Origin of the sequence: Leptospira andrefontaineae (assembly GCF_004770105.1) — a bacterium.
Classification (GTDB): domain Bacteria; phylum Spirochaetota; class Leptospiria; order Leptospirales; family Leptospiraceae; genus Leptospira_B; species Leptospira_B andrefontaineae.
The window spans coordinates 1-460,372 of sequence record NZ_RQEY01000010.1 but is presented as its reverse complement, the minus strand read 5'-3'; the positions used below and the strand labels follow the sequence as shown (position 1 = coordinate 460,372).

412 protein-coding genes, 3 tRNA genes, 1 other RNA gene and 1 riboswitch are annotated in these 460,372 nt (G+C 40.1%); of the genes, 255 read left to right on the top strand and 161 right to left on the bottom strand.

Annotated features, from left to right (window positions below; translation table 11 throughout):
- Positions 1 to 501: 501 nt before the first annotated feature.
- Genes hsdR through EHO65_RS06885 form a run of 4 tightly spaced genes read left to right on the top strand, consistent with a single transcriptional unit; the run spans position 502 to position 6,495 of the window.
- A complete protein-coding gene (hsdR, locus tag EHO65_RS06900; RefSeq protein ID WP_135773388.1) occupies positions 502 to 2,874 on the top strand; it encodes an EcoAI/FtnUII family type I restriction enzme subunit R in 2,373 nt (790 codons plus the stop codon).
- A gap of 15 nt (positions 2,875 to 2,889) precedes the next feature.
- Positions 2,890 to 4,338, top strand: coding sequence for a type I restriction-modification system subunit M (locus EHO65_RS06895; protein ID WP_135773387.1), 1,449 nt, complete (start codon positions 2,890 to 2,892; stop codon positions 4,336 to 4,338).
- A gap of 7 nt (positions 4,339 to 4,345) precedes the next feature.
- On the top strand, positions 4,346 to 4,795 hold the full coding sequence (locus tag EHO65_RS20120; protein ID WP_341867367.1) for an ATP-binding protein: 450 nt from the start codon (positions 4,346 to 4,348) through the stop codon (positions 4,793 to 4,795).
- On the top strand, positions 4,792 to 6,495 hold the full coding sequence (locus tag EHO65_RS06885; RefSeq protein ID WP_135773386.1) for a restriction endonuclease subunit S: 1,704 nt from the start codon (positions 4,792 to 4,794) through the stop codon (positions 6,493 to 6,495). Before EHO65_RS20120 ends, EHO65_RS06885 begins: the two co-directional genes overlap by 4 nt.
- Here the strand turns inward: EHO65_RS06885 and EHO65_RS06880 are convergent.
- Both EHO65_RS06880 and EHO65_RS20155 read right to left on the bottom strand, forming a co-directional pair.
- Positions 6,431 to 6,979, bottom strand: coding sequence for an ImmA/IrrE family metallo-endopeptidase (locus EHO65_RS06880; protein WP_135773385.1), 549 nt, complete (start codon positions 6,977 to 6,979; stop codon positions 6,431 to 6,433). The genes EHO65_RS06885 and EHO65_RS06880 overlap by 65 nt on opposite strands.
- Positions 6,957 to 7,322 carry a helix-turn-helix domain-containing protein gene (locus tag EHO65_RS20155; RefSeq protein WP_135773384.1) on the bottom strand — a complete coding sequence of 122 codons (366 nt, stop codon included), beginning with the start codon at positions 7,320 to 7,322 and terminating at the stop codon, positions 6,957 to 6,959. The genes EHO65_RS06880 and EHO65_RS20155 overlap by 23 nt, the downstream gene beginning before the upstream one ends.
- A 146-nt stretch (positions 7,323 to 7,468) precedes the next feature.
- Here EHO65_RS20155 and EHO65_RS06870 point away from each other — a divergent pair, with 146 nt between their 5' ends.
- The 4 genes from EHO65_RS06870 to EHO65_RS06855 all read left to right on the top strand — a co-directional run bounded on the left by EHO65_RS06870 (position 7,469) and on the right by EHO65_RS06855 (position 13,314).
- Positions 7,469 to 7,759 carry an HNH endonuclease signature motif containing protein gene (locus EHO65_RS06870; protein ID WP_135773383.1) on the top strand — a complete coding sequence of 97 codons (291 nt, stop codon included), beginning with the start codon at positions 7,469 to 7,471 and terminating at the stop codon, positions 7,757 to 7,759.
- A gap of 26 nt (positions 7,760 to 7,785) precedes the next feature.
- Complete coding sequence (locus tag EHO65_RS06865) at positions 7,786 to 8,193, top strand: hypothetical protein (protein WP_135773382.1); 408 nt, start codon at positions 7,786 to 7,788, stop codon at positions 8,191 to 8,193.
- A gap of 2,092 nt (positions 8,194 to 10,285) precedes the next feature.
- The gene (locus EHO65_RS19895) at positions 10,286 to 11,575 is read left to right on the top strand and encodes a hypothetical protein (protein WP_167482013.1); all 1,290 of its coding nucleotides are present in this window, start codon (positions 10,286 to 10,288) and stop codon (positions 11,573 to 11,575) included.
- A 314-nt stretch (positions 11,576 to 11,889) separates the two neighbouring features.
- Positions 11,890 to 13,314: an MATE family efflux transporter gene (locus EHO65_RS06855; protein ID WP_135773380.1), complete on the top strand. Its 1,425-nt coding sequence runs from the start codon at positions 11,890 to 11,892 to the stop codon at positions 13,312 to 13,314.
- A gap of 162 nt (positions 13,315 to 13,476) precedes the next feature.
- Here the strand turns inward: EHO65_RS06855 and EHO65_RS06850 are convergent, their stop codons facing one another.
- On the bottom strand, positions 13,477 to 14,028 hold the full coding sequence (locus EHO65_RS06850; RefSeq protein WP_135773379.1) for a hypothetical protein: 552 nt from the start codon (positions 14,026 to 14,028) through the stop codon (positions 13,477 to 13,479).
- A 79-nt stretch (positions 14,029 to 14,107) separates the two neighbouring features.
- Here EHO65_RS06850 and EHO65_RS06845 point away from each other — a divergent pair, with 79 nt between their 5' ends.
- Complete coding sequence (locus tag EHO65_RS06845; protein WP_135773378.1) at positions 14,108 to 14,854, top strand: sterol desaturase family protein; 747 nt, start codon at positions 14,108 to 14,110, stop codon at positions 14,852 to 14,854.
- 71 nt (positions 14,855 to 14,925) lie between these two features.
- Here EHO65_RS06845 and EHO65_RS06840 read toward each other — a convergent pair whose 3' ends face one another.
- Together EHO65_RS06840 and EHO65_RS06835 are read right to left on the bottom strand one after the other, a co-directional pair.
- The gene (locus EHO65_RS06840; RefSeq protein ID WP_135773377.1) at positions 14,926 to 15,777 is read right to left on the bottom strand and encodes a metal-dependent hydrolase; all 852 of its coding nucleotides are present in this window, start codon (positions 15,775 to 15,777) and stop codon (positions 14,926 to 14,928) included.
- Positions 15,778 to 16,055: 278 nt separating this feature from the next.
- Entirely contained in the window at positions 16,056 to 16,943 is an 888-nt protein-coding gene (locus tag EHO65_RS06835; RefSeq protein ID WP_135773376.1) for an NmrA/HSCARG family protein, read from the bottom strand.
- Between the two features lie 176 nt (positions 16,944 to 17,119).
- On the opposite strand from EHO65_RS06835, the gene EHO65_RS06830 reads away from it, so the two are divergent.
- From EHO65_RS06830 to EHO65_RS06820, 3 genes are all read left to right on the top strand, one after another.
- Positions 17,120 to 17,791 carry a TetR/AcrR family transcriptional regulator gene (locus tag EHO65_RS06830; protein WP_135773375.1) on the top strand — a complete coding sequence of 224 codons (672 nt, stop codon included), beginning with the start codon at positions 17,120 to 17,122 and terminating at the stop codon, positions 17,789 to 17,791.
- 183 nt (positions 17,792 to 17,974) lie between these two features.
- Positions 17,975 to 18,382, top strand: a complete 408-nt coding sequence (locus tag EHO65_RS06825) for a GFA family protein (protein WP_135773374.1) — start codon at positions 17,975 to 17,977, stop codon at positions 18,380 to 18,382.
- Positions 18,383 to 19,032: 650 nt separating this feature from the next.
- Entirely contained in the window at positions 19,033 to 20,529 is a 1,497-nt protein-coding gene (locus tag EHO65_RS06820; protein ID WP_135758421.1) for an ABC-F family ATP-binding cassette domain-containing protein, read from the top strand.
- Positions 20,530 to 20,782: 253 nt separating this feature from the next.
- On the opposite strand, the gene EHO65_RS06815 is transcribed toward EHO65_RS06820, so the two are convergent.
- The gene (locus EHO65_RS06815; protein WP_135773373.1) at positions 20,783 to 21,238 is read right to left on the bottom strand and encodes a DMT family transporter; all 456 of its coding nucleotides are present in this window, start codon (positions 21,236 to 21,238) and stop codon (positions 20,783 to 20,785) included.
- 20 nt (positions 21,239 to 21,258) lie between these two features.
- Positions 21,259 to 22,380, bottom strand: coding sequence for a DNA alkylation repair protein (locus tag EHO65_RS06810; RefSeq protein ID WP_135773372.1), 1,122 nt, complete (start codon positions 22,378 to 22,380; stop codon positions 21,259 to 21,261).
- Positions 22,381 to 22,552: 172 nt separating this feature from the next.
- Here EHO65_RS06810 and EHO65_RS06805 point away from each other — a divergent pair, with 172 nt between their 5' ends.
- Positions 22,553 to 23,626, top strand: coding sequence for a winged helix DNA-binding domain-containing protein (locus tag EHO65_RS06805; protein WP_135773371.1), 1,074 nt, complete (start codon positions 22,553 to 22,555; stop codon positions 23,624 to 23,626).
- Between the two features lies 1 nt (position 23,627).
- Here EHO65_RS06805 and EHO65_RS06800 read toward each other — a convergent pair whose 3' ends face one another.
- The 5 genes from EHO65_RS06800 to EHO65_RS06780 form a co-directional block, all read right to left on the bottom strand.
- Entirely contained in the window at positions 23,628 to 24,479 is an 852-nt protein-coding gene (locus EHO65_RS06800; protein WP_135773370.1) for an alpha/beta fold hydrolase, read from the bottom strand.
- 70 nt (positions 24,480 to 24,549) lie between these two features.
- Positions 24,550 to 25,284, bottom strand: coding sequence for a hypothetical protein (locus EHO65_RS06795; protein WP_135773369.1), 735 nt, complete (start codon positions 25,282 to 25,284; stop codon positions 24,550 to 24,552).
- Positions 25,285 to 25,347: 63 nt separating this feature from the next.
- Positions 25,348 to 26,103 carry an alpha/beta hydrolase gene (locus tag EHO65_RS06790; RefSeq protein WP_135773368.1) on the bottom strand — a complete coding sequence of 252 codons (756 nt, stop codon included), beginning with the start codon at positions 26,101 to 26,103 and terminating at the stop codon, positions 25,348 to 25,350.
- 67 nt (positions 26,104 to 26,170) lie between these two features.
- The gene (locus tag EHO65_RS06785) at positions 26,171 to 27,751 is read right to left on the bottom strand and encodes an aldehyde dehydrogenase family protein (RefSeq protein ID WP_135773367.1); all 1,581 of its coding nucleotides are present in this window, start codon (positions 27,749 to 27,751) and stop codon (positions 26,171 to 26,173) included.
- Positions 27,748 to 29,169, bottom strand: coding sequence for a proline dehydrogenase family protein (locus tag EHO65_RS06780; RefSeq protein ID WP_244243461.1), 1,422 nt, complete (start codon positions 29,167 to 29,169; stop codon positions 27,748 to 27,750). Before EHO65_RS06780 ends, EHO65_RS06785 begins: the two co-directional genes overlap by 4 nt.
- A 113-nt stretch (positions 29,170 to 29,282) precedes the next feature.
- Here EHO65_RS06780 and EHO65_RS06775 point away from each other — a divergent pair, with 113 nt between their 5' ends.
- Positions 29,283 to 30,479 (top strand): DUF3095 domain-containing protein, encoded by a 1,197-nt coding sequence (locus tag EHO65_RS06775; protein ID WP_135773366.1) that lies wholly within the window; start codon positions 29,283 to 29,285, stop codon positions 30,477 to 30,479.
- Between the two features lies 1 nt (position 30,480).
- Here EHO65_RS06775 and EHO65_RS06770 read toward each other — a convergent pair whose 3' ends face one another.
- Together EHO65_RS06770 and EHO65_RS06765 are read right to left on the bottom strand one after the other, a co-directional pair.
- Positions 30,481 to 31,044, bottom strand: coding sequence for a hypothetical protein (locus EHO65_RS06770; protein ID WP_208744005.1), 564 nt, complete (start codon positions 31,042 to 31,044; stop codon positions 30,481 to 30,483).
- A gap of 120 nt (positions 31,045 to 31,164) precedes the next feature.
- A complete protein-coding gene (locus tag EHO65_RS06765) occupies positions 31,165 to 31,557 on the bottom strand; it encodes a MerR family transcriptional regulator (protein ID WP_135773365.1) in 393 nt (130 codons plus the stop codon).
- 79 nt (positions 31,558 to 31,636) lie between these two features.
- Between EHO65_RS06765 and EHO65_RS06760 the strand changes: the two genes are divergently transcribed.
- Positions 31,637 to 32,203, top strand: a complete 567-nt coding sequence (locus tag EHO65_RS06760; protein ID WP_135773364.1) for a hypothetical protein — start codon at positions 31,637 to 31,639, stop codon at positions 32,201 to 32,203.
- Between the two features lie 25 nt (positions 32,204 to 32,228).
- On the opposite strand, the gene EHO65_RS06755 is transcribed toward EHO65_RS06760, so the two are convergent.
- The 5 genes from EHO65_RS06755 to EHO65_RS06735 all read right to left on the bottom strand — a co-directional run bounded on the left by EHO65_RS06755 (position 32,229) and on the right by EHO65_RS06735 (position 39,912).
- Entirely contained in the window at positions 32,229 to 35,336 is a 3,108-nt protein-coding gene (locus tag EHO65_RS06755) for an efflux RND transporter permease subunit (protein WP_135773363.1), read from the bottom strand.
- Positions 35,302 to 36,591: a TolC family protein gene (locus EHO65_RS06750; protein WP_167482012.1), complete on the bottom strand. Its 1,290-nt coding sequence runs from the start codon at positions 36,589 to 36,591 to the stop codon at positions 35,302 to 35,304. The genes EHO65_RS06755 and EHO65_RS06750 overlap by 35 nt, the downstream gene beginning before the upstream one ends.
- A gap of 42 nt (positions 36,592 to 36,633) precedes the next feature.
- Positions 36,634 to 36,993 (bottom strand): hypothetical protein, encoded by a 360-nt coding sequence (locus EHO65_RS06745; RefSeq protein WP_244243460.1) that lies wholly within the window; start codon positions 36,991 to 36,993, stop codon positions 36,634 to 36,636.
- 95 nt (positions 36,994 to 37,088) lie between these two features.
- Positions 37,089 to 37,586, bottom strand: coding sequence for a TfoX/Sxy family protein (locus EHO65_RS06740; RefSeq protein ID WP_135773362.1), 498 nt, complete (start codon positions 37,584 to 37,586; stop codon positions 37,089 to 37,091).
- Positions 37,587 to 37,641: 55 nt separating this feature from the next.
- Entirely contained in the window at positions 37,642 to 39,912 is a 2,271-nt protein-coding gene (locus EHO65_RS06735) for an NAD(P)-binding domain-containing protein (protein WP_135773361.1), read from the bottom strand.
- A 157-nt stretch (positions 39,913 to 40,069) separates the two neighbouring features.
- Here EHO65_RS06735 and EHO65_RS06730 point away from each other — a divergent pair, with 157 nt between their 5' ends.
- Positions 40,070 to 41,614 (top strand): hypothetical protein, encoded by a 1,545-nt coding sequence (locus EHO65_RS06730; RefSeq protein ID WP_244243459.1) that lies wholly within the window; start codon positions 40,070 to 40,072, stop codon positions 41,612 to 41,614.
- On the opposite strand, the gene EHO65_RS06725 is transcribed toward EHO65_RS06730, so the two are convergent.
- The 4 genes from EHO65_RS06725 to EHO65_RS06710 all read right to left on the bottom strand — a co-directional run bounded on the left by EHO65_RS06725 (position 41,611) and on the right by EHO65_RS06710 (position 43,771).
- Positions 41,611 to 42,222 (bottom strand): FMN-binding negative transcriptional regulator, encoded by a 612-nt coding sequence (locus EHO65_RS06725; RefSeq protein ID WP_135773359.1) that lies wholly within the window; start codon positions 42,220 to 42,222, stop codon positions 41,611 to 41,613. The genes EHO65_RS06730 and EHO65_RS06725 overlap by 4 nt on opposite strands.
- Positions 42,222 to 43,478: a PQQ-dependent sugar dehydrogenase gene (locus tag EHO65_RS06720; protein WP_135773358.1), complete on the bottom strand. Its 1,257-nt coding sequence runs from the start codon at positions 43,476 to 43,478 to the stop codon at positions 42,222 to 42,224. The genes EHO65_RS06725 and EHO65_RS06720 overlap by 1 nt, the downstream gene beginning before the upstream one ends.
- A 65-nt stretch (positions 43,479 to 43,543) precedes the next feature.
- A tRNA-Ala gene (locus EHO65_RS06715) sits at positions 43,544 to 43,616 on the bottom strand.
- Positions 43,617 to 43,697: 81 nt separating this feature from the next.
- Positions 43,698 to 43,771 (bottom strand) — tRNA-Ile (locus tag EHO65_RS06710).
- A gap of 104 nt (positions 43,772 to 43,875) precedes the next feature.
- Here EHO65_RS06710 and EHO65_RS06705 point away from each other — a divergent pair.
- Positions 43,876 to 46,206, top strand: coding sequence for a sensor histidine kinase (locus tag EHO65_RS06705; protein ID WP_135773357.1), 2,331 nt, complete (start codon positions 43,876 to 43,878; stop codon positions 46,204 to 46,206).
- Here the strand turns inward: EHO65_RS06705 and EHO65_RS06700 are convergent.
- Together EHO65_RS06700 and EHO65_RS06695 are read right to left on the bottom strand one after the other, a co-directional pair.
- Positions 46,203 to 46,886 (bottom strand): response regulator, encoded by a 684-nt coding sequence (locus EHO65_RS06700; protein ID WP_425269331.1) that lies wholly within the window; start codon positions 46,884 to 46,886, stop codon positions 46,203 to 46,205. The genes EHO65_RS06705 and EHO65_RS06700 overlap by 4 nt on opposite strands.
- Before the next feature lie 61 nt (positions 46,887 to 46,947).
- The gene (locus EHO65_RS06695; RefSeq protein ID WP_135773356.1) at positions 46,948 to 47,937 is read right to left on the bottom strand and encodes a hypothetical protein; all 990 of its coding nucleotides are present in this window, start codon (positions 47,935 to 47,937) and stop codon (positions 46,948 to 46,950) included.
- A 194-nt stretch (positions 47,938 to 48,131) separates the two neighbouring features.
- Here EHO65_RS06695 and EHO65_RS06690 point away from each other — a divergent pair, with 194 nt between their 5' ends.
- Together EHO65_RS06690 and EHO65_RS06685 are read left to right on the top strand one after the other, a co-directional pair.
- Positions 48,132 to 48,704 (top strand): ATPase, encoded by a 573-nt coding sequence (locus tag EHO65_RS06690; RefSeq protein WP_135773355.1) that lies wholly within the window; start codon positions 48,132 to 48,134, stop codon positions 48,702 to 48,704.
- On the top strand, positions 48,697 to 48,933 hold the full coding sequence (locus EHO65_RS06685; RefSeq protein WP_135773354.1) for a hypothetical protein: 237 nt from the start codon (positions 48,697 to 48,699) through the stop codon (positions 48,931 to 48,933). The genes EHO65_RS06690 and EHO65_RS06685 overlap by 8 nt, the downstream gene beginning before the upstream one ends.
- A gap of 38 nt (positions 48,934 to 48,971) precedes the next feature.
- Here EHO65_RS06685 and EHO65_RS06680 read toward each other — a convergent pair whose 3' ends face one another.
- Positions 48,972 to 50,168: an acyltransferase family protein gene (locus tag EHO65_RS06680; RefSeq protein ID WP_135773353.1), complete on the bottom strand. Its 1,197-nt coding sequence runs from the start codon at positions 50,166 to 50,168 to the stop codon at positions 48,972 to 48,974.
- Positions 50,169 to 50,171: 3 nt separating this feature from the next.
- Positions 50,172 to 50,804 (bottom strand): Crp/Fnr family transcriptional regulator, encoded by a 633-nt coding sequence (locus EHO65_RS06675; RefSeq protein ID WP_135773352.1) that lies wholly within the window; start codon positions 50,802 to 50,804, stop codon positions 50,172 to 50,174.
- Between the two features lie 32 nt (positions 50,805 to 50,836).
- Between EHO65_RS06675 and EHO65_RS06670 the strand changes: the two genes are divergently transcribed.
- From EHO65_RS06670 to EHO65_RS06630, 9 genes are all read left to right on the top strand, one after another.
- Positions 50,837 to 52,057, top strand: a complete 1,221-nt coding sequence (locus EHO65_RS06670) for an SMP-30/gluconolactonase/LRE family protein (protein WP_135773351.1) — start codon at positions 50,837 to 50,839, stop codon at positions 52,055 to 52,057.
- A gap of 21 nt (positions 52,058 to 52,078) precedes the next feature.
- On the top strand, positions 52,079 to 53,254 hold the full coding sequence (locus tag EHO65_RS06665) for an acyl-CoA dehydrogenase family protein (RefSeq protein ID WP_135773350.1): 1,176 nt from the start codon (positions 52,079 to 52,081) through the stop codon (positions 53,252 to 53,254).
- A gap of 2 nt (positions 53,255 to 53,256) precedes the next feature.
- A complete protein-coding gene (locus EHO65_RS06660) occupies positions 53,257 to 54,300 on the top strand; it encodes a phosphotransferase family protein (protein ID WP_135628889.1) in 1,044 nt (347 codons plus the stop codon).
- 10 nt (positions 54,301 to 54,310) lie between these two features.
- Entirely contained in the window at positions 54,311 to 54,706 is a 396-nt protein-coding gene (locus tag EHO65_RS06655) for a DUF6285 domain-containing protein (protein WP_135773349.1), read from the top strand.
- 2 nt (positions 54,707 to 54,708) lie between these two features.
- Positions 54,709 to 55,437: a histidine phosphatase family protein gene (locus tag EHO65_RS06650; RefSeq protein ID WP_135773348.1), complete on the top strand. Its 729-nt coding sequence runs from the start codon at positions 54,709 to 54,711 to the stop codon at positions 55,435 to 55,437.
- Positions 55,438 to 55,574: 137 nt separating this feature from the next.
- Complete coding sequence (locus tag EHO65_RS06645; protein WP_135773347.1) at positions 55,575 to 57,686, top strand: sensor histidine kinase; 2,112 nt, start codon at positions 55,575 to 55,577, stop codon at positions 57,684 to 57,686.
- Between the two features lie 68 nt (positions 57,687 to 57,754).
- The gene (locus tag EHO65_RS06640) at positions 57,755 to 59,656 is read left to right on the top strand and encodes a PAS domain-containing sensor histidine kinase (protein ID WP_135773346.1); all 1,902 of its coding nucleotides are present in this window, start codon (positions 57,755 to 57,757) and stop codon (positions 59,654 to 59,656) included.
- 83 nt (positions 59,657 to 59,739) lie between these two features.
- Positions 59,740 to 60,123 (top strand): hypothetical protein, encoded by a 384-nt coding sequence (locus EHO65_RS06635; RefSeq protein ID WP_135773345.1) that lies wholly within the window; start codon positions 59,740 to 59,742, stop codon positions 60,121 to 60,123.
- 64 nt (positions 60,124 to 60,187) lie between these two features.
- The gene (locus EHO65_RS06630) at positions 60,188 to 62,614 is read left to right on the top strand and encodes a SpoIIE family protein phosphatase (protein WP_135773344.1); all 2,427 of its coding nucleotides are present in this window, start codon (positions 60,188 to 60,190) and stop codon (positions 62,612 to 62,614) included.
- Here the strand turns inward: EHO65_RS06630 and EHO65_RS06625 are convergent, their stop codons facing one another.
- From EHO65_RS06625 to EHO65_RS06615, 3 genes are all read right to left on the bottom strand, one after another.
- Positions 62,615 to 63,232 (bottom strand): glutathione S-transferase family protein, encoded by a 618-nt coding sequence (locus EHO65_RS06625; RefSeq protein ID WP_135773343.1) that lies wholly within the window; start codon positions 63,230 to 63,232, stop codon positions 62,615 to 62,617.
- 117 nt (positions 63,233 to 63,349) lie between these two features.
- Complete coding sequence (locus EHO65_RS06620; protein ID WP_135773342.1) at positions 63,350 to 63,781, bottom strand: MAPEG family protein; 432 nt, start codon at positions 63,779 to 63,781, stop codon at positions 63,350 to 63,352.
- Positions 63,782 to 63,857: 76 nt separating this feature from the next.
- Positions 63,858 to 64,436, bottom strand: coding sequence for a PaaI family thioesterase (locus EHO65_RS06615; RefSeq protein ID WP_135773341.1), 579 nt, complete (start codon positions 64,434 to 64,436; stop codon positions 63,858 to 63,860).
- Positions 64,437 to 64,698: 262 nt separating this feature from the next.
- Between EHO65_RS06615 and EHO65_RS06610 the strand changes: the two genes are divergently transcribed.
- Both EHO65_RS06610 and EHO65_RS06605 read left to right on the top strand, forming a co-directional pair.
- Positions 64,699 to 65,733 carry a zinc-binding dehydrogenase gene (locus EHO65_RS06610; RefSeq protein ID WP_135773340.1) on the top strand — a complete coding sequence of 345 codons (1,035 nt, stop codon included), beginning with the start codon at positions 64,699 to 64,701 and terminating at the stop codon, positions 65,731 to 65,733.
- 66 nt (positions 65,734 to 65,799) lie between these two features.
- Positions 65,800 to 66,534: a hypothetical protein gene (locus EHO65_RS06605; protein ID WP_135773339.1), complete on the top strand. Its 735-nt coding sequence runs from the start codon at positions 65,800 to 65,802 to the stop codon at positions 66,532 to 66,534.
- Here the strand turns inward: EHO65_RS06605 and EHO65_RS06600 are convergent.
- Positions 66,531 to 68,243 carry a methyl-accepting chemotaxis protein gene (locus EHO65_RS06600; protein ID WP_135773338.1) on the bottom strand — a complete coding sequence of 571 codons (1,713 nt, stop codon included), beginning with the start codon at positions 68,241 to 68,243 and terminating at the stop codon, positions 66,531 to 66,533. The genes EHO65_RS06605 and EHO65_RS06600 overlap by 4 nt on opposite strands.
- 330 nt (positions 68,244 to 68,573) lie before the next feature.
- Here EHO65_RS06600 and EHO65_RS06595 point away from each other — a divergent pair, with 330 nt between their 5' ends.
- Both EHO65_RS06595 and EHO65_RS06590 read left to right on the top strand, forming a co-directional pair.
- On the top strand, positions 68,574 to 70,073 hold the full coding sequence (locus EHO65_RS06595; protein ID WP_135773337.1) for a hypothetical protein: 1,500 nt from the start codon (positions 68,574 to 68,576) through the stop codon (positions 70,071 to 70,073).
- Between the two features lie 41 nt (positions 70,074 to 70,114).
- Positions 70,115 to 70,510: a DUF4345 domain-containing protein gene (locus EHO65_RS06590; RefSeq protein WP_135773336.1), complete on the top strand. Its 396-nt coding sequence runs from the start codon at positions 70,115 to 70,117 to the stop codon at positions 70,508 to 70,510.
- A 55-nt stretch (positions 70,511 to 70,565) separates the two neighbouring features.
- Here the strand turns inward: EHO65_RS06590 and tmpT are convergent, their stop codons facing one another.
- Positions 70,566 to 71,195 (bottom strand): thiopurine S-methyltransferase, encoded by a 630-nt coding sequence (gene tmpT / locus EHO65_RS06585; RefSeq protein ID WP_135773335.1) that lies wholly within the window; start codon positions 71,193 to 71,195, stop codon positions 70,566 to 70,568.
- Positions 71,196 to 71,581: 386 nt separating this feature from the next.
- Between tmpT and EHO65_RS06580 the strand changes: the two genes are divergently transcribed.
- Positions 71,582 to 72,139 carry an O-acetyl-ADP-ribose deacetylase gene (locus tag EHO65_RS06580; RefSeq protein WP_135773334.1) on the top strand — a complete coding sequence of 186 codons (558 nt, stop codon included), beginning with the start codon at positions 71,582 to 71,584 and terminating at the stop codon, positions 72,137 to 72,139.
- A 4-nt stretch (positions 72,140 to 72,143) separates the two neighbouring features.
- Here EHO65_RS06580 and EHO65_RS06575 read toward each other — a convergent pair whose 3' ends face one another.
- A complete protein-coding gene (locus EHO65_RS06575; RefSeq protein ID WP_135773333.1) occupies positions 72,144 to 73,664 on the bottom strand; it encodes a pectin acetylesterase-family hydrolase in 1,521 nt (506 codons plus the stop codon).
- A 64-nt stretch (positions 73,665 to 73,728) separates the two neighbouring features.
- Entirely contained in the window at positions 73,729 to 75,165 is a 1,437-nt protein-coding gene (locus EHO65_RS06570; protein WP_135773332.1) for a pectin acetylesterase-family hydrolase, read from the bottom strand.
- A gap of 178 nt (positions 75,166 to 75,343) precedes the next feature.
- Between EHO65_RS06570 and lon the strand changes: the two genes are divergently transcribed.
- From lon to EHO65_RS06550, 4 genes are all read left to right on the top strand, one after another.
- Positions 75,344 to 77,803 carry an endopeptidase La gene (gene lon, locus EHO65_RS06565; protein ID WP_135773331.1) on the top strand — a complete coding sequence of 820 codons (2,460 nt, stop codon included), beginning with the start codon at positions 75,344 to 75,346 and terminating at the stop codon, positions 77,801 to 77,803.
- Between the two features lie 96 nt (positions 77,804 to 77,899).
- Positions 77,900 to 79,021 (top strand): DegT/DnrJ/EryC1/StrS family aminotransferase, encoded by a 1,122-nt coding sequence (locus EHO65_RS06560; protein WP_135773330.1) that lies wholly within the window; start codon positions 77,900 to 77,902, stop codon positions 79,019 to 79,021.
- A 66-nt stretch (positions 79,022 to 79,087) separates the two neighbouring features.
- Positions 79,088 to 79,477: a TIGR04452 family lipoprotein gene (locus EHO65_RS06555; RefSeq protein ID WP_135773329.1), complete on the top strand. Its 390-nt coding sequence runs from the start codon at positions 79,088 to 79,090 to the stop codon at positions 79,475 to 79,477.
- Between the two features lie 265 nt (positions 79,478 to 79,742).
- Entirely contained in the window at positions 79,743 to 80,210 is a 468-nt protein-coding gene (locus tag EHO65_RS06550) for a Dps family protein (protein ID WP_016543993.1), read from the top strand.
- A gap of 106 nt (positions 80,211 to 80,316) precedes the next feature.
- Here EHO65_RS06550 and EHO65_RS06545 read toward each other — a convergent pair whose 3' ends face one another.
- On the bottom strand, positions 80,317 to 82,620 hold the full coding sequence (locus tag EHO65_RS06545; RefSeq protein ID WP_135773328.1) for a hypothetical protein: 2,304 nt from the start codon (positions 82,618 to 82,620) through the stop codon (positions 80,317 to 80,319).
- Between the two features lie 324 nt (positions 82,621 to 82,944).
- On the opposite strand from EHO65_RS06545, the gene EHO65_RS06540 reads away from it, so the two are divergent.
- Positions 82,945 to 84,165, top strand: coding sequence for a helix-turn-helix domain-containing protein (locus EHO65_RS06540; RefSeq protein ID WP_135773327.1), 1,221 nt, complete (start codon positions 82,945 to 82,947; stop codon positions 84,163 to 84,165).
- Here EHO65_RS06540 and EHO65_RS06535 read toward each other — a convergent pair.
- Together EHO65_RS06535 and EHO65_RS06530 are read right to left on the bottom strand one after the other, a co-directional pair.
- The gene (locus EHO65_RS06535) at positions 84,146 to 85,480 is read right to left on the bottom strand and encodes a peptidoglycan recognition protein family protein (protein ID WP_135773326.1); all 1,335 of its coding nucleotides are present in this window, start codon (positions 85,478 to 85,480) and stop codon (positions 84,146 to 84,148) included. The two genes, EHO65_RS06540 and EHO65_RS06535, sit on opposite strands and share 20 nt — an antisense overlap.
- Entirely contained in the window at positions 85,474 to 86,052 is a 579-nt protein-coding gene (locus EHO65_RS06530; protein ID WP_135773325.1) for a hypothetical protein, read from the bottom strand. Before EHO65_RS06530 ends, EHO65_RS06535 begins: the two co-directional genes overlap by 7 nt.
- A gap of 73 nt (positions 86,053 to 86,125) precedes the next feature.
- Here EHO65_RS06530 and EHO65_RS19890 point away from each other — a divergent pair, with 73 nt between their 5' ends.
- A complete protein-coding gene (locus tag EHO65_RS19890) occupies positions 86,126 to 86,296 on the top strand; it encodes a hypothetical protein (protein WP_167482006.1) in 171 nt (56 codons plus the stop codon).
- 71 nt (positions 86,297 to 86,367) lie between these two features.
- Here the strand turns inward: EHO65_RS19890 and EHO65_RS06525 are convergent, their stop codons facing one another.
- Entirely contained in the window at positions 86,368 to 86,742 is a 375-nt protein-coding gene (locus EHO65_RS06525) for a GxxExxY protein (protein ID WP_135773324.1), read from the bottom strand.
- A gap of 165 nt (positions 86,743 to 86,907) precedes the next feature.
- The gene (locus EHO65_RS06520; RefSeq protein WP_135773323.1) at positions 86,908 to 87,711 is read right to left on the bottom strand and encodes a tetratricopeptide repeat protein; all 804 of its coding nucleotides are present in this window, start codon (positions 87,709 to 87,711) and stop codon (positions 86,908 to 86,910) included.
- A 47-nt stretch (positions 87,712 to 87,758) separates the two neighbouring features.
- Here EHO65_RS06520 and ribH point away from each other — a divergent pair, with 47 nt between their 5' ends.
- The 6 genes from ribH to EHO65_RS06490 all read left to right on the top strand — a co-directional run bounded on the left by ribH (position 87,759) and on the right by EHO65_RS06490 (position 93,312).
- Positions 87,759 to 88,220, top strand: coding sequence for a 6,7-dimethyl-8-ribityllumazine synthase (ribH, locus tag EHO65_RS06515; RefSeq protein ID WP_135773322.1), 462 nt, complete (start codon positions 87,759 to 87,761; stop codon positions 88,218 to 88,220).
- A gap of 3 nt (positions 88,221 to 88,223) precedes the next feature.
- Positions 88,224 to 88,688: a transcription antitermination factor NusB gene (nusB, locus tag EHO65_RS06510; RefSeq protein ID WP_135773321.1), complete on the top strand. Its 465-nt coding sequence runs from the start codon at positions 88,224 to 88,226 to the stop codon at positions 88,686 to 88,688.
- Positions 88,636 to 90,708: a tetratricopeptide repeat protein gene (locus EHO65_RS06505; RefSeq protein ID WP_167482011.1), complete on the top strand. Its 2,073-nt coding sequence runs from the start codon at positions 88,636 to 88,638 to the stop codon at positions 90,706 to 90,708. The genes nusB and EHO65_RS06505 overlap by 53 nt, the downstream gene beginning before the upstream one ends.
- A gap of 20 nt (positions 90,709 to 90,728) precedes the next feature.
- Complete coding sequence (locus EHO65_RS06500) at positions 90,729 to 92,045, top strand: HEAT repeat domain-containing protein (protein ID WP_425269333.1); 1,317 nt, start codon at positions 90,729 to 90,731, stop codon at positions 92,043 to 92,045.
- Positions 92,046 to 92,146: 101 nt separating this feature from the next.
- Entirely contained in the window at positions 92,147 to 92,554 is a 408-nt protein-coding gene (locus EHO65_RS06495) for a GxxExxY protein (protein ID WP_135773319.1), read from the top strand.
- Positions 92,555 to 92,676: 122 nt separating this feature from the next.
- On the top strand, positions 92,677 to 93,312 hold the full coding sequence (locus EHO65_RS06490; protein WP_135773318.1) for a hypothetical protein: 636 nt from the start codon (positions 92,677 to 92,679) through the stop codon (positions 93,310 to 93,312).
- 29 nt (positions 93,313 to 93,341) lie between these two features.
- Here the strand turns inward: EHO65_RS06490 and EHO65_RS06485 are convergent, their stop codons facing one another.
- On the bottom strand, positions 93,342 to 93,983 hold the full coding sequence (locus tag EHO65_RS06485; protein ID WP_135773317.1) for a hypothetical protein: 642 nt from the start codon (positions 93,981 to 93,983) through the stop codon (positions 93,342 to 93,344).
- On the bottom strand, positions 93,955 to 94,599 hold the full coding sequence (locus EHO65_RS06480) for a J domain-containing protein (protein WP_135773316.1): 645 nt from the start codon (positions 94,597 to 94,599) through the stop codon (positions 93,955 to 93,957). Before EHO65_RS06480 ends, EHO65_RS06485 begins: the two co-directional genes overlap by 29 nt.
- Before the next feature lie 113 nt (positions 94,600 to 94,712).
- On the opposite strand from EHO65_RS06480, the gene miaB reads away from it, so the two are divergent.
- The 3 genes from miaB (at position 94,713) to EHO65_RS06465 (ending at position 98,751) form a co-directional block, all read left to right on the top strand.
- Positions 94,713 to 96,062: a tRNA (N6-isopentenyl adenosine(37)-C2)-methylthiotransferase MiaB gene (miaB, locus tag EHO65_RS06475; RefSeq protein WP_135773315.1), complete on the top strand. Its 1,350-nt coding sequence runs from the start codon at positions 94,713 to 94,715 to the stop codon at positions 96,060 to 96,062.
- The gene (locus tag EHO65_RS06470) at positions 96,059 to 97,840 is read left to right on the top strand and encodes an LptF/LptG family permease (RefSeq protein ID WP_135773314.1); all 1,782 of its coding nucleotides are present in this window, start codon (positions 96,059 to 96,061) and stop codon (positions 97,838 to 97,840) included. Before miaB ends, EHO65_RS06470 begins: the two co-directional genes overlap by 4 nt.
- A 74-nt stretch (positions 97,841 to 97,914) precedes the next feature.
- On the top strand, positions 97,915 to 98,751 hold the full coding sequence (locus EHO65_RS06465) for a hypothetical protein (RefSeq protein WP_135773313.1): 837 nt from the start codon (positions 97,915 to 97,917) through the stop codon (positions 98,749 to 98,751).
- Positions 98,752 to 98,953: 202 nt separating this feature from the next.
- On the opposite strand, the gene EHO65_RS06460 is transcribed toward EHO65_RS06465, so the two are convergent.
- On the bottom strand, positions 98,954 to 99,760 hold the full coding sequence (locus tag EHO65_RS06460) for an FcpA-related putative periplasmic flagellar protein (RefSeq protein WP_135773312.1): 807 nt from the start codon (positions 99,758 to 99,760) through the stop codon (positions 98,954 to 98,956).
- Between the two features lie 92 nt (positions 99,761 to 99,852).
- Between EHO65_RS06460 and EHO65_RS06455 the strand changes: the two genes are divergently transcribed.
- Positions 99,853 to 100,299: a methylglyoxal synthase gene (locus EHO65_RS06455; protein WP_135773311.1), complete on the top strand. Its 447-nt coding sequence runs from the start codon at positions 99,853 to 99,855 to the stop codon at positions 100,297 to 100,299.
- Between the two features lies 1 nt (position 100,300).
- Here the strand turns inward: EHO65_RS06455 and EHO65_RS06450 are convergent, their stop codons facing one another.
- From EHO65_RS06450 to EHO65_RS06415, 7 genes are all read right to left on the bottom strand, one after another.
- Positions 100,301 to 100,690, bottom strand: coding sequence for a hypothetical protein (locus EHO65_RS06450; RefSeq protein ID WP_135773310.1), 390 nt, complete (start codon positions 100,688 to 100,690; stop codon positions 100,301 to 100,303).
- 8 nt (positions 100,691 to 100,698) lie between these two features.
- On the bottom strand, positions 100,699 to 103,107 hold the full coding sequence (locus EHO65_RS06445) for a TonB-dependent receptor (RefSeq protein WP_135773309.1): 2,409 nt from the start codon (positions 103,105 to 103,107) through the stop codon (positions 100,699 to 100,701).
- 521 nt (positions 103,108 to 103,628) lie between these two features.
- A complete protein-coding gene (locus EHO65_RS06435; RefSeq protein ID WP_135773307.1) occupies positions 103,629 to 104,120 on the bottom strand; it encodes an SRPBCC family protein in 492 nt (163 codons plus the stop codon).
- A gap of 31 nt (positions 104,121 to 104,151) precedes the next feature.
- A complete protein-coding gene (locus tag EHO65_RS06430) occupies positions 104,152 to 106,173 on the bottom strand; it encodes a tetratricopeptide repeat protein (protein WP_135773306.1) in 2,022 nt (673 codons plus the stop codon).
- Positions 106,170 to 108,209, bottom strand: coding sequence for a 6-bladed beta-propeller (locus tag EHO65_RS06425; protein ID WP_135773305.1), 2,040 nt, complete (start codon positions 108,207 to 108,209; stop codon positions 106,170 to 106,172). Before EHO65_RS06425 ends, EHO65_RS06430 begins: the two co-directional genes overlap by 4 nt.
- Before the next feature lie 446 nt (positions 108,210 to 108,655).
- Complete coding sequence (locus tag EHO65_RS06420; protein ID WP_135773304.1) at positions 108,656 to 108,895, bottom strand: hypothetical protein; 240 nt, start codon at positions 108,893 to 108,895, stop codon at positions 108,656 to 108,658.
- Between the two features lie 75 nt (positions 108,896 to 108,970).
- Positions 108,971 to 109,897 (bottom strand): histone deacetylase family protein, encoded by a 927-nt coding sequence (locus EHO65_RS06415; RefSeq protein ID WP_135773303.1) that lies wholly within the window; start codon positions 109,895 to 109,897, stop codon positions 108,971 to 108,973.
- Between the two features lie 93 nt (positions 109,898 to 109,990).
- Here EHO65_RS06415 and EHO65_RS06410 point away from each other — a divergent pair, with 93 nt between their 5' ends.
- The gene (locus EHO65_RS06410; RefSeq protein ID WP_135773302.1) at positions 109,991 to 111,127 is read left to right on the top strand and encodes a putative glycoside hydrolase; all 1,137 of its coding nucleotides are present in this window, start codon (positions 109,991 to 109,993) and stop codon (positions 111,125 to 111,127) included.
- Between the two features lie 174 nt (positions 111,128 to 111,301).
- Here EHO65_RS06410 and EHO65_RS06405 read toward each other — a convergent pair whose 3' ends face one another.
- From EHO65_RS06405 to EHO65_RS06395, 3 genes are all read right to left on the bottom strand, one after another.
- Entirely contained in the window at positions 111,302 to 112,579 is a 1,278-nt protein-coding gene (locus EHO65_RS06405) for a tetratricopeptide repeat protein (RefSeq protein WP_135773301.1), read from the bottom strand.
- Positions 112,580 to 112,950: 371 nt separating this feature from the next.
- Entirely contained in the window at positions 112,951 to 113,655 is a 705-nt protein-coding gene (gene mtnC, locus EHO65_RS06400) for an acireductone synthase (protein ID WP_135773300.1), read from the bottom strand.
- Positions 113,656 to 115,041 (bottom strand): MFS transporter, encoded by a 1,386-nt coding sequence (locus EHO65_RS06395; protein ID WP_135773299.1) that lies wholly within the window; start codon positions 115,039 to 115,041, stop codon positions 113,656 to 113,658.
- A 261-nt stretch (positions 115,042 to 115,302) separates the two neighbouring features.
- On the opposite strand from EHO65_RS06395, the gene EHO65_RS06390 reads away from it, so the two are divergent.
- Positions 115,303 to 116,253, top strand: coding sequence for an alpha/beta hydrolase (locus tag EHO65_RS06390; protein WP_135773298.1), 951 nt, complete (start codon positions 115,303 to 115,305; stop codon positions 116,251 to 116,253).
- 58 nt (positions 116,254 to 116,311) lie between these two features.
- Here the strand turns inward: EHO65_RS06390 and EHO65_RS06385 are convergent, their stop codons facing one another.
- Positions 116,312 to 117,337: a hypothetical protein gene (locus tag EHO65_RS06385; RefSeq protein ID WP_208744003.1), complete on the bottom strand. Its 1,026-nt coding sequence runs from the start codon at positions 117,335 to 117,337 to the stop codon at positions 116,312 to 116,314.
- A 149-nt stretch (positions 117,338 to 117,486) separates the two neighbouring features.
- On the opposite strand from EHO65_RS06385, the gene EHO65_RS06380 reads away from it, so the two are divergent.
- Both EHO65_RS06380 and EHO65_RS06375 read left to right on the top strand, forming a co-directional pair.
- On the top strand, positions 117,487 to 118,572 hold the full coding sequence (locus EHO65_RS06380; RefSeq protein WP_135773297.1) for an endonuclease/exonuclease/phosphatase family protein: 1,086 nt from the start codon (positions 117,487 to 117,489) through the stop codon (positions 118,570 to 118,572).
- A gap of 70 nt (positions 118,573 to 118,642) precedes the next feature.
- Positions 118,643 to 119,101 (top strand): VOC family protein, encoded by a 459-nt coding sequence (locus tag EHO65_RS06375; RefSeq protein WP_135773296.1) that lies wholly within the window; start codon positions 118,643 to 118,645, stop codon positions 119,099 to 119,101.
- Positions 119,102 to 119,147: 46 nt separating this feature from the next.
- On the opposite strand, the gene EHO65_RS06370 is transcribed toward EHO65_RS06375, so the two are convergent.
- The 6 genes from EHO65_RS06370 to EHO65_RS06345 form a co-directional block, all read right to left on the bottom strand.
- On the bottom strand, positions 119,148 to 120,620 hold the full coding sequence (locus tag EHO65_RS06370; protein WP_135773295.1) for an adenylate/guanylate cyclase domain-containing protein: 1,473 nt from the start codon (positions 120,618 to 120,620) through the stop codon (positions 119,148 to 119,150).
- Positions 120,621 to 120,641: 21 nt separating this feature from the next.
- The gene (locus EHO65_RS06365) at positions 120,642 to 121,016 is read right to left on the bottom strand and encodes a DUF1987 domain-containing protein (protein WP_135773294.1); all 375 of its coding nucleotides are present in this window, start codon (positions 121,014 to 121,016) and stop codon (positions 120,642 to 120,644) included.
- A gap of 2 nt (positions 121,017 to 121,018) precedes the next feature.
- Positions 121,019 to 121,570 (bottom strand): SiaB family protein kinase, encoded by a 552-nt coding sequence (locus EHO65_RS06360; RefSeq protein ID WP_208744001.1) that lies wholly within the window; start codon positions 121,568 to 121,570, stop codon positions 121,019 to 121,021.
- A gap of 32 nt (positions 121,571 to 121,602) precedes the next feature.
- Positions 121,603 to 126,981, bottom strand: coding sequence for an AAA family ATPase (locus tag EHO65_RS06355; RefSeq protein ID WP_135773293.1), 5,379 nt, complete (start codon positions 126,979 to 126,981; stop codon positions 121,603 to 121,605).
- Between the two features lie 53 nt (positions 126,982 to 127,034).
- Complete coding sequence (locus EHO65_RS06350) at positions 127,035 to 128,012, bottom strand: ketoacyl-ACP synthase III (protein WP_135773292.1); 978 nt, start codon at positions 128,010 to 128,012, stop codon at positions 127,035 to 127,037.
- 72 nt (positions 128,013 to 128,084) lie between these two features.
- A complete protein-coding gene (locus EHO65_RS06345) occupies positions 128,085 to 129,896 on the bottom strand; it encodes a CoA-transferase (protein ID WP_135773291.1) in 1,812 nt (603 codons plus the stop codon).
- A 331-nt stretch (positions 129,897 to 130,227) separates the two neighbouring features.
- Between EHO65_RS06345 and EHO65_RS06340 the strand changes: the two genes are divergently transcribed.
- From EHO65_RS06340 to EHO65_RS06325, 4 genes are all read left to right on the top strand, one after another.
- Complete coding sequence (locus tag EHO65_RS06340) at positions 130,228 to 130,668, top strand: acyl-CoA thioesterase (protein ID WP_135773290.1); 441 nt, start codon at positions 130,228 to 130,230, stop codon at positions 130,666 to 130,668.
- Positions 130,665 to 131,543: a four helix bundle protein gene (locus EHO65_RS06335; RefSeq protein ID WP_135773289.1), complete on the top strand. Its 879-nt coding sequence runs from the start codon at positions 130,665 to 130,667 to the stop codon at positions 131,541 to 131,543. The genes EHO65_RS06340 and EHO65_RS06335 overlap by 4 nt, the downstream gene beginning before the upstream one ends.
- Positions 131,540 to 132,301 (top strand): SDR family NAD(P)-dependent oxidoreductase, encoded by a 762-nt coding sequence (locus EHO65_RS06330; protein WP_135773288.1) that lies wholly within the window; start codon positions 131,540 to 131,542, stop codon positions 132,299 to 132,301. Before EHO65_RS06335 ends, EHO65_RS06330 begins: the two co-directional genes overlap by 4 nt.
- Positions 132,302 to 132,397: 96 nt before the next feature.
- Positions 132,398 to 133,162: a PP2C family protein-serine/threonine phosphatase gene (locus EHO65_RS06325; protein ID WP_135773287.1), complete on the top strand. Its 765-nt coding sequence runs from the start codon at positions 132,398 to 132,400 to the stop codon at positions 133,160 to 133,162.
- 38 nt (positions 133,163 to 133,200) lie between these two features.
- On the opposite strand, the gene EHO65_RS06320 is transcribed toward EHO65_RS06325, so the two are convergent.
- Positions 133,201 to 133,740: a SiaB family protein kinase gene (locus tag EHO65_RS06320; RefSeq protein ID WP_135773286.1), complete on the bottom strand. Its 540-nt coding sequence runs from the start codon at positions 133,738 to 133,740 to the stop codon at positions 133,201 to 133,203.
- 7 nt (positions 133,741 to 133,747) lie between these two features.
- The gene (locus tag EHO65_RS06315; RefSeq protein ID WP_135773285.1) at positions 133,748 to 135,034 is read right to left on the bottom strand and encodes a beta-ketoacyl-[acyl-carrier-protein] synthase family protein; all 1,287 of its coding nucleotides are present in this window, start codon (positions 135,032 to 135,034) and stop codon (positions 133,748 to 133,750) included.
- Positions 135,035 to 135,212: 178 nt separating this feature from the next.
- Between EHO65_RS06315 and EHO65_RS06310 the strand changes: the two genes are divergently transcribed.
- Positions 135,213 to 135,641: an LA_2478/LA_2722/LA_4182 family protein gene (locus tag EHO65_RS06310; RefSeq protein ID WP_135773284.1), complete on the top strand. Its 429-nt coding sequence runs from the start codon at positions 135,213 to 135,215 to the stop codon at positions 135,639 to 135,641.
- A gap of 24 nt (positions 135,642 to 135,665) precedes the next feature.
- On the opposite strand, the gene EHO65_RS06305 is transcribed toward EHO65_RS06310, so the two are convergent.
- Genes EHO65_RS06305 through EHO65_RS20020 form a run of 5 tightly spaced genes read right to left on the bottom strand, consistent with a single transcriptional unit; the run spans position 135,666 to position 138,829 of the window.
- Positions 135,666 to 136,613 (bottom strand): lysylphosphatidylglycerol synthase transmembrane domain-containing protein, encoded by a 948-nt coding sequence (locus EHO65_RS06305; protein WP_135773283.1) that lies wholly within the window; start codon positions 136,611 to 136,613, stop codon positions 135,666 to 135,668.
- Positions 136,614 to 136,636: 23 nt separating this feature from the next.
- A complete protein-coding gene (locus EHO65_RS06300; RefSeq protein ID WP_135773282.1) occupies positions 136,637 to 136,984 on the bottom strand; it encodes a histidine triad nucleotide-binding protein in 348 nt (115 codons plus the stop codon).
- The gene (locus EHO65_RS06295) at positions 136,981 to 137,886 is read right to left on the bottom strand and encodes an ROK family protein (RefSeq protein ID WP_135773281.1); all 906 of its coding nucleotides are present in this window, start codon (positions 137,884 to 137,886) and stop codon (positions 136,981 to 136,983) included. Before EHO65_RS06295 ends, EHO65_RS06300 begins: the two co-directional genes overlap by 4 nt.
- Complete coding sequence (locus tag EHO65_RS06290; protein ID WP_135773280.1) at positions 137,883 to 138,548, bottom strand: ABC transporter ATP-binding protein; 666 nt, start codon at positions 138,546 to 138,548, stop codon at positions 137,883 to 137,885. Before EHO65_RS06290 ends, EHO65_RS06295 begins: the two co-directional genes overlap by 4 nt.
- The gene (locus tag EHO65_RS20020; protein ID WP_244243455.1) at positions 138,545 to 138,829 is read right to left on the bottom strand and encodes a hypothetical protein; all 285 of its coding nucleotides are present in this window, start codon (positions 138,827 to 138,829) and stop codon (positions 138,545 to 138,547) included. Before EHO65_RS20020 ends, EHO65_RS06290 begins: the two co-directional genes overlap by 4 nt.
- Before the next feature lie 310 nt (positions 138,830 to 139,139).
- Between EHO65_RS20020 and EHO65_RS06280 the strand changes: the two genes are divergently transcribed.
- The 4 genes from EHO65_RS06280 to EHO65_RS06265 all read left to right on the top strand — a co-directional run bounded on the left by EHO65_RS06280 (position 139,140) and on the right by EHO65_RS06265 (position 144,048).
- The gene (locus EHO65_RS06280) at positions 139,140 to 140,702 is read left to right on the top strand and encodes a tetratricopeptide repeat protein (protein ID WP_135773278.1); all 1,563 of its coding nucleotides are present in this window, start codon (positions 139,140 to 139,142) and stop codon (positions 140,700 to 140,702) included.
- Between the two features lie 33 nt (positions 140,703 to 140,735).
- Positions 140,736 to 141,329: a hypothetical protein gene (locus EHO65_RS06275; RefSeq protein ID WP_135773277.1), complete on the top strand. Its 594-nt coding sequence runs from the start codon at positions 140,736 to 140,738 to the stop codon at positions 141,327 to 141,329.
- Positions 141,330 to 141,403: 74 nt separating this feature from the next.
- Complete coding sequence (locus EHO65_RS06270; RefSeq protein WP_135773276.1) at positions 141,404 to 142,864, top strand: TolC family protein; 1,461 nt, start codon at positions 141,404 to 141,406, stop codon at positions 142,862 to 142,864.
- 2 nt (positions 142,865 to 142,866) lie between these two features.
- A complete protein-coding gene (locus tag EHO65_RS06265; protein WP_135773275.1) occupies positions 142,867 to 144,048 on the top strand; it encodes an efflux RND transporter periplasmic adaptor subunit in 1,182 nt (393 codons plus the stop codon).
- Here the strand turns inward: EHO65_RS06265 and EHO65_RS06260 are convergent.
- Positions 144,038 to 144,439: a type II toxin-antitoxin system VapC family toxin gene (locus EHO65_RS06260; RefSeq protein WP_135773274.1), complete on the bottom strand. Its 402-nt coding sequence runs from the start codon at positions 144,437 to 144,439 to the stop codon at positions 144,038 to 144,040. The two genes, EHO65_RS06265 and EHO65_RS06260, sit on opposite strands and share 11 nt — an antisense overlap.
- Before the next feature lie 65 nt (positions 144,440 to 144,504).
- A complete protein-coding gene (locus tag EHO65_RS06255; protein WP_135773273.1) occupies positions 144,505 to 144,801 on the bottom strand; it encodes a type II toxin-antitoxin system Phd/YefM family antitoxin in 297 nt (98 codons plus the stop codon).
- A gap of 86 nt (positions 144,802 to 144,887) precedes the next feature.
- Here EHO65_RS06255 and lexA point away from each other — a divergent pair, with 86 nt between their 5' ends.
- Genes lexA through pssA form a run of 5 tightly spaced genes read left to right on the top strand, consistent with a single transcriptional unit; the run spans position 144,888 to position 148,989 of the window.
- Positions 144,888 to 145,496 carry a transcriptional repressor LexA gene (gene lexA / locus EHO65_RS06250; RefSeq protein WP_086446331.1) on the top strand — a complete coding sequence of 203 codons (609 nt, stop codon included), beginning with the start codon at positions 144,888 to 144,890 and terminating at the stop codon, positions 145,494 to 145,496.
- A gap of 59 nt (positions 145,497 to 145,555) precedes the next feature.
- Positions 145,556 to 145,858 carry an LA_1448 family UV-C exposure upregulated protein gene (locus EHO65_RS06245; protein ID WP_135773272.1) on the top strand — a complete coding sequence of 101 codons (303 nt, stop codon included), beginning with the start codon at positions 145,556 to 145,558 and terminating at the stop codon, positions 145,856 to 145,858.
- On the top strand, positions 145,848 to 147,215 hold the full coding sequence (locus tag EHO65_RS06240) for a S41 family peptidase (RefSeq protein ID WP_135773271.1): 1,368 nt from the start codon (positions 145,848 to 145,850) through the stop codon (positions 147,213 to 147,215). Before EHO65_RS06245 ends, EHO65_RS06240 begins: the two co-directional genes overlap by 11 nt.
- Before the next feature lie 2 nt (positions 147,216 to 147,217).
- Positions 147,218 to 148,234 carry a tRNA (adenosine(37)-N6)-threonylcarbamoyltransferase complex transferase subunit TsaD gene (gene tsaD / locus EHO65_RS06235; RefSeq protein ID WP_135773270.1) on the top strand — a complete coding sequence of 339 codons (1,017 nt, stop codon included), beginning with the start codon at positions 147,218 to 147,220 and terminating at the stop codon, positions 148,232 to 148,234.
- The gene (gene pssA / locus EHO65_RS06230; protein WP_135616837.1) at positions 148,231 to 148,989 is read left to right on the top strand and encodes a CDP-diacylglycerol--serine O-phosphatidyltransferase; all 759 of its coding nucleotides are present in this window, start codon (positions 148,231 to 148,233) and stop codon (positions 148,987 to 148,989) included. The genes tsaD and pssA overlap by 4 nt, the downstream gene beginning before the upstream one ends.
- A gap of 83 nt (positions 148,990 to 149,072) precedes the next feature.
- Here the strand turns inward: pssA and EHO65_RS06225 are convergent, their stop codons facing one another.
- Together EHO65_RS06225 and EHO65_RS06220 are read right to left on the bottom strand one after the other, a co-directional pair.
- Entirely contained in the window at positions 149,073 to 150,371 is a 1,299-nt protein-coding gene (locus tag EHO65_RS06225; RefSeq protein WP_135773269.1) for a hypothetical protein, read from the bottom strand.
- Positions 150,372 to 151,238 (bottom strand): hypothetical protein, encoded by an 867-nt coding sequence (locus EHO65_RS06220; RefSeq protein ID WP_135773268.1) that lies wholly within the window; start codon positions 151,236 to 151,238, stop codon positions 150,372 to 150,374.
- Between the two features lie 292 nt (positions 151,239 to 151,530).
- Between EHO65_RS06220 and EHO65_RS06215 the strand changes: the two genes are divergently transcribed.
- The 5 genes from EHO65_RS06215 to EHO65_RS06195 are packed head-to-tail and all read left to right on the top strand — an operon-like array spanning position 151,531 to position 155,790.
- On the top strand, positions 151,531 to 151,755 hold the full coding sequence (locus EHO65_RS06215) for an LIC12298 family protein (RefSeq protein WP_086446075.1): 225 nt from the start codon (positions 151,531 to 151,533) through the stop codon (positions 151,753 to 151,755).
- Between the two features lie 2 nt (positions 151,756 to 151,757).
- Positions 151,758 to 152,429 (top strand): JAB domain-containing protein, encoded by a 672-nt coding sequence (locus EHO65_RS06210; RefSeq protein WP_135773267.1) that lies wholly within the window; start codon positions 151,758 to 151,760, stop codon positions 152,427 to 152,429.
- 38 nt (positions 152,430 to 152,467) lie between these two features.
- Positions 152,468 to 153,238, top strand: coding sequence for an ABC transporter permease (locus EHO65_RS06205; RefSeq protein WP_135773266.1), 771 nt, complete (start codon positions 152,468 to 152,470; stop codon positions 153,236 to 153,238).
- Positions 153,235 to 154,437 carry an ABC transporter ATP-binding protein gene (locus EHO65_RS06200; RefSeq protein WP_135773265.1) on the top strand — a complete coding sequence of 401 codons (1,203 nt, stop codon included), beginning with the start codon at positions 153,235 to 153,237 and terminating at the stop codon, positions 154,435 to 154,437. Before EHO65_RS06205 ends, EHO65_RS06200 begins: the two co-directional genes overlap by 4 nt.
- A 42-nt stretch (positions 154,438 to 154,479) precedes the next feature.
- The gene (locus tag EHO65_RS06195) at positions 154,480 to 155,790 is read left to right on the top strand and encodes a UDP-glucose dehydrogenase family protein (RefSeq protein ID WP_086446079.1); all 1,311 of its coding nucleotides are present in this window, start codon (positions 154,480 to 154,482) and stop codon (positions 155,788 to 155,790) included.
- A gap of 40 nt (positions 155,791 to 155,830) precedes the next feature.
- On the opposite strand, the gene EHO65_RS06190 is transcribed toward EHO65_RS06195, so the two are convergent.
- The gene (locus EHO65_RS06190; RefSeq protein WP_135773264.1) at positions 155,831 to 156,652 is read right to left on the bottom strand and encodes a tetratricopeptide repeat protein; all 822 of its coding nucleotides are present in this window, start codon (positions 156,650 to 156,652) and stop codon (positions 155,831 to 155,833) included.
- Between the two features lie 120 nt (positions 156,653 to 156,772).
- Here EHO65_RS06190 and hisE point away from each other — a divergent pair, with 120 nt between their 5' ends.
- Positions 156,773 to 157,051, top strand: a complete 279-nt coding sequence (gene hisE, locus EHO65_RS06185; protein WP_008593771.1) for a phosphoribosyl-ATP diphosphatase — start codon at positions 156,773 to 156,775, stop codon at positions 157,049 to 157,051.
- Positions 157,052 to 157,059: 8 nt separating this feature from the next.
- Here the strand turns inward: hisE and EHO65_RS06180 are convergent, their stop codons facing one another.
- From EHO65_RS06180 to EHO65_RS06155, 6 genes are read right to left on the bottom strand one after another with little or no spacing between them, the layout of a single operon-like run.
- Positions 157,060 to 157,464 (bottom strand): zinc ribbon domain-containing protein, encoded by a 405-nt coding sequence (locus tag EHO65_RS06180; RefSeq protein WP_135773263.1) that lies wholly within the window; start codon positions 157,462 to 157,464, stop codon positions 157,060 to 157,062.
- Complete coding sequence (locus EHO65_RS06175; RefSeq protein ID WP_135773262.1) at positions 157,464 to 158,048, bottom strand: cytochrome c-type biogenesis protein CcmH; 585 nt, start codon at positions 158,046 to 158,048, stop codon at positions 157,464 to 157,466. The genes EHO65_RS06180 and EHO65_RS06175 overlap by 1 nt, the downstream gene beginning before the upstream one ends.
- Positions 158,045 to 160,228 carry a heme lyase CcmF/NrfE family subunit gene (locus EHO65_RS06170; RefSeq protein ID WP_135773261.1) on the bottom strand — a complete coding sequence of 728 codons (2,184 nt, stop codon included), beginning with the start codon at positions 160,226 to 160,228 and terminating at the stop codon, positions 158,045 to 158,047. Before EHO65_RS06170 ends, EHO65_RS06175 begins: the two co-directional genes overlap by 4 nt.
- Positions 160,225 to 160,623: a cytochrome c maturation protein CcmE domain-containing protein gene (locus EHO65_RS06165; RefSeq protein WP_086446084.1), complete on the bottom strand. Its 399-nt coding sequence runs from the start codon at positions 160,621 to 160,623 to the stop codon at positions 160,225 to 160,227. The genes EHO65_RS06170 and EHO65_RS06165 overlap by 4 nt, the downstream gene beginning before the upstream one ends.
- Positions 160,624 to 160,630: 7 nt before the next feature.
- Positions 160,631 to 161,455 carry a YdcF family protein gene (locus tag EHO65_RS06160; RefSeq protein WP_135773260.1) on the bottom strand — a complete coding sequence of 275 codons (825 nt, stop codon included), beginning with the start codon at positions 161,453 to 161,455 and terminating at the stop codon, positions 160,631 to 160,633.
- Between the two features lie 2 nt (positions 161,456 to 161,457).
- The gene (locus tag EHO65_RS06155; RefSeq protein ID WP_135773259.1) at positions 161,458 to 161,637 is read right to left on the bottom strand and encodes a tautomerase family protein; all 180 of its coding nucleotides are present in this window, start codon (positions 161,635 to 161,637) and stop codon (positions 161,458 to 161,460) included.
- 155 nt (positions 161,638 to 161,792) lie between these two features.
- Between EHO65_RS06155 and EHO65_RS06150 the strand changes: the two genes are divergently transcribed.
- The gene (locus EHO65_RS06150) at positions 161,793 to 162,329 is read left to right on the top strand and encodes an Mpo1 family 2-hydroxy fatty acid dioxygenase (RefSeq protein ID WP_135773258.1); all 537 of its coding nucleotides are present in this window, start codon (positions 161,793 to 161,795) and stop codon (positions 162,327 to 162,329) included.
- Between the two features lie 71 nt (positions 162,330 to 162,400).
- On the opposite strand, the gene EHO65_RS06145 is transcribed toward EHO65_RS06150, so the two are convergent.
- Positions 162,401 to 163,183 carry a helix-turn-helix domain-containing protein gene (locus tag EHO65_RS06145; RefSeq protein ID WP_135773399.1) on the bottom strand — a complete coding sequence of 261 codons (783 nt, stop codon included), beginning with the start codon at positions 163,181 to 163,183 and terminating at the stop codon, positions 162,401 to 162,403.
- 13 nt (positions 163,184 to 163,196) lie between these two features.
- Positions 163,197 to 164,024, bottom strand: coding sequence for an alpha/beta fold hydrolase (locus EHO65_RS06140; RefSeq protein ID WP_135773257.1), 828 nt, complete (start codon positions 164,022 to 164,024; stop codon positions 163,197 to 163,199).
- Positions 164,025 to 164,168: 144 nt separating this feature from the next.
- Between EHO65_RS06140 and EHO65_RS06135 the strand changes: the two genes are divergently transcribed.
- From EHO65_RS06135 to EHO65_RS06120, 4 genes are all read left to right on the top strand, one after another.
- Positions 164,169 to 164,546 carry an SMR family transporter gene (locus EHO65_RS06135; protein WP_135616872.1) on the top strand — a complete coding sequence of 126 codons (378 nt, stop codon included), beginning with the start codon at positions 164,169 to 164,171 and terminating at the stop codon, positions 164,544 to 164,546.
- Between the two features lie 198 nt (positions 164,547 to 164,744).
- Positions 164,745 to 165,608: a polysaccharide deacetylase family protein gene (locus EHO65_RS06130; protein WP_135773256.1), complete on the top strand. Its 864-nt coding sequence runs from the start codon at positions 164,745 to 164,747 to the stop codon at positions 165,606 to 165,608.
- 123 nt (positions 165,609 to 165,731) lie between these two features.
- A complete protein-coding gene (locus EHO65_RS06125; RefSeq protein WP_135773255.1) occupies positions 165,732 to 166,904 on the top strand; it encodes a CaiB/BaiF CoA transferase family protein in 1,173 nt (390 codons plus the stop codon).
- A gap of 63 nt (positions 166,905 to 166,967) precedes the next feature.
- Positions 166,968 to 167,909, top strand: coding sequence for an MBL fold metallo-hydrolase (locus EHO65_RS06120; protein ID WP_135773254.1), 942 nt, complete (start codon positions 166,968 to 166,970; stop codon positions 167,907 to 167,909).
- A 3-nt stretch (positions 167,910 to 167,912) separates the two neighbouring features.
- On the opposite strand, the gene EHO65_RS06115 is transcribed toward EHO65_RS06120, so the two are convergent.
- The 3 genes from EHO65_RS06115 to EHO65_RS06105 form a co-directional block, all read right to left on the bottom strand.
- Positions 167,913 to 168,320 (bottom strand): hypothetical protein, encoded by a 408-nt coding sequence (locus EHO65_RS06115; RefSeq protein ID WP_135773253.1) that lies wholly within the window; start codon positions 168,318 to 168,320, stop codon positions 167,913 to 167,915.
- Positions 168,317 to 168,877 (bottom strand): DUF1761 domain-containing protein, encoded by a 561-nt coding sequence (locus EHO65_RS06110; protein WP_244243453.1) that lies wholly within the window; start codon positions 168,875 to 168,877, stop codon positions 168,317 to 168,319. The genes EHO65_RS06115 and EHO65_RS06110 overlap by 4 nt, the downstream gene beginning before the upstream one ends.
- A gap of 191 nt (positions 168,878 to 169,068) precedes the next feature.
- Positions 169,069 to 169,713, bottom strand: a complete 645-nt coding sequence (locus tag EHO65_RS06105) for a hypothetical protein (RefSeq protein ID WP_135773252.1) — start codon at positions 169,711 to 169,713, stop codon at positions 169,069 to 169,071.
- 190 nt (positions 169,714 to 169,903) lie between these two features.
- Here EHO65_RS06105 and EHO65_RS06100 point away from each other — a divergent pair, with 190 nt between their 5' ends.
- The 3 genes from EHO65_RS06100 to EHO65_RS06090 all read left to right on the top strand — a co-directional run bounded on the left by EHO65_RS06100 (position 169,904) and on the right by EHO65_RS06090 (position 173,350).
- Complete coding sequence (locus tag EHO65_RS06100; RefSeq protein WP_135773251.1) at positions 169,904 to 170,458, top strand: TetR/AcrR family transcriptional regulator; 555 nt, start codon at positions 169,904 to 169,906, stop codon at positions 170,456 to 170,458.
- Positions 170,455 to 171,984: an FAD-dependent monooxygenase gene (locus EHO65_RS06095; protein WP_135773250.1), complete on the top strand. Its 1,530-nt coding sequence runs from the start codon at positions 170,455 to 170,457 to the stop codon at positions 171,982 to 171,984. Before EHO65_RS06100 ends, EHO65_RS06095 begins: the two co-directional genes overlap by 4 nt.
- A 202-nt stretch (positions 171,985 to 172,186) precedes the next feature.
- Positions 172,187 to 173,350 (top strand): acyl-CoA dehydrogenase family protein, encoded by a 1,164-nt coding sequence (locus EHO65_RS06090; protein ID WP_100706713.1) that lies wholly within the window; start codon positions 172,187 to 172,189, stop codon positions 173,348 to 173,350.
- A gap of 401 nt (positions 173,351 to 173,751) precedes the next feature.
- Here the strand turns inward: EHO65_RS06090 and EHO65_RS06085 are convergent, their stop codons facing one another.
- The 4 genes from EHO65_RS06085 to EHO65_RS06070 all read right to left on the bottom strand — a co-directional run bounded on the left by EHO65_RS06085 (position 173,752) and on the right by EHO65_RS06070 (position 177,604).
- Positions 173,752 to 174,348, bottom strand: coding sequence for a Crp/Fnr family transcriptional regulator (locus tag EHO65_RS06085; RefSeq protein WP_135773249.1), 597 nt, complete (start codon positions 174,346 to 174,348; stop codon positions 173,752 to 173,754).
- 83 nt (positions 174,349 to 174,431) lie between these two features.
- Positions 174,432 to 175,268, bottom strand: coding sequence for an alpha/beta fold hydrolase (locus EHO65_RS06080; protein WP_135773397.1), 837 nt, complete (start codon positions 175,266 to 175,268; stop codon positions 174,432 to 174,434).
- A gap of 156 nt (positions 175,269 to 175,424) precedes the next feature.
- The gene (sigJ, locus tag EHO65_RS06075) at positions 175,425 to 176,420 is read right to left on the bottom strand and encodes an RNA polymerase sigma factor SigJ (protein WP_135773248.1); all 996 of its coding nucleotides are present in this window, start codon (positions 176,418 to 176,420) and stop codon (positions 175,425 to 175,427) included.
- Positions 176,417 to 177,604 carry an NAD(P)/FAD-dependent oxidoreductase gene (locus tag EHO65_RS06070; RefSeq protein WP_135773247.1) on the bottom strand — a complete coding sequence of 396 codons (1,188 nt, stop codon included), beginning with the start codon at positions 177,602 to 177,604 and terminating at the stop codon, positions 176,417 to 176,419. The genes sigJ and EHO65_RS06070 overlap by 4 nt, the downstream gene beginning before the upstream one ends.
- A gap of 154 nt (positions 177,605 to 177,758) precedes the next feature.
- Between EHO65_RS06070 and EHO65_RS06065 the strand changes: the two genes are divergently transcribed.
- Positions 177,759 to 178,697: a cytochrome-c peroxidase gene (locus EHO65_RS06065; protein WP_135773246.1), complete on the top strand. Its 939-nt coding sequence runs from the start codon at positions 177,759 to 177,761 to the stop codon at positions 178,695 to 178,697.
- A gap of 11 nt (positions 178,698 to 178,708) precedes the next feature.
- On the opposite strand, the gene EHO65_RS06060 is transcribed toward EHO65_RS06065, so the two are convergent.
- Complete coding sequence (locus EHO65_RS06060; protein WP_135773245.1) at positions 178,709 to 180,352, bottom strand: TolC family protein; 1,644 nt, start codon at positions 180,350 to 180,352, stop codon at positions 178,709 to 178,711.
- Between the two features lie 95 nt (positions 180,353 to 180,447).
- On the opposite strand from EHO65_RS06060, the gene EHO65_RS06055 reads away from it, so the two are divergent.
- On the top strand, positions 180,448 to 182,535 hold the full coding sequence (locus EHO65_RS06055; RefSeq protein ID WP_135773244.1) for a thioredoxin domain-containing protein: 2,088 nt from the start codon (positions 180,448 to 180,450) through the stop codon (positions 182,533 to 182,535).
- Here EHO65_RS06055 and rsfS read toward each other — a convergent pair.
- From rsfS to rplU, 10 genes are all read right to left on the bottom strand, one after another.
- Complete coding sequence (gene rsfS / locus EHO65_RS06050; protein ID WP_135773243.1) at positions 182,532 to 182,909, bottom strand: ribosome silencing factor; 378 nt, start codon at positions 182,907 to 182,909, stop codon at positions 182,532 to 182,534. The two genes, EHO65_RS06055 and rsfS, sit on opposite strands and share 4 nt — an antisense overlap.
- A 2-nt stretch (positions 182,910 to 182,911) precedes the next feature.
- Entirely contained in the window at positions 182,912 to 184,060 is a 1,149-nt protein-coding gene (locus EHO65_RS06045; protein ID WP_135773242.1) for an LCP family protein, read from the bottom strand.
- 42 nt (positions 184,061 to 184,102) lie between these two features.
- Positions 184,103 to 184,696, bottom strand: coding sequence for a bis(5'-nucleosyl)-tetraphosphatase (symmetrical) YqeK (gene yqeK / locus EHO65_RS06040; RefSeq protein ID WP_135773396.1), 594 nt, complete (start codon positions 184,694 to 184,696; stop codon positions 184,103 to 184,105).
- 20 nt (positions 184,697 to 184,716) lie between these two features.
- A complete protein-coding gene (locus EHO65_RS06035; protein WP_135773241.1) occupies positions 184,717 to 185,325 on the bottom strand; it encodes a nicotinate-nicotinamide nucleotide adenylyltransferase in 609 nt (202 codons plus the stop codon).
- Between the two features lie 16 nt (positions 185,326 to 185,341).
- Positions 185,342 to 186,604: a glutamate-5-semialdehyde dehydrogenase gene (locus EHO65_RS06030; RefSeq protein ID WP_135773240.1), complete on the bottom strand. Its 1,263-nt coding sequence runs from the start codon at positions 186,602 to 186,604 to the stop codon at positions 185,342 to 185,344.
- The gene (proB, locus tag EHO65_RS06025) at positions 186,601 to 187,467 is read right to left on the bottom strand and encodes a glutamate 5-kinase (RefSeq protein ID WP_208744009.1); all 867 of its coding nucleotides are present in this window, start codon (positions 187,465 to 187,467) and stop codon (positions 186,601 to 186,603) included. The genes EHO65_RS06030 and proB overlap by 4 nt, the downstream gene beginning before the upstream one ends.
- Positions 187,454 to 188,503: a GTPase ObgE gene (obgE, locus tag EHO65_RS06020; RefSeq protein WP_135773238.1), complete on the bottom strand. Its 1,050-nt coding sequence runs from the start codon at positions 188,501 to 188,503 to the stop codon at positions 187,454 to 187,456. Before obgE ends, proB begins: the two co-directional genes overlap by 14 nt.
- Positions 188,504 to 188,599: 96 nt before the next feature.
- On the bottom strand, positions 188,600 to 188,854 hold the full coding sequence (gene rpmA, locus EHO65_RS06015; protein ID WP_020771288.1) for a 50S ribosomal protein L27: 255 nt from the start codon (positions 188,852 to 188,854) through the stop codon (positions 188,600 to 188,602).
- A 2-nt stretch (positions 188,855 to 188,856) separates the two neighbouring features.
- On the bottom strand, positions 188,857 to 189,177 hold the full coding sequence (locus tag EHO65_RS06010) for a ribosomal-processing cysteine protease Prp (RefSeq protein ID WP_135773237.1): 321 nt from the start codon (positions 189,175 to 189,177) through the stop codon (positions 188,857 to 188,859).
- A complete protein-coding gene (gene rplU, locus EHO65_RS06005) occupies positions 189,174 to 189,485 on the bottom strand; it encodes a 50S ribosomal protein L21 (protein ID WP_008593635.1) in 312 nt (103 codons plus the stop codon). Before rplU ends, EHO65_RS06010 begins: the two co-directional genes overlap by 4 nt.
- Before the next feature lie 177 nt (positions 189,486 to 189,662).
- Here rplU and EHO65_RS06000 point away from each other — a divergent pair, with 177 nt between their 5' ends.
- The 6 genes from EHO65_RS06000 (at position 189,663) to EHO65_RS05975 (ending at position 195,782) form a co-directional block, all read left to right on the top strand.
- Positions 189,663 to 190,520, top strand: coding sequence for a pirin family protein (locus EHO65_RS06000; RefSeq protein WP_135773236.1), 858 nt, complete (start codon positions 189,663 to 189,665; stop codon positions 190,518 to 190,520).
- Between the two features lie 126 nt (positions 190,521 to 190,646).
- Complete coding sequence (typA, locus tag EHO65_RS05995) at positions 190,647 to 192,461, top strand: translational GTPase TypA (RefSeq protein WP_135773235.1); 1,815 nt, start codon at positions 190,647 to 190,649, stop codon at positions 192,459 to 192,461.
- A gap of 949 nt (positions 192,462 to 193,410) precedes the next feature.
- Complete coding sequence (locus EHO65_RS05990; RefSeq protein WP_135773234.1) at positions 193,411 to 194,331, top strand: esterase/lipase family protein; 921 nt, start codon at positions 193,411 to 193,413, stop codon at positions 194,329 to 194,331.
- 161 nt (positions 194,332 to 194,492) lie between these two features.
- Positions 194,493 to 194,918, top strand: coding sequence for an SRPBCC family protein (locus EHO65_RS05985; RefSeq protein WP_135773233.1), 426 nt, complete (start codon positions 194,493 to 194,495; stop codon positions 194,916 to 194,918).
- On the top strand, positions 194,915 to 195,364 hold the full coding sequence (locus EHO65_RS05980) for an EVE domain-containing protein (RefSeq protein WP_135773232.1): 450 nt from the start codon (positions 194,915 to 194,917) through the stop codon (positions 195,362 to 195,364). The genes EHO65_RS05985 and EHO65_RS05980 overlap by 4 nt, the downstream gene beginning before the upstream one ends.
- Positions 195,333 to 195,782, top strand: coding sequence for a MarR family winged helix-turn-helix transcriptional regulator (locus EHO65_RS05975; protein WP_135773231.1), 450 nt, complete (start codon positions 195,333 to 195,335; stop codon positions 195,780 to 195,782). Before EHO65_RS05980 ends, EHO65_RS05975 begins: the two co-directional genes overlap by 32 nt.
- A gap of 49 nt (positions 195,783 to 195,831) precedes the next feature.
- On the opposite strand, the gene EHO65_RS05970 is transcribed toward EHO65_RS05975, so the two are convergent.
- Positions 195,832 to 196,800 carry an LIC12353 family lipoprotein gene (locus EHO65_RS05970; RefSeq protein WP_135773230.1) on the bottom strand — a complete coding sequence of 323 codons (969 nt, stop codon included), beginning with the start codon at positions 196,798 to 196,800 and terminating at the stop codon, positions 195,832 to 195,834.
- Positions 196,801 to 196,904: 104 nt separating this feature from the next.
- Between EHO65_RS05970 and EHO65_RS05965 the strand changes: the two genes are divergently transcribed.
- On the top strand, positions 196,905 to 198,986 hold the full coding sequence (locus EHO65_RS05965; RefSeq protein WP_135773229.1) for an adenylate/guanylate cyclase domain-containing protein: 2,082 nt from the start codon (positions 196,905 to 196,907) through the stop codon (positions 198,984 to 198,986).
- Positions 198,987 to 198,993: 7 nt separating this feature from the next.
- Here EHO65_RS05965 and EHO65_RS05960 read toward each other — a convergent pair whose 3' ends face one another.
- The 3 genes from EHO65_RS05960 to EHO65_RS05950 form a co-directional block, all read right to left on the bottom strand.
- On the bottom strand, positions 198,994 to 200,346 hold the full coding sequence (locus EHO65_RS05960) for a DNA recombination protein RmuC (protein ID WP_135773228.1): 1,353 nt from the start codon (positions 200,344 to 200,346) through the stop codon (positions 198,994 to 198,996).
- A gap of 111 nt (positions 200,347 to 200,457) precedes the next feature.
- Positions 200,458 to 201,990: a DEAD/DEAH box helicase gene (locus EHO65_RS05955; RefSeq protein WP_135773227.1), complete on the bottom strand. Its 1,533-nt coding sequence runs from the start codon at positions 201,988 to 201,990 to the stop codon at positions 200,458 to 200,460.
- 179 nt (positions 201,991 to 202,169) lie between these two features.
- Positions 202,170 to 202,928, bottom strand: a complete 759-nt coding sequence (locus EHO65_RS05950; protein ID WP_135773226.1) for a DNA alkylation repair protein — start codon at positions 202,926 to 202,928, stop codon at positions 202,170 to 202,172.
- Between the two features lie 137 nt (positions 202,929 to 203,065).
- Here EHO65_RS05950 and trhO point away from each other — a divergent pair, with 137 nt between their 5' ends.
- Together trhO and ygiD are read left to right on the top strand one after the other, a co-directional pair.
- On the top strand, positions 203,066 to 204,115 hold the full coding sequence (trhO, locus tag EHO65_RS05945) for an oxygen-dependent tRNA uridine(34) hydroxylase TrhO (protein WP_135773225.1): 1,050 nt from the start codon (positions 203,066 to 203,068) through the stop codon (positions 204,113 to 204,115).
- A 105-nt stretch (positions 204,116 to 204,220) separates the two neighbouring features.
- The gene (gene ygiD, locus EHO65_RS05940; protein ID WP_135773224.1) at positions 204,221 to 205,090 is read left to right on the top strand and encodes a 4,5-DOPA-extradiol-dioxygenase; all 870 of its coding nucleotides are present in this window, start codon (positions 204,221 to 204,223) and stop codon (positions 205,088 to 205,090) included.
- Between the two features lie 12 nt (positions 205,091 to 205,102).
- On the opposite strand, the gene EHO65_RS05935 is transcribed toward ygiD, so the two are convergent.
- Together EHO65_RS05935 and EHO65_RS05930 are read right to left on the bottom strand one after the other, a co-directional pair.
- The gene (locus EHO65_RS05935) at positions 205,103 to 206,002 is read right to left on the bottom strand and encodes a bile acid:sodium symporter family protein (protein ID WP_135773223.1); all 900 of its coding nucleotides are present in this window, start codon (positions 206,000 to 206,002) and stop codon (positions 205,103 to 205,105) included.
- Between the two features lie 65 nt (positions 206,003 to 206,067).
- Complete coding sequence (locus tag EHO65_RS05930; RefSeq protein WP_135773222.1) at positions 206,068 to 207,195, bottom strand: TauD/TfdA family dioxygenase; 1,128 nt, start codon at positions 207,193 to 207,195, stop codon at positions 206,068 to 206,070.
- Positions 207,196 to 207,329: 134 nt separating this feature from the next.
- On the opposite strand from EHO65_RS05930, the gene EHO65_RS05925 reads away from it, so the two are divergent.
- The 4 genes from EHO65_RS05925 (at position 207,330) to EHO65_RS05910 (ending at position 211,246) form a co-directional block, all read left to right on the top strand.
- Positions 207,330 to 208,235 (top strand): aldo/keto reductase, encoded by a 906-nt coding sequence (locus EHO65_RS05925; protein WP_135773221.1) that lies wholly within the window; start codon positions 207,330 to 207,332, stop codon positions 208,233 to 208,235.
- 90 nt (positions 208,236 to 208,325) lie between these two features.
- Complete coding sequence (locus EHO65_RS05920; protein WP_135773220.1) at positions 208,326 to 209,741, top strand: jacalin-like lectin; 1,416 nt, start codon at positions 208,326 to 208,328, stop codon at positions 209,739 to 209,741.
- Between the two features lie 126 nt (positions 209,742 to 209,867).
- Positions 209,868 to 210,758, top strand: coding sequence for a DUF4349 domain-containing protein (locus tag EHO65_RS05915; protein WP_135773219.1), 891 nt, complete (start codon positions 209,868 to 209,870; stop codon positions 210,756 to 210,758).
- An 89-nt stretch (positions 210,759 to 210,847) separates the two neighbouring features.
- Positions 210,848 to 211,246 (top strand): SufE family protein, encoded by a 399-nt coding sequence (locus EHO65_RS05910; protein WP_100723019.1) that lies wholly within the window; start codon positions 210,848 to 210,850, stop codon positions 211,244 to 211,246.
- Positions 211,247 to 211,281: 35 nt separating this feature from the next.
- Here EHO65_RS05910 and EHO65_RS05905 read toward each other — a convergent pair whose 3' ends face one another.
- From EHO65_RS05905 to EHO65_RS19885, 5 genes are all read right to left on the bottom strand, one after another.
- Complete coding sequence (locus EHO65_RS05905; RefSeq protein ID WP_135773218.1) at positions 211,282 to 212,175, bottom strand: TPM domain-containing protein; 894 nt, start codon at positions 212,173 to 212,175, stop codon at positions 211,282 to 211,284.
- A 39-nt stretch (positions 212,176 to 212,214) separates the two neighbouring features.
- Positions 212,215 to 212,733, bottom strand: coding sequence for a TPM domain-containing protein (locus EHO65_RS05900; protein ID WP_135773217.1), 519 nt, complete (start codon positions 212,731 to 212,733; stop codon positions 212,215 to 212,217).
- 4 nt (positions 212,734 to 212,737) lie between these two features.
- Positions 212,738 to 213,613, bottom strand: a complete 876-nt coding sequence (locus EHO65_RS05895) for a TPM domain-containing protein (RefSeq protein WP_135773216.1) — start codon at positions 213,611 to 213,613, stop codon at positions 212,738 to 212,740.
- Between the two features lie 21 nt (positions 213,614 to 213,634).
- Complete coding sequence (locus tag EHO65_RS05890; RefSeq protein WP_135773215.1) at positions 213,635 to 214,246, bottom strand: LemA family protein; 612 nt, start codon at positions 214,244 to 214,246, stop codon at positions 213,635 to 213,637.
- A 74-nt stretch (positions 214,247 to 214,320) separates the two neighbouring features.
- Positions 214,321 to 214,458 carry a hypothetical protein gene (locus tag EHO65_RS19885; protein ID WP_165780177.1) on the bottom strand — a complete coding sequence of 46 codons (138 nt, stop codon included), beginning with the start codon at positions 214,456 to 214,458 and terminating at the stop codon, positions 214,321 to 214,323.
- Between the two features lie 141 nt (positions 214,459 to 214,599).
- On the opposite strand from EHO65_RS19885, the gene EHO65_RS05885 reads away from it, so the two are divergent.
- Entirely contained in the window at positions 214,600 to 216,330 is a 1,731-nt protein-coding gene (locus EHO65_RS05885) for a SpoIIE family protein phosphatase (RefSeq protein ID WP_135773214.1), read from the top strand.
- Positions 216,331 to 216,337: 7 nt separating this feature from the next.
- Here EHO65_RS05885 and EHO65_RS05880 read toward each other — a convergent pair whose 3' ends face one another.
- Together EHO65_RS05880 and EHO65_RS05875 are read right to left on the bottom strand one after the other, a co-directional pair.
- Entirely contained in the window at positions 216,338 to 217,282 is a 945-nt protein-coding gene (locus tag EHO65_RS05880) for a DMT family transporter (protein WP_135773213.1), read from the bottom strand.
- Positions 217,283 to 217,301: 19 nt separating this feature from the next.
- Complete coding sequence (locus EHO65_RS05875; protein WP_135773212.1) at positions 217,302 to 217,988, bottom strand: hypothetical protein; 687 nt, start codon at positions 217,986 to 217,988, stop codon at positions 217,302 to 217,304.
- A 104-nt stretch (positions 217,989 to 218,092) separates the two neighbouring features.
- Here EHO65_RS05875 and EHO65_RS05870 point away from each other — a divergent pair, with 104 nt between their 5' ends.
- The 3 genes from EHO65_RS05870 (at position 218,093) to EHO65_RS05860 (ending at position 220,013) form a co-directional block, all read left to right on the top strand.
- Positions 218,093 to 218,587: a hypothetical protein gene (locus EHO65_RS05870; RefSeq protein WP_135773211.1), complete on the top strand. Its 495-nt coding sequence runs from the start codon at positions 218,093 to 218,095 to the stop codon at positions 218,585 to 218,587.
- Positions 218,588 to 218,629: 42 nt separating this feature from the next.
- Complete coding sequence (locus EHO65_RS05865) at positions 218,630 to 219,361, top strand: LIC_13076 family protein (protein ID WP_135773210.1); 732 nt, start codon at positions 218,630 to 218,632, stop codon at positions 219,359 to 219,361.
- A 130-nt stretch (positions 219,362 to 219,491) separates the two neighbouring features.
- Positions 219,492 to 220,013, top strand: a complete 522-nt coding sequence (locus EHO65_RS05860) for a hypothetical protein (RefSeq protein WP_135773209.1) — start codon at positions 219,492 to 219,494, stop codon at positions 220,011 to 220,013.
- A 22-nt stretch (positions 220,014 to 220,035) separates the two neighbouring features.
- Here EHO65_RS05860 and EHO65_RS05855 read toward each other — a convergent pair whose 3' ends face one another.
- A complete protein-coding gene (locus tag EHO65_RS05855; RefSeq protein WP_135773208.1) occupies positions 220,036 to 220,905 on the bottom strand; it encodes a class I SAM-dependent methyltransferase in 870 nt (289 codons plus the stop codon).
- A gap of 156 nt (positions 220,906 to 221,061) precedes the next feature.
- On the opposite strand from EHO65_RS05855, the gene EHO65_RS05850 reads away from it, so the two are divergent.
- A complete protein-coding gene (locus EHO65_RS05850; protein WP_135773207.1) occupies positions 221,062 to 221,562 on the top strand; it encodes a hypothetical protein in 501 nt (166 codons plus the stop codon).
- Positions 221,563 to 221,622: 60 nt separating this feature from the next.
- Positions 221,623 to 222,669: a CapA family protein gene (locus EHO65_RS05845; RefSeq protein WP_208743997.1), complete on the top strand. Its 1,047-nt coding sequence runs from the start codon at positions 221,623 to 221,625 to the stop codon at positions 222,667 to 222,669.
- 238 nt (positions 222,670 to 222,907) lie between these two features.
- Here EHO65_RS05845 and lsa26 read toward each other — a convergent pair whose 3' ends face one another.
- On the bottom strand, positions 222,908 to 223,648 hold the full coding sequence (gene lsa26 / locus EHO65_RS05840; protein ID WP_135773206.1) for a surface adhesion protein Lsa26: 741 nt from the start codon (positions 223,646 to 223,648) through the stop codon (positions 222,908 to 222,910).
- A gap of 491 nt (positions 223,649 to 224,139) precedes the next feature.
- Positions 224,140 to 224,315: riboswitch (cobalamin riboswitch) on the top strand.
- Between the two features lie 26 nt (positions 224,316 to 224,341).
- Here lsa26 and EHO65_RS05835 point away from each other — a divergent pair.
- From EHO65_RS05835 to EHO65_RS05825, 3 genes are all read left to right on the top strand, one after another.
- Entirely contained in the window at positions 224,342 to 226,444 is a 2,103-nt protein-coding gene (locus tag EHO65_RS05835; RefSeq protein ID WP_135773205.1) for a TonB-dependent receptor, read from the top strand.
- On the top strand, positions 226,444 to 227,604 hold the full coding sequence (locus EHO65_RS05830; RefSeq protein WP_135773204.1) for a YncE family protein: 1,161 nt from the start codon (positions 226,444 to 226,446) through the stop codon (positions 227,602 to 227,604). Before EHO65_RS05835 ends, EHO65_RS05830 begins: the two co-directional genes overlap by 1 nt.
- Before the next feature lie 95 nt (positions 227,605 to 227,699).
- Complete coding sequence (locus EHO65_RS05825; protein ID WP_167482016.1) at positions 227,700 to 228,338, top strand: ankyrin repeat domain-containing protein; 639 nt, start codon at positions 227,700 to 227,702, stop codon at positions 228,336 to 228,338.
- A 49-nt stretch (positions 228,339 to 228,387) separates the two neighbouring features.
- Here EHO65_RS05825 and EHO65_RS05820 read toward each other — a convergent pair whose 3' ends face one another.
- Genes EHO65_RS05820 through EHO65_RS05810 form a run of 3 tightly spaced genes read right to left on the bottom strand, consistent with a single transcriptional unit; the run spans position 228,388 to position 231,238 of the window.
- Positions 228,388 to 229,014 carry a hypothetical protein gene (locus EHO65_RS05820; protein ID WP_135773203.1) on the bottom strand — a complete coding sequence of 209 codons (627 nt, stop codon included), beginning with the start codon at positions 229,012 to 229,014 and terminating at the stop codon, positions 228,388 to 228,390.
- Complete coding sequence (locus EHO65_RS05815) at positions 229,011 to 230,372, bottom strand: Kelch repeat-containing protein (protein ID WP_135773202.1); 1,362 nt, start codon at positions 230,370 to 230,372, stop codon at positions 229,011 to 229,013. Before EHO65_RS05815 ends, EHO65_RS05820 begins: the two co-directional genes overlap by 4 nt.
- Entirely contained in the window at positions 230,369 to 231,238 is an 870-nt protein-coding gene (locus EHO65_RS05810; RefSeq protein ID WP_135773201.1) for an LA_3334 family protein, read from the bottom strand. Before EHO65_RS05810 ends, EHO65_RS05815 begins: the two co-directional genes overlap by 4 nt.
- 436 nt (positions 231,239 to 231,674) lie before the next feature.
- Here EHO65_RS05810 and EHO65_RS05805 point away from each other — a divergent pair, with 436 nt between their 5' ends.
- From EHO65_RS05805 to EHO65_RS05785, 5 genes are all read left to right on the top strand, one after another.
- Positions 231,675 to 238,760 carry an RHS repeat-associated core domain-containing protein gene (locus EHO65_RS05805; protein ID WP_135773200.1) on the top strand — a complete coding sequence of 2,362 codons (7,086 nt, stop codon included), beginning with the start codon at positions 231,675 to 231,677 and terminating at the stop codon, positions 238,758 to 238,760.
- The gene (locus EHO65_RS05800) at positions 238,761 to 239,408 is read left to right on the top strand and encodes a hypothetical protein (RefSeq protein WP_135773199.1); all 648 of its coding nucleotides are present in this window, start codon (positions 238,761 to 238,763) and stop codon (positions 239,406 to 239,408) included.
- A 49-nt stretch (positions 239,409 to 239,457) separates the two neighbouring features.
- Positions 239,458 to 240,120 (top strand): hypothetical protein, encoded by a 663-nt coding sequence (locus EHO65_RS05795; RefSeq protein ID WP_135773198.1) that lies wholly within the window; start codon positions 239,458 to 239,460, stop codon positions 240,118 to 240,120.
- Positions 240,121 to 240,167: 47 nt separating this feature from the next.
- Positions 240,168 to 240,605, top strand: a complete 438-nt coding sequence (locus tag EHO65_RS05790) for a TIGR04452 family lipoprotein (RefSeq protein WP_135773197.1) — start codon at positions 240,168 to 240,170, stop codon at positions 240,603 to 240,605.
- Between the two features lie 154 nt (positions 240,606 to 240,759).
- A complete protein-coding gene (locus tag EHO65_RS05785) occupies positions 240,760 to 241,425 on the top strand; it encodes a hypothetical protein (RefSeq protein ID WP_135773196.1) in 666 nt (221 codons plus the stop codon).
- On the opposite strand, the gene EHO65_RS05780 is transcribed toward EHO65_RS05785, so the two are convergent.
- From EHO65_RS05780 to EHO65_RS05755, 6 genes are all read right to left on the bottom strand, one after another.
- Complete coding sequence (locus tag EHO65_RS05780) at positions 241,373 to 242,014, bottom strand: TetR/AcrR family transcriptional regulator (protein WP_135773195.1); 642 nt, start codon at positions 242,012 to 242,014, stop codon at positions 241,373 to 241,375. The genes EHO65_RS05785 and EHO65_RS05780 overlap by 53 nt on opposite strands.
- Positions 242,011 to 243,468 carry a phytoene desaturase family protein gene (locus EHO65_RS05775; RefSeq protein ID WP_135773194.1) on the bottom strand — a complete coding sequence of 486 codons (1,458 nt, stop codon included), beginning with the start codon at positions 243,466 to 243,468 and terminating at the stop codon, positions 242,011 to 242,013. The genes EHO65_RS05780 and EHO65_RS05775 overlap by 4 nt, the downstream gene beginning before the upstream one ends.
- A complete protein-coding gene (locus EHO65_RS05770; RefSeq protein WP_135773193.1) occupies positions 243,468 to 245,111 on the bottom strand; it encodes a DUF3556 domain-containing protein in 1,644 nt (547 codons plus the stop codon). The genes EHO65_RS05775 and EHO65_RS05770 overlap by 1 nt, the downstream gene beginning before the upstream one ends.
- Before the next feature lie 70 nt (positions 245,112 to 245,181).
- Positions 245,182 to 246,687 (bottom strand): ATP-binding cassette domain-containing protein, encoded by a 1,506-nt coding sequence (locus EHO65_RS05765; RefSeq protein WP_135773192.1) that lies wholly within the window; start codon positions 246,685 to 246,687, stop codon positions 245,182 to 245,184.
- A gap of 185 nt (positions 246,688 to 246,872) precedes the next feature.
- Positions 246,873 to 247,796: a helix-turn-helix domain-containing protein gene (locus tag EHO65_RS05760; RefSeq protein WP_244243451.1), complete on the bottom strand. Its 924-nt coding sequence runs from the start codon at positions 247,794 to 247,796 to the stop codon at positions 246,873 to 246,875.
- A gap of 7 nt (positions 247,797 to 247,803) precedes the next feature.
- Positions 247,804 to 248,709, bottom strand: a complete 906-nt coding sequence (locus tag EHO65_RS05755; RefSeq protein ID WP_135773191.1) for an SDR family oxidoreductase — start codon at positions 248,707 to 248,709, stop codon at positions 247,804 to 247,806.
- A 339-nt stretch (positions 248,710 to 249,048) separates the two neighbouring features.
- Between EHO65_RS05755 and EHO65_RS05750 the strand changes: the two genes are divergently transcribed.
- The 4 genes from EHO65_RS05750 (at position 249,049) to EHO65_RS05735 (ending at position 252,945) form a co-directional block, all read left to right on the top strand.
- The gene (locus EHO65_RS05750; RefSeq protein WP_135773190.1) at positions 249,049 to 249,750 is read left to right on the top strand and encodes an NUDIX hydrolase; all 702 of its coding nucleotides are present in this window, start codon (positions 249,049 to 249,051) and stop codon (positions 249,748 to 249,750) included.
- The gene (gene nadE, locus EHO65_RS05745) at positions 249,747 to 250,727 is read left to right on the top strand and encodes an NAD(+) synthase (protein WP_135773189.1); all 981 of its coding nucleotides are present in this window, start codon (positions 249,747 to 249,749) and stop codon (positions 250,725 to 250,727) included. The genes EHO65_RS05750 and nadE overlap by 4 nt, the downstream gene beginning before the upstream one ends.
- A 128-nt stretch (positions 250,728 to 250,855) precedes the next feature.
- Positions 250,856 to 251,500: a 2OG-Fe(II) oxygenase gene (locus EHO65_RS05740; protein WP_244243450.1), complete on the top strand. Its 645-nt coding sequence runs from the start codon at positions 250,856 to 250,858 to the stop codon at positions 251,498 to 251,500.
- A complete protein-coding gene (locus EHO65_RS05735; protein WP_135773187.1) occupies positions 251,497 to 252,945 on the top strand; it encodes a nucleotidyl transferase family protein in 1,449 nt (482 codons plus the stop codon). Before EHO65_RS05740 ends, EHO65_RS05735 begins: the two co-directional genes overlap by 4 nt.
- Before the next feature lie 1,072 nt (positions 252,946 to 254,017).
- Here the strand turns inward: EHO65_RS05735 and EHO65_RS05730 are convergent.
- Positions 254,018 to 254,089 (bottom strand) — tRNA-Arg (locus EHO65_RS05730).
- A 145-nt stretch (positions 254,090 to 254,234) separates the two neighbouring features.
- On the opposite strand from EHO65_RS05730, the gene omp85 reads away from it, so the two are divergent.
- Positions 254,235 to 255,677 carry an Omp85 family outer membrane protein gene (gene omp85 / locus EHO65_RS05725; RefSeq protein WP_135773186.1) on the top strand — a complete coding sequence of 481 codons (1,443 nt, stop codon included), beginning with the start codon at positions 254,235 to 254,237 and terminating at the stop codon, positions 255,675 to 255,677.
- A gap of 110 nt (positions 255,678 to 255,787) precedes the next feature.
- Entirely contained in the window at positions 255,788 to 256,132 is a 345-nt protein-coding gene (locus tag EHO65_RS05720) for an LIC10421/LIC12816 family protein (RefSeq protein WP_135773185.1), read from the top strand.
- Here the strand turns inward: EHO65_RS05720 and tmk are convergent.
- Complete coding sequence (gene tmk / locus EHO65_RS05715; protein WP_135773184.1) at positions 256,126 to 256,719, bottom strand: dTMP kinase; 594 nt, start codon at positions 256,717 to 256,719, stop codon at positions 256,126 to 256,128. The two genes, EHO65_RS05720 and tmk, sit on opposite strands and share 7 nt — an antisense overlap.
- 93 nt (positions 256,720 to 256,812) lie before the next feature.
- On the opposite strand from tmk, the gene EHO65_RS05710 reads away from it, so the two are divergent.
- The 3 genes from EHO65_RS05710 to EHO65_RS05700 are packed head-to-tail and all read left to right on the top strand — an operon-like array spanning position 256,813 to position 259,904.
- Positions 256,813 to 257,952, top strand: a complete 1,140-nt coding sequence (locus tag EHO65_RS05710; protein ID WP_167482010.1) for a S1C family serine protease — start codon at positions 256,813 to 256,815, stop codon at positions 257,950 to 257,952.
- Between the two features lie 4 nt (positions 257,953 to 257,956).
- Entirely contained in the window at positions 257,957 to 258,991 is a 1,035-nt protein-coding gene (ruvB, locus tag EHO65_RS05705) for a Holliday junction branch migration DNA helicase RuvB (protein WP_167482015.1), read from the top strand.
- A complete protein-coding gene (locus EHO65_RS05700) occupies positions 258,969 to 259,904 on the top strand; it encodes an energy transducer TonB family protein (protein ID WP_135773181.1) in 936 nt (311 codons plus the stop codon). Before ruvB ends, EHO65_RS05700 begins: the two co-directional genes overlap by 23 nt.
- Before the next feature lie 32 nt (positions 259,905 to 259,936).
- On the opposite strand, the gene EHO65_RS05695 is transcribed toward EHO65_RS05700, so the two are convergent.
- From EHO65_RS05695 to EHO65_RS05685, 3 genes are all read right to left on the bottom strand, one after another.
- Entirely contained in the window at positions 259,937 to 261,982 is a 2,046-nt protein-coding gene (locus tag EHO65_RS05695; RefSeq protein ID WP_135773180.1) for an adenylate/guanylate cyclase domain-containing protein, read from the bottom strand.
- Positions 261,983 to 262,230: 248 nt separating this feature from the next.
- Positions 262,231 to 262,590 carry an LIC12806 family lipoprotein gene (locus tag EHO65_RS05690; RefSeq protein WP_135773179.1) on the bottom strand — a complete coding sequence of 120 codons (360 nt, stop codon included), beginning with the start codon at positions 262,588 to 262,590 and terminating at the stop codon, positions 262,231 to 262,233.
- A 4-nt stretch (positions 262,591 to 262,594) separates the two neighbouring features.
- Entirely contained in the window at positions 262,595 to 263,587 is a 993-nt protein-coding gene (locus EHO65_RS05685; RefSeq protein ID WP_135773178.1) for a hypothetical protein, read from the bottom strand.
- A 106-nt stretch (positions 263,588 to 263,693) separates the two neighbouring features.
- On the opposite strand from EHO65_RS05685, the gene EHO65_RS05680 reads away from it, so the two are divergent.
- From EHO65_RS05680 to carB, 5 genes are all read left to right on the top strand, one after another.
- A complete protein-coding gene (locus EHO65_RS05680; RefSeq protein WP_135773177.1) occupies positions 263,694 to 263,885 on the top strand; it encodes a hypothetical protein in 192 nt (63 codons plus the stop codon).
- Positions 263,855 to 264,457, top strand: a complete 603-nt coding sequence (locus EHO65_RS05675) for a hypothetical protein (RefSeq protein ID WP_425269328.1) — start codon at positions 263,855 to 263,857, stop codon at positions 264,455 to 264,457. The genes EHO65_RS05680 and EHO65_RS05675 overlap by 31 nt, the downstream gene beginning before the upstream one ends.
- The gene (locus tag EHO65_RS05670; RefSeq protein ID WP_135773175.1) at positions 264,454 to 265,047 is read left to right on the top strand and encodes an RsmD family RNA methyltransferase; all 594 of its coding nucleotides are present in this window, start codon (positions 264,454 to 264,456) and stop codon (positions 265,045 to 265,047) included. Before EHO65_RS05675 ends, EHO65_RS05670 begins: the two co-directional genes overlap by 4 nt.
- Entirely contained in the window at positions 265,028 to 267,289 is a 2,262-nt protein-coding gene (locus EHO65_RS05665; RefSeq protein WP_135773174.1) for a sulfatase family protein, read from the top strand. Before EHO65_RS05670 ends, EHO65_RS05665 begins: the two co-directional genes overlap by 20 nt.
- Positions 267,290 to 267,359: 70 nt before the next feature.
- The gene (gene carB / locus EHO65_RS05660) at positions 267,360 to 270,671 is read left to right on the top strand and encodes a carbamoyl-phosphate synthase large subunit (RefSeq protein ID WP_135773173.1); all 3,312 of its coding nucleotides are present in this window, start codon (positions 267,360 to 267,362) and stop codon (positions 270,669 to 270,671) included.
- Positions 270,672 to 270,909: 238 nt separating this feature from the next.
- Here carB and EHO65_RS05655 read toward each other — a convergent pair whose 3' ends face one another.
- On the bottom strand, positions 270,910 to 271,212 hold the full coding sequence (locus tag EHO65_RS05655) for a HigA family addiction module antitoxin (RefSeq protein ID WP_135773172.1): 303 nt from the start codon (positions 271,210 to 271,212) through the stop codon (positions 270,910 to 270,912).
- Positions 271,213 to 271,220: 8 nt separating this feature from the next.
- A complete protein-coding gene (locus EHO65_RS05650) occupies positions 271,221 to 271,502 on the bottom strand; it encodes a type II toxin-antitoxin system RelE/ParE family toxin (RefSeq protein ID WP_135773171.1) in 282 nt (93 codons plus the stop codon).
- A 186-nt stretch (positions 271,503 to 271,688) separates the two neighbouring features.
- On the opposite strand from EHO65_RS05650, the gene EHO65_RS05645 reads away from it, so the two are divergent.
- The 8 genes from EHO65_RS05645 (at position 271,689) to EHO65_RS05610 (ending at position 282,886) form a co-directional block, all read left to right on the top strand.
- A complete protein-coding gene (locus EHO65_RS05645) occupies positions 271,689 to 271,886 on the top strand; it encodes a hypothetical protein (protein WP_086446179.1) in 198 nt (65 codons plus the stop codon).
- 337 nt (positions 271,887 to 272,223) lie between these two features.
- Positions 272,224 to 273,777: a catalase gene (locus EHO65_RS05640; RefSeq protein ID WP_135773170.1), complete on the top strand. Its 1,554-nt coding sequence runs from the start codon at positions 272,224 to 272,226 to the stop codon at positions 273,775 to 273,777.
- A gap of 55 nt (positions 273,778 to 273,832) precedes the next feature.
- Entirely contained in the window at positions 273,833 to 274,405 is a 573-nt protein-coding gene (locus EHO65_RS05635; RefSeq protein ID WP_135773169.1) for an ankyrin repeat domain-containing protein, read from the top strand.
- A 141-nt stretch (positions 274,406 to 274,546) separates the two neighbouring features.
- On the top strand, positions 274,547 to 276,025 hold the full coding sequence (locus tag EHO65_RS05630) for a flagellar hook-length control protein FliK (RefSeq protein WP_135773168.1): 1,479 nt from the start codon (positions 274,547 to 274,549) through the stop codon (positions 276,023 to 276,025).
- A gap of 10 nt (positions 276,026 to 276,035) precedes the next feature.
- Positions 276,036 to 276,761 carry a flagellar hook capping FlgD N-terminal domain-containing protein gene (locus EHO65_RS05625; protein ID WP_135773167.1) on the top strand — a complete coding sequence of 242 codons (726 nt, stop codon included), beginning with the start codon at positions 276,036 to 276,038 and terminating at the stop codon, positions 276,759 to 276,761.
- A 30-nt stretch (positions 276,762 to 276,791) separates the two neighbouring features.
- Positions 276,792 to 278,186 carry a flagellar hook protein FlgE gene (gene flgE / locus EHO65_RS05620; protein ID WP_135773166.1) on the top strand — a complete coding sequence of 465 codons (1,395 nt, stop codon included), beginning with the start codon at positions 276,792 to 276,794 and terminating at the stop codon, positions 278,184 to 278,186.
- 266 nt (positions 278,187 to 278,452) lie between these two features.
- Positions 278,453 to 280,807 carry a patatin-like phospholipase family protein gene (locus EHO65_RS05615; protein WP_135773165.1) on the top strand — a complete coding sequence of 785 codons (2,355 nt, stop codon included), beginning with the start codon at positions 278,453 to 278,455 and terminating at the stop codon, positions 280,805 to 280,807.
- A gap of 96 nt (positions 280,808 to 280,903) precedes the next feature.
- Positions 280,904 to 282,886, top strand: a complete 1,983-nt coding sequence (locus EHO65_RS05610) for an HD family phosphohydrolase (protein ID WP_135773164.1) — start codon at positions 280,904 to 280,906, stop codon at positions 282,884 to 282,886.
- A 2-nt stretch (positions 282,887 to 282,888) separates the two neighbouring features.
- Here EHO65_RS05610 and murD read toward each other — a convergent pair whose 3' ends face one another.
- Positions 282,889 to 284,238, bottom strand: a complete 1,350-nt coding sequence (gene murD, locus EHO65_RS05605; protein ID WP_135773163.1) for a UDP-N-acetylmuramoyl-L-alanine--D-glutamate ligase — start codon at positions 284,236 to 284,238, stop codon at positions 282,889 to 282,891.
- Between the two features lie 73 nt (positions 284,239 to 284,311).
- On the opposite strand from murD, the gene EHO65_RS05600 reads away from it, so the two are divergent.
- From EHO65_RS05600 to EHO65_RS05575, 6 genes are all read left to right on the top strand, one after another.
- A complete protein-coding gene (locus tag EHO65_RS05600; protein ID WP_008596972.1) occupies positions 284,312 to 284,650 on the top strand; it encodes an STAS domain-containing protein in 339 nt (112 codons plus the stop codon).
- 3 nt (positions 284,651 to 284,653) lie between these two features.
- Positions 284,654 to 285,406, top strand: a complete 753-nt coding sequence (locus tag EHO65_RS05595) for a beta/alpha barrel domain-containing protein (protein WP_135773162.1) — start codon at positions 284,654 to 284,656, stop codon at positions 285,404 to 285,406.
- Between the two features lie 196 nt (positions 285,407 to 285,602).
- Positions 285,603 to 286,673, top strand: a complete 1,071-nt coding sequence (locus tag EHO65_RS05590) for a TMEM43 family protein (RefSeq protein ID WP_135773161.1) — start codon at positions 285,603 to 285,605, stop codon at positions 286,671 to 286,673.
- 424 nt (positions 286,674 to 287,097) lie between these two features.
- Positions 287,098 to 290,745, top strand: coding sequence for a hypothetical protein (locus tag EHO65_RS05585; RefSeq protein ID WP_425269327.1), 3,648 nt, complete (start codon positions 287,098 to 287,100; stop codon positions 290,743 to 290,745).
- Between the two features lie 32 nt (positions 290,746 to 290,777).
- Positions 290,778 to 293,876 carry an Ig-like domain-containing domain gene (locus tag EHO65_RS05580; protein ID WP_135773159.1) on the top strand — a complete coding sequence of 1,033 codons (3,099 nt, stop codon included), beginning with the start codon at positions 290,778 to 290,780 and terminating at the stop codon, positions 293,874 to 293,876.
- A 229-nt stretch (positions 293,877 to 294,105) separates the two neighbouring features.
- A complete protein-coding gene (locus EHO65_RS05575; protein ID WP_135773158.1) occupies positions 294,106 to 297,246 on the top strand; it encodes an Ig-like domain-containing domain in 3,141 nt (1,046 codons plus the stop codon).
- Positions 297,247 to 297,307: 61 nt separating this feature from the next.
- Here EHO65_RS05575 and EHO65_RS05570 read toward each other — a convergent pair whose 3' ends face one another.
- Together EHO65_RS05570 and EHO65_RS05565 are read right to left on the bottom strand one after the other, a co-directional pair.
- On the bottom strand, positions 297,308 to 298,042 hold the full coding sequence (locus EHO65_RS05570; protein ID WP_135773157.1) for a FecR family protein: 735 nt from the start codon (positions 298,040 to 298,042) through the stop codon (positions 297,308 to 297,310).
- Between the two features lie 10 nt (positions 298,043 to 298,052).
- Positions 298,053 to 299,495, bottom strand: a complete 1,443-nt coding sequence (locus EHO65_RS05565) for a hypothetical protein (RefSeq protein WP_135773156.1) — start codon at positions 299,493 to 299,495, stop codon at positions 298,053 to 298,055.
- Positions 299,496 to 299,800: 305 nt separating this feature from the next.
- Between EHO65_RS05565 and EHO65_RS05555 the strand changes: the two genes are divergently transcribed.
- A complete protein-coding gene (locus tag EHO65_RS05555; protein ID WP_135773154.1) occupies positions 299,801 to 300,766 on the top strand; it encodes a sensor histidine kinase in 966 nt (321 codons plus the stop codon).
- Positions 300,763 to 301,503, top strand: a complete 741-nt coding sequence (locus tag EHO65_RS05550) for a LytR/AlgR family response regulator transcription factor (protein WP_135773153.1) — start codon at positions 300,763 to 300,765, stop codon at positions 301,501 to 301,503. The genes EHO65_RS05555 and EHO65_RS05550 overlap by 4 nt, the downstream gene beginning before the upstream one ends.
- 292 nt (positions 301,504 to 301,795) lie before the next feature.
- On the opposite strand, the gene EHO65_RS05545 is transcribed toward EHO65_RS05550, so the two are convergent.
- From EHO65_RS05545 to EHO65_RS05530, 4 genes are read right to left on the bottom strand one after another with little or no spacing between them, the layout of a single operon-like run.
- Positions 301,796 to 302,494, bottom strand: coding sequence for an SDR family NAD(P)-dependent oxidoreductase (locus tag EHO65_RS05545; protein ID WP_135773152.1), 699 nt, complete (start codon positions 302,492 to 302,494; stop codon positions 301,796 to 301,798).
- Positions 302,495 to 302,504: 10 nt separating this feature from the next.
- Positions 302,505 to 303,506: a magnesium/cobalt transporter CorA gene (corA, locus tag EHO65_RS05540; protein WP_135773151.1), complete on the bottom strand. Its 1,002-nt coding sequence runs from the start codon at positions 303,504 to 303,506 to the stop codon at positions 302,505 to 302,507.
- Between the two features lie 43 nt (positions 303,507 to 303,549).
- Entirely contained in the window at positions 303,550 to 304,101 is a 552-nt protein-coding gene (locus EHO65_RS05535) for a TetR/AcrR family transcriptional regulator (protein ID WP_100722953.1), read from the bottom strand.
- Positions 304,102 to 304,104: 3 nt separating this feature from the next.
- The gene (locus EHO65_RS05530) at positions 304,105 to 304,908 is read right to left on the bottom strand and encodes an aldolase/citrate lyase family protein (RefSeq protein ID WP_135773150.1); all 804 of its coding nucleotides are present in this window, start codon (positions 304,906 to 304,908) and stop codon (positions 304,105 to 304,107) included.
- A gap of 247 nt (positions 304,909 to 305,155) precedes the next feature.
- Here EHO65_RS05530 and EHO65_RS05525 point away from each other — a divergent pair, with 247 nt between their 5' ends.
- The 16 genes from EHO65_RS05525 (at position 305,156) to EHO65_RS05450 (ending at position 320,137) form a co-directional block, all read left to right on the top strand.
- Positions 305,156 to 305,377, top strand: coding sequence for a hypothetical protein (locus EHO65_RS05525; RefSeq protein WP_244243448.1), 222 nt, complete (start codon positions 305,156 to 305,158; stop codon positions 305,375 to 305,377).
- A gap of 89 nt (positions 305,378 to 305,466) precedes the next feature.
- Entirely contained in the window at positions 305,467 to 306,465 is a 999-nt protein-coding gene (lepB, locus tag EHO65_RS05520) for a signal peptidase I (protein WP_244243447.1), read from the top strand.
- Between the two features lie 2 nt (positions 306,466 to 306,467).
- Entirely contained in the window at positions 306,468 to 306,701 is a 234-nt protein-coding gene (locus EHO65_RS05515; RefSeq protein WP_135773148.1) for an AtpZ/AtpI family protein, read from the top strand.
- 9 nt (positions 306,702 to 306,710) lie between these two features.
- Positions 306,711 to 307,070, top strand: coding sequence for a hypothetical protein (locus tag EHO65_RS05510; protein WP_135773147.1), 360 nt, complete (start codon positions 306,711 to 306,713; stop codon positions 307,068 to 307,070).
- A gap of 114 nt (positions 307,071 to 307,184) precedes the next feature.
- Entirely contained in the window at positions 307,185 to 308,237 is a 1,053-nt protein-coding gene (gene atpB, locus EHO65_RS05505; RefSeq protein ID WP_135773146.1) for a F0F1 ATP synthase subunit A, read from the top strand.
- A 45-nt stretch (positions 308,238 to 308,282) separates the two neighbouring features.
- Entirely contained in the window at positions 308,283 to 308,573 is a 291-nt protein-coding gene (gene atpE / locus EHO65_RS05500) for an ATP synthase F0 subunit C (RefSeq protein WP_008595212.1), read from the top strand.
- A gap of 2 nt (positions 308,574 to 308,575) precedes the next feature.
- Complete coding sequence (locus tag EHO65_RS05495; protein WP_086446200.1) at positions 308,576 to 309,103, top strand: F0F1 ATP synthase subunit B; 528 nt, start codon at positions 308,576 to 308,578, stop codon at positions 309,101 to 309,103.
- Between the two features lie 3 nt (positions 309,104 to 309,106).
- Positions 309,107 to 309,667, top strand: a complete 561-nt coding sequence (atpH, locus tag EHO65_RS05490) for an ATP synthase F1 subunit delta (RefSeq protein ID WP_135617001.1) — start codon at positions 309,107 to 309,109, stop codon at positions 309,665 to 309,667.
- Complete coding sequence (gene atpA, locus EHO65_RS05485; RefSeq protein ID WP_086446202.1) at positions 309,657 to 311,171, top strand: F0F1 ATP synthase subunit alpha; 1,515 nt, start codon at positions 309,657 to 309,659, stop codon at positions 311,169 to 311,171. Before atpH ends, atpA begins: the two co-directional genes overlap by 11 nt.
- A 13-nt stretch (positions 311,172 to 311,184) precedes the next feature.
- Positions 311,185 to 312,045, top strand: coding sequence for an ATP synthase F1 subunit gamma (atpG, locus tag EHO65_RS05480; protein WP_135773145.1), 861 nt, complete (start codon positions 311,185 to 311,187; stop codon positions 312,043 to 312,045).
- Positions 312,046 to 312,066: 21 nt separating this feature from the next.
- Positions 312,067 to 313,470 (top strand): F0F1 ATP synthase subunit beta, encoded by a 1,404-nt coding sequence (atpD, locus tag EHO65_RS05475; RefSeq protein ID WP_100722948.1) that lies wholly within the window; start codon positions 312,067 to 312,069, stop codon positions 313,468 to 313,470.
- Between the two features lie 3 nt (positions 313,471 to 313,473).
- Entirely contained in the window at positions 313,474 to 313,854 is a 381-nt protein-coding gene (atpC, locus tag EHO65_RS05470) for an ATP synthase F1 subunit epsilon (protein WP_008596893.1), read from the top strand.
- A 189-nt stretch (positions 313,855 to 314,043) separates the two neighbouring features.
- A complete protein-coding gene (locus EHO65_RS05465) occupies positions 314,044 to 316,731 on the top strand; it encodes a midas domain-containing protein (RefSeq protein ID WP_135773144.1) in 2,688 nt (895 codons plus the stop codon).
- Positions 316,732 to 316,733: 2 nt separating this feature from the next.
- Complete coding sequence (locus EHO65_RS05460; RefSeq protein ID WP_135773143.1) at positions 316,734 to 318,977, top strand: GAF domain-containing protein; 2,244 nt, start codon at positions 316,734 to 316,736, stop codon at positions 318,975 to 318,977.
- A gap of 346 nt (positions 318,978 to 319,323) precedes the next feature.
- Positions 319,324 to 319,653: a metalloregulator ArsR/SmtB family transcription factor gene (locus tag EHO65_RS05455; RefSeq protein WP_135773142.1), complete on the top strand. Its 330-nt coding sequence runs from the start codon at positions 319,324 to 319,326 to the stop codon at positions 319,651 to 319,653.
- Positions 319,640 to 320,137 carry an SRPBCC family protein gene (locus tag EHO65_RS05450; RefSeq protein ID WP_135773141.1) on the top strand — a complete coding sequence of 166 codons (498 nt, stop codon included), beginning with the start codon at positions 319,640 to 319,642 and terminating at the stop codon, positions 320,135 to 320,137. The genes EHO65_RS05455 and EHO65_RS05450 overlap by 14 nt, the downstream gene beginning before the upstream one ends.
- A 164-nt stretch (positions 320,138 to 320,301) precedes the next feature.
- Here the strand turns inward: EHO65_RS05450 and carA are convergent, their stop codons facing one another.
- Positions 320,302 to 321,390 (bottom strand): glutamine-hydrolyzing carbamoyl-phosphate synthase small subunit, encoded by a 1,089-nt coding sequence (gene carA, locus EHO65_RS05445; RefSeq protein WP_135773140.1) that lies wholly within the window; start codon positions 321,388 to 321,390, stop codon positions 320,302 to 320,304.
- A gap of 346 nt (positions 321,391 to 321,736) precedes the next feature.
- Between carA and thrS the strand changes: the two genes are divergently transcribed.
- The 29 genes from thrS (at position 321,737) to EHO65_RS05300 (ending at position 347,865) form a co-directional block, all read left to right on the top strand.
- Entirely contained in the window at positions 321,737 to 323,710 is a 1,974-nt protein-coding gene (gene thrS / locus EHO65_RS05440) for a threonine--tRNA ligase (RefSeq protein ID WP_135773139.1), read from the top strand.
- Positions 323,711 to 323,803: 93 nt separating this feature from the next.
- Positions 323,804 to 324,352, top strand: coding sequence for a translation initiation factor IF-3 (gene infC, locus EHO65_RS05435; RefSeq protein WP_135773138.1), 549 nt, complete (start codon positions 323,804 to 323,806; stop codon positions 324,350 to 324,352).
- 33 nt (positions 324,353 to 324,385) lie between these two features.
- Positions 324,386 to 324,589 (top strand): 50S ribosomal protein L35, encoded by a 204-nt coding sequence (rpmI, locus tag EHO65_RS05430; RefSeq protein ID WP_010514334.1) that lies wholly within the window; start codon positions 324,386 to 324,388, stop codon positions 324,587 to 324,589.
- Positions 324,589 to 324,942 carry a 50S ribosomal protein L20 gene (gene rplT / locus EHO65_RS05425; RefSeq protein WP_008595819.1) on the top strand — a complete coding sequence of 118 codons (354 nt, stop codon included), beginning with the start codon at positions 324,589 to 324,591 and terminating at the stop codon, positions 324,940 to 324,942. Before rpmI ends, rplT begins: the two co-directional genes overlap by 1 nt.
- Before the next feature lie 233 nt (positions 324,943 to 325,175).
- Positions 325,176 to 325,853, top strand: a complete 678-nt coding sequence (locus tag EHO65_RS05420; protein ID WP_135773137.1) for a hypothetical protein — start codon at positions 325,176 to 325,178, stop codon at positions 325,851 to 325,853.
- 5 nt (positions 325,854 to 325,858) lie between these two features.
- Positions 325,859 to 326,158: a cell division protein ZapA gene (locus EHO65_RS05415; RefSeq protein ID WP_135773136.1), complete on the top strand. Its 300-nt coding sequence runs from the start codon at positions 325,859 to 325,861 to the stop codon at positions 326,156 to 326,158.
- Between the two features lies 1 nt (position 326,159).
- Positions 326,160 to 326,747, top strand: a complete 588-nt coding sequence (locus EHO65_RS05410; protein WP_135773135.1) for a 5-formyltetrahydrofolate cyclo-ligase — start codon at positions 326,160 to 326,162, stop codon at positions 326,745 to 326,747.
- Positions 326,748 to 326,861: 114 nt separating this feature from the next.
- On the top strand, positions 326,862 to 327,347 hold the full coding sequence (locus tag EHO65_RS05405) for a chemotaxis protein CheW (protein WP_411550349.1): 486 nt from the start codon (positions 326,862 to 326,864) through the stop codon (positions 327,345 to 327,347).
- Positions 327,348 to 330,500: a chemotaxis protein CheW gene (locus EHO65_RS05400; RefSeq protein ID WP_135773134.1), complete on the top strand. Its 3,153-nt coding sequence runs from the start codon at positions 327,348 to 327,350 to the stop codon at positions 330,498 to 330,500.
- A 16-nt stretch (positions 330,501 to 330,516) separates the two neighbouring features.
- A complete protein-coding gene (locus EHO65_RS05395) occupies positions 330,517 to 331,599 on the top strand; it encodes a protein-glutamate methylesterase/protein-glutamine glutaminase (RefSeq protein ID WP_135773133.1) in 1,083 nt (360 codons plus the stop codon).
- A gap of 4 nt (positions 331,600 to 331,603) precedes the next feature.
- Positions 331,604 to 331,966, top strand: coding sequence for a response regulator (locus EHO65_RS05390; protein ID WP_008594408.1), 363 nt, complete (start codon positions 331,604 to 331,606; stop codon positions 331,964 to 331,966).
- 4 nt (positions 331,967 to 331,970) lie between these two features.
- The gene (locus EHO65_RS05385; protein ID WP_135628630.1) at positions 331,971 to 332,747 is read left to right on the top strand and encodes a segregation and condensation protein A; all 777 of its coding nucleotides are present in this window, start codon (positions 331,971 to 331,973) and stop codon (positions 332,745 to 332,747) included.
- A 5-nt stretch (positions 332,748 to 332,752) separates the two neighbouring features.
- Entirely contained in the window at positions 332,753 to 333,292 is a 540-nt protein-coding gene (gene scpB, locus EHO65_RS05380; RefSeq protein WP_411550350.1) for an SMC-Scp complex subunit ScpB, read from the top strand.
- Complete coding sequence (pheA, locus tag EHO65_RS05375) at positions 333,279 to 334,370, top strand: prephenate dehydratase (protein WP_135773132.1); 1,092 nt, start codon at positions 333,279 to 333,281, stop codon at positions 334,368 to 334,370. Before scpB ends, pheA begins: the two co-directional genes overlap by 14 nt.
- Positions 334,367 to 335,284 carry a prephenate dehydrogenase gene (locus tag EHO65_RS05370; protein ID WP_135773131.1) on the top strand — a complete coding sequence of 306 codons (918 nt, stop codon included), beginning with the start codon at positions 334,367 to 334,369 and terminating at the stop codon, positions 335,282 to 335,284. The genes pheA and EHO65_RS05370 overlap by 4 nt, the downstream gene beginning before the upstream one ends.
- On the top strand, positions 335,265 to 336,581 hold the full coding sequence (aroA, locus tag EHO65_RS05365; RefSeq protein WP_135773130.1) for a 3-phosphoshikimate 1-carboxyvinyltransferase: 1,317 nt from the start codon (positions 335,265 to 335,267) through the stop codon (positions 336,579 to 336,581). The genes EHO65_RS05370 and aroA overlap by 20 nt, the downstream gene beginning before the upstream one ends.
- Complete coding sequence (gene cmk, locus EHO65_RS05360) at positions 336,578 to 337,291, top strand: (d)CMP kinase (RefSeq protein ID WP_135773129.1); 714 nt, start codon at positions 336,578 to 336,580, stop codon at positions 337,289 to 337,291. Before aroA ends, cmk begins: the two co-directional genes overlap by 4 nt.
- Positions 337,281 to 339,005, top strand: a complete 1,725-nt coding sequence (locus EHO65_RS05355; protein ID WP_279632286.1) for a 30S ribosomal protein S1 — start codon at positions 337,281 to 337,283, stop codon at positions 339,003 to 339,005. The genes cmk and EHO65_RS05355 overlap by 11 nt, the downstream gene beginning before the upstream one ends.
- 21 nt (positions 339,006 to 339,026) lie before the next feature.
- Positions 339,027 to 339,764 (top strand): tetratricopeptide repeat protein, encoded by a 738-nt coding sequence (locus EHO65_RS05350; protein WP_135773128.1) that lies wholly within the window; start codon positions 339,027 to 339,029, stop codon positions 339,762 to 339,764.
- A complete protein-coding gene (gene hisG, locus EHO65_RS05345; protein WP_135773127.1) occupies positions 339,765 to 340,394 on the top strand; it encodes an ATP phosphoribosyltransferase in 630 nt (209 codons plus the stop codon). It abuts the gene before it with no gap.
- 56 nt (positions 340,395 to 340,450) lie between these two features.
- Positions 340,451 to 340,651 carry a 50S ribosomal protein L32 gene (rpmF, locus tag EHO65_RS05340; protein WP_008593555.1) on the top strand — a complete coding sequence of 67 codons (201 nt, stop codon included), beginning with the start codon at positions 340,451 to 340,453 and terminating at the stop codon, positions 340,649 to 340,651.
- Positions 340,652 to 340,656: 5 nt separating this feature from the next.
- On the top strand, positions 340,657 to 341,661 hold the full coding sequence (gene plsX, locus EHO65_RS05335; protein WP_135773126.1) for a phosphate acyltransferase PlsX: 1,005 nt from the start codon (positions 340,657 to 340,659) through the stop codon (positions 341,659 to 341,661).
- A gap of 97 nt (positions 341,662 to 341,758) precedes the next feature.
- A complete protein-coding gene (fabG, locus tag EHO65_RS05330; protein WP_135773125.1) occupies positions 341,759 to 342,523 on the top strand; it encodes a 3-oxoacyl-ACP reductase FabG in 765 nt (254 codons plus the stop codon).
- A gap of 444 nt (positions 342,524 to 342,967) precedes the next feature.
- Entirely contained in the window at positions 342,968 to 343,201 is a 234-nt protein-coding gene (acpP, locus tag EHO65_RS05325) for an acyl carrier protein (RefSeq protein ID WP_008594933.1), read from the top strand.
- 67 nt (positions 343,202 to 343,268) lie between these two features.
- Positions 343,269 to 344,006 carry a ribonuclease III gene (gene rnc / locus EHO65_RS05320; protein WP_208743995.1) on the top strand — a complete coding sequence of 246 codons (738 nt, stop codon included), beginning with the start codon at positions 343,269 to 343,271 and terminating at the stop codon, positions 344,004 to 344,006.
- Between the two features lie 11 nt (positions 344,007 to 344,017).
- The gene (locus EHO65_RS05315; RefSeq protein WP_086446343.1) at positions 344,018 to 344,479 is read left to right on the top strand and encodes an NUDIX domain-containing protein; all 462 of its coding nucleotides are present in this window, start codon (positions 344,018 to 344,020) and stop codon (positions 344,477 to 344,479) included.
- Entirely contained in the window at positions 344,476 to 345,570 is a 1,095-nt protein-coding gene (gene aroB, locus EHO65_RS05310; RefSeq protein WP_135773124.1) for a 3-dehydroquinate synthase, read from the top strand. Before EHO65_RS05315 ends, aroB begins: the two co-directional genes overlap by 4 nt.
- A 281-nt stretch (positions 345,571 to 345,851) precedes the next feature.
- The gene (locus EHO65_RS05305) at positions 345,852 to 346,721 is read left to right on the top strand and encodes a mechanosensitive ion channel family protein (RefSeq protein WP_135773123.1); all 870 of its coding nucleotides are present in this window, start codon (positions 345,852 to 345,854) and stop codon (positions 346,719 to 346,721) included.
- Positions 346,722 to 346,770: 49 nt separating this feature from the next.
- Positions 346,771 to 347,865, top strand: coding sequence for a tetratricopeptide repeat protein (locus tag EHO65_RS05300; protein WP_135773122.1), 1,095 nt, complete (start codon positions 346,771 to 346,773; stop codon positions 347,863 to 347,865).
- Positions 347,866 to 347,974: 109 nt separating this feature from the next.
- Here EHO65_RS05300 and EHO65_RS05295 read toward each other — a convergent pair whose 3' ends face one another.
- Together EHO65_RS05295 and pyk are read right to left on the bottom strand one after the other, a co-directional pair.
- On the bottom strand, positions 347,975 to 348,370 hold the full coding sequence (locus tag EHO65_RS05295; protein WP_135773121.1) for a hypothetical protein: 396 nt from the start codon (positions 348,368 to 348,370) through the stop codon (positions 347,975 to 347,977).
- A gap of 4 nt (positions 348,371 to 348,374) precedes the next feature.
- The gene (pyk, locus tag EHO65_RS05290; RefSeq protein WP_135773120.1) at positions 348,375 to 349,799 is read right to left on the bottom strand and encodes a pyruvate kinase; all 1,425 of its coding nucleotides are present in this window, start codon (positions 349,797 to 349,799) and stop codon (positions 348,375 to 348,377) included.
- Between the two features lie 101 nt (positions 349,800 to 349,900).
- Between pyk and EHO65_RS05285 the strand changes: the two genes are divergently transcribed.
- From EHO65_RS05285 to EHO65_RS05275, 3 genes are read left to right on the top strand one after another with little or no spacing between them, the layout of a single operon-like run.
- Entirely contained in the window at positions 349,901 to 350,809 is a 909-nt protein-coding gene (locus tag EHO65_RS05285; protein ID WP_208744007.1) for a histone deacetylase family protein, read from the top strand.
- A 4-nt stretch (positions 350,810 to 350,813) separates the two neighbouring features.
- Complete coding sequence (locus EHO65_RS05280) at positions 350,814 to 351,629, top strand: hypothetical protein (protein WP_135773118.1); 816 nt, start codon at positions 350,814 to 350,816, stop codon at positions 351,627 to 351,629.
- Positions 351,630 to 352,733 carry a SpoIIE family protein phosphatase gene (locus EHO65_RS05275; protein ID WP_135773117.1) on the top strand — a complete coding sequence of 368 codons (1,104 nt, stop codon included), beginning with the start codon at positions 351,630 to 351,632 and terminating at the stop codon, positions 352,731 to 352,733.
- Here the strand turns inward: EHO65_RS05275 and EHO65_RS05270 are convergent.
- The 3 genes from EHO65_RS05270 to EHO65_RS05260 form a co-directional block, all read right to left on the bottom strand.
- Complete coding sequence (locus EHO65_RS05270; RefSeq protein WP_244243446.1) at positions 352,716 to 354,533, bottom strand: hypothetical protein; 1,818 nt, start codon at positions 354,531 to 354,533, stop codon at positions 352,716 to 352,718. The two genes, EHO65_RS05275 and EHO65_RS05270, sit on opposite strands and share 18 nt — an antisense overlap.
- A 43-nt stretch (positions 354,534 to 354,576) precedes the next feature.
- Entirely contained in the window at positions 354,577 to 355,038 is a 462-nt protein-coding gene (locus tag EHO65_RS05265) for a putative lipoprotein (RefSeq protein ID WP_135773115.1), read from the bottom strand.
- An 86-nt stretch (positions 355,039 to 355,124) separates the two neighbouring features.
- Complete coding sequence (locus EHO65_RS05260) at positions 355,125 to 357,050, bottom strand: glycoside hydrolase family 36 protein (RefSeq protein ID WP_135773114.1); 1,926 nt, start codon at positions 357,048 to 357,050, stop codon at positions 355,125 to 355,127.
- A 106-nt stretch (positions 357,051 to 357,156) separates the two neighbouring features.
- Between EHO65_RS05260 and EHO65_RS05255 the strand changes: the two genes are divergently transcribed.
- The 8 genes from EHO65_RS05255 (at position 357,157) to greA (ending at position 366,459) form a co-directional block, all read left to right on the top strand.
- Positions 357,157 to 357,795 (top strand): ribonuclease D, encoded by a 639-nt coding sequence (locus EHO65_RS05255; RefSeq protein WP_100710526.1) that lies wholly within the window; start codon positions 357,157 to 357,159, stop codon positions 357,793 to 357,795.
- Positions 357,792 to 359,159: a DNA repair protein RadA gene (radA, locus tag EHO65_RS05250; protein WP_135773113.1), complete on the top strand. Its 1,368-nt coding sequence runs from the start codon at positions 357,792 to 357,794 to the stop codon at positions 359,157 to 359,159. Before EHO65_RS05255 ends, radA begins: the two co-directional genes overlap by 4 nt.
- Positions 359,160 to 359,200: 41 nt before the next feature.
- Entirely contained in the window at positions 359,201 to 360,265 is a 1,065-nt protein-coding gene (locus tag EHO65_RS05245) for an LIC10775 family protein (RefSeq protein WP_425269332.1), read from the top strand.
- Positions 360,266 to 360,271: 6 nt separating this feature from the next.
- Positions 360,272 to 361,075 (top strand): hypothetical protein, encoded by an 804-nt coding sequence (locus tag EHO65_RS05240; protein ID WP_135773111.1) that lies wholly within the window; start codon positions 360,272 to 360,274, stop codon positions 361,073 to 361,075.
- Between the two features lie 293 nt (positions 361,076 to 361,368).
- A complete protein-coding gene (locus EHO65_RS05235) occupies positions 361,369 to 361,602 on the top strand; it encodes a DNA-binding protein (protein WP_086446245.1) in 234 nt (77 codons plus the stop codon).
- 34 nt (positions 361,603 to 361,636) lie between these two features.
- Positions 361,637 to 362,350, top strand: a complete 714-nt coding sequence (gene flaA2, locus EHO65_RS05230; RefSeq protein WP_135773110.1) for a flagellar filament outer layer protein FlaA2 — start codon at positions 361,637 to 361,639, stop codon at positions 362,348 to 362,350.
- Positions 362,351 to 362,371: 21 nt separating this feature from the next.
- A complete protein-coding gene (flaA1, locus tag EHO65_RS05225; protein WP_135773109.1) occupies positions 362,372 to 363,313 on the top strand; it encodes a flagellar filament outer layer protein FlaA1 in 942 nt (313 codons plus the stop codon).
- A gap of 368 nt (positions 363,314 to 363,681) precedes the next feature.
- Positions 363,682 to 366,459: a transcription elongation factor GreA gene (greA, locus tag EHO65_RS05220; RefSeq protein WP_135773108.1), complete on the top strand. Its 2,778-nt coding sequence runs from the start codon at positions 363,682 to 363,684 to the stop codon at positions 366,457 to 366,459.
- Between the two features lie 157 nt (positions 366,460 to 366,616).
- Here greA and EHO65_RS05215 read toward each other — a convergent pair whose 3' ends face one another.
- Together EHO65_RS05215 and EHO65_RS05210 are read right to left on the bottom strand one after the other, a co-directional pair.
- Positions 366,617 to 367,069 carry a flagellar basal body-associated FliL family protein gene (locus EHO65_RS05215; RefSeq protein WP_135773107.1) on the bottom strand — a complete coding sequence of 151 codons (453 nt, stop codon included), beginning with the start codon at positions 367,067 to 367,069 and terminating at the stop codon, positions 366,617 to 366,619.
- Positions 367,070 to 367,143: 74 nt separating this feature from the next.
- Complete coding sequence (locus EHO65_RS05210; protein ID WP_135773106.1) at positions 367,144 to 368,952, bottom strand: M23 family metallopeptidase; 1,809 nt, start codon at positions 368,950 to 368,952, stop codon at positions 367,144 to 367,146.
- A gap of 91 nt (positions 368,953 to 369,043) precedes the next feature.
- Here EHO65_RS05210 and EHO65_RS05205 point away from each other — a divergent pair, with 91 nt between their 5' ends.
- The 9 genes from EHO65_RS05205 to EHO65_RS05165 all read left to right on the top strand — a co-directional run bounded on the left by EHO65_RS05205 (position 369,044) and on the right by EHO65_RS05165 (position 379,483).
- Positions 369,044 to 369,604 (top strand): LPS assembly lipoprotein LptE, encoded by a 561-nt coding sequence (locus EHO65_RS05205; RefSeq protein WP_135773105.1) that lies wholly within the window; start codon positions 369,044 to 369,046, stop codon positions 369,602 to 369,604.
- 136 nt (positions 369,605 to 369,740) lie between these two features.
- Entirely contained in the window at positions 369,741 to 370,229 is a 489-nt protein-coding gene (locus EHO65_RS05200; protein ID WP_008595524.1) for a Fur family transcriptional regulator, read from the top strand.
- Entirely contained in the window at positions 370,226 to 371,350 is a 1,125-nt protein-coding gene (gene tgt, locus EHO65_RS05195; protein ID WP_167482014.1) for a tRNA guanosine(34) transglycosylase Tgt, read from the top strand. Before EHO65_RS05200 ends, tgt begins: the two co-directional genes overlap by 4 nt.
- A 69-nt stretch (positions 371,351 to 371,419) precedes the next feature.
- A complete protein-coding gene (locus EHO65_RS05190) occupies positions 371,420 to 371,755 on the top strand; it encodes an STAS domain-containing protein (RefSeq protein WP_008595243.1) in 336 nt (111 codons plus the stop codon).
- A gap of 44 nt (positions 371,756 to 371,799) precedes the next feature.
- Complete coding sequence (locus EHO65_RS05185; protein WP_135773103.1) at positions 371,800 to 373,392, top strand: lipoprotein LipL71; 1,593 nt, start codon at positions 371,800 to 371,802, stop codon at positions 373,390 to 373,392.
- A 144-nt stretch (positions 373,393 to 373,536) separates the two neighbouring features.
- The gene (gene nadC / locus EHO65_RS05180) at positions 373,537 to 374,409 is read left to right on the top strand and encodes a carboxylating nicotinate-nucleotide diphosphorylase (protein ID WP_135773102.1); all 873 of its coding nucleotides are present in this window, start codon (positions 373,537 to 373,539) and stop codon (positions 374,407 to 374,409) included.
- 3 nt (positions 374,410 to 374,412) lie between these two features.
- Positions 374,413 to 376,446 (top strand): RelA/SpoT family protein, encoded by a 2,034-nt coding sequence (locus EHO65_RS05175; protein WP_135773101.1) that lies wholly within the window; start codon positions 374,413 to 374,415, stop codon positions 376,444 to 376,446.
- Between the two features lie 116 nt (positions 376,447 to 376,562).
- Positions 376,563 to 378,401, top strand: coding sequence for an extracellular solute-binding protein (locus EHO65_RS05170; RefSeq protein ID WP_135773100.1), 1,839 nt, complete (start codon positions 376,563 to 376,565; stop codon positions 378,399 to 378,401).
- Positions 378,402 to 378,415: 14 nt separating this feature from the next.
- Positions 378,416 to 379,483, top strand: coding sequence for a hypothetical protein (locus tag EHO65_RS05165; protein WP_135773099.1), 1,068 nt, complete (start codon positions 378,416 to 378,418; stop codon positions 379,481 to 379,483).
- Positions 379,484 to 379,571: 88 nt separating this feature from the next.
- Here EHO65_RS05165 and EHO65_RS05160 read toward each other — a convergent pair whose 3' ends face one another.
- Positions 379,572 to 380,210, bottom strand: a complete 639-nt coding sequence (locus EHO65_RS05160; protein WP_135773098.1) for a TetR/AcrR family transcriptional regulator — start codon at positions 380,208 to 380,210, stop codon at positions 379,572 to 379,574.
- A gap of 140 nt (positions 380,211 to 380,350) precedes the next feature.
- On the opposite strand from EHO65_RS05160, the gene EHO65_RS05155 reads away from it, so the two are divergent.
- From EHO65_RS05155 to EHO65_RS05130, 6 genes are all read left to right on the top strand, one after another.
- On the top strand, positions 380,351 to 381,772 hold the full coding sequence (locus EHO65_RS05155; RefSeq protein ID WP_135773097.1) for a flavin-containing monooxygenase: 1,422 nt from the start codon (positions 380,351 to 380,353) through the stop codon (positions 381,770 to 381,772).
- Positions 381,769 to 381,903 (top strand): hypothetical protein, encoded by a 135-nt coding sequence (locus EHO65_RS20095; RefSeq protein ID WP_279632283.1) that lies wholly within the window; start codon positions 381,769 to 381,771, stop codon positions 381,901 to 381,903. The genes EHO65_RS05155 and EHO65_RS20095 overlap by 4 nt, the downstream gene beginning before the upstream one ends.
- A gap of 351 nt (positions 381,904 to 382,254) precedes the next feature.
- Positions 382,255 to 383,556, top strand: coding sequence for an adenylosuccinate lyase (gene purB, locus EHO65_RS05145; protein ID WP_135773096.1), 1,302 nt, complete (start codon positions 382,255 to 382,257; stop codon positions 383,554 to 383,556).
- Positions 383,556 to 384,320: a Rossmann-fold NAD(P)-binding domain-containing protein gene (locus EHO65_RS05140; RefSeq protein WP_135773095.1), complete on the top strand. Its 765-nt coding sequence runs from the start codon at positions 383,556 to 383,558 to the stop codon at positions 384,318 to 384,320. Before purB ends, EHO65_RS05140 begins: the two co-directional genes overlap by 1 nt.
- Positions 384,317 to 385,420 (top strand): helix-turn-helix transcriptional regulator, encoded by a 1,104-nt coding sequence (locus EHO65_RS05135; protein WP_135773094.1) that lies wholly within the window; start codon positions 384,317 to 384,319, stop codon positions 385,418 to 385,420. The genes EHO65_RS05140 and EHO65_RS05135 overlap by 4 nt, the downstream gene beginning before the upstream one ends.
- Before the next feature lie 77 nt (positions 385,421 to 385,497).
- Positions 385,498 to 386,325 carry a sterol desaturase family protein gene (locus EHO65_RS05130; protein WP_135773391.1) on the top strand — a complete coding sequence of 276 codons (828 nt, stop codon included), beginning with the start codon at positions 385,498 to 385,500 and terminating at the stop codon, positions 386,323 to 386,325.
- Positions 386,326 to 386,494: 169 nt separating this feature from the next.
- Here the strand turns inward: EHO65_RS05130 and EHO65_RS05125 are convergent, their stop codons facing one another.
- The 3 genes from EHO65_RS05125 to EHO65_RS05115 are packed head-to-tail and all read right to left on the bottom strand — an operon-like array spanning position 386,495 to position 391,464.
- The gene (locus EHO65_RS05125) at positions 386,495 to 388,510 is read right to left on the bottom strand and encodes a PAS domain S-box protein (protein ID WP_135773093.1); all 2,016 of its coding nucleotides are present in this window, start codon (positions 388,508 to 388,510) and stop codon (positions 386,495 to 386,497) included.
- Between the two features lie 45 nt (positions 388,511 to 388,555).
- Positions 388,556 to 390,490: a hypothetical protein gene (locus EHO65_RS05120; RefSeq protein ID WP_135773092.1), complete on the bottom strand. Its 1,935-nt coding sequence runs from the start codon at positions 390,488 to 390,490 to the stop codon at positions 388,556 to 388,558.
- A complete protein-coding gene (locus EHO65_RS05115; RefSeq protein ID WP_135773091.1) occupies positions 390,487 to 391,464 on the bottom strand; it encodes a glycosyltransferase family 2 protein in 978 nt (325 codons plus the stop codon). Before EHO65_RS05115 ends, EHO65_RS05120 begins: the two co-directional genes overlap by 4 nt.
- 198 nt (positions 391,465 to 391,662) lie before the next feature.
- Here EHO65_RS05115 and EHO65_RS05110 point away from each other — a divergent pair, with 198 nt between their 5' ends.
- The 4 genes from EHO65_RS05110 to EHO65_RS05095 are packed head-to-tail and all read left to right on the top strand — an operon-like array spanning position 391,663 to position 403,304.
- On the top strand, positions 391,663 to 392,004 hold the full coding sequence (locus EHO65_RS05110; RefSeq protein WP_008594836.1) for an STAS domain-containing protein: 342 nt from the start codon (positions 391,663 to 391,665) through the stop codon (positions 392,002 to 392,004).
- Between the two features lie 14 nt (positions 392,005 to 392,018).
- Positions 392,019 to 395,045, top strand: a complete 3,027-nt coding sequence (locus tag EHO65_RS05105; RefSeq protein WP_135773090.1) for an LIC_11026 family protein — start codon at positions 392,019 to 392,021, stop codon at positions 395,043 to 395,045.
- Positions 395,046 to 395,050: 5 nt separating this feature from the next.
- Positions 395,051 to 395,674 (top strand): DUF1318 domain-containing protein, encoded by a 624-nt coding sequence (locus tag EHO65_RS05100; protein ID WP_135773089.1) that lies wholly within the window; start codon positions 395,051 to 395,053, stop codon positions 395,672 to 395,674.
- Between the two features lie 4 nt (positions 395,675 to 395,678).
- On the top strand, positions 395,679 to 403,304 hold the full coding sequence (locus tag EHO65_RS05095; RefSeq protein WP_135773088.1) for a TolB-like translocation protein: 7,626 nt from the start codon (positions 395,679 to 395,681) through the stop codon (positions 403,302 to 403,304).
- Between the two features lie 30 nt (positions 403,305 to 403,334).
- On the opposite strand, the gene EHO65_RS05090 is transcribed toward EHO65_RS05095, so the two are convergent.
- Positions 403,335 to 404,411: an aminopeptidase gene (locus EHO65_RS05090; protein ID WP_135773087.1), complete on the bottom strand. Its 1,077-nt coding sequence runs from the start codon at positions 404,409 to 404,411 to the stop codon at positions 403,335 to 403,337.
- Between EHO65_RS05090 and EHO65_RS05085 the strand changes: the two genes are divergently transcribed.
- The 18 genes from EHO65_RS05085 to EHO65_RS19880 all read left to right on the top strand — a co-directional run bounded on the left by EHO65_RS05085 (position 404,410) and on the right by EHO65_RS19880 (position 420,217).
- Positions 404,410 to 405,510 carry a S1C family serine protease gene (locus EHO65_RS05085; protein WP_135773086.1) on the top strand — a complete coding sequence of 367 codons (1,101 nt, stop codon included), beginning with the start codon at positions 404,410 to 404,412 and terminating at the stop codon, positions 405,508 to 405,510. The genes EHO65_RS05090 and EHO65_RS05085 overlap by 2 nt on opposite strands.
- A 25-nt stretch (positions 405,511 to 405,535) precedes the next feature.
- The gene (locus tag EHO65_RS05080; RefSeq protein ID WP_135773085.1) at positions 405,536 to 406,840 is read left to right on the top strand and encodes a pyridoxal phosphate-dependent aminotransferase; all 1,305 of its coding nucleotides are present in this window, start codon (positions 405,536 to 405,538) and stop codon (positions 406,838 to 406,840) included.
- Between the two features lie 3 nt (positions 406,841 to 406,843).
- Complete coding sequence (gene murI, locus EHO65_RS05075) at positions 406,844 to 407,617, top strand: glutamate racemase (protein WP_135773084.1); 774 nt, start codon at positions 406,844 to 406,846, stop codon at positions 407,615 to 407,617.
- 77 nt (positions 407,618 to 407,694) lie between these two features.
- Positions 407,695 to 408,306: an adhesin Lsa19 gene (gene lsa19, locus EHO65_RS05070; protein ID WP_135773083.1), complete on the top strand. Its 612-nt coding sequence runs from the start codon at positions 407,695 to 407,697 to the stop codon at positions 408,304 to 408,306.
- Positions 408,307 to 408,359: 53 nt separating this feature from the next.
- Entirely contained in the window at positions 408,360 to 409,397 is a 1,038-nt protein-coding gene (gene purM, locus EHO65_RS05065; protein WP_135773082.1) for a phosphoribosylformylglycinamidine cyclo-ligase, read from the top strand.
- Positions 409,398 to 409,418: 21 nt separating this feature from the next.
- Positions 409,419 to 410,675, top strand: coding sequence for a chloride channel protein (locus EHO65_RS05060; protein ID WP_135773081.1), 1,257 nt, complete (start codon positions 409,419 to 409,421; stop codon positions 410,673 to 410,675).
- Positions 410,676 to 410,749: 74 nt separating this feature from the next.
- Entirely contained in the window at positions 410,750 to 412,786 is a 2,037-nt protein-coding gene (locus EHO65_RS05055; protein WP_135773080.1) for a sensor histidine kinase, read from the top strand.
- Positions 412,787 to 412,823: 37 nt separating this feature from the next.
- A complete protein-coding gene (mutL, locus tag EHO65_RS05050) occupies positions 412,824 to 414,605 on the top strand; it encodes a DNA mismatch repair endonuclease MutL (RefSeq protein ID WP_135773079.1) in 1,782 nt (593 codons plus the stop codon).
- Positions 414,606 to 414,608: 3 nt separating this feature from the next.
- A complete protein-coding gene (locus tag EHO65_RS05045) occupies positions 414,609 to 415,205 on the top strand; it encodes a YqaA family protein (protein WP_135773078.1) in 597 nt (198 codons plus the stop codon).
- A gap of 43 nt (positions 415,206 to 415,248) precedes the next feature.
- Positions 415,249 to 415,491: a hypothetical protein gene (locus tag EHO65_RS05040; protein WP_135773077.1), complete on the top strand. Its 243-nt coding sequence runs from the start codon at positions 415,249 to 415,251 to the stop codon at positions 415,489 to 415,491.
- Positions 415,475 to 416,737, top strand: coding sequence for a replication-associated recombination protein A (locus tag EHO65_RS05035; RefSeq protein ID WP_135773076.1), 1,263 nt, complete (start codon positions 415,475 to 415,477; stop codon positions 416,735 to 416,737). The genes EHO65_RS05040 and EHO65_RS05035 overlap by 17 nt, the downstream gene beginning before the upstream one ends.
- A 282-nt stretch (positions 416,738 to 417,019) precedes the next feature.
- The gene (locus EHO65_RS05030; RefSeq protein ID WP_108927874.1) at positions 417,020 to 417,343 is read left to right on the top strand and encodes an ArsR/SmtB family transcription factor; all 324 of its coding nucleotides are present in this window, start codon (positions 417,020 to 417,022) and stop codon (positions 417,341 to 417,343) included.
- 3 nt (positions 417,344 to 417,346) lie between these two features.
- Positions 417,347 to 417,811 carry an SRPBCC domain-containing protein gene (locus EHO65_RS05025; protein ID WP_135773075.1) on the top strand — a complete coding sequence of 155 codons (465 nt, stop codon included), beginning with the start codon at positions 417,347 to 417,349 and terminating at the stop codon, positions 417,809 to 417,811.
- 10 nt (positions 417,812 to 417,821) lie between these two features.
- Positions 417,822 to 418,190 (top strand): DoxX family protein, encoded by a 369-nt coding sequence (locus tag EHO65_RS05020; RefSeq protein WP_135773074.1) that lies wholly within the window; start codon positions 417,822 to 417,824, stop codon positions 418,188 to 418,190.
- Between the two features lie 5 nt (positions 418,191 to 418,195).
- Complete coding sequence (locus EHO65_RS05015) at positions 418,196 to 418,774, top strand: YdeI/OmpD-associated family protein (RefSeq protein WP_135773073.1); 579 nt, start codon at positions 418,196 to 418,198, stop codon at positions 418,772 to 418,774.
- Positions 418,767 to 419,231: a DUF1801 domain-containing protein gene (locus EHO65_RS05010; RefSeq protein ID WP_135773072.1), complete on the top strand. Its 465-nt coding sequence runs from the start codon at positions 418,767 to 418,769 to the stop codon at positions 419,229 to 419,231. Before EHO65_RS05015 ends, EHO65_RS05010 begins: the two co-directional genes overlap by 8 nt.
- Positions 419,232 to 419,358: 127 nt before the next feature.
- On the top strand, positions 419,359 to 419,805 hold the full coding sequence (locus EHO65_RS05005; protein WP_135773071.1) for an OsmC family protein: 447 nt from the start codon (positions 419,359 to 419,361) through the stop codon (positions 419,803 to 419,805).
- 241 nt (positions 419,806 to 420,046) lie between these two features.
- Positions 420,047 to 420,217, top strand: a complete 171-nt coding sequence (locus EHO65_RS19880; protein WP_165780180.1) for a hypothetical protein — start codon at positions 420,047 to 420,049, stop codon at positions 420,215 to 420,217.
- A gap of 14 nt (positions 420,218 to 420,231) precedes the next feature.
- Here the strand turns inward: EHO65_RS19880 and hisC are convergent, their stop codons facing one another.
- Both hisC and EHO65_RS04995 read right to left on the bottom strand, forming a co-directional pair.
- Entirely contained in the window at positions 420,232 to 421,329 is a 1,098-nt protein-coding gene (gene hisC, locus EHO65_RS05000) for a histidinol-phosphate transaminase (protein ID WP_135773070.1), read from the bottom strand.
- A 22-nt stretch (positions 421,330 to 421,351) separates the two neighbouring features.
- The gene (locus tag EHO65_RS04995; RefSeq protein WP_135773069.1) at positions 421,352 to 422,980 is read right to left on the bottom strand and encodes a peroxidase family protein; all 1,629 of its coding nucleotides are present in this window, start codon (positions 422,978 to 422,980) and stop codon (positions 421,352 to 421,354) included.
- A gap of 188 nt (positions 422,981 to 423,168) precedes the next feature.
- Here EHO65_RS04995 and EHO65_RS04990 point away from each other — a divergent pair, with 188 nt between their 5' ends.
- The 4 genes from EHO65_RS04990 to EHO65_RS04975 all read left to right on the top strand — a co-directional run bounded on the left by EHO65_RS04990 (position 423,169) and on the right by EHO65_RS04975 (position 429,804).
- Entirely contained in the window at positions 423,169 to 424,890 is a 1,722-nt protein-coding gene (locus EHO65_RS04990; protein ID WP_135773068.1) for an EAL domain-containing protein, read from the top strand.
- A gap of 175 nt (positions 424,891 to 425,065) precedes the next feature.
- Entirely contained in the window at positions 425,066 to 425,452 is a 387-nt protein-coding gene (locus EHO65_RS04985; protein WP_008597002.1) for a response regulator, read from the top strand.
- A gap of 13 nt (positions 425,453 to 425,465) precedes the next feature.
- The gene (locus EHO65_RS04980) at positions 425,466 to 427,715 is read left to right on the top strand and encodes an ATP-binding protein (protein ID WP_135773067.1); all 2,250 of its coding nucleotides are present in this window, start codon (positions 425,466 to 425,468) and stop codon (positions 427,713 to 427,715) included.
- A 22-nt stretch (positions 427,716 to 427,737) separates the two neighbouring features.
- A complete protein-coding gene (locus EHO65_RS04975) occupies positions 427,738 to 429,804 on the top strand; it encodes a methyl-accepting chemotaxis protein (protein ID WP_135773066.1) in 2,067 nt (688 codons plus the stop codon).
- On the opposite strand, the gene EHO65_RS04970 is transcribed toward EHO65_RS04975, so the two are convergent.
- Positions 429,794 to 434,077, bottom strand: coding sequence for a PAS domain-containing protein (locus EHO65_RS04970; RefSeq protein ID WP_167482009.1), 4,284 nt, complete (start codon positions 434,075 to 434,077; stop codon positions 429,794 to 429,796). The genes EHO65_RS04975 and EHO65_RS04970 overlap by 11 nt on opposite strands.
- A gap of 470 nt (positions 434,078 to 434,547) precedes the next feature.
- Here EHO65_RS04970 and EHO65_RS04965 point away from each other — a divergent pair, with 470 nt between their 5' ends.
- Together EHO65_RS04965 and EHO65_RS04960 are read left to right on the top strand one after the other, a co-directional pair.
- Entirely contained in the window at positions 434,548 to 436,113 is a 1,566-nt protein-coding gene (locus EHO65_RS04965) for an LA_0442/LA_0875 N-terminal domain-containing protein (protein ID WP_244243443.1), read from the top strand.
- Positions 436,114 to 436,133: 20 nt separating this feature from the next.
- Positions 436,134 to 438,203 carry a methyl-accepting chemotaxis protein gene (locus EHO65_RS04960; protein WP_135773064.1) on the top strand — a complete coding sequence of 690 codons (2,070 nt, stop codon included), beginning with the start codon at positions 436,134 to 436,136 and terminating at the stop codon, positions 438,201 to 438,203.
- 90 nt (positions 438,204 to 438,293) lie between these two features.
- On the opposite strand, the gene EHO65_RS04955 is transcribed toward EHO65_RS04960, so the two are convergent.
- Entirely contained in the window at positions 438,294 to 439,301 is a 1,008-nt protein-coding gene (locus tag EHO65_RS04955; protein ID WP_341867365.1) for a hypothetical protein, read from the bottom strand.
- 169 nt (positions 439,302 to 439,470) lie between these two features.
- On the opposite strand from EHO65_RS04955, the gene EHO65_RS04950 reads away from it, so the two are divergent.
- The 4 genes from EHO65_RS04950 to EHO65_RS04935 are packed head-to-tail and all read left to right on the top strand — an operon-like array spanning position 439,471 to position 442,484.
- A complete protein-coding gene (locus EHO65_RS04950) occupies positions 439,471 to 439,887 on the top strand; it encodes a hypothetical protein (protein ID WP_208743991.1) in 417 nt (138 codons plus the stop codon).
- On the top strand, positions 439,871 to 441,241 hold the full coding sequence (locus EHO65_RS04945; RefSeq protein WP_135773062.1) for a PP2C family protein-serine/threonine phosphatase: 1,371 nt from the start codon (positions 439,871 to 439,873) through the stop codon (positions 441,239 to 441,241). The genes EHO65_RS04950 and EHO65_RS04945 overlap by 17 nt, the downstream gene beginning before the upstream one ends.
- A 4-nt stretch (positions 441,242 to 441,245) precedes the next feature.
- Positions 441,246 to 442,019 (top strand): enoyl-CoA hydratase-related protein, encoded by a 774-nt coding sequence (locus tag EHO65_RS04940; RefSeq protein ID WP_135773061.1) that lies wholly within the window; start codon positions 441,246 to 441,248, stop codon positions 442,017 to 442,019.
- Between the two features lie 54 nt (positions 442,020 to 442,073).
- Positions 442,074 to 442,484, top strand: a complete 411-nt coding sequence (locus EHO65_RS04935; RefSeq protein WP_234008472.1) for a DUF192 domain-containing protein — start codon at positions 442,074 to 442,076, stop codon at positions 442,482 to 442,484.
- A 32-nt stretch (positions 442,485 to 442,516) separates the two neighbouring features.
- On the opposite strand, the gene EHO65_RS04930 is transcribed toward EHO65_RS04935, so the two are convergent.
- The gene (locus EHO65_RS04930; protein WP_135773059.1) at positions 442,517 to 443,122 is read right to left on the bottom strand and encodes a DUF3332 family protein; all 606 of its coding nucleotides are present in this window, start codon (positions 443,120 to 443,122) and stop codon (positions 442,517 to 442,519) included.
- A 254-nt stretch (positions 443,123 to 443,376) separates the two neighbouring features.
- Here EHO65_RS04930 and EHO65_RS04925 point away from each other — a divergent pair, with 254 nt between their 5' ends.
- The 4 genes from EHO65_RS04925 to EHO65_RS04910 all read left to right on the top strand — a co-directional run bounded on the left by EHO65_RS04925 (position 443,377) and on the right by EHO65_RS04910 (position 446,517).
- Positions 443,377 to 444,837 carry an MBOAT family O-acyltransferase gene (locus EHO65_RS04925; protein WP_135773058.1) on the top strand — a complete coding sequence of 487 codons (1,461 nt, stop codon included), beginning with the start codon at positions 443,377 to 443,379 and terminating at the stop codon, positions 444,835 to 444,837.
- A 55-nt stretch (positions 444,838 to 444,892) separates the two neighbouring features.
- Complete coding sequence (locus EHO65_RS04920) at positions 444,893 to 445,246, top strand: PilZ domain-containing protein (protein ID WP_135773057.1); 354 nt, start codon at positions 444,893 to 444,895, stop codon at positions 445,244 to 445,246.
- A 95-nt stretch (positions 445,247 to 445,341) separates the two neighbouring features.
- The gene (locus EHO65_RS04915; RefSeq protein WP_100722851.1) at positions 445,342 to 445,944 is read left to right on the top strand and encodes an RNA polymerase sigma factor; all 603 of its coding nucleotides are present in this window, start codon (positions 445,342 to 445,344) and stop codon (positions 445,942 to 445,944) included.
- Positions 445,945 to 445,950: 6 nt separating this feature from the next.
- The gene (locus tag EHO65_RS04910) at positions 445,951 to 446,517 is read left to right on the top strand and encodes an LIMLP_12425 family protein (protein WP_135773056.1); all 567 of its coding nucleotides are present in this window, start codon (positions 445,951 to 445,953) and stop codon (positions 446,515 to 446,517) included.
- Here EHO65_RS04910 and EHO65_RS04905 read toward each other — a convergent pair.
- From EHO65_RS04905 to EHO65_RS04890, 4 genes are all read right to left on the bottom strand, one after another.
- On the bottom strand, positions 446,510 to 447,445 hold the full coding sequence (locus EHO65_RS04905) for a tetratricopeptide repeat protein (protein ID WP_135773055.1): 936 nt from the start codon (positions 447,443 to 447,445) through the stop codon (positions 446,510 to 446,512). The two genes, EHO65_RS04910 and EHO65_RS04905, sit on opposite strands and share 8 nt — an antisense overlap.
- A complete protein-coding gene (hpf, locus tag EHO65_RS04900; protein ID WP_020771476.1) occupies positions 447,445 to 447,732 on the bottom strand; it encodes a ribosome hibernation-promoting factor, HPF/YfiA family in 288 nt (95 codons plus the stop codon). The genes EHO65_RS04905 and hpf overlap by 1 nt, the downstream gene beginning before the upstream one ends.
- Before the next feature lie 239 nt (positions 447,733 to 447,971).
- Positions 447,972 to 448,433, bottom strand: coding sequence for a tetratricopeptide repeat protein (locus EHO65_RS04895; protein WP_135773054.1), 462 nt, complete (start codon positions 448,431 to 448,433; stop codon positions 447,972 to 447,974).
- A 225-nt stretch (positions 448,434 to 448,658) separates the two neighbouring features.
- Positions 448,659 to 449,366 carry a lysophospholipid acyltransferase family protein gene (locus tag EHO65_RS04890; protein WP_135773053.1) on the bottom strand — a complete coding sequence of 236 codons (708 nt, stop codon included), beginning with the start codon at positions 449,364 to 449,366 and terminating at the stop codon, positions 448,659 to 448,661.
- Positions 449,367 to 449,682: 316 nt separating this feature from the next.
- Here EHO65_RS04890 and rnpB point away from each other — a divergent pair.
- The 5 genes from rnpB (at position 449,683) to EHO65_RS04865 (ending at position 454,118) form a co-directional block, all read left to right on the top strand.
- Positions 449,683 to 450,073, top strand: an RNA gene (rnpB, locus tag EHO65_RS04885) — RNase P RNA component class A.
- Between the two features lie 160 nt (positions 450,074 to 450,233).
- Positions 450,234 to 450,830: a hypothetical protein gene (locus EHO65_RS04880; RefSeq protein WP_135773052.1), complete on the top strand. Its 597-nt coding sequence runs from the start codon at positions 450,234 to 450,236 to the stop codon at positions 450,828 to 450,830.
- Positions 450,831 to 450,909: 79 nt separating this feature from the next.
- Complete coding sequence (locus EHO65_RS04875) at positions 450,910 to 451,332, top strand: acyl-CoA thioesterase (RefSeq protein WP_135773051.1); 423 nt, start codon at positions 450,910 to 450,912, stop codon at positions 451,330 to 451,332.
- A gap of 103 nt (positions 451,333 to 451,435) precedes the next feature.
- Complete coding sequence (locus tag EHO65_RS04870) at positions 451,436 to 452,620, top strand: PP2C family protein-serine/threonine phosphatase (protein WP_244243442.1); 1,185 nt, start codon at positions 451,436 to 451,438, stop codon at positions 452,618 to 452,620.
- 49 nt (positions 452,621 to 452,669) lie between these two features.
- A complete protein-coding gene (locus EHO65_RS04865) occupies positions 452,670 to 454,118 on the top strand; it encodes a peptidase C69 family protein (protein ID WP_135773049.1) in 1,449 nt (482 codons plus the stop codon).
- Here the strand turns inward: EHO65_RS04865 and EHO65_RS04860 are convergent.
- Positions 454,078 to 454,788 (bottom strand): TerC family protein, encoded by a 711-nt coding sequence (locus tag EHO65_RS04860; RefSeq protein ID WP_135773048.1) that lies wholly within the window; start codon positions 454,786 to 454,788, stop codon positions 454,078 to 454,080. The two genes, EHO65_RS04865 and EHO65_RS04860, sit on opposite strands and share 41 nt — an antisense overlap.
- A gap of 76 nt (positions 454,789 to 454,864) precedes the next feature.
- Between EHO65_RS04860 and EHO65_RS04855 the strand changes: the two genes are divergently transcribed.
- The gene (locus EHO65_RS04855; RefSeq protein WP_135773047.1) at positions 454,865 to 455,428 is read left to right on the top strand and encodes a SelL-related redox protein; all 564 of its coding nucleotides are present in this window, start codon (positions 454,865 to 454,867) and stop codon (positions 455,426 to 455,428) included.
- Positions 455,429 to 455,440: 12 nt separating this feature from the next.
- On the opposite strand, the gene EHO65_RS04850 is transcribed toward EHO65_RS04855, so the two are convergent.
- On the bottom strand, positions 455,441 to 455,833 hold the full coding sequence (locus EHO65_RS04850) for a hypothetical protein (RefSeq protein ID WP_135773046.1): 393 nt from the start codon (positions 455,831 to 455,833) through the stop codon (positions 455,441 to 455,443).
- Between the two features lie 237 nt (positions 455,834 to 456,070).
- On the opposite strand from EHO65_RS04850, the gene EHO65_RS04845 reads away from it, so the two are divergent.
- Both EHO65_RS04845 and EHO65_RS04840 read left to right on the top strand, forming a co-directional pair.
- Entirely contained in the window at positions 456,071 to 456,844 is a 774-nt protein-coding gene (locus EHO65_RS04845; protein WP_167482007.1) for an intradiol ring-cleavage dioxygenase, read from the top strand.
- Positions 456,845 to 456,948: 104 nt separating this feature from the next.
- Positions 456,949 to 457,785 (top strand): RNA polymerase subunit sigma-70, encoded by an 837-nt coding sequence (locus EHO65_RS04840; protein ID WP_135773044.1) that lies wholly within the window; start codon positions 456,949 to 456,951, stop codon positions 457,783 to 457,785.
- Positions 457,786 to 457,788: 3 nt separating this feature from the next.
- Here the strand turns inward: EHO65_RS04840 and EHO65_RS04835 are convergent, their stop codons facing one another.
- Both EHO65_RS04835 and EHO65_RS04830 read right to left on the bottom strand, forming a co-directional pair.
- Positions 457,789 to 458,799, bottom strand: a complete 1,011-nt coding sequence (locus EHO65_RS04835) for a patatin-like phospholipase family protein (protein WP_135773043.1) — start codon at positions 458,797 to 458,799, stop codon at positions 457,789 to 457,791.
- Between the two features lie 372 nt (positions 458,800 to 459,171).
- Entirely contained in the window at positions 459,172 to 460,005 is an 834-nt protein-coding gene (locus EHO65_RS04830; RefSeq protein ID WP_135773042.1) for a sterol desaturase family protein, read from the bottom strand.
- Positions 460,006 to 460,372 lie beyond the last annotated feature (367 nt).

Here is a 460,372-nt window from a genome sequence, read left to right as displayed (position 1 = left end):
GAGTGATACTAATAGCTCGTGAGGCTTGACCATATTACGAAATTAAAGTAATAAATGAGTAAGACTTACTTCTTACTCATCGGTAACAACGCCAATGGGCATCGAAAGATGCCCCGCATAGGCATCCATACAAGATGCTTATGCGACATGAACATCCATATGATGATCAGCAACAGTGTGAGATATTCGCAGTTATATCAATGTTGAAGTTTATTTAAAAAGCCAGAGTAACAACTCTGGCTTTTTTGTTTGGTGGGGAGGGGGGAAATTTGAATATCAAAAGATCAAATACCTGATATTAATCAATGATTCGATTCTTTTTCCTATCCGACCGGTATACTTTTGATTAAAAGCATTATAATCATCAAATTCAGGAGATTTTCTGAATTTAAATTCTTGTCAAAACTATGACGTTAGGTTTCTAATTTATTTCGCCAGCATATCGCCTTAATCCCCTGGTTGGTATGTGTCATAGTTAATTAAAGATTCTTAATATCCACAATGAGCAAAAAGGAATATTCAGAAAGAGATATTTGCACGAAGTTTATTACTCCTGCAATTGAGGCAGCTGGATGGGACCAAACCACGCAGATTCGAGAGGAATATTCAATAACAAACGGAAGAATTATTGTCCGAGGTAAGCTTCATACTCGCGCAAAGAATAAAAGAGCTGATTATATACTCTTTTACAAACCTAATATTCCCATTGCAGTCATTGAGGCAAAGGATAGCTCTTATTCGGTTGGCGCTGGAATGCAACAAGCCCTTGGGTATGCAGAACTTCTTCAGGTTCCTTTTGTGTTTAGCTCTAATGGTGATGGTTTTCTATTCCATAATCGAATCTCAAACAATGGAGTTATGGAGCAAGAACTGCCATTAGATAAATTTCCTTCTCCATCTGAACTTTGGAATAAATGGATGGAACATAAAGGATTGTCCAAAGAGCAAGAGGAGCTCATTACTCAGGATTATTATAGCGATGGAAGTAATAAGACTCCTCGATACTATCAATTGCTAGCGATCAATAAAACGATAGAGGCAATTGCAGAAGGGAAGAACCGTATTTTATTAGTAATGGCTACCGGGACAGGTAAAACATATACAGCGTTCCAAATCATTTGGCGTTTGTGGAAATCTAAAACGAAAAAGAGGATTCTATTCTTAGCTGATCGAAATATTCTCGTAGACCAAACAATGACCAATGACTTTAAACCGTTCGGTTCTACGATGACCAAGATTCAGAAGAGGCAAGCAAATAAATCTTATGAAATCTATCTCTCCTTATATCAGGCAGTTACTGGAGCAGAAGAGGAAAAAGATATATATAAACAATTTAGTCCTAATTTTTTTGATTTGATTATCATCGATGAATGCCATAGGGGGAGCGCCGCAGAGGATTCTAATTGGAGGACTATTCTTGAATATTTTTCATCGGCCACGCAAATCGGATTAACCGCAACTCCGAAGGAAACCAAGGATGTTTCGAATATCCAATACTTTGGAGATCCCATTTATACGTATTCGCTCCGACAAGGAATTGAGGATGGATTTTTAGCACCTTATAAAGTTGTACGAATTGATTTAGATAAGGATCTTACCGGATGGAGACCGGAGAAAGATACTAAGGACAAATTCGGGAATCTGGTAGAAGATAGAATCTATAATCAAAAAGACTTTGATAAAACCTTAGTTCTCGAAAAAAGAACACAACTTGTTGCGAAAAAAATCAGCGAGTATCTTAAACAGACAAATCGTTTTGATAAGACGATCGTATTCTGTGATAATATCGATCATGCGGAAAGAATGAGGCAAGCACTGGTAAATGAAAATTCCGATTTGGTGAAAGATAATTCCAAATATATAATGAGGATCACGGGAGATAATGAAGAGGGGAAAGTTGAATTGGATAATTTTATCTTCCCTGAATCCAAATATCCGGTCATTGCTACTACCTCAAAATTAATGAGCACTGGCGTGGATGCTCAAACCTGCAAACTAATCGTTCTGGATCAAAGAATTCAGTCTATGACGGAATTCAAACAAATCATCGGTCGCGGGACCCGCATTAACGAGGATTACAATAAATATTACTTTACCATAATTGATTTTAAAAAGGCCACAGAACTTTTTGCAGATCCAGATTTTGATGGGGACCCGGTCATGATCTACCAACCGAAAGGAGAAGAGTCTCCAGTTCCTCCAGATGAACAAACTGATCCGGAGGGTTCAGACGGTACATCAGTTCCTGATGGAAATGGTTTCGACGATGATGATTTGGACTCCGACGGAACGATCTCAGATCCACCGCTTAGACCTAAAAGATATGTTGTTCAGAATGTGGAAGTAAAAGTAAGTTCCGAGAGGATCCAATACTTTGATGCAAGTGGGAAACTCATTACCGAGTCTCTGAAAGATTATACCAGAAAGGCTTTGCAAAAGGAATTCGCTTCTTTGGATGCTTTTTTGCAGAGATGGAATCACGCGGATAAAAAGCAGGCAGTGATTGAAGAATTGGCAAATCAAGGCGTTTTTTTTGAAGCTCTTGCAGAAGAAATTGGTAGAGACTTAGATCCTTTTGATATCGTCTGTCATGTCGCTTGGGACCAACCTCCACTGACTAGAAAGCAGAGGGCAGAGAGAGCGAGACAGGAGAATTACTTCGTAAAATATGGCGAACAAGCAAAGAAAGTTATAGAGGCGCTTATAGATAAGTATGCGGACCAGGGCGTGGTCCCTATTGAGGAAACTCAGATACTTACCATAAGTCCGTTTCCTAATTTTGGAACTCCAATTGAAATTTTAAAACATTTCGGAGGAATGGATGGATACCAAGAAGCGATTCATAAAATTGAATCGGCTCTCTATAACGCATAAACTGGATTTAATATAATGGCAATCGGAACCCTTGTAAAATCGATACAGGATATCATGAGAAAGGATGTGGGCGTCGACGGAGATGCCCAACGAATCAGCCAAATGGTATGGTTGCTCTTTTTAAAGATTTTTGATGATAAAGAAAAAGAATGGAAACTAACCCTTAAAGATTATAAATCTCCACTCGCCTCGCGCTTTCAGTGGAGTAGTTGGGCATCCAATTCGGAAGGGATGACCGGGGAAGAGCTGATTGATTTTGTGAACAATAATCTTTTCCCTGCCTTAAAGAAACTGGCAACACAGGCTGGTGTGAGTGCACAAGGAAGGGTGGTTGGAAGTGTCTTTGAGGATGCCTACAACTATATGAAATCTGGAACCTTACTTAGACAAGTGATCAACACCATTGAAGAAGATTTAGATTTTAATAATTCGACTGACAGACATTTGTTCAATGATATATATGAAAAGATTTTAGCGGATTTGCAATCAGCAGGGAATGCTGGTGAATACTATACACCGAGAGCCGTGACTCAGTTTATGGTGGATATCATCGATCCCAAACTTGGTGAGTCTATTCTGGATCCGGCTTGCGGGACAGGCGGTTTTCTTACAACAGCCATTGAACATTTAAAGACTCAGGTCAAATCACCCAAAGACAAACAGGTTTTGCAAACTACGATTCACGGTGTGGAAAAAAAGCCTCTGCCTCATATGTTGGCACTGACCAATATGATGCTCCACGGGATTGACGTTCCGACAAATATCCGTCATGACAATACGCTCAGTCGTTCCTTAATAGATTATTCTCCTAAGGAGAGAGTGGATATCATCATCACCAATCCTCCGTTTGGCGGAATGGAAGAAGATGGGATCGAAAACAATTTTCCCAAAAAATACCAGACCAGGGAAACTGCCGATTTGTTTATGGCCCTTATCATGCACCGACTCAAACATGATACGGGGCGTGCGGCAGTTGTACTTCCGGATGGATTTTTGTTTGGAGAGGGAACCAAAACCAATCTCAAGCGAGAGTTACTAGAAGAGTTCAACTTACATACGATCGTGCGCCTTCCGAAGGGTGTGTTTAGTCCGTATACGGGAATCAATACTAACATTCTCTTTTTGGAGAAGGGAGGACCTACTAAACAAGTCTGGTTTTTTGAACACCCCTATCCTCCTGGATATAAATCCTATTCGCGTTCCAAACCACTCACTATCGGCGAATTTGACCTGGAAAAAAAATGGTGGAACAAACGAAAGGAAACGGAATTTGCCTGGAAGGTGAGTGCCAAGGACATAGCCGCTCGCAATTATAATCTCGATTTTAAAAATCCGCATGTGGTAGATGTGGTGCACCGTGACCCCGAGGAATTGGCACAGGAATATAAAACTATTTCCGATGAATTGGATCAGGTGCGTGATCGGCTGAAACAGGAACTGATGAAAGCATTGGGGAACCGATAAGTTTTTGATGGTATCAAGTCGGATCCAAACGCAAATCACAGGAAAGGAAAGTATTGATACACCTTTATGGGAAATCGTTTCGTCAGGAAAGGAACAAGAGGAATTTTTCCAGGGTTACTCCAAACCTCGTAACAAAGTCTTGATGCGAGGTTTTAAAGATTTTGGTATCGTAGAATTCCTCGGCTCTGGACTCCCGAGAATTCTCCAAACCTATCCCAGAGATCATTTCCATTTTAGTGCCGATTTTCTGCGAATTACCCTCCCGATGTCAGAGAAAAGTTCGGAGAAAATTGCGAAGTTCCTCAGTAAAAATCAAGAAGCTACGATATCCGATTTAGCGATTGAAACTGGGCTTGCTACGAGAGCGGTAGAGAAGACTCTAAAGAATTTGCAATCCGAAGGCAAAATCAAACGTATCGGACCCGACAAGGGCGGACACTGGGAGGTTTCCCCATGAACCCACTCCTCCAAACCCATTTTGACACAGCCCTCGAACACCCGAATGGAATTAAAAAACTCCGCGAACTCATCCTCACCCTTGCGATGCAGGGAAAACTAGTCGAACAAGATCCAAACGACCCGCCAACGAGCGAACTCTTACAAGAGATCCAAGCGGAGAAGGCGCGTTTGGTGGAAGAAGGGAAGATCAAAAAGAGTGAGGCATTGCCACCCGTAAAGGAAGAAGAGAAGCCGTTTGTCATTCCGAAAGGATGGGAGTGGGTTAATGTTCCTGATTCTTTTTATTCAGTTGGAACAAAGTCCAATCAGATTGCAAATTCAGACTATCTGGATCAAGGAAAATATCCTATCGTAGATCAAGGAAAATCTTTAATAGGTGGATATTCCGATGATGAATCAAAATTAATTAAAATCGAAAGGCCTATAATTATCTTTGGCGATCATACTAAGAATTTAAAGTATATAGATTTTGATTTTATTATCGGAGCAGATGGTGTAAAAACTCTTTGCCCAAAAAGATTCTTTGAACCAAGGTTTTTTTACCATAGTTTGAAAAGTTTAGATTTGAATGATCGTGGTTATGCAAGACATTTCAAAGTTCTCAATTCTAAGATTCTCCCCCTTCCTCCCCTCGCCGAACAAAAACGAATCGTGGAAAAGATCGACGAACTATTTGCGTTATGCGATGAACTGGAACGGCTCAAACTATCCAAAGATGCCAAACGAAAAGACCTCCACCAATCAGTCCTTACGCAGATTCTCGAAGCGGATTCGCATGCGGACTTCCAAAGGCATTTCCAATTTCTCAACAACCATTTTCAGGAGCTCTATCGCGTAAAAGAAAATGTCAAAGAACTGCGGAAGGCAGTTTTGCAACTCGCGGTGATGGGGAAGTTAGTTCCGCAGGATCCAAACGACCAGCCTGCGAGTGAGTTATTGAAAGAGATCCAAGCAGAGCAGGCGCGTTTGGTGGCGGAAGGGAAGATTAAAAAGAGTGAGGCACTGCCTCCGGTGAAGGAAGAGGAGAAGCCTTTCGCCATTCCGAAGGGATGGGAGTGGGTGAGATTGGGGGAGGTGCTTCAGAAATACGGGGCTGGAAGTACTCCTTTAGGTGGAAAATCTGTGTACACCTCTGATGGAATCATGTTTTTAAGATCTCAAAATGTTTGGAATGATGGTTTATATTTGGATGACGTAGCTCGGATAGCAAAAGTAATCCATGAAAAAATGAAAGGAACAAAAGTAATAGGAAATGATATTCTTCTAAATATTACGGGTGCATCAATTGGGCGTTCGACAATTTTTCCTTTGAATTTCGAGGAGGCAAATGTTTCACAGCACGTAGCTATATTAAGAACATTTACTCCTAGCATAGTCGTATATTTACATAAATTAATCATATCAGACTTCTTCCAAAATTTAGTTTTTAAAGAACAGGTTGGAGTTTCGCGTGAAGGATTAAGTATGGCGAAGCTTTCTAAATTTCCTATTTCCCTTCCCCCCTTGGCGGAACAAAAACGGATTGTGGAAAAAGTGGACCAGCTTTTGGCGTTATGCGATGAGTTGGAAAAGGGACTGGAGAAGGCGGAGGAGAAGGGGGGAGAGATTTTGGAGGGAATTGTCCGAGTAAAATTTAAAACCCATCCAAAATCTCTAAATTCTGTAATCGTAACATCATTGCGGCAGGACTTACTTTGAACTTTGTCGCAAGGGATGTGATCAAAGGATTGTTATCTTCTTCTGTATCAATGATATCATCCCCATAAGTTTCGATAAATTTTTTGACTTCTTGCTCAACCATTTCTTTGGGCATAAGGATCGCGGCTGCAAAACGATTTGCTTCAATTTCTTCACGATCTAAAGCTGTAGAGGAAAGTGGACTCCTAAAGTAAGACTTTCTATCGATATGAGTGGTTTCGGGATGGTGGATTAAAAAATGTCCCAATTCATGTGCCATCGTAAAGCGTTGTCGATGTTCATGGTGAGACTCTTGTACAAAAATGGAATATTGTTTATTCTCCACATTTAGAATACCAGAAATATCACTGGGCAATTCAGTTATGTGCAGATCAATTCCCTTCTTTTCTATGATCTTCTCTACTGCAATCGGCAGTTTTTGGAGTGAAGGAAATTCTCTTAGCAGGTTTTCTGCAATAGCTTCAGGATTTTTTCTTCCGCGCACTTTTAGGGTCCTTTTTGTAAGTAGATAAGAAATGCATCACGTTTGATAATTCTTCTGAACTGACTCGGTCTAGCGAAAGATTATCTACCGGTGCAGATTTAAGTTTTCGGTAATCTTGCATTGTTGGCAAAATCTCCAAGATATCAATACTTAGTACCTCGGCAATTCTGTAAATATTATGAATGGGAGTAGACTGATCCCCTCTTTCGATTTGTACGATAGATGATTTCGATAAATTTGTCGCTTCGGATAAGGCCTCTACGGTAATTTTTGCCTTTTTTCGATTCTCTCGAATTGCCTTCCCGATCCATTGATCCAGCTTATCACCCCAGCTTTTCTCCATTTATGGGCTAATGAGACATAATATATCAATTTTGCAACGAAATTTTTGAAAAAATTTAAAAAATATTAAAAATAATAATCCTAAAGATGTTATAATTAATATATCAGTATTATTGATATATTAATTTTTAAATAAGGAAGGTTCCTATGAGTTGGACTGATGATGTAATACAAAAGGTTTGGGAGAAAGGAAAAGAGGCATCTCCAAATGATCCAAAGGATTGGCGAAAAGATGAGTGCACTGCTTGGATGAAGCGTAACGAGTATGGAAATCGTAACTCTAAGTATGGTTGGGAAATCGATCATATCAATCCTAAAGGATCAGATGAGCTGAGCAATTTGCGTCCTCTCCAATGGGAGAACAATAATGACAAGAGTGATGGACGTCTGAAGTGCAACATTGTTTCAAACGGAAATCAGAATGTTGTTAAAAACTAAAAGTAAAAATTAGAGAGGGATAAGATATGAATCAAATTGAATTAACAAAAGGGTTATACTTAGCCAAAAAACCTGCTAAAGAATATTTTAACTTGGTAGATCATTATGGCGTCATTGATATTGGGAACGTTTCTGGTCTATTTCACAATGCTGGTCAAAGCCCGATAGTCATTGAAAAGATAGCAGGTAAAGGAAATGTCGCCAATTATGCGTCCAGCGATTGGATCATCATCGGGAAGGTAAAAGATCATCATATCTTGTCCGCGAAGATTAGGTTAAAGACCGCTTTAAATGACCCTACTTATGACCTGTTGGGGAATAATTGTGAACATTTTGCGCGGTTCATTACGGAAGGAAAGAAGCGGAGCACTCAGGTCAATGTGTTTGCAATGGCGGCGATGGCTGGTTTGGTGTTTCTCATGTCCCAGGATTGAGTAAATAATGTTCGATCCCTCGCAATCTCAAATAAGTAAATTTACGGCAAGACAAGAGCGAATTATCAGTAGTCTCCATCATATTGGAGAGGGTCCGAGAATTTTCTTTCAGGATGCGATTTCTCTAATAAATGATTCTGAATTAGAATCGAGGCAACATCTAATTGCCCATCTAATGCGCGAGATTGATAGTGCGATTCGTGAATTTATAAAACCGTTAGTTATTCCAGTAAACGGGAAAGGTAAAAAAGGAGAATCTAATGGTCACGTTACTAGTATTACAGAGACACTTGTTGCCTTGGGCATAAGTCCACAAGCCGAGGTGGGAAAATTATGGCTGAAATTTGCAAATTCAGATAGTGATATTCGACTGCATGAGCTTGCTCATAGAAACAATCTGATGTACCGAGCTTTCAATGAGCAATTTAATCTACATTGGAAGAATTTTGAAATCATCTTAGATGAAGTCCTGGATCGTTTTAAAAGAAAGTATCTATTCCTCGTTGTTAAGATAGAAAAACTCGCATCTTTAAATCAAATATCTACAAACGTCGCATCCGGATTTCGTAATACAGTGGCTCCTGGCAGCCCATTATTTCATATATTTCTTTCGAAACTTTCTTCTATAGCTTGGTTTGATCCTCTCAAGGAAATGAAATATTTCCAATTCTCAGAATTTGAAAAGGTGCTTATACGCCAGGATTCTTATTTTCATTGGCCTCCTTTGGCCTATTTTCGGAGGCTGATCGAAATTGGTGAATTCGATAGAGTTTGGTCAGTAATTGATTCCTTAGCAATTTTAGATAATACTATTCTTCATCAAGAAATCGTTAAGCTTTGTTTAGAAATGCCGGATACTTATTTTCTTCGATGGATGGAAAAAGAATTCGAATGGTTCCAGCGTATGGACCAGCGAGAATATATTAATACAGATTTGTATTCAAAAGCAATCGAAAGAGTTTTTGAGGTGGGGCAGGATAAATTTGGGCTTAGGCTCTTGTCCGAAATACTTGCAGTGCTTCCTGATCCCAAATGGGATTATGAAAAAAGGACTATAATTGAAGGGAATGAACTCAATTCATGGTACAGTCCCGAACCGAGATTTAAGTTATCAAGTCACGATTACATCGAATTTATTTCTTACTTCTTCCCCATTTTAGAAAAATGGAAACCATGGAAATTGATTCAATTCCTCTTTGAATTATTGGATCGATCATTAGAATTCAGTTCCTATCCTCCGAAAAAAGCAGGCGAATCCTATAGGGACGATCACTCCTATATAACTCGAGCATCCATCTGGGATCATCGCCAGAACTATAATCACAAATTATCTGATCAAATTATTCCTTATTTTCGTGATGCGATTTTGTATTATGTAAAAGACAAGGCAAGTTTTGAAGAAGTCCTAAGTTTATTAGGATCTAAAGATTGGTTGGTATTTGCCCGTATGTCGATCTTTCTCGTGAGCCAAAAGGGATGGGAAATCGATAGAAAGAAGGTTAGAGAATATTTGCAAAACAAAACATTTGCAGATCCACTTAGGTTTGCAAATGAATACTATTTGCTACTTTCGAAAACTTTTTCCAAATTGAAACAGGAAGAGCAGATTCAATACCGAGGCTGGTTGGACGGTATTGCCTCCGAATTATGCATTGAATATGAGGCTGAATATCGAGAAGCAAATAAGAAAGAAGCCTCGGAATTCAATTTAAGGAGCAGGCTAGAGGGGTTCTTGGATGACTTTTATTATCGAAAGTTGCCTGCAATAGAAGAATTCCTTCCGAAAGAAAAAGCAAATTATCTTAATGCTTTGAAGGCTAAATTCAAAGATAGTTATACGCGCCCTGAATTTCCATACTACCATGAATCTTTTATCGGGCCAACGAGTCCTTTGGAAAACCAAGAATTGGCTACGCTTTCTATCGCAGAAATTATCCAAAAGATGACTGAATTTAAGAAGAGAGAGAATCCATGGACTGAGCCGAGTCCAGAGGGGTTGGCGAGACAAATCTCGAGAGATGTTGAGATCAATCCGGAACGTTACTTAGATTCGATTCAGGATTTTTGTTCAGAAGAGATTTCTAACCTATATTTGGGTGCTCTTCTTTGGGGTTTTCGTAGTGCACTTGATAGCGGAAAAACACTAAAAACAGATATTTTGTGTGAGTATCTGAAATTTCTTTTTACTTTAGTAAAGGAGAAGTCTGTCCAGGAAACCATAGATTTACAACACACGCTGGCGAGTTTTCTTAGAACCATTTTTAATAAGCAAATTATAACCAAGAACGATTTTGAGCATTTCGAATTTTTACACTGGATTGCCATTTTGCTCTCTTCTTCTTCACCGGATGAAGATTACGAATCAAAGGAACAAGATTTGGTTTCTATTGGAATCAATTCTGTTCGAGGAAACGCTCTCCATAGTTTAGTTTATTTTTTGGATGATTATTTTCGGAGGATTTTGGAAAAGAATCTTTCGAACGCGCCTAGTAACCAGTTAGTTTTAAAGGTCTATTCTATTTTAAAAGAACATTTTTCTGGGGAGCACGCTGAACGAAAAACGGATAGATGTGTCATCGGTCAGTATTTCGCATTTTTATTCTGGTTAAATCCCCAATGGTTCAAGGAAAACCAAAGCTTATTTTTAAATGATAATAAGGATTTAAGTCGGATCTTTTTTTACTCCTATCTTCAATATGGTTCCTATTCTCTTGAAATTTATTTAAATTTCCGGGAATGGTTTATCGAAAGTATTGAATATTTGGAAGAATTAGGCGACCAAGTAAGAGAAGAAAAAGGAATCCGACCCTTTAGATTAGGGGACTTATTAGTCAATTTATATGGAAACGAAGTAATTAAGGATTGCAACGATCCGATTTTAGAAAAGTTCTTTTCTTTATCTCATGGATTCCTAAAGGCCAACGCAATTCGGTTTCTCGGGAAAAATGTTCCTGATAATCACGCCCTCATGTTGGATAGAACAGAAACACTATGGAAATGGAGGTTAGAGAAAGGTCCATCCTCTGAAGAGTATGAAGAGTTTTCCGTTTGGATTGACCGCGGCTTTTTTTCTGATGGTCTGGTCTTTGATACACTAAAGAAAATTAAAGTATCAAATCTTCGAAACTTTGGAATCGAAAGTTATCTTAAATTCCTAAAAGCAAATTTCCATAAAAATCCTTTGGTATCAATGCAATTCATAAAGACAATTACCGAAGAAAATTCCTACTATTGGAATAGTAAACCTGGCGATAACCTTTGGGAGATTTTAAAGATGGGGATTTCGGATAGTGATTCGACGGTCCGCGAAATTACCGGAGAGATAATTCATCGGCTTAGCTCTTTCGGATATTTTCAGTATAGGGAACTTTTAGGAATTTAAATCAATTTAGAGGTAATTACGAATTTTCTCCCTCCGCGTTAGGGATACGCAGGACGCGCAGCGGACCACGCAGCCGAAGGCGAGTAGTCCGAAGCGAAGCGTAGTCCGTAGTAGCCCGACCACACTCACTTAGAAGTAGATCCTACGATTCGGACATTTTCGTGTGGGAACGCCAAAATGTTACATTCCATAGGTCGAAGTTTATTAAAAAAACACGCTGAACGAAGGTGCAAACTTAGGCTTTTTGGTATTAATCAATAAAAAGTTTTGTCTTTTCTGGCAAAAGATCAGAGCATGAGCGCTACAGGCTATATATGGAAACAATACAAAAAAAAGAGAATAGGGAAACTGGCCCTCGCTCAATTTGGCGGGAATTAAGAAAAGCGCTTACCGGAACGGAAGCGGATTATACCCAAATTTCACTCGGTAAGGCAGTCTTTCTGCTCTCTGTTCCGATGGTTTTGGAATTGGTCATGGAGTCTGCGTTTGCAGTCGTTGACATTTATTTTGTGGGAGCTTTAGGCCCTTCTGCTGTTGCTGCGGTTGGGCTTACGGAAACGTATTTGTTTCTTCTTTATTCTCTCGCGATTGGAATGTCCACTGCAGTGACCGCGATCATTGCAAGAAGGATCGGAGAAGGTGATAAGGAGCAAGCCGGGATTGCCGCAGTCCAATCCGTTTTTCTTTCCATACTTGTTTCTTTACCTTTTGCTATCTTCGGAGTTTGGTTCGCGAAAGATCTTTTGATACTGATGGGTGGAGATCCTTGGGTGGTGGAGCATGGATCTCGTTACACACAATGGATCTTTGGTGGAAATATAGTAATCATGCTTTTGTTCGGACTCAATGCGGTTTTTAGAGGTGCCGGTGACGCAGCAATCGCAATGAGAGTTTTATGGATTTCTAATGGTCTTAATATGATCCTGGATCCGATCTTTATCTTCGGTTTTGGTCCTGTCCCGGCCATGGGTATCGAAGGTGCCGCCATTGCTACAAATATCGGAAGAGGGGTCGGAGTTATTTTTCAAATCTATCTGCTTCTAAGAGGTGGAAATCATATCCGAGTGCTTCGTTCTCAGATCAGTATTCACTGGAAAATTATTTCTGATATAGTTCGTACTTCGCTTGGTGGGATTGGACAAACTATTATAGGAATGACTTCTTGGATCTTTCTTGTAAGGATTATTTCTGAATTTGGAAGTGAAGCTGTAGCTGGAGCAACCATCGCTCTTCGCATCATGATGTTTACTTTGATGCCTTCTTGGGGAATGTCGAACGCTGTCGCCACTTTGGTTGGTCAGAATTTAGGAGCGGGGAGACCGGATCGTGCAGAACAGTCCGTTTGGATTGTTGGCGTATGGAATATGGTATTTCTGATCGGAGTTTCTATCGTCTATTTTATTTTCAGAGAATCTCTTGTGTCGATCTTTAGTGATGATCCTAAAGTGATCGCAATCGGTTCTGAGTGGTTAGGGATCGTATCCTATTCTTATTTTGTTTATGCTTGGTGGATGGTGAGTGTGCAGGCCTTTAATGGATCAGGTGATACTACCACTCCTACGTTAATTAATCTGGTCTTCTTTTGGGTGTTTCAAATTCCTTTTGCTTATGTTTTGGCAAAGGTTCTTTCATACGGATACTCTGGAGTATTTTGGGCAAGTATGATTACGGAAACTTCTGTAGGACTGTTTACGCTTTGGTTATTCAGAAAAGGTGGATGGAAAACTTCGAAGGTTTGATTCGATATACTCCAACATCCTTATAGTGTTAGGTGAGGCGGTAGTGTGAGCATTAATTTCCTATAGGAAAATTGAAGTGAATGAAACCGCATTTTGGATAATTAATAATACTTCATTCTTAGTATTATTTTATTCTGAATATCAGCTTTTTCCGTTATCTGATTATTCTGACGTTACAGTCACGGTCTGAGCAGTAGAAGAAACGGCTACCTTTACAACACCGACAATCTGTCCGGCATACAGGCCGGGATAGTTGGAAAACATGATGTTAGATGCAAGTTTAGCGATTACACGACCTTTCCCAACAGTAGTTCCGCTTATAGATATGGTAGAGTCTTCAGCTACCCCTGTTCCCATGCAGCCATCAGAATAAGCATCTGTTTGGCCCAAAGTTAAGGGGACTCCATCGTGACTGAGTTGGACTGAAATGGCGCTGCCCAAACTACAATTTAGCGGGTTTACGATTGAAATCGTAAACGTTTCGCCGGCTCCTTGAGAAAATTGTAAGCTACTCGCCGAGAAATTTATCCAACTGACTTGCTTAACGTTTAAAGGGAGCAGACCACCCGATCCAATTAGTAATGCTAGAAGAGGAGATATATCATCCTCGGTCTCCATCTTTTTTTTGTATGAATCGAAAAGCAAATAAGCAGACCCACATTGGACTTGTAAGAATATAAGTAAAATATAAAAGAAGATAGATGCGCGTTTCACTTTTAATTTCCAGAATAGGGCATAGATTAACATCTTCGACTATTTGATGCAAGGTGGATTTTTAAATTCAATAACACTTATGTATAATTTTGGAAACGAAGTAGTTCTATTTCTTCAAGAAATTCCCTATGCTTGGGCTGCTTTATTGTTCTTGATTGAAAATCTTCTCATCTTCATTTGTTCGGTATATATCGGCAATCTTCTGTCTATACGTTATGCCCATCGGCGCATTGTTTCAATCCCTCCGAAAATCGAATCTAAGGAGATCCTATTTGCAATCTCTACCATTCTTCTTAATACTATTGTTACATTGGTTGGGCTTTGGCTTTGGAGAACGGGTTCTATTCAATTTCGTAGTGATATCGGGGTTTTCGCGTTACTCGATATTCTAATCCTTCTTTTGGTTATGGATGCTGGTATGTATGTATTGCATCGAGTTGCGCACATCGGATTCATTTATCCGTTTGCTCATAAAACCCATCATAGATACGATAAACCTCGTCCTTTAACTTTATTTGTTCTGAATCCTTTGGAAGCTCTTGGATTTGGGGCACTTTGGTTATTGGTGCTTTGTGTTTATGATTTCTCTTGGTTTGGTATGAGTGTTTATCTCGGGTTAAACGTTGTGTTTGGTGTAATCGGTCATTTGGGAGTGGAGCCTTTATCGGAGAAATTGCTTCGCTCGAATCTATTCAACACATTGACGACTAGCACCTTCCATGCAATGCATCATCAGAACGAAAATTTTAATTTTGGATTTTATACTTCGATTTGGGATCGGATGTTTGGAACTCTTTATCGGGAGAACTCGCGCAATCAGGAGTAAGCTGGCCCGCGAGTTCTATATCAGATTATTATCGTAGGAGTTCCAACAAGCGGGAGCTCTTAAACGAATTTTTAATATCCGTGAGCGGTCATCACTTTCTCAAACTTCTCCAGAAGTTTGTGATCGTCTTGATCATTTGGATGGAACCCTGGAATATAATATTCTAATATATAGAAGATCACAGCCCAAGCAAAACCTGGAATACCAAAGAAGAAACGAAGGTCCCTGACAATTTGAGCAGGATTTGGAATACCAAAATAGAATAAGGCTCTAATTGTCCCAAAGATTGCGAGAAGGCCAAGAAGTTGGACTGCGATCGTCATTCCAAGGATACGAGTAAAATATCCGCCACCGGAAGCACGATATACATCATACGCTACAGCTTTATGCTCTAATTCTTCTAAAGCATGCCATTCGATCACTTTCCAGCTGATAGGGTCGATCCAAGCTACACGTTTTTCAGGTAGAGAAAGTAAAAATCTTCCTAGAGTTGCTGTAAAATGTTCCGCGGCTGCAGTGATAGAGAGTGCGAGTCTTTTTCCCCAAACAGGAAAAAGTTTTAGAATATTTTTTTCTAATATATCGAAAAACAACCAGCAGAACATTTTTTCATGACTGCGAAAATCTAATCCGATCTCCACAAATCTTTCGTTCATTTTATCATGAACGTTTCCGTGGACTGCTTCTTGTCCTGCGAATCCAATTATTTCCTTTTTTAACGCCGGATCAACGACTTCGCTGAATGCTTTGACTGAACGAATAAAAAAACGTTCTCCTTCCGGAAATAATACGCTTAAGCTGGAAAGAAATGCCGTAAAGAATGGGATATTTTTTCCGAAACCTCTTTCTTTGGCGATATCTTCCAAAGGGAATTTCGGTTTACGTATTTTTGGCTGGACTCTTGTAGATGTCGATTGGCCCATAATATTCTCCTAATATAAAATCGTTCTGGATTTTCGATTTGTCTGTCTCCATCCTTTGGATTTTCACCGCTCATTAGAGAATATAAAAAAGATATTATATATATCGATGCGGACTTTCTATCTATTCCTCGAGTTTTGTCCGCCTCAGTTAGGAATAGTTATCTTTTGAATCATTGTAACGATTGCTACAAAATTAGGTCAATCCCAATCCTGGAAAAATAACTGGGATAATCTCAATTTAAGACCGGAAAAGTAGCAAACAGCGCTCGGGCCAGTCCCTAAGGTCTGATAGAGGCATCTTCTATCTTTACTTTTCCTGTTTTTTCTAACCATTGAGGGAAGTTGAGAAGACCAGGATGCTCCTTCCTAAGAGAATCCAGATCTACTTTTGGATAACCTTCTCGATTGATCCATTCAGTCAATTTGCCTAGGATTTTATTATGAGAATAAACCGTTTCGAGAGGTACCCTCATATATTCTATCCTTCTGTCCAAAAACATAGAAAGTATATCTACAATTTGTAATGGAGTTAAACTATCTCCTACAAGATCAATTGTCCTTCCCGAATATTTCTCCGGATTTTCGAAAGCTAAGCCCGCAAATACTCCTATATCTTCCACAGAAATCATATGGATGCGACTATCGGGAGAAACAGTCTCATACAATAGTCCGCCGGGTATGCCTGAACGTGAGTGGATCAAGTTTTCCATAAAGCCGGTAGGTCTTAAAATTGTGAAAGGTATTCCTAAGCCATGTATGTACTTTTCCACCTCCCATTTATGAGTCCGAAAGCTGGATTGCCTTTCCGCTCCAATCACAGAAGAATAAACTAAATACGAAACGTTTGCTTTTTTGGCTGAATCAGCGACTGATATTCCTACTTTAATTTCGTTTGTATCAGTAGATTCGTTCGGCTCCCATTCGGGTGGTTGAACGCTGAATACCCCGTATACATCTTGCATTGCAGAATCTAAGGAAGAAGGGTCCTGCATATCACCTTGGAAGATCTCAGCTCCAAGATCTTTCAGTTTTAATGAGTTTTCGGAAGAAGGGTTTCTGGTGAAAGCTCTTACCTTCCAACCGTTTTTGATCAGATACTTTGCGGTTTCTCCTCCTTGTTGCCCGGTTGCTCCGAGCACCAATATGAACTTATCTTTCGGATTCATCTGTATATTCTCCAATATAGAACGGCACGGTATCGTTCCATTAAGCTGGAATCGATTTTTCTGTGTCAAATTATTTATAAATAAGGCTTTTGATAAGTTTCTCGGAAGATTTCTTGACCCTGTAAAATGAAACAAGATCTTATGGTCAATTCGAAAGGAATTCTCATATAAGTAATATGGCGAAGAAGGTCCGGCAGATCAGAACGGGGCGTCCTCCTAAGGATGTATCAGACGGGATATCTGATCGAATACTGAATACCGCGTTAACCCTTTTTACGACCCAAGGATTTACTGCCACTTCTATCGAGCAGGTAGCTCTCGCCTGTGGCTCAGGTAAACATACGATTTACAGACGATTTGAATCCAAATCGGATCTCTTCTCCGCCGTGATGGAATTTCAAAAACAGAAATTTTTTGATTTACTCGTTAGTATAGAATGTAAGAGAGAAAATCCCCTGGAAACTTTAAAGGAATCTTGTAGAAGATTATTAGAGTTAATTGTTTCAGCGGAGATTGTCGATTTTTACAGGATGACTATTTCAGAAGCGGAACATATTCCGAAAATTGCATCTAATCTACAATGCGAAGAAAGTCCATCCTTTCTACGGATCTTAGATCTTGTAATTTTTGCGCAAAAATCCAAGGATCTAAATTCGATAGATCCGAAGTTTTTGACGGCACAATTACTTCAGATCATGACCGGATATCCTTTGAACGAAGTTCTTTTAGGAAGTAAAGAATTTAGCTCTCATTCTAAACGGTCCAAATATTTTGAGAAGGCTTGGATCTTGTTTATAAACGGTGCAGGCAGATCTAAAAAGAAGAAGATCCGTAAAAGGCCGATTTAAATTTTCGATCATCTCTTTCTTCCAAAATAAACAATACACCAATTACTTAAATCGAAGAAATTTTCAATTTTTTCTAAACTTGGTTTATAAATATGACAGAATTTGTCATATTTAATCTGTAAAATTACTCATATACGGATCCGAAATTTCTATTAACTTTTGAGATCCGAAAAGGAGTTATTTATGAACCTTAAAAAATATTCTGGAAGTTGTCATTGCGGTTCAGTTCGTTACGAAGCGGATTTAGATTTGAGTTCGGGCACAGGACGATGTAACTGTTCCTTCTGCAGAAAGGTCCGCAACTGGTCCATTATTATTAAACCTGAATCATTTCGTTTATTGAGCGGAGACGAGAATTTAGGTTTTTACCAGTTTAATACATTTAGTGGTAAACATTATTTCTGTAAAAATTGTGGGGTAAGAACTTTTTCGGATGGGCATATCGAGGAGATCGGTGGTGATTTCGTAAGTGTGGCCATATCGACTTTGGATAATGCAGATCTCAAAGATCTTGTGGAAGCTCCTGTCTGGTATTCAGATGGATTGAATAATAATTGGCAAAATCAACCGGCAGAGATCAGGCATTTATAATTTTCATTTAAGAAAAACGGCCCCACCCCTTCGGAGTGACCTAAGGGAATGAGAAGACGACCGCTCGAGCGAGTCGGTGACTGAAAGTCAAACGAGTCGGACCTTAAATTGAGACACCAAGCTTGATCGAAGGTAAATTTACAAAAACGGCCCCACCCTAGATTGGGTGGTGGAGGTGGGTTGGTGGGAGAGCAAAGCCTCCTATATCATATAAATCTAATTTTTCCAATATAAATTCCGCGTAAATTTTGTAGGAATTCCAACATGATTTACGCTTAGAAATTACTTGTATTAGATCCAGTTTTGTGAAGGTCGCATTTTGATCTTAGAACCCGCGTTAGGGATACAAAAGGCGCGAAGCGGACCCCGCAGCTCTGCGAGGAGTCCGAAGCGATAGCGAAGCCTGGAGTAGCCCGGCCCGCGACTAATTAGATGGAAGCCTTCGTTGTTGGAGTTCCTACTCGCGGGAATCGCCCTAATCCTTAGATCTGTTGGAATTCCTACAGTCAATTTTAGGTGAAATCTTGGACCCTTGGAAAACTTTGGTTTATAGTCCGTCCCAAAACTTAGGTTTACCTATAGGGAAAAATTCCCGGGCTTCGAGAGCCTGGACCTTTGGGGACTGGCTCTTATATAGAGCGCACTTAAAGATGATCAAAATTTCTAATCTTCATAAATCTTATACTTCTAATCTGTTGTTCGATGATCTGAATCTGAGTTTGAATCGGGGCGAAAAGTTGGGTCTTGTCGGACGGAATGGTCACGGTAAGTCTACTTTGTTCCAAATGATTTTGGGGAATGTGGAACCTGATTCCGGTTCGATCACTGTGCCGAAGGGTTATAAGATCGGGCATTTGCAACAGCACTTAAAATTTACTAAGCCTACTGTGTTGGAAGAATGTGCGCTTGGTCTTCCTGAGGGCGAAGAATACGAGACTTGGCAGGTTGAAAAAGTTTTGTCCGGTTTGGGTTTTTCGGAAGCGGATCTGGAAAGAAGTCCGGAAGAATTTTCCGGCGGTTATCAGATCCGAATGAATCTGGCAAAACTTCTCGTATCGGGTCCCGACTTACTGATGTTAGATGAGCCGAACAACTATCTTGATATCGTTACGATCCGTTGGCTTGAGGAATTCCTACGTGAATGGGAAGGCGAGATTATTTTAGTCACTCACGATAGAAGTTTTATGGATAGTGTAGTTACTCATACTGCAGCGATCCATCGTACGAAGGCGATCAAGGTGCAAGGTGATACGGATAAACTTTATAATCAGATCAATCAAGCGGAAGAAATTTACGAAAGGACTCGTTTGAACGAAGCGAAAAAAAGAAAACAAGAAGAGATCTTTATCGCTCGATTTAAAGCGAAGGCGAGTTTTGCAAGTCGCGCTCAATCTAGAGTTAAAAAACTGGAGAAGCAAGGCGAGATGAAGGCGTTAGAAGAGATCGAAAGTTTGGAATTATACTTTAACTCCGCACCTTTTGCAGCGAGCCAAATGTTGTCAGCGGAGAACATTTCTTTTTCATATTCTGGGAAAGAACCTTTTTTAATTTCCGACTTTTCTTTGAGCGTCGGTAAAAGAGATCGAATTTGTATTATTGGTAAGAATGGTAAGGGTAAATCCACTCTTCTCAAACTTCTTGCTGGGGAGCTCCAACCAAGTTCTGGAAAGATCCAAAAACATCCTGCATTGAAAGAAGGATATTTTGGTCAGACGAATAAATTGAACTTAAATGAGAACGCGACCGTCACCGAAGAAATTATGAGTGCGGATAAGTCTTGCACCGAATGGCTCGCAAGAACGATCGCCGGTGGATTGATGTTCTCCGATGATATGTCTTTGAAAAAGATCAAGGTTCTTTCGGGTGGCGAAAAGAGCAGAGTGATGCTCGGAAAAATTTTGGTCACTCCTTGCCATCTTCTATTTTTGGACGAGCCTACCAACCACTTGGACATGCAATCATGCGATGCATTGATTGAGGCCATCGATGAGTTCGAAGGCTCTCTTATCATGGTAACTCACAATGAAATGCATCTTAGAGCCGTTGCTACCAAGCTGATCGTTTTTGACAACGATACGATCCGGATTTTTGACGGTTCTTATGAAGACTTCCTGAAAGATGTTGGCTGGTCTGACGAAGATTATTAGAAAAATATAATTTTCTTTCTTATAATTTTCCTGGGCGGTCCTCCCGCTTCGCGGTGGTCGTGCTGCTACGGTTTCGCGCATTCGCGCTCATCCGGGGCAAGCCCGGACTAATGACCTTCGCATCACTACCGCGGCATTGCTGGAGGCGGATTCCAATTGAGATCAGTGCTTTGTAGGAGCTCCTACAAAATTTTGAACAAAATTGTATTTGCAGATTAACCCATTGAAGTTGCCTCGATCTTTCGAATTTAGATCATCCCTTTCTTACTAGCCAAGCGCTTAGGATTAACAATCCTAAGCCGATCATCTTTTGAATTGAAATTGGTTTTTCAGGAAATCCTAATACTCCCCATTTTTCTAGTAAGATAGAAGTTACTACCTGTCCTAATAAAAATAGAGCGATCCAACTTGTGGCCCCTAATTTTGGAGCAAAAACTAAAGAGGAAGTAACAACGATTGCTCCTAAAAATCCTCCAACCCAAATCCACCAAGGCTGCTCTTTGATTGTTTGTAATATAAAAGAAGTGGATTTCATTTCGCCTAAAGCAAACGTTATGATCCCTAATGCGATCGTTCCAACGAAAAAGGAAATCGTGGAAGCAAGCCAAGGGCTTTCTATATTTTTTCCTAATATGGAGTTAATGCCTGGTTGTATGGACATCGCGAGTCCGGAAAGAAGTGCGAAGATTACGGGTAATAATAGATTCATGCGTTGACCTTGGATTGTCTTTATTTTTTTACGAGTTGTTTGGAGACATTAAATTCCGCTTTTGCTTTTGTCTCACCATTTACAATAATCTCCAGTTTATGGATTCCCGGGGAATGTGTTCTGGTAGTCATCTGTTGGAAAGATTGTTTTCTTTCATAAACTTTTGTTTCATTCGGAGAAAATTCCCTTTCTTCTATTTGAAATACTTTTATGGAAAATTTTCCGGAAAATTTCAGATAATGGATCTTAGATTCTAATCTATAGAGAGTAGGTTCTTTTGCCTCCGACTTCATCTCAAATCGATAGACTAGATGTTTTCCGATCTCTACTGTTTTAGGTTGGAGTTCCAACTTGGAAATTTTAACGGATTTACTTCTTGGGAATCCGAAGATAGAAAGTGTATCCGAGTTGCCTTGTTTTAACAAACCTCTAAGCGCATGTTTTAATAGAAGATCCGTATTTTCGGATTTACCCTTCCATTTTTTTGCAATCGTAATCACTAAGTCTGGGTGATCTTTGGAGATATCGTTTAAATGATTGGCCACACTTCTTCTAACCACTTCATCTGGATCATTTTTTAAGTTTTCTAAAATGGATAGAGTTTTTTTAGGATCTTTTTTTAATCCTGGGATTCCTTTCCCCCAAGGCAATCTAGGGCGAGAGCCTTCACTTGCTAATCTTCTTGTTGCTGGGTGAGAATGTTTGGACCATTCTGACATTTTTTTCCAAGTGATATCCGGGTATCGGATCAAAAACTCTCGAATGGAAAATTCGCAAGAGATGATCTGTGTGATCCTTTCCATACAATACAAAGATTCTTCCGGATAGTCGATGCCAGAAATTTCTACAACTTCCCCTAAGAAAATTATATAAAACCTTTGGGTGCCTTGGAATTTTTTCTCGAGAACTTTCGAAATTTTTAATAAAGGAGAAACTGCGTTTGGAAAAGGTTTTGGAAGAGAATTTGATAAAACTTCTGCAATTCTTTTAATCCTTTGTTTGAGTTCCAGCTTCTTCCAATCTTTCCCTTTGATCTCTTGGAGCCAATCTTCCGGCTGTTTATGAGATAATACTGTGGAAAACTGGGCTCCTATTTCCAATAGAGCCTTGTCGTTGTAAAAATTCTTAAGCGCTTCCGCCATAAACTTTAATATGATCCATTTACTGGTTCGAATAGGTAGTATTTTTCATCATTTGTTCAGGAAAATCCTTGATGCTTATAAAAATCTTTTATATCGATACTTGCGTCGGTTTATTTAAGAAATAGTAAAATGATTCCCGAAAAAGTATAATTTATAGAATTGTTATACCTACGTGAATATCGCATTAACAAGATTAAAACATCTGCTTGTTTCGAAGCACCAATATTCTTCTCCTGAAAAGGTAGTCGAAGTGTTGGGTGCTATCCAAGGCCAAGACTATGCGGCCTCTAAATGGGCCATAGGAGTTAGGGGATCCGGCATAAAAGAAGAGGATGTGGAGTCTGCATTTTTAGACAAAAAAATCATTAGATCTTGGCCATTGAGGGGAACCTTACATGTGGTTTCTGCCAAAGACATTTACTGGTTATTGGATTTATTAGGTCCTCCTACCATTTCCAAATACGCTGCTCATTATAAAAAGATAGAGCTAGATCCCAAAGTATTAAAAAAATGTTATTCCATTCTTTCTAAAAATCTTTCGAACCAAAATTTCCTTACGAGAAAAGAAATATCTTCTATTTTAGAAAAATCAGGAATTATCACAAATACGACCAGATTGTCTCATATTCTACAAAGAGCAGGTTTGGAAGGTTTGATCTGTTTTGGCCCAAGAAGAGATAAGGATTTCACCTACGCATTAATCGAAGAATGGATCCCAAAGATTAAAAAAGTTAAAAAGCCGAAAGAAGAAGCTCTCTATGATATTACTAAAAAGTACTTTGATACACGAGCACCGGCGACCTTAGCGGATTTTGTTTGGTGGTCCGGATTGAATGTAAAGGATGCAAAGATAGGTATAGAAAGTTTTGACTCAAATTTGATTAACTTTCAAAAGGATGATCAGATTTATTATCTTCCTAAAAAGATGGATGTAGTGGATAAGGACTCTGACACATTATTTCTTCTTCCTGCATTTGATGAATTTTTGTTAGCATATACAGATCGTAGAGATTGTATGGATCCTCCTCCTAAAAGACTTTTAACTCCTGCGGACGATCTTTTTAGACCTACCTTGGTCATCAATGGTTGGGTACATGGGATTTGGCAAAGGGCGTTGAAAAAGGAAGATGTTATTCTAAAGGTAACTCCTTATAAACCTTTAAATGCTAATTTTAAAAAGAAGTTGAAGAAAGTAGCGGAAGAATATGCAACTTTTCTCGGAAAAAAACTGATCTTAGAAGTTTAGATCAATTCGAGAACTCTATTAATAATTTATGAATTAGATCGTAGTTCTTCCAGGGAAGAAAATGTCCTTCTTTTGGAAGAAGATATATTTTTGTTTCTGCAGAGAAATTTTTCTGAATAAATTCCAGGTTTTTAGGATCTACAAGCCCATCCTCTTCTCCCTGAACTACAATTGTTTTAGCTTTTATTTTTTTCCATTCTGGGCTTAAACTTTGTAATTGTGCCTTTAAGGGTAACATTTCCGAATTACTATGAGTCCATTCATCAGGTAAGATCAAGCCCGCGATCCAAGTATCTGCAATCTTGTTGTACCATTTTATTTCTTCTGTTTCAGGATCTATCGCAGCAGCTAATAAAAACAAATATTGGAATTTTTCGGGAGAAATCGAAGCCATTCTTGCTGCGACTGGGCCTCCATAAGAATGTCCTAATATAGAAATTGATTTTTTCCTTTTTTGCATTTCAGGAAGTTTCGACAGAGTTCCCAAAATTTTCTCTGCTTGCGCATTCACATCCGGGATTACTCCGAAAGATTTTCCGAAACCTGGACGGTCTAAGCCAAGCATACAATACATATTTAATAGTTCAGGATCATTTAAGTATTTTAGATAATTTGACCAAGTTCCTGGAGAACCGTGGATAAATATAAGGACCTTATTCTTACCTGGTTTACATCCAGTACTAATCCAGTGCACCGGAACTTCTTCTTTATTGTTTTGAATGAGATGTTCTTGATAGAATGTGTCGGATTCTTTGAGTTTCTGAAAGGCTCTATCTTCCCCCATATCCATTTCTTCATAACTGCTACAGCAGGAAAGAAGGAAGGATAGAAGGAGAAGTTTTGGTTTTTTCATAAACGAAATCCGAGAAAGTTCAAACAATGATTCGTTCAATCTCGAAGTTCGTTACGATGTATTCCATTTTTTATACTAAGATTTTAACTAGTAAAAAGATTCCGAAATTTGCTCCGAATACTATATAGAAAAATAATGGAGGAGAAGGTTCCATTTGTTTATCTATTGCCTTGTTCAGGCTTGTTTTTATAATTTCTTCTAAGACCGAAATGTCTTGTGTCCCTTTTTGTTCGTAAGCGGCTGCTACTTCTTCTGCGAATTCAGCGATTCGGATCTTTTTTAAAAAGGTTTGTAAAATGAAACGAAGAACCTTCGGCCAGTTTTCCTTCTCTTGTAAAAAAGTAGGAAGATCTTTCAGTTTAGAAGAGATGAACTTGCCCCAGTTATCGATCTTTTCCGACCCAACTCTTTTTTTGATCATTTCGGAAAGTGTTTTGGAAACATTATCAGTGAACCATGTTTTGTTCTCCGAGACAAGATTTCCTAATTCTCTTCCTAAGAGGTATTTTTTGATCCCGAGAAAATAAAGGAAAGGGAATACAAATGCAAACCCGATCACTAAAAGAACGATAGGCCATAACTCTAGGACTATTACGATTAATGCAAGTATTGCTCCTATTCCTCCGGCTCTTGCGATAGGCATCGGTCCCAGGCTGGAAGCAATACTTTTCATTTCAGGAAAACAGAATGCTAATAGAAACAGATTAAAAATAAATCCAAGAAAGAGCGCTATGGAAGAAAGTAAAAATATTTTTGCGGAACTTTTGACTGCAGATTTTACGAATGTTCCGATCTCTTCTTTCATTAATATTTCTCCGTATATGTATTTCTTATTAATAACGGTTGGTGATTGGTTTTTTTGAGCATTTTAGCTGTTTTGTTTCAGCCAATCGAACATGATCTCAAAAATTTTCTCTTTTCCAGGTTCGTCTGTGAGCCAATGGGCATGATTGGGTAGTGCAACAAACTCTGAATTTTCGTATCTTCTCGCGACAGCCTTTGTGACACGGATCGGTATAATCCTATCCTTCTCCCCGGCTAAAACTAGGACCGGGCAATTTACTTTTTCCGCCGGGATTTTGCTTCCTTTGAGAGGGTCGAAAAACCAAAAGGCAAGTTCGAAAAGTGCTCTGCCGGATTCATAATTTAAAGAATCATAATATTCTTTTCTTTTATCTTTGGGAATTCGATTGAATAACCCAAAATTGGCTCCACGATAAGTGGGCTTGAAAGGTTTCGCCCAAAATTTCCAGCGAAACGGAACTTCCAACAAAGTATATAAAGGAGAAGGTCCTAATGGAAAAATTCCAAAGGGGGCAGCCGGTGCAAACAATACGATCCTGGATGCAAAACCTTCGGCTGCTAATGCTTGTGCCAACCAACCTCCCATGGAGTGACCGATCAATGTAGGTTTGTCCCAGCCTTTGTTTAGAATTTCTTTTTTTATAAATTCAACATAATCAACGAGTCTATACTTTCCTAATTCGGGATCAGGTGGTTTGTTCAATACATGGAATGGTAATGTAGGTGCGAAAACCTCGTGGCCTTTTTGTTCTAATACTTTTCTAACTGAGTCCAGAGTGTCTGGTCTGGACCACATTCCGTGTAATAAGACGATCTTCATGTTCGGATCCGAGGGTCCTAATTGGAGGGTATCTTATTAATAGAATCAAGAAAAAAAGAAGAAGTTCCTAAGTTTCCGGAATAAACCCTCTGCGCATCGTATTCTCAGTGATGCTAATTGGTTCCAAAAATTGTTTTAGATAATCAGGGCCGCCTGCCTTTGCTCCCACCCCTGAAAGTTTATAACCGCCGAATGGTTGTCTATCTACTACAGCTCCAGTGATGCCTCTATTAATATATAAGTTCCCAACTTCGAATTTTTCTTTCGCGTATTGTATATTCTTTGGATTTCTGGAGAAGATTCCTCCGGTGAGAGCATAGTCTACGTTATTCGCTATTTTCATTGCGTCTTCAAAATTTTTAGCTTTGAATAAGGTAACGTAAGGTCCAAAAAATTCCGTTTGCCCTAAAGGAGAACTAGGGTCCTCACTTTCAAAAACGATAGGTTCTACGAAATGGCCTGAATGTTTTTGGCCTTCTTCTATTTTAAGTTTGCTTAGGATTTTAGAGGTAAACTGCGAAGCGATTCCATCCAATCTTGTTTTCGATTCAGAATCTATTACCGGGCCAACTTTTACGGATGGATCTTCCGGTAATCCTGGTTTCAAAGATTGTAGAGCATCTATAAATCTATTTTTGAAAGTATCATATTTAGATTCCAAAAGTATAATACGAGAAAGTGCGCTGCATTTTTGTCCTTGGAATCCGAATGCGGATTGTATGGATGCTATCACTGCCTCATCCAGGTCCGCGTCTTCGTCCACGATCAAAGCATTTTTGCCTCCCATCTCAGCGACTACTTTTTTCACAAATTTTAGATTTTGAGAAGCTGCCTCTCTGATCATTCCTAATCCGACTGCTCTGGAGCCCGTAAAATTGATCGTATGGATTTCAGGATGTTTTACTAAATAAGCCCCGATCTCTTCTCCTTTTCCGGGTAAAAAATGAAGTGCAGATGAAGGAATGCCGGCTTCTATTAATATATTAAAAAGTTTGAATGCAATTGCAGAAGATTGTTCTGCGGGTTTCATGATGACTGGATTTCCGGCGACTAAAGGAGCCACCGTCATTCCACAAAGGATTGCTAAGGGAAAGTTCCAGGGAGCTACTACCAAGGTGACTCCTCTTGGTATATATGTATAAATATTCTCTTCTCCCAATAGGTCTCTTTTTCTGGGTTGAAAAATATTCTCTGCTTCTTTCGCATAAAATTCACAGAAATCGATTGCCTCTGCTATTTCCGCATCTATGTCCTTGATCCCTTTTCCTACTTCTAAAGATATCAATGCGGTCAGCTCTGCTTTTTGTGAGCGTAGAATGTTTGCCGCTTTTTTTAAGAATCCAATTCTGATATCTGGCTTCGTGCTTTTCCAAGTTTCAAAAAATTGGACTGAGTATTTTGTTGCTTCTTCCGCATCCTTTATGGAAGCATAATGTATATCTGCGATTTTTTCCGATGTATTTGCCGGATTTTGAGTCGGAACAATCAAAGAAGATTTTTTTGTTTTTCCGGAGATAATAGGATACACTTGTATTGGAAATTCTTTTCGGATAGAAACAAATCCTTTGTTTAAAATGGATCTTTCTTCTTCTCTCGAAAAATCTCTTAGGGTTTCATTTTGAAAATTGGAATTATGATGATAGTTCATTTTAATTTTGGATTCTCCAAATACAATAATCGCTCCCTATCTTTACTATTCGCATTGATGTTTTTCAGAAAGCCTTCGTTGGTGGAATTTTCGAGTAACCTTCTTACTAAGTAGGCCATACCAGGGATTACTTCGCCGATTGGAGAATATTCTCTCACTGAAATTCCTAAACTTCGAATTGCTTGCTTATAGGAATTGCCCATTCCATATAACATCTGTACTTCGAAAAAATTTTCCGGGACTGAATTCTCGGCAGCTCTTACAAATGCGGAAGAAAGACTTCTAATATTATGAGAACCGAATGCAGGTCGAATATGAGGGTAAGACTTGAGTAAGAGCACTGAACATTCTTCATAATTTCTATCCGTGTCGGATTTAATGAGAAAAACCGGGGGCTCCCATCCTTTCTGGGCAGCCTGGGTCATTTCATATTCCCAATAAGCGCCTTTTACCAAACGAACAGTCAGAGGATACTTTCGTTTTTTAGAATATTCGATTACCTTTTGCAGATCTTTTTGAGAAGTTTTGAGATATGCTTGGACCACGATCCCGAAATGAGGATAGTCTTGGAATTCAGGATCTGCAAAGATCCGGAATGCAGTGTCCATAATGATATCCTTGGTCTCATACTGCTCCATATCCAGATTGATAAAAATATTTTTAGAAACAGCAGATTTAAGGATTGGCCTTAACTTCTCTATTAGATGAGTTACGGAAGATTCATGTGCAAGAGGATCTAATTGAGAATACAAAGAAGAACATTTTACTGAAACGTTCCCGGTAGGCTCTCCTGGAAATTTGGAGTTACGTATTTCGAAAAGTTCTTTATCCTTGGAAATTTCTTCCAATAAAACTAGATATTCTGAGGTATAACGTTCCGCTTCTTTTTCGGAGAGCACAGCTTCTCCCAATATGTCTATTGTGGAGCAGATCCCATTTTTGTATCTGCTTAAGATCTTTTTACGATCAGAACCGTAGGTCCTGCCTAAAATAAAAAATTTTGCAGTGAGTTGGATCCCTATCTTAGCGCCTAATGCTACAAATGCGGAACTGAGTCGATTGGATAGAAATACGGAAAGAAATAACAAGATCCATTTAGGAAGTTCTGTTGGAGTTTCAACAAAATAGATCCGGATATAACGGGAGATAGATGAAAGAGAACTTAGGCTAGGGAATAGATCGGCAAATCTGAACGCCTGTAGTTTTAAAAGTGGGCGGTTTTCCAAAAACAAAAGACTTTTGGAGAATAATCTGTATGTGCTAAAAAAACCATCTTCAAAGGAATCACTTAAACGAAATAATTCCTTACCTTTTTCCAAGATCCTTTCTTGTAGATCTGAGAAAGAAGTAATTATTCTGGATTCGCTTTCTTCTGTAGCCTTCATTCTATTTTGTTCCGATTCCAGCGGTTTTGCCATGCGAACCTTTATGAAAAGCTTTTGCATCCACTATTCCCAAATCAAATATTACGAGTTGGAAAAAAGCATTGCCTTTTGCGCGGAAAGACAGTCAAAGTTCGGTAGGCCACTCGATGAATATCCTCTCACATTCTACCACAAACTTTTATAAGGATCTTCCTGAGATTTCCCAATTTTCAGAAGTTACTGATAGCAAACATTATAGAAAGGTCCCGGATGATTGGATTGTGATCGTTACGGACATAGTAAAGTCGACTGAAGCGATTTTAGAAGGCAGATATAAGGATGTGAATATGGCTGGGGGGCTGACCTTAATGGGGATTACAAATCTTCTTAAGGATATGGAGTTTCCATTCTTCTTTGGGGGAGATGGAGTGACCATCTTACTTCCAGGGTCACGATTAAATGAGATCCAGGATATCCTTGCGGATACAAGAGAATTTGTGCGAGACTACTTTAAACTAGATCTCCGGATCGGATTTGTGCCTGTCTCCGCAATTTATGAAGCAGGTTATAGTCTGACTATGGCCAAACTTAGGATCTCTAAACATTATACTCAGGCTGTTTTAGGCGGAACCGGTGTGGCATATGCGGAGATCAAGATCAAGGAGCCTAACTCCAAGTATCTAACAGATAATTCTTATATTCCAAATATTCGCGCTGATTTTTCCGGTTTTACTTGTAGATGGAAGGATATACAGAGTCCGAAAGGTGAAATGGTCGCACTCATCGTAAAGATCAATTCGGATTCCGATTCAGAAGCAGCAAAAACCCTTTCCGGTCTATTGTCCTTAATCGATTCTTTATATGGTTCTGAAAGGGAATATCATCCATTGCGGGAGGAAAATTTGATAATAGAACATTCTTCTTCCGTTCTGAATAAGGAGGCGATGGCTTCTTCCAAAGGAAATAGTATATTAAAAAAATTATATCTTTGGAAGATCAAGTTCGAGACGTATGGTGCTGAACTTGCGATTCGCTGGAATCTACCTTTAAAAGCATTTCATTATAAACTAAACAAATTGAAAAACTATCAGATCATCTCTTCCGATTTTAGAAAATTCGACGGAACCTTCAAAATGGTATTTGCAACGGATACTATCGATCGAAAAAAATTAGAGTCCAGCTTGGAGGAAGCGGAGAAGGCGGGCAAATTACATTTCGGAATTCATATCTCAGATAGGGCCTTAATGACTTGTCTTTTACATGCAGGAACAGAGCGAGAAGTGCATTTTATAGACGGAGCAGGCGGTGGTTATGCTTTGGCTGCTACAGTGTTGAAGAAAAAATTGCAAGCTGTCGCAGCGTAATTTAAGGACAACTATAACCGGAAGATTGAGTCGGAGTATTCGAAGATATTTTTGCAAATTCGGACATACTGACCAAGGCGGAGGAAAGAGTGAGCACGTAGGTTCCGCTAGCGTCTGCGCTATTTCCCCAGTCTCTTCCTACTGCTAAAGAATAAGGTCCTGCACTTGGGATAGAAATCGCAATTGTATCGCTTACGTTCTGTCCTCCACATTCTCTGTCGGTTGTAGCTCCGTTAATCAAGTTCGTTCCATTTAAGGTAGAACCAGAAAATAAAGCCAGTCGCACAACCGAGTCACCAGTAACTGAATTCACTGTGACTGTTACAGTATCCGCTTGGTTTAGGTTCAGGCTATATATGTTTTGGCAGTTGGTAGAAAGTGAGCAATGCCAATAATCAGAGGTCCCTTGGTGTGATTGTGGCGTACTGAAAATAATCTGAGAAAAACTAAGATCTACCGCTAAGCCTGGTAGTGATTTGGAAGCGTCTAAAGCAATTGGATCTGCTTTATCACATGCAATAATTATGGAAAAGATGACAAAAGAAATGCAAATTCGAGAGAGCATCGTTTTTCTCCGTAATCTAAAATAACAATCGAGATAGAAATAAATTTCTATTGAATCAAAAAATTCGAGCTTAGTAAATTATTTTTCTTATCAGGAATCATTCTAAACTATGTAGCTGATCTAAAAAGATGGCAGGCTTTTACATTCTTTTGTTTCGGGACTGCAACATTCCAGAGAAGACTTTAAAGAATTCTTATATTCTTCCAAAACTCTGATCTTGGAATCGATCTCATTTATTTTTTGTTTGGCAACACTTTCGTAATCGGAACAATCTCTTCTTCCTTCGTCTATTAAGGATAAAAGTTCCTTTATCTCTCTAAGAGTAAATCCCGAGCCTTGAGCATCTGAGATAAAACCCAACTTTTTAAGATCTGATTCAGAATAGATCCTATAATTATTTGTATGCCTATGAGAGCGGATCAGTCCTTCTTTTTCATAATAACGAACAGTATCCGTTGAAACACCTACCTTCTCCGCTAATTGACCTATTAAAAAATTTCTGTTTTCTTGCATAAAATTTTTGCCTCAGCTATTGACCTTGGACCTAACTCCAACCTGTATATTGGACCTGTTTTCAGTCAGGAGGTTGACTATGTTAACAAAAAAAGAAACACCTATAGCCTGTGATTTAACAGTATTTACGAACGAGGAAAGAAGGTCCCATATTTCTCATTCGGAAAAGGTATTGGATCGTGCTAAAGGATTTTTGGAAACGGAAGAAGGATTAGAACTTTATTTTGATCATTCCTTATCCGCAGAAGAATTAACAGAATGGTTTTCCAAAGAACACCAATGTTGCCCATTTTTAGAATTCAAATTGGAGAAAAATCAGAATGGACATATGATTCAGATCTCTTCTAGCAAAGAAGGGGTAAATTTTTTCAGATCCGCCTTTTTGGATCGGAAAAAAGAGAATCAAGGAGTTCCAGCCAAAGTAAAATCTTTCACCAAACTTTCGGTTTTGCTAGCTGGGATCTTATGTTTATCTTGTTTAGCTCCTTTACTTTTCGGATGGGTCTCTGCAGAAATTTTAGGAAATCTTTTGGATCTAGAAAGATATATGGTGCCAGCGATTGGGATTGTTTTTGCAGGAATTTGGTTTTGGATTTCTTTTAAGAAGAAGAAAGGAGCTCGAAAATCATCCGGCTGCGGTTGTTAACTCTCAGTCGGATGATAAGCATGGTTTATTCTTTTTCTAACCAATAGTAGAACGCAGGCATTAATACCAGGGTTAGGATCGTGGAAGAAAAAATTCCTCCGATCACTACAGTGGCCAGAGGTTTTTGAACTTCCGCACCTAATCCAGTTCCGAATGCCATAGGAATAAATCCGAAAGAAGCGACGAGCGCAGTCATGACTACTGGGCGAATACGGCTGACTGCACCTTCTAATACTGCTTCTCTTACACTTAATCTACTTTCTTCTCGGATTCGATCTATTGTGTAAAGTTTAACGAGTCCGTTCAAGACCGCAATTCCCGAAAGGGCGATACATCCTACGAATGCAGAAACACTTAAGTCCATTCCTCTAAGGAAAAGGAACCAAATTCCTCCTGTTAATGCGAATGGAACACAGAAGAATACTAGCAATGCTTGTTTAATAGATCTGAGTCCTAAGTATAGAACGGTAAATATCATAAACAATGTTGCGGGAATTATTACGGAAAGTTTCTCTTTTGCCTGGGAAAGATTTTCGATCTGTCCTCCCCAGAAGATAGAATATCCATTAGGGATCTGTAATTTAGAAACTTCTGAGATTGCTTCCTTATAAAATCCTTCTAAATCTCGGCCTCTTAAGTTTACAGAAACGGCGACAAATCTTCTGGATTTATTTCTGGAAATTGTCATGACCTTCTCCCTTTTTTGGATAGAGGCTAAAAGTCGTATCGGTACAGTTCCTCCATCTTCCGTTCCTACATTAATATCTCCAATTTCTGATTCTCTGTTCCGGAATTCTTCAGAGAGTCTGATCTTGATAGGGAATCTAACTTCTTCTTCGTAAAATCCTCCTAATTCAAAGCCACTCATGGAACTTTCTAAAACGGAGTTAAATAGAGGTAAGGAGATATTATAGTATTTGAGTTTATTGCTATCAGGGATCACATCGATTACATTCGATTTTCTTAATGCCATGATAGGGTCTAATTCTACCTCTGCGGCTCCCGGGATCTTTTGTAACGTGTTTTTTAATTCTTCCTGGAGTTGTAATAAGACGTTAAGATCTTTTCCTAAGATCCGAACACTTATATCCGCTCTACTTCCTTCAAGTAGTTCGTTGAATCTCGCTTCTAATGGTTGACTTAGGGTTAGTTCTGATTCAGGGAATTTTTCTTTTACAGTTGTTTCTATCTTATCTAGAAATTTTTCCCATGTGTTCTTTTCTAAAAGATTCGGAAGAATATCTTTTTTTAGAATGATGAATGTGTCCGCATTGAATGGACCCATCGGATCGTTTGCAACCGAGCTTGTTCCTATCCTGGAGAATACACTTTCCACTTCAGGCAGTTGCCCAAGAAAAAGTTCTAATTCTTTCTGTTCTTTTAAACTTTCCTCCAGTCCTGTGTTTCCGTTTCGAACAATGACTAACATCAGATCCCCTTCCGTTAATTTTGGAAGGAATACTGTTCCCATTCTAAAATAGATAAGAAGTGTAACTGCGAAGAATATTAATGAATATATAATGATCTTGCGAGGTTGGTCCAAGATCTTAGGTAATTTTTCCGCGTACCAATTTATGATCTTACTGTCCTTCTTCTTGCTATGCGCTCCTAAATTTTTAGGTGATAAGAAGAAGTATAAAAGGGGAGGAAGAAGGAACACTGCTAAGAATAAACTAAATCCCAATGCAAGAAGCACTGTTTCTGCCATAGGTCGGAACATTCTTCCTGGTATCCCATCCAGAGTAAGGATCGGGACATAGACTAACATGATCACTAATATCCCGAAAGATACGGGCTTTAAAACTTCTAGGGAAGAATCCAGGATAACTTTACGTTTTTCTTCATTGCTTGTAAATTTTCCAGTCTCGAATTTAGACAGAACATTTTCAGTGATAACAATGGATGCGTCCACTAATAGTCCGAAATCGATCGCTCCCAAACTCATTAGATTGGCAGAGATCCCGAAAAATCTCATACAAATGGAAGCAAGCAGCATAGAGCCCGGTATGATCAATGCCACGATCAGGGAAGCTCTTAAGTTGAATAATATTAGAAAAAGTGTAAGTATGACTAGGATTGCACCTTCTCCTAGGTTTTTTAGGACAGTCTTGATGGTGGATTGTATCAAGAAGGATCTTTCTAATAAAATTCTTACTCTAACGTTTTCAGGCAGACTTAAATTTGAAACTGCTTTGTGGAGATCTTCGTTTACTTTGTAACTATTTTCTCCTTTTAACATTAACGCAGTGCCTAATACGATCTCTTTTCCGTTAGAGCTTGCTCCTCCTAATCTTGGTGTGCCGTGTTCATTCACATCAGCTATATCCGAAACTTTTACCGAGGCACCCGTGAGAGTTCTTCTAACGGAAATTGCAGAGATCTCGTTCAGATTTCTTTTAAGTCCATAAGCTCTTACGATGGAAATTTTGCCTGAATTCTCTATGAATCCGCCACCGAAACTTTCTCCAATCGTAGAAATATCTCTGATGATCTGATCGATAGAAAGTCCCCAACGTTTCATTCTGTTAGGATCCACATCTATATGGATCTCTTTTTCGTATCCTCCATTGGAATCCACTTCCACAATTCCCGGGACCATTGCTTTGATCTGAGGGCGGACCACGTAATCCTGAACAGTTCTTAAAAACAAAAGTTTTTTCTCTTCTGGAAGTTTGTCCAATTCGGAATCAGGAATAGCTTCCACAGAATAGAAAAAGATCTCTCCGAGGCCTGTAGTGTTTGGAACGATTGTAGGAGTGGCACCGGGTGGAAGTTTTTCCTTTGCGCTGGCGATTCTTTCCGCCACCATAGCTCTTGCCTGATAAATATCCGTGGTTTCCTTGAAGATCAAAGATATATTAGATAAACCGAATTTAGATACGGAACGTACATCTATTAGATTTGGTAGGCCTAAAAGTTCTGTTTCCAAGGGAAAAGTGATCACTTTCTCCACTTGTTCCGGATCCAAGGAGCCGGTGTCAGTTGTGACGATTACTTGGACATTGGTGATGTCCGGCACCGCATCTATAGGGACTTCGTTTAAAGTATAAAATGAGAATATTAATAAAAACGAAACCAGTCCTACGGATAGGAATGGGTTATTTAGGCTGGTATTCAAAAGTCTGGCTAGCATTGCCCATTACTCCTAAAATATCTTTTTCGTTAGTGATATAAAGCAGGTTTAAAAGACTTTCCAAATGGGAAATTTGGGCGTCCAGAACAGCATGATGTGTTTCGTGTAGCTGGTTTTCCAATTCCAGATAACTGATGAGTTGGATCCTTCCCCGCTTGAACTCCATATCGGCAAAGTTCAGATCTCTATCTATCCGGTCTAACTGAGTGAGATCATATAGTTTTAGATTCATTTTGGATTGTTCATATTCCAAGAATGATTGGTTAAAGGAAGTTTGTATTAAATTTTCCTGATATATTAGTCTATCTTGCTTTGATTTCATGTTTGTCTCGGCAGAAGCTACTTTGTTTTGGAATTGGTCCCAAACTGGAATTCTGAACTTTAATCCAAAATCGTAAAATCTGTTCGCAACTCCGGACTTATCCTCTCCGATCTGACTTGTAATGGAATAATCCGGATATTTCTCTAAGTTTGCCAATCTAAGTTCTGTCCGAGCTTTATCTAATTCTCCCTTGGCGGCAAGGATAGAAGGGTTTTGAGATACGGCTTTTTTTTCCAGGTCCTTACGATCGAATTTTACTCCTGATCTGAAATAAGGGATTTTTAGATTCGGGACGAATTCTTGTCTTAAATATAAGTTTAAGGATTCGTAATCTTTTGCGGCCCCTAGTTCCAGATCGTTAAAATGTTTTCGTAGGGCTAAAATTTTGGTCTCTATGATAAATAGATCCGTTTTTGCCTGGGGAGTGAAGAAAGGTCTGGCTTTGATATAACTTTCTATCAAAGAAAGTCTTTTAAGTCTTTCTTTGACGTGATTCTTTTTATCTGCCGCTACCAAGTAACGATAAGCAAATTTGATTGAACTCAGACGGATTGAGTTGAATGCTTCGATTTGTTGGATTTCTTTGATCTTGGAATCATTATCTACTAAGAGTTGTTTGAGTTCCTTCCTTCCGGGAAAATAAACAGGCTGCTCTATTTGGACGGCATATTCTGCTCCGGATTCGTCCGCGGCTTTCCTTTGACCGTAATCAATATAAACGGAAGGATTCTGGGTTTTACCTTCCTGCCTCCTTCTATAAAAAAGGCTTTCTAAGTCGGAATGGATCGCAGTGAGCAAAGGAGAATTTTTCTCCGCGATCGTCATGATGGAATTCAAGTCTAATTCTTTTCCTGTATCATTCTCCGAAGCCTGGGCAGGGAGGAATAATATTCCAAAAAAAGATGCGAATACGAGTATATAATAAAAACGCACAATAACCTCACATTATAAAAACAGAAAATTATAATGTGAGATCTAAATCAAAATTCTGATAAATGAGAGATGGGTGAGTGTTTCCGAGTTGGAAAGTTTTTGGAATTCGATTTGGAAAGGGGAGAAAGAGGAAATACGAACTAGATTCTCCAAACCAATTCTATAATGTTCAAAAACTTGGACAGGAAAGGATAGAATGGAACGGGAATCCTCTATTTCCTTTTTAATAGAAACAAGATCCCAATCACATACAGGTCCGCTGTCCCTATTTTGATCCTGATGGCAGGGAGAAGATTCGGAAGCACCCGCTTCGATTTCGCAAAAAGGACCACAATTAAATGCAGGTACGAGAATAGAAAGTAAGGCACAAGCCACCAGAACTTTCAAGGATCTCGATTTCATTCTTCCAGAGTAACAGTCGGCTCAATAAAGTAAATTGAAAAAACTACCGGCCGACCAAGGCTAAGAGAGTTGATATTTCTCAGTTTGTAGGAGTTCTAACGCGAGCCGGCTCTTTTCTTTTTCGCAGCAACCTTACGTTTGGGTGCGGCTTTTTTAGATACACGTTTGACAGATTTTTTGCGGGCCGCTTTTTTCTTTGCCACTGCCTTCTTGGAAGAAGAGATTTTTAATTTTGTGGTCTTCTTCTTTGGAACTGTTTTCTTTTTTAAAGAAGAAGCTTTGTTTGCTTCTGCCAAAGATTTTCTGAACCAAAATACAAGGTCTTCATCATCTTCTAACACTTCTTCCGGAACTTCCCAGTAGGAGACTCTGACAAGTTTTCCGTCTTTACCTGCATAGGTAAACGGTGCCATTCCTGAAGATTCATACTCTGCTTGGTTGGATTGTCCCACTCTGAAATACAAACGGTCTTTGATGACCATTGCAAAAATTTGAGATCCGGAATAGACCCCGAAACCTCCGAACATATTCTTATAAGATAATGGACCGCAAACTTTTAATCTATCTTGGACATGCGTAAGAAACGAACTCATAGGCAGGGGATTGTCTCCTAGTACAATAAATTGACAAGAAGAAAATCTGATACTTTTATAAAACTGCTTTTAATCTATCTAATACCTGTCCATTCTTTTCTAAATTTCCGAAAGAAAGAACTTGAGTGGGACAATTCACCACGCAAGCAGAACATCTGACACATTGTACGCTGTCCATTGGCCTTCCCTTGTTTGCATAATTCATCACGTCAATTCCTTGGTGGCAAACGGAAGTGCAAATATTACAAGAGATACATCTTTTTTTCTCGGAGAAGATCCTGAACTTGCTGAACTTGGCGTAGATATGCATGAGTGCAGAAAGTGGGCAGAACATTCTGCACCATATTCTACCGGAGAACATAAAATAGGCTCCGACCCCTACAACTCCTCCAAGGCCCAGGTCCACAATTAAATCATAATATACTTTGACTGAGTCTGCGCCAAATTCCAAGGGCCAGAAAAATTGCCCCGAACTTCCGATCAGTTTTGCAATGGTGAGAATTGCTGCAATGAGTAATATCCATTGGCCTGAATGTTCAAGCTTGTATGCAAATTTTCCATGAGGCATTCTGTTTCTATATTCATCACCTAGGGTTTCCGCCAAACCGCCACAGGAACAGATCCATCCACAATAAGCACCTTTTCCATATTTATAAACAAGGTATGGAATTAGTCCGAAACTCATTAGAAATCCATAAATTAACCAGAAGGTGGTGATCCCTCCGTCATACAGAACTCCCATATTTAAAGGCCAAGCAAGGATGAATCCGTATGCTTTCCAATATGCCCCATCCGGAAAAACCTGAGTAAGCAAGAATCCATTAGAAGGACCTAATAGTCCCTTGTCTCCCAAGAAAGGAAGAATGATCTCAGGCAATAAGAAGAGAGGAAATATCTGAATTAGGATTAAAGTTATAGTTTGTAATTTTATATACTGCGTAGGTCTGACCCAGATCCTTCTGATCCCGAAAAATAAAATGGTCGTAGAATATAGAACCGTATAATGAAAGCTCGGATATTTCCCGAATAAATAGAATCCTATATATTTAGCGCTTAGGTATACTCCTGAGAAATATAATGCAGCAGAAATCAAATAAAGATTTTTGAATGTTCTCCATCTCCAGGATGAGAATGTCTCTTTGGAGAATAGAAATCGAACGGAAGAAGTTGCAAATACGATTCCGGAAACTAATGCCACCCAAGAATACCAATTAGAAGCGTAAAAAGATGCCTTACCGAAATATAAAAATAATGCAAAAGAAAATAAGGAAACAAATCCAAGTATTTCTTTAGAATTGAATGAGTTTCTTATCTTTATCCCTAATTTTTTCAAAAAGGGGAGTGGGGCTTCTGAACCGATCAACACTAGGGAGGAATCTATTTTTTCTTTTCTTGTTTTAGATCTTTGTTTGAGTAGAACTTGTTTGGATTCGAATTTTTCCACAGTTGAATTTGGTAAAAACTGGATCTTATTTTCTTGGACTGCTTTTTGGAATTTAAGTTTATTCTCTTCTTTTGGTCTGGAAATTTCGGATTCTCTATAAGATAAGGTAACGGAAGAAGAAACATCTACTAAGGATAATGCTGCTTCGATCGCGCTGTCTCCTCCTCCTACCACCAAAGTTTTTTGTCCTCGGAAGTCCTGCGGGTCTATCAGTCTATGAAAAATGTTTTCATGATCTTCTCCTGGAATTCCCAGACGTCTACTGTCCCCAGATTTTCCGATCGCGAGTAGAACATATGAAGAATGGAATTTTTTTCCAGATTCCGTCTGGATACTAAACCCGGAATCGGATCCTTTGGAAGGAAGAATTGTTTCTACCCTCTCCCCATTTAAGATAGGAAGTTTATGTTTTTTTAATGTAGATTCCAAGGATTCCAGAAGATCTTCCTTGGTCGTATCTTTGATCTGGATGGGAGAATCAACTTCTAGTTCGGAAGGTTCTGCAAAGATCGGTTTGCCCTTAGGATAACTTGTGATCATATGAAAAGGTTGGTTTGCCTCTAAGATAAGAAAGTCCAAGCCGTTCTTCTTTGCTTCAATTCCTGCGGCAACTCCAGAAGGTCCTGCACCTATGATCAAAACGTCCAAATTACCTTTTGTTTTCTTTTTAGGTTTTTGTAGGATATTACGGATCGCAGAAACACCACTCTGCACCGAGTATTTTAGAAGAGGGATACCTGTTAGGTCGCCGGAGATGTAGATACCGGGAATAGAACTTTCGAATTCTGAATTTGTTTCCGGATATTTTTCGGCCTCTCCTTGTGGAGCATTATTGTTCAACCAATCAAAATATTTAGGGACAAAAGATAATAGGCCTTTCATAACTCTCACAGATTTGGAAATCGGCTTGCCTGCTCTGATCTAAAAAGAAAACTCCTGCTGGATGGATTTTTTGCAAGGACTCAATACAAAAAATCGAGTTTTCTTTTTTATCACGGCTGCACTCGGCCTTTTAGGGTTCTGCGTCTCCTTAGGGAGAGTGGCAGTCGATCCAAGACTCGCTGACTTCTTTTATAACTCTGATTCTCTTTTCTTTTCAGTAATTTACCAGGAACTTTTTCTAAAACCCGGAGCAAACTTTTTAATATCTTTGAAGGGTTTTGGCTGGACCCCCGCCTTGTATTTTTTCCCTGATTTGGTTCAGTATTTTGCACTTAGAACCATTTTTTTATCACTTGAGAATGGTGGCTGGGAACTGACCCATTTATCTTACTCTGCATTTCAATGGATCTTTCTTTTGTTCGGGATCTTATTTCTTTTACAGAAGTTCACGAAAGAAAAAATTTCTTATGAAATATCCAGTCTTGTTTTATCGTTCGGTTTTTTGATAGGGATTATATTAATTTTATTTAAACAAGATCTATTCGTATTTTTACCTGGATTCCATGGAGGGAATTTAGTAGTCTTATGTTGGGCCTGGGGATTTTTTTTCCATTGGGAAGAATATAACTCCAAAAAAAGTTTTGTTTTGGTTGCCGGATCAGTATTCTTATTCTCTTTAAGTGATCTTCTTTTTATTCCATACTTTCTGATTCCTGCCTTAAGTTTACATCTATTCGATTGGTTATTTAAAGAAAGATCCGTTCATAGACTCCAAAAAATCGTATACACGTACTTTCCCGTATTTTTGGGAATTGTAGTTTCCAGGATCGTTTTCCAAATTTTACGCAAGAACAGTTTCGTCTTATTTCCTGGAACTGCAGCACCTAAAAAATTAGGAGAGGCAATTGCTGGTTGGAAATGGGAGAACTTCTTTCATTCTTTCTACTATTTATGTAAGGAAAATTGGATCTATCTTGTTCTGATCATTTTCTTATTTGGTATTTTAAAGTTTTTACCAAAAAAGAAAGAAGGAGCAAATTTAAATAAGCCGATCCATCTTTTCTTAATTTTAGGAATTATAGTTCCTTTTGTTTTTTTGCTATATGGATTTATTTTTGGGCTAACAGGAAAGTCGGGTATCCAAGGGATAGATCGATATTTCGGAGAGATCCTACTTGGATTTTTAGGAATTAGTGCAGTTTGTATTTTAAGGATTTCATATATTCCAATAGCGAAGTTTACATTTGGTTGTTTATGTTTTTTAGGAATCCTTTTCGGGATTTATTCTTCTTATTCTAAGGGGCTTGGACTGGCTCATTATCCAACAAAGCTGGCCTGTCTTGACGAACTTGCGGACAAACATCATTGGAAGAGGGGAGTTGCCAGTTTTTGGTATGTAAGGCCAATGAGGATCTTCTCCAAAAAAGTTTTGGAACCTGATGATTATCTATATGATCTAATGTTATTCTATTGGCAGAATAATTTAAACTGGTTCGAAAGAGAAAACCCACCTTATACTTTCGCGATCATAGATGGTGTGGATGAAAAGATCGTAAGAAAAAAATTGGGTGAACCAATTTCGATCTCTTATTGTGATAAGGTCCCTATCTATACCTTTGAAAATCCCGAAAAAAGTCTGGAGTTTATAAAAGAGAATCAAGGTAAGATAGATCTGTGGAAATTTTCCACTTCCAGATACTAAAATTTTTGGATATTGTTTATCCTTCTCATCCATTCTGCCAATTCGATATCTTGGTCTAGTTCAGAAAGTTCCAAAGTATCTATCACTCTTTTTCTTCTTTCCAAGGAATGATTTTGGCTGAGTTTTAATTTTGCTTCATAGCTTAGATTATAGATCTCAAATCCTTTTATTTTACCTAAAAGAGAATTTCTAATCTCCGGTTTAGGAGATTGATAGTTATAGCCTGAATTTCCTGATTCGAAATATTGAATGGAATCTTGTAATACTTTTTCGGTTTTATCCTTATCTAAAAGACGTAATGTACCCTTGGCATGTACTGAGAGATAATTCCAAGTCGGAACAGTTTGTTCCGATTCGTACCAGCTCGGAGAAATATATGCATGAGGTCCATGGAATACGCATAAGACTTGAGAGGTCTCTTGTAAAAGAGGATTTCCGGAAGCCATATGGCCGACTAAACTGGATTTGTCTTTCGAAAGAAGGATAGGGAGATGAGTTGCCTCAGGGCCTTCCCCGCTTGTAGAGATCAAAACGGCAAATGGGTATTTGCCGATGATCTCATGGATTATATCAATATTTTCTAATTTAAAATGTTCCGGAGTATACATTATTTTCCCGGATCAATCCTAAGTATCTGTCCTGCTCCAAAGTCTGCGATATAAACAGACCCTCTTGCATCTTTTCCAAAACTGGAAATTAATACGGGCCATTTTCCTAGAGAGTAGGCTTCTTTTACCGGACTTCCGTCTTTCGGAAGATCGATTGCCCAGAGCCTACCGGATACGAAATCCCCGAATACATATTTACCATGAAGATCAGAAATACGATCGTTAGTGACTACGTAACCACCTGTAATGGAGCTTCCATCTTCTCTTCCGTATTCGTAAACTGGATCCGTTAATCCTTTTTTATCGCAGTCTGTTTTAGGTTCGAAACAATGAGTAGCTTCCATTTTGTTCCAACCGTAATTTTTTCCAGCTTCTACTATATCAATTTCTTCGAATAGATCTTGGCCAACATCCGCAATGATCAATCTTCCGGATGGATCAAAAGAATATCTCCAAGGGTTTCTGAAACCGTAAGCGAATGTTTCCGGTTTAAAAGAAGGATCTTTTAAGAAAGGATTATCTTTTGGCACAGAATATTCTTTGCCTGGATCCTTAGAGTTCACGTCAACTCTTAGAACAGAACCTAAGAATGTAGAGGGATTTTGTCCGTTACCTTTCGGATCTCCCATCCATCCCCCGTCTCCCCAAGCGATGTATAACAAACCGTCTTTTCCGAATGCCAATTGTCCTGCGTTATGATTTCCGTAGGGTTGTTTAACCTCCATTAAGATCCTCTCTTTGGAAAGTTTTGCTTTTTTAGGATCTTTAGGAAGGTCTATGGTCCATTCTGAAACTCTGCTCGTTTCTCCATTTTTCTTAGCAACATAGTTTAAATAAAGAAGTGGTTTTTCCGGGAATTCAGGATGTAGAACTACTCCAAGTAGTCCTTGTTCGGAGTCTGTCGAAATTCCATCAAGTTTTAATAATATACCTGAACTTCCGTCTTTCGGGTCCAACCATTTAAGTGCTCCGGTCTTTTCCGCTACTAAGAAAATATCCGGGCCAGGGATCATGAGTAAGTCCACAGGTTGTTCGAAACCTTTTCCGATAGTGGTAAGGCTGATACTGATCTTCTTTCTTTTTTCGTCGTTTTGATTGAAGGTAGCAACCAAACCAGATTCTTTTCCTTCTGCTTTGTATTTTGCCATGTCATCCACATTGGCCACTAGCAGACGTCGGATATCGTCGCAGGAAATGCTGAAGAATATGAGTGAAATCGCCGGGATTAGAAAGGATCTATAGAAGGAAAGTTTCATGATCCGAATTCTTGCTTCGAATCAGTTTATATCCAGCTTTTTTCAGGAAAGGAAAATAAGAAGATTGGAGCGTATCGGGATCGAACCGATGACCTTCTGAATGCAAATCAGATGCTCTCCCAGCTGAGCTAACGCCCCTTTTATCAGGGATGAGTGGAATTTGGAACCGGTTTGGAAGTGCCGGAAATCCGACTCCACTCTTTCTAAACCGTTTTTACCTGGGCCTGATAAGACTTGAACTTATGACCCCGCGCTTATCAAGCGCGTGCTCTAACCAACTGAGCTACAGGCCCGGTAAGAGACATGATTTTTATTCGAGATTCTCTGGCAAGGGATTTTTAGAATAACCGACAGGTTTTGCATTTACGGATTTCAAGATTCCACTCAGATTTGCTGTGTGAGATTCGGAAAAACTACCTTCTTTGCCCTCCTAATCTCTTCCTTTATTTTTCAATGCGGTTTCATCGGATCGGGTTCGGAACATTCTTCCGCGAAGAATGGAATATTGGATTTAAGCAAACATTCTTTTAAAGACGGTAAGGTCGTTTCATTGGATGGAGAATGGGAATTTTATTGGGAAGAATTTATTTTACCCGGTGACTTCTCCGATCCGAAATTCAAATCCAAAAAAAAATTAGTAACTCTCCCTTCTGTTTGGTCGGAAAAATATTCTAAGGATCCAAATTCCGCAGGCCATGGCTACGCAACCTATCGAATTAAATTAAAACTTGGAGAAAGGAAACAAACATTCGCTCTCAAAATTCCTGATATAGGAACTTCTTATATACTTTATGCAAATGGAAAGAAGATCGCCAGTGTAGGTTCTTTAGGAAAATCAGAATCAGAAGCGAAAGCAAAATACGAGTTAAAAATTTCTTTGGTTCCTGATTCGGAAAATCTGGAGTTGGTATTCCATGTTTCCAATTTTCAAAACAGATGGGGAGGAGTTTGGAATTCCATTCAATTAGGAGAATGGGAAAATGTTTTAGAGAATATTCAGAAACGAAGAGATATAGAATGGGCCTTGGTGTTAATCGCGGCCACGATGTCTTTTTATAATATATTCTTTTATTTTTTTAGAAGGACCGAATCCGCTCACATATTATTCGCATTCCATTGTTTTCTGATCATGATCCGTTCTTTAACGATTGGGGATTCCAGACTAGCATACGAATTTTTGCAGGGAATTTCTTGGGAGCTTCCAAATCGTTTGGAGTATATCAGCGTATACGCATCCGGGCCTACTCTATACGCTTTTTTGTATAGATACTGTAAGACTGATTTCTGGAAAAGGTTCGGTCAATACATCTGTATTCCTTATTATGTAGCGGTCTTTATTGTATTATTTTTTCCGAATAAATATTATACTCTCACACTTCTTCCGATCGCATTGTACATGCCTTTGGTCACGATGCCCATTTGGATAGTTCTGCTTTCAATCGGTCTGAAAAGAAAAATAGAAGGCGGACGTATTCTATTTGCGGGTTATTTAGTGATCAGTTTAGCCACATTGAATGATATTATGTTCTTTCTCGGGTTTTGGAAAAGTATTTACTTAATCCAATATGGAGAAGTTGCACTGATACTTGGGTATTCCATTCTGATCTCCAAAATTTTCTCAGAGGCATTCAAACGTTCCGATATATTGGGAACCAAAATGAAATCTCTTGTGTTTTCTACGAGAGAGATCATGCAATCTTCTTCCTATGATAAGGCCGCGGATACAGTCTTAAAGATGCTTCATGAAAATGGGAAAGAAGAAACGGTTTTTGTGTATTTAGAAGAACCGAATTCTTCGGTTTGGAAAAGATATTCTATCTCTTCTTCAGGAAATTTGGAAACTGTAGAAGTTTATAAATATGATGTGCAGGATCTTTTAGGTCTGGACCCTTCTTCTCTTGCCAAACCAATGATCCAAAATAATAGGCTGATCATCTCCGTTCAGGATGAGCAGCTTTACAAATTGATCTTTGATCTTCCTTTCGAAGGATACTCTGAGGATTCTCAGGTGGATTGGGTGAGAGGAATTGCGGATGCACTTGCATTTTCAGTTCGTAATATTGCAAGACAGGATAGAGAGAAGCTTGCCATCATTGGAGAACTTTCCGCAGAAATCGTGCATGATTTGGGTCATCCGATCGCAATGATCCGCCAAAATCTAAAAAACATAGGTTCTCAAAAAGGTAAATCTAAAAGTAATATTCTCTTTCAAGCAGAGAAGGAAGTGGATGCGCTTACGAATCTTACCTTAGATATATTAGATTTTTCTAAAAATAGAATTATCTTGGATCTGCAGAACATAGATATAAAAACTTACTTCAAGGAAATTTTTGAAGATTTAGGGACCTTCTTCCAATCCACTCAGATGAAACTGGTTTCTAAGATAAGTGCAAAGGGAAGTATCCGGTTAGACCCACTTCGTATTCGCAGATTGATCTTTAATCTGGCAAAAAACGCTGCAGAGGCAACCGACGAGAAAGGTATCTTTTCTATCCGTATCGAAAAAGAAGAGAATGTTGTTTATTTGATCTTCGAAGACAATGGTGAAGGTTTCAGTAAAGACATGGAAAAATATATTTTCGATTCAGGATTCGGAAGTAAGAAGCCATATGGAACGGGACTCGGGCTTTCTATCATTCGCAAAATTGTGTCCGCTCATGGAGGAGAAATACTTGTTTCTTCGGAGGAGGGGAAGGGAACTAGGTTTACAATTCTTCTTCGTTCTTAATTTGGATCCAAGGATTTGAGTTGGACTAAAATCCTAGTTAATTCTACCATATTCTCCACTTCTAACTTCTTGAAAATAGATGCTCTATGAGCTTCGACCGTTCTAACGCTTAGTTTTAATTCTTCCGCGATTTCTCGGTTTAATTTTCCCTTGGAGAGAAAGTTCAGGATCTGACTTTCTCTTTTAGTGAGCTTTTTAACGATCTCGACTACTTCTCTGATATGTTTTTCGTCATAACTGAAGTTTGCGATCTCTCCAGGGAATACTTTGCCTCTATTTAATACTTTTTTAATGGAGGCCATAATGGATTCCATCGAATCGCTTTTTAGAATATAACCATCCGCACCCGCTGAAATTGCGTCCTGAAGATAAGACCAATCTCTGTGCATTGTTAAAAATACGATCTTCATATTCGGGAATTTTTTGCGGATAGAATCAAGTTCCCTGATCCCGTTCTCATCTTGGAGAGAAACATCGCAGATAAGAAGATCCGGTTTAGCAAAACCCATAATTTTGGTACCTTCTTTTATGGAAGAAGCAGAGCCACAATATTCATAATCTCCGGAAGTTTTGATCTCGGATTCCAATCCGGAACGAACAATCGGATGATCGTCTATTAAGAATATTTTAGGGCGGGTTCTGACGGACATCTTCTCGGATTTTAGGGAATATGGCACCATTGGCAATCCTTAAAATTTAAAAACCAATATTAATATTATGAAAGTATGAAGGACTTACCTTCTAATTATCCTCGAAGATTGCATCCGCTTCGTTAGTCGACCCATTGCCCGGAACGGTACAGGTAAACTCAGCATAACTGGTAAGAAAGCCTGGACCTCCGCCTGGAGGTGATATATAATAATTTCTAGTAGTTATGCCTTGATCCGAAGGATAAGTGCATCTTCCGCTGCGTGTCATACTGCCTGAATTCAGACCATTACAATCATGAGCAGGTCCTACATACGTATTTCCACCTCCCAATTTTTCGTAACATAGAGCGGAACTGACCCAGTTGGAAACCGAAGTCGCTTGGATCTGGCCGTTTGCGATATTGGTTCTATAACTTGCAGGAATTATACCGTTTGAATATTTGACTTCTATAATATAAGTTCCGCTTGCAAGATTTGCTTTTTTAAATTGAGCTCCCGTTTTTCCATTTTCTATGATCGTAGTTTTAGAACCTGTCGGGCTACTATAATAGTATAAATTCAGATTGGCTCCGAAATATCCGAAAATATTAAAAAGAACATCTCCTGTGCTTCCTAATGTAATACTGAAATAACTATTTTGATCAGCTGCACTTGTAGGTCTGATATAACTATTTGGTGTTCCTAACGTAAAATCTATAATCGGTCTATATCTAACGGTTTTAGAAAGTAATGGATTTCCGTTTTTAGTGACTACCATTCTAAGTGTGGTGTTCTCTGTAATACCAGAGACAGTCGGCATTATAAATTCTAAACTTCCGTCTCCAGGAAGATTTATCCCGGTTGCTGATTCCCCACCGATTGTGATCGTATAATCTCCTGCAACTCCTGTGAAATTATTTGTAGTAAGAATATTGTCCGAGCCAGGAAAACCTTTTTCAAATACGATATCGGCAACAGAGAGATTATTGAGTGCGACCAAATATATCAAAGGATCGGTGTTGTTATTGTCTTTTGTGCAGCCTATAAATCCGATCGTGTAGAATAATAAAATATAGATCCAAGTTTTTCGATTGAGGTTCATGATTTCCTTGCTTTTTTGCAGAAAAATTATGAACCCTAGGTTGATAAATTTCTATACGTAGAATTACTAGATTAATGTTGGCTTATAGGTAGAAGCCGAAGGAAAAAAGTACGGAACCAGTTTTCCTTGAGAAGTATATTTTAATAATTAGAATTTGATTGGCTTATCTAAATTCCTAATTAATTTCCGATTTGATGAAACATCTGATCATCGTGGCCGGACCGAATGGTTCCGGAAAAACGACCTTTGCCTTAGAGCATCGAAATGTATATGGTTATATTTTTTTAAATGCCGATGAAATGGAAAAAGGTTTAGAAAATCGAGGAACAACAAGCGGTCATTTGGAAGCAGGGAAATTATTTTTTCAAGCGATAGATAGAGAGTTAGGTTTAGGAAATAGTCTAATTATTGAATCTACTTTGTCAGGGAGATACCTAAGAGCGACCATTCAGAAATTTAGAAAGTCCGGATATCGGATTAGTATTTTTTATACAGTGCTGGAATCTTCTAAACAATGTATAGAAAGGATTCGAGACAGAGTCGCGAAAGGTGGTCATAGTATACCGGACGATATTGTTGCTCGACGGTTCGTCCGAAGTAGGTGGAACTTCTGGAAAATATATCGTTCTATGGCTGATAATTGGGCAGCGTATTTTAATTCGGGTGAGAGGCTTGAATGTTTTGCGCTTGGCGGAAAATCTAATTATGATATAGTGAATCAGGAGTTATATTCTCTTTTTCTCCAGGGAATTGACAAAGATGAGTAAATTAAAAAAGAAAGTCTACCAAGAAGAAGCCGAAGAGTTTACCCGAATTTTTGAAAGGGCTATACGAAAGGCTCAAGCAGAAAATCGCCAATTTGGGCTACCTGACGTTTTTTCTAAGAACGGAGAAGTGTATTTCCGTTTGCCAGATGGGAAAATCGTATATGAAAGACCGAGACCTGCCAATTCAATACGGCTAGCGGTTGAAAGAATACTTAAGTTGTTAAAGTAAAATAAAAGAACTGAACTTAAGATTTCTGTTTCTCTATATTATTTATTTCGCTTAAAACTGATCCCTTTATTTCCGAGAACAGTCAACCAGAAGTTTGAATCTCGGATAACAAAATGATACACTAAAAAAGTTAGAGCATATACAAAGAAAATATGAAGCGAAAATTTTATCCAGATAGAAAGACCTGTGCTCACTACTAAAAATCCGATCCCAAGAGAGATCGGATGATGGATTAAATATACCGGCAAACTGGATTCTCTTAAGTAGGAACTAAGTTTATTGGTCTTATTAAAGAAGAGTTGGAAAAGTCGGATAAAGAATGCGATCCAGATCCATCCGCCCAAACATTTTAGAAAAATATGAAGTATTCTCATCCCGAATCCAGTATATCCGAAATAAGACCAGTACGGATCGATCGTACTTACCCAATAAAATAATCCGAAAAATACGAAGGACAAAAATCCGAGTAGAATGATCTCAGAACGATCCGTTTTCCCTTTTAAGATCGTACTTTCTTTTCCGATCAAAAAACTTCCGAACAAGAAAAAACTGAAATCATATATAAACTGGACCGGTTCTATATTCAGGTATTTTTCATCCTTTAGGAAAAAGTAATTAATGCCACAGGTCCAGATTGTACACCAAATTCCTGCGATAAGTAATGTTTCCCATTTTATGCTGGATCTATTTTCAGATCCTTCTTCTCCATACCTGGAAGAAGGAAGTATAAATTTTCCGATCCTTGAGATTACCGGTCGAACACCTAAATATAAAAATGTATATAATGCTAAATATAGAATAAACCAAAGGTGAGAAGGAGCTGGATTCTTAAGTAAGAATTCTTCCCATAAAAATTTGAAATAATTTCCTTGGTATCCTTCTTGTAATGCGTTCACATAATATTGCATTGGTGCGAATAATATAATTCCTGGAATTAAGGGAAGAATGATCCTTAATGCTCTTAATCTTAAAAATTCTTTTAATGTTTTGGAAAGATAGATTCTTTCCGTAAAATATCCGGAAAGAACGAAGAACATTGGCATTCTGAAAAGATGTACCCATTCTCCGAATACATCGAATGCTATAGATCTATCATCATTTCTTAATGGATATATAATGATCGCCGCATATACGATCGCTACATGGAATGCTAATCCTAATAATAATGCAAAGGATCTGAGATTGTCTAGATAATCCAGCCTGCTTTGTTTGGCCGGTGAGCTTTGTTCAGCCAAGAATTACTGGTCCAATGTATATTTAAAAAACGTTTCCCGTATCAATATATGGCTGGGATCGTTTTTAGGTTGTTCGACCATCTTGTCTTTTACTAAAAGATTGATCGCGGATACCAAATCCGTATGTTCCAATCCGACTCTTAAGATGGCCCATTTCATAAATGCAGCCAAATGTACCTTGTATTGTCCATCTTCTTGTTCTCCTCTCGTCTGTGCGAAAGTAATGAGTGCAGATGTTACAATATTCTTTCTGTCTCCTTTTAAAAGACTAGCTATGGTTTGGTTGGTCTCTCTTAATCTGGAAGAAAGCATCTTTACCATCTTTAGAGAAAAAGAAGGGTTGGTCTGGATTAGGTTATAGAACACGCTCTCAGTGATCGCAAATAATAATACGTCGGTTTTTGCGATGGCTCTTGCACTTCTGGGTTTGCGATCCACCAGCGCCATCTCACCGAACATATCCCCTTCTTTCAGTTCTATTAGAAGTTTGAATGCTTCTTTTACTTTTTTATGGATTCCCACTTTTCCGGAAAGGATCAGATACATTTGATCGGCAGGTTCGTTCTCATCGAAAATAACAGCGGATTCCTTAAAGCGGAGACCGTGTTTATTTACCATATCTTCAGAGATCTTCATGCCAAAACGGACTGGAAAAGTTTTTAGTCCTCATGTACGATATCGGCGATTGGTTGGGAGCCGCAATCAATTATTCTGGTAAGAAGGCGGGAACCTCAGAATTTTACGTTGACTGCCCGACCTTCGTAAGTAGCGTCTCATTCGTTTTCCCTAAGGAGGGAATCGTGAACACGAAAAAAATCCTCCTGCTCTCTGCAGCGTTCATTATCATTTTCATAATAGGTTTTGCACTCAAACCTTCTCCTATTCAACCAATCGCTTACCAACCGCCTATCGATACTGGTTTGATTGGCAACTTCCAAGAAAACAAAGCTTTGGAATCCGCTGAACTAATCGCACTCGGAAAGATACATGGTCCGGAAGATATAGAACCGGATGACGATGGAAATATCTACTCTGCGAGTGAAGATGGCAAAGTGTATCTCATCTCTAAAGACGGAGAAATGAAGGCACACGCATTCACGGGAGGTCGACCTCTTGGAATGAAATTATTAGGAGATGGTTCCATCATAGTTGCAGATGCAATCAAAGGTTTATTAAAGATCGGCAAAGATGGAAAGGTAGAGGTTTTGAGCACTGAATCGGAAGGTGTCCCTTTCAAATTCACTGATGATCTTGATGTTGCTAAAGATGGAACGATCTATTTTTCTGATGCGAGTGATAAATATGGCTCTGCAGAATATTTGTATGATCTAATGGAGTCCGTTCCTCATGGTCGTTTGCTTAAATACGATCCTCATACAAAGAAGACCATAACTCTTATGAAGGATCTTTTCTTCCCAAATGGAGTGGCTCTTTCTAAAAACGAGGATTTCCTAGTATTAAACGAAACTTATAAATATAGGATCCATAGGTATTGGATCAAAGGACCTAAAGCTGGAACGAGTGAGATCTGGGCTGAGAATCTTCCTGGATTTCCTGATAATATTTCTTCGGATCGTAAAGGTCATTTCTATCTAGCCTTATTCACTGTTCGAAATAATATGGTGGATAAGATCCTACATCCTCGCCCTTGGACAAAATCTATCGTAGCTAAACTACCTAAATTCCTTTGGCCTAAACCTCAGCCTTACGGGTTTGCAGTCATTTTGGATGAAAATGGAGTGGTTGAGGCGAGCTTCCAAGAACCCAAGGGTAAACACCTTAAAGAGATTACTTCCGTAAAAAGAAAAGGGGAGTATATCTATTTAGGCAGTCTTCATAACGACAGGATCGGAAAATTTAAACTTCCTCCTGAATTAATAAAAGAATAAATAAGGAAAATTGAATATATCATGGATTTATCCATACCTAAGGAACTAGATGGAATCAGGGCAAAAGCAAAAGCATTCGTAGACGAAATTGCCATCCCTGCGGAAGATCATTACGATTACGATCATGGTAGAATGCCTGAGGCGATCGTTCAGAAGTTAAGAGAAGAAGCTAAAAAAAGAGGGTTATGGACCGCTCATCTTCCTAAATCGGAAGGTGGTTTAGGTCTGGACTTAGTTGGTACAGCACTTGTATTCAGCGAGTTGGGCCGTTCTCCTATTGCTCCTTATTTATGTAATTGTGATGCTCCTGATGAAGGAAATATGCATCTTCTTCATTTAGCTGCAAATGAAGAACAAAAGAAGAAGTATTATCATCCTCTTGTGGAAGGAAAGATCCGCTCAGGGTTTGCAATGACCGAACCTCCTCCGGGTGCCGGTTCGGATCCTACGACTCTTTCGACTAACGCAGAGAAGGACGGGGATCATTATATTCTAAACGGTCATAAATGGTACTGCACCGGTGCGAATGGTGCTTCTTTCTTGATCGTGATGTCAAAGGTGAATGATAGTTTCAGAAGAACTTCTATGTTCTTAGTTCCTACCGACGCGCCTGGATACACAATGGTACAGGAGATCGGAGTTTTAGGTTCACATGGCCCAGGCGGGCATTGCGAACTAAAATTCGAAAATGTAAAAGTACATGAGTCCCAAGTACTCGGAAAAATTGGAGAAGGTTTTAGACTTTCCCAAGAACGGTTAGGACCTGCAAGGCTTACACATTGTATGAGATGGATCGGACTTGCCAGAAGATCCATGGAGATCGCAAGAGAATACGCGATCAAAAGAGAATTATTCGGTGGAAAATTATCGGATCACCAAGGTATCCAATGGATGTTTGCGGAATCTTCATTGGAAATAGAATCAGGTTTTTTACTTACATTAAAGGCTGCAGACATTCTACGTAAAGGTGGAGATGCAAGACAGGCTGTCTCTTTAGCCAAGTGGCAGGTAAGTGAAACATTGAATAAATGTATAGATAGGGCAATTCAGATCTGTGGGTCTCACGGTTTTAGTCGTTATCTTAAATTAGAATTATTTTATAGAGATGCGAGGGCCGCTAGGATCGCAGACGGTCCTACTGAAACTCATAAGATGGTGATCGGCAGGAATTTAATATCCGGAAAGGAGAGCTTCTGATCGTGAAAGATTCCGAATTGAAGGAAAGGCTGGAATCATATTTAGGAAAAAGGCTTCAAGGAACAGTAGAAATCGCTAATATGGTTTCTCTTTCGGGAGGAGCCTGCCAGGAAAATTTTTCCGCAGACATTAAAGTCAATGGTGGTCCTGAATCAGGACAATACCAAACCGTATATAGAACGGATAAGGGAGCTTCTTTGCTCGCTTCTTTGTCTCGAATCAACGAGTTTAAGGTTTGCAGAATGGCATTTGAAGCCGGAGTTAAAACTCCTGAACCGTTTTGGTTAGAGTCTGATAACTCGGTCACTGGAAATCCATTCTACTTTATGAAAAGGATCCAAGGTAAGGCTACAGGACGATTTGTAGTAAAAGATCCAAGTTTAAATAAGGTTCGTAAACAAATCACCCAAGAGTTAGCGGAAAATCTTGCGAGTATCCATTCAGTTACTCCTGAAAAATGTAAGGATGAAAAACTAAAAGAAGTTTTGAATCTAGGACAACATGTAAGCGGCAAAACTGTTGCCCAAGGTTCTGTCCAAGCATTACGTTCTCAATTGGAATCCATGGATGGAGCATATCCTGCCATGGAAATCATTTTGAATTGGTTAGAGAAGAATGCTCCTGAAAGTGATGCAGTCGTTCTGATCCATGGAGACTTTAGAACGGGAAACTTCATGGTGAATTCCGAAGGCTTGCAAGGAATTGTGGATTGGGAATTTGCACATTGGGGAGATCGTCACGAAGATCTGACCTGGTTATGTATGAGGGATTGGAGATTCGGAAAACTGAATAAAGAAGCAGGCGGCTTTGCTGATCGTTCCGAGTTTTACGAGATCTATGAGAAGGCATCCGGTGTAAAACTAGATCCTATTAAGATCAGATATTGGGAAGTGATGGGAAATCTTCGTTGGGCGATCGGTTGTATCGGCCAAGCAGAACGTCATCTTTCCGGAAAAGATAAGGGGATAGAACTCGCATCCATAGGAAGAAGAGCCTGTGAGATGGAATACGAGGCAATGAGACTCATTGAAGAGTCCATAAAATAAGGAAATCATTATGCAGGATAAACCAAGCGCCACGGAATTATTGGAAGCAATCCAGGATTTTCTAATGAAAGAGGTCCTACCCGAGTTTAGGGATAAGGACCTTCTCGCATATAAAACATTAGTAAGTTGGAATATGCTCGGAGTGATCTCCAGAGAAATACGCTCAGGTGAAGAATCTTTAGACAAAGAACTTACCAGACTTTCTTCCTTGCTCAAAAAGAAAACCGAACTTCCTAAAACTTGGAATGAGAAGAAAAATCTGACTTCTTCTTGGAATGAAGAACTGAGAGATATTATCCGGAAGGAAAAAAAATCTTTGGAAGATACGGAATACTGGAAACATATAAAAGAATCCGTTATTGAAAAAGTAGAGATCGTAAATCCTAGATTCACTACGGAATCATAAATATGTCCGTAATATATCTGATTCGCCACGGGCAGGCGAATTCCACGGGAGAAGATTACGATTTATTGACCGATAAGGGCAAAGAACAAGCGTTTGCCCTTGGAAAGTACATGGCTTCTAACGGAGATTTTCCGGATAAGATCATCTCCGGGACAATGAGAAGGCATAAAGAAACTGCGGAATTTTTTATGAAAGGGATTTGTTCGGTGCATTCCAATCAAAAAGCGGAACCCGATTTTCATTCTTTTGATGCAAATTGGAATGAATTCCCCTCCGAGTTATGGAAGAAGTATGCGGAACATCTTTCCGGGACCAGACCTGAATTCCAAAGATCATTATTACAATTTTCTAAAGTTCGACTAAAAGGTGGAGTTCGTTCTGCCGCTCTATTTTTCAAATTAACCGAGGAGATATTGGCCGTTTGGAGAAAAGGGGATTTCACCCCACCCGGAATAGAAACTTTCGCAAATTTCCAATCTAGAGTGGATCTTGCCTGCGAAACTTATTTTCAACCTTCTAATTCGGAAAGGACATTCATTTTCACTTCAGGCACACCGATTTCTTTAACCTTGAAGAAGATGCTTCGACAAGATGAAGATGTTTTTACTTGGATGCCTTGGATTTGGAATAGTTCAGTGAGTATGTTTCGTTGGGTAAGAGGTAGATATATTCCTGTGAGTTTAAACTTTCTTCCTCATATACCTGATAAAGGAGCCCGAACTTTATATTAAATTTAAACTTGTTCTAATGATAAGAACCTTGTCGTAATACGTTTGTAGGAACTCCAACAACGGGGTACATCCTTTTGGAAATAAAAAAGTGTGGACTTCGATTTTTGAAGGTGTAGGATTTTGCCCCGCTGATCCGCATGAATTCCTTGGTTTCCACACTAGAATTTCGTTCCTCAAAGGATAGAAATTTAGGATTTCTTTCCATAACATTAGGATCTATATTCGTTCTAATACTATTTGTTCTCATATATTTCACGGATGAAACGGAATTATTACGGATTTACGATAATATCCATTGGACTTCATCTATCGCAATCGCTACGATCACGGCTTGGTTCGGCTATAAATCTGCAGAAGGAGAAACTAAAAGATTCAGGTTCTGGTTTTTCCTCGGCCTTCTTTCTTATTTTCTTGGCCAGATTGTTTGGGATATCCAAGCTCTTTCCAAGTTTTATAGTTTTCCTGCACCAAGCGACCTATTCTATCCATGGTTAGGACCGTTCTTTGCCATCGGTTTTGCTAGATTCTTAAAAGATAGAGTTCCAACTAATAGAATGAAGGTGGCCTTTATGGACGCCTTAGGACTTGCGATCGCAGTTCTTGCAGTTACCTTAGTATTATATCTTTCTAAAAAAGAAGATAGGCCTTGGTTCCAGTTATTAACTCTGTCGGTTTATCCAGTATCTATGCTTTCGGCAGCTTGCATAGGTGTATTGATGAAACCATCTTTACGCTTAAAAGCGGACTTTCCATTTTTATGTTTGATAATCGGACTGGCAGGAATGGGGATCAGTTGGTTGCAATGGAATTCTTTATTTTTGATTGCTGTTCCAGACGATGGAACCTTAACAAACGCAGGATTTTCCGCAAGCCTCTTGCTTTTAGGATATGGAACTTTGACCTGGGTTCCAAATTCTTCGGGAGAAATTGAAAGAGAATCTGCAACAGAAAGTGGGCTTTTAAGAATTCTTCCTTTATTGGAAGTCATCGTTTGTTCCGCAGCTATCATTCTTTCCTTAACTCTCACTGGCCTTCCCGAGATCATTCGATTAGTGATTTGGTTTTCTGCAGGAGTAATGGTAGTGATCGCAAGTCTTAGGCAAAGCTTGCTCGTTGCGGATCTGGCAACCGCGGAGTTTGTGATCCGAAATGCGAATAAAGAATTAGAGGTCACAGTTGCAGAAAGAACGGAAGAATTAAGATCTACTAATACTTATTTGGTGACTGCTAACGATAAACTAAGAACGGCCATGGACGAGCTCAAGAAAACCCAGGAGAACTTGGTTCGATCCGAAAAAATGGCGGTATTAGGAAGATTGATCGCAGGGATTGCACATGAGTTAAATACTCCGTTAGGCGCAATTCGCTCTTCCACCGAAGGTATACGTTCTATTCTAAACGAGCCATGGGAAAAACTTTTAAAGGAATATTCCAGTTTTAATAGAGAAGAGAGAGAATTTTGGGGAATACTGTTCAAAAAGGGGGGTGCAGTTAATTCTGATTTCGACTCCAAGGAAGAAAGATCTAAAAGGAAAAAATCGGAAGTTATACTGAAAGAAGTCGGCATAGAAAATTCTCTAGTAATGGCGGATGCTTTGACCGATCTAGGGATTTCTCCGGACCAAGTTTCAGAATTGGCGGATAAGATCCCCAAAGGGGAAAGAGGATGGATGATCGTAAGTAATGCATCTGCTCTTTCTAGTATTGCCAGATCCAGCCAACTGATCTTGGATGCTTCTATCAAAGCCTCTCGTGTAATCCAAGCATTAAAAAGTTATGCATCTGGAGAAGGAGATTGGAAACCTCACTCTGAATCCGTTTCCCCTAAAGAGCAAATAGAGAACATTATTACATTATATTATTCTAAAATGAAAAACAAGGTGATTGTGGATATAAATATCCCTGAATCCGCAAGAGTATCGGGAGATCCGGAAAGATTATACTTGATCTGGACCAATCTCATCACTAACGCATTACACGCTATGAATTATTCCGGAAGAATATTCGTAGATGCGGAACGAAAAGGTGAATACTGGGAAATTTCAGTCCAAGATACAGGTACTGGAGTTCCTTCAGAGATCAAAGATAGGATTTTTGATCCATTCTTCACTACTAAGTCTCCTGGAGAAGGAACAGGACTAGGCCTAGATATTTGCAAAAATGTGGCAGAAGAACATGGGGGCTCCATCCGATTTGTAAGTTCGGAAGAAGGTACGACATTCTACGTTACCCTCCCAGCCTCGTCCTAATTATTAGGTTGATATGAAAAATCACTCGTACAGAGTTGTGCGAGCTTTCGAATTTTTTCCAGATTCTTATGAACGGACCTAAGAGCGAAAACGTATATAGAGATCTATTCGAACAATCACCTATCGGTCTCATGATATTCGATAGGCAGGGAAAAATTATAGAAGCAAACGATTCTTCTCTACGTTTTCTAAGAGCAGGAAGAGAAAAGATCATCGGGCTTTCTTATTCTAATTTAAAAGATACAAGAGTTTCCACATTGATCGGCAAAGGTCTCCAAGGAGAAGCTTCCGATTACGAAGGTCCTTATAATACAACAGTAAGTGGCCTTTTGTTGCAGGTCCGTATCAGAGTGAATCCACTTTTCGATGACTTTGGGATTTTCGGTGTTACTTTGATTTTCGAAGATCTCACGGAAAGAAAGAAGACGGAAGAAAAATTAGCCGTGACACTTTCTGACATTCGTGTCGCCCAAGTAGCTCTTGAAGAACACGAGGTAAAATTTAAGACATTATTTGAATCCGCGGGAGAGGCAATCTTTCTCATGGACGATAAGATCTTTTTAGAATGTAACCCTAAAACGGAAGAGATGTTTGGTTGTAAAAGAGAAGATATAATAGGGGCTTCTCCTGTTGATTTTTCTCCTGAGATACAACCGGATGGTGCTCCTTCTTCTCAAAAAGCATTTCAAAAAATACAGGCGGCTTTTGCGGGCAAACCCCAAACTTTCGATTGGCTACATTGCAGAAAGGATAGGACCAATTTTGATGCAGAGGTTACATTAACTTCCGTAACTCTGAATGGAAAAGCTCTACTGCAAGCAATCGTAAGAGACATTTCAGAAAGGAAAAAAGCGGAAGAAGAGATCCGACAACTAAACGAGGATCTGGAACAAAAAGTAATTCTTAGAACAGAACAGCTAAAAGCAACAAATACTTATTTAGAAAATACGAATAGAGATCTTCTTTTAGCATTGGATGAATTGAAATCTACGCAGGCACAGCTAGTCCAATCCGAAAAAATGGCTGTGCTCGGGCAATTGATCGCCGGTATTGCTCATGAGGTGAACACTCCTTTAGGTGCGATTATTTCTTCTAACGAAGGAATACAAAGTGTGTTCCGCCAAGATTGGGAGAAATTACTCTGTGAATTTGCAGACCTGGATATTCAGGAAAGAGAGGCTTGGAAGAAAATCTTCACGAAAGGAAGTATTTTTCCTGATTTCTATGATTCTTCCGAAGAAAGGAAAAATAGAAAGATCATCCGAGAAACTTTACAAAATCTTGGATTTCCATCTTCTGAATTCCTCTCGGAAAACCTGGCTGAATTAGGGATAAGGGTAGAGGATATTCCCGATTTAGTTAGAGACATTCATAAAGATAAATTTCCTACATTAGTCGCAAATGCTTATAATTTATCTGGAATTTTAAGATATAGTAATGTAGTCAGAGAAGCCGCCTCAAAAGCTGCCAGGGTCATTAGAGCTTTAAAAACTTATGTGTATCAGGATCATACTGGAATTAGTCTGATCGATATAAGAGAACAGATGGATCTTGTTCTCACCCTATATTATAATAAAGTAAAACAAGGAGTGGAGATCCGCAGGGATTTTGCGGATAATTCGCTTGTAAAAGGACAGGCGGATCAATTGACTCAGGTTTGGGCAAATCTAATCAATAATGCATTCCAAGCGATTTCTTACCAAGGCAGATTAGATCTGGAATCTCATATTAAGGACGATTACTTGATCGTTTCCGTCACTGATGATGGCCCCGGGGTTCCAAAGGAGATCCAAGATCGGATTTTCGAACCATTCTTCACCACAAAAGAAAAAGGAGAAGGAAGCGGTTTGGGTTTGGATATTTGCAGAAAGATAGTAGAAAGACACCAAGGAAAAATAGATTTCGATTCCGTTCCGGGGAGGACCACATTCAGGGTTCATCTTCCCTTAGCGGAAAAAATCCTGATTTAGACGGATTCCTAATCGGGAACTTTTTATTTCTTACCAACCAAAGATTGGTTTACTCTTCAAAGAAAACATATATAGATTCCTGAATGAAAAACATTTTGGTTCGAGTACTTAGTTTCGGATTTTTAGTTTGGTTGGTCCCTTTCGTAGTGGCTATGGGCTTCTTTTCGCCGGAAAGAAAACTTCTGGTGGATATGTTCACTTTCAAAACAGTGATGCTTCTTGTAGGAACTGCAACAGGCTCTTATTTACTATTTCTTCTTTCCAAAAGAATTCAAAGGCCTGCGTTTAAAACTTTTCTTTTTATTGGTGCGATCTGGCTAATTGAAAATTGGATCTTGGATTTCGTGATCTTACTTCCTTTAAGCGGAATGAGTGTGAGCGATTATTTTGTTCAGATAGGTCTCCGTTATGTGCAGATCTTATTTGTTGCTGCAGCGATTGGGGCAGCGATAGATCGACATCCTTGATTGGAATTTTTCTTTAGGGATTGTCTTTGGGAGTAGAATTCAAAATCCAAACGTCTATTAATGAATGCACCTCTTTCACGTTAGGTCTTATGTAATCCTAACCGCATTTTTTTTAGGTATATTTTGGAGTTGTGGATCTTACGAGGGAATAAACGACTCCGATTTCTTCCAAACTTCTTTGGACGCAAAGGAAACGGAAAAAATCTGGTTTGCGACTTCTCTCCAAGAAAACCCGGAAGTTTCTAAAACGGATATTCCGTGGAAACAATCCGAATCTAAATGGAAAAGGATATCCGTTCCTTCGAATATTTCTCCTGATTTTGTTGGGAAGAAGGAAGTTTGGATCGGCAGAGTTATCCAATTTCCCAAGGTCCCGACTCTTTCTTATTCTCTTAGGTTAGGCGCAATTTCCGATTCGGATCTTGTTTATTGGAATGGGGTGCTGATCGGAAATACTGGAGATCCTAAAAAACTTTCTCCCCAAGCATACGATAAGGTCAGGATTTATGAAATTCCTTCCGGGAAAATAGTAAAAGGGGATAACATTCTTCTTGTGAGGATCTCTCGATATTTTTCGGGAGAATTGGGAATTGTAAAAGACCACACTTCTATTGGTCCTAGTTCTATTATCAGAAAGGAATATTATCTAAGGTCGATGTTGGATCTATTATTCCTTGCTGCTTATGCTACAGTAGCAGTTTATTTTCTATTTCTATATTTGAGAAAGTCCCAAGGGATCTCACATCTTTACTTTTCCGTTTTTGTACTATTATTGGTAGTTTATCTGTTTAACCGGAACCAACTCAAATATGAGTTAGGCGTCCCTCTTTCGATATTAAAAAGAGCCGAATACTCCTTTATGTACGCGGCATTCGTATTTTATTATCTGTTTCACTTAACGTATTTCCCTCGTTCAGAGTCCAGGTTCGGTAAAATCCTGGAAAAAGTTGGAATAGGCGCCTCTCTTTTGCTTGTCTTTTGGATCCCTTTACTTTGGTTTTTTTCCAATGGAGAAATCTGGACTTTTGCAAACAAAAAAATCGTACAACCTTTCATATTTCCCGTTTTGGTTTTTGTGGGAGTTTGGATCCAGATTTCCAATATTGTAAAAGGAAATCGAGACGCGGTTTATATGGGAGCAGGATTCGTCGCAGTCGTTTTTGGTACAATACTGGATATGTTTGCTTCCCAAGGGATCTTAAATATCCCAAGTGTCACTAATTTTACATTTTTCTTATATATAGTTTCTCTGGCATTCGTGCTCGCGAATAGAATGGTTAGGCTCCAAGCAGAGGTTTTGGATTTAAATCGGAATTTGGAAGGGAAGGTGCAGCTTAGGACCGAAGAACTTTCGAATACTTTAGATACTGTCAGAGATTTGAAAGAGCAGCAGGACGGGGATTATTATCTTACATCTATACTTCTTAAACCTTTAGGAGGTAACCGACATCTAGAAAGTTCCGTGAAAGTAGAGATTATGGAAAAACAGAAGAAGTCTTTCCTATTTCGTCAAAGGACTGGTGAATTGGGAGGAGATATCTGTGCTTCTTATGACATAGTACTTCGTAATAAAAAATATATCGCAGTACTAAACGGAGACGCCATGGGTAAATCAATGCAGGGCGCAGGAGGAGCTATCGTACTTGGAACCGTATTCAAGTCTGTCGTCTCTAGGACAAATGTCCATTCGGTAAGTTCCGATACAACTCCTGAAAAATGGTTACAAGGATGTTTTCTGGAATTACAATCGGTGTTTGTATCTTTCGACGGAACGATGGCTGTTTCTTTATCCATGGGGCTAATAGAAGAAGATACCGGCGTATTTTACTATGTGGTTGCTGAACACCCTAAGCCTGTTTTATACAGAGATGGGGTTGCAGAATTTATAGATCCTCCTACACAAATTTTCAAAGTAGGATATGAGAATGTGGAATCGGAATTTGCAGTCGGCGTATTTCGAATGAGAAACGGAGACAGTATATTTTTCGGCTCCGATGGAAGAGATGATTTGCTTATTGGCAAAAACTCGGACGGTTCTCGGATCATAAACGAGGATGAGAACGAATTTCTAAAACGAGTCCGAGAAGGAGAAGGGAGTCTGAAAAAAATTTATGATTCAGTAATTTCCTTCGGGGAATTGACGGATGATTTTAGTCTTTTGTCCGTATCTTACGATTCAGAATCGATAGATTCGGATTCTTCTTTGCGAAGAAATGCCATCCAAGCGTATAAAAGAAAAGATTATTCTAGGGCTTCGGATGCAGTCTCCGAATATTTAGAAAATTCCCCAGAAGACACGGACGCATTATTACTTGCCTGCATATTTTTTAGAAAGGACGGCTCTATTTCAAAAGCGATAGAATTTGGAGAAAGATACAGACTTCGAAAACCTTTCGATCATTCCGGAAAACTAGCTTTAGCCAAGGCTTACAAAAAAGGAGGGAATGAAGAAAGAGCCGCATTTCTGATGAAAGACGCGGCTCCTTTATGATTAAGACTTTTTAGGGACTTCACTTCCTTTGATAAAAGCCGGTCTTGCTCCTAATTTTTCTTCCCATGCTTTGAGTTTTGGATAATCGTCGAGTGAAAGATCAATATATGATCTTGCTTTTACCCAAGGCCAGGTGGCGATATCCGCAATACTCAATTCACTTCCTGCAAGGTATTCTGATTCTTTAAGGCGTCTTTCCAAAACGGAATATAGGCGTTTTGTTTCATCTATATAACGGTTCATTGCGTAAGGAATTCTTTCGGGAGCAAACTTAACGAAGTGATTTGCCTGTCCTTGCATAGGGCCGACTCCACCCATTTGGAACATGAGCCATTGGATTGCAGTAGATCTTTCTTTTGGATCCTTAGGTAAAAATTTTCCGTATTTTTCTGCGAGATAGATCAGAATGGCTCCCGATTCAAAAACCGGAAAATCCCCATTGTCTTTGTCTACAATGGCAGGGATCCTGCCGTTCGGATTGATTTTTAGATACCATTCTTCTTTTTGTTCTAATTTGCTGAAGTCGATTGGATGTACTGTATAAGGGATCCCTAATTCTTCTAACATAATAGAAGCTTTTTTTCCGTTAGGCGTCCCTGCGGTATATAATTCGATCAAATGAATCTCCTTTGATTCGGCCGGAAAGGTCCGGATATGGTTTGGACTTTAGTTTTTAGACTTTTGGCAGGATTCTTTTGGAACAAATCCTTTTATTTTTACGAAAGAATCTTGTGATCAGGCTAAAAATACGGAATGTATGATATGTCCGGACAGTAGTAGCATACTCAAAATTCCAAGATCGTATGCGATATTTCTCCAGGGTTGTTTATGAAGAAAATAAAAAATCGCATGAAGTATTCTGGAAACTATAAATATCCCGGAATAGATTATAGTCCCCTCGTGCCAGCTATAAGTCTGAATATATCCGATCAGCAAGAATAAGAAAATTGGAATATTCTCCAAATCGTTCCTGAATACTCCATTAGCAGTGGCGACTATCGTATGATCGTCTGTGGCCGGAAATGAATTGGTAAAAAATTCTGCGTCTTCTTTCCAACGAAATGTTTTGGTTTTGATCCGGACCAGACCCTGAACGATGGAAGTGGAAAGTAATTTTAAAAACAGAAGTACTGAGACGATCGCAAAGACCTGCCAAGAAGATTCCATCCTACACTCCTATATGCAAAGATTGACGGAGCATAGGATCGAACTTGAATCGGATTAATGCGAGCAAAAAATAAACTTACTCGGATTTCAATTTCTCTTTTTTGAGTCGTTTCCTGATTTCTTTTCCTCGTTTTTGGTTCTCTTCCAGAACTTTCAGAATGATATCCACAGGAAATGCGGTGCCTTGGAACATTCTTGAGAAAACTCGATCAGGCATATCATACCAACGAGCCTTAGAGGAAAGGAGAAGTTCGCCTGTCTTTTTCAAATGTACAGTTCCTTTTGTGTAAAGTCTTCTGCGTCTTACCATTGTGACCCAGCAACGGACTTCTAACTCTTCTCCTAAAGGACATGCCTTATAATAGCGCATATACAATTGGTCGGTCATTACGAAATGACCTAAATGAAAACATAAAACACCTTGTGCCTCATCCAATAGAGTCGCGAGTGCTCCTCCGTGAGCATAACCTGGTGCTCCTTCAAAATCCTTTTCGATTGTCCAAGCGAAACGGACTTCTCCGCTAGGCTCATGAAAAGGAAAGCTTGCGTGTAAGCCTCTTTTATTTTCCGGTCCACAACCGAAACAATTCTTATGATGCCAGTCTTGTCCATTCTGGCTGGCTTTGATATGTGTATAAATGTCTTCCGCAGTCATCTGATTCTAGTACCATAGAAAAATTCCAAGTATACCTAACAAGAACGAAATTCGAGATAAGACTGTAACGAACAGTGTATTTGTTTTGCTCCCGAACTGATAGTCCGTTTCTAAATTTGATTTATTGATAAGCATTTAATTGCGGGCTTCAAGAGCCTGACCTTTAGGGCAGGCTCTTATAGGAAGAAGGCTCAAATTCTTCTTCAAATCCCTTGACCGATTCCTGGCAGTTTATAATCTCATTTCCGTTGAGGAGTGACTGATGAAAGCCGCAGTATTAGAATCCGGAAAAAAAAATTTGATCATCAAAGAGGTTCCGATCCCCCATCTCGGACCGGAACAAGCTAAGGTAAGGATCAAAGCGTGCGGCATTTGCGGTTCCGATCTACATTTAGTATTACATGGAACCTTAAAGTGTAAACATTATCCTCAGATCCCGGGACATGAAGCTTCCGGTGTAGTAGAAGAAGTCGGAGAAAAAGTCACTCGTATCAAAAAAGGAGACAGAGTGGTGATTGCTGCAGGAACAAGCTGTGGCATATGTGCTCATTGTCTTGCTGGAAGAGAAAATCTTTGCAAAGAGATCGGAGTATTCGGTTTTGATAGAGAAGGTAGTTTCGCAGAATATAATATAGTTGAAGAGCGTTATCTATACCCTTTACCGGATTCGGTTCCTTTCGAACAGGGTGCAATTTTAGCGGACGCAGTTTCTACTCCTTATAATGCGATCAAGTTCAGAGGAAAAATTCAAGACGGGGATAATGTCGCCATCTTCGGATGTGGTGGACTTGGAATTCATGGAGTAGTGATCGCAAGAGCCTTGACTAAAGGTAAAGTAATCGCTTTGGATGTGGATAGGGGAGCACTCGAAAATGCTACAGCTTATGGTGCAGACGAAGTAGTAAATCTAAGAGATATAAAAAATCCGGGTAAAACTTTAAAGGAAATTTGCAAAGGAGGAGTGGATCTTCTCGCAGACTTTTCCGGAAGAATGACAAATATAGAAGAGTCACTTCGTGCAATGAATCCTGGAGGAAGAATGGTGCTTGTAGGTATCGGAAGAGAGCCTTTAAAGTTTTCCATCCCATTCTCCATTATAGAAAAGCAGATCACTGTTGCAGGTTCTTACGGTTCAGATAGACGTGCTATCCCTGAATTGATAGATCTTTATGTGCAAGGAAAATTGAATCTTAGTAGATCGATTACGGACGTGAGAAAATTAGAGGACATTAACCAAAGTTTAGAAGATCTGGAAGACAGAAAAGGAAATCCGATCAGATTCGTAATCTCTCCTTAATTATTCTAAAAACGAACTTTGCTTGCTATCGTATCCGCTTCTTAAATCCTAACAGATAGATAGCTGATGTTTAAAGAATACTTACAATATGTACTTTCCAGAGGACAAATACGGTTCATAGTACTTGTCCGATCCGTTTTATTTTTATTAGTATTTAGTGCAATTCCTGCGATGCAAGCAGGAGGCGCAGTTGCGTTGGGTGGAGTTCTGATCATTTTAGGATTACTCGGAACTTATGTGGTAAACGGATTCGTGATCCGATCTGGAATGGATCCGGAAAAGCCTGTAGAATTTTCCAAATACTTTGTATTCTTACTTACCTTAGCTTTATTCTTAATCCTTTTCTTTTTGATCGTAGCTAGATTGATAGAACCTTTTTTAGGAACACAGTTACAAGAGTTTCTAAAGAAGCAGAGTACTGAACCAAACACTCCACTCCCTGCTGAATTTGTTCGATTCTATCTGATATTCGCATTTGTATTGGGACTTGTTCTGCATTTGATCCTACCCGTACTTTTTGCAAAATTAAGTTTGATCCAAGGATTGAAAGAATTACCGAACTCCATTAAACGTTCGGATTATATAGTCGCCGCTTGGACACCTTTCGTGATCATGTTCGTTCCGGATCTTTTAGTATCTCTTATTTCTAATTCGGAAGAGATGATGGTTTCGGTATTCGGGCAGATTTTACTGATTGTGATCTTCTTCTTTATGCTTACCTCGGATATTTTCCTGCAATACCCGACTTATTATTTGATTCGCACCGAGAAGAAGACCACTGAGGGTTCTGAGAATTCCTAAGCTTTTAGAAAGCTCATAGTATCTCTTAAACTTTTAGCAATATTTAATAGACCGGTCGCACTTCCTGCGATCTCCTCCGAGTTCGCAGCGCTATTCTGAACGGTGACAGAAATATTGGAAACCGCATTTGCAGTTTCAGAAATCGCCACTTTTTGTTCTTTAACGGAAGTCCTGATCTCCTCCGATTTAGAATCTACGTCGTTGACTGCAGTGATAATTGTCGCCTTCTTCTCTTGTTGTACTTTCATAGTAGAAACTATATTATCTGAAGAAAGTTTTATAAAAGAAAGACCTTCCAGAATTTCCGCATAAACTTTCACACAACTATCCACAAAGTTTTTGCCCGATTCTATTTCCTGATTGCTTGTGCGGATTAAACTTTCGATCGTTTTAGTGCTTTGGTCCGTTTGTTCTGCGAGCCTGGTTATCTCTTGTGCGACTACAGCAAATCCTTTACCGTGTTCTCCTGCTCTTGCCGCTTCTATCGCTGCGTTTAATGCGAGAAGATTTACTTTTTCGGAAATTTCCTGAATGATTGCAGTGATGGATCTCATTTCACCGGAGCTAGATTCAATTTTTATCATACTCTCGGAGAGACTCCCCATCGTTTTTTTACCTGCTTCCGTTTTAGTATACATATCCGAAATTTTTCCCAAGGAATCGGAAACCGAATCTCCTACCTTAGTAATCAAACTATCCAGCTCTTTCATTTCTCCGGAGAAGGAAAGAATGAGTTTGTACTGACCTTCTGCATTCGTAGTTACTTGTTCCATACCTGCGCTGATCTCTTCGACGGATGCGGAAATTTGTTCTACGGAAGCTGATTCACTTTGTGCATTTTCAGAAAGATATTCGCTGGATTTGGAAAGTTGCTCCGCAGCCACCAAAATAGATTCTGAAAAAGTTAAGATAGAAGAAAGCATCTCCTTTACTTTTGCCTGAAAATTCCGGAATACTAAGGATAGAAGGTAAAGTTCGTCTAAATTTAAAATGTCTTCCTCTACTTCAATAGGGTTAGTAAAATCCGCATCTCGGATGGAATTCCTAACTTGATTCAACCCTTTTACAAGTCGGATAGAAAATTTGATAGAAGCATACAAAATGTATACAAGTGTAAGTGCAGAAAGTGAAAGAAAGACTGCAAGACTAAATGCATATTCTGTTTCCGCTCTTTGGTAAATCCTTTCGGAGATAAGAAGCTGAACTGAGATCAGCTTTTCTATATTCCCCGCAACTGGATCAATCATAGAATACATCCTATGATCCGCAAAATTTCCCAAACCTTCTTTATCTTTTGCGACCATAAGAGCTCTTGCTTCTTCCACACTCTTGTCTGCGTCTGCAAAAAGTGGTTTTAGTTTCTCGATCAGTACGGTTTCTTCTTCTACCAAATGTGTTTGCAGGTAACTATTCCATTCCGACTTGATATCTTTCATCGCCTTGTCTAGGTTTTCGATCCCTTCTTCGTAAGTGAACGCTCCACTTCTGGTTTTGTGAACACAGTCTACGATGGAAATTGCGTAATGATCTGAGATTGTTTTTAATTGTTTTAAAGGAATTAATCTGTCGTTCCTGATCGTTTCTATATCATTGATCCTAGAAGCTGAATTGATGAGAGAAAGGGCCAATATAATTAAAAAAGGAATTAATACAGAAGAGAACAAGATCGCAAGTTTAGATTTTAAGCTTAGTCGCAAATACCATTTCATGAAAACACTCCGGGCGGGGAGTATAACATAGAACGCAATATAAATCGAGCAAATTAGAACGCTTCCACCAACTAAATGAGAAGATCGATTTTCATCCGGAAGAATTTATTTCCTATGGGATAATCCTTCTTCCTATCTAAACAAAAACGATTTCAGTATACGAAAATAGAATTTACCGGGTTGAAACAGCTATTAGTTATCTGATTTACCTTAACTTAGATCATTGTAGCGATTGCTATAGACTTGACAGGTACTGATTAGCGACTAATGTCGGAGATCAAGCCTCCTGGCTTTATATAATACGAACGTTATAAATAGGGAGAGGCGGTAATGAGCCTTCTGAAACAAAGAATAGAAAGAGAAAAAAAATCCGGGAAACTGCTACTCCGTGTATTGGTCCTCGCATTTGCGATCAGCGGGTCCGCACTGTCCTTATCCGCAGCGTTTTCTTTAAAACAAATCCCGGATTCAATCGGTCCAGATGGAAGAAATATCTCCAGACAGTTCTTCCAATTTTTGAAAACAGCAATCATCAAGAACAAGTACGATGGAAGAGCAGAAGGGTTTCATAAATACCTGGATCGTTCCTTGGAGAGATTCGAATTAAAAAATTTGTTTAATTCTGAATACATGAATAAGGATGAAAACGGGCAACATTTTGTTACCTATCGCGGAAGATTTGCGAACGATGGATACAAGGTAAGTCTTGAAACGATCCGTATGAAAGATGTTTCCATTCCTAGTTTCGGTGATTTTACCGCTGAGTTCGCATTAAAACATAATCCGAATCCTACTTATGGTGGGAATTCCTACTCGGGAAATTTGGATGTTCTAACTCATCTTGGGCCATTCACTCATAAACATGGATTGAGTGCGATGGATTCAGGATTACATTTTTTAGATGCGAATAATCTAAAATCTATCAACGCACCTGATACTACTTCTTTCAAAAAGATTAAGGACCCGGAAGCAAGAAAGGCGATCAACGATTTTACTGAATCTTTCCCGGCTCTTGCAAAGTTCATGGGTTATTATTTCGGTTTGGATTCTTTGTTGAAGGTCCAACAAGATGGAAAACTTCCTGGGGTTACAGCTTTTACATTCGAAGGGAATATTGAACAAACCTTGATGAGAGATTATCCGGATTTAGGTGATTATTTGGATGATATTAAATATTTAGGTTTTATTAAGTTAAGAATTGCTAATGTTTCCGGAAGATCCTTGGCGGAATTTGCAATAGAATCCAAAACAAGAGAGATCCGTTTCAAGTTTTTCACACTGAACGGCAAAGTTGTTCCTTATGATACAAAGGGAAATTTTTATCCTCAGGAATCTTTTACACTTAGCTCTCTTTCCGAATTTCCTTTTGTAGTGAAAGCAAGTTTAGAAGCGAACCTTTACGGTTTGATGCTGGAAAACAATGATGTTCAATTGCTCGGTAGATTTTCCAATACTGCAACTTCCGGTATCCTGAATTTAAAATTAACCAAGATAGAAGAATTCGATGTTAGCGGAGCTTTCGGATACTTTGCACCTTCCTGGGCGATCAATATATTCATTCCGGGAAATCTTCAGTCTATTATTTATGAATTCACTGAAACTTTAGTAAAAGCGAATAATGGAAAAGGGACCAGCATAGTATTAAGATGGGACAGAGATTCTTCTAAAACAACGATGAAGACCCATATAGAAACGGAGTTTTTGGATAATTTCTTTATCAGATTCGGATTAAAGATCTGGAACCATAAGGTTCTTCCGGACGAAGATGCTAAGGATGATATTAGAGCGGTTCTTTCCAAAACAATCGATCTATTATTAAAGGGAATTTAACACTTTACGGATCGAGATTTTTCGATCCGATTGTGAGAATTATGCAAACAAATCAATCCGTATCAATTAGCACTCGTATAGTCCAAGTCTGTTTGTTTTTAGCAGCAGCCATCGCAATTTTTGGCGGAAGTTTACAGATGTATTTGGGGGAACCTACAGTTAGCCCCAGGTTGGATAATATACATAGATTCATGGCCGGGATCTATTTATCGATGGGATTGATTTGTTTTTGGGCAGCTTATACGATTCGTGTGCAAAGAACTATAGTCTATCTAATTGCTTTAGGAATATTCATAGCTGCGCTTGGAAGAATACTATCTATCTCTATTGTCGGATTGCCTGAACCTCCCGCAGTTTGGATCGGTTATTTAACTCCTGAGATATTACTTCCTATCATTCTTGCAATCGCTCAATCTAGACGAAAAGAAATCCAATAAGAATAATTTTTAAGATGCTCGCTTGTATTAATATGCGGGCTTTTATCTTCTTTCCTTAAGATAATTTCCAAACATTCTCTTTTGCAGAATGTCCTTTCAGTCCACCTACCATTTCCTGACTTGCAAGATTCTTTAAAGTAAAAGTGCTTTTATAATGTAAATTAACTTCTTCCGTTGAAATAGAAAAAGGAGGACCTGCCATTTTAGTTTGGTCATACTCAAATGTGATCAGAAGTTGAGGAGCGTCATTTGTAATTTGAGTTAAATGTGAAGAATAACGAATACGGGTTTCTTGCGGAAGAGCCACGAAAGCTGCTCTATCGTAGACAGCATCCACTGGGCCTAAGACCTCTTTAGATAAATCGAATATATCTCCTACGAAGATATCTATACCGTTTGCACTGTATAGAGTGAGTTTACCTTCTTCGGAAATTTTAGGTTCTACGCCTAATTCTTGAAACAACTGCTGGATCGCCATTTCGGCGAGTTCTGCACCGGCGACTCTATACCCTTTAGAAAGAAACCAGGCTATATCTAAAGTTTTTCCACATAAAGGGATAAAAATGCGGCTATCTTTCGGTATAGAAAGTTCTTTGAAATATTTAAGAAGAAGCGGGTTTGCCTCACTTTCGTGGAAAGGAATATTATTTTCTTTCCATCTACTTAACCAAAAGTCTCTTTCCATTTGTAATTCCCTCTAGTTCGGACTCTATATATATTTGTAGGAGTTCCAACCCAAGGTATTTGTTTTAGAACATTTGGCAACAATTTAGACTAGGCAGGGTAAGTGAAAGAACTACTATAGCCGTCAAGCGTGACGAAAAGTCGGCTTGCATATGCGAACTTGCGCCCATGCTCGAGAATGCATCTGTGTCACCGAAGCTTCGCCAAGCCGCCCACACGTCCCCATTCTTTTATAAAATAACCATTATTTTATTCTAAACTTCTTCCAAACCTCGTATAGACCTTAATTTTCCGCCAAACAGCTACTACGCTTTATGTATTATTAAACGAATTATAAAAATAAAATATAAATTCTACTTGCAAGGGGTCTGTTTTTAGTCTCTTTAAATGGCGATGGAAATTTTTGTTTGGAAAGGCGATATCACCTCCATTCAAACGGATGCAGTGGTAAATGCTGCCAATTCTTCCTTATCGGGAGGAGGCGGGGTGGACGGTGCCATTCATAGGGTGGGCGGACCAAAAATCATGGAAGAATGTAGGATATTAAAGATCAAAAAATATCCGAATGGTCTTCCTACGGGACAATGTGTTCTTACTTCAGGAGGACAACTTTCTGCCAAATATGTGATCCATGCAGTAGGTCCAGTCTGGAAAGGTGGCGATTATCAGGAGGCTTCCCTTTTAGAAACGTGTTATAAAAATATTCTGCAACTGTCCTCGGATCGTGGGTTTGAGTCGATCGCAGTCCCTAGTATCAGCACAGGAATTTATGCGTATCCGAAAGAATTGGCTGCTCCGATTGCTATCAGAACTATTTTGGAGCATAAGGGCCAATTTCCTAGAAAGTTGATCTTTGTTTGTTTCGACCAGGAAACAAAAGATCTATATGAGGAAATTTTAAATCAATCCGGAATAAGTTTTAAGGAAGGAATTTCCTCCTTCTGATATTTTACAGACCAATTCCGGCTGCTTCTCCGCATGTGGTATATATATCCTGTTTTGGATCTAATGTATAAGATTCGTCTGATGTTGCTTTGCCTAAATTTATATTGATCGTGCTATTGAATAGATTTTTACTCACACAAGATCCGGAAGAATCATTACATTGAACGTTTGCAGGCGGGCTTGCGCCATTTGCTAAAGTATTGAGCCATGTGGCGAAATTAACTCCTCCACTTTTTAAGGAATACATATCATTATAAGTGGTGATTGTATGAACATCTCCGGGAGCTATATAATATCTGTAATTGGATTTAGTAGCCGCATCCTTCATTTTAGAAACTGCTTGTTTGGCCCAATCGCAACTAGTATAATCATTGGAGCTGGAAGAGTTTCCATCAGGCACGGAACTTCCGTCACTATCCCCGTAAATGATAGAATAAGATCTTCCTGCTTGGTACGGATCAGGAGTAGTAGCGGTCGAATAACTCAGCGCCGAATTATTGATCTTGTTGATTTGTCCCATCGTATGATAAAAAAATCTTTGGTTCCCGTCGAACAAAGCTGTGTATTGTCCGAGGATATCTCCAGAATATTCAGTAGCTACTTTTTTGAAGAAATCATTAATAGAAGGCGAACCACCGGTCGTATAATTTGCCGCGATCCCGTTCACCCAAATAGGAAGATTAGAATTAGAGAAACCGGTCCCACTCCCGATCCCATTTGTTTCTACTCCCCAAGAACTTTCGAGTAATGGGAAAAATGCCGGATTAGTTAAGGGATAAGCTGCTGTAGGAACTACTGCATTAGAAGCATCAGATAACATTCTTACCTGGGCGCCTGAATCGATTGTAGTTATTGTTTCTCGGATAATCGGATAATTTAATATAGCTCCATAACCTCCTGCACTTTGGCCGGTCACGAAAACTCGGTCTAATTGAGGATAGGTATTTTGTACAAATTTCAGGACAGAGATCACATTATCATAGCCATGATGTTTAATGGTCCCACTCGTATAAGTTTTGTCCTTACTTCCTATATGAAGATCTCCGGTGCAATAAGGGACAAATATTATATCATAATCTCTGAATGGATTCGCAGCCATAGATTGATCTATTACACCTTTGAATAAAAGATCTAAAGCAAAATCAGGTACAATATTTAACTGATTGAAATAAGTGACAGTATTACTTCCAAAACAGTTCGCATTGTCCCAACAGGCTCCTCCTCCCATAAAGTTGATCAGAAGTTTTTTATTATTTGCAGTTACAGTTTTTCTGAAAAAATAGAAGTTCACATTTCCTTCGGTTCCACTACATTTCGGATCAAAAGTCGCGGTATAAGTGTAAGGTGTGGCTTCATGATCCACCTGAGTGGTGAATGTTCCAGGTTCGGGGGTGATCCTTGTAAATGGGCTCGTGACCAGATCTACGATCAATGCAGTCGTAAGAAGTTCCGGTGTATTATCTTTTTCTTTGGTACAGTATATTTGAGAGAATAATAGGAGGATCGTTATCAGTCGTAGTTTCATAAAAGCCTGATACCGCCCTGAAAAGGAAGATATCAGCTCTATTTTATTCCCGCTTTATAGAATGTCAAGGACCGAAGCAGGTCTCATAAAGATCTTTATTTGCGTCAAATGAGTCCTGAGAGGTCGCTCTGCCTAGCGTATTGTTTAAAGAATTAGCCCCAAAATTTTTATCAGTGCATGGATGCGAGCCTGAACCTAGAGAACAATCTACATCCGTAGGAGTTCCTACATTCGAAACTATAGATTTCAGCCATGTGTTAAAATTTACACCATTGCTTACAAGCTCATACATTGTATCACTCATAGTGATTGTATGAATATCTCCAGGAGCTCTGTAGAAATAATATTTAGAACCTACAGTATTATTCATCGCATTATTTGCGTTGATTGCCCAGTTACAATTGGAAGGGGTATTCGAACCGTTATCTGGAAGGTCCGGCACATCCCGAGCATCTCCAGGTCCGAAATAAGAACTGGAATCCGAATAAGAAGGAGATTCTGAGTCAATGATGCCCATTACATTGAAGAACCATCTTTGAGTGGAATCGAATGCCGCAGTATATTGTCCTATGACATCATCCTGATACGCATCTGCGATCTTACCGATATAATCTTGGATAGAAGGAGTTCCGGTTGTCAAATAGTTGGAACCTACTACCCAGTCCGGGATATTCGGTCCGCTTCCCCATTGGGTATTTACTATGCCGGAAAAAAATCCATCAATTACGGCTCCGTTAGAAGCATCCGCTACTAAACTCATCTTGTTGAAGCTTGGGAATTTTGTGCTATCGGAGAATACTGCACGAATATGAGGATAATTTAATACTGCTCCGTAACCCCCGGCGCTTTGTCCTGCGACCACTACGTCTGTGACTTGAGTATAATTCGATTGGATATATTTTAAGACTGAAAGAACATTATCATGTCCTCTATGACTATAAACAACAGGATCGGATGAAACATAAGGATCGTCATAATCGGGTACATCTCTGGAGCCTATATGAAGATCTCCTGTGCAATACGGAATAAAAAGAACATCATAATTTTTTAATGGATTAGAGGAATTTTCCGCATCCAAGATCCCCTTGAAAGCGACCTTGATAAATAGGTCAGGCACGGCGTTTAAGAAATTGAAAAATGTAGTGGTATTCTTTCCGAAACAGTTCGCATTATCCCAACAAGCTCCTCCTCCCATAAAGTTGATGAGCAATTTTTTATTATTCGCAGAAACAGATTTTCGGAAGAAATAGAACTTAGTGTTTCCTTCATTTCCGAAACATTTTGGGGAATACGATCTCCCCGGGCTTTGGTAGCTGGCATTAGTATTCGGGATTATGATAGTATCCTCTGTGGGAGGGGTGATCCTTTCGTAAGGATTATAAAGAACTTCTGCTAAAACTGCTCCTGTGAGAGCTTTTGTATTGTCCGGTTCATCTTTTTTACATCCGATAAAAAATAGCATCAGAATCAAAAATAAGAGAGATAGGTTTTTAGCCTGCATTCGTTTCATCCCAGTTATAGAAAACAGTCGAAATGTTTTTATATTTCATATTTAGACTGACGTAATTCCTTAAAGATTCAAGCCCTTTTCCTTGTCGAAGAAAAAGAAAGATTTGAGTACTAGGAGCGAGCCCAGAAACTGGAATCGGTCCGATTATTTTTTAAATCGAAGGTGAAACGTGGATCTTTTTGATGATATAGGCGAAGTTGAAGGAAGTATCATACCGGTAGACTCCATTCTTCCTCCCGAATTATTCTTAGTGCCTATCAAAACCAGACCGGTATTTCCCGGGATCATCACTCCTCTGATCGTTCCAGGGGGAAAATTTGCAAAAGCTGTAGATGAGGCCTTAAAAGGAAATTCTTTCATCGGGCTTGTTCTTCTCAAGGATGAGGAGAACGAAAAAAAGACGGAAGAAAATATCTACGATTTCGGTGTAGTTGCTAAGATCTTGAAGAAGGTAAATCTTCCTGACGGTGCGGTAAATATACTGATCAACACTGTTCGCAGATTTAAGGTGGAATCTTTTACTTCCGTAGAACCTTTATTGATCGCAAAAGTACATTATCCCGAAGAAGAGCCGGGTGCTTCTAAAAATACGATCAAGGCTATGATGAGAACCCTGCTAATTATGACCAGGGAACTCGCTCAGAATAACCCTCTTTTTACGGAAGAGATGAAACTTACAATGCTGAATGTGAATGAGCCTGGTAAGATGGCTGATTTTGTATGCAGTATTTTGAATATAGAAAAAGAAGATTATCAATCCGTCATAGAATCCGTAAATCTAAAAGATAGGATCGAAAAGGTCCTGCTTTATCTGAAAAAGGAAATCGATCTAGTCAGTCTCCAAAGAGAGATCCAGGAAAATATCCAGGACAAAATTGATAAACAACAGAGACAGTTTTTCTTAAGAGAACAGTTAAAAGCCATTCAGGCGGAACTTGGTCAGAAAGAAGGTAAATACGAAAAGAAGTATGAAAAGTTCTTAGAAAGACTAAAGGGTATCCCGGCAGATCCGGAAGTGATAGAAGAAGTAGAACGTGAAATGGATAAGTTCTTCTACACGGATCAAAATACTGCAGATTATAATGTTATCCGAAATTATTTAGACATCATGGAAAGTCTTCCTTGGGAAGCTGCTCCTTCTCGTGAAATAGATCTAGAAAAAGCCAGAAAAACTTTAGATAGAGATCATTATAAACTGGATGATGTAAAAGAGAGAATCTTAGAATTTCTGGCCGTGAAGAAGTTAAAGCCGACTGAAAAAGGTTCCATTCTACTTTTGGTTGGACCTCCTGGGGTTGGAAAAACTTCTATCGCTAAATCTATCGCGGAAGCAATGGGCAGAAAGTTTTTTAGATTTTCCGTAGGTGGGATGAGAGATGAGGCAGAGATCAAAGGACACCGTAGGACTTATATTGGTGCTATGCCTGGTAAGATCATCACTGCATTAAGAATTACTAAAGAAAAAGATTCCGTAATTCTTTTAGATGAGATAGATAAACTTGGCCTCGGAATGCAAGGTGATCCTGCGGCCGCTCTTTTGGAAGTTCTAGATCCGGAACAGAATAAAACTTTTAGAGATCATTATTTAGATCTTCCTTTTGATCTTTCTTCTGTATTCTTTATCGCGACAGCAAACACTTTAGATTCTATCAGTAGAATACTCTTGGATCGTATGGAAGTGATCAGTCTTTCCGGTTATATCACGGATGAGAAGGTCCAGATCTTTAATAAACATTTATGGAAGAAGGTTCTGGAGAAAAACGGAATAGAACCATACGGGATCCAGATCGATAAAAAATCTGTTGTATCTCTGATTGATCATTATTCCAGAGAATCTGGAGTAAGAGGTCTTGAAAAACAATCCGACAAACTTGCAAGAAAACTAGCTTTTCAGATCGTAAAAGGGGAATCGTATCCGAAACACATTCAGCCTAAGGATGTGGAAAAACTTTTGGGAGTTCCTAAATATACGGATGATAGGATGACTAAACCTACCGTTCCTGGAACCGCTTTAGGGCTTGCTTGGACTTCTGTAGGAGGTGCAACATTACTTATCGAGGCAGTATTCGTAAAAGGAAAAGGCGGAATACTTCTGACAGGAATGATAGGGAAATCAATGGAGGAATCTTCCAGTATTGCTCTTAGCTATATTAAGAATTTATTAGGTAACGAAGAGTTATTCAACGAAAAAACAATCCACCTGCATGTTCCTGACGGCGCGACTCCAAAAGACGGACCAAGTGCGGGGATCACAATGGCAACCACCATTCTTTCCTTGGTGTTAAATAAAAGGATCAAGCTTGGATTCGGTATGACTGGAGAATTAACTTTGACGGGAGAAGTTTTAGCCATCGGTGGCTTGAGAGAAAAGATCGTGGCTGCAAAAAGAGTCGGGGTCCATAAGATCATTTTCCCTTCCGATAATCGACCTCAGTTAGACGAAATACCTGATTATGTGAAGAAGGGAATGGAATTCTTTCCAGTTACTAGATTCGAAGAGGTTGCTCAAATTTTATTCGAACCTAAAACGATCGATGGAATTTTAAAACCTAAAACGGAACAGGTTGCAATCGCTAAGAAGACAAAAGTCTCTCCCAAAAAGAAGGCTGCTGCTCGCAAGAAGAAGTAAATCTTCTATATTTGCCCGTTTATGGCGGGTCCTTAAGTAGATCAAAATAATTTGCTTTTTAGGACCCGTTTCCGACCCTGTTCGGAGGAGACCATAATGGGCGTACCTTTCATAGATATTAAAAGATTCGAGCCGGGATTACTAGAAGCTTGGGAAGATAAAGTAAAAACTCTCAGCAAGAACGCCTCCTTCATCGGAGGAGAAGAAGTCGCATTATTAGAAAAAAATCTGGCAACAACCGCCGGGACCAAATATTCGATCGCATGTGCGAATGGAACAGATGCGCTTCAATTAGCGCTAAGAGCCTTGGGTGTAGGAAAAGGAGATAAGGTATTAGTTCCTGATTCTACTTTCTGGGCAACATTCGAATCAGTAGTAAACGTAGGTGCAGACCCTGCTACGGTAGATACAAATCCAGATGATCTACAAATGGATTTCGAAGAATTCAAAAAAGCACTTGAAGAAGTAAAGCCGAAGGCTGCGATCATAGTTCACCTTTACGGTTGGGGAAGTGCAAAGTTAGAAGATTACCGAAAACTTTGTAAAGAGAAAGGAGTTTTCTTATTAGAAGATGGAGCTCAATCCTTCGGAGTTTTATATAAGGGAAAACCTATCTACCAAGATGCATTGATCACTACTACTTCTTTCTATCCAGCAAAAGTTTTAGGTGGAGCAGGAGACGGCGGAGCAGTTTTCACAAACGATGAAGAACTCGCAAATAAAGTAAGAATGCTCGGAAACCACGGAAGAACTTCACATTACGGTTATGGAGACGTGGGTTGGAATTCCAGAATGGATACTCTACAAGCTGCATTCTTAAATTTGAATATTCCTTATTTAGATGCAAGGATTGCTTCTCGCAGAAAGGCTGCTGAAAAGTATTATCAAGTTCTTCCAAGTTTAGGAGTGAACGTAATTCATCCTCCGAAAGACTTTCAAGAAAACGGATATTGTAACGTAACTCTTTTTGATCCCGCAGAAAGACCAAAAATCCAAGAAGCCCTAAAAGCAAAGGGGATCGGTTTTGCGGTTATTTACCCTGGAGCAATGAGTGATCAACCGGGCGCAAAACCTTATATCGTAGGTAAATTCGGAAAAGAACATAGGACCGGAAAGATCTGCGATTCAATATTAAATTTTCCTTTATTTCCTTACATGACTGATTCCGAACTGGAAGAAGTTTTTGCCGCGATCAAGGAATATAAGAGCCTGTCCTAAAGGATAGGCTCTTGAAGCCCGCTATTCATGCCCGGATAAGGTATAAAGAAAGAGAGGAATCACTTCATGAAAATGCTTATTAGTATATTATATATTCTTTTTGTCTTAGCTGCATGTAATATTATAGAGTCAACTGGTTTGACGAAAGATTCGTATACTGGCGGCGAGGCAAGAGAGAAAATTCGAGATGCTGCTTTTAATGGAGACGGGATCTACTACGAAAAGAAATACGGTGGTTATAGCGGACTGGTTTTTTCTAAATCCGTTCAGAATGCGTTGATGGTTTCCGTATTGTTAGATTTGGATGACTCGAAATATTATAATAAGGATAAGGTGAATGATTGTGTTTCCGATATAGAAAAGTTTTCCTATCTGAATCGTCTTGACTCCGTCGGAACTTTAACGTTAAGCGAGAATTGTCGTAACTTCAAAGAAATTGGGTTTTTTCCTAAATAAAAATTAGCCTAGTCGGACCAGTATATAAATTAGGGCTTGGAAATCCCCGGGTCTTAATGCAAAAACTTATATCTTAACTTTTCTACATAAACCTAAATCAACTATTTGATTCTTCTCAGAATTTTCAATTCTTGCTTTTTTAGTTTTTCTTTCTCGCCAAAATCTGGAAAAAATCATCTTTATTCCGAAAGAAATTAGATTGCCACTGTCTAAGATTTAGATTTAGAATGATTCTAAATAAACTAAACTAAAAAAGGAGATAAATATGAAACCGAATATAGGAATCCCGGAGAAGGATAGAGAGGCTATTAACCAAGGCCTGCAAAAACTATTAGCTGATACGTATTTTTTATATTTAAAAACTCACAACTATCATTGGAACGTAACCGGACCTTTATTTAATACATTACATTTGATGTTTATGACCCAATACACAGAACTTTGGAATGCTTTGGATCTGGTTGCGGAAAGAATTCGTTCTCTTGGCTATCCGGCACCAGGGACCTATAAAGCATTCTCTTCTTTAACTTCTTTAAAAGAAGAAGATGGAGTTCCTAAAGCGGAAGATATGCTTAAAAATCTTGTAGAAGGACATGAAGCAGTGATACGGACTGCAAGAGCGATCCTTCCTTCTGCGGATTCAGGGGGAGATGAGGTGACTACTGACCTTCTTACCCAAAGATTAGAGATCCATGAAAAAACTGCTTGGATGCTTAGGAGTATGTTGGAGTAGAATTTTAGAATATTCTGAAAATCAAATATTTCGGGGAGAATTCCCCGAAATAAGAACCCGGAGAGATCGATCTGGTATTTGATCTTTCTCCCCGGGCTGTAGAGAGTTAGAGAGTGAGGATATACTCCACTAGATCATCCACCTCGGTCGCCGAGGCAGAACACCATGGGTGAGGAGCCGCAGGCATTCCGATAGGTTGGGCAGTTCCCAACTCTTGAACACCGTATTCTCTTCTCATCTTCTGGTAATCCCAATAGTACCAATCCGGATCCCAAGGAACAGTTACGAAATACTTATGTCTTTCGATGAATCTGTTTCTTTTCGTTCCGACATCGTTATTAGGAGATTTGAATGCTCTGAACACGTCTGACTTTCTGTTTTGTGGAGGATAAGGCTCCGGATGATCCGGCCCTCCCAAAGCAGGAGATACAGGTGCATGCAGAGTATAATACTGGTTGTAAAGAGCGGATCCTTCCGTGCATCGAGCAGGATTGACAAGGTCTTCTAAGTTACGAACGTGACCGTCACTCAATAAACCTCTATGTTGTACCCAATACATGTCTCTCAAGAAAGTTGCACGAACTGATTGTTGTTGTTTGTGATAGATGGTTGGTGCGAAAAATCTTCCCACTTCGTTTATCTTGAACATCTTCTCATTAGAGTTCAAACCCACCTTATCATTATGACAAGATCCACAATCTCTTTGGAAGGTCGCCTTTCCTCTTGCAACTGCAGCAGCAATACCAGGTTGGTTTTCCCATCCGGCTTGGACGAATGCACCTTCTCCTGAATCTGCGCCTGCTTGAGCGATTAGTTTACCTTTGGATTTTAACCAACGATACATTCCGACTTGTCTGAGGGCTTTATCATTTTGGTCAAGCTTAGTCATATAAGCAGTCAGAGCTTGCAGTTCTTTCGCATACATTGCACCGGTAGCACCATCAGGTTCTTCCGAATGGATATAAGAACCTTCAAATCCTACATAAGATTCAGTATGAGAAAGAGATCTTCTAACTCCCATATAGTTGGTTACGTTCGGAATTGCGATTGGAGAGAACTCGTAATCGTTATCAGTTTCGCTACCTTCTCCTTTAATACGGATCAAAGAGTGTTCACCGGCTCCTTGAGGCATAACGTAGATCAACATTGTTTTATCCACATCTTTGGCGGAAGAATCAAAACTTGGTCCTGGCTCACTTTCTTTGATTCCTTTAAAATCTCCCAATAGAGACCATTTCATAGACCATTTAGGGTTAGGAAGTCCGGGAATTACTTTAGTTACAGTGTTTCCAGGAGAAGCTTCATAAGTGATCTTGTATCCGTGGCAGGAAGCGCAGTTAAATCCGATCCATTCTCCGTTGCCAGTGTATGGATGGGATGCTTCTGCATATCTATAGCCTGCCCAGCCACTATTCTTAGTGTTCCCTTTAAATTTCTGGTCTCCACCTAAAAGTCCGGGAATTGGAGTGGGTTGAGGATAACGATCGAAGTAAACTGTATCGATTGCTGCAGAAGGAACTTGGCCTGAAACTGTTTGGTAAGCACCGAACAGAAGAAGTGGATCTGCAGTGTATCCTGTAACAGGATCTTTTGCTTGGTACGCAAAAATTTTCTTCCAATCCAAATTTCGGATCGCGTGAGCTACTCCGATATTGAAGTCGTAAGACCAGAAAATCTTTTCCCCAAGTGCTATTATGGAAGAGAAGCCAGGGTTGTTCACATTTACTTGTAGAGGAACTGTTCCCTTCGCATCACTTAAGATAGAAACAACATCGCATTTATGTTTGAAATCTTCGTCAGTAACTCGTCGAGTTTGCGCATCAATGACGTTATGCGGTTGTCCAGGATGAAGTAAAGAATCGTTATATCCGACCCTTTTTTGGATCTGAACAATAAGAGGCCCTGAAGTTGTGTGTTCAGGAACCTTGAATTGGATTTGGGTATCGGTCCAAGCAAGAATATACTTGCTCCAACTATCCAAAGGTTCGTCCACTTCGAAGTTCACCTGTTTGGTGATGTCCAATCTTTGTTCGAACATTCTCAAATCGGTTTCCAGAATTCTGGTATTACCGATCATAATTTTAGAAAAGTCGATTTCAGGTCCAGATCCGAAGCCTGTTCCTCTGAGTGTGATGGTTTGGCCAGGGCTGAAAGAAGGAGTTGGGTACGCCGGCCCATCCGTTACTGTCTGCCATACAAGATTTCCATTTACCAGCACCGATTGTAATACCGGCTCCGGGAAAGAAGATGCGGACACTGCGCGAATTCCTTCTCGGATCGGATCGAATTTACATACTTCTTCTTGGTTTGGGAACTCCGTAAAAATTCCTACGGGGCAACCCGCAGCCAATACAGCCATCCCTAACAAGGCGTACCGCAAATAACGTTTTGCGGCACGTATTCTTTGCATTTCCATTTTTCCGCTCCCTAGTCCGGAATATGAAAATCCCGGATCAGTTCTGGCGGAGAAGAATACACCATAATAAAAATTGGGTCGTCCGAGCCACGGAATTCGAACGTTCGAGTTTCATTATTCGAACAGTTGTGCAAAAATCATCATTTAGAAAATAAGTAAAATATAAGGGAAGAGTGGATTTGATTCTTTAGAATTAAGAAAAATGCAAGTGTTCGAAATAAAAATTTTTCACTTATTTTATTGGATCTCAAATCGTTCTCTTCATTGATTTGGATGAGAACACTTGACAAGCCTTGGTATTTTCTTAATATACCGCCTATGTTAAATCCCGAAGTGGTAACTCCTTTATTCTACTTCGGAAGTGGCCTTTCCTTTTTATTGGTGGTCCAAAAGTTAATTCCACCTATAAAACGCAGAGAAGACAGGATTGGAGCACTTCTGTTTCTTTCGTTGGGGATCATACTATTCACAGTTGCAAATGTGGTTTTGGAAATTGATCGTGTTTATCCACATGCAATCTTCTTATTGCTCACTTCTTTTTCGGCTATCGGGCCCTTATCTTTGCTATATACACATTCTTTGATATACCCAAACCAGACGTTGTATAGGGACATTCGACTTCACTTTCTTGTGCCTGGACTTTTTTTCTTAGGAGAGTTACTTTTTTTCGGAAGGCCTTGGGATTCGATCATCTCAGACCTAGGAGATTTTAGAAATATTAGATATAAACATTATCTTTCTTGGGGATTTTTTCTAACAACCGCACTCACTACCACTTACTTCGGATTTAGATATAGAATGTTATTAACAGTGATTTCTATTCCGGAGTTAAAATCCCAAATAAGATTCATTTTTATTTTAGCAACAATCACAGTATTTGCAATGTATTCCTTGGTTTTTGGATTCATGTTCGGTCTGGATATTTTGTTTAGAGTGGGTGGGCTTCTTGTGACTGGGATAGTAACACTTCTATTCTTGGCTCCTTCTAGATATCCGGACTTTTTTGCTCCTTTAACTAGAGAGGTAAGAAAGAAAAAATATGAAAAATCCCTTCTGATCGGTTTGGATCTGAACTTATTAGAACTTAGGATCCAAGAATTAATGAGAGAAGATAAACTGTATCGGGATCCTGAGCTTACTCTTCATTCTTTATCAGAAGACTTGGGTATCAAACCATATCAGTTGACTGAATTTCTAAATGAACATTTGCAGACCGGATTTCATAACTATATTAACGGATTTAGGATAGAAGAAGCAGTCAAACTTCTGGAAGAAAAATTAGATCAGGATATTCTTTCCATCTGCTATTTTGTAGGATTCAATTCTAAATCTTCTTTTAATGATGCATTCAGAAAGGTAACAGGCAAAACTCCTACACAACTTCGTCAGAAGAAGTCGGATATTCCTGAAAAACAGAAATTACATACAGCCCGCACCGGAGTTCCTCCTCTGGGAAAAGGCCTTGGAGGTATGGTGGAACTCGGAGATTCTGATAGAATTTCTGTGAAAAATCGCCCGATTAAGGCTGAAAATCGGTAAAGAGAAGTATCCATTCTTCTCCATGTCTATCATACCAATCTTTTTCCGAATAATAGGTCCCGCCTAGGGTCTCTATTACTTTTTTCATATATGGTTCGCCTGGATCGAAGTCCTGAGCATCCAAAAAGATAGACCCGCCCCATTTTTTCTTAGCCTGAGTATGGGAGAATACACCTTTCAAGGATTCTATCCTTTCGTTATTCAAAGGGATCTGGTATTTTTGACAAAGCTCATATACAAGTTTTGAAACCGCGGCAGTTTGTGCAGGATTTGCAAGTAACATCTCGGTGTCCTTGCCTACGATCTCTATTTGGAAACAATTTCGATTTGTGCCGGTAGCGGCGGCGGCCATATGGAGAGGAGAGTCCAGCAATTGGTAGATTTTTCCATCCTTATCTGCAAGGAATGTGGCAGCTAAATTCCGTTTCTCTAATACTCTTAGAGTTCCGTCATAATCATTGATCGCAGTGAAGTGTAATACTACACAATCAGCAGTGATCGCTCCTCTATAATTGTATTTAAGTCTTTTTTCTTCAAGAAGAAGTCCGTCTGCAGTTTTTTCGATACTATCCAGTTCTGCTTTAGGAGTAGGAGTGACGGATCTACCTTTATCATAACTAGGATCTTTGACTTCTCCGTTTTGTCCTACGAAAGGTTTTTCTTTTCTGAGAACCCATTCTCCATATCTGTCCTTCCATTCCATTTCGGAAAAGTAGGAGCCTTTTAATTCTTCGAGAAGCGCTTTTAGAACATTCTCATTTCCGCAATCGCTTCCATTCAAGAATCCGCCGAATTTCTTTTTGGCTTGGCTATGTGTGAATATTCCGGAACGGCCGCCCACATCAAAATTTGTGACCGGTATTCCGAATTCTTGGGAAGTTTTTGCGATCGCATAAAGTACGGATTTTTTCTGGGCGGGACGTTTGAGTATATCTTCCTTATCTCCTTCCCAAGAAATATGGATCATACTTGCATCCATTTTTGGTGCGGCCTTGATGAGAGAGGTTCCCGGATCTTCTACCCCGTAAATCTTACCTTTTTTATCTACGATATAATGTACTAACCATCCGGAATTTGCACTTTTTGTAATATATTCTTCGCTGGAAAGCCCCTTGGTGTGATGGAGTAATATTCCGCTCACTTTTGTTTTTTTGCGAAGTATGGAGAGAGAAGGGATACTTTTATCCTTAGGCAATAATTGAGAAAGTGGATGAATGGGAGAAGCAAGCTCTGCGATAGAAAAGTTTGTCTCCGGGATAGAAGTGCAAGTGGATATAATACAGGCAGTGAATATGATAAGGATAGTTCTCAACATCCTTTCTCCGTTAGTTTTTCTTTTAATAGTGAAAGGTCCGATCTGACTCTTTCTAAAATGGATTTTGCTTTAGTATGTTTGTTTAGAAGATCTTTATATTCCAAGACAGCGTGATTTTTTTGTTCTACGAATTCCGGCTCTAAAGGAAGAGTTTCCAGATCTCTAAGAGAAGCCTCTGCATCCGTTCTGATCTTGGTCCAATTTGCCGTATACGAAGAATAGATTTCTTTAGGAAGTTTGTCTTTGGAAATTTTGATACGTTCTTCCATTTGAGGAAGGTCTATCTTTAGGAATTCACTTAATGCCTGGGAGTCCTGGACAAGTTCTTCTAGAATTCCACTTAAATGTTTTTCGATGGCCTGTCTTTGGGTATGAATTGCCTTCTTGGCCCTTCTGAAAATCCGAAGCATCGCCAAGCCGGAAAGTAATAGAACCGACAGAAAGACCCAAAAGGAAAATTTGGAAACGACCCAGCGAAATCCGGGAGAATCAAACCATTCCTGAAAATAAAAGGCTAAGCCCCCTAAGGCCAATAGGATTAAAAATAATACGAGAGCAAGAAATCGCCTCATCTCTTTCTCATTTAGGAAAAGGTTTTCTTTCTGTCAAGGTCAAGACGGACCTTCTCGGAGCCGAAACTAAATAGTGATGGATGCTTCTGCGAAACATTTCCCTTCTTCTTCCCGCAAATCCGACCCACCTAAAGTCGTGAACCTAGGCTTTTATCGGATCAAAAAAACTCTTAGGGAAGAAGGTTTCGAAGTAGTGGAAAAAGCGGACGGCAAGATCACTCTTGTTTTGAGAGTTAAAGATTGAGACACTGAGGAAATAAGAGACTCAGAGGTTTTTTCACACAGAGACACAAAGTCACAGAGGGGGTGTGGTTTTTAATTAGCCACTCTTATTATCCCATCTTTCATCAGAACAGCCCCAAAATTTAATAATAACCCGACGGGTAAATTCATTAGTTTGAGATAAGTCAGAACTTGTTTGGAATGAACCGGTAAGGTTTTTTCGAGCGATTTGATTTCAACTATTATTGCTTCCTCGACCAGCATATCGATTTTAAATGCATTCTTAAATATGTGACCTTCGTATTCGAACGAAATATATTTTTGACTTACGACTTTCAGTTGCCGATCCCGAAGCTCTTGCATTAGTATCGTTTCATAAACTGATTCAAGTAATCCTGGTCCAATTTTCTTATGAACTTTGATTGCTGAATCAATGATTTCTTTGGTTATTTGATTAGTTTCTATCATGTTGAGACCTCGAAGATTGCAGGTCCCGCAAGATAAAAAACGAACGTACTTTATTTAAAAAAACACAGGCATCAAATTTAATACCAATTTTGCTTTTACAAAAACCTCTGAGTCTCTGCGCCTCTGTGTGAAAAAAACTCGGCGACTCTCCTAAACTCTGTGTCTCTAAGGCGCGGACTCCTCAATCGTAGGCAATTCATCCGAAAATTCTTTTGGTTCCGGTTTTTTAGGAATCAAAGTATCTCCGCAGCTTTTTTTGAGTAGTGAATCTATTTTAGATTTTTCGGCGGAGTGGGGAAGTATCCGGAGATAGATCCTATAATTGCGAACTGCTCCCGGGCAATATCCATTCTTTAAATATAAACTTCCTAATAATCTTCTGGCACCTGGATGAGCAGGCTCATGTTCTATGATCTTTGTAGCGAGTCTCATTGACTTGTCGGGATTTGTTTTTGCGTTCTTCTTGGATTCGTCCCAGGTTTTGATCAGCTCTTCTTCATATAAGTAATAGAGTTGGTTGTTTCCCATTTCCAATACTCTGAATACGATCGCGTCTTGGGCTCCGCTCTTGCATATGCCGAACCAGATATCTTCTCCGCTATCCGTCATTTTGTTTCCGCGGACTTTGATCAGATCGCTTCCGTCCAAACATCCTGCCATCTCATATATGTCTCTCATGGCTGCAGGCGAAACTGCGAGTAATACTCTAAGTTGGTTTCCATAGGACGCGATATCATCTTCCGGCATTGCGTCTTCCGGATTGATTACATTAGGAGAATCATTAAAGATTCGTAGCTTGATAGAGGATTCCAAGACCCAATCCGGTAGATCTAAACTTTTTATGAATGCATCTTTCGGTTTCCAAAAAGATCGGATGGTCTCGCAGGAAGAGAGGGTGAAAACCTGGACTCCTAATAGGATCAGGAATATGCAGAATTTGGATTTGGAAGCTTCTTTTCCGGTTGCCACTCAGGGTAACTTGTGTTTTCTCGATATAAGAAGCAACCAGGAAACAGATGCCTCAAGAATTGAAAGCCAAGCTGGACGGAAAGGGACAAAAACATTGTATTGTTGTCTCCCGTTTTAATGAATTCATAGTCGAAAGCCTTTTGAAAGGTTCTCTAGACGGACTCCATGCGACAGGAGTCGAAGATAAAGATGTTACTGTGGTAAGGATCCCGGGAGCATATGAACTTCCGATCGTAGTATCCAAAGCCGCTCAAAGTAAAAAATACGATTCCATCATTTGTTTAGGCGCAGTAATCAGAGGAGCTACCGCTCATTTTGATTTTGTTGCTGGAGAATCTGCAAAAGTAGGTTCTATCGGAGTGCAACATGGTGTGCCTGTGATTTTTGGAGTTTTGACCACAGATACAATTGAGCAAGCCATCGAAAGAGCTGGCACCAAGGCAGGTAACAAGGGTTACGAGGCGGCTCTAACTGCGGTGGAAATGACAAATCTCCTCAAACTTCTCTAATCTATGTCTTCTTCCAGAAGGAAGTCCCGCGAAATTGCATTAATGGCATTATACCAGTTAGAACTGGTGAATTCCGCCTTGTCGGAAGTTCTAAAGTTCCGCTGGTACGACAAAAAGATAGAAACGGAAGAAAGGGATTTTGCCATTTCTATCATAAATGGTGTTGTGAAAAACGCGGAAACAATCGATACTCTCATCAAGAAGTACTCAAGGAATTGGGATTTTGCCAGAATTTCCCCGGTGAACAAATGTATTCTACGTTTGTCCATTTATGGGATATTGCATTCCAAGGAAATTCCGCCCAGGGTCACCATCGACGAAGCTGTCGAGTTGACTAAGGAATTTGAAAGCGAGAATTCGGTCCCCTTTATTAACGGGATCTTGGATTCCATCCTTCAGTACGAGACGAACCGACATGGAAAACCCGATCCGCAAGAACCGAATATTCCTGGAGACGGAAGAACCTAAACCTTCCTACTATTATGGAGACGAACCGGAAGAGTTTCGTCCCAGACGTCATTATAATCCGACAACATTTGTTTGGGGAGTCTTAGCTGCTTCTCTTCTTCTTTTGATCGGTCTTGCGATTTGGTATTCTTTTTTCAGAGAGGGTAGACCAGGTTTTGGTGCGAATGGAGTTGCGGACGGCAAATCTCCTTTGATGCCAAAGGGAAGTCTTGCCCAAGAATTGCAAAGACCTTATCTTCCGGATGGCACAAACAATCCACTTCTAACTAAATGTGTTACTTTATATAAACAGAATTATAGAAAGCAGTCTTTCGATTATTGCACAGAGTTTTTAACCGGTCCTGCTACAAGCCAAGAGAAGTCCTTAGCTTTGACTGTTCTTGGAGTGATCTACGACGAGGATGGAAGATTTCCGCAAGCGATCGATTCATTGCAGAAGGCGATCACTCTAGATGGAAATAACGTATACGCTTATTATAATTTAACTTTAGCGTATGCTCATAGCGGCCAAAATTCCGCCGCGAGAAGTACTGCACTGAAAGCAAGAGAGATTGCGCCTAATGATCCGCGTATTGCTCTAATGGCTGGAAATCTTTTTAACGAGATAAATGATCCGGATGCAGCGATAGATGCGTACAAGCAGGGACTTTCCTCTTCTCCAGACGATCCTTATCTAACTTATAATCTTGCATTAAGTTATTTTAAAAAAGGTGAGATCCCACAAGCAGAAGAACATTTTAAACTTGTGGTAATGAGGGCAAGAGGCGGAAAACTCGCAGCACTTTCCAATTCTTATTTGGGAAATATTTCTTATAATAGAGGGGATTATGTTTCCGCAGAACATTATTTTAGAGAAGCGGCAACTATAACTCCGAACGATGCAAAAGCATTGTACAATCTTTCTATCGTTTTGAAGAAGAACGGTAAGTTAGAAGAATCCGTAAAATATCTCGAACTTGCTAACCAAGCCGGCTCCAATGATCCGGAATTATTTAGATCTATTGCAGAAGGTTTTGAGCAGTTGAACCAAGGAGAGCAATCTATCAACGCTCTCCAAAAAGGTTTGAAGTATAACCCAAACAATTTGGATCTATTATTCCAACTTGCAGAAACATATTATAATAAAGGCGACCTTCTCGCTGCGGAAGAAACTTACAGAAGGATCGTAGACTCCACTCCTGGTGATAGTTTTACGGAAACTGCATTATTAAACTTAGGCGTAGTCCTCGACCAGATGGAAAGATATGGAGAAGCGATCACATATCTAAACCGAGTCTTAGATCTGAACCCTAAAAATGCAAAGGCTTATTATAATTTAGGCCTTGTTTATAAACATACGGGCAATGGCACACAAGCAATCGAGAATTTCCGCAAAGCGTCATATTTGGATCCGGATGATATCAAACCTAAGGAAGCTTTAGGCGATTATTATTTAGAAAACAAATTTTATAGAGAAGCGATAGAAGAATATTCTGCTCTTTTTAAACAAAAAGAAGATTACTACAAAGTAGCTTTGAAACTTGCAGAAGCATATATGGGCACAGGAGAATCTTCCAGCGCGGAAAAGATACTGTTGCAAGTATTAAACAGATCCAGAAATTCAACTGAGATCAAACAGGCTCATAAAAAACTCGCACTTCTATACAATAAGTCAAAAGATCCTGATCTAAGAAATAGGGCTAAGGACGAAGCATATCGTTCGGCTCATATGGATCCGGAAGATTATGAAGGGCGTTTGGTTCTTTCTAAAATTCTATTAGATTCTAACTCTGTTTTGGATCGAGAAAAAGCGATCGAAGAATTGACAGCGATCGTGAGATCGGAAGTAAAACCTAAAACTGCATCCACCGCTTATAATTATCTGGGAGTCGCATTTTACAAGAACGGAGAATATAAAAAGGCGGTTCGTTCCTTTCAAAATGCAATAGACTTAGATCCGTCCAATACGGAAGCTTACGATAATAAGCGTGCCGCAACGGCCGCATTGGAGGATTCCTCCAAGAGGGACGGTCTTTTCTGAAAAGAATTCCATTCTTTTTTCTGGTTCTATTCTTCACTTTATATTTCGGCGGAAGTATTTTCGCAGAAGAACAAAAGGATCCATTTAAGGAATCCGTTCTTTCCAAAGGAAGATCCCAATCCAGAGCTATATCCGAGATCAAATCCAAGAATCGTTTGGATCTTGTAAAAGAACTTCCCAAAATTATTTCAGAACCGGATGCGAGAGAAGATAGTATCTTTGCTTCCTTGGCACTTTTTTCCGAGTTAGAGGACTTGGACTCTCTTGCTCCAAGCTGGGCGAACGAACTCGATATCGTTTTTAAAACCACCCGAAATACAGAGATCCAAACTAGGATCTTAGAACTTGCAGATCGTAAAAAAGAAAAAAGACTGATCTATGCAGTCATTGCAGGTCTTACTCATACTGATTTTGAAGTGAGACAATCTTCTTATAGATATGTGCAAGGGATTAAGGATGACAGAGCGATGCCTCATGTTCTGGATCTTGCAGTTTCCAATAATCCGGTATATAGGGAATATTTTTTAGAATCTGCTATCTGGATCAAAGACGAAAGGGTCCAAAATCTGATAGGTAAATTCGCTACAGATGATATTCCTGCTCTTAGAAGAAGATTTTTTACAGTATTAAATAAGAATAATATTCCTGATAATCGAGGAAATATTCCCAGAATGGCGGCTGCAGATCCTGATGAAGATGTTCGCCTTCACGGTTTAGAGATCCTAAAGAATAGGAAAAGCAGGCAGTATATTTCTCTTTTTTACAAAGGGATTACCGAGCCGAATCCTGATCTTAGGAAAATTTGTACGGAAGCATTATTCTATCTGAATGATAAACAAGGTGCCAAATCAGTTTCTGAACAATTGGTAAAGGAAACCGTTCCGGGATTAAAAGCAAGATTGATCGATCTACTTTTGGAACTTGGTGCTCATGGTGGTGGCCAGGGATTACTTACTGTTTTGGATGTGGATAAGGATCCGGGTCTACGTTCTCGCGCCGCAGAAGTGATGGGAAAGCTGGGATTCAATCCTGGAACTAGCGAGCTCAAACGTATTTTTGAAAAAGAAAAAGTAAACGAGGTTAAACTTTCTCTCTTAAAAGCATTAGGGGAATTGAAAGACAAAACTTCTGTCCCAGCTTTGATCTCTTTTGCTTCTAATAATAAAAAAGAATATCTTCCTCTTCGTTTACAAGCGATCGATACAGTTCGGATCATAGGTGATCCTGAATGTTTACCTGCATTATTCGATGCTTATGTGATAGAAAAAACTCCTGAAGTGAAATCCGAAATGGAAAAAGCTGTCCGGGAGATCATTTCTATCAAGGTTTCTAAGTAAATTTGAAGAATTTCCACACTAAGCCGCTAAGGTAAGAAGAAATTTTATAAAAAGTACGCGCTCTTTTGACTCAACTTTACCTGGTTATTAAGAGGTAAGCCATGGAGTCAGAGCACATTGAACAAACAGCAAAAGAGATCGTGGATGCCGCGATTTCGGTCCACAAAAATTTAGGCCCCGGATTATTGGAATCGGTTTATGAAACAATACTTTTTCGGGAACTTCGAAAAAGAGGATTACGAGTAGTTTCTCAAAAGTCTGTAACATTTGAATATGAAGGAGTAGTTTTTCAGGATGTGTTTCGGGCAGATTTATTTGTCGAAGATTGTATTATCGTTGAGCTGAAATCTGTCGAAAGAACTCAACCTGTTCACCTGAAGCAAGTTCTTACATATTTAAGGTTAATGGATCTGCGAATAGGGTTTTTGTTAAATTTCGGAACGGCTTTTATGAGGGAAGGTATCTTTAGAATTGCAAATCGTCATACAGAAGTTGAAATGCAAGAATAGTACCTTCTTACCTTGGCGCCTTTGCGTGAGCCAAAATGATTTCTATATAATTTCCACGCGAAGTCGCAAAGAGGAGAAGATATTTGCTTTCTGACAAATATAATAGAAAACTAAAAAAAGCAATGAAATTCCTTTTCTTTTTTATTTTACTAACCGCTTCCTGTAAAACCACTTTAGAGCGCAAATATCTGGTAAACGACTCCTGGGATAAAAAAGAAGGAAGAGCAGAACGATCCGAAAGAGAAAGAGTTGCGTATGATGTTCGGGTTTGGGAAGTCAGAGGGGAAATTTTAAAAAAGATATTAGAAGATCCTAATAATAATACTACTGTATCAAAATCTAAAGAAAGTCTATTGGAATCAGATCTGGGTTGGGACCCGAAAGGTAAACGGGTATTCTTGGTAGATATTCGTGCTAATACGATTTATCGTCCTGTGGATACTTTAGGAGAGATCGGGATCCGTTTAGGAGAATGTGAAGGTAAAGATAAGATAGAATTTCCTTACACATACTATTTTTTCCAGGTAGAGGATGGTGGGGGAAAGGACGGTAAAAACCAGATCACAAAATACAAGTTCGAAAATTCTAAACCTTCTTCTTCTCCAACAAAGTTAAAACATAAGAATTCTTATGAAGAAGAAACTAAAAAAGTGTTAGCTGCGTTTCCCGAATCCTGTTTTCAAAAAGGTTCGAATCCACTGGAAGTTCAGATCTTGAGTTTCGAACTTTTTATTTTTAGGTTCATGTTTGATTATTGAAGCTGAGTGTTGGAATTCCAACATCTCAATCAAATATATTGTTTCAGATACTCTTTGCCTTTTAAGTGACTCGGATATAGGATCGGAAATTCAATACCGGTGCGTTTTCTCTTTCTGCGATACGCTTTACTAGAATCAGTATAAACTTCATATTCTGATTCAACTCTAAACAAAAGTTTTTCCCAAAATAGGAAATGATTGTCTATAAACTCCTGTCTTACGTCTTTTGCTCTGGAAGTTAGAGGGCATTTGGTTTGGAATTCTTGCATAAATACTAATCCAACTAAAACTCCTCTCGTGTCTAAATACGGCTCTAAAGGAAAAGTCCTACAACTGATCGAGCGATTCTCTCTTTCACAATGAGCCACGCCTTTACATTCACAAAATGTAATTTTCCTATGATCATATACGGCGAATTCTTTTTTTTCTTCTCTTGTCATCGGAACATATGCTTTCCATAAGTCGGTTCTTTTGGATAACATTTCGTATTCCGCTTTGTATAATGCAGGAAGTGCGTTGTCCGCTTGGCAACATACCGGAATTCCACCGTTGGAAGGAGCGCATAAACTTCCACAGTTATATTCCGTGACTTCTTCTTGAAGTAGCGTATAATAATATTGTATTTCGTCTTCTGTTAAGGCTTTAGGGTCCGATGTCCGAGACTTCTTCATTCTGTTCTATTTCTCTTTTTTTCTCTCTCAGTGAGATCACTCTTTCCAGATAAAATACTCGGAACAGTGTATATGCTGTTCCCATAAACGTACAGGAAAACAAGAGTCCCCATCTACGATAGAAAAGGTCTGCGCTTGTGGAGAGCCAGCCGTTTTTTTGAAATACTACAAAAACGAGAGAAGAAAGTACTAATGCGGAAAAGCAAGCCAGTATAAAATATACTGTAGCTCTGAAGATCCAGAGTTTATCTTCTCTTTCGTACTTTAACATTAGGAATTGTTTGTATAGCCTTTCGTATTCCTTAGGTGTGGAAATTTTTTGGACTTCGAAATATTGTTCGAATTCTTCCGGCACTCCTTCCGGGTCTGGAAGCACCAATTCATAATCTAAGGAAGAATCATAACGTTTTCGTCTTGCCGGATCCGATAGATGGTAGTATGCCTCTGCGCCTTCTCTTAATTCCGCGTCTTTCCAAGGCACCCAAGAATGTTCTTTTAGAGTTTGTACATATCGATGAAAAGCATCTTCCACAGCTTGGGGAGAGGCGTCTCTGGAAAGGCCAAATAATACATAATAGTCAGTTTTACGACTGAGTCCTGTTCCGAATCGATTCATCTTGTTTGTCTTTGGAAGAATTCTGATTATGATCCGATCCTGGCAGGAAAGGAAACTTTTTTTTAAGGTTTCGAGCGGGTTGACAGGGTCTTTCCTTCTCCAAAACTGGACCTATGAGCGTGCTTGAAGTAGAAAAAAAGGCCGGTAAGGTTTATATAGAGACCTATGGCTGTCAGATGAATGAATACGATTCGGGTATCGTGTCAAGTTTGATGCAAGGCGCTCAGTTTGAGACAGTTTCCGATCCGGAACTTTCAGACGTTATCTTCTTAAATACATGTGCAATCCGTGAAAATGCTCATGCAAAAATTTATGCCAGGCTCCAAGGTCTTGGGTATTTGAAAAAAAGAAATCCGGACCTGGTTATTGGAGTCCTCGGATGTATGGCCCAGAATTTGGGAGACGATCTTTTTCATCAGGAACTTCCTTTGGACTTGGTTGTTGGTCCTGATAATTATAGGACTCTTCCTGAACTTATCCAAACAATTCGCTCCGACAAACAACCTGTTTCTTTAACACGTCTTTCTAAGATCGAAACTTATGATGAGATAGAGCCTAGGGTTGTGAACGGCATCCAGGCATTCGTCACGATCATGAGGGGTTGTAATAATTTCTGCACATTCTGCGTGGTCCCATATACAAGAGGAAGAGAAAGAAGTAGAGATCCTCATTCTATCGTAAGAGAAACCCGTGATCTAGTTGCACAAGGTGTAAAACAACTCACTTTACTCGGGCAGAATGTAAACTCTTATAAGTCAGAAGGTGTCGACTTCGCAGGGCTTGTTCGACTTCTATTAGAAGAAACTGATATAGAAAGAATTCGTTTTACTTCTCCTCACCCTAAAGATTTCCCGATGCATCTTTTGGAACTTATGGCGGAAAATCCTAGGTTCTGTCCTAATATTCATCTTCCATTACAGTCCGGAAATACAGATGTACTTGAGAATATGAAAAGGACTTATTCCAAAGAGGAATTTTTGGAAGTAGTGGATCAGATCAAAACAATCGTTCCGAATGTTGGACTTACAACAGATATTATCGTAGGATTCCCCGGTGAAACGGAAGAACAATTCGAAGATACTTTGGACATGGTCCGAAAAGTAGGCTTCGATATGGCATTCATGTTTAAGTATTCCGAGAGAGAAGGTACTATTGCCCAGAAAAGATATCCGGACGATGTACCTGAAGAAGTAAAAGGAGAACGCCTTACCAAGTTAGTCGATCTTCAGACTTCTATTTCTGCGGAGCAGAATAAAGCGAGAATCGGAAAAATTTTTCCGATCTTGGTAGAAGGCGCTTCTAAAAAATCCTCTAAAGAAGCTTGCGGTCGTACTCCTTGCGGAAGAATGACTGTTTTCAAATTACCAGAGAATGTTAATGTAGAGTCCCTGATCGGAAAAACCGTATCCGTTAAGATCAATTTTGCTACTAGCGCTACTCTCAAAGGAGAGGTGATAGAGTGAAGAAGAACTCCCGTGCTTCGGGAGGCGATTCCTCTCCTAAGAAAAAAAAGTCCGAAGCAGTTCATCGGGCTGATACCAAAGGTTTTGGAACGGAGGCTGCTGGAAAAGTAGCAGAAGGAAAAGACTTACGCTCTGTAAGGGTGCATAGTGTTGCGGACCTTCCCCCTGGTTTTTTTGTTCATACTGATAGAGAGAAATTCTGGAGATGGCTTCCTATCTTGGATCGTTATATTCTCTCTGAAATTATTCCTTCTTTCTTAGTAGCACTTCTATTTTTCACAAGTATCTATATGGCCATCGCGCTTAAAAGTATGATCGGTCTTTTTGTGGGGAAAGGCGTGGATCCTTTCCGACTTCTGGATTATTTCGGATATCTGTTGGGAAATATTCTTCCTACGACTGCACCCCTTGCTTGTCTGATGAGTGGTGTGATGGCAGCAGGAAGACTTTCAGGCGATTCAGAGATTACTGCGATACGTTCTGCCGGTATAGGATTTTCCCGGATTTATGTGGTATTTGTTGGGTTTGGGATATTCTTAGCTGCTATAGTCGCGTATCTCTGCTTCTACCTTTCTCCCATTAATACCAGAAAAATGACCGAATTCAATAAATGGGTTTTAGCTTATAATCCTCTTCTTGCATTAACCCCTGGGCAATTCGCAGGAGACCAAGTGCAGAATGCCGGCTCAGAAAAAGCGATCGCGATGTATACGGAAGGTGTGAACGCGAAAACAGGAGAACTTTCCGGAGTCCAAATCCGAGAATGGACAGTATTTATACCACAAAACCAAGATCCGTTCCTTCTATCCTTGGGTGCAGCGAGTCGTCCTGTTCAATTAGGAGAATCTTATATTACACAAATCATATCCGCTAAAAAAGGAACGTTAGTGGAGAAGAAGGGGCCTGATGGTGAGTTCGAAAAATCCATCCGGCTGAAAGATGCATGGATATTAGAATGGGATAGAGCCAAGCAGCAATTTTCAGTCGGAGATCTTCGAAAAGGGGAGATGGATTATAATATTCCAAAGACGGAAGAGAAAAAAAGTCTAGTCATCAATGTGGATCCTGGTTCTTTCACTCTTCTGACCCTGATCGATATCAGAAATAATATCAAAGCAGGAAGATTGGAAAGGATCCCTGGACTTGAAATTTTGCAAGAGATGGGAATTCCTTCGGATGGATCTGAAAATCTGAAAGATAGAGTTTTACGGCTTCAAATGGAGCTGCCAAAAATAATGAGCGACCCTACAATCTCGGATGCTCAGAAATCTCAGAGTGTTACTATCGTTCTTCAGCTGACTACTTTATTAAAAGAGGCTAAAAAAAGAGTCTCTCAATTTGACGTGGAGATCCAGAGAAGATACGCGATCCCAGTCTCTTGTATTATTTTTTCCTTGGTATCCTTACCTTTGGGTCTTGTAGTAAAACGTTCCGGAAAAGGAATGAGTTTCACAATGGCTGTGGTTTTGATCATTGTGTATTGGGCACTTTTCACATTTGGATCGAATATTTCTGAAAATTCCAAATTTCCGGTTTGGCTTGGACCTTGGAGTGGAAACATCGCGATTGCCATCATTGGTTCAGTTGTTATGTTAAAACGAACCGATATGCGTTTTCCGCCCGCTGTAGTAAATTTCTTTCAAATCCTTGCGAAGTTCTTTTCCCCCGTTGCCCGCGTTTTTGCCCGGATGGAAGGACCCCTTTATTCCCTAAAAACAAAATTGACAGAGGGACTCAAAAAATTATCCTTATGGAGAAATCGAGAAAATCGATACTGATTTCCGTTTTTTAGAAGGACGGGATCGGCTTTCGACGTCTTATCTATGGCGTCGAGTAAGGGGGAGAGTCGGCTTTGAAAACCGCGAATATTTGGCACATAACTTCCGGAGCTGAATTCCCCGTACATATATGGAAACATCCGAGAATTAATATCGAACTGCGTAAGGTTCAGTTAAAGGACTACAGATCGATAGAATTAGATGCCCAGGACATCAATGTATTCTATGTGAATACTAACTTGAAAGAATGGTCGGAGATTAAGGATGATTTCCTTAAACGTTTTGAACTACATCCATTCGTTGCTCTTACTATTATCTCCTCTCCCGAGGCGGAAGAAATTTACAATAAACTTTCTCCTAAAGGTAAAACTGAAGTTTTAGAATATCCGGTTCAGCCAAGATCTTTAAGGATCATTTTGGATAGAGTGATCCAGACTGAGTTTTTCAAAATGGTTGCTAACGAGATCGGGAATAGTTGTCTCGCAAACGTAGGATTTTTCGAAGGAGTTTTCGAACTTGCTAATAAAGAGTATAAAGATACTCATAAGGCGAACGCAGCTCTTCATGCGATCCTTGAGTTCGAAGCAAAGATCAAAAAGAACAACGAAGATATCAATAAAGCAATTGAGAGAGTGAATGAGCTCAAGAACCAAGAGCTTTTGACTCTTCACGAAAGATTAAAAGTTTCCGAAATCATAGATAATCTCAAAACAATGGAATTAAAACATGCGCTTGAGCTGAAAAAAGCCACAGAAAGAGCCTTGGAATATTCCAGTATTGAAGAGATTGAAATGAAAAATATCCTCGAAGCTCATACAAAATTGTTCGAATACACTGAGCAAGAGATCAAAGATCTGGTTGAGGAAAACAAACGTCTTAGAAAAGAACTAGGACTTCCAGAGAATAATTAGAATTAAGTGTTGGAACTCCTACATGGTTTAGGAGTTCGCCCCCACCCTGCATTGGGAGGGGGGAGTGGCCCGTGGGAGCGCCTTTTCGGCCTACCACATTTCCCCAAAACTTACAACAGAATTTTCTATTACTAACTCTTGTTGGAATTCCAACAAACGTACACGTGATCAAGATGTAGGAGTTCCTACATGAGCTATACCTTTACTCTCTTGCAAACAATTCCAAAACTTTTTTGAATTCGTAAGAGTTTCTCCCGTATGCTTTTTCTGCATATAGGATCCCATGTTTTTTTCTTCTATCTTTATAATAATCCATACCTTCGGGATGTCCTGATTTCTTAGCTGAAAGATATAGTCTTTCGTAACAATGAGATAGAATACGATGAGGTTCCGCTTCGTCGTTAAACTTTGGATCCAATGAAATATACTTCTCCAAAAACTCCGCGGATTGGTTGAAGTTTTTTAAAGCATATTGGTGTTTTATAAATTCTCTATATACTCCGGCTTGCAATTCAAGGAAAGATTCAGATTTTCTAATATTAGGATTCGCGATCTTATCTAGATTTTTCATCGCCAGGGAAAGATTTTTGACCGAATCCAATCTTGCCTTAGTGAGTTCTCTATTCCAAACTCTTTCTGCGTTTTCCAGTCTAGTCTTTCTTTGCCAAGGGAATCTTTCCGAATCTAAGACCTTACCTTCTTCTTTTTCCCTTTTTGATTTAATACTATCGGAAACTTTTCTGAAACCATCCAAGGCCGCCGAGAAGTATTCTTCGGTCTTTTCTAAAGCCTGTTTTGAGTTTCCTTCCGAAAAATCTCCTAAGAGATCTATGTCCTTAAATTCGTTGGGGTCGTCGCTCCATGGCCCCTCTTTTGCAGATTCAGGGATCAGGATCTCCAGCTTTTTGGGGCGATCATGTGGATCTTCTTGGGAAAATAGATACGAGGACGAGGCGATCAATGCAAATAAGAACAAAGATCTTAAGCATGAAAGCTTAACGAGTTTCATTAACACTAAGATCGGGATACCGCTTCGAGAGATAAACCATAAAATGGTTTCATTCGGAAAGCCTTCCGACGAATTTGATTTAGGAGCAGAATATGCAAAGCCCCGAAGTCCCGAAAACGAAACGTATCGTCCTCATCGCGCATGATAATAAAAAAGAAGATCTAGTGGAATGGGTGCAACTTCACAAAGAGGTACTTTCCAAACATCATCTTTATGCCACAGGCACTACAGGAAAGATCGTCCATGAAAAGACTGATCTGCCTGTTCATAGATTTTTGTCCGGACCACTTGGAGGGGACCAGCAGATCGGAGCAAAGATCGTAGATGGAGAGATAGATGTGGTCATCTTCTTTTGGGATCCGCTGACAGCTCAACCGCATGATCCGGATGTTAAAGCTCTTTTAAGGATAGCAGTACTTTATAATATTCCGATTGCGAATAATAGAAGGTCCGCTGATTATTTAATTTCTTCGGACCTTCTTGCAAGTTCTTATAAAAAGACCACAATCGATTATAATACAGGACTTCCAATCTACTGAGTTATTTACCTTCTTCCGTAAATGCAGCCCTGTATGCTTCCGGAGGGCAGGTCAGGTAACTGCAAGAATAAGAATCTGAAGAAACCTGGGTCCAAGTCCCTAATTCTACCAACTCATCACAGGAAATCTTATAAGAATTAGATTTACCTTCACCGGAAGGAATGCCTGCGCAGGAAAAAACAGGGATCTGTTTATAGCAGGAACAATTTCCTTCAAAGGCTCTCGTATCCGAGCAATAAACACAATCGGATCTTTGATTTCCATTCAATGCCGCTGAAATCAATGATTGATTTTGATAGTCCTCCTTCTCCTTCTTTGTTTGCGGATCAAAAGTGCAGGAAACGAATAATAATATTATAAATGTATGAAGTGTGAGATATTTGAAATTCATAAAATTCCTCATTCAGTGATCAAGGTAAAAGGGATCGTTGTTTTGAAAGTGATATTGGTCCCTGGATTTAACGCGTATTCCTTATAACGGCTTAGATGATTCACATACTCTTTATCGAATATGTTTAGAACAGCAACGTCGAAGGTTGCAGATTCGGTTCCATTCGTTAATCCAGGAATTTCTCCACCGAAGCCAAGATCGTATAAATTATAACCTTGGGTCGGAGTTTCCAGCTTATCCACCTTATACTGAGATTGGACAAACGTACCGTTTAAGGAAATATAGGGTTTTGAAATTCCAAATAGTTTATCCGTAGTAAATCTAAGACCCAAACGAGCGCGGTTTGGGGTCATCCTTGGAAGATACTTGTTTCTAATATCAGAATATACTGAATTAGGATCGGTGCCTCCAGGATTCAGGGCGATTTCCGGTGGAATATTTTTTTCGATGGTGGCTCTTAATATATCTATGCCACCAGTAAGGACTAACCACGAAGTCGCTTGAGCTTGGAAGCTGAATTCTCCCCCTTCTAATTTTGCAGCATCCTGCCTGTATCTATAAACAGGAAGGCCCGAATCAGAATCAATGGCACCTGCACTTACTGAATAAATATAATTATCTATCTTATTTCTAAAAACGCTCAGCTCTGCTTGGAATTTATCGTTAGCAAAACGAACCGAAGCATCATAGTTCAAAGAAGTTTCCGGCCTTAAACTATCTTTACCTATCTCGAATCTACCGCTTCCTTCATGAACACCATTAGCATATAATTCGAAAGGAGTTGGAGCCCTAAATCCTCTACCTGCGTTCAAGGCCAAAGAGAAATCTTTTGCAAATCTCCAAACTGTTCCGAGACTTCCTGTGCTTGCAGAATAATTTCTGGTCTGTTCTAAATTTCCCAGATCTGCGTTAGCTCTGATATCCATACTTCTTTTATCAGTTCGAGCTCCGGCAGAAAAACTGAAGTCCCCCAATTTCCATTCTTCGAATAAGAAAAATCCAATATTGCTTAATCCATAACCTGGGATCAAAGGTTCGGTTCCAATTGTATTACTCCTTTGCTGCATACCGGAGATACCAACAGTGCCTTTTAAGCCTTTCCATTCTTTGTGATGGACCTTCGCATCCGCAGTAGTGGTATCTAATGAAAGATTTAAACCCTGTTTATAATCATATTTATTCACTTGATAGGCAGAAGCTGCTTTGGTGAAAGAATCGATAGAAGGATCCAGTAAAGCATCCTTGATCGGCATATATCTATTCTTATCTTCAATTTCTCTTCGATTGTTTCTCTGATAAGCTGCATCCAATTCCACATTCACAAAAGGAAGAATGAAGAATGCATGCACATGAGTTTTCTGATGAAGAACAGTTTGGTATGCGCTTGCACCAGGAGATTCATTTGGATTATCGTATAAGTCCTGCTCTTGGTATCTCTGGAAAGAATCTACGTAGAAATTTCCCCAAGAGCCATCCGTTCCTAAAGAAGCATTTACGTTTCTTTCATGAAAACCTGTATTAGGAAGAGTTCCTTTTGGAGTAGTGATCCTACCTGCCTTTCGAGTATCCGTCTGCACTCTATAGCCAAAGTTGGTATCCTTATGATAGCCAAAAAGAGAGATCGCACCTGCATCTTGTTTGTTATTTGAAAAACTATTTGTTGAGATTGTTCCGCCTAGAAGAGGAGCCCCGTCTTTTGCAGTAGGTGCCTTAGAGCGGATCACATTAATTACACCACCTAAAGCATCCGATCCATAAAGAACAGATCCTGGTCCTCTTACAATCTCCATCTTATCTACGTTAAATGCATCTAAGTCGACAGTATGATCGTCTCCGAATTGTTGCTCTTCTTGTCTTACTCCATCGGTCATAACTAAAACTCTTTGACCTGTTAAACCCCGAATTACAGGTTTTGAAGTCCCGGCACCAGTGGTTAAGGTTGCAGTTCCGGGAGTATTTTCTAAGGCGGACATAACATTCTGCCCTCTTAATCTTTGCAATTGTCTCCCTTCTAAAACCGTAGTAGGTTGTGGAGTAGATAAGAAATCAGAAGCTATAGTTTTGGCGGTAACATTGATCGCAATACCTTCTAAAAGAGAAGGTTTTAAGACAATATCCAAAACTTTATCCAGATCCTTCACTTCGAATCTTTCTGTTTTGAGTTCATAGTTTGGAGCAGAAACAACTAACGTATAATTTCCCGGAGAAACATGTTGAAATTCGAAACTACCGTCCTTACCGGATCTGGATACGAATTTGTTCTCCGTCAGGAAAAGTTTGGCGCCCGAGATGGGTCGGCCTTCCGAATCTTTAAGGATACCTCGAACGTTTACATCAAGGGAAAAAACTTCTGAAAAAGGCAAAAATATGCCTATAAGAACAGGTAATAAATTAAATTTATATAATATACTTTTCATTCTTCCTAAACTCCGGACCTCTTAGGGTCGGGTTCTTCATTTACAAAATAAATTCAAAACGGATCGCAAATGCAAAGCCGCCGAAAACAGTAGATGCAGATAGATTAGGAGAAATAAGGAGGGGCACGCCCTCTCAAAATACCCGATTCGGAGATTTGAGCAGGGATAAGATCGAAAATTATAAATTCATTATATTCTAGAACAGGTTGTTCTGATTTCTGCTCTTGAACAATGTCCGCTCCGGCATTAATTTGAGTGTGGATGCAGAGGAAGCAGTTTTCAGAAGAAATTTTTGGAGAATGTTTGGAAAATATCCCCTTTTCGGATATATCCAAATGAGAGTGGGTACTTGTAAGCAAGAGTCCGCCACAAAACGCGAACAACGCAAAGAGGGATTTAAGCCCTTTTTTTTGCCTTCTTACCAAAGGTCCCATTTTTTCAATAATGATAAATCGTTATTAATAAGCAAGTTATTTTTTTGCCTGTCTCCTTTATAAAGCCTGGGAAGTCCCCACTCGAAGTCAGGGTTGGGACGCTTTTACTTTCCCGCAGAACTCGGTCCTATAATCACAACCGATCTGACTTGCAGTAATTTTATGCCTAGTTTGGAATTCATTCTTCATGATTTTTTCGAGTAGGAATTCAAACAGGAAATGATTCGCATACCAAGGAGGAATACATGTGATCCTGTCTTCTAAGATAGAAGAATTCTGACCGGTTTGAATAAAGATATGTTCGTGTTTAAATTTTGCAAAAGGGCCAGATTCTTGGACATCTACAAAACGTTTTTCTGGATCTAATTCAGTATGCAAGGCTACCCAACGGAAAAAAATTCCGGGAAAAACTTTCACTTTGACAATTGCTTTTGAGCCAGGTTCTAAAGATGGAGGAGCAGAAATTACTTTTGCTTTATTAGAAGAACCTACTAGAGAAGAAAATCCGTCCGGGCCGGCATGAAATCCGAATAATTCGGAAACCTTACAATCGAATTCAGAACGACATATGAATATCATGTTGGCTCCTATTATATTAAGAAATTAGAATTTAGTTAGGAGGTGAATTTTCCGTTTTTTTCCAGTATGCTTTGTTCCCTACAGCAATATTTCTTAAGACAGAATCTTGATTTTTTGGTACTACTTTTGCGGTATAAAGATCTGCTTCAGTTACGCTTCCTTCTCCAAGTAGGGTAGCTGAATTGAAGAAGTAAACTGTAGTTCCCTTTTTGAGCCCATCGATGATACCTGCATTTACGATCAACGAGTCTTCTTTGACTCTATGAACTTTTCCACTTGCGGGAATTAAGGCCAGAATCTTATCTCTCGCTCTTAAAGTTGCTTCTGCGAGAGCGTCCCTACCTTTCGCGTAGATCCTAAATTTTCCTAAAATTTTCTCTTCTTTATGATCTCTAAGACTCCATTCTATACGTAAGTTATCGTCTTGAAAGGAAATTTTTCCACTAACAACAAAGCGAATGTTTTCTCCCTTGGAGTTCTTGATAGAAGAATAGTTTCTTTCTGTTTTATGAATGGCTCCTGAATAAGGCTCCGCTTCTAAACTTTCGGATTTTCTAATATTGTCCAGATCGATATTACGGATCCTTGGATCAAAATTCAAAAAATGACGAAGCACTTTTCCAGCTAAAGCGGGAAGATCCGTATGTTTTGCTAAAAAATCTTCGCCATCGGGATCGAATACAAGAACTTCAGGAGGAGTTCTTCCATAATCTTCTTGGATGCCAAATTCTCCGATCTTGACCAAACCTTCTCGATAACTTAAGGAAGTTTTAAAACCTTCCAAATTATTCTCTACGGAATATCCGTATTTTTTATTATCCGGGAATTTATCTCTTAAAAGCAGAAGTAAGTTGAAGTAGCTCGGGAAAAGGCCTCTTCTTTTGTATTCTTCCAATGTTAAAACTAATATTTCAGGTCGATTTGGAAGAAGTTCTTTAGCTCTGATCAAATGATACCAAGCTAAATCGTATAAGAATGCATTTTTATTCGCTCTATATCTTTGGAGTCTATATTCGCCCAAGGTCCTTCTGAGTGAATTCCCTTCCGGTAGGTTCTCCAACGCATACAATTCAGAACGGTTTCTCGCAATTGGATCTAAATCATCTAAGGAGATTAATTTTTCTAGATCTACTCTGGCTTCTTTAGAAGAGGGATCTTTTTTCAATCTAGCGTAAGAACGCAGGTATAGATACTCAGTCGAGTTTGGAAATAATCCCAAGAGGCGGTTTAGATATTCTTCTGCTTCTTGGTATCTTCCGAAATAGATCCTGGTTTTTGCGAGAAGTTTGAGTGCTTCTTCCTCGTTAGGATGTAAAGAAACGGATCTTTCGAATTTTTCTGCTGCCTCGGCAATTTTGGAATCTCGTTTACTTCCTTGGGATTTTTCTGCCCAGATCAGTAGGAACTTTCCCGATTCCAAAAAAATTCCAGGATCATCGGAGGCTTCCGCTTCTAATTGATTTCTGAGAGATGCAGCTTTTGTAAAGTTTCCATCGAATGCTTCTACTTTTGCTTCTAAGGTTTTTACTTCTTTATTCTTTGGAATTCTGGAATAAGCGGAATGGAATTCGAAACTTGCTTTTTGGGTTTTTCCAGAAGCAAGCTGCACTTCTATATAAATAGGAAAAAGATCAGAATCGTATCGGTCTTCTTCTAAGAACGGTCTTAGTATCAGAAAAGCTTCTTCGTAACGTCCTAATTTTGCAAGAGTGATTGCTTTTTCTCGAACTGCTTTTTTGTTCTTAGGTTCTAATTCGAGTACCTTATCTAAAGACTGTAACGCTTCTTTTTCTTTATGAAGTTTTAATGCAGCGTCTGCAAGTCCTAATCTGGAACGAACCGAAAGTGGGTTTAGGTTTACCGCTTCTCTAAAGGAATCATAGGCGGCAGGATAATTTCTGGAAGCTAATGCACCTTCTCCTTCTTTGATCCAATCTATGGTTTGTTTGGAAGAAAGGGAGAAGGAGAAAGATAGCACAAGAAGAACTATAAAATTCCTGAAAAGAAATTTTAAGCCTATATATTTATTTGAGATTTTGGATCCGAATATCATGGCGTAAAAAATCCGGTCTCTGCTTTTCCATTAGAATTTCTAAATATAGCTTCTACAACCACAGGGACATAGACATCCATTCCCTGTGGATTGATCCTACTTTTGAAAGAAAGAAGATACCTTCTATCTTTTTTAGAATCTATCCAGCTTCTCAGATTCTTCTCCGTTCCGCCGGAAGGAATTGTTAAGAATTTTCCTCCCGTTTTCTCCGCGATTTCTTTATATACGGAAACTGATTCTCCATTTTCTCCCAAACACAGGAAGTATATCGGAATATCATGAGCCACTGCGAAACGAATGATCTTCGTGGGAGAAAATTGTGTGAATGCAGCTTTCGAATCCTTTCCGGAAACGATTGCGACGATCGCTCTTGGACCTAAACTATCCAATAGATCCGTGATACCTCTTTGGAGTGATTTTCCGATTTGGGATTCTTCCTCCGGAACAAAGGAGCGTAACGCTTTCAGAATATCATACATACTTTTCCCGAAAGGGTAGGCGGTTTGTGTATCTCTTCCTGAGCGAAGAAGTTGGATTTTGTCGTCTGCTCTGATCTCTGATAAAAAAGGACGGATCGCTTTTTCTATCGTAGCGTAAGATTCGGACACAATTTGTGAATTTTCCGCAACGATAGAAACACTCACTCTGTTATTATACTTCTTCATATCAGTCAAACCGATCAAAGGAGAAAGGTTATCCATTTCATAAATGCGGAAAGAATCTCGAGGGATTGCCTTCACCGGAATTCCATGTCTGTCTTTTGCGTGAAGAACTAAAGAAACATCAGGGTAATCCGAACTGATAGTTCTTTCTACGATCAGATCCAAGTTAGAAGAGAGTTGTCCTTTTGGAGAAAAGGATTCGATCCTATGCCTATTAAAATCAGCAACAAACATGGACCCAGTATAATCAAAAGTAACAGAGAATGCTTGGTCAAAATTTCGGACTGTGTTTTTTGAATCCTTAAAGTTATCAAAGCTTGACCAGGTTTTAGAAACAGAGTCGTAGATAAAAAGTCCCGCAGTTTCGTCCGCGACTACTACCTTATTATCTCTGATAGAAAGATTTCTCGGCCTCTTAAAAGAAGGATTGTTTATCTCTTTTAGAAAATTTCCTTCATGATCGAATACGACTAGCCTTTTATTTCCTCGATCCGCTACAAAAATTTCTCCGCGATTATTAACTTTGATACCTGCAGGTTGTTTTAAGATTCCAACGCCTATCTCCTGGAGAGGCTCTCCTGTTCTGGAAAGTTTTTGGATCCGATTATTTCCCATATCGGAAACATACAAAAATCCTTCTTTCGTGAAATAAAGTCCTGCCGGTCCATGAAAACTTCCGGGATCTTTTCCTGTTGAACCGAAACGATTTACATACGAACCTCTTGTATCGAATTCGTAAATTTTATCTCCTGCATAGTCTGCAACGAAGATAGATTTTCCCCGGATACTAATCCCGACAGGGCCTTCTAAATTTCTGCCAAAAGAACCTTTGAAATTTTCAATAGGAAAACCGTTCGCATCGAATTTGACTACGTTAGCTGTATCGAAACTTACTACGTAAAGATATCCTTCTTCGTCAACTGCGAGGTCGGATGGATTTCTGAAGCGGAATCTTCTCAGATCATCCCCAAAAATTGATTTATAATATTCTAAATTATCTTTTCTATTTCCGCCACCTAGTCTATACCTAAGCGCGTCCAAACGATTCTTATTGATCAGATCGAGTTTATTAGAAGATTCTAATTGTTCTAATTCGGAAAGACTTTCTTGCCAATCTCCACTTAGATAATATGCTTCTGAAAGAAAGAACTTAGGATGAACGAAATCTGGTTTGATAGAAAGGGAGCGAACAAAATTTTCTCTGGCAGCAGCGAATTCTCCCTTATTATAATAGGCCAGACCTCGTTTGAAGAATGTCCTAGCTTCTTTTTCTTTCAGTCCGAAGTTTGGTAAGGGTTCGGACCATCCGGATTGGGTGAGAATTCCTAAGAGTAAAATGAAAATTAGAAGTTTTGTTTGCGTACGTCTCCCCATTCTAATCCTCTTAGTCGATAGAACAGCTTAAGAGACATAATTTCAACCTATTTTTCAGGCCTTCTATAAGGGTTTTATCACTCTTGCAAGCAATTAAAAGCAATGATTTTGTAGGAGCTCCTACAAGCTAAGCGGCGATAAATCAGATTGCCCAAACGCGGGTTTTGTGAAAATGTCCGTTTTTCACCACCGCTACGCTCCGGCCCCCACCCGAATCGGGCGGGGCCCGATTAGTGTATTCTGCAGGAGTTCCCACATAGAGAAAATTTCCCTAGTACTGCAAGCGGCAGAGATACGAAGGGGAAGTCCGATCGCAGCGATTTAAGATTGGCCTTCCGCTAGCGACGGTCGTCTTCTCGCTCCCTATGGGTCACTGCGAATGGACCGAAGCGATAGCGAAGCCCGTAGTAGCTCGGTCCGAGCGGCGCGAGGAGCCGCCCCGAAACTTATCCGAGTCTTCTTTTAACTGAGAATCTTTCTTTTAGATTGGAAGAAGGGGAGTTGCCAGTGGGAGAGAGCCAGGCGTTTTTCCAGTTGGAATGCCATTCGGACCATTCATTACGGACGGATTGGTTTTGTTGGAGTTCCTCTTCTACCTCTCTCATCAGTCGGTCCAATAGGATCACGTAGTTTCTGAATCGCAGGGCCAGGTCGGTGTTTGAGGAAAGTTCCTGCATGATTTTCATATCGGCCTGAGAGAGTGGGAAGAGGCATTTTTTCTAGGAATTTTCGACCGGAAACAAAAAGAAATCGGGGAGGGGTCAGCCTGCGAGGACCGCTATATGTGCTTCTACACTTTCGGCCAATGCGTCTAGGTCGTAGCCTCCTTCTAAGAAGGATACTGTTTTGGCGCCGATCTGTTTTGTTGCGGATAGTATTAGTCGCGTGAATTCTGCGAATGCATTGGTGCTTAGGTTCATACCTGCCAAAGGATCTCTTCTATGTCCGTCAAAACCAGCTGAGATCAATACATACTCCGGTTGGAATTCCAACATGGAAGGCACCACTGTTTCTTGAAAATAATGCAGGTATTCTTTATCTCCTGAACCCATCGCCAAAGGAATGTTTAGTGTAAAATTTTCTCCTTTTCCTTCTCCTTTTTCATGAACTGAACCTGTTCCAGGATAATACGGATATTGATGGAGTGATGTGAAGAATACTTTATCTGAGTCGTAGAATATTTCTTGGGTCCCATTACCATGATGTACATCCCAATCTAGTATATAAACTTTTTCTACTCCTTGCGTAAGTAAGTAGCCTGCGGTGATCGCAATATTATTCAGCAAACAAAAACCCATGGACCTTCCTGTTTCTGCATGATGTCCTGGCGGTCTTACAAGTGCGATCCCTGATTCGATTTCATTGGATCTGATCTTGTTTACAAGGTCTACTCCACTTCCAGCAGCTAAGAGAGCTGCATCAAAGCTGGATTCCGAATAGGGTGTATCTCCGTCGAAACTTCCTCTTTTGCCTTGGATAACTGAAAATCTTTCTCTATGCCTATGATTATGTACTGACTCGATCAATTCTAATGGTAGTTTGTTGGGTTTGATCCAATGCATGTCCTTAAAATACGATGTTTTATGCAGTCGATTGAGTATGGATTCCAATCTTTGAGGGGATTCAGGATGAAATGTCCCGGTATCATGCAATAAAAATGTATCGTCATACGCGTAGCCGAGTTTCATTTTCTTCTCCCGTTTTTTGTTGGAAGTCCTACAAAGAGGACAAGTACAGAGGTCCCCGGTTCGATACTATAAGTGTAGATCCGGAGTAAATTTGTGCGCAAACCGTTTTCACTTTTTCCTATCTTAGTTCTTACCGCTTTTCCGGTCTGTGCGGAGTTCACTATTCCATATCCTGAGAATTCTAATAAGAAAGAAATTCCTGTTTTAGAATCTTCTCCAGACATTAAAACCAAACCCCAATCTGCTTCCAAAGAAAAGGAGAAGAAAGGTGAGATACGACTTTCTTCCAGAAACACTCAGGAGGAAAGCGAAAAGGAAGCTCCAAAAGAGAAACTTAAAAAGTTTTTTACAAGGCCAACCAATAAGGGTACCTACGGGGATCGTCCCAAATTCTATCGCGGTCTTTATGTGAATAATTCCTTAGTTTCGGATAAGTCCCGTAAGAATGAATGGGAGAATTTATTAAAGGATGCTTCCGATTATGGTGTGAATGTTTTGGTGATAGATCTTCAGCCTAAAACCCCTTCTCCGGAAGAGATCTCTCGTATTAAGGGAATGGGCTTTTATCCTGTGGGAAGGCTCGTGAATTTTGACGGTGGTCTTAAGACTAAGTATCCTAGTCCTGAAAGATTAAATTCTATATTGGGTTATGTGAGAAAAGCATGTCTTTCCGGTTTTCCGGAAGTACAATTGGATTATATACGGTATGCTGATGTTACTGATATAGATCTTTCTTTGAAGGAAAAATATAGTAATATCAACGAGATAGTGACAAGGATACGCGGAGAAGCAAATCAGTGTGAAAAACTTCCTTACTTAGGTGCGGATATTTTTGGTAGAATTCCATTTAATCGTGATGATCAGATCGGGCAGAAGGTGGAAAACTTCGCTCAGCTTGTGGATGTGATCTATCCTATGTTATATCCTTCTCATTTCTACGGACAACCTGGTCGTATCGCAAATCCTTACCAAACTGTTTTTGATGGTTTGAAGAATACTAGGAAAAGATCCTTATCAACTACGAAAGTAGTCGGCTGGATCCAAGGTTTCGGAATGAGTCTAGGGCCTTCCGGTAAATCTTTGAAAGATTATATTAAGGCACAGATCGAAGCAAGTGTAGATAGCGATAGTGACGGATTTGTTGTCTGGAATATTGTAGGAAAATACGGAGATACTTTTAGAGCGATCGAAGAAAGTATCCAGAGTGGGAAATTAAAGATCGAGGATTGATATTGCTGTTTCCGCGTTATGTTGGAATTCCAACATGAATTTGGGGTGAAAAAATCGGTTGTAATAATTAGGATTTTATGATATAGGGACGCAGTGCTCCCACGGGCCACTCCCCCCTCCCAAAAATTAGGGTGGGGGTCGCCTTCAGCCATGTTGGAATTCCAACAATCTCGTTTAGAGTCCAAGATCTTTTTCTAATATCAAAAGATCCTTATCTCCCGGAATATTTTTAGGTCTATGAAGTTTGTAAGCCTGAATAGATTCTACAGCCTTTGTCCTCAAGAAGTTCGCTTCCTCACTGATCGTAGTAGACTTGGCTCCACCTGAAAGTTCCATATACCTCTTTCCGTATAGAAGTGAAGTCAATCTATGAAGTCTATAATCGGTAATATTGTCCAAGCCTGCTTCTTTTAAGAGTTTTTGGGCGATCTCCCAGGATTTTTCCTGACGATTTCTGAGTTTGGATTCTTCATCCGGAGGGATACTTCCTTTTGGTCTTTTCCCGGAAGAGTAGGAAGTATATAATTTATAATAAGTCTCCGCGCTTCTGATCAGGAGTTCGTAATCCGTTTTTGAAAGTCTGAATCCTTCTCTAGCGACTTCTTGTGCTCTTTCTAATTCTTCCGGAACAAAACTGTTCTTAGAAAAACTGGGAGCTTGGTCCGATTTACAATTCAGAAAGGAAACATATTCTCTGGAGAATCGGATCATATCTTGGTCTGAATCAAATCTGGATCTTTTTTTCCAAGCCGAAGAAAACTCTGCTCCCGCACTCATCGGTAGAATTCCGGAACATACTGGTTCTTTGGAATCTACTCCAGCCTCATTCAAATATAACATTCCCAATCTGTAATGTGGTACAGGGGACATTGGATCTAGACGAATTGCTTTGCGGTAAGACTGGATTGCTTCCGGGATCTCGTCTCTTGTGAAATGATAATCCCCGGTTTTACGTTCTACCAATGCGGGACCGCTTAGTTCGGAAGACACTGGATAGGCGACGGTTAGTACCTTCTCCTTTGCCATTCCTAAATATCCGACGCCCCTTAATTGTTTTCCTGTAAATGCAGTTTGGAAGATGGATTTAACTTCTATTTGTCCTACGATACTTCCATCTTTGAATGTTTCATGATCGAAATCTTTCTCGATCAAGTAGAGTATCTGTCCAGGACGTATTCCCGGATCGTAATGTACTTTTACAGTGACTATATCCGGCCTGGTATCGTATCCTAATTCGAAACTTTTGTATTTACCTTCGTATTCGATCGGTTTGACCTTATCGAACATAATGGTCTCCCCGACTAAGACCATTTTTTCTTTTCTGGGCATTCCGTCTTTTCCTGTGTTTTTAGGCATTCCCACATCTCGGAAGGCATATACGAATTCTTTGGAGAATATAGAAGAGGAAAAAGCGCAGAGTAATAGTATGATTACAGGTCGGGTGAGGGCCATACTTTTATTTTCGGCCGGATTGGATACTTCGCCAATATAAATTTTGAGATTTGGGCGACTCCTCGCGTTGCTCGGACGCGCTGCTACGACTTCGCGCATTCGCGCTCATCCGGGCAGAACCCGGACTAAAGGTCTACGCATCGCTGTCGCATAGTATTTGCTAATCTCTCCGTGATCTCCGTGGCCTCCGTGCGAACAAAATTGTCAAACTTAGGGATTTTGCACGCGAAGCCGCAAAGATAAAAAGGGCTTTTTGCTTAACGTATCCAAGAACCTTCTTTTCTTAGCGCCTTGGCGTGAGAATTTACTAGTGTTCTTTTTCGCACGAAGTTCACGGAGAACACAGAGTCTAGAAGTCTTGAATAGCGATACTAGCTTAAGATCTTGCTAAAGTCCTGGATCACCTGATACTTATGTTCCGCCTGAGGATGGTTTCCCGGACGAGAGACTATAATAGGTCTGACTCCTGCTTCAGAAGCGGCGTCCGCTTCTTCTTTTATATCCGTGAAGAATACGATAGAACTTGGAGATAAAGAAAGTTTTTCGGCAATCTTAGTATAACTGGAAGCTTCTTTTTTTCCGCCTACTGCAGTATCGAAATAGTTTTCGAAATATACTGTAAGGTCTCCTGCCTCACAATATTTATAGATCAAAACTTGAGCTTCTATACTTCCTGAAGAATATACGGCGGCACGTTTTCCTGATTTTCTGATCCTTTCCAAAAAGAGAGGAACATCTGAGAAGATTGTACTTTTGAGTTCTCCTGATTCGTATCCCTTCTTCCAGATCCTTCCTTGGATCTCTTTCAAAATCCCTAATTTACGATCTTTGGATACTAGGAATTTGCAGAATTCGGTAAGTGATTCCGGGGAATTGGAAACCTTTTCCGTGTATTCGGTTTCATTTTTGGAAGCAAGTAGGAGTTCCTCGGCGAAGCCTGTTTCCGCCGAGGTTTCAGAGAAGAATGGTTTAAAGTTTTGGACCGAGTAGGGGAATAAAACCTTGTGCACGAATTCTATCGGCGTGGTTGTTCCTTCTATATCAAATAAATATAACTCGGTGTTTTGTTCTTCCAATTAAGCTGTCCTTTTGATCCTGCCGGCTTCTGCTGCCAATTCTTCGTGCATCTTTTGTTCGTCGTGTTTGAAATTTTTCAGGATATAGAGCCATGCCAATCCGCAAGGTATCCAGAAAAGTATCGCGATCGTGAATGCTTGTGTTCTGTCCGGCAATACTGTAAGGATTAATGCAGCCATCGCAGGCCCAAGTCCGTTTCCAAGATTGTCGGTCAAATTATAAAGTGCAAACATAGACGATCTACTTTTTGGAGGATTGACGTTCATGATCAATGCTCTAACATTAGGTCCTGTTACGGAAATTATAATACCCGTAAGTATATTAATAAAAATGAATGCGGAACTTCCTGCCACATTCCCTGCATGCAATAAATATACGGTAGGAAGTATCCCGAGCAAGATCATGCTCCCACAAAAGATGGGCAATAATGTCTTGTTCTTATCGTATATTTTCTGGCCGACAATCCCGCCGAAAAAGGTTCCGATAAAGATCCCTACTGCGGCAAAGATTACCATGGCCGAAGCGGTATCTTTAGGCATTCCATATTGGAATTCATAATAATCGTTCAAGAATACGAAGAATACTCCCCAAGGTACGCATCCTGGGATCCCTTGCATGAAAATCCCTATATTACTCTTGGTGGCGAAAATTGTGCGAATGTCTTTCCATGTTAAACGAACGGATTCCGAATTAATATCCGTGGAAACGTTTGCCAGTTCCTTTTCCTTTCCACCTCTAACAGGTTCTTTACAGAATAATCCGTAAACAAGCATGAACAGGAAAGAAGGGGCGGCCATATAGATAAAACTTTCTCTCCACCCGTTGATCGGATCAGCAGTACCTAAAGTCCCTCCGACCATTTGTCCGAGTCCAACTCCGAGTCCCATAGAAAGAGAGAGGTAACCGGCTGCGGTAGATCGGGACTTGTCTGAAAAATAATCTCCTACTAGAGAGAATAGAAGAGGAAAACTTCCCCCCAAGCCGAAACCTGTTAGGGTTCTGAGGATTAAAAATTCATCATAGTTTCTCGCGAATCCGGAAAGAAGGCAAGGGATCTCTCCCAATAATACCGTTCCGATGACCAAAGGTTTTCTTGGAAATCTTTGGGTAAGATAACCCATGTAAACCGAAACAAATCCTCCTAATACGAAGAAGCAGATCGGGATCAGTCCTCCCAATTTCCAATCGATCTCTTTTTGGTCAGTGATCCCGAATGAGCCTGCGATATTTCTGAGGTTCGGAGCGATCAGGTTTTGGTCCGCGAATAGAAAGAAGGCCATTCCCATGATCATCCAAAAGGCGAGGATCGCGTTTCCTCCATGGGCGGCAAGTTCGCCTAATCCGAAATATCGAAGCAGGCTTTTTTCCGAGGTCGGTTGAGACATCCAATTCTCTCCACTATGTTTCTGTTTGATGTCGGCTTCTATAAGAAGCACGTAAAGCGACAGATTGGTGAGGGGAAAAGGAATCGGCAACGAAAATGTGATTTTACTGTAGGAGGTTTGAGAGAAAGAAAGGTCCGATTTTAGTCTTAGAACATCCTCTTTCTTCCGTTTTGGAATAAATACTTGACCCAACGTTTACTTGTCTATAGCTTCGGTCCGACTACGAGGGGTTCCTCCCTAACCTAACTGGAGCCAAACAGCATGGCCTACCAACATAAAGAGTTCTTCTTTCAATCTTCCAGAGACAATACCAAATTATACGGGCAAGCATGGATCAAGTCCGGAGCCAATCGTGTAATTGTTTTTTGTCATGGATTCGGAGAACATAGTGGTAGGTATTCCAACCTCATCCAATATTTTAAGGATAGTGATGTTAGCTTTTATGGTTTGGATCTAAGAGGTCATGGAAAATCCGAAGGTAAAAGAGGTCACGCTTCCGGTTTCGAAGCATTTGTAGATGATCTTGCTGATTTCGTGCAAGAGGTTCGCAAAAAAGAACATAGGGATAAGATCTTACTTTTAGGTCATTCTATGGGAGGAGTGGTAGTCATTCGCTACGCTTTGGAAGGTATTAATCAGGATTATATCTACGGAGTTGTGGCCTGTTCTTCTGCATTAAAAATCCCGACTACTCCGTTCCAAAGATTTCAGATCTCTATGGCGGGTTTCCTACGTAAGATCGCACCTGCTACCACTCTCGAGGCAAAATTGGATACTAATTTGGTGAGTAGAGACCCGGAAGTGGTCCAAGCTTATATTGATGATCCTTTGGTTCACGGCAAAATTTCATTCTCTATGGGTTACGAATTGTTCCAACAGGGAGGGATTGCGAATCGAAAGGCTGGGATCTTGAGGACTCCTATACTGATTCTACACGGTTTGGCTGACGGGATCGCTGATCCTGCTGGAAGTTTAGAATTTTATAATCATTTGGTTTATAAGAATAAAAGAATGAAGACCTATAAGGGTTTCTATCATGAACTTATGAACGAACCTGCAGGAGAAAGGGATAAGGTCCTAAAAGATATCAAAGAATTTATGGATTCCCTGGTTCCGGAAAGGGCAAAGTCTTCCGCTAAAAAGCCGAGCGCTAAGAAGGCCGCAAAATCAAAACCTTCTCCCAAAAAGAAAGCTATAGCAAAGAAGAAGTAACACTGGCCCGAAATGAAGCCGCTCCACGAAAAGCCTGGCCCGTAAAGGTCGGGCTTTTTTATTCTTTCCTCAATCTATAGGTGATTGTAAATGAAAGGAAGAATAAGAAAGAAAGGATTCCGATCACGCCATAAATCGTTTTTTCGGTAGAAACGAATATGCTTCCGTTATTGATCTCTCTTTCCTGGTTTGCAGTCTCGTTGATCGGTTCTCCTCCAATTACTGAAAAAGTGATCTCATACTGAGGTCCTGCATAACTAACTATATTCGAATTCACATCCGGAGGGGCGTCCACAGAGACAGGACGTGTGCCCTTCTGCCCGATAAAAGAAACCTGCATATCCTTAGGTTTGGAAAAGATCACCTTCTCTCCCTCTTGGTTCTCGAATAATAATCTATCCTTAAATTGAGTAGGGGATAGATTATTAGAAGGGATCACATAACTTACAAATAATTGAGAAGTCCCTGGGAGTATCGCTCTATCAATTACCCAACCGTTCTTTCCTTTAGTCAATTGGATCGGGATCGCCATCTTGTTTGTGCTCTGGGTCAGCTGAGCGCTTACTTCTAAAGCTTCTTCAGGTATATAAACTTCCAGAGGATCATTGGGGTTTTGGAAACTTTTAGGCGGAATTGTATTATTGGTAAGAATAGATACTTTAGAAATTACTAATGCTTCTTTTTCTCTTACTACTTGTAGAAGTGACTTTGTTTTTACTACGGAACGATCCGTAGTTTTATCATAAACTGTGACCTCTTGTGGCCTTGACCTCATCATAGGTACCGGAGGGATCATCTTATTATAATTTACTCCGTTATAAGTCACCTGAAGCAGAATAGGAAGTCCATCAGGAGCATTTATCTTAGGAAGTTTGAAACTTCCTCTCACTGGACCCTGGTCAGGAAGAGGCAAAGGCATCATCTGTCTCTCTAAGGCGAAGAGACGGATCCCTTCTGCGGACCCTGGTCCGCCTGTACTTCCATTTTTGAGGACGATCTGTAGTTCTAGTTCCTCCCCAAACAAGGGAGATAGGCTAAAACATATAAAAAGAGAAAAGAATAGGATTAGAAATTTATTCTGCATGGGATCGATTCCAATGTTTCTTATCCCCTGAAAAAGGGAAAGCCTTTCCGTTCTGATTCTTGTATCTGAAAACTCTAAAATTGTGGACGAATGTGGGGAATTTCATTAGAAAGGAAGGCCAAGAGTGATATAAATAGAAAGAGGCCGCCTTGAAATTATTCAAAAGAATCCTTCTGGTTTTGCTAAGTGTTTTTGCGTTATTACTTCTGTTAGTTTATTTTTCCACATTCCATCCATCCGACTTGGAATCAGTGCAAGTAAAATGTGAAGAAGGTGCTCCAAGCCTAGAGTCTTCAGGATCAATCAAGGTATTATCTTGGAACGTACAATACTTCGCAGGAAGGAACCGAGTATTTTGGTATGATGTTCCTGATGAAACAGGGCCTGATGTCGGGCCATCCAGAGAAGAGATAGAATCTACTCTTAAAAAAGTTGCGAATGTTATTTTAGAAAGAGATCCTGATTTTGTCCTGTTCCAAGAAGTGGATGATGGTGCTAAAAAAACTTATTCTGAAAATCAGTCGGAAAGGATTCTTCCACTACTTTCGGAAAAGTATCCTTGCCAAACGGAAGCATTTTATTGGAAGGCAGGGTTTGTTCCTCATCCGAAGATCATGGGTCCTGTCGGGATGAAACTGACTATATTCAGTAAATATAAAATTCTTTCCGCTTCCCGCCACCAACTTCCTACTCCTCCCGCGGACCCTATCACCAAACAATTGCAGTTAAAACGTGCCGTCCTCGAAGCTTTCGTAGATGTAAAAGACAAACAACCTTTGGTTCTTTTGAATACACATTTGGATGCATTTTCTATGGGAACGGATACGATGCAAAGACAGGTTGCATTTATAGGCCAATTATTGGAAAAATTAGATTCTGAAAAATCAGAATGGGTTTTGGCCGGAGATTTTAATCTTCTTCCTCCTGGTTTTTCCAGAAAACAATTACATCCTAATGGAGCTTTTTTCTATAGCGACGATGAGGAAATCTCTCCCTTATTCAAAAAATGGAATTCAACTGCAAGTTTAGAAGAATTGAACGGACCGAATCAGGAAAAGTTTTATACTCATGTGCCTAACGATCCTCAGATCGCAAAACCGGATCGAACCATCGACTATATATTCTATTCTAAAGGTTTAACTATGAAAGAATATAGAGTGCTAAAGGAAGGAGAGGCCCTAGAATCCAGCGACCATCTTCCTTTAGAGGGGACCTTCTCCCTGGAATCTCATTGATCCGGTCGGACAAATCCTTGCTCTTTTCTAAGAGGGCAAGAATTTGGAAAAAAACGAAAGATAGGGCATTATGAGACCGTTTAAAATTCTGGGAGTGCAGCAGATCGCAGTCGGCGGAGACAGCAAGGATAAACTTAGGAAGTTTTGGGTCGATACTCTCGGACTGCAAAACATTGGTACTTTTAGAAGTGAAAAAGAGAATGTAGATGAGGATATCCTACAGATGGGCAAAGGTCCTTATGCTGTAGAAGTTGATATCATGGAACCTGTGGATCCGAACAAGAGTCCAAGAGTGAATGATCCAAAATTGAATCATATCGGACTTTGGGTAGATGATATTCATAAAGCGGTGGAATGGTTATCTGCACAAGGAGTTCGTTTTACTCCGGGTGGGATCCGTAAAGGTGCCGGTGGACATGAAGTGACATTTATCCATCCGAAAGGAAACGAAGAATTTCCACTCTGCGGAGAGGGAGTTCTTGTGGAACTTGTACAAGCTCCTAAAGAAGTGATCGAAGCCTTAGGTTGAGGATCAAAAAAAAGGATCTCTTCGGAGATCCTTTTTTATATTAGAATTACTTAATGCCCTGCAGGAAATAAGTGTGCATCGGGCCTTTTCCTTTTACCTCGATCACATTCCTATCTTCGAAATTATATTTATCTTTTAAGGAAAGATAAACTGACTCGGAAACATGGATCCTTCCGGTAGCTCCATGAGATTCCATCCGAGAAGCGGTATTTACCGAATCACCCCAGAGATCATATACGAATTTGTTCTTTCCGATCACTCCGGCAACGACCTCGCCAGTATGAAGACCGATGCGGACATTAAATTCGAATTCCAACTCTGGCTTTAATTCTTCTAGGCGATGAAGCATGTCCAATGCAGCCTGAGCGGCCTTATGAGCATGGTCTTCTGTAGGAACAGGGATACCGCCCGCCAGCATATAACAATCGCCAATTGTTTTAATTTTTTCTAATTTATATTTGTCGGCGATCACATCGAATTCCGTAAAAATTCGGTTTAAGATCTCTACGAGTCTTGTAGGAGTTTGGATCTTAGTAGTGAGTTTGGAAAAACCGACTATATCTGCAAATAGTACGGTAGAAGAAGGGAAATAATCAGCGATAACTCCTTCTCCTCCTTTCAAACGATCCGCAATACTTCTGGGAAGAATGTTCAAGAGTAGATTTTCGGACTTCTGTCTTTCTTCTTCTATACTCTTGTTCAGGACTTCGATCTTTTCCAAGGAATCCTTTAATTCTTTGTTTCTTTTGGAAAGAGTTCTGTAAGCATCCGCGTTATCCACACCGATCGCCACATAGTTCGCCAAAGTCCTGAGGATATTCAGCTGATTTGGCTGGAACGCATTTTTAGAATAGCTATGAACTGTAAGAATTCCGATCAGACGTTCTTCTACTTTAAGGGGAAAGTAGAGTGCGGATTGGGAATTTTCCCCAAAATGTTTTCTGATATCGGACGAATATTGAGGAAAATCTTTTTCGATATCTAAGGTGATCAATTCTTTCTGTTGATTTACGCAATAAGAAGAAGGGTTATCCTCTTCTAAGGAATCCACGGAAGGAGCAGGCACATATCTTCCATCTATTACGCAAAACTTATATTTGATCTCTTTTTTTTCTTCGTCGTAAGTCCCGAATGCAAGAACATCCATTGGAACGATAGACTTAGTATTCTCATAAACGGATTGTATAATAATTTTAGGTTCAAGAGAAGAAGTGATGATCTTGCCGATCTCAGTAACAAGTTTGAGGTCCATATAAGCGGCCTCTAACATTATATTAGAATCGGTTAATGCTTCTTGGGTTTTGAGAAGTCTATGTTGAGTGGAATCCCCGATCTTCATTATCTTTGAAGATTGTTTGAGGAGGGATTCATAGGATCCTACAATCGTTCTTAACTTTTGCTTAGGATCCTCTTTGGTATTTGAATCTTCTAAAAAAGACTGAGCGTCCGAGAGAAGTTTAAACTCCTGCTCGAAAAAAGTATTCTGCTCTTTTGAATTCGAAGTTTCGTTCTTTTCCACTTGTTCCGCATGAATGAAATCTTATTTATAAGATTTCATTTTGAAAGGCAGGGACAAATCGGAAGAGAATTCCTCTCCTGTTTCCTGCATGTCTTCATCGTCTTCTTTATAAAGCCACTCGACTTCTACCTTTCCACCTTTGTCATGATATTTCTGGAGATTGTCCAAAATATCCATTATCACTTTGGATGAACTGGTGTTAAAATAATCCATTTGAAAACGGAACTGGATCTGCTTGTTTGCATTTTGGATTGCAGACAACCAATCAAAGACAGGTTTGTAAAACGCCATTGCGTTTTCCGGATAAGATTCTCCGATAATTTCCGCGAGCCCCTTGTCCGATTCTAAGATGATTTCCGGTGAAGTTTTAGTCTGTTGTATATGTAAGGATTCCATGATTAGTTTTCCTTCGTAAAGAATGCGGAGATTGTAAAAAAGGATAGTTTGCCATCCAATTTGTCGAAACGAAATACCAGAGGTCCGTCTGACTTCCTGGCAATATCGATTAATCCCACACCTGCTCCTTTGCTATCTTCCGGCCTCTCCGATCTAAGTTGCTGTTGGTAGAAGGACTTTAATTCGTCCTTACTCATGGAGTTGATTTTTTGGATCCTTTCGGTCAAAAACTCGATCTTCTCGTTTAGTACCAAATTTCCCGAAGCAACATGGTAGCCAACCGAATTTTCCCTAACTATGAGGATCCCTACGCCTGCTTCTTTCTGCTCTTCGTTAATTTTCCGCTCGGCGGAGTAGTGCAGCATATTTTGCGCTAGTTCAATAAATACCGCGAAAATTTTCTTTATTTTGGATTCCGTGCTCAAAGAAGTCCGGATCATAGATCCTAATTCAGTTAGAACTTCCTGGGACAGTCTGCCCTTAAAGGATACGAGCAGATTGTATTCGCTGGTTTCCTGATAAGTCTTAAATAGATTTATGACTTCATTTTCCATTATCAGCATCTTCCTTTTTCAGAAACATCTCCTTATCTTCCCCCCAGTATTACACCGACTAGTGTTATGTCGTCCCGCTGAGCCTCTCCATTTTGGTGGGCTAACAGGAAGGATTCTAAACGTTCTCTTTGTTCTTCACCGGAAAGATGTTCTATCCCGCTTAAGAAGTTTAACAACCCTTTGGTACCAATTTTTTGTCGGTCCGGATTCGGCTGGTCCATAAAGCCGTCCGTGGTTAAGTAAACACTCGTACGTATTCCTTTTTCCAAGGGAATGGAGTGTGTTGTAAATTTTCGCGTTTCTTCTTTTTGCCTTCCGCCGATCGAGAATCTATCACCTTTAATTTCGGTCAAGACTCCGCCTTTTCCTATAAAAATAGGCCGTTTTGCTCCCGCAAAGTATAAATTGTTTCCTTCAATCTTTAATAGACAAAGATCCATTCCGTCTCTTGAATTCGTTTGGTCCATGTCTTGTTTGAGGGCCTGTCTTACTTTTTTATGCAAATGTTCTAAAATAGAACCCGGATCGGTAATACCAATTTCGTTCACGATCTGATTGAGCAAAGTATTTCCAATCATGGACATAAGAGCTCCGGGAACTCCGTGACCGGTACAATCTACGGATGCGATATATATTGCATCTTCCTGTTTTGAAAACCAGTAAAAATCTCCGGATACTATATCTTTCGGACGGAATACCACAAAATAATCGGAAAGGGCACTTCCTAATACTTCAGAAGAAGGTAAAATAGCCTGCTGGATATTCAATGAATATGTAATACTATCAGTAATATGCTGGTTTTTTAATGCCAGATCGTCGTTTGCCTGAGCTAATTCTTTAGTTCTTTCTGCGACCTTACTTTCCAAATTCGCATAAAGTAATGCGTTATCAATGGAGATCGCTGCCTGAGAAGATAGAATAGAGATAGTCTGCAGTCTATCCGAAGTGAATGCAGCTTCGGAAAGATTATTCTCCAAATATAATATACCGATCAGCTCTCCCTGCTTGATGATCGGAGAACATAGAACGGATTTTGTTTTCCTTTCTCTAATGTAGGGATCTTTATTGAATTTCTCGTCCGCGAATGCGTTACGCAGCACTAGATCTTCTTTGGTCCTCTCCACATAATAGATAACACTGATAGGTATATTTTTACTCTCTTGGATCGGGATCCCTTGGAGAACTCTGATCTCATCGTCGGTGGTGCTCCCTTCCGCTTCTACGAAAAGTTTTCCGTCCCTTCTTAAGATCATGACCCCTTTTTCAGCACCCACGTTTTCGATGGAGATTTGCATTAAGGTATCTAATAAAGATTCTAGTTTGATCTCTCCGGAGATTGCAGTGGAACTTTTCAGAATGGATTGGAAATCCAGGGTTTGGCCGGAATAAACTTCCGTAGCAGAAGCAGTTCTTGTGCTTAAAGTCCCGATCGTGCGGGTAGTACGGAATGTATCCCTTCCACCTTTTTCTCGGATGAATTCCGGGAATTTGGCCTTGAGGAGTTCCTGCTTTTTAGTAGCTCCCCATCTTCCATACTTTTGGTAAGCTTCTGAAATATACTGAGATCCGATCTTGGCACTTCCTTTGGAGAACCAGAATTTGGATGCAAGTTCCGCCGCTAAAGCCTCGTCGTTATAGTATTCGTTTTTGCCTGCAAGTTGGACTGCTTGCTCGTAAGTTTTAGCTGCTTTCCAGTTTTTGTATTCTAATCTTGCAAGTTCCGCTTCTACCAATAGAAATTTATGTTCGAAGTTCTCAGGAGCATTTTGGGAAAGAAGTTTGAGCTTCTCTTGGTTCTTCTTGATCCTTTCTAAGAACTTAGCTTTTTGTTCTTGTGTAGAAAGTTTGTAGTTCGCAGCCATTGCGAGGGAATATAAATAAGCATGTTCTTCAACGGCGATCTGACCGGAGATAAATCCAAGCATACTTTCGGATTCTTCCAATTCTTTTAATGCACTTTCCACTTCTCCGTAACTCAGAAGTGTTCTTGCCTTCATGATCTTGAAAAGGCAAACAGGGAAAGGACTTTGGTGAGAATTACATAATTCGATATAACTCTCTTCACTCATATCATCGATGGCGAATTCCAAATGAGAAGAAGTTTTTCCTCTTAGATTAGAAACTACCAATGCGGATGCGAGAACAGTATCGATTGCCAGGTTGTTTTTTACTTTGCGAGTGAATTTTAAGAGACCATCTATTTTAGGTTTTACTAATTCTAGATTTTTAGATTGGAGGACCACGTTGACTGCATCATTCATTGCGCAGTAACCGCCATGCAGGAATTCCCCGGACTCTAAGCTGGCCTGAATCCCTCTATGATTGATCTCTTCCGAATATTTTAAATGTCTTACAAAAGGAGTTGTATAGTTCGCAAGGATATTCGCCGCTTTAGTGATCCCGCTTGGATTCTTATACTTCTCACTTACTTTGATCGCAAGCTCTGCGAATTCGTAACCCTTTCTATACTGCTGGAATCCCGAAGTAAGAAGGATCGCATACATAGAATATCCATACGGATCGGAAAGGTTCCCATACTTCAAGAATAGATTTACCATCTTTAAGGAAACAATAGGGAAGAGCGATAATGCAAAATTATAAACGGTAGGAATTGCACTGATCAGTAGATTCACTGCCATGATCTGTTCTTGTTTTTGGATCAGTGGGAGGTCCAACAGGGAGTCTACTGTCTTTTCTTCCAATGCCTTGTTTACGATCTCTATCTCTTCTCCAGTTACTTTTTCATGATCTTTTTCAGGAATATCCACGCCTAATGGTTGGAGAGCCTTGATGATCATAGGAAGAGCAAGGTCGAATTTTCCAAGAGCGGAATATTGGATGATTAGAAGGTTACAAGCATCCGCTTTTTCGATCGGAGATCTTGCATATTTTAAAAGTGTATCTATAGTCTTCTGAGAATCCTCGAAGTTCCCTGTTAGGTATTGGGTCTCTCCTAACTCTCTAAAGATAGAATAACAGAGTTCATACTTAGCATTCCAAAGAGCATCATCTCCCTGGGAAGCTTCAGGCAGAAGGAAAAGTAATTCTCTTGCCTTCGCAATATAAGAAAGAGCAGGTTTGTACGCAGTAGAATTTTTGGCCTTCTTTCCAGCGATCAGATCTAATTGTGCTAATTTTAGTTTTTCTGCAGGCTCCGTAATCAACCCGGCGCCGATATTCATATGATTTGCAATATCGAAAATATTGTCTTCGATCTGTTTAGTATCCGCACCTTCTATCAGGAATCTTCCTAATTGTAAACGGATCTTCTTTTTCTTTTCTTCTTCTATAATTTCGTAAGCCGCTTGTTGGACCCTATCGTGTTGGAATCGGAAGGTAACCGTTTTTGCAGTTTGGTAATTTTTATCCTTATTCGCTGCGGTTTCCTCAAAAGATTCAGCAAGTCGATAATTCTCTCCGATCGGAACAATTAATTCTTCTGCAATTGTTTCCTGCAAAGAACTGAGCGCTGTTTTATAATCTGTCTCTAAAATTCTTGTTATAAGTGCCAGATCGAAACTATTTCCGATACATGCAGCCATTTCCAGGGTCTCTTGGATCTTAGGAGAAAGTTTACGGATCCTGTTTACTAAAAGTTCTACAACATTATCCGAAATCTTTGTATTCCTGATCTTGGCAATATCCCATTTCCAGATACCTTCTCCCGGTTTTCCGGAACCTTGATCGAAATAGACCGAGTCTTCTTTGGCGAGTTGTTTTAGAAGTTCTCCGATAAAGAATGGGTTCCCGCCTGTTTTGGAATGGATGATTTCCGCTAGTTCAGTGGTTTTATCTTCCGAAATATAAAGACTGTCCGAGAGTAATTGTCTTACATCTTTTAAGGCTAAGGGTTGGAGTACGATCTTGTATGGATCCAATCCTTCCTTTTCCAAAGTGTCCAGCAACACTTGGAAAGGGTGAGAAGAATCTACTTCATTGTCCCTGTAAGCCAATATGATGAAAAGGTAATTTACGGTTACGTCTTCCATTAGATTTTTAAGAAGTTCTAAGGAAGCTGTATCCGCCCATTGCATATCATCTAGGAAGATCGCAAGCGGATGTTCCGGACTTGCAAAAACCTTAATGAAGTTTTGGAATACTATATAAAAACGGTTCGCGTTCTCTTGAGGCCCTAATTCTGGAACTGGATCTTGTTTTCCGATAATGATCTCTAATTCAGGGATCACATCCGTAACTACTTTTCCGTTAGCGCCGATCGCTTTTTTGATCTTACTCTTCCAGGCTTCAATTCTTTCCGGAGATTCTGTTAAGATCAATTCCACCAAACTGGAAAATACTTGGATGATAGCGGAGAATGGAAGGTTTCGATTGTACTGGTCGAACTTTCCTGAAATGAAATAACCTTTGGATTCTGTGAGAGGTTTATTGATCTCTTTTACAAGCGAGGATTTTCCTACACCTGAATATCCTCCGATCAAAACCATTCTGGATCTTCCGTTTGTAGCAACGGATTTGAATTCTTCCAAAAGTGTTTTGATATATTCGTCCCTTCCGTAAAGTTTCTGAGGGATCTTGAACTCTGTAGAAAAATCCGTTTGGGCGAGTGGGAAAGAAGGAAAGTCCGTCTTTTCTTTCCAGAGAGCATATGCCTTCTCCAGATCACCCTGAAGTCCCCTTGCAGTCTGGTATCTGTCTTCTGCATTTTTTGCCAGAAGTTTCATTATGATTTCTGAAAGTACTGTCGGGATCTCAGATCTGGCTTCTTTTGGAGAAGCAGGGATCTTAGCCAAATGAGCATGTACTAATTGTAAAAGATCCTCCCCATCGAATGGAAGTTTTCCGAGAAGCATCTCATAGTAAGTGATTCCCAGAGAATAAAAATCACTTCTATAATCTACGGAGCGATTCATCCTTCCAGTTTGTTCCGGAGAAACATAATGGATGGAACCTTCTAAAATATTAGGTGCGGACCAGGAAGTTTCTTCCTTATTTAATTTAGTCGAAATCCCAAAGTCTATGATCCGGACTTGTTTTTCGTCCTTATTGAATATTATGTTTTCAGGTTTTAAGTCTTTGTGTATGATCTTTTTGGAATGGATCTCACTCAGTCTTTCTGCGAGTTGGATGGAGATAGGGAAAAAGTCCGAAAGGGTCATGGGCTTTTTGGAGATAAAATCCTTTAAGGAACCTCCAGGAACGAAGTCCATAAAAAGTGCGAACCCGTCTTGGAGTTTTTCGAACTTGATAGGTTTAACAAAATATCCGGAAGAAAGTAAATTTAGGATCTCGAATTCGTTCCTAAGATTGACCACCGAAGGATGTAATTCGTCCAAAACCGGAAGGAATTTGATGATAACGGACTTGCTATCCTCTTTACGAACAGCTTTATAAACTTCGGACGCAGATTCGGCATTCAGTCTTTCTTTTAGTTCGAACCCTGTTACGATCATCCTTCTACTTCACCTTTATTTTTATATTATATAATATTCTAAATATCGAATTATCAGAGGCGATACAAAAGTCCGCCCCAATAAAATCCGGCTCCAACCGCAGGAGAAAGGATTAAGTCGCCTTTTTTGACGATTCCTTTATAATAATATTCGGATAATGCAATTGGAATGGATGCAGCGGAAGTATTTCCCACCCTCTCGAAATTCAAAAGTATTTTTTCTTTAGGGAATTTTGTTCTTTTGAGAACATCTTGCACTACAACATCTGTGCCTGGATGAGGAATGACCCAATCTATCTCTTCTAATGAGACATTATTCTTTTTTAATAGATCATCCATTGCGGAAAGTGTAAGATCCGCTGCATTAGTCACAAGCTCCGGATAACTTTTTATATAAAAATTTGGTCCTGGCCCTAGTTCTATGATGTTTGCAAGATCTCCATCATCTTTCAAAAAAGAATCTATGATGCCGAATTCCTGATTTCCGGTATATTCTAATAGAACTCCAGCTGATGCATCTCCCGCAGTAAATTCTCCATACCCATTCATTCTTGTTCTGACAGAAAATCTTTCGCTACCGATCACGAGCGCGTTCTTATATTTGCCGCTGCTTAAGAACGCTGATCCCATTTGTACTCCATGAACAAATCCGGTACATGCAGTACAAATATCGAATGCAAGCGCGTTAGAAGTTCCCGCAAGTTTAGAAGCTTGAGGAGCAAGATCTGGAAGATAAAGGCGATCTGTCCAATTTGCTAAGATGAATAAGTCAATATCCTCCGCTTTTTTTCCCGCATCTTTCAGGATCATTTTGGAGGTTTCCGCAGCCATGAATTGAGCGGTTTCTTTTTCGTTCGCCCTTCTTCTTTCAGTTACACCTATGTCGCCAATGACTGCTTTTTCGGCAGGATGCATTTCAGGATATTTTAATCTAGGTCGAATTTCATCGTTGGTGACGATCCTTTCCGGGAGATAATGCCCAATCCCGGTGATTCGAACCCCGTTAGAAACTAGGTTTTTAGAATTCGCCATGGATCAATACTCCTTTGGTCCATAATAAATTTCCAGTCATAATTCCAATCTTTTGCTGCATCTTTATCATACTTAAGGCAAGCGGGTATACACCATAAACTGTTCGGTGTAAATTCTTTCCGGATCTAATTCTCTTAGAACGGTCAATTCATCAGAATTGATCTCCGGCTCTTGGGAAATTGGAAGATCCTCGTCAGGAGGAAGCCAAAGTGTATATCTCAGAACAGCTTCTTCGGATTCCATTTCGTCGTCGGATGCAGGTGCAAGCCAGGAACTCAATTCGAAAGGATGATCCGAAAAAGAAGGCCTTTGGAATCTACCGAACTGACATACTGCTTCTATAACTCTGTCTCCAGGTGAAGTGATATGTTTTACTTTTCTGACGAAACGAAAACGGTTCGCTTTTGCTACTACGATCGTGTCTGCGACGGAGACGATATCATTCGCTCCTCCCGATCCAACTAAGAAGTTTCCTTTTCCATCTAAGACAGAATTTATATTTCCAAACCAGTCTACTTCTGCGGCTCCAATTACTCCCAGACAATCGTCAGGTACAATTGTTCCCAATATACTTACGATATCAGATAACATGGAGCAGTGTTGCGTATGAAGTTGGCTAAAAAGAAAAACATCACCTGCAAAAGGTTTCATCCCATAAAATCCAAGCTCAGCAACGATCTTGATATGGATGCCTTCTTTTTCTAGAAGTTTAGCTGCTGTCCAGGCAGCCATATGTGCGGCTCCAATTCCTGCGAGAATTGTTTTATATCCTTTTGTCTTGACCTTCTCTATAATCGCCCTTGCTGCAAGAATGATCATCTGTTCCGAATCATTTACAGTTTTAGGATTTTCAGGAGAAGAAAGAGAATGTTCCGGAGGAGTCATCTTCAAACGTCTGAGTCTCGTTTCTCCGATCAGATCCAAATATTCTTCGTGGCCACCGGATAATATTACATTTTCTTTATACCATTTCTCAGCCTTAGCGGGAATGCCTGCCGCCTTATTGGCTTCCATTTGGAATTCGTAATCATCCAGATAAGATTCCACACCTTCGAATGCCGGGATCTCGGGAAAACCCTGTACTCTTAAAGATTGAGGATGTGCTCCGAATCTTGCCGGAGCTATTGCCAAAACTTTTGTACTCGGTATATGCACTAGTTCAGGAGGAACTGTTCCTCTCGGTACGATCTTCTCCACTGTAGCGATCACACCTTTTGTGGCAGCAAGTGCACCCCAGGCTCCTTCTCCACCTGGTTGAGAAAGAACAATGTTCCCATCTTCGTCTGCCACTACTCCATGTACCAATGTGATCTCGGGGCAGAGAGGAAGAAGAACTACCATGTCCTTTTCTTTTGTTCCTCTACTTTCTGAAACTAGATGAGGGCTTGCTGCTTCTCCGTAAGGATTTCCTTCGGTAGGTTTATGATATAAAAATGCAGTCTTTCCTAATTTGTCCGTTATTAGGTCAGACCCCACCAAAGAATTAGAAACGAAGCCAGGAAGTTTCATGGCTCCCGCCATCAATCTTTGTACCAAAGTGAGAAGGGACCAGAGTTCTAATTCAAAAGGTTTTCCCCTCATCAGGTCTTTATACAAACTGTTAGGACTTGGCTTGGGATAATTATCACCGGCAAAACCAGTGATCATCTTTTTTACGATACCGGAAAGAGCGAGACAGTGAGCGCTGGAGTGAATGCCTGCAACACTAATCGTGAACTCAGGATTTGTTCCTTCAAAAACTCGAGAGAGAGAATAGATAAGTGCATTTGGCCTAGACATCGTAGTGGCCAAGTGTAAGTACATGCCAGGTTTAACGAATTCCCGTACAAGAGAATCAGGATCGGAAAGAATCTTAGTAGTTTGATGTTTCGATTCTTGTGGCATTCGTATATTTTGCAAAAAAGCCCGGACAAAAGGCGTTTTCACCAAAGGTTAGATTTTTGACGGAAAAAAGGCCGAATTCATACGAAATCAATGTGAAAATACTGCCAAATCGTGAGTTTAAATCCGGTGACATTTTGTATTTAAAGACTAACATCGTTTAATGCGAATGTTTACTAAGTAAGAGGGATTAGGCCTCTCTTTTTTACCAGACTCAGGTATAAAAAATTTCAGAACTTCCGTTCATTCCTACGGATACGAGAGACCCAGGCTTTAAGATCGGATTTCCAGGCTCCGATACTAAGATGGAACCCATAGGGAAAGAGAAGCTGAAATGTCAGAAGCCACCAAAGAGTCTTTTTCATTCAAGACAGAACTAGTTGTCCGCAGATCCGACACCAGGAGCGCGACTGTAGTAGGTGGACTTTATGTTTCTCACCTAACATACGAAACATTTATCCCTCTTGTGAACGAAGTATTCGATGCATTCTTAGAATCCAACTCTTGGTCTAAAGCGAATATTGCGGGAGCAAATATCATCATTCCTAAAATGGAAGTGGAATATAAATCCGAGGCGAAGGCCGGAGACGTTTTAGAATTTTCCGCAGGAGTTTTTAATTTAGGAAAGAAGTCTTGTGAGTTACATATCTCAGCTTCTCAAAAAGTTTCTAAAGAAGAAGTGGGACTTGCAAAAATATCCCTAGTATTCTTCGACTATGTTTCTAAAAAAACCTTGGAGATCCCGTCCGCATTTAGGGCGAAATTCGAAATATGAATTCCAAGGTCCAAACTTCTCAAGCGGAAGCTGAGTTTCCTTCGGAATATTATTTTTCGACGGAGATACCGATCCGCAAGATCGATCTGAGTTTGGACATACATGTTTCTTTCGCAAGTGTATTGGACCTTGTGATGGAAGCTCACCTTCAATTCTTCCAATACCTAGGTTATTCAGTCACTGATATACATGGGAATAGCATTATATTCGCAAATGCTTCCATACAATACCAGGGAGAATTATTATATAAAGATAAAGTGATTATAGACGTTTCCTTGGATAATTTAGGGGAGAAGTCATTCGATCTATATTTTAGACTTTCTAAAAGAAACAGAGCGGAGAAGGTCTCAATCGTAAAGATCAGAGTTTTATTCTTTGATTATAAACTTAGAAAGGTAGTTCCGATCCCTTCCGAGTTTAAGCAGAAATTCGATACCGGCAAGTATATCAAGATGCAAAGCCCGGAGATCGGAAAAGAGATCTCGAGCGCAGTCGGTCCTGACGGATTCGTATTCGGATTTCGTAAATTAGAAGTATGGAATCTGGCACATGTGTTCCTTCTTCATTTATACGAACTTTGTGAGAGCTGGAAAGGAAAAGTAGAGCCGAGTCTTTTGGAACATATCAGATCTATTTCTTCCTTATTGCCTGTTCGGATCGCAGGAGCTTGGGGCACAAGAATTCGTGCTGAAAAAGTAAAAAATATACTAAGAGCAAAAGTACATTTAGAAGAGTTAAGATATCTTCTCATCTTAGTAGCGGATCTTGGAAAAGTAGATCCTTCTCAAGAGTTGGATGATCTTCAGACAATCAATTCTCATCTCAAAAAATATCTGAACAAAGTCAGGACCGGAGAAACTAGAAAGATCCGATGAAAGATAAGGTTGCATTAGTTACGGGCGGGAACGCAGGGATCGGAAAAGCAATCGTACTGGAATTTGTTTCCAGAGGTGCAAAGGTAATATTCTGCGGAAGAAGAGAAGAAGAAGGAAAAAAAACCGAAGAGGAAATTTCCAAATTGGGAGGAAATGTAAAGTTCTTCCGATGTGATGTATCCGACGATTCTCAAGTAAAAGAATTAGTACAAAAAGTCGAGTCTGAATTCGGAGGCCTGGACTATGCAGTGAATAATGCTGCGGTCGGAGGACTCGCAACTGATCTGCATCAATACCCGGAAAAAGTTTGGGATAAGGTGATCGCAGTGGATCTAAAAGGCACTTGGCTTTGTATGAAACATGAAATAGAACTTCTTTTGAAAAGAGGAGGGGGTTCTATCGTAAATGTTTCTTCTATCGCGGGATTGGTCGGAGCAGATTGGAAGGTGGCTCCATATTCCGCAGCAAAACATGGAGTAGTTGGGCTCACAAAATCCGCAGCATTAGAATACGCAGAAAAAAAGATCAGAGTGAACGCAGTTTGTCCGGGATTTATTCGAACAGAAATGTTAGAAGGATTATTTAATTCTTCGTCTGATCCGAAAGAAGCGGAGAAAAAAATTACCAGATTACATCCGGTCAATCGGCTTTCTGAACCGAGTGAGGTCGCTAAGGCGGCAGTTTGGTTATGTTCCGAAGAATCTTCCTTTATTACCGGCGTGGCGCTTCCTGTGGATGGCGGCTATACTGCTAAATAAAAACGTAATATTTTTTCTTGTAGGAAAGTTTGGATGAGTCAAAATTGCGTAATTCCGTTTCGAAAATTGTAAACGGTTTTTCCGGTCAAAAAAAAGATGAAACTCCGGTATTATGCAATCACTGACAAGGGAAACTTTCGTTCACATAACGAAGATTCTTTTTTGGCATTAGATAGTTTGGTCTGCGGCCAAACTCATGGAGAATCTGATACTGTTCGTGAATTAGATACGGAACAATATTCCGGATTATTTGCCTTAGCTGACGGCCTTGGTGGACATGAAGCGGGAGAGATCGCAAGTAGAGTCGCTTTAGAAAAACTTGCATGGATGGAAAAAGCGATCCGTCCCATCGAAGAATTACCATCTTCCGGTTGGAAGAACCTAATCCGTAAAATTAATAATGAAGTTAATGCCTACGGAGAATCCATAGGAAAACCAAAAATGGGAACTACTTTAGTTGGTTGTCTTTTGGGAAAAAGAAAATCCTGGATCTTTAATGTAGGAGACAGCCGACTCTATCATCTTACTAAAGAGGGACTTAGTAAGGTAACAGTAGATCATAATATTGGAGAAGAGTTGGGTTCCAGTTATGGCCGAAATCTTTTGACAAGTTGTATCGGCGGTGGAACTAAAAGTATAGAAGTTGATACATTCGATTATTCAGGAAAATTATCTCCGGGAGATTTTATACTGATCTGCACGGATGGTCTCACCGAGGTCTTAAACATAGATCAAATAGAAAAGATCATGAGAGAACATGAGGATCTAAGAGAAACTTGCAGGATCCTTTCGGAAGAAGCGAATCTAAGGCTGACTAGAGACAATCATACGATCGTGATCATCAAAATAGATTCAGTTTGAATGTTAATATCGCGGAGGGTTGCCACTCCGCTTGGCACTCATAAGCCGGAAGAATAGGCGCCTTCTAACAGAAATCGGGCGGTCAATCGGAAGAATAGATCCCCGTTGTCCGCCTCCTCTAATTGATATACCAAAGGCATATCCGATTTTCTTGCTATTTCAAAAAAACCTAAACCGGCACCCTTACTTTTTTCAGGTCTATCGGAACGGATTTGTTCATTGTATCTTTGTTTGAGTTCTTCTTGGGAAAGTTTTTTAACTTCCTCTATTTTACCTTTTAAGTATGTAGCTTGTTCTTGAGTGATTGCATTTCCGCAATTGAGTTCCCAGTTATGAGCCTTTCTTCTTAAAACTAAAATGCCAATCCCACTTTTTTCATCTCTTTCAATCGAGTAGTGAGCAACATTCTGAGCCATTTCTACAAACACTGTAAGGATACGATTCTTCTTCTTTTCTCCTTCTAACTTTTCTTTTAGAAGATCATTTAAAGAAGAAATGGTAGTCTCCGAAAAAGGCCCTTTATAAAGAAGAGCTACTCCGGTCCTTTTAAGAACATTATATTGTTTTGATAACTGCATATACCCCTCAAAATTCCGGAGCCGCCAAACTTACGAATGAAGATTGGCTTCCGATCGCAAATGCCATGGAAATTGCATATCTGATTTTCGCCTTTCTGGCTCCTTCTGCGACATGATCATGGTCACATTCAGGATCTGGATTCTCCAGATTAATTGTCGGACATAGAGTTTGATTTTTCAACATAAGCGAGGTCGCAGCAACATTGATAATTCCCGCAGCTCCAAATGTATGACCGAATATCGGTTTAATAGAACCTACAGGCGCCCAATGGAATTTAGGACGACCCTCATATAAATGACCGATTGCACGGCTCTCCGCCAAATCATTATTATGCGTTGCAGTTCCATGTCCGCAGAAATAATCTATATCTCCCAAACGAAGTCCGCTGATCTTCATCAAATGTCTGAGACCGGTAGTGGCTTTTTTGCCTGTTAAGTCCATTCTCATTGCGTGGTCTGCTTCATTATAACTATAAGTTCCCAAAACTTCTGAATAGATCTTGGCTCCTCTTTGTAATGCCCTGTCCAATCTTTCCATTACAAGAACGACTGCGCCTTCTCCTAATAAAAATCCGTCCCTGTTTTTATCATAAGGACGAATCCCTTTTTTAGGATTATCTTTTTCTAAAGACATGACCCGGCTCATCGGATCAGAATACATCATCATCAAAGGTTGCAGAAGTGGGAATTCATGACCGCCGGCATACATAACTTCCGCTCTGCCTTTTCTGATTGCCTGGTAACATAAACTAATTGCGTGATGACCACCCACACAAGCTGCGGACACAGTGGTTACGAAACCTTGGATATTCGCGTTAATCGCAGTTAAGTTAGTAGGATTAGAAGCCATAGAAGTTAGAACGGAATAACGATCGAACACGTTATGATCCTTTTCTTCTAAATACTTTCTCCAAGCGAAATCCCACCAAGCCATAGAAGCTCTGGAAGAAGAATCTATAAAACCGACTCTACTAGGATGTAAATCTCCCTTTGTGATTCCTGCATCCTTATTGGCTTCTTCCATAGCAGCCATTAAAGCTAGAGTTTCCGTATTATAATTTTTAGAATATTTATCGCTCAGATCAGGAAGATGTTTCTTCCAATCGAAAGTATTCATCTCTCCCGCGACCTTGATCGGGAAGTTTTCCGTCGGGAAACGAGTGATAAAATCCAGTTGGGATCTTCCCTCTGAAAGATTTGTCCAAAAGTCTTGTACTGAAAAAGTGTTCGGAAGAATGACTCCGATACCGGTGATGACCACCCGGGAGTTTTTTCCGTTTTTAGATTTATCCATAGAATAGCGGGTTTAGAAATTACCTATGTGGATTAGATTTGGAAATAAAAAAATCATTCCAAAACACATATGACGCAAAAAAGGGAGAAAAATCTCATAAAACCTGAAATAGGTGGAAAAAGGATTTTCGAACGAAGTTGGTCTTCTAATTTGTCGGAAATTTATTTTGAGGTATCCAATGATACATATTAGAGTTTTAATACTATTCCTCACCGGAATTGTCCTTATGATTTCTTGTTCGAAATCTCCTGAAGACAAAATTATGGCATTAGCTCCTCGGTTCCAGAAAGCGCTTTGTTCTAAAATGATTGAGTGTAGTAAGGACGATATCGCAAAGATACCTCCCCAATATAGGGCGACTCTTCCTATTTTTATGCAATCCGAAGAAGGATGTATTTCTTATTTTAAGGAGAGTTTCGATACGGCTAGGGAGCAAAGAAAGTCTGCAAAGAAAGAGTTAACCGAAGAGACTGTTGCTTCCTTCGAAGCTTGTATAGTAGGATTGGAAACCACCACTTGCGAACCTTTTAAAGGAGAAAGAGGCCCAAGACTAGGAGTGCCAGGTTGCGAGAATTTGGAAAAAATCTCAAAACCGGAATCTCCATAATCGTTCAAGAAAAACGGTTAGGCTTTATCTGGCTTTTTCTTTTTCAGTAAAAGACCAATACACATAAAGTATAGCAGTTAAGATCCCGAGTGCAACCATCTGTCCTAAATGAACTGTGGTTGCATATACTAGACCTTCCGAACTTTCTCTGCCTAATAATACAAATCCGGATGTAATAGAAGCATGATATACTCCTGCTCCAGACGGTGCAGATGGAACCATTACTCCTACTGCTCCGCAAAACATGATAAATACTGTTTCTAAAGGGCTTAAATGGATCCCAACTAAATATTGAAGAAGAGTGTAATGGATCGCATAACCTAAAAGCCATGTGCCAGCCGTCAAAACCCCGTAACTAAAAACATTACGAAAAGTTAAAAAACTTCCAAGCTCTGAGATCTGTGGAGCTAATTTTTCCGAGAAAAATTCTTTTTTTCCTATTTTGGAAAATAGGAATTCTCCTAAGGAGATGAGACGTTTATGGAATAAACGAACGATTACAAGAGTGGAGAAGATCCCGAAAATTCCCAAAAGCGGAAATAGTATTTTGGTTTCGGACCCGTTGACTCCTAAAATAAAAAGGGCACCAAGTCCTGCGCAGAATATAAAGGAGAAGTCCAGGACCTTTTCTAAAAAGATCCCACTGACCAAACTTCCGTAACCTATATTGTCTCCTTTTTTACAAAGATAAAGACGGAAAATATCTCCTCCTCTTGCAGGTAGGAATTGATTTGCTCCAACTCCGATATAAGCAGAAAGAAGTGCGGTCTTGAAAGGTACTTTTTTATTTAAGAGTAAATACCATCTCCAAGAGAATAGATATAATCCCCAAAGAATCGCTACAAAAAACGGAACTAAGAAGATCGGTTTCCATCTTTCTAATATAGAAGAGAAACCGGAAAGGTCCAGATTCCAAAATAAAAAACTCAGAGATAGAACACTGATCCCGATACCGAGTAATAATTTTTTCAAAATAGATCCTCGTTACAGATCGATCAGCCAGGAGGCCATTTCATTTGTCTTCCACCAAGTATATGGAAATGTAGATGGAATACTGTTTGGCCGCCGAGTAGTCCCATATTATTCACAATACGGAAACCTTCTTTATTGAGTCCGAGAGATCTTGCGATTTCAGTAGCTCTATATAAAATTTCTCCCAAAAGAGCCTTGTCCTCTGCATTGGTTTTGTCTATGTCTACGATATGTTTTTTAGGAATGACCAGAACATGAGTGGGAGCCTGGGGGGCAATATCATGAAAAGCTAATAGATTCTCATCCTCGAAGATGATCTTAGCCGGGATCTCTTTGTTGATAAGTTTGCAAAATATACAGGAATCTGTCATGTTTTATTATCCAAACATAAACTTGCTGCTCCCAGTGCACCAGTGACTGATTTACCTGGAAGTATCTTTACGTATTCTTTGAATATGGGAAATATGATTTCTCTCACCCTGTTTTCAAGTCGTTTTCCGAAAAAGGGATAGGACTTAGCTATTCCTCCGGATAATACAATATGCTCAGGATTGAGTAGATGGATTAGATTACGAATGAGTTGCGCTAAACTTTCGATCCCTTCTTCTAAGATCTCATTTGCTTCCTTATGATCTTGAGAAGCCAGATCGAATAGAGTTTCCACATCTGAAAGTTTTGAGCCTGTTTTTTCAAAAAATCTAGAAGAGAATCCACTCGCACTAAAATAAGCTTCCGCACATCCTCTTTGTCCGCATCCGCAAAGGGCCCCGCCTGGATGGATCGTAGTATGTCCTACTTCCATAGAGTTGCCAAGATAACCATCGAACAGTTTTCCTTGGAAAACCCATCCTCCGCCTAGTCCGGTCCCCAACGTAAGAACGATCAGATTGGAAGAAGTTTTACCTTCTCCAAACCAATACTCTCCTAATGCTGCACAGTTTGCATCATTATCGTAATACACAGGAACGTTAAACTTCTTCTTTAGGAAATCTACTAGAGGAACATTTTTTAATAAGGGAAGATTTGCAGAAGAGATCAATATTCCATTTTCTTTATCTATTGGTCCTGGACTTCCAAGCCCAATACCTTTTATTTGATCCGTGGAACCTGAGATCAATTCGGAGATCTGTTCTTCCAGAGAAGATAAAAAAAGTTTAGAATCCATCTCCGGTCCGGTCTTTCGATCGGATTGAGAGAAAATTTTGCCGGACGGATCAGTAATACAGGCTTTTATACTTTGGGCGCCGATATCCACGCCTATGATAGAACTCATTTAACGACTCTGGTAAAACTTCCTTCTCTCATTTCGTAGATCGTCTTTGCATCGAATGCAAGATTCATATCGTGGGTCACGAGTAAGATCGTGAGTCCTCTGGAATTAAAATCGGAGAGAAGTTTACGTACTAATTCACTGTTTTCTGGATCCAAGTCACCGGAAGGTTCGTCGGCAAGAAGCATTTCAGGTTCGTTGATGAGTGCTCTTGCGATCGCAGCCATCTGGATCTGTCCACCGGAAAGACTGCTTGGAAGTTGGTTTCGTATTGTATGAAGATTCAAACTGGAGATCAGATATTCACATTTTTCTCTATATTCTTGTTCATCGAATTTTCCAACTAATAATGCAGGAAGAAGAATATTCTCTTCTACACTTAGATGAGAAACTAGTTCCGAAAATTGGAAGATTAGTCCTATGTTTTTCGCTCTGAATCTAGCTAGTTCCGCTTTGCTCATGGAGGAAAGTTTTAAGGTGTCGAAGTAAATTTCTCCGGCGCTGCTGGACAGCATACCGGTGATCATGGAAAGAAGTGTGGTTTTTCCGGAACCGGAAGGTCCTACGATCGCGACATAGTCGGATTGGTTGATATCGAACGAGATCCCGTTCACTGCTTTGGTGGAGCCGTAATGTCTGGAGAGATTATTAATCCTTAGGATCATTTTCCCCTCCGGATCGACCTATATGGGTCAACCAAGGTGTACAAATAGGCTATAAGTGCACTGACTCCGCCGATTAGAATGGCTTCTGCACCCAAACCAGAGAGATAGTCCAGAGGAGAGACCAATTCTGACTTTCCGATCGGGATAAAAACACTTAAAATTAAAGACAATAAGAACCCGATCCCGTGGATGATCCAAAGTTCTACGGTTTGTAGGAGCACGACCCCCAGTCTATTCCCGCCTACAGCCATCATAATCCCGTTATCCCCGGAACGAGTCATCACCCGGACAATGCTCATAAAAATTAAAGCAAGGGCACAAAGAGATAAAACCAAGTACGGAGAATTCAAAAATAGATCGATACTAGAAATGTCCGTGGGTCTTTTTTCCGTACGAAGGGAGAAAAATCCGAATATAAATCCGTAGGCGAAAAACGTCGAGAATACGACGTGCAATACACTGGTGATCCAGTCCCGGAGAAAAAGGGAAAATGCAAACCTCAGGTAAGTGATTCTTCCCATCGGGAGCAGGATATTGAAAACGTTTGATTTTATCCAACATTTATTTAGTTAATAGCAGAAATTCCGAAAAATGATCTTTGTAATTCTCGTAGCAGCTGGAATCATCCTGATCGTCGCGGCAGGTTCTTTTCTCATTCAATCCAAAAAGGATTCATTTGAGAAAGCTCTAGCTTTGGCGGCTATGGGAAATTACGTCGACTCTCGTATCCTCATCCGAGATATTCTAGATTCCAATCCATCTAACACTCGGGCTCATTTTATCATGGCGAAAATTTACGCTATGGAGGGCGATTATAATAACGAAGCAAAACATTTAGATAAGATCAAAAAGATCGGAAGCTTCGATAAGGAAATTTCAGAAGTAGCAGTTTCCAATCGTCTCGCGGATATATATTACCAACAAGATCTATATGAAGAAGCGGTATTCCATTACTCGGATACTCTTTCAGTGGACCCGGATAATCTAGAAGCTTGTATCCGAATCGGTTTTATGGCAATCGGGCAAAAAGAATTTGGGATCGCAGATAAGTTCCTTTCCAGGATTCCGGATGAGAAGATCAAAATGCCTGCATTACTCTTAGGAAAAGGTGTGGTTGCAGGGATCTTAAGGAAAGGCGATCCGAAATCGTATTTCCAAAAAGCATTCGAAGAAGATCCGACTTCTTCCGTAGGTGGTTTTTTATACGCTGTTTCTTTATCAAGAGCAGGAGAACATGATGAGGCGATCCGTGTAGCAAACTCTGTGGTAGATGTTGTCACAGACGAATATGTTCGTTACACATTATTCCAATTCATCATGTTGGAATTCATACTCAAAGGGAATTGGAACGAAGCTCTAAAACACGCAAGGCTTTGTATGGAGATTGCGAGAAATAACGGATGGAAACAAGAGATGATAGACTCCGATTTCCACTTCTCACTCATCGCAGTTCATATGGGAAGATTAGAAGATGCCAGCGAATATCTGATCGAGGCGGAATCCGAGAGAGTAGACGACGATCGTATCATTGAACTTGCAAATTATAAATACCAGGTTGAAACTAAAAGATTAGAACTCGGAAAAGTTTCCAAGAGCGGATTTCTTCCTGAGCAAGAACTCGGAAAATTATTCACAGAACTATTTCCAGTAGAACGTTATTATGAGATCTCAGGTTTAAAATCTTCTAAGTCCTTCCATATCAAAGGTATTATAGACGAAGAAGGTAATAAGATCGTAATCGATGTGAATAAGATAGGGATCAGCGCCATGGATCATTATAGGTCCTTGAAGGGTGTGGATTTCAAAAACCTATGCGTGAAAGTGGTTCTCGCTCTGAATTATACGGTGAGTAGAGAGATCCCAAACAAAGAAGGGGACGGAGTCAATTTCCAAGGTCTGAATAAAACTGATAAAGAAACCCGTGCACTTTTTAAATTCAGAAAATGGAAGGACGCTAAAATTTCTGACATATTCTTGAGAGATACCTTGGGCCAGGTAAAAGATATGGCTTTGGACAAGGCGTTTATCATAGGAGACGCGGACTTCACAGAAGGCGCTCGCAGATTTTTGGCGGATAATCCGTCCAGACTCTCGGTACTCTACGGAAGAGACTTAGAAGAACTTTTAAAAAAGGCGCTGAAATCCCAAGGCTAAAGGGAACCTTCAGTTTGATCAGGGGTCCTAAACATGTTCCATCTATCATTTTGCGGATCCGTTTTGTTCAGAGGATTATTACTTCTAATATTATTACAAGTTTCTTGCGTTACGAAGGTGGAATCTCCTCTTTCTGCTAAGCGAAGTCCTGAAATTCCTCCAGTTATCACTCAAGGAAAAGTTTTTTTAGCGGGACATACCGGAGAACATTCCAAGGACACGGAAGAGATCCTGAAATTGGTACAACGTCTTGTTTCAGGAACGATCTCAAGAGATCTGAATTTTTTGCCAGAGCTAGTATCCAAAAAAGATGGGATCTATCTGGACGTAAAAGGGAATTGGACCAGAGAACAACTTATCCAAGAGCTTTCCACTGCAGATAATTATTTTCGCATATACTTCTTCGATCGAGATCTATTAGAAAAACAGAAGAACTCAAAAGATGTCAGGACAGTCCGAGATCTATTTCTCTCTTCCGGAGGGATCGAGGTCGATTTTTATTACGAGAGCAAGAATGCTTGCGAGTTAAAACTCAAATTTAAAGAGAACCAGAAACTAGAAAGGGAACTGATCAACCCATATTTCATAAAACAGGACGGGAAATGGTACTTATTCCGGCTTTTCTAAAATGAAATCTTCTAAAAAGGCAAACGGACTTGCGGTACCAGGGCTTGATATTGAAATAGTCATAAGGAAAGAGGATGCAAGACTTCCAATCGGGACACGAACAAGATATACTCGATAGAACTTCCTATAATAAGAACAGAAGTTGGATCCTTCTTTCTATTTTTGCAGCTTCTTCCTTCTTATTTCCTTTTGGGACACTTGTATTTCCGGAAACCATTCCTTTCGAAACGGCTATCGAAGATAAAAAGGGAAACACGGTTACTAAACCTAACCAAACAACTCCGGTAACCAATACATCGACAAGTGTTAGTTCGACTAGCGGCAAGGTCATAGACTGGGATGTGGATCGATTAACCGAATATGCGATTTCAAACAACCCTCTGTATTTATCCGAAAAACAAAATATGGGGATCGAAAGAGGAAGGGTAATCACTGCTTCCTTATATCGAAATCCGGTCATTCAGTTCCAACAACAGTTCATCGGTGGAACTCCTAATTCCCAAGGTGGAAGTCCGGAAACTGCTCCGGGTATGTACCAAGAAGTGGACGTATACGGAGTTGTTCCTCTTAGAACTAGAGTCGCTAAAAAATCATTCGAAGCTTCTATCCAAGACTTCCGAAATTTCGATCGAATTTTCAGAATGAGACTTCGCCAAAATTATTGGGCATTCGTATTTCTTACACTTCTAGTAGATACAAACAAAGAATTCTACGAAAACTATAGCGACCTTTTGGAACTAACAAAGTTTAGGGTGCAGAAGGGGGACATCTCTCCTTTAGAATTCGAACGTCTCGAGCTAGAACGGATACAGGTAGAAAAATTCTACCGTGATGCGATCGTTCGCAGGCAGGTAATCGAAAAGGATTTACGGATCCTTTCCGGCCTATCCGAAGAAGAAGGTGTATTTGCATTCAAAGTGGACTCCATGAAGTTCAGACCTTTGGAAGAAATGGGACTTCATCTAAAAGAGGATTTTCCTTCTATAGAACGTCCTGATCTTACTGCCTTGGAACAAAGGCTCCAAGAGAAGAAGATGAATATAGAACTGCAAAGAAGGGAGTCTTACGGCTGGTTGCAGTTAGGTGGAGAATGGAGAGTCAAAGGTGGGGAAAATTATGGAGGAGTATTCGCTTCCATTCCAATTCCTTTGAACGATAGAGGCCAAGGAAAAGTATATTCCGCAAAAGAAGAATATAGAAAATTCGAATTGGCCTTGGATGCAAAAAAGAGAGAAATAATCGCTGAGATAGAAGCCGCAAAAAAAGAACTCTTGGCGAGAGAAGAACTCTTAACCAAATACGAAAGGATTAACCTTCTTCAAAAGAACAAACAATTGGAAGAGAAGTCCAGAATTGCATATGTCCGCGGCGCCTCCGATCAAGTAACCTTCCTCCAAGCAGAAAAAAACTACCTCACCATCCTAAGAGAATATTACGACCTACTATATTTATATTTTAATGCGGTAGAAAACTATAAGGCTGCAACCGGAAAAATCGCGGAAATTTCTTCTGCAAACAGGACGCAGGGAGAATAACAATGAAACTATTATTCCAAAAATATAAAGTTCTGATCGTTTTAGTCTTGGGTATCACGATCGCATTTTTTGGATTCAAATACTTCTCCAAAAAGAAGCCTGAAAAAAAGATCACTGAAGAAAACAAAAACGTATTCATAGTTCCGGAAGATGTATTAAGAAGACATCCTCTCACGTATGTTGGTTTAAAAGAAGTCTCTCAATTCGAAGAACTTGCATTACCCGGTAGGATCACCTACGATCCGGAAAGTATGGCAAAGGTAGGCTCTCAGGTCGAAGCCAGGATAAAAAAAGTTTTGGTTAAAGAAGGAGATCGAGTTAGCCAAGGATCCCCGTTAGCAATTTTATCTTCCATCCAATTGGGAGAAGTGGAAGCGGCCTATGTAAAAGCAAGAGCATCTTTGGACGCATTAAAGATGCAGGCGGATCGTGCGAAGGAACTTTTTGAAATGAAAGTTACTTCGGCAAAAGAATACGAGTTCGCAACGATGCAGTACAAAACTGCAAGAACAGAAGTGGAAACCACTCGTATCAAGTTGGACAATTACGGTCTGACTCCTTCCGAGATCGAAGGGATTGAAAGAGGGATCTATGTTTCTTCTAACCTTATTCTCCGAAGCCCTATCAACGGGGAAGTCACCGAAAGAAAAGCGATCCTTGGACAACAAGTAACTCGTAACGAAGAATTATTCACGATTGCTAATCTAAGTCATCTTTGGGTCTTACTCGACGTGTATGAAAAAGATCTAGGTGGAGTGAGGGAAGGTGCACAGGCTACTATCTTTCCTCTAGGAGACGAACATAGCAGTGTCCAGATCCAAGGAAAAGTAGGTTATGTAGGAACGGTTTTAGATAACGTAAAACGTACCGCAAAACTCAGGATCATGGTCTCCAATAAAGGAAATAAACTAAAGCCTGGCCAAACTGTTACTGCAAAAGTTGCCGGTCTTGTGGTCAGCACTGGGGGAGGAAAACGTAAGATGATCCCTCTAGAGGCAGTCCATGAGATAGAAGGAAAATTTTTCGTATTTGTTCCCCGTGGAGAAGGTAGTTTCGAAGCGGTAAATGTTGTAGTAGGGGACACAATAGAAGATGATATTATCATCTTAGGCGGACTTCCTGACGGCTCAGAAGTTGTCTCCAAGGGTTCCTTTGTCCTAAAGAGCGAATTCCTTAAGTTTTAATATTTTCTAATATTCTAACCGGATATTTTTGGACGATTTCATCGGAAGTAGCGAATTCCCAGCCGTTGATCATTGCGTGGGAAAGAAGTAGTCTATCAAATGGATCTCTGTGTATATTCGGGAGCCTAGTTAAGAAGAAGATTGCTTCGTCCTGCATACTTGCTTTTTCCAAACCGGATTGAATACAAGCTGTTACTAAAAAATTCCCTGGCGGTTCGGGCAAAGGCAGCTTTCCTAAATCGTATTTAATCTGGATTTCCCATAGGGAGACTTGATGAAATAGAAGTCTGGTATCTTCTTCCTTACATAGTTCCTTAATCACAGTGGGAAGTTTCGGATCCTCCAATAAAAACCAAAGAATGATCTGCGTATCTAATAGGATTGTTCGCAAGTTATAGTCGGTTCCGAAATTTAGGTTATCTATAGATGGTTATTTAGGTTTCAGGAGCGAAGCGACTATTCCCCGTAAAAATCGGATTCGAATTCTATAAGCGGGGAATTAAAATTATCCGGCACAGTGAATTTACCGGCCAATAGCCCAGGTTTGAGCTTTTTAGTCTTGGGCATAGAGATGGCTACGAGTTCCACGATGGGACGATTTCGTTCAGATATGACGATTCTTTCGCCAGAACTTGCTGCTTTTAAATAACGCCCTAAATGGGCCTTTGCCTCACTTAAATTGATCTTCTTCATAAAGTAGTCTATTTTTAGACTACTATTAGTCTCTGAGTGATTCAATTGTTTTTTATTCATCTTCCTTTTGACCCCGCTTTTTATTTAAAAATAATATCACCAAAAAAGTACTTGCGCAACATTTATTCACTAATAACTTGTTAAGCATGAAAGATCTAACGGAAAAGCAACTCGCTGTTTTACAGTTTATTACGAATGTGATCAAAGAAAGAGGCTTTCCGCCAACGATCAGAGAGATTGGAGATGAGTTCGGGATTACAGCAAAGGGTGCTTACGATCACCTAAAAGCCATTGAGAAAAAAGGATATCTCAAGACCTCCAAGAACCAATCCAGAGCCATAGAGCTTACCCGCCAAAGTCCATTCGAAAGTTTACCAGTTCCCACTCCAAGTATCCCTCTCTTAGGTAGAGTGGCCGCCGGACTCCCCATCCTTGCCGAAGAAAATATAGAAGCATATATCCCAGTTCCGGAAGAGATGGCCTCTAAAGGGATTACTTTTGCTCTGAAAGTGCAGGGGGATTCCATGATAGAAGCTGGTATCAATGATGGAGACGTGGCTATTATCCAGAAAAAGGATATCGCTCGAAATGGAGAGATCGTAGTTGCATTGATCGAAGACGAAGCAACTTTGAAGGTGTATTTTAAAGAAGCGGATCATATTCGTTTGGAAGCTAGAAATCCAAAATACAAACCAATCCGTAGTAAAAAAGTAACCATCGTAGGAAAGTTGATCGGTCTTTACCGTTCCTATTGATAAACGCTCCGGATTTCGGAGTTGACATTAGCCCTTGAGAGAGGAAAGATTTTGAAAGAGTGAACTATCTTTCCTTTTTCCGCGTTTTCGCGGCCTTCTTCCTGTTACTTTTATTATTCGATTGCGCCTCCCGAAAAAAAGAGATCGGAGACAAGGATTTAAAACTAGTCCTTGAATATCTGACTGAGGCCCGCCTTGCGGAAAGATTGAATTACGCTTCAGAACAAACCATTCGAAAGGATTCCGGAATTTTGGAAGCCGCCTGTGAAAGATACCAACTAGATAAGGATTCCGTAATGGAGCAAATTCGTATCAAATATCCGAAGACTTACTTCGCATTGGTCGGCAAAAATGAAGAATAAGGAAAGATTTGCCTGGGTCAGTTTAGTTCTGATCCTATTTACTACACTTGTATTTCGTCCGGTCCATGCAAAAGCGGTTTCGGAAACTGCTGAAAAATATCTGCAATTATTTCATGAAGTTTTCGGACTTATGCAAAACGGTTATGTAGAAACCGTAGACGAAGAAAAAGTATTCTTAGGTGCGATCAAAGGAATGTTAGGATCTCTGGGAGATCCTCATTCTTCTTTCTTGGAAGAAGAAGAATATAGACAAATGCGGGAAGAGACTCGTGGATCTTTCGGTGGGGTCGGAATGGAAGTGGCCTATACGGATGGAGCCATTGTAGTTGTTTCCCCCATTGAAGATACTCCTGCAATGAAAGCTGGGATACTTCCTCAAGACAGGATCATTGAGATCGACGGCAAAAGTACGGCAAACTTGGGCTACGCAGAAGGGATCAAACTAATGCGTGGAAAACCTGGAAGTTCCGTAAGTATCAAGGTAGAACGAAAAAATATCAAAGAACCTTTGCAGTTCACATTAGTTCGAGAAAACATTAAAATAAGATATGTTCGTTCCTATTTTTTCGAAAAAGAAAAAGTGGGATATCTCCGCTTGAACCAGTTCATGGGAGAGAACACATTAGAAGAATTTAAAAAACATCTCAAGTTACTCGCAGATAAAAAATCGGAAGGTCTGATCGTAGATTTAAGAATGAATCCCGGTGGATTATTACCTTTATCCGTTGCATTATCCGATATTTTTCTTCCGGAAGGTTTGGATATAGTTTCGGTGAGAGGAAGAGGTGGAGAACTCGCAGACGTTTCCAAGTCAACAGGCAAAGGAGACAAATATACTTCTATACCTTTAGTTGTTCTTATAAATGAAGGTTCTGCTTCCGCTTCTGAAATTTTTGCCGGGGCGATCCAGGATCACAAAAGAGGAAAAATCCTAGGAGTTACTTCTTTTGGAAAAGGTTCCGTGCAGATCGTTTATCCACTTTCTTTCGGAATGGCGGTAAAACTTACAGTTCAAAAGTATTATACTCCTTCCGGTAAATCACTTCATGGAAAAGGTATCCAACCGGATGTGGTTGTAAAAGGAATAGAACCGAATGAAGATGATCGTTTTTATCTCAGAAAGATTAGTGAGAAAAAACTACTAGATCAACTTGCTGCAAAATATCCCGAGTATAATGAACAGAACTTTTTAAATTTCGAAAAGGCTCTTAAAGACCAAGGGATCAAACTTAGTTCGGATGTTGCTAGGGCAGTTTATAAAAATAAAACCCAACCGGAAAAAGACAGAAGTATGACCGATTTGGAATTGGATCCTCAGTTGAAAAAAGCAGTGGATCTACTTTCTTCCAAATCTTGACCATGATCGGTCTTGGAATAGAGACTAGCTGCGACGAAACCAGTCTAGCTATAGTAAAAGATGGGAAAGAATTACTTTCCCTAAAAATTTTTAGCCAGATAGATCTGCATAAACCTTTTAGAGGAATTGTTCCGGAGATTGCTTCCCGAGCTCATTTAGAAAAGATCAATCCTCTTCTCTCTGAAGTTTTAGAAGAATCTAAACTGCAACTTGGCGATCTGGACTATGTGGCTGTGACTAGATCTCCCGGTTTGACAGGTTCACTCATGATCGGGGCACAACTTGCAAGATCCATTCATGCCGTGTATGGGACACCTATTGTTCCACTTTGTCATTTACAGGCTCATTTTGCAGTATTACATTTAGAAGAGGTGGAGCCGGTCTTTCCTGTATTAGGTTTACTTCTTTCAGGTGGGAACTCTGCAATCTATAAAATCCCTCATTTCGGTAAAATGGAAGTGGTAGGAGATACGATGGACGATGCTTTGGGCGAAGCATTCGATAAGGTTGCGGGCCTATTATCCCTACCGTATCCGGGTGGACCTCCAATCGAAAAGGAAGCATCTAAATATGTTCCTGGGCCGAAGGAGAAAGATCTTTTACCTCCTTTGCTTAGGAATCTGGAACAGGATCGTGTTGCGTTTTCTTTTTCAGGTTTAAAAACTGCTGTTGCCCATTTGATCGCAAAACAACCGGATCTATCCGTTCAGGCAGTATGTTATCATTTCCAGAAGACGGCATTCGAGCTTGTGGAAAGAAACCTAAAACGTGCGGTTTCGATTACAGGAATTAAAAGGATCGTAGCGGGAGGAGGGGTCTTGGCGAATTCTACACTTCGTAACAGATTATCCCAATTCGCGGAAAAAAATTCCCTGGAATTTTTCTCTCCCCAAAAAAAGATCTACTGCACGGATAACGGCGCGATGGTTGCTGCCCTCGGTTATTATCTATTTAAACAGGGATATTCTAAGAGTTTGGACTTTACTGTAAGTCCGGTAAGGCAGGAGACCTATATATGAATCGCAGGCTACATTGGATTCCAAATATGATCACTCTCGGGAACTTAAGTATGGGATTTGTTTCCATACTGATCGCATCCGAGGCAACAGGTAACGGACCTCAATCCTATATACTCTCCGGATTTTTCATCTTACTCGCGGCGATCTGCGATGGATTGGATGGAATGACTGCAAGAGCATTGGATGCAACTAGCGAGTTAGGCGCTGACTTGGACAGTCTTGCAGATCTTACCGCCTTCGGTATCGCACCTGGATTCCTTTTTTATAATATGGTTTTGAGTGAATATAAGATCGACGTTTTCGGAAAAGAAGATCTTTTCCCTATTGGAATGCTGATCGCAGCTATCTTCCCTGCCTGTGCCGCATACAGATTAGCAAGATTTAATGTAGCTCATGATCCTTCTTCTTTTACAGGATTACCTTCTCCGATTGCAGGAATTACTATCGGATTTCTCCCGATCTTTTTAGGAAAAGATCATACTCTTCCTCATTGGTTAGGGATTCCTTTGTTTATCCTAATTGCATTTTTAATGGTTTCTAATATACGTTATGGAAAACCTCAGGTAGCGATTCGTTCCAAGCTGAGCCCTTTACGCGCTGGTTTGATGCTTGGAGCTGCTTTGATCGCTTTGTTCTTTGTAGGATTCGCTCGTTGGCCTTGGCTTGTGTATGGACTGATCTGTCTTTATATCTTCTCAGGGATTTTGACTTTCCTGATCCATATTCTGCAAGAACTGAGAGTCAAACTGGACTGAAAGTTTTTCTCAAACTTTAGGTTTTTATAAAGTAGAAGCGGTTGAAAGGCCGCTTTTTCATTTGCGCTGCGGTTTGAGATATTTCAATCGAAAAGAGGAATATATACCTGAAATCTCATACTTAAACCGTCGCCTCTACCTTCCTTTTCCCTTGTGTGGCGAATATGAATTGCGAAGTAAGGATGAAAGATCCGCAGAAACGAATAAAAGGATTTATCCGTTACAACCAAACCCGTTTCTTCCGGAGTAATGGATTCCTCTGCGAAAGCCGGATATAAATTTTTCTCTTCCGCATAAATGAGGCTAGAGTAAATTTTCCAATTCTTACCTATAGAAATTTGCAAACTTGCTTCAGTCAGTTTATCACCATTCTTTCTCCACTCTTGTCCTAATTCCCATCTCCAGAATTTTTTTTGATAAGATATATATAGACCTTTTCCAAAAATCCAAGAAGAATGATCCGAAAAAGAATAGGCTCTTCCTTGGGCTAAAATTGCAAACCAAGGGAATTCTAAAATTTCCATCCTGCCTAAAACAGATTGGGCAGAGTAGATCTCTTTTCCATCGGAAGAATATCGACTCGATTCTGCGAATTGTAATCTTCTATATGGTCCTGGTTCCCAAACGAATCTGAATAATTCCGCTTTTTCCTCCGGGTCCGTTCTTTCTGAAATCTGGAATAATTGCCCCGATCTTCCTCTGAATCCGGAAACGAATATTCTTTTGTCTTTCTCTCTATCTGCCCAAGAAGCGGATACAATTCCCTGGAAATCTCTTTTAGTCCCGAAAATTTCAGTCCTAAACCAATACGGTCTCTTTTCAGATTTTCTCTCTTCCGAAGAAGGGAATTCTAAAAGTAAAAATCCTTCTTTTGTTTGGGGAGAATAGGCTAATTCCAGAAAATTTTTGTACGGTTTGAAGAAGAAACCTGGCTGTTTATTCGCAGAATCCTCTGCATAATAAGTTCCTAATATACTTCCCCCGAATTTTAATCCTAAAAATCCTGTTCTCACAGTTGGCTGTTCTAAAAACCAGAACGAAGAAAAATCGAATTTCTCTCTTAAAAAGAAAAAATGATTTAGAGGTCTGAATCGATTCCCGTAGGAAATATAAAAATTCTTATTCTCGAATAGATAAGAACCAAAATAGGTTTCTCCTCTTTTTTCAAAAAATACTTTGTGTTTGGGACATTCCGTGTCGGGAAGGATCAAAACAAAATTTTTGAAACAAACTTCTCCTCGAAACCAAACGGTTTCTTGTCTTTTCGTATAATATCTGGAATCATATCCTGAAAAGGAAACTCCTGTAGAAAAAGGAGAAAGTAAGGTATCGGCGGATAGAATATTCGAAAAAAAGAATACTAGAAAAAGGGATCTTTTCATTTAGAATCCCCTTTTGGTGCGGATCAATCCTCTGATTTTTCTTCTTTTGAGCTCCGGAATTGAATCTAGATAATTCTCAAATTTTTCTGCAGGACCTTTGGAAAGAGAAGAAATGGAAATGGCTTCTTGTAGCGAAAAACCTGATCTCAAAAGTTCTTCTACTTCGAGAGAAGGATATATATTTGTTCTTATGACAGGTGCTTGGGCAGGAGTTGAAGATTTAGGTCCTTCTTCTTTTTTAGAAAATGAAGAATATCCGAGCCCTACAAATCCGATTGGACCGCTCGCCGATTCGAATCCTTCTACCTGACCTAAAAATCCTTCCCAGTTCCCATAAACCGCGATTGAAATTCTATCTTCAAGGTCCAAAGTGTTCGTTCGGATCCTTTCAAAACCTAAACCGATCCTGAATTCAGAATCCTGAGATGAGTTGAGTAAGATCCCGAGTGAATTTTCTTCCTGATTCTTTCTTCCAAAAAAGTCCCAACTTAGCTTGGAACCATAGATTCCAATTGAGGTAAAATAAGAAGAAGGTTCCGAACCTTCTGCTCCGAATCTAAATCGGACACCGAAATTATGAGTTAACTCTAGTTGATAACCTAAGGAAACTGTTTCGAAAAATTTACCTTCTTTGTTTCGACTGCTTCGTACATAGGAGATCCTAAATTCTTCTTTAGAGCCGAATGAGAATGGTAGCTGGAGAGAAATTCCGGATTGCGGGACTTCTTCTTTTTCATAAATTCCAAAAAAGGATATCTCTCCTCCTTTCCACCAAGGACGGAACCAAACCTCCGTAGGTATGTTTTGATCGAATCCAAATACAAATGTGCTGGGAAGAAGAAGGACGACTAAATATAGGAACCTCATTCCCGAGACGGGTCAAACTCAGTGAGAGGCGGGTGTGATTTTTAGTAGATAGAGCGATTTTTTTCCAAATTGAAACCCGGCTGAGCTCAGTATTTGTCCGGGGCAAGTGTAGAATGGATCTTGTGATTGAGAAAGTGCCGGGCAGATATTCGGAAATTTCTCTAAAAAAACACGGTAAACGCTTGACGGTAACTATAAATTCGTATAGTATATAAATAACCGTTTAGTAGATTATTGGTGTAATAAATTCAATTTATGTCGTCTAACTAATTAGGCGAGGGAGAGAAAAGTTATGATGATTCGATCTCTACAAGATTCAGGTGCTTACGAGAGAAGCCGTAAAGGTCTCGCTGGAGCGGGATTCGATTGGAGGGAAAAAGTTCGTTCTTCTGAACCGAACTCTAAGACCTTCGCGGATTATTTGGAAGAATCTTTCCAAGGGGACTTGGTCCAGGACGGAAATTGGTTCTCTGAAACACTTTCCGAGCTGAGCAAGAAGAACCTGAGAAAAATTTAAACTTGGCTGAGCGCTGGGGCTCAGGCCCGGATCCTAGAAGCCGTATCATTCATGATGCGGAGAATCTGGAAGACTGGGAACTGATTGCCGTTCTTTTGGGCAAAGGGAGCAGGGGCCTTCCTGTCGAAGATCTCAGCCGAGATATTCTAAAAAAGTCCAAAGGGTTGGGAGGACTTCTCTCATCCAATATTCCTAGAAATTTTCATATCAACGGTTTAGGTAAGGTAAAAATCAGTATCTTACTCGCTGCCTTAGAACTTGCTAAAAGACTCAAATATAAATCCATCCGAATGGCGGGTTATAACCCGACCACACTTTCTTCTTATCTACAGGGTTTATTCTCCCCTTTAAAAAGAGAATGTTTTGTTTTAGCTACCATCTCTCCAGCAGGGGATCTTTTAAGAGTGGAGACAGTTTCCAAAGGTAGTTTGGAAGAAGTGGGAGTTCTTCCGAGAGACCTGGTCCGGATCATACTGAATGACGAGGCATCTCAAGCGATACTGGCTCATAATCATCCAGGTATGATCTGTTATCCCAGCCAAGAAGATTGGGAAGTTTACTTTCACCTAAAGGACCTACTCGGCAATTTGGACGTCGAGCTCTTGGACCATTGGATTTTTGGAATTGACGGGATCTTTTCCTGCAAACAATCTACTCGACTAGAAGAGAACTGATACATTTCTCATCTTAAATCCCAATCCCAGGTTATAGAGTGACCTCTTTCGTGTTTTTGCGTAATCTCAGAATTTTATCGGTTCTTGTAAGAAGGGATTATGCATTGCAATACGCAGGTTCCGCGTTGGGTCTAACCTGGATGTTCCTACAAAACGTAAGTCTTATCTTAATTTATACGATTGTTTTTTATTTTATTGGGATCAGGTCTCAGGGAGAAAATTCCATAGAATATTTTTCTAATGTTCTTAGTGGGCTTTTGTTCTGGATCCCTCTTCAAGAATATCTGATCAGAGGTACAGGTATTCTAACTGATAATAGACAGTTGATTAAAAGATCTCCTCTCGGTCCTGAAATTTTTCTTTGGATCCCATTTGTGCAATTTTTGCTACATTGGCTTGTGACTTCTATTCCGATCTTTATTTTTCTGGCCTGGGCCGGTAAGCTTGGGATTTGGAGTTTACCTCTTTCTTTTTTATCCATGTTCTGTACCGGATTATTTCTGGCCTGTCTCCAAAGTTATTTGGCTCGAGTGAATATTATTCTTAGAGATATTTCTCCTTTGGTAAGATTATTGACCCAGTTTTTGTTCTGGGGACTTCCTATTCTTTATGAATCCAAGGGAACTTTAGGAAAATTGAATGTATTTAATCCGTTCTTCTTCCCTTTAGAGGTTTTTAGATCTTCGTTGCTCGTTGGATACGATTCTCAGGCTGGGATTTTGGACTTTCTTCCTTTTCTCGGGATTTTCCTGGGGATCTTTCTGTTAAGTCGTACTAAATTAAATCAGATAGTGTTGGATCACCTTTGATCAGGATAGAGAATATTTCCAAGACCTACCAAGGTTATAGTAAACCTTGGAACAGACTCTTGAGTGCGATGACCTTCGGTTATTTTGGCTTGGATGTAAAATACAAGGCGCTCGATGGAGTTTCTTTTTCTGCGGAGAAGGGAGAGGTAATCGGTATCATCGGCCGTAACGGTGCCGGAAAATCCACCTTACTTAAATTGCTTACTGGAGTTTCCAAAGTGGATTCCGGAAGGTTAGAGAAGAAGGGGACAGTTCGTTCTATCTTAGAATTGGGTGTCGGTTTTAATCCGGAACTTTCCGGAGAGGAAAATTTATACTATAACGGATTGGTTTGGGGATTAGATCCGGAAGAGCTAATTAAATCCTCGGAAGAAATTTTTCGTTTTTCCGGTTTGTCCGAATTCCGCAAAAGCCCTTTAAAGAATTATTCTTCCGGAATGACAATGAGATTAGGATTTGCACTCGCGACTGCAAAACGACCTGATATCTTGATCGTAGATGAGGCATTGGCCGTAGGAGACGCGAGCTTCCAACAGAAAAGTTTAAACCGGTTCCGCAAGTTTTCAGAAGAAGGAACTTTAACTTTGATCGTAAGTCATGATCTAGAACTTTTAAAATCTGTCTGCACTAGACTTATCGTTTTAGAAAAAGGAAAATTGGTATTCGATGGAGATCCGATAGACGGCTTTAGAGAATATATGCAGATTATTGCATCTTCTTCTTTGGATGGAAATACGAAGATCCAAGATAAGGATTCTTTGGTAGAATCTTTAGACGTAGAGATACAATATGCGGGTAAATCTAACCCTTCTATCCTACCTGTGGGTGCTGAAGTTTTATTAAGAGTAGCCGCATCATTTCGTTCCCCCTTAGAAGATCTAACCGTGGGTTTTCATATAGATGATCATAGAGGAATACGAGTTTTTGGAACGAATACATTCCATATAGGCGGCCGCCAAAAAAATCTAAAGGTAAAGGAGCCTGTTCAGATTGATTTTCGTTTTCCGATGAATCTTTCTCCAGGAAAATACTCCTTAGGGATCGCATTACATTCCGGTGAAAGTCACGCAGAAGGTTCCTATCTTTGGAAGGATGGGGTTTTACAATTCGAGCTGGAAAGATTGGATGTTCCCAAATTTGAAGGTGCCGCTTGGATACCGGTCAAAGTTGAGGGGAAAAAAGGGGATTTTTCCGGATAAATTCCTTCCCAGCCTCCTCTTTGAAAGGATTCTGGTTTTCGTATGAAAGTTTGCGTAATTGGAAGCGGGTATGTGGGCCTTGTAGCCGGAGCTTGCTTCGCGGAATATGGAAATCATGTGATTTGCGTGGATAAGGACTCTAAAAAAATAGAGGACTTGAAAAAAGGAATCATACCTATTTATGAACCTGGTCTATCCGAATTGGTTTTAAGCAACCATAAGGAGAACCGACTGGGTTTCAGCACTTCTATCCAAGAAGGTGTAGAAGGATCAGAAATCATTTTTATCGCTGTTGGAACTCCAACGTCTGATGATGGATCTGCGGATCTAAGCGCAGTGTTTGCAGTGGCAGAGCAGATTGGAAAATCAATCAACGGTTACAAAGTGATCGTGGATAAATCCACTGTTCCTGTGGGGACTGCCGCTAAAGTAAAAGAAATTATCTCTAAAAACACCAAACACGAGTTCGATGTTGTATCCAATCCGGAGTTCCTGAAAGAAGGCGCCGCAATCGACGACTTCATGAAACCTGAAAGAGTTGTGATTGGGGCAGACAGCGAAAGAGCTGGAGAGCTTGTTGCTCAACTTTATGCTCCATTCGTATTGAATGGAAATCCTATCATCAAAATGGGAACTGTTTCTGCAGAGTTAACTAAATATGCGTGTAACGCATTCTTAGCTACTAAGATCTCATTTGCAAACGAGATCGCGAACTTATGCGAAACCGTGGGTGCTGATTACGAAGATGTAAGAAAAGGTATGGGAACCGATTCCAGGATCGGTCGCCAATTCTTATACGCAGGTATCGGTTATGGTGGATCTTGTTTTCCTAAAGACGTTCGTGCATTGATCCGCACTTCTGAAAATTTTTCTTCTTCTCTTCGTATCATTAGAGAAGTGGAAAGAGTGAACGAAGACCAAAAGGTCCGTTTATACACTAAGATAGAAAACTTTTTCGGAAAAGGTCAGATTAAAGGAAAAACTCTCGCAGTTTGGGGACTTGCATTCAAGCCGGGCACGGACGATATGAGAGAAGCACCTTCTATTCCTTTATTATTAAAATTGCATGAAGAAGGCGCTAAGATCAAAGCATTCGATCCTGTCTCTAAAGAAACTTCCGAATACTATTTCAAAGACAAGATAGAATATGCTAAAGATGCATATGATGCGTTAGAAGGTGCGGATGCTCTTCTTCTTCTTACCGAATGGAGAGAATTCAGAGAGCCTGATTTTTCCAGAATTAAAAAATTAATGAAAGGTCATGTGATCTTTGACGGTAGAAACCAATATCGTCCGGATCATATGAAAAAAGAAGGATTCAAATACTTCTCTATCGGTAAACAATCGGTTTAGTCGACTGTAATCCGCCTCGCGGGTTTCAGGAGCGAAGCGACTATAGCCGATTTAATAAGTCCTGGATCTCTTTCTTTTCTTCCGGATCAGAGCTGAGTTCCAGGGCTTTTTTCAGATCTTCTTTCGCTTCTGTTTTTTGCCCGAGAGAAGAATAAGCTCCCCCTCTATAATACAAAGCCGCTTTGGAATGTCCCGTTGGGAACTTATCCAAATATAAAGAAAACGTTTTAATTGCTTTCTCCCAATTTTTTAATTCTGTAAAACTAAGTCCCAGATTGAATAATGCTTTGTGTTTGTTTTCCGGCATTCTTGGATCTTCTGATGCAAATGATTTATAGAAGTAGTCCGCTGCCTTTTTGTATTCTTTGGCTTCGAAGTAGTATTCTCCCACTTTTAAAAGAAGAAGATTATTTTCAGGATCTTTTCCCAGGTCAGTAAGTAGGATAATTTCTTTGTCTCTTTTTGAATATGCCGATCTTAAGGTTTTAATCACCATTTTATGATCCGGCATTCCAGCGATCTTTTCTGTGAGACTTCCGTTCTTATCTAAGAATAGAAGTGTAGGATAACCGGTAACATCGTACTTTTTCTTTAAGTTAGGAAACCTGTCCCCATCCAGAGAAAGAAGTACGAACTTGGACAATTCTTGTTTCACCTCTTTTTTAGGATAAATTTCCTTTTTGAGGGTTTTACAATAACCACACCAATCTGCATATACATCTATAAAGATGGGTTTCCCTTCCTTTTTCGCCTTATTAAAGGCGGTCTCTACGGAAGTCTCCCAGACCTCGGCACTTATTTCTGATGCGAGTGCGAGGCAGATCAAGATTAGGACAGTTCGGATTTTTGGAAAAGGGAGCATTGGTCTCATCTCTTCGACCTTTTTTTATCCGTTTCGTTTTTAAGGAAACGCAGAAATACGGAATTTTTTGTTTACCGTCAAGAACAGGTCCGGATAGTCGAAGTATCTCCGGTGGTAATGATGGACTTCCTGCTTCAGTTAGAGCAAATCCTTAAAAAAAGAAAAGAAGAACTTCCCGAAAAATCCTACACTGCGGACCTCTTCCGAGGCGGCGTGGATCGTATCCTTAAGAAAGTAGGGGAAGAAGCTGGAGAAGTAATTATCGCAGCAAAAAACGCGGACAAAAAAGAACTCACTCACGAATCCGCGGACTTACTCTTTCATTTACAGGTTCTTCTTGTGGAAAGAGGGCTTTCTCTTTCCGACATAGTCGAAGAACTTAAAAAAAGACACTCTTAATAATCAGTTCAGGCCTGGAGTTTTGTTCCGCATTCCGGGCAGAATTTCGCTCCGAAAATTTCTATCTTAAATCCACAGTTATGACAGAACTTTCCGCCGAGTTGAGGTTTGGTGGAAGTTTCCGCTTTGGAAGTTATGACAGCGTCTTGGCTGATCCTTTTGTCCTGCTCTTCTAATTCTTTTACTAAGCCGGAAGAGATGGATTTGAATTCTGTTTCGGTCAATTTACCAGTATCGAATTCAATTTTCAGATCTTTCAGGTTATCCAGAAGAACGTCCCTTCTATCAAATAACTCGGAACTTTTAGGATCCGTTTCATACGGGATATGTTTTGCGAACATACTCACGTAAACGAATGGCGCCGCAACGATAGCGACTAAAACTATATAAAAGAAAATTAATAAAAAATCCATTATTTCTGTTTCTCCTCTATTTCGGAGATGTATTTATCGAAAGAGGAATGGTTTTCCGATTCTGTTGCGATTGCAGCTTTAGGTGCAGTCCTTCTTTTTAGATATAAATAGATGAGAAGTATCCCGAACGCAGCAGCCGCGGCGATACTAAAATCGATCCAAGAAGAATCCGGTTTGGCCAAAATATCCGGACCAAAACCCATGATGACTCCTTGTGCCATCCCTTGGTTCCCAGTTTCGATAAACTTAGCAATAATAGGATCCGAGACAACATCTTGGCCAAAACCGTGGATCATTTTATCCACGATCACATCAGCAGATTCTCCGGCTCTAATCCTATTCTCTATGAAAAGTTTTAGTTTTGCAGAAACAGTACAATTATTGAAAGAACAACTTTTGATCGCGATAGAAGGGATACAAATACAACGTATCCTTTCAGTTACATTATGAAATGTGCGGATCTGTTCCTGATCGGTCAGATTTGTGAATGTAGAATCAGCATTTGCCGTACCGATCCAAATGAAGAACCCAAAAAGAGAAATTAGAATTTTCTTATATACATTAGAAGAGGTCAAAACTTTCATTTTTTATCTTCTCCTATAGGTAATAGGATCAATAGTCCGGATAAGAAGAACATCAAAGATCCTGCCCATATGAATTTCACCATTGGGTTGACCCAGACTTCTAAATTCGCTACGATCTGGTTCGGGAATTTCAGATATTTCGCCGCCTTGATTGCCGGATCCCTTGTGAAGAAGAAGTCTAAAAACATCCCAGGGAGATCCGGATTTTCATCCGAAAGATCTGCGTGTTCTATTGCTCCTAACTGAATATAAAGATCTTCTTTTGGGGTAGAGGAGATAGAAGGCTCACTAGTAGGGATATGAGTCTCGAAGTCGCCGCTCAAATGTGAGATTTGCGGATAATATCTTCTTTCGGTCACCATCGTATCAAAACTTTTCAGTTGTTTTTTGACTTCGAATGTTGCCTCGTGAGAAACGATTACGTTTCTATGATTGACTCCTGCTTCTGCGTCTCCGTTTACAATCGGTTTGATCTTAAGAGTGGTCGCACCTATCGTATAATCTCCTAAAATCGCAGTATCATCGCTTGTATAAATAAGCTCGTTCGTAGGCGAAAATCTCAAGAAATAGAAAAACTTAACGGAAGTGTTTTGTTTGAATGCATTTCCGGCAAGACCGATAAATAATATTACCATAGAAAGGTGGACTAAGTATCCGCCGTATCTTCTTTTATTTTTCAGAAGCATTCTGAATCCGGCTTGGAAATAATTCTCTCCATGGATAGCGGACCTTCTCGCTTGGATCCCATTATGATATTCTTGTGCGATCCCGGCTATTGTGAAGATCCCGAGCCCTACTGTTAGGACGCTATAAACTTCTCCCACTACATCGCCTAAACTATAATCACTAATGGAGAAATTACTTCTGTAATATAGGATATAGATCCCAGCTCCAATAAATCCAGCGATCAGAGGTTTTAATAATGTAGTAAAAAAGATTTGGTCCGCACCTTTTCTCCATGCGAGTAATGGAGCGGCGCCCATGAGTAGAATGAGTAGGATTCCTGCAGGAACTCCCCAGGAATTGAACCAAGGAGCCTTATATTCTACACCGGATAATAAAGGAGAAAATACTCCTAATAAGATAGAAAGTGTTGCTATCACCAAAAGGAAATTGTTTAACAAGAAACTTCCTTCTTTGGAAGTGATTGCTTCTAAGTTTCTCTCCGGTTTAAGTTTATCTTTTCTGTATATTAAGATCCCAAGATAAAATAGGAAGCTTACACCGATAAAAACTATAAATGGGGTTCCGATGCTGGATTTAGAAAAAGAGTGTGGTCCTTCTAAAACTCCGCTTCGAGTGATCCAGGTCCCGAGTAAACAGAAATGGAATGCTAAGATGATCAGAAGCATATTCCAAAACTTTAACATTCCTCTTCTTTCTTGGATGATCATTGAATGTAAGAATGCTGTGGATAAAAGCCAAGGCATCAAACTTGCGTTTTCTACCGGATCCCAAGCCCAATAACCGCCCCATCCCAATTCTTCGTAAGCCCATTTGGAACCTAAGAGTATTCCGGTTCCTAAGAAGAACCAAGAGAAGATGCTCCATCTTCTTACGAATCTAAACCAGTTCTCTGATAATTGGCCAGTGATCAAAGCCGAAGAAGCGATCGCGAATGGGATCGCGAAACTCACATAACCTATATATAAGATCGGTGGATGAATGATCATCGCCCAGTGTTGTAAGAGCGGATTTAATCCTCTACCGGCGACTGCGGCAGGTTGGAATTCACGGAATGGTTGTGCGTCAGGAAAGAAGATTGCCAAAAAGGAGAAGAAACAGGTGATCACCGCCAAGGAAAGATGCATTACTGGAATTCTTTCGTTTAGCAGATCTTTTGTTTGCCAAAGAACAACGAATGTGAATCCGGATAGCAGCAAATTCCAGAACAGAAGTGAACCGGAAGACCCCGACCAAACAGAAGTCATCTTATAGAATAAAGGAAGATGTTCACTGGAATGCATCGCAACATAATAGTTGGATAGATCCGTTCTCATGAGTTGGACAACCAACACAATGAATGCCAGAAGGACGACCGCAAAATTGGCCATCAATGTGTAACGGCCTAATTCTAAAGCTCTCGAATCGTTTTTAAAAATTCCGTAACTTGTTTGGATAATGGAAAATAATAGGATGGAGAAGGAGGAGATGAGACAAACTGCGCCTAAATCATTCATTGTTCTTCTTCTTTATAACCTGCTTCGTATTTGGATGCACATTTTGCTTCTACCTTATCGGCAACCAGGACTCCGTTTTTCCAAACTCCGTCCACTCTTGCTCTGGCACCTTCTTTAAATGCGTCCGGTAATAATGTAGCTCCTGTAAAAAATACAGGAACTTCTTTTTCGTTTAGTTGGAGGACAAACTTGGCAGTTTTTCCTTCCCGGATAAGAGAACCTAATTTTACGAAACCTCTAACTCTTAATAGATCATCTGCTTCGTATTTTGTGGTATTTGCAGCTAAATCAGAAGCATCCAATAAAGTGTAAGAAGTTTCTTTAGAAGAGAAGAATGCAATTGTTCCCAAGGAAAGTGCGATGATACTCGCAAGCACGGTAAATTTCACGTTCATCTGTGTTTTAATTCCAGTCCTTAGACCAAGGATATCGGATACGGAGGGGAAGAAAAGTGGAAATACTCTCTCTAAACCCGTAAACGAATAGGCCTATTCTCTCCTTCCAGGCGATACTTGTATTCTCTAGGCTTTGGGAAGAAGGTATAAAATCGTCTATTGTAAGAATTTTGACTCTGGATCTATAGTCCGTCGGCCAAGGATGGATCTTGATCCCAGTGTTTGCAAATACCAACAAGGATCTTTCCATATGAAATGCAGAAGTGATGAGGATCGCAGACTTCCATTTATTTTTACGGAAAAGTTCCGCTGTTTTTTCCGCATTCTCCTTAGTGTTCCTGCTTTCATTCTCCAGAAAAACGGCCTTTGTAGGAACTCCTAAAGTTTGAAAAAATTGGAGAGCAAAGTCCGATTCTTTTTTAGTTTGGAAGAATAAATTCCCCGAACCTCCAGTAAAAACGATCCGAGGCGCTTTTCTTTTTTGGAATAATGACACTGCGTCAGTCATTCGTTCTGCGGCAGAAGTTAACTGAACCTGTTGTTCGTACAAGGCAAGGTTGTCTACGGCCCCGCCTAAAACTAAAATTGCATCTGAGTTTTCCAAAGTTTCCAAACGAACTGGCGGATGTTTTTCTTCTAAACCTCTGACCAGCCATTGCGAAAAACTATCTGTAGAAGCTACCCAGATAATGAGTGTTGGAACTAAAACCCAAACCTTATATTTGAATTTAGGAAGCCTGAAGGCAAAAAATACCAACAGGAGTAGGGAGGCCGGTAAAGGAAATAAGAAGGCCCCCGCGAGTTTAGAGGCCGCAAAAAAGATCGTATCCATTTTTACTCTAGGAGTTTTCCGCCTACTGCCCAATTCTCTCTGGAAACTTCGTCGATCACGATATAGGTGGATTCTGGAGGCCTATTAGCAACTTTTGCAAGAGTTTCGGAGAATTCTTTAGATATCTGCTGTTTTTGCTCTTTTGTAAGTGGTCCGGCTACTTTTAAATTGATGTAAGGCATAAATCCCTGATTTGAAAATGTATTTGAGGTGACTCAATGGTTTATTTCGAACAGGTATTACGCAACGGATTTTTTTCTAAAAATGGCAGGTTCGTTCAAGCCGAAACCTGGGTTTCGGGTATATACTGGATCTGAAATTGTGAGGAGTTTTATCCATGAAATTCGCTAAGGAAATGGCCTTCTATTCCGCGTACCACCAAGAAAAAAGAAACGTGTGGATCCACGTGTTAGGAGTTCCTACCATCACCTTCACCTTATTTTTGGTGCTTAGTAGATTAGAATTAGTTAATGTTTTCGGTTATACCGTAACTGCTGCTACCGTATTTGGGATCGTAGTACTCGCATACTACTTCACCTTGGATTTTATTTTCGCCGCTGCGACTACCTTGGTGTTTGGATCTTTGATGTTTCTTGCTCAATACATCACCCTATCACTGACTGCTACCACTGCATGGAGTATCTTTGCCGTTGCTCAGTTAGTAGGTTGGGGAGCTCAGTTTTACGGACATTTCATTTTTGAAAAGAGTCGTCCTGCATTATTCGACAACTTATTCCAAGCGGTTGTATCTGCTCCTATTTTCGTAATTGCAGATGTATTCTTTGAATTGGGATATAGAAAAGATGTGCAAGAAGCGGTTCGTAAAGAATTAGCAGCACAAGGAAAACTCAAAAACTTCAGCACTGCTCATTAACATTCTCTCTTGCTCCGGCAAACGCCCGCGGTTCAAGCGGGCGATTTTCTTTTTTTATAATATTGCATTTATTAAACGCAAAAATGGACAACGACGTTCGTATTTGCTCCTAAAAACTTAGAAGGTTGCACACCGAACATTCTTTTAAATGTCCTACTTAGGTGTGCTTGGTCAGCGAAACCTGCGGCATGAGAAGCTTCCGTAAGATTTCCGCCTTCTTTCAAAAGTTTTGCGGCTTCATGAAGTCTTAACCAAAGTTGAAATTGTCTGACAGGCAGGCCCATCTGCAATTTGAAAACATGCATGAACCTTGTTTCTGAAAACCCAGCTTCTTTTGCCAGTTCTGGAACGGAGATAGAACCTGGGAGAGCGGATTTCATTCTGAGAGTCGCAGATAAAACTCTAGGATCTAAAGAAACCCTGGATGGTTTTTCAGTTCCTACGCATGCAAGAATATCTTCGAATAATTCTTTGGCGGCTATGCAATTTATATTTTCGTGAAATAGATTTTTACATCTGGAAAGGACCGGGTCTAAATTTTCGAAAGGGATCTCTGAGATTCCTTTTCTTCCGAACCGGGCAGCAACGGAAGCATAATCAATGCCATAAGGATCGATCTGTAAAACGATCATGTCCGAATTTTCTGCAGAAAGAGTGTGGTAAGTGTTCGGGGCTAAGACCACAGATTGGAACTCCAGCACGTTACCGGATTCTTCGATCACTTTGAACTTAGAAGTCAAAGAGATTAAGATGGAAACTGCATAGTGAGAGTGCGGATCTGTGGTCAGTCCTTTCTGGGCCAAGAATACCCTGGCTCCGAAATAGAATAATGTTCCGATTTGAGACTCTTCCACCCCGAATACCGGATTATAATTTTTGAATGATTCTTTCCAGGTTTTTTTCAGGACGTTCAAACGGAAAAAAATGGGAAATATCATCCCATAACTCAAGGCTTGAGTTAGGATTTCCTTTGATAATCCTTTTAGCGGCAGAAGGAGAGCATACTTCGTATTTCTTTGGGATCGTAATATGAGTTTCCGTTTTGATCCTTCTATATTGTAATAAACTTAAGAAACTGACTGAGTTAAAAATTTTAGCCTCTAATTCAGGAGGGCAACATAAGGCCCATTTATCTCCTTCTTTTTTAAAACAAGAATTCAAATAGTTTTCGAAAACTTCATCGGACCAATTTGCAAAAGTAGGAGTCTTTCTGAATGCTTTTTTAACGAGAGTCAGATCCTTAAATTCCCTTCTCCTTTTAATAGCACCTTTTGCCAAGGGAGTATCAAAAGCCAATGCAAGAAGAAGATACGCAAAATTTAAGATCACTGGATCCATTGCAAAAATTTTCCGGAATAGATCAGGTCTTTGATAAGAGGAAAGAAGGATACTTGCTCCTCCTAATGAATGTCCAACGCCCACAACATTCTTCAAACCTTCTGTCTCAATCAGAGCTAAAACTTGGTCTCTAAAGAAAAACCAATCCTTCCATTCCATATTAGCTTCCGATTGACCGTGACCACAAAAGTCCAAGGCAAGAACTCTATGAGTCTCAGAAAGTTTTTTGATATAGAAAGAATAACAACCTGCAGAAAATCCATTAGCATGAGCGATGAGTATTGGATCCGAAGATTTGTTGCCTGCATCTATATAAGAAAGTTTGATCCCGCGGAAGTTAAATGTTTTTCTATCCATTCAAGATTTGCCCTTGCTATTTCTTTCCCTTTACTTTCGATGGACAGGAATTCGGAGTTTCGACCGATTCCCAAAAGAGGGATAATACACTCTTCCTAAAGGGAGATTACAAGAAAACAATAATCGAATTCTTGAGAGAGATAGATGAAATTAACGGTGATAATCATTTTCGTAGTCGCATTATTCTTCAACGCCTTAGCAAACATTTTGATCAAGGCAAGTTCTTTAGGAGATAAAACAAATACGGCTTCCGGAATCGAAGGATTGATCAAAGCATTTTTACATCCAGTGTTCTTTGCAGGACTTGCTTCTTTCGGGATCGCGTTATTAGGTTATAGATGGGTATTAGGTAACGGATTAAAATTATCCTTAGCTTATCCACTCTTCACATCTGCCGGATTTATCATAGTGTTAGTAGCTTCTGCGATATTTTTTAAAGAAGAACTGAACTGGACCCAATGGACAGGTATAGGTTTGATACTCGCTGGAGTATGGTTGACCTCTGCAGAAATGTTCGTCTAAATCATTAAGTTAATAAATAATAAACCGAACAGAGTAGTGATCTCGAATTCAAATTATAACCGAGATCGTTACTCCTGAAGTCTAATTATAGGAGGATAGTCGCTTAGCTCCTGAAGCTCAGGTAGCAGGACTATAAGCTAAAAATTCAAACCGGTCCAAGCTTAAAGTTTTTCAACTTTATAGGATGGTATGAGTTTTATGAAAACCGCCGCCTTTCTACTATCTTTACTATTTATAGTTTACTGCTCAAGTTTCGAAACTTCTACAAATATCCAGACAGATCACAGTAATCCTATCGGATATTATGAAGGAGATCCACTTCCTCCTAAAACTGCATTCTTAACATTTGATGATGGGCCTTCCGACTGGACCTCTGATGTGCTGGATATCCTCAAAAAAGAAGATGTAAAAGCTACATTCTTTGTATGTGGGGCTTGGTTGCCTAAAGCGAGTACAAGAGGAAACAGTTTTCGAAAATACAAAACTGTTTTGATCCGAATGAAAGAAGAAGGTCATACAATCGGAAATCATACTCTTGGTCATCAGAACTTCGCATATATGTCTCCGAAACGGATAGAAAGGCAATTGGAAGAAAACCAAAAATTATACCAAAACGAACTCGGAGAATATTCTGGAAAATTAATATGGATCCGACCTCCTTTCGGTTCTCCTTATATTAAAACAAAGAGCGAGGTCGTGAGGAAAAGAGTTAGTTCCGCATTACAGGGAAAAGGGCTCGTATTCATGTGGACCAAAGAATTTGATTCCACTGATTCCAAAGAATGGGTGAAGGGTGAATGGTATGAAAAAGGACCAAGGATAAATCCGGATAACGAAAAATTCAGAAAGAAAATGGATCGTATCTATAACTCATTAGTATATAAAACGGAAGGTCAAGGAGTAGTGATATTATTTCACGATACGCATCCCACTACAAAAGAAGTCTTACCATTCATTATAGAAAAACTAAAAGCAGAAGGATATACTTTTGCGACAGCGGAAGATTATACTAGATGGCGTTGGGGAAAAACCAGCGAAGAGTTAAGTGAAGCAGCCGATTGAACGGCGTTTTTTAAAAACAAAAAACACTTTTCTTCTCACATTCTGGATCTAAACAGGTCCAAAGTTTTTAGTCCGCCGCGTATGTTTTAGAAACGTAGCGACTATATTTAGGAAATCATAAAAATGAACAAAGGTCCACTTTCAGGAGTTAAGGTAGTTGATTTAAGCTTATTGCTACCTGGCCCTTTATGCTCCATGTATTTGGGAGATATGGGAGCCGAGATCATTAAGGTAGAAAATCCTAGAGCAATGGATGCAACCAGAGTAATGTTCAAAAAAGAAAATGGTGCGCCTTCTTTATATCTGATGTTGAACAGAAATAAAAAAGCGATCACACTTAATCTCAAAAGAGAAAAATCAAAAGAGATCTTATTCAAACTATTGGAAGATGCTGATATATTGTTGGAAGGATTTCGTCCCGATGGACTTTCTAAAATGGGACTCGGCTATGATGATCTAAAAGAGAAATTTCCTAGATTGATCTATTGTGGGATTTACGGCTACGGAGATTCGGGAGCTTACAAAGATTTTGCAGGACATGATTTGAATTATCTTTCTCTTTCGGGAGTATTGGACCAAACAGGAAAAAATCCCCAGGCTCCAGGATTCCAATTAGCGGATATAGGAGGAGGGACGTTAACTGCTCTTTCATCCATCTTAGCCGCATTGTATTATAGAGAAAAAACAGGTCGTGGGCAAAAGATTGCAATTTCCATGATGGAGGCTTCTCTCCAGTTCATATCCTTATACGGAGGGATTTATTCCGCTACGGGAAAAAATCCGGAAGGTGGGAACGAATTATTATCCGGAAAACTTCCTAATTATTCTACATATAGAACCAAAGAAGGTCGTTGGGTCGCGTTAGGTGCTCTGGAAGAAATGTTTTTCAAAACATTCTTAAGACAATCCGGACTGGACTCACATTTGGAAAAGGTTCCGATTGCAGAGACTCATTTTGCGGAATGGAAAAAGATCCTGACGGAATACTTCTCTTCGAAAACCCTCTCGGATCTCGAGCCTATATTCCAAAATCCTGATTCATGTCTCACTCCCGTCAAAACCCTGGACGAAGTTTCCAAAGATCCAGTAATGAGAGAGAAAGGGATGATCCTGGACCGCAAGCACAAACAATATGGGGATTATATACAATTCGGTTCTCCTTTTCCTTTTTCGGAAAGTAAGGTTACCTACCGAACCGATCCTCCTGATCATGGAGAGCATAACGGGGAAATCCTGAAGGCTTTGGGGTATACCGATTCTGAAATAGAAGAATTAAAAAAAGACAAAGTAATTTAATTAAAAGATATTGGAATTCAAAATTCTTTTCGAACTAACTTAAATGTATAAGGGCTATCTCTCGTGAAAATCCAACGAATCATTTTTTCATTTATTTCTATCGGGATACTAACCGCTTGCGCTGTTACTTCCAATCGCTCCGTTCTGGTGAATAATGGAACTCCAGTAGATATCCAAAATATAAATTCTTCTGACAAAGGCCCGATCATCTTTAAAAAGATTGTCGCAGCGGATTGGTTGGCAGACCGCGCTGGTTTAATAAATTTAAGCGATCCAAAAGCAGTGGTTGCGGGTTTACAATCCGGCAAGGAACCGATCCAAATTTATTTTTACGTAATAGATCATCCTAAGTTCGGCAGATATATAATAGATACCGGGCTCGGAGATATATTTCGCAAAGATAAAAAAGAATGGCCTGTTTCAAGCATAGTTGCTTCTCAAATGAATCTAGGTGATCTGAAGATTCATACTACGATTAAGGAGTGGCTGCAAAAAGATCCGAAAAAAGTAGAAGGTATCTTCCTTACTCATTTGCATTTAGATCATATTTTGGGTACTCAAGATTTTCCAGCGGGAACTTCTGTGTATACTGGACAAAACGAACCGGGAGATTCTCGTTTTCTACATCTTTTTGTACAAGGAAGTACGGATGCATTACTTGGCGCTGGTACTGCGCTTTCGGAATTAAACTTCTTCGGAAGAGAAGGTGCTCCAATTAGATTTTTAGATTTCTTTGGAGATCAATCTCTTTATGTAATTTCCGTTCCCGGGCATACGGAGGGTAGTATTGCATTTTTGATAAAATCCACGAGCGGGGTCCAACTAATAACAGGGGATACTTGTCATACTAGCTGGGGTTGGCTTAATAACGTGACTCCCGGAGGTTTTACCAAGGATTTGGAAAGGAACAAAACGAGTCTAAATTTGTTGCAGTCGGTAGCGGCTAAGTTCCCGAAAATTCAGATCCATCCAGGACACCAAAGTATCTCTGCTTCTGCTAAATAGATTTTACTTAAGGTACTGAGACGAGTTGGAGATACATTGAGGCAAAACGAATTTTGCCTCTAAATAAGCCAATACTAATAGATAAATACCTTCAAGCAATAATACGGCGTTCCCAATATAGGTGACTTCTTCTTTTAATCTCCATGCTTGGGCAAAACATTGCAAACCCCAAAGAGAATTTGCAATAATCAAGATCAAAATAAATGTCCGATGAAGGCGACCTCTTCTTAGGAACAATAGGAGAATTCCGGAATAAGAACCATATATTAAATTCACAAAACCTTCCATGCGGGTGAAACTTTCCTGCCAGCCGGTCAAGTTTGAGATAAGAGAAGAGAAAAGTAGGATGAATACCCCTACTACTAATGCACCTGTCGAATCAAGTGTAAGAATGAATCGAGCTTGTTTCATTTATAAAATAGTAATAGAACGAACATTAAAACTTGGATCGTAATTAAGGAAGATATAGATTCAAAAATCCATAATTTCAGATGTTTACCTTTCCAGATCACATCGATAGAGCTGGAAGTGAATATAAATCCGAACCATAAGATGAAAGCAATCGATTGGCCCTGAGCTTTATTTTGTAAGCTCATATATTGCAAAATTAACGAGATAGAAAACGCAGTAGCAAGGAAAACGCAGAAATTCAAAAATATTCGGAGGCCGAGATTCTTCTTCTCTTCTTGAGTAGGCAAATTCAGAAATTTTGAAAGGCCGAAATAAAGAGGGCCGCTAAAAAGAAATGCACAAATAAATCCCGCTATTCCAGCAATGATTGGTGCTACGACGCTTTGCAACATGAAGTCTCTCCCGACGAAACCAACTGAGACAAATATTGATTCATTTTTGCTTTCTAAAGTAAACAAATTTCCGAATCTAAATTCCGTTGTAGGAATTCCTACATCGGAAATAGCAGCAAATTTTTCTCGCCAAACAGAAGGGAATGTGGTAAGGGGGTGCTTCATGGTACCACCGCACCGGCCCCCCTTCGCAGCGATCGCGAGAGCGAGAAGACGACCGTCACAGACGAGTCGGTGACCGAGGAAATCGAGGTCAAACGAGAGATGGAATGAAATCAAAACGACCAGAATCAATCGAAATCGTTTTCATGGTACCACCGCACCGGCCCCCACCCTAAGTAGGGTGGGGCGCCTTTTTAAAATGAATCAATATTGTTAGTATATTTTCTTAAAGTGTAAACAATGTCTGCTGGAGTTGCGTTCCAAATTCCCAACATTATCATTACATGTGCTCCGAAGATTGCAAAGTTTTGTGAGAATATCTTCTGAACTTTACGTGTATAATTCGGATCCTCGCTTTCGATTTGGAACGATTCTGCAATCGGTTCTTTTAAAATAATAAGGACTGATATATTTCTCATTACCTCCACTACTTGCCATGATTGAAAAGATTTCCATGCAATCGTATGACTGCCGTTGCGTAGACCGATAGTAATCCCTTTCTCGGAGAATTGGAGCCAACCTGAAGGCTTTCTTTTAACAAGAAAAAATAGTAAAAGAAAAATGCCTATTATCAACATCGAACTTACGGCGATCATGTATGGTGTATTGATTCGGACAAAAAGAACGGAATGGCCTCCGAAAAGGATTAACGCAATTCCGATGTATAATATCAGATTTCTATTCACAACGATACGATTGTCTGGCGGGATCAGTTTTCCTGATGGAATAACGAATTCCTTTCGAATTTTTCGGCGATCCAAATAGGAGGCTAAGAAGGCTCCGACAACAAAAATTACGAAAACGATAAAGGAAATAAGTATATGAACTTTACTATCCATAGCTATAACTCTGGGAGCTTAGGGGCCAAAGGGGGAAATTCAAGCAGTAAAATATACTGAAAAGCGGTTTTCTGGCTTTTTTCAATTTTTGTGTTAAATATAAAAATGTAGTAACTACAATTTTGTATTTAGTATTGTTTTTTATTCGTCATAATTGATAATGACTTCAATTATAGGAGCGACTTAGGGAATGGGATTGCGTGAGATAAAGAAAGCCAAAACTCGAAAGCTCATTTCGGATATTGCTCGAGATCTTTTCATAGAAAAAGGGTATGATGCAGTTACTACTGCTGAAATTGCCGAAAAAGCGGAAGTTGCCGTTACTACACTTTTCAATTATTTCCCGACCAAAGAGTCTCTCATTTTCGATCTTGAGGATGAGATAGATGCAGATATCTTGAAAGCGGTTCGAGATCGAAAGAAGGGCCAGTCCATTCTGGATGCTCTTCATCAATATTTTTTCTCGAGTAAGTTGTTTAACCCGCCGGATAAGAAGACTTTTTCCGGATTTGGGAAACTGATCAGGTCCTCACCCGAGCTTACTTCTTATCTGCGCGGGTTATGGGCTCGTTATGAAAATTCTTTAGCTAAAGAAATCCAAAACGATACCGGTGTGAGTAAAATAGAAGCGGAATGTATTGCAAAGCTCATATTAGAAGGAGTGAGTTATGCATGTAATTCAACATCTCCAAAGGATGTGTTAACTCTCACTTTTAAAGTTTTGAAAAACGGGTGGAATAAATGAAACGAGACCAGCCGATTTACGATGTTATTATTTCTGGAGCAGGCCCAGTTGGACTTTTTTTAGCCTGTGAACTTGCATTAGCAAAATCTAGAGTTCTTATATTGGAGAAGTCCGAAAACCTTCAATCTCCATTCAAACAACTCCCATTTGGGGTACGCGGACTTTCCGCTTCTAGTATCGAAGCTCTTTATCGCAGAGGTCTATTAGATGAACTTGAAATTCATAAACGCCTTAAAAATCCTCATGCAAATTCAGTTCAACAAGGGCCGCTTCGTCAAGTAGGGCATTTTGCAGGTATTCCATTTCATGAAGGTAATATTGATACTTCAAAATGGAAACATCGGTTAGAAAGTTCTACTGAAACAAATTTGATCTCTGAAATGCAAGAGATGGAAACTATACTGACTCGCCGTGCAGAAGCGCTTGGTGTAGAGATCAAGAGGGGTCTTCCATTGACTTCTTTTCAGCAAACGGATGAAAGAGTGACTGTTCAATCAGGTGATCAAACTTTTCAAGGCCAATGGCTTGTGGGTTGTGATGGAGCTCGTAGTGTTGTTCGCAAATCAGGCGGTTTTGAATTTGCAGGTACCGAGCCAGAGTTCACCGGTTATTCCACCAAAGTTGATATTGCAGATCCAGAGAAGCTGAACCCAGGAAGGAATCTCACTGAAAGAGGAATGTATTTACAATCCCAACCTGGCTTCATTGTTATTCAGGATTTTGATGCAGGAGAATTTCATAGTTCGGAAAGAACAATTACGAGAGAACATGTGCAAGAAGTTTTACGACGTATTTCAAACACCGATGTAACAATAACTGCTCTTCATTTCGCAACGACTTGGACAGATAGAGCGAGGCAGGCAACGAGTTATCGAAATGGACGTGTCCTTTTGGCTGGAGATGCAGCTCATATTCATTCTCCTTTAGGAGGCCAAGGCCTGAATCTTGGATTGGGAGATGCAATGAACTTGGGTTGGAAACTTGCTGCAACCATTCATAAAAAAGCACCGGAAGGTTTATTGGACAGTTATTATACGGAGAGGCATCCGATTGGTGCGCAGGTTTTAGATTGGTCTCGTGCCCAGGTTATGATCATGAAACCGAATCCTCAGGCCCGAGCATTAAACTCGATTATCCGTGATCTTATGGAAACTACTGATGTTTCTACCTATATGGCTGCAAGAGTTTGGGGCATTTTTACACATTATGATCTAGGCGATTCTCATCCTTTGGTGGGTTATAGTGTTCCGAACTTTGAATTTGAGGATGGTAGAAGGATCGGCGAATTGATGCAATACGGCCAAGGTATACTTCTCGATTTTAATACGAATTCTTCTCTGAAAACCTTGGCGAAAGAATACGGTGACCAAGTGAAGTATGTTTCAGGCAGAGCAAAAGAGCAGCTAGGTTTAAGCACTATGCTAATCCGTCCCGACGGAATTATTGCTTGGGCTTCCGATAAGGAACCAGATGAGCAATCCATCCGACAGGCTGCTTCTATTTGGTTTACTCAATTTATTTCCTGAAAATTCTATAAGGAAATCATTAACAGAACGAACGTTCTGTTTTTTATATGCTTTCAGATCGCCAAAATCTAGGAAAATAACGAGATTTCCAGGAATTCTGTCCCATTAGGGCTAAAATGAACGTTTAATCAGCCATGTTTTTCTTGATTGAATCGACCCTGGCGAAAAATTAGGACTAGAAACTCTCGCAAGAAGGGAAAAAATGTATCAGGAACTGACTGAGCAGCAGATCGAGATTAGGGACACGATTCGTTCTTTCGTTAAGAAAGAGATCACCCATGAAGTTGCTATCCATTGGGACGAAGCAAATAAGCATCCAGAAGAACTTATTAATAGAATGAGAACCGAGTTAGGAGTCAACGGACTCACTATCCCCGAAGAATACGGTGGATGGGGTCTTGGTTCAGTAGAGCAGTGTTTGGTAACTGAAGAACTTTCCAGAGGATGTCTCGGTATCAGCCTTTGTTTCGGTTATACCGGTCTTGGAATCCTTCCAATCATGAAAGGTGCAAGCCACGAACAAAAGAAAAAATGGCTTCAACCGGTCGTTGACGGAGAATACGGAGTTTCTTTCTGTCTTTCCGAGCCTGGTGCAGGTTCTGATGTTCCTGGTATGAGCACTACTGCAGTTAAAAAAGGCGACAAATGGGTCATCAACGGAACCAAACAATGGATTACCGGTGGTGGTAGCGCAGGCGCTTATACCGTTTTTGCTTATACTGATAAAGGCCGCGGAACTCGTGGAGTTTCCTGCTTCTATGTTAAACGTGATACTCCAGGTTTGATCGTTGGTAAAAAAGAAGATAAACTTGGTATTCGTGCATCTGACACTCGCCAGATCATCTTCGAAGATTGTGCAGTTGAAGAAGCTAACATGATCGGAAAAGAAAACCTTGGATTCATCTACGCGCTTCAAACTTTGAACGCTTCTCGTCCATACGTTGCTGCTATGGGAGTAGGTGTTGCTCAAGCTGCTTTAGATCACGCATCTAAATACGCTCGTCAAAGAGAGCAGTTCGGTTCTAAAATTTCCAGCTTCCAAGCTGTTCAGCATATGCTTGCGGATATGTCTATCGGTGTAGAGACTGCACGTCAGATTTGTTATCTTTCTGCTCGTATGTCTGATGCTGAGGATCCTCGTCTTCCGAAATATTCTGCAATCGCTAAAGCTTATTGCTCTGAAACTGCAATGAAAGCTGCTACTGACGCGGTTCAAATTTTCGGCGGATACGGTTACACTAAAGAGTATCCTGTTGAAAAACTGATGAGAGATGCAAAAATCCTTTGTATCTTCGAAGGAACCACTCAAATTCAGAAAAACGAGATCGCAGCTTATGTGATCCGTGAAGCAGCTTCCGCAAAATAAGAATTTTCTAATATTGCAAAGCTTTAAGAAGGCGTCGGTTTCCCCGGCGCCTTTTTTTATTTTTCAAACCTGAAAGTCATGATGTAGGAGTTCCTACAAAATTTGGGCGGCTCCTTCGGATCGGGCTGCTGCAGGTTCGCGCATTCGCGCTCATCCGGGCAAAGCCCGGACTTCGCCTTTCGCATCCCTGCCGCGGGGGTGAGTGGATCTTTTGGAGAACGATCTCGGAATATAAATTATTTTGTAGGAATTCCAACAAAGGGGATCGCACAAAATGATTTGTCAAAAGGGAGATTTTGTGGTAAGCGAGTGCGAGCTCTCCCACCAGCCACTCCCCCCAATCCCAATGCAGGGTGGGGGCGAATTTCAGCGGATGTAGGAACTCCTACATTCCAAATTCTCTAATCTTTCTTTCTCTTCGCTCGGATCCTGCTTAAGGAAACTGGAGTGATCCCTAAATAGGAAGCGATATGGTATTGAGGAACAAGCTCTTCTATTTCGGGTCTTGATTCTAAAAGTAGATCGTATCTTTCTTCTGCGCTTAAAGCCAAGAGTTCATATTCTCTTCTCGCTTTTTTTAAGAATAAGTTTTCTGCAAAAATCCGCCCCAGTCTTTCCCATGCTATGTCTTGAGAGAATAGTTTTCTGAACTCTGAGAATTTTGCGACAGCAAGCTCACAATCTGTGATTGCTCTAATATTGCAGGTAGAAGGTTGTTCAGTGAGTAGATCGAAATAGGATCCTGTGAAGTCTCCGGGGAAATTGAAACTTTTAATGTACTCATTTCCTTGGTCTGTTAGATAATATTCTCTCAAAACACCTGAGAATACGAATGCAAACTCTGTCGGTTGGGCCCCTTGTTTGATCAGAAAATCTCCGTATTCTAATTTGCGGATCGTATATAGTTGTTCTGATTTTTTCCAGACTTCCTTAGGTATTGGAGAGATCCGGTTCACGGTTTGGTATATTTTTTCCCAGGGATGATCTTTTTGATCCATACAATTCCCGTTAGCGGGTTTCTAAAGAAAGTCCGCAAACGGAAATTTTACAAATCTAATTATTCAGGAAACCCAAAAATACCTTAGATGGAATCCAAAAAGGGAAGGGTGACCTTTAGGAATTCTTTTGGATTTTCCGCAAAAGGCACATGACCTGTTTTTAGATAAGCCAGCTTAGAGCCTTTCACTCTTTCATGAAGCTTAAGTGCGAGCTTCGGATCTATGACGGGATCATATTCTCCCCATACGATTAACGTAGGAGCTTGGATCTGAGAAACTTTTTCTCTTAGGTCATGTCTTTCGTCCAAAAAACTTTTCCAAATAGAAGCGTTCACTTCTTTTGCACCTTCCACATTTTCTCTTTCTTTGATCCTGCTTAGTATGGATTCAGTGTATTTATTTCTGATCTTTATATAATGATTTGGGAAGAAGTTCCATACGAGCCCAGTGAACCAAACCTTGGATTTTAATCCTGCAAAACTTTTAGTGATCCAGTCCGGGTCGTTTAATCCTCCTGAATCTACGATCACGAGACCTTTTACTAGTTCCGGTTTTTTCAAGGCAAGATTCATGGATGCAAATCCTCCCAGTGAATTTCCTATAAAGATCCCACCTTCCGGAGCAAGTTGTGTAACCAGATCAGGTAATATTTCCGCATATTCCACAGCGGAAGCGGAAGTAGCAGGTTGAGGATTCTCAGATAATCCATGCCCCGGCCAATCCAGAGAAATCACTTTATATTTTTCTGATAAACTTGGAAGAATGGGTTCGAAATCATGATGATCATGTCCCGCGGAGTGCAGTAGGAAGATCGGTTTTCCTTTTCCTTCTATCCAATAGGCGATCTTTCCTAATTTAGAAGTATAATATCCGCTTGGTAATTTTGGCGATGTAATCTTGTTTTCTAAAACTGTTTCCATCTTCTCTCCTCCACTGCATTGAATGAGTAACAAACCGAATAATAGGCCTGTTGTTAGTATTCGTTTCATACTCGGATCTTCTCCTAAAGACGAGTCGAAGTCAAGAAAGGAGAAAAGGATCGGGAGATAAATGGATTATCCTATGTTAATCGTTTTTCACCTTACGATTGCCCATTTTACTAATTTGGCCACTGGGTTTAACCATTTTGCGACCTTCTTACGATATGTATGTGGGAATAGTAAAAAGTTTTCTAACGGAAACATTAGTCCTTCTTCTATTAACTTTTGTTTGTTTTCCATTGATTTCAATTTGTCCGGATTTAAAACTGAATAAATTTTGGAAATTCCATCTTCATCAATTAGGAAACTTTGTAAATATGCAGGTCGGTCATTATAATAACCAATCAATGTTTCTGCACCGTTTACCATTCCGAAATAAAAATCCATAGTGTATTTGAGTTTGTTGCTTCCTGTCCGGATAAAGAAATGAGAAGCTCTTTCTTTTCCAATAATCGGAATGCGTGCAGCATTTACCTTTCCTCCACCATCAGACCAAAGAACTATTTCTTCTTTTAAGAAAGGAACGAGAAGTTCCGGTTTTCCTTTGGAAGAAGCGAGTAAAAAGTCTCGGAAGATCTTTTTCCTTTTTTCTGAAGGAGCATCATACTTTTTACGATCCGATTTGAGGGATTCTTTGGCTCTTTTAAGGATTTGCCTACAGTTCTCTTGATTTTTCCCCACTACTTTTGAAATGGAATCGTAACCCATTTCGAAACTTTCTCTCAGCAAAAAGACAGCTCTTTCAATCGGATTCAATTTTTCTAATAGATGTAGAAATGCCAGATCTAATGTTTCAGGATCGGGCTCTTCTTCCATAGGTTCCGGAGCCAATGGCTCCGGTAACCAGGGACCTATATAAGTTTCCCTTTTTCTTTTTGCTTTTCTTAAAGAGTCCAGGGAGAGTCTGGCAGCAACCGTGGATAAAAATGCTTTCGGTGATCTGATCTTTTCTTCTTTGGATTTTTCCCATCTCAGAAAAGTCTCCTGTACAATATCCTCGGCTTCTACCACACTACCAGTCATCTTATAGGCGATCCCGAAGACCAAACCTTTGTTTTCTATAAATTGATCTAGTCTTTCTTGGGTGCTCATTTTTCTGCCGTTACTAATCTTTCGTTTTGTTTGGCTGAAGTTTTTTCTTTAGGTTGAGGGATCGTATAAAAATCGAAATATTTTTCGGCCTTAAAAGAGAAGACTGTAAATTTACAAATAAGCTCTTTCACAAAAGCACCTAATCTTCCAGTCCAAAACTTTTCCTTAGGACTATCATCATAGTTTAAGAATTGGAATAGTCCTTCTTTTCTTCCTAAACTTACACAACGTCCTACATATGCCAGCTCGAAAGGTTTTTGCCCGATTGCAGATTTATTTCCCATTAGGTTAGAAATCCTCTCTCCTAAATAAATTCCCATTGGAAGGGCTGTCGCACATGCCATTCTTAAATAGGAATATTCTTCCCCCGGAACTTTGACTGCGTCTCCTGCTCCTATAATATTGGAATATTCAGGAACCTGCATATATTCGTTCAAATATACCTGGCCGATCTTATTTGCTTCCAATCCCGAATTCTTTCCCAGATCGGATGCGACTAACCCAGCTGAGATTACACAATAATCATGGGGGACTTGGATACCGCTAGAAGTTTTGATCTTATCTTCTAATAGATATTCCCCTCTTTCTCCTTCTATCAGATTTACATGAAGATTTTTCAGTATTTCTTTCATGTAAAGAACCGCGTTTGAAGAGAAATTTTTCCCGATCTTATCCGAATCCAAAAGTGTTATTTTTGCACTTGGATAATTTTCCGCGAGTTCTGTTGCTACTTCTATCCCTGAAAGTCCTCCGCCGAGTACTGTAACTCTTGCGTTAGGATGATTGGTTAATTCTTTTCTCAATCGTTCCGAATCTTGGAAACTTGCCACCGAGAAATAATTAATCCCTTTGGTGCCGGGGTCTCCTGCTCTCATTCCTGCAGTATAACCCAGGTAATCATATTCAAAGGTGGTCCCATCATTTAAGAGCACTTTGTTTTCCTTTGGAAATATTTTTTCTACTCTTTGGATGATAAGACTTACCTTAGAATTCAATAAATTTCGGATCTGGAAATCTTTTCCTTTGGTTCCTGCGATTACTTGGTGGTTTCTGATCTTTTCTCTAAAGATCGGTTCTGCAGTGATCAGAGTAATTTCTACCTCGGAACTTTTGCGCGCTAACCTGTTGGCTGCCGCGATTCCTGCATAACCTCCACCAACGATCAATACCTTCTTCTTTGACATACTTGCCTCCGGTTCTAAAGGCAAGACGCATCTGGGTCATTGCTTGTGACATTGTTTCGAATTTTCTTTGAGATATGGTCTCAGGTGACTTTTGGAACCGTTCTGATTAGGAGATTGACAGAGGCATTCTTGTCCGCATCCTGGATAAGGAATTATGAAGCGTATTTTTTTCCTGATCCTGTTCTTGGTTTCGATCTTAGGATTGATCGTATGTAAGGAAAAAAAGCCCATTCCTGAACTGGAAGGATTCGTTGTTAAAAATGTAATTCATCCTAGTAATAACCCATTCAATCAAGAGAAGGTGGAGTTAGGTAAGACTCTATATTTTGATTCCAGACTTTCTTTCAACCAAGACGTAAGTTGTGCAAGCTGTCATAATACTGCTTCTCCATCGGAAGGTTTTCCTCGTACTAAGATCCACAATCCGGCTCCTTCTCTTACCAACGTAGCCTTGTATAAGGATGTATTTAAAGATCCTGAAGCAAAAGAGCTGGAGGATCTTGTAAAAGACAAAGTACATTCTAAACTATTATTCCAGAATGAAACAAAGCTCATTCAAAGGATCTCTTCTATCCAAGGTTATAAGGAACTTTTTGAGAAAGCTTATGGAGATCCTGAAATTTCAGGAGAAAGAATTGTTTTAGCTCTTTCTACCTTCCAAAGGACTATAGTAAGTAAAAATTCAAGCTTCGATAAATTTGTGATGGGGGAAGAGACTGCGCTCACTCCAGCCCAGATCCGTGGTTGGGATGTTTTCCAGAACAAGGCAAAATGTATCCAATGTCACCAAGGGCCGAACTTCTCTGATTCCGAATTGCATACAACAGGTCTTGCAGGTATCAAAGACAAGGTTAGAACTCCTACATTAAGAGATGTTACCAAAAAGAAAACTTTCATGCATAACGGGATTTTCGGATCGATTGAAGATACTGTGAACCATTTTGCAGAAGGTGGCCATTCTAAAGCCGTGCATGATCCAATGTTAAGACCTGCGGAACTTTCAGATCAGGACAAAAAAGATTTGATTGAGTTCTTAAAAGCATTAGAAGGGGAACCGATCCAATTGGAAATCCCTTCTATTCCGAAAGCTTAAGATATAAATTTTTAGTTATTAGATGGAGTAGCTTGTTGCGCTCGAGCTACTTCATTTTTGATGATCGTGTCTACGATCTCATCCACATTCACTCCGAATTTTTCGAAAACGGAGTTTCTTGCTAGTTCATAGCGGATAATATCCACGTTAAAGTTGATCCTTGCTTGAGCGACTTGTAGCTCGGCTTGGATCAACCCGTCCAGAGCGGATTTTACTAATACAGCAGTGAATCTTCCTTGGTTAAAACGTGCTTGGACACCTTTGTAGAACTTCTCCGCTTCTTCTTTACGAGTATTAGCGGTTTCTAAAAGTTCCTGTCCTGCAACGATTGCATAATATCTATTGTCTAATTCTTCTTTAATCAGAGTTCTAAGTTCTGTTTCTTGTTTTGATAAGATATCCAACTTGAGTTTTGCATCTCTGATATCTGTTTGGATCCCTGTATCAAATAAAGGATAAGATAATGCGAAGTTTAAAGTTTTTTCAGGATACTTAAAAGACATCATCCCTGTTTCAGGATTCACATAGTTTGTCTGAGGATTTAAGAATGTCTGGCCCCTTGTAGAATAACTTCCCGTAATTTTTAAAGAAGGCATATCCTCTGCATTCTTGATCTTCAGTTCTAATTCTGCGATTTGTCTTTGACGGATCAAATTTTTAAGATCGATCCTATGATCCAATGCGTATTGATAATCTTTAGTAGGATTGATATCGTTTGGAACTTTTTCTTGAAGATCGGTGATCCCGGAAATTTTAGAACTTGGATCCACATTTAAAACTCGGATCAAATTTCTTTCCGCTTCCGATCTAGCAAGTCTCGCTCTTTCTAAACTATTCTCAGTTTGAGTGAGAGCACTATTCCATTGATTGACTTCGAATCCTTCGGAAAGACCAAGATTACGTTTTCTTACGGTAAGATCCCTGATATTCTTAGTATTCTTTTCTAATCTGTCGAAAGTTTCTACCTGAGAATCGTAAACACTCAAACTCCAATAATCTACCAGAGTTTTTACTACAAGTTGTGCGAGAATATTGACTAGCTCATCCCTACGAATGACTGCGTTTTGTTGTAATACCTTTTGTTTTTCTTTTTCAGTCTGCCCGAAAGAATACTTTAAAAGTTCCTGACCAAGAGTTACGGTCAGAGCATCCGTGTATTGAGGAGGAGCAGCTAAATAAGAACCCACTGCACCTAGTCTGGCAGCGGCAGCCTGAGTCTCGAATGCGTCCGCGTCGAATCGAGTATGGCTGAGTTCCAAACTAAAATAGGTCAGAGTTTGGAAGTTTTTTTGGATCCCTACGTTTATCCGATCGTTGGAGATCTTTGTTCCGGAGAGAACGTTATTATTATTCAGGGGAAGATTAGTTTTTGTTTTCGAAAAACCGCCGACCAGCGTCCATGCATATTGAGATAGATTTTTTAATTCGGCAGTATCCGCTTTCACGAATTCCATCCCAGCGTTTCTAACTGTGATATTATTCGCTAGGACATAGTTGACCGCTTCTTTCAAAGTGAGTTTCAGAACTCTAGGCTTATTTTGAAGAGAAGGGTCTAACTCTTGGGCGAACTGTGAAGCCGGAAAACCAAAAGCTCCGACTAGCAAGAGTCGCAGATAAAATTTCCTTAACCAAGGAATATTTGCAGGCCTGAGCATAGTGTTGTTGGTCTTCCTACGGAGCATGGTTTTTGGTTCGGAAGAATTTGCCAAATCGAAAAATCTAAAGTAAAAGTCTAGACAGCTTAAAATCGATGAAAACTCCAGATAAAAAATTGAACCGACTCGCGTCTGAAAAAAGTCCTTATCTACTCCAACATTCTACCAATCCTGTAGACTGGTTTCCTTGGTCAGAAGAAGCCTTCGCAAAGGCAAAATCCGAGAATAAACTGATCTTCTTATCCATCGGTTATGCCACCTGTCATTGGTGCCATGTAATGGAGAAGGAATCGTTTGAGAATGAAACCACCGCCGAAGTTTTAAATAGAGATTACGTTTCCATTAAGGTGGATCGGGAAGAAAGACCTGATGTAGATAGGATTTATATGGATGCGTTACATGCCATGGGACAGCAAGGTGGCTGGCCTTTGAATATGTTCCTAACACCTGAAGGTAAGCCGATTACGGGTGGGACGTATTTCCCTCCGGTCCCTAAATACGGTAGAAAAAGTTTTACAGAAGTTTTGGGAATTTTAACCGGATTATGGAAAGATAAAAAAGAAGAATTACTCGAGGCTTCCGAAGATCTGACCAAACATTTAAAAGAATCAGAGGAAACCAAAGCGCTCTCTGCGGAAACATCGGCTGCTTCTCCAGGACCGGAAGTATTCGAAAATGGATTTTTATTATATGATCGACTCTATGATCCGGAGTATGCCGGTTTCAAATCCAATTCAGTAAATAAATTTCCGCCCAGCATGGGCCTTAGCTTTTTATTACGTTATCATAAATCTACCGGAGAACCTAAAGCTCTGGAAATGGTAGAAGAGACCCTTACCGCTCTGAAAAAAGGTGGGATCTACGACCAGATCGGTGGAGGACTTTGTAGGTATTCCACGGATCATCATTGGTTGGTCCCTCATTTCGAGAAGATGTTATATGATAATTCACTCTTCTTAGAAGCATTGGTAGAATGTTACCAAGCAGTAGGAGAAGAAAAATATAAAGATTATGCCTATGATGTGATCGAATATCTTCACAGAGATATGAGATTATCTGGCGGTGGGATCGCAAGTGCAGAGGACGCGGACTCGGAAGGGGAAGAAGGTCTATTCTATCTTTGGACAAAAGAAGAAATAAGAGAAATCTGCGGACAAGACTCTTCTCTTTTAGATGAATTTTGGAATATTACTGAAAAAGGAAATTTCGAAGAGAAAAATATCCTACACGAAACATTCAGGATGAATTTCTCCAGGCTCCATGGTTTGGAACCTTCCGAGTTAGAAGAGATCGTTTCCAGAAACAGAAAAAAACTTTTAGAAAAACGCTCTACCCGGATTCGCCCGCTTAGGGACGATAAGATCTTATTCTCTTGGAACTGTTTGTATATCAAAGCCCTAACAAAAGCCGCAATGGCATTTGGGGACGGGGATCTATTAAGAGAAGCGGAAGAAACCTATAAGTTTTTAGAAAACAATCTGATCCGAGAAGATGGCCGATTACTCAGAAGATTTAGAGAAGGAGAAGCAAGGTTTCTAGCTTACAGTACTGATTATGCTGAATTCGTATTAGCTTCTCTGTATTTATTCCAAGCAGGAAAAGGGTTCAGATATTTGGAGAACGCGATCAGATACACTGAAGAAGCGATCCGACTTTTCAGAAGTCCCGCTGGTGCGTTCTTTGATTCAGGAATTGATGGAGAGGCATTACTCAGAAGAACAGTAGATGGTTATGATGGGGTGGAACCTTCTGCAAATAGTTCATTTGCAACTGCGTTTGTACTACTTTCGAAATTAGGCGTGGTGGATTCGGAAAAATATCTGCAGTATGCAGATTCTATTTTCTCATATTTCAAACCTGATATGGAAACCTATCCGATGAATTATCCATATATGCTTTCTGCGTTATGGCTAAGAAAATCCCCGGGAAGAGAACTTGCTGTAGTCTATTCTTCCCAAGAAGAATTATTGCCTATCTGGAAAGGTGTAGGTTCTTTATTTTTACCCGAGACAGTTCTTGTTTGGGCAAATGATAAAGAAGCGGAAGAGAATGGAGAAAAATTCCTTCTTCTAAAAAACAGAAATTCAGGAGGAGGAGTGAAAGCATACGTATGCGTAGGATTTCACTGTGAACTTCCTGTATCAGACTGGTCTAGTTTGAGAGCAAGATTGGTAGAGGATTAAGAGAGCTCAATTCTCTCTGCGTCTCTCCAAAGTCTGTCTAGATTATAATATTCTCTTTTTTCCGGAGTCATGATATGGACTATAAATTCGCCATAGTCCAGTAATGTCCAACCGGAGGAAGCGGATGTTCCTGTTTTATCCGTTTCCTTATGAGGTAATTTAAAACTTTTTAATGCCTTTTTGATCTCTCTTGCCACTGCATTTGCTTGTACAGCGGAGTTTACAGTGCAGATCAAAAAGAAACTTAAGTATGAATGCACCGATTCCAGGTTTAAAACCGCGATCTCTTCGCATTTTTTATCCTGCATGATCTTATGGATGGTTTTCAGGATTTCCATTGTGTTTTCCGAAGTGTTTTTAGGAGAAGGACTCATATTTATTTTTTAGGCTCTATATCGGATCCTAAGAGAACAGTGGAGTCCAGTCCTAGATCCTTTCTTAATACATGATATACTTTTGTTTTTTCTAATATGGAGGAAATTTTATCTGCCACTGCTGTATTCCCGGAACGATCTAAAATAATCGTTTTCTTAATATCTTTGGTCCAGGCATTATCAACGGAGAGGACTTTGATCCTTTTGTCCGCAAGAGTAGTTCTGACATCTTTTGCAAGACCTGCCACCTCAGTTCCGTTCAATACTTCTGTTCTAGCATATTCTCCATCTGTGAAAATTTCTGCAGATACATCTTTATGAAATTTTCGGACTGCTACAGAAGCCCTGGCAGGATCCGCTTTTAAGAATAAACGTCTTGTTTTAGGATCTAATGCAGGCTCTCCAGGAAGTTCAGTGATCCCGAATGCAAGTCTATGAGAAGTAGCAAATTTTAGAAGAGTGTAAAAATCCTCTTTTGAAAAATCGGAATCTATTAAACTGTAAACCATCTCCGACCAAAATGAATTCAGAAGTTCTTTGTTTTCGTATAAGGTTTCGTAAACGGATAAAACCGCACTTTCTTGTCTGCTGATTCGATCCAGATAGTCCAAGGTTTCTTTCTTATCCATATAAGAAACATAATCATATGCATCTTCTCCGGAATAAGAATATAAACCGGGCTCTCGTACATAAGAAGGAGAAATTCTATTAGTACGATTATCAGTGTATAAATTCACTCCACCTAAGATATCTACTATCTTAATAAAAGAAGAAGCGTTTATCTTTACCGTATAATTCGGTTTGGAACCTAAGATGTCCTGGACGGCATCTTTTACCGCAGAAGTTGCCTTGGATTTAATTTGTTCTAAACTATCTTCCGGATCTTCGAATGTAGTGATCGGATGAAAGAAAAATAAGCCTACTCTTTCTTGGGAAGGGAAGATGGTGGCTAAAAATCCGAATTCATATACATCATCATTTCCAACAGCATGGAAAAGTATATGGATCGGTTTACCCGCACTGATCTTTTCGTCCAGGCCTGTTCTTCTGAAATTGCGAAATAGAAAAAATAATAACGCCAAAAATAGAAAGCCTGCTGCGATCCATAATGGAATAAGATTAAAAGGTCGAATGGGTTTGTTAGGACTCAAATCAAAGCCTCGGATTCCATTCAGAAAGAAAAAATAACCCTGTCAATTGGATAATTTTCCCAAGGCGAAATGATACATGGAGATGGTTCTTTTATGGATTTCTCTCTTATGATACAAAAGGTCCTGCATTGTATGGACCGCCTTATTCAAAACGGCAGAGTATAGATTTTCCTTGGCCTTGCTCCTCCATTCCGAATATTCCTTTTGCCTTTCTGCAAACTCGGAACCTAAAAAGTCGGCCGCATATAAGATATAATCCAATAGATTCAAATCGTCTCCACCGAGTGTATGGTGTTTTACTGCATCTAAAACTGATCTTGTTTTTAAACCATATTCCGTTTCCAGATAATGAGCAGCGGATCTAGAATGCCAGGCAGCTTCCGGAAGTTTAGGAGACTCAGAGTCTCCTAATTTTGCGAAAAGTTCCAAATGGAATTCTTTTGTTTTCTGTTTGGTGATATCGTGAACCACACCTGCTAAATATGCTTCCTTTGTTTCATTAGGAGAATGGATGTTTGCTAGTTCTTCTGCGATTTCGGCCACACGAAGACTATGTTCCCAGCGGGTCTTAGTAATCTCGTTTGGAACAATATCAGTAAAATATTTTATCTGTTCTGGAGTAGTGTTCGGAAGCATCTGATTCGGACGAAGTGGTCTCAAGTGTAAGATCTATTCTTAAGTATGATATCCCACACTTCATCCGACAAAGCAATCGGTTTCCTATTATCCAAAATACATTTAGGAAGTTCTTCCCTTAAATCTACAGAAGCTGCTTCTATGATCCGATTTTGTAAAAATACGATCTTATTTTGGAATTCTTGCAGGTTTTTATTTTGGGGAATGGATTCCGAAAATCTTCTAAAGACCAAGAGAGAATAGACCTTATTTAATATATTCTCCCAGTTTTTCCACTTATGAAATTCGGAATAATTATCTTCACCGATTAGAAGTGCAAGCCCAGCATTTGGTCTTACTTTCAAAAGTTCTAAAATAGTTTCTTCCGTATAACTAGGAGTTTCTCTTTTGATTTCCCAGTCCCAAACCTTTGTATTTGGAAAGTTTTTAAACTGAACTTGGACAAGATTTAGGATCAGCTCAGGAGGAGTCTTTTTATTCTGTTTCCACGGAGATGTATGGTTTGGGACGATTAGAAGTTCCCCCGCATTCGGAAAATTCTCCCAAAAGCTGGATACCACTTCTGCATGGCCTAGATGAGGAGGATCAAAACTCCCGCCAAAAACTCCGACCAGACCGGAAGAGCTCATGTAAGTAGAAGGTCCCTTATCCTCGGACCTGTCCTTCTCCTTCCGCATAAGTAGTAGTTGTTGTAAGATGTACAAGACCCATCGGACCTCTTACATGTAATTTCCCTGTGGAAATTCCAACTTCTGCTCCGAGTCCGAATTCTCCTCCATCATGAAAACGAGTGGAGATATTCACAAAGATCGCAGCTGAATCCAAGGAACGACTAAAAAAGTTCGCAGCACTTACATCTTCAGTCACAATCGCTTCCGTATGACCGGAGCTAGTTGCTTCTATGAATTCGATCGCTTCGTCTATCTTATCCACTGTTTTGACGGAAAATCTTAGATCTAAAAATTCTTCTAAGTAATCTTCTTCCTTAACCGGTTGGCCTTTGGGAAAAATCGCGAGAGATCTTGGATCCAAAAGAAGTTGTACTCCTTTAGATGCGAGTTCTTCCAATAATTCTTTGGTATAAGGATATTCGGAATGTATAATTAAGTTTTCCGCAGCATTACAAACTCCAGGTCTTTGTACCTTGGAATTGACTGCGATCGGTAAGACTTTTTTAGGATCTGCAGACTTATCTATATAAAGATTCACCACTCCCTTATCATGTTTCACCACAGGGATAAGAGAGTTTTCGGAAACAAAACGGATGAGACCTTCTCCGCCTCTAGGAACTACTATATCAATATAAGAAGTTTGTTTTAGGAAAGGGATCATATATTCTCTTTCCGTTCTATCTACGAAGGTGACAGCATTCGGAGACAAACCTTCTTCTTTTAAACAGTCTTGGAAAATTTTAGCAAGTATCGTATTAGAGTGAATTGCTTCGGAACCGCCTCTTAAGATACATGCGTTCCCGGATTTAAAAGATAACGCACCCACATCGATCGTAACATTCGGTCTGGATTCATAGATGACCATGACCACGCCCAATGGTACTCTTTTTGTATTTAAACGTATTCCATTCGGAAGAGTAGTTCCTCTTACAGTTTCTCCTACTGGATCAGGAAGAGCCTTAATTTCTAAAACTGCGTTAGCTAGGCTTTGGATCCTTTTTTCATCCAGAGTCAATCTATCTAAAAGTGCGGAGGATAATCCTTTTGATTTTCCTGCTTCCAGATCCTTAATATTCTCTTTTAAAATTTCGGATTTTCTGGAAACTAAAGCGGCTGCAAGCTTTTCCAAAACCTTATTCTTTTTGGAAGTATGAATGGACCTAATTTGTCTATAAGCATCTTTTGCGGATTTACAAAGTTCATCCACGTAGATGGATTCTGCGGATCTTTGGATCATTCCTGACCTCCGTTACGTTTGGCACGGAGAATGGATTTAATTTCATCCTCCGTAAAGTTTTTCTTCGTACCGTTAGAGACAACCAATGTCCCGAGTGTATTCTTTTCTATAAACTCACGCACGCAATTTTTACGATTCCCATCTATGATCCCGCATGGAATTCCACCCTCGCTGGAGATAGAAGCTGCCTTGAGTTTGGTATACATTCCCCCGGTGCCTGGGCCACTTGGGCCTCCCGCTTGAGAAAGTTCGGATTTTCCTACTTCTTCCAAGAAGGGTAGAAGTTTACCGTTTTTCAGAAAACCTTCTACACCTGTGAGTATGATCAGAAGATCTGCTTCTACGATTAGACTTACGATAGCGGAAAGAACGTCGTTATCTCCGAATTTTACTTCTTCTGTGGCGACTGAATCGTTCTCGTTTACGATCGGTAGAATGCCCCAATCCAAAAGTTGTCCGAATGTATTTTTCAGATTTTTGAATCCTTCCGGATTTTCCATGTCCAAAACTCCGAAGAGTATTTGAGCGATCGGAAGATTTACTTTAGAAAAAAAACTATCGTATAAGTTCACCAGGCGATTTTGGCCCATGGCTGCCAGAGCTTGCTTTTCGGGGAGAGATTCTCCGGCTTCTGTGGGGTGGGAAAGTGAGGATAAAAGTTTTCTTCCTCTTGCGATCGCTCCGGAGGAAACTAGGATTACTTGTTTTCCAAGATCTCTTAGATGACGTATGTCCGAAACCAGACTGAAAAGGAAATCATTCACTTCCTCTTCTGAGCCTGAAAGTCTTGCGGAACCTATCTTAATTACTATTTTATTGGATGTTTTAATTCTCTCGTTCAGATCATTTCTATTCATCTGAATTTTCCCGATGTTCTTCTTCGTTCAAATGTAGTTCTTCCAATTCTTTTTGGAAGAAAGTGGAATCCATTACGGAAAGTAATTCTTCTAAATTAAGTTCTTCCTGCGCTGAGATAGGGATTACCCTTCCCAAAGAAGAAACAGATTTAAGTAGTTCTTCCGTAAAACTCTGGTCTTCCCAGATATCTATTTTATTTAAAACGATCAAATGCGGTCGGTTCAGAAGTTCCGGATTATAAGATCTCAATTCTGATTGAAGCATTTTGAAATCCTCCTTAATGTCCAGAGCTGCTGCATCAAAAACGTATAATATACCTTTTACCCGTTCTATATGTCTTAAAAAAGAAAGTCCAAGGCCTATTCCTTTACTCGCACCTTCTACAATCCCGGGAATATCTGCTAATGTATAACGGTAAATATCTCCCTTTCTTTTAACCACACCTAGGTTGGGAGAAAGTGTAGTGAATGCATATCCTGCAATCTTAGGGTGTGCTTCCGTAATTTTAGAAAGTAGGGTAGACTTTCCTGCATTCGGAAGTCCTACAATTCCAACATCTGCCAAAAGTTTTAGGCTGAGACGTAGATGTTTATATTCTCCATCTTCTCCAGGTTGAGAAAATTTAGGAGTTTGGTGGGTAGAAGATTTGAAATGGGTATTCCCTTTTCCTCCTCTTCCACCTTTGACAACTTGGAATTCTCCGTCGTCTTTTACGAAATCGTAAAGTAGTTCTCCACTTTCTTCGTCGAAGACTTGGGTTCCGAGTGGAACAAAAAGGATTAGATCTTCTCCCTTTTTACCGGATCTTTCGTTACCTTCTCCAGGAAATCCATCCTGGGCTCTAAATCTTCTTTTAGTAAGATAACGATCTAGGGTAACCATGGAAAGGTTGGCGCGTATGATGATATTACCGCCAATTCCTCCGTCACCACCATCAGGTCCTCCGAATTCCACATACTTCTCTCTTCTGAAATGCATGGATCCGGCTCCACCATGTCCGGCGGTAACTTCGATCAGTACTTCATCTAAAAACTTTTCCATGTTGGATTAGGGCCCTAAAATAAAAAAAGAAAGGCTCGAGGAAAAAATCCCCGGAAGGCCTTTCTTTTTCCACGCACTAAATCTGAGATCTAATGCTTATTTCGGGTAAACGGAAACTTGAACTTTAGTTTTGGAAACTTGCTCAAATTTAACGTGACCTTCGACAAGAGAGTAAAGTGTATGATCTTTACCTACACCTACGTTCTTTCCGGCGTTTAATCTAGTTCCTCTTTGGCGAACGAGAATATTACCAGCTAAAACCAGTTCTCCACCGAAACGTTTTACACCAAGACGTTTGGATTGGGAATCGCGTCCGTTTTTGGATGAACCGCCACCTTTCTTATGTGCCATGTTTATTCTCCTATGAGTTCAATTTCTGAAGGATATTGTTCCTTCAAGTTGACTAGTCCACTTGCGACGAGATCGAAACTCGTATGAACAATTGGATCAGTCTTTTTTCCGGAGACGATCTTGAAGTCCAAGAGTCCGTCTCCGATCACCGCTTCTTCTGCCAAACCTTCCTTGCTTAAATGCAGGTAAAGGGTTTGGATGAGTACTCCGACAGCGGCGCAGAGAAGATTTTGTCCTTTGGATCCGTGCATCTTAGAAGCATGCCCGGAGGATTCCAAACCTAGGATTTCTTCTCCTTTTCGGAGTATCTTAATCCGGATCAAACTGCCGAAAGAGAAACTACCTTAACTTTTTGCAGTTGTTGTCTGTGACCCCAGGTTCTTTGAGAGTTTTTACGTTTTTTGTAAACGTATCCTCTTACTTTTTCTCCCTTTACATCTTCCAATACTTTCAGGGAGACTTTAGCGGATTTAAGTTCCGGGGATCCGATATGGACCTTATTATTTTCAGCGAATAGTAGAACCTTAGCATCGAAGGTATCACCAGCATTTTTACCGGTTTTTTCAGTCAGGAATTCAAGATCCTGAGTGACTTTGAATTGTCGGTTGCCGACAGAGATGATCGCGAACATGATTACTGGCCTAGTTTTCTCGAGTTTTGACCAGTTTTGACCGGTCCGAGCCGGTGTCAAGGGTTTTGGGGTACGATTTGCAAGGAAGAAGATTGGCTTTCATCTAGAACCTTCCGTTACTCGAGTTTTAAATCTTGCTTAGATTTCTGGGAATCAGATCTAATAGTCTATACTATTATGAGATATCTTATCGCTAAGAAAAAAGATTTGGGAGACGGTTTTTTTGTAAGAAGGGTACTTCCACAGATCGAAGCCAGAAATGTGGGACCTTTTGTTTTTCTGGATCATATGGGTCCACTCCCGATCAAGACAGGAACTGAAATTGTAGTTCGCCCTCATCCTCATATAGGTCTTGCAACAGTCACTTATCTATACGATGGAGTGATCACTCATAGGGATAGTATTGGAAAGGTCGAAGATATCCGCCCCTTCGAAGTGAACTGGATGACTGCAGGTTCCGGGATCGTACATAGCGAAAGATCCAAACTCGATCCTGAATTTAATATTTTAGAAGGTATCCAAACCTGGGTGGCTCTTCCTAAAGAATTCGAAGAGACTTCTCCTGAATTCTTCCATCATGAAAGAGAAGAATTGCCTATAGTTAGCGGAGGAGGCTGGGAACTCAGGTTGATCGCCGGTTCCTTCATGGGAGAAGTTTCTCCTGTTAAAGTATATTCACCTTTATTCTATGCTGATATAGAAGTTGAGGCTGGCGCAGAAGTAGAGCTGCCAGTTCCGGCTGAACAAGAAGCAGGCATTTATGTTGCCAGAGGTAAGGCTGACGCAGAAGGAAAGATTGTTTCCATTGGAGATATGGCTATCTATCCAAAAGGTGGAGCCGTAAAATTCAGAGCAGAAGAGACTTCTCGAATTGTACTCTTAGGCGGGGTCCCACTTTCTACACCAAGGCATATGTATTGGAACTTTGTATCCAGTTCCTTGGAAAGGATTGAACAAGCAAAAGTGGATTGGAAAGAAGATCGGTTTGCTCATGTGCCCGGAGAGACGGAAAGGATCCCATTGCCTGAACATTAAGAATAGCCGGATCGTTTAAAACCGGTTATTAATAGCGATTTGATGCGTTCTTTTTCATCTCTTTGAAAAGAATTTCCTAAAATTCCACCTTGTCACCCTGGCCCTTACGTAAATTTTGGTCATAGCATGGAAATCCGCAATATCGCCATTATCGCACACGTTGACCACGGTAAAACAACCCTTCTAGACGGTATTTTACGCCAAACAGGCGCAGTTACTGCAAAAGAAGATGGGGAAAGGATCATGGATCATAACGATCTCGAAAAAGAAAAAGGGATCACGATCAAGGCCAAAAACACAGCAGTTGTTTATAAAGGAACACGAATCAACGTAGTAGATACCCCAGGTCACGCGGACTTTGGAGGAGAAGTGGAGCGAGTTCTTTCCACAGCGGATTCTTGTCTTCTTCTTGTAGACGCATTCGACGGACCCATGCCTCAAACCAGATTCGTACTCGGAAAGTCCTTACAATTAGGACATAGACCTATTTTAGTTATCAATAAGATCGATAGAGATGGAGCTCGTCCTGACGCTGTAGTCGATATGGTTTTCGACTTGTTCAGCGATTTAGGAGCAACAAACGAACAATTGGATTTTCCAATCGTTTATGCTTCTGCAAAACAAGGCTGGGCGGTTAGCCAATTAGAAGATGCTCCTGGAACTAATTTGGATCCACTTTTAGATACTGTACTTTCTCATGTTCCTCCTGTTAAAGCAAATATAGAAGCTCCTCTACAGTTCCAAGTTACTTCCTTGGATTATAATGATTATGTAGGTCGTATTGCGATCGGTAAGATCTATAACGGTAAACTTCAAAAAGGAATGAGCGTAATCCAAGTTTCCCCTAAACCAAATGGCAGGGACGAAACTCAAGTTTTAAAGGTAACAAAACTTTATAACTTCGAAGGACTCAAAAGAAACGAGATCGATGAAGCAGAAGCTGGAGATATCGTTTCGATCGCAGGACTGCCTGATGTATTTATCGGAGATACAGTTTGTGAGCCAGGTAAAGCGGCTCCAATGCCTGCTATCGAAGTAGAAGAGCCTACTGTATCCATGTATTTTATGGTAAACAATTCTCCTTTTGCGAGTAAGGAAGGTAAGTTTGTAACTACCAGAAATATTCGCGAACGTCTGGACAGAGAATTAGAAACGAACGTAGCAATGCGTTTGGAAGAAACCGAGGATAAAGACCGCTTCAAGGTTTTAGGCCGAGGAGAATTACATCTTTCCGTACTTATCGAAACCATGAGAAGAGAAGGTTTCGAACTACAAGTTTCCCGTCCTGAGGTAATCATCAAGAAGGGAGAAAACGGAGAAAAACTGGAGCCTTACGAGTATCTCGTAATGGATTTACCGGACCAATTCACAGGAAGTATTATTGCAGAGTTAAACCGTAGAAAGGGAGAGCTTCAATTGATGGATGCTCATCCGTCCGGAATGACCAGAGTAGAATTCGTAATTCCTACAAGAGGTATTATCGGATTCAGAGGTTACTTCGTAACTGAGACCAAAGGAGAAGGAGTGGCATCCAGCCGATTCCTTAGATTCGACAACTATAAGGGAGAAATTCCTGGAAGAAAGAACGGTGCACTCATCTCTATGGACTCCGGAGAAACCACAGGTTACGCTCTATGGAAAATCCAAGAAAGGGGAGAATTACTGATCGATCCTCAAACTCCTGTATACCCTGGAATGATCATCGGGATCCACTCTCGCGACAATGACTTAGAAGTGAACCCTGTAAAAGAGAAAAAGCTTACTAACGTAAGATCTTCCGGAGCGGATGAGGCAATCAGACTTGTTCCTCCTCGCAAGTTCAGCTTAGAACAGAATATCGAATTCTTGGACGATGATGAACTTCTGGAAGTAACTCCTCAGAGTATGCGTCTTCGTAAAAGACATTTGGATGCAAACGCAAGAAAGCGCGCTGCCAAATAATCGCTCTTAGGATTTTCCTATCGAACCTCATAATAAAAAGGCCCCAATTTGGGGCTTTTTTATTGTCCTTTCCATCATTCCAAATGGATTAATAAGATACTGGATTTTCAGGTCTTGGTATGAAGTTAATTTATTGGAATCGGTTACTAGTCGTTTTCACAATAATTCCACTGTTTAATTGTTTTGGGTTACTGATGTCTTTTGCAAAAGACGGCTATATAGAACATCGATTTGAAGCCGGTGATGTTCATTCTTATCAAAAGTCCGTATCAGTGTACCCGCCTTTACGAATTGAAACTAAGGGCAGTTGTACCTTACATTACCTAAAAGATTATTCTAATGACAAGAATGGATTTATTTTCGGTCCCATTCCGATCTTTTGGTCGGCAAACTCGAACCGAGAATCTGTTGTTTTTTTAAAGGACGAAACCCCAGTCAAAAAACTTGCGAGTCGCCCTGCAAGTTGTGATTACGGGTGTTTTTGTAGCATGAAGCTTACTGTATGGAGCAAGAGTGGTTGTTCTTGTTCTTGGGGATGCACAGAGTCTTTATCACTTTCTGAGCAGATTGAGAGCATGTGTTCTAGATAAATTCTCACCTTTGTATCGACCGCTACAGTGTTTTTACTACACCAAATGGTATAAAACATATTCTAAAAAGATAATATTCTTTTATTTTATTTTTGATTGAACGATCGATTTAAGATTATTTTTTCGCTTACACTTATAATTCTCTTATTTTCTCAATTGACAATTTAACACTGTTCTATAATCACCTTTGTGAGCCGGAGACACAGAAGAGGTGGACAAAGGTTCAAATAGCGAACGTTCGAAATTAAACACTTAAATCGATTGTTTGTTATATATAAAAAGAACTCCTTCCAAAAGAGGCAAAGCCCGGGAAGTGAGATCCGTAGAGAGAATAGTTTAAAAGAAGAGGGTTAAGGAGAATGTTAAAAAGAGCAAAGTTAATGGTAGCTGGGGTTCTATTCCTAGCAGCGGGAGCAGTGAGCGCGTCTGGTGGAGGATCTTCAAGTAAGCCTCTAGCTGGAGCTTATCCGATCGTATTGACTCATGGTATTTTCGGTTGGGGTAAATCTACTGGTATTGTTGATTATTGGGGCGGAAACGCAGCTTATCTTCAATCTCAAGGAGCCACTGTTCTTACTCCTACTGTAACTGCTACAAACTCTTCAGCAGCAAGAGCTTCTCAGTTAAAAACAGCAATCCAAACTGCAATGGCAGCAAATAATTACACCGGAAAAGTTCATATTCTTGGACACTCACAAGGTGGATTGGACGCTCGTTATCTTGTTTCGAATCTTAGTTTTGCAAGTAAAGTAGCAACTCTCACCACAATCAACACTCCTCATAAAGGAAGTCCGGTTGCAAGCGTGATTGAAGCTGTAATTCCAAGCTGGGCATTACCTTATGTAGGAACTGTTATTAATGCATTGGTCGGAGTAGTTTACGGACAATCCAGCCAAAACGTTGTTGCAGCATTAAAACTTCTTACAGTGAGTGGGGCAGTTACTTTTAACGCGAACACCCCGAATGCGTCCGGAGTTAAGTATTTCTCTTACGGATCTTATATGATCGGTAATGATCTTATCCAACACCCTGCTATGGGACTTCTTGCACCTATTTGTTCCATTGGAGCTCCATTCTATGGACAAAGTATATGGAATGACGGTGTGGTTCCTGATGATTCTCAAAGATGGGGAACCTGGAAAGGTGGTCCTTCTTACGGAATCCTTACCACAGGTGTGGACCATTTAGAAGCAACCAACGCATTATACCTGGGACAAGCTTGGTATGATACTAATGGTTATTACTTAAAAATGGCTTCCAACGCAAAAAGTAATCAATAAGAAGCCAGTTTCGATCTCGTAAAATAGAATGCGCCTCCATTTGGAGGCGTTTTTTTTATCTCCAATATAGTAAGTGTGCTTATTATATTGCTTGCATAATATGTGCACTTATTATATAAGGGATCCAGATAATAAGTATACTTATTATCTGGAGGAATCAGATGTGGAAGTATGAATATAGTACAACTGTAAAAGGAATCGACCCAAAATCACTTTGGGAAGCAAGATCGGACGTGTCCAATTGGTCCAAATGGGATTCTGATATAGAATGGACTAAGATAGAAGGAGAAGTTTCCGTAGGTAAGGAATTCGTATTGAAACCTCGCGGAGGATTTGCTTGCAAGGTCTTGATCACCGAATCTGAGAAACCATTCGTATTCGGGGACGTGACCTACCTTCCTGGGGCCAAAATGAAATTTATACATTTTTTTAAGCCGAACCAAGACGGAACTGAGATCAAGGTGGAGCTGAGTATTTCCGGGCCTCTAGGATTTCTTTGGAAAAAAATCCTGGGAGAAGAACAGGCAAAAGGAATGGAAGAGGAGATCCGTAGATTTTCCGAATTGGTCAGGAAGGAAATCGGATGAGCTCGAAATATTGGATCGTTGTTGCTTCCAAAGAGCATTCTACTATAGGAACGTCTCAAGGGATTGTCCAAGCCTGTCATGGAAAAAAGGCGCCTCTCGCAAGAATGAAAAAAGGGGATTGGGTTTTGGTGTATTCTTCTAAAGAAAACTTCGGATCTAAAACTCCTTATCGAAAATTCACTTCGCTTGGACAGGTAGAGGATGATTCTATCTATTCTTTCCAAATGAGCGCGGATTTCTGTCCTTTCAGAAGGAATGTTAAATATTATCCTACTCAGGAAGCGGATATTTTACCTTTGGTTGATTCTTTGGATTTTATCAAAAATAAAAAATCCTGGGGCTTTCCGTTTCGGTTTGGTTTTCTGGAAATCGGTTCGAAAGATTTCGAACTAATATCCGAAAGGATGGGAAGAAGTGTCGAAGGACAAAATATTCAGATACGATAAATCCGACGATAGTCCTGGATTTTTGTTATGGCAGGTCACAAATCTTTGGCAGAGGGAGATCCGAAAGGTTTTAGAACCTTTGGATCTTACCCATGCTCAGTTTGTTCTTCTGGCAGTAACGCATTGGTTGGAACTCCATGAAGAAGAGACCACTCAGATCAAAATTGCTGACAGAGCTAAAACGGATCCTATGACTACTTCTACCGTGCTTAGAACTCTCGAATCAAAAAAGTTAGTCAAACGTATCTCTCATGAAACTGATACTCGTGCAAAATTAGTAAAGACCACTTCGGAAGGACAGAAAGTCCTGAAACAAGCGGTCAAAGTAGTGGAAGATTTTGATGAGGACTTCTTTTCCATTTTGGGTGGAAAAAGAAAAGATATGGTTGGCGGACTGCAGATACTTTCCCGGAAATAATCCGGAAAAGTATCTTAAGAATCGCTCATGCTCGAAGTTGTCGGACGGATTACTCTTTGTTCTTAAGTTTTTCAAGTTCCCGGATCAGTTCCTCTTTAGAAACGTTCGGATCCTGCTTTAGTCTTCGGATCAGTTCGTCGGTACTTTCTTTTTGAGAAATTGTTTTAGAATCCACAACCCCATCTAAAATTAGAGGAGAGAAATTTTGGATACTAGGTGTTGAAATCCCCGGTTTCATTTTGTTCAATTCCACCACTGCCACATGTTCGAAAACTTCTTGGACCTGGCCTGGAAATTCCGCAATCTTGATCGGCGTTCCCACAGCGACATTGTCTGTTGTGGAAAATAGCGCGAAGAAGTTTTGTTTTCCTTCTGTTTGGGGAAATGATTCTGCATCTAAAGGAAATAATATTACTCCTGCAATTTCGTTATCTATGGTTTTTCTGAATTTTCCTAGATTGATGGAGATCCTACCCAAGAGAGGATTTCCTATCCTTCTGTAAATGTCTCCGTTAGAAAATACGATCGAGTTTTTGTCCTGAGCAAGCTCAGCAGATCTTCCGGTTCCTTCTCCTATTAATTTGTTGAAATCTTTTACTTTCATAAATGGTCCGAAGGAACGGACTGCCCAGCTTTTAGGATCTTTCGTATTTAGGCCGTGATAATTGCGATGGAACTCTTTGCCATTTGTTTCGAAAAATAAAAGTTCTCTATCGCTTGTCAGAAGTTTTCCTGATTTAACCTTTAATTCGTCTCTGTTTTCGCTCACGCTGAATTGGAGTCTTGTTAATATTTGATGGTTGAATTCCATCTCTCCTTTTGCAGTACGTCGGATCCAAAGAGTTTGTATTTTGATCTTTCCGTCTTGGAGCCATTCTTTGGATCTTTCATTCACATAAAAACCTGCCAGTTCCGGGATCGCTGGTGTAGGCTTGCCTCTTAAACTATCTCCGCAGTTTATGAGAATACCAAACAAGGTTAAGAGAATTACAGATATTTTGAAACGGTTTCGAAACATTTGAATTACGTTAGTTTTCTACTGAAAAGGGTAAAGAAAAAAAAGGGAATTCATATTATCTTGACAAAGGCGTCGTTTCCATAGATCAATGAGTGATTAAAACAATGGACTCTGAGCCGACAGTTTTCCGATCTCAATATTTACTTTCTATAATTTTCTGTATCTTCTTAGTTTCTTGCTCATCCGCGGATGCACCGGTTGCTCAAAAAGGGATCTTAGATTTAACCCATTGGGATTATAGGTCCAACCCGACGCTCAATTTACAGGGAGATTGGTCTTTTTTTCCGAATACATTTCAGTCTGATCTTCATTCTGAAAAGAATCCAGAATTTCGTAAAATTCCAGGAGTCTGGCCAGGCACAGGTTACGCACTTCTTAAATTAAAAATACTTCTTCCGGAAAAGTTTGGGCGTTTGGCGATCTATTCCAAACACCAGGCAACTGCTTTTGAAATTTTGATCAATGGTGTTTCTGCGGGTAGTTCTGGAGAACCTGGGACTAGTTTTGAGACAAGTGTTCCTGATAATAGACCGGTTTATTATGAATGGGACGAGTCCACAAAGGAAGTGGATATTAGTTTCAAAATTTCTAATTTTCATCATAGGTTGACCGGGCTTTGGTTCGATATCCGTTTTGGCGATGCACAGGCACTTTATAAAGAAACTCTAATACTTAGGGATTGGGATCTTTTCCTGTCCGGACTTTTTTTCATGTCCACCATCTATCATCTTGGTCTTTTCTTTCTAAGAAGACAGGACCGAACTCCTCTAATATTTGCATTATTCTGTTTTTGTTTATTCCTTCGTATATTCGTTACTGAGGAAAAACTGATCCAATTCTATTTTCCTTGGGTAGAGTATCCCCTTTCCATGAATTTGGAATATCTCACCATGTATGCTGCCTTACCTTTGGGACTTCATTTTCTAAGGCATTCTTTTCCGGCCTATTTTCCACGAAAATGGATGTTATTATTTTATCTGATAGCCGTTGCATTTTCATTAACCACACTCTTTCCTTTTCCTTTAGCTTCTATACCTGTCCCTTACTATCAGATGGTCTTTTTAACGGGTGTGGCATTTGCAATTGTGGTACTTTTTAGGGCGATTTTCCACAAAGAACAATATTCTCTTGTTATTGGATTTGCGATCTTAGCTTTGATCCTGGCCGGCATCTTTGATATGCTTGCCGCTAGACAGATCATATTCGCAAGGTTTATTATTCCGATCGGCTTGTTTGTAGCAATTCTTACCCAGACATTCATTCTTTCTTCCAGATACAGAGATCTTTATAGGGAGAAGGAAAAACTTTCAGATCGCCTTCAACGTTTGAACGAAACCTACAGCAGATTTGTTCCTATCAGCTTTTTGGAATTTTTAGGAAAAGGAAAGCTGGAAGATATGAGACCTGGGGACCAGATCAAGAAGGAGATGACCATCCTGTTCGCGGATATTCGGTCATTTACTGAAATTTCGGAAAGTCTGGATTCCAAGGAAAGTTTTGAATTATTAAATTCATATATTTCAGAGATGGAGCCTCTTATCCATTCCAATCACGGTTTTGTGGATAAGTATTTTGGAGATGCGATCATGGCTCTCTTCCCGGAAAGTTCCGATGATGCAGTAAATGCCGCAATCTCCATGCAAAATCGTATTTTAGAATATAATCAAAGAAGAATGGACCAAGGAAATCGTGCGATCGGAGTCGGAATAGGGATACATACCGGTTCTTTGATGATGGGTCTTGTGGGCTCCGGAGATCGTATGGAAAGTACTGTAATCTCTGATGCAGTCCATCTTGCTTCTAAGTTAGAGGCTTTGAATAAATATTACGGTTCTAGCATATTGATCAGTGAGGATACTTATTCTAAACTAAAATCTCCGGACACTTTTTTACTTCGTAAATTGGACAAACTTAAGTTTAGAGGAAAGGAAGCACATAGAACAATCTATGAACTCGGAGATCATTTGAGTAAAACGGAAAAAGAAGCATTCCTGAAATCCAAAAGTAATTTTGAAAGGGGAGTGGAGTTGTATTATTACGGGAAATATTTGGACTCGGGAGAATCTTTCAGAGAGGCTTTGCGGATCTATTCCGGAGACAGGGCCGCGAACTTATACTTAAAACGTTGCACGGAACAAATTTACTCTTCCGCTGTAAAAGTGCAGCCCGGTCCGGATCTAGCTTAACATTAGATCATTCTCCATTTAAAAACAAGGTCTCTTCCGCATCCTCTTGGGAATCTTCAGAAGCAGAATCTAAGGACTTACGTACTTTCGCTCCAAGTTTACGAATATTCTCTGCTCTTCCTAAAAGATTTCCTCTGCCTGATTTTAATTTTCCTAGGACCGCATCGTAATTGTCCTTGGACTTGTCTAAAGATTTACCTAAAACTTCTAATGCGGTGACGATCTCTACGATCTTATCATACATCTTACCGGATTCTTCTGCGATCTGTTCCGAGTTCTTGTTTTGTTTTTCCTTTCTCCAAAGATTGGCCACCATCTTCAAGGAAACCATCAAGGTAGAAGGAGTAACTATCAGAATGTTTTTTGCGTAAGCATCTTCTAAAAAATTAGGATCTGTACGAACTGCTTCATAATAAGAAGGTTCCACTGGTAGGAACATCAACACAAAGTCCAAAGATTCTATGCCATAGAGAGACTGATAATTTTTCTTATATAGTCCGGATACATGCTCGTATAAACTTTTGAGATGTCTTTGTAATGCCGCCTTTTTTATATCTTCTGATTCCGCGGAAGCATACTCCACGTATGCAGTTAAGGAAACCTTGGAATCTATAACGATTGATTTTCCGGAAGGTAGTTTGACTACTATATCCGGTCTCAATCTTCCATCCTCCGTTTGTACGGATTCTTGGGCGGTATATTCTCTTCCTTTGACTAAGCCGCTATTTTGGAGGATATTTTCGAGTATTCCTTCTCCCCAATCCCCTTGGGTCTTAGAGTTTCCTTTCAGAGCCGATGCTAAACTTTTAGCATCTTCAGAAAGTGTTTTATTCATTTCTAATAGATTATTGATCTGAGCCTTTAAGTTTGCTGTATCATCCTTATGCTCTTTATGAGAAAGTTCTACTTTAACTCCGAACTTTTCTATTTCTTCCTTAAAAGGACGAAGTAGATCATTCATTTTTTCATGAGTTTGTTGGTTGAATTTTTGGGAATTATCTAATAGGGCCTGATTGGCAGCATGTTTGAACTTCTCGTCCAACTTGGACATTAGATCTTCGAATTCTTTTTTTTGGTTCTCTAATCTTTCTTTCAAAAGATCAGATTCCTTTTTCATGGCTTGGTAATATCCGATCGCCTTTTCTGTTTTTTCAGAATTCTCTTTGAACTCTTTTTCTAACTGAAGGATCCTTTCTTTGGATCTTTGTTCAGAGGTGAGAAGTCCCGCTCTTTCTAATTTTAACTTTTCGTGCTCATTCGGATTGATCCCAGACTCTTTGGAATAGAGTGCTTTTGCCAAGAAGAAGGCGAGGCCAAAGCCGATGAGAAGACCGGTGAGTAATACGATTGCAAATTCCATTTTGACTCCTTTTTGGAATTCGGTACAATTCAGGATACCATATTCCAGGATAGAATTTCCATTTTATAAGGACCCCGGACAAATCTGGGGTCCTTTGTTAAAATTTAGGAATTAACGTTTGCCTTTTTTGCGAGAAGGGCCGCCGGATCCGGAGCCGGAACTTTTTCTTCCACCGCCGCCGCCACCACGGTATTGATTTGAGTTTCGGTTTTTATCCTTATGATCTCGTTTTCCCTTTTGTTTGGATTTTCCACCAAAACGTCTATCACGGTCATTACGAGAAGAACCTTCTTTTTCTCGGAAACCTCTTTGGTCTTGGTCGAAACGCGCACCTGAGTCGAATTTTTCGGACTTCTCTGCGAGAGCTAATTTGAAAAGTGCTGCTGCTAAACGTTCTGCAGGGACCCCTTCTGAGGTGAGCTTCTTTACAAGTTTGGAATATTCGGAAACATCCCCTTCTTCTGCGACTTCTTTAACTATATGAGAATATTCCAAAAATTTCTTTTCTGTGAGTTCTGAAATATCCGGGACTTTTCCAAGTTCCATTTCGAATTCGTGGTCTTCTCTGATCTTGCGTAATGTTCTGAAGTCTTTATTAGAAACAAAACTGAGCGCGAGCCCTTTTCTTCCAGCTCTTCCTGTTCTACCGATACGGTGTACATAGTCTTCAGAATCTCTTGGAATATCGTAATTGACTACAGCTTCTACATCGCTTACATCAATTCCTCTTCCCGCTACGTCAGTTGCTACAAGAACTGTAACAAGCCCAGAGCGGAATCCGGACATCACCTTGTTCCTTTGGTTTTGGGAAAGATCTCCGTGTAATCCCTCGGAAAATACTCCTTTGGATTTTAAAAATTCTACTGTTTCGTCCACTCTAACCTTAGTATTACAAAATACTAATGAAGCTTTTGGGGTATGGAATTCTAATAGACGGATTAATGCCTCTGACTTTAGGCCTTCTCTCATTTCAAAATAGATCTGCTGGATCTTAGGTCTGTCCGCTTTTCCACCTGTGACATCTACGATCTTAGGAGAATCTTGGAATTTTTTAGTGATTCCCATTACCTTTGCAGAAAGAGTAGCGGAGAATAGGATTGTCTGTCTTTCTTCGGGGACTTTTGCGAGGATGATTTCCATATCCTCTAAAAATCCCATGTCTAACATTTCGTCTGCTTCGTCCAGGATCACCATCTTGATCCCGCTTAGAGCCAGGGTCTTTCTGTCCATATGATCCATGGTCCTACCTGGAGTTCCAACGATCACTTGTGGTTTTCTTTTTAATGCCTTGAATTGTTTGGTGATATCATCTCCACCATAGATTGCAGCTACTTCGAAATCTTCTTTATATTTTCCTAATTTTCTATATTCTTCCGCGACTTGGACAACCAATTCTCTGGTTGGGCAGAGTACTAATACTTGTGGAGACTGTTCTCCTTCTTCCAATATTTCTAAACTTGGAATTGCGAATGCTGCTGTTTTACCTGTTCCTGTACGGGAATGACCGATTACGTCTCTTCCGGAAAGAATGAGTGGAATAGCTTCGGATTGAATGGAAGAAGGTTCCGTAAATCCAAGATCGGATACTGCGTTTAAGATGTCCTCGGATAGTCCGAGTTCATGGAATGTTTTTTTGGGTTTCAAAGATTGCTCCTGGGATACTCGCGTAAATTTTTACGTCATCCCCACGATTATGCCTGTCTGGCTAAGAGCTTGGATCTTTATAGAATGGTCCTACTTAAACATAAAGGAAAGATTTAGGCTCAGTTATCGTTTCTTCCATGAATTCAAAGTGACCTGTGCGGCATAGCATTAAAGGTCTTTTATTCTTTGCCTGCCTTCATATATTTCGACTTTAACTTAGCTGGGAACTTTTCGATCGCGTATCTAAGCATTGTCCTGGGCATTTTATGTGCATGTTTATCCAAAAAGTCAGTCTCAGGTTTGAGACTTCTATTACCAACTTCCCTTAACATCCAGCCTACTGCCTTATGAATAAGATCTTCTTTATCTGTTAGGAGTTTTTCAGAGATCTTTAAGGTATCTTTAAAGTCTCCTTTGCGAATAAAAGCATAAGTGGAAATGATCGCGACCCTTCTTTCCCATAGATTATTCGATTTAAGAAGCTTGTATAAGATATCCCTTTCCTTATCTATAAGATAATCTCCGATCAATTCCCTGGAACTTAAATCTACGATGTCCCAATTGTTCACATATTTTAAATTTTTTAAATAAAATAGATGCAGCTCTTTTCGGCCTTCTTCCGGAGTTTTTTGGAACTTCTCACAGAGGATGAAAAATCCTAAAAGTCTTTCTTCGTGATACTTTGATTTTACGATTTTCTGAAGTTCGGATAACGGGAGCCCTTTGTATAATTTGGAAATTTTTCGAAGGGGTGGGACTTTTATTCCTAGGAAAAGATCACCTTCTCCATATTGCCCCTTTCCTGTTTTGAAAAATCGGGAGAGTATTTCTACTGCCTTTGGATCGGAAAGTTTTCGGACTTCTTGGATCACTTCTTCCGCCTTGGAATTTTCTCCCCCTAATATTTTTTTGGGCGCGGCTGTTTTGGATTTGGGCATGGGACAAAATCTAATTTTGTAAGAAGGGGAGGGCAAGCATTATAGAAGGACAAATGTCATGCTCTAAATTCCGGTTTTTGGGCTTGCCAGTTAGGAGGTCCAACAAATCCTAATTTTTAGGAAAGATCTGCTCTCGTATGAAACATAAACCTCTTCATAATATTTATAGTAAGGATATTCTTAGAAAGAAGATCGAGGCAGAGGATTTTAAGCGTACTACTATTTCCTTTTATAGATATGTGATCTTAGAAAATCCGGACCTTCTCCGTAACGAACTATATAGAGAATGGGAATCCTTAGGAGTTCTCGGAAGGATCTATATAGCAAGAGAAGGGATCAACGCTCAATTATCGGTGCCTGAATTTAATTTTCAAAAATTCAGGGATTCCATAGATGCAAGGAAAGAATTCAAAGATGTTCCATTCAAGATTGCGGTGGAACAAAAATCTTATTCATTCTTAAAATTGGATATACGAGTTCGCAATAAGATCGTAGCGGACGGTCTTGCGGATAATACTTTCGATGTGACCAATGTGGGTACTCATTTAAACGCAGAAGAATTTAATAAAAAATTAGAATCTTCTGATACTATCGTAGTGGATGTTCGTAATCATTATGAATCTGAGATTGGACATTTCGAAGGAGCTTTACTTCCTCAGGCGGATACTTTTAGAGAAGAATTACCTTTGATCATAGACCTTCTTCAAGATAAGAAGGATAAAGAAATCGTAATGTATTGCACTGGAGGGATCCGTTGTGAGAAAGCATCCGCTTATCTGAAACATCATGGATTCCAAAATGTGTACCAATTACATGGTGGGATTATCTCTTACGCTTCTGAAATTAAGGAGAAGGGACTGGACTCCAAGTTTAAGGGGAAAAATTTCGTGTTCGACGCGAGACTCCAAGAAACTGTGGGAGAAGAGATACTAAGTGAATGTCACCAATGCGATCAAAAATCTGCAAGGCATATCAATTGTGCAAATCCTGCCTGTCATATTCTATTCATCCAATGTTTGTCATGCGCAGAAAAATTCGATAATTGCTGCTCGGTAGAATGCCAAAAGATCGCCGCCTTACCTGTGGAAGAACAAAAAAAATTAAGAAAAGGTAAAGCGGCCTCCAACCAACATTTTTCCAAGTCCAAGATCAGACCTAAGGTTTTCGAACTTTACAAAGGAAAATAATCCGGATTTTATTTTCAATTTTCGGAAAAACTTAAAATTTCTTGTAATCGTTTTTATTACAAGTAGTCTAAATAATATCATTTTGAAAATTGATGTTTTAATCGTATGAAGTTGAATCGAAAAAATTTCCTACTTGGGACGGCAGGACTTTTATTTGGTTCAGCTGCGATCCGCAGTCTTTTTGAAAACATAAGAGGAGAAAAAATGATGCAAAAGTTACCGGTATTTTTCGTAGGCCATGGAAGTCCAATGAACGCTCTCGGACCGAATCCGTTAGCCGATACATGGGCGGAATCTACGAAAGATTTTCCGGAGCCCAAAGCGATATTAAGTATATCCGCTCATTGGTTTACTAAAGGTACCTACGTAACCTCAAACCAGTCTCCTCCTACTATTCATGATTTTTACGGATTCCCTCAGGAATTATTTGATGTACAATATTCCGCACCTGGCGATCCAAAGTTAGCAGAAGAACTTTCTAAATCGAAAGATGCACAAGTGATCCAAGATGATTCTTGGGGATTGGATCATGGCACCTGGAGTGTACTTAGGAATATGTATCCAAAGGCAAATATTCCGGTAGTCCAATTGAGTTTGGATGCTACCAAGCCGGGAGAATGGCATTATGAATTTGCAAAGTCTTTGTCTAAGCTTCGAGAGCAAGGTGTTTTGGTTTTGGGAAGCGGGGATCTAGTTCATAACTTACGTCTTTATGATTGGAAAAACCAAGACAAGGCGCATGACTGGGCATTGGATGCGAATGAAACATTCAAGGATCTGATCCAAAAAAGAGATTGGAAGAGTCTGGCAAATTACCAAAAATTAGGGACAGCAGTGCAGATTGCCATCCCAACTCCTGAACATTATTTTCCTATGTTATATGCTTTGGCTTTAGCGGATGAGAAAGAAGAGATCCGTTTTTATAACGATATCATCCAGAGTTCGGTATCTCTAACTAGCATGAAGATCAGTTAAGATCTGTTTCTCTCAGGTTGTTTTTTCTCTTCCCCAAATAGAAGCTAAGAAAAGTCCACTGATCAAATGCCATACTCCCCACCAAGCAGCGATGAGTGCCATTGATCCGATCCCTTGAAAGAATGTAAAAATTAAGATGAGCCCGAGTCCTGAGTTCTGAAGTCCTGTTTCCAAAGAGATTGTTTTTCTTTCTTTGTGAGCAAGACCGGCAATCCAAGAAGCAAAATATCCTACTGTTAAAGCAGAACCGTTATGAAGAAGGACCAACCAAAACAAAACAGGTCCGAACTCCACGAAAGATTTCCAGTTTCCTACAAATGCAATGAGTATAAAAACTCCGAGTAGAACCGTAGATCCAATCCTCATCGGCTTTTTTAAAGAAGAAGCAACTTTAGGAAGAAAACGATTTGTAAGAGCTCCTAAGATCAAAGGTAAGACCAATATTAAAAAAATCGAAAGAAATACATCTACAGGATTTAAGCTGATCTCTTTTAATCTGTCTGCTGCGGGAGAATATAGTTTTCCCCAAAAGAAAAAGTTAAATGGAGTAAAGAACCATGCGAGAACGGTAGTAGTTGCAGTTAACGAAATAGAAAGAGGAACATTTCCTTTTGCAAGAAGGCTGATAAAATTGGACATATTCCCGCCTGGACATGCAGCAACTAAGATCATTCCAAGAGCCAAACCGGGGTGCGGTTTTAAAATATAAAGTAATCCTACTGTGAGTGCCGGTAATAATACCAATTGAGAGAATAGACCTACGATCGCTGCTTTAGGTTGTTTTCTTAAGTTCGTAAAATCGGCAATGGTCAATTCTAAGGAGACCCCGTACATGATAAGTCCAAGGCAGATGTTCAGGACAAAGAGTCCTCCCGGACTGAAATTCAATCTGACTAAATCGTAATCTTGCATGTATTTCCTTCGGCGGATGGATTATCCGCCGCCGTTTAATATTTTAGATTTTTTTAAACTATATTTTAGTCCGTCCAGGTGACTAAAATTTCCCTTGGTCCGGAGAATGGTAATCTTCCGTGAGAAACAGAATAATTGTCTATCAAAAGAACATCCCCTTTTTGCCAGGAGAATATGGATAAATGTTTCCAGAATGCCTGACTCACCTTGCCGATCTCCGATACGCTGATCTCTGAATCGTCTCCGAAGATCACATTTGTGTCTTGGTCTTTAGGCTCCACTAACTTCTTCTTTAAGAATGTAAGAACATATAGAACTCCTGCCAGGATCAGGCTTCTGATAGTTCCTTGTTGCTTTAGAATTTTTGCATATTCTAATCTGGCAGCGTCTTGATGGAATACTTGGCTATGATTATGCCATGCTTTTGTTTTTGCAATGGGGTGCTTGCGAACCGCAACCTGCTTATTTGTGAGTTTTAAACCGTCTTCCGGCAGCCATTCTACCTGGAATCTTTGTTGAGCCGCAATCTTCTCCACTTGCTTTTTTTCTTTTGTAGAGAACATCTCATCCCATCGTTTAGTTTTCCAAAGATTATAACGAGAAGCGTTAGGGCCGTCGTATTTGCGGATGTATTTTACTCCCTTAGATTCAAATTTCTTTAATAGATCCGGATCCAGATCCTCGTATATTTTTCGAAGGTCTGCAATCGGGGTTTCTCCATGCGAATTGGGTGCGACGGCACAGAAGAACATCAATTTACGGGGAGGTTTATCTAAGAAGCTCATCTCAGCATGTTGCATGATCGGATAATGAGGGGGAAGTTCACTTGCGGTATGGACAAACTGAGTAACTTTATTTCTGGGAGAAGTCCCCAGATAATCGGTCTTCAGATTTTTGTCCAAGCTGAGAGCAACGTCTTCAAATTCTTGGGCAGAAGAAATTTGAAAACCTCGAAACAATACTGCACCGTATTCTAAAAGATCTGCTTCGATCGATTTTTTATTTTTGGAGATCCATGCAGGTAAAAATCCGGACTCCAAAGCGTTTGTGTCACCCGGGCCGTAAATTCTAGGTAATTCTTTTCCAGGAAAAAAAGATCTTTCCACCCGGCCTATACCTTTCGGCTTAGTTTTGTTAGTAGGAACTTTCTTAATTGCGGATTTGCCAGATCGGGAAATTGTATTTGTTTTCATAGAGACTCTCCCGTTAGAGAATGAAAACTTTTATAAAACGATAGAATGGAAAGGCAAGTCTTTTCATTTCCGTCTTGATTCGTTGGATTCTTCCGAAATACGTATACCATGTGTTCTATTATAGTTGAAATAAGATGAAAATTTCACTTTCTAAAGAAGGTCCAAGTTTTTCCAGATTAGTCTATGGTTGTTGGAGACTACATATGGATCCTAAGGGATCAAGTAGTGACCGTATTTTAGAAAAGATAGAAGTTTGTCTGGAATCCGGGATTGATACATTCGATCATGCGGATCTATACGGAGAGTATGGAAACGAAGAAAAATTCGGAATCGTTTTGAAATCCAGGCCGGATCTGAAAGAGAAGATCAAGATAGTCACTAAGGCTGGAATTCAACTTCCTGGACCAAATCGCCAAGGCATTTCGGTGAAACATTATGATACTTCTGGCAAATATCTAACCAGCTCAGTCGAAAATTCATTAAAAAAACTGAATGTAGATAAGATAGACCTATTTTTGATCCATAGGCCCGATCCTTTGATGAATGCTGATGAGATCGCAAAGGTTTTTAAATCTTTGAAACAAAGCGGTAAGGTCTTACATTTCGGAGTTTCAAATTTCACTCCTTCCCAATTTTCACTTTTGCAGTCCAGATTGGATTTTCCGTTGGTTACAAACCAATTGGAGTTCCATCCATTTTATACTGATCCTTTGGTGAATGGAGTATTTGATCAGGCCCAAGAATTGGGTATTAGGCCTATGATTTGGTCTCCGACTGCCGGTGGGCGAGTCTTCCAACCTAAAACAGAACAAGAAATTGTTTTATATAAAACATTGGAGGAGTTGGCAAGGAAGAAGAGCACAACTATCGATGCTGTATTATTCTCTTGGTATCTATTCCATCCGGCACAATTGGTCCCAGTTTTGGGGACGAATGATCCGGATCGTATCAGATCTGCTACAAAATCTTTTCAAATTCAATTAGAAAGAGAGGAATGGTTTCAGATTTTAGAGGCAGGAACTGGTAAAAGAGTTCCTTAATATAAAAAAATGACCATATAAGAAATTTCTAATTAGAATATAATACTTATATTTATACTGCCCGTTCGATATCAAAACGGAGAATCAAAAATGAAAATCGAACTAAGCAGAAAGGGAATCCCCCTTTTGGTAGGGATCTTATTATTCCTGCTCAATTGTAATGGGGAAAAGGCTGTAAACACGGAAAGTTTACTGGGATTGATCCAGAAGCCGGACCAAACGAAAACTGGAACAAACTATTCAGATCTTGCAGTTATTGATACTGTAAACGGAACCGGAACATTCTCTTTGCTCACTTATAATGTAGCAGGATTACTGGAGCCTTTTTCCAGTTCGAATCCGAGTGAGAACACTCCTTATATGGGGCCTTTAATGACTCCATTTGATCTGATCCAAGTCCAAGAAGATTTTAATTACCACGCAAGTTTGTATGCAAACGATGTACATCCTTATAGGTCTGCTACAAGTGGAGGAATGGGAATAGGTGATGGTTTGAATACATTATCTTATTTTCCATTTTCGGATTTCCAAAGAGTGGATTGGAGCGCCTGTAATGGAACGGATTGTTTAACTCCTAAAGGATTTACTTTAGCAAGACATAAGGTAGCACCTGGAGTATTTCTGGATGTATATAACCTACATACGAACGCAAGTACAGAAGAAGCGGATCTGGCTGCAAGAAGATCGAATGTATTACAAATTCTGAACTTTATAGAATCCAATTCCGCCGGAAACGCAGTGATCGTGATGGGAGATACGAATACAAGATATACCAGATCGGGAGATAATATTCGAGAGTTTATCAATCATGGATTTACGGATGTTTGGATCCAATTGATCCGAGGCGGATCGTATCCTACACAAGGAGCTGACGCCTTAACAGATTGCGAAGGTCATAGAACAAGTGCAAGCTGCGAGATTGTGGACAAAATATTCTACCGTGGGAATTCCTATATTTCCTTATCTCCTAGTTCTTATTTGATCGAAGAGGAAAGATTCGTACATCCGGTCACGGGAGTTATGCTTTCTGATCATTATGCGGTTTCTTCTACGTTCAATTATTCTCTTTTGCAAAACCTTGTATTTAGCGATACATTCGGTGGACCGCATGGAACTGCATTTAACGATGTGAATTCTCTACCTTCTTCTCCATCCGCATCTAAATTAAGTATAAGATCCGGATCTAGAGTGGATGCAGTTTCTTTACAATTAACGAATGGAACTGTGTTAAGTCATGGAGGAACTGGAGGAAGTTTGCAAACTTTGACCTTGGGATCGGGAGAATACGTAAACCAAGTAAAACTTTGTAGTGCGCAAAAAAGCGGTCACACTCGTATTTTTTACGCTCAATTTCGCACAAGTCTGTCCAGATTCCTTACGGGAGGATCTACTACTTCTAGCTGTACTACATACATAGCACCTAACGGCTGGGGAATCGTAGGATTTCATGGAAGAAGCGGGGACGAAATTGATAGCCTAGGAGTGATCTTTGCTCCGGTTCTATAAGTGATCCGGAAAGTATTTCGCTCAAACATTCGATAAAAATCGAAAAAATAAAAAGCGATCCATTTGTTTCTCTTAAGTATGTCCGAGCTTCGATGCGGGATGTATAGGGTTTTTTAGGAGAAATGAATGTTTCGCTTTCTAACTTCAATCTTAATCGTATCTTTTCTTTTCGTCTGTAAGGCCGAAAATTCCCAAAAACAGTCTGAAGATCTTTCAGATTTACGTTCCAGATCCGCAGCAGCCCCAATGCCTTCCGCGGATGAACAACCGATGCAAGAGGCCGAGAAAAAATTGGCTACCGGCAAGGCGGGCGAAAGGGAAGAAGCACCAGAGGATCAGATCAAAACCTTTGCCACTCCTAAGATAGGAGCCCTAAAGATAGGTCGACTTTTAGAATATAAGGTAGATCTAAATTTCGAGACAAAGGACTTTATCGCCGCTCGCAAATTTTTATTAGAACTTTCGGGCAAGTACGGATTTGTTCAGAGTGAAAGTCTTCAGAATTGGGGAGGAGATACTGAACCAAGTATGACTGCAGTCATTCATGTAAAGTCTTCCGATCTATATCAGGTTTTGATGGAATTGGAGAAGATCGGCACTCTCACTTCCGAAAATATCCAAGTGGAAGATCACACCGAAAATTATACATTGGAACAGATCCATGCCAAAAGAGAGAAGATCAGGATCGCAAGAAGAACGGATCTTGGTGCAAGATCAACTCCCAGAAATGCTGCTGAGATCGAAGAACTTATAGGACAATCCGAAGATTCTGCCGACTCGGCTGAATTCGAAAAATGGAAAATTATGGATAGAGTCAATTGGGCAAAGATCAGCATCCATATGTATGGTCCCAAAAAACCGAAGGCCGTGGAAGTTCCTAGTTTTGGAGATGCATTTATTGATCTGGCAAGTCTTGGATTAAAGCTGATACTTTCTTTGATCTATATTATTCCTTTAGCGTTGATCGCTGTGGGAATTTTCTATCTGGTTAAATATGTGAAGAATCGTCTAAAATAAGAGAACGGGGCCTTGGGCCCCGTCTTAATTATTTTGTTTCCGGGGAAACCATGGTTTTTAGCCTAGAAGAAATTAGCCTGAGGGAAAAGATGCCGACTCTGGAAGAAGCTCAAAAAGAAATTATCGCCGAGTTCTCGGAAGCTGCAGACTGGGAGGAAAGATACCAGATGCTGATCGAGATAGGGGACGAGCTTCCTGTTTTGGCCCCGGAATTAAAAACGGAAGATAGATTGGTCCCAGGTTGCCAGTCCAGGGTTTGGGTCGTCCCGGAAGAAAAAGAGGGCAAATTATTCATCCAAGCAGATAGCGATTCTGCTATCACAAAAGGAATGATCGCATTACTTTTAAGGGTTTTTTCCGGAAGGACAAAAGAAGAGATCAAGTCTGCATCTTTGGAATTTTTGAAAGAGATCGGTTTGGACAAACACCTTTCTATGAGCCGACGTAACGGCCTTTATTCCATGGTAAATAAGATTAGAAGTTTCTAAAGTAAAGTATAGGTTAGATTCCCAGTAATTTTTCCCTACCAATCCGAAGAAGAGCCACCCCCACTAAAGTCTCCACCACCTCCGCTAAACGAATCACTCGAAGAATCACTGGAAGAAGAACTCCAATCGGATGATCCGGAGCTCCAAGAGCTCCAACTGCCGGAAGACCAGTTTCCGCCACTGCCTCCGGAACTTTTGGCCGCTATGTATATGATACAAAGAAGAACAAAGAATATAACGAGAAGTGGAAGCATAGTTTCGAGAGAGAATCCTAAAATACCTCCGAACCAATATCCTGCATAAGTTGCCGCCCCAGCTTGCAGTATGCTGAACATTTTTCTCAGAAAGATACCTGCAAGAATCCCGATGACGACTAGGGCTCCGATATAATATCCGAAATTGTCCTCCTCTTCGGAAGATTCGTATCCGGTATGAGTCTCCGGTTCAGGTAAGGTTTCTCCGTCGATAAGTCCTATCACCTTATCGATCCCAGTCTCAATACCCTCGAAATATTTTCCCTCTTTGAATAAGGGTCTGACGAATTCGGTCTGGATCCGTTTGCTGCTGAAATCGGTAACGGCTCCTTCAAGTCCGGTTCCTACCTCGAATCTCATCTTGCGATCGTCTTTTGCTATGAGAAAGATGAAGCCATCACCTATTTTTTTACGACCTATCTTCCATTCTTCTGCAAGTCGGATGGAATAATCCTCTATGGGCTCTTCTCCTGTCGTGGGTATCATCACGATCACCACCTGGCTTCCTTTTCTTTTTTCAAAGGCCTTTAATTTGGACTCTAAGGAATCGGTTTGCTCGGAAGTCAGGGTTCCAGTCAGATCGGTGACCCTATGTTCCAATTTAGGTATCGGAATAGGATCGGCAAAAAGTGGGCCGATACAAAGGCAGAGAAGAAGAAGAAAAATCCGTTTCATATCATTATATTCCGAAAACGTAAAGTAATAGCAGCCCTATCATTTGATAAAGGGCTCGTCGGGTAGCTCGTTCGGATTATGTTTTCCGGCGGGGAAATAGCGGCTTAAGTCCACGGTAAGTTCGGAGATCCCGAGTAAAATGGCTTCTTTCGGTTTTCCGGATCGGAAACCTTCTCCTATTTTAGAAGCGATGGAATCCAATCTGTTTTGTCCGATTTTTTTGTAGATTCCGCGATCTGCCAGTATATGGATCTTCTTTTCGGATAATAGAAGGTAAATTAAGATTCCCGAATTTTCTTCCGTATCCCAAACCTTAAGGAACGAAAACATTTCGATCGCCTTTTTTTCGGAAGTAACGTTTTGTAAAATTTCCAAGACAGATAGTGTGGATTCTATACAGATACGGAGTTCTCCCCTATGTAAAGATTCCGACTTTTTCACCGCTTGGCCAAGTTCTTCCCGATCAGCCTTGCTGAAATATCTTCCAAGTGGACTTAAGAATACGGATTCACTAAGACCTACAGTAAGATTTCTTAATATTCTACTAAATTTATTCATATAATTACCAACTGGATGAGGCCCCGCCTCCTCCAAAACTTCCTCCCTTTCCTCCTTGGAAAGGAACTTTCTCTTCTGCCGGCGTATAGGAAGAATTAGAACCGGAAGAAGAAGAGCGCCTAGATGAGGAGTCATCCTCTTCTTCTTCTTCCTCTTCGCGTTGTCGCCTTCTGCTTTCGTAATCGTCCGACCAGCTGGAGCCACTATCTATGACTGGATGCCGTTTTTGATAATCATCGAGATATCGTCTGATTTCTTTTCGATATCTGAATAGAAGAAAGAAAATTATAGGAACGATTACGAATACAAAAAGAACAAGGAAAATGGAGAAATTATCCATTTCTTTAGGCGTTTCTTGTTTTTCAAAAGTCTGGAAATCTTCCGGCTTAGGAGGAGGTAAGGGTTCTCGATTTATACGTCTGAAGAGTTCGTTTATCCCAGCATCGATCCCTTCGTAGAATTTTCCTTTCTTAAATTTCGGGACTACATATTCCGTTTGGATTTGTTTTGCCTTGGCATCCGATACGGCGGCTTCTAAACCGCGTCCTATTTCGAATCGAAATTTGCGATCGTCTTTAGCGATCAGAAAGATCACGCCGTCATCGATATTCTTTCTGCCTATTTTCCAAGCTTCCGCTACCCGTATGGAAAATTCTTCTATGGTTTCTTCCGCGGTGGTGGGCACGATCAACACTACGATCTGGGCCCCCTTTCTTTTCTCGAACCTGCCTAACTTGATTTCCAGATCGGAAATTTCGGAAGAGGAGAGTGTGTAGGTTTGGTCCGTTACTCGTCCTTCTAACTCCGGAATAGGGATCGATTGGGAAAAAACCGGTCCGGTAATAAATGTGAATAGAAGAATAGCCCAGATTTTCTTCATAGAACGTGGCAGTAATAAGATTTAAAATTCGACCTTAGGTGGTTTGGAGATTTCTGCCTCGTTCTCTACAGTAAAGCTAGGCTTCGGTCCGTATCCTAAAGCTTTGGCAGTGATCACGTTCGGAAAAGTTCTTACTGTGATATTAAATTCTTGGACCGATTTGATATACCGGTTTCTCGCAATAGCAATTCTGTTTTCGGTTCCTTCTAATTGTGCCTGTAGATCCCGGAAATTTTCGTTGGATTTCAATTCCGGATATTTCTCTACGATTATCATAAGTCGAGATAGAGCGGAACTCATTTGGCCTTGTACCTTATTGAATTGCGCGAATAACTCAGGATTATTCAGAATTTCGGGGGTGGCCTGAACTGATCCCACGCTGGCTCTCGCTCTTGCTACCTCGATCAGTACTTCTTTTTCCTGGGCCGCGTATCCTTTTACGGTATTCACGAAATTTGGAATCAGGTCGTTTCTTCTTTGGTATTGGTTTAATACCTCTGCCCAGGCAGCCTTGACCTGTTCGTCTTGTATTTGGATTTCATTATAACCGCAGGAATTTGCGAATAGGGAGAAGAAGAGGACCAGCTTAAGAATAGCGATCTTACGAAAAATTGAAAAAGTGCCTTGGGACATTCCCACCTCCGACCAGCGGAATTTTGTAAGGAAAACGTCCCTTGGCAATCGGTTTTTTCTGACAACATTCTGTTTTATGCCGCCTCTTTTGGGAAATTTTCGTGTTTTTCCAGGGCTCTTTTGCGGATTTCTTCGATGAGTTTGTCTGCGAGCATTTCAGCAAGTGCAGATATTTTTTCTTGGTTGATCGAGTTTCTATATTCGGTTTTCATTGGCGCCTCCTTGTGGTCCGTATATAAAAATACAGCGGGCCCCGGACAAATTGGGCGGGCAGAAAATAAAAAAACCGGGAAAATTCCCCGACTGTCTCACCCGATAATAAATAGAAAAATGGCAAGGGCCGCCTGGTACGAATGGAATTGGATTACAAAACCCGACTCGAGGAAATCGAGAAGGTAGACGGTTATTTTCGTAGGTCCCCGGAAGGGATCTGGTCCTACGAGTTGGATTCTCCTTTAGATACCACTCTTCCGATTGAGGAACAGTGCAGGCTGATCTATGAGAATGCAAGACTCACACATTGCAACGATACCATGGCTAGGATCTACGGGTATCATAACGCAGAAGAGATCAAAGGTGTTCTTTTAAAAGATCTTGTTGGACCGACTAACAAGATGAATATGTTCGGTATTAATGAATTCATTCGCTCAGGGTATAAGATACATGATAGCGAATTAGAAGAAATAGATCTAAGAGGAAAACGTAAGTATTTTCTAAGCTCGGCTTTGGGTGTGGTAGAGAATGGATTTTTACTTCGAGCTTGGGGAGTGCAGAAGGATGTAACTTCCATTCGTGCGGCAGAGTCCAGGCTCAAGAGAACAATCGCGTTAGAAAGTTTACTCACTCAGCTTTCCAGATATTTTTTAAGCGTAGAACCAGGAAACACCACAGATGCAGTGAACCATGCTTTGGGTGAACTTGGAAAATTCTGCGGAGCGGACAGAGCGTTTTTATTTTTATACACTCACGCAGGTCTTACCATCTCAAACACGAATGAATGGTGTGCGGATGGAATAGAACATAGGATCCATCTATTACAGAATCTTCCAATAGAAACATTTCCTAAATCGGATTACGATACGATTAGTAATAAGGGTCATATCGTTTATGATTCTTTGGATAATGTTCCTTCTACACATGCTTCCCTAAGAAATCTTTTAGAAAGAAGAGGGACTCGTTCCTTGGTGGTGGTGGGTCTTTCTTCTCGGGATGAAGAACTTGGTTTTATAGGATTTGATTCTGTAAAAGGTCAAAAACTTTGGACAGAAGAAGATATTTATGTTCTTAGGCTAGTGGGCGATTTGATCGTTCTAGCATTCGATAGACAAAAAAGAGAATCCGATCTAAACGATTTTTATGAAAGAATGAACCATGATCTTGAATTGGCTCGTCTTACTCAAAGATCTTTGGTCTCTAGAGAATTTCCTAGTTCCCCTTTTTATAAAATGGATAGTTATTTCCGTCCTTTCGAAAAAGTCGGGGGAGATATTATAACGTATATCCAACATGAGAATGGTGTGTTGGATATTTTATTCGGTGATGTTTCGGGTCATGGTATCTCTTCCGCAATGGTTTCCGGAATGGCGGTACTTTCTTTTAGGCATCATGCAAAAGCCGGTCTTTCTCCTGCAGAAGGTATCCAACAATTTGTAAAAGATCTAAAACCAATGGTGGTGGAACATCATATTGCTGCCGTATGGGCCAGATTTTTCCCTTTGGAGAAGAAGTTAGTCTATTCTTATGCCGGTCATCCTCCTATTGTAGTATTTAGGGGTGAAGAGAAGATGGAATTGAAAGGTATGAATCTTCCTCTTCTGATCTTTGATTCTATAGAATATTTTAATGAATCTATTAAATTACAAAAAGATGATAGAATAGTATTCTACTCCGACGGAATGTATGAGGTATTCAACGCGGAAGGCAGAATATTGGATCTTCCCGGATTTCAGGACATTCTACTCCAACACAGAGATCTTGGGAATTTAGATGAATATTTGGATCAGGTTGTCTCCGATGTATTCCAATTTTCGGAAGGAGTTTTTGGCGACGATATGGCAATGCTTGTGATTGATATTAAAGGATGAGGAGTTGTTACTCCAAAACCTTCTTCTTTCTTCCCAATAGAAAAACCCCGGAAAGAACTATTATTGTTCCGACCACATTTTCCCAGGTGATAATCTCTCCTAAAAGAATTGCCGCCAAAAATAAAGTAAATACCGGACCAACACTTCCTGCGATGGACGCCTTATTGGAACCAATTCTTTGTATTCCGGCGGTAGTTAAGAATGCAGGCACTACTGTAGTCAAAAATCCTAAGGCAAATCCATATCCATAAACCTGCCAAGGTTGATGCATTAGGATTTCATAATTCTTCGTGAAGAAAAAATGAATAAGAACAAAAACTCCAGACCAGATCATCAAAAGAGCAGTGAATTTCCGGGATCCCAGTTTAGGGATCATCTGCCCGCTTCCTATTAAATAGACTGCGTAAGCCAATGCGGAAAGAAACACTAGGGTTGCTCCGATCCATGCGGATTTTCCTTGTGCTTCTGCGTCGGGTAAAAATGCCAATAGTATGCCTGAGTATGTGAGAGCCACGGAATAGATCTCGATCTTGTGAACCTTCTTCTTTAAAAAAACGAAACCTAAAAGAAGGACAAGTGCAGGGAATGTAAATAGTACAAGTCTTTCCATGGATGCGGATAAATATTCCAATCCCCAGAAATCGAAAAAGCTAGCCATATAATAACCGATGAATGCGAGTAAAACTACGATCCCATAATCTTTTCGGGAAATTGGATTGTCTGATTTTTTAGAAGTTTCTTGGTAAAGAACGTACGCGAAAAATGGAATAGCAAATATCATTCTAAGTGCAAGAACTGTGACTGAGTCTATTCCAAATTTATAAACCAATTTTACGATCACTCCTTTAGACGAGAATAGTACGGTTCCAGCCAGAGCATATAGATAACCCAAGGTTTCTTCGCTGAATCCAAAGGAGAAATGTTCTTTAGTTTTCTCGGAAGTTTGGCTCATTCTTCCAGGTTTTTAGAAGCTAACGTCCTAAAAAGAAATAATTTAATTGTTTTCTGGAAGTGATAAATCCTCCTCCAGGATAAGTGGCGGGGAAAAAGGAATCTCCTCCGATTTCTGAAGTTGCTTTTAGATCTCTGATCTGCCCGTAACATTCTGAAAGATAAAATGCATGTCCGCATCCTAATAAATGATATCCTTCATGGACCATTGTGTTAGCGGCACCTCCCACTAGTAAATGTCCGAGTGATGCGGTATGAGCTAAAACAAATCCTCTGGTACCTGTGGGGCTATCCACTGCTCCTAAAACTTCGAAAGTGGGAATGAAGAACAATGCTAAAATATAAGAAGCGAATTCATATGCAATATCCGAGAATCGAACTCCAGCCAAAGCTAAGAGCCGATCACAACCATCCGGAAGTTCCGCTTTATACAGTTCTTCCATGATTGCTTTGCCAGTCCATCCAGGTCTTTTCCAATCTTTTACTTGAGCTACATTAGCTTGCAGATTGTAGAGAACCAATTCTTCGTTCCAAGAATTGAATAGATAATCCATCCTTTCGGTGGAAACGTTTTCATCTTTCCATACGCATACTCTGATAAATTTCATTTTTCCGTATTCGTAAGTCTCTCTTACCGAAGTTCTGTGGAATCCAACCGTAGTGCAGGAGGTTAATAAGAATAGAAGAAGGAAACGAATATGTCGCATGTTTGCAATTCTTTAGAACCTTAGAAAAACTCCTTGGAAAAGCAAGGACTTTCGTTCGATACTAATAGAGGAACCGTGTGCCTGCACAGTCAAAGTTTTAAGCGATGAATTCTGTAAAACCAAAGAATAAAAAACAAGTGAAGAAGGTCCCTTCTAACAAACGATCTTCTTCTCCTTTATTCCTGCTCTTGGTGGGACTCCCGTTCTGCTTTTTTCTGATAAGTGCAATGTTAGGTAGCGTAATAAAAATAGATCGAGTTAGTTCGGAATCCGCATTTGAGAATAGATTGAATCCGATCGAAAAGGCCTGGAGAGGTCTGAAATTGAAAGTATATGCCTATGAATACGGCTCCGATTATAGAAATAAGATCCCGGAAAACGAGGGACGCGCATTAGGTTTAATACGCGAATCTATTCTAGAATCCACTCTTCCCAGATATCTTTTTCTATTTCTGGCAATTGCCGTACCATTTTACTTTTTTGTAAGGTTGTTCAAGGACAAACCCCAGAAAAAAGCGTTATGGCCTGTGGCTATAACTGCAGATCCTAAGGTCAGAAAAACTTCTACGCTTCCCCCAAAAAAAATCATAAAGAATTAAAATAGATTTGATTACGTTATTATAGCGTATTGAAGATGTCGTATGCTTCCAAGTAGACGATATTCGAATTTTTGTAAAATTATTACCCTAATCGGTATAACCGCATTATATCTCCAAAACTGTACTTTAGATAAAAGGATAGAATTCGCTGGAGAAGATAAACTAGGCCTGGAAGCGGGGAGTAAGCCCTGCGAGGAACTAACGCATTATAATCGTTGGTTTGCACTTTATGGTCTATGGCGTATCCCTGGTTCGAGGGATATTGAGATAGAAAAGAAAGAAGGTAAGGTCTACTTCGCAGAACATTCAGTAAATGGATTGCAGGCCACACTCAATGTGCTTACCGGCTTTTTCAGTACTGTAGTATTCTATAAAGTAACAGTTAGTGAATGTGATTTAGGAACCAGATTCGTTCATAGAGACCAATACGAAAAATTCTTCGAGGAAGAAAAGACTAGAGCTCATGCGGAGTTCTTTTCCAAAACTGAAAAAGAATTAGAAGATGCTCTACGCAAGTATCTGGATAAAACAAGTCCTGCAGAACATGCGGGTAAAAATTACAGCATGATTATCTTAAGAACTGGCAAAACAACCGAAGCCAGAGTAGTGGGCCAAGATGTAGATTCTCTTAAATTGGAAACGGAAGATGCTAATGGACAAAAGCATGAGTTTACTCTTTTGAAAAAGGAAGTATATAAAGTGATCTTTGCCACTAAGATCATTAAGGTGAAAGACACTCCTCCAGTAAAAGAACCTGGTAAAGAAAAACATTAATCTTATCATCGCATCCCTTCTTTGAGGGATGCGATGTCTCGTTTCCAGTCAATAAATTTGCCTACTATAAAAATCCTACTTGTGCATAGTCATGATATTCGCTTATCATACTGATAAGGGGAATTCTCCTATGTTATCCAGTCGTTATTTTTCCAATTCCATATTTTATAAATTTATAATATTATTTTTCGCGATCTTGGTCCTGAATTGTGGACTTGCATTAGGATACCAAGCCGAAGAAGAAGCTGCTCAAACTTCAGAAAAGAATAATAACGATTCGCTACTGAAGGCGTTGGTTTTATTGAATGGAAATTTTGGCGGTTTGCTGAGCTTTTCTCCTTCTCCATTGACATTTTCCGCTTCAACTGGTAAATCTGCGTACGATATTACCGTTAATTATTGGCCAGGTTCAGGGACAGGGGAATTGCGTTTTGATCTGGTTTGGAATGGGATAATGTCTTGCGCTCCGCAAGAAGGAGTGTTCGCTGTTTATCATGACGATACATATCCTTTGACTTTTGCCGATGTTACTTTTGACTGTTTTATTACCGGAACTGGTCAAGTATCGCATATTGTAGATACGGCGATCGGATCAGGACTTCCAAGTTTAGGAACGAACCTCGGAAATTTAAGTGTAACTGTAACCCCTTAACTTAATACAAGTTTTAGAAAGTCTATCTCGCAACTCCGAAACAAACGGCCATCATATCACCTTGGTCAAATTTTTTGACTGCCCAATCCGCTACTTTCTTAGAAGTTTTATAGAAGATCCCGGATCCTTTTTTAGCAGTGAGCCCGCTTCCATACGAGATATGACCAAGAGGAATATAACCCAATTCATTTCCTAAAGAAATAATGCCAGGCAAACTATAATAATACAGATGCTCTGGAACATTTAAATATCTCCATTTAGGTCCCAGATATTTTGCAAGAACTCCATATCTGCAGGTAGAAAGTATCATTCTTCCCCCTGGTTTTAAGTGTTTTAGGATTTTTTGAAGTGTTTCTTTGGGATGATGGAGATGTTCTATACTTGCCCAAAGTGTGATCAGATCGAATTTTTCTTTTCCGTCTAAGTCCCAGGTCAGAAAATCTTTTTGTTCCACGTCCAAGCCGAGTGTTTCTTTTGCAAAACGTACCGGTCCGCTTGCGATATCTAAACCTTTTGTTTTCCAATTTCTGCTTTTTAGATAATCTAAAAAATAACCTGCAGCACAACCTACATCTAACGCGGATCTTTCGGAACCTAATATCCTCTCCCAATCAAAGAAACCCAAATCTTTTAGATTCAAATTGAATACCCTTGCGATCTCTTTTTTGGTTTCTTCCGAATAATAATTATCGTAACCTCTGTCAGTCCTTTGAGTGAAGTAGGAATCTTCATAATACTTGGAAACTTCTTCCAAGCTAGGTTGAGGATTGACCTGAACTAATTTACATTTTTTGCATTCTACTATTTGGAAGATCTCTCCCTTGGGGCTTGCCTTGGAGAAGAGAGGAGTAAAGTCAGAATTAGAACAAGTATTGCAAGGGATAGATTGCATACCATAAGGATCGGCGATTTGTTAGGTTTTCCGACATAAAATGGGGACCAGGTTCGGTTTTAAAGCTTGCTTTTTCGGTAAATTTATTGTTAAACGTAGGAGATGCGAACTTCTCTTTGTCTTAGAAATAAATTTATAACAAGTCTTATCTTCCTTATGCTCATTGCCCATAACGTAAACTGTGGACTTGTGCTTACGGGAACAGATATAGGTAAAGAGTTTCTAGGTTTATCGGAAGAAGATAAAAAAGATCCCGAAAAACAAGGAGCTTTACTGGCCTTGTTGGCAGGTGGTGGTTCGTTGCTTGTATTTACTCCAGTCGCATTGTCTGTAACTGCGGGCGGGACCGTAACATACCAAGTGGGCCTTAGATCGGTTCCTTCCGACTGGACGAGTAAGGATGTAACCGTAGGTTTCGATATAGATGTATCTAGTTGTCCGTCAGGTACTTCCCCAAATTTTTGGCCTTTTTCTTTCAGTCCTCCATATAGTCCTATAAACAATTTGAATTTCAGTACAGTTAATTCAGGAGCCTGTATAGTAAAATATACGGTGAGTGGAGAAGTGACTTCTCAAGCCTCTGGGCTTACTGTTGGTGCTGATGCAGGATCTCTTCCTTTATTGATCCAATTGAATCAAGTGGTAGTAGGTCCCTGAAAGGACTTTACCGTAGAAAAACCGCTTTGCCAGGGATAGGGTTTCTAAAATCCTTCCCCTATGTATAGAATCCTTGCATTGTCCTCTCTCTTAGGACTTTCTCTTTTATTTTCCCAATGCCAGCCGATTGAATCTGTAGAACCTGAAACTTTAAAAATCAAAGCTGTGGGTGATTTGGTTATGGGAACCAATTATCCAGAGAATAAACTTCCTTCAGATCCTAAAAACACTTTGTTCTCTCAGGTGGAGCCAAGTTTGAGAGGTGCAGATATACTATTTGCGAATTTTGAAAGTACTCTGACTGATTATCCTCATTGCGCTAAAAATATAAATCGTCCACTTATCTTTGCTTTCAGAACTCCTCCATCATATGCAAAAATTCTAAAAGATGTTGGATTCGATATAGTTTCCATCGCGAACAATCATAGTTTAGATTTTCACCAACAAGGTTTCGATGATACAGGTAAAAATCTTTCAGAAGCCGGAGTCAGATACACTGGCAAAAAAGGTGCAATCACTTATATGAACGTAAAAGGAATTTCTGTGGCTTGGATCGGATTCAGCCATATGGAAAGCGCTCATAATCATGTGAACCATATTGAAGAAGGTGTGGCTCTTGTAAAAGAAGCTAAGAAAAAAGCGCAATTGGTTTTCATCTCCGTTCATGGTGGAGCAGAAGGCGGACCAGCTCTACACGTAAAAAATGAACAAGAAAGATTTTACGGAGAATATAGGGGAAACTTGGTCGCTCTTTCTCACTCACTGATCGATGCAGGAGCAGATCTATTCATAGGACATGGTCCTCATTTGCCTAGAGCATTCGAATTGTATAAAGGAAAACTGATCGCTTATTCTTTAGGAAATTTCTTGGGATATAGAGTATTCTCTACGAAAGGATACGGCGGTTATTCTTTGGTCTTGGAAGCAGACCTGGACAAACAAGGGAATTTTATCAAAGGCAAGATCCATCCATTGCAGTTAAGCCAGAATGGAATTCCTGCTCCGGATCCGGATGCTAAGACCACGGAGCTGATCCAGTCTTTGACTAAATCGGATTTCCCTGGCAAAGGACCGAAAATTCAGTTGGATGGAAATTTCCATCCTTAATTGAAGTTATTTCATGTAGGAGCTCCTACAAATCTCGCCCCTATTTTTAATTGGAAATTTTACGATTATCTGATATAGGGGAAACGGCTTCTCCCACTAACCCGCCTCCTCCACCCTAAACAGGGTGGGGGCCGCCTTCGAAACCATGTAGGAACTCCTACAGTGGCACTCTAAAATAAAAAAGACCGATATAGGAACTCCTACATCGGTCTTTTACTTAACAAAATCTTAATGTGAATTATTGGGTATTGCCAACCGGCTCCAACGCGCCCGCAGGAGCTTTGAAGTTAATTTCATAAATATCGTAGTAAGAATTTCTCATACCTTTTACGTAAGCTACAGAAACTCCTAAGAAATATCTAAGTCCAAATTTAATAGTGTTTGTGGCAAAGGTCGCGATCTCTTCGTCGGTTATCGAGAATGGATGGATTTTGTTTCTGGTCTCGTCCAGATATAATCCTTCCCAAGTCCCAATCATAGTTCCCTTATATTCTAAACTTAGAATACGCCCTGTAACGGAAAAATTTCTTTTTCCACCTGATTTACTTTTGCTTACGATCTTATCAGGCAGACCTTTTGGAAGAGATCTCTCTTGTAGTTGAGCTCCTATTACTTCGTAATCGGAAGACAATGCGATTGCTTCAAATCTATGGACCCTGTATTGGACCAAAATTTCTTGGTTTAAACTTTTGCTTAAGAAGTTCACCACATCTGCGTTTTCAGGACGTACGCTGAATTCGATCTTTTGTTTTGCCGGAACAAAACATTCGTCCTTCAATTCGTCGCAAGCTTCTGAATCGTTTATAGTATAAACTTCTAACAGACCTTCGTAAGATTCAAAAATAACCCCTCTGCTTTCGAATTGGACCAATTTTGCAACAGTCCAACCCTCGGAATAAGTTCCGGCTGCGGATAAGGATGAGGTAGTTAAAATAAAGATCCCTAATAAAAGAAATCTTAAGGATGGAATTCGTTTCATTCGAGTTCGGTGCTCCCTGTTATGTAGGTAGACCCTAAAGGATTCCCTTTGGGCCACGAATTCGTGAATCCTTTCCGATTTTTATCTTACATCAAGAAAATATTTCTTTGTGAATTCGAAAATGTAGGATCTCCAACATGCAGGTTTCAGAGGAGTTTTGGCCGCCTCCTTCGGATCGGGCTGCTTCGGGTTCGTTGACACTCATCCGGGCCTTGTCCGGACTAAAGCCCTGCGCATCCCTGGCGGGTTCTTGAACCTAAAAATCTTAGCGGTCTTGGCGCCTTTGCGTGATCTAAAAGTCACTGCATTTGCTTCTCACGCGAAGCCGCCAAGTGGAGAAGAGACTGATTGTAGGAGTTCCTACATTGTAAACAAACTCCGTGATCTCAGTGCTCTCCGTGTGAACCAATAAATGCACAAAAAGTTTCGCGCAGAGCAGCCCGGTCTTGCGTAAGCAAGAGGCGGTAAGACCTTTTTGAGATTGCCCCTTCGACTTGGGTTGGGAACCTGGTCTTGCAAGTAGATCGGAAAAGGGAATCCGGTGAAAATCCGGAGCTGTACCCGCAGCTGTAAACGCCTAAACGGTCGGACAAAACCACTGTCGAAAGACGGGAAGGGTCCGAACCTTCGCGTGAGTCAGAAAACCTATCAGAGCTACTTTCAATTCTATGGCTTTCGGGAGTTAAGGCCTCAATGCACAAAAGACCCAAACGATTCGGAAAGATACTTCATCTAGGGCTCTTTTTATTTTCCGTCCAAATATTTTCCCAAGAGTCCCAGAAGACTGAAACTTCCACTGTTAAGGTGGTGGGAAAGACCAGTTCGAATTCTCAACCCGAAAATTTTAGAAAGAATCCAACTGGTTTCCAGACTTCTATCGATCTGGACCAATACAATGCACGTTATACGAATCTTCCGGACGTTTTAGAAAGAGAGGCCGGTGTTAGGATCAGAAGATACGGTGGTCTCGGTTCATATTCAACTCTTTCTCTTCGAGGAACGAACCCGAACCAATCTAGGATCTATATAGATGGAGTCCCTTTTAATAATTCGCAAGGTGGAGAAGTAAATCTCGCGGATCTTCCCTTCGATAATTTACAAAGTATTGAAGTTTATAGAAGTGGCGCGCCCGTTGGATTTTCAGGTTCAGCGATCGGCGGAAGTGTAAACTTAGTTACAAGAACCGGATCCGGACCTCCTAAAACTCGGGTTAATATAGGAGCAGGAAGTTTTAATACCGGAAAAGGTAGCATAACGCATACTGGAACGTATGGAGGGATCGGCACCAGCGTATTCTTATTGGGAGAAAAATCGGACCAAAACTTCTCCTATTTAAATAATCATGGAACCTTACTAGTCAATCCTCTGGACGATACGATCGATAGAAGAAGAAACGCACAATACGAAAGAACTTCGGGTATGATCGGGCTTAGCGGCGATATCGGGGCTACTAAAATTAAATTTTGGAATGATCTAAATTATAGATTTCATGGAATTCCTGGACCTGCAAGTAATCAAACGCAACAGGTTCATCGCAGATATCTTAGAAATACTTCTTCAATTGGAACGGATACGAAAGGTTTATTTGATGGATTATTAAGATTAGAGACTCGGGCCTTTACTTCATTTACGAATGATGATCTATTCGATCCAAAATCGGAATTTTCCAAAGGAACTCCTAATTCTTCCGCTCAGATGGGGCAGTCCGGTTTTCAGATCACTCCTACTTTCTATTTATTAGAATATTATCAAATTTTGAAATTTCATGCGGGGGTAGAAAGGGAAACTTTCGAAAGATCCAGAAGTACACCTCAAAATATAGATTTAAAATACGAGCCTGGGAAAACAAGGACCTATACTACTTTTCAAGTAGAGGACGAGTTTAGATTTTTAGATGGAAAGTTAGTTTTGACTCCGGGAGTTTCTTGGGATTCGTATAGAGACAAATTCCAATCCGACGAACCTTGGTATAGAAAACAAGATCCGTTCGCTTCTTCAATAAAAACCACCGAATTTTCGAATCCTAAAACTGGACTATTATGGAGATTTTGGGAAAAAGAAAATTATTCTTTGGAATTCAAATCCAATATCGCAAAACAATATCGAATTCCAAGTTTCTTAGAACTTTTTGGGGAAGTTGGAACGATCCTAGCAAACGATTCTCTTAAACCGGAAAGAAGTGAGAATGGAGATACTGGTATTACCGGACGATATAAAAACGGAGAACTTAAATCCAATATTACGGTTTCCTACTTTAGAAAAAGGATCAAGGATATGATCCTATTCATTCCGAATTCACAATTCACATTAAGACCTGAAAATGTGGACTCAGCCAGAATTGACGGAGCGGAAGTTTCTCATAAGACGGAATATAAGGGCTGGAAATTTTTATTAGAATATACTTACCAAGAAGCGATCAATACTTCTCCCGCGCCGTATCTCAACGGAAAGTATCTTCCTCTCAGGCCTAAACATGAGATTTCAGGAACAATTGCATATAGAGGAAAAACCTGGGAACTTGGTTTTGAAGGAGTGTATGTAGGAGCCGTATTCAAAGACAGGACAAATGAATACGTAAATTACCAACCTGCTCGCCAAATTTGGAACGCGTATCTTACACTTGTATTATATACTTCTCCCGAGGAAGAGGATCCTAATAAAAAAGGGGAAAAGACTCCCAAAGAACTGCTCTTAAGCATAGATCTTAGGAATATGGGAGATAAAAGAGTAGAGGATATCGTAGGATATCCTCTTCCGGGAAGAAATTGGTTTATCACCTTAAGTGGGAGGTTTTAGTGAGATCGGCGGCACGTTTCATTCTTCCCGGTTTTATTATCTTACTTACCTTCTGCGGGGATATAGAAAGACCACCTTTATATACATTATTCTTAACTCCGAATCTTCCTAATAATATAGGAGTAGTCACCACTGATTTTGCAAGCGGGGGAAGATTTAAGGTATTAAATCCGGAACTTCTTCTTTCTTATCCCGGATTGACACCGATTCATTCCGACGCAGTAGCAAGGTTCGGGAATGGTAAAGTTTATATTCTAAATCGTTTAAATAGGGATAGCGTTCAAGTTTTAGATCCGGATTTCGGATTCCAAACTAGGGCGGAATGGTCCATGGGGGCAGGAACAAATCCTACAGATATTGCGATTGTAGGTCTAAACAAGGCTTACGTTTCACTTTATGGATCTAGAATATTAAGAATCATTCATCCTTTGACTGGAGCAAGTCTTGGGCAGATTGATCTGGGCGGATATTCGGAACCAAGCGCTATACCCGACAATCTTCCCGAAATGTCAGGAATGCAGATCGTAGGCACTCGCCTTTTTGTGACATTACAAAGATTGGATCGAAACGATCCGAGCGGGTATTTCCCTCCTGGGGCTTGGGGGTCTCTTCTTTTAGAAATAGATACTGTAACAGATTCTATTATTTCAACTTATACATTTCCGGTCCCGAATCCTGTAGGCAAGCCTCAGATGTTGGAACTTTTCGGAGAGACTCATTTGGTCTTTGCTGCCGCAAATAGAATGGGTTTTTTAAGCCAGATTGACGGCGGGGTGGTGGCATTCAGACTTTCTTCTCGGACTTTTCGCTCAGGCTTTTTGTTTCAGGAAGCTGCTGCGGGCGGGGATATACTCGGGGTTCAGATCAAAAACGAACAACTGGGTTACGCAAGCGTTCTGGACGCGTCTTTTAATAAAACATTACAAGTATTTAATCCAAGTACCGGGCAGAAGTTGTCGACTTTACTTTTTATTCCTTCTTCTTATGATGCAAGTTTGACCACAATCTTACTTGCGGAGGACGAAATACTTTACGTTTCCAATACCCAATTCACTCAACCCGGAGTTACTATGTTCGATACCAGAGACAATCGGCTTTTAACCCCGGCTCCTATCTCTGTGGATCTCCAACCTTTCGACCTGATACAGCTCAAAGAATAATTCTAATAGAATTCTTGACCCCAAGTCGAAAGCGGATTGACAAAGCCCTAAAAGAATGGATGATCCTTCGTTGTTTTTCGGAGGCCTATTCCTTGATTTCCGATATGTTCCAAATGATTGCTGCGGGCCATAAAGCCCAGGTTATTTATTCTTTAAGAGAAAATCCGGATCTAGCCTCCAAACAAAATCCGGAAGGGATTACTCCTGTACTTTTTGCTCTTTATTACGGCAAAGATGATATAATCAATTCGTATCTTAACTTAGGAATTCCTCTTAATTTATTCGAAGCAGCGGCTTTGGGGAATGAGGAGAGAGTCAAAGAGTTAGTAAATTCCAATCCGAGCATTGTTCACTCTTATAGTCCTGACGGTTGGACACCTTTACATTTGGCATCTCATTTTGGAAGACTTCCTATTATTCAATTTTTATTGGAGAAGGGAGCGGACATACACGCTAAGTCTAAAAGTAAATTATCGATCGGTAATACTGCATTACATTCTGCGGTTGCTTCCTGGAGAGTAGACGCAGTTGCATTACTTTTGGAACATGGCGCGGATCCGAACTTTACTCAAGACGGCGGTTTTTCCCCTCTTCATATTGCCGCTTCCAGACAAGGAAATGAACAGATTGTTACTTTATTATTGAAGAAGGGAGCAAATCCTGATCTTAAGACGGAAGAGGGTAAAACCGCGAGAGAGATCGCTGCAGAAAGAGGGGTTGCTTTTAGCGCTTAGTTTTTACAGTTTTTGATTTTATGATCAACGAATGTTTTTAGATAGAGTATTAAATTTTTCTAATTTTTTGAAAAATTCCGAATAGAACAACAATCTGTATCCCTAAAAGTAGATAGAACCAGTAAATATTTGTCGTATTTATATTTTCTTTTTCGCGTTCTATTCTTTCCGTTTCTAATTCACCTTTCAGCTTTTCAATTTCTAGGCGGAGAAGGTTGATACTAAGAATAAGATCTTCCGTACTTTTGTTGGTTACGCTTTCTTTAATGTAATTGTTTTGGTGCTGCAAAGTTGTTTTTTTGAATTGTTTCCCGGTATCCTCTAACTCCCTAAGTTCCTTTTGAATATTTTCATTTAGAGGCCATTTATTATAAGCTTTTTCTAAATATTCTTTCGCCTTCTTAAAATTCCCCTTTTTCTTTTCTTCTCTGCCAATTCCGATCCAGGCTTGGGTTAAAATAAATTCAGCCTTAGAGTTGGAAGGATCCGATTCTAAAATAGAATTTGCCAATATGGAAGCTTCTTCGAATTGTTTGGATTCTAATAGAATGTTTCCTTCTCGGATCCACTCGCTTTCAATCGGATCTTCTTCTGATAATAAAAATAATGGAGAGATGATTAGAATGGAAAAGACTGTTATTCTAAAAAATACAGATTTCAGAAGTGCAACTTTCATCTGTCGATCCGAATTGCCTTATGAGCATATCTTCTTCTTGGCATAGGTGAAGAATGAGTTACCCAAGCGGAACCTAATGGATTTCCGGAATCCAAAGAATACACGGTATTTTCGGGAATATTAATAGAAGAAGCTCCACCAAAAGAGAAAATTTTACGAGTCTCGTAAGAAGTTTGGACTGCAGGAAAATAAATCGACGCAGGAAGACTTGGGCCTAAGGAAAAAGAGCCGGAACCTAATTGGTAAAACTCGGTTCTATTTGTAGGAATTATAGAAGTAGCAGGTTGAAACACATTTCCGGAACCCGTTGAACCTCCTATAACTGCAAAGTAAACTCCATCTGCAGGAAAAGGATCTTGAGAAGACGGTAAAATACAAACGCTGGCCGCTCCATGTTTGGATTCTCCTAAACTAGGCTCGCTAAAAGAAGTAGTAGTATTTGCCGAAGCAGCAAAACCATCGGTGCTTGAGTTTGCGCTTCCACTATTATAGGTCCTTCCGCCAGTATAAAAAATGACTCCATTGATTGCACAGCCGGACATATCCACTCTATTAAATATAGTAGATGCAGAAGAAAAAGAGATCCATTGGCCGTTAATTCCAAGTTCAGGATAGAACTTTAGAATTGTATTAAATACTGGGCCATTCGTCATATCGGTAGAGTTCGATCCGGAAAGAATATAGATCTCACCACCTATAGAGCCCGCTACCGCTCCAATCGAACCTGAAGGCAAAGAAGATTTTGTTTCCCAAATATTTGTATAAGGATCATACACTTCCACTTTGGAAGAGGAAACATATGTTCCGGAAACATTTTCCATTCCGCCAATCACATATATTTTGTTTTTATGATGAACAATAGAAGCGAAAATCCTTGGACTAGGAACGTTTGTAATGGAAGAATACCAAATGTCTGTTACAGGATCAAACAGATCCACTTCTTTGATAGGGAGCCCGTCATTTCCGATTCCACCTAAGATCCAAATCCCTCTTGTTTTGGGAGGATCATTCGAGATCCATGTGGTAAATTCTAAAATACTACCTTCTTCTATCTTTTGAGATCCGCAGGTTAATATCACTTTATAAGAAGTGTTTGCATTTAAGTTTTTCCATTCTGAAAAATGGGTTTTAGAAGATTGGGTGCTCGGAATAATTCCTTCGCTCGTATACATTGTACCTTTGGAAACTTTCGAACAATTCCAAGAAAGAACAGCAGAGTTCGGGCCTAATTTGGCTACAAATGCAAATTCTGCCCTGGCAGATTCTTCTCCTAAAATTTCAGATAAACCGGCTGCGGTACAAAAGCAAAAATATTTGGATATAAATAGAATTATAAAAACGGAATATATTCCTCTCATATTGCAAGCCCCCAAGAGAATCTTAATCCGGACCTGCAGAAATTAGAGCCTTCTTCTATACTACATTGAGAACGAATACCTATTCGAATAGAAGACCTGGATTCTGTCTGCCAGTTCCAACCGAATTCAAAGATCAGATCCGGATTGATCGCAGAGATCCTTTCATCTCCAGTCCTTGTTAAATTGCTGAAACCGGCGCCGACCAACCAATAAGGGGAAGAATATCCGTAATATTTACCAAAATACAAAGATTGGCTCCATACACTTAAGTTTCCGTTCTTTCCTTTTCCGATAGATGCTTCGGATATGGCCCCGAAGAACCAAAACTTTGAGTTTGCGTCCCTTTCCAAGAATGCGCCTACTCCATATGTGATCGGGAATGTTTGTCCCCATGGTCCCCAGGAATAATATCCGGAGCCGAAAAGACCGATCCTCCAGTCTTTTTGTTTAGAAGTTTCTAATAGATATTTTTCCGGAATGATAGGCACTTCGGATGAGATCTCATCAAAATTATGAGAAAGGATCTTATATCTATCTAACTCAACGAAACCAAGTTCCGTTTTTAAGATAAGTTTGTTCTCTTTCTTTTCGATCAAGATCCCTTTAAGTTGGGTTCCATCCGAAAGTTTGAATTCAGAATAGCGGTAGGAAGAATCCGGGCCCTTCTTTCTGGGATCTATTCGTTGGAGTTCTAATTTGGGAATCCTATATTTTTTCTCTTTCCAAGAGAGAAGAATATACTCCGGCTCTTCCGAAACTTCTTCAGCAATATAAGCATCTCCATTTTTAAATAATATTTCAGAAGTGAAAAGATAAGAAGGGAAGAAGAAGATCCCATAAAATACGAAAGCAAACTTTTTGGACATAAAATGTATTTCAGATGAAGAAAGATCGAAATAGAAAATCCGATCCTCCTTATTGGATGGGATGTGACTTCTTCGAGTAAAAAGAAAGAAAATTATTTTGAATTCGTACAAAATATCCTAATTTGGTATATTTTAAATATTGTATGTTCCTTTAGTGATCTCTCTTCTTTCACCAAATCCAGGAATTCGTGCGGAATATGGATTCTAAATTCCAAAAAAAGCAAATTGAGTAAATCCCAATTCGGGATATTTGAAAAAAGAATGTGGATATTATGACTTTTAATATCCTAAATTGGGATATTTGTGTTTGACATCGAAAATTTTAAACGCGTTAGTGCTTTTATATATAAAGATCACCTTTAGGTGAACCGCTCACAGCTCGGCTATTTCCTTCCGGATCGAATTCCGGAAATTTACAGAAGGATTTAGCAAGCTAATGTTTAGGACCGGAAGATATTATGTAATTATTATATTTTGTAGTGCAATTCTACTTTTAGCTTGGAATCCTCTACGCCCGATTTACTCTTTTTTCTCCACGTTATTCGGATTAGAAACCGAGATCCCTCTTCCATTTCCGGATGTTAGTGTGAATTCTTATGGTAAACCTGGATTTTCACTTTCTATCCAAGTTCCTCCCGGCACTGGAGATATAGTTCCGGCGATCAATATCCAATATTCCGGTTCAGGCTCTGGGGTTTTGGGGAAGGGTTGGTCCTTGGGTGGATTTCCTCAGATCTCTAAAAATCCGAACCTAGGAGTTCATTTTGTTTCTTCAGATGGATACATTTCTTCTCAATTCGGCGAAATGGTCTCTGATACGAATGGGAATTATAAATTCAAATTCGAAAATTTTTCTAAGACAGAGTTCGACGGTTCCGTTTGGAAAGTCCGAGATAAAAATGGGATCATTTACGAATACGGTAAAAACTTTTCCGGAGGTTCAAATTCCAGATTAGATTCGGATGGAGTGCCTATCGCTTTCTATTTGGATAAGGTTAGAGACAGATTTGGGAACGGTTATGATATCCAGTATGATCCCGAAAATTTGCAATCTGCCGATGTATTACCAAAAGAGGTAGTCTACGCTAGAGGAAATGCTAGAATACTTTTTATTTATGAGGATCAATCCGAAAGATTTGGGGAAAAAATATTCTCTCTGACCAAACCTCTTTCTCGCAAGAAAAGATTAGAAAAAATTGAAGTATATTCAAAAGACTCCAGTGGTTCGGAAAACTTAAGCGAACTTTATGAATTCGAATATGATATCTTAAACGGAGATACATTTCTTTCTTCTTTTCATCGTAAAAATTATAAACCGATCACCTTTTCCTATTCAAATAGATCCAATCAGGCTCAGTATGTACATTCATCCGGAAAAACATTCCAGAATTCTTATAGAGCTTCTGACCCGAGTGTAAAGTCTGCTTGTGATGCAACTGTTGCGGCCTGTACCTGTACAGCGGACTGGGGTTGTATTGTTGCGAGTCAATATAGTGCTCCGGCTCTTTGTAAGATCGGAATACAGAATTTTCAGGATATTTGCACAAACGGTGTGGAAATGTCCTTTGCAGTTCCTGCGGACCTTGATGGGGACGGAAGCCCTGAAATGGTCCGTGTTTTAGGAAATATGGACAGCCAAAGATTTTCAGTTTCCAAACTTTCTTCTTGGGATACTGAAAATTTAGATCCGATCTCTGCGATTGGAGAATCCAAAGGAAATCCGATCGGTGTTACCACAGATGGTAAAATTCTTCCGGGAGATTTTAATGGAGACGGTAAGACGGATTTTTTGGTCCTGAAGTCGAATGGTGCTAAGGGGATCGTATATTATGGTCCGGATCTAAATTCTGTGGAATATTCTGAACTCGTTGCGGAAAACCTGCAACAAACTAAACCGTATCATTTTTTGGCAGACGTAAATGGTGACGGTAAAACTGATCTTTTACAGGCTAAAACTTCTACTAAGATCCAGATCTATCTTTCTACCGGTTCAGGTTTCCAAAAATCACAATTATTGAATATTACAGATCCAGGAAGTTCTTTCCAGGGATTTGTGGATATGGACAAGAATGGGATCCCGGATCTGCTTAGGATAAGCGGAACTTCCGATCCAAGATTGATCTTAACATTTTACGATTTTAAAAATGGTAGTTTAGTTGAAATAGAAGAAACTGAAATTTCCAGATCTTCGTTTGGGAATGATGGGGACCAATTCATTTCGGATCTGAATGGAGATGGTTATCCTGATTTTGCATTTTTCTCAGGAGCTACAGGACAGGGCACCATCCATTATTATCCATTCGATGGAAGAAAGTTTAGGACGAATGGAGGTGGTGCTTACCAGACAGTCGGTGTAAATGGGGCGTTTGCTTCTAAACAAAGACTAAGTTCTTCCGCCTCTAACCAAGTGTATGTGGAAATTGATCTAACCGGGGACGGGATTAAGGATAAGGTTATTTATAATTATTCAGATCTAACAAATCCATATTTTACGGTACAGGTTTACGATACTTCTCAGTCCGATTATCTTCCAGGTTTTTCTTTGTATTGGAATCAGGATCTTACTCAGGACTTAAATGGAGATGGGGTCCCGGATATTCTCCGAGCAAATGTAAGCAGTACGGAAGAACCTGATAATGAGGATGAGGATTCTCTTCCTCAAACCGTAACTGTTCGGAATTTTTCAGTAAACATTACGAATATAACATATTATGAAATTTCTATAGATCTGAACGACTATCTACCTTCCGTAAACCCATCTGGAAGTTCTTCAGATAATGCTTATTTCAATTGGAGAAACAGAAAAGAATTTATAGATTTAAATGGAGACGGAAGAGCTGACTTCCTTCGATATGATTCCTCCGAATCTAAATTGATTGTTTCTTATTCAAAAACTGATCCTTCTGGAAATCTGTTTTACTCTGCCGACGGGGACGAGTCTTGGATGACTGGAGGATATCTTCTTCCCTTAGATATCAATGGTGACGGCAAGCCTGAACTTTTAGGCTTGAATGGAGATAAAAAGCCCCTTCAAAATTCCGTGGCATCTAGTATTCCATTTGTGAATACGGTTACTTATCGCCAGATCCCTTATGAATCCAATCTAGAATTGCATCTTTTGAAATTTCGTTCTGATGTCCCCGCAGGCCTTTTGACTAAGATTGAAAACGGTTCTTATGTTTCCGATGGAAATGTAAGTGTACAACTTGAATATTCTCTTTCTAAAAATCATCCGACTGCAAATGGACTGGGTTTATATGATCCGGATCGGCCCGAAATACTTCCTTTAGTATTTCCTGATTTTCTTACAGTTAAACTTTCCCAGAAAGCAGGTTCTTCGATCTTAGGGGAAAATTCATATAAGTATTTCTTCTCTAGATTTTATAGAGGTGGGTTTCGGAATTCCGGGTATTTAGGGTTCCAGAAGATAGAAGAGAAGAATACAATCGCAAGCTCAATTACAGAAACAAAATATGATGCTCCATTTTTGGAGGCAGTCGGAATTCCTACATCTCAAACAAAATCTAAAAATGGACTCAAAATTTCCGAATCTTATAAGAACTTCCAAAAATCTATCTCTTCGAATGGCGGGTTACTGGTCCAGGAAACGAGTAGTTTGGAGAATGTATATCGTGGAGGTCAGTTATTTCAATCTTCTACAATAACTAAAACTTATGATACGTATGGAAATATTACCCGAAAAGATACAAGTATCAACGGGGTCACTGCTAGTGAAAAAGTTTCTTATCTGAATGATTGGAACGAGGGTGTATTAGGAAAGCCTGTAGATATCCAAATTTTAAAGAATGGGGAATTAATATCTCACAGAAAAATAGAATATTCTAATTTTCAAATATCTGCAGTGAAAGAGGAGATGAGTCCAGGCATTTGGAAAACTGAGGCAATCCGATCTTACGACTCTTACGGAAACCCGAATCTTGTAAAAGAGTCTAACGGTAATTTGATCACTGTAGAATATGATAATATTCTACATAAATTCCCAATCAAAATGACCAATGGCTTGGGTCAGGTCACATTAAAGTCTTATGATCTTTCGAATAGTTTGGAATTATCCAATACGGACCAAAACGGAGGAATTTCCAGAACGGAATATGATTCTCATGGAAGGCCATCAAAAAGTTATCTACCTGGGGAGAACGATTGGTCCGAAAAAATCGAATATGAAAACACCGGGGACCTAGAGAATCAGCTTGTCCGAAAAATCTTCCGCCGCAGTAATGGTGAGACTTGGCAGGAAGATTTGAGTAATAATATTACTAATATCTCTAAAAGAAGAAGCAGCCTGGTAAATGGAACTGTTCTCGTGGAAGAGACTCACCGGAATTTGGAGGGTCAGGTCACCAGGAAAATTGATCCATACTTAGAAGGATCCAATCCTTTTTCTTGGACAGATTATACTTACGACCAAGAAGGGAACCAAACCAAAAGTGAAAGAAATGATGGAACAGTGATCGAATCTGAAACCAATGGTTTGATCTCTAAAACCAGGGAATATCTTAACGGAAATCTAATTAAGGAAACGGTTGAGGAGAAGAATTCGCTAGGTCAGATAATTTCATCTACGCAACAAGGAAAGACTACACGTTATTCTTATGATCCCGCAGGTAGAATTTCGGAGATCATAGATCCGGAGAGCGGAACTACATCTATCGAAACGGACTTTGGAGGAAGAAAAACCAAGGTAGTCCATCCTGATTCAGGCAAGATCGAATATGAATACGATCCTAATTCGGGAAAATTATCTAAACAAAAATACCAAAACGGTTCCAGCATACAATATTCTTATGATATTTTAGGAAGAGTTTCCGGAGTAAATGGAGATTCTCCTGAAACCGGAGCAGTGAATTATATTTACGAATATGATGATCCTGAAAAAGAAAACGGGATCGGAAGATTAACCAAGGTTACCGATCCACTCGGGACAACTGAGTTCGGATACGATCTAAGAGGAAACCAAAATATAGTCGTAAAAAAGTTAACGGAAGAGGATCTAGAATTTGTAATTCGTAATAAGTACAATCTGCAGAACCAAATAGAAGAGACTATATATCCTGACGGAAGTATTTCAAAAAACCTATATTCGGAAGCAGGATTTCTTTCCGGGATCACTTTAACTCCAGGCGATGGAAGTGGTTCCGATTTTCCAATCGTTCAATACCAAGGGCCAATCTTAGAGAATGGGGAACTTAAGATCCAAAGACAATTGGGGAATGGTGTCAGAACGGACATATATTATGATTTAATAAAACGTAAACATAGTAGATTTGTTTCGGTTAAAGATACCGAAATTTACCAAAGTATAGAGTATACTTACGATCAGTTCGGAAATTATCTTTCTATCATAGATAAAAAGAATCCGGTTAGGACCCAAAACTTTCAATATGATTCGGTCAACAGGCTGGTGACAGCCTCCGGAGTTTACGGAACAGAAGAATATACATATTCTGATTCCGGTAAATTGCTCCAAAAAGGGAACTTAACCTACTCGTATGAAAACCCTTCTCATAAGAATGCGGTTACTAAGGTAACAGGACAAAATCATTCTTACCAATATTCCTACGACGGCTCCGGAAATATCATCTCTAAGAATGGAGAAAGTTTTCGTTACGATCCTTTCCAAAAATTAAAAGAGATCCAAACGGAAGACCAAGAAAGTATCCGGTTCGATTATGATTTTTCAGGAACCAGGATACGAAAAACAAAATTAAGTGATTCCAGTAAAACAATCAGCTTAGGCGGATTGTATGAGGTTTCCATTTCTCCGGGAAAATCTCCACAACATACATTATATTTCCGAGGAAACTCCGGAGATCTTGTAGCACAATGGACCAGGACGGATGCGGTACTTCTAAGTTATCAAGGTAATAGTATTTCTTCCGGAATATCCGGAATAGAAACTACGTGGAAAACATTAGCTTGGGCGGCAAAAGATAATTCGATCCGAGGAATTAAATATTTATTCTTAGTTCCAGGAACTAATTTAGGTTTTTTATATATAACGATCTTTTTAAGTTTAGGGTTCGGGCTCCTTTCCTTTAGAGAAGGAATTTGGAGATCTGTCTTAAAATTTACCTCTCCGATACTCATCGTTTCTTTTTTTAACTGTTCCGTTTTGATGCCAGGCGGTAATGGGAGTCCACCTTGGTTAGTTCCTCCCCAATTTGATTCCAATACTCCGAATGTGAATACTCCATATGAACCTGGAGGTCCGGGTTCTGGAGCAGGACTCCCAGTGGGTGGTTTCTTATTCCTTCATCCTGATCATTTAGGCTCCATTACAATGGCTACAGACGGAAATGGAAACAGGATCGCAGGCGGGGACCAGGGAGGAGCATCACATATTTCTTATAAACCATATGGAGAAATACAAAGAAACGATTCCTCCGGGCCTGATGTGTTCCGCTATAAATTTAACGGGCAAGAAGAAGATAAAGAAACAGGTCTTTATTATTTCAAGGCAAGGTATTACGACCCAGTCATTGGAAGATTTTTACAGGCGGACTCTGTTATGGATACGACAAGACCGATGGGAATGGACTTGTACATGTATACCGAAGGAAATCCAGTCAGATACACTGATCCAAGCGGAAACAGTATCTTGAGTAGTTTCTTGGAAAGGAACGGACTCGGATTTTTGAACTTTAGTCTTTCATTAAGCACCTTCTTTCAAAATGCGTTTTATGTGAGTTCTCAGCGTTGGAGTGATGCTGGACTAGGAATTGCTGCAACGCTCAACCCTGTAGGAATCATAGGTACTGCTTTGGGGGCCGGACCAGTTGCATCTATGGCAGCAGTTACTGCGGTTGCTACCGGACTTGCGCTTGCGGCCGGAGGTGGATTAGCTGCTGCAGGGGCAGCTGCCTTGGTGACCGCTGCTGCATTTACATTAGGCGCTACCGTTGCGGCTGTGGCAGTGGTGACTGGTGTTGCAGCTGTTTCTTTGGCAGCTGGACTGGCCGCGTCTGCAGCAGGAACAACGCTTCTTGTTGGAATGGGAGCTTTATCAGTCGTATCTGCTACGGTGACTACGGCCCTTGCAATTGCAATCGGGACTGCGCTACTAGTGAGCGCTTCGATACCTATCTTGGGCTCCTCCGGATTAGGTGTTGGGCTCGCCCTCGTAGGCGCAACGCTATCCCCCTTTACTCTTCAGGCATATATAGCGGGTGGATACTCTAAATCAAGTTTCAATAATATACGTTGGGATGAGAAGAATGCTCGGACCGCCGCTTGTTATTCTGTGGCAGGACAGATCGCAGCGGTAGGTGCGTTTGTTGGTTATGCCGGATTGCCTGCTCTTGGAATACCTTCTATATCTCAAATCTTCAGTGCAGATGCATTATATTGGATTGGTATGGCGGGCACAACCAAGAGTGCAGTAACCGGAGATTGGCGAAGTATCGCATTGGATACTATATCCTATTACACTGGAATTAAATATCTAAGTACAATCTATACAGCCGGTGGAGCTATTCATGGGGCTTGCGGGGGAAGTCTGTAAATGAGTAGTTTATGTTTTTATTATAAACGAATACTCATCCTTTCTCTATTTATGTGGGGTTTCACAAATGTGTTATTCTGCGGTCCGATTGGGCCGAATTACAATTATTGGGATATAGAAAGTTTTGATAGTACGTACTTGCGGTTTAATTTTCCAGATTTAGGTCCGGAATCTCAATATTCTCCTCCGGGCCTTTTTGTTTCGGAAAGAGATAAGAAGACCTATTATCTTACGATATTTTTACAGAACGATTGGTTGCCTAACCGTAGTTTACAGCCGGAAGAATGGTATTGGAAAAAGTTTTATTCTAATTGGGAAAGTTTGCCTCCTATCGTTCAGTCTGACCCTAGATTTAATTATATTTCAGGCTGTGAATATTATATACCTGTCCCAGTTGGAAAATCTATCTATTCTATATTTAGCTATAATCGCAATCGTACGGATATAGGCGGTGGAAGTATAACAAAAGCCGTGGATCTTCCGCCTGGTCATTCGGTTCGAATTCATTTTAGAAATCCTGAAACTTTAACCGAAGATAAAATCGATCCTAATAAATATGTAAAATACACTGAGGGAGATCGAATTCTATTTTCTATCGAATCTACTCCTTTGCACATGGACAAGTCTGGCTGCGAGTTTGTGAAATAGGTGTAATGGCTATAAAGTGCGAAGTCTTGAGGAATTACAGACGGATATTATGAAGATAAAGGTCCTTTCGATCATTCTGATCTTCCTCTTTCTTTTTTCAGGTTGTTTATCTGTGCACTACCGAGGCAGAAAGATTGAAAATCATAAAAATAATTTTCTAAAATTTGAAGTTAAGAATTTCAAAGAACGTGGGAATTATGAACCACATAGATTTTTCTATAAAGTAAATCAATATAGATTTATCCTAATGTGGTTGGATCCTGATGTCTATTTTCCTTATCCGAAAGGAGATACAATTCCTCGTTCTATCAATCCATCAGAAGATTATTATATAAATAAAAGGGATGGTCTTACACGCACTAAGATCGATCAATTTTTTCACGGAGATCGCAGAGATTACTTCGCCTATGACTGCGAGTATTGGATGCCTCTTTTGTCAGGCAAGAATGAATACGATTTTTATATCATCGACGAAAACGAAGGACGGAAGGAAGGCGCTTGGCCTGAGTTTGATCTTCCGGAGGATCACTCCGTCAGAATGAAAATTACTCCTGCAATGCGGACAAAAGGCTCCGATCCTGCAAATCGAAGAACAGGTTGGTATTCTACAGATCCGGAGCTTACTAGAAAAGGATTCATTATTGAATTCACGATCGAGAAAAACCGTCCCGGTGAACAAGAACCGGTCTGTGATCTGGGAATCGAATCTTGATCTTATAAGAAGCAATAAATTTAAACTACCAAAGGTAAATGAAAACAATGAAACGAATCTATATCATAATGTTGATCATACTTTTTATTGCGAACTGTATCGCAGTAGATACATTAGGATTAACTGATACTTACAAAGGAGATGTTGCAAAAGATAAATTATTAGCCGCTGCAAAAATAGGGGACTATATGACTGCGAACTCGTATTTTACAAAGCAGGGTTATACCGGATCAGAGTTGGATTCTTATGTGATTGCACAGGTTATATTGGCTTCCTTTGTAGATGAGGCGGTTTTTGGTTTGGATGAATCAAAGTATTATAAAAAGAAAGACGTGGATCATTGTGCCAAAGCCATCCAAAGTTTCGGGGTCGTTCTTGATCAAGACTCTTTTTCGACGTTCTTGAGCAATCGAACTTGTAATTTAAGTCCGAATGATATGTTTCTAGATAGAAATATTGGTAAAAGTTCGAATAGCGGAAAATGAAGTTAATAATTAATATTCGGATTTTTTGGGTGTCTTTCTTTTAGAAACTTTGAATATATTTCCAGACTAATCGGACTATGTAAAACTCCATTCCTTTATGTAGAGATTTTCATTAATTATCTGTTCAAATAGAGAAATGGATGGCGGGAATTGAATGAATAAATATATGTTCATATCGATTGTTAGATCAATTGTTCTTACGATATTCGTTATAGATTTTAATTATTGTACAGTTTCTGTTGTGCAGAAACCGGAAAATTTGAAAACCGATAAGGAGCAATATCCTCATGAAGTGGCGATCTTAATTCCAAAATCAATAAGAGACTATTCATATCCCGGTACTATGATTACTTCGTTTAATATCGGGGAGGCACTCGAACAAGCAATGAAGCAAAGAGCGAAGGCTCAGTTCGAAAACGCTGTCGTAATCGATTCTCTTTTTACTAAACATCCGGACATAAAGACGATTTCGGTAAAGATCAATGATGTTCGTTATGAATTTTATCCGGATAATACGACTGGACTTTTTAGCCATACTATATTCCAAATTTTTCTAACATTAGAGTTTTACGATGGTCAAACTTTGGTTAAATCGGTAAGAGCCGAATCCGGTAAAGTATATCAAGGAATTCCTCCCTTTTTACATGCAGATTATGCTGCTGCTGGTTCTATTTCTAAGGGTATAACCATGACGGTAGATAAAGGATTCGAAAATTTATTATCTGATTTATCTGTGCAAAAATTAATTAATCCTAATGTAGAAATTTTTAACCCCCCAATAGCTCTCGGTCTTCTCGGATCACCGTGGAAACATTGGTGATCCCTCCCTGGAAAAGAAGGCCTAAATAATCGGATAATTTTCTAAGATTATAGCCGTCTTCTCTTGCAAGAAGTACCATCGCCTCGAAACCTGCAGCTACCATCATCACGGAAGTGATCCGGATTGGATGTGCAGGAAATCCGCCTTGCCCCACCATTCTCTCCAAGTCACTGTCCAGTTCTTCCAAGATATACGTCATGGAACCGCCTTGGAATAGATAACCGCGTATAATATCTCTGTTCCTGGTCAATAGATCCAAATGGATTCTATCTTGCATCATTACATGGAATACAGCAAAGTAAGCATCGCTCAAAAAAGCTAAAGGAGTTTCCGCTTTTGCTCTGGCTTCTCTAATTCCTTTTCGGATACCTTCCGCTAATTCATCCGCGATGTCTTGCATTACGGATTCTTTATCTTTATAATAATTATAGAATGTACCTTGTGCAAGGCCACTCTCTCGGATAATTTCTCTCGTGGAACACGCCTCGAATCCGATCGTAGCGAAAACCCTACGAGCAGCGTTTAAGATTGCGTTCCTATTTTTTGTTTTATTGTCCTGTCTTCTGGACCCGGATGTTTCTAATTTCATTTTGAATAACGAATCGATTTTAGTTTATGAATTTTTTTTAATACTGTTTTGGCTGCGTAGTATCCACACATTCCGTGCACTCCTCCGCCTGGAGGTGTTGATCCGGAACAAATATAAATATGAGGATTGGGAGTAGTATATGGGTTCATCTTCGCGATCGGTCTAAAAAATGCCTGAGGAAGATCCGCTGCTCCACCGGTAATTGCTCCACCCACATAATTTAGATTATAAGAATAAAAGTCCTTAGTATTCATGGAATGTCTGGCTAATATCCTGTCTTTGAATCCAGGAGCGAATCTTTCGATCTGATTTTCTAAAATTGCGGTCATGTCCTTTGTAGAACCAGAAGGCACATGACAATATGCATATCCTGTATGTTTTCCTTTAGGTGCTCTTGTGGGATCAAACTGGCTTTGTTGGACCACCAACATATAAGGGCGATCCGGATGTTTTCCCGCCCACACTTCGGATTCTGCTTTTGCAATTTCCGAAAATTTTCCGCCCACATGAACAGTCGATGCAAGTAAACAATTCGGATCTTTCCAAGGGATCGGTCCATCCAAGGCCCAATCCATCTTGAATACCCCAGGTCCGTATTTATAAGAAGAGATCCTGCTAATATAAGAAGAAGATAATGTATTTCCCGCAACTGATCCTAATTGGTCAGGACTTGTGTCGAAAAGGATTACTTTTGTCTTAGGAAGTTGAGATAGATTGGAAACCTTATAATTCGTTTGGATCTTTACTCCGAGTCCTTTTAGATACGACTCCAGAGATTTTGCGATCATCACAGATCCACCCTCTACTACCGGCCAAGAGCGTACATGTCCAGTCAAAGAGAATAGAAGTCCGAGTGCTCCACTTAAGAATTTCTCCAATGGAAAGATGGAATGGCCTGCGCAGCCTGCGAATAATGCCTTTGCTCTTTCTTCTTTAAACCAAGAATTTGCGATCGATTTTGCGGATCGAATACCAAGTAATCCGAATCTCGCTAATAAAAAAGGATGTTTTGGAATACCAAGAGGAGCTAACGCGTCTGACAAAAGTCCTTCTGGATTTTTTAAAAATGGAGAGATCAGTTTTATATAGGATTTTTTATCTGCCCCTAATTCTTTCGCAGTTTCTTCCAAAGATAATTTTAAAAGTACTGCAGATTCTCCATCCAAAGGGTGGGCCACGGAAGCAGTTGGCTCAATCCATTTGAGTCCATGTTTTTCCAAAGGAAGTGTTTTCAGATAGGGAGATAAAATTCCCATAGGATGTGCAGCGGAACAAACATCATGATGAAAACCTGGTAAGGTTAACTCTTTTGTTCGTAAGCCGCCGCCTATCGTATCCGAAGCTTCCAGTATTAAGACTGAAAGTCCGGAACCTGCCAGAACGGAGGCCGCAGCTAATCCGTTCGGGCCGGATCCTATGATACAAATATCATATTCTTCGGAGCTGAAATCCATTATTTAGTCGGCCAAGGTTGGAGTTCCTTTAGATCGGCAACTTCTATCTTTCCGTCTTCTATTAATCCTTTTTCAGCGTCATGGATCCTATAGTTAATAGTAGATTTTCCTAATGGTTGACCTTCTATAAAGATACAGCGTAATTCTTCATCCTTGAATCCACATTGGGCTTGAACGGATCTAAGAAGTTGTTCGCTGTGAAGGTGACCTTCTCCGAAGTTCCATCCAACGACCATTCCTGCTACCAGTTCACCTTCTACCCATTCATACTTTTCAAAGTTCTTAACCGCTTTTGGTACTATTTTTTGGAAGGCTTTTCCGTGTAAGTGCATGAGTCGGAATGCCATTACCTTACTCACTAAACCTACGGATACTTTTCTTTCGTAGAACATATCCAATTGGTCGTACAACCATCCGGAAGTTTTGGTAAGTTTCTCTAATTTTTTATAACTATCTTCTTTGAACATCCATACACTTACCGCCCAGTTCCCTGCATAATATCTCATTGCAAGTAAGAAGGATACCCAATCCGGTCTGATATTCCCGATGATCGGAAGCGCTAAAGAGAATACGAATAAGAATGCCGCAACAGGTGCTGATTCTAATTGGAAAGGAGTGATAGTTGGATTTGCTCCGAACAAGAAGAAACCTGAGTAAACTACTAAGAAGTTCCATTCTATCGGAACTCCCATTGGGAAGTTACTCGTGATATAACTATGTAGGAATACCATCATTCCAAGCCCTAAGTATAGAACCGTTTGAGAACCGGTCATGATCGCAGTAAATAGAACGATTGGAGTTCCCATTTCCAAAACGATCCCCATATTCGCTTTTGCTATGGCGGTAGAAGAAGGACGAAGATCTTCCGGATAATTTTTATACATTGCCTTTCTGAACCAGGCAAAAGGTGTGAATGGGCTATTACTTGCCATCACGCAAACTACACTCGGAAAGTGAGAGTTGAGTTTGGAAAATCCTGCAAATAACCAGATAGAAAGCTGAACGATCATCGCACCTGCGATCCAGTTTTGTGCGAATGCAAATACTACTATTGTTACCCAGTAGTGTTCCGCTCTTGCTGCAAGAAAAACAGTTTTATCTAATATACCAGCAATAACCAAGCTGATGATGATCGGTAAAAATTGTTCAAAGCCGGGAGCAGGGTGGATCAAACATAAAACGGAATAAACTAAAACAGAAGCGTAAGCTACGATTTCCAGAATTCCTCTTGTCCTTCCCCCAATGATTGGAGCTCCTTCGAACAAAGGCATTTTGGTGGTCTTAGGTCTTAAGAAATATAAGAACCCGCCTACAGGAGGGAAATATCTTCCTGTTAGAGGACCACTTCCGCATCCAAGTCCTAAAACTTCGAATAGCAAACTCCAAACGATTGCCTTTTGAAAAGCAACTGGAACAAACCACCAAGAGATGGTTCCCCAGGTTCCGAGACCAGGGCTGAAAGAGCAGAAATAAATCCAACCTGCGATGTATAATGCTATCTTTAAGACGTAAACGATATATGCTCCAAGAGGGGAGCCATAACCTTGGACCGCCCAGGCTTGGCAGGACAAACGTGCCCTGTCCGCGAACGACATTTTCGCCCAGGCCAAGGCATCATAGGGGGGAGCTTTAGGAAGGAACATCTTTCTCTCCGTATTCTATATTTAGAGGGAGTGATATACAGGAGCTTTGAGAAATGTCAAGAAAAAATGACTAATTGGTCACATTTAGAATGTGTTTTATCGTAAATTCTTCTTGGATCCCGCAGTTTTCTAAAAACAGCTCATCGTGAGAAGCGACAATAATCGCCGCCTTAAATTCAAGGATCAGTCCTTCCAGAAATCTTATATTTCCCAAATCCAAATTATTTGTGGGTTCATCTAAAAGTAGAAGTTCCACTTTTTCCGTACTTAAAAGTCCTCTTGCCAATGCTGCCCTCAGACGTTCTCCTCCGCTCAGCGTATGCACCTTCTGAAAAACCGTATCCTTAAAAAATAAGAATTTCGCGAGCCCATTTCGGATCTCACTTTCATCCAATATGGAAACATCTCTTACATTTTCAAAAATGCTCTTAGAATCATCTAATTGGTTACATCTTTGGTCTATATATAGAGTATTCAATTTTCCTAAAGTAATTGAACCTCTTGTTTTAATATTGGAACCAAGTAGCGCTTGTAATAAGGTGGATTTTCCGGATCCGTTTGCACCTTTGATCGCAATCCTAATGTTTCCTTTCCAGGAGAAGTTTAAATTTTCCTTATAGATCCAATCCTGGAATCGAATGTTGAAATCATTTGCTTCTGCTACTAATTTTTGAGAAGGTATTTCTTTTCCGGAAAGGTTCGCATACATGACCGGATCTATTTTTATTCGATCCATTTTATCATAAACTTCTCTTATCTTATCATTCGCTTTTTCTAAACTGGAAGAATTTACTTTTCCTGAAGTGCTTTGAGCATTACTCTTACGAGCTCCTAGTAAAATTTTAGGTGTTCCTCCCTTTGCTGCCGATTTTGCCCCTTTGCGATTTCTTTTTTCCTGTCTTTCTATTTGTTCAATTCTTTCTGCTTGTGCAATATCTCTTTCTCTTCTCGCTTTTTCCAAGGCGGCCAAAGAATTTTTTCTTTCTTTTTCTTTCGTTTCTTCGTAGGAACTCCAACCTCCTCCGTATTTGTTCAAACCCAGATTAGATAATTCTAAAATGGTTTCACATAGTTTCAGGCATTCTCTATCATGAGATATTAGTAGAAATCCGTATTCGTATTCTTTTAGAAATCGGATCAAAACATTTTTCGCTCCTTGGTCCAGATCATTTGTGGGTTCATCCAGGATTAAAAATTGATCTTCCAGTCTTTCGGCAAGACGTACCCTCATCCATTGTCCTCCGCTCAATTGATCACAGAAACGGTTTCGATCAATCCCTGTTAAAAGTTTTTCTCCGTGGAGTGACCAAGAATAATTTTGTAAAAATTCTTCCACAGTGATCCGTTCCGGTTTTTCTCTTTGGGGTAAATAAGAGACTGGAGAATTCCTGGAAATTTTACCTTTGCTCGTTTCGATCTCTCCTGAGATCAATCTAGCAAGATACGTCTTTCCGATACCGTTTGGACCCACAAGAGCAGTACGTTCTGGTCCAAGAGAAAAATTAAGATTTTGAAATAGAATACGCCCGTCCGAAAATTCGAAAGAGACGTCATTTGCGACGATACTTGATTGCATAACAAACCCTTTACGCTGTCCGAGCGCAGATTATAAAAAATCGATTGGGGTGGGTTTGTTTAAGATGCCATAAGACTCCGGTTGCCCAGAGGATTATTAGACTAAAAGAAAAGCTTTAAAATTGCAAGGAATTCTATACTTAGGTTTCGGTTCTTCATATATGATTTTTCGATCCAAGGACGATATCAATTGAACGAACGACGAAATTCCACAGGAGTAAGTTTTGTCTTACTCTTGAATAATTTACTAAAAGATTGAGAGTGTTCGAAACCTAATTCATAAGCGATTGCGGTTATTGGCAAATCGGTAGTAGACAATCTTTCTTTTGCCTGTTCGATCAACTTATTATGAATATGCTGCTGAGTACTCTGACCGGTTAATACGTTCAGTAGCCCGCTCAAATATTTCGGAGAAACATTCAATAGATCCGCTACGTATTGGACCGAAGGTAAACCTTTTTCTCTTAAGTCTCCTTCTCTAAAATACTCTACTAAAATTCCTTCCAAACGATCCAAAATTTTATGATTCGTGATCTTTCTTGTGATAAATTGACGATGATAAAATCTCTCCGCATAATTAAGTAGGGTAGTAATATGGGAAATGATAATATCCTGGCTGAATTTATCGATATTGGAATGATATTCTTGCCTAATGTTACCGACAATATCGTTCAATACGACTTCCTCTTTTTCAGAAAGGAATAGAGCCTCGTTCACCGAATAATCGAAATATTCGTATTTTCGAATATTCTTAGCCAATACGGAATTCCAGATGAAGTCCGGATGGATCAATAAGATCCACCCGGAATGTTCCGGTTTTCTGTCTAGACCGATCTCGATCCTAAAAACTTGACCGGGAGCCATAAAGAACAAGATACCATCGTCAAAATCATATTCCTGCTGCCCGTATTTCATTTTTACGGCAGAGTTCCTTTTTAAAGAAATGGAATAAAAATCGAGAGTCCAACTTGTGAGATTGAAGTCCGGAGAATGTATAATAGATCCATAATCCACTACACTGATCAGAGGATGTTCAGGTTTTGGCAAACCTCTCAACTGATGAAACTCGCTGATGGTCTTAATTCTATATGGTTTTTGAATCTCTTTCACGGTGAGCCTATTTCATTCTCTCATAAGCCGTAGCAAAATCTTTAGCAAAGTCCTTTAATTTGGTCCTTTCCAATATAGGTTGATTTCGGAAATAATCCTCATATAACACTCCACCTCTTCTGGACGCATTCATTTCCATAAAACCTTTTGCAGTTTTTGGATTCATTCCTGCCGCGATCATGCCGTTCAATGATTCTTCATCAGAAATGATTGTCCATTTTAGATCAGGCTTTCCAATCGCTTCACCCAAAATTTTCGCGATTTCGTTCGGTGAAATTTCATCACTTGCGATATAGCGGATACTTCTTCCTTCGAAAGGTTTTTCAATTTCTTCTGCAATCACCTTTGCAATATCCGAAGGAGAAACCCAAGGCTCTATTTCATCTCCCCCATAATTGGATATGATGGATCCTCTTGACTTTATCGTTTGTATAAATGCGAACATATTATAATAAAATCCTACCGGCCGCATAAACTTAATCGAAACGTCACTCGGTAATTTTCTTAAAATATTCTCTGCCTCATGATGAAAAGCAAGTATCCCACTATCCGAATTTGTATGCGCTCCTATGCTACTCAAATGGATCACTCTCCTAATTCCGGATTGTTCTATGGCTATTTTATAACTATTAGCAATCCGGCGAATTGTTTCCATTATATCCAGGTTATGATCAAAAAAGCTCTCGTAGCCGATCGCTTCCATAGCATAGACTATATCCGCGCCCTGAAATGTTTGCGATAAGAATTCGCTATCTTCCATTTTGCCGATAGAAGGAATAGCGCCTATTGTTTCTATTTCTTTTGTACGTTCCGGGTTGCTACTAATAACGGTAACTGAATGACCCTTTCGAATCAATTCTTCAACGAGTGGTTTACTGATATGTCCCAGTGAACCGGTAATAATAATCTTCATAGGTATTCTCCTTAATTAGAGATGCTTTATATAAGCGGTATTTCCTATTCAGATCTATTAAGGATATGAGAAGTTCTTTTTGGAGAGATTATTCGTGTAGCCGAACTTCAGGCGAATGTAGCCGTTTTGCGGGAATCGCATCGGCGATTTTTGTGACCCCGGCTCGATCCTTCGCGGGGAGTTCGAGAGATATTCTTAGAATCAAAACAGCGGGCTATTTAAGCTTTGCTATTGGGCCTTTATTTTTATCTAAGTTCGCATTTTTTGTTGATTTAGTTAGTGTATATTATACACTTTTAAGTGATTTTCAGGAACTGATTATCATTTCTTACGGATCCAATGAAAAATAATACAATGTATTCATACAAATTTGCAAGACCAAGCTTAACGGTCGATTGTGTAGTCTTTGGTGTTAATGAAGATAAGCTGCAGATCCTTATCATCCAAAGAGGTATCGATCCGTTTCGCGGACATTGGGCGCTGCCTGGCGGATTCGTACGAATCGAAGAGACGATTGATGAAGCTGCCATTCGAGAGCTCAAAGAGGAAACCGGGTTAAAGAATATTTTTTTAGAGCAACTATACACTTTTGGCCAAATAGATCGCGATCCCCGGGAGCGAGTCGTCTCAATTGCTTACTATTCCCTTGTAAATTTGCATAACCATTTTGTTCAAGCTTCCACAGACGCCGATAGGGCTGTCTGGTATAATGTTCGAGAATTGCCAAAGTTGGCATTTGATCATGATAAAATAGTAGAAGTGGCATTAGCTCGTTTAAAAGGGAAACTGCGTTATCAACCGATTGGTTTCGAATTGCTTCCAAGTAAATTCACTCTTACACAATTACAGAGATTATACGAAATCATTTTAGAGAAGGATCTAGATAAGCGCAATTTTCGAAAAAGGATACTACAATTTGACATACTAGATCCTACGAAAGAATTCGAGGAAAACGTAGCTCACAGAGCTGCTCAACTTTATCAATTCAATAAGTCGAAGTATAAAAAAATGATAAAACAAGGAATTAGTTTTGATCTATGAAAAACGATATTCTTATGACAGATCTTAATAGTCCTTCCTTGTCTTTTATTTCAGATATGGTTCGAACTTTAAAAACCGAATTGGAATTAAGAAGTTTTCTGGATGTTAATAGAGGTTTCGATCTAAAAATTCATTTGCAGAGGAAAATCCAGCGCATAAACGAATTTTTTAAAATAGAAAATTTAGACAGTTGTGTTATCGGATTATCTGGAGGGGTAGACTCATCCGTCGTTCTAGGATTATTAAGTCTCGCTTCGCAGGAATCTAATTCCCCGATTAAAAAGATATTAGGGATGGCACTTCCGATTTTTAGTGTCGGTGCAACTGGCCAAAAAGAGGCTTTAAGAAAATTTGAACTCTTAAAATCAACTTTCAGTTCACAAAATAATAAAATTGAATTCTTTCAAAAAGATCTAACTCAAGTTCAAGAGAGTTATCTTCGCTTAGAAGAAGGTAAATACTCCCCCTGGTCGGCAGGTCAATTGCTTTCTATTATCCGAGTCCCTTATCTCTATTTTCACGCTGCACTTTTACAAGAACAAAATTATAGATCGATCGTAGTAGGCACAACCAATAGAGATGAAGGGGCGTATTTAGGATTTTATGGAAAGGCCTCCGATGGAATGGTCGATTTACAGCCGATAGCAGATTTACACAAAAATGAAGTTTATACTATTGCTAATAGTATAAAGATTCCGGAGGAGATCATTCAGGCGGAGCCCACAGGAGACATTTTTGATGGGAGAACTGATCAAGAAATGATCGGTGCAAATTATGAAGATATTCGATTCTTTATTTTATTGAAAGATTTCAACCTCGATTTTCAAAAAGTAATTCACCTTCTTTCTGCCAAAACGATTCAAAGTTTTGAAAATATAGAATCGATACATCAAAAAAATCTTCATAAATACAAAGTTGGGCTTCCATCCAGATTTATAGATGTTATGAGGCGAATTGTTGATGGGGGCTGGTCTTGATACTTCATAAGAAACCTGAACATACAAAAGTTCCCGGCTTCTGGGAAATGCCGGCGATAGCTTTCCGGATTCAAACAGGTCTAAATTTTTCCAAAAGGGACACCATTTTAACGGAAGTCGACTATTGGATGAATTTTTTAGATTCCGAAACTTGTCATTCACTTAGGGAATTATTTTTTGATTCGATGATTTTAGCTCCAGTATCGGTCAACGGTCTCATGAACCGAAACTATGGAATCGGAAGCCAAAGAGCCACCGGATGGTCCCTTCAGCTTGCAAATATGCTTTCCGAACTTATTGTCCCTCACCTAAGTGAAAAATTTTGCTCAGAGAAAACTTCCACAGATTGGTGGCAAGAAAATCCAAAGAAAAATCCGATTTGGATTCCAGTGCAAGTTAGTCCACTGTTTCGCTTTATGAAATACGAATCGGGTGGTGAACATTATGCCCACTACGATGCAGGATTCATATATGAAGACGGGATTCATAGGACTTTAAAGTCTTTTGTCATCTATTTAACAACGAATGAATCAGGCGCAACTCGATTTATTCGGGATAATTTAGAAAATATTAATGTATGGGAAAGGGATCATTCAGATTGGGATAGAAGAGTCCTTGAGGAAGAAGTATTGTCTTCCTTTTTGCCTCAAGAAGGTTCGATATTAATCTTCGACCATAGAATCTGTCATGATGTGGATGTATATTTGGGAGAAAAGGACCATCCCCGGATCATTATTCGCGGTGATATAATATATAGAGCAAAATCTTTATGAATATGATTCAGACCTGGAAAATTCAGCGGGACTATTATTACGGCAAACTCTTCCAAGAAGAAGGGATAGACGCTGTGCTAAAAGCAGGTTTTTTCGAAGATCTAAATTTAGATAACGTAGATATTGGCGCTACCACTTCTATTTTATGTACTCCCTACGCTTTCTTAGAAAAACCTAAAACTGATAATCACTGTGTACTATTGCTTACGGGTGCTCTATGTCCTATACATGACGGCCACCTTGAAATGATGATCATTGCAAAAGAATCGTTAGAAAAGGAAGGCTACGAAGTTTTAGGAGGTTATATCTCCCCTGATCATGACGACTATGTCGGTCCTAAAACGAATTCCTTCTTAAATATTTATGAAAGAAATCGAATCGTAACCGAAAAGATTGAAGATTATCCTTGGATCGGTTTGGATCCTTGGAATGGGGTTTTCAATCAAACGAGTATTAATTTTACGGACGTTGTTTTTCGGCTCAAAAAATATTTGGAGCGAAACGCAAAATTAAAGACTAAGATTTTTTTTCTTTGCGGTGGAGATAACTTTCGTTTTGCAGAAGCTTTCAAATATAGTGAAGACGGATGTGTTGTTGTTACTCGAAACGGATACGAAGTCGACGTAAAGAATCAGGAATCCGTTTATCTTGCTCAAGGTGAGAATGGCAGCTCTTCTTCGGAGATTAGAAAATTTTATAAGAAAAAGGATTTTTACGATAAGAACCTTAAAGTCCGAGACGATGGATATCCCATCCCTGAATTTCTTTCTAAGTTTTTTAAGATCGTTGAAGTAGTTTCTCTCGAAAAGCAAAGAGAAAAACTAAAGTTAATGTCTACGGAAAATATGATCAGTTTAGATCCTATGGTTCCTTTAAATTATAATCTATCCGTTTCTAGAATTTTCGACTTACATGGGCATCGGAAACTTGGCTACAAGATGGAAATGTTCAATGAGGATTCAAAATTAAAGGATTTATCTGGTCGTAGCGATATTCTTTTATATGATGATGATATTTATACCGGAAAAACAATGAGTGAGGCGAAATCATATCTAAAAGCTAAATTAAATATTTCGATCGATAGTTTTTTTTCCTTCAATATCAGTCCTGAAAATTACGATCTATTGGATGCAAGAGATCTTTATGCATTTAGCAAGGAGGATCATTGTGGTCTATTAATCGATTTTGGAGACTTCCAACAAAGAGTCCCTTATGCGTTTCCGTATGTCGATCCGTCTATTAGAAGTTCCGTGAAAGATCCGTTTCAATTCTCAATTGCTGTCTGGCGGGAAAATCAAAAGTTTTTCTCCGCTGACCAGAATTTATGCCTCGGTCATTTTCCTTTTTATCAAAGACTATATTCAAAAATAGGATTTCGTTTAGAAACTCCAATACAAGAAATCTTTCAATGGCATATTGAGCTTTTAACAAAAATACAAAAATAGATACCTGAGAGAAGATGCCGTTCCTCTGTACCTACCGGGACTCGCAGTTACCTTCCGCAGCGACCCATGAGGAGCGAGAGCTGTTGGAAATGAATACTATAGAATTTAATAATGAACCGAATCGCATTCGTTTGAATATCTGAAATTCAATTTTCGTTGCGAACAATAAATTACTAAAATAGAATCCCAAAATCCAGTATAATAAGCAGACTTTTGATGACATTTATTCAAAAATTCAAACTTTGTTTGTAGAAAAGAATCGTCATGAATGCAACTTTGAATAGTATCTTTAAGAATAAGAAAGCTAATCCTCCCACTCTCTGTTCGATACTCGATTAGTTTATCGTAAAGAGTTGTTGAAGTTTCTGTAGAATAATTTTGAACGTTTTCAAAGGAAAGTATATTTGCATATTTTAAATCTATAAAGTTATTTAATGTGAAATAGGAATCCTTCTTGAAATGGAAAGGAATACTCTTTATTGGACCATTGTATTGAGAGTCTGTCTGTAATTTATCATTCTCAAACAATATATTTTCTAAAAAGGGTTTGCTTAAATATAACGATTTATATTTCGCTCTTCTTTCCTTTTGTTCTTTAATCATTTTTTCAGATTTTGATTGGAAATTGAAAATCGCATGGATCGGTAAGAATGGGTGATAGTTAAAAATTCCAATTTTAACAATGTCTAAAGCGACCACTAACAATAATAATACGATATTTTGTTGAAGTTTGGACTTATCCAATCTTTCATTTATTAAGTAGTATAAAAAAATAAAATAAAATGAGAGCAGAAATGGTTGTTGTAGAATTATTAATAAATGATAAATTGTAACACCATCCCCGCTATTACCAGCAGAGAAAAAAATTAGATCTACGAAGCTGAGTATGAAATAGAAAATGAAAATTGCTGACTTCATTTTAATTATAGCCCATTCAGGTTTTAGGAAAGTCATCCCTTTCTGTTTTTATTGAACTTTTAGATGTTAGCTGAGATCTTCGATGTTAGCGATAATAAGAATTTGCAATCTTCGAAGTGCGCCTACCAGGACTCGCCGTCACGCTTCGAGTCCTTGTACCTACCGGGACTCGAACCCGGACCCCAGGCTCCGGAGGCCTGTACTCTATCCGTTGAGCTATAGGTACTTATGTAGGTGAGTTTTTGGGAATTGCCCGTGCAGTCAATCTGATTCCTGGATTAGGGATTTTACGTAAATGTCAGGAAAGTTTCCGAGGTTTTTAGCTTACATTTTAATTATCTTATTCAACTTGCCCTTAGGCACGGGTGTAATTGTTTTCTTTTCGGCATTTATTTCTAGCCTGTATTTTGGTCCCGGTTTCGATTTTTTCGGAAGGGGAGAAGGTTGCAATCGATCTGAACGAATCCAAACGCCTCTCTAAACAAGAGTTGGAAGAAAAAAGAAACGGTTGGTATGCAACAGGTCTTCCTGTTTTTTCAGAAGATCCAGTGAGAGGGCAGGGATACGGTGCGAGAGGATTTTTATACCAGAATGGAAATCGTTCTGATCCTTATTTCGAATTCCAACCTTACAAATATAGATTCGGTGCGCAAGCTTACAAGACTACAAAAGGTGCGGATTACTATGAGTTTACTTTTGATAGTCCTTTTCTTTTTGATACTGCGTATAGATTGAAGACAAGTGTTTCCTATAGCACAAATAAGAATTCTCAGTATTTCGGGATCGGAACTGACACGTTACGCGAAATTCAGTATAGGGATAGGAATCAACCTACAGGAGAACTGAAGAACGGAGGTAGCTTCTCCGATCTGGAAGATGCACTTTCTTATCGCAGACCTTCTTCTCCGGGATCCGTTTATCCGTATGAAAGTAATGTTTTGTATAATACATATGAGTTTCGCTCTACTACCGCTACATTCTCAGTCGATAAAACTTTTTGGGGAGCATTCCGCTGGATTATTGCTCCTGAATTTTCTCAAAATGTGATCCGAACTTATGATTATCCGAATGGAAGAATTGCAACGAATGGAGATTATTATTCTGTAGCAAGAGATCCAGCAACTGGTTGGGGTTCTTCTTATCCGAATGGAATATCTAAATTAACCAAAGATTACCAAGCGGGTCTCATCAATGGCTATCACGGTGGAAATGTAAATTATATCCATATAGGTCTTGCTTACGACACTCGAGACTTTGAACCGGATCCTGATTCAGGCGTTCTATTAGAGATGAATTATTCTTCTTCTTCCAAACGTGCCGGTTCCGATTTCGAGTTTGAGAAGTTTTTTACGCAAGGGAAGTTTTTCTATATGCCTTTCCCAAAACTTTTCGAAGAACTTGTGATTGCTGGAAGAGCAGGACTTCATTATTCAAAAGGAGAGGTTCCTTTTTCAGAATATCGTTATATGTGGTCCATCGATGGGCCCATCAACGGCTTGGGCGGTTTACAAACTTTAAGAGGTTATAGACAGGAAAGATTTATCGCTCCTATGATCGGTTTTGGGAATTTTGAGATCCGTTGGAGATTTGGTACATTCAAATTTTGGGACCAGTTGGTAACTTTGAGTCTTGTTCCATTTTATGATTTTGGTAGAGTATGGAACGGATATCATGATATAAGCACCCAAGGTTATAAATTTTCTTATGGTACTGGTTTACGGATTATTTGGAATCAGGCCACAGTGATACTCATCGATTATGCTAAGTCCAGAGAAGATTCTCAATTATTCATCGATATAGGCCAGATTTTCTAAGAATTTTAGAATATAGAAATTTGCTGTTCAGGATTTGTACCTTGTAAACACTTGAGTTCGGCCGGACCAAAAACAAAAATCGGCCTTAGAACAATCAAATAGAGTAAAAGATGAAGATCCAATCACTTGTCGGGTTAATTTCAATTCTGTCCCTGTTTCCATTTGCGCTTTCTTCCTTCTCCGCAGAAGAAGAAACAAAACTGATCGAAAAGGCATTAGTAGAAACCTTATCCACCCAAGAACAAAAAGAAGCCCTCCAAAAATACCTGACCAATCTTTCTAAAAAGAAAAGAAATGAAGCGGTCCATCTGAGAGAACTCGCTTCCACAGAACCAAAACATCATTCTTCTCAGGCTCGTAAGAAGAAGTTAGTAGAACTTGCAGCCCAACTAGACAAGGAAGCTTCTATTCATGAAGAGACCTTAAAAACCCTGCAACAATCCTTAGTTCAATAAGAGATTTTTTCGGTTACTAATTTTAATAATTCTTCCGTTGGGAGTTTCGCATCTAAGCGGATGGTACTCTTCGGAAGAATTTCTTCGTAAGCTTTTTTGATCTTAGTTAAAGCGCTGATTGTTTCAAATCTATCCTTAGTAGTATCTCTGCCTTTCAGTCTCGCCAAAGCTTCCTCAGGTTCTATTTCCAGATAAAAAACTTTTTCCGGTTCAGGAAATCCTCTGTCTAAATTCTTTTTTAAGATCTCTTTTGCGGAGAAAAATTCCCCAGACTGATATGCAGCCGTGGAATACATATATCGATCTAATAGTACGATCTTTTTTTGGGAGATAGAAGGTAGAATATTACGGTTCAGGGAAACTTCTCTATCTTCTAAAAATGCTTCGATTTGTTTTTCAGGAGAAAGTTCAATTTCTCCGCTTAAAAATTTTCGCAAGTACAGCCCGGATTCATACCGAGTTGGTTCCGCAAAACAAATTGCTGGAACATGTTTGGAGGTAAGAAGGTCTAAGACTCGGACAGAAAGGGTACTTTTGCCACTTCCGTCTAAACCTTCAAAAACGTAAAATCCTGGTATTTGTGCCATGCCTTTGAATTGGAAAGCCACTTGACATGAGTGGTTTTGCTTCGAATGCTGAAAGCTCATCTACCGGAATCCCATTCCCGAGGACAGGAATCCATGAAAAAAACCGACAGATTCAAAAATTTCCTGGTGATAGGCATATCCGTAATGGCCGGAGTGATCCTCTCTCCGATCTTGTATTGCGGAACAGGAAACGACAGTGCTTTATTTTTAAATGCTAAATCGGATAGAGAACCAAGCGCATCCGCAAAAGCAGCAGTATCTATTCAAAAAGCATTCGAAGAAGTTTACGAAAATGTTTCTCCAAGTGTTGTTCTAATCGCAACCGAAGGAACAGTAAATGTTCCTCAATACAATGATCCATTCCAAGAATTTTTCTACGGACCTCAAGGTAGAGTAAGAAACCAAAAAAGAAAAGTGAGCGGACTTGGTTCTGGCTTTATCCTCAATAAAGAAGGATATATTCTCACAAACGATCACGTAGTTCGTAATTTCGATAAATTTAAAGTAGTTTTTAAGAATGTAAAAGAACCTGTTTCCGCTAAGTTGATCGGAACAGATCCAATGATAGACGTTGCACTTCTAAAAGTAGAGGCAAACCAAGATCTACAACCTATCGAGATTGGTGATTCTTCCGCAGTGAAAGTGGGAGACTGGGCAATTGCGATCGGTGCTCCATTCGGTTTGGAACAATCCATGACTGTAGGAGTGATCTCCAAAGTAGGAAGAGGTGGTATCGATAATTCTGGAGTTCATTATATCCAGACAGATGCAGCGATCAACCAAGGAAATTCAGGAGGACCACTTCTCGACATCAACGGAAGAGTGGTCGGTATCAACCGTATGATCGTTTCTCCAAGCGGTGGATCTATCGGTTTAGGTTTCGCAATTCCGATCAACGAAGCTAAGGCAATCGTAGAAGAATTAAAATCAGGCGGAAAAGTCAAACGTGCTCGATTAGGAGTCGCGTTAGATGATCTTACGGAAGAGACTGCAAAAGAGCTTAAACTTTCCGGACCGGAAGGTGCATTTGTTCGTCAAGTCCAGAACGGTAGCGCTGCCGCAGAAGCAGGTATCGATGTAGAAGACGTGATCTTGGAGATAGACGGAACTAAGATCAAAACTGCGAATGACGTGGTTTCTAAGATCAGGGCTTCCAAAGTAGGACAACGTGTTTCTATAGTTGTGTTCCGCAAAGGCCAGATCCTAAAAGTTTCGGTTAAGCTGGCGGAGTGAAAAAATTTTGGCAGGACATACCTTAAATCCGGAGGATAAATTTGACGATGAGATATCTCTTCGTCCCTCCTTATTCTCCGAGTTTATAGGACAAAAAGAGATCCTGTCCAATCTAGGCGTCTTCGTAGGAGCCGCCAAAAAAAGAGGCCAGGCCCTGGATCATGTGCTTTTATCCGGGCCACCTGGTCTAGGCAAGACAACACTTGCAGGTATCATTTCCCAAGAACTTGGGACTAGGATCGTAGTAACTTCTGCCCCAGTACTAACAAGAGGGGCAGACCTTGCAAAATTACTCACAGATCTTGAAGAAAGAGATATATTATTTATAGATGAAATACATTCCCTAGGCCGCAAGGTAGAAGAGATCTTATACCCTGCGATGGAAAATTTCATGATCGATCTTCTTGTGGGGGAAGGGATCACTGCTCAAACCATCCAGATCAAATTAAAACCATTTACTCTGATCGGAGCCACTACTCGTAGCGGACTCATCTCCGATCCACTCAAGAGTAGATTTGGGATCCATTTCCGATTGGAATATTACGACGATGCTGAAATGAAAGATATCGTCCTTCGATCCTCCAAGATCCTCGGTTACGAGATAGAAGAGAACGCTGCATTCGAGATAGGAAGAAGATCCAGAAAAACTCCGAGGATCGCAAACCATCTTCTTAAAAGAGTGAGGGACTTTGCAGAGGTAAAGGGAGAAAAAAAAATCCGAATTCCCTCCTGTGAAGAGGCATTTTCCCGTCTAGGAATAGACGAATTGGGGCTGGATAGAATGGACCGACAGATCTTAGAATGTATGATCGATCGGTACAAGGGTGGACCAGTCGGCTTGAAGCCAATTGCCGCAGTAATTGGAGAGGAAGAAAGGACTTTGGAAGACCATTACGAGTCCTATATGGTAAGAGTTGGCTTGATCAATAGAACCTCCTCCGGTAGAGTTGCCACAGAGAAGGCTTATAAGCTGATGGACAGAGTCCCTCCGGCTTTTGGCAAAAGAATAGAAGAAGATGCGGCTCCCGGCCTTTTTTAAAAGCGAAATAGATAACACAGGAGATTTAGGAGAAGACGATCGTCGCCTTCTATTTGCCGCATTTTTCGTATTTGCATTCGCTTCTTTCTTAGTAGCTCACTTATTCACTCGCAATATTCTATTTAAGATCTTGGGAGAAGACCCAATCGTTCAGGTAAAAGAAAGAGCAGAACGAGAAAAAATTTACGAAGTACTATTAGAACAAGAGTTCGTAGACAAAAGGATTAAGGACGAATATAAAGCACTGTCTAACGTAGAGTCTGCAGGTTCCGGCGGGATCACAAAGGAAAAAGGATTTCATACACTTTCTCCTTTCCGGGAATTTGTGATGGGAAATATTTTCAGAAATCCATCCAAAGCAAGCCCTCAAAATTCCCAAAAGAAAACGGAAGAAGAAAAAGTATACGAAGTCGCTATCCTAAAACAGGATCCGGTAGAATTCACAAATCCTAACGAACAAACTCCGGAGCAAACTCCAGCTACCGGAAGAATGACCAAGATCCCATTCAATTATCGATTCCAACAGGATATGTTATTTCGTTGGGACGGAAGTTCTTCTATGAGTGTTCCTACTAAGAAGCTCGTGGGTTACGAATATTTCAAAAGAATGCTTCGCCAGATTGAGCAGAGTTTTTCTCCTCCTGGTGGAGGAAATTTCGGATATCGTGACGGTGCAGGAACTGTTATCAGAGAAGCAATCGAACCTGGAGAAGCAAAAGTACAATTTTTGCTAAACGACGCGGGTCAGGTTATAGATACAAAACTTATCTCTTCCCAAGGGCAATCTCTTGTGGATCAATCCTGTGTGGACGCGCTTAGAGGACAAAACTTCGGAAGAGTCCCTGAAGAAGTAAAAGCCCAAGGAATGATCTACGGAATTACTTTTATCTTCCCTCGTATTTACAGAAGATAATAGATTTCATACTTCTCTTGAAGTCCTGAAGATCAAACGGCACTTAGTTTCAGATTTAATTCATTTCTTAAAGTTTCGAATTTTTCGTTCGGGGAAATTCCTTTTGCATCTATGGAAAGTTCAGAGCGAATTGAACTTACGAAGTACATATCCACTTCTCCCTTTCCTTTTGCTTGGATCTTTCCTCTATGCTCGCATACAAAAAAATCTTTTACTAGTTCGTAAGTGGAACCGGACACATTTAGATGCCCTGGTTTACCTGAGGATTCCATTCTGCTCGCAAGATTGACTGCATCTCCCCAAACGTCATAAGCGAATTTATTGGAACCTATTACTCCGGAGGTCACTGGTCCTGTATGAACTCCTACTCTTAATTCCCAGAAAGGAAGTCCCATTTCTGATTTGGATTCTGCAGTTTTATTCATGAATCTTAAAAATTCCAGACCGGCTAAGCAGTTATCCACTGCATGAGTGAAATTCGTATTTGGGATTCCTCCTGCACACATATAAGAATCGCCGATCGTTTTCAGTTTTTCTAAGCCTAAACGGGATACGATAGAATCGAATTCAGAAAAACAATTATGTAGATCTTCTACCAGATCTTTTGGAACCATCTCTGCTGCAATTTTAGTAAATCCCACAAAGTCTGTGAATAGTATACTCGCCGATTCGTAATAAACAGGAGTGACTGATCCTTTGGATTTTAATTCTTCTGCTACAGGTTTAGGAAGAATGTTCAGTAATAATAGATCTGTTCGGTCCCTTTCTTCCGCGAGTTCTTTTGTTCTTTCTACTACCTTTTTCTCCAGATTGACTGATAATTCTTCGCTGGTGTTAAATGCAGTTGCGATCCTTCTACCCAATAAAGCTGCATCAGCAAACGTCAATAAGAATAGACCTGCAGGAGTTAGATAGCCAGGTCCGACATGAAATTGATAAAAAATAAAATCATTCAGAACGGCTGCAAAGAATATTCCTAAGCCGAGTAACATCAGTTTCGCGCCCTGTAATCCTTTGAATATAGCTATGGCTAACATGACCATACCATATATTCCACCGATTACGATCAATGCTTGGTAATAAGGAAGTGTGTAGCTGAAAAGCGCGGGAGGAAGTACTATAATTGAAAGAATTGGAGGAACGGATAACGTTAAAATGACAATCATGGATGTCCTTCTGAACTGAGAAGGATACAAAGTCCTCATGAACATAGCCATAAAGGGGACTCCTAAATAAAAGGAGAGATATTCTACCCTGATAAAGATATTCCAAGGGACATTCCTGAATGTTTCTCCTATAAATCTTTCACCGCTTGTAAGTACTCTGGAAGTGATAGCAAGACAGGTAAGAGAGAACCAAAGGATCTCCATTTCTTTTTTACGAAATAAAAATAGGCCCATATGATATAAGCCCATGATCAGCAAAGATCCTGCCAAAAACGCGTTAGTCATCCTGTTCCGATCTCTTGCAGAGAAAATTTTAGAAGAATCTCCAAGTAAGATCGGCATTTGAAATCCGCCATTCCTATGGTAGTGATTCGAAATATACATCACTAGATCCACTTGTTTGGAATGAGGAACAGAACTGGTTTGAGCAAGATATTCAGGACTTTCTTCTTCTGGAGAAGTACCAGGATGCCCATTATAAGCGACTAACTTGCCGTTCCAATATAAAGAATATGCGGAACCTTGGCCATCGTCTATTCGTATCGCGAGATCGGGAGTATGTTCAGGAAGATATAATCTTAGGTGATAGGTGATGTATCCGATTGCGGGTAAAGGTTCTCCTTTTAAAAGATGGCCGTTCCATACATCTGGAATCGGTATAAATCCGCTTGGATCTGAAACCAGATCTTCTTGGAAATTTTTAGGAGGAATGAGTTCCTTCCAATAATATCTCCAGTCTCCGTTTAATTCTACTGTCCCATCTTTTTCAAAATCCCAGTTACTTAGATCTAAGGTTCCATTTTCTGCCTTGGGCCTTTCTTTACCTTTTACTTCAGCACAAGCGGAGAAGGATAAAAAACAAATCAGAATTCCGAAAATAAAAAAACGAGTTGGACGACCTGAATCACTCATATGCGTAGATCAATAGGGGAGAAAAAAGCCATTCCAGCGAGCACTTTTTACGATCCGGTCGGTTCTTTTGGAATTATTTGAGAAAAGAGTTTGCTTATCGCTCGTTTGAGTAGTGCTTAAAATTTGAGGGATATATTTTTCTAAAATTCAAGTAGAATAAGGATTCCGTCGTATTTGAATAAAAAAACTGGACACTAACGACTGCGAGAGTTTTGAATGCGGAACTTGTTACTAAAGATAATTTCCCTTTAAAACAGATCTTTAATCGCCTTCCAAAGTTTGGCGTATTCTTTTTTTCTCTCGTCTTTATCTTTTAATTTTAATAATGTCTTTTGGAATCCGTTTGTGCCGGTGATCCTTACGCGGTTTTCATTTAGAACTTCTACTTCGTAGAAGACTTCGTCCACTTTATAGGAAAAATTCAAAGTGCTCGTGGACTTCATTGGATATTCTTTTTCTTCTAAGATAGCCTTTGCATTCCTGAAGTCCAGGTATACACATTGTGTGTTTTTGAGCATAGGTTCGCAGAATTTTCCTGCAGGAGGAGGGACTGGTTTAACTCCACAGCCTAAAATTAATATAAATAGAAGCGAAAAAGAATATTTCATTTTCTTAATCCTCTACTGGCAATTTCGTTTTCAGGGTTTGATTTTTGGAAAGTATCTCTCTTGCGAGTTGTAAAACTTCTTCCTTTCTATCTCCCGAATTCGGATAATATTCTTCTAATAATACGATCGCTTTTGGCGAAAGGTTCTGGTAATAGAAGATCCTTGCTTCTAAAATTTTAGAACTTCCTGTCAGAAAGTCCTCGTTTACATTTTTGACCCTTCTTAAATAATTTAAGGAAGAAACATATTGTCCCGCCCTAAATTCGGATAATGCGATCAAAAAATCGGATTCTCTTGCGGAAAGTAGTAAAGAGCCGGAGATATCTTGTTGGGAAAGGATCTTTTTCAAGAACTCTGTATTTCCGGAAAGGGCACTTCCCACCAAACAGGTCCAAGCATAACCTGATTTCAATTCAGGGCTTAATTTTTCAGGCTCTATGGAGATCAAAAGTTTATTCAATGCGGAACGACTTAACTTTTGACGAATGGATTCTCCGAACGCAATCAGATAACGGTTGTCAGTCGATTCTAAAAATTCAGGATCGATTGCTTGTGCTCTAAGCGCCTGTCTGTAAGAATCTTCTACAAGGGGAAGATAAGAGCTATCTTGTTCTAAAAATTCTTGGAAACCAGTATATGCAATTTTAGAAAGAGTGACTGAGTCGAATCTAAAACCTAATAGTAAAAATTCATAATATCCGGAAAGGGCGGCATAATGATAAGAGATCCCTTCTTTAGGATTAGAAGTCACGAAATCTTTTGCGGTAGATTTGAATTCTTTGATCTCTCCTTCTTTTGGCTCACCTTTTACTATCCCTTCTTGGAGTAGTTTTCTTTCTTTTTCTAGAAGTAAACGCCTATCTCCTGCGAACAGGTTTTTGATATCTTGCCTGAAAAAAAACGCGATCCCTGCCAAACCTAGGAGGATCAAAAAGAACACTAACGGTTTGTAATTCGCTTTTTTTCTGTAACTTCTGTGATTGGATTGGTAGAGCATGTATAAAGTCAGATTCTAAAAAAAGCCCGGACCTTTCACTTATTTTTTGGGGTTGGAACTCCTACTCTAGCTTGACTCTCGGACCCCTCCTGGATTCCGTGTAAATATGCCTTATAATTATGATTTTGACGAGGATTACGAAACAGGTGGCGACGAGGACTACCTCGACGAGGACGCCGTAACTTTTGTATGCGAGGATTGTGATCATCGTTGGGAAGATGATGCCGAAGGATCTTATGACGGCCCAGAAAATCATATCTGCTCCATGTGTGGCTCTTCAAGCGTAATCGAACTCTAATCTTTTTGCGGTCCGGCTTTTTTTCAAAAGTATCATTTCGGGCCGCTTTCCAAATACTTACTATACTCTTTTTATTTCCGGATTCTACCTATTCGGTTGATTTCGATCAAGTGTATGAATATTATAAAAAAGGAAACTATGACACCTTAGTAAAAGTTTCCAGATCCGGTCTTAGGTCCGGAGAATTGGATTATAAGATCCTTTTATTATATGTCGCTTCTGAGTCCAGTTTAGAGGAAATAGACAAAACTCTTCTAAGCATTTATTCCAGATCTAAGGAACAACCTTCCATTTTTTATAATTCTGTTTTTTTATTTTTAGAACGTGCATTGGTTTTAGAATCTTACGAATCAGGGGCTCGCTGGGGAAAAATTTTCCTAACTAAAGGGGAGGCCTCTGTTCGGTATTCCGAAGGTGTTTACACATATGCGTGTATATTGTATTCTTCTCAGGAATATGAGGCTGCGAGTTCCATTCTTGCGAAACTTAAATCTGTATCGGCAGATTCTAAACTGGGGAAACGGATCCGGATATTAGAGATGAATCTGGAAAAGAGAAAAGAGGAAAAATGAAACCTGGAAAAAAATCAAAGGGTTCAAAGGGTTTAAGGATCCAGACCGGGGAATTAAAAGGGAGATTGATCCCTTCTCCAGTGAGTCCTGAGGGTAAGAGTAATTTTACTCCTGCGATCATTAAAAAATCATTATTTGATATCATCGAATCTTTGCAGTTGCAAGGCCGTTTGAATTTAGAAGACGCTGCGTTTGTGGATCTGTTTGCCGGTTCCGGTCAAATGGGGATCGAATCACTGAGTAGAGGTTTTGCTAGAGCCGTGTTTTTGGAACTTGCCTGGGACAGGTTTGAAAGCCTAAAAGGTGTTTTAGATAAATTAGGAAAACCTCATTTAGTTTTACGTAAAGACGCTTTCAGATTCTATTCCGGTTTTGATATTCCTGAAAAAACAAAAGTGTATTTTATGGACCCTCCTTATTCTTTTTGGGACAAGAAGACAGAAAAGTTGAAAAACGTAGTAGAAGAGATTGCCCAAAACGAACCGGGTGTGGCGGCTATTATTGTCCAGTCTCCTCTTCCTTTGAACTGGGAAGGATTTACTCCTCGTTCTTTCGGAAGGAATACTTTGAATGTCAGAGTTCTGGCTTAAATTCAAAAGCCTAATACGATCAGAATGGACCTCCGGAAATCCTTGGATCCATTCCGGAGTTTTCGTATTTGTTCTGACTCTTCTTTGTCTTCTTACCAATACTTCTTTGCATGTAATGGGAGTGGATATCAGTGAATTTATTCCTCTTTTTTACGGATTGATCCCTTTATTGTTGAGGGACTTAGGCGGAGTATTCGTTTCTTCTTATGCTTTTTTTGTGGGGACAGCGATCTTATTTTTAGGTCCTGATTTTTCGGAATGGAAACATGGAAAGAGGATTAGGATATATAATATTTATCTAATTCTATCTTCTGTTTTGTTTCTTTTATTCTGTGGCTCTGTTTCTGAATATCCGCAAGTATATGGAGAATTTTTCTATTATAGACATTCTTGGATGGTCGGGATACTATATTTTATTACGGATCATTTTTCCCCCTTCTTCTTTAAATTCGTTCTGTTTTTATTTTTAGCCATCCAGGTGATCCGAACTGGACTCTCCTTTTGGAAATCTAAATATTACGAGTCTCTGGTTAGATATTCTATTTTTATAATATTATTCTATTCCTTTCATCTTCTCGGGTCTGCCTGGGGAGTTTTGGTTGCTTCGGCATTTTATTCCTTCGATATTCAATTTTCCCGTTCTAAGAAAAGTTTAGTCTTTGTTACTGTCGCACTTTTGGGTTTTGGATTTTCATTTTTTACTAGAGTTCATGAAAAGAAAGAAGTATCGAAAGATACTTTAGAACATTCTTCTAATACGAATGTTCTTATCATTTCTGCTGACAGTATCCGCCAAGACCAATTAGGATTTGTAAAAGGGGAGAAGGATAAAACCCCGAATATAGATCAATTAGCTTCCGAGTCCCTTGTGTTTTTGGACCATCATTCCACGATCCCTAGGACATTTCCTTCTTGGGCGGACTTCCTAAGTGGAAAATATTCTTTTGAACATGGGATCCAGGATATGTTCCCGGATAAGGAAGATCGTTCAAAATTAGGGAATGTGGTGGCTACGCTTCCGGGTATTTTAGGTAAATCTCATAGAACGTTTGTGGTTTCTTCTTTTGCGGGAGATATTTTTCCAAGAGCGAATTGGGGATTTCAAAATGTAGATGCTCCGAATTTTAGTGCGGAGACATTAACACAACAAAGAACGATTGAGTCTCAGGTTTTCTTTCTTCCAGTTTTGACCGGAACTTTTTTTGGAGGAGGGGAATATCTTTCTTCTATCAGATCTCTTCCAAGCCTGGGGGATGATTCGCGGATCTTGCCCGATCTATTTTCTGTATTTGATAAAAAGGATCGTCCATTTTTTGCCCTTTATTTTTCTTCAGTAACTCATTTTCCATATAGTCCACCTTATCCTTTTTATAAGAATACTGATCCTAACTATTATGGACCTTCTAAATATTTCCGTTTCGTGGATCCGAGTAATTCGGAGAAACCTGATAAAAAAGAGCAGGAGCAAATTCGTTCTATATATTCTGCCTCATTGACTGCTTTCGATTTTTCCGTCGGGAAAATTTTGGAAGAACTGAAAAGAAGAAGTTTATATGACGACACACTTATCATTCTCACTTCCGATCACGGAGAATCCTTGTTCGAAGAGGATCATAGCCATGGTCACGGAGAACATTTGAGAGGGGAGGGTGTTACCAAGATCCCTCTTATCATCAAGTTTCCTAAATCTTTTGAGAGAAAAGAAGTCCGCAATTTTAAAGGGATCACAACTTCCTTGGATGTATTCCCTACGATCTTATCTGTTGTAGGAGTTCCTACAAGTTCCGAGCTTTTTTTGCGAGGGAAGGATCTGACCAAACTTCCAAAGGCGGATACTTGGGCTGAGGATCGGTTTGTGTATTCTGAGACTGGGATTTGGTTTTCGGATCGAGGAGATCATTTTTTCCAGAAAGATAGGATCCGTTATCCGAATATCCTAGAACTTCATACGATCGATCCGAATGACGGAAATAGTGTGACTGTGTCCGATCCATATGCAAAGGAAACCATTCTTTTTTCCAAACATAGAATGCTCCAAACCAGGACCAAAAAGCTCATCTATATTCCGAGTCCAAATGGTGTGTTGTATTCCTGTTACGATAGGATTTCCGATCCTTGGAATACGAAACCACTTCCGGCTTCTTCTTGTGGAGATTTGCAGCGTAAGTTGGAACTCCTACTGATCGGTTCCGGGAAATGGAAGAAGGCGGGAGACTATTTCCTCCCAAAATCGGAACCTTGATCGAACTGTTTTTTCTTTCTTGTTCGGAAAGACTTGAAGTACAGGCCAGAATAAAAATCCTGGAAATAATATGCCCAAAAGGGAAGATCTCCGCTCCGTTCTGATCCTGGGATCCGGGCCGATCGTTATCGGCCAAGCCTGCGAATTCGACTATTCCGGCACCCAGGCCGCCAAAGCCCTTCGAGAAAAAGGAATTCGAGTCATTCTTCTCAATTCCAATCCTGCTACTATCATGACTGATCCAGATCTTGCGGATGCCACTTATGTGGAACCACTGACTGTTGCAGTCGTCCAAAAAATTTTGGAAAAAGAAAAGCCGGATGCGATCCTACCAACTGTAGGAGGTCAAACAGCATTAAACCTGGCATTGGCCTGCCATAACGCTGGAATATTAGAAAAATATAATGTAGAACTCATCGGTGCCAAAATAGACGCGATCAAAAAGGCGGAAGATAGAGAACTTTTTAAAAAAGCAATGGAGAAGATCGGGGTCAAAGTTCCTCGTTCCGGGCTAGTAACGAATCTAAAAGAAGCGGCAGAGATCAAGGCTCAGATTGGACTTCCCCTGATCGTAAGACCTGCATTCACTCTGGGCGGAACCGGAGGAGGGATCGCTTATGACGAAGAAACCTTCGACGAAGTGGTTGGAAAGGGCCTTAAGGCTTCTCCTATCAGCCAGGTATTATTAGAACAATCCGTTCTTGGTTGGAAAGAATTCGAGTTAGAGGTGATGAGAGACCTCGCCGATAACGTAGTAATCATTTGTTCTATCGAAAATATAGATCCAATGGGTGTTCATACTGGCGATTCTATCACTGTTGCTCCTCAGCAGACACTTTCCGATAAGGAATACCAAAATTTAAGAGATATGTCCATCAGTATCATCCGTGAGATCGGAGTGGAAACCGGTGGATCCAATATCCAATTCGCAGTAAACCCTGAAAACGGCGATGTGATCGTGATCGAGATGAACCCTCGTGTTTCCAGATCTTCTGCACTTGCTTCAAAAGCAACAGGATTCCCTATCGCAAAGATCGCAGCGTTACTCTCCATTGGATATTCCTTGGATGAGATCAAAAACGATATTACAAGAGTTACTCCAGCTTCTTTCGAACCATCTATTGATTATGTGGTGACAAAGATTCCAAGATTTGCTTTCGAGAAGTTCCCAGGCACGGACGATACTCTTGGGGTTCAGATGAAAGCTGTGGGAGAAGCCATGGCAATCGGAAGGACTTTCAAAGAAAGTTTCCAGAAGGCAATGCGCTCTCTTGAAATTGATCGATTCGGTTTCGGTTCCGACGGAAATTTTGCTGAACTAGTCGAATTCCATACATTATCCGTTCCTCAAAGAAAAGAAAGGATAGATTCATTCTTACGCAGACCGAACGATAAACGTATCTTCTATGTTAAAAAAGCATTGGAAGAAGGTTATAGTGTAGAGCAGATCCATAACCTTTCCAAAATAGATCCTTGGTTCTTATATCAATTCGAAGATCTACAGAATTTAGAAAACGAATTTGTACAAAAAGGGAATTCCGTTTTAGGAAAACTGAAAAAAGCAGGATTTGCCAATAGACAGTTAGCTTTCCTTTCTAAAAAAGCGGAGATAGAAAAGATACTCTCTTCTTCCCAAACTCCTGATAAGAAAAAAGCAGAGATAGGTTCCGTTCTCAGAAAAGAAGAAAAAAACCTGGAAGAAGTATTAGAATCTTCTAAAATAGAGCCTATCTATAAGAGGATCGATACTTGTGCCGGAGAATTCGAAGCTTATACTCCTTATTTTTATTCTTCTTACGATGAAGAAGACGAAACGAACGTAACTTCTAAAAAATCAGTTATCATTTTGGGCGGTGGACCTAATAGGATCGGACAAGGGATAGAGTTCGATTATTGCTGCTGCCACGCTTCCTTCGCACTACAAGACCTGGGAGTGGAATCCATCATGGTGAATTCCAACCCGGAAACAGTTTCTACAGACTACGATACTTCTGACAGATTATACTTCGAACCTCTTACCTTAGAGGATGTAATTCAGATCTACAAAAAAGAAAAACCGGATGGGGTTATCATCCAATTCGGTGGACAAACACCTCTCAAACTTGCAAAAGATCTGGAAAGTAGGGGAGTTCCAATTTTAGGAACAAGCCCTGATTCCATAGATAGGGCGGAAGACAGAAAACGATTCGCAGAAGTATTAGAAAAACTGAAATTGATCTCTCCTAAGAACGGAATAGCTACTTCTATGGAAGAAGCTAGAAAGATCGCAAATCATATCACTTATCCGGTGCTTGTTCGCCCAAGTTATGTATTGGGTGGAAGAGCAATGCTTATCATCAGCGAAGAAAAAGAGCTGGATAAGTATATGGAGAAGGCCGAAGAAATTTCAGAAGATAGACCACTTCTGATAGATTCCTTTTTAGAAGACGCTGTAGAAGTGGACGTAGATGCACTTTGCGATGGTAAAGATGTATTTATCGCAGGGATCATGGAGCATATTGAAGAAGCTGGGATCCATTCAGGAGATTCAGCATGCGTTCTTCCTCCTCAGTCCTTGTCCAAAAAAGTATTAGATGATATCAGAAGCGCCACAAGAGCACTTGCATTAGAATTACAAGTCAAGGGTCTGATCAATATCCAATATGCTGTTAAGGAAGAAGTAGTGTATGTGATCGAGGTAAACCCTCGCGCTTCCAGAACGGTTCCTTTCGTATCCAAGGCTCTTGGACATCCTATTGTAAAATATGCTACTCGTATCATGATGGGGGAGACATTAAAACAACTTCCTCTTCCTAAAGAAATGGCATTTCCGACAGTAAACGTGAAGGAAGCAGTATTACCTTTTAATAAATTCCCTGGAGTGGATACGATCCTCGGACCTGAAATGAGATCCACAGGAGAGGTGATGGGAATCGCCGACACTGCCGGAGAAGCATTCTTAAAATCCCAGTATATGGCTGGAGAAGAACTTCCTTCTCAGGGAACTGTATTCGTTTCTGTAAATGATAAGGACAAAAAAGATCTACTGAAGTATATCAAGGATCTTTCTGATCTAGGATTCATTTTGATCGCTACGGAAGGAACCCATAAGTTCTTATCCGAAAACGGAATACTTTCTTCTAAGATCAATAAGGTATATGATAACCAGTTCCCTACTGCATTGGATTATATCCGCGAAAACAAGATCCATCTTATACTGAACACCCCTCTTAGTAGAGTAACCAGGGATGATAGTTTTGCGATTCGCCAAGCAGCGATCCGCTATAAGATCCCTTGTTTGACCACCGCAAGTGCAGCCAAGGCTTTAATCAAAGGAATGGTGGAGATGACAGATAAAGGTTTCACTATTCGTTCTTTGCAAGAGATCCATAGTCCTAAGTAAGACATATGAGTTGGGCGACTTCTCGCTTTGCGAGAACCGCGCTCTCCGCTCAATCAGCGAAGCACCATAATAATTCTTTAATATTAGGGCCCTCTAACTTTTACGATGGTGCATCGCCGGATTTCCGCTACGATCGCTGTCGCATTGTGATCAGAATGTCTTCCGACGGATCGGTATACCTTTGCTCATCTATTCTCACGCAAAGCAAGAGGCGTAATTTATACGTCGTTTTGAAGTATTAAGCGCTAATTAATTCTTTATAATTTCTAATTTCTTTCAATTCGCTTGAGATTCGCTCTCTTTCTTCGCGAATCTCATATTCGTCCTGAATGCCCATCCAGAATTCGACGGAATTGCCAAAAAACTTTGAGAACCTTAGAGCTGTATCTGCTGATATACCCCTTTTACCATGAATGATTTCACTTATTCGAGTGGGATTAAGCTTTGTCTCTTTAGCCAACCGATATGCAGTAATATTCATAGGCAAAAGAAACTCTTCATGTAAAATTTCACCAGGATGTATATTTGGAATCTTTTTCATAATAACCTCTAATGATAATCAACTATTTCAACATCAAAAGCATTACCGTCTTTCCATTTAAAGCAAATCCGCCATTGATTATTGATTCGAATACTATATTGTCCTGCTCTATCTCCAGAGAGTCTTTCTAAATGATTTGCAGGAGGAATTTTAAGATCCTCAATTTGTTTCGATCGAGCAATCATCACTAATTTTCTATAAGCAATCGATTGAATTTGATTGGGAAGTTTCTTCGAAAACTCTTGGTCCCATATCTTTTCTGTTTCCTTCGATTTAAAGGAATTTATCACATCTTATATTCCTGTATTCCGTTAATACTGTCAAACAGGAATATCGAATGAAATTTTTAAAACTAATAGTTTGATTGAGTAATCTTCTGAAGGATGAATTTCAGAGAATTTTTTGTCAATAATGAGACTCAAAATCAATTTGACAGTTCTTAAGCCAAGAAGATCCTAAGGGAAACGAGGACTTATATGGAAGAATATTGCCGCCCGATCCGGATTTCAGAAAGGAACTATTTCATAGTAGATCTATGCGCAAATTGTGGCCATGTGCATCTGCACTTCGAGAACGGCTCTTTGAAAATGGACCTTCATAAGTTGGAGGACCTGCATAAAACTGTCCAAGATGCCCATGCTTGGATCTTGGAAGAACTTGCAGGTTATAATTGAAGAAGGCTCGTATCGATTTTTGCCTCTAGCGTATGGATTTATTAAGCCAATATGCATAAATAATCTTAGAATCGATCGGAAATTTACGTTCTATTTGCTCTGCCATTTTCCTATCTATTAGCCGCCTAGTGAGCTTCTGCCAGGCGGAATTTTCTCTTCTTACATTCATTTGAACTTTCAGTAATCGGGTATGGAGTTCCTACCTATTACAAAATTTCTAATAATTATGCCGATTTGACATTTTATTTTAGAATAGTTCTAAATTTTTTCTCTTTCTAAACATTTTTGAATTGTTCTAGAATTAGAATTATTCTAAATATTGGTAAGAGGTATAAATATGAAAACCAAGATTATTAGCGGACTTCTATTTCTCGGAGTCATTTTCTCCCATTCTATTTTGGGAGAAACTTTGACTAGAGAGAATGGAGCTCCTGTTGGAGATAATCAGAATTCCCAAACCGCGGGAGATTCAGGTCCGGTGCTTCTACAGGATTCTCATTTGATCGAAAAATTAGCTCGTTTCGATAGGGAAAGAATTCCGGAAAGAGTTGTACACGCAAGAGGGACGGGAGCCTACGGAACATTCACAAGTTACGCGGATCAGAATGAACTTACTAAGGCTTCCTTATTCTCTAAGAAAGGAAAACAAACAAAAGTATTCGTTCGTTTTTCTTCGGTAGTTCATCCAAGCGGTTCTCCGGAAACCTTACGAGATCCGAGAGGATTTGCGACTAAGTTTTATACGGAACAAGGAAACTGGGATCTTGTAGGAAATAATCTTCCGGTATTTTTTATCAGGGATGCGATGAAATTCCCGGATATGGTACATTCCTTAAAACCTTCTCCGGTAACTAATCTGCAGGATCCGAATCGATTCTTCGATTTTTTCTCACATGTTCCTGAAAGTACGAATATGTTCACTTACTTATATTCCGATTTGGGAACACCGGCAACCTATAGGGAAATGGATGGGAACGGTGTGCATGCTTTCAAATTCGTAAATTCTTCCGGGAAAGTTTCTTATGTTAAGTTCCATTGGAAAAGTTTACAAGGAATCAAAACCTTGAACTCGGATGAATCCGCAAAAATACAATCCCAAGAATTCAATCATATGACAAAAGATTTATATGATTCTATCAAGAAGGGAAATTATCCTTCCTGGGAATTGGAAGCTCAGATCTTGGATCCTGAAAAATTGAACGATTTGGAATTCAATCCTTTGGATCCTACCAAGGAATGGATCCGTATTCCGAATTTGAAAGTTGTGGCTTTAGGAAAAATGACCCTGAACCAAGTTCCGGAGAATTTTTTCGAACATACGGAACAATCCGGTTTCGCCCCTTCTAATTTAGTTCCAGGGATAGAACCTTCTGAGGACAGACTATTGCAAGGAAGACTATTCTCTTATGCAGATACCCAAAGATATAGATTGGGCGTGAATGGTATCCAACTTCCTGTGAACCGTCCGATCAGTGTAGTTTCTTCTCATGGTCAGGATGGGGCCTTGAAATATTCGGAAGGAAAAGGGAATATCAACTACCAACCGAACTCCTACCAGGGAGGACAATCCAGATCCGGAGGAATGTATTCCGAAGAACCGAGTTATAAGTTTTCGAACTTTAAACTAAGCGGCACGACCCAACAGGCGATGATCCGGAAAACATTAAACTTCAAACAAGCCGGGGAACTATACAGAAGTTACAACGAAAAAGAAAGATCCGCTTTGATCAAAAACTTCTCCGGAGATTTGAAAGCCGTTCAAAATCCTAAGATCAAAACTAAGATCATTGCTCATACCTACGCAGCGGATCCGGAATACGGAGAAAGATTAGCTAAGGAAGTAGGAATCGATCTGAAAGAAGTGAAAAAAATAGCAAGCGAACTGGAATAAATTTTTCCGGGATGAAAGAACATTGCGGCCCGAACAGGGCCGCAGGGAAGGGGTTATGAAATTATTTTACTTTTTTCTAATATATTTTGTATGCGGGATTTTTTATTTTTTATTGGCCCAGGAAGAAGGTTATAAAGCGGTCCAAGATGAAAATTCAAAGTTTTATGACTCCGCGAAAGTTGGGGACCTGGTTTCTCTCGGAAAATTTTTAGATTCCGGGATACATATCGAATCCAAGGATTCCAAGGGATACACCGCCTTAATTTATGCAGCCTACTACGGACAGGAAGAGACTGTGGAATTCCTACTTTCGAAGGGAGCAGATCCTTGTTCCAAAGACAATCGAGGAAACACTGCTCTTATGGGCGCTGTGTTTAAAGGTCATCTTGGGATCGTAAAAAGGTTATTTCAGGCAAAATGTGTGGTGGACCAAAAGAACGTCTCCGGACAGACCGCACTCATGTATGCAGCCCTTTTCGGGAGGGTGGAAATCTTTAAAGTTCTTCTGAATTACGGAGCGGATCCGAATTTAAGCGACGATTTGGGAAATACAGTGTTTTCACTTGCAGAAGGGCAGGGACATACGGAAATTTTGGATCTTCTTATGGTAGGAACTCATTCCCATTAGGGGAACTTCATAAATTTATCTTCCGGAACCGATTTCAGGCAGGGCAACATGTGACATAATCCTATAAAGGAAGAAGATAATCTTATAAATATATCAAGGAATCCACAGATCTTTCGATCCTTATACTGCAAGGGGCAAGCTATGCAGATCAGAACGGAAGGGCCAGGCAGAGAAGACGGATATTCACTTTCAGCGGAGCCAAAGGTATCTAACGTCTCCGAAAAAACTTCAGCTCCTTCCGTGAGTTTTATGGATCTGATGAAGTCCATCCAACTCCGTTCCCAAAAGGTTTTGGAAGAAGGGCAGAAGTCCGAGATCAAAGAAGAAAGACCTTCCGAACTAGAAGAATCCAAAGAGCCTGAATTATTTGTAAGATCCGAAGAGGAAGATGTAGAAGAGACAGATTCGGAAGAAGAGAACGAAAAATTAGTTCGTCTTTCCGAGAAGAAGGTCCAAAAGGCAGAACTGGGAGAGATAGATCCCGAGTCGGAAGAAGAGGTCGATGCAGAATTTGAATCGGAAGATTTAGATTCTCCTTTTATTACTCAGATGAGCGTATTTTTAGCGGGACTCGAAGCTAAAAAAGAAAAAGATCTAACAAGTGCTGCAAACCAAGAAGAATCAGTATCATTCAAAAAGACCCAAAAACATTCCAAAGAAGACACTCCTAAGGCTGAACAAAAAGAAGAATCCGGGAATGTTTCCGTTATAAAATCAAATCAACCGGAAGAAAAACGTTCTATTAAAGAAGCCAAAAAAACTCCAGAAAAGGAAAGCCTGGATGAAGGTTTAAAAAGTTTGGAAGAAGCACGCAAATTTTCCAAACCTGCAAATGAAGAGAAAATTCTAACTGTATTAAAAGATTCTCATAAAGAGAATTTCATTCCTGAATCCGATAACTGGAAGATCACCAGAGAGAAAAAACAAGAAACTCTTTCTATGGTTTCCAAAAGCCAGGCAGCTAAAGCAGCTCAGGTGGAAGAAGCTTCTAAATCCGATACTTCCGGTAAAGGTTCCGGGAACCAAGATTTCTCCCAAAGAAATGGGAACGAAACTACATTTACTCTTTTAAAAGCCGGCCTTGGAGTCGTGGAGAAAAACCAAGAAGTTTCTGGACAAAATTCTAAAACTTCCAAAACAAATCCAGGCTCTTCTATGGATCGTTCTCAGATGAAGGAAAACTTCCAGAGATTAGTTCAATCAGCAAAATTGAATATTGTTGAGAATGGTAAATCGGAAGCTACTCTTAGATTGAATCCGAGAGAGTTAGGAAGAGTTTCATTACGCATTACCGTAGAGGACGATAAGGTCCAAGGTAAAATTTTAGTAGAGTCGGATCAGGTTAGAAAATTATTCGCAGGTGATCTGGAACAACTTCGCAAAGATTTTAAAGAACAAGGATTAGATCTTCAGTCCTTAATAATCGAATCAGAGGATTCATTACGCATGAGTTGGGATGGACAAGATTCTTCCCGCTTTTTTGACCAAGAAGGTTTTGGATTTGAGGCTTCCGGTTTTTCGAATTCTTCCGATTTGGAAGAAGTTTCAGAAATGGACTCTATAGAAATTTCGGAATTCGCCGAAAAGAATACTGATAAACGCTTAAACATTTTGGTTTAAGGAGAGGATCATGCCTGAAGCAAACGCAGTTTCTAATGAAGCTACACGTAGCCGTTATCTCGAAGGAGACAGAAGTTACGATTTAAGGAAGCATTTTGATAAATTGGAGAAAGAAGAAAAAAGCGGACTCCAAGGTATCGAAATTCGATCCACTGCAAAAGCATTAGGAAAAGATGATTTTCTAAAATTGTTGATCACTCAACTTTCTTCTCAAGACCCTACTAATCCTGTTAAAGACCAAGACTTTATCGCGCAGATGGCCCAATTCTCCTCCTTAGAGCAGATGAATAATATCTCTCAAGGAATCGGTAAGATGACCAATCGCCAAAGTTTCTCTCTTGTAGGTAAGATCGTATCCGGTCCTGATTTTGTGACCGGAGAGAATGTGGTAGGGACCGCAGGCGCGTTGTTCTTCGATGGAGAAGGTAAATCTTTCGTTAGAGTAAACGGAAGAACCGTAGAAATTGATGCGATCACTTTGATCACCGATCCTGCAATTATCAATCAACAGGAAGGACAAGCAGGAGCACCAGCAGCTCCTAAAACTGCAGCGCCTACTGGAGCAGGATCTTCTCTTAATACGCCTGTAGGAGTTCCTACATCGCAATCACAACAATTTCCAGAAACATTACAAAATCAGAATGTGGGAACTTCCCAGGATCCAGGTTTTGAAGAAACAAGTTCCGGAGCTCCAGGCTGGAGTTTTCCAGGAAAACCGAACGATAGCAATTATTAATTAAATAGAAAATTTCGAGGTATAAGCGCCATGATGAGATCCCTTTATTCAGGAGTTTCCGGTTTAAAAAACCACCAAGTGAGGATGGACGTAATCGGTAACAATATTTCTAACGTGAACACTCACGGTTTTAAAACGGAACGTGTCACTTTTCAGGATATGATCTCCCAAGAGTTAAGAGGAGCTTCCGAGCCTAAGGAAAACATAGGAGGGGTTAACCCTCAGCAAGTTGGTCTTGGAGCATTGATCGCTGCGATCGATAAGATCATGACCCAAGGTGCTTTACAAACCACCGGTAAAAACACCGACGTTGCAATCTCTGGAGAAGGTTTCTTTATCGTTAAAGATGGGGACAAACAATTCTATACAAGAGCCGGTGCGTTTAACTTAGATAAGAATGGTTATTATGTAAACCCTGCAAACGGATTGAAGGTGCAAGGTTGGAATTCCCGCCTCGATGAAAAAGGGAATAAGTATATCAACTCTTCTGCATCCATCGAAGATATCGTGATCCCGGTATATTCTAAAGAACCTGCAAGAGCTACTTCCAAAGTGGATTTTAGATCCAACTTGAATTCTTCAGTGCAAGCAGTTCCGCCTGATGCAACCCAAGAAGAGATCACTGCAATGATCAATGATCCGGATCCTAAGGCAAGAAGAGGACATGTAACTACTATCAAAGTTTTTGATGACCAAGGTGCTGAGAGAGAATTCAAAATGGAATTCTACAAAGTGCGTGAGAATACTTGGAAAGCAAGAACGTCCTTAACGGATTCTACTCAACTTTCCGTGGATGTTGCTGCTACCGGTGGACAAAACACCCAAATGCCTGGTCTCACCGAGCTTGAGTTCGGATTCACTCCTGATGGAAAGATCGTTTATGTTTCCGATGGAACCGATGTGATGAACACTGGAAAACTGAATGCGAAAGTTTCTTTCAAACTTCCTGGAAACCCACAAGTTCAAAGTTTTGATCTGGCTTTAGGTGAAGCCGGAATGGTAGACGGGATCACTCAGTTCTCTTCCGACTTTACTACTAAAGCAGTAAAACAAGACGGATACACTATGGGATATCTGGAGTCCTTCTCCATTGATAATTCCGGAACAGTTACAGGTGTTTATTCCAACGGTATAAAACAACCTTTAGCAAGAATTGCAACTGCAGTTTTCAATAACCCGGCCGGTTTAGATAAGGCTGGTGATACGATGTTTGCCTTCTCCAATAACTCGGGTGAACCTTTGATCGGAGAAGCCGGTATCGCAGGTAGAGGAAAGATCAACGCAGGTCTATTAGAAATGTCGAATGTGGATCTATCTGATCAGTTTACTGATATGATCGTTACTCAGAGAGGTTTCCAAGCGAACTCTAGAACGATCACTACCACAGACCAAATGTTACAGGAAGTCCTGGGTCTGAAACGTTAATCGTTAACTTAGATCTCCTATTCATTTTGTTTGCGCCCGTTGGATTTCTTCCTTCGGGCGTTTTTCTTTTGTTGCAACTATAGCTGCACAGTTTCACGCCAAGCCGCTAAGTAGAAAAGGTTCTCCAGTTATAATCCAGTATCTTCTTCTCTTTGCGCCTTTGCGTGTAAAACCCCTACCTAATAGTAAAATCTATATTATTTCAGATTGTAATACTTATACTTTTTTCGAATCTGATCTATAACGTTATACTAGAGACTAAAACCGTGAGAGAAAAAAAGAAAAAAGTCGGAACAAAAAACAAATCCGAAGCAAAGAATAATAGATTTGGATCTATATTTTCATCTAACCAGGAATTGTTCCGGGATTGGGATCCGGAGGAGACTTCTTCTTTTGCGGGACTTTTCGAATATAAATCCGTAAACTCTGGCACAGTTTTAATATCTTCCGAAAAATCTTCAGCCTGGTTCTATTTTCTTTTAGAAGGAAAATGTGAGGAATTCACTAAGGCTTCTTCGGGAGAAGAGCTAATGGTCCGAAGCCTAGGGGCCGGTTCTCATTTTGGAGAGGCCGGATTTTTCCATTGGAAAGAAGGGAAGTTCGGAGTAAGAACTGAAACTGACTCCAAACTTTTAAGGATCAGTACTAAGAACTGGCATAAATGGGAAACCGAACATCCTGAAACTTCTAAACGTTGGAAGGAAAGATTAGAAACCAAAAGATTTTTTAGGATGGCTTCTTATGAGCCTAGTCATAAAGAACTTTTAGGATTTATTTCTAATCTAGAATTATTATTTCATATAGATCGAAAAAAAATAGGGGAATTGACTCCTTATTTGAGATGGTTGTATGTTCCGGGCGGAGAAAGGTTGATGCTCCAAGGAGAACCTGGAAATTCACTTTTTGTAATATTATCCGGAAGATTTAGATACAGTGTTTCCGACGACCAAGGAAATATCACCGGCGAAGGAGAATTTGCAAAAGGAGATATCATCGGAGAGATGTCTTTACTTACAGGGGAGCCTCGTTCCGCTTCTGTGTATGCTGTACGTTCTTCCCAGGTAATCCAAATTTCCAGGAACGGATTCAGGAAATTTATCTCTGAATCTCCAGAGGCTTTATTTCATGTGACTGAAACAATCGCCAGAAGATTGGGACAAAGAAATAAAGAATCTTCTCGCTTTGGTAGAAAAGTCCATACGATCGCATTGGTCCCGATCACAGAAGGTTTTCCGCTCAGACATTTTTCAAATGAACTTTCTAAATCCTTAAAATCATTTGGTTCTACACTTCCTGTAAATGAGGAAAAACTTTCTAAATTCTTAAAAGATAAGAAGATCTATCAGAAAAATGGAATGAGATTCGGGATTCCTGATATTCTTTCTTGGTTCGGGGGACTAGAGAAGGAATACGATAACGTTGTATTCGAAGTGGGCCCTTCTGGAGATGCACTTTGGACGGAAGCGAGTCTTAGACAGGCTGACCGTATCCTTCTTCTTGCCGAAACTGGAAGGCCTATATTAAAAAACTCTTATTCTTGGAATTTGCTCCAAGGTGAAAGCCTGGGCGAAACCACGAAAGAATCCGTAATTTATTTGGAAGATTCTTATAATCGTTGGGAAGAACTAGAAAATACTCTTCATGAATTGCCAGGCCAAAAACTTATTTTGAGAAAGAATAGAGCAGGGGAATTTGATCGTATCGCAAGAAGATTAGAAAGTAGATCCGTAGGAGTTGCTCTTTCCGGTGGAGGAGCGAAAGGTTTTGCACATTTAGGATTACTCAGATCCTTAACCGAAGCTGGTATACCGATAGATCTGATCGGAGGAACTAGCTCAGGCTCTATCATGGCCGGCTTATTTGCTATGGGGTATGGATTCGATGAATCTCTCAGATTGATCAAAGAAGTTTGGATAGAAGCAAAACTTACAAGAGATTATACTCTTCCATTCGTATCTATTCTGAGAGGCGCAAGATATTCCAGAGCTATCAAAGAATTTTTCGGCAACAGAAAGATAGAAACTCTGCTGATCCCATTTTTAGCCGTAGCATGCGATCTTACGAATTCGAAACCGAAAGTATTCGAAGAAGGAGAAGTTTGGAAGGCGATCAGGGCGAGTACCTCAATACCTGGGATTTTTCCTCCGTTCTTTACTGACGGTGCTTTGTATGTGGATGGAGGACTTTGGGATAATCTCCCTGGATCTCTAGTGAGAAGAAAAGGTGCAGATGTTTTAGTCTCTGTTGATTTAGGTGCAGGTTCACAACCGAATAAGGACCAAACTTACGGATTACTCGTTGAGTCAAGATTTCCTGGAGAAGGACCTTCTGCCTTAAAACTTTTGGGAAATCAGTTTATGAAAAAGGAAGATAGATATTCCTTCCCTCATATAGGTGAGTTGTTCATGAGATCCATGTTATTATCCAGTCGAAATAATCTTCTTAAAACAAAAGAAAATTCTGATATATTCGTCGAATTACCGGTAAGAGATTTTTCTACATTCGATTGGGATGATTACAAAAGATTATATGAGATAGGTTATGAACATTCTCAAAAATTTGTAAAGGATTGGTCCAAGATCATTAAAGATAAAGTATATTCCGAAAGAAAGACGAATTAAGCCAAACGGCCGTTTTTCGAAAGAATATCCAGGGCCAAAACTTGAAAAAAACTCCTTTTCACGATTTTAAAAGATGCTTAGGATGGGATAATCAGGATGGAATCCAAGTTTAAGCAATATATCGTAACGGATTCCGCTATTCTTGCTGGAAGACTTTCGATCCTCCGTACTAAGATGACGGCTGAGCTGATCAATCTGAAAGACTTTTTCGAGTCTAGTGAGATCAGAGACACTCCACAATTCGTAGACATTTTATTTTATATCTCCGACAAAACATTAGAGTCGGAGCACAGTAAGATCAGAGAACAACTCAAGAATAATCCCCTGATCTTGGCCAGGTTTATTTTGAATGCGGATCTTGGCTACGAAGGTTATAAAAATACCGAAATTGAAGATGATCTGATTTTCGGAATATTACCTGAGGTCACTTCCGATCTCCATCTTTCTAAAACGTTTGTAAACGGATTTCTCCATCTGCATATGATCACTGATCAGTTTGATCTATTGCATAAGATCAATACTGCAAAATATGAGATCAATCGACTGACCAGAATTGGTATTAGTTTAGCAAATGAGAAAGATTTTGATAAACTTCTTAGAGAGATCTTGTATAGCGCAAGAGAGATCTGTAACGCTGACTCCGGTTCCTTGTATTTGGTAGAACAAGATGATATAGGTTTTGTTCGAAATTTACGTTTTAAAATTTCCGCATTGAGTATCGATACGGAGGAGTTTATTCTTCCGATCAATAAGTCCAGCATTGCAGGTTATGTTGCAGAAACGGGTAAGGTTTTGAACATACAAGATGTTTATGATCTGCCTGAGGATGCCGAATTCTCCTTCAATAGTAATTTTGATATATTATCGAATTATCATACAAAATCCATGCTCGTTGTTCCTATGAAAGGTCATAGGGGAGATGTAGTAGGTGTTCTTCAGCTTATTAATCGCAAAAGGAATTTTAGCCAAAAATTAACTGTTGAACAAATGAAAGGGGAAGAAATCCAACCTTTCGACGATTATTCCAGTCAATTAGTGCTCGGAGTTGCAGGACAAGCTGCAGTCGCCATACAAAATAATTATCTCTTAAGAGAGATTGAAACATTATTCGAAGGATTTGTAACTGCATCAGTAAATGCGATTGAAGCCAGGGACCCAACCACAAGTGGTCACTCTTTTAGAGTCGCAGTATTAACTGTAGGACTCGCAGAAACCTTAGATCGAGTTGATTTCGGAAAATATAAGGAAACAAAATTTTCCAAAGAACAGCTGAAAGAGATCAGGTATGCTTCTCTACTCCATGATTTTGGAAAAGTAGGAGTGAGAGAAAAAGTTTTGGTAAAAGCCAAAAAATTAGAAGATCTAGAGATCAGTTTGATCGACTGGAGATTCCGCTACTTAAAGAAAGATTTTGAATCTAAATTGAACTTAAGAAAAGTGGAATATTTAAAAAAACATGGGCCCGCAGGATATTCCGATTTTGAAAAAGCGATAGAGTTCGAGTTTAACGAAGAATGTAAAAGACTCACCTCTATGTTCCAAATTATCAGCCAGAGTAACGAACCTTCTATTTTAGAAGAGGCGAATTCTCAGTTCTTAGAAGAGATCGCTAAGATGCAATATATCACCACAGAAGGAGAAAATGTAGGACTCATCTCTCCTTACGAGTTTGGATTTTTAACCATCAAAAAAGGTTCTTTAGATTTTGATGAAAGAAAAGAGATCGAATCCCATGTGGAGCATACATTCCAATTTTTGAGTAAGATCCCTTGGACAAACGATCTTAAAATGGTGCCTACGATTGCACATGCTCACCACGAAAAATTAAATGGAACAGGATATCCAAGAGGACTTTCCGGAGAAGATATCCCTATCCAATCCAGGATCATGACCATCTCGGATATATTCGATGCTCTAACGGATCAGGATAGACCTTATAAGAAAGCGGTTCCAGTAGATAGAGCCTTGGACATTTTAGAAATGGAAGCCAAGGAAAATCATTTGGACGGGGATCTATTAAAAGTATTCGTAGAATCCAAGGTCTGGGAAAAATTAAACCACCAAGGACATATTAAATAAATCTAAGGTTCTTCTCTGGACCAATCGGAGACAAGTTTCAGAAAATGTTCTCCTCTTTCTTCAAAATTTTTATATAGATCGAAACTTGCGCAAGCAGGCGAAAATACTACAGACGATACTCTTGCTCTTCCTGAACGTACTGCAGTTTTGATCTGAGAAAAACCTTCTTCTAAATTATCCGCTACGATCAAATGAGAACCTAAAATAGGAGAGATCACCGGAGCCCAGGTTTCTCTCGCTTCTCCTATTAATAAGACCCAACCGATACCTGAGGCCAAAAATTCTTTCAGAGGTTCCAGAGGTTCTGCTTTAGGTCTTCCTCCCAAGATCAGGAATGTACCCTTCTTATCCTTCCAGGTACTTAAACCTGCGAGCATACTATGAAGATTAGTGGATTTGGAATCATTGATAAATGAAATACCCGCCGCTTTACCAGCATGCTGGAAACGATGAGGAAGACCTTTAAATGTACCGATCAAGTTTTGTATATGTTCCGGTTTTGCACCTATCGATTCAGAGGCTAAGATAGACGCGGCCAGATTATCTAAATTATGGCCTCCAGGAAGAGGAAATCTTTTTGTGTCATAAACAGCGTTTGCGGTTTTGATTGTCCTTTCTTCTTCCGAGATGATTGCGTCGTTTCCTGATTCTCTACCGAATACTAAAATTTTGCAGGACCATCCTAATTTCTGAATCCTTTCTTTAAAAAGTTTGGAACTAGTCACAAGAGTATGACGAGGATTAGTGTTGTCTACGATCCGAGTTTTGGCTGCAAAATAATTGTCCAAACTTTTATGCCTTTCTAAATGATCGGAAGCAAGATTTAATATTACAGATACGTTAAGTTCCAATGGACCAGAATCTTCTAACTGATAACTGGAAAGTTCCAGCACGGAAAGTGGGACCGGTTTTAGACAGAAATCGCTGAATGCCAAACCGATATTTCCTCCGGCAGTCGCTCCAGGAAAATCGGCAGAAACTAAATGTGTAGTAAGGGATGTGGTTGTGGATTTTCCATCCGTCCCAGTAACTCCGATCAATTTTCCGGAATAGAACGCTCTCGCTAATTCCACTTCGGAAACTACCGGGATCGCGAGAGAATTCGCTTGGGAAATTACGGAATGAGAAGGAGAAATTCCCGGACTTTTTACGATAAGTGCGATTGGAAGAAGGTCCGCTAAAATTACATCTTCGCCTACGAAAGTTACATCTAAATCTGGAAGGGGTACCGAATTACAAAGAACAGCATTCGCCTGTCTCTCTTTCAAGAGTCGGAGAGCCGCCATGCCGGAAACTCCCCCGCCGAGAACCAGGACTCTTTGGCCTAATAAGGAGGTAGGAAAATTCTTCATCTTGGGGAACTTGGTTGACAGGCTATTTTTTGCATCGAGAATTGTCTCTAAATTATCGCTAGGGTAGGTTCCTTTGCTCGATCATAAGGTACAGGACGGAGTTCTAATAGTTTACCTCAAGGGACGTTTGGACGTTTCCATTGCAAACGAGGTGGAAGAAAATCTGAACGATCTAATTGATAACCAAGGACATACCAGGGTTATTCTGAACATGCAAGACGTAGACTATATGTCTTCATCTGGATTCAGGGCTTGCATTTCTACACTTAGAAAATTGAACGCAAAAGAAGGTGGTCTCAAAATTTGTGGGATCAAACCGGCGGTCAAAAGAATTTTCGATGTGATCGAATTAACCTCTCTATTTGATATCCGCGAAACTGAGGACGAAGCGCTTCGAACTTTTCGTGCATAACCGATGATGGCGTTACATCGGGTTCTCCAAGAAATCGTAGAAGAAAAAAAAAGGGAAATTGAAACCATTCCCGAATATAGGCCTGCTCCATATTCTGGAGTAGGTTTGTGGCAATCGCTTCGTTCCCGTAAATTTTCAATCATCTCAGAATGTAAAAAAATGAGTCCTTCTGCCGGGATAATCCGGCAAGAATATGATGCTGTATCCATCGCAAAAACGTATTCAGAATGTGGTGCTACTGCGATCTCTGTCCTCACCGATAAAAAATTTTTCGGCGGGTCTCTGGAAGATCTCAAAAATGTTTCTTCTCAGGTGAATTTACCTATATTAAGAAAAGATTTTATAATAGATTCAAAACAAGTTGCGGAAGCTCGAGAATTCGGAGCAGCTGCAATTCTACTCATCGTCCGCATCCTCACACCTGAAAAACTCTCGGAACTCATTAAAGAAGCTAAAAAGTATAATATGGATGTTCTCACTGAGATCCATACGGAAGAAGAAGCTATAATCGCAACAAAAGCAGGTGCAAATATTGTTGGGATCAATACTCGAGACTTGGATGATTTCAGCATTCATCAGGATCTGGTCCCTAAGGTAGCTTCTAAACTTTCTCCTAATATAGTGAAAGTAGGAGAATCCGGTGTAAAGAGTAAGGCAGACTTGGATGAATTTCGTCCCCATGTGGATGCCGCACTTATCGGGACTTATTTTATGGAAAAAGCGGATATCCGCAAAGCTTGGTTGGAACTCTTCTAAAATAACGCTTCGGTCACTTCGTGACTTCCACTTCGCATCGCTGCCGCTAAGATCTAATATAAGACTTTTTTCTAAAACGTACGTTTGGAGAACTGACCTTCTTCTTTTCCGATTGGAAAAAAGATATTGCCTAACGAATTGTGTGGAATGTAAAATGCCCTTTCGTCTTTTTTAAGGCCAGTTGGGAGGTTTTTTCATGGCGTTTGAAGAATCAGGGGAAGGTTCGAGCATATTCGGATCGATCGGTGACTCGTTCAAAGGAATGTTGACTGGAGTAGTATTATTCCCACTTTCCTTATTTTTGATATATCAAGTAGAAACTTGCGAACAAGCAAGCGCGGCTCTAAAAGGTGCATTACCGGCAGCTGATGCAAAACCGGGGATTGCATCTTACGTTACCGGTAAGTTAAGCGCTGATGCTTTGGGTGGAGAGTTCGTAAAACCTGGAAAATATATTTCCTATTCTCAATCTTCCGAAGTATATGCTTGGGAAGAGACCGTTGACGAAGATTCTAAAACCAAAAAGAAAACATACGATTGCAAATTGGATTGGATCTCTTCTCCAAAAAATCCTAAAAATTTTAAAGATCCTGCATGTAAGTCTAAACCTTTCTACCAAGCTACGGTAGATGATAGAAGTGACGTTGCTTCTGATGGGAAAGTAAAAACGGATGATGGTAAAACATATAGCGTGAATTTGACCAAAGTAGATCTTACTTCTGCTGTGCCTTCTATTCATCCCGAATCAGCGGAGTTAACCAAAGGAATTGCTGAAGGAGATCATATCTACTTATCTCAAAAATGTGCGAGCGACCAAAGTGATGGTTGTGAAAGGATCAGTGTATCCTTAGTTCCGATTCCGGATGAAAGTATGACTTTTGTGGGAGCCGTGAGCGGAAACTCAATCGGTCAATTTACCAGTGAAGAAGGTAATAAATTTTTAAATGCATCCGTGGGTGATTTCCAAACCACTATGAAGGACATCCAAAGCGATGATAATACTAAAAAATGGCTGATGAGGCTAGGTTGTTTTATCGCGATGTGGGTAAGTTTTAATCTTCTGGCAGGACCATTACTTTCTCTTTTAAGTTTTGTTCCACTTGTGGGAGAATTAGGAAAAGCTGCACTTTCTATCGTTTTCGGAGTAGTGGCATTTGTGATTACTGCTGTTACCATTCTTCTTGTGAAGTTCTGGTATATTTGGTTGATATTGGGACTTGCTGCGATCGGTTACGCTATCTATAAAAAGAAAGCGGCAACAGCATAGTTTACATATTCAAAATGTAATAAAGAAAAGGCCGGGAATTTCTCGGCCTTTTTTATTTTTCCTGGTTTCTGAAATCAGGTATTGTCAATAAAAACTTTCCAAAAAATTAACGTGCGTTCATTCGAAACCTAGATTAAATCATGCTTTAGAACATGATTTTAAGTGGAATTCTGAGAAAATAAGAGACGTATAAGACAGTTAAAAATAACGTACGTTATCCCAAAAATCATCAATTATAGTGAAAAAAGTCCTTGTCTATACCGTTATAGTATGTACCAGTATAGCGATCGATACACGATTCGAACAATTGATATAAAAAAAGATTGAAGGTTTTTTGGAACCACGGTATAAATAGAAGCCGTTCTGGTTCTAAAAAATAACAATTGTTCAAAAAAGCGAACATGGACCCAGAGAGGTTTAAGGGATGAAGATGCTGCCAATAGGAGAAATCACCAGGGGAAAATTTCGCCTTCTTGATTTTAAGAAAAATATAATTTTCATTTCTCTTATATTCTCATTATCCGGGGCTTGCTCTCATGCGGGAACGGACAAGAACGGAATTTCTCAATTCTCAGATAATACCGACGACTACCAAGGTGTTTCTTTATTCAGTTTTTTGAATCCTTATCCGGTGGTGAAGAGTTTTTTTACCAATATGGACCCGGTTGGCTTCAATGACGCCTTGGGTGATGCGCTCTCCCAAGCGCCAAGAACAGATAATTTAGGTACAATTCGCGCATTAGAATCCGCAATGTTGCAGAGTAGAACTAGTGTTCAAACTCTTTCTTTGGGTCTTGCGGACATGATCGAAAAGATGCAAACTTCGAATCCTGCCGCATATTCTTCTATCCAGCCGGTTTTTGAAAAGATACGTCATTATAATAAACCTGTGGTTCGCAATCTCATGCCTCTTGGCGCGAATCAACTTTTAATAGAATATAATACTAAAACTGCGAATCAAGTCGCGACCTCCATACACGATACCGCTGATCTTCTTGTAGATCCGGACACTGTGGACAATCTTCATGATATAGAAGATTTTCTTTATAAAGGATTACGCAAAAATACCACATTCCGCACGGGAGTGGAGAATCTATTAGGAGGATTTTTTGCTCCTTCTCTCCTTACGGATCGTTCTTTAAAAGAAGGATTTATTTCTCTCGTTTATGATTTCGGCGAGATGATGTATAAGGCTGCCGGGTTCGCGGACCAGATGACTCCTCAAACCTCATTTAAGAATTTTATAATAAACGCTGAGAACTTCTTCACCGTAAATACTACTTCTCCTGCAGAGCCAACTGCTAACGAATATTCGACGAACGCGGCTTATAATAATCCAGGTGGTACTTTAAAACCTGCTGAATTGAGAACGATGTTACGAGATTTGTTCGTAACGATTAAGGGATTAATTTTTGCTCAGGGAGATGTAACTGTAAACGTTCTGAAAGAGACCGCTAAGAATGCATACTTACTCGACTTTATGCGTAATTCTTCCGGTTCCAGCCAGACATTCAAAGATCTTCTGCAATTAGATGGTGACGGACGAAATCGCCAGACGGATGTGGAAAGTCGCCCTCTTTCATCTCTTGAGACACTATTCATTGTTCTTACACTTGCAGATAATTACGGTTATAGATGGAATCCGGTTGATTCCGGAAATAGCAGCACAACTCAAGTTGTTAATAATGCATTAACTGATACCGGCCCAGTAACAACCGGTGGTGAGCTGACCTTAGGTGATGCAATGTTTAGTATGGGGTCAGCGATTGGAACCGGTGATTCATTCAATTTTAAGAATATTACTGAATTAAGCCGCACAAGTTCGAAGGTATTTAGAGACGGATCGGTATACAGAATAGGTTTCAATACTAGGGTTCTATCTATTTTAGAAGCCGCTTCCAGAGGAGAGACTCTTCCGATTACGGATACTTCTACAGGTGGCGCTGTAATGAACGAATCCCAATTTGACAAACTTTATAATAAGACAGTTCCATGGATGTTGGATTGGATCGTTAAAGTTACCTTAGAAGGATATGGTCCTTATTATAGCCAAACTGATGGTGGCGGGCAACCTATTGCGCCGAACGGAAATCTCTTACAATACCAGCCTAGTTGGAATACTTCCAAATATTATATTCAAATTGATCCGGGAACGGGCGGAGAAAGAAGAATTTATCTTGGGGGAGTGGATCAAACTGCCGCTTCTGCCGTATTAACTAATAAAGGATTCTATTCTCTAACCGAAACAGTTCCTGCTCCAGTCTTAGTAGCAAGTGCAGAAGAAGCGTTCTATAAAAATTTACAGTGGCTACTATACGAAAAAAGATTCGTAGCAGTTCTTCCTGTTAGGGCTAAGTTAGCTGCTACAGTTACTTACCAAGAAGCATTATTTATCACAGCGATCGGAAATGGGATCATGGGAATGATGAACCTAAGCCCGAATTGTGGTCCGTTAAAAGATGATTGCACAAACTTCAATGGGTTTTGGAAGAAGAAGGGAACTCCACTTAAGTCTTTTGATTCAAATACTCAAGCGGGACCTTGGGTAGTTCAAGATACGAATCTTCAGGATCTATCCAATGAACCTGCTGATTCGGCTTTCTTGGTGGAAGGATGGGGTTACGGTCTAGCAGGTAACGAAGGTTTCCAAGTTACTGCAGTATATTCTGCTTTGTTCCCTCTTTTAATTCCAGATCCAGCTACTGTGTATGGAATGATTCCTCCCGTAATATCTCAAAATGCGGGTGTGATCAAGCAGCTTGGTTTCTTGGGGACGACAGATACTCCTCCTTCTCAAGTAAATACTAACTGGAATAAAAGAAATCGTTTAACTCCTTTCATAGTCGCATTGGCTAAAGCATTGGGTGATGATGCTAAAATCCCTGCGAATAGAACTGCAGGAAAAAATCCTTATAAACTTTTTACAGGACTTGCTGAAATCTTTTCACGACCATATGTTTTTTTTGGCCAGGATGAAACTGCAAGATTGGGAGACAATCTTCCTGCAAAACCGAGCTTTATTCAAATTCGAACTGTAGGAATTGCCTCAGGATTGAGAAATCCCGCAGCTACTCCTGTTGAATACAAAGCTTCTAAAAATTACAGAAGTCTTCTCAGTGTTTTGATAGAAGGTACATCTACACCAACAAGCACTGATCGCAACCGTATGACCGACGGTCCTTTGGATCTATTAAGTAAAACTGATATTCTTTCCGGACTCATCAAGTTCACCACAAATCTTGGAGATCCTGCAAAGGCAGATGCTCTGGGAAAGGTGATGGATGGTCTATCCGGCATCTTGGGCCAAACAAAACTTTGGTCAGATTGTGGTGGAGAAGCGAATTTCCAAACAAACTGTCCGAACCAATTCGCTATCGATGAAGGGATTGATTGGTTAGTTTATCGTATAGCAGATAAATACGATGATCGCCCTCGAAATGATCTATATGCCCCAACCTGGGTAAAAGTAGATGATCTGGTCAGAAGGATCCGTGATTACGTTTCCAGATCTTCCGGATGGTCTTTAGTGAAATCTTTGGATTTCTTATTGGATCTCCTGTTGGATATCCAACTCACAGCGAGTGAAATTACAAATACTTTGGATCTAATTTCTTCTCTCTTCTATGTGGGAGATGATACTGACCCGAATAACACTGCTCTGGATACAAGAACTTATACTCTTTCCGATATTTTGACCACAAGTCTTCCTCCTGTTTTGGATTCTATGGCTCCTTATGGAAGGAACTTATACGCAACAGGTTATCAATTAGGTAAACCTGGAAGCTTCTTCAGTTTCTTAGAGAAGAATGCGAACATGTCTTCTCAATACACTGTAGAGGAACTATTCGAAAATACTAAAGTACTTCTGAGATCCGATATGATCCAAACTTCTCTTATGGATAACAGGGCATTCCTTTATTCTGCGGGGACATTGATCGGATTGTTCGGTGATATTTATGAAAGAGGTCGTCGTTTCTCCGGATCAGACGCCTTCTTCTATGACAATTGGAATAATGGACAGCCCACGTCGACGTACTGGGACGATATGAATGCGATATTCTCACTAAGATGAAAAATAGATATATAACGGGACTACCGACACAAATGAAGATGCAAACATTCAAAGGATTTTTACTTATCAGTTTCGCTGTGCTATTCGTATCTATTGGATGCGGGGCAGAAAAACAAGCGAGCCTTTCTGATTCAATCTTTGCAAGCCTCGGGATCGCTACTGATTCCGGAGGAAGCCTTCCTACTAGTGCGTCTTTAACTCCATATAAAGACACCGATGAACCTGCGACTCTTCCTGTGGATTTTGGAACTGCCGGGCCCCAAGCATTATTAAATTTATCTTCTACCGACCAAGTAGATCGTTATAAAAGTCTGGAGATTGTTTTCTCTGAGCCTATGACTCAATCTACAGTGAATGGTGATTTTGTTCTGAAGGAAAAAACCGGAACCTTATTGCCGGGGCCTGCTGCTGAAAAGGGCGGATCCTTTTATTGGAAATCTGGCGGTAGATTGATCTTTGACCCTTACAAAGAGTTGAAGCCGAATACTACGTATCAGCTAACTTTGACTAGTGCTTCTCAAGGTTTAGAAGGTGGAAATCTTCAACCTTATACAATAGAATTTACTACCGAGCCCGATTATCTGATCGGTGCTACGTTAAACGGAACAGCAGTTGGTCCTGCAAATTCTTCTAAGGACTTAACCTATACAGACGCTGCTCCTGGAACAATCGCGATGAACTTGAACGCAAGTTTTTCTTCTCCGATCAGCGGTACGAATGCCATCCAGACGATCAAACTGAAACATTTAAGCTCTACCGCGGAGCATGTGATCTGTGCCGCTCCTCCTTGCGATATGACCGTTCCTCTTGCTTCTTCTTTAAATCTGAATACCTTCTCCGGAGCAAAAGTGGGCTTAAAACCTTTCCAAGGTGGAAATGCTTATATCTTTGAGATCACTACTGCTAACGGTAAAGTATTCCGTAGATCATTCGGATTCAATTATGGAAAAGTAAATACTTCTCCATATGCTTTAATCACGAATGGTGCGGCAGTGATTGTGGATGAGACCCAGGCGTTAAAATTGTTCGGCCAAATTTTAGAGAGATTCGCTAAAAACGATTATAAGATCGTTAATAAATCTTTTTCAGATTTTTCGAATAATCCGAAGAGTACCGGGAAAAGAACTAGCCATTGTATCGATTATCATTCAGAGATCAATTTTATCCGTAGTTTCGGTGATTCTACAGACCCTGATAATGGAGACGGATATTGCGGAGCAGCAGGTGCAAATCCCGGAGCATTCGTAGGTAATGGATGTTTCTTAGGTTGTTCCGACTTCGATATGGACGTTTATATTACTGGGGTTAATATCCCTGCTATGACTGGAGCTGATCCTACGATCACTGCAGGTTTAAGTGTTCCTGCAAATAATAACCTGAAAGTGAATATTAACGGTCGTAAGGCGATCATCAATCTTGCTATCATCGCAAGAAACAGGAATGCTATCGGTATAGGACTTGTAGGCTCCGGTAGTAAGTTCTATTTCACTACTATCGCAGAAGTGAATTTAAATGAGACCGCAAGTCCTCGTGCCGCAGTAGCAAATACGAATACTATCGTGGATTCGAATGGGGAATTTAATATTGCAATTAAAACTCCATTAACAATAGCAGCCCTACCTGCAAATACCACTGCCGATAATTTTTATACAAAAGAATGGTCCGACCATTTACGTGTAAAAAACAATGCAGGAGATCTGGATTCCGTCGACTATGTGGATTCTACTTCCTGGGCAGCGGACCTTTTATCTTCCGTGACTGCTTCTATTGCGAACGGAATGGTTCCTGCTCTTAAACCTGCAATCACTCAATCCATGCTAAAAGACGTGATCCAAAAGGTTGCGCCTAACGCGTTGAATGCAGTTGTGACTTCTTTGGCGAACCCTGGTTTGGATGTTATCTTACCGGATTATCTTCCGACACCTCTCCAAAGTTTCCCTCTTTCCTTAAAATTGAAATTCCAAACGGATGTAGCTCCTACAGTTTCTGGAGCGAATAAAGGATTAGTTGGTTCTGCTTCTGTTGCTTTGGTAGCCAAGAATCCACTCATAAATACGGATCCGAATTATCACGGACACCAATTGGCTTCTGGTTTTGTGAGCACTCGCCCTGTTCCTAATGCAGATGCTTTGACCAAAACTTTCCCATTCTCTAAAAGTTCCACGAACCCTGGACTTCTTTTGACCCTGACTGCAGATACTGTTACTCAGGCCGCTTATAGCCTCTGGCAAAACGGTGCATTAAATTTAAGGATCAATAAACCTTTTATAGATTCGATCACAGCATATGCGGGTTCCGATCCTCTATTCCAGTTGACCCAAGAGTTGGTAAAAGTCGGAACTCTTCTGAATATTTTGGCTCCAGGTAGATCCACTTTAGTAGGTTTGAATCCAAGCGATTCTAGTAAGTTAATCCAAAATGTAAAACAGTCGGATGATGTGGATATTGATGTATATGCGATCCATGCTCCTAACGGTGAGTTTAAGTTTGGCGGAGCGAATTCAATTCCTGCATTAGTGGTGAACTTTACGGATTTGGAATTAAGAATTTATGGAAGAAGACCGAACGGAACTCAGATCGGGTATCCTACCTTAAGTTCGATAACCTGCTCTTCTGCGGCAGCGGATAATGCCGCAAACAGTTGTCGTTATCTTCTGAATACGGTGCGTGTAAGTATCAAAGGGGATGGGTCTTTCAATTTTATTCCATTTGTGAATCCGGATCCTACCGGAAAACCACAGTATAATAATTTGAACGCGATGAGTCTTGTGATCAAAAAAGACGAGAATAGTATGGCCTATACTCTGGATATTCTTGAAGGAAATTCTGTGAACCCATTCGGTCTGGATCCTAAGGGAATTTTTCAAGTAGTAGATCCATTGATCCGTTCATTGATCATTCCTTTAGTGAATAACGTATTACGCCAAGTGCCTTTGCCTAAATCTCTGAACGTTTCGGCTATTACGAATTTTTCTTCGGGTGCGGTATGTAATCTTCAGTCTACTACTGATAAATTGAAATTGATCACTATCCCGATCCCGAATACGGAACCTTATCCGTATCTATTCGGAGGTCTTCAGTTCCAAGGAGCTGCTGCTACAAATCCTGGAACCGTGGTGCAATGTCCTTAATAAGTTGTATAGATAGGAATAGAATAGGGTAGAGTATAGAAATATAATATTATAAAAATAGAATAAATTCCTAACCAAAGAGTTTTCTCCAAAATTGAAAATAAACTCTTAAGGGCCGGGCCGGTTTTTCGAAAGAAGAAGGTCCAGTCCGAGGTTGGATAGGCACTGACGGGTGCCGATTCCGGCCGAATTCGAAAGAAATCATGCGATTGAAGACTGGAGAAAAAAAATGGTTACCGGATTGGGTGAAAGAGATAGAATTTTTATTAAACGGACGGTTGTTATAACCTGTCTGACGCTCCCCCTTATGTTTTTGGGATGTAAGGATTCCGAAAAAGGGGGTGGAATGCTCGATTCCTTCCTTAGTTCTATTGGGATACCTATCGATGATGGAGGTTCTATCCCCGGGACTTCCAATAATATTAATTATACTGAAACGGATACACCTGCTACATTGCCTGTTGATTTCGGGACTGCAGGTCCTCAGGTCCTTCTTAATTTAGCTAGTCTCACCCAGGTAGATCGTTATAAAAGTTTAGAGATCGTTTTCTCCGAACCGATGGTTTCAAGCACGGTAAAGGCTGACTTTGTATTTACGGAAGATAACGGGACCCTTCTACCTGGACCTCCTACTGAAAAGGGAGGAACTTTCTATTGGAAATCCGGTGGAAGATTAGTATTCGATCCTTATCGGGAATTAAAAGCAAATACTACTTACAAGCTTACTTTGACCTCTGCTTCGAAAGGTTTGGAAGGTGGAAGTTTGCAACCTTATACGGTCAGCTTCATTACCGAGCCGGATTATTATATTACGATGTCCTTAAATGGTACTGGGGTAGGGCCGGCGAATTCACAAAAGGATCTGACTTACTTGGATGCAACTCCTGGTACAATTTCTATGAACCTGACTGCTAGTTTCTCCAATCCTAGTAATCCAAACCAAATCCAAACTATTAAATTAAAACATATGGGTTCCACTGCGGAACATATAATTTGTGCAGCTTCTCCTTGCGATATGACAGCACCTTTAGCTTCTTCATTGAACTTGAATGCTTTTTCTGGAGCAAAACTAGGACTAAAACCTTTCCAAGGTGGGAACGCTTACGAATTCCTTATCTCTACTGCCGATGGGAAAACCTTCCGTAGATCATTCGGATTCAATTATGGAAAAGTAAATTCTACTCCTTATGCTTTAATCTCCAATGCGTCTGCGGCTGTTTTTGATGAAGCACAAACTTTAAAGTTATTTTCCAATATTCTACAAAGATTTGCTCATGCGGATTTTAAGATCACAAATAAAACTTTTAACGATTTCTCCGGATCTCCAAAGACTACTGATGTCGCTCCTCTTAGAGATCCCGACGGGAATGGGAATTTTTCAGATAGAAGATGTATAGATTTTTGGTCTATCACTGCCAACGATTTCCCTATTTCTGTGAACTATGTGAAGACTTACGGGGATATGGCAGGTCAATTCGGGAACGGATATTGTGGGATCGCAGGAAATACCGGTGCATTCAATATTACTGCAAGCTTTCTCGGAAACCTTCCTATGTGGTTGGATGTTTATATCAATAATGTGGTAGTTCCTCCTTTAGCTCCTGATAATACTACGAATATTACAGATTCAATTTATGTCCAAGCGGATGGCGTAATGGGTGTAGACCTAAACGGAAAAAGATCCGTGATTGATATCACTACTATCGGATATTCTCATGATTGTACTGGTCTTGCTTGTTTGTTAGGAAATGACGATACATATGGATTCTCTACAACGGCTACTTTAAATCCGAACTCGCCATATACTTCTCGTTTGGCGAGAGCGAAAGCAAATGCAAGCTTCGATACTGCAGGTAAGATTGCAGTTACTATCAAAACTCCATATACACCTACGGACGGGATAAACGGGAACTTCTATGTTTCTGAATGGACCAATAATCTAAATGTAGCCGGAGTAAATTTACTCGCTGCTACGGACACATTAGGTTCATGGCTTTCTCCTATTACTGAAAGTGTGGCGAATAACGCGGTTCCTCAGGCGACACCATATATAACACAATCAATGCTGAGAGATATCGTGGAAAGGGTATCAGTGGAGGCAATGAATGCTGTATTAGTTTCTTTGAATAATCCAGGTTTGGATGTTACTTTGCCTGATTATTTGCCAGCACCCTTGAATAATTTCCCTTTATCTCTTAGATTGATGGCGCAAAATGATGCGATCGTTAAATCGGATGGTACGAACAAAGGGATTTTAACTTCTGCAAGTGTATCTTTGGTGGCAAAAACACCTCTTGCAAATACGGATCCGAATTATCATGGACATCAATTAGCTACCGGTTTTGTAAGCACTCGTCCAATTCCGACAGGATCAGCTATGACAAAAACATATCCATTCTCCAGAAGTAATGCAAATCCTGGCTTACTTCTTACTTTGAATGCGGATACTGTAACTCAAGCAGCTTATAGCCTCTGGCAAAATGGAGCCTTAAATTTAAGGATCAATAAACAATTTATAAATCAGATCAAGCAGTATGCAGGCTCAGATCCTCTTTTTGAGTTAACTCAAGAATTGGTGAAAGTTGGGACTTTGCTGAATATCTTATCGCCAGGTAGACCTTTGGTTGGATTAAAACCGAGCGACCCAACCAAATTTGTTCCGAATGTAAGTGCAATGGATGATGTGGACATAGATGTCTATGCTATACATGCTCCGAATGGTGAGTTCAAATTCGGGGGTACAAGTTCTCTTCCTACCTTGGTTGTGAACTTTACGGATTTAGAATTAAGAATATATGGAAGAAGACTTCCTGGAACCGATGTTGGCAACGGAAGTTCTGTGCCTTGTAGCGCAGCTGCGGCAGATAACGCTGCAAATAGTTGTCGTTATCTGTTGAATACAGTGAGAGTGAGTATAAAAGGGGATGGGTCTTTCAATTTTATTCCTTTTGTGAATCCGGATCCTACGGGAAAACCTCAATATAATAATTTGAATGCAATGAGTCTTGTAATCCGTAAGGATGAGGCCAGCATGTCTTATACAATGGACATTTTGGAAGGGCCTACATTTAATCCTTTTGGTCTGGACCCTAAGGGAATTTTCCAAGTGGTTGATCCTTTGATCCGTTCCTTGATCGTTCCTTTGGTAAATAACGTATTGAGACAAGTGCCTCTACCTAGTTCTTTAACTTTGGATGCGATTACGAATACAAGCTCTGGAAATAAATGTAATCTGCAATCCACTACGGATAAGTTGAGATTGGTAACTATACCTATCCCAAATTCGGAAGCTTATCCGTATCTGTTTGGTGGACTTCAGTTCCAAGGAGCATTTGCTTCAAATCCTGGAAATGCGATCACCTGCCCTTAGGATAAAAAAAGAGGCTCAGTTTCCTGAGCCTCTTATACATTCCAAAATTGTTCTAAAAGATTTACATTTTTCCTCCGCCGTAAGTCTCATCACTTGGAACGGAATCTTCCGGAGTCCAACCTTGAGGTGTATGGCAGGATAGGCAGTTCTTTAAGGAAATATTCTTTTTCATCAGGTCCTTGAATGGAGGAAGAGATTTGAATTTTACTATAATCCCCTCGTAAGAACTTCTTTTAGGTTCTTCTCCGCTACCAGGATAATAGCCACCATTTCCTTTTTCCTGCATGGTTCCGTCTTTTGGATCTCCTGTTCCATTCATCAATACCTTACCTTCACAAGTGCAGAAGGAAGAATCCTTGGTTTTATGGTCATGGAATGCGGAAAATGCAGTTCCTCTTACTCCAGCAGTGGTAGTAGGAGTGCTCACTTCTAATTTTTTACCTTTTAGATTTACTAGTTGGAACCAAGCAAATCCACTTTGTACTTCCAGTTTACCATCTTTGGATTCGTTGTATAGACTGGAAATTTTTAGTTTTGTATTTGGAAGGACTTTGAATTCGGAACCCTTATAGAGTAGGGTAGTTTTAGAAGCGTTTCCTGTAGAAACTATATCTCCTTCCGAAACTAGGTCCCCTTGTTTTAAAATGTTCCAACTTCCCTTGCCGCCTTTTTGTAATTGTACTTTTCCGATCAGGAAGGAAACTCTTGCGTCCTTCTCCTTATTTTCTTGGCTCACTAAAACCAAAGAACCGATGGAAAGCACTAAGCTTAAGATCATCCACACTCTTAGTTTCATAAATATCTCCTTAAAATTCGATGGTGGTCCAAAGAGTTAACTCTTTGTTCAGACGGCCGTAGGATACGATCCCGTTATTCGCACCGCCTTGGAATTGTTGTAAATACTCCGCTTTGGTCCTTTCGTTTCCTGACCCGTCCACATAAGATTGTTCTCTGTCTCCGTCCTTGTCCCTGTTTCTGGACTCTGTGTATCCGATAGAAACACGTAAAGAATCCGTAATATTCCATTCTGCGAATACGGAACCTCTCCTGAATGAAGAACGAACAGAATAACCGGAAGAATTCACCAGAGGTCCAATACTATTGGTTTGTATATTCCAATAGTCCGATTCTGGACTTCCAGGCACGATTTGGTTGATCTGAGTTCTGTTTGCGGCAAGCATTCCATCTCTTCCGCTCCCTCCTTCTAATCTACCTACGATCCGGAAATCTCCCCATCCTAATGACAACCAGGCGTAAGCGGCAGTTCCCGTGGAATCCAAACCGGGAGTTATTGCTCCGAATGGTTTGGAAACATCTCTGACTTCTCCGCCTTTTTGTTTTCTGAACACATATCCAAGTCCGAAGTTAAGAATTTTTTTACGATCAAAATTAGCTTCTACCGCATAAGAGTCACTTTCTAAGGAACGAACATCTTTTCTAAGGTTGGTAGAAGGATTATTATCCGAGGCAAGACATGCTGTTCCTTCCTTACAATCGGAAGAAGTGGAACCTGTTAAATTCGAGGATCTGTAAAAGAAATGAAGACCAATCCTATTCTCATCACCAATCTTGGGTTCATAAGAAAGTCTGGAAGAAAGGTCGAAACCGGTTGAGTCTGTGTTTTGGGTCTGTCTGTATCCTTCTCCGTTGGAAAGAATAACTTGAGCGGATAAAGTGTCCCATTTTCCGGTTCCACCTAATCCGATATCTGCGGGAGCAGGCGCAAATCCTAAACTTTCCAGAGGTCCTTTATCCACATATCTCCATCTCCAATAATTTTTCCATTGGGTGTATGTATGTGGGAGTTCCTGCATTCCGAACGTTAGTGAATATTCGCCGAGTCCAGTTTCCCAAGTTTTGCGAATAAGTGCTCTTCTAATCCCTAAAATATATGGATTCGATTTAGCTCCTCCATCCATTCTTGTATCCGCACTTACTTGCGCAGAACGTAATAATTCTCCCCATAGTTCCAGGTTAACCCCTGTTTCCTTAAATTCCTTATTAATGGTTAAAAGGGTCCAAGGAGTGGAGAAGCCAGGTTCTTCATTCTGATATGCGTTAGCAAGACCGGAACCTCCATCTCTCATTCTCTGGTTATAAGAAGGGGAGAGAATACCACCAATCTTCAAACCGTAAAAACCATCCGGTTCGTCTTTCTTAGTTGTAACTATTTCCTCTGCGGATAGATGTACGGATCCCATAATAAAACATGCTGCAGTGATCAGTTTTCGAATAGATGTCTTCTTCAAAGAGGTCCCCCTCGATTACTTACCGACAAAAGTCGTAAAGAAAAAATTTCGTTTAGATAAACCTATCCTGACTCTCTTGTCTACCAGACTTTGTATTTAACAAGCGGGTCGATCCGATTTCTGTAGTTTCTATTCGATTGGAATAAACGATACTTTCCCTGGAATAAGATTGTAAAAAGGGAATCGACGGGTTAAAAGAATACAGGATCACTGGAGTCGGAACCGGAAAAAATTTTTCGACCATTCTTTCTATGCGCACTTTTAAGATATTATTCTGGTTAACCATTAACACGGTCATCGGCACAATGAATTCGTTGTTAGTCGCTCATAATTCCAAGGCGCCTTTCTGGAAGGTGTTCTTGGCCACCCAGGTGACCACACATTGTGTATGCTCTATAGTGGAATTTTCAGTGGAATTCCTGAATCGGATGAACAGAGGTGCATTTTTCACCGGCGCTTTCCTGGTAGTCGCTTCTGCAATCGCTTCCGTCTTAGGAGTCGCGTCAGGCGGAATCATTCATGTATTATTATTAGCAGGGGAAGGAGTCGAAAGGCCACACGGAGGATCTTATAATATTCTATTAAGCAGTTTAATACTGGCACTTTTCATTTCCTTTTTGGAAAAATCCATGCAGATCCTGATAGAAAGAAGGAAGAAGATGGAAAGTGAGCTGAAAGATATCCAGTACAGGACCTTTCAGAATCGGATGGATCCTCATTATCTGTTTAATACTTTGAATACAATACATTCCTTACTTGTAACGGATCCTCAGAAAGCGGATAACGCCTTAATTTTACTTTCAGAAACGTATCGATTTTTATCGGATCGGATTTTTGAAAAAACAATCCCATTCTCGGAAGAATGGGACTTTACGGTAAACTATCTGGAATTGCAGAGAATACGATTTTCGGATTCTTTGACGATTAAGATCAAAAAAGTAGGGGACTTTTCTAGACTTCGGATACCACCTCTAACCTTACAACCATTAGTCGAAAATAGTTTTAAACATGGATTGGAAAATCGTTCCGAGGCAGGGATTTTAGAGATTAGCGCTTCCGAAAGTTTTGGAAGAATAAAAATAGAGATCAAAAATAATGGGAACGAAAAACAAGAACATCACTTGTTACCTGAATATAAAAAGTCCGAATTCTCTCGTACCTTAAATAATATAAAATCCAGGTTAGAGTATAATTTCGGAGAAGCGGAACTCAAATTAGAAAAAGATAAATTTGGAATCACCACATTAAGATTGGAATTCGCATCAAGATGAATAGCGTGCTATATAAGGTTTTAGTGATAGAGGATGAGGTCCCTGCCCGGGACCTTCTCCGCAAATTTTTGGAAAGTTGGCCCCAATTTGAAGTGGGCGGGATCGCAAGAACAGGATCTCAGGCAATTGACCTTCTCAAAAAAGAAAAATTCGATTTGGTATTCTTGGATATCAATCTTCCTGAAAAAACAGGTCTACAAGTTTTAGAAGAAATAGGTGAGAACCTTCCAGTATTGGTATTCACCACTGCTTATAGGGAGCATACACTTAAGGCATTTGAAGTGGGTGCTTGTGATTATCTGTTGAAGCCATACACTAAGGAAAGATTTTCCGCATGTATGGAAAGGGCACTTCATCATCTGCAGTTAAAATCGATTTCTAATGCAAGAGCAAGTGGCGAGCCTGATCCTGTATTCGTTTTCCGTGATGGAGGTTTGATCCATCGGGTTTTATATGCGGATCTATATTATCTCACCGCGAACGGAAAACGTTCTGTTCTTCATACCAAGGACGGAGATTATGAAACGGCTAAACTTCTTGGCGACCTGGAAAAAGAATTGCCTAAGACTGATTTTTTACGGATCCACAGGAAACATATGGTGAATCGTAATCTTGTCTCCGCTGCAAAATCGCAAGCGGGCGGCGCGTATACAATTTATCTGAAAGATGAGGATGAGACGAATCTACCTGTCGGAAGAGAATTCGTAGAAGGAGTGAAAGGGCTTTTCGGAAAGTGAGTGGGCGGTTCCTCGCTTCGCTCGGACCGGGCTACTACGGGCTTCGGTCCTTCGGACTTCCCCTGCGTATCCCTACCGCAGCACAGGTTTTTCACACAGAGGCGCGGAGTCTCAGAGGTTTTCAGCTTTATGTAGGAGTTCCTACATCGTAAGTAAAACCGCCCCCGCCCTGCATTGGGATTGGGGGGAGTGGCCCGTGGGAGAGCGCTTACACGAAATATCACAAAATCATTCCTTCGTCAACAAAATCCCCCACTACAAAATCATGTTGGAATTCCAACATGTGGAACTTCTACCAAGGAATCTCTTTCTTATCTCTCAGAAAAATCCCACTCGGACCGTTCTTATCCAATTGAGCTGCCCAAATAATTGTTTCAGCTCCATGCTCCACGGAACGAGTTGCCGACTTGCCGCCCATATCTGTTCTCACCCAACCTGGGCAAACCGAATTCACTTTAATATCATTGCCTGAAGATTCGGAATGAAGTATCCTAGTTAGAGCGTTCAAAGCAGTTTTCGAAATGCGATATGCGGCATAGCCTGAACTCATATCATAAAGTTGCCCCATACCTGAGCTAACATTTACGATCCTTCCGTAACCATTCTTCTTCATTACGCCTAATATCTTTTGGGAAAGAAGAAAAGGTCCTATCAGATTTGTATCCAAGGTTCCTTGCAACATTTCTAATGTGGTGCTCTCGATAGAACCGCTGTCCAGATACACACCTGCGTTATTCACAAGTATATCGATCTTAGGGTATTTAGAGAGAATTTCCTCCAAAAACATATCGATAGAATCGGGATCGGAAACATCTAATGCGAAGGCTTCTGCGGAGCCGCCTAATTTTCGGATGGAGGATGCAGTTTTTTCGGAATCTTCTTTTTTGCGGGAAGCGCAGATAATGTGGGTCCCTGATTTGGAAAGTTGTTTGGAAACTTCTTCGCCTATGCCTCGGCTCGCGCCTGTAACGATTGCAATTTTTTTGTCCATAAGACTTGGACTAATCTTTGAACCAATTTTTATATTTAAAATATAAAATCATGCTTCCTGGAATGGCAAGCATCGTGGCAAGGGAGGCGCTTAGGATCAGTTTGTTCCCGTAAGGAAGGTCGGCAAAATTCATCCCGAAAAATCCGGTTAAAAAGGTGAGGGGCATAAAGATCATCGAAACCAAGGTTAATCGTTTGATGATATCGTTTGTCTTCTGGGAAAGGATCGAGAAATATGCATCCATCGAGTTTCCGATTAGGTCCCTATCCATATCGATGGTTTCTACAAGTCTACTCAAATGATCGTATACGTCCCTAAAATAGAAACGTACCCTTTCTGAAAGGAATTTGTCCTCATGTCTCATGATCAGATTCAGAACTTCTCTTTGGGGAGAAAGGACTCTCCTCATTCTGACCAAATTTCTTTTTACATATAATATATTTGTAATGAAGTCGGGCTCTATTTCACTGATTAAGATCTGATTTTCCAGATCTGTGATCTGTTCCGAGATCTGGTCTAAGATCGGAAAATTTGAATCCACTAAAAGATCGAATAAAAGATAAAGAACATGGTCTGTTCCCTTAGAAGCAAAATTTTGTTCATTAAGAGTTCGATTCCAAAGTGAATCTATCAAAGGCTCCTTATACTCATGGACTGAAACGATAAACTTACGATTAAAAAATACATGTGTCTCGGTTGCAGAAAAAGACTGCTCTCCTTCCGATCTGAAACTATGAAGAACGATGAATGCATGATCTTCATAGTCTTCAAACTTAGGCCTTTGGTTTCTGTTCACGCAGTCTTCTATTGCAAGATCATGGAAACCGCAGTTTTTAGATAAAAAGAAAAGATCATCAGAGGTTGGATTTTCCACATCTATCCAAACTTTTTCTTTATTCAGAGTTTTTTTCAGGGAGAAATTTTTCAGGAATGCTGGATCCGTTTTTCGCGTTACAGCTTTGGAAACTGAGTTTTTTTCTTTTGGAGTGGGGAAGGAAAGAAAACGTATCATCTTATTGTCCTAATACGAGTTTCTTCCGAGAGCCTTTTCAGCCTTAGGTATTCTCCAATGCGTAAACTATATACGCGCGGAAATCTTCCAGAGTGAACTCTCTCTTATTGGTCAAATGATTGATCATATAACCAATGATCGCAGAAGTAAGATTTTTTACTTCAAACTCTGTGTAATTCGGTTTTAGAGCCAAGATGATCTTTTTAGAATTTTCGTAAAAGATCAGATTCACCAAATGAATATTTCGTTTTTTTAATCTATGGATCTTTGGTTGGAGCATGAGACTCCAATATAAACGGAGATATTCTTCATTCTCCTTTACCAGTTTAATGATCTGTCCACCTAAGAATTGGATCAGCTCCGCTCTATTCTCCGTAGTATTCAATTTTTCCGGAAGATATTTTTTTAGGATCTTATCATGGGACTCGATTATCCCTTCTAAAATAGATTCTTTAGATTCGAAATAGCGATAAGCAAGACCCAAAGACAAACCGGCTCTCTGAGCAATTTGCCTCATTGTAGAGCCATGATACCCTTGTTCTGAAAATAATTTGAGGGAAGTTCTTAGGATTAGGTCTCTTGTATCTTTGGCCATTGTTTACCGAATGGAATAGAGAACCTTTCTGGATCCGATCCTTTCCCGATTGGTTTCCATTCTATTCTTATAACCGTAGGCCTTTTCAGGTTTTAATAGAGAGAATAAATCGTACAATTCGATCTCGAATTGGAGCATAACTTCTGCTATTTCTTCCGGAAATTTTTCCAAAGATTTCATAGCATCCACACAAACATGTCTGGAATTGATCTTATCTGGACGTATCTCTTCAGCGATCTTTCTGAAATTTTGTTTAGTGATCGTTCCGCCCACAGAAGTTTTTTTACCTCTGTCTTTGGAGATTGCAATGATAGTACGAGTGACTTTCATTACTTCTTTATCATCCGGGATCATTCCCATAGAGGCAGAAAGATCCGATCTTGCAGCAGTCACCTGGTCCAAATCATCGAATGCACTGGAGTCCGCGATCTCCAACAAATTTTTATAACCTGTGATAGTTTCCAGGTTAATTGCTTTAGTAACCTTGGAGAAAGTCACAGGGCTAAGCATACTTTTAAGAGTAGAAATAAAATTTTTGAGAGCATAAGAAGATTCGATCATAGGTGCGGAAATTCCCTCGATCTCTTCTTTTACAAGCATACGGATATCGGTTCTGGCTTCTGGCCCGCCGATCTTGACCGTGACCGGAACCAAATCTTTAGCCACGATATGAAGCGCTCGGATCTCGTCCGAATCCATATCTTCCGTTTCCGTGCCTCCTTTCAATCCTACGATAGGATAGCTCTGTTTCAGAGAAATCAGGTGGCGGCGAAGTTCGACAATTTTGCGGTCTATTTGCTCTTTCACGTTTCTAATATCGTCCGTTTCGAAAAAACAGTAAGGATTTTTAGGAAAAAAGCTGTTCGGGAAGCTTCCTTTGTGTCTAGCGCCTTTGCGTGAGACAAAAATAGAGAAATTTCACGCGAAGCCGCGAAGTGGAGAAGGTCTGGAACTTATTGTATTTATTCGAGGATCTGACTATCTTATGACGCCAAAACTTCCTTTGTTGCCCGCCATTAGTTTTTTTCTATTTTTCGGATGTTCCGGAGAGGACATGGAAGAGATCAACGGAAAGAAAAAGGAAGAATTCAATCCGGTTGCTAACTATATTGTTTGTGTTGCCCAAACAAATGCCTGCATTGAATCAAAGGGAGAAGATTGTTTTGTCGTAAGAGATAATTCTAACTATTTTGAGGACGGAGGGGGCGGTGTAGAGGCCTTCTGTTTTGATAGAACGGCAGAAACCATTTTCGTTACCGAAACCGGCGGCATGTAACAATTTCCTTCGCGGACTCAGTGGGACCCGTAAAGTAGGTTTCAGTCTTCCGAATTGACGGGAAATACCGATCCAGTATCAATAGACCTATGAGCCAGCCCAAGGGCAGTACCTTTTTGAAAAAACTTCCTACATGGATCCAAGAAATTTTTGGAGAAGAATCAGTAGATTCCACTCTTTCCTTCTTTTTTATCGTTTTATTAGTTTTAGCTTTTAAATCCTCAGTATTGGATGCGAACAATATCCCTTCTGGATCGATGCTCCCCACTTTGAAGATAGGGGATTTTCTATTCGTAAATAAGATGAGATACTCTCTTCGACTTCCATTTACGGATATAGAACTTAAAAGATACGATGATCCTAAAAGAGGGGATATCGTAACCTTCATACCGCCGGACGGAGCAGTTTTACCTGAAGAGAAAGAAGGTTGGTTCCCGAAAAGATTCGTAAAAAGAGTGATCGGTCTTCCTGGAGATAGAATACGTATCGTAAAGGTCCAGCATGTGAGAGATGGATTTTCTGCAGACTATGGTAAAATAGAATACATGGAAAGAGGGAAAACGGAATTCTCCGCTTATGATTTTAAGGATGCAGAAAAGGGTAACCTACTCGATGACCTGGACGACGATGCAGCCGTCCAATTTTATCTTTTCAAAGAAAAGAAACCGAACTTCGAACATTATGTGATCGAAGGAGATTCTCATCCCTATGCTCACCAACAATTCAAAGAGGGTGCCTGTTTTCAAACCACAGGTTGTGTGATCCCTGATGATCAATATATGATGATGGGAGACAACCGTACAAATTCTTCCGACTCCAGATTTTGGGGATTTGTTCCTCGCGAGAATATACTCGGAAAAGCTGCTTTGATCTATTTTTCCATTAATTGGAAAGACCATGTATGCGCTTATAAAAGTGCGGAAGACCTTGGAATGAATGGACGTTATGCCCAAAAATACGATTCGGAAGAATTGAGATCGAAATGTGGGGATATCGATTCTAATATGAACTGGTTCAAGAGTACTGTATTCTATAGAATCCCTAGGATGCAGGTCCGTTGGTATCGTATTGGAACTGTATTGGAATAATTATGAGCGACCCGGATCAAAAACCTCCAGAAAATAAAGATGTTTCTCCCTGGCAGCTTGCAAGTGTCGGGACAGAGTTCGCTTTTATCATCATTGCTTCTGTTTTTATAGGAAGATATCTTGATGGACGTTTCGGCTGGTCACCTTTCGGGATCTTGTTCGGGGCGGTTTTTGGATTCGGTTACGGGATTTATTATCTTCTCACCAGAGTTTCCCAATTCGATAAAAAGGAATAAGTTCTACCTTTGGGAAAGAAGGACGCAGATGGAGAATTACAACCTAAAAAGTATTATTTAGGTTTTGTTCTACTTCTACTTATCTTTGGATTATGGTTTCGGTCCTACGAGGTTCCGGACTCGGCCTTTTGGAAGGGAATTGTAATATCCCTTTTCCTATCTTTGCTTATTTACAATTTTAGATTTTATCTACTTTGGAAACATTCCAAAGAAGGTTTTTTGATCCAATTTGGAACGACTGTTCTGTCTTTTTTTATTCATTTAGCCGTTTTAGTACTGTTTATCTGGAGAGGCGAACATGAAGGTTTTGTGATTGGTTTTTTTATTGCCCATTTCGCCAACCTTTTAATATTGGTATTCGCAAGGTAACCCCTTAAAACGCCTCAAAGAGCGGTTTAAAGATACTTTGCGGGAAATAGAACCCTGGGTGGTGCTCCCAAAACTCTTCTTTCCTGTCGTTTACGAGAGGACCCTTTTACAAGTATGTTGAAACAAATCTTCGCAACCGCATTATTATTGTTCTCACTTCCATTATTTGCTTCCGAGGGAGAAGCTTCCAAACCTTTCGATTTGAATGAGGTTTTGGTTCACCACTTGATGGACCATGCCGAGTTTCCTTTCAATGTGGGTGGAAAAAAAGTTTTCGAAGGGCATGAAGGTTTTGATACTCATGCAGAAAACATCTTTGTAGATCATTCAACCGGCCATAGATTCCATTTTGTAGGCGGTATCGATCTTCATATCACTCGTCGTGTTACGATGATGTGGATTGTTTCCTTCCTTCTTCTGATCGTATTTATTCCTGCGGCACGTTTGATCGCAAGAAATCCTTTAAAGATACAAAGTAGATTCGCTAACGCTGTAGAAGCTTTTATAACTTTCTTGAAAAAGGATGTTGTGGACGCAAACACAGACGGCCACGGACATTCTTATTATCATTATATTTTCACATTATTCTTCTTCATTCTATTCTGTAACCTGATGGGACTCATTCCTCCTGTGGGAGAAGTGATCCAACTTGGAATTGAATCCGTTAATGCAGGCGAAGAAGTTTCAGCTGCAGCAGAACATGCAGCGTCCGGCCACCATGAACCGATCTGGATCGCGAAAGTTTGGAACGGAATTACTGTAACAGGTGATGTTTCCGTTACTGTTACACTTGCACTCATCACTTTACTTTTGATCTACGGAACTGGATTTGTTTACCAAGGACCAAAGTTCATCCTTCACTCCGTTCCGAATGGAGTTCCTGCTCCACTATACCTTCTAATGTGGCCATTGGAGTTTATTATCTCTCCTCTTGCTAAAGCATTCGCACTCACTGTGCGTCTTTTAGCGAATATGACCGCAGGACACGTAATTATCTTAGCGTTACTCGGATTTATCTTCCAATTCCAATCTTGGGGAGTTGCGCCGATCTCGGTTTTCGGAGCTACCGCTATCTATTTCTTAGAATTATTCGTAGCCTTCTTACAGGCTTACGTTTTCGCTCTTCTAACCTCGCTCTTCGTGGGCTCGAGTATGCATAGGCACTAATTTTAATAATAAGCGTTTTGATTTCAAATAGGAGAAAGTAATAAAATGGAATTCGGACTAGGATACATTGGAGTAGGAATCGCAGCTGGACTCGCTATTTTAGGCGCAGGACTCGGAATCGGAAGAATCGGTGGCTCTGCTGCTGAAGGAATCAGCCGTCAGCCTGATGCAGCTGGAAAAATCCAAACTGCAATGATCATCTCTGCAGCCCTTATCGAAGGTGCGGCTCTGTTCGCAATCGTTATTGCGTTCCTTGCTGGTGGAACTTTAAACACAGCAGTAAGCAAAGCATCTGCCGCTAAAACTGAAGTTTCTGCACCGGCTGAAGGTAAATAATCTTGTTTCTCTTGGCAGCTGACAGGGGATTAGGCGCACTATTAGACGTTAATCCGGGTCTGATCATTTGGACCCTGATTACCTTCACGATAGTCGTCATTATCCTTAAAGTTTTCGCTTGGGATGTGATCCTCAAAGCTCTGGATGAAAGAGCTGAGACCATCCAAAACGATATTCGTAAGGCTGCTGACGTACGTTCCGAAGCGGAATCTCTGCTGAAAGATTATGAAACAAGAATCGCTCAAGCAAAGGACCAAGCTAACGGAATCGTAGCGGAAGCTAAATCGGACGCTACTAACCTGAAAAACAAAATGTTGGATGATGCTTCGAAAGAAGTGAAGGCTCTTAAAGATACTGCACTGAAAGATATCGAACTCGCAAAATCCAAAGCATTGGCAGAACTCCAAGGACAGATCGTAGACATGACCGTTCAAGTTGCGGCTCTGGTTCTGGAGAAACAGTTAAAAGCGGACGATTATAAGTCCTTTATCGAGAACGAGTTAGGCAAGATCAAGAAACTGAGCGCGTAACAAATGAGCTATTCTGCGATCCCAAAAACATACGCGGCCGCCTTTGCGGACGCTAGTTCTTCTCCGGAAGAAGCCGAACAGGAATTGGATTCTATCGTAAGTATTTTCCGTATAGAACCACAATTCCGCGATTTTTTCGATACCCCTTCCGTTAAAAGGGAAGATAAGGAAGCTGTTCTATTAAAGACCTTCCAGGGGAAAATTTCGGAAATCACTCTGAACTTTTTACAGGTGCTTCTTCGTAGGGGAAGATTTTCATTTCTTTCCGAAATTCACGAAGCTTTAAAAGAAGAACTGGATCGTAAAGCAGGAAGAGTTCGCGCGAAAGTTAAAAGTTATCCCGCTATGGATGAGGCTTCTCTCTCCAAATTGAGGGAAGTATTAAAAGAAAGATTCAAATCGGAGTTCATCTTGGAAGCAAGTGAAGATCCGAGCCTTCTCGGAGGTTTCGTGGTCAGATTCCAAGACTTGGCGATCGACTCTTCCATGAAAAGCCAACTTAAGAAAGTAAGGCAAACCTTGCTGGACAGCAAATTACCGGTCGGAGTGGTGTATGAAAATTAAAACAGACGAAATTACGTCGGTCCTCAAACAGGAAATTTTAAATTATAAAAAAGATCTGGGTGTCGAAGAAGTCGGAACTGTTCTGGAAGTAGGGGACGGTATCGCTCGAGTTTTCGGTCTCAGAAACGTGATGGCTGGAGAACTCGTGGAATTCCAAAACGGAGTTCGCGGTCAGGCATTCAACTTGGAAGACAATTCCGTGGGTGTGATCATTTACGGAGATTACAAAAATATCCGTGAAGGATTCTCCGTTAAAAGAATCGGAAAAATCTTAGAAGTTCCAGTAGGACCTGAAATGCTCGGACGTGTGGTAAACCCACTCGGTGAGCCTTTGGATGGAAAAGGACCAATCAATACCAAACATACTCGTGCGGTAGAAAGTCCTGCTCCTGGAATTTCCAAAAGACAACCTGTTGAAGAGCCTCTTCAAACCGGTATCAAAAGTATCGACGCAATGATCCCGATAGGCCGAGGCCAAAGGGAGTTGATCATCGGAGACCGTGGAACTGGAAAAACTTCCATCGCTCTGGATACGATCATCAACCAAAAAGGTTCCGGAGTTATCTGCGTTTACGTAGCGATCGGACAAAAAGCTTCCACTGTAGCGACTATCGTGGAAAAACTAAAAGCAGTTGGAGCTCTTGATTACACAATCGTAGTTTCCGCTACTGCTGCTGATCCTGCTCCTCTGCAATATATCGCTCCTTATTCTGGATGTTCCTTCGCGGAATACTTCATGTATAACGAGAAAAAAGCTACCTTAGTTGTTTATGATGACTTATCAAAACAAGCGGTTGCTTATCGCCAAATGTGTCTTCTTCTTCGTAGACCTCCGGGCCGCGAAGCTTATCCTGGAGACGTATTCTATCTTCACTCTCGCTTATTAGAAAGAGCGGCTAAATTGGATGAGAAATATGGAGCAGGTTCCTTAACCGCACTTCCTATCATCGAAACCCAAGAAGGTGAGGTTTCGGCTTATATTCCGACTAACGTGATCTCCATCACTGACGGTCAGATCTATCTGCAATCCAACTTATTCGCATCCGGGGTTCGTCCTGCAGTAGATGTGGGTATCTCCGTATCTCGTGTTGGTTCCGCAGCTCAGATCAAAGCGATGAAACAAGTCGCTGGAAAAATGAAACTGGAATTAGCTCAGTTCAGAGAGTTGGAAGCATTTGCTCAGCTTGGAACTGACTTGGATCCAATCACTCAGGCTCAGTTGGACAGAGGATATCGCATCGTTGAGATGTTGAAACAACCTGTTTCCAGCCCTTATCCTGTAGAAGAACAAGTGGTCGAAATTTTTGCGGTAACTAGAGGACATATGGACAAGGTTCCTGTTCCTAAAGTTAGAGAGTTCGGAGCACATTTATTAAACGTTCTTCGCACACAACAGCCTGAAGTATTGAACGCTATTCGCACCGAAAAGAAAATTTCGGACGAAGGAAAACTGGGAGAGGTTATCGCCTCTATCGCAGCTGACTTTGTTAGGAACCTGAAGTAAGCGGAGAAAAATCTTGGCTACACCTCGGGAAATAAAGAAACGGATCAGCTCCGTTAAGAACACTCGGAAGATCACTCGAACTATGGAAATGGTTGCGACAGCCAAATCCAAAAAGTTGAGTGATCGGGTGAATGCGTCCCATCCATTCTCTAATAAAATTAAGGAATTGGTGGGAGCGCTTGCATCCCTTGCTTCCGTAGTAAAAAGTCCTTATTTAAGAAAACCGAATGCGATTCGCTCGGCAGCTCTTCTTGTGCTCACTGCAAACAGAGGTCTTTGTGGAGGATATAACTCCAAAACGATCCGTTTAGCAAGAACTCGTATCCAAGAATTGAAAGACCAGGGTGTAAACGTTCGACTTTTTGTCGTAGGTAAAAAGGGGATTTCCTATTTCCAATTCGCAAAAGAGAAAATAGAAAAAACCTATACTCATATCGACGATAAGTCCGGTTACAAAGAAGCGGAAGAGTTTGCAGACTTCTTCTTGGGTTTATTTGCAAGGGAAGAAGTGGATTCAGTAGAAATTATTTCTACAGTTTATCATTCTTCTGCAAACCAAGAGCCTGAAGTGACTAAGGTTCTTCCATTTGAAGCACAAGGAGAAGCTAACGTAGGTTCCAACGTTCTATATGAGCCAAGCCCGGCTGATATTCTGGAATCACTTCTTCCTTTAGTAGTAAAAACTGCATTTTTAAAGGCGATCTTGGAAGCGAATTGTTCCGAGCAGATCGCAAAGCGCGTGGCCATGAAATCCGCAACGGACGCGGCCTCCGAGATGATCAAACTTCTGACCCGCGGTTATAACCGTATCCGTCAGGCTAAGATCACTCAGGAGATCTCGGAGATCGTAGCGGGTGCGGACTCGCTAAACTAGTTCTGGTATTGGAGTACTTGGATGAGCAAAGGTAAAGTAAAACAAATCATCGGATCCGTTTTGGATATCGAATTCGAGTCCGGACATCTGCCCGAAATTTTTAACGCGCTTGAAATCGACGCGGTCGTAGAAGGCAAAAAGGAAAAAATTATCGCTGAAGTGCAACAGCATATCGGTGGCAGTGCAGTAAGAGCGATCGCTCTTTCTTCCACAGACGGCTTGGTCCGAGGACAGGAAGTTTCTGATACAGGAGCTCCTATTTCCGTTCCGGTTGGGGACGTGACTCTCGGAAGGATTTTTAACGTTCTGGGAGATCCAGTCGATGAAGGCGCTCCTATCCAAGTGAAAGAGCGTAAGCCTATTCACAGAGCGGCTCCAAGTTACGAAGATCTTTCCCCTAAAACGGAAGTATTCGAAACAGGGATCAAGGTTATCGACCTTCTTGCACCTTATATCAAAGGTGGAAAGACCGGACTCTTCGGAGGAGCCGGAGTAGGTAAAACAGTTCTTATCCAAGAGTTGATCAATAATATCGCGAAACAACACGGTGGATTCTCAGTATTCGCAGGTGTTGGTGAAAGAACCAGAGAAGGAAACGACCTCTGGAGAGAGATGAAAGAATCCGGAGTTATCAACAAGACCGTACTTTGTTATGGTCAGATGAATGAGCCACCTGGTGCTCGTCTTCGTGTTGCTCTTTCTGCTCTTACAATGGCGGAACATTTCCGCGATTCCATCGGAACAGACGTATTACTCTTCGTAGACAATATCTTCCGTTTCTCCCAAGCGGGATCAGAAGTATCGGCTCTACTTGGACGTATGCCTTCTGCGGTGGGATACCAACCGACTCTTTCCACAGAGATGGGTGCTCTTCAAGAGCGTATTACTTCTACTCGTAAGGGATCTATTACTTCCGTTCAGGCGATTTACGTTCCTGCGGACGACTTGACTGACCCTGCTCCTGCGAACGCATTTGCTCACTTGGATGCAACTACGGTTCTTTCTCGTGCGATCTCCGATAAAGGAATTTATCCTGCGGTTGACCCACTTGATTCTACTTCCCGCGTGATGAACGCAGAGGTTCTGGGTGCGGAACACTACGGTGTTGCTCGTGAGGTTCAAAGGATCCTTCAGCGTTATAAAGATCTTCAAGATATTATCGCGATCCTTGGTATGGACGAACTTTCTGAGGACGATAAGGTTCTTGTTGCGAGAGCAAGAAAGATCGAGAAATTCCTTTCTCAGCCTTTCCACGTTGCCGAAGTATTCACAGGATCTCCTGGAAAATACGTAAAACTTGCGGATACAGTTCGCTCTTTCAAAGAATTGATCGCAGGAAATTGCGACCACCTTCCAGAGCAAGCCTTCTACATGGTAGGAACCATAGAAGACGCGATCGAGAAGTCCAAAAACCTGAGAGCATAATCGATGGCAGCCAAGCTAGACGTATCGGTAATCTCTCCAGAGAAACTACTCTTCCACGGCGATGCGGACAGCATCGTCGTGCCTGGAAGCGAAGGGTTTTTCGGAGTGTATCCGGGCCATACTTCTCTTGTTTCCCTGCTTGGGATCGGCGTGTTGGAAGTCCGACAAGGAAATAAAACCAAAATCGCCGCTATCGAAGGTGGGTTTTTCGAAGTAAGAGACAATAAAGTCACAATTTTGACGGACCACGGCAGTCTGAAAGAAGATATCGACCTTGCCGCGGCCCAAAAAGCCCTAGAAGAAGCGGAAGCTCTTCCTGCCTCCAACGAGAAAAATACTCTCGTCCTAAAAGCAAAAACCCGAATTTTAGCGGCTTCCCGCTAATATTTAGGGGTTCCAAATTCCGAAAATTATTAAGGGACACTTCTATCGGTTAAGCCCGAAGAAGTTCCCATATACGAGAAGGTCTTCTAATATAAGGGGACTCTCTTGGAATTTTTTCGGATTGTATTTCCTGCAACTTAGGAGATCCTCCGAATTAGACAGACGGATTTTTAGCATACTGTAGGAAGCATGGCGGACGATTTTACGATAGACGAGGGAGAGGGGTTTCCAGCTGGAAATGGAGAGGATTTTGATCCGAGTGAAATGAGCTTGGACGAAATAGATTCTCTCTTAGCTAGCGATGGCGATTCCTCCGATTTTAATTTCGATTCCGTTCCGGGAGATTCTCCAGACAGCGAAGGCTTTGAGGAATTACTCGCTTCATCCGGAGATGATTATCCGGATGATATTCCTAGTTTCGAACCTGAAGAAACCGATTTTGGCTCAGACCTAAGCCAATTAGATGAGTCCGTCCATTTGGATGAGGATTTTGATTTCGAACTCACTGATCCAATGATCGATGCTGAGATCGATAGACTTCTGGACATCGATGATGATCTGAATTCTCCTCCAACATCTTCTTCCTCCGCTCCTTCTTGGAAAGAATCATCTCCTTCTTCTTCTCCTGAAAATCATGAGGATGCGTTCGGAGACTTAGGTTCCTTAGACTTGGGAGATTTCTCCCAGCCTGGAGATGTTCCTTCTTCCGCATTCCATTCAGACGACCAACCTTTTGATTGGGGCGGAGACTCATCCGACCAAGACGAAGTAGTTGGGCTCTCAGACGCAGACCTGGACGACGAGGCACCGATCTCACTTTCAGATGATGAATTACATAATATTGATATAGGTTCTAACCTTGCAGACTTCTCCATGGACGATGAAGAAGTTTCTGCTCCGGAAGATTCCGGTTCCAAAACATTCGAAGACGAAATAGTATCCGATGACGAAGGTCCAATTTCCCTTTCTGAGCATGAGTTAGATGATATCATGGCAGAGGACTTCAGTCCGAACATGGAAGAAGAAGGATTTGGGGATCTGGGTGGAGACGATATCTCCATGCCTTCTTCCGAATTGACTGAAGATATCAACTTCGAAGGTGAAGAAGAAGAGAACATCGCACTTTCTACGGATGAGTTGGATCATCTTTTAGAAGGTGATGGTGATTCTTCTGAAAACAAAAGTTCTTTCGATGAAATGGGAGATTTCGGAGACCTGGATCTTGGTTCCGTAGCAGAAGAACATACTTCTTCCGATTTAGACATGGAAGAAGAAGAAGCGAATGAGCCTATCGCTCTCTCTGACGACGAACTTGGGAATTTATTATCCTCAGGAGATGAGGACGAAATCGAAAGTATCCAACTAGACGATCTGGATTCTGTAGGAGCTCCTACAGCAGAGTCGGAATTTGGAATGGAAGAAGGAGGAGACTCGTCTTCTGAACTAGACCTAAGCGATTTTAATTTTGATTCTGAGCCGGACGGACCTAAAGACGAATTCGGTGGAGAAGAAGAATCTATATCTCTTCCTGTTTCCGATTTTGATAATTTCGGAATGAGCGAGGAAGAAAATCCACTGGATACAGGATTGGATCTGGGAGATTTCGAGGATAGCGCTAAGTCCGAAGAAAAAGCATTCGAAGAAACTTTGGGAGACTTCACTTCCGCAAGTGACGAAGATATATTAGGAAGTTCCGATTCCGATCTGATGGATTTCTCTCCTACAGAAACATCCGAAAAAGATTTCTTCTCCGAAAATTCCGATCCGGATGAAGCGATTGCACTTTCAGACGATGAGCTTGGGAATTTATTATCTTCCGGAACAGAAGAGGAAGAAGAACATACCGGGACTTCTTTAGACCTTTCTTCCGACTTAGACGATAACGAACCGATTGCACTTTCGGACGATGAACTTGGAAACTTACTTTCCGGAGAAGAAGAAACAGTTTCTTCCTTAGATTCGGAAGAAGACGAACCGATCGCACTTTCAGACGACGAGCTCGGAGATCTATTATCTTCCGGAGAAGAAGAAGCTTCCGATGCGGATATATTCGCGGATGCTCCACCATTAGAGCATGATGATGCTGCTCCTATTGAATTCGGGGACTTTAGTTTAGACTCAGAAGCAGATGAGCCAATTGCACTTTCTGAAGACGAGTTAGGACATTTGTTGGAAGAAGAACCTGAAGTCGAAACGGCTTCTTCCGATCTGATGGAAGATTCGGACGAACCGATTTCACTTCCGATCAACGAGTTAGACGATATAGGAACGCCTGATGTATCTTCTGATTATGATATAGATTGGGACGGACCTGTTGCGGATCTAAATGATCTTTCTGCAGGAGAAGAAAATGCAGTTGCTGCACCTTCCGACTGGGATCTAGGGGAAGAAGCAGACGAACCAATCACATTATCCAATGATGAACTGGGAAATTTACTCTCCGACGAAACTCCTGAAGGAGTAAATTCGGAAGACTTAGATTCTTTATTATCTTCTCCTCCTGAAGCAAATGACTTAAATGCATTAGGCTCCTTTGAGGATGATATCCAAATTTCAGGTTTGGATTTTGCGGATGATGTAGGCGGAGAGATTATCCCAACTATAGAGAAATTGGCTCCGGAACCTGAACTGAACTTTATCTTAGATGAGTATGCGGATGAGAACGAACTTTCTCCAATAGAAGAGATCCGCAATGCTGGAGCTGCCGCAGAAGAATCTGAAACAGGCGAGGCAATTCCGACTCAAGATGAGATGAAACGAATTCTTCTTTATTTAGATGAGTTACTCGGAAATCTTCCGGACGATATGATCCGTGACTTCTCTCGTTCCGACTATTTCGAACTTTATAAGAAATTAATGAAACAAATCGGCGTTTGACGATGGGTCTGTTAGACAAGGTCACTCGCCTCATTCGTTCCGGGAATTTAGAATCCGGAACTAAAAACTCTTCCTCTTCGGTTGCAATTTCAGGAGAGGAAAAACCTTCTCTTTTAAAAAAGTCCATGGCAGTACGTGCCAAAGGTCTTTTAGAAAAAGCAATGGATTTTGGCGGAAGAAAAGAGAAGGTCGCTTCTGCTTACGAAGACCCTACTAACTTTGAACCCGCAACTGCTTCCACTTCCTCCGAGGAAGATTTTAGTTTTGATTCACCTTCTGCAGATTTCGGAGATATCGATTTTGGTGCGGACACTTCGAATAATACTTTCGCAGGAGAAGATTCGGATGCAGAAGTTTCCTTTCCTGATACCGCTTTCGGTGAGGAAAGTTTCGGAGAAGATGCAAACAGTGACTTTGATCTATCTTCCACAGATTTCGGTTCTTCTGCAGAAGAAGAATCGGATTTTGAAATAGACCCCGATCTTGGGTTAGGGTTAGAGGATTCTGATCTTGGTGCGGATTTTGGAGAACTTCCTGAAGAAACTCCAAGCAAAGGATTATTATCCAAAGCTGAAGAAGCAAAAGAGGAAGAAAAGATTCCTTCCGGACTTTCCAAACCTGATGCTATCAAGGATCCATTCGATGATTGGGTCAAGGATGCCGAGAACCAAGCAAGCCAGGAAGCGGGTCGTCCTTTCAACAAAGAACAGAGCGATACTGAAAATGCTCAGTTCTTATTTGATGATGATTCCGATTATTCTACATTGCCTATCGATTTGCAGATCGCTTCTCGCAAAAAGTTAGAGAACTATTTATCTGCATTCGAAATATCAAAAGAGATCTCCGCATCAAAGGATTTTACTAATTTCTTCGAAAACCTAAGCTTTTCCATCCAAGGACAGATCGGCGCTGAATCTATTGTAATATTCTCTTCCACAAATGGAGAATACGATGTGCTCCGAGTTGTGGAGGCGCAAGGGATTGGAGCAGATCCTGACTGGGTTTTGGAAGTAGGGGATGAGAGTTACCAAGCTGCGTTAAAAACTCCTTCAGTCGTTTATGCAAAAGAGGTCTTAAAACATTCTCCTCCTAAAAAAGAAAAAGAGATCCTGGAAAAAACCGAAGCAGAGATGCTTGTCCCAATTCGTAGTTACGACGAGTTTTATGGAATTATAATATTAAGTAAGACTGTCGAAGGTGAAGATTACACGATCGAGGATCTGGAGTTCTTAAAGATCGTAGGAGAAATGGCCGGATCCGTATTAAGAAGGATCATGGACCTGGAAGCACTTCACGTAGAAAATGAACGCCTGAACCAAATTGTCAAAAGTAACGAGAGGATACTCGCTACTGCAAGAGATCTTGCCGGAGTCCGCGATATGGACGAGGCATATGACTATTTAGTCGAAGTATTAAAAAAAGAACTAGGCTTAAGACGTTGGAGTTTCTTACTTTTAGATAGAAGCAGCAGAAAAGAATACAAAGTCTTTGGAACAAACCTTCTTACGCCTGATACTTCCGGAAAGTTCAGACTCGGATTAGATTCTAACTTGGTTGGAATAGTTGCTAACGTGCCTGGAGTTTTCAGGATCGCAAATTTCAGAAAAAATCCAGAATTGTTATCTCAATTATCCAATGATGAGATAGGACTCATGCATGATTTCGACATTCTTCCGTTCTTAAATTTGAACTGGCTTGTGGGAATGTTATTCATCCATGAAACCGAAAGGCCTTGGACAGATACTGACCGAGAAACTGCAGTAGGGATTTCCGAAATTGCTTCTCCAGTTCTTTCCAATTTATTAATGCTGGAAGAAAGAGACGCTGTATTTAGAGATCCATTCAGTCCTGTAGAATCCAGAATAGACGAGGCGATCTCAAGAGCTTCCAAGATAGGGACACCTTTCAGTCTTACAGTTTTCAAAGTCCAGAATGCAACCAGAATGGTCCGTATCAAAGGTGCTGGATTTTTTGCTCATTACTGCGAAGAACTCAGAGCATCCATACAGGAAAATCTGGGAGAAACAGATTATTGTTATAGAGTCGGCCAGGGAAAATACGTGGTCGTCCTGGACGGAAAAGACAGAGAAGAGACCCAGATCGTAGTTCGTAAGATCCGAAACAGAATTGTAGAATTGGATAGAAAGAACAAAGACTTCCAGACTTCAACAGCCAATCAGACTCTTTGTTATCCTGCAGATAGCAGAGAGAAAGAAAGAATGTTGGAACTGATCGAAGAATCTTGATTTAGTTTATCTGGATTGTGCTGTAGGAATTCCTACAGTGGTATCAAGATCGCCCCCGCCCAGGTTCGGGTGGGGGGAGTGGCCCGTGGGAGAGCTCAGTTTCCCATATCACAAATTCCTTTCTTCGTCAACAAGACCCTCAACATCGGATTCATGTAGGAATTCCTACATTTCCGATATCCCTTAATATTTCTCGTAATTCAAATAACTCTTTTGAAGTTCAGTCTCCTTTTTAAGGAGACTGGCATTTTTGATCGTTAGCCAAATTTCCCAAAAGATTGAATATATTTTGATAAGTATTTAATTAAACATTGACTTAATTAAATAATCATTTAAATAATAGATTATGAATGCTTTTGCCGCCCTTGCAGATGATACAAGAAGGGAAATAGTGAGATTGGTGGCTAAAAATGGAGAACTTACTTCGACCGAGATCGGGCAAAATTTTGAGATAAGCCCACCTGCCATTTCTCATCATTTGAAAGTTCTAAAAAGCGCCAAGGTCCTCAACATGAAGAAGGAAGCGCAAAAACGTATCTATAGTCTTAACGGATCGAGCATTAATGAAATGGAAGATTGGCTGCTGGATATAATCGATCTATGGAATAAGCGCCTGGATAAGTTGGATCGATACGTATTAAAGGTTAAAAAGGAGAGAGCCCGTGATAAAAAATAACGTGGAAACAACTATCGAAGGTAACAAGGTCATTTATAAAAGATATTTTGACGTATCGACAGAACTTCTCTTCGAAGTATGGTCAATGCCGGAACATCTTGGAGAATGGTGGGGGCCGGACGGATTTACATTAACTACTAAGCATATGGATTTTACAAACGGCGGAATATGGGAATTTATCATGCATGGGCCGGATGGACATGATTATAAGAATAAGATCCAATTCACTGATATCAAGAAGCCTTATCATATTCTCTACACACATCTTGGAGACGGTGAAGGCGATCAGGATGTTCATTTTGAATCTAAGATTATATTCGAAGAAGTCGGAGAGGGCACGAACTTAACGATGGAGCAGATCTTCCCGAGCAAAGATGAACTTGAAAGATTGAATGAAAAATATGGAGCAATCGAAGGAGCTAAACAACATATCGGCAATCTTGCTAAGTATTTGGAAAAGCTTAAGAGCTACCCGCCGAGATAGATCCTTGTAGGAGTTCCTACATTTTTCTAAGGCCGCCCCCGCCCAGGTTCGGGAGGGGGGAGTGGCTCGTGGGAGAGCGCTTACACGCCTACCATAAAGTCGCCGATTTGTCAACGAAATCCGCGCTCACAATCCCGTGTTGGAATTCCAACACGGCTGGAGCTTTACTTCTTCTTAGTTGAATCCACTAAATCGTAGAATTTCTGAAATAAGTATCTACTGTCATTCGGACCTGGAGAACTTTCCGGATGGTATTGGACCGACAGAAGAGGATAACCTGATTTCAAAATACCTTCTACAGTATCGTCGTTTAGATTGATAAAAGAAATCGGTTCTTTTTCGGAAGTTTCCGCAACCACAGCAAAGCCATGGTTCTGAGAAGTAATCTCCACTCTACCGGTCTCCAAACTTTTTACAGGTTGGTTTCCGCCTCTATGGCCGAATTTCATTTTTTCAGTTTTCTTACCTAAGGTTAGGCCAATGATCTGATGGCCTAGGCAGATTCCGAAAAGAGGATAATTATTTTCTAATATGGCTTTTGTAGAATCGATTGCGTAAGTACAAGCTGCTGGATCTCCAGGACCATTCGAAAGGAAGAAAGCATCTACGCCATCTTTCATAATTTCAGAAGCGGGAGTTTGAGCAGGGTAAACAGAAACTGCAAAACCTGCCGAGTCTAAGAGGCGAAGGATATTTGTCTTCACGCCATAATCATAAACTGCTAGTTTATATTTTTTTCCTGAGCCAGATCCGAACTCGTATTTTTTATCAGTAGTGACAACCTTCGCGAGGTCTGCGTCTGCGATCCCCGGGAACTTCTTCACCTGTGCTAAAAAAGAATCAGAGTATTCATTTGCGACAAAGATCCCTCCGTTAGGAGCTCCATTTGTGCGGATGAATCGGGTCAACTTTCGAGTGTCGATCCCTTGGATCCCTGGAATTTTATAATCTTTTAGAAATTGAGATAATGTCTTTTGGGCCTTGAAGTTGGAAGGACGATCCACATATTCTTTCACGATCATTCCGGCCGCTTGGATCTTTCCGGATTCCATATTTTCCGGATGGATACCGTAGTTTCCGATCATCGGGTAGGTGAGAGTTACAATTTGATTGGCGTAGGAAGGGTCAGTCAGAATTTCCTGGTAACCCGCCATAGAAGTATTAAAGACGATTTCCCCAACGGACTGGGTTTCGTAGCCGAAGGATTCACCTTCGTATACGTCCCCGTTTTCTAAAACCAAGAACGCTTTCATTAAGGACAGGCTTTCGCAGCGAAGGCAAGGGTCAAGTGGAATCACCCAGAATTTTGTAGGAACTCCAACAAGTTCATAAAGCAAAGTTGGGCGGCTCCTCGCGATGCTTCGGACCAGGCTGCTACAGGCTCGGGCATTCGCCCTCGTCACTTCGTGACAAGCCCTTCGCATCCTTTCCGCAGCGACAATCTTTGTGAGCTCCGTGCCTTTGCGTGAACCAAAAAAAGAAGTTTCACGCGAAGCCGCAAAGCTAAGAAGATTTTGGATATCCGATTGAAGAATCTTTTCCCCTTCGCGGCTTTGCGTGCCCCATGATTGCTTGCGAAAAAAACCGCGTATCGACGGAATGGAAGCAGGGGTAGCTGTGGCAGTTCAAAATCAGTCAGTCAAATTTATCTTACCGGATGGAAGTTCTAAAGAAGTATCCTCCGGTTCCTCATATAAGGATTTTATAGAATCCCAACTTCCGTTCTTAAAGAACAAGGCGTTAGCAGTCCGCTTGGATGGCACAAACGTTTTGGATTTGAGCCGGACCATTGATTCCACAACCACCCCAAACACCACACCTAAATTGGAAGTTTTGACCTTCCAAGACAAAGAAGGTTGGGAGACCTTCCAGCATTCCGCGGCTCACTTGCTCGGGATGGCGGTCCAGAATTTATATAAAGATGCAAAATTAACAGTTGGTCCTGTGATCGAAAACGGACCCGGGTTCTTCTATTACGATATCGATTTTACCGAAACCGTGATCACTCCTGAAGATTTTCCAAAGATTGAAGCGGAGATGAAGAAGATCGTAGATAATGACCACGAAGTTTTTCGCAAAGTTTGGGACAAAAAGGAAGCGATCTCCGTTTTCGAAAAAATGGGAGAGACCTATAAGGTAGAGATCGTTGGCCAAATTCCTGACGACAAAGTTTCTATCTACGGAATGGGGGAATGGTTCGACCTTTGTAGAGGACCTCATATTCCTCGCTCCGGATTTCTGAAAGCATTCAAGTTGACTGCACTTTCCGGAGCTTACTGGAAAGCGGACAAAAACAATCGTATGCTCACCCGAATTTACGGGATCGCATTCCCAAGTAAAAAGGAATTGGACGAGTATGTTTTCCAACTGGAAGAGGCTAAGAAGAGAGATCACAGAAAGATTGGAAAGGAAATGGATCTATTCTCTTTCCAACCGGAGGCTCCTGGTTTTCCTTTCTGGCATCCCAAGGGAACTACTCTTTGGAATGCATTAGCGGATTATATTCGTAAAGAATGTGCTAAGCGTGGGTACCAAGAGATCAAAACTCCTGCAGTTCTTTCTTCGGAGTTATGGAGAAGAAGCGGTCACTGGGATAACTTCAACGAGAATATGTATTTCGTTGATATCGACGAAGAAGAATTCGCGATCAAGCCGATGAATTGTCCTGGTTGTAGTTTGATCTATAAACACCATCTTCATTCTTATAGAGAACTTCCTCTTAGATTTGCTGAATTAGGAAGTGTGCATCGTCACGAGTTGCACGGGGTTCTTCATGGACTTTTTAGAGTAAGAGCATTCACTCAAGACGACGCACATATCTATGCACCTTTGGAATATCTGGAAGCAGAAGTGCTGGATATCATCGACTTCACTTTTAATGTGTATAAGAAGTTCGGATTCCAAGAATTTAAAACTTATATCGCAACTCGTCCCGAAAAATCACAAGGAAAGGACGAAGATTGGGAATTTGCTACCAACGCTCTCAAGCAAGCTTTGGAAAAAAGAGGAATTCCCTACGCGATCAAAGAAGGGGAAGGTGCATTCTACGGACCTAAAATAGAATTCAATATCAAGGATTCTATTGGAAGAATGTGGCAATGCGGAACCGTTCAAATAGACTTCTCCATGCCGGATCGTTTCGAATTGGATTATACTGATTCTGATGGCGCCAAAAAAAGACCGGTCATGGTTCATAGAGCAATCTATGGTTCCTTAGAAAGATTTATCGGGATACTGATCGAACATTTCGAAGGTAAGTTTCCACTTTGGCTCTCTCCTAACCAGATACGTGTTCTAACCGTAACTGAAAATGTGCAGGAATACGGATCCGAGATCTTAAAAAATCTGATCGATTCCGGTTTTAGGGCAGAAGGGGATTTCCGAAATGAGAAGATCGGCGCAAAGATCCGAGATTCTATCCTGAAAAAGGCAAATTACCTTCTGGTATTGGGCCAAAAAGAGAAGGATTCCGGCACAGTTGCGGTTCGAAAACGAGGCTCAGAAGAAACAATTTCTATGTCTTATTCCGAGTTCCGCTCTTTACTGGAAAAGGAAGTCTCAGAAGGACTTTGAACTAAATTCTACTTGATGAACTAGGCTATCCGTAGAGAAAATCGCTTGAAAGCTAGCCTACTAGCCAAAAAATTGGAAAAAACCGGAGATTGAATGCAGAAGAGGCCTCAACCGAAACCCACCGATAAGCTATTTACTCATAGAATTAATGAGAAAATTACAGGGGTATCCCAAGTAAGATTGGTGTCGGATGACGGTGCAATGATCGTTTCTTTTGACGAAGCATTACGACGTGCTAAAGAAGAGAACTTGGATCTGGTAGAAGTATCCGGTGACCAAGAGATTCACGTCTGCAAGATCATCGATTACGGTAAATATAAGTTCGAACTACTTAAAAAGAGTAAGGAAGCTAAGAAGAAACAACACGTAATCAACGTGAAAGAAGTGAAGATCCGTCCAAGGATCGAACAACATGATTACGATATTAAAAGACGCCACGCAGTGGAGTTTCTTCAAAAAGGTGACAAAGTTAAAGTCAGCCTTCGCTTTCGCGGTCGTGAAATGATGCACTCCGAACTCGGGATGAACGTAGTCAATCGAATGGTAGAAGATTTGAAATCGGTCGGTACTCCGGAAAGAGAACCAGTGTTAGACGGCCGCCAAATCGTTGTAGTTATCACACCTCTTGCTGCAAAGCAATAGAGTAAATATTCAGGAATTATCGAGGTAGGGGAAATGCCTAAGCTTAAAACAAATAGAGCCGCAGCTAAACGGTTCAAGTTTTCCAAAAATAATAAAATAAAACGGAAGAGTATGAACACCCGTCACATTCTTACCAAAAAAGGACCTAAAAGACGTCGTCGTCTTAGAGGAATGACCTTGGTAGTGGATGCGGATTGGAAAGCAATCGTTAGACTCATGCCTTACGGAGTTCGATAATGCCACGCGCAACAAACGGAACCATACACAAGAATCGTCGTAAAAAAATCCTAAAAACCGCAAAAGGTTTTAGAGGAGCAAGATCCAAACTTTACAGAACTGCGAAATCCGCAGTAATGAAAGCGGGTCAGTGGGCGTATAGAGACAGAAGAGCAAAAAAACGTGATTTCCGCAAACTTTGGATTATCCGTATCAATGCTGCTGCTCGCGAAGCTGGACTTTCTTATTCTCAATTCATGTACGGATTGAAAAAAGCCAATATTTCTTTGGATAGAAAAGCCCTGGCCGAACTTGCGTTTAGCGACAAAGAAACTTTCAACGCTCTGGTTGAAAAAATCAAGGTAGCGGCGTAATCAATATTCGCCCTTAGGAGGGTCCGGATTTTCGGATCTTCCCGCCTGAAAAAGCCCGTAATTCTACGGGCTTTCTTTGTTTTTAGAAAAAAAGGTTTTTCTCTTTTTGAGAAAGATGAAAAATGGGATGGATTTTGCCGAATAGGCAGGTCTCAAATATTTAGGCGGAATTTCGCTCTAAGTGTAATTTTACAAAATAAACCACTCCAACTAAGGAGAACGAGGTTCGCACTATGTTAACTATGGAGACAATTGAGGAGCTCGAGAGTAAAGTCCTAAAAGCACTCGAACTCATTAGCGACCTTCGGGCGGAAAACGGTCGCCTGGAAACAGAAAACGAATCTCTCCGCGCGGAAAACGACCAGATGAAACTGGCGATGGAAGAGAAAGAAAAAGAGCTTTCTTCTCTCCGCGAACAACTCCAAAAAGCAAACGCAGAGTTGGAAGGAATCAAAGAAAGAGAACGTGCACTCGAAGCTAAGATCAATCAGCTTTTGGGACGTTTGGATGGTCTTCCTGCTTCCGGCAGCGGATCCTCATCTTCTTCTTCACCTAAGCCTAGTTCAAGTTCTTCTTTTGCTACTGGTGCTGCAGCTGGTGCAGTTGCAGGAGCGGCGGCAGCTTCTGCTGCTCCATCCGTAGTCAGAGATTCTTCCGAGGAAGATTTTAACGAAGACGATGAGATCATTCTTCTAGACGACGAAGACGATGATATTTCTGTTCTAACTGAATCTTCGGATTCTTCCGGAGGAGATGACGAGATTATCATCACTGATGAACCTATCGACGACTTCAGTCCTGTTTCTGCTGACGATGATGATATCATTATCGAAGATGATGATGACGCGATCAGCGTTTTCGATGCGGATGAAGACGACGACTTCTTAGTCATCGAAGACGATCCTAAGTAATTTTTATGAGTGAAAGAGTCAAAGCTCGTATACTGGGCGACGACTATACCATTGTAGGCGATACCGATCCGGAATACATCCATAGGCTCGCCGAATTGGTAGACCGAAAAATCCGTGAGTTACAATTGGGAATGCCTAATGCACCTAAATTGAAACTCGCGGTGCTCGCTGCTTTAAACTTCGCAGACGAATTGGAACAATCCAAAAACAAAACCGACGAATCAGGACCTTCTTCTCCGGAAGCGGAAGAGAAGACTAAAAAATTGATCACTCTTTTAGAAGAAGGTTTGATCGGAGATCTTTGATTTGGTTTCTAAATCGGAAGCCAGAAAAAATATTAAATCTCTTCTCTTGGGAGTTCCTTCCAGGAAGGAAAAAGAAGAAAATATTCGCTCCAATCTTTTGAAATTTCTGAGACATAGCTCATCTTCTCCCCAATTAAAAATCATCTCCTATGTTGCTGATGATTTTGAGATTTCTCCTTTTCTACCGTTAGGTCCTTCTTTACAGTTAGGAAGTTTCGGTTTGGACATATTTTTTCCAAAAGTAACAAATTCAGGACTTGAATTCAGATCAGGTTTAGGATTTTCCTCGGGTGCATTTGGCATTTTAGAACCAACCGGAGAAGGTTTATTAAAACCGGAAGATGCAGACTGGATTATCGTGCCCGCCTTGGGTTGGAATGGGGAGGGGGCAAGGCTTGGTAGGGGGAAAGGTTTTTATGATCGTTCTCTAAAGGATATACTTTCCGAAAAAATGATTGGCCTTTCTTTTGAGGACCTATACCCTTGCGATTTTTCTGAGGAGCCCCATGATCTAAAAGCAGGTACTGTGATTACAGAGAAAAAAAACCATTGCTTTCCCGGTAAAATGGGAGAAAAATCAGTCGGATAATTCGATAGGGAGTTTCTTTTTCAGGGGGCTCCGTGTCGACAATGTACTAAGCCGGAAACTTGTGCCCAAAGTTTCCGTTTTGAAAGAGTAAGTGGCGGAGAACCGGTGAAAACCATAGATAAAAACAACCACGCGGAACAAAACCAAGAAGAGAAAGAGCTGGATACTATCCAGGAATTTCTCACATTCGAAGTGGATAAGGAAATTTTCGGGATCGATATTCTTTATATCCACGAGATCCTAAAACCGGTGCCTATTACAAGAATTCCTAATGTAGAAGGTTTTATATTAGGGGTGATCAACTTAAGAGGTGAGATCATTCCGATCATGGATCTGAAGGAACTTTTCGGATTAGGTTTTTGTGATATTCTTCCTTCCACTCGGATCATTGTAGTTGTCACTGGAGAAAAAAGGGCAGGTCTCCTAGTTGACTCGGTAAAACAAGTTGTTAAGATCCGGAAAGACAAGGTCAGTCAAGCAGACGAAGACCTGAGTGTAAATTATAGCGAACTTATAGAATCAGTCAGCCAGTTCGAAGAATCTCTTATCCTAAACTTGAATCTTTCCAAGGTAATGGATTATGCAGGGGAGGAAGCGTAAATGGCAGGAGTACTTGGCGAATACACAGAACTCTTTTTGGAAGAGTCCGAAGACCAGATAGAAGAACTAAATGCGAACCTTCTAAAACTAGAAAAGGACCAGTCCAATCCTCAGACGATCAATGATATTTTCCGCGCGGCTCACTCTTTAAAAAGTTCTGCCGCTTTCGTTGGATTGTATAATCTTTCCGACCTCGCCCACAAGATGGAGAATCTTCTCCAAAGTATCCGAGATGGAAAACTTGCAGTTAATCTATCTCTGGTAAATCTACTATTCCAATGTTTTGATTTGATCAAGAATGTGATCGTGAATGTTGCTGCAGGTAAAAAAGTAGATACTCCTTATACGGAAATGATCCAACGATTGGAAGCTTACGAAAAAAATCCGGATGTTGCTTCTGCTCCGAGTTCCCAAGCAAGATCAGTTTCTCAATCCGCAACTCCAGTTGCAAAACAAGAAGAGATTCCCGGCAATGGAATTGATCTGGATGCGGATGACCAAAAAGAATTAGAAGAAATCCTTCGTAATGGTTCCGGAAAACCTTGGCTCTTAAAAGTGGGACTTAAAAAAGATTCCCCGATGAAAGGTTTACGTTATACTCTAATTGTTCAAAACCTGAAAAACTTGGGCCATGTATTCCGTACTAAACCAAGTGCAGAAGAATTGGAGAATGGAACCGAGGCACCGTATCTTTCTATTCTTATCGTAAGCTCTGAGTCTCAAGAAGAACTAACCAAAGCTGCTAATGTGGACATGGTGGAAAATCTGATGATCCAAGAGTTTAAGCTTAGCGGTTATTCCGAATCCGGAGCTTCTTCTTCCTACCAACTCGATGAGGAAGAAAGAAGTAGTGAGGCTAAAGTTACTTTAAAAAGTATTAAAGTATCTTCCGACAAACTGGATCAACTCATGAATAATGTGGGTGAGCTTGTGATCACTAACTCAGGCTTCCAGAAAATTTACGATGACCTTCTTCGCACATTTGGGGACGATCAGTTATTTAACGAACTCAAAGGTCGTATCGATCTGATCAATCGTATTTCTAAGGAACTTCAGTCCGGTATCATGAATATTCGGATGGTCCCGATTTCCACTGTCTTCCGTCGTTTCTCTCGTTTGGTCAGAGACCTTTCTTTGGAAACCGGAAAAACGGTGGATCTGGTCCTGAATGGAGAGTCCACCGAGTTGGACAAAAAAGTTATCGATGCATTGGGGGAACCACTTCTCCACTTGATCCGGAACTCTGTGGATCATGGTATCGAATCTCCGGAAGAAAGAAAAAGATTGGGAAAACCTGAAACCGGAATTGTAGAACTGAATGCTTACCAGGGCGGTAGCAATATTATGGTAGAGATCCGTGACGATGGTCGCGGACTGGATCTAGAAAAGATCCGCAAAAAAGCAATTGAGAAGGGGCTTGTTTCCGAAACCGACGCGGCTGCTTTAGAAGAAAGTGATATTTACCAATTCATCTTTGCTCCTGGTTTCTCCACTGCGGACAAGATCACCGATATTTCCGGTCGTGGTGTTGGGATGAATGTGGTCAATAGCCTCATCCAAGAATTCAAAGGCAAAATTCTGATCCAATCCCAGAAAGGATCCGGAACTTCATTTGTTCTATCTTTCCCTCAGGCGCTTGCAATCATTCCTTCAATTCTGATTGTAATGGAAGAAGAAGTGTATGCTTTCCCACTTTCGGAAGTGAACGAGACCATCAAGGTAAACAACGAACAGATCACTACTCTGGAAGGAAACGAGATCATCAATTTGAGAGGGGAGGTTCTTCCTATCTACAGATTGAATCGTATCTTGGGTCTTCAGGACAAAACAGACAGGGAAGAATTCCCAGTTGTTATCGTTCAATACAAGGGCCGCAAGTTAGGCTTCATGGTAGATGAACTTGTTGGAAAACACGAGACAGTCATCAAGTCTTTGGAGAAAAACTTCAAAAATATCAAAGGGCTTACCGGAGCTTCCATCATGGGAGACGGAACTATTATCATGGTCTTAGATATTCCGGGACTTGTGGAATTTGCCGCCGAGTTGGAAGAGAATGCAAGATACGTGAACTATCATCTGGAAACGATGAAACGTATCAGTACGATCCGAACTATCGAAACGGAAGAAGAGAAGTATATCCAAAAAACTTCCAACCCTACTAACGTTTATAATCATAAATTACACGAGATTACTACTCGTGAAAGAGAACGTCGCAAGAAGAGCGAACGTAAAAAATCGGAAGAATCCAAAAAGGTAATTGTAGCGAAAGAAGAACTCGAGAGAGAAATTTCTTCCACTCCGATCAAGACCACTATGGAGATCCGTCCTTCCGAGGATAAGCTCATCACTTCCACTGAAACTCCTTCCGAACTTTCTTCCAATACTGCGGTTCTGGAAAGACCTGCTGCTAAAAAAGAAGGAATGGAAGAGGCTTACAGATCCCATATCAACGAATTGATCTCTGATTCTCCGGTTTCTGACGAAGAAAGAAAAAGAGCGGATCATATTATAGAAGGTTTCTTGGAGCAGAAAAAACAGAGAATGATGGCTGTTTCTCACTCTAAAGAATTCACAGGAAACCTGAGCAAGGAACAGATCAAAAAAATCGAATCCGTAGTTAATACCGGTATGATGAATGCCGGTATGGTACTTTCTCAGATCCTAAATAGGAACGTGGATCTGTTTATTCCTGAAATTATCATGAATGATAAAGAAGGTTTGGCTTCCGAGATCCGTTTCTCTGACGATAAATTCTACGGAATGAAGGTCAGAATGACCGGAGATCTGAACGGGAACATGCTTATGATGTTCTCCAGGGAAAATGCCAAAAATCTTGCCAGAGAACTTTTAGATTCTAATCCGATCGGAGATACTTTGGATGATGATACTCGAAGTGTACTGTCTGAGATCGCAAACATCGTTTGTGCCTCTGTTTTGAACTCTATTTCCAATAAGGCGAAAGTGGGCGTGATGCCGGATGTTCCGGAACTTGTGGAAGGAACCTTCCTCGAAGTTTTGGATGTTGTAAAACCGGAAAGAACTAAGTTCTTGAGCATGCTTACTGAATTTAATCATGAGGGAAACAACCTGTTAGGAGTACTTTTATTCCTTCCGGACTTCGATGAACTCATGGATTTGCTTCCGAAATTTTAAACACTAGGATTTTGTCGTGGTAGGAACTCCCGCGGACGGGTCGATTCGGGTCGTAATCATAGATGACTCTCTCTTGGTGCGAAATATTATTTCGGACCAGATCAAAAAAGAAAGTCGGATCCAAGTTATAGCTACCGGTAAAACCGGAGTGGATTGTATTGAACTTGCCACTAAGCTACGACCAGACCTTGTAATTTTAGATGTAGAGATGCCTGTGATGGATGGGCTAACTGCGCTCCAAGAACTGCAGAAACGGAAATTGGGTATTCCGGTAATGATGCTCTCCGTTCTAACACAACATGGAGCTGATGCAACTTTCAAAGCATTAGAATACGGAGCAATAGATTTCGTTCCTAAACCTTCTTCTAGTAATCAATTTAATCCGGAAGAAATCGGAACAGTTCTCAAAAATAGAATACTCGCTTATTTCGATAGCTTAAGACCAAGTCATGCGGGGCTTGATCCCAAAAAAATCGTAGAAACGGTCAAAAGTAAAATTTTCAAGGACGAAAAGAAAACCGTGGAAGCGGTTTGTATCGGGACATCAACCGGTGGTCCTAAGGCATTACAGACTGTTTTTTCTGATTTTCCGGAGAATTTTCATCTACCAATTTTCGTCGTACAACATATGCCTGTGGGTTTTACGAAAGCTTTTGCTTCTCGTTTAAATGATCACTCTAAAATTACAGTAAAGGAAGCCGAGGACGGAGAAGAAGTTCGTCCCGGAACAGGTTACGTGGCGCCGGGTGATGCACATTTGAAGATCGAATCTAAGGCAGGACGTAAATGGATTGCCTTAGGTAGGGAAGCGTTGGTAAATGGACACAGGCCCTCAGTCGAAGTTTTATTCGACAGCGCAATCCGGGAATACGGGAGCGCCTTAGTCGGTGTGATTATGACCGGCATGGGAAAAGATGGAGCGGCAGCGACTCTCAGAATGAGAGAGACTGGAGCTTCTACTGTTGCCCAAGACGAGGACAGCTCCGTGATCTTCGGAATGAATCGCCAAGCCATCGAAATGGGTGGGGTTCAGTTCGTAGAACCAGTAAGCGCAATAACATCAAGGATACTTTCCATTCTTAAAGAAAGGGGAAACTAAAATTATGGCCAGAATTCTCGTAGTAGACGATGCAAAATTCATGAGGACCATGGTGAAGGACGCACTCGTCGCCGGAGGGCATGAGATCGTCGGCGAGGCCGAAAACGGAAACATCGCTGTTGATCAGTACAAAGCGATCAAGCCGGACCTAGTCACCATGGATATCACCATGAGAGAAAAAGACGGGATCGAAGCAGCCCAGGAAATTTTTAAATTAGATCCGAAAGCACGTATCATTATGGTAACTGCTCTTGGTCAGGAAGAACTTCTTGCGAAAGCGATCAAGATGGGAGTGAAGGATTTCGTAGTAAAACCTTTCTCACCTGAAAGATTGCAACAGGCGGCAGAAAAAGCACTGAATTCATAAAGAGATGGAGAGAGAAAACGCCACACAATCCTTCGTAGTTCAATGGAACAATTCCGAAGGTGGTATTACGGAGGGACCTTTAAGTCTTCTCTGGTCTCTTATAGAAAGTTATAAGGTGGATATATTTGAAGTATCCCTTTCTCAAATCACCCAAGACTTTCTAAACTTCATTAAGATTTCTGCAAGTATTCATATAGACATGGGAGCGGAATACGCTCTTATGGCCGCTAATTTAGTTTATCTCAAATCTAAAGCATTATTACCCGATCCAGGTTTCGAAGAAGAAGATTATGATCCTCCTCTTCCACCCGAACTGGTCGAAAAACTTTTAGAACATAAAAAATTCCAATTAACCGCCCAAAAAATGGGGGATGTGGATAAGGTCCAAGCCGGAGTATTTTCCAGAGAGACCAATCAGGTTATAGACGAGTCCGAATCCTGGCTGGATCTAAGCCTTCTAGACCTGATCTCCGCATTTAACGAGATCTTGGAAAAACGGGAAGACGAAGCTGAGATTCCCGCTTTACTTACCGCGCCCCACCGGTATTCTGTCGAAGAAAAGATGGGTACCATTTCCGAACTGCTCGTCGAACGTTCGGATATCTCCTTTGAAGAATTGTTTTCTACGGTCAAGCCGGAGAAAGCCGAGATAGTAGCCGTCTTTCTGGCAATGTTGGAGCTCTGCAAACAGAGAATTGTATCCATCCGCCAGCATAAAACTTTCGGCGAAATCCGTATATTCTTGGTGGGAGAACCGTGGAACGCGACAAAGCCGGCTTAAAAGGACTGATAGAAGCGCTGCTTTTCCTTTCCGGAGAGCCGCTTAAACTAGCCAGTATCGCAAAATCCATAGACTGCGAAAAACAGGAAGCTCGTGATATATTAGACGAGCTGATCTTGGACTACCAAGAGAAGGACGGAGGATTCGTTCTTAGAGAGATCGCAGGTGCTTATCAATTTTCTACGAACGAAAAATATTCTGAAATTTTAGCAAGGCTCTTCAAAGAGAAGAAGAGAGAACAACTTTCACGTTCCAGTTTGGATACTTTAGCGATCATCGCTTATAAACAGCCTATCACATTATCTGAAATTGATGATATTCGCGGAGTTTCTTCCAGAGCGATGGTAACTTCTCTCATATCTAAAAAACTGGTTAAACCGGTTGGTAATAAAGAAGTTCCTGGAAGACCGGCTTTGTATGGAACTACGAAAGATTTTTTAATACATTTCGGATTAAATAAACTGACCGATTTACCCGCACCTGTGGAAGTGAAGGAATTAAAATTCGAAAACCTGGATGATTTGATAGAGAATGGCCAAGAATAACGACAAACTGAAAGAGTTCCGGGACAAGATAGATTCCCTGGACAAAGAAATCGTAAAGGCTATCCAGGCCAGGGCGGAGATTGCCTCCGAGATCGGAGAGATTAAAAGAGAGAATAACGAACCTATCTATCGCCCTGATAGAGAGAAGGACGTTTACGAAAAAATCCTTGGACTGAATGGAGGACCACTTCCGGACAAGGTATTAATTGCAATTTATAGAGAGATCATGTCCGGCTCCTTCTCCGTGGAGAAGGGTTTAAAGATCGGTTATCTAGGACCGGAAGGATCTTTTTCTCACCAAGCAGTTCGTGCAAGATTCGGAACTTCTGTTGAGGCTACCGAATTTCCTTCTATTCCGGAAGTGTTCCGCGCGGTGGAAACTGATAAAGCGGATTACGGAGTTGTTCCTGTGGAAAATTCTTCCGAAGGACTTGTGAACTCTACTTTGGATCAGTTCTTAGTTTCTGATCTAAATATTTATTCTGAAATTTATCTTAAGATACATTTGAATCTTTTAGGATACGAACATGATCTTTCTAAGATCAAAACCTTATACGGGATCAAGATCGCAAACTCTCAGTGCCGAAATTGGATCGCTGCGAACCTCCCTCATGTAGAAGTTTCGGAAACTCCTTCTACTTCTAGGGCGGCAAGTATTGTTGCGGAGAAGAAAGAAGCATGTGCTGCAGTAGCTTCTTCTATCGCTGCTGAAATTTACGGTTTGGATCTAGTTCGAGAGTCGATTGAAGATATGTCGGACAATACCACCAGATTTTTGATCATCGGTAAAAACCAATGTCCTCCGACCGGAAACGACAAGACCTCTGTAGTATTCTCGATCCCGGATAAACCGGGATCTTTATACAAAGTATTAAGACCTATCTTTGATAAAGGTATCAATATGACCAAGATAGAGTCCAGGCCTACGCGCAGGACTTCTTGGGAGTATAATTTCTTCATAGATTTCTTAGGTCATAAAAAGGATCCTCAGATAGAAGAGGTCCTAAACGTATTAAAAGAAAATACAATCTATCTCAGGATTTTGGGATCTTATCCGATCTCTCCACCTAACCCGTGAAAACCGATTTTTCTAAAATCCTGATTTACGGCCTGGGAATGATGGGTGCCTCCCTTTCCTTGGCCTTACGAAAAAAGAACTCTTCTGCAGAGATTGTGGGAGTGGTAGGATCTCCTTCCAGTAAGGAGAAGGGGATCCGTCTTAAATCAGCTGATAAAATTTTTACTTCGGATGAATTTTCCAAATCCCCAGATTGGGAATCATACGATCTAATCGTTTTCGGAGTTCCGGTAGATACTACCGTAACAGTGATCTCAAAACTCCCTTCCGGATTCAAAGGTCTTTTGACTGATATGGGTTCCACTAAACAAGAGATCGTTCATGCAGTGGAATCAGTTCTTACCGGAGAACATAGATATATTTCTTCTCATCCAATGTGTGGTTCTGAGGAATCAGGTTTAGAATTTGCAAATGTAGATCTGTATGAAAACAGACTTTGTATCCTGACTAAACCAAAAGGTGCTACTGATGAAGCATATTCTAAGATAGAAAATTTTTGGAAATTCCTTGGAATGTCCACCACTGAAATTCCTGCACATGATCATGATAAGATCCTGTCCTATGTTTCTCATGTTCCTCATTTGATCTCTTCTCTTATGACAAATTGGGTCTGGGAAAACGGGTGTGTAAGGGAATTTACCCAAAATTCCCCTTTGCCTTTGACGGGTGGGGGATTCAGGGATATGACTCGGATTGCAGGTTCTAATCCTAAAATGTGGTCACCTATCTTTTCTTCAAACCAAGAGGAGATCTATAAGGCACTTTTGGATTATAAGGATCGATTGGATAAACTCCTTTCAGAATTAAACCCAGAAAAGCCGCTCGACCTAAAACATTGGGAGTCCTTCATGGAAAAATCTCGTATAGATAGGGACGCAATTTTAAAAAAACAAAATGATTCCAAGAATCCTTAAATCTTCCGGAAGAGAGATCACAGTTCCGGGAGATAAATCTCTTTCTCATAGAAGCGTATTATTCTCCGTATTATCCAAAGGGACCTCTCATGTTTCCGGGTTTTTAGAAGCAGAAGACCCCTTGAATACAATGAAAGCTTTCACTCAGCTCGGTTTGAAAGTGGAGAAGATCTCAAAAGGAGAATATGTTTTTACTAGTCCAGGTAAACAATCCCTTCAATCTCCTAAAGACGTTTTGGATTTCGGGAATGCAGGAACTGGGATCAGATTATCCGCCGGATTACTCTGCGGACTCCAAGGAATCAAGGCTACCTTAACTGGGGACCATTCACTTCAAAAAAGACCGATGTCCCGTATTATAAAACCTTTAAATTCTATGGGTGCTTCCATCTCCGGTAAGGATGATAAGGCTCCTTTGGAAATTATTGGAAAAAAACTTTCGAACTTCCATTATAAAAGTCCGATTGCTTCTGCTCAGGTGAAATCCTGTCTGATGTTAGCTGCTATGGCTTCTGAGACTTCATTGGAATACGAAGAAGATATTCTTTCCAGAGATCATACCGAGAATATGTTCCGGTTTTTGGGAAACAAGCTGACATATCTTTCTCCTACTCATTTTAAGATGGAGCCTCCTTATACATTCGAAGCAAAGGAGTTTAAGGTGCCTGGAGATATTTCCTCAGCAGCTTTTTTCTTAGTGCTTGGAGTTTTATTAAAAGAAGGTTCTGTTCTTGTAAAAAATGTGGGATTAAATCCTTCTCGCATCGGAATTCTTCATGCACTGGAAGCAATGGGCGCAAAAATTTTGGTCCATAATAAGAGAATAGAATGTGGGGAACCTGTAGGAGATCTGGAAGCGGTCTCTTCTAATTTACGTTTTTCTGAAATTAAAGAAGAATGGATCCCTTCTCTTATTGATGAGATTCCAATCCTGACGATCGCAGGTCTATTTGCAAAAGGTGGATTTATCATTCGTCATGCGGAAGAATTACGTGCAAAAGAATCGGATCGAATTTCCGCAATGGTAGAAAATCTTCGAAATTTAGGGATTACAGTTCACGAATATCCTGACGGATACGAGATCCCAGAAATTGGTTCCAGTGTAAATTCTTCCGAACTTTCTTCCTGGCTTTCCGGAAACTCAGTAGATATTTTTACTAAGATGGATCATAGGATCGCGATGAGTTTTATGATCTTAAAGGCAGTGAGCGGTTTGGAAATTCGTCCGGACGAAACTTCTTGGATCGAAACTTCTTTTCCCGGATTCGAATCTTTATTGGAAGGTTTTGTGCAATGACTGAAAACGTGATCGCATTAGATGGGCCTGCTGGAACTGGAAAGAGCACAGTGGCTCGCGAACTTTCTAAAAAACTTGGATTCGAATATTTGGATTCAGGAGCATTCTACCGTGCATTAACTCTTCATATTTATAAGATCTATAAATCCAAAAATTCTTCTATTTCCTTTTCGGATTGGTTGTCCGGTAAGGAGTTCCTACCACTTACCGAAGGTGTAAAAATTTTCTGCGAATTTTCAGAAACAGGGGAAAATCATATCTTCTTAAATGGAGAAGATGTTTCCGTTGAAATCAGAACTCCTGAGATCACAAGAGAGATCAAATACATCGCCGACAAAGCTGTATTCAGGGAATTCGTAAATTCTCAATTGAGAATGTTGTCTCAAACTCATCGATTGGTGATGGATGGTAGAGACATAGGTACCCATGTATTTCCGGACGCTCGTTACAAATTCTTTCTGACAGCTTCTTCCAGAGTTAGGGCCGAAAGAAGATATAATCAATTATTAGAGCAAGGTATTCGTTCTGATTTAGAAGAAATCGAAAAAGAGATCGTGATCCGTGACAAATCCGATACGGAAAGGGAAATCGCCCCTCTCCGGAAAGCGGAGGACGCAATCCTCATTGACACAGATAACCTGCCAAAAAATAGTGTAATTAGTAAGATCCTTGGGTGCCTAGACTCTGGCATTTATAACGATTCGCACTAATCCCAATCAAACACCGAGTATTTCAATCCGTATGAGTAGCCAACAAGACAAGTCCACTTTTGCAGAAGTTTTCAAACAGTGGGAAGAAAAGAAAAACGACGAAGCCGAAATTCGCAAAGACCAAGTGGTCGAAGGTAAAGTCGTATCCGTAGACAACGATAACGTCTATGTGGCAATCGAAGGATTGAAACAAGAGGGAAGAATTCCTCGCTCCGAGTTCGACGAAAAACCGGAACTTGGATCCATAGTCACTGCACTCGTAAAAAGAAAAGAGTCTACTGACTCTGGATGTATCCTTTCTAAAAAAGAAGCCGACCAAAGAAAAGGTTGGGAAGTTGTTAAAGACGCATTCAAAAATAATTACCAAGTCAGTGGACGTTTGGTAAATGAGATCAAAGGGAAAGGTTACATCGTTAACGTAGAAGGTTCTGAACTTTTCCTTCCAGCTTCTCAACTTAGTTATAAATTCTCCGATGGAGAAAATTACAAAGGTGTAGAACTCGATTTTAAAGTGATCGAGATCAACGAACGCACCCGTTCCGGAGTTGTTTCCAGAAAAAAACTTCTAGACGAAGTGAATAATGAGAAATGGGACGCTCTTGCTCTTAAAGTAAATGTTGGAGACAAAGTTAAAGCAACCGTTTCCAAAATTGCAAGCTTCGGAGTTTTCTGTGATCTGGAAGGAGTTGTAGGACTTCTCAGACAAAGAGATATCTCTTATAAAAAATTCGCACCATTCAAACAATACTTCACCATCGGACAAGAGATTGAACTTCAAATCCTTGAAATGGAGAAGGAGAACAACAAACTCGCATTAGGACTCAAACAACTGTATGAAGATCCTTGGGTTTGGGCAAAACGTTCCTTGGAAAAAGACATGGTCATCCGTGGAACCGTTACTTCTTTAACTAACTTTGGTGCATTCGTAGAACTAAAAGAAGGTTTAGAAGGTTTAATCCATACTTCTGAATTGACTTGGGCTAAAAAACCTCCTCATCCAAAAGAACTTCTGAAAAAAGGACAAGAGGTAGAAGCTCTTATCCTGGACATCGACTTCGAAAGCAGAAGATTATCTTTAGGTTTAAAACAACTTCAACCGAATCCTTGGGATGCTTTAGGTCCTGAAGTTAGAGTTGGAAATGTTCTGACCGGAAAAGTTACAGGTATTACTAAATACGGCGCATTCGTTGAAGTGGAAAACGGCATCGAAGGTCTGATCCACATCAGCGATATCACTTGGGATGAAAAACAAAAGAACCCAACTTCTCTACTTAAAAAAGGAGAAGAGGTTAAATATATTATCCTAGATATCAATTTTGATGCTCAAAGAATTTCCTGCGGGTTAAAACAACTGCAAGAGCATCCTTACGAAGCATTAAGAAATCGTTATCCTATCGGTTCAGTTGTTCAAGGAAAGATCAAAAGTATCGTTGATTTCGGTATGTTCGTAGAGATCGAACCTGGTTTCGAAGGACTGGTTCATATCTCCGAGATCCCTGGTGGAAAAGACACCAACTTGGCTGAATCTTATAAACCTGGCGATATCGTAAAATGTGCCGTAGTTAAGATCGATTCCAAAAACAAGAAGATCTCTCTGTCTATCAAGGATTTCGATAAAGCTTTAGAAAGAGAAGAGATGGCGAAGTATTTGAAAACTTCCGACACTCCTTCCAGAGAAAGTTTAGGCAGCTTTATCAATTCTTCCTTAAAATAAGGACGACTCTCGGAGTTTTGGATGAAACGATTCGAACCTAAAACAGGTGCTTCTATTACCGATATAGATCCGTATCCAGGTCTTACCGGAGCAGAAAGATTTTTCGCAATTTTATTCTCCAAGATTGGAGAGAATAAAAAACAGGTTTTATTCGGAGTAGGTGTTTTATTCGTAACCGTACTGGCCGTTGTTAGCTGGAACGAGTATAGAGCAGAACAATTCCGTAAGGGAACTCTTGCGATCGAAAAAGTGGAGAAGGAGTTGGCTCTCTCTCCTATGACCGAGATCACTGATAAGATCAAAAAATACGAAACTATTGCTTCAACATATAGTTCTCCTTCTTTAGATATCAGACTTTCCAAAACTTTGGGTGATCTATATGCTAAGAACGGAGAATACCAAAAAGCGGCAGAGAAGTTAGAATTTGCGGGAAAAAAAATAGATGAGCTTCCGGAAGTGAAGGCTTACTATTTTTATATCGCAGGGAACTATAGAGAAAGCGCAAACCAACTCGCGGAAGCAGAATCCGATTACGGAGTTTCCGTTTCTCTTTTAAGCAGCCGCAAGAATGTAGCTGGTTTTTACGCTTGGAGTCTTTACCAAGCCGGTCGTTTGAAATTGCAAAACGGCAAAAAAGAAGAAGCAGTCGATTTACTTAAAAAAGTTTTAGACCAAGATATCGCTTCTCCTACTGAAGAATTTAAAGCAGTTAGAGAACTCGCTACTTATCTTCTATTAAAAAGCAGCCAGGGAAACTAAATGCTGACTTTGGCCCTTCCGAAAGGACGGCTTGCCGAAGAGAGCATAGAACTCATGCTCGAAAGGGGATGGCTTTCCGGCCGTCCCGATCCTGATTCAAAAGAACTTATCTATAAAGACCCAAAAGGGAAGGTCCGTATTTTACTAGTCCGTTCCCAAGACGTGGCGACTTACGTGGAACAAAATTCTGCGGATGCCGGTATCGTGGGATGGGACGTATTATTAGAAGGTGGTTATGACCTTCTTCTTCCCTTGGACCTAAGCATAGGAAAATGTAGGCTTTCTGTAGCAGGGCCAAAAGGTTGGAGCCTTAGCTCTGGAGAAAGAAAGGTCCGTGTGGCGACAAAATATCCGAATATCGCCAAGGACTTCTTCCTGAAAAAAGGGATTAACTGCGAGGTGATCAAACTTTACGGAAGTATTGAACTCGCACCTTTAGTGGGTTTATCGGATTGTATCGTGGATTTGGTGTCCACGGGCGGCACTCTCAGGGCCAATAATCTGGAAGAGATCGAAATTATTATGGAATCCACGGCGAGATTGGTGTTTAACCGCTCCGCCTTATACACGAAACGGGTAGAAGTAGGGGAATTCTTGGAATCGTTTGCTTTGACTGAAAAACAGTTGTGAATTCCGCCTTTAAAAAAAACATAGTCGTAAATCGACCTTATCTATAGAGAAAAACAATGGCAGTTCCTAAGAGACGAAAATCTAAATCAAAAGTGAGGATGAAACGGGCCCATCATGCGATCGGCAAACCGAATCTAGTTCCTTGCCCGAACTGTAATTCCTTCAGACCTCCTCATAGAATCTGCCCTGTTTGCGGTTTTTACAAAGACCGTGTAGTGGTAGAACCGAAAGTCAGGAAGACTAGCGAAGAGAACTAATCAATATGTGGGTCGCCGTCGATGCAATGAGCGGCGACTACGGTCCTGATAGGATCGTAGAAGGTGCCGTTAACGCGGTAAATCACGACGGCAGAAACGTCATCCTCGTTGGTAAAGAAGAAGATATCAGCGAGATCCTCCTCAAATACGAATACGATACAAACAAGATCAGAATTGTTCATGCCAGTGAGATCATAGGTATGAACGATTCTCCTTCCATCGCGGTGCGCGCTATGGAAGATTCTTCCGTTGTGCAAGCAGCTCAACTCGTCGCTGACAAAACCTGCGTTGGAATGTTCTCCCCTGGAAATACGGGGGCCACTATGGCTGCTGCATTATTATATCTCGGTAGAATTCCTGGCGTTCTCAGACCTCCGATTGCCGCTCCCATTCCAAGAGAGAAAGGAGCTCCTACACTTCTTCTAGATGCAGGTGCAAACGTGGATTGTAAGCCCGAGTATTTGGCTCAATTCGCTATCATGGGAGAGATCTACTCCAGACTGATCTTCAATATCCATAAACCGAAGGTTGGGATCTTATCCAATGGAGAAGAAGATAAGAAGGGGAACTCAGTTACCTTAAAAGCATTCGAATATATTAAAAAACTACCGATCGATTTTGTAGGAAATGTTGAAGGACGAGATCTTTACGGTGGAGGAAGAGACGTGGACGTTGTAGTCTGCGACGGATTCGTAGGAAATATTGTCCTGAAAGCAACCGAAGGTCTTTCTAAATCCATATTCGCGGTACTGAGAGAAAGTATCGCTCAGTCCAGCCTTGCACAAACGGGGGCACTTCTTCTTAAACCTACATTCACTGCGATCAAGAAAAGATTAGATTACGCTGAGTATGGTGGAGCCCTTCTTCTTGGTGTAGATGGGACCTGTTTGATCGGGCATGGATCTTCCAATGCACATGCAGTCCGAAATGCGATCCGAGTAGTGGTAGAATGTGCCGAAAGGGACGTGAACCAGCGCATCAAAGAAGATATAGAAAAGGCAAAGTTCTAACTCTTAAGTCTTCCAAGGTGAACGCTACACCCAGAATCACTTGACCCTCCAGGCCCTAAAAATACGCTAACCGCAGAATCTGGTAAGGAAAAAACCAATGATCGATTTGAAAGGCAAAAACGCCATTATAACCGGGGCTGCCCGCGGAATCGGTAAAGCAACCGCTCTTAAACTCGCGCAAGCAGGCGCAAACGTTGTCATTGCCGACTTAAACGAAGAGGCAAGTAAAGCTACTGCGGACGAGATCGCAAAAGCTACAGGTGTAAAAGCAATCGGAATCGCTGTAAACGTAGCAAACGCAGAATCCGCTCAAGCAGGTATCAAAGCTGTTGTGGATAATTTCGGCTCAATTGATGTCCTCGTGAACAATGCTGGTATCACTAAAGACACTCTTATGCTTAGAATGAAACAAGAACAGTGGGATGCTGTAATCGCAGTAAACCTGACTGGAACTTTCAACTGTATCCAAGCAGCTATTAAATTTATGGCAAAAAATCCGAATGGTGGATCCATCATCAACCTTTCTTCCATCGCAGGAGTGAATGGAAATATCGGACAAACCAACTACTCCGCATCAAAAGCAGGGGTGATCGGTCTGACTAAAGCAGTCGCTTTGGAAATGGCTGGTCGTAAGATCCGTTGTAATGCGATCGCTCCAGGTTTCATCGCTACTGAAATGACAGAGGCGATCCCTGAAAAGATCCGTACTGCAATGGTAGCTGCGATCCCTTTAAAGAGAGCAGGACAACCGGATGATATCGCGAATACTATCGCGTTCTTAGCTTCTGATATTTCCTCTTTCATTACAGGACAAATAATCGAAGTGAACGGTGGGGGATTCCTCCCAGGAGTCCAAGCCTAATACTTCAGATCTTTATCTGAGGATAGGTAGAAAGCCCGGAATTTTCCGGGCTTTTGTTTTTTTGCAGAACCAATCAAATCTTCCTTAGAAAGATTCTCGTAATGTTCCATAAAATTATAAATCCCGAACGGCGTTCGAACGAATGATCGAGAACGGTCTCAATATCAAATATTAGAAATGTGACTTTTTGATTATTTGAATATGAGGGACAGAGCCGGAATTTTCGATCTATTAAGTCGCTCCGTTTTAAGTTATAGAACATCTTCTTTGAAAAAAATATAAAAAAGAAACTTGGAGAATATTCTGTTTTTTTCCCGTTTCCAATCCGTTATCGCTTGCCAAAACATTTGAGAAAAAAATGTTTAAAAATCGGTGGATGAATTCATCCCCGATTCTAAACCTAACTAAAACTTACATACCACTTTGGTGGTACGGAGGAAACAAATGGCAGATTTCGAAAAGATTAAGTCTATTATCGTTGAGCAACTTGGAGTGGATGAGTCAGAAGTGACTCCTGAAGCACACTTCATTGATGACCTTGGTGCAGACTCTCTTGACACAGTTGAACTCGTTATGGCTCTTGAAGAAGAGTTTGGCGTTGAAATTTCCGATGAGGATGCTGAAAAGATCCAAACCGTCGGAGACGTAATTAAGTTCATCGACACTCTAAAGTCCTAATTGACTAGACCTCCGGGTTCTTACGGGAACTCGGAAGTCTTTCTTCCATTCCTTTTATCAAAATCCTTTGATAAAAAAAAAACAAAATCAGAATCAAAATAAGACTGATCCTAAGAATAGAAAGGATCCTTCTCTACTTGCGTCCGAGCTTGGTTTAAAATTTAATAAAACTTCTTATTTAGAAAATGCATTTATACATAGTTCTTTCAGGAACGAAAATCCCGAATATAAAGAAGATAATGAAAGACTTGAGTTCTTAGGAGATTCAGTTCTCGGACTCGTTGTCGCAAAATATTTATACAGAACAAATCCTTCCGCAAATGAAGGAGAACTTTCTAGAAAAAAAGCAACTTTAGTTTCTACTGCGATGTTAAACGGGCTCAGTGAAAAACTGGGACTGACTTCTTATGTTTTACTCGGAAGAGGAGAAGGTCAGGGAGGAGCTCAAAAGAAACTTGGGGCAAACTTATTCGAATCTCTGGTCGGTGCAGTTTATTTGGACCAAGGAATGGAAGCGGCGGAGAAGTTTATACTCCAACATCTTATAGATTACGTTAAAAATTCCGATAAAATAAGAGAGGCTACGGATTATAAATCCATCCTACAGGAAATTTGCCAAAAAAAATTCAAACTTCTACCTTCTTACAGATTGCTAAAAGAGATAGGGCCGGATCACGAAAAGACTTTTTACGTTAGTGTATCCATTCGAGACAAGCATTCTGCGGAAGGAAAGGGAAAGAATAAAAAGTTCGCGGAACAAGACGCCGCGAAACAATTATTAAAGGCCTTAAAGATCAAGGTTTAATGAAATCTAATATGGAATTCTTTTTTAAAAAAAAAGGTTTGAGGGTCCGTGTGGCCGCTTTGATCCGAAATCGTAAGGGAGAAATCCTTCTTCTCCAGCAAAAAAAGAAGGATGCCTATTATTGGTTATTGCCTGGTGGTGGAATAGAATTCGGAGAAAGTGCAGAAGACGCTCTGAAAAGAGAATTGAAAGAAGAACTTTCTTTGGATATCACCAGCGCAAATTTTCTATTTTTAAATGAGTCCATCGATCCTAAGGGAAATCGTCACCTTCTACAGTTAGTATTCTTAGCTACCGTCAAAAAACAGGATCCTGAAGTGAACCTGAAAGAAAAGGCGATCACAGGATTCGGCTATTTTCCTTTGGGAGCGGTTTTAGAAATGGATATAAGACCGGATATTAAGGATTTTCTTTCTTCCGGAAAATACAAACCGGCTCCTTTTATACGAAGCCAATGGGTATATGATAAATGAATCCTATCCGGGAAGTACAGATCAGAGCATTTTCAAAAGAATATAAAGTACAGATCCACTCAGACTTCAGAGGCTTGGGAGAAACGATCAAAAGATTTTATCCTGTTTCTTCCATATTTATACTTACGGAAAGAAAACTTTCAGGGTTATTTTCCAAATTTTACGAATCGGAACTTTCCGATCTTGGAATTCCACATCACGAAATTTATATTAAAGGTGGGGAGAAGAATAAACATATCCTTCGCACCGCAGAAGTTTATAATAAGCTGATTGAGCTTGGGGCAGATCGCAAAAGTTTGATCCTGGCATTGGGTGGCGGAGTGATCGGTGATTTCGCGGGATTTATCGCTTCTACATTCCAAAGAGGAATTCGTTTTGCTCAAATTCCCACAACCTTGCTTGCTTCCGTAGATTCTTCTGTGGGTGGAAAAGTTGCAGTGAATGCTGATCTTGGGAAAAACATGATCGGCTCCTTCTACCAACCTGAGTTTGTATATTTGCCCTTGATCGCTTTGTCCACTTTGCCTAAAAGAGAATGGAGATGTGGAATGGCGGAGATCGTAAAACACGGTCTTTTGTCAGGCGGGGAATATCTGGAGAAGGTCAGCTCGAACGATAAATCTGTCTATGACCATACTTCTCCAGAACTTTTGGAATTGATCATAGGTTCTATTTTATATAAGGCTAATATAGTTTCCCAGGATGAAAGAGAGACCGGTTTAAGAAAAGTCCTGAATTTGGGGCATACAACCGCTCATGCAATAGAGTCTCTCACAAATTACAGAAGATATTCTCATGGAGAAGCAGTTTCCATAGGTCTTTTGACTGCGATTATTCTATCCTCGGAAAAACAAGGATTGGACCCATCTTGGATAGAGACCTTGAAAAAAATCCTGAAAGCATATGATCTTCCTTATCATGATAAGAGTAAATCCACTCAGGTGGCAAAACATACTCTTCACGATAAGAAGAATGTAGGAAATTCAGTTCGATTTGTTCTTCTTCAGTCTCCTGGGAATCCGATTTGGGATATTCCGGTCGACTTGGAAGAGATCGCTTCTGCTTTTAAAAAACAGAAGAAAATGAATTAGAAAAAAACCGCGTAGCGCGCGATACGAGAGAACGGGTTGCCTAAGTTTTTCTCATTGTGGGAACTCCAACGCGAGTGAAAAGGCGGCCCCCGCCCTGGTTTGGGTGGAGGAGGAGGGCCCGTGGGAGAACCCGCGCCCCCTTATATCATAGAATCATTATGTTTTCGATCAGGTTCCGATTTTTGACCGGAATTTTGTTTCCAAGTTCGTCTTAGCGAGTTCTAAGCCTTGAAATTAACCTTGCCTTGGCTTAGAGTTTCTTTAGTCTGGGTTCTCTCATCATGGAAGACATACTCCGACTTATTAATCCGATTTCTCTTCTGAACTCTAAGGAAAGAACCATTACGGAAGAGTTCGTCTTGGTTGTGTATTTTATCCTTACCTTGGTGGTCGTTTATAAAACTTTCGTTTTGAGTTTCGATAGGATCAGTCCTCCAGCTGATAATTCTGCCAGATACAATCGTAGACGAGTGACTCGGATCTTGTTTGTGGTTGTGGGAGCAGTGTCCCTTCTGCCCGTAATTTTTTCCGGGCTTTCTTATCTTCCTACAGTGATGGGGCTCGCGGGTGCTGGTATTGTAATCTCCTTAAAAGATATTACTTTGAATTATGTGGGTTGGTTGCTCATACACGGTAGCAACGGTTTTGAAGTAGGGGACCGGATCGAGATTGAAGGCATTAAAGGAGATGTGGTCAATATAGGGATCAATCGTTTTACTTTGATGGAGTTGAGCCCTGATCCTAAATCAGAACAATCTACGAATCGATTGGTTCATCTTCCGAATCATACGATCATTCTTCATAAAGTTTATGTTGTGAAAGAGAAGATGGGATTCGTTTGGGACGAATTCAGGATTAAGATCCCTCATAGTGCCGATTGGGAGGCAGCCGAAAAGTTATTGAACGGGATTTTGAAAAACAGCTCCATTATAGACCAGCATAAGATAGATTATTCTGTTCGAGAACTTTCTAAAAATTATCTGGTAAGACTCGGAACGACTACACCGATCGTATATATGACTGTTGAGGAGGGAGGCGTATTATTCTCTCTTCGTTATCTTACTCATATTAAAGAAAAAAGAAACCAGAAGGCAAGGATCTCCAGAGAAGTATTGAAGGAATTCGGAGACTCCGGGATCCAATTATTATAAGTTGTCCGGAATTTTTCAAAAAGAGATATACGAAGCAGGTAGGTGAACCTTGAGACAATATCATTCCTTTTCATGGCCGATCCGTTTTACTAAAATAGTCTTCTTTATTATATTTTCCTTATGTTTATCTGCAGGAGAGATTTTTTCTGAAGAAATTTCCAGGCCGGAACATGAAAAAGCGGATCGATTCATCGAAAATCAGGATTATAAATCTGCATTAAAGATCCTTCTCGAATACGAAAAGAAGAAGCCGGACGATGATGTTTTACTTTTTAAGATCGGTTTTAGTTATTTCAGATTAGAAGAGGATCAAAAAGCGCTAACATATTTCGAAAAAGCAATCCGATCCAACTCGAAAGAAGCGAAATACTATGATTATTACGGAGCAACCCTCTATTTTTCCGGGAAGATAGACGAGGCGGAGAAACAATTCTTAAAATGTATCGAATTGGATCCAAAGGCCCAAAAGGCATTGAGTATGCTGGGTGCCATTTATGCTGAAAAAAGACAGCCAGCTAAAGCAAAGAATTATTTTTTGAAAGCCTTGGAAATCGACCCGGAAGATCTAAGAGCGAATTATAGTCTTGCGGGTCTCTATTTTAATGAAGGAGAGTTGGCGAATTCCCAAAAATATTTCGAGATCTGTTATAAATTAGATCCCGAAAATTATGCCACTGTCAGCTACTTAATAGAAAACTTATATAGACAGGAGAAATTCGACGAAGCGGAGAAGTATAAGAAACGCCTGGCACATATCAGGAATTCTTCTCAAGATCCTCGGATCTCTAATTTGAAATATTTTCGTTTCGATACGTTTCCAATCAAAGAGTATATGATTGTTGCTCAGGAAAGTTTTTCTAAAACGGGAGATCTATATTATTATTATGTTTTTTCGGTATTCGATAAGAGCGGAAAACATTTGAAGAATATCAACCTAGAATCTTCTACAATTTTAAAGGAACAAGGACTGAAATATATTATCGGAATGGATAATATTGAAGAAGGAAACTCTAAACATTCTACTTCTAATGTCGCGTATCCAGAATTGCCTACTTACTTTGAATTAAAGTCCTTATTGGCAGAGATATTAGAAGGCAAAATAAATTTTCCGTATAGTTCTTCAGCTAACCCAAAATCTAAATGAAGATTAACCTTAACTTCTGTCATGGACCTTTTCCAAAATGGGAACAATTGGTCTTATGTTTTATTCTAATTTTTCCAATCGGGCAATCAAATGCGGAAAATCTTCTAATCTATCTCGATCGATCAGGACCGGAACGGTGAAACAAAACCGGAGAGATCGTCACCCAAATTAGTATCAAGATCCAAAATTCGCCTGCGAAAATATTATGGACCTTTAGGAAATCCTTATATGGATTTTCGGAAACCCGTAAGAACATTAGAAATTCGAATAGATCCGTCATAAAACACCATACGAGTCCGACCGAAAAAGCATGGACCCTGTCTTTAAACGGCCATTTTCGAGAGATGTATAATATAGGCACAGAGATCAGAAAGAGCCCTGTGAAAACGGAAACCTGGTGAGAAAAATGTTCTTCGAAAAAATCCTTATAGGCTAATTCCCGAATGGCGGCGTTCAGTAAAGCCGCCAAAAGAAGAAGGAACCAACTCAGAATATATTTGATCATGGGTTTATCTTATTTTATAAATTTGTAAAAAGTCTACCGATTTAGCTTCTCCACCCGGCGCTCCAGAAAGGATCACAACTATATCTCCTGTAGTCAGCATTCCATCTTCCGGAAGTTTCGTTTCCATGTAGCGGATCATATCAAAAAAAGTTTCCATGAATGGCATTACATAAGGTTGGACTCCGCGATATAATTTCATCTTTCTTGCTGTGGCCAAGTAAGGAGTGAAGGAGAGAATAGGAACCTTAGGTCTCATCTCTGAAGTAATTAGTGCAGAATATCCACTTCTTGTAAAATTCACGATTGCTTTTGCATTGATACTATGAGCGATCTCTCTCGCAGCAGAACCGAGTGCTGCTCTTTCTATTTCTAATTCTGACTTTTTTAAATTCCAATGGATCTCGTAAATTCGATCTAAGTTTTCCGTTTCTCTTAGTATCTTAGCCATCATCTCTGCGGATTCTACCGGGTATTTTCCACTCGCGGATTCTCCGGATAACATCACTGCATCTGTTCCGTCCATAACTGCGTTTGCAACATCACTTGCTTCCGCTCTGGTCGGTCTTGGATTGTCCACCATGGATTCCAACATTTGAGTGGCGGTGATTACAGGTTTGCCTGCACGGTTTGCTTTATAAATGAGTTCTTTTTGTAAAACCGGGACTCTTTCCGTTTCCACTTCGACCCCTAAGTCACCTCTAGCGATCATGATCCCGTCTGCTGCTTCTAAAATTTCATCTATATTACGGATCGCTTCCGGTCTTTCTATTTTGGCGATGAGTCCTGTTTGGGTGCCTCTCATCATTTCTCTAGCTAGTTCTAGATCAGAAGCTCGTCTTACGAAACTTAATGCGACGTAATCCACCCCTAAATTTAATGCAAACTTCAGATCTAATAGATCTTTTTCGGAAAGCGCGGGCGCAGAGATAGGAGTTCCCGGCAAATTAATTCCTTTGTTGCTTTTTAAAATTCCTCCTATTATAACTTTTAAAACGGCTTCTTTGCTTGATTTGGATTCAACTTCTAGTACGAGTTTACCATCATCTACTAATAGTTTGTCTCCCGAACGAAGATCTTCTATCATGGCAGGGTAGGTAGTGCCGACCGCCTCGGAATCTCCCAGATATTCCGCGTCGGGTAAAAGTCTGATCTTGTTTCCCTTTTCCAACTCGATTTGGGGAACCCGGAGTTTTCCGGTTCTGATTTTTGGTCCTTGTAGATCCGCCATGATACCTAGAGGAACGCCGGATTCGGATTCGCATTTTCGCAAAGTTTCAAAAACTTTTTTGTGAACTTCGTGAGTGCCGTGAGAGAAATTCATTCTCGCGATGTCCATTCCGGCTCGGAGAAGTGCAGTGATAGTATTTTCATCTGAGGAAGAAGGGCCGATGGTGCAGACCATTTTGGTTTTTTTTTCCGGGCTAAACATGAATGGGAACCTCCGAAAATTTGGACGTATTTAAGAATGCTATTTCGTTCTTTACGGGGCGAAACGGAAGGGTAAGCTTGGGAAAAAAAAGGCACACCCAATTGCGCCAACAGTTAGAACGGCTCGCTCTAGTTTATCATCCGGAATACAATATGGACCTTGGTCCTCACGTATTCCCCGCACGTAAATACGCAATGATATACAATCAAGTCAAGGAAGATCCAAAACTTTCTTCTTTGCCTGCCCTCCAACCGGCCCCGGTCGGAGAGGAAGAATTAAGCCTAGTCCATACTCCCGAATTCATTTCAGATTTTATGAATTTGAGATATACGGATCGGACCATGTATTCCGAACTTCCCCTCAACCAAACTATGGTCAGAAGTTTTTGTCTAGGAGTGGGAGGCACCATTCTCGCGACAGAGATGACCGAAAGTTATAAATATGTGTATCATATCGGTGGTGGGTTTCATCATAGTATGCCTGATCGTGCAGAAGGTTTCTGTTATCTGAACGACGCTGCAATCGCGACGAAACTTTATCTGCAAAAATATCCCGAAAGAAAGGTTTTATTTATAGATCTGGATCTTCACCAAGGAAATGGAAACGCTAGAATTTTCCAAGGAGACCAGTCTGTTTGGACTTTTTCCATGCACCAAGAAGAGTTATATCCTAAAAAAGAGAAGTCCAATCTGGATATACCTTTGGATCACGGGACCAACGACAAAACATATCTTGCCCGTTTACAGGAAGGTTTGGAAAAGATCCGAAATGAATTCAAACCGGATCTGATCTATTATTTCGCAGGTGCGGATCCTTTCGAAGATGATTCTTTAGGCGATCTAAAGCTTACTTTCGATGGGTTGAAGGCAAGGGATAAAATGGTTAAAACTTTCGCGGATTCTTTGGATATTCCTGTAGTCGTTATGCCTGCAGGCGGTTACGCAAGGAATTTCCACGACACAGTTCGTATCCATTTTAATACGATCAGGGTTTTCGCCTCCTTAATTTAATTACATGAGTATATTTTCCGGTTCAGATAAATCCACATCGGGTCAGAGTTATATCGACCCGGAGGCATTAGGCCTTATAGATGTAAACAGGGAATTCAAAACACATTTAGGGATAGAAGATACTCTATTCAATCGATTCTCTGCAAAAGAAGTACATGAACTTTTGGAACAATCCGGAATGTTCGAAATGTTACAATTCAGAGGATTCCAAAAAACTAAATTAGAGATCCATGGAATTTCAGAAGTAGACAATCGTATTTATATCAAAACGGAAGAGAACGAAATTTTAGTTCATATGCGTTTGAAATTCTCCGACTTTCTTTTCAAAAAGATAAACGAATCTTTTCCGATGATCTATATAGATTGGTTATTAAGCCAAAACGTGAGACTCGGAAAATTGGGGGAAAAGAAAAAACTATTCGAGGGCCAAGAATATCCCGGCCTCAATATTATGAACGAGATCACTTCTTTTATCCGGTTACTTTCCGGAAAAATCGGAGCAGCGGGAGCTTTTAATATTCCTGAATATTTTCATGACGCAGTTCTATTTCATAAAAATTTTAGATACTTATCTCCTGAAAAAGAGGGAGAATTTAGAGCACTACTCAGATGTTTTAAAAAGGAAAATCTGAGATCTCTCTCCGGAGCCATTCATTCCGGAAAAATTTTAGATCGTCAGACCGCTGCAGTATACTCTTGGAGTTACGGAGAAATGGTGTCTGCGACCAATCCATTTCTCGAAAAATCCTTGTTCGACGAACAGTATGATTCTATGGTTGCCAGAATTTCCGAGACCAGGGAATTTTCTAGGATCGATTAGATGACATCAATTACGATTAACCCTGAAATTCTGATCATTGACGACGATCGGGATGTAGGCGAGGCCTTGGAAATTCTTCTCTCAAAATTAGGTTATAATTCTACTTTTTTCGATTCAGTGGAGAAGGGTAAGGAATATTTCGAAAAAGAATCCAACCCGATCGTCTTCCTAGACATCCATATGCCAAAAACAAGTGGGTTGGACGTCCTACCTTATTTCAAAAATTTGAATCCTGCCACTCAGGTCATCATGATGACCGGAGAAAGGGATATCAATAATGTAGTGACCTCTCTTACTCATAAGGCTTCCGATTTTCTTTTAAAGCCGTTTTCGCTCCAGACAGTCCGCATCGCTGTCCAAAGAGCATTGGATTATTATACTTTGCTAAAGGAGAAGGAAGCGAGGGATGAAAATATCCTGAGAGACCTAAGGCTCGCGTCCAAGATCCAAAAAAAGATACTTTCTGTTCCTGTAATTTCCCCTTTAGAAGTAGTGGTGGATAATACTCCAGCTTCTTTCGTGAGCGGGGATTTTTACGTTCTTTCTAAAATTGAGAACAAGGTAATGGTACTTCTTGGAGATATCGAGGACCATGGAGTAACTTCCGGACTTATCGGGCTTCTTATGACAAGCATCGCAAGAGAAGCTTATAAGGAAAACCAGGACCCTTCTCATGTTCTGAAAAGAATGAACCTGGAACTTGCCCAAGAGATTGGAACTCATAGCTTAACAGCAGCAGTTGCTGTAATAGATTTGGGAAAAAAGACAATCAGTTATGCGAGAGGAGGTCATCCTTTCCCAGTTCTGTACCAAGCTGCCGGACAAAAACTTTTGAATGAAAAATCAGGACAGTTACTAGGTATCATGGATGCTCTGGAATTTGAGTCTCATGAGATCCCATATGAATCCGGAGATGTTTTATTCTTATATAGTGATGGATTATTAAACAGTCTTTCGAGCCCTCTATTCAAAGAGTTAGAAGATGTTCGCAAAAAAGGTCTAAGCATAGAAGATTACCAAGAAGCGATCCGCACTTTCAGTAAGGTAAGTTTGCCTACTAGAGAATTTAGAGACGATTCCAGTTATCTACTTCTGAGACTCTAATTTCTTTTCGGATCTATTCGGTTTCGCTCCAGGAAAAGTACCTTTTCGAATATTAAAAAATACTAATTCAGGCAAAGAGAAAAATGCTGACTGTAATCCGTTTTGTAATCTTCTCCCTTTGTCGAATGGACTAGTGAATATCCCAACCGCAAAATTTCCTAATCCCCAGCCCAAATTTACAAGCCCATAAATCGGTCTGAGCAGAACAATATCATCCGTAAAAAATACAAATGAAGAATCATCCGGATTACTACGATAGATACTGGAACTGAAAACATTGGATTCTTTTAGGTAAGTCTTCCATTTGGGATTTGATCCGTATAATTTTTCCAAAGCTACTTTTCTATGAGAAAGTTCTAAGGTTTCCTCTTTTACATTCCATTTTTCATTAATAGAATCATAAGCAATAAACGGAATAAAAGTAAGAGAAGAATGAGGATCTATTCTTTTCCCAAGAACGTTTTGGTATTCCTGCTCGTTTAAGATAAATTCCAGAGAATCGAAAATCTCGGAGGTGCAGTTCTTGGTGATCAGTTTGAAAGTATAAAAACGTTTTAGGTTCTCATAATATGATTCTTCTACTTTTTCGGAACGGGCTAAATATTCTGAGATAATCTCAGGTTCCGGAATCGGAAAAGGAAATACAAAAATTCCGGAAAGATCCGGAGAAAGTCTATCAAAAGTATTTCGGATAGAAATTCCTCTGCTTAACCCTGTCCTCAATTCCCAGTCCCTGTTTTCCAAGTCTTCCCAGGTAAGATAATTTTCCTCTGTGAGATTTTCGGATTTTAGCCTTTCTTCTCTAAAAGTTTTAGAAGCTTCTAATAATAGATCGGAACTTGCTTCCACAACTTTTTTATCCTTTGACCAGGTGGTGGGAGTGATCTGAGAAACGGATTCCGGAAAGGTAACTAAAAAATAAAGTTTACCTTCTTCTATACTCTTTTCTAAAACTAAAAATCTTGCCAGATTAACGAGCACACTATGACCCCAGTTTGAATTTTCCTCTTTGATGAGATCAATGATGGAAAGTTTGAGTGAGTCACGTAAGTAGATAAGTTTTACTTTTTCTTCTTCGCTTAATGGTTTGCCCGAAGAAAGAAAGATCGTTTCAGGATCTAATGAATAGCCTAAATCAAGGATTTCTAAAACGGATAGTTTTTCGAGTCTGGGTAAAAACCAGGAAGAAATTCCTTCTTTATAAAACGGATAGTTCCCATTTTGGACAGTCGGCGCCTCGGAGAATAGTGCAAATTTTCCTTCGGAAAGTGCAGAATTTAATTCCTTTTTGATTTGAGTTCGGACCTTTCCAAGCCAGCCTTTTCCGAGTGTGGAATTCAGTTCTTCCTTTAAAGTAGAATATTTGGAGCCTTCTTCCTTTTTGAAATAACCGAATGTTCTGATCCTAATGTTTTTTTCAGGTCTTTGGAGTTCTTTTAAGAATTGTATATCTGCCCGAATAGATTCTAAATTTTTAATATGTTTGAATTGGATTAATGCAAGTTTTTCGAAACCGGTTCTGATCTTGTCTAAATCCTTTTCTGAAATTGCTATTCGAGCGATCTTGCTTGTTCGATTAGAATAAGTATTATATGAATAAGAAAATCTTTCGTAAGATTCTCGAACTACTCTGAATATTTCGTCCGGATAATATTGGAAATGGATAACCGTATCATCAAATCTAAGTGCGGAATGTCCCCCGCTGGATTGCCCGGTATTTGCATCCACATAGATAAAATCTAAATAGCTGTTTTCGGAATGAAGAGTAGAAAAGGGGAGAATTAAAAAAAGAAGAAGCAAGCGACCTTTTAGAAAAGGCCGCTTATACACACGCAATCTTAAATTAGAGGGAAAGATAGCCTCTTTCCAGAGCTTTTGCGATTTCCGGTTTGAAATTTAAGTTTGCAGCAAAACTTTTAAAACCTTCTTCGCTGACTCCTGCTTTCTTGAGTCCTCTTCCGATGGAAACATATGTGCTCTCTGAATTTTTCCAGTTGATCACTCCGTTTTTAGAAGCGAGTTCCGCAAGGTCAGATTCGAATTCGGAAGAACGAGTGGATCCAGTTTGTAGATAGAAAGCGGTTAAATTTTCCACATCTCTTTTGTATCCTTTCTTTTCTGCGGCTTCATCTTTGGAAGAAGAGGAAACGGAAGAAACTACGGAGACCACTGCGTTGGAAATACTTTGTAGTGAATCCGAAGATTTAGAAAGTGAATTTGATATGGAATCTATAAAACAATTTTGGGAGATTAGGATACTGAATGTAAGTAAACCTGCTCCCAGAATTTTGTGAAAAAATTTCATTGATGTACCTCGCCTTTGGTCTTCCGAATTTTGGAAGAAAGTTTCTGACACGTTCGCGCCTATTCTCTTCCCGAATTCGGTAAGAGTCAACTTTGTTTTCCGGAATATAGGACCACTGTGGACCAAGGTTCCATTTCAATTTTGAGAATTTTCTTACGGGAATCTATTTCCAAAGAATCCGGCTTTTTACCTGTCCAATAATCTATAGAGTTCTTTTTGTCCCAAGGGAAGAATAAGGAAAGGGAGATCTCTTTTTTCTCATCGCTTGGATTCCAAATCCCTAAATAACCGGAAGGATTGTAGAGAGCGCTCGGGAAAAACTCAGTTCCGAGTCCGACCGGGAGAGGAGTTTTACCTCTACATTTGGACTGAAGTGTTAAACTTTTTTGTAATAATTCAAGCCTATCTTCGTTTACTAGAGAAAGATCATCCGAAACAAATAACATTCCTCCGGAAACAGACATGATACTTGCCATGATCTTTGTCTGGGCTTCGGTCATGCTATTTTTCTTTTTGCGAACTAACAAACAATCCGGATCATTCAGCCAAAGTGTTCTATGCATAGAGGCTCTTGTGATATCGTTGATAAGTGCTCTTTCCGTGCAGAGTCCGTTTCTATCTTTTACTAAGATCCTGGATTTTTCCCTATACCAGAAAGGTGCCACATCACAGGAAATTCTCATCGCATCAAATAATCCTATAGAAGGAAGCATTGGTGCCCCACAACCTAAGATGAATATATCCTTTCCGACTACTTTCCTGATAAACTTAATTGCGTCCGCATAACGAGTATGAGGTGATACACTTCGATCGTAAGTCCAACCAGGTAACAGCGCAGAATACAAGAAGTCCAGTTTTAGATATTTGTATCCGTATTCTTTTACGATTGTTTTGAATACTGTGGCTAAAAATTCTTTGGAGGCAGGGTGGGTCACATCCAAACTATAGGTATAATCCATCCCCCAATTCGGATTCCAAAGCGCAGGCACTGGATTCCCATCTCTGTCCTTTAAAACTGCTTCCGGGAACTTTTGGAAAAATTTAGATTTTTTGCGAACTAAGAAAGGAGCAAGCCAGATCCCGGGCATTAATTTTTCGGAACGAATTGCTTCCGCAAGTAAGCCCATTCCGCCTGGAAAACGATCGTTTGTTTCTAACCAGTCTCCTATCTCGGCTTGGTAACCGTCATCAATTTGGAAAACTTTTAATCCAAGGTTTTTGGATCTGAGTTCTTTCAAATTTTGGAGAATGATCTTCTCTGAAATTTTAGTATAGTAATGATACCAGGAACACCATCCTGTAGGTACCTGTGTCTCTGGAAGTTTAACTTTTAGATTTTTTGCAAGTTCCGCGAAATAATTTTTAATAAAGATTGCTTCGTCGCCAGTAAATTTGGAAACACGGATCTGTGTCAGTGGTAGTTTATTCCCTTTAAAATCCTCGAATCGAAAGAAATCATATACTACTCGAATATCTCCGTTGAAAAAAGGATCCGCTGTTTTTTTGGAAGAAGGTGAAGTTAGGATTTTAAACTTAACTCCTTCTTCTCCTTTGGAAATTGCTCCTACAAAGTATTTGGAGTCTTCGTTTTTAGGTAAAAGGATAACGTAGGCCTCTGAGATCCAGTTACCTTCTTCTCCTGCATGTTCAGAATAAATATTTTCCTGGGAGAATTGCAAAAATCCTAATTTAGGAGAAACATCCGCATCTTCTAAATTTTCCGCAGCGGAGAGACTCCAAGATTGGTATCCATGTCTGAAAATTTTGCCTTCTTTGATCCCATGAGAAGGAAGTTCCCACTCGAAGGTCAAAAGTTCTAAACCTGCAGGAGGTCTTCTTTCCGCGATCCATTCTAAAACGGGGGCGTATGTAGATTTACCTTGGGATTTGACTAATTTAAAGGAAAACTTATAATTCCCGCAATCGCTCTTGGTCTCGGCTCTTCCTACCGGGAACTCAAAATGAGATTTTTGTTCTTCTTCGTAGATACGGGTTCGCAAAATTGCTTTCATTCTAGGACGATGGTTTACTGATTCGAAAGATAGAAAAGGAAAAAAACCGGTGGAGAGGCCGGACTTTTCTTGCGGACCTGAGATCCTATTCGATTATTTTGGCTTTATGGCATCTAACCGCGCGAACAATAAACCGGATCTTTTTCCGGGAGATCTTTCCGAAGAGAGATTTAAAGAATATTTAGAAGACGATCATTTGGCAGTAGATTGCGAAATGATGGGTTTAAATCCTAGAAGAGATCGTCTTTGCGTGGTCCAAATCTGTGATTCCAAAAATAGGGTGAGCCTGGTCCAAATTCTGCCCAACCAAACAGAGGCTCCTCTACTTAAAAAATTATTCGAAAATCCTGATATTATCAAAGTATTCCATTTTGCCAGGATGGATACACTCTTCTTAAGATACAGACTTGGGATTTTGACCAAGGGAGTTTTTTGTACTAAGATCGGATCCAAACTCGCTCGCACTTATACCGACAGACATGGTCTGAAAGATATTATCAGAGAATTTTTTGATGAGACTCTGGACAAAAAAAATCAGTCTTCCGATTGGGGAGCTCAATCCCTCACTAAGGATCAGATTGAATATGCATCCGGAGATGTTTTATTCCTGATATCTCTTTCACAAAAACTTACTCAGATATTGATCCGAGAAGGAAGATATGAACTCGCACAAGAAGCGTTCCAATGTCTTCCTGTATTCAATCAGATTGATTGGCTCCAAATGGAGAATTTATTCGAACATTGAAAAAGAAAATTTCCAAAATCTTTCTTTGCCAATCCTGCGGGCAGGAATTTTCCCGCTGGGCAGGTAAATGTGAATCCTGCGGAAAATGGAATACGATCGTGGAAGAATCGGGAGGGGATCGTTTTTCCTCTACTCCTAGTTATAAAAAATCCGCGGTATATAAGGAACCTGTTCCTATAGATTCTATTCCTTCCGATGATACAAAACGTCTAAGTTCAGGTCTTTCTGAATTGGATTTGGTTTTAGGCGGAGGACTTGTTCCTGGAAGTTTGATTTTAGTAGGTGGAGAACCTGGAGTAGGTAAATCCACACTCATCTTAGAGATCAGCAGAAGTATGATCTCCCAAGGCAGAAAAATATTATATATATCAGGTGAGGAATCGGCGGCTCAAGTTGGACTTAGGGCAGCACGGATGAATGTTCTATCGGAAAACCTTCTTCTATCTTCCGAAACATATGCAGAGAATATTTCCGCGATGGTCGAGGATGTAGAACCTGATCTTGTATTTGTAGATTCAATCCAAACTCTTACCAGAGAAGCACTTCCGAACCAAGCAGGAACAGTTACTCAACTTAGAGAATGTACCCAAGTGCTTTTGGAAACTGCAAAACGTACAGGCATCCCAATCGTCATGACCGGTCATATTACCAAGGATGGAGCGATTGCAGGTCCTAAGGTATTAGAACATTTAGTCGATACGGTATTGTACTTCGAAGGGGATAAACTGAATTATTTCAGACTTCTTCGCGCCGTAAAAAACAGATTCGGTGCAGTAGGGGACCTTGCAGTTTTCGAAATGTTGGAATCCGGATTAAAAGAAGTAAAGGACAGACAAAGAGTATTTATCAGTTCTTTGACAGAAGGAAAAAGTGGCTCAGTCATCAGCTCTGTTGTAGAAGGAAGCCGTGCTCTCAGTGTAGAAGTGCAGGCCTTGGTAAGTAGAACCAATTACTCCCAAGCGAGAAGAATGGCAGAAGGTCCCGATACTCGAAGACTTATCCTGCTTGCCGCAGTGATCGAAAAATATTTAGGACATACATTATCAGAATGTGATATATTCGGAAACCTGGCAGGAGGACTACAGGTGGACGAACCAGCATTGGATCTTGCGATCTGTGCTTCTATACTTTCAAGTTATACGGAAAGACCTGTCCAATCAGGATTCGCTGTCATTGGCGAAGTTGGGCTTTCCGGAGAAGTTCGTTCCGTGGGACAAGTATCTCTCCGTTTGAAAGAACTGAAAGGTGTAGGGATCGAAACTGTATTTCTTCCCAAGGGAAATCTGGCTGAGTTGGAAAAAATCCCTGGAATGGAAATCGTAGGGATCAGCGCTCTAAGAGAATTAGAAGGTCTATTTAAGTGAAAGCCCGGATTTTAAACAATCCGTTTGTGCGCGTTTCATATATTATAAAATCATTATATATTATTTTGCTGTTTTCGATCTTATTTCTTGTGGTTCCTGCGTTTTCCCAAGAAGTGGATCCACTCCTTCGCCAGCCTTGGTTTGGTGATCAGGAGAAGAAGGAAGAATTACTCTTTAACAGACTCCAAACTGCTTTTCGTTTAAGCGCTCATTATGTTTGGAGGACCGACTCAAGATCTCGCAATTATCGTTTTTACAAAGACGGAAGAGTGGAGATGATCCTGGACCGGAATTACAAAGAAGTATTCCCGAACAGACAAGAATTGGATCTACATTATAGCGAGGCGGAAAGTTTGCAAAAACATGCAAATCCATATTCTGCAATTCGACTCTTAAAAGGTTCCATGTACTGTTACAGGTTGAGATACGGAAAACTTGTACCGGAAGGTTATGAAAAAACAGCAAAACTTTTAGGAAAATTTTTAGACCAATACTCTCATAAAGAAAAAGAATTACAAAGGTTTACTGATCCATTCGGTTGTTGGACTCCTGAAGTTTTAAAGATCAGAAGTTCAGACTTTGCATATTCATTCGATCTTCCCCCGGAACTAACGTATTTATTTCCGGACGAAGACAGGGAGTTTTCCGGAGAAGACTCTGACTATCTCTGGCAAGTGCATAGATTCTATCAAAACTTTCCAGTGGAAGGGGGACCTTCTACATGGGAAAAGGAATATAGAAAGAATAGTGAAGGTATCTTATTTTTTCGACCGGATCGGATCGTATTCACCGTAGGAACCACACTTCATTTTCATCCTTCTATCTTTAACGCGCAAAACTACTATCTGATTTGGGATTCACTTAGAGGGATTAATTCCAGGACCATGAGAGAATGGAATTATCTTCGCAAAAAAGAAGGGGATCTGTATAGAACAAGATTCGATTTTGTGGGGGAAGATGGTCGCAAGAGCCAAATCATCGTTTTGGAAAAATTTTATTTAAGAGGAACGAGAGGAATACTATTTTCTTTGGCCTACCCAAGCAAATTAGAGGCCTTAGGCACAAAAATCTGGAGTGGATTTTCTTCCTCTGTCGTCGTAGAATAAGAGGAGATGTTTGCCTTAGTCAAAAACTGGGAAAACCAAAAACCTAAAAAACCGGAACCTCCTTGGAGATTATTAGGTTTGGGCCTTCTGTTCGTAAATGGAATGGCCGCACTCTTCCTGCCGATCGGTCTTTTCGGCACATTGATCTCTACGATCGCCTGCCTTGGTTTTTTATTTCTCCCTATGTTCTTCATGACCCTAAGGCTAACCAAGTTTTACGGAAATAGTATATTCTTCGCCTTGTTCCTTGGCTTTATCTCTGCACCTGTTTCCGCACTCTATCTTAGCCATGCATTCGGCTTCTTCCTTGGATTAAAATCACCGGAACAAACCATCTTCCAAAAAGAAGGTGGAGTATCCAATTCTCATATCTATAGATTCACGGATTCCAAGTTTTTATACAAATACCAGGTCACTAAGACCACTCCGGGTTCTATTAAGAAAACATTGTATTTCCATGTTGCACCTTGGGTTTCTTCCGATTGGAAAGAAGGTGATGAGGTCCTAACCTGGGGGGTTTGCCCACAATTCTCCGAAAAAGTATGTGATTGGGAGGAGCAAAACGCTAGGGTAGGGCAGTCCCTGTCTCATTCCAATATCGCAGGGTTAAACTCGTATTATGCGGAAGCAGTCCTGGAAGCCTGTAAAAAGTTCGGTTTTGATATCCCAAAAAATCCCCGGATACTTCTCCCGATATCCAATCCGGAAGAAGTTTTGTTCAATATGGGAGTCCTGGGACTTGCGGGTCTTCTCGCCTTAAACTATATCTGGATCATTGGGATCCTGGTTTGGAATAAGAGGAAACATTAGAAAAGGTTCACGCGAAGCCGCTAAGAGAAGAAAGTCTTGGACCTACTACAACAAATATCTTCTATTCTTTGCGACTTAGCGTGAGAAGATTCTTTTAAGGTGAATTATGTCTCATAAAGCCGATTGATCTCTGCAAAACGAAGGAGTTCCTTCCACCTGGGAGGAGACCTTGTCGGCCCAGAGATCCGATTTTTTCGATTTTTTCTCCCGAACTGCAAAAAACTTTTTACTTGGCTAATTTTGGAACTTAGGCTACCGATATTTATACACAGAGACGGGAAGGAGAAATCTATTTGGACCCCGAAATCCTAACGGAGAAGGTCGCAACCCAGAACAAAAAGTTTCTGGTAGATCTAAAACGGAATGAGAACGGATACTATTTAAAAGTTTCCGAATGGTCCAATAGTAAAAAATCTTCCATATTCATTCCGGCAGAAGGTGTCGGAAAGATGATCGAGGTATTACGTAAGTTCCAAGACCTGATTCAGGATGGAGATATTACGGACATCCCTCCCTCTCAGAATTAGATTGGATTGCACTAAATCTTTAGGAGATGTTCTCATGGGGAAAAAGACGTACTTATTAGCTAGCGTTCTCTTTTTCTTGGCGATTACCGGAACTTCCGGTCAGCAGCCTGCGGGAGGGAACCAAGGCGGCCAAGGCGGCCAAGCACCGGATCCCCTCGAGAAAATTATACTCGAAAACTTCGAGGAGTCCGAAGACTGGAGAGCTAAGTCTACTACTCCCCTGGGAGAGACTAAAACTCTTAAGATGGTTCAAAGAGGTCTGATCCGAGACGTATTCGATGAGAATACTGTTCCGGATAATGGTGGAGACCAATTAGAAAAGAACCATATCCTCGGGATCAAAACTTTTTACAACGATAGGGGATTCGATCGTGTAGAAGTTTTTCCTCCTCACGAATATATCGTAAAAGGAAAAGCTCGTCAGGTCTCTATTTGGGCTCTGGGAAGAAAATTCCGTCACACTCTATTCGTTAAACTGAGAGACTATAGAGGAAAAACCCATAATATTAGAATGGGTCGCTTGGATTATTTCGGTTGGAGAAAGTTAACTGCAACTGTTCCAGGATTCGTTCCTCAAAGTACCAGATTTGCATTATTGGATAAGAACCTAAGATTCGTTTCCATTTTCGTGACATCCGATGTTCATGAAGTTGGCGGAAGCTTCTACTTTTATGTAGATGATTTAGAAGTTCGTGCCGATAAATCTGATACGAAGTATCCTGGTTCTGAAATTAAGGACAATTGGTGATATCTCTCCGGTAGGACAAGTATGAAAAACCTCAGCAAAAGAACTAAAATCACCGCGGCAGTAGTAGTAGGTATTTCTTCCATCCTTCTTCTAGGGACCGTGAGTGCGCAATTTATCAAAAAGAAAAAAGGCGGGATCGAATCTCCTACCGGTATCGACGTAAGTGGAATGGAGTTACGCTCCATTACTGTAGAGTCCTGGGACAATCCTCCTGGTTCTGCTCCTTATGGTTGGGAAGTTACTACCGATAAGGACACTCAAGTTCCGCAAGGACAACAGGGCCAATACCAGGCAACCGCATCCAACGCGCAAGCATTGAGAGAAGTTAAACTTCTTCCTGGAAAACCTGGAGATATCAAGAACGTAGACGCCGGAACTGGAAAGGTTTTGGGAATTAAATTCGCATTCACTTTCCCAGGAGATAACTCCGTAAGTATCCGTCCTCCTCGCACTCCTGAATACGAGATCACTCGTAAAATGGCTTACTTGGACGCGAACAATAAAAGAAAAGAATTCAAGATCTATGGTGTTGAATTCCCAGGGATCGTAAAAGCGGTTTCAGTTTGGGTTTGCGGTCGTGGTAACGAGTATAACCTAGAAGGCTGGTTAGAAGATTGGAAAGGTGATTCTCATATCTTCCAATTCGGAGATCTGGACTTTATCGGTTGGAGACCTCTTACTTTTGAAATTCCTCCGGGAGTTCCTCAAGACGTAAACTCTTTCCCACAAGTGAAGACACTTGTATTCAAACAATTTAAAATTCGCTCTCGTAACGATACGAGTGGAGAAACTGTTTATCTCTTCTTTGATGAGCTAAGAGTTCTTTCCGACGTATTCGAGGTTCACTTCGACGGAGCTTCTATCGACTTTGATGCGGACGATTGCCGCTCTAAACGTAAGTTGGATAAGATGTTGAAAGTGAAAGCTGAGAAAGAATGTGAAGGCGGAGGAAACGGCAAGTAAGCCTTTCTCACAATCCTACTCTAATCAAACGCGGGAACTCTCCCGCGTTTTTTGTTTTAAGAAGAGGGTTCGCACGGAGAATACAGAGAGCACTGAGGGTGTTGTCTTGTAGGCGTTCTTACACAAATTAAACTTTAATGCTCCGTGGCCTTCGTGTGCTCTGTGCGAAAAAAGAAAAACCTGCCCTTTTTCTGCCGAATTTATACCTAAGTAATAGCGAAAAGGCAGGTGTACAGGCCTAAGCTCAAATTCTAGTTTACGGATAAGCCTAAGCTGCTATAATTGATCTGAAAGGGCTCTTAAGAGACAAAAAAACCGCCCATCCGAACCTATTTTTGAATGCCGACCCCGTCGGCGGAGTAATTCCTATGTCTAACGAAACTGCGACAACCGCGGAAACTAAGCCTGCCAGCGAACTGGACAAGCTGACTTCTCTTTTTAACGAGGAGATTTATGTACGCTCGGACGCAAATTCCATTCCAGCATCTAAATTTAAAATTTACGACGATCTTATAGAATCCTTTCAATCATCCGGACTTACAGATTCTGCCAAAACAAAATTGGAAGAACATCTTGCTGATCATTCTGAAAGTATTTCCGCAAGATATATGCTTGGATTGCTTGGACTACAAAAAGGAAGTATCGACGCTGCTTCTTATTTCAAAACTTTACTGGATTCTTTTAAACAAGCCAGCAAATGGGTCATCATTGAACATATCACCGATAATATTTTAAAATTCGGAGAGGATCGTTACGCTCTTCGTTTTAAAGCAGAGGCTCTTGAAAAACTAAAAAAGAATAAAGAGCTGAAACCTATCCTGGAAAAACTTGCAAAACAAGATCGCAAGAACCCAGAGATCGCTAAAAAATACGCATTAGCAATTCTTGATGAAAACAAAGAGAAAGCGGTCGCTTATCTAAAACAAGCGATTGAAACTTTTGCAAAAACAAAAGATTATCTACAATTCGAAGAGATCTGGCCGATTTTCGTAACCAATAGTTATGACGATATCCAATTCGTAGAAAAAGTAGAACGTATCCTTTTAGGCCATCGCGAAAAGACCCGTCTTGCAGGTTATCTTTATCCATTAGTTGATCCATTCAAGATCACTGAAGATTGGGACAGAGTGATCTATCTTTTGAAAAAGATCCTGGATCATGAGCCTGTTTCCAACAAAGCAAGAAACGAACTAATCAGAGTTTATAAACTGAAATATGCCAACCACAGCTTGTTGGAAGATTTCTTAAAAATGTCCGAGTTAGGAAATAACAGAAAGCCTGTTAAGGTTTGTATTTCCAACTTCGAAAGAAACATCGTATTCGATACCGGTAACTACGTTCTTCATAGAAACTGGGGAGTTGGTAAGATCGTTTCTATTTCTCCTAACGGAGATTCTATCTTCGTAGATTTTAAAGATAAGAAGAATCACAAACTTTCTATCCAAATGGCGATCACCAGTTTGAAACCTCTAAAAGGAGATCATATCTGGGTAAGATTCTATGAGGACAAGGCTTCTGTTGTTTCTCTTTTCGAGAATGATGTTCCTGGCTTCTTTAAAGAATTATTAACTTCTTTTGAAAACCATATGTTGGTTGCAGAAATGAAGGCAGAGATCGCGGGAAAATTTATTCCTGTAGTTGATTGGTCTAAATGGTGGAACAAAGCTAAGAATGTTATCAAAAAAGAAGATAACCTAGGCTTTAACCCTAAGAAAAAAGACGAACTTTGGTATAGAGAAAAACCAATCACTTACGCGGAAGAATTGACCGAAAAATTCAACGCGAATCCAGATCCTGCTAAACGTTTAGACATCGCTATCGAAGCGCTTCGAAACAAAGAAGAGGCTGAATCGGCGATCGATACTTTCGCTCATCATTATTTTGAAGAAGAGCAAACTCACGATTCATTCCGCAAGATCGTTGCATATTTGTATCTGGATGAAGTTGCTTCTACTATGGAAGGGGACGACGGAAGTCCTTATGATTTCCAAAGATACCAAAAGTTGGATGATGTTTCCAAGATCGTTAAATCTCTGAAAAGAGAAGAGGTCCTGGAATATTCTTCTAAGATCAGCAACTTGGATATCAAAAAGTCTTTCGTGGACTTAGTGAAAAAATCACATTCTGATTGGGTCAATATTCTGGTCGGACTCCTTTTCGAAGTGCCAGTTAAGAACAACAAATACGTTGTTTCTGTTCTGGAAGCTGACGGAAAGTTTGCCGAACTAAACTTATTCATCGAAACTTCATCCAGTCGTGCTAAAGAAAATCCTGAAGTATTCCTTTGGGTGGCAAAATCCATTCTTCTCAAAACTTGGGAAGAAGAATGGATGAACGTTTCTAGACAGGATCTGATCCTAAGAGTTCTTCGTTTACTTAAACCTCTGAACAAGATTGAGGAAAAAGGAACCAAGCTTAAGAACACCTGCCAAGAGATCCTTTTCGGAAATGAAGCGGCTGTGATCAGCGAGGCGATCCAAAACGGAGACTCGGAATATATCCGTAAAGTTTACGCTCTTTATAGAGAAGTTCCTTATATCGAAGAGACTGAAAAAGATAAATTGATGTCTCTTATCAGAACCCTTAAACCAGATCTTATCTGGGAAGAAGAGGATGATGATGAAGAAGATGAGGATGTTCTGGCAAGAATTCCGGAAAACGCGGTTCTTGTTACTCGTCGTGCTCTAAACGCTAAAAAAGCAGAGTTCGATCATTTGGTGAACGTTGAGATGCCTGAAAACTCCAGAGATATCGGAGAAGCTCAGGAAAGAGGGGACTTAAGAGAGAACGCGGAATACAAAGCCGCTATGGAAAAACAAGTCCAGCTCCAAGCTCAGATCAAAAAACTGGAAGCAGAGCTCAAAGCTGCTATCGTTCTAGATCTTTCCAACGTGAAAACGGATCGAATCAATATCGGAACCACTGTAAAACTCAAAAACGAGTCCAGCGGGGAAGACCAAACGTATTCCATCTTGGGAGCTTGGGACGCGGATACTGAAAGAAATATTATTTCTTACCAGTCTCCATTAGCTAAGTCTCTCTTAGGTAAAAAAGTGGGAGATAACGCTTCTTTAAATCTTGGTGGAGCAGAAACCAAGTTTAAAGTCCTGCAAATCAGCAGGTATTCTCTCCAAAACCAAGACTAAGAAAAGAAAACAATCTGGTTTTCTAAAGATCCCTGCGGTGGAAACATCGTGGGGATTTTTATTTTTTCTCACAGAGGCGCGGACACACAGAGAGCGCCGAGGGTTTTGAGAGTTATTAACTCTGTGGCCTCCGTGAACTCTGTGCGAACTTAAAATCCTATCTAATTTTAATATCCGAAATCAAAACTCCGGTAATTTGACCATCGCTTAGGATATGATTTATCGTGGCTTGAATCTGTTCTCTTAAGTCGATTTGGGATGGAATGTTTTGGAATTCCTCCGAGAGTTTGGAGGCTATTATCATATTCACTAACGAGCGGGTTTGGGGCATCCTATCTACTAATTCTTTTTCTAACTTAGGCTGGTTTGCTTCGTAAGAAAAGGCCAATTTGAATTTTACTGATTTCGAGTCTTTGGTGTTGATTCCAAAGGGCTCTTTAAATTTAAAATAGACCTGGTTTTCCAAATTTTGACTTGGAACTTCTTTGTATTGTTTGGATGCGAAATAAGACGCAATGTAATAAACGGTAGGAGAAAAACAGATCAACCCAGAGACTAATACGACTGGAATACCGACTATTATAAGTGCTATTTTTAATTTTCGATTCATATACAAACTCCGTGACTTTGTGTCTCTATGTGAAAAAAAACTCTGCGACTCTCTTCAACTCCGAGTCTATGAAACTAAAACCGTACTAGATCAGTAAACCAATCAGAAGAATTACCTGCTCTATCTTTGATCCGGATCTGAAGTAACATATACTTTTTCCATGCGGCGAATGTCTTGGGAAATTTAACGATCAGCATCTTACGATCTGCGTCAAATTCGCTAGGGTATACTTCTCCCTCTAACAAAACTTCTGCACCGCCTGCGTAGCCGGAGCCTGTGTCGGAAACTGTGTATAATCTTTCTTCGATTCCTTCTTCTTCCTGACCCTTGAACCTTCTATGTCTTGTGATCAGGTATGGAAAATTGACCGAGGGTTTTGCATCGTCAGTAAGGATTGCTAATGCTCCAAGTTTAGTGAGCAGTCCCGTTTGGCCTTTTTGTTTTAAAGCGGACCATTTTTTGGAAGCCTTATCGTAGATATAGATCCCGTCTTTTTTGCCTAGGGCCGCACCTCTCCAGGTGAGTTCCGCTTCTCCAACCCAGGAAAGATCGGAAGACTCTAATTCATAAATAGGACCTTTTGATTTGAGTCCTTCGGGAAGTTTTAGATCTTCTTCCAGTTTTTCCAATTTTTTGAAGATCAGTTGGCCCTGGCCATAGGTTGTTTTGTTAGGAGTTTTGATCTTTAAAACTCCATCTGTGGAATTAAATTCAGTTTTTGTAATGGATGGTTTTTTGGTATTTATCGTCCCGACTTCTATTTCCAGAGGAAGAATCGAATGATTTCCGGCATGATCGGATGCCTTGAGAACAAGTTTGACTATACTTCCCGTTTCGAAATTTCTAAGATCTATACTCGGTCCCTTTGCGGGGAATAGATTATAAACATAAACAGGAGGATTTAAGGAAGAACGGTTCGAATCGAAGATATCATGGTGGATCCTTGCTTCTTCGTAACTCATCCCTCTAAAGGATCTTTCATATAATGGAGCCTCGTCTTTATAAAGTCCTGCAAAGAATAGATTATTTTTATTTCTGGAAGTCATTTGGTCGTACGCGCCCAACCTAAAACGAACCCCTCCTGCAAGATTCAGTTTTTGATTTCCTGGAAGTGCAAATTTACCTTCTCCTTTTTTTTCCAAGGGTAATCTTGCTTGGACTCCATCTTCTGAATCCACATATAATAGTAAAAGTTCCGGAGAATATCTATCCTTTCCTCTCAAGGGTAAATAGGGGAGAGGGTTTAAGGTTCCATTAGGTAAATGTAATTCAAAATGTAGATGGCTGACTCCTGTGCCCGATTCTCCGAGCCTGGCGATATTTTCTCCCTTGGGAAGATTATACGAGCCTGGAGAGAGTTTTACCTGAAATTCTCCACCGCTGAGTAATGCCAAAGCTTCTCTCAGCAGATCTAAGTCCTTTCTGAAACCTTTGAAGTCGAGTAAGTGAGCGAACTTCGCCTTTAGGTTAGAGCCTGAAGATCTTAAAATAATATTAGAGCCGTATCCTTTTGTGGATTGGCCTATCGATTCTATGTAACCTTGGAAAGGAGAAATTGCAGAGATCCCGTTCGTATGGAATGTCTTAAAATCACAGCCCATATGAAGATGATGCACTCTATATTCTGCATAGGAACCGGAAATAGGAGTCTCCATCTCCATCGGAAAACCTAAATTTCCAAGATCCGCCAAAACCGCAGGTGTGAGATCATCCCAAATATTTTTTTGAACGACCGGGCTTGTTTTTATATTCGGAGAAACTGCAGAAACTTTAGAACCAGTTTCGCCTGCTTTACCTTCTCCCCATGCAAGGAAAACTAGGAGAAATATTAATCCGGATCGAGAAGGGATTTGTGGAAAAACTTTTAGGAAATTTTTTCCCATTTGCGAATTCAGATCCGGTTCCTCTAAATTGTAAAGCCTGAAATCTGCGAAATTTTCTTGCCGCCTCATACTTGGAGAAAAGCCTGATGTTATGAGGCTTCTTGTTCCGATTTTTCTGGTATTTTGCCTAAGTAATTGCACTTATATTACTCGGGAGCCCGGCAATCCCCCTAAAATTGATGGGATCCCTATCCCAGATTCCAAACGTACCGTGTATGTGCAGAATTTTAGGAACAATTCCTATGGGATCGCAATGCATACCACTCTCTCCGATCTGGTAAAACAAGAGATCAATTACCGAGGAAGATTTATCCAGACCAGGGAGAAGTCCCAAGCCGCATATCGTATCTACGGAGAGATCAGTCATTACCAACAAGTAGGAGCGCTTTTGGATCAGGGTGGCCAGCAGTTGAGTAAAGAGATGTTTGTTGTCTGCAAGGTAGAACTCCAAAAAGCAGGCGGCGAAAAAATTCCATTAGAAAGAACGGAAATCCCTGCAAGGATTATCTATTCAGACCAAGTTGGTTTTATGGAAACAGAGGGTCAGGCCCAGACCAGACTACTCAAAATTCTCGCAGTCCGTATAGCAGAAGAAATGGAAAGAGCCTGGTACTATTCTATAGCGGGCAAGATAGAAGGTGAGGAAGAGTAGTATTTCATTTCCTAAAAATGAAATTCCACTTGATAAATCTTATATCCGGATCTTAAATTGTGGAAAAGAATGTGGACACTCAGATTCCTTGATCCGAAAGGAAAATTCTGCAAGTGAATTCCATTCCTCCTGAAAAATGAACAAAGACCGAGAAACTGAAATTCTGAAAACCGTAGACGATTCCATCCGGATGGAGATGAAAACTTTTTCTGACTACTTGCAGAAGAAGGGGCTAAAGATCACCAACCAAAGGATGTTAGTCGCAGAACGTATTTTCTCCCTGCACAATCACTTTACCGCGGAAAGCCTACTGGAAGAATTCAAGGACCAGAGGGATAAAATTTCCAAGGCCACCATTTATAGGATTCTCTCTATCATGGTAGAAGCGAAGTTATTGCAAGAGCATAATTTCGGACAAGATTATAAGTATTACGAACATATTATAGGTCATACTCATCACGATCATATCATCTGTGGAGACTGCGGCAGGATCGTAGAATTCATGGACGAGAGGATCGAACAGTTGCAAGAGCAGGCTGCTGCAAGCAACGGATTTAAGATCACTGGTCATAGCTTGAATATTTACGGCACTTGTTTGGATCCGAATTGTCCGAACAAAAAATGATCTATAGATCCAGAGTTTCAGACACACATTCTTTCGCTAGAACCGGAGTATTATCTCTCAACGGAATCGAAATTCCAACACCTGTATTCATGCCTGTGGGCACAAGAGGTGCAGTCAAATCCCTGGACTCTGACGATATAGACGAGTTAGGTTACGAACTGATCTTAGGAAATACCTATCATCTTTATCTTCGTCCCGGCACAGAGGTCCTAGAGAAATTTGGCGGGCTGAAAAATTTCGTTTCTTATAAAAAAGCTCTGCTCACTGACAGCGGTGGTTTCCAAGTTTTCAGTCTGAATTCTCTGGTAAAATTTAAACAAGAAGGTGTGGAGTTTCGCTCTCATATCGACGGAAGTCCTCATTTTTTCACTCCACAGAAAGTGATCGATATCCAACGAGCGATCGGCTCTGACATCATGATGGTTCTGGACGATTGTCCTCCTGGAGATGGAACTGTTTCGCGTATAAAAGATGCTCTAGACAGGACTCATCGTTGGGCAGAAGAAGCTGTGAATTACTGGGAGAAAGACAAACGTAATCAATTTCTATTCGGAATTTTCCAAGGCGGAACCAATTTAGATCTGAGATTAGAGAGTTTGGACAAGATCCGCTCACTTCCATTCTCCGGAATTGCGATCGGAGGTCTCTCCGTGGGAGAACCCAGACCTGATTTTATCAGAACTATGGAAGGAATTTCCTCGTACACCGATAGGACTAGACCATTATATCTGATGGGAGTAGGAACTGTTCCGGATATTTTGGAAGGAGTTCGAAACGGAGTCGATATGTTTGACTGCGTTCTTCCGACCCGCAACGCTAGAAATGGGCAAGTGTTCACCTCTCAAGGAAAAGTGAATCTCAGAAATGAAAAATGGAAGCTCTTAGATCAGCCGATGGACCCGGAATGCGAATGCAAAGTGTGTAAAAGATACAGTATTGGGTATATCAGACACCTACATCACGTGAAAGAGCTAAGTGCATTTTCCTTGAGCACGTACCATAATTTGCATTTTATGAAAAAGTTCATGAAAGAACTTCGACATTCCATCGAAGTTGGAAATTTCAGCGAGTTTTTTGTTAAATGGAAAAATTTGTACGAAACACCGGAAATTTCTCGTTGACTATATAGAGAATGACCCCCCTATTGTAGGATGGTTCAAACAGATAAAGAAAGGAGTTGCTGATTTTTTATGGAAATCACCAGAAGGGAAAGCGGTAACATCGTAATTCTGGACATCAATGGGGAGATCGATTTATACAACGCCCCTGAGATTAAGGATGTGATCGCAAAGCTCATTGAAGAGCAGAAATACTATACTATTATCAATCTGGAAAAGGTCTCTTATATCGACTCATCCGGAATCGGTGCTTTGATTTCCAGCCTCTCTAACTTAAAAAAATACCAGGGCGGACTTAAGATTATCAATGTTGCGGGTTCCGTAAGAAAGGTATTTGAATTAACTAAATTAACGTCATTCTTCGAGATCTTTGATAACGAAGCTGATGCAGTCGCTGCCTTCAAATAAGTAAGGCACACTTTTTTAACGATCCTCTGGCTGGTGCAAAACAAATGAAAACTTTTCGAGCTATATCGTTCCCATCATTGGTACTGGGAGTTTTAGGATTCTTAGTTGCTTGTGGTTCGGAACTACCCGTAAAAGAATTGGCGGAAGCAAAAACCGCTATCACTCGCGCTAAAGATGCAGGCGCAGAAAGATACGCTTCCGGAGAATTCGAAGAAGCTCGCAAAAGTCTTTTGACCGCTCATGAAAAAGCTTCTAACGAAGATTTGGGCGAGACTAAAAAAAGTGCCGAATATGCAAAAAGTAAAGCATATGATGCATTAGAAAAATCTTATCCTCAATTGACTGAGGAGTCAAAAACACAAGCTAATACCGCTATCAACGAAGCGGATGAGGCTTATGCTTCTCAACTTGCTGCAGAACCTTATAATAATGCAGTAGAACTTAAGAAAGAAGGGGACACTCTTAGAGACAATGCAGACCGCACTTTGGAATCCTATCCTAAGGAATCCGGAGACGATGCAAAACTTAAGACTCGTCTTGCTGCTTTCGATCAGTACGAACAAAGTAATAAAAAATATCTGGAGTCCAAAAAGGCAGCAACTGATGCTAAGTCTTTGGCTCTTTCCCAAAAACAACAGCTAATCGATTCTCTTGCAGATATCGAAAAAAATCTGGATGATGCGGACAGATATGCAGGCGGCCAAGACCCAGAAGTAGCTCAAACAAGAGAACGTTTGAATGCTGCAAAAGGTAAGATTGACGAAGGAAAAATCAAAGAAGGTTATTCCGAAGTCGATGATATCCGCAAAAAATCAGCAGAACTTGTAGCAAAAAATATCCAAGCTTACGCGCTTAAGAAAAAGGTAGAAGCGAAAGATTCTATCGGAAAAGCTAAGGATAAACTAGCTGGAATTGATCAATCCAAACTGAAATCCAGCAAAGATCTCCAAACTTCTTACCAAAGAGCTGATGAGAACTTAAAAGCGGCGGATGAGTCTTTAGTTTCCGCAGAAGAGTTATATTCTTCCGAAAAATACGAAGATTCTATCGGTAGATCAGAAGAAGCGATCAGACTTTCTCGTATCGTAGTAGATCAGTCTGATGATATCGCAGAAAGATTACGCACTGGATCTTCAGTAGCAGGTCGCAAAGGTGATGCAGGAGATTCCACTTCTTCCACCAAAAAAGGAGAAGATTCAACTGCTTCTTCTTCCGGAGAACTTCCTGAAGGTTGGAAAAAATACGTAGTTCGTAAGAAAATTCCTGCAGATTGCCTCTGGAGAATTGCCGCTTACAAACAACATTACGGTACTTCTAAACTTTGGAAACGTATCTACGAAGCGAACCGTAGCAAGATCAGAAATGCAAACTTGATCTATCCAAAACAAGTATTGTTAATTCCTCCTGCTAAAGGATCTACTAAGTTCGATCCTAAAAAAGCTCCTAAAAAGCAGACTGGAAGCGACAAAGTAGAAGCTTCTACTCCAGAAGAGAAGAAGGAAGAGACTACAACTCCTCCTGCTTCCACTTCTGAGCAAGAACCGGAAGAAGAAGAGCCTTCTACTCCGGCACCTTCTACAGAAAGTGAGCAACCTTCTGATTCCGGTGAACAGGAAAGCGACGAAGAAGCTCGTTAATATAAGTCTAATATTTTAGCGACTCTAACAAATGCGAGGCTCGGATTTTTCCGGGCCTTTCTTTTTTCTATAGTTTGAAAATCTAGAATTCCGCTTGATCCTCATTTATTATTCGAAACAGTTTTACTTAGCGGTGAATTCCAAGTGAAGAGGGCTTATACTAAGCCTATATCAGAGACGAGCGCAGCGGATTATTTTCCTCTCGCGAAAATGGCATGGGACGAGGATTGTCCTGACCAAGATATAACGTCCGTATCCTTATTCTCTCCAGATCAAAAGTCGGTCGCATATTTAAACGCAAGAGAAGAAGGTATTCTCTGCGGAAGCGGAGTCGCTGAAGTATTATCCAAACTTTCCGATGGAGATTTGCAATTTAACTTCTTCTTTAAAGACGGAGAAAAATTCGTCAAAGGAGATAAGATCGCAGAGATCCAAGGCAGTCTTCTCTCCATGTTGCGCGTAGAAAGAATCCTTCTAAACTTCTTACAATATCTTTCCGGTATTTCCACTTCTACTAGAAAGATCGTAGATCAGTACGGGTCAAAGGGTATAATGATCCTGGATACCAGAAAGACCCTGCCAGGTTACAGAAAACTTGCAAAGTATGCTGTGTATTGCGGGGGAGGTTCCAACCATAGATTGGATCTTTCTGAAATGGCGATGATCAAAGACAATCATTTGGCTTTATTCGGATCTGCAAAAATCCCTGTAGGAAAGATCAGATCCAATTTTCCGGGCAGAATGGTGGAATTAGAAATAGATTCCTTGGACCAACTGGAAGATGCACTCGAGGCGGAACCAGACGTTTTAATGTTAGATAATTTTAATATACCTGATACGCGCAAAGCCTTCCAAAGGGTAAAAGAAAAAAATCCTAAAATTCTAATAGAATGTTCCGGAGGTATTACTCCGGAAAAATTAGAAGCATTGTCCGAATTTCCCGGAGTAGGAGTGAGCATGGGATACCTGACTCATACTACCAGATTTTTGGATCTCGGCTTGGATATAAGGACCTAATACATGGGATTTGTTAAGGCTCCTGCCACCAAAGAAATGTTAATCGAAGGAGTTCGGGAAACTATGGGCCCCGAAGCCTTGGAAATGATCGAGAAGGCCTATAAGGTTTCCGAAGATTCTCACCAAGGTCAGTTCCGTCTTTCGGGTGAACCTTATATTGTTCACCCTCTTCAAGTAGGTTTTATTCTATATGAATTGGGTCTGGATGAGAAGGTAATCTCTGCAGGTATCCTTCATGATGTGATCGAAGACACAAAATACACAAAAGAAGATATGGTCCGAGATTTCGGAACTGAGATCACTCAACTTGTGGAAGGTGTAACTAAAATTTCCCAGATCAAAAGCCAATCCAAAGAGACGGAAGCTGCTGAGAATATTCGAAAGATCATTATCGCAACAATTCAAGACATTCGGGTTATTCTGATCAAACTTGCAGATAAAACCCATAATATGAGGACTCTTTCTTTCCAACCTCCTGAAAAGCAGAGAAGGATCGCAAACGAAACTCTTTCATTATACGCTCCTATTGCGGGAAGACTTGGTATCTATTCGGTAAAATCGGAACTGGAAGATCTGGCATTCCAAGTTATCTTTCCGGAAGAATACCAGGACATTAAAAAAAGGATCAGTGCTAAAAAGTCTGAAAGAGAAGACTATATCGAAAAATTACAGCTGATCCTGAAGCAGAGACTCGCAGAGATCCAGATCAACGCGAATGTAGAAGGAAGAGCAAAACATTTCTTCTCTATCTATCGTAAGATGAAAACGAAGGAAAAAACCTTCGATGAAATTTTCGATCTAAGAGCAATCCGTATCGTTACGGATGAGATCAAAGATTGTTACGGAGTACTCGGAATTGTGCATACACTTTGGTCTCCTGTTCCAGGAAGATTTAAGGATTATATCGCAACTCCTAAGACGAATATGTATCAATCACTTCATACAACTGTGATCGGTCCGGATGGAAAACCTTTGGAAGTACAGATCCGTACTGCTGAGATGAATGCGATCGCTGAATTCGGGATCGCTGCTCACTGGGTTTACAAAGAAGGTAAAACTCATGCTAACGAAAGACATCTAACAGTGAAGTGGTTGGAAGTCTTACAAACCTGGCAGGATTCTTCTTTGGATCCTAAGGAATTTTTAGAAGAATTAAAATACGATCTTCATGAGGACGAGGTATTCGTTTTCACTCCTAAGGGAGAAATTATACAACTTCCTAAAGGTGCAACAGTTCTAGATTTTGCATTTAGAATCCATACCGATGTGGGTTTGCATTGTAAGGGAGCTAAGATCAACGGTAGAATGATCCCTCTTCGAACTGAATTACGTAGTGGTGACCAGGTAGAAGTTGTTGTGGATAAAAGATCCAAACCTTCTCCTATCTGGCTTCGTATTGTTAAAACTCCTTCTGCAAGACAAAAGTTACGCGCTTATTTCAGAAAACTCAGAGAAGAGACGAGCAAGGATCTGGAACAGGGTGCAGAGAGTGCAGCGGAACTTACTCTAAATGCGGAAGTATTAGAGGAACTTAAACGTAAACCTTCTGAAAAAGTTTCTAAACAAACCCATCAACAAGGTCAAGTTCCTGGTGGAAAAATTTTGGTCGCAGGACTAAGAGATATTCCAGTTCGTCTTTCAGGTTGTTGTTCTCCTCTTCCGGGAGATCAAATCATCGGTTTCGTGACTAGAGGACGTGGCGTTTCAGTCCATAAAAAGAATTGTAATGTTGCCTTAAAACAAAGAGAAGAAGAACAACTTAGACAGATTACAGTGGATTGGGACTACGGCCAAACGGAGCCTGTGCCAGTTCGAGTAGAAGTGAAAGCAAAGGATCGCCAGGGAATTTATCTGGAGATGGTAAAAAGTATCTCGGGAACTCAGACGAATATTCTGGAGGCCGGAGCTTCTACTGTCCAAAAGGATACTTTGATGGCCCGTTTCATGATAGAAGTGGAACATTTAGATCAATTGAAAGAGATCCTAGGCAACCTAAAACGGATCCCAGACGTTGTCTTTGCTCATAGGGTTAAATAAGGATCAGCTATCATGCTTCTCCTTCTATCTTTTCATCGAAAATTTTACATTTAAGTTTGCCTGAAATCGGGTTTTTCCGGAAGCTTTCGAACACGAACATTCCTAAGAGGTGTGCTTTGAACCTTACTCTAAGAAATTCCAAATTCCTGAAAATTTGCTATTTTACACTTTTATTATCCGTAATCACATTCGTTTTAAACGGATGTAAAGAGAAAGAAGAAGTCCAAATCTCCGTAGCCACTGAAGATCTTCCTTGGGAAGGAGATCCAAACAGTATCCCGGAAGCTTTGAGAAAACCGAATCCTGCTACTTCTCCTAATGCAAAAAGGGGAGGGATATTTCGGATCTATAGTCATCAGTATCCTAAATCTCTGAACTGGTATTTAGAGAATTTTTCCACCACTGCTGAGATTTTTGGTCAGATGTTCGAGCCACTTTTAGAAAGACATCCGATTACATTGGAGCCTCTTCCTAAACTTGCTTCTTCTTGGAAGATCTCTTCCGATAAAAAAACTTTTACATTCAATCTGGACAAGAATGCCAGATGGAGCGACGGCAAACCTATTACTGCTAAAGACGTATTATTCACTTATGAAATTATAATGAATAAGAAGAATAATACTGCACTTCATCGGATTGATCTTTCTCGTTTCGAGTCTCCAAAGTTAGTAAATGAATATGAGGTCGAATTTACTCAAAAAGAGATCCATTGGAAAAATTTTGAATTTATCGCTTATGATTTCTTTATTCTACCGGAACATTATTATAATGGAAAAGATTTTAATAAGGAGAATTTTGAATTCCCTGTGACTTCCGGGCCTTATGAATTGCAGTCCGCCAAAAAAGGTATCTACGTGAAGATGAAACGTAGAAACGATTATTGGATGAGGGCTTATCCTTTTTATAAGGGAACGGATAATTTTGATACACTTATCTTTAAAGTGTTTAACGACGATGCGGTTGCATTCCAGGCATTCAAAAAAGGTGATATAGATCTATATCCAGTCTATAAGGCTGCGACTTGGGTCCAAGATACTACCGGAGAACCTTTCGATAAGAATTATATCATAAAACAAAAGATCTATAATGATAAGAAGTCGGGCTTCCAAGGTTGGGCTTTTAATATGAGAAGAAAACCTTTCGATGATGTTCGTATCAGAAAGGCGATCGCTCATTTGGTGAACAGAAAACTTATGGTAGACAAACTTGCGTTTGGAGAATACCAACTTACGGATTCTTATTATGGTTCCGTATGGGAAGAAGGGCAATTACCGAATCCTGCTATAGACTACGATCCAGAAGCTGCTAAAAAACTTTTTGCAGAAGCAGGATGGAAACCGAATGCGAAAGGTTTCTTGGAAAAAGACGGCCAACAATTCGTGATCCATATCTTGGAAAGAGATAGAAGCGTGGAGAAATATTTTACTCTATTCATGGAAAGAGTGAAAGAGCTAGGTATCCAAGTTACTATTGAAAGCACGGATCTTGCTAACTGGTCTGAAAGAATGGACAAATATGATTTTGATGTTACTTGGGCCGCCTGGGGAGCAGGCAGTTCTTTTCCGGATCCTGAACATCATTGGGATTCCAAATACGCGAATGAGAACGGACAGAATAATTATAACGGTTTTAGAAATCCTGAAGTAGATAAACTTATAGAGCAGCAAAAAACCGAATTCGATATTAAAAAAAGAACGGAAATCCTGAAGAAGATAGATAAGATCTTAACGAAAGAAGTTCCATATGTTCTTCTTTGGGGAATTAAATCCACAAGAGTACTTTACTGGAATAGATTCGGAACTCCTGAAAACCCACTCGCCAGATATTCTGGAGAGGGTGCAGCCAAGTCTCTATGGTGGATCGACGAAGAGAAAGATAAGGCCTTGGAAAATTCTAAGAAGAATAAAACAGCTCTCCCTACTTATAAAAGAGACTTGTACTACCATTCCAAATAAGGTTTGGGATTTTAATGGCGAAAAAGGGAAGATTCAGCGAATTCGGAGAGGCGATCCGGAATTTTTGGAACTCTCCCGGGATTCCTAGTTTTATCGAGATCCTGGAAAAGGGCCTCGATAAAGAATTATTTTTTGATCCGGATCGAGCAGATTCACAGATCCCAAAAGAGGATCTGCCTATCGACTTCCGTCTCAGGCAATCCGGCTTTGCACGAAAATTTTACGAAAAACTTTTTCCAGTATCTCATGTGTTTCGTATAACGCATAGATATGGGAGAGAATTTTTAGATAATTTTATGCCTCTTGCCTCTGAAAATTATATAGGAAGAGGGTCTTATAAATTCGTATATACACTTCCCTGGAACCAAGTAGTTAAGATAGGAAAATCCAAATTACCTTCCGACCCTATTTTTGGCTCCTTGTATAAGGAAGTGCAGAATAACCTGGAACGTTATTTAAAAACGGAAGAGATCGGCCTAATGCATCATTTGCAAAAATCTGCATGGGGGGAATCTAAAAGGGATGAGATCCGTTTTAAGTTCGCTCGTTTGGGATTAGAGAGACTTCATTATTGGAAATTAAAAAGTCTGATCCCTGATCTTGTACTTCCGACTCGATTTTTTATGGGGTTACGATATAGGAGAAGCCCTTTCGGTGTTCCAGTGGTTACTCTTACCCCTTGCGATAACCAGAATTTGTTACCGGGAAAACATTTAAAAGAATTCATCCGATTAAATGAGAAAGTAAGGCAGAACCCGATCCAAGATGCACTTTTTCCTAAATGGAAATTGAATTTTGACACTCATAGATTCGGGATCATCAGCAAATCCAAACTTAAAAAGATCGCTTTGGATTTCCATAGGGTGATTGAAGTAACCCGCTATCTCGCTTCCGAAGAAAAACTGATCTTCGATATCCATTCTGAAAATATCATCATTACTATTCCTGATTTCGAACTCAAAATTTTCGATTACCATGTGTTCGATGAACATTTATACGAACCTAGTAAGGAAAATCCTTCTCCAGAAGTGGACCATATTAATCTGATCAAAGAGTTTGTAAGTTCTTTCGAATTAGGTTAAGAGTCCTAGAGTTTAGAAAAGATACAGAGATATTTTCACGCAAAGTCAAAGAGAAGAACTTTGGCTTTTTAGGAACTCCAACGAGGGGTTATTTACTTTTTTTTCGCGAAGATTTTGAAAGATCGACCAGAGATTTTAATCTGAGCCTGAATATTTCCTGACATTCTTTGAGAACTGCTTTTCCTTGCGCTTTTTCGATTTCACCGGCAAAACGAACGATCGTGCCCAGAGTATGACTAAGAAAGAGTGCAAAAGGTTTTATATCGTTTTCCTTTAGCTCAGGTAGACAACGTAATACGGTCTTTACTATCAATTCAGCATTTCTGTAACTGTCTAAAATATCTTCCGAGACTAATTCCGGAACGGCTCTTGCTCCCGCCCAAAGATTTGCAAGTGCAGTATCTTTTTGGAAAAATTCTGCGAATTGTATGATTGCTTTTTCACCAACGGTTTCTAACTCTTCTGCGTTATTGACCTGATCTAAGAGAGCTTTTGTTCCGGCGTAAATTCTGTCATAATATTCTCTCATGATCGTGAGTAGGAGAGAGTTTTTTCCCGGAAAATATTGGTATAAAGATCCAATTTGTATTCCTGCAGATTGAGCGATTTCTCTCATGCTGACGGCATCTATCCCTCTTTCTCCAATCAGTTCCCTCGCAGTCCTTAGGATCAGATCTAATCTTTCTTTGCTTCTAGATTGTACTGGGGTGCGCGGGCCCTGCTTCATAGGAAATACAGTTATATTTCCTCTTCTCCTCGGACTACTTTTTTCTTTCGGAATTGATTTTTGTTTGACTTATCTTTTAATAAATGAGCAATGATCATTTATTAAAAGATAACATTGCTCATTTTTGTGAAAGAGGACGTATGAAAGAACAAACTACAATTCCTGATTCGAAGGGGATTCAGGATTTTTCGGGGCATTATTGTATAGTCGGGGCCGGTCCCGCAGGGATATCCATGGCAAGATCACTTAAGATGAAAGGGATCCCTTTCCATGTGATCGAAAGGTATAAGGACGTAGGAGGAATTTGGGATATTGAAAATCCGGGATCTCCTATGTATAAAAGCGCTCATTTTATCTCTTCTAAATATCTTTCCGATTATGCGGATTATCCAATGCCCGAAGAATATCCGGACTATCCATCCAACCGTCAGATCCTCTCATATCATAGATCATTTGCCAGAGAATACGATCTGTATCGACATATAAAATTCAATTCTTCGGTCCGCTCTATCGAGCAGAAAGGGTCCAAATGGTTGGTTAAGTTGGAGAATGGAGAATCTGGACTTTATGAAGGAGTGATTTGTGCGAGCGGGATCACTTGGTCTCCGAATATTCCGAAGTTACAAGGTATAGAAACATTTCGTGGAGAAGTGATTCATAGCGTAAAGTATAAGGACATTTCTTTTTTTCGTGGAAAGAGAGTGCTCGTTGTAGGAGCCGGAAATTCCGGATGTGATATTGCGTGTGACGCTGGAGTCGCTGCAGACCAGGCTTTCATCAGTGTAAGAAGAGGTTATTATTTTATTCCAAAACATATTTTTGGAATGCCTGCAGACGTATTCGGTGATGGAGCTCATTGGATCCCTAATTGGTTTTCTCAATGGGTTTTTGGGATCATCTTAAAGTTTTTAGTAGGGGATTTGACTAAGATCGGTCTTCCTGCTCCCGATCATAAAATTTTTGAAACACATCCGATCATTAATGATCAGCTTCTACATAATCTTCGCCATGGAGACGTGATTGCAAAGGGAGATATTTCCAGATTGAACGGAGAATTTGTAGAGTTTAAGGATGGTTCTAAAGAAAAGATCGATTTAGTCGTACTTGCGACCGGCTACCATTGGTCGATCCCGTACATGGAAGAAAAATATTTCGAATGGAAGAATGGACGACCTGAACTTTATCTTACTCTTTTCAATCGTAATTATGAAAATCTTTATGCTCTCGGTTATATGGAAACCGACGGAGGGGCGTATAAGATGTTCGACGAAATGGCTAATTTAATTTCTTCTTATATAGATGCGAAACGAAAAGGAGATCCTTCCGCTAAAAAATTCGAATCATTGATCCGAACAGACCGACCCTTATTAAACGGTGGGATCCATTATCTGAATACGGGACGGCACTCAGTATATGTAAACCAGGTTGCTTATAAAAAATATCGATCAAAGATCCAAAGTAAAATGGGATGGCCTGAATTAAAACCGGGTCAGTTCGATATTTTAAAGAAGGGAGAACATGCCGCTTCTGCACCAAACGATCTGGCGAGGGCTGCACGGTGAGTTCGGAGAAAAAAGGATTTTCCGGATCTAAAACCGCTTTGATCACCGGAGCGGGAGGCGGGATCGGAGAAGCAATCGCATTACGTTCGTGGGATCCGAACAGGAAAATTGGAGATATATGTTCCTTATAGTGACGGACTTACTTCTAGATTGGCCGCGGTGTTTCCCTGGCTTATCGGTTCACTTTCTCCCATATTAAAATGGTTCGGAGAGAAGGGACGTCGCAGATGGCTCCGCAAAAAAAGAATCAATCCTGATAGAAAGGCACAGAGTTAAGAGAGACTCAGAGATATTTTTACACAGAGGCACAAAGACGCGGAGGTTTTGGGTTTTTATAAATACATGTAGGAGTTCCTGCAAACTCAGACTCCGTGTCTCTGTGCCTCTTCTAAACTCCGTGTCTTTGTGTGACCAAAAACGTTTTACGTATCTCCCCCCGATAAAAATCCTATCTATGGGGGTATTTCCCCAAGGAAACTGGAATGATTGATCGGTATTCGAATCCGGAGATTTCTAAAATTTGGGAATTGGAGAACAAATTCGATATTTGGAAAGAAATCGAAATATTGGCGACTGAAGCCCGGATGAAAAAAGGAGAAGTTCCTAAAGAAGACTTCGAAGAGATCCGTTCCAAAGCAAGATTCAACGTGGATGAAATTTTGGAGATTGAATCCAAGGTCCACCATGACGTTATCGCATTCTTAACTAATATGAATTCCTATATCGGGCCTGCAGGTCGTCACGTGCATTACGGTCTCACTTCTTCCGATATTGGAGACACTGCACTTTGTGTGCAGATGGTCCAAGCAATGGATCTGATCCTGAAAAAAACGGACCAACTCATCGAGGCGATCAAGGAGAAGGCGATCCAATACAGAGACCTTCCTTGTATCGGAAGATCTCATGGTATCCATGCAGAACCAATGACTCTTGGTTTGAAGTTTGCATTATTCTATGAAGAAATGAAAAGAAACAGGGTGCGCATGGCCCTGGCAAAAGAAGAAGTTGCCGTAGGAAAATTATCAGGTGCAGTCGGAACTTATTCGAATATAGAACCGGATATTGAAGAATATGTTTGCGAGAAGTTGGGTCTCAAGCCAGATCCGATCGCAACCCAAGTTGTTTCTCGCGATAGACATGCAGCTTATATGTCCGCGTTAGGCGTAACTGCGGCGAGTTTGGATCGTTTTGCAACCGAAGTCCGTCTTCTTCAGAAAACAGAAGGTAGAGAAGTAGAAGAACCTTTTTCTCCGGGACAAAAGGGGTCTTCTGCAATGCCTCATAAAAGAAATCCTGTGATCTGTGAAAGGATTTCCGGTATTTCGAGAGTGATCCGTTCTAATGTTTCTACTGCTCTTCAAAACGTTGCCTTATGGCATGAAAGGGATATTTCGCATTCTTCCGCAGAAAGGATAGTTGTTCCTGATTCTACAATTGCTCTTGAATATATTTTGGATAAAATGTTATTCGTAGTGAAAAATCTACATGTATATCCGGATGCGATCGAAAGGACATTGGGAACTACAAGAGGTTTGATCTTCTCTCAAAAGGTACTTCTTCACTTGATTGAAAAAGGTGGAATTACCAGAGAGGATGCTTATACAATCGTGCAAGGTCATGCAATGGCAGTTTGGGCGGATATTTCCCAAAACCTGAAGACTAGACTTGCAGAAGATCCTAAGGTGCAAAAGGTTTTAAAGCCAGGAGATCTGGATTCTATTTTCCAAATTTCTCCTTACTTAGATAAAGTTGGACTGATCTATAAAAGACTTGGTTTGGAGTAATGCCTAAGTTTGCAGTTTTCGGGCTGGGATATACCGGCCTACGGATTCTAGATACATTAAAAAAAGAGAATACTGTTTTAGGGATTTCCCGGCTGACTCAAGTAGAAGGATCTATTCTCCTGGATCTATCCGATACGGAAGCCTTGGAAAATTTTCGAAAAGAAAACGAAGGTTCGCAGTTTGATGCGAGCCTTATCACTTTCCCCGCTCAAAAATTAGAGAATAGAGAACAGGTTTTTGATACTTTATTCTCTGTTTCTAAAACTGTTTGGATGTTTGGATCTACCAGCATCTATCAAAGGATCACATCCGATATAACCGAGAAAACTCCTTTAGATCCTGAACATGATCGTTATGAAACGGAGTTACGGTTTTTAGAGAAGGGTGGTAAGATCCTTAGGCTTTCAGGGATCTATGGCCCGGGTAGAAATCCGGCAAACTGGGCAAGAAAGGGCTCCGTTAGAAAGACGAAACGTCAATTGAATCTCATTCATGGGGATGATATTTCGGAAGCGGTTCGTTTGCTTCTGTCTTATCCCGGAAATGATCTGCCTTCCGAGTTAATTTTATCCGATGGGCAATGGCATACCTGGTTGGAGATCTTCCGATTCTTAGAGGATCATGGTAAGATCCAGGTTCTTCCCGAAGAAAAGATGGATAGAGAGGACAGTTTTATAGATAGCAGCTTGATCCGGAAATTTCTTCCTGGTTTACAAACAAAGGACTTTTGGGGAGAATTGGAAAAACTGGAAGAACTCATTTGATCTCACAGATCACGGACATATTACATTTATTCTGTCTTTCGAATTTAATCTTCATTATCGGATTCTTTGGATGGAGATATATTTATGATTTTAGAATACGTATCGCGGGAGGTTTTTCTTTCGGGATAGTATGTTATATCCTTCTTTCCTTGGATCCTGATCTAAAGATCCCTTATTCTATTCGAGTATTTTTATTTGCAGGTCTTATTAGTTTACCTTTTTTCTTTTGGATGATCAGCCTTGCTATCTTCGAAGATCATTTTGAGATTAAATATTGGTATTGGCTCTTACTTCTAAGTAAGGTTGGGGTATCTGCTTGGTCGGTCTATCCTGTATTGGATCTGATCAATATGAGAGGACCTATCGTTTCAGAAACGGTTCTTGCTCATATAATTATTCCTACTCTTCTATCCTTGGGATTTGTTGTGGCTGCCATCATCAGGATCTATTCAGGTAGAAAAGACGATTTAATCGAAACAAGAAGAAGGTTACGCGAAGTTCATATTCTAATGACCGGAAGTGTAATCACTTTTAATATGTTCTCTCACCTGATCCTAAGAGGAAAGATCTTATCTGAAATTTTAGATTTAGCGAATGTGGTCTTTGCCTGGGGGCTTATACTTGCATTCATGTATTTGGTCTTCGAATTGAAAGAAGGTCTTGTGGATCCAAGACCGGAAGAGTCAGAGGACAAAGAAGAAAAAGCTATATATGCCGATCCTGCATTAAAGAAAAAATTAGTCTCTGCATTTGAAGAAACCAAACTTTATAGAAAAGAAGGTCTGACAATCGGGCAGCTTGCAGAAAATTTAGAAGTGCAGGAATATAAACTCAGAAGGCTGATCAACCAAGCAATGGGTTTTAGGAATTTTCCAGACTTCCTAAATCGTTACAGGATCCAAGAAGCCTGCGAGATCCTTTTGGATTCGGGAAAGGACGAAATCCCTATCATTCGGGTCGCTATGGATCTCGGTTACCAATCCTTAGGACCATTTAATCGCGCATTCAAAGAACTTACGGGAGTCACTCCAACCGAATTTCGCCGTAACCGTGGCAGGGACGAATCTTTAAAAAGTACTGCCGATTTTGAAATCAGCTAGAGATTTTTAAAATTCGGATAGGCTGATCCTTGTCTCATCGTGTAAACTGTGCTTACAGAAAACACGGAGAGAACAGGATGAATGAAATTGTGGATCAAATGGGCTATACCGCCTATTATTTTCTGACCTTGGGTATGTTATGGTTCCGCTATATTTTAATGGCAGGGATCGCTTATGTTTTCATTTGGATGATCTACAAAGAAAGACTCAAACATAAGATCATCCAAAATAGACTTCCTGAAAAAGATAAGATCTCCCACGAACTTAAATATTCGGCGATCTCACTTGCGATCTTCGCAGCTTCCGGGATCCTCGTGGTCTTGATGAAGAAGGCAGGCTGGACTTTTATCTACGACAAGGTGGAAGATTACGGTGTGCCTTATCTATTATTCAGCATCGTTGCTTTAATATTCCTACATGATACTTACTTTTATTGGACCCACAGAATGATGCATCACCCTCTTCTTTTCAAAAGAATGCATTTGGTTCATCATAAGTCCACGAATCCTTCTCCTTGGGCGGCGTTTTCTTTTCATCCATATGAAGCTGTTGTGGAAGCAGGGATTGTGCCTCTTGTGATCCTATTCTTGCCTGTGCATACAACTGCACTTTTGGTATTTTTCTTTTACAGTAATTTTTTGAATGTCCTAGGGCATCTTTCTTTCGAACTTTTTCCTAAAGGATTTATCGAAAATAAAATATTAAGACTTCATAATTCTACTACTCATCATAATATGCATCATAAATACTTTAACTGTAATTACAGTTTGTATTTTAATATTTGGGATAGGATAATGGGAACGAATCATGAGAATTACTTCGATACATTTAGAGAAGTGACTCATCGAGAGCCTGAAGTCGTGAGCGATTCCAGTTTAGGCGAAGCGAAAGTTCAGGGAGTTTAGATCCTAACCTTGTTGGAATTCCAACAAGATTAGAACTGCAAAATTTGATTGTTAAGAATGGAATTTTGTGATATACGCGAGGGAGCTCTCCCACGAGCCACTCCCCCCACCCAAAGCTCAGGGTGGGGGCGCCCTTTAAACCCCTGTAGGAACTCCTACAAATCAATCCCTAATAAGAAGCGGGAAACCTTATCCTAGTAACTGTCCCTTGCTCGGAAGAAAGATCCATCACGGATCCTTTTAACTGTTTGGTCAGAAGTTCTACAAGTTCCAGTCCCATAGAATCTTCCGGTTTAGGATCTGAAGATTTTCCTTTTCCATTATCAGTCACATCCAAATGGATCCAATTTCCATCCTTGTAAAAGGATATCTTGATGATCTTTTCTTCCGAATGTTTTTTAAATAAGAAGGCATGTTTTAGAATATTTGTTACTAACTCATTCAGGATCAAGCCGATCGGGATTGCGGAATTTTGTTTGATCGGAAGTGACTCACAATTTAGGAAAATTTGTATCTCTTCTTTTTTATGACCAAAAGATTTGAGAAGGCTATCCACAAGCCTACTTACGAACTCAGGAAAAAATTCATCGCTGATCCTGTGTTTTCCGTATAAAGATTCATGCACATATGCCATAGACAAAATCCTGTTTTGGGATTCTGTCAGAACTTGAGTGGGATTGGTTGCTTCTACTTGCTCCAACTGGATGGAAAGTAAACTTGAGAGAACCTGTAGGTAGTTTTTAACTCTGTGATGAACTTCCTTAAGTAAGATATCCTTTTCTTGAAGAGAATTGGCCATAATTTCTTCAGCAAGTTTTACTTGGGTAAAGTCGGCGATAAAACCTTCTAAAGCGATCAATTCTCCATTCTCACCTTTGACCGCGGAACCTTGTTCGAATGCCCAACGCATCTCTCCACTTCTTTTATAGATCCGGTAAAGAAGCTGATAGGGAAGGTTCTTGCCTATAGCCTCCGTAACTTCTTGAAATACTCTTTCAGTGTCTTCCGGATGCATTATCTCCCCGTAGGTAATTGTCCGATTGGAAACAAAGTCTGAAGGAGAATAGCCGGTAAGTTCGAAACAACCTTCGCTAATAAACTCCATTGTCCAATCCGGATCGTATGCACAACGATACGCAATGCCGGGAAGATTTCGGATTAAAGTGGAAAGTTGTCTTTCACTTTCTTTTAATGCAGTTTCCGTTTTTTTATAATAAGTAATATCAGTGCACATCGCAAGTGAACCTTCGTAATTCCCCTGGGGATCAAAGATCGGGTTTGCTGACATTAATAACCAAACAGGTTCTCCGTCCGGACGTTTGAAATAGAAATCATGGACTTCTGCTTTTCCTTGTTTTCTTTCTTCCAACCTTTTATTTACTATATCAGTTGCCTCGGGAGTTACAAATTCATAAAGATTTTTACCTATGAGTTCTTTCTCACTCATTCCTAAAAATTCTGCCATTTTAGAATTCACGAATGTGGTATTATTTTCCTTATTGATCAACCAGATACCTTCTAAAGTGGTATCTACTATCTTTTTGTAATTTCCTTCCGTCTTGGAAAGAGCAGCTTTCGTTTCTTCGAAGAATACTAAAAGTATTACGATTGCAGAAGAGAATCTAAAAAGTCCTGCGAGAAAAAAACCTATAAAACCGAACTCAGGATGGAATCGGACAAATGGATAATTAAGAACATGAATTCCCCAAAGAATGAAGATCCAACCTGCAATGATCTTACCAATACTTGGGATCAGATTTTTAGTTCTTAAAAAAATGATACCAGTGTAAATTTGAGACCCACCTATTAATAGATAGATTGGCCAGATCATATAAGGATCTTTAGTCTTCTCAATATCTAGATACAATGCCCAAAGGCCGGCTGACCCAAATAAAATTTGAAAAGGCCTAGAGAACGATTTATTTAAAAAATATAAACATCCTAAAAATTGGAAAAGTGCTCTGATAAAGTCAATGGAGAAAGCAGGAAAATATCTGTAAGAGTCTACCCCTCCTACTTGCATAATATTTCCTATATAACCTAAAAGATGAAATATCCAACAGATGGACCAGGCAAGCAATGCCTTCTGTCCTTCTTTATTGTATAAATATAGATAAATAAGGATTAGAAAAAATGCGGAAGGCGTAGCCGCGATGATGGTGGGTAATAACCAAGGATGAGTCACGATGCCTTCAGCCGTTTACCGAAAACAGGTTTCGGTTAAGTCCGATTATTTTTTAATAAGACGAAATTCTTTGAAACAATAATCTCCAGTTTGGTGTTTAATTTCTTTAATCTGTTTTAAGGTGATCCCAAAACCTTCTGCCCTGGAAAGGACCTTAGGAGGTAGGTCGCAAGAAGGTCCTACATACACAGCTTTGTCAAACTCGTCCCAGGATTTCCATTTGTATTTGCTATCGTTGCGGTATTTACCATTTTCGACGGTTTTTTGTCTGAACAGAAGATCGAATTCGGAGGCGAGAATTCTCCCTGGTACTTGGAAGTTTTCCTCATCGTGGAATGCATTGAATGCGACGTATTTTCCTTGTGGATCTATTTCTTTTGCAAACTCTCTTGCAGGTTCGAATACAGTAGTTTCGAATCCTTTTAAACAGAATTGGTTTTTAGAAAGATAAGTTTGGCTGAACAGCCCACCTTCTTTTATGAATAGGCTCGATGCCCAAACTAAGAAGAATAGAAATACTACCGAGATGACTAACTTTTTACTAGTATCAGAAATTTGAACTAATCTGAAGGACCATAAACTTAGTATCGTAAGTAAAGCAGGTAACGGGTAGAATACGTGGCGTAATTGTTTATTCCCAGTGCTCGCGTCGATAACTATGTATTGTAAGAATACTATCACAGTAATTGCGAATAACGGATCTTTTAAAAATTTAGGCCATTCTATATTCTGTAACTTGGCAAGTAGGGAATCTATTCTTCCTTCTCCATTCGTTTTTGGAGAAGAAGTTTTCTCTTTTCTGTTCAAATAAAGCCAGTAACCGATTGCACCTAAAGAAAATAAGAAGAAGGCCCTGAAAATCCATGGCTCATTGAATACATGGCTCGCAGGAAATTTATCTCCCGGTGATTCGAATAAACTTAAGATAAAACTACGAACAAATTTGTTCACGATCATCTGAGCATTTACAAGACTCATTACCCTGTCTATATTGGTGAATAACCAGATAAAACAAGGAAGGATCGCATACAGATAAAGTATTTTGATAGAAGGAGGAGAAATTTCCCCTAAGTTCTTTCTATGTCTGTATAAGAAATAATTGAAATCGAGGAACAGGATCACTGTTAGGACATATAATATTCTTTTAAAGGACTTCTGATCCAGATTCCAATCTGTCACTACTCTTAAGACAGGCAGTGAAAGAACTAACAGAATTACGCCGATCAAAAAGAAAAGCCTGAGCCCTTTGTAATGGGCCTTCACGGAATATCGAACAAATCCGATCCACTCTGGAAATCTGGAAATCAACTCGAACAAAAAGATAGAGATGAATAATAAAAGTCCGTAAGGATACTTCGTAAAAAATAGAAGTATCAAAACTACGGAAACCAAAGCAGCCACCTTGGAACCGGCAGGCAAACTTTCTCCTGGTTTTAAGTCCTTTACGGAATCATAAAGTTTATACAATCCCCAATACACCCAAAGAAGAATGAACATACCCTGGGTTTCCAGCATAGAAGAAAGACTATAAGCAGGAGTTTCGGAAGTATGAAGACTTAGCGCTAATACAAAAATAGAAACTAAACTTCCGAAAAGAAGAGATCCCGAAATTCTAGAAACTATATAGATGATTGAAGGAAAACAAAGAGCGTAAAATGCCAATCCCAAGAAAGAATCCTTCCAAGTGATCGGCCATTCTCCAGGACTTGCCAAAAGTAAAAGTGAGAATATTGGGCGAAGAGGTGGCCAGGTTGCTGCTTCCAAAAAAGGAAGTGTTGCTCTCCAGATTTTACCGTCCCTATAATCCTGGAATTGATCGTATACTGCCGTTAGGCGAATATTCTCGTCCCAGGTTAGAAGATCTGTAATCGGGCAGATCTCTAAGAATGCCTGCCAATTTTTGGAGATCATAACTCCAGTGGCAAATAAGGCCAGTAAGCCGAATAAAATCCCTAAAACTCTATCCCAGATGCGGTTCATTTTTTAGTTTTTGGTCTCGCTGAGTAGATCTTTTCAATCACATACAGAGGACGATTTTTGGACTGATCATGAACTCTGCTTAGATATTCGCCTATCATACCTAATGCGATAAGTTGGATCCCACCTAATACCAATACTATGATCATGACCGAGGTCCAGCCTTGGATGGTATTATCAGTAAACAGTTTTAAATATAGAATATAGATAGTGTATAACGCTCCGAAAAATGCAGAAGTAAATCCTAAATAAGAAGAAAATTTAAGAGGGGCAGAGGAGAAGGAAGTGATCCCATCCAAAGCAAACTTAAGCATCTTGCTGACGGAAAATTTTGTCTCTCCGTCAAAACGTTCGTCTCGATCATATTCCAAACCTGTTTGTCTGAAACCGATCCAAGCGATCAATCCTCGAATATAACGATGTTGTTCCTTCATGGAGACTAGAACATCAGTCACTCTTCTGCTCATAATCCTGAAATCTCCCGTATCGATTGGGATCTCGAATCTGGTCAGCTTTTTTAGGATCCTATAGAATACATGAGCGGTGATCAGCTTGAAAAAAGATTCACCTTCTCTTTTCTTCCTTCTGGCATAAACAACATCATAACCTTCTGACATTTTTGCGTAAAGGTCCGCGACAAATTCAGGAGGATCTTGTAGATCTCCATCCATGACGGCGACTGTTTCACCTCTTGCAGTATCGATACCTGCAGTGATGGCCAATTGGTGTCCGTAATTTCTAGATAAGTTTAGAAGAAAAAAGCCTGGCTCTGATTCGCAGAATTTTTTTAATACATCGAAGGTCCCGTCTCTTGAGCCGTCGTTTACAAAAAGAATTTCTGCATCTTCCTTTCCGAAGCGGTGTTTTTCTTTTAAGATAGTGAGTAAACCCCGAAGTCTTTTTACAAGTTCGGGGATGGTTTTTTCCTCGTTATAAACGGGAATGACTAGGGATAAAAGAGGGGGCTTTGCGGGCATTGCTGACGATGGTACGATGTTTGTATTCGGCCAAAATGTCGACAATATTTCCTGTAATTTCTGTCAGAGTCAAAACCTAGTTTCTCTTTGATTTTTGGGAGCTTTCGAGGGATTCTGTTAGTCAATTCTGCAAAAAAGGGCTTTACAAGGAGGCCGGAATGCAGATCTTATATAAGCACAAAAATCCAAGAAAGGGTTATGAAAATCAAAGTCACCACTAAAAACGACGTTCACATCATCAAGATCGAAGGCCCGATCAAAGCGGGCAATGAATTCGAACTTGGTCAAAAAATCGAGGAGTATATCTCGAAAGGTGACGTTCCTAAGTTTATCATCGACCTTAAAAAAGTTCCTTTCATCAACTCAGCGGGTTTGGGGATGTTTCTTAATATCTACAAACATATCGACGGTTTGAAAGGTCGCATGGTATTCACCAATTTGAATAACGATATCGAAAACTTAATGGAGATTACAAAGTTAGCCAGCATTTTCGAGATCTACAAAACGCTGGAAGAGGCTATCGAATCCTTCGAGTATTAGCCTAAACATTTCGGTTGGCTTCCGATTTTTTACAGTATTTGAAAAAGAAAAAACTCCGCCTTGGGATCATTGCGGGGATTTTTCTCTTCTATCATCTCCTTTTCAACTCAATTACAGGACAGATCTTAGTAGATAAAATTGCCTCTTCCGTTTTAGCGGGCAAGTTCGAGGCGAATGTCAGAAGTTTTTCTCCATTCTACGGAATCAAATTCACTGATGTAAAATTATATCCCACAACCGACTGGGGTCAGAAGCCTGTAATGACCGCTAAAGAGTTGGGTATCTCCTATAATCTTCCTCTTATCATCTTCGGAAGATTGAAAATTTCCAAAATTTCCATACATGGATTGGAGTTGGACCTCCAACAAAGAGGAAACCTTTGGAATATCTCCTCTGCTTTTCCTCCTAGCAAAAAAGAAGAAATCAGTACCGAAAAAACAGAACCTCTTACTGAGATCCGTACATATATTCCAGTCAGCGCATTCTTAGAACTGGATCTGAAAGATATCAATGTCCATGTGAATTCGGAGAATGGATCCAAATCTTATTCTGCGGGACTAGACGGATTAGAACTTGGATTTCTTTTAGATACGAATCGTTTCACTCGTATTCCATTCGATCTGAAAATTTTGGATCTGATAGACGAATTCCAAGTGAAGTTGAATCCGGAGAACCAGATAAAACTTAGATTCCAAGATTCTTCCGGAGGACTGGACCATCCATTTAAATGTACATTGGTTTGGGAAAGGGCAGAAGGTTCCAAGGCCGGGTTCCATTCTAAACTCGACCTTGGCTCTGAAAAAATACCGATACGAATTGCAAACAGAGTCAGTGCGCCTTTTGGTTTTTCACTAAAATATGATATAGATGTTTCTCCAGAGAAGAAGGAACTCCTTCTCAGAAATTTAGAATGGAAAGTAGGGGAAGACACCTGGTTAGAAGGGAGCGGAAAAATTTCCGACTTCGCAGCCGATTCAGGAAATGTAAATCTTGCTATCCAAAAATCCAGGATACGACTCGCACCTTTATCAGATTTTCTGCATAGTTTAGGATTCGACTCCTTCTCGATGAGTGGAGAAGCAAGCCTTGCTCCGATTTTAGCGGAAGGTGGATGGAACAATTTAAGAGTTTTGGGAGAAGTCCGAGGAAACTCATTGGATTTCAGAGTAGGGAAGAAGAGACATTCAATACCTGTATTCAATTTGGACTGGGATGTTCGGATAGATCCACAGAGTGAAAAAGATCCAGGGCCGAAGATCCCTCTTCCTTGGATGAGATCTTTTTCATTCAAAAATCTGAAAGTAATCTATAACGAAATTCTACTGGAAGGAAATCTCAATTATTCCCAGGCAGAGGGACCAAATTTAAATCTGAAACTGGATAATTTCGGATTAGGAGATTATCTAACAGGATATTCCGGAAAAATTTCTGCAGAACTTTCTGCGTTCGGAAAAGATTTTTCACAATTAGATGCGGGCTTAAAATTAAAAGCAAAAGGTTTTAGATTTCCGTTAGGCAGAGGTAACTCCGGAAATATATATCTGGAAGGTGGTTTAAAGGCTATATTCCATTTTCCTAAAAAAGCCTGGGGCTTAGAAGAAATATTAGTATCGAATCTGAACCTACAAGCCTTCTCGCCCGAGGGAAACTCTGCGGCAAAATTAAATACGGGTGGAAGAATAGCACTTGGAGAACCGTTCGTATTGGATCTGAAAAAAGCAGGACTGGATCTAGACTTAGAACATCTTGTTCCACTTCTTCCTTTATCACTCCGAGAAACATTGATCCCTGTTAGAAACCAGGTGGGCAAAAAGATAGGACTCGACGGAGACTTTTATTATTCTCTTGGAGGTCACGGACAAAATATCCAAGGAAGTCTTGGCGTTGATCTGCCCGAGATGAACCTTCGAGATGGAAAACTTTCCATAGATCTGAAGATGATCGGAAGTCCAAGTTCTAAGATCAAAATTGATAAACTGGAGTTAAGTGCGTTCTCCCAGAAATTGCACTTAGGATTAGGCGGAGAACTAACCAAGGCATCCAAAAACGGGCCTTCTCCTTCCCTGGGAGAATTTATTCCAAACTTAAAAGGAGAATTAAAACTTCTATCTCCTAAAGAAAGTGGACTGATTAAAGGTTTATTTTTTCAAGGAGACGCAGGGATAAAATTCAACTGGTACGGGAGCCTTGTTCAAGGAAATTTAATATCTAAAAATTCTAATATACTTGTGCAGAGTGGCGTTTGTCCCGGATACGATTGTAAATTATATAGAATAGATGGATGGAATGCGGATGTTCCATTCTCTCATGATCTTTCCGTTAAAGAAACCAAAAATCTGATCGAAGGGAACAAAAGAAAGTTCGTAATGAATTACGGTCGAACACCTGCCGCGAATTTTACGATCCGACAGATCATAGGGAACCATCCTTCTTTAAAAGGAACACCTTTTGAATACAGTAGGCCGAGAGCGGATTCTCCCGGACTATCTGCCAACCTGGAATACTCAGAAAATTATTTACGAATGGATTATCTCAAAGTATATACTCTGGACGGAGAAATTTGGGGTAAGGATATGATCGTTAACGTTGGTTCCGGAGATCCTGAAAAAATGGAATATACGGTTTCTTTGAGGGTCAAGGATATAGATCTAAAACAATTGCTTCCTGCTAAAACTCAGCCTAAGATAGACGACGGAAAAGTAAAAGCTGATCTGAATCTATGGGGAAGGAATCTGGGAGATCCGGTTCCGAACTTAAATTTGTTTTTTAGTATCTATCAGATCGGGAACGACTTCGGGAAAAGTGCGATCAATATTTTTGCTCCTTCTAATATTCTCACTGATTTTATTTACGGAAGTTATGCGGTAGATAAGATAGAATTGGAATTGTCCAAAGGTTTGGTATATGCAGTGATCCTATTCAAACGTTCTATTTTAGGAACTATTATCCAGTTGGAAAATAACCAGGTATCCCAGCAGAGAATGCCGTTAGCAAACTTCCTCAAACGTGCCCAGAACGAGATCGAAACTTTCAACCAGTAAAACTTATGAAGAATATTCCAAGATCCTATATTATTCTTTTTGCAATCTTTCCTTTGTTTGTGTATTGCCCGATCAAGGCACCTCCAATCACGTTTACTCAGACCCAAACTGCTGCAGAAAAACAAATGTTGGGAGAAGACAGAAATCTGGAAAAGGATGGATGGCTAATCGCTTCTATCAAAACTTCTTCTTCCGGTTCCGAGATCTGGGAAAGAGATCTGGTCAAAGAAGAATTCGGAAATACTTCTGATAATCAATTCTATATCGCACTTCGGATTCTGGCTTATTTAGCAAGAGAACTGAGAGAATATAGAAGTTTAGGGATTTTGGCAGAAGGGTTAGATGGAAAAGTAAGATGGAATCCGAAGATCAAGGAAGCAGGTACTGAGAAGATTTCCCAAGATCCAAAACAGAAGTCTCGCCTAGATGATCTAGTTAAGCTTGTGAATGAGAATAGAGATATCGTAATTAAGGAAAAGTTAAAGAAGGCATTCTCCGACCCGAATCGCAATATTACTGAAAAAGAAAAGGTTACTATCAAAGAGAGTATCCAAACAACCTGGCTTCGTTCTGTTGAAATAGGAGAATATTACGAGGCTTCTGCTGGGAATTGGAAAAAGAAGGAATAGTTTAATGAAGCGCGGAGTCCTATTCTTCTTTCTATTTCTATTCGGCAATTGTGTCGTTTTTATGCCTGCACAAAGAGTTAGGCCTATCGAGTTCGATTATGGTCCTATCTCTAAAAATTATTTTAATCCGGAGAATGATAAACCATTTCCTTTAACTGTCCAAAGGGGGAATAACCTATATAATTCCACCACACAGGATGGAAGATATCTTTTTTATACGACCGGGCAGAAAGGGAATTATGATATTTGGTTTAGGGATCTCAGAAGTTCCATTGTGGTTCCCATCACTGAACATCCTTCTTCCGAATACAAACCTGCAATTAGTCCTGATGGTAAAAAACTGGCATTCGTATCGGAACAATATGATACAGCTGGGGATATCGTCCTATTAGAAATTGAACCTGAGGTCTGGGCAAAAAAGATATTAGAAGGAAAAAGATTTTTAAGCGACGACTTCGAGTTTATTACAAATCCAGAATATTCTGATATTTCTAAGTCGGATAAATTTTCTGATTCGGATCCTATTTGGGGAAAGGACAGTAGAGTATTATTATTCTCTTCCGATCGACTAACTCCGGGAACTCCAAACCTGATCTTATGGGACACTGAAGGAAAAGAAAAACCGATCTTACTTACCAGGTCCGGAGCAGTAAATCCGTATTGGTCCCAAGATGGGAACACGATCGTATATCTTTCGTATGCCGATTCCAGAGAGGGTGAGATCTACTCCTTGGATCTAAATACTAGGAAATCTAAAAGACTAACGAATGATCCTTATTTAGATTTTTCTCCTAGCTTATCTCCGGATGGAAGATATTTATTTTATACATCGATCCGTTCCGATTCGGATGGAAATCGGAAATTAGACGAGAGAGATAATAGTCTGATCATTCGTTTGGATCTTTCTGATATGAAAGAAAGAAGACTGACTTCCGGAAATTTTTCATTATTCGATACAAAGTATTCTTCCTTTAATGGAGGAAGTATTCTATTCACTGCATCATATTATGGAACCTTAAATATCTATTTTCTTCCTTTGAGTGGCTCTATTCCGAAAGTTTCTAATATATCAGCACAATTTGAGCTGGCTAAGGAATATGGCAAAAAACAATCCTTGGATGATTATCTATTGGCATTAGATTCCTTGGAGTTGTATTTTAAGGAAGATCCGCTCTATCCTATTTTTAAGGCCAAAGTCCTAAACGAAAAATATTCACTTTATAAAAAGTCAGGAAAAACCTCAGAGATCAAAAAGGAAATGTATTCTTCACGTTTGGACCCTAAATGGGGATTTGCTTACGTATTCTATTTGGAATCGGAAAACAAAGGGATCTCAGAGATCAAAGAATATTTTTCTAATATTCGAAATCATGCGGATGCGCAAGTAACAGGTGCGATCCTGGAAGAAATTGGGAATTTGGAGGAAAGATCCGGAAAAATAGAGGCCTCCCTAAATTCAAAACAAGAATTGGTAACTCGATTTCCTGGATATTATAATATTCACGAAGTTTTACGGAATATAGGTGCTCTACAACTTAAGGAAGCAAAGAAGAAGGATTGGACCATTCCTTCTACATTATTACAAGCAGCAAACGAATCAGAATCCAAAACAATAGAACTTAAAAATTTATACGGACTTTTTGAAGAACAGATCCTGGCTGGAAAATCGGATTCAGAAAAAATTTCTCTCTCAGAAAAAATAGAATCTTCTAATAAGATCAAGGAGCGTTCTCCGGTATTGTATAGATTTTTAATGTATACAAAGGCTGCTGGGCTTTCCGGGCAAGGTGTGTTTTCGGAAAGTAATTCTCTCTTGGAACCTTTGTTGAAAGATGTGACTCCTAAGGATCCACTCTTTCTTAAGATCCATCTATTAAGATCTTCTAATTTTAAAGGCCTTGGAAGTGTTCGTTATTCCTTAGAATCTCTTCGCACATTTTTAGAAAATTATGATCACGATTCGGGGGTTGAGATCTCTGATAAGGAGATGGAAAGGTTCTTTATCTATTTTGAGAATCTGGCCAGAAACTATGAGAACAGATCGGACTTCTTCCAAGCTTCTCTTCACTATTTTTATAATACTGAGAATATGTTCTTGGCAAAAAGTAAGAACCTCTTCCAGGACACTGTTTATAAGGATTATGCCATCTATTACCAGAAATTGATGGTGGATACTTCTTTCAAATTAGCCAGATCGGTGAGCGAGAAGAATGCCTCAGGTATTTTAGGAAATTTGAATCCCCTTGAATTTGATCCATTAGATAAAAAAGAGGGGCTTATCTATATAGACCAATATTTTGAGAAGGAAAAAATTTTGCCTCGTGCTAGGGCATTCTTGGATCTCGCCACATTATATGGATATGCTTACTACTTGATCAATCGTTCGGTGATCCGTGAAACTTTTTATTATAATTCCGGGACAATGGATCGAATTAAAAAGGAGGCTGCTCTTAGAGATTTCAAGCAGGCGGAATATGAACTAAGATGGATCATATTTGCAGAGCCTACATATCATGATGCGTACCAACTTTTAGGTTGGTTATACCAATATGTGGACATCATGAAGTCCAGAAAGCCGAACGATAAGGAACCTGCCGATGAAGACAAATATAAGGATGAATATTCCAAATATTTCCCGGAAAAAAACTTCGAAGAGAATATAGAACTTTATAGCCAGATCTTGGAATTGTTAGGAGAAAATTTCCAAAACAAAAAGGCTCTCTCGGATCTGAGATTGAATTTAGGTAATAATTATTTCTTACTGAAAAACTATCCTAAAGCGGATGAACAATATTCTTTAGTAGAATCTTATTCAAATTATATAATATCTAAAGCTCAATTCGAAGACTATAGACAGAAGGCGGTTTTCTTATTCAACTCTGCTCGAGCTTCCATGTATATGTCCAAGTATGGAGCCGCGGTACGGAAATTAAAGGATGCATCCGGTATATATTCTAAAAACGAATTCTTACAATTATACTCCGGAACGGATTACGCCAAGAACCTACAAAGTTACAGAGAAAAATTAACATTACTTAGGACTCTGACAGGTCTCTCTCATATGGAATTGGGAGAATATGCGCAGGCACTTCCTTATCTAACGGAAGCATTAGAGTTAAACGAACCCTCTAGATTAGTGGACCCGATTAATATTAGAAATGCATTAGCAATTTCTTATCAAAAATTAGGATATATTTCCAAATCCGAAGAAAATTTGAAAGAAGCAGAGAAGGAAGCTTCTTCTCGAACAACTCTTTGGCTTCCTAAGAAGGTGAGTCCTAAATTTTGGGAATCCGTCTGGGATTCCATTTGGGATTTTGTTTTTGAAACAGTGCTCCCTGACTCGGTTCGTATTTCCGGTTCTGGTAGATTTCCGGAAGCTATACCTCCAGTCTTCCAGCCATTATTATCTTCCGGCATAAGAGTAAATAATCTTGTATTAGAACAAAACTATCGGTTGGCGGCAGAAGAAACAAATAAACGACTCGAATATGTAAGCAAAAAAGGTTTAAAGAAGACCTTGGCCGGACAACTAGTCCAATCACAATCGTATGCTGATATAGGATTTTTTCAATATAAAAGAAATGAATTCGAAAATGCTAAATTAGCATTTTTAGAAGAGAATGAATTTCTAAAAGATTCTGCTAATCTGTCCGGAAGATCTACAGGCAGTTATAAAAGATATTTATATTCCCTATTCGCTTCTATTGAAGCCTCAGACAAAAAAGACAAAAGTTATTCGGAAGAACTAAACAATGCTTTGGAAGAATTGGATAGGTTCAAAAAAGAATCTATGGAAAACTGTCTTTCTTCTTGGCCGGAAGATTTGTTAGAAGGAAATTCAGTATGTTCGGAGACATTTTATAAACAATATTATGATTTCGATATATTGAAAGCCACGGTTCTCTATTATTCGGGAGAGGAGAATTTTAAAAGGGGGGAATGGTTAGAAGGTTTCGAAAAATTAGGGATCTCTTCTTCTTTACTTGAAACACCTTCCGGATTACCAAAGGAGATCATCGGACTTTCGAAAGATCCATTTCCAAGAAAGGAAAGGGTATTCCACTTTTTAAGTAGGGCAAGTGTATTTTACAGATTAGGAGATCTGGAAAAAGCGGAAGAATGTTTAAAAGCTGCTGAAGAGATGGCTAACGTTTTCTATTTCGGCGCCGAGCTTATCCAAACCTGGGTATTACAGGCGAGACTGGATCTAATTTCTAAAAAACCGGAAAAAGCAAAGGCCAAATTATCAAAAGCGGAAGAACTTCTCAAAAAACAATTTCATCTTATCTCTGATAATAAGAGTTTTCTGCTAAGAGACTTATATGAGACAAAAATAAGAACGGAACTTGATTCGGGAAATACGAATACAGCATTTAATGATTGGGTACGGCTCCAGAGATTATTAAATTTCCGTAATTTTCAAAAAGGAAATTGGGAATTTAGGGAAGCTCGATCTGAATACATAAAATTTGAATCAGATTGGAAAAATTACAGGAACACTTATTTTAAATACCAGAACTCTTTGGAAACAAGGGGGGATATTAAAAAGGAGGAGCTTGCACTTACACAAGCTTCCACTCAGGTTTCTAGATCTTTGGAAGTTTTAAGATCTAAACTGCCGAAAAAGGCAACATTTTTAGATCCTTTTGGTAGTATACCTGAAGATATCATAAAACAAAACGAGACCGAAATTCGTTTATTAGAATCCAGAGGTTCTGTATTTGCTCGAATTAGGAATACTTCTTCTTTAAAATTTCTGAATTTTGAGAATGAATCCAAAGCGGAAAGCTGGATAAAATCCAATTTTGAAAATTCCGGACGTAACCTTTTGGTAGACCCCGGTAACACATCTATCGGAGAAAAATTAAGCACTCAGATCTCCGGGATCAGTTTTAAACTTTCTTCTTCCGTCTTAAATCGAGAAGAAAGAACCCCTAAAGTAATTTCCTCTTTTTTACCGATTGCCGGATGGAATTATAGAAAGATAGATTCTGAATCTTGGACGGATATATTAGAAGATACTGATGTTCTTGTTAGCTCTTTTCCGGATGTAAAAGGAGATTCTGCCTTTGGGGAAAGGAAGAAGGACACCTTAGAACTCAGGGAGTTTTTTTCCAGAGAACATAGATTAGGCGCCGTAATCTTCACATATTCTGAAAAACCTAGCTGGCACCAGATCTTAAAGGCGTTTACAGGGCTTTCCGGGTCGGGTGTAAATTTGATGTATCTATGTCCTGGGGAAACTTGTGTAAAAGAATCTCTGGAGGAAATTTTTTCAGGAAAAACATCCAACTCCGCAATTCGTTTTGGTAGAACTCTGGAAAGATCCGGAAATAAGAATGCCGAAGCAGAAAAACTTTTTACTAAGTCCAGAAAGGATGAAAGAATTTCTGATCCTTCGGAAGTGTTTTCAGATTTGCATAAAGCTCGTTCTTATGCAGAACCAAATTCTAATTTAGCTTTAAAAATTGAATCGGATCTATTAAGAGCCTATCAGAGGTTAAAACCCGATTTTTCTTTGGATAAAATTTTTTCCTTACGTTATGAGAATCGAGATCTGAATTCTCAAAAAGAGCTGGGACTGAACTTATGTTTGTCCAGGTTATTAGAAACGGAATATAGTCGCTTCGCTCCTGAAGCCCGCGTTGCGGACTATAAGGATTGCGGTGACATTCCGTTACCGGAAGGAAAGAATGAAATTTTAAGCGGGATACTCGCATTAAAGGAAGGAAAATTTCCCGGTACTTCTCTAAGTTCAAATATATCTGTAGATAGATACGATCCGTTTTTATTCAGATTAAAACTTTCTAATTTAGCCTTGGAAGCTTATTATCCGGATCTGGCTTCTTCTCAACTTGGGCTTGCAAAACAATTCATCTCTTCTACCTCCGATCAGGAGACTTGGAAGATGATGGAGACTCGGATCCGAAGAGAAAAAGCTTTATTAGAAGAAGCGGAAGATTGGTCTGAAAATTCCAATCAGATAGAATTGGATCTTCAAGAAAGGAATTATCCAAAACATTTAGCTTTCTTAGAAAACCGAAAAAGACTCGGGCATAGGATCTCTCCTCTTTCTTTGTATTCAGAGATATATAGTTCGTCCAAGGCTTTGTTTCAGACCTTAGATGCCGAATCCAGATCTTCTGTGTTGGACCTCCTACGTTATTCCTTGCCGGAAGAAACCGGAAAAGAAATGGAAGAATTTTTGAATTCTTTTGTGGATCTGGAAAAACTTAAGAAAAATTCTCCAAGGCAAGTAAGGGTTATGATGGAGTTTTCCAAAGCTTATCTTTCCAGAGGAGACTTTGATAAGGCGAAATATTGGATCTCTAGAGCAAGAGAGATTTCGGATAGGCTCTATTTTACCGAAATTGAATTTATTAATTCTAAAATTTTCTATTTAGAAGGTAAAAAGCCGAACAAAACATCGGAGTCTGGCTTTTCGGAATATCTTTCTGAATATGAAAATGCTTCTTCTAAAAAGTCTTCCGAATTTGTCGAATTAGCGAATCGTTTTGTTAAACATCGCAAAAAGAAAAAGTTTAGCCCGATCGAAAGAAGGGAACTTAATGATTTTATAACATATTTACAGACTCTTTCTTTTCAGCAGAACGATTCGGAGACGTTCTTTGATCTTGGGTTGATCAAGGATAAAATTGCAGCGGTTCGTTCTGCTTTGTTTGGACGTTCGGTTTTTTATTATGATCTTCCTAATTTTAATAAGGTATCCTTTGCTTTAGAAGAAAAGATTCCTGAAAACCAAGAGTTTTTGGCTTTAATGGATCTGGGTTTAAAAACTTTTTATATTAAATTTACAAGAGGTAAGTCCAAGGGAGATCTCGCGTTTAAGGACAATCGAAAAGTAAGGGCCTCTATTTATAAATATAATGAAGAAGCGGACAAGGGTGGGGCAGAAGTTTTACTGAGAGAAGCATTGGAGACAGAGATCCGCCAGAATATTCGCCCTTCTAAAAATAAAACCACGTATTTGTATCTATCTTCTTATCATTTCTTGGCTCCTATTTTGCCTAAGCCAGAAGAAGAGATCTATTATATTGCAGATCCGGAGACCTTGCTTAAAAATCCAGTGCATAAAGAGAAGGAGGAATTTTGGGAAGGATTTGGGATCGTAACTAAGGATGATTCGAATTCTCCAGATTGGTATTCTCGGTTACTCCAGTTGGAGAACTTAGAACTTTCTCCTAAGGGAAATCCATCGATTACTCCCTTTCATGTGGTTCGGGTTCCTTTGGTAGAAGATAAAGAAAAAGGGATTTTGTTTGGAAATCGATCTGTTTCTGAAGTGGAGCCTGGAACTTTGCAAGGTGTTTGGATGTTAGCTTCCTCATTCTTAGAAGGTTTTGGAAATGCATCTTTGAACTTAAAGGATTCCTTATATTATTTAGGAAAATTCTGGAAGGGACCAGGGATAGTGAACCTCGGATTCCAAACCGACACTCATAATTCTAGATTCTTAAAAGAGATTTCTTCACGAAAAGAAGATTCTAAAATTTCTCTCAGGAATCGTTTTCTGAAAACTATGGATACAATGAGGGAAGTGTATCCGGTCGATAAATATTGGAACGGTTATAGATTGTTCACTACTTCATTTATTTCGAAAGACTGAACAATGTTGGAACTCCAACAAACTTCGGACTTATTTCTCGTCCAGCAGCGCCTTTCTATCTTCTGCACTTTTTTCCTTAAGCTTCCTCATCTCATCATGGAACTTCGAGAAATCCTTTCCAACTTCCAAAAACCTTTTTCTAAAATATCCAGTCCCGGAATTATATCTAAGCATTCCTATAAAGTCTTCGTTATTCCAATCCCTTTCTGCAAGTTTTTTAGAATTGATCTTGGTCCATTTCGTTTGCAGGATCTTTTTTCGGAAATTGGAAATGATCTCCGATTTTTTTGCCAGTAAGATATCTTCTCTGCCACCTTCAGAGTAAGCGGCTTTGAGCAAATTTGCAGTTTCTATAATTAAATTTTTATAAAGTTTCGTTTCTTCTTCCGATCTTTTTCTTTCTTCTAAAAGTTTTGGACCGCCAATCTTTAAGATATATTCGTCTGCGCCCTGGTCTTCCACAAAACTCGCATAACTTTCGTTAAATAAAGAATCTCCTGGGAAATACACTGTGGCGTGTGCCATTTCATGGATGACAATAGAAGCTAAGTCTCCCGGATCTTCATAAAGTTGAGAAGAGAATAATGGGTCTTCGAACCATCCCAAAGTGGAATATCCTGCTGTGATCCGTATTCTTGTATCGAAGCCTTGTTCTTTCAAAGATTGTTCTTCTTCTTTTGCTTTTTCGAATGAAAAATATCCTTTGTAAGGAACCGTTCCCGCAATTGGAAACCACCAAGTATAAGATTCGAATCGAAGCGGATGACAGGCACTTACATGCCAACCGATTGCCGGTCGGTCTAATTGTACAAAACTTTTAAATCCACCTTCGGAAGAGAGTGCCAAGTGTTGGATCCCGAATTCTCTGATCTTCTCCACCTCTTTTAATTTTGTTTTGGTAGTTTCAGGTATTTCAGGATCGGCTAAAACATCCGAGATTGCTTTTCTTTGTAGTAAGATCTTTGCCTGTTCTTTTCCCAGATGATAGAGATATGGAATACATCCTTGTCCGGAAAAGAATAGAAAAAACAAAACGGGTATCCCGGAAAAGAATCCGAGTCGACGATTCTTTCCGTTAGGTAGAAGGTGGGTTGAGTCTGATTGCATGAATATTCGTCTTCCTAAAATCGTTTGGATCAATATCGGACTTTTGGTTTTATTCCTATTCGTCCTCATTCTTCCGGGAGAAGGAGGTTTGTCCTCCTTTTTCCGAGGTGGTAAACCGCTCGGCTATTCCGACCAAAGAGCCGGGATCCAATTGCAGGATGCTTTTCGAAATGTTTATAATTCTGCAAAAGATTCTGTGGTTTCTATACGGACCAAAAAAACAGAAGCAATCACAAGCCCTTACCAATATTTCGATTATCGCACTGAAAAACTTTCCTCTTTTGGCAGCGGGTTTCTCATTCACGAAAAGGGGTATGTTGTCACAAATTTTCACGTTATCTCGGACGCGGAAAGTATAGAAGTAATTGCTTCCGACGGTAGTGTTTTCCCTGCAAAATTTGTGGGAAGCCATGAAAGAGCGGACATAGCTCTTCTGAAAATTAAAGAAGGAAGTGGACTCAAACCAGTTTCTTTTGGTGATTCCGATAAGATAGAAGTGGGAGATTGGGCGATTGCAATCGGTTCTCCTTTCGGCCTAGAAAGATCTTTTTCCGTCGGTGTGGTTTCCGCAAAGTATAGGGAAGATCTGGATGAGACAGGACAAACCCATATCCAGACAGATAGTATGATCAACCCAGGTTCCAGCGGTGGGCCTCTTCTAAATATTTACGGAGAAGTAATTGGGATCAATCGTTTGATCCGTAGCGACTCTGGTAGGAACACCGGCATCGGCTTTGCTATCCCGATGAATTATGCCAAAAAGATAATCCAGCTCATCGAAGAGAATAAGGGACGGATCATCCGACCTGCTACTTTGGGTGTGATGGCGACTGTCCCACTTCCGGACCATAGAAAGGCTCTTGGAATTCCTGCTGATTGGAAAGGAGTTCTAGTTTACGATATTGACCCGGGTTCTTCCGCAGAAAGTTCCGGTTTGAAACGATACGACTTCATTATGGAAGCAAACGGAGTCCAAGTTAAAAATATTAATGATCTGAGGGAACAGGTAGGAATAGTAGGATTAGGCGGCAGGTTAAAACTTAGGATCTATAGGGAAAAATCCCTGGAAGAACTGACCGTTCGATTGATACAGAAATAATTTTTCTAAAATCATAAGGCTAGACATGAGAAGAAATATCGTTCATAGCGGTGCTGATGCTCTCATTTACGAGATCCGTCAGATCGTAGGAGTCGCTAAAAAGTTAGAAGCTCTCGGAGTTCCAATTACGTACGAGAATATCGGGGACCCCATCCAAAAAGGAGAGAAGGTCGCTCCCTGGATGAAAAAAATAGTTTCGGATCTGATCCTCGAAGACAGGTCCTGGGCCTATACGGCTACGCAAGGATTTGAGAAGACCAGAAATTTTTTAGCGGACAAAGTGAACGAAAGAGGCGGAGCCCAAATTACCGCTGATGATATTTTATTTTTCAACGGACTCGGTGACGCGGTCGCTAAAATTTTCGGGTTTTTAAGAAGAGAGGCTCGGGTTATAGGACCAAGTCCTGCATATTCTACTCTATCTTCTGCGGAAGCAGCGCACTCAGGTTATGAGCATATGACTTATAACTTAAATCCGGAACAAGGTTGGATGCCTGATCTGGAAGATATTGAGAACAAGGTCAAATATAATGACTCGATTGCAGGTATTCTTCTCATCAATCCGGATAACCCTACCGGCGCAGTATATGATAAAAATGTAATGCGAGAGATCGTTAAGATCGCAGAAAAATATGATGTAATGCTTATCTGCGACGAAACATACGCTCATGTAAATTATTCCGAAACGGGAACAATCCACCTTTCAGAAGTGATAGGTAATAAGGTGCCTGGAATGGCTCTTCGTTCCGTGTCCAAGGAATTTCCTTGGCCTGGTGGAAGATGCGGCTGGTTGGAGATATTCAACAAAGACAAGGATCCAGTTTTTGCAAGATATGCAAAATCCCTTTTGGACGCTAAGATGCTGGAAGTATGTTCTACCACTCTTCCTCAGATGGCAATTCCCGAAGTATATTCCCATCCTCAGTTTCTTCCCCACTTAAAGGAAAGAAATGAGAAGTTCAAGAAGAAGGCCAAACTTGCTACCGAGTCTTTTAAAGGGCTGGGAGGTGTTACTGTAGTAGAACCTAAGGGAGCTTTCTATCTTACTGTTGCATTCGATAAGGGAGTTTTAGGAGATAAGATGACTCTTCCTATCTCCAATCCAAAGGCAGAAGAATTTATCCGCCCTCTTCTTGGGAACTGCGCTCCTGATCGTCGATTTGTGTATTATCTTTTGGCTTCCACTGGAATATGCGTAGTCCCACTTTCTTCTTTCTGTACGGATAGAGACGGTTTTAGGGTTACTCTTCTCGAAGAAGATGAGGAAAAATTCCGTTGGATCTATAATACTTTGAGAAAGAGTATAGAGGACTATACAGCTTCCACTTAGGATATGAAAAACAATAAAGAAAGAGTTCCTAAGATCGGAGTGATGGATTCCGGAATGGGAGGACTTTCCGTTCTTAAGGAACTCTTAGATCTTCCATATTCCGTAAATTTTCTTTATTATGGAGATCTTGCACATGCTCCTTATGGAGAGAAACAAACCTCAGAAGTTTTGGAACTCACTCGTAATGTGTGTCACTTCTTCTTAAAAGAAGAAGTAGATGCGATCCTTCTTGCATGTAACACTGCAACTTCCGCTTCTGCCTCTAAACTCAGGGAAGAATTATCCGTACCTGTATTTGGTATGGAACCCGCTATCAAACCCGCACTTCTTGCCCACCCTGGAGAAAAAATTGCGTTACTCGCCACTTCAGTTACTCATAGAGAAGAAAAATTGCAGGACTTAAAATCCGAATTAGGCGCATCGGAAAGGGTACTTCACCTCAATTGTGACGGTCTTGCTACACTGGTAGATCAAGGGAAATGGGAAGAAGCCAAACTTCTTCTTAAAAACATATTAAAGATCCCGCAAGAACAAGGTATCCGTGCTCTTGTATTGGGATGCACACATTACGTATTCTTAAAAAACGAGATCAAAGACCTATATCCAGAGGCAATTCTTCATGATGGGAACAAGGGGACCGTCCGCCATTTAGTCAGATCTCTTCATTTGGATGAAAAGCAGGGGCACCCTAATTATAATCTGTTCTTTTCTTCCCCTAATAACCGAGAAGAATTGGAAGGGTTTGCCTCTCAGTTATTACAAAAAGCCTCCCCATAACAGGTAGAAATTTTTTTCCAAAAGAGTATTTTTTTGGTTCCCGGTCTAGACGCTTTGTATTAGCTTTATGAATCCGTATGAACTCTATATCCATATCAAAGCTAGTTACGATCCTTTTAGTTCCGAGCCTATTCTTCTTCTGCAAGCCTAAAGAAGAAGAAACTACGGATGCAATCGTCTCCTTTATCGTAGGAAAAGCGACTGCAGAAAAAGCGGGCTCTGTCCTGAAGGCAAGTGATCGTGTTGTTGAATCCGAAATTGTAAAAACAGACAAGGATGCTACTCTTGATCTAACCACTACTTTAGGGACAGTTCGACTTCTAGGTGGCTCAGAGGCTTCTATTGCTGCATTGAGAGCGGATCAAAATTATATTAAGATCAATTCAGGCAATATTTTAGTAAAAGTTGCCAAACTCAAAAAGAATGAATCCATCTCAATCGACACTCCTACCGTAGTAGCTGCTGTTAGAGGGACCCAATTCTGGGGACAGGTAAACCCTGCTAATGAAACAGGAACATTCGCAGTGAGAGAGGGTAGTGTTCAGATTACCAGAAAAGACGACGAAGCAAGAGTTTTGGTAAAAGCTGGAGAAGCAGTGGACTTGGGGCCTGGGATCAAGGCTTTAAAAGTTCGCCCTGCAGCTGCGGGAGAGCTCTCCGCAATGGAACAAATCGATCAAATGAAATAGCTTTTTTTCTGGGCATTAGACCCGATCCGGGAATTCTGTTCTGGAGCGGGTCCATGCAAGAAGAAATCAGTTATAAATCCGCCGGAGTCGATACAGAAGCCGGCCAAGAATTCGTCAAAAAGATCAAACAAAACGTAGAATCCACCCATGGTCCCAGAGTTTTAGGCGGACTTGGAGGATTTTCAGGCGCTTTCGACGTTTCCTTCCTCAAAAATTATAAAAACCCAATATTGCTCAGTGGCACCGACGGTGTAGGGACTAAGGTGGAGCTCGCTCGTTTATTCAATATTCATGATACGATCGGGATAGACCTGGTTGCAATGTGTGCGAATGATATTCTTGTCTCAGGTGGAGAGCCCTTATTCTTCTTAGATTATATTGCCTGTGGCAAACTCATCCCTGAAAGAATGGAAAGGATCGTTGCCGGTATAGTTAAAGGATGTAAACTTTCCGGATCGGCTCTGTTAGGTGGAGAAACTGCAGAACATCCAGGTACGATGGATCCAGACGAATACGATTTAGGCGGATTCGTTGTAGGCGCTGTAGAGAAGGATGACTTAATAGATGGATCTAAGATCAAACCTGGAGATATCGTTTTAGGTTTGGAATCTTCCGGCCCTCATAGCAATGGATTTTCTCTTATCCGTAAATTGTATCTGGAGGGAGGAAGAAAACTTCCCGCAGATCCGGAGTTAGTCGGTTTCTTAAAAGAATTCGCACTCCGTCCTACAAGGATCTATGTTCAGAGTATACTAAATCTTATCAAGAAGGTTGATGTGAAGGGAATGGTGCATATCACTGGAGGAGGTTTTTATGAAAACATTCCTAGAGTGCTTTCTGATTCCTTAGCTGTAGAGATCCAGAGAGAAAAACTTCCTGAGAATCCTTTCTTTGTTAGAGTTCAAAAAGATTTTCCTTCTTTATCTGAAAAGGAATTGTATTCCACTTTTAATATGGGAATCGGATACATAGTCATCATTTCTCCGGAGTCGGTAGCAGATGCTACTACAGCTTTGGAAGAAAAAGGAGAACTGGTCCATAAAATCGGAGTAATCACTTCGAAAAATAAAGAGTCTGTTCTTTTTGTCTGAACTTTTCAAACCGGCAGATATATGGATCGGATCCAAAGTCTTTTAAAAAATCCAATATTTATATTATCTAAGAAGAATCCATTCATGCTTTCCAGATGGAGTATTTTGTATGTACTCCTTGGATTATTTGCAGGAGTATTCTCTGCAGTGTTTTGGAAAGTATTGGAATACCTTACCAAACTTCTCGCTGGTTTCCAAGGGCATTATATTATCCTAATTATGACCTTGTCCGGTTTGGGCATTGGACTTCTCATTTATTTTCTGGGAGAGCCGGGAGAAATTTCATTAGTAATCGATAATATTCGTTTTAGGGGAGGTAAACTCGACCCTAAGAACAATTCTTCTATGAGTTTGTCTTCTTTACTCAGCATTTCTTCCGGAGGAAGTGCGGGTCCGGAGGCCCCACTTGTTCAGATCACCGGATCTTTTGGAAGTTGGTTTGCGGAGAAGATAGGATTAGAAGGAGAAGAGCTTAGATCCATGACCATTGCCGGAATGGCCGCAGGATTTACTTCTTTATTCGGTTCTCCTTTAGGTGGAGCTTTATTCGCGTTGGAAATCCTACAACATAGACATGTGGTAGAATATTACGAGGCTCTATTGCCGGCATTTCTCTCCAGTTGTAGTGCTTATTTTGTATTCCTATTCATGACAGATATGGGAATCGGACCTACTTGGGAATTCCCACAATATGTTCCGGGTGGAATAGAAGATTTCCAATACGCGATCGGTTTTGGAATGGCCGGCGCAATCGTAGGATGGATATTTTACGGAATATTCAGAATTACTAAATTTTCTTTCTCTAAAATAACTCTTCCTATTTTTGTAAAGACCGCCATCGGCGGATTGTTTCTCGGTTGTATTGCATATTATGAGCCGCTCACTCGTTATTTCGGTCATGACCAATTAAACGAGATCGTAGTTACCAAAGGGGATTGGATCTTTTTTGGCACTCTTGCCTTATTAAAGATATTGGCCATCAATATCACTGTTTCCAGCGGTTGGAGAGGCGGGATTATTATACCGTTATTCTTCGTTGGTGCTGTGGCCGGAAGATTTTTCATGGATTTCTTTCCTTCTGAAAACGAATCCTTTTTGTTAATTTGTTTGATGGCTTCGGTAAATGCCTCCGTGACCAAAACACCTATTAGTACTACTATATTACTCACAGGTTTAACCGGAGTTTCCAATTTTACTCCTGTATTATTTGCCTCTTTGAGCGGATACTTCTTGTCGCCTAAAGCACCGTTTATCAGCTCTCAGGCGGATTCAGTTTAATTTTTAGATCGGACTTCAGTGTCCGATTTTGTCCTGGACGATTTCTCGCAAATCGATAAAAGATAGCCAACTCTATGGGAATTTTCTCCAAAAAGGATCCGTTCTATCTTCTGGCGGTATTCTTATTTTTCGCATATTGTACACCTTCTCCTAAAAAAGCTTTATTAGAGAATGGTGTTATAGATTGGGAAAAGTCTCTCCAACAGGGAAAATGTTTCCGGATGACTGGAGATTGGAAGTTCGCCTGGTTGGGCGCTCGTCCCGATACAAGTCTTCCCAAAGAACCCGAAAAATTTTCCTTAAGCCTTATCCCGGGTAGCTGGACTAAACATGATTGGCCTGGTTCCGACGAGGGGGAATTCCCTAAATACGGAAAAGCATTGTATAGAGTGGATTTGGTCTCTTCTATTCCAGTAGAAAGTTTACATTTAGTTTCTTATGACCAAGGAACAAATTATAGGATTCTATTTAACGGAAAATTAATCAATGAAGTGGGGAAGGTGGGAGATCCAACTGAAGAAGGGCTCGAGCTTAAAACCAGTTATTCTATTCTTCCAACATGGCAAGGTACGGCGCATCTTGATTTTGAAATTTCAAATTACCAGTATAGAAAAGGAGGACTTTGGAAACCTCCTATCTTAGGAACCGCAGAATGTGTAAGTCGTTATTATTTGGATAGAAGAGACTTAGAAGGAATACTCTGCGGAGGGCTATTCTTCTTAGGTCTATTCCATATTTTTGTATCAGTTTTTTATAAAAAAGATTCTTCCGCTTTGATCCTGGGAATTCTTTCCATTACGGTCGGGCTCAGATTATACACCACTGGGGTCAGATTATTTCCCGAACACTTTTTAGTAGGACCAGAGATATATCTTAGGACTGAATTTATCTCCTGGTTCATGGGAATGCCTTTGGCCCAGCACTTTTTGTTGGAAGTTTTCCCGATGAACTTCGGAAAAAAATTCCTGAAGTTAGGATATATTTTCGCGGGAATATTTACGCTCATCACTTTATTCACTGGGCCTGCTATCTATTCTTATCTGATCAATCCTTCTTATCTACTCTTCGTATTTAATGGTGTCTGCTCTCTCGTTGTGTTGACAAGAGCAGTTTCTCAGAAAATGCCAGGGGCTTATATCTATCTCGCAGGATTTATCTTCCTTCTATTCTTTATGATTAGTGAGATATTATTTCATGCAGAAGTATTGGATTCTTGGGAATTGAGCGGTATAGGAGTTGGAATATTTGTGTTAGGAAATTCTCTTTCTTTATCCAGCAAAATGTTGAGCGGATTTAGAGAAAGGGAGAAGGTCCAAGAAATTCTAAATACAAACTTAGAGGAACTTGTCCGAAAAAGGACCAGAGAATTAGAATTTGCAAGAGATGAGGCAGAAGCAGCAAACAAAGCAAAAAGTGAATTTTTGATCAACGTGGACCATGAGGTCCGCACTCCTATGAACGGGATCATGGGGATCACTCAGATGTTATTGGATTCAGATATCAAACCGGAGCATCAGGAAATGTTGGAGCTACTCAAGAGAAGTGGGGACGCAATGATGGTTATCCTTGGCTCTATGTTGGATGCTTCCAGTTTGGAGAAAGGTACATTATATCTTTTGAATAAACGTTTTAGTCTCAGGGCTTCTATCTACGAGGCGGCAATGAGAGTAGAAGACAAGATTCGCAGAAAAAACCTGGATTTCAGTGTGACTCTTGCCGAAAACCTTCCCGAGATTGTGGAAGGAGATGAAGAAAGATTTAAAACAATGCTTTTGGTCCTTCTGGAGAATGCGGAGAAGTTCACAATAAAAGGATTTGTCAAACTTATAGGAGAAAAGGTCCAGGATAATAATCTGGATTATCGACTTAGATTTAGGATTCAGGATTCGGGCATCGGAATTCCTGAAGATAAACTCAGTTCTATATTCAATCCATTCCAACAGGTAGATTCCGGAGTAACCAAACCTTTCCAAGGAGCGGGGCTTGGGCTTGCGCTTTGTAAGGCTCTCGCCCAGAAGATGGACGGGGATATTTCAGTCCAAAGTGTGCCAGGCAAAGGTTCCGAATTCATACTGGAAATCTCACTATCTAAACCGGAAATCCAATCTTGACATAAGATTTCCTCCTTCCAAGCTGGGTCCAAACTATATGGGAAGGATCCAAGAACTCAGTCCGGAATTAATCAACCAAATCGCCGCCGGGGAAGTGATAGAATCGGCTCACTCCGTCTTGAAAGAAATGATGGAGAACTCAGTGGATGCAGGTGCAGACACGATAGAAGTCGAATCAAGAGACGGAGGATTGACCTCACTCCTTCTTTCGGACAATGGATCCGGGATAGAAGAAGACGATATCCCTCTTGCAATCCAAAGGCATGCCACAAGTAAGATTCGTACATTAAAAGATCTTGAATTAGTTTCTTCTTATGGATTCAGGGGAGAAGCTTTGGCGTCCATCGCCTCGGTTTCAAAACTGACAATTGAAACAGGAACAGGACTTACTACCGCTTGGAAAGTGAGGGCCGAAAAAGGACAAATCCTTTCGAAAGAATCCACCCCAGGTTTTCAGGGAACTAAGATCCTGGTTGAGGATCTATTCTATAATACCCCAGTCAGAAGAAAATTTTTAAAATCAGTTCGTTCAGAAGACAAGAAGATCCGAGATAAAGTAACAGTCCAAGCTCTCGCAAGAGAAGATATCCGATTTAGATTCGTTCAGGATCATAAGGAGATCTATAGACTTTCTCCCAAGAATAAAAGGGAAAGGATCATAGACTTATTCGGTGAAAATTTCAGGGACCACTTGTTGGAGGTCCAACTGGAAAGAAAAGGTTGGAAGGCGACCGGTTATATCAGCGATCCCGATTTTTATAAATCGAATCGAACCGGCCAGTTCATATTTGTGAATGGAAGACCTGTTGAGATCAAATATTCCTCTCATCTATTGAAAAAATGTTATGATGAACTTCTTCCTCCGAACGCTCACCCATACTGCTTTCTATTTTTCGAAGTAGATCCGGAATCCATAGACGTAAACGTTCATCCCGCTAAAAAAGAGATCCGTTTCTTGGATGAAGAAGGATTTAATACATTCTTCTTGCAATTGATCCAAAAAGAACTTAGATCCAGCACACCAGTCAGCTTTTTAGAATTAAAAAACAGGCTTTTAAGACCGGAACCTAAAAAAATGGAATCCACGTTATATTCCTTTTCCGGCTCTTCTGCAGGAACAGAACAACAACTTTTAGGAGGAGCGCTTTATGAAGAAGTGAAACATTCTCCTTCCTTTCCTGTAGAAGCAGTCGGACCTGGCTCCAGGTTAGATGATCTAACAGATGTGCCGATCAAACATTCCGAATTTATTCCTAAAAAACATTTCGGACTCTTATTTGAAACGTTTATCTTGGCAGAAGGAGAAGATGGTTTTTATATCATAGACCAGCATACTGCTCACGAAAGGATCCGTTACGAAGAAGTATTAAGAAAACTGAAAAAGAAAAATTACGGGATACAGCCGCTTCTTACTCCAGTCCGTATTCCTGTTTCCAAACAAGAAGCAGAAGATATCAAAGATAGACTTGGAGAATACCAAGAGGTAGGTTTAAAACTAGACTCGCTTGGAGAAGATACGATGGTCCTCCGAGAAGTCCCAGGTTACTTTTTGCCAGGGCATGAAAAAGAGATCGTTTTGGATTTTTTAAATCGTACCGGCGGCAAAGAAGTTCCTGAGCCTGAGTTATACGATCTTATGGCAAAATGTGTGGCTTGTAGATCTGCAGTGAAAAAAGGAGATCAACTTTCGGATCATCTAATCGCGGAGATGTTGAATCGTTTGAGTTATTGTGAGAACCCATCCCGTTGTCCTCACGGAAGACCTACCTTGGTTAAATTAACCAGAGAAGATCTAGAAAGAATGTTTCATCGCAGGTAAAATTTGAAAACCGAATCCCAAACACTTAAAAACTCCACGGAGAATGTAATCTCCTCCTTGGTAAGACAAACATTGATCGCAAGTGTGATCTTATTATTGATCGTACTGGTTCTTGCAAGATTTTTTAATGAAAGAGTTACCCAAGTAGCGGGACTCTTCTTAGATTACACAGGGGTTTGGGGAGTAGGACTTTCGATCTTTATTGCGGATTCAGTACATGTATTCTTTCCACCGGATACATTTTTGATCCTAGCGGTTGCCGCAAAGATGCCTGATTTTTGGGTAATCTTCTTTGCCTCTTTTGGGTCTTTACTTGCAGGCGGATGTTCTTATTCTCAAGGAAGATTCCTTCTTCCTAAGTTAACCGTATTTACTAAGTTCATTCGAAACCATGAAGAGAAGTTAGAAGTTTATGTAAAAAGATTCGGGTTCTGGGCGGTTGTCCTTGCTGCGCTTACCCCATTGCCTTATTCCTGGACCTCGGTAGCCGCAGGTGCCATGAAGATGAGGCTCGGTCTTTTTTTCGCGGCAGCACTTTTTCGGATCCCACGTTTTATTCTTTATTATTATCTAATAAAGGGCGGATGGATCGGGGTCTAACATTCGGATTGACTCTAAGTAGAACCAAAGGTAAAAAGTTTAGATGATGGACGATTCTCCCAGACTCATTCCTAAAACCAGAAAAGAGCTGATCTTAGAAAATTTAGATTGGTTCGCTTTACCTATTCGTATTTCAGAATTGGTAGAGAATGTATTGGATGGAAAGATCAGAGAACAGTCTTTAGTATGCTGTCATAGCGCCTGCGATGTATGCAATTCTACAATCCGTTCCTGCATACGTAAGATCCAAAGAGAATTGGAAGAAGAGCTTGGGCAGTCTATTTGAAAGAGCACCTCTTCCCCATAAGATCAGACCTAGTTCATTCGCTCAGGTCATTGGACAGGAAAAGGCAAAGCTTCAATTACAAAAATATAAAGAACCAGTAAGCATTCTACTATACGGACCTCCTGGCACAGGCAAGTCCACGATTGCCCGGATTTTAGGTAATACCTGGAAATTACCTTTCGTAGAATATAATGCAGTTACCACCGGTGTTGCTGATATTAAAAAACTGTTGGAGAGATCCGAGAAAGAAGGAAGTATACTTCTCTTTCTGGATGAAATCCATAGATTCAGTTCTTCTCAGCAAGATAGTTTATTAAAAGGGGTAGAAACAGGAGGGATAGTTCTTATAGGAGCTACCACTGAAAATCCTTCCTTTCGAATTACAAGACCACTATTATCTAGATGCCAGGTCCTGAGACTGGAACCACTTGGGGAGAATGATCTTTTAGAAATACTTTCCAGAGGAATAGAATCCTTAGACCCAAAACCAAATATTACAAAAGAAGCAAGTTCTCTTTTGGTCCGTTATTCCGGAGGAGATGCCAGAAAACTTCTCTCCAATTTAGAAGGACTATTTCTTTCCAGAGATCCCGGAGGCCAGATAGAAGCTTCCGATATAGAAACATTTTTAGAAAGTAGGGTCATCGAATACGACCAAAGTGGAGAAAGCCATTATGATGTAATCTCCGCATTTATCAAGTCGGTGAGGGGAAGTGATCCGGACGCAGCATTATTCTATTTAGCAATGATGTTAGAAGGAGGAGAAGACCCGCTCTTTATTGCAAGAAGACTTATCATTCTAGCCTCCGAAGATATTGGAAATGCTTCCGTTCACGGGTTACCATTGGCAGTTGCCGGACTTCATGCATTAGAAACAATTGGAATGCCGGAAGGAAGGATCATTTTAGGACAGGTCACTACATTCTTAGCTTCTTGTCCTAAATCTAACGCGTCTTATTTGGGGATCGGTTCTGCACTTTCATTTGTGAAAGAAAGAGGACCAAGTTTAAAGATCCCGAATCGACTCAGAAATGCTCCTACTTCTACTCATAAGAAAGAAGGAGCAGGTCAGGGTTATAAGTATCCTCATGATTTTGGCGGATTTGTGCCATTCTCTTATTTCCCGGATGATCTTTTGGACAATCCACCTCAATTCTATAAACCCACTAAAAATGGAATGGAAGGAAAGATAAAAGAACACCTTGCGTCCATCTGGAAAAAGATCTCCGGTAAAAATTACGAGTAAACAATTCTAATTATCTGATTTTTACCCAAAAGCTGGAGATGATATAGATTGTAGGAGTTCCTACACGGGTTAGAAGATCGCCCCCGCCCTGCGTTGGGATTGGGGGGAGTGGCCCGTGGGAGCCGCCTTTCCCATATCACAAAATCCTCACCCGGTCAACCAAATCCTATTCCTAAAATCCATGTAGGAATTCCAACAATCCCGATCCCTGTGCGAAAAATTTCAAATATTTGTTGCGTAGTTAAATGGCTACAATTTAATTTGTAGTTAAGTAGCTACATAATGAATCTAAGAAGAGACGTATTCCAGGCTATAGCCGATCCTACTAGAAGGGCGATACTTCTACTGGTGGCTTCTCAGGCAATGACTGCGGGAGCAATTGCCTCTAATTTTGATACGGCCAGGCCAACTGTTTCCAAACATTTACAAATACTGACCGAGTGCGAATTGTTAAAACAGGAGCAAAATGGTAGGGAAATTTATTACCAATTGAATCCGAATAAGATGAAAGAAATTGCCGACTTTATAGAACCATTTCGTAATATGTGGGACGATCGATTCAATAAATTAGAATCCGTAATGAAAAAATACAGATCAAGAAAATAGAATATGGAAAGAAAAACCAAAATTGATGCAGAAGACGGCAAACAAGAGTTGCTGATCACCAGAGAATTTGATCTTCCTTTGGATCTACTTTTTAAGGCACATATTGAGCCGGAGATTGTAGAAGAATGGATGGGAACAAAAGTACTGACATTAGAAGCGAAGAAACATGGAAGCTGGCAATATATTACCACTGATCCTCATGGAAACAAACACGGATTCAACGGCGTTATCCATGAATTTGTTCCGGACCAAAAGATTACCCGTACTTTCGAGATGGAAAATTCTCCTTTTCCGGTCCAACTTGAGTTTCTCGAATTTGAATCGTTGGGCGAGGAGAAAAGTAAACTTACCATGCACATAGTATTTAAATCGGTCTCACTCAGAGACCAATTATTAAAGATGCCTTTCGCACAAGGTATCAATATGGCTCATAATAGATTACAAGAAACTGCAAATAAATTAAAATAGGATATTGGACATGAAAAATAAGATTATATATTGGATCGCTACTGCATGGCTTTCCTTAGGGATGGTATCAACCGGGATAGTACAGTTGATCCAAATGAAAGAAGAAGCCGATATGTTTGTACATTTAGGATATCCGGCTTATTTGATGATCATATTAGGTATTTGGAAATTATTAGGAGTGATCGTGGTGCTTGTTCCGAAATATCCTTTGGTAAAAGAATGGGCGTATGCCGGATTTTTCTTTACAATGTCCGGAGCAGTGTTTTCTCATTTTGCTGCAGGGGATGGAGCAAAAGAATATTTCGGACCGGTATTATTGCTGGTGCTTACTGTAGTATCTTGGTATTTCAGACCGGCTGATAGAAAATTACAAGGGTGATCTAAATGAATCCGAAGGTTGATTTCTTTTTTAATAAAGCCAAACAGTGGAAGAAAGAATATGAGGCTCTGCGTAAGATTGCCTTAGCTTCAGGGCTTACTGAAGAATTAAAATGGGGTCAACCTTGCTATACATCTCAAGACAATAATATAGTTTTGATACACGGCTTCAAAGAATATTGTGCGTTTTTATTTTTTAAAGGTGCTTTATTGAAAGACCCTAAAGGAATTCTAGTCCAACAAACAAAAAATGTACAGTCTGCTCGTCAGATCCGATTTACGGATTTAAAAGAAATAGATAAACTCAAAACTTCTTTGAAATCTTATATCAAAAATGCAATTGATGTGGAAAAGACCGGTCTTAAGGTAAATTTCAAAAAGACAAAAGAATTTGATATGCCGGAAGAATTCCTAAGTAAGTTGGAAGAATCTCCCAACTTAAAATCTGCTTTTGATTCTTTAACTCCTGGTAGGCAAAGAGGATACCTTCTTCATTTTTCTTCTGCCAAACAATCTAAGACGAGAGAGGCGAGGATCCAAAAATATATCCCTCATATTCTGAAAGGAAAAGGATTAGATGATTAAGAAGAAGGCTCCGGCAAAAAAATCTGTAATCAAAAAGAAGAGCCCGAAAAAGAAAGAGCCGGTCTTACTTTCCGGCGGGAATCCCCAAATTGCAAAGGGTTATGGAGATGGACCGGTCCAGGAATATATCTCCGCAATGCCTGGTTGGAAAAAAGATATTGGTCGCAAACTTGATGAGATCATAGTCCGCACAGTACCTTACGTGCATAAGGCAGTAAAATGGAACTCTCCCTTATATGGAATTGAAGGAGATGGCTGGTTTTTAGGAATTCACGTTTTTAATAAATACGTTAAGGTTGCTTTCTTTAGAGGAAGTCATTTGAAACCACTTCCTCCCGGCGAATCCAAACAGAAGGAAGTTCGTTATCTGGATATCAAAGAGAACGATAAAATAGACGAATCTCAGCTTTCTTCCTGGATCAAACAGGCAAGTGAATTGCCTGGCGAAAAAATGTAGGGTTAACTGATTGGGCAGGGGTCCATTCTTTTGTTCAATAAAACGTATAAAATATCCGTAATAGCATATTAAGTTCTTCCCATCTCCCTGCCGAGATCTCGAATGATTTCAATATCGGGAGGAAGATATGGCAAATACTGTATTCGAAAGTAAGGCTTCTTGGGCAGGGGGTTTGAAATTAAACCTACAGTCCAGAAATCATAAATGGGTGGTGGACGAACCTGAAATTTTAGGTGGAACGGACCAAGGACCGAATCCAGTCGAACTCGTGTTAGGTGGACTTGCTAGTTGTGTCGGAGTTTTAGTTTCTCTATATGCTCCTGCTCACAAGGTAGAATTAAAGGATTTCCATGTATTCGTGGAAGGAGACCTAGATTTGGATGGGTTCCAAGAACTTGCACCTGTTCGCCCTGGCTTTTCTCAAATCCGTTATAAGGTAGATATCCAAACTGATTCTCCTAAAGAAAATGTGGATTCGCTACTAGCTCATATCGAAAGGATCTGCCCTGTAAAGGATACCTTATCTGGAGTAGGAGTATTATCACAAAAATCTGGATCTTCTGTTGCAGCTTAATCAAATCTAGATTCCTTTTCGGATATTCAGATTTGAATTTTCGGAAAGGAGTTCCTACCTTCGCTTTAAAAGAAATATCTTTCTGTAATATTCTAGACATCCGGTTGTTGTAGATAAGGAGTATGTTGATCAAGAACTAGAAAATTTTGACATAATACGGTAATGAATTCGCAGTTTCGAGACGAAACTAAATAAGGAAACAGCGGGTCTTACCCTTCCAAGACGAAAAAGGAGGTTTCGAATGTTTCAATCCGAAAGAGAGAAAAACGAAAAGAGCCAATTCCAATCCGCAGGACCGATCCAAGTCAGAAAGGAATTTGCGCGTTCTGAAGCTGTGAACTTCTCCTCTAAAAAAGCAGAAAGTAGAAATGAAAAAGTGGTCCGACTGAGACCAGATCTATACGAAAAATAAACCGGAGCTTCTTACTATAGAAGTTCCGAAAGCCTTTCTAATACCCGGTCATTCTGTTCCGGTCTTCCTATCGTAATCCTCAAGGCATTCAATCCGTAACTTTTCAGATTTCTTAGAATGATCCCTTCCTTCAACAATGTTTCGAAGGTTTGGGTGGAATCTAATTTTGCTTGGTCCAATTTGATCGTGATAAAATTTGCATAGGATTCAAAGTAGAAGAGGCCCTTCTTCTTTGCGAACTCTTCGTAACGGATCATTTCTTTTAAGTTCGATTTTAGATAATTCTCCACGAACTCTCTGTCACTTAATGCAGTTGCGGCCGCTAATTGAGAAAGTTGAGACACATTGAATGGAGGTCTTAACTTATAAAATGCACGGATCATTTCTTCGGAAGCGATACCGTATCCAATTCTCATTCCACCTAATCCGTAAATTTTGGAGAAAGTGTTTGTATACAATACATTAGGGAATTTTGAAATTACATCCGAAGCTTGGACTTCTTTTTTAGGATCTCTGGTCTTTCCGAACTCCATATAAGCTGCGTCCAAAACCACCATCGTATCGGAAGAAATTTTTTGCAGAAAAGTGTATAGATCAGACTGATCCAAAGCATCTCCGATTGGATTACAAGGAGTGCAGATGAATATGATCTTAGGAGAATGTTTTTTATAAAGATCCAGAAACTGGTCCAGATCGTGAAGTTCGGAACTGGTTTGGATCGTCTCCGCACCACATTGTCCCGCATAAATCGAATACATGGAGAATGTTTTGCCATTTTGGAGGATCTTATCTCCAGGGCTTAAAACAGATCTGGTAGCAAAATCGAATATTTGGTCGCTTCCATTCCCTTGTATTACGTTTTTTGCATCTACTCCGTGTACTTTTGCAAGTGCGTCCTTTAAAGCCTTATAAGAATCATCAGGATATAAGGGCATCTTATATACGGCTTCTTTGATAATCTCGGAGACCTTGGGAGATACACCGTATGGATTCTCATTGGAAGCAAGTTTGAGCACCTTCTCCGGAGAAATTCCGTATTCACGTACGACTAGTTCTATCGGTTTGCCGGCTTCGTAGGCCGGGATTTTGTCTAAAGCGGGTTGGAATCGCATCTAATTCCAGAAAAAAACGGAGTCAGGATTCTTCCAATCGTTTTTGTTCTACCAATCTTTGGTAAAGCCCTTGGAAGTCTTTGAAAAACAAGGACTCATTGAGCGCATATTCCATCACCATTCTTTTGGTTTCGTCGGAGCTGAGAAGTGCTCTGTCTGTTGCGAGCATTCTAACTCCACCATCCAAGAGTAGGTCCCTAAAATAATGATTATTGAATATATTCGGAGTCTCCGTGAAAGATCCTTTGGAATGCCATCCTAAAGTATGGACTCCCATGAGTAGAACAGTATCTCTTGTGGAGAACCCCATCATAGAAAAATAATTCAATGAATCTTTTACATCGGGACTATCCACGGGCATAAGCATTCTTCCATTCGGATAACTGGAGTCTTTTCTTCCCGGAAGAATATGAACCTGAGGTCCTCCTGCTTTTTGGAGTGCAAGTGCTCCGGAAAGAGCAATCATATCCGCAAATGAGGGAATTCCGACTCTTCCTTCTTTTTCCATCTCTTCTTTTAAATGGATAATCGCTTCTATTTGTTTTATAACTCCGCGATTATTCTCATCATTTAAGATAGTCGGAAAACGAATAGAACCTTCAAGGCCTAACCATTCTCCATTAGCGGAGAAGATAGAAGAAGCATGAAATACCATACGAAGCCAGGCTCCTGCTTCCGTTGGATCGATCTTGTCCCAGATCCTATATCCTGTTTCTTGCCAAGAGCTTCCTTCACAATTATTCTTGGTCCCTAATACTTCGTGGACTTTATAATTCCCGGTTTTCCCCTTCAATTTTGTTTCGAAACTTCTTCCCTTATTGATCCTTTCCTTTACAGATTCATAAACCTTTTGGGAAATTAAGATCTTTGCGCCCGCCTTCTTCGTAGTTGTTTCGATCCTACTTGCGGAGTTGACTGTGTCTCCAATCGCAGTGAATGACATACTCAATGGATGACCTAACTTTCCAAGGATTGCAGTTCCATAATTGATACCGATCCCTATCTCGAATTCGGAACCCAAATGATTTTGTAGATAAGTATTCAAACCTTCTAATTCTGATCTCATCTCTAACGCAGAACGGATTGCATTTAGATTTGTACGAACCGGATCCGGATCTTCTAAACCGAAGATCGCCATAAGTCCGTCGCCTATATACTTATCTATGATCCCGCCGTATTTTAGTACCTTATCTCCCATCCTATAAAAGTAACGATTTAGAATATGAATCACATCATAAGGTAAATGACTTTCTGAAAAACCTGTGAAGCCTCTAATATCACTGAATAGGATCGCGACGGGTTTTTCTATACCAGAGATCAAATCGGAAAATGTAGAAGCAAGAGCCATGTCTGCATCGTCTATGACAAGTCTTCTGAGTACAATATCGCCTGAGATCTTTGTTTGGCAGGCGAGTCTTACGTTATCCGGAAAACCCTTCTTCTGAGCTAACGCAGTTTCCTTTTCGTTTCGGGGCAGAAGATTTTCATCTCCTTCTTGGATCAATACCCTGCATGTAGAACAACGTGCGTTACCTCCACATGCGTGTATATGAGGGATGCCTGCATCCAGTGAAATTTGTAATAATGGCTTGTTTATTTCGGAAGGTTCGAGGAAAACTTCCTTATCGTTTTCGAAGATAATTTTTATCATAAAGGGAGATTGAATCCGGCGATCAATATTGGATCTAAATCCTTGTTCATTTTTATTTTAGATGAAAAACACTAAAAGACTAATACTCAGACCTATATATACGCTCGTTAAGAATAAAAATATTCTTTGGTCCGAGCCGGAAATTCTTTTTTTCCGCGTCTAATTCCAAGTTCTCCGAGTATCCGATCGTGAAAAACCAAGAAAATGGATCATCAGACGAATCACCTAAAAGATCGGTGATTTTATGTGTCGACGACGAGCTGATCATCTTAAGAGGACTCAAAGAACAACTTAAATCCGCCTTCGGAAAAAATTACCAGATAGAAGCTGCAGACAGTGCAGAACTCGCTCTCCAAATCGTAGAAGAATGCAACCAGGCCGGAATTCATATCCCTGCGATATTAAGCGACCAGGTAATGCCAGGGATACGAGGTGATGAGTTCCTGATCAGGATCCAGGAAACAAATCCAAATACGAGAAAGATCATGCTCACAGGACAGGCGAGTGCAGAGTCCGTGGGAAATGCTTTGAACAAAGCAAACTTATATAGGTACCTTTCTAAACCTTGGGACTCTAACGATCTACTCATGACAGTAAAAGAAGCAGTCCGTTCTTATGAATCAGATATTTCACTTTCTGAACTGAATAAAAAATTAGAAGAAGCACTGCTATATAATAGAGACTCAGGACTTCCCAATTTAGAATCTTTGAGAAGAAGATTGGATATTGCCGCAGAAGATAAGGAAGATTCTCTTCTGGCATTAATCCGAATTGAATCCACTTCCTTGACTACAAGGGATTTCGGAGTTTCTCTTTATAAGGATTTAATGAAGAAGTTCCTGGATTCTATGAAATCCATTTTGGGAAGTTACGGAGAAATTTTCCATGTATACGAGGACGAGGTAGCGATCCTCTCCAAAGTGCCGGAAGAGGAGTTCCTACCACATTTAATCGCATTTCGAATACTTCTCCGCTCCGATTATTTTACAGCATCCGGAATTTCTTTCCGGATCAACGCAACTATAGCCACTGCCAGTGGAAAAAAAGATCTATATTATAAGGCGAGACTTGCACTTGTCAAAGCAAGCCAAGAGCCTGAATTCGATTCTGAATCGGGGATCTATTCCTATTCAGAGAAGATGGACGATCAAGATCTATACAAGATCAATATGGATCTGGGAAAAAGACTAAACCAGGCTATCCATTCCGGTAATGTAGTACCATATTTCCAAGGGATCATGGACAACCAAACGGGTAAGGTAGAAAAATTCGAATGCCTTGCTCGGATCGTGGAAGACGGAAAAGTTTATGCACCTGCGAGTTTTTTATATCTGGCAAAGTCCACTGGACTTTTGAGAAGGATCAGTCCTATACTTTTCGAAAAAGCACTGCGTAAATTTTCCGATTCTTCTTATTCATTCTCCATCAATCTCTCGGAAACAGAATTAGAAAGTCCAAGTTTTCCGAAATGGGCTTTGTCTAGAATGGAACACTACGGGATCAATCCTGCCAGGGTGACTTTTGAAATTTTAGAAACTGCAAGTTTTCACGGAAATCCGGAAAGATTAAAAGTGATCGCAGAGCTGAAAGAATTGGGAGCAAAAATTGCAATCGATGATTTTGGAGTAGAGCATTCTAATTTTTCCAGATTGCTGGAGATCCAACCTGACTTCATCAAGATAGATGGAAAATTTATCCAGTCTTTGGAAAGAAATCGGACTGCATTTATTCTGACTTCTGCAATCACAGAACTTGCTCACAGAATTGGAGCGAAGGTAGTCGCAGAATTTGTTTCTACTCCGGAGGAACTGAAAGTTGTACGTTCTCTGGGCATAGAATATTCGCAAGGATACCTGATTATGCAGCCTTCTCCTGACATAACCCCGGTTTCGATAAAAATTATTGAATAGGTACTTTGGTCTATTTTTTTCCGAGTGGCCTGCGGACTCATTCTTTCGAGGGATAAAATCGAAAATGAGTTGCAAACATAATTTATAGAGTAAGTATCCTTGTTTTGCTCCGGATTTTGAGCCGGGGTTTTTTCGTTTTTGTTCGTCTAATTTATACGTTGGTACCGGGGGAGCGGTGGAGAAAGCGATTCTTTTTGTTGATGATGAAGCACTCATTTTGATGAGTATGAAGTCCCAAGTCAAAAGACATTTGGGTGATACTTATCGTTATGAGACAGCTCTAGATGCGTCCGAAGCGATGCAGATCATTGAAGAATTAGTAACAGAGGGAGTCAAGATCCTGATCGTAATTTCCGACTGGCTGATGCCGAATATCAAGGGAGACGAATTTTTAAGAATCGTTCACCAAAGATATCCGGAGATCCAAAAGATCATTATCACAGGTCATGCGGATATCGCTTCCGTCGAAGCTTTAAAAAAAGAGATCAATTTATACAGCTACTTGAAAAAGCCCTGGGACGAAAAAGAATTAGTAACCACTATCACCTCAGCCCTTAAATAAATAGGGGGGCATAATGAGCCTTCGAACGCGCTTCTCTCTTTACTGCGCTATTGTTCTATTTACATTCTCCGTTCTGCTAACTATGTTAGTGGCTGCATCCGCATTTTATGATTCCAAAGTTGCTTCCCAAGAAGCTGCGTTTGCAAAGGCGGAAGGTGCTTCCTTCGAAATACGTAAAATTTTTTCAGAAGCAATTTCCAGAGTGGGAGAAGCTAAAACTCGTTGGGAACTTACTCGTCCTTCTCGCGATTCAGTTGAAAGAGATCTAGTGGATCTTTTTCAACATGATAAAAGATTTTTAGGAGCTGGTGCAGTCTTCGAGCCCAATCTTTTTGATGGCAGGGACGCTGCATTTATAGGTCGTAAAGGCTCCAATTCCAAAGGTAGATTTGTACCATACTTTCATAGAAGTGTCAAAAATCCAGACGAGATCAGTTTAGAAGAAAGTGTATATTATGATAATACCGACGAGAGTGGAAATTATTACCAGATCCCTAAAGCTACGTTAAGCGACTTTGTAGGAGAACCTTATTTTTATCCGTTAGATGGAGTGAATATTTTTATGATCTCCTTGATTCGGCCGATTAGTCGCCAAGGAAGATTTATAGGAATTGTAGGCTTGGACCTAAAACTTTCGGATCTGGAAGAAGAATTGTTTTCTAAGAGACCGTTCGGTGACGGCCATTTAGCATTGATCTCTCCCGGTGGGAAATATGCGGTCCATGGTGCTAAAGGGATTTTGCAAGGAAAGAATGCTGGAACTCCTGAAGTAAAAGAATCCGTTCAGAAATCATTATCTACAGGACAACCTTTTGCCTATCCGGTAGAAGGTGGGAACTCCTACATATTTCCATTTAGTATGGGGACCTATGGCAAGAACTGGGCCATAGAAGTGTATGTCCCGGATTCAGTTTTATGGAACGATCTAGGACCGATTATTTTAAGATGTTTACTCATCACATTCGCCTTATTACCCGTGTGTTTATATTTTCTGGACAGATTCTTTTGCAAGTTCGTTTCGGAAGGATTATCGGAAGCGACTATATTTGCAGATTCGTTAGGTGCCGGAAATTATTCTGCTCAAATCCCTACTCGGATATTCCAAGATGAGATCCATCATCTTTTTATAACATTAGAGAATATGAAGGAGAAGTTACTGGCTGCGATTGATCAACAGATCCGGTCCGAAAAGATCTTAAGAGAATCGGCTGAGATCTATTCGCGTAACGAGATCATTCGCCTCCAAAAAGAAGAATTGGAAGTCGCCTTAGGTGAGTTAAAAACAGCACAAGAAACCTTACTTAGAAACGAAAGATTAGCTGCCATAGGTAGGATCTCCGGCGCAGTCAGTCACCAGATCAATAATCCATTAGGGGCTATCGGGGCCTCGAGGGAAAATATTTCCTTTTATGTAAAAAGGATTACGATACTTCTACCTTTTCTATTCGAATATTTGAGTGAGGCGACCGAGTCCGAAAGGGATTTTTTTAATGTCACTTTGAAAAGAACATTAGAAAATCATAAAGAGCAGATCGGGAAAAAATTCAGAGAGACAAGGCATTCTATAGAAGCATTCTTAAAGCAGGAACAAATAGAGGAGGCAGGAGATAAGGCTGCCGTTGTAGCTGAACTGGGATTTGCAGATTGTCCTGAATTCATTCTTCAGTTATGTAGATGTTCGGAATGGGATCGTATCTCTGAGTTTTTGATGGCAGTTAGAGGTCTGGAAATTTCGGAAGAAGTTATTCATAGATCTACGGATAGAATGTACAAAATTGTATCCGCTTTGGAAACCTATTCAGGTATCGCAAAAGAAGATAAAGAAAGACGGGTCAAGGTTTCCGATACAATGGAAGTTGTTCTTGGAGTATATGAAGGCGCAGGCGGAAACAGAGTAACGGTTGAAAGAAATTATATCTCTGAGGCAACCATGAGATGTATACCTGAAGATTTGGTAAGACTTTGGACTCAGATTGTAGATAACGCATACCAGGCAATGTCCGGAGAAGGAAGACTTAAAGTAAGTATCTATGATGCGGAATCCAAGATCATCTGCGAGGTAGAAGACAGTGGTTCCGGTATTCCTAAGAACATCAGAGAACAAGTGGGAGAAGTTTTATCTTCCGGAAAATCGGAAGGTGAAGGCGCAGGTATAGGACTTGCAGTTGCCGCTTCCATTTCTAAAAAATACGGGGGCAGCTGGAATTGGGAAAGTGAACCGGGCTGCACAATCTTTCGCTTTTCTTTTCCCAAATCAGAATAAAATATAGACTCGGGCTTTTACTATGAGTATCAGATATAGGATTTCACTCTACTTGGCGATTGTACTTTTGACCGGTTCTTTTGTTCTGGCAGGTATCAATTCATTTTCCTCTTATTTTAGTTTAAAAACTCAGGTGGATTCAGGATCTGCCATGGCCGGTAAACGTTATCAATACGAGATCTCTAACTTTTTAAATTCAGTTTTAGGATCTTTAAGAGGTTTTCAATTTATGTTGGAAACTTCTCATCCTAATCGCGAAGAGATGATCTCTTCTCTTAAAAGGTTAGCCGAAACGGACACTCATTTTTTTGGGACCTGGGTATTGTACGAGCCAAATGCTTTCGACGGTCAGGATGCAAGATACAAAAATACCCCTTATCACGACGCGACCGGTAGGTTTATTCCGTATTGGAATAGGGCGACAGGCGATCTGAAAATCACATTCGCAGAATCTTATGATGTGGATGACACGATCAGCTTTTATTATCGAATTCCTAAAAAGACCCAGAAAGATTTTATCTCCGATCCTTATGTATACTCCGTAAGTGGGAAAGATGTACTTATGGTTTCCATGGTTAAGCCAATCTTACGAAACGGAAAATTCGTAGGAACAGTCGGAACAGACATCGCCATGGAAAATCTACAAGAACTCTTGGGGCCTATCCGACCGTTTAGGGGAGAAGGTTATCTGGCCCTGGTTTCACCTGATGGTCTTTATGCTGCAAATGGTGGAGATCCTTCCTTAGTAGGTAAGGCGATCCCTGAGGAAACCATTCGCGCTCAGGTAAAAGAATTGAGTTTGAAAGGAGAGGATTTTCAGATCAAGGGTTCCGGTCATACTAGATATTTTTTCCCATTTTTATTAGGAAATTATGATAAACCCTGGGCGGTAGAAGTATCGATCCCAGATTCCATCTTTTGGTCTGATATGAGAGGAGTGATCTTACAGACGATTTTATCTTCTCTTATTATAATGGTTGTGATCTTGATCATTCTAAACTTGATCTTTAATAAGCTAATTACTAGCGGATTATTAGAAGCGATCGGTTTCTCAGAGAAGATTGCAGATGGGGATCTGACTTCTCATATAGAGATCGCAAGAGAAGACGAGATAGGTAAACTACTAAAGTCCATGGATATGATGAAGGTGAATCTTTCCAAAATCATCTTGGATATCAAAACATCTTCTACAAAATTGAATAGTACTTCGGACCAAATGGCTGAGTCCAGTCGTAATTTCTCGGATGTTGCTCAAGCCCAGGCTTCCGCAGCGGAAGAATCTTCAGCAGCGGTGGAAGAACTTGCGGCATCAGCGGAGAATGTTCGTAGATCCATGGAAAAAGCAATTGAGAACATGAAGGAGATAGATACAAACGTAGTTCTTCTTCGTGAGCAGATCGGAACGATCAATAATGAAATGCAAACATTATCTCAAGTTGCTTCAGAATCCCAAGAGCGAGCTGTTACGGGTGAGAATGCGATGGGAGCCACCAATCAAGCGATGGATGAGATTGGGGAAAGTGCGAGCCGTATCAACGAGATCTTATCTATCATCACTGAAATTTCGGAAAAAACAAACCTTCTTGCATTGAATGCAGCAATAGAAGCGGCTCGTGCTGGAGAAGCGGGTAAAGGATTTGCAGTGGTTGCGGAAGAGATCAGTAAACTTGCATCTCAAACATCTTCTTCTGTCCAAGAGATTGGAGAACTTGTGGATTCCACAAACAATGCAGTTCATAATGGAAACACTAAGGTTAAAGAAGCGAGTGATATACTTCGTAAACTTAGAACCTCTGTGGATTCTTTTGGATTATCAGCGAAGAAAGTATTGGAATCTGTTCGAACCCAAGAGAAGAACACACAAGACATCCATCAATCAGCGAACTTCCTTATGAGTTTCAGTTTACAAATTGAAGAAGCAGTCCAGGAACAGAAACGTGCCACCGACGAGATCACTAAGACAATCGTAAGTATTTCAGAGGGAACCCAGGAAGTTGCTTCTGGAGCGGATGATCTAACTTCTTACTCAGGAGAAATGCACCAACAATCCGAAGGACTTCTCAGGTCTGTAGACAAATTTAAACTTTAACTTCTATAAAAGGAAGCAGGATCCGGAACATTGTAAAACCGGGTCTTGTTTCTACTTCTATTTTCCCTTCGTGTTTTTCTACGATCTTTTTCACAATATCCAATCCTAAGCCACTTCCTTCTCCCGGAAGTTTTGTAGTGAAGAAAGGTTGGAAAATTTTGTCCAAAATATTCTCGGGAATTCCAGGTCCATTATCCGTGATTTCAACACAGACGGATTCTGCCTTTTGGTAAGCTTTAATTTTGATCGCTCCCCTGAACTCCATTGCTTGCAAAGAATTATAGATCAAATTTGTCCATACATGGATCAGATCATCAGGATAACATAATGTTTTTGGAATATTCTCATATTCTTTTGAGATTTGGATACCTTTTTTGAGCTGGTTTTGGTAGATAGTGAGGACTGTTTCTATATTCTCCGTAATAGAAGCCGGGATCTTTTCGGAAGTGGTGTCGAAATGAGAGAAGTTTTTTAAAGCGTATAAGATCTTAGAGACACGATCCACTGCAATCTGGATCGTATTCGTGTTGGAGAAGAAGAACGCTTCGAGTGTGGAATATTCCAATAGAATATTTGCCTTCTCACAAATAAGGAATGGAAGAGCTATCTTAGGTAATTCCCTAAATCCCATATCAGTCAGAGCATCAGCGATCGCGTAAGGAGAGGGAATATTCAATTCTTGTAATTGAGATACTATATTTTTCTTGGCGTTTCTTTCTTCCATTCCTGCCAATTGGTCTTTTGGTTGGCGGACCAGACTCAAGAATTGCCGGAAGGATTCCACTTGTTCCGAATTCATTCCAGTTAATACCTTTTGTACGTCGGGCAAAATGGTCTGGAAACGTATTAGACATTCTTGTAAGTTTTGGTTAGATGCTTGGACTGCTCCGATCGGATTATTGATCTCATGAGCTACACCCGCGATCAATTGTCCAAGGGCAGCCATTTTTTCGGACTGGATCAATTGTGCCTGAGCTTTTTTAAGATTATCTAATGTTTCTAATAACTCATTCTTTTGCATCTCTATCAGCCTGTTCCTGACTGATATCTCGTCATTGATCACTTTTAATTCTTCCACTTCTTGGATGGCAGAAGTATCCAAAAGACTGATCGCGGCCACATAGGACTCTCTTTCCGTGTAGAAGTGAACACTTCCTATCGCAGAAAATACTTGGCCGTTCCATCGTATCGCTCTCAATTCCAGGTTTTCCGAACTTTCGAAAGAACGTATCCTTGCATGTAATGTCGCCCAGGAATCAGGAGTGAATAAGGATACGGGAGAAACAGAATGAATATCTTTTTGATTGAAGCCGAATACCCTTAAAAAAGCCGGATTTGTATCCAAGATACCTTCTGTCCTTGGATCTAAGAAAATAATCGCCTCGTTTGCAAATCTATAGAAGGTTTGGAACCTTGCCTCACTTGCTTTTAATTTTTCTTCCGATTTTTTTCTGTCGGTAATATCTGCAACGATGCCTGCCATTCTTCCTGGAACCTTTTTAGAGTTACGGTATACTTGGCCTTTGACTTCTAACCAATGAATGGTACCATCAGGATGGAAAACCCTATATTCTAAATTGATTGCATTCTCTTTTCCTAGGAGACTGGATTTTACCGATTTTCGGATCAGATTTTGATCGTCCGGATGGACAAGATCCATGAACACTGAAGTTGCATTATCGAAATCCTGCAGGTCAATCCCAAAGATGGAAGCGGTATCAGAAGACCAATGAGCCGTTCTGTCTTTTAGATTCCAACTCCAGGTTCCCATTTTAGATGCGTTTAAAGCAAGCCTCAGCCTTTCTTCGCTCAACTTTAAGGCCCTTTCTGCCTGAAGTGATTCGGTAATATCTGTTACTAGGAAGACTAAATTTTTGATCTTACCGGAAGCATCTTTGATTGGAGCTCCGTTGATGGATAAGAATTTTTTATTTCCGAATTCATCTTCTATTGCATGCCTAATATCATATACAGGTTGTCCAGAGTTAAGTACTCGTATGAATGGTTGATCGTTTACTGTCCATTCTCCGCCATCAATTGAAGTAGTTTTCCATTCAGGAGCATTGTATTTTCTTTTTTGTATCTGATCTAAATTTAGTCCAAGGACTTTTTCCGCAGAAGAATTCGCGTATAATATTTCCCCCTCAGGGCTTAATACTGTGATTGCCGCAACTGAAGTTTTCATGATCTCAGAGAGAAGGTCACGTTCTGCGATGAGTTCACTGTGTTTTCTTTTTCTTTCAATTGCGTTTGTAAGAATTTCTCCGATCGCCTTTAAGCTTGCGAGTTCGAATTCTTCGAATTTCATATCCAATTTACGTAAAGGAATTTCGGAAGTCATTCCTAAAGCCCCAACCACTTTTCCTTCTAAGGTAAGAGGGATCGCAATCAGAAATTGGATCGACAGAGAGAGCATTTTGTTTCGAGCATCCGATTCAGGAAAATCTTCTAATTGAAGCGTAACTATTTCCCCGTCTAGGATCTTTTTAGTGAGAAAATTATTTGGATCTATCTGGCTTTCCGTGGGCCAGCTTGCTTCTTGGTTTTTTGCTTCCGGAACGATAAACTCGTAAATTAGGGTTCTGCTTAATTTTTCAGTATCATATAATACTAAATTTCCCCTAGACATTTTGAATGTTTGAGTGATCTTTAATATCGAGTTAGAGATAGCTTCTTCAATTTCTAATATAGGTTGATCGATCAATTCTGTCGAAATGGAAGAAGTGAGTCTTTCTATATTTCTTTTGTCTTCTTCTTCTTTTTTTCTTTTGATCTCTTCAGTAATGTCTTGGACCGTTCCTAAAAGTTTGAGAACTTTTCCTTCGGAGTCTTTAATGTAATCGGTTTTGTTTAAAAGTACTTTTTCTTTTCCAGAAGGTGTGATGGACCTATATTCTATTTCAGTGGAGATTCCTTCTATTACCGATCTTTTGAAATGTTCCTCTACTCTTTCCCTATCCTCGGGATGCATATAATCGAATGTAGGGACAAGCATTCTATCATTTGTTTCTAAAATTTGATAAAGACCTTCGGACGCAGTCATATTGCCGGAGGGTATATCGTATTCCCAACTCCCTATTTTTGCAGTCTTTTGGGCTCTGTCTAAGAAAAGTTTTGTTTCTCTTAATTCGTCTTCTATCTGCTTCTGTTCAGAAATATCAATATGGATTCCGATTATTCTGATCGGATTCCCGTCTAGATCTCTCTCTGATATTTTTCCCCTGGTCAGGATCCATTTATAAGATCCATCTTTGCATTTTAAACGAAATGCTGTGGAGTAGGAGGACAATTCTCCTTTCGCGTAATTTTGCCAGGCTGCGTTTGTGTTATCCCTATCTTCCGGATGAAGGCTTTCATTCCAGAATTCGTAAGTAGGAGTTACTTCACCGGGCTGATAGCCTATCATTTTCAGCCAGTTCTCATCTACGTGATGTTCGTTTGTTACGATATTATAATCCCATATACCTAGGTTGGCACCTTGGACTGCAAGATCTAAGGTCCTTTCTTTTTCTTCTAAGATCTTTTCCGTTTCTTTTTTTTCGGTAATATCAATATGAATGCCGAGTGCTCGGATAGGAATACCATCCTTATCTCTTTCCCAAACTTTTCCTCTTGAACGGATCCATTTCCAAGACCCATCCTTGCATAACATTCTGAAGTCTGTTTCGAGTAATTCAGCTTGGCCTTTTACATGTTCTTGTAGGCTTTCTTGGATAAGAGGAAGGTCATCGGGATGGATCCTCGAAGTCCAGAATTCGCTTGTAGTTTCGAATTCATCCAAGGTATATCCTAAGATCTTTGCACATTTTTCGTTAGGGATTACAATCCCTTTCGGAATATTCCAATCCCAGAATCCGAGGTCTGCACTTTTTATAACAAGATCTAACTGCTCTTCTCTACTCTTGAGTAGAACTTCCGCTGCGAGTTCTTTTCTAAGATCGATTATATTTCCACGGACTAGGTTGGTAGACCCGGGGATCTTTACTAAATGTATTTCGCAGGGAATGATCTGTTTGTTTTTATCACAATGATCCCATTTGAATACCGGCGTCTCTCCTTGCAAAGCTAGCGTTATCTTTTCATAGGCGGACGCTCTGGAAGTTTTTCCATCCGGTTGATATTCCGGAGAAATTTCTGCAGGACCTAATTTTAAAAATTCTTCTCTGGTATAACCAAAAAGGATTTCAGCAGTTGAGTTGACTACCTCGAAGATCCCGGTATCCGAGTTCACAATCGTGATTGCAGAAGGAGAATAATCGATCAAAGACCTCAAAAGACGATTGTCAGATTCCGAGTGAGATAGTTTTTCTACCTTTTTCTCTAACTCGGAGATGCGTTGGTTCGCTGTATCTAGCTCCGTCTGGAGATCCTGATCTTTTTGTTTTGTATCTTTGGGACCCACTCTCTATTTAATAGAAAGCGAAAACTTCACTTTGAAAACAAAAATTACTGGAGACCTTGGTTTTTCACTCAGCCTTTGTTGTAGTTTTGTGGAAAGAATAAGGCAAAATTTTCCTGATTTCCGAGAAGCTTAAAACGTAAACTAATCGAAACATTTCAAACGTTCAGAAATAAATTATCAATATTTTTTATAATAAAATTTTTTGAGTGACGAGTTAGGATAAATGCACATTTCTTTTCGTCTTCTTAAGGATTCTCGCCCTGTAGAAGATCACTCTATGTACTTGGGAAAGATCGAGAGATAGTAGGGTGCCCGCCCTAGTTTATATTGGAGACAAAATTATGTTCCTTGGAGTTTGGCCGAAGCGTCCGCTTGCTTACGTGGCAGGATTATTTTTTCTATTCGGTTTCGGAGAATTATTCTCAGCCGATTTCGTTCGTTTAAAGAACGGACAAGTGGTCCGAGGTAAGATCATCTTAGAAGACGAAGAAAAAGTATTAGTCGCAGAGAATGATGACTATGTCCGCTTCGTGGATAAGGATAATGTTGCTCAGGTAAGTTACGAAAAAGGAAAACAGAATGTAGGAGCTTCTACATTAGATAAGAAAACGGCTCCACAAAGAGTTTCCGATGTTCCCCAAGGTCATGTAGAGACCGGTCCCCCTAATATGTATGGTCCAAGTGCGGGTTCAAGCAACGGTAACGGGGGAGACACTTCTATAGAAGTGATACACGAGGTGGTCACAGACTTTATCTGGCGGGGACTTAGTTTCTCCGGAGAGATCGCAAATCGAAGAGACAACGAAAGTTATAGAGCGATGACATTCGTTCCTTCTTACCAACCTACTGTTACTTTTAATACTCCATTAAAAGGTTTCCAAGTTCAATTCTGGGGAAACTTTCAATTAACAGAACGTAATGATAGGGATAATGATGGAAGATTCCAAATGTATCCTGGAGGAGCCGGACCTGCTTATGCTGGACAAGGATCTGCTGGTTCTTTGAGCCCTTTCTCCGCTCCTTCTCCGGATGCGTTAAACTCTGCTTGCCCTTATGATACTCAGGCAAACTTTATGGCGGGAAATCCGACAACAGGTTCAACTTGCGGTGGGGACGTTCCAGGTTTCAAAAAAGAACAGAACGGTATGAAACGTTCTGATGGATTGTTCTACGCATTCTATTATAATTTTGAGAAGACTAGTTGGGGAACTTTTACTGCAGGTATCTGGTTCTATAATACTTTCCAAAAGAGTTCCGCCTATCTTTCTCCTTCATTAGGAGCATACAATTCATCCGCAGCACAAGGAGTTGCTGGAGCAAATAACCCTTCTACCCAGATCACTCGTTTGGCATGGCAGGAATATTTCTTCTTTTGGAAATTGCCTTTCTTGCAGTGGGCTAATCCAACTATCTCTTTTTATACACAATTCTCTCAAGAGAATGCAGGTTTGATGGCTGGTAAAAACTATCTATCCTTAACAATGGGACATGAATTTTTTGAAGGGAATTTTTTCAGAATACTTCCTCAGGTTAATATAGGTTATGCGATGAGTAATAATATCGTAGATAACAGATATGGTATCCAGGATATCACTTCCACGCTCACTTTCTTTTTCGGAAAATTCTTTTTCAAGGCGGCGGACGTATATAGACCTAATTTATATATGTATGATACAGACAATTATTATGGAGCGACAGGCGGTTATGTAAATACCAGTTCCAAAGACAGCAAGATCGTGGATCCTGGGAAGGTGAACGGTCCTGCAAATCAGTTGGTGCTGGACTTTATCAATTCCTCCACTTCTATTCCCGATCAGTTGAGGCAATCTGTAAGAGAATCATATCTTCTGCAGAAAATTCCTTCTCACTTGGTTTGGTTTAGTATAGGTTTCAGCCAAAACTTCTAAGTATATAAGGAATATTTAAAATGAGTATTCGATTCAGGATTTCACTTTATCTATCGGTAGTTTTACTCTCCGGTTCGATCATTTTGACCGCAATCAACTCGGTCGGATCCTATTTCAGCCTGAAGTATCAGGTAGAAGATGGATCCAGAATGGCAGGCGAACGATTCGCCTATGAGGTAAAGGATTTTCTGGATGCAGCATTGGGTTCTCTTAGGGGGACCCAATTTCTATTAGAAACTTCTAAACCAACAAGGGAAGAGGTAGTAGCCGCACTTTGGAAATTAGTTGAGGCAAATAATTATTATTTCGGGACCTGGGTAGTATTCGAACCGAACGGTTTCGATGGACCTGATGCAAGATACAAAAATAAACCTCCTTATCATGATGGAACAGGAAGATTTGTTCCTTATATCAATAAATCAAAAGGTGCTGTCATCGCAGAACCGGTAATATATTATGAAAACCTGGATGAATCCGGAGCATTCTATACCGTTCCGAAGAAATCACTTCATGATTATGTTGCAGATCCTTTTTCTTATCCTGTAGGTGGAAAAGATGTACTTATGGTTTCCATAGTGAAACCTGTATTTAGAGGCGGAAGTTTTTCCGGAGTAGTGGGCATAGATCTTGCCATGGAAAATCTACAGGAACTCTTGGGGCCTATCCGACCGTTTAGGGGAGAAGGTTATCTTACACTTATTTCTCCGAATGGGACCTATGCTGCGAATGGTAAAGACCCTTCCTTGGTTGGTAAAAAAAATCCGGACCAAGAATGGTTAAAACAGATCACTGAAGGGATCGCAAAAGGAAAATCTTTCTCCTTGCATGGAGGAGGAGAGGGTCATCATTTTTTCCCATTTTTATTAGGAAATTATGATAAACCATGGGCGGTAGAAGTATCGATCCCAGATTCCATCTTTTGGTCTGATATGAGAGGAGTGATCTTACAGACGATTTTATCTTCTTTGATAATTATGGTTGTGATCCTGATCATTCTAAACCTGATCTTTAATAAATTAATTACTAGCGGATTATTAGAAGCGATCGGTTTCTCCGAGAAGATTGCAGATGGGGATCTAACTTCTCATATAGAGATCGCAAGAGAAGACGAGATAGGTAAACTACTCAAGTCCATGGATATGATGAAGGTGAATCTTTCCAAGATCATCTTGGATATCAAAACTTCTTCTACAAAACTAAATAGTACTTCGGACCAAATGGCTGAGTCCAGTCGTAACTTCTCGGATGTAGCCCAAGCACAAGCTTCCGCGGCGGAAGAATCTTCAGCAGCGGTGGAAGAACTTGCTGCATCAGCGGAGAATGTTCGTAGGTCAATGGAAAAAGCGATTGAGAACATGAAGGAGATAGATACAAACGTAGTTCTTCTTCGTGAACAGATCGGAACGATCAATAATGAAATGCAAACATTATCTCAAGTAGCTTCAGAATCCCAAGAGCGAGCCGTTACAGGTGAGAATGCGATGGGAGCCACGAATCAAGCGATGGATGAGATTGGTGAGAGTGCGAGCCGTATCAACGAGATCTTATCTATCATCACTGAAATATCTGAAAAGACAAACCTTCTTGCATTGAATGCAGCAATAGAAGCGGCTCGTGCTGGAGAAGCGGGTAAAGGATTTGCAGTGGTAGCAGAAGAGATCAGTAAACTTGCATCTCAAACATCATCTTCAGTCCAAGAGATTGGAGAACTTGTGGATTCCACAAACAATGCAGTTCATAATGGAAACACTAAGGTTAAAGAAGCGAGCGATATACTTCGTAAACTTAGAACCTCTGTAGATTCTTTTGGATTATCGGCGAAGAAGGTATTGGAATCTGTTCGAACCCAAGAGAAGAATACACAAGACATCCATCAATCAGCGAACTTCTTAATGAGTTTCAGTTTACAAATTGAGGAAGCAGTCCAAGAACAGAAACGTGCTACTGATGAGATCACTAAGACAATCGTAAGTATCTCAGAGGGAACCCAGGAAGTTGCTTCTGGAGCGGATGATCTAACTTCTTACTCAGGAGAAATGCACCAACAATCAGAAGGACTTCTGAAATCTGTGGATAAATTTAAGTTATAAGGGTTCACGCGAAGGCGCCAAGATGAGAAGATCTTGGAATTACTGATAAAAAAACTTAGCGGTCTTCGCGCCTTCGCGTGCCAAAACGAATTAAGGAAAAATTATCTTCTCTATAATTTTTCTTTGTTCTAACAAAGAGTCCTTTTGGATCTCATTCTCCATTCTAAAAATCGATTTATTATTTTTTAATATTTCGAGTTCCCAAGGTTTCTTATTTAAAACTACATGCACATAGGAAACGAAAGAATCCGCAAAAAAATCATCTGCGTTTGTTGCCGAATATAATGTAGGGAAAGGTGTTTTAGAGAGGATCGGATAAATTTTCTCCCAGTTCTCGTCTAAAGAAAGTGATTCAGAATAAAATCGGATCTGAGGCCTCAGAATAAAAGTGGAATCATCGAAATAGCTGACCTTCTCCGATTTCCAAGCTGCTTTGTAAAATTCAGAATTTTTAAAAGATCTTTTTGCCAAAAAAAAACTTGGACCTATATTTTCAGTTTCTGAGAGAATATGCCCGAATTCATGTAATAAAATATAACTAAGTGCATTGGCCTTAGTATTTTGTTTTTCCTCTTCTATCCGAATTCGTATCTTTATATTTCCTTTTTGGAATGTAGAGTTTTCTTTATAACTGATCCAATCGTTTGCGTTCCTATTTAGAGTATTTACATCTAAGATCACAAAACCGCCGATCGATTTGCCTTCTTTACGAATTAATCCCGTAACTGCAGAACCGCCTAAATTCTCACATACATAAATTCGAAGCAGTTTTTTTTGGAGAAGAGAAACAACCGGTCCTGTTTGAGAATTCAGAGCATCTAACAGAGTAGATTTGAATGTTTCAAAATTTTTAACAGGTGAGGGCGATTCGGTAAATCCATCCACTCGATTCAATTCATTCACATAATCTAAGGCTTGTTTGTCTAGATTATAGATCCTTAAGGACCAATCTTCAGATCCCAACCCGACATAGTTTTCTATCTTTGAGAGAGGTGTAGAAGAAAGAACTTCGGCATAAGGATTTGGATCTCCTAACTCTTCTTTGCAGGAGTAGAAGGTTTCAAAAACAAGAAGGAATACGACAAACAATCGACACATTTCAATATTTAGCTTGGATTTCTTTCCATAAAACATGCGGCTTTGAATGTGCAAAACTTGAGCTAGAACGAAAAGTATTTTTCTTTGCATCGCAAAAAATCAGAAAGAGAAAGATAGGGATATTGATTTGCATTTCATAGGCCCTTTGTAAGATTTGTGCCTGTCTCTCATGAAGACCGGTGTCTCTTTTTATAACACTTGCAGATTTCCCCGCAATATTGCTAGGACATCTTTCTTGTTATGTATAGTCGCTTTGTTTCTTTATGGAGTCTCGATCTTTTCGGATGTGACCAATCCTTGGGAACTTCCTATAGACGAGAGGATCTTGAATCGCAAGGATGTGAGTCATATCGTTTTAGAGACAAGACCCGGCGGATTTCGCGTAACTTTACTGATTAACGAAAGATTTCCGTATAATTATAAATCAAAATCATCCGCTTTCTATTATTCTAATATTAAGGATTCTAAAGAAGGTTTGGAATTGGCGGAAAAATTAGACCGATATCTTCAGTCAGGCTTCAATATGAAGATCAGATTTAACGGATCGGAAATTTACGAATTTATATTAGATGAATCTATCCAATAAAAAAGCTGGAATACTCAACCCTTGGTCTTTCCTGGAAACTGAGTTCAATTACAGGGAAGTAAGTGCGTGGAAAGACTTTGTCCGTATCGATCAATCATTCATTCGACTCGCTTTTTTTCTCCACTTTTTAGTCTATTTTTTAGCTCTAATCCCTGAAATACAGAAATCAGCTCATGGGACCATCTACTTCGGTCTTATCTTAAGTTTAAATATACTTAGCTTAGTTCTTTCTTTCCAAAGAAAATATCTGCCTGCAGTCATTCATGGTACAAACTTTAGCATTATCTTTTTGGTAATGTTGATCTTAAACGAATCCTTCTATAGCTTCGACGATCTTCATAGTTTACAACTTTATAATAATTATTTCCTTCTAGTTGGATTTTTGGTCTTATTCCAAATGTTCCGTCTGAAAGTAAAAGGTTGTTTCTTAACTGCTACTTATTCTATCGTATTACATCTTGGATTTATTTATTTTAAACTCAAGAACGGTCCACTTCCTGGATTTCCTTTAGTTCTATTCGTTCCGGATGTAGTTTATCTAATCTTAAGTTTGATCGGGACTACGATTGTTGTGATTGTCCGAAGGTTAGTTCGTATTTCTTCCGAGCTGGATTCTGAGTATAGATTCTTGCAACATGAACTCCAGATTGCCAGAAAAGTGCAGGAGACTTTATTTCCGGAAGATATAAGTATCAAAGGTTTTAAATACGAGGTATTTAGATCCACTCCCAACGAGATCGGCGGGGATTTTTACGATTTTATACAATTAAGGGAAGGAAACACAGGAGTTTTCTTAACCGATATTGCAGGTCACGGGATCGCTTCTGCGTTAGTCGCATCATTTATCAAAATTATGGTAGCGACCATGCCTTATCGCCTGAAACTCCATCCAGTCCGACTGCTGGAATATTTGGACGAGACACTTCTCCGGCAATTCAAGTCCCATCATGCTTCTGCAGTATATATATTTTTTGATTTCATTTCCAAAGAGATCCATTTCGCAAACGGGGGGCACCCTTATTTAATGCATTCCCAGAATGGAAATGACTTTAGGGAAATTGAAACTACTGGAAGTATATTAGGTTTTGGGATCAAAAGGCCGATCGCTGAACTGGTTTCTTTGCCGATCCAGTCTGCAGAAAGGTTGTTTTTATACACCGATGGATTGATAGAGAACCGAAATCCACAAGGAAAACAGCTTGGAAGTGAAGGCCTAATTGAAATCCTGAACAGAAATAAGTCTTTTACCGATTTAAAACAGTTTAAAGAAGCCGTCCAAGTAGAACTCTCCGCATTTTTTGGAGACGCCGAGTTCGAAGACGACACACTTTTCCTGATCATCGAGATGGAGTAAATATATGAGCGAATCACTGATTCATCTACAAAAAGAAGGCAAGCTGGCGATCTTAGAGATCAACCGCCCTTCTGCGTTAAACGCATTAAACGAAGAACTATTGAACGAATTAACTAGCGAGATTAGTAATTTAGAAAAAGATGAATCTATCCGCGTAGTGATCATTACCGGACAAGGAAAAGCATTCGTGGCCGGAGCGGATATCGCTAAAATGAAAGAATTGAATGTGAGCGGAGCTGAAAAGTTTGCAGCTTTAGGACAAAGCACATTTGATCGCATCCAAAAGAGTAGGTTAGTTTCTATTGCTGCAGTGAACGGTTTTGCATTGGGTGGAGGACTTGAACTTGCACTTGCTTGTGATATCCGTATAGGTTCCGAAAAAGCAAAATTAGGGCTTCCTGAAGTTTCACTTGGATTGATCCCCGGATTTGGTGGAACTCAAAGACTTGCGAGACTAATCGGTTACGGAAGGGCAGCAGAACTTATCTTCACAGGAGATATGATCGGTGCAGAAGAAGCCTATCGGATTGGTATATTAAATAAACTTACTAAAGATGGTGAAGATCTGATCGCCACTGCAAAAGCTACTGCAGAATCCATTCTGAAAAAAGGACCGATCGCAGTCGCAGTCGCAAAATCTGTCATTCAGAACGGTCTGGATACTCATCTCTCTAAAGGGTTGGAATTGGAGAAAAAGGAATTTTCTAATCTATTCTCTGGAAAAGAATCCAAAGAAGGAATGGGAGCATTCTTAGAAAAACGTCCTCCTAATTTCTAAGGATTCATGAAAACTTTCAGATTCTTACTTCTATCGTTTTTAATCTGTCTTCCTATGGCAGGTTGGGGAGAGTACAATTCTCCCCTATACTTAGAAAAAACCACCATCTATATAGGAGAACACGCACTCCTTGTAGAAGTGGCAAACACCGACGAGTCCAGACAAAGAGGTTTGATGTTCCGTAAAAAATTAGGAGAGAATGAAGGAATGATCTTCATTTTTCCTAGCGAGGATCATTTATCCTTTTGGATGAAGAATACTTTAATTCCTTTGAGCATCGGTTATTTTTCGAAAGATAAGAAGTTAGTAGACGTTTACGAAATGGCTCCGAACCAAACTCAGGTCCTGTATCATTCTACCCAAAAGGTAATGTATGCAGTGGAAGCAAATCCTAGATGGTTTGCAAAACGTGGGCTTGGAAAAAATTCCGTTTTAAAGATAGAGAGTAGATATATAGGAAAATGATCCGCCCGAGAGGACGGACCATTCTTTAGAGATTAGAGAGACTCGGAAGCTCTCAATTGAAGGTCTTGTAAATTTTGAGCTTCAACTACTTTAGAAGATTTTAATTTACCTTGTTCAGTCAGTTTTAAGATCACTTGGGATCCTACTGATTGAGAAGTAACTTCGATCTCGGAAAGTTGTCCTTCTCTTTCTACGAAAAATTTTCCAGGCTGAGAGCGGAATGCAGTCAGAGTTTCTGATTTTCCTTCTTTAGAAACAGCAGTCAGATCCAATCTGGAACCGAATTCGGTATAAACCAAAGTCAGTTTTTCTCCGTCTTGCTCGAAAGATTTCGCGTATCTTCCTTCTTTGTCATACTCGTTTAGTCCTACTGGATTGCTTCCAGACCAGAATTCGATCAAGTTGAAAAGAATAAAGTCGATAAATCCACCGATTGCCATTAAAAATCCGAAAGGAATATAGAATAGAACCGTTTTTACGATTTTTGCAAGAAGGCCACCGCCTACATTGATCCCGTCGTTAGCATTGTAGAAAACTCTAACAAGCGCGAATTTTCCGAAACAGTTCGCCAAGGAACCGAAGCTAACTCCTACCAGTACCAAGGTCAGGATGATTTTTTTTAAAACGTTTTTCACCATTGAAAACGGAACTCCTTTATATGAATGGAATGCGAAACTACGATTAAAGTATGGAAAAAATCTTGCAAGAGATTTACATTCTTCCTTCCTTTTTGTGAGGCAAAATCTTGACTGAAAAATTCCTGTCCTAAACCGATCAAATAAAGGAAAGAGAATCCCTTGACCTAGTTCCAGTCTCGATATTTCTGGACCGAAAGACGGATTAAATTATAAAGCCGTTCTTAGGGGCGATTGCCCTCTGACAGGGAACCTACGTGATCTTTCCCACACTTGAATTTTTTCTTTTTTTCTCCTTCGTATTCGTAACCCATTGGTATATTTTACCGGCGCTTATTCCGGAGCCGAAACTACGTAAATCACTCATTCATATATTCCTGCTCATCATGAGTTATATCTTTTATATGAGCTGGAACTGGAAATTCGGAGGATTGATCCTATTATCCACCGTAATCGATTTCTTTTTAGCGGATCTGATCTTCGAGTCCAAGGATCAAGTTTTACGCAAAAGGTTGATCGTAATCAGTTTAGTGCTGAACCTTGTATTCATTTTAGGTTTTTTTAAATATTACGGATTCTTAAGTGAGAACCTAAATGTGTTCCTGCATACTTTAGGTTTCCAAAGTTTATTCCCTATTCTTAAAATAGTTCTTCCTGTAGGGATCTCCTTTTATACATTCCAGAGTTTGAGTTATACGATAGATGTATATAGAGGCGCAATTCCTTCCGAAAAAAACTTCATTAGATTTGCACTATTCGTTTCCTTCTTCCCTCAATTGGTAGCAGGACCGATCGTTACTGCCAAAAGTTTTTTACCTCAATTACAAACAGAAAAGAAGATAGAAGATATCCCTTTCAGAAAAGCGATCCGCTATTTTTTAATGGGTTATTTTAAGAAGGTTGTATTATCGGATAATATTTCTCCCATCGCCGACCTGATCTTTAAAAATCCGGATGTATATTCTACGGAAGCACTTTGGTTAGGTGCATTCCTTTTCTGGGTACAGGTATATTGTGATTTCAGCGGTTATACTGATATGGCATATTCTGCTGCTCTTCTTCTCGGTTACGAGCTGCCTGAAAACTTTAGAATGCCTTATATTTCTCAATCGGTTACTGAACATTGGAGAAGATGGCATATCACTCTTTCCACTTGGCTCAGGGACTATGTGTATATTTCCTTGGGTGGAAATCGTGTAGGACTATTCCGTCATAGATTCAATGTCTGGTTCACGATGTTTGTGGGAGGAATTTGGCATGGAGCCAATTGGACCTTCCTTATCTGGGGTTCCATCCAAGGCGGATTTCTATTAATAGAATCTGTATTAAAAGAATGGAAAGCGAAATGGTTCCCAAACCTTACAATTTCAGATTCTTGGGATAAGGCACTAACCCCTATTAGAGTTTTATATGCGAGCGCTGTGGCGGTCACCTTCGGAGTCATATTCAGATCTGCAAATATAGAATCCGCTCTGAAAATGATACACGGAATGTATGTGTATCAAAGCGGAGAACTTAGACCTTATATGTTAAAGCAAGGTGTACCTGCAATACTCTGTGTGATCATTGGACATTATATTGGCTGGTTAATTTATGAAAAAGGAAAAGAGTTCAAGATCCCAGTCTGGTTGGAATTTTCTCTTTATCCATTGATTGCATTTTGTTTTGCGATCTTAAGTCCGGATGGAGAGATCCCTTTTATCTACTTCGACTTCTGAAAAAAGTAAAACGCTGGACACTTGTCGAATTCGTTTCTAATTTGAACCCTTATCGATGAGCGAGCCCGACCAAAAACCTAGGAGTCCCAGATTTTATCCCAGAGATTTCGACGAGTATATCGTGCAGGTGGATTCCGGACTTATCACATTAGAAGGAAAGTTAGGTAATATTTCCGAATCGGGCATTTGTATTTTAATGAGTGGGGAAGATCTTCCGGGCTCCATTCCTATCGAAGGTTCAGTTATAGAAAGAAGATCCGGCAAACGTTTGGAATTTTTAGGCGACGTAGTTTGGAAAATCCCGAAGCAGGTGGACTCCAAACAAAAGTTTTTATACGGGATACGTTTTAGAGATCCTCTAGAACTGACAGAGTCTTTAATACTCATCAATCTTTTCTTAGAAGGTTAAAATCCTAAAATCGCATACGTAAGCGCTCAATTCCTTACGTCATATTTTTATTGCAAAGGCCAGGGAAGAGCCTACCTATGTCGTAAAGGCTTCTAATGATCGAAACCGACAATCCTCAACGCAAACAAACCGTAAGAGAAAAAGAAATCCAACTTCTAAAACGGATCAAAGAAGGGGATGACAAGGCATACATAGAGCTTACCGGCCCTTATAGGGAAAGATTGTACAGAAAGGCTGTCTCCATGGTAAAAGATGGGGATGATGCAGAAGATATCGTCCAAGACGCACTCATCTCAGGATATCGCTCCATACGCAATTTTAGGGCAGAATCAGGGGTATATACCTGGCTGTACCGGATCGTGGTAAATAAATCCAAGGACCTCCTGGCTAAAAGAAAGAGGGCCAGGGAGAATTCCATGGACGATTCCGAGTTCCAGGTTACCGACGATCGTATTAGCTTTGAAAAAAAAGTAGAACTTTCCGACGAGAGTAACTATCTAATCAACAAAATCAACGAACTCGAGGATATATACAAAGAAGTCATCGAGCTCCGGTATTTCGAGGAAATGTCCTATTCACAAATAGCTGAGATTCTCGGAACGAATATCGGAACAGTCAAAAGCCGGCTCTTTAAGGCAAAGGAATTTTTGAAACATCTGATTATGAAAGATGGGAAGAGCGAAGGCTTTTTTAGGTAGTAAGGTATGGAAAAACAAACAAGTAAACAACAGGGAACAAAGTTCGGATTCTCTTCTATTTTTCAGAAAGAAGATCCGGATCATGTCAAATTGGAAAACTCTCTTGTTCGAGCAGTCTCTGAACTGCGAACGGAACAAATGAAGGATATCAACCTCTCCAAGGACTTCAATCTGAGATTAGAGAATCTACTCAAAGATGTCCGCTTCGACGAAGAAACCTCTTGGTCCAAGTTCTCCCGCAGTTTTGTCTGGAACCGTTCCTTCCAATACTCCCTCAGCGCAGCTCTCGCAATCTTAGTTCTCGCAGTTACAGTAGGTCGTTTTTCTTCTTCCAACGAAACAAGTTTGGCAGAAAGATCCGGAACTCTCACAGTAGGCGAAGACCGCGAATTCGTGGATCTTCCTTCTTCAGCAAGAGTAGATGTGGATTTGAATTCACGTCATCTACTTGAGATTTCCAAAAATCCCCAAGCTTCTAAGACCTTAGGTTCTTTGGAGCAATACTTTATAGAAAAAGGGGATTATAGAACGGCTCAGGAAATCCGCCACGTTCTGGAATCTACTTCTAAGTAACTTTTAACCTTTTATGATACAATCCTGGATCTAAAGAATCCAGGATACGTTTTGCTTCTTGAGCCACTTCTCCATAAAGGATCGAAGTTCTGGAATCGAGTAATGCACAACAGAGTTGGATCATTCTACATTTTACCTTAAATTCAGTTCCTCCCTTACGAAGTCCCAAAGAATCTCTAAGCCTGAACAATTCGGAACGATATGCTTCCAGTTCCTTATCGCTCATTTTGCGGATCTCTTTGAATACCCCTCTTTCAAGAAGAAGAACAGGCAATGCTTCTTTCAGTTCACCTTCTTCTTTAAATTCTTCTCTTAGGATTTGGATAGCGGAGAAGATAGGTTCTGAACGAACAGATTCCAGTCGAATAGCGCTCGGCTCTTTTAGAAAAGCTTCTCTGTAGAGCAAAAGTCCCTGCGATTGTTGCCCACTTAAATAAGTACATTCCGCTCTGAAAAATAATAATTCGGGAGAAAATCTTTCCAACCCGGAAGAATCTCTCAACACTTCGGATGCAAGATCCGTGTCTTCTGCAAGTAAAAGTCTATACGCAAGTTCTGCGATGAGCCCAGGTGAAAGTGATTGGATTCCTTCTTTTCGGAGAGCGATACGAACTTGGTCGGTGGTTTCTTGCAGAATAGAACTCATAGCTGAATGATAAGAGAGTTCTTTTGGAAATGATTTACTTTTATAAACTGAATCGAAGTCTTTCAGGAATTCTAATAGAAGTCCTGTTCTTTCTCTTCCTTCTTTTGTGAGATGGATCCGATCTATTCTATGATCCCAGAAAGAAGAAATATAAAACCCCGAGGCGAGCTCGGGGTTTTCAGGATCTTCTTCCAATAGGGAGTCGAATATGTTTCGAGAGAGTTCGAACTCTCCTTCGGATAAATGTTTTATCGCTTCTTCGTACTTCCTGTCTTGGTCCATCAATGAGCGGCTTTTTTATCGTGATGTTTACTTACTTGTTTTACGATCTTATCTTCTAAGCCGTCTATGCAGGAATAAATATCTTTGTCTTCGTGTTGTGCGTTAAATTTACTTCCGTCCGCGGCTAAATTTAAATTAGCGCTGATCAACCCGTGCACCTGTTCGAATGAAATTTCCATCGAAACTAACTTCTGTATATATTTAGAGACTCGTTCTAATTTTTTTCCGGCATAATCTTCTGCCGTTCCGGAATGATCTAAGTTTTTCCAATTAAAAACGATTTTCATGTAAAGCCTCCGCGGATTTTTATTTATGGCTTCTCAAAGTTTTATCATAGCACGAATGCGGATCAGAAAAAACTAAAGAAACGTATTTTTGGACGGGAAAGAAAGGGAGTCATCCCAACCCAGGAATTCCTGTAAGATTAGGATGGAAAAAATCAGAGTCAAATCAAAAAAAGCGCCCGCCCCGAAAGGGGCGGACCAGGGAAGTTAGAACTAGAGATGGGATGATTTCCGGCTGTTTCTTAGTCCTTGTTTAGAGTCAGGCTTGGCTGTTTCGCAAAAGCCAGGCTACATGCTTCCTGGTATTTTTTAAGACCTTCTTCCTCTGCGTGAAGAGCGGAATCAAGGTCACCAATCTTTTGGTATACATGGATAACTTCTTTAATGTTCTCTAAAGCTTGGCAGGATTTACCGAGACGAAATTCGGAGATTGATTTCAGATAAAGCACCAGGGCATATCCAGAACTTTCTTTATCACCGATTTTTGTTCTCACGGCCAAGGACTGATCGTAAAAAGCGATTGCACCTTCATAGTCCCTGGTTTTTTGTTTTAAGCTACCCAGGGCAGTAAGCTTATTTGCTAGCTGGACATCTGATTCCGGTGTGTAGTTCTTGAGCGAACTTTCGATCACGTTAGTTTCAGGTTCTGCATAAATTGCAGTGGAGATGCTTAAAATTAAGGCAATTTTAATTAATTTGTTCATCTTTTTATCTCCCAGCCGGGGCTTTGTCTAATATAGTGCAAGCGCCGTGCCAAGTTTCTGGGAAAAACTAGATTTTTTTCAAATTTCGACTCTGAAATTCCGATATAAGGAGGTTTGGGGGCCAGTTGGCACGCTGTTTGAAACATGCCCTCAGTTTAACGATTATGGCCTTTTTGGGGAATGGGCAGAAGTGTTAGGAGTTCCTTCCACCCTATTAGGAAGGTATTAAGAGATTGTTTCGAGAAGTTCTAAATCCCCATTTGGATCGTTTGTCTTTTTGCCCTGTTCGAATGGGTATTTGAGATTTGTCAGGCTTGCGATCTCATGCATACAATCGTGAAGGAAATCTTCATGGTCCATATCCGGCTCAAAGTGTCTGAGTTTTCCAGCTCGGACTATGAAGCTGGTCCTACGCAAGAATCCTCTGGGCTTATATTCTAATCCCAAGCAAAGAACTGCTAGTGGTTCTTCTGGTTTTCCTACAATAAATCTGAATCCGCCCGGGCGGCCTTTTCCCATTTTATAAGGGATGGTGGTTTGTTCCGGGAAGATCACGAGCATATTGCCTTCGTTGAGTACTTTTTTAGCAAATAGAAGATCGTTCTTACTTTTTCTTGGTTCTTTTCTATTGAGAGGAATCCCTCCGCATTTTAGAAAATAGTCCATGAATATAGGAGCAGCGAGGGAATCTTTCATAATCGCCCATATATCCATTCTTCTATGATATAATGCCTTGGAAAGTCCCAGAGGAATATCATCATTCCTTTGGTGTTTGGAGAGTACCAGAACCTTTCCAGTTTGAGGTACATTCTCTAATCCATAAACTTCTGTTTTATAAAATAAGGATCCATAGAGTCTTCCGAACCAGCGTAATGCTTTTCTCGCTAATTCAGAACTTCCAGGATGAGGTTTTTGTATATTCTTGGATGACATTGTTTTATTAGAGATCGGACCCTTGAAAATGTTGCAAGATAAGGGGAGTATTTCTTTACATTTTAGCGACATTATTAGCTGCATTTTCACACAGAGACGCAAAGGCGCGGAGAATTATTATGGTAAGCTTTCTTTGTGGCTCCGTGTCTCTGTGTGAAAAACCTCGCGACAGGGATCAAAGCAGAAATCCGGCGACGCGACATGAAATGGTGCGGCGCTGATTGGAGCGTAGAGCCCGGTCCGAGCGAAGCGAAGGAGTCGCCCAAGCCTAAAAAACGAATAGCATTTCTTTAGATTTTTTCTAAACTCGCTTTGGAAGGTCTGCCGGATGGTCGCGCTTTCTTTTCTGATCGAGTGGATTTTCCCTCATTCGGAGAGTTTGTGAGGAAAGTCCGGACACCATAGAACCGCGGGACCGGGTAATTCCCGGAGTTCGGGATCGTAAGAAACCGGATATGGAAAGTGCAGCAGAAAATATACCGCTAGTTTTCTAGTAAGGGTGAAATGGCGGGGTAAGAGCCCACCGCCGCTTTTGTAAAAAAGCGGGCAATGTAAACCCTCCCGGGTGCAATCTCGAATAGGCGGCCATCGTTGGTTCTGCAGGGCCGTGGGTAGAGAGCAAAGAGTCTTTTCGGTAACTGAAAGACCAAGATAAATGATCATCGCTCGTAAGAGTACAAAATCCGGCTTACAGGCGGACCTTCCAAAAAGTTTTTTGTAGATTAAATAAAGATTTGTCCGGCTGCAGGAAGCGAAGCGACTATAGTCAGGCCTTCCACTTGGCATTATGTAAAAAACAAAGGAATTGGCCTGGCTTCAGGAGCGTAAGCGACTATAGGCAACCTTCCATTGCAATCGTCTTAGATCATGAATATTATAAATATAGAATGGTTCACAAAAGAAGCGGCCCTGGTTTTGATACTTGGGTCCGTGTTCGCATTTTCCCTTACATATACGTTCGAATATTTGATTAAACATACAGATAAGCTTCAGCTTCGAAAGAATACAAAACGTTATTTGAGGCTGCCCATATTTTATAGATTGGCTGGTTTCTTTTTAATCTCCTTAGTTCCAATCGTCCTTTTAGGAGATACATATTTTACTTTTCAGAAGAATGGGATCTTCAGTTTTCCGGACCCAATTGTATGCTCGGTTTCTTTTCTACTGTTTTTGGCTGGAATTTTACTCATATTCTATTGTAAGAATTATAGAATCGTATTAGAACAAAATGCACTTTTGTCTGAAGGAGTTTTTCGAAAGCATAAAAGGATCCTTTGGAAAGAAGTGGAGTCCATTCGATTTGAAAAGTCTGCTTTTTTTATTTCTGATGGTAAGAATCAGATTGAAGTGGTGACTCTTTTATCCGGGTTTGAAGTGTTTCTTTCTAGTTTAGAAGAATCTGCTACACCCGATCTATACGAAGAAGCATTTCAAAAATATAAACAGTTTTTGAAAAAGTCCTGATTACAAACCATTTCATAAATCAATTTTTCGTTTAAATTCTTTCCTTTCCAGAATTTCTCCTATCGATTTTTCTAGCTCTATGTCTAAACCGGAAAGATACCCGTACAGTGTTCAACAAAAAGTGGCTTGGGGAGATATGGATGCCTTTGGTCATGTAAATAATGTGGTCTATGCAAGATATTTCGAAACTGCAAGGGCCTCTTATTTTGATGATATGGGCCTTTGGGAATCTCCTCAAAAACCTATGGAAGGAGGACCTGTCCTTACTCATATTGAAATGGATTATAGAAAGCAGGTTCGTTTTCCGGAAACGATTGATATTTCCGTAAAATTGGAATCCGTTAAGAACAGATCTTTTTCAATCGTTTGTTCCATGTGGAATCAGGCAGGGGAATGCGTGTTGACTGGAAAAGCGGAACTGTTATGGTTTAATTTTTCTACAGGTAAGCCGGTAGCGATCCCAGATGTCTACAAGGAACAATTCTTCCAACAAAACAAATGAAACGCCGGCAATCACAAGCGTAAAAGAATTTTTATCAGAGGAATCTCTTTCGCGATTTCGTTTCGCGATGTCCCTTTTTCTTTTTTTCGCGGGATTCGGTTTATTGTTAGGCGATCCTTCTTCGGAAGGCCTCTCTGATCCAAGATGGATGAGGATCTCTCATGTGACTCTCATCTGTATCTCTTTATTCTTAAGTTTTAAATTCGAAAAATTCAAAAAATACTCTGAATCTGTTTTGCTCTTTCATTTCGCAGTGATGAGTATCCATTCATTTTATCTTTTATACGTAAATGGTTTATATTTGGGCTATTTATTCGGATTGATACTCGTTGTATTCAGTACCGGAGTTTCTATTAATAATCGTAGGGTGTTGATTGCGATCCTTCTTCTTTTCATAGCGGTTGCGTTCTTTGTCGGGATACATGTAAAAAACCCTAAGATAGATGTAGGGATGTATTATTTTGGTCTCATCTCTTCCGGGGTTTTGTCAGTTCTTGTGATCGGCTTTAGAATGAGAACATTCGAAACCTTATTGGAAGCGGATGTGCAGATGGAAAAATTCCAGATCAATATAGAGGAAGAATTGGCTATCGCTCAGAAAACTCAAAAAGGTCTTGTGGATCTTGAATTTCCGGAAGCTGGGAATTTTAGGATCTATTCTTATTTTAAACCTTTAGAAAGTGTGGGTGGGGACCTGATCAAAACGAATCTGGGTAAGGAAGGGGAGCTTGACTTCTTCTTTGCAGACGCTGCAGGTCATGGGGTTTCCGCAGCAATGGTTTCTGCGATGGCAGTAATGGCTTTTAAGACGATTGCTCCTGTTGCGGAAAGTCCTTCTAAAGGTTTAACCCTGATCCATGAATCTTTGATGAGTATGATAGGTGGATTTTTTATCACTGCAGTTTATATGAGATTGGACTCGGAGAAAAAAAGTCTGACCTATTCTTATGCAGGACATCATCCTGCGGTTATCATAAAGGCGGACGGTTCTGTACAGGAATTAACTGGAAAAGGAACAGTACTACTTGCACTTCCTAAATTATTCAATCGAGATTATGAAATTATATTAGAACCGGGAGATAGAGTTTTATTATTCTCGGATGGAATGTTCGAGTTTTATGTAGAAGAAAAAGAATTTTTCGGCAACGAAGCATTCATAGATCTGGTCCGAGACTATACATCTCTTTCCGGCAGGGTATTTTTGGATTCTTTGGGAGAAGCCGTTCTAGGACTACATTCTTCTCCGCCTAAAGATGATATGACCATGCTATATTTGGAAGTTCTCTAAACTAAAAAACATCTTGCTCTTCTTTTGAGAAGAGTTAGTATCACTGCCCATGTGTGATACTTTCGTAGCAACTCCGGATTCCACTTCTTCCGGAAAAATGATCTTCGGAAAAAATTCAGACAGAGAGCCGAATGAACCTCAATGTCTGGTGCGATATCCTGAAAGAATATCCAAGGAAAGTCAGCAAAGACTTACCTTCATCGATGTTCCTAATTCTAAAAAATCAAGGGAAGTTTTGATCTCTCGTCCTCTTCATATGTGGGGAGCGGAGATGGGAGCAAATTCAAAAGGTGTTGTGATCGGGAACGAGGCAGTATTCACAAAACTTAAGATCGAGAAAAAGAATGATGGTCTTACCGGAATGGATCTATTACGCCTCGGATTAGAACGTTCCGATACTGCTGCGGAAGCAAGAGATCTGATCATAGAATATTTGGAAAGATTTGGCCAGGATGCATGCGGAGGTTATTCAAATCGGAACTTCTTCTATCATAATAGTTTTATAATCGCTGATCCTAAAGAAGCTTATGTTCTGGAAACTGCAGACAGGTATTGGGCTTGGAAGAAGATCAAAGGTTTTTATGCAATCTCGAATGGTCTCACTCTAGGATCCGATTATGATGGACTTCATTCTCACGCGATCGATTTTGCAAGAGCAAAAGGTTGGTTAAAGAAGGGAGAGAACTTCTCCTTTAAAGAAGCATTCTCGGATTCTCTATTTACTAGTTTCAGTAAATGTAAAGTTCGAAGAGAGATCGTTGCAGGAGGCGGAAAATTTTTCGGTTCTAAGTTGGGTATTGCTGAAGCAATGCAGATACTAAGGTTAGAAGGTAAGGAAAAGGGAAGTGTTCCTCTTTCTATCAGCCAGGGAGGTTTTCCTTCTAAAAGTATAGGATATTCTCCTAGTCAATCCGGCATGGGTTCGGTTTGTCTTCATGCAGGGGGTCCTTTTTCTCCCAACCAAACCACTTCTTCTTTTGTTGCAGAACTAGATTCGAATCCTTCTTACTCACAGTTTTGGGCGACAGGTTGTTCGATTCCTTCTTTGTCGGTTTTTATACCATTTTCTATTCCTGGAAAAACATTTTTGGAAGGAGATATTGTTCAACCTGGAGCAAGCCCCGATTCTTCTCTTTGGTGGAATCACGAAATTTTGTACAGGCTTTGTTTGAAAAATTATGATAAGGCGGTTTCTGTCTTTAGCGCAGAACTAAAGGAGAAGCAGGAAAAGTATATTCAAAAAGTAGAATATACACTCGGCTTAAGCAGGAATTTCTCTTTGGATCCCATCACTAAAGAAGCTTTGGAAGAAGTGGGCAAACTTTACAAAAAATGGAGAAACCAAGTCTTAGAACTTGCAGTGAATGGAAATATTCTTCCGAATATCTGGTCTTCTCCACTTTATAATCTGAGTTGGGCTATCTGGAATCGAAAAGTTAGGATCAATTCCAGGGTTCTTAAGGGGATTGATTTGCCTTACGAACCCGCATATTTATGAATTCCACCAAAAGTGAGAACGCCATAGAGAAATAAATATAACCCTTTGGAATATGGAAATGTAAACCGTCTGCCAATAACATCACTCCTATCATGATCAAAAAGGAAAGAGCCAAAATTTTCATGGTAGGATGTTCGTTGATAAAATCGCTTACCTTTCCGGAGAAGATCAGCATGATCACGAGTGAGATGATTACTGCGAATACCATTACCATCAGATTTCCGGAAAGTCCCACTGCAGTGATGATGGAATCTACGGAAAATATAATGTCCAGAATGATAATTTGTACGATCACATTTAAAAAAGAAGGAGCAGATCCTGTGTCTAGATCGGTTTCACCTTCTTCCATTTTATGATGGATCTCACTTGTACTTTTTGCAATTAGGAAAAGTCCTCCGCCGAGCATGATCAGATCTCTTCCAGTTACCGTAAAATTTCCAACTTGGAAAAGTCCGTTTGTGAGACTGGCAAGCCAACTTACAGTGAATAATAATCCGATCCTAAAACCTAAGGCTGCTAAAAGCCCGATAGTACGGCCGCTGGCCTGTTGCTCTTTAGGAAGTTTACCTACTACTATGGAAAGAAAAACAATATTATCGATCCCTAGAACGATTTCCATTGCTGTTAGGGTCAGAAGAGAGATGATAACGTCTACAAGATGCAAATCCATTGTAGAAAGAAATTCGTCTAAGGACTAGAAAAGCAATCGATTTCCTTTACGGTATCGTAGAAGATTTGAAAGAGAGATGAAATTCCTACCGAAAGAAATTTTGGAATCCCAGGTCGAAGGGAGAAATTTAACAGGCCCAAGCTTCGGGGACAATCTTCCTCAAAAACCTAGTTTGGTCGTTTTTTTACGGCATCTTGGTTGTATATTTTGCAGAGAAACTGTGGAAGACCTTCGCATTTTCAGCTCCGAAATGGCAGCGTTTCCCCCTATTTTATTTGTGTATCCGGACTCAGTGAGAGAAGGAGAAGAATTTTTTTCCAGATTTTGGCCGGAAGCGAAAGCAATCTCAAATCCAAATGCTTCCTTTTACGAATCTATTCAGGTGCAGGAAGGCAATTTAATAGAATTAGCAGGTCCGGAAGTTTGGGTAAGCGCGGTACGTGCTCTTGCAAAAGGAAATTTTTACGGCGTCCAGGGTAGGCATCTACTTAGAATGCCCGGAGTGTTTTTAGTTTTGAAAGATAGGATCCTCTGGACCCATTCTTATCGTCATATTGGGGATGAACCGGATTGGAGCAAAATCCCTGGATGTACTCCTTTACCTACGGATGAATACGATCCAGGAATTTTACCTGCCTAGTTTTCGCAAACTTTACATTCTATTTCCGGGTGGAGGAGGTGGAAGCGCCGCTTTACATGCTGCGGATAGTTTACTTTCGTTTTCTCTCATACATTTCATATGAGCAGGTCCTCGGTCTACGTTCTTACAATATTTTTCATCATCTGAAGCACATGCTGATCTGAATTTTTCGAAACGAGATAACATTTCGTTAATATGATTTTTGCAAGTCTCTGATAGTTTGGACATGTATTCTTTTAAACAACGATCTGTTTCATGTCCTGGTCTAGAATCCTTACAATACGTTTGTCTTTCCGTTTTACATGGATCTTCTCCTTGCGGTCCTCCATGCCCACCGCTTGGTTGTGCGAATGCTGTTCCGGTTAAGGTAAATGCTAATGCAGAATATAAAATTAGTTTTTTCATAATGTTTGTCTCTTGCAGGAATTTGTTTTCTATTCCGACCTAATAGAATTCGATTTAGTTTCATTTTGGATTTTTCATCCTTAAGGGACATTATTATCCGAAGAATATGTTTTTTATTTTGTGAAAAACTTTCTTCCATCTTTTCTCGGGAACTTTCTTCCATGATCGGGTTTAACTAGATGCAAAAAATATCTAGATCATTCTCTCATTCGAATTGGGGAGAATATGGAGTTTGTATTGAAAAGAAAAGATTTTCTGAAAAGTATATTCGTATCTGGCGCCGTTTTTACGGGACTTACAAGTTCCTGTAATTCTCAAAAGGATAATTCCACAGCTAATCTGGGACTATTGCAAGGAATTCTGGATTCTTCTTCCTGCAATGTGGCAGATGTTTCCAGCTCTTCCGTATGTGCATTGATCCCAAGAGAAACGGAAGGTCCTTATCCTTTGGATCTGAGTTCTAATTCTTCTTATTTCCGCCAAGATATTACGGAAGGAAAAACTGGAATTCCTTTGAGTCTTGTATTAACGATCCAAAATATAAACGATAATTGTAATCCTATCTCGAACGCAAGAGTGGATGTTTGGCATTGTGATAAGGACGGCTACTATTCGGGATATAATGAATCCGGATACTTGGGTACCAAAAACTACGTTGGGGAAACATTCTGCAGAGGAATTCAGCTCACTGATAGTTCAGGGATCGTAAATTTTACAACGATCTATCCAGGTTGGTATTCGGGAAGAGTAACCCATATCCATTTTCAAGTCTATCTGAATAATGGGCTCGTTGCAACTTCTCAGATCGCTTTCCCGGAAGATATTACAAAAACCGTATATACTACTTCTTTCTATTCGGCCCATGGTCAAAACACTTCCGTTCCAGGAAATTGTTATGATAATATATTTAATAACTCTATCTCGGATCTAAGTTTGGAATTGTGCACAATTACCGAGGATATTTCTACCGGAGGATATATCGCGAACCTTACGGTAGGCATCGCCAATTAAAAAAATCTAAAAAAGTTCGTCTTAGTTGCTGATTTAGGACTTAAGACGAACGGTTCCATTTTTATATTTATAGAAGATCGGATCTTCTATTTCGAAATCCGATCATGGAAAAAATATCCGAAAAAGACAAAAGACTTATCTCTTCCGTCGAATTTTATTTTAGAGAAGGAAATCCCGAAAATTTCCTAAAAGAAGCGTGGATCTGGGCTTGGGCACTCGCCAGAGGAAAATATCGTTTGGATGAAGATTCCTGTTCCGAGATCGTCCTAAAACTGGTTTTGGACGCAGAGGAAGTATTACATCTATTCAAGGAAAGAGGATATTCCAATTTTCCTGCATTTTTCACAACATATACTAAAAATCTAATATTGAACCAGAGAAGAAAAGAGATCCGACTTCATAGAAGTGAAATTGTATCCGATGGGTTCGAAAGATTTTATGATCCAAGATCCGAATTCACAAAAGAGATATTAAGCCAGACTCAGGAAACTACACGTTTAGTCAGAAATATTCTTTCTGAAATGGATCCGGTTGCTTCTCTTATCTTAAAATTAAAACATAGGATCCCTTTGAGTTTAAAAGAATCCAGATTATTCTATTCTAAACTCAAAAAGAAAAGACTAAAGCTCAGGGATTATTTTGCAAAAGATATAGACGAGGAAAGAAAATCCTGGCTTAGGAAAAAAGAATTAAACGAAAAACTTTCCAGACTCTACCAAAACATGCAAATCCATCATTTTGAAAATTCAGAAAGATGGAAAATTTCGAGAAAACAAATACGTGAAATATGCGGATCTGTAACGGAAGAAAAAAGTTTCAAAAAGATAGGATGGTATTTGGGGCTCAGCGAACATTCCGTTCGAAAAGCGTATTACTTTGCAATTTCCGAATTAAGAAGAAAGGAGGATCTAAAGAAGATCAGATTTTCAGAAGCCGCTTAAAGATCAGCTTTGACCGTCTTCTGGCCGGATCGTTGGAATAAAAAGTTTTCTCAAAAGTTTGGATTTGTTTTTGAGTCCTGAAATTTCAGCGATCATGTTCGCGACCAATCTTTGTCCCGCTTCCATACCTTTGCTAACTGAACGATTTAAAAGTTTGGAACTTGTGGTGACCATGCTCAATTCGGATTCTTCCGGAGAGATCACTCTGATCTTCACTCCTTTGGGTGGAGAATGGATGATCCGAACCGCACGATTGTACATAGTATGATGCACTTTGGTGATCATATGAGAAAGTTTTTTATTAGAAGGATAAGAAAGCCAACCTTGGAAACCGGGGATCGGATCGGAAAATTCATCCTCGGGACTATTTAGTACGACCGTAATATCCTTATAACCTGCTTGGATAACAGACTCCACAGGGATCGGATCGGAAATTCCTCCGTCTCCATAATATTGCCCGCCTAATTTCCATTTTCCTCGGGTAGCGATAGGCAAAGAAGTTGCTGCCTTTAACAAATTCAAAACATTAGAAGCAGTGGCCTTCACATATTCTGCTCTTGCTTTTGCAAGATTCGTAACCACCACATAAAAAGGAGAAGTTTCCTTCTTCTCCAAATATTCGGAAGGAAGTCTGTACTTTGTCCCGAATAAATAATCTATTAAGTATTCTTGGTCTAAAAAAGTTTTTCCCCGGAAAGGATTTAGGAATGAGATCAATTGGCTGCCGGTAAGTTCTTTTCTCCAAATATCCAGGATCTTCAAACCATGTGCATGGTCTGTTTCGTAACCTGTGGTGTAATATGCTGCTGCACAGGAACCGGAAGAAACTCCCAAAATTAGATCGAAGTATGTAGAAGGTACAGCCTGGTTGATCGCATACAATGCTCCGCCTGCAAAGGAACCTTTCATTCCTCCGCCAGCAACTACCAATGCCCTCGCTCCTTTTTTTGCCTTGGGCAGACCGAGGATCATTCCGGACTGTTCCGATTCTCCTGGAGAAAAATACGAACTCATCTAAAGATAAAATTTTACACCCGTCTCCATTTGCAAGAAACTTGAAATTCCGAATTTTAAATTCGATTTCCTTTTTCTTTTAAAATCGAAACTTTTTTGCAACTTTCAAAAGGGTTAGGGCGGCTTCTCGCTTCGCTCGAACCGTGCTGCTTCGACTTCGCGCAGCCGCGCTCATCCCGGCCAAGCCGGGACTAAAGGTCTGCGCATCACTGCCGCAGTTTAGTAAACTTGAATTTCTCTGTGTTCTTCGTGACCTCTGTGCGAAACCCAAAAAATTCGCACGGAGCACACAGAGATCACAAAGGGACAAAAGATAGAATCTTAAGAAAGAAAAGACCTTCTTTTCTTTGCGCCTTTGCGTGATAAAAAGATTTAACGGAAAGGCTCCGTAAGTTGTCCCAAATAATCTTTCGGAAAACTAGTTTCTCTTTCTAATCCGACTTCTGCACCTTTTGTGAAACCTTCTCCACCTAAAGAACTTCCAAACAAACTATCCCAAAAAGAAAATACGGCGCCGTAATTCACCTGAGTTTCTCTGTATTTTTTCCTATGATGCCAACGGTGAAGTTCTGCAACAGAGAAGATAGATTTCAAAAATCCAGCACTATAGTTTATATTCCCGTGCTGGAACATTAGATGAAAACTTAAAATACTCAACCATCCCAAAACCACTTCTGAAGAAGCTCCTAAAAGAAACACTAATAGGACTCCAGGAGTTCCTTCCAGCATTGCATGGATAGGATGTCTTTTTTCTCCATTTAACCAATACAGTCTTTCCGAACTATGATGAACTGAATGAAGTCTCCATAAAAAAGGAATAGAATGACTAAGTCTATGGATCCAATACATTCCTAGATCAATGAATATCCCTGCAATAATCACCTGCAAAAAATAGGGAAGTTTACTTGGCCAAATAGAAGGAATTGAAATTTTGAAGTTAAGGATTTCTATAATCTTATAAGTTAAGAATATCAGAAGGAAATTCACAAGATTATGAATTATATCTGCAGAAAGATCTCCTAGATTTCGATTCCAATCCGGCTCATAAGGCAACTTTTTCTCTAAATAGAAAACGAAAGATGCTAATAGTACAAAACAAATGAAGCTGGAGTATAATGGCTCCATGCCTAAATGTACAAATAAAAAATAGGAACAGGATGTTCCTAAAAAAAATATCGGATAGATAAGAAATCGAATCAAACTCATACACTTCTTCCAAAATAATATATATTAAGTGTAGAAAGAAAATAAAGATCCGTATTGAATGAATGGGCTATTCTTCTCTTCTTATTATAAAAAATAAAATGACTGAGATTGTTTAAAAGGCTCTTGTAAAACCTTTTAGGTTTTGGTCTTGAAATAAATTATTAATCCTTAAAGCAAAATTGCATCGGATCTTTAAGTGAAATCATGAATCCTTTTCTGGAATTTCTTTTGAAAAACTTCGAAAAATTCTTTTGTTTTCTTCCAATTTTCTCCGGAAATAGTTCTCAATTTTTACAAAAGTGATTTGACCGGTTGGGCGACGTAATTAATATGGTCTTTACGCCTGAAGGATATCGCCCGGGAGGGA

Bases quoted from the DNA above. Each gene is read 5' to 3' on its own strand.
- hsdR (WP_135773388.1), top strand. From the start codon at position 502: ATGAGCAAAAAGGAATATTCAGAAAGAGATATTTGCACGAAGTTTATT.
- EHO65_RS06895 (WP_135773387.1), top strand. From the start codon at position 2,890: ATGGCAATCGGAACCCTTGTAAAATCGATACAGGATATCATGAGAAAG.
- EHO65_RS20120 (WP_341867367.1), top strand. From the start codon at position 4,346: ATGGTATCAAGTCGGATCCAAACGCAAATCACAGGAAAGGAAAGTATT.
- EHO65_RS06885 (WP_135773386.1), top strand. From the start codon at position 4,792: ATGAACCCACTCCTCCAAACCCATTTTGACACAGCCCTCGAACACCCG.
- EHO65_RS20155 (WP_135773384.1), bottom strand. From the start codon at position 7,322: ATGGAGAAAAGCTGGGGTGATAAGCTGGATCAATGGATCGGGAAGGCA.
- EHO65_RS06870 (WP_135773383.1), top strand. From the start codon at position 7,469: ATGAGTTGGACTGATGATGTAATACAAAAGGTTTGGGAGAAAGGAAAA.
- EHO65_RS06865 (WP_135773382.1), top strand. From the start codon at position 7,786: ATGAATCAAATTGAATTAACAAAAGGGTTATACTTAGCCAAAAAACCT.
- EHO65_RS06855 (WP_135773380.1), top strand. From the start codon at position 11,890: ATGGAAACAATACAAAAAAAAGAGAATAGGGAAACTGGCCCTCGCTCA.
- EHO65_RS06845 (WP_135773378.1), top strand. From the start codon at position 14,108: ATGTATAATTTTGGAAACGAAGTAGTTCTATTTCTTCAAGAAATTCCC.
- EHO65_RS06840 (WP_135773377.1), bottom strand. From the start codon at position 15,777: ATGGGCCAATCGACATCTACAAGAGTCCAGCCAAAAATACGTAAACCG.
- EHO65_RS06835 (WP_135773376.1), bottom strand. From the start codon at position 16,943: ATGAATCCGAAAGATAAGTTCATATTGGTGCTCGGAGCAACCGGGCAA.
- EHO65_RS06830 (WP_135773375.1), top strand. From the start codon at position 17,120: ATGGCGAAGAAGGTCCGGCAGATCAGAACGGGGCGTCCTCCTAAGGAT.
- EHO65_RS06825 (WP_135773374.1), top strand. From the start codon at position 17,975: ATGAACCTTAAAAAATATTCTGGAAGTTGTCATTGCGGTTCAGTTCGT.
- EHO65_RS06820 (WP_135758421.1), top strand. From the start codon at position 19,033: ATGATCAAAATTTCTAATCTTCATAAATCTTATACTTCTAATCTGTTG.
- EHO65_RS06815 (WP_135773373.1), bottom strand. From the start codon at position 21,238: ATGAATCTATTATTACCCGTAATCTTCGCACTTCTTTCCGGACTCGCG.
- EHO65_RS06810 (WP_135773372.1), bottom strand. From the start codon at position 22,380: ATGGCGGAAGCGCTTAAGAATTTTTACAACGACAAGGCTCTATTGGAA.
- EHO65_RS06800 (WP_135773370.1), bottom strand. From the start codon at position 24,479: ATGAAAAAACCAAAACTTCTCCTTCTATCCTTCCTTCTTTCCTGCTGT.
- EHO65_RS06795 (WP_135773369.1), bottom strand. From the start codon at position 25,284: ATGAAAGAAGAGATCGGAACATTCGTAAAATCTGCAGTCAAAAGTTCC.
- EHO65_RS06790 (WP_135773368.1), bottom strand. From the start codon at position 26,103: ATGAAGATCGTCTTATTACACGGAATGTGGTCCAGACCAGACACTCTG.
- EHO65_RS06785 (WP_135773367.1), bottom strand. From the start codon at position 27,751: ATGAACTATCATCATAATTCCAATTTTCAAAATGAAACCCTAAGAGAT.
- EHO65_RS06780 (WP_244243461.1), bottom strand. From the start codon at position 29,169: ATGGCAAAACCGCTGGAATCGGAACAAAATAGAATGAAGGCTACAGAA.
- EHO65_RS06775 (WP_135773366.1), top strand. From the start codon at position 29,283: ATGAATATCCTCTCACATTCTACCACAAACTTTTATAAGGATCTTCCT.
- EHO65_RS06770 (WP_208744005.1), bottom strand. From the start codon at position 31,044: ATGCTCTCTCGAATTTGCATTTCTTTTGTCATCTTTTCCATAATTATT.
- EHO65_RS06765 (WP_135773365.1), bottom strand. From the start codon at position 31,557: ATGCAAGAAAACAGAAATTTTTTAATAGGTCAATTAGCGGAGAAGGTA.
- EHO65_RS06760 (WP_135773364.1), top strand. From the start codon at position 31,637: ATGTTAACAAAAAAAGAAACACCTATAGCCTGTGATTTAACAGTATTT.
- EHO65_RS06755 (WP_135773363.1), bottom strand. From the start codon at position 35,336: ATGCTAGCCAGACTTTTGAATACCAGCCTAAATAACCCATTCCTATCC.
- EHO65_RS06745 (WP_244243460.1), bottom strand. From the start codon at position 36,993: ATGAAATCGAGATCCTTGAAAGTTCTGGTGGCTTGTGCCTTACTTTCT.
- EHO65_RS06740 (WP_135773362.1), bottom strand. From the start codon at position 37,586: ATGAGTTCGTTTCTTACGCATGTCCAAGATAGATTAAAAGTTTGCGGT.
- EHO65_RS06735 (WP_135773361.1), bottom strand. From the start codon at position 39,912: ATGAAAGGCCTATTATCTTTTGTCCCTAAATATTTTGATTGGTTGAAC.
- EHO65_RS06725 (WP_135773359.1), bottom strand. From the start codon at position 42,222: ATGTATACTCCGGAACATTTTAAATTAGAAAATATTGATATAATCCAT.
- EHO65_RS06720 (WP_135773358.1), bottom strand. From the start codon at position 43,478: ATGAAACTTTCCTTCTATAGATCCTTTCTAATCCCGGCGATTTCACTC.
- EHO65_RS06700 (WP_425269331.1), bottom strand. From the start codon at position 46,886: ATGGTGCCATATTCCCTAAAATCCGAGAAGATGTCCGTCAGAACCCGC.
- EHO65_RS06695 (WP_135773356.1), bottom strand. From the start codon at position 47,937: ATGAACCTCAATCGAAAAACTTGGATCTATATTTTATTATTCTACACG.
- EHO65_RS06690 (WP_135773355.1), top strand. From the start codon at position 48,132: ATGAAACATCTGATCATCGTGGCCGGACCGAATGGTTCCGGAAAAACG.
- EHO65_RS06685 (WP_135773354.1), top strand. From the start codon at position 48,697: ATGAGTAAATTAAAAAAGAAAGTCTACCAAGAAGAAGCCGAAGAGTTT.
- EHO65_RS06675 (WP_135773352.1), bottom strand. From the start codon at position 50,804: ATGAAGATCTCTGAAGATATGGTAAATAAACACGGTCTCCGCTTTAAG.
- EHO65_RS06670 (WP_135773351.1), top strand. From the start codon at position 50,837: ATGTACGATATCGGCGATTGGTTGGGAGCCGCAATCAATTATTCTGGT.
- EHO65_RS06665 (WP_135773350.1), top strand. From the start codon at position 52,079: ATGGATTTATCCATACCTAAGGAACTAGATGGAATCAGGGCAAAAGCA.
- EHO65_RS06655 (WP_135773349.1), top strand. From the start codon at position 54,311: ATGCAGGATAAACCAAGCGCCACGGAATTATTGGAAGCAATCCAGGAT.
- EHO65_RS06650 (WP_135773348.1), top strand. From the start codon at position 54,709: ATGTCCGTAATATATCTGATTCGCCACGGGCAGGCGAATTCCACGGGA.
- EHO65_RS06645 (WP_135773347.1), top strand. From the start codon at position 55,575: ATGAATTCCTTGGTTTCCACACTAGAATTTCGTTCCTCAAAGGATAGA.
- EHO65_RS06640 (WP_135773346.1), top strand. From the start codon at position 57,755: ATGAACGGACCTAAGAGCGAAAACGTATATAGAGATCTATTCGAACAA.
- EHO65_RS06635 (WP_135773345.1), top strand. From the start codon at position 59,740: ATGAAAAACATTTTGGTTCGAGTACTTAGTTTCGGATTTTTAGTTTGG.
- EHO65_RS06630 (WP_135773344.1), top strand. From the start codon at position 60,188: ATGCACCTCTTTCACGTTAGGTCTTATGTAATCCTAACCGCATTTTTT.
- EHO65_RS06620 (WP_135773342.1), bottom strand. From the start codon at position 63,781: ATGGAATCTTCTTGGCAGGTCTTTGCGATCGTCTCAGTACTTCTGTTT.
- EHO65_RS06615 (WP_135773341.1), bottom strand. From the start codon at position 64,436: ATGACTGCGGAAGACATTTATACACATATCAAAGCCAGCCAGAATGGA.
- EHO65_RS06610 (WP_135773340.1), top strand. From the start codon at position 64,699: ATGAAAGCCGCAGTATTAGAATCCGGAAAAAAAAATTTGATCATCAAA.
- EHO65_RS06605 (WP_135773339.1), top strand. From the start codon at position 65,800: ATGTTTAAAGAATACTTACAATATGTACTTTCCAGAGGACAAATACGG.
- EHO65_RS06600 (WP_135773338.1), bottom strand. From the start codon at position 68,243: ATGAAATGGTATTTGCGACTAAGCTTAAAATCTAAACTTGCGATCTTG.
- EHO65_RS06595 (WP_135773337.1), top strand. From the start codon at position 68,574: ATGAGCCTTCTGAAACAAAGAATAGAAAGAGAAAAAAAATCCGGGAAA.
- EHO65_RS06590 (WP_135773336.1), top strand. From the start codon at position 70,115: ATGCAAACAAATCAATCCGTATCAATTAGCACTCGTATAGTCCAAGTC.
- tmpT (WP_135773335.1), bottom strand. From the start codon at position 71,195: ATGGAAAGAGACTTTTGGTTAAGTAGATGGAAAGAAAATAATATTCCT.
- EHO65_RS06580 (WP_135773334.1), top strand. From the start codon at position 71,582: ATGGCGATGGAAATTTTTGTTTGGAAAGGCGATATCACCTCCATTCAA.
- EHO65_RS06575 (WP_135773333.1), bottom strand. From the start codon at position 73,664: ATGAAACTACGACTGATAACGATCCTCCTATTATTCTCTCAAATATAC.
- EHO65_RS06570 (WP_135773332.1), bottom strand. From the start codon at position 75,165: ATGCAGGCTAAAAACCTATCTCTCTTATTTTTGATTCTGATGCTATTT.
- EHO65_RS06560 (WP_135773330.1), top strand. From the start codon at position 77,900: ATGGGCGTACCTTTCATAGATATTAAAAGATTCGAGCCGGGATTACTA.
- EHO65_RS06555 (WP_135773329.1), top strand. From the start codon at position 79,088: ATGAAAATGCTTATTAGTATATTATATATTCTTTTTGTCTTAGCTGCA.
- EHO65_RS06550 (WP_016543993.1), top strand. From the start codon at position 79,743: ATGAAACCGAATATAGGAATCCCGGAGAAGGATAGAGAGGCTATTAAC.
- EHO65_RS06545 (WP_135773328.1), bottom strand. From the start codon at position 82,620: ATGCAAAGAATACGTGCCGCAAAACGTTATTTGCGGTACGCCTTGTTA.
- EHO65_RS06540 (WP_135773327.1), top strand. From the start codon at position 82,945: ATGTTAAATCCCGAAGTGGTAACTCCTTTATTCTACTTCGGAAGTGGC.
- EHO65_RS06535 (WP_135773326.1), bottom strand. From the start codon at position 85,480: ATGTTGAGAACTATCCTTATCATATTCACTGCCTGTATTATATCCACT.
- EHO65_RS06530 (WP_135773325.1), bottom strand. From the start codon at position 86,052: ATGAGGCGATTTCTTGCTCTCGTATTATTTTTAATCCTATTGGCCTTA.
- EHO65_RS06525 (WP_135773324.1), bottom strand. From the start codon at position 86,742: ATGATAGAAACTAATCAAATAACCAAAGAAATCATTGATTCAGCAATC.
- ribH (WP_135773322.1), top strand. From the start codon at position 87,759: ATGCCTCAAGAATTGAAAGCCAAGCTGGACGGAAAGGGACAAAAACAT.
- nusB (WP_135773321.1), top strand. From the start codon at position 88,224: ATGTCTTCTTCCAGAAGGAAGTCCCGCGAAATTGCATTAATGGCATTA.
- EHO65_RS06505 (WP_167482011.1), top strand. From the start codon at position 88,636: ATGGAAAACCCGATCCGCAAGAACCGAATATTCCTGGAGACGGAAGAA.
- EHO65_RS06495 (WP_135773319.1), top strand. From the start codon at position 92,147: ATGGAGTCAGAGCACATTGAACAAACAGCAAAAGAGATCGTGGATGCC.
- EHO65_RS06490 (WP_135773318.1), top strand. From the start codon at position 92,677: ATGAAATTCCTTTTCTTTTTTATTTTACTAACCGCTTCCTGTAAAACC.
- EHO65_RS06485 (WP_135773317.1), bottom strand. From the start codon at position 93,983: ATGAAGAAGTCTCGGACATCGGACCCTAAAGCCTTAACAGAAGACGAA.
- EHO65_RS06480 (WP_135773316.1), bottom strand. From the start codon at position 94,599: ATGAATCGATTCGGAACAGGACTCAGTCGTAAAACTGACTATTATGTA.
- miaB (WP_135773315.1), top strand. From the start codon at position 94,713: ATGAGCGTGCTTGAAGTAGAAAAAAAGGCCGGTAAGGTTTATATAGAG.
- EHO65_RS06460 (WP_135773312.1), bottom strand. From the start codon at position 99,760: ATGAAACTCGTTAAGCTTTCATGCTTAAGATCTTTGTTCTTATTTGCA.
- EHO65_RS06455 (WP_135773311.1), top strand. From the start codon at position 99,853: ATGCAAAGCCCCGAAGTCCCGAAAACGAAACGTATCGTCCTCATCGCG.
- EHO65_RS06450 (WP_135773310.1), bottom strand. From the start codon at position 100,690: ATGAATTTCAAATATCTCACACTTCATACATTTATAATATTATTATTC.
- EHO65_RS06445 (WP_135773309.1), bottom strand. From the start codon at position 103,107: ATGAAAAGTATATTATATAAATTTAATTTATTACCTGTTCTTATAGGC.
- EHO65_RS06435 (WP_135773307.1), bottom strand. From the start codon at position 104,120: ATGATATTCATATGTCGTTCTGAATTCGATTGTAAGGTTTCCGAATTA.
- EHO65_RS06430 (WP_135773306.1), bottom strand. From the start codon at position 106,173: ATGATATTCGGATCCAAAATCTCAAATAAATATATAGGCTTAAAATTT.
- EHO65_RS06425 (WP_135773305.1), bottom strand. From the start codon at position 108,209: ATGGGGAGACGTACGCAAACAAAACTTCTAATTTTCATTTTACTCTTA.
- EHO65_RS06420 (WP_135773304.1), bottom strand. From the start codon at position 108,895: ATGAAAATCATGCAGGAACTTTCCTCAAACACCGACCTGGCCCTGCGA.
- EHO65_RS06415 (WP_135773303.1), bottom strand. From the start codon at position 109,897: ATGAAACTCGGCTACGCGTATGACGATACATTTTTATTGCATGATACC.
- EHO65_RS06405 (WP_135773301.1), bottom strand. From the start codon at position 112,579: ATGGCCCTCACCCGACCTGTAATCATACTATTACTCTGCGCTTTTTCC.
- EHO65_RS06395 (WP_135773299.1), bottom strand. From the start codon at position 115,041: ATGTCTCAACCGACCTCGGAAAAAAGCCTGCTTCGATATTTCGGATTA.
- EHO65_RS06390 (WP_135773298.1), top strand. From the start codon at position 115,303: ATGGCCTACCAACATAAAGAGTTCTTCTTTCAATCTTCCAGAGACAAT.
- EHO65_RS06385 (WP_208744003.1), bottom strand. From the start codon at position 117,337: ATGCAGAATAAATTTCTAATCCTATTCTTTTCTCTTTTTATATGTTTT.
- EHO65_RS06375 (WP_135773296.1), top strand. From the start codon at position 118,643: ATGAGACCGTTTAAAATTCTGGGAGTGCAGCAGATCGCAGTCGGCGGA.
- EHO65_RS06365 (WP_135773294.1), bottom strand. From the start codon at position 121,016: ATGGAATCCTTACATATACAACAGACTAAAACTTCACCGGAAATCATC.
- EHO65_RS06360 (WP_208744001.1), bottom strand. From the start codon at position 121,570: ATGGAAAATGAAGTCATAAATCTATTTAAGACTTATCAGGAAACCAGC.
- EHO65_RS06355 (WP_135773293.1), bottom strand. From the start codon at position 126,981: ATGATCGTAACAGGGTTCGAACTAAAAGAAAGACTGAATGCCGAATCT.
- EHO65_RS06350 (WP_135773292.1), bottom strand. From the start codon at position 128,012: ATGGCGAATTCTAAAAACCTAGTTTCTAACGGGGTTCGAATCACCGGG.
- EHO65_RS06345 (WP_135773291.1), bottom strand. From the start codon at position 129,896: ATGCCACAAGAATCGAAACATCAAACTACTAAGATTCTTTCCGATCCT.
- EHO65_RS06340 (WP_135773290.1), top strand. From the start codon at position 130,228: ATGTCAGAAGCCACCAAAGAGTCTTTTTCATTCAAGACAGAACTAGTT.
- EHO65_RS06335 (WP_135773289.1), top strand. From the start codon at position 130,665: ATGAATTCCAAGGTCCAAACTTCTCAAGCGGAAGCTGAGTTTCCTTCG.
- EHO65_RS06330 (WP_135773288.1), top strand. From the start codon at position 131,540: ATGAAAGATAAGGTTGCATTAGTTACGGGCGGGAACGCAGGGATCGGA.
- EHO65_RS06325 (WP_135773287.1), top strand. From the start codon at position 132,398: ATGAAACTCCGGTATTATGCAATCACTGACAAGGGAAACTTTCGTTCA.
- EHO65_RS06320 (WP_135773286.1), bottom strand. From the start codon at position 133,740: ATGCAGTTATCAAAACAATATAATGTTCTTAAAAGGACCGGAGTAGCT.
- EHO65_RS06315 (WP_135773285.1), bottom strand. From the start codon at position 135,034: ATGGATAAATCTAAAAACGGAAAAAACTCCCGGGTGGTCATCACCGGT.
- EHO65_RS06310 (WP_135773284.1), top strand. From the start codon at position 135,213: ATGATACATATTAGAGTTTTAATACTATTCCTCACCGGAATTGTCCTT.
- EHO65_RS06300 (WP_135773282.1), bottom strand. From the start codon at position 136,984: ATGACAGATTCCTGTATATTTTGCAAACTTATCAACAAAGAGATCCCG.
- EHO65_RS06295 (WP_135773281.1), bottom strand. From the start codon at position 137,886: ATGAGTTCTATCATAGGCGTGGATATCGGCGCCCAAAGTATAAAAGCC.
- EHO65_RS06290 (WP_135773280.1), bottom strand. From the start codon at position 138,548: ATGATCCTAAGGATTAATAATCTCTCCAGACATTACGGCTCCACCAAA.
- EHO65_RS20020 (WP_244243455.1), bottom strand. From the start codon at position 138,829: ATGACTCGTTCCGGGGATAACGGGATTATGATGGCTGTAGGCGGGAAT.
- EHO65_RS06280 (WP_135773278.1), top strand. From the start codon at position 139,140: ATGATCTTTGTAATTCTCGTAGCAGCTGGAATCATCCTGATCGTCGCG.
- EHO65_RS06275 (WP_135773277.1), top strand. From the start codon at position 140,736: ATGTTCCATCTATCATTTTGCGGATCCGTTTTGTTCAGAGGATTATTA.
- EHO65_RS06270 (WP_135773276.1), top strand. From the start codon at position 141,404: ATGCAAGACTTCCAATCGGGACACGAACAAGATATACTCGATAGAACT.
- EHO65_RS06265 (WP_135773275.1), top strand. From the start codon at position 142,867: ATGAAACTATTATTCCAAAAATATAAAGTTCTGATCGTTTTAGTCTTG.
- EHO65_RS06255 (WP_135773273.1), bottom strand. From the start codon at position 144,801: ATGAATAAAAAACAATTGAATCACTCAGAGACTAATAGTAGTCTAAAA.
- lexA (WP_086446331.1), top strand. From the start codon at position 144,888: ATGAAAGATCTAACGGAAAAGCAACTCGCTGTTTTACAGTTTATTACG.
- EHO65_RS06240 (WP_135773271.1), top strand. From the start codon at position 145,848: ATGAAGAATAAGGAAAGATTTGCCTGGGTCAGTTTAGTTCTGATCCTA.
- tsaD (WP_135773270.1), top strand. From the start codon at position 147,218: ATGATCGGTCTTGGAATAGAGACTAGCTGCGACGAAACCAGTCTAGCT.
- pssA (WP_135616837.1), top strand. From the start codon at position 148,231: ATGAATCGCAGGCTACATTGGATTCCAAATATGATCACTCTCGGGAAC.
- EHO65_RS06225 (WP_135773269.1), bottom strand. From the start codon at position 150,371: ATGAAAAGATCCCTTTTTCTAGTATTCTTTTTTTCGAATATTCTATCC.
- EHO65_RS06220 (WP_135773268.1), bottom strand. From the start codon at position 151,238: ATGAGGTTCCTATATTTAGTCGTCCTTCTTCTTCCCAGCACATTTGTA.
- EHO65_RS06215 (WP_086446075.1), top strand. From the start codon at position 151,531: ATGATGATTCGATCTCTACAAGATTCAGGTGCTTACGAGAGAAGCCGT.
- EHO65_RS06195 (WP_086446079.1), top strand. From the start codon at position 154,480: ATGAAAGTTTGCGTAATTGGAAGCGGGTATGTGGGCCTTGTAGCCGGA.
- EHO65_RS06190 (WP_135773264.1), bottom strand. From the start codon at position 156,652: ATGCTCCCTTTTCCAAAAATCCGAACTGTCCTAATCTTGATCTGCCTC.
- hisE (WP_008593771.1), top strand. From the start codon at position 156,773: ATGGACTTCCTGCTTCAGTTAGAGCAAATCCTTAAAAAAAGAAAAGAA.
- EHO65_RS06180 (WP_135773263.1), bottom strand. From the start codon at position 157,464: ATGGATTTTTTATTAATTTTCTTTTATATAGTTTTAGTCGCTATCGTT.
- EHO65_RS06175 (WP_135773262.1), bottom strand. From the start codon at position 158,048: ATGAAAGTTTTGACCTCTTCTAATGTATATAAGAAAATTCTAATTTCT.
- EHO65_RS06170 (WP_135773261.1), bottom strand. From the start codon at position 160,228: ATGAATGATTTAGGCGCAGTTTGTCTCATCTCCTCCTTCTCCATCCTA.
- EHO65_RS06165 (WP_086446084.1), bottom strand. From the start codon at position 160,623: ATGAACGTGAAATTTACCGTGCTTGCGAGTATCATCGCACTTTCCTTG.
- EHO65_RS06160 (WP_135773260.1), bottom strand. From the start codon at position 161,455: ATGGATACGATCTTTTTTGCGGCCTCTAAACTCGCGGGGGCCTTCTTA.
- EHO65_RS06155 (WP_135773259.1), bottom strand. From the start codon at position 161,637: ATGCCTTACATCAATTTAAAAGTAGCCGGACCACTTACAAAAGAGCAA.
- EHO65_RS06150 (WP_135773258.1), top strand. From the start codon at position 161,793: ATGAAATTCGCTAAGGAAATGGCCTTCTATTCCGCGTACCACCAAGAA.
- EHO65_RS06140 (WP_135773257.1), bottom strand. From the start codon at position 164,024: ATGGATAGAAAAACATTTAACTTCCGCGGGATCAAACTTTCTTATATA.
- EHO65_RS06135 (WP_135616872.1), top strand. From the start codon at position 164,169: ATGAAATTAACGGTGATAATCATTTTCGTAGTCGCATTATTCTTCAAC.
- EHO65_RS06130 (WP_135773256.1), top strand. From the start codon at position 164,745: ATGAAAACCGCCGCCTTTCTACTATCTTTACTATTTATAGTTTACTGC.
- EHO65_RS06125 (WP_135773255.1), top strand. From the start codon at position 165,732: ATGAACAAAGGTCCACTTTCAGGAGTTAAGGTAGTTGATTTAAGCTTA.
- EHO65_RS06115 (WP_135773253.1), bottom strand. From the start codon at position 168,320: ATGAAACAAGCTCGATTCATTCTTACACTTGATTCGACAGGTGCATTA.
- EHO65_RS06110 (WP_244243453.1), bottom strand. From the start codon at position 168,877: ATGAAGCACCCCCTTACCACATTCCCTTCTGTTTGGCGAGAAAAATTT.
- EHO65_RS06105 (WP_135773252.1), bottom strand. From the start codon at position 169,713: ATGGATAGTAAAGTTCATATACTTATTTCCTTTATCGTTTTCGTAATT.
- EHO65_RS06100 (WP_135773251.1), top strand. From the start codon at position 169,904: ATGGGATTGCGTGAGATAAAGAAAGCCAAAACTCGAAAGCTCATTTCG.
- EHO65_RS06095 (WP_135773250.1), top strand. From the start codon at position 170,455: ATGAAACGAGACCAGCCGATTTACGATGTTATTATTTCTGGAGCAGGC.
- EHO65_RS06090 (WP_100706713.1), top strand. From the start codon at position 172,187: ATGTATCAGGAACTGACTGAGCAGCAGATCGAGATTAGGGACACGATT.
- EHO65_RS06085 (WP_135773249.1), bottom strand. From the start codon at position 174,348: ATGGATCAAAAAGATCATCCCTGGGAAAAAATATACCAAACCGTGAAC.
- EHO65_RS06080 (WP_135773397.1), bottom strand. From the start codon at position 175,268: ATGGAAACAGTTTTAGAAAACAAGATTACATCGCCAAAATTACCAAGC.
- sigJ (WP_135773248.1), bottom strand. From the start codon at position 176,420: ATGAGCACCCAAGAAAGACTAGATCAATTTATAGAAAACAAAGGTTTG.
- EHO65_RS06070 (WP_135773247.1), bottom strand. From the start codon at position 177,604: ATGTCAAAGAAGAAGGTATTGATCGTTGGTGGAGGTTATGCAGGAATC.
- EHO65_RS06065 (WP_135773246.1), top strand. From the start codon at position 177,759: ATGAAGCGTATTTTTTTCCTGATCCTGTTCTTGGTTTCGATCTTAGGA.
- EHO65_RS06060 (WP_135773245.1), bottom strand. From the start codon at position 180,352: ATGCTCAGGCCTGCAAATATTCCTTGGTTAAGGAAATTTTATCTGCGA.
- EHO65_RS06055 (WP_135773244.1), top strand. From the start codon at position 180,448: ATGAAAACTCCAGATAAAAAATTGAACCGACTCGCGTCTGAAAAAAGT.
- rsfS (WP_135773243.1), bottom strand. From the start codon at position 182,909: ATGAGTCCTTCTCCTAAAAACACTTCGGAAAACACAATGGAAATCCTG.
- yqeK (WP_135773396.1), bottom strand. From the start codon at position 184,696: ATGCTTCCGAACACTACTCCAGAACAGATAAAATATTTTACTGATATT.
- EHO65_RS06035 (WP_135773241.1), bottom strand. From the start codon at position 185,325: ATGAGCTCTTCCGGTCTGGTCGGAGTTTTTGGCGGGAGTTTTGATCCT.
- EHO65_RS06030 (WP_135773240.1), bottom strand. From the start codon at position 186,604: ATGATCCAAAGATCCGCAGAATCCATCTACGTGGATGAACTTTGTAAA.
- obgE (WP_135773238.1), bottom strand. From the start codon at position 188,503: ATGGAAAAGTTTTTAGATGAAGTACTGATCGAAGTTACCGCCGGACAT.
- rpmA (WP_020771288.1), bottom strand. From the start codon at position 188,854: ATGGCACATAAGAAAGGTGGCGGTTCATCCAAAAACGGACGCGATTCC.
- rplU (WP_008593635.1), bottom strand. From the start codon at position 189,485: ATGTTCGCGATCATCTCTGTCGGCAACCGACAATTCAAAGTCACTCAG.
- EHO65_RS06000 (WP_135773236.1), top strand. From the start codon at position 189,663: ATGAGATATCTTATCGCTAAGAAAAAAGATTTGGGAGACGGTTTTTTT.
- typA (WP_135773235.1), top strand. From the start codon at position 190,647: ATGGAAATCCGCAATATCGCCATTATCGCACACGTTGACCACGGTAAA.
- EHO65_RS05990 (WP_135773234.1), top strand. From the start codon at position 193,411: ATGTTAAAAAGAGCAAAGTTAATGGTAGCTGGGGTTCTATTCCTAGCA.
- EHO65_RS05985 (WP_135773233.1), top strand. From the start codon at position 194,493: ATGTGGAAGTATGAATATAGTACAACTGTAAAAGGAATCGACCCAAAA.
- EHO65_RS05980 (WP_135773232.1), top strand. From the start codon at position 194,915: ATGAGCTCGAAATATTGGATCGTTGTTGCTTCCAAAGAGCATTCTACT.
- EHO65_RS05970 (WP_135773230.1), bottom strand. From the start codon at position 196,800: ATGTTTCGAAACCGTTTCAAAATATCTGTAATTCTCTTAACCTTGTTT.
- EHO65_RS05965 (WP_135773229.1), top strand. From the start codon at position 196,905: ATGGACTCTGAGCCGACAGTTTTCCGATCTCAATATTTACTTTCTATA.
- EHO65_RS05960 (WP_135773228.1), bottom strand. From the start codon at position 200,346: ATGGAATTTGCAATCGTATTACTCACCGGTCTTCTCATCGGCTTTGGC.
- EHO65_RS05950 (WP_135773226.1), bottom strand. From the start codon at position 202,928: ATGCCCAAATCCAAAACAGCCGCGCCCAAAAAAATATTAGGGGGAGAA.
- trhO (WP_135773225.1), top strand. From the start codon at position 203,066: ATGAAACATAAACCTCTTCATAATATTTATAGTAAGGATATTCTTAGA.
- ygiD (WP_135773224.1), top strand. From the start codon at position 204,221: ATGAAGTTGAATCGAAAAAATTTCCTACTTGGGACGGCAGGACTTTTA.
- EHO65_RS05935 (WP_135773223.1), bottom strand. From the start codon at position 206,002: ATGCAAGATTACGATTTAGTCAGATTGAATTTCAGTCCGGGAGGACTC.
- EHO65_RS05930 (WP_135773222.1), bottom strand. From the start codon at position 207,195: ATGAAAACAAATACAATTTCCCGATCTGGCAAATCCGCAATTAAGAAA.
- EHO65_RS05925 (WP_135773221.1), top strand. From the start codon at position 207,330: ATGAAAATTTCACTTTCTAAAGAAGGTCCAAGTTTTTCCAGATTAGTC.
- EHO65_RS05920 (WP_135773220.1), top strand. From the start codon at position 208,326: ATGAAAATCGAACTAAGCAGAAAGGGAATCCCCCTTTTGGTAGGGATC.
- EHO65_RS05915 (WP_135773219.1), top strand. From the start codon at position 209,868: ATGTTTCGCTTTCTAACTTCAATCTTAATCGTATCTTTTCTTTTCGTC.
- EHO65_RS05910 (WP_100723019.1), top strand. From the start codon at position 210,848: ATGCCGACTCTGGAAGAAGCTCAAAAAGAAATTATCGCCGAGTTCTCG.
- EHO65_RS05905 (WP_135773218.1), bottom strand. From the start codon at position 212,175: ATGAAACGGATTTTTCTTCTTCTTCTCTGCCTTTGTATCGGCCCACTT.
- EHO65_RS05900 (WP_135773217.1), bottom strand. From the start codon at position 212,733: ATGAATAAATTTAGTAGAATATTAAGAAATCTTACTGTAGGTCTTAGT.
- EHO65_RS05895 (WP_135773216.1), bottom strand. From the start codon at position 213,613: ATGAAGAAAATCTGGGCTATTCTTCTATTCACATTTATTACCGGACCG.
- EHO65_RS05890 (WP_135773215.1), bottom strand. From the start codon at position 214,246: ATGTCCCAAGGCACTTTTTCAATTTTTCGTAAGATCGCTATTCTTAAG.
- EHO65_RS19885 (WP_165780177.1), bottom strand. From the start codon at position 214,458: ATGAAAACCGAATATAGAAACTCGATCAACCAAGAAAAAATATCTGCA.
- EHO65_RS05885 (WP_135773214.1), top strand. From the start codon at position 214,600: ATGGAATTGGATTACAAAACCCGACTCGAGGAAATCGAGAAGGTAGAC.
- EHO65_RS05880 (WP_135773213.1), bottom strand. From the start codon at position 217,282: ATGAGCCAAACTTCCGAGAAAACTAAAGAACATTTCTCCTTTGGATTC.
- EHO65_RS05875 (WP_135773212.1), bottom strand. From the start codon at position 217,988: ATGCGACATATTCGTTTCCTTCTTCTATTCTTATTAACCTCCTGCACT.
- EHO65_RS05870 (WP_135773211.1), top strand. From the start codon at position 218,093: ATGAATTCTGTAAAACCAAAGAATAAAAAACAAGTGAAGAAGGTCCCT.
- EHO65_RS05865 (WP_135773210.1), top strand. From the start codon at position 218,630: ATGCTTCCAAGTAGACGATATTCGAATTTTTGTAAAATTATTACCCTA.
- EHO65_RS05860 (WP_135773209.1), top strand. From the start codon at position 219,492: ATGTTATCCAGTCGTTATTTTTCCAATTCCATATTTTATAAATTTATA.
- EHO65_RS05855 (WP_135773208.1), bottom strand. From the start codon at position 220,905: ATGCAATCTATCCCTTGCAATACTTGTTCTAATTCTGACTTTACTCCT.
- EHO65_RS05850 (WP_135773207.1), top strand. From the start codon at position 221,062: ATGCTCATTGCCCATAACGTAAACTGTGGACTTGTGCTTACGGGAACA.
- EHO65_RS05845 (WP_208743997.1), top strand. From the start codon at position 221,623: ATGTATAGAATCCTTGCATTGTCCTCTCTCTTAGGACTTTCTCTTTTA.
- lsa26 (WP_135773206.1), bottom strand. From the start codon at position 223,648: ATGAAACGAATTCCATCCTTAAGATTTCTTTTATTAGGGATCTTTATT.
- EHO65_RS05835 (WP_135773205.1), top strand. From the start codon at position 224,342: ATGCACAAAAGACCCAAACGATTCGGAAAGATACTTCATCTAGGGCTC.
- EHO65_RS05820 (WP_135773203.1), bottom strand. From the start codon at position 229,014: ATGAAAGTTGCACTTCTGAAATCTGTATTTTTTAGAATAACAGTCTTT.
- EHO65_RS05815 (WP_135773202.1), bottom strand. From the start codon at position 230,372: ATGAGAGGAATATATTCCGTTTTTATAATTCTATTTATATCCAAATAT.
- EHO65_RS05810 (WP_135773201.1), bottom strand. From the start codon at position 231,238: ATGTCCAAAAAGTTTGCTTTCGTATTTTATGGGATCTTCTTCTTCCCT.
- EHO65_RS05805 (WP_135773200.1), top strand. From the start codon at position 231,675: ATGTTTAGGACCGGAAGATATTATGTAATTATTATATTTTGTAGTGCA.
- EHO65_RS05800 (WP_135773199.1), top strand. From the start codon at position 238,761: ATGAGTAGTTTATGTTTTTATTATAAACGAATACTCATCCTTTCTCTA.
- EHO65_RS05795 (WP_135773198.1), top strand. From the start codon at position 239,458: ATGAAGATAAAGGTCCTTTCGATCATTCTGATCTTCCTCTTTCTTTTT.
- EHO65_RS05790 (WP_135773197.1), top strand. From the start codon at position 240,168: ATGAAACGAATCTATATCATAATGTTGATCATACTTTTTATTGCGAAC.
- EHO65_RS05785 (WP_135773196.1), top strand. From the start codon at position 240,760: ATGAATAAATATATGTTCATATCGATTGTTAGATCAATTGTTCTTACG.
- EHO65_RS05780 (WP_135773195.1), bottom strand. From the start codon at position 242,014: ATGAAATTAGAAACATCCGGGTCCAGAAGACAGGACAATAAAACAAAA.
- EHO65_RS05775 (WP_135773194.1), bottom strand. From the start codon at position 243,468: ATGGATTTCAGCTCCGAAGAATATGATATTTGTATCATAGGATCCGGC.
- EHO65_RS05770 (WP_135773193.1), bottom strand. From the start codon at position 245,111: ATGTTCCTTCCTAAAGCTCCCCCCTATGATGCCTTGGCCTGGGCGAAA.
- EHO65_RS05765 (WP_135773192.1), bottom strand. From the start codon at position 246,687: ATGCAATCAAGTATCGTCGCAAATGACGTCTCTTTCGAATTTTCGGAC.
- EHO65_RS05755 (WP_135773191.1), bottom strand. From the start codon at position 248,709: ATGAAGATTATTATTACCGGTTCACTGGGACATATCAGTAAACCACTC.
- EHO65_RS05750 (WP_135773190.1), top strand. From the start codon at position 249,049: ATGAAAAATAATACAATGTATTCATACAAATTTGCAAGACCAAGCTTA.
- nadE (WP_135773189.1), top strand. From the start codon at position 249,747: ATGAAAAACGATATTCTTATGACAGATCTTAATAGTCCTTCCTTGTCT.
- EHO65_RS05740 (WP_244243450.1), top strand. From the start codon at position 250,856: ATGAATTTTTTAGATTCCGAAACTTGTCATTCACTTAGGGAATTATTT.
- EHO65_RS05735 (WP_135773187.1), top strand. From the start codon at position 251,497: ATGAATATGATTCAGACCTGGAAAATTCAGCGGGACTATTATTACGGC.
- EHO65_RS05720 (WP_135773185.1), top strand. From the start codon at position 255,788: ATGAAGATCCAATCACTTGTCGGGTTAATTTCAATTCTGTCCCTGTTT.
- tmk (WP_135773184.1), bottom strand. From the start codon at position 256,719: ATGGCACAAATACCAGGATTTTACGTTTTTGAAGGTTTAGACGGAAGT.
- EHO65_RS05710 (WP_167482010.1), top strand. From the start codon at position 256,813: ATGAAAAAAACCGACAGATTCAAAAATTTCCTGGTGATAGGCATATCC.
- EHO65_RS05700 (WP_135773181.1), top strand. From the start codon at position 258,969: ATGCGGCTCCCGGCCTTTTTTAAAAGCGAAATAGATAACACAGGAGAT.
- EHO65_RS05695 (WP_135773180.1), bottom strand. From the start codon at position 261,982: ATGAGTGATTCAGGTCGTCCAACTCGTTTTTTTATTTTCGGAATTCTG.
- EHO65_RS05690 (WP_135773179.1), bottom strand. From the start codon at position 262,590: ATGAAATATTCTTTTTCGCTTCTATTTATATTAATTTTAGGCTGTGGA.
- EHO65_RS05685 (WP_135773178.1), bottom strand. From the start codon at position 263,587: ATGCTCTACCAATCCAATCACAGAAGTTACAGAAAAAAAGCGAATTAC.
- EHO65_RS05680 (WP_135773177.1), top strand. From the start codon at position 263,694: ATGCCTTATAATTATGATTTTGACGAGGATTACGAAACAGGTGGCGAC.
- EHO65_RS05670 (WP_135773175.1), top strand. From the start codon at position 264,454: ATGAAACCTGGAAAAAAATCAAAGGGTTCAAAGGGTTTAAGGATCCAG.
- EHO65_RS05665 (WP_135773174.1), top strand. From the start codon at position 265,028: ATGTCAGAGTTCTGGCTTAAATTCAAAAGCCTAATACGATCAGAATGG.
- carB (WP_135773173.1), top strand. From the start codon at position 267,360: ATGCCCAAAAGGGAAGATCTCCGCTCCGTTCTGATCCTGGGATCCGGG.
- EHO65_RS05655 (WP_135773172.1), bottom strand. From the start codon at position 271,212: ATGAAAAAGATTCCAAATATACATCCTGGTGAAATTTTACATGAAGAG.
- EHO65_RS05645 (WP_086446179.1), top strand. From the start codon at position 271,689: ATGGAAGAATATTGCCGCCCGATCCGGATTTCAGAAAGGAACTATTTC.
- EHO65_RS05640 (WP_135773170.1), top strand. From the start codon at position 272,224: ATGAAAACCAAGATTATTAGCGGACTTCTATTTCTCGGAGTCATTTTC.
- EHO65_RS05635 (WP_135773169.1), top strand. From the start codon at position 273,833: ATGAAATTATTTTACTTTTTTCTAATATATTTTGTATGCGGGATTTTT.
- EHO65_RS05630 (WP_135773168.1), top strand. From the start codon at position 274,547: ATGCAGATCAGAACGGAAGGGCCAGGCAGAGAAGACGGATATTCACTT.
- EHO65_RS05625 (WP_135773167.1), top strand. From the start codon at position 276,036: ATGCCTGAAGCAAACGCAGTTTCTAATGAAGCTACACGTAGCCGTTAT.
- flgE (WP_135773166.1), top strand. From the start codon at position 276,792: ATGATGAGATCCCTTTATTCAGGAGTTTCCGGTTTAAAAAACCACCAA.
- EHO65_RS05610 (WP_135773164.1), top strand. From the start codon at position 280,904: ATGGAATCCAAGTTTAAGCAATATATCGTAACGGATTCCGCTATTCTT.
- murD (WP_135773163.1), bottom strand. From the start codon at position 284,238: ATGAAGAATTTTCCTACCTCCTTATTAGGCCAAAGAGTCCTGGTTCTC.
- EHO65_RS05595 (WP_135773162.1), top strand. From the start codon at position 284,654: ATGATGGCGTTACATCGGGTTCTCCAAGAAATCGTAGAAGAAAAAAAA.
- EHO65_RS05590 (WP_135773161.1), top strand. From the start codon at position 285,603: ATGGCGTTTGAAGAATCAGGGGAAGGTTCGAGCATATTCGGATCGATC.
- EHO65_RS05585 (WP_425269327.1), top strand. From the start codon at position 287,098: ATGAAGATGCTGCCAATAGGAGAAATCACCAGGGGAAAATTTCGCCTT.
- EHO65_RS05580 (WP_135773159.1), top strand. From the start codon at position 290,778: ATGAAGATGCAAACATTCAAAGGATTTTTACTTATCAGTTTCGCTGTG.
- EHO65_RS05575 (WP_135773158.1), top strand. From the start codon at position 294,106: ATGGTTACCGGATTGGGTGAAAGAGATAGAATTTTTATTAAACGGACG.
- EHO65_RS05570 (WP_135773157.1), bottom strand. From the start codon at position 298,042: ATGAAACTAAGAGTGTGGATGATCTTAAGCTTAGTGCTTTCCATCGGT.
- EHO65_RS05555 (WP_135773154.1), top strand. From the start codon at position 299,801: ATGAATTCGTTGTTAGTCGCTCATAATTCCAAGGCGCCTTTCTGGAAG.
- EHO65_RS05550 (WP_135773153.1), top strand. From the start codon at position 300,763: ATGAATAGCGTGCTATATAAGGTTTTAGTGATAGAGGATGAGGTCCCT.
- EHO65_RS05545 (WP_135773152.1), bottom strand. From the start codon at position 302,494: ATGGACAAAAAAATTGCAATCGTTACAGGCGCGAGCCGAGGCATAGGC.
- corA (WP_135773151.1), bottom strand. From the start codon at position 303,506: ATGATACGTTTTCTTTCCTTCCCCACTCCAAAAGAAAAAAACTCAGTT.
- EHO65_RS05535 (WP_100722953.1), bottom strand. From the start codon at position 304,101: ATGGCCAAAGATACAAGAGACCTAATCCTAAGAACTTCCCTCAAATTA.
- EHO65_RS05525 (WP_244243448.1), top strand. From the start codon at position 305,156: ATGGAAGAGATCAACGGAAAGAAAAAGGAAGAATTCAATCCGGTTGCT.
- lepB (WP_244243447.1), top strand. From the start codon at position 305,467: ATGAGCCAGCCCAAGGGCAGTACCTTTTTGAAAAAACTTCCTACATGG.
- EHO65_RS05515 (WP_135773148.1), top strand. From the start codon at position 306,468: ATGAGCGACCCGGATCAAAAACCTCCAGAAAATAAAGATGTTTCTCCC.
- atpB (WP_135773146.1), top strand. From the start codon at position 307,185: ATGTTGAAACAAATCTTCGCAACCGCATTATTATTGTTCTCACTTCCA.
- atpE (WP_008595212.1), top strand. From the start codon at position 308,283: ATGGAATTCGGACTAGGATACATTGGAGTAGGAATCGCAGCTGGACTC.
- atpH (WP_135617001.1), top strand. From the start codon at position 309,107: ATGAGCTATTCTGCGATCCCAAAAACATACGCGGCCGCCTTTGCGGAC.
- atpA (WP_086446202.1), top strand. From the start codon at position 309,657: ATGAAAATTAAAACAGACGAAATTACGTCGGTCCTCAAACAGGAAATT.
- atpD (WP_100722948.1), top strand. From the start codon at position 312,067: ATGAGCAAAGGTAAAGTAAAACAAATCATCGGATCCGTTTTGGATATC.
- atpC (WP_008596893.1), top strand. From the start codon at position 313,474: ATGGCAGCCAAGCTAGACGTATCGGTAATCTCTCCAGAGAAACTACTC.
- EHO65_RS05465 (WP_135773144.1), top strand. From the start codon at position 314,044: ATGGCGGACGATTTTACGATAGACGAGGGAGAGGGGTTTCCAGCTGGA.
- EHO65_RS05460 (WP_135773143.1), top strand. From the start codon at position 316,734: ATGGGTCTGTTAGACAAGGTCACTCGCCTCATTCGTTCCGGGAATTTA.
- EHO65_RS05455 (WP_135773142.1), top strand. From the start codon at position 319,324: ATGAATGCTTTTGCCGCCCTTGCAGATGATACAAGAAGGGAAATAGTG.
- carA (WP_135773140.1), bottom strand. From the start codon at position 321,390: ATGAAAGCGTTCTTGGTTTTAGAAAACGGGGACGTATACGAAGGTGAA.
- thrS (WP_135773139.1), top strand. From the start codon at position 321,737: ATGGAAGCAGGGGTAGCTGTGGCAGTTCAAAATCAGTCAGTCAAATTT.
- infC (WP_135773138.1), top strand. From the start codon at position 323,804: ATGCAGAAGAGGCCTCAACCGAAACCCACCGATAAGCTATTTACTCAT.
- rpmI (WP_010514334.1), top strand. From the start codon at position 324,386: ATGCCTAAGCTTAAAACAAATAGAGCCGCAGCTAAACGGTTCAAGTTT.
- rplT (WP_008595819.1), top strand. From the start codon at position 324,589: ATGCCACGCGCAACAAACGGAACCATACACAAGAATCGTCGTAAAAAA.
- EHO65_RS05420 (WP_135773137.1), top strand. From the start codon at position 325,176: ATGTTAACTATGGAGACAATTGAGGAGCTCGAGAGTAAAGTCCTAAAA.
- EHO65_RS05415 (WP_135773136.1), top strand. From the start codon at position 325,859: ATGAGTGAAAGAGTCAAAGCTCGTATACTGGGCGACGACTATACCATT.
- EHO65_RS05400 (WP_135773134.1), top strand. From the start codon at position 327,348: ATGGCAGGAGTACTTGGCGAATACACAGAACTCTTTTTGGAAGAGTCC.
- EHO65_RS05390 (WP_008594408.1), top strand. From the start codon at position 331,604: ATGGCCAGAATTCTCGTAGTAGACGATGCAAAATTCATGAGGACCATG.
- EHO65_RS05385 (WP_135628630.1), top strand. From the start codon at position 331,971: ATGGAGAGAGAAAACGCCACACAATCCTTCGTAGTTCAATGGAACAAT.
- pheA (WP_135773132.1), top strand. From the start codon at position 333,279: ATGGCCAAGAATAACGACAAACTGAAAGAGTTCCGGGACAAGATAGAT.
- aroA (WP_135773130.1), top strand. From the start codon at position 335,265: ATGATTCCAAGAATCCTTAAATCTTCCGGAAGAGAGATCACAGTTCCG.
- cmk (WP_135773129.1), top strand. From the start codon at position 336,578: ATGACTGAAAACGTGATCGCATTAGATGGGCCTGCTGGAACTGGAAAG.
- EHO65_RS05350 (WP_135773128.1), top strand. From the start codon at position 339,027: ATGAAACGATTCGAACCTAAAACAGGTGCTTCTATTACCGATATAGAT.
- hisG (WP_135773127.1), top strand. From the start codon at position 339,765: ATGCTGACTTTGGCCCTTCCGAAAGGACGGCTTGCCGAAGAGAGCATA.
- rpmF (WP_008593555.1), top strand. From the start codon at position 340,451: ATGGCAGTTCCTAAGAGACGAAAATCTAAATCAAAAGTGAGGATGAAA.
- plsX (WP_135773126.1), top strand. From the start codon at position 340,657: ATGTGGGTCGCCGTCGATGCAATGAGCGGCGACTACGGTCCTGATAGG.
- fabG (WP_135773125.1), top strand. From the start codon at position 341,759: ATGATCGATTTGAAAGGCAAAAACGCCATTATAACCGGGGCTGCCCGC.
- acpP (WP_008594933.1), top strand. From the start codon at position 342,968: ATGGCAGATTTCGAAAAGATTAAGTCTATTATCGTTGAGCAACTTGGA.
- EHO65_RS05315 (WP_086446343.1), top strand. From the start codon at position 344,018: ATGGAATTCTTTTTTAAAAAAAAAGGTTTGAGGGTCCGTGTGGCCGCT.
- aroB (WP_135773124.1), top strand. From the start codon at position 344,476: ATGAATCCTATCCGGGAAGTACAGATCAGAGCATTTTCAAAAGAATAT.
- EHO65_RS05305 (WP_135773123.1), top strand. From the start codon at position 345,852: ATGGAAGACATACTCCGACTTATTAATCCGATTTCTCTTCTGAACTCT.
- EHO65_RS05295 (WP_135773121.1), bottom strand. From the start codon at position 348,370: ATGATCAAATATATTCTGAGTTGGTTCCTTCTTCTTTTGGCGGCTTTA.
- pyk (WP_135773120.1), bottom strand. From the start codon at position 349,799: ATGTTTAGCCCGGAAAAAAAAACCAAAATGGTCTGCACCATCGGCCCT.
- EHO65_RS05280 (WP_135773118.1), top strand. From the start codon at position 350,814: ATGAGTATATTTTCCGGTTCAGATAAATCCACATCGGGTCAGAGTTAT.
- EHO65_RS05275 (WP_135773117.1), top strand. From the start codon at position 351,630: ATGACATCAATTACGATTAACCCTGAAATTCTGATCATTGACGACGAT.
- EHO65_RS05265 (WP_135773115.1), bottom strand. From the start codon at position 355,038: ATGAAATTTTTTCACAAAATTCTGGGAGCAGGTTTACTTACATTCAGT.
- EHO65_RS05260 (WP_135773114.1), bottom strand. From the start codon at position 357,050: ATGAAAGCAATTTTGCGAACCCGTATCTACGAAGAAGAACAAAAATCT.
- EHO65_RS05255 (WP_100710526.1), top strand. From the start codon at position 357,157: ATGGCATCTAACCGCGCGAACAATAAACCGGATCTTTTTCCGGGAGAT.
- EHO65_RS05240 (WP_135773111.1), top strand. From the start codon at position 360,272: ATGTTTGCCTTAGTCAAAAACTGGGAAAACCAAAAACCTAAAAAACCG.
- flaA2 (WP_135773110.1), top strand. From the start codon at position 361,637: ATGGGGAAAAAGACGTACTTATTAGCTAGCGTTCTCTTTTTCTTGGCG.
- flaA1 (WP_135773109.1), top strand. From the start codon at position 362,372: ATGAAAAACCTCAGCAAAAGAACTAAAATCACCGCGGCAGTAGTAGTA.
- greA (WP_135773108.1), top strand. From the start codon at position 363,682: ATGTCTAACGAAACTGCGACAACCGCGGAAACTAAGCCTGCCAGCGAA.
- EHO65_RS05215 (WP_135773107.1), bottom strand. From the start codon at position 367,069: ATGAATCGAAAATTAAAAATAGCACTTATAATAGTCGGTATTCCAGTC.
- EHO65_RS05210 (WP_135773106.1), bottom strand. From the start codon at position 368,952: ATGGGAAAAAATTTCCTAAAAGTTTTTCCACAAATCCCTTCTCGATCC.
- EHO65_RS05205 (WP_135773105.1), top strand. From the start codon at position 369,044: ATGAGGCTTCTTGTTCCGATTTTTCTGGTATTTTGCCTAAGTAATTGC.
- EHO65_RS05200 (WP_008595524.1), top strand. From the start codon at position 369,741: ATGAACAAAGACCGAGAAACTGAAATTCTGAAAACCGTAGACGATTCC.
- tgt (WP_167482014.1), top strand. From the start codon at position 370,226: ATGATCTATAGATCCAGAGTTTCAGACACACATTCTTTCGCTAGAACC.
- EHO65_RS05190 (WP_008595243.1), top strand. From the start codon at position 371,420: ATGGAAATCACCAGAAGGGAAAGCGGTAACATCGTAATTCTGGACATC.
- EHO65_RS05185 (WP_135773103.1), top strand. From the start codon at position 371,800: ATGAAAACTTTTCGAGCTATATCGTTCCCATCATTGGTACTGGGAGTT.
- EHO65_RS05175 (WP_135773101.1), top strand. From the start codon at position 374,413: ATGGGATTTGTTAAGGCTCCTGCCACCAAAGAAATGTTAATCGAAGGA.
- EHO65_RS05165 (WP_135773099.1), top strand. From the start codon at position 378,416: ATGGCGAAAAAGGGAAGATTCAGCGAATTCGGAGAGGCGATCCGGAAT.
- EHO65_RS05160 (WP_135773098.1), bottom strand. From the start codon at position 380,210: ATGAAGCAGGGCCCGCGCACCCCAGTACAATCTAGAAGCAAAGAAAGA.
- EHO65_RS05155 (WP_135773097.1), top strand. From the start codon at position 380,351: ATGAAAGAACAAACTACAATTCCTGATTCGAAGGGGATTCAGGATTTT.
- purB (WP_135773096.1), top strand. From the start codon at position 382,255: ATGATTGATCGGTATTCGAATCCGGAGATTTCTAAAATTTGGGAATTG.
- EHO65_RS05140 (WP_135773095.1), top strand. From the start codon at position 383,556: ATGCCTAAGTTTGCAGTTTTCGGGCTGGGATATACCGGCCTACGGATT.
- EHO65_RS05130 (WP_135773391.1), top strand. From the start codon at position 385,498: ATGAATGAAATTGTGGATCAAATGGGCTATACCGCCTATTATTTTCTG.
- EHO65_RS05120 (WP_135773092.1), bottom strand. From the start codon at position 390,490: ATGAACCGCATCTGGGATAGAGTTTTAGGGATTTTATTCGGCTTACTG.
- EHO65_RS05115 (WP_135773091.1), bottom strand. From the start codon at position 391,464: ATGCCCGCAAAGCCCCCTCTTTTATCCCTAGTCATTCCCGTTTATAAC.
- EHO65_RS05110 (WP_008594836.1), top strand. From the start codon at position 391,663: ATGAAAATCAAAGTCACCACTAAAAACGACGTTCACATCATCAAGATC.
- EHO65_RS05100 (WP_135773089.1), top strand. From the start codon at position 395,051: ATGAAGAATATTCCAAGATCCTATATTATTCTTTTTGCAATCTTTCCT.
- EHO65_RS05095 (WP_135773088.1), top strand. From the start codon at position 395,679: ATGAAGCGCGGAGTCCTATTCTTCTTTCTATTTCTATTCGGCAATTGT.
- EHO65_RS05085 (WP_135773086.1), top strand. From the start codon at position 404,410: ATGAATATTCGTCTTCCTAAAATCGTTTGGATCAATATCGGACTTTTG.
- EHO65_RS05090 (WP_135773087.1), bottom strand. From the start codon at position 404,411: ATGCAATCAGACTCAACCCACCTTCTACCTAACGGAAAGAATCGTCGA.
- EHO65_RS05080 (WP_135773085.1), top strand. From the start codon at position 405,536: ATGAGAAGAAATATCGTTCATAGCGGTGCTGATGCTCTCATTTACGAG.
- murI (WP_135773084.1), top strand. From the start codon at position 406,844: ATGAAAAACAATAAAGAAAGAGTTCCTAAGATCGGAGTGATGGATTCC.
- lsa19 (WP_135773083.1), top strand. From the start codon at position 407,695: ATGAACTCTATATCCATATCAAAGCTAGTTACGATCCTTTTAGTTCCG.
- purM (WP_135773082.1), top strand. From the start codon at position 408,360: ATGCAAGAAGAAATCAGTTATAAATCCGCCGGAGTCGATACAGAAGCC.
- EHO65_RS05060 (WP_135773081.1), top strand. From the start codon at position 409,419: ATGGATCGGATCCAAAGTCTTTTAAAAAATCCAATATTTATATTATCT.
- EHO65_RS05055 (WP_135773080.1), top strand. From the start codon at position 410,750: ATGGGAATTTTCTCCAAAAAGGATCCGTTCTATCTTCTGGCGGTATTC.
- mutL (WP_135773079.1), top strand. From the start codon at position 412,824: ATGGGAAGGATCCAAGAACTCAGTCCGGAATTAATCAACCAAATCGCC.
- EHO65_RS05040 (WP_135773077.1), top strand. From the start codon at position 415,249: ATGATGGACGATTCTCCCAGACTCATTCCTAAAACCAGAAAAGAGCTG.
- EHO65_RS05030 (WP_108927874.1), top strand. From the start codon at position 417,020: ATGAATCTAAGAAGAGACGTATTCCAGGCTATAGCCGATCCTACTAGA.
- EHO65_RS05025 (WP_135773075.1), top strand. From the start codon at position 417,347: ATGGAAAGAAAAACCAAAATTGATGCAGAAGACGGCAAACAAGAGTTG.
- EHO65_RS05020 (WP_135773074.1), top strand. From the start codon at position 417,822: ATGAAAAATAAGATTATATATTGGATCGCTACTGCATGGCTTTCCTTA.
- EHO65_RS05015 (WP_135773073.1), top strand. From the start codon at position 418,196: ATGAATCCGAAGGTTGATTTCTTTTTTAATAAAGCCAAACAGTGGAAG.
- EHO65_RS05010 (WP_135773072.1), top strand. From the start codon at position 418,767: ATGATTAAGAAGAAGGCTCCGGCAAAAAAATCTGTAATCAAAAAGAAG.
- EHO65_RS05005 (WP_135773071.1), top strand. From the start codon at position 419,359: ATGGCAAATACTGTATTCGAAAGTAAGGCTTCTTGGGCAGGGGGTTTG.
- EHO65_RS19880 (WP_165780180.1), top strand. From the start codon at position 420,047: ATGTTTCAATCCGAAAGAGAGAAAAACGAAAAGAGCCAATTCCAATCC.
- hisC (WP_135773070.1), bottom strand. From the start codon at position 421,329: ATGCGATTCCAACCCGCTTTAGACAAAATCCCGGCCTACGAAGCCGGC.
- EHO65_RS04995 (WP_135773069.1), bottom strand. From the start codon at position 422,980: ATGATAAAAATTATCTTCGAAAACGATAAGGAAGTTTTCCTCGAACCT.
- EHO65_RS04980 (WP_135773067.1), top strand. From the start codon at position 425,466: ATGAGCCTTCGAACGCGCTTCTCTCTTTACTGCGCTATTGTTCTATTT.
- EHO65_RS04975 (WP_135773066.1), top strand. From the start codon at position 427,738: ATGAGTATCAGATATAGGATTTCACTCTACTTGGCGATTGTACTTTTG.
- EHO65_RS04965 (WP_244243443.1), top strand. From the start codon at position 434,548: ATGTTCCTTGGAGTTTGGCCGAAGCGTCCGCTTGCTTACGTGGCAGGA.
- EHO65_RS04960 (WP_135773064.1), top strand. From the start codon at position 436,134: ATGAGTATTCGATTCAGGATTTCACTTTATCTATCGGTAGTTTTACTC.
- EHO65_RS04955 (WP_341867365.1), bottom strand. From the start codon at position 439,301: ATGTGTCGATTGTTTGTCGTATTCCTTCTTGTTTTTGAAACCTTCTAC.
- EHO65_RS04950 (WP_208743991.1), top strand. From the start codon at position 439,471: ATGAAGACCGGTGTCTCTTTTTATAACACTTGCAGATTTCCCCGCAAT.
- EHO65_RS04945 (WP_135773062.1), top strand. From the start codon at position 439,871: ATGAATCTATCCAATAAAAAAGCTGGAATACTCAACCCTTGGTCTTTC.
- EHO65_RS04940 (WP_135773061.1), top strand. From the start codon at position 441,246: ATGAGCGAATCACTGATTCATCTACAAAAAGAAGGCAAGCTGGCGATC.
- EHO65_RS04935 (WP_234008472.1), top strand. From the start codon at position 442,074: ATGGCAGGTTGGGGAGAGTACAATTCTCCCCTATACTTAGAAAAAACC.
- EHO65_RS04930 (WP_135773059.1), bottom strand. From the start codon at position 443,122: ATGGTGAAAAACGTTTTAAAAAAAATCATCCTGACCTTGGTACTGGTA.
- EHO65_RS04920 (WP_135773057.1), top strand. From the start codon at position 444,893: ATGAGCGAGCCCGACCAAAAACCTAGGAGTCCCAGATTTTATCCCAGA.
- EHO65_RS04915 (WP_100722851.1), top strand. From the start codon at position 445,342: ATGATCGAAACCGACAATCCTCAACGCAAACAAACCGTAAGAGAAAAA.
- EHO65_RS04910 (WP_135773056.1), top strand. From the start codon at position 445,951: ATGGAAAAACAAACAAGTAAACAACAGGGAACAAAGTTCGGATTCTCT.
- EHO65_RS04905 (WP_135773055.1), bottom strand. From the start codon at position 447,445: ATGGACCAAGACAGGAAGTACGAAGAAGCGATAAAACATTTATCCGAA.
- hpf (WP_020771476.1), bottom strand. From the start codon at position 447,732: ATGAAAATCGTTTTTAATTGGAAAAACTTAGATCATTCCGGAACGGCA.
- EHO65_RS04895 (WP_135773054.1), bottom strand. From the start codon at position 448,433: ATGAACAAATTAATTAAAATTGCCTTAATTTTAAGCATCTCCACTGCA.
- EHO65_RS04890 (WP_135773053.1), bottom strand. From the start codon at position 449,366: ATGTCATCCAAGAATATACAAAAACCTCATCCTGGAAGTTCTGAATTA.
- EHO65_RS04880 (WP_135773052.1), top strand. From the start codon at position 450,234: ATGAATATTATAAATATAGAATGGTTCACAAAAGAAGCGGCCCTGGTT.
- EHO65_RS04875 (WP_135773051.1), top strand. From the start codon at position 450,910: ATGTCTAAACCGGAAAGATACCCGTACAGTGTTCAACAAAAAGTGGCT.
- EHO65_RS04865 (WP_135773049.1), top strand. From the start codon at position 452,670: ATGTGTGATACTTTCGTAGCAACTCCGGATTCCACTTCTTCCGGAAAA.
- EHO65_RS04860 (WP_135773048.1), bottom strand. From the start codon at position 454,788: ATGGATTTGCATCTTGTAGACGTTATCATCTCTCTTCTGACCCTAACA.
- EHO65_RS04855 (WP_135773047.1), top strand. From the start codon at position 454,865: ATGAAATTCCTACCGAAAGAAATTTTGGAATCCCAGGTCGAAGGGAGA.
- EHO65_RS04850 (WP_135773046.1), bottom strand. From the start codon at position 455,833: ATGAAAAAACTAATTTTATATTCTGCATTAGCATTTACCTTAACCGGA.
- EHO65_RS04840 (WP_135773044.1), top strand. From the start codon at position 456,949: ATGGAAAAAATATCCGAAAAAGACAAAAGACTTATCTCTTCCGTCGAA.
- EHO65_RS04835 (WP_135773043.1), bottom strand. From the start codon at position 458,799: ATGAGTTCGTATTTTTCTCCAGGAGAATCGGAACAGTCCGGAATGATC.
- EHO65_RS04830 (WP_135773042.1), bottom strand. From the start codon at position 460,005: ATGAGTTTGATTCGATTTCTTATCTATCCGATATTTTTTTTAGGAACA.